The organism is Pseudomonas sp. GW821-FHT09C08 (assembly GCF_059418125.1).
Genome location: NZ_JBWKPG010000001.1, coordinates 115,088 through 576,460, shown reverse-complemented (window position 1 = coordinate 576,460; position 461,373 = coordinate 115,088). Strand labels below are relative to the sequence as shown.

The 461,373-nt window shown below is 63.8% G+C and carries 351 protein-coding genes, 4 pseudogenes and 1 riboswitch (2 of these 356 only partly in view); of the genes and pseudogenes, 171 read left to right on the top strand and 184 right to left on the bottom strand.

The genetic code is table 11. The annotated features are described in order from the left end of the window. Positions 1 to 2,279, top strand: the 3' portion of a protein-coding gene (gene ligD / locus AC07OJ_RS02275) for a DNA ligase D (RefSeq protein WP_495093820.1). It extends 226 nt beyond the left edge of the window; 2,279 of the gene's 2,505 nt are visible here — the last part of the coding sequence; its start codon lies off the left edge, out of view; its stop codon occupies positions 2,277 to 2,279. 19 nt (positions 2,280 to 2,298) lie between these two features. On the opposite strand, the gene lpxO is transcribed toward ligD, so the two are convergent. Both lpxO and AC07OJ_RS02265 read right to left on the bottom strand, forming a co-directional pair. Continuing rightward, complete coding sequence (gene lpxO / locus AC07OJ_RS02270; protein ID WP_495093819.1) at positions 2,299 to 3,198, bottom strand: lipid A hydroxylase LpxO; 900 nt, start codon at positions 3,196 to 3,198, stop codon at positions 2,299 to 2,301. A 264-nt stretch (positions 3,199 to 3,462) separates the two neighbouring features. Beyond that, positions 3,463 to 4,779 (bottom strand): Wzz/FepE/Etk N-terminal domain-containing protein, encoded by a 1,317-nt coding sequence (locus AC07OJ_RS02265; RefSeq protein ID WP_495093818.1) that lies wholly within the window; start codon positions 4,777 to 4,779, stop codon positions 3,463 to 3,465. A gap of 399 nt (positions 4,780 to 5,178) precedes the next feature. Between AC07OJ_RS02265 and AC07OJ_RS02260 the strand changes: the two genes are divergently transcribed. Continuing rightward, positions 5,179 to 5,565, top strand: a complete 387-nt coding sequence (locus tag AC07OJ_RS02260; protein ID WP_201144292.1) for a TIGR03067 domain-containing protein — start codon at positions 5,179 to 5,181, stop codon at positions 5,563 to 5,565. 140 nt (positions 5,566 to 5,705) lie between these two features. Here AC07OJ_RS02260 and AC07OJ_RS02255 read toward each other — a convergent pair whose 3' ends face one another. Next, entirely contained in the window at positions 5,706 to 6,518 is an 813-nt protein-coding gene (locus AC07OJ_RS02255) for a class I SAM-dependent methyltransferase (protein WP_495093817.1), read from the bottom strand. Positions 6,519 to 6,673: 155 nt separating this feature from the next. Between AC07OJ_RS02255 and AC07OJ_RS02250 the strand changes: the two genes are divergently transcribed. The 3 genes from AC07OJ_RS02250 (at position 6,674) to AC07OJ_RS02240 (ending at position 11,284) form a co-directional block, all read left to right on the top strand. Then, positions 6,674 to 7,912 carry an MFS transporter gene (locus tag AC07OJ_RS02250; RefSeq protein WP_106805676.1) on the top strand — a complete coding sequence of 413 codons (1,239 nt, stop codon included), beginning with the start codon at positions 6,674 to 6,676 and terminating at the stop codon, positions 7,910 to 7,912. A 142-nt stretch (positions 7,913 to 8,054) separates the two neighbouring features. Next, the gene (locus AC07OJ_RS02245; RefSeq protein WP_010210624.1) at positions 8,055 to 9,641 is read left to right on the top strand and encodes an ABC-F family ATPase; all 1,587 of its coding nucleotides are present in this window, start codon (positions 8,055 to 8,057) and stop codon (positions 9,639 to 9,641) included. Positions 9,642 to 10,108: 467 nt separating this feature from the next. Then, complete coding sequence (locus AC07OJ_RS02240; protein ID WP_495093816.1) at positions 10,109 to 11,284, top strand: MFS transporter; 1,176 nt, start codon at positions 10,109 to 10,111, stop codon at positions 11,282 to 11,284. On the opposite strand, the gene AC07OJ_RS02235 is transcribed toward AC07OJ_RS02240, so the two are convergent. The 3 genes from AC07OJ_RS02235 to AC07OJ_RS02225 all read right to left on the bottom strand — a co-directional run bounded on the left by AC07OJ_RS02235 (position 11,278) and on the right by AC07OJ_RS02225 (position 14,225). Next, positions 11,278 to 12,315, bottom strand: a complete 1,038-nt coding sequence (locus AC07OJ_RS02235; protein ID WP_065904995.1) for an alpha/beta hydrolase family protein — start codon at positions 12,313 to 12,315, stop codon at positions 11,278 to 11,280. The two genes, AC07OJ_RS02240 and AC07OJ_RS02235, sit on opposite strands and share 7 nt — an antisense overlap. 229 nt (positions 12,316 to 12,544) lie before the next feature. After that, positions 12,545 to 13,156, bottom strand: a complete 612-nt coding sequence (locus AC07OJ_RS02230; protein ID WP_065904993.1) for an FMN-dependent NADH-azoreductase — start codon at positions 13,154 to 13,156, stop codon at positions 12,545 to 12,547. Positions 13,157 to 13,298: 142 nt separating this feature from the next. Beyond that, positions 13,299 to 14,225, bottom strand: a complete 927-nt coding sequence (locus AC07OJ_RS02225; RefSeq protein WP_495093815.1) for an AraC family transcriptional regulator — start codon at positions 14,223 to 14,225, stop codon at positions 13,299 to 13,301. A 196-nt stretch (positions 14,226 to 14,421) separates the two neighbouring features. Here AC07OJ_RS02225 and AC07OJ_RS02220 point away from each other — a divergent pair, with 196 nt between their 5' ends. Continuing rightward, positions 14,422 to 15,330, top strand: coding sequence for a LysR substrate-binding domain-containing protein (locus AC07OJ_RS02220; protein WP_065905142.1), 909 nt, complete (start codon positions 14,422 to 14,424; stop codon positions 15,328 to 15,330). Next, positions 15,327 to 15,683 (top strand): MmcQ/YjbR family DNA-binding protein, encoded by a 357-nt coding sequence (locus AC07OJ_RS02215; protein WP_065904991.1) that lies wholly within the window; start codon positions 15,327 to 15,329, stop codon positions 15,681 to 15,683. Before AC07OJ_RS02220 ends, AC07OJ_RS02215 begins: the two co-directional genes overlap by 4 nt. Here AC07OJ_RS02215 and AC07OJ_RS02210 read toward each other — a convergent pair. Beyond that, positions 15,672 to 16,055 carry a DUF1294 domain-containing protein gene (locus tag AC07OJ_RS02210; RefSeq protein ID WP_065904990.1) on the bottom strand — a complete coding sequence of 128 codons (384 nt, stop codon included), beginning with the start codon at positions 16,053 to 16,055 and terminating at the stop codon, positions 15,672 to 15,674. The two genes, AC07OJ_RS02215 and AC07OJ_RS02210, sit on opposite strands and share 12 nt — an antisense overlap. Next, positions 16,052 to 16,882 (bottom strand): undecaprenyl-diphosphate phosphatase, encoded by an 831-nt coding sequence (locus tag AC07OJ_RS02205; protein WP_106804019.1) that lies wholly within the window; start codon positions 16,880 to 16,882, stop codon positions 16,052 to 16,054. The genes AC07OJ_RS02210 and AC07OJ_RS02205 overlap by 4 nt, the downstream gene beginning before the upstream one ends. A gap of 224 nt (positions 16,883 to 17,106) precedes the next feature. Here AC07OJ_RS02205 and AC07OJ_RS02200 point away from each other — a divergent pair, with 224 nt between their 5' ends. From AC07OJ_RS02200 to AC07OJ_RS02185, 4 genes are all read left to right on the top strand, one after another. Next, positions 17,107 to 18,741, top strand: coding sequence for a methyl-accepting chemotaxis protein (locus tag AC07OJ_RS02200; RefSeq protein ID WP_213551511.1), 1,635 nt, complete (start codon positions 17,107 to 17,109; stop codon positions 18,739 to 18,741). A 140-nt stretch (positions 18,742 to 18,881) separates the two neighbouring features. After that, on the top strand, positions 18,882 to 19,445 hold the full coding sequence (gene pnuC, locus AC07OJ_RS02195; RefSeq protein WP_065904985.1) for a nicotinamide riboside transporter PnuC: 564 nt from the start codon (positions 18,882 to 18,884) through the stop codon (positions 19,443 to 19,445). Continuing rightward, positions 19,442 to 19,963 (top strand): AAA family ATPase, encoded by a 522-nt coding sequence (locus tag AC07OJ_RS02190; protein WP_106804021.1) that lies wholly within the window; start codon positions 19,442 to 19,444, stop codon positions 19,961 to 19,963. Before pnuC ends, AC07OJ_RS02190 begins: the two co-directional genes overlap by 4 nt. Positions 19,964 to 20,032: 69 nt before the next feature. Continuing rightward, positions 20,033 to 21,538, top strand: a complete 1,506-nt coding sequence (locus AC07OJ_RS02185) for an FAD-dependent oxidoreductase (RefSeq protein WP_495093814.1) — start codon at positions 20,033 to 20,035, stop codon at positions 21,536 to 21,538. Here AC07OJ_RS02185 and AC07OJ_RS02180 read toward each other — a convergent pair. Further along, a complete protein-coding gene (locus AC07OJ_RS02180; RefSeq protein WP_065904976.1) occupies positions 21,535 to 22,329 on the bottom strand; it encodes an exodeoxyribonuclease III in 795 nt (264 codons plus the stop codon). The genes AC07OJ_RS02185 and AC07OJ_RS02180 overlap by 4 nt on opposite strands. A 140-nt stretch (positions 22,330 to 22,469) precedes the next feature. Next, positions 22,470 to 24,194 carry a gamma-glutamyltransferase gene (gene ggt / locus AC07OJ_RS02175; RefSeq protein WP_495093813.1) on the bottom strand — a complete coding sequence of 575 codons (1,725 nt, stop codon included), beginning with the start codon at positions 24,192 to 24,194 and terminating at the stop codon, positions 22,470 to 22,472. Between the two features lie 159 nt (positions 24,195 to 24,353). On the opposite strand from ggt, the gene AC07OJ_RS02170 reads away from it, so the two are divergent. Continuing rightward, entirely contained in the window at positions 24,354 to 25,001 is a 648-nt protein-coding gene (locus tag AC07OJ_RS02170; protein WP_495093812.1) for a TetR/AcrR family transcriptional regulator, read from the top strand. Between the two features lie 69 nt (positions 25,002 to 25,070). Here AC07OJ_RS02170 and AC07OJ_RS02165 read toward each other — a convergent pair whose 3' ends face one another. The 4 genes from AC07OJ_RS02165 to AC07OJ_RS02150 form a co-directional block, all read right to left on the bottom strand. After that, positions 25,071 to 28,598, bottom strand: coding sequence for a molybdopterin cofactor-binding domain-containing protein (locus AC07OJ_RS02165; RefSeq protein WP_495093811.1), 3,528 nt, complete (start codon positions 28,596 to 28,598; stop codon positions 25,071 to 25,073). A gap of 5 nt (positions 28,599 to 28,603) precedes the next feature. Beyond that, positions 28,604 to 29,086: a (2Fe-2S)-binding protein gene (locus AC07OJ_RS02160; protein ID WP_106804026.1), complete on the bottom strand. Its 483-nt coding sequence runs from the start codon at positions 29,084 to 29,086 to the stop codon at positions 28,604 to 28,606. 477 nt (positions 29,087 to 29,563) lie between these two features. Further along, a complete protein-coding gene (locus AC07OJ_RS02155; RefSeq protein ID WP_065904969.1) occupies positions 29,564 to 29,998 on the bottom strand; it encodes a MarR family winged helix-turn-helix transcriptional regulator in 435 nt (144 codons plus the stop codon). Between the two features lie 189 nt (positions 29,999 to 30,187). After that, positions 30,188 to 31,240 carry a 2,5-dihydroxypyridine 5,6-dioxygenase gene (locus AC07OJ_RS02150; RefSeq protein ID WP_106804027.1) on the bottom strand — a complete coding sequence of 351 codons (1,053 nt, stop codon included), beginning with the start codon at positions 31,238 to 31,240 and terminating at the stop codon, positions 30,188 to 30,190. A gap of 307 nt (positions 31,241 to 31,547) precedes the next feature. On the opposite strand from AC07OJ_RS02150, the gene AC07OJ_RS02145 reads away from it, so the two are divergent. The 6 genes from AC07OJ_RS02145 (at position 31,548) to AC07OJ_RS02120 (ending at position 38,010) form a co-directional block, all read left to right on the top strand. Beyond that, complete coding sequence (locus AC07OJ_RS02145; protein ID WP_495093810.1) at positions 31,548 to 32,681, top strand: FAD-dependent monooxygenase; 1,134 nt, start codon at positions 31,548 to 31,550, stop codon at positions 32,679 to 32,681. After that, the gene (locus AC07OJ_RS02140) at positions 32,678 to 33,475 is read left to right on the top strand and encodes an alpha/beta fold hydrolase (protein ID WP_065904960.1); all 798 of its coding nucleotides are present in this window, start codon (positions 32,678 to 32,680) and stop codon (positions 33,473 to 33,475) included. Before AC07OJ_RS02145 ends, AC07OJ_RS02140 begins: the two co-directional genes overlap by 4 nt. 14 nt (positions 33,476 to 33,489) lie before the next feature. Continuing rightward, a complete protein-coding gene (locus AC07OJ_RS02135) occupies positions 33,490 to 34,242 on the top strand; it encodes a maleate cis-trans isomerase family protein (protein ID WP_495093809.1) in 753 nt (250 codons plus the stop codon). 401 nt (positions 34,243 to 34,643) lie between these two features. Further along, positions 34,644 to 35,276 (top strand): N-carbamoylsarcosine amidohydrolase, encoded by a 633-nt coding sequence (locus AC07OJ_RS02130; protein ID WP_106804029.1) that lies wholly within the window; start codon positions 34,644 to 34,646, stop codon positions 35,274 to 35,276. A 318-nt stretch (positions 35,277 to 35,594) separates the two neighbouring features. Continuing rightward, positions 35,595 to 36,905, top strand: coding sequence for an MFS transporter (locus AC07OJ_RS02125; RefSeq protein ID WP_106804030.1), 1,311 nt, complete (start codon positions 35,595 to 35,597; stop codon positions 36,903 to 36,905). A gap of 28 nt (positions 36,906 to 36,933) precedes the next feature. Beyond that, positions 36,934 to 38,010 carry a nucleoside hydrolase gene (locus tag AC07OJ_RS02120; RefSeq protein ID WP_120448492.1) on the top strand — a complete coding sequence of 359 codons (1,077 nt, stop codon included), beginning with the start codon at positions 36,934 to 36,936 and terminating at the stop codon, positions 38,008 to 38,010. Positions 38,011 to 38,050: 40 nt separating this feature from the next. Here AC07OJ_RS02120 and metC read toward each other — a convergent pair whose 3' ends face one another. The 10 genes from metC to AC07OJ_RS02070 form a co-directional block, all read right to left on the bottom strand. Then, entirely contained in the window at positions 38,051 to 40,750 is a 2,700-nt protein-coding gene (gene metC, locus AC07OJ_RS02115) for a cystathionine beta-lyase (protein WP_495093808.1), read from the bottom strand. 27 nt (positions 40,751 to 40,777) lie between these two features. After that, positions 40,778 to 41,425 carry a glutathione S-transferase family protein gene (locus AC07OJ_RS02110; RefSeq protein ID WP_495093807.1) on the bottom strand — a complete coding sequence of 216 codons (648 nt, stop codon included), beginning with the start codon at positions 41,423 to 41,425 and terminating at the stop codon, positions 40,778 to 40,780. A 139-nt stretch (positions 41,426 to 41,564) separates the two neighbouring features. Next, positions 41,565 to 42,161: a cysteine dioxygenase family protein gene (locus AC07OJ_RS02105; RefSeq protein ID WP_065904952.1), complete on the bottom strand. Its 597-nt coding sequence runs from the start codon at positions 42,159 to 42,161 to the stop codon at positions 41,565 to 41,567. A gap of 16 nt (positions 42,162 to 42,177) precedes the next feature. Beyond that, positions 42,178 to 43,002 carry an amino acid ABC transporter ATP-binding protein gene (locus AC07OJ_RS02100; RefSeq protein WP_065904950.1) on the bottom strand — a complete coding sequence of 275 codons (825 nt, stop codon included), beginning with the start codon at positions 43,000 to 43,002 and terminating at the stop codon, positions 42,178 to 42,180. Beyond that, positions 42,989 to 43,672, bottom strand: coding sequence for an amino acid ABC transporter permease (locus AC07OJ_RS02095; protein ID WP_106804035.1), 684 nt, complete (start codon positions 43,670 to 43,672; stop codon positions 42,989 to 42,991). Before AC07OJ_RS02095 ends, AC07OJ_RS02100 begins: the two co-directional genes overlap by 14 nt. Further along, positions 43,662 to 44,387: an amino acid ABC transporter permease gene (locus AC07OJ_RS02090; RefSeq protein ID WP_495093806.1), complete on the bottom strand. Its 726-nt coding sequence runs from the start codon at positions 44,385 to 44,387 to the stop codon at positions 43,662 to 43,664. Before AC07OJ_RS02090 ends, AC07OJ_RS02095 begins: the two co-directional genes overlap by 11 nt. Further along, positions 44,384 to 45,586, bottom strand: coding sequence for an aminotransferase class I/II-fold pyridoxal phosphate-dependent enzyme (locus AC07OJ_RS02085; protein ID WP_495093805.1), 1,203 nt, complete (start codon positions 45,584 to 45,586; stop codon positions 44,384 to 44,386). The genes AC07OJ_RS02090 and AC07OJ_RS02085 overlap by 4 nt, the downstream gene beginning before the upstream one ends. Next, positions 45,583 to 47,004, bottom strand: a complete 1,422-nt coding sequence (locus tag AC07OJ_RS02080) for an FAD-binding oxidoreductase (RefSeq protein ID WP_495093804.1) — start codon at positions 47,002 to 47,004, stop codon at positions 45,583 to 45,585. The genes AC07OJ_RS02085 and AC07OJ_RS02080 overlap by 4 nt, the downstream gene beginning before the upstream one ends. Next, positions 46,997 to 47,803, bottom strand: a complete 807-nt coding sequence (locus AC07OJ_RS02075; RefSeq protein WP_495093803.1) for a transporter substrate-binding domain-containing protein — start codon at positions 47,801 to 47,803, stop codon at positions 46,997 to 46,999. Before AC07OJ_RS02075 ends, AC07OJ_RS02080 begins: the two co-directional genes overlap by 8 nt. Positions 47,804 to 47,805: 2 nt before the next feature. Beyond that, positions 47,806 to 48,627, bottom strand: coding sequence for a transporter substrate-binding domain-containing protein (locus tag AC07OJ_RS02070; RefSeq protein ID WP_262135699.1), 822 nt, complete (start codon positions 48,625 to 48,627; stop codon positions 47,806 to 47,808). Between the two features lie 243 nt (positions 48,628 to 48,870). On the opposite strand from AC07OJ_RS02070, the gene AC07OJ_RS02065 reads away from it, so the two are divergent. The 15 genes from AC07OJ_RS02065 (at position 48,871) to AC07OJ_RS01995 (ending at position 61,600) form a co-directional block, all read left to right on the top strand. Next, positions 48,871 to 49,722, top strand: a complete 852-nt coding sequence (locus tag AC07OJ_RS02065; protein ID WP_495093802.1) for a LysR substrate-binding domain-containing protein — start codon at positions 48,871 to 48,873, stop codon at positions 49,720 to 49,722. A 263-nt stretch (positions 49,723 to 49,985) separates the two neighbouring features. Beyond that, positions 49,986 to 51,080, top strand: coding sequence for a methyl-accepting chemotaxis protein (locus AC07OJ_RS02060; protein ID WP_106804041.1), 1,095 nt, complete (start codon positions 49,986 to 49,988; stop codon positions 51,078 to 51,080). Between the two features lie 43 nt (positions 51,081 to 51,123). Then, a complete protein-coding gene (locus AC07OJ_RS02055; protein WP_106804042.1) occupies positions 51,124 to 51,489 on the top strand; it encodes a response regulator in 366 nt (121 codons plus the stop codon). A 4-nt stretch (positions 51,490 to 51,493) separates the two neighbouring features. Further along, positions 51,494 to 51,811 (top strand): STAS domain-containing protein, encoded by a 318-nt coding sequence (locus tag AC07OJ_RS02050; protein WP_495093801.1) that lies wholly within the window; start codon positions 51,494 to 51,496, stop codon positions 51,809 to 51,811. A gap of 2 nt (positions 51,812 to 51,813) precedes the next feature. Next, positions 51,814 to 53,793 (top strand): chemotaxis protein CheA, encoded by a 1,980-nt coding sequence (locus AC07OJ_RS02045; RefSeq protein WP_495093800.1) that lies wholly within the window; start codon positions 51,814 to 51,816, stop codon positions 53,791 to 53,793. Between the two features lie 19 nt (positions 53,794 to 53,812). Further along, entirely contained in the window at positions 53,813 to 55,447 is a 1,635-nt protein-coding gene (locus AC07OJ_RS02040) for a methyl-accepting chemotaxis protein (protein WP_495093799.1), read from the top strand. A gap of 11 nt (positions 55,448 to 55,458) precedes the next feature. Then, positions 55,459 to 55,986, top strand: coding sequence for a chemotaxis protein CheW (locus AC07OJ_RS02035; protein ID WP_106804046.1), 528 nt, complete (start codon positions 55,459 to 55,461; stop codon positions 55,984 to 55,986). Beyond that, positions 55,987 to 56,799, top strand: coding sequence for a CheR family methyltransferase (locus tag AC07OJ_RS02030; protein WP_495093798.1), 813 nt, complete (start codon positions 55,987 to 55,989; stop codon positions 56,797 to 56,799). Beyond that, positions 56,796 to 57,287 (top strand): chemotaxis protein CheD, encoded by a 492-nt coding sequence (locus AC07OJ_RS02025; RefSeq protein ID WP_120448481.1) that lies wholly within the window; start codon positions 56,796 to 56,798, stop codon positions 57,285 to 57,287. The genes AC07OJ_RS02030 and AC07OJ_RS02025 overlap by 4 nt, the downstream gene beginning before the upstream one ends. Beyond that, positions 57,284 to 58,336: a protein-glutamate methylesterase/protein-glutamine glutaminase gene (locus AC07OJ_RS02020; protein ID WP_495093797.1), complete on the top strand. Its 1,053-nt coding sequence runs from the start codon at positions 57,284 to 57,286 to the stop codon at positions 58,334 to 58,336. Before AC07OJ_RS02025 ends, AC07OJ_RS02020 begins: the two co-directional genes overlap by 4 nt. Before the next feature lie 116 nt (positions 58,337 to 58,452). Further along, positions 58,453 to 59,109, top strand: coding sequence for a response regulator (locus AC07OJ_RS02015; protein WP_106804050.1), 657 nt, complete (start codon positions 58,453 to 58,455; stop codon positions 59,107 to 59,109). A gap of 113 nt (positions 59,110 to 59,222) precedes the next feature. Then, entirely contained in the window at positions 59,223 to 59,366 is a 144-nt protein-coding gene (locus tag AC07OJ_RS02010; protein WP_495093796.1) for a hypothetical protein, read from the top strand. After that, on the top strand, positions 59,359 to 59,799 hold the full coding sequence (locus AC07OJ_RS02005) for a GNAT family N-acetyltransferase (RefSeq protein WP_495093795.1): 441 nt from the start codon (positions 59,359 to 59,361) through the stop codon (positions 59,797 to 59,799). The genes AC07OJ_RS02010 and AC07OJ_RS02005 overlap by 8 nt, the downstream gene beginning before the upstream one ends. Beyond that, a complete protein-coding gene (locus AC07OJ_RS02000) occupies positions 59,796 to 60,389 on the top strand; it encodes an FMN-dependent NADH-azoreductase (protein ID WP_495093794.1) in 594 nt (197 codons plus the stop codon). The genes AC07OJ_RS02005 and AC07OJ_RS02000 overlap by 4 nt, the downstream gene beginning before the upstream one ends. A gap of 59 nt (positions 60,390 to 60,448) precedes the next feature. Then, positions 60,449 to 61,600, top strand: a complete 1,152-nt coding sequence (locus AC07OJ_RS01995; protein ID WP_495093793.1) for a MalY/PatB family protein — start codon at positions 60,449 to 60,451, stop codon at positions 61,598 to 61,600. 130 nt (positions 61,601 to 61,730) lie between these two features. Here the strand turns inward: AC07OJ_RS01995 and AC07OJ_RS01990 are convergent, their stop codons facing one another. Beyond that, positions 61,731 to 61,946, bottom strand: a complete 216-nt coding sequence (locus AC07OJ_RS01990; protein WP_003173733.1) for a TOBE domain-containing protein — start codon at positions 61,944 to 61,946, stop codon at positions 61,731 to 61,733. 319 nt (positions 61,947 to 62,265) lie between these two features. Here AC07OJ_RS01990 and AC07OJ_RS01985 point away from each other — a divergent pair, with 319 nt between their 5' ends. Genes AC07OJ_RS01985 through AC07OJ_RS01970 form a run of 4 tightly spaced genes read left to right on the top strand, consistent with a single transcriptional unit; the run spans position 62,266 to position 65,077 of the window. Next, positions 62,266 to 63,237 carry an aliphatic sulfonate ABC transporter substrate-binding protein gene (locus AC07OJ_RS01985; protein ID WP_065904916.1) on the top strand — a complete coding sequence of 324 codons (972 nt, stop codon included), beginning with the start codon at positions 62,266 to 62,268 and terminating at the stop codon, positions 63,235 to 63,237. Positions 63,238 to 63,247: 10 nt separating this feature from the next. After that, complete coding sequence (locus AC07OJ_RS01980; RefSeq protein ID WP_495093792.1) at positions 63,248 to 64,075, top strand: ABC transporter permease; 828 nt, start codon at positions 63,248 to 63,250, stop codon at positions 64,073 to 64,075. Further along, positions 64,072 to 64,785, top strand: a complete 714-nt coding sequence (locus AC07OJ_RS01975) for an ABC transporter ATP-binding protein (protein WP_065904912.1) — start codon at positions 64,072 to 64,074, stop codon at positions 64,783 to 64,785. Before AC07OJ_RS01980 ends, AC07OJ_RS01975 begins: the two co-directional genes overlap by 4 nt. Positions 64,786 to 64,822: 37 nt before the next feature. Then, the gene (locus tag AC07OJ_RS01970) at positions 64,823 to 65,077 is read left to right on the top strand and encodes a hypothetical protein (protein WP_495093791.1); all 255 of its coding nucleotides are present in this window, start codon (positions 64,823 to 64,825) and stop codon (positions 65,075 to 65,077) included. Positions 65,078 to 65,367: 290 nt separating this feature from the next. On the opposite strand, the gene AC07OJ_RS01965 is transcribed toward AC07OJ_RS01970, so the two are convergent. The 4 genes from AC07OJ_RS01965 to AC07OJ_RS01950 form a co-directional block, all read right to left on the bottom strand. Further along, complete coding sequence (locus tag AC07OJ_RS01965; protein ID WP_495093790.1) at positions 65,368 to 66,294, bottom strand: FecR domain-containing protein; 927 nt, start codon at positions 66,292 to 66,294, stop codon at positions 65,368 to 65,370. Continuing rightward, entirely contained in the window at positions 66,291 to 66,809 is a 519-nt protein-coding gene (locus AC07OJ_RS01960; protein WP_106804057.1) for a sigma-70 family RNA polymerase sigma factor, read from the bottom strand. Before AC07OJ_RS01960 ends, AC07OJ_RS01965 begins: the two co-directional genes overlap by 4 nt. A gap of 93 nt (positions 66,810 to 66,902) precedes the next feature. Beyond that, positions 66,903 to 67,520 (bottom strand): LbetaH domain-containing protein, encoded by a 618-nt coding sequence (locus tag AC07OJ_RS01955; RefSeq protein WP_495093789.1) that lies wholly within the window; start codon positions 67,518 to 67,520, stop codon positions 66,903 to 66,905. A 48-nt stretch (positions 67,521 to 67,568) separates the two neighbouring features. Beyond that, a complete protein-coding gene (locus AC07OJ_RS01950; protein WP_065901248.1) occupies positions 67,569 to 68,645 on the bottom strand; it encodes a sigma-54 interaction domain-containing protein in 1,077 nt (358 codons plus the stop codon). Between the two features lie 401 nt (positions 68,646 to 69,046). Between AC07OJ_RS01950 and AC07OJ_RS01945 the strand changes: the two genes are divergently transcribed. The 6 genes from AC07OJ_RS01945 (at position 69,047) to AC07OJ_RS01920 (ending at position 77,951) form a co-directional block, all read left to right on the top strand. Next, on the top strand, positions 69,047 to 70,114 hold the full coding sequence (locus AC07OJ_RS01945) for an ABC transporter substrate-binding protein (RefSeq protein WP_120448470.1): 1,068 nt from the start codon (positions 69,047 to 69,049) through the stop codon (positions 70,112 to 70,114). Positions 70,115 to 70,128: 14 nt separating this feature from the next. Further along, positions 70,129 to 71,355, top strand: coding sequence for a lipase family protein (locus tag AC07OJ_RS01940; protein ID WP_495093788.1), 1,227 nt, complete (start codon positions 70,129 to 70,131; stop codon positions 71,353 to 71,355). Positions 71,356 to 71,368: 13 nt separating this feature from the next. Then, entirely contained in the window at positions 71,369 to 72,574 is a 1,206-nt protein-coding gene (locus AC07OJ_RS01935; protein ID WP_065901242.1) for an LLM class flavin-dependent oxidoreductase, read from the top strand. A gap of 4 nt (positions 72,575 to 72,578) precedes the next feature. Continuing rightward, positions 72,579 to 74,135: an ABC transporter substrate-binding protein gene (locus AC07OJ_RS01930; protein ID WP_495093787.1), complete on the top strand. Its 1,557-nt coding sequence runs from the start codon at positions 72,579 to 72,581 to the stop codon at positions 74,133 to 74,135. A 152-nt stretch (positions 74,136 to 74,287) separates the two neighbouring features. Next, positions 74,288 to 76,849, top strand: coding sequence for a TonB-dependent receptor (locus tag AC07OJ_RS01925; protein WP_495093786.1), 2,562 nt, complete (start codon positions 74,288 to 74,290; stop codon positions 76,847 to 76,849). A 19-nt stretch (positions 76,850 to 76,868) separates the two neighbouring features. Beyond that, complete coding sequence (locus AC07OJ_RS01920) at positions 76,869 to 77,951, top strand: LLM class flavin-dependent oxidoreductase (RefSeq protein WP_065901239.1); 1,083 nt, start codon at positions 76,869 to 76,871, stop codon at positions 77,949 to 77,951. Between the two features lie 727 nt (positions 77,952 to 78,678). On the opposite strand, the gene AC07OJ_RS01915 is transcribed toward AC07OJ_RS01920, so the two are convergent. The 7 genes from AC07OJ_RS01915 to AC07OJ_RS01885 form a co-directional block, all read right to left on the bottom strand. After that, positions 78,679 to 80,457 carry a dipeptide ABC transporter ATP-binding protein gene (locus AC07OJ_RS01915; protein WP_495093785.1) on the bottom strand — a complete coding sequence of 593 codons (1,779 nt, stop codon included), beginning with the start codon at positions 80,455 to 80,457 and terminating at the stop codon, positions 78,679 to 78,681. Next, entirely contained in the window at positions 80,454 to 81,263 is an 810-nt protein-coding gene (locus AC07OJ_RS01910; RefSeq protein WP_495093784.1) for an ABC transporter permease, read from the bottom strand. Before AC07OJ_RS01910 ends, AC07OJ_RS01915 begins: the two co-directional genes overlap by 4 nt. Next, positions 81,260 to 82,318 carry an ABC transporter permease gene (locus tag AC07OJ_RS01905; RefSeq protein WP_495093783.1) on the bottom strand — a complete coding sequence of 353 codons (1,059 nt, stop codon included), beginning with the start codon at positions 82,316 to 82,318 and terminating at the stop codon, positions 81,260 to 81,262. Before AC07OJ_RS01905 ends, AC07OJ_RS01910 begins: the two co-directional genes overlap by 4 nt. Next, the gene (locus AC07OJ_RS01900) at positions 82,311 to 83,867 is read right to left on the bottom strand and encodes an ABC transporter substrate-binding protein (protein ID WP_495093782.1); all 1,557 of its coding nucleotides are present in this window, start codon (positions 83,865 to 83,867) and stop codon (positions 82,311 to 82,313) included. Before AC07OJ_RS01900 ends, AC07OJ_RS01905 begins: the two co-directional genes overlap by 8 nt. A gap of 3 nt (positions 83,868 to 83,870) precedes the next feature. Beyond that, complete coding sequence (locus tag AC07OJ_RS01895) at positions 83,871 to 85,058, bottom strand: LLM class flavin-dependent oxidoreductase (protein ID WP_495093781.1); 1,188 nt, start codon at positions 85,056 to 85,058, stop codon at positions 83,871 to 83,873. Positions 85,059 to 85,153: 95 nt separating this feature from the next. Continuing rightward, positions 85,154 to 85,885, bottom strand: coding sequence for a class II aldolase/adducin family protein (locus tag AC07OJ_RS01890; RefSeq protein ID WP_065901227.1), 732 nt, complete (start codon positions 85,883 to 85,885; stop codon positions 85,154 to 85,156). A 16-nt stretch (positions 85,886 to 85,901) separates the two neighbouring features. Further along, entirely contained in the window at positions 85,902 to 86,945 is a 1,044-nt protein-coding gene (locus AC07OJ_RS01885; RefSeq protein WP_106804067.1) for an ABC transporter substrate-binding protein, read from the bottom strand. 293 nt (positions 86,946 to 87,238) lie between these two features. Between AC07OJ_RS01885 and AC07OJ_RS01880 the strand changes: the two genes are divergently transcribed. The 3 genes from AC07OJ_RS01880 (at position 87,239) to AC07OJ_RS01870 (ending at position 92,171) form a co-directional block, all read left to right on the top strand. Next, entirely contained in the window at positions 87,239 to 88,471 is a 1,233-nt protein-coding gene (locus tag AC07OJ_RS01880; RefSeq protein ID WP_495093780.1) for an acyl-CoA dehydrogenase family protein, read from the top strand. 96 nt (positions 88,472 to 88,567) lie between these two features. Then, positions 88,568 to 90,334 carry an ABC transporter ATP-binding protein gene (locus AC07OJ_RS01875; protein WP_495093779.1) on the top strand — a complete coding sequence of 589 codons (1,767 nt, stop codon included), beginning with the start codon at positions 88,568 to 88,570 and terminating at the stop codon, positions 90,332 to 90,334. Further along, positions 90,327 to 92,171: an ABC transporter ATP-binding protein gene (locus AC07OJ_RS01870; RefSeq protein WP_495093778.1), complete on the top strand. Its 1,845-nt coding sequence runs from the start codon at positions 90,327 to 90,329 to the stop codon at positions 92,169 to 92,171. The genes AC07OJ_RS01875 and AC07OJ_RS01870 overlap by 8 nt, the downstream gene beginning before the upstream one ends. Positions 92,172 to 92,881: 710 nt before the next feature. On the opposite strand, the gene AC07OJ_RS01865 is transcribed toward AC07OJ_RS01870, so the two are convergent. After that, positions 92,882 to 93,352, bottom strand: coding sequence for an Lrp/AsnC family transcriptional regulator (locus AC07OJ_RS01865; RefSeq protein WP_065910374.1), 471 nt, complete (start codon positions 93,350 to 93,352; stop codon positions 92,882 to 92,884). A gap of 123 nt (positions 93,353 to 93,475) precedes the next feature. On the opposite strand from AC07OJ_RS01865, the gene AC07OJ_RS01860 reads away from it, so the two are divergent. Together AC07OJ_RS01860 and AC07OJ_RS01855 are read left to right on the top strand one after the other, a co-directional pair. After that, positions 93,476 to 94,720 (top strand): methionine gamma-lyase, encoded by a 1,245-nt coding sequence (locus AC07OJ_RS01860; RefSeq protein WP_495093777.1) that lies wholly within the window; start codon positions 93,476 to 93,478, stop codon positions 94,718 to 94,720. A 111-nt stretch (positions 94,721 to 94,831) separates the two neighbouring features. After that, positions 94,832 to 95,503, top strand: coding sequence for a helix-turn-helix transcriptional regulator (locus AC07OJ_RS01855; RefSeq protein ID WP_205571666.1), 672 nt, complete (start codon positions 94,832 to 94,834; stop codon positions 95,501 to 95,503). Positions 95,504 to 95,562: 59 nt separating this feature from the next. On the opposite strand, the gene AC07OJ_RS01850 is transcribed toward AC07OJ_RS01855, so the two are convergent. The 5 genes from AC07OJ_RS01850 to pvdP all read right to left on the bottom strand — a co-directional run bounded on the left by AC07OJ_RS01850 (position 95,563) and on the right by pvdP (position 124,746). After that, positions 95,563 to 97,521, bottom strand: coding sequence for a MacB family efflux pump subunit (locus AC07OJ_RS01850; protein ID WP_495093776.1), 1,959 nt, complete (start codon positions 97,519 to 97,521; stop codon positions 95,563 to 95,565). Positions 97,522 to 97,524: 3 nt separating this feature from the next. Further along, a complete protein-coding gene (gene macA / locus AC07OJ_RS01845) occupies positions 97,525 to 98,646 on the bottom strand; it encodes a macrolide transporter subunit MacA (protein WP_495094259.1) in 1,122 nt (373 codons plus the stop codon). Between the two features lie 17 nt (positions 98,647 to 98,663). Continuing rightward, positions 98,664 to 109,931 (bottom strand): amino acid adenylation domain-containing protein, encoded by an 11,268-nt coding sequence (locus AC07OJ_RS01840; protein ID WP_495093775.1) that lies wholly within the window; start codon positions 109,929 to 109,931, stop codon positions 98,664 to 98,666. Further along, the gene (locus tag AC07OJ_RS01835) at positions 109,928 to 122,839 is read right to left on the bottom strand and encodes an amino acid adenylation domain-containing protein (protein ID WP_495093774.1); all 12,912 of its coding nucleotides are present in this window, start codon (positions 122,837 to 122,839) and stop codon (positions 109,928 to 109,930) included. The genes AC07OJ_RS01840 and AC07OJ_RS01835 overlap by 4 nt, the downstream gene beginning before the upstream one ends. Before the next feature lie 275 nt (positions 122,840 to 123,114). Continuing rightward, the gene (gene pvdP / locus AC07OJ_RS01830; RefSeq protein ID WP_495093773.1) at positions 123,115 to 124,746 is read right to left on the bottom strand and encodes a pyoverdine maturation tyrosinase PvdP; all 1,632 of its coding nucleotides are present in this window, start codon (positions 124,744 to 124,746) and stop codon (positions 123,115 to 123,117) included. A 142-nt stretch (positions 124,747 to 124,888) separates the two neighbouring features. On the opposite strand from pvdP, the gene pvdM reads away from it, so the two are divergent. From pvdM to pvdO, 3 genes are read left to right on the top strand one after another with little or no spacing between them, the layout of a single operon-like run. Then, on the top strand, positions 124,889 to 126,238 hold the full coding sequence (pvdM, locus tag AC07OJ_RS01825; protein ID WP_065910363.1) for a pyoverdine-tailoring dipeptidase-like protein PvdM: 1,350 nt from the start codon (positions 124,889 to 124,891) through the stop codon (positions 126,236 to 126,238). Positions 126,239 to 126,256: 18 nt separating this feature from the next. After that, entirely contained in the window at positions 126,257 to 127,528 is a 1,272-nt protein-coding gene (gene pvdN / locus AC07OJ_RS01820; RefSeq protein ID WP_495093772.1) for a pyoverdine-tailoring periplasmic protein PvdN, read from the top strand. Positions 127,529 to 127,562: 34 nt separating this feature from the next. Beyond that, entirely contained in the window at positions 127,563 to 128,435 is an 873-nt protein-coding gene (gene pvdO / locus AC07OJ_RS01815; protein WP_213550854.1) for a dihydropyoverdine dehydrogenase, read from the top strand. Between the two features lie 487 nt (positions 128,436 to 128,922). Here the strand turns inward: pvdO and AC07OJ_RS01810 are convergent, their stop codons facing one another. Continuing rightward, positions 128,923 to 129,753, bottom strand: coding sequence for a formyl transferase (locus AC07OJ_RS01810; RefSeq protein WP_106804291.1), 831 nt, complete (start codon positions 129,751 to 129,753; stop codon positions 128,923 to 128,925). A gap of 199 nt (positions 129,754 to 129,952) precedes the next feature. Between AC07OJ_RS01810 and AC07OJ_RS01805 the strand changes: the two genes are divergently transcribed. Together AC07OJ_RS01805 and AC07OJ_RS01800 are read left to right on the top strand one after the other, a co-directional pair. Continuing rightward, positions 129,953 to 131,605 carry a cyclic peptide export ABC transporter gene (locus AC07OJ_RS01805; RefSeq protein ID WP_065910356.1) on the top strand — a complete coding sequence of 551 codons (1,653 nt, stop codon included), beginning with the start codon at positions 129,953 to 129,955 and terminating at the stop codon, positions 131,603 to 131,605. Positions 131,606 to 131,704: 99 nt separating this feature from the next. After that, complete coding sequence (locus AC07OJ_RS01800; RefSeq protein ID WP_213550857.1) at positions 131,705 to 134,146, top strand: TonB-dependent siderophore receptor; 2,442 nt, start codon at positions 131,705 to 131,707, stop codon at positions 134,144 to 134,146. Between the two features lie 153 nt (positions 134,147 to 134,299). On the opposite strand, the gene AC07OJ_RS01795 is transcribed toward AC07OJ_RS01800, so the two are convergent. From AC07OJ_RS01795 to ispC, 4 genes are all read right to left on the bottom strand, one after another. After that, positions 134,300 to 149,260: a non-ribosomal peptide synthase/polyketide synthase gene (locus AC07OJ_RS01795; protein ID WP_495093771.1), complete on the bottom strand. Its 14,961-nt coding sequence runs from the start codon at positions 149,258 to 149,260 to the stop codon at positions 134,300 to 134,302. Positions 149,261 to 149,270: 10 nt separating this feature from the next. Then, a complete protein-coding gene (locus AC07OJ_RS01790; RefSeq protein ID WP_495093770.1) occupies positions 149,271 to 157,052 on the bottom strand; it encodes an amino acid adenylation domain-containing protein in 7,782 nt (2,593 codons plus the stop codon). A gap of 3 nt (positions 157,053 to 157,055) precedes the next feature. Continuing rightward, positions 157,056 to 171,137, bottom strand: a complete 14,082-nt coding sequence (locus AC07OJ_RS01785; protein WP_495093769.1) for a non-ribosomal peptide synthase/polyketide synthase — start codon at positions 171,135 to 171,137, stop codon at positions 157,056 to 157,058. 118 nt (positions 171,138 to 171,255) lie between these two features. Next, positions 171,256 to 172,437, bottom strand: a complete 1,182-nt coding sequence (ispC, locus tag AC07OJ_RS01780) for a 1-deoxy-D-xylulose-5-phosphate reductoisomerase (protein WP_106804297.1) — start codon at positions 172,435 to 172,437, stop codon at positions 171,256 to 171,258. Between the two features lie 284 nt (positions 172,438 to 172,721). On the opposite strand from ispC, the gene AC07OJ_RS01775 reads away from it, so the two are divergent. Genes AC07OJ_RS01775 through AC07OJ_RS01755 form a run of 5 tightly spaced genes read left to right on the top strand, consistent with a single transcriptional unit; the run spans position 172,722 to position 178,668 of the window. Beyond that, positions 172,722 to 173,597 carry a terpene synthase family protein gene (locus tag AC07OJ_RS01775; protein WP_495093768.1) on the top strand — a complete coding sequence of 292 codons (876 nt, stop codon included), beginning with the start codon at positions 172,722 to 172,724 and terminating at the stop codon, positions 173,595 to 173,597. A gap of 12 nt (positions 173,598 to 173,609) precedes the next feature. After that, the gene (dxs, locus tag AC07OJ_RS01770; protein ID WP_065906078.1) at positions 173,610 to 175,430 is read left to right on the top strand and encodes a 1-deoxy-D-xylulose-5-phosphate synthase; all 1,821 of its coding nucleotides are present in this window, start codon (positions 173,610 to 173,612) and stop codon (positions 175,428 to 175,430) included. A 2-nt stretch (positions 175,431 to 175,432) separates the two neighbouring features. Further along, positions 175,433 to 176,362 carry a 4-hydroxy-3-methylbut-2-enyl diphosphate reductase gene (gene ispH / locus AC07OJ_RS01765; RefSeq protein WP_495093767.1) on the top strand — a complete coding sequence of 310 codons (930 nt, stop codon included), beginning with the start codon at positions 175,433 to 175,435 and terminating at the stop codon, positions 176,360 to 176,362. An 18-nt stretch (positions 176,363 to 176,380) separates the two neighbouring features. After that, entirely contained in the window at positions 176,381 to 177,676 is a 1,296-nt protein-coding gene (ispG, locus tag AC07OJ_RS01760) for a flavodoxin-dependent (E)-4-hydroxy-3-methylbut-2-enyl-diphosphate synthase (protein WP_495093766.1), read from the top strand. A gap of 23 nt (positions 177,677 to 177,699) precedes the next feature. Continuing rightward, entirely contained in the window at positions 177,700 to 178,668 is a 969-nt protein-coding gene (locus AC07OJ_RS01755) for a terpene synthase family protein (protein WP_495093765.1), read from the top strand. 18 nt (positions 178,669 to 178,686) lie between these two features. Here AC07OJ_RS01755 and AC07OJ_RS01750 read toward each other — a convergent pair whose 3' ends face one another. Both AC07OJ_RS01750 and AC07OJ_RS01745 read right to left on the bottom strand, forming a co-directional pair. Then, on the bottom strand, positions 178,687 to 179,670 hold the full coding sequence (locus AC07OJ_RS01750; protein ID WP_495093764.1) for a polyprenyl synthetase family protein: 984 nt from the start codon (positions 179,668 to 179,670) through the stop codon (positions 178,687 to 178,689). A 141-nt stretch (positions 179,671 to 179,811) separates the two neighbouring features. Continuing rightward, the gene (locus AC07OJ_RS01745; RefSeq protein ID WP_495093763.1) at positions 179,812 to 180,999 is read right to left on the bottom strand and encodes an MFS transporter; all 1,188 of its coding nucleotides are present in this window, start codon (positions 180,997 to 180,999) and stop codon (positions 179,812 to 179,814) included. A 142-nt stretch (positions 181,000 to 181,141) separates the two neighbouring features. On the opposite strand from AC07OJ_RS01745, the gene AC07OJ_RS01740 reads away from it, so the two are divergent. After that, positions 181,142 to 181,717, top strand: coding sequence for a TetR/AcrR family transcriptional regulator (locus tag AC07OJ_RS01740; protein ID WP_495093762.1), 576 nt, complete (start codon positions 181,142 to 181,144; stop codon positions 181,715 to 181,717). Positions 181,718 to 181,723: 6 nt separating this feature from the next. Here AC07OJ_RS01740 and AC07OJ_RS01735 read toward each other — a convergent pair whose 3' ends face one another. The 6 genes from AC07OJ_RS01735 to AC07OJ_RS01710 form a co-directional block, all read right to left on the bottom strand. After that, entirely contained in the window at positions 181,724 to 183,079 is a 1,356-nt protein-coding gene (locus tag AC07OJ_RS01735; RefSeq protein WP_106804306.1) for an MATE family efflux transporter, read from the bottom strand. 70 nt (positions 183,080 to 183,149) lie between these two features. Continuing rightward, positions 183,150 to 184,109: an AAA family ATPase gene (locus AC07OJ_RS01730; RefSeq protein WP_495093761.1), complete on the bottom strand. Its 960-nt coding sequence runs from the start codon at positions 184,107 to 184,109 to the stop codon at positions 183,150 to 183,152. Between the two features lie 3 nt (positions 184,110 to 184,112). Then, positions 184,113 to 185,156, bottom strand: a complete 1,044-nt coding sequence (locus AC07OJ_RS01725; RefSeq protein ID WP_120448258.1) for an aliphatic amidase — start codon at positions 185,154 to 185,156, stop codon at positions 184,113 to 184,115. A gap of 10 nt (positions 185,157 to 185,166) precedes the next feature. Then, positions 185,167 to 185,514: an FmdB family zinc ribbon protein gene (locus tag AC07OJ_RS01720; RefSeq protein WP_495093760.1), complete on the bottom strand. Its 348-nt coding sequence runs from the start codon at positions 185,512 to 185,514 to the stop codon at positions 185,167 to 185,169. A gap of 2 nt (positions 185,515 to 185,516) precedes the next feature. Further along, entirely contained in the window at positions 185,517 to 186,746 is a 1,230-nt protein-coding gene (gene fmdA / locus AC07OJ_RS01715; protein ID WP_106804309.1) for a formamidase, read from the bottom strand. A gap of 87 nt (positions 186,747 to 186,833) precedes the next feature. Then, on the bottom strand, positions 186,834 to 187,565 hold the full coding sequence (locus AC07OJ_RS01710) for a GntR family transcriptional regulator (protein WP_177343952.1): 732 nt from the start codon (positions 187,563 to 187,565) through the stop codon (positions 186,834 to 186,836). 113 nt (positions 187,566 to 187,678) lie between these two features. Between AC07OJ_RS01710 and AC07OJ_RS01705 the strand changes: the two genes are divergently transcribed. From AC07OJ_RS01705 to AC07OJ_RS01695, 3 genes are all read left to right on the top strand, one after another. Then, entirely contained in the window at positions 187,679 to 189,034 is a 1,356-nt protein-coding gene (locus AC07OJ_RS01705; RefSeq protein WP_495093759.1) for a class-II fumarase/aspartase family protein, read from the top strand. 85 nt (positions 189,035 to 189,119) lie between these two features. Next, a complete protein-coding gene (locus AC07OJ_RS01700) occupies positions 189,120 to 190,424 on the top strand; it encodes a cation:dicarboxylate symporter family transporter (RefSeq protein ID WP_495005670.1) in 1,305 nt (434 codons plus the stop codon). A gap of 12 nt (positions 190,425 to 190,436) precedes the next feature. Next, positions 190,437 to 191,828, top strand: coding sequence for a class II fumarate hydratase (locus AC07OJ_RS01695; protein WP_495093758.1), 1,392 nt, complete (start codon positions 190,437 to 190,439; stop codon positions 191,826 to 191,828). A 62-nt stretch (positions 191,829 to 191,890) separates the two neighbouring features. Here the strand turns inward: AC07OJ_RS01695 and AC07OJ_RS01690 are convergent, their stop codons facing one another. The 6 genes from AC07OJ_RS01690 to urtA form a co-directional block, all read right to left on the bottom strand. Then, entirely contained in the window at positions 191,891 to 192,973 is a 1,083-nt protein-coding gene (locus tag AC07OJ_RS01690; protein ID WP_495093757.1) for a hypothetical protein, read from the bottom strand. Positions 192,974 to 193,314: 341 nt separating this feature from the next. Then, a complete protein-coding gene (gene urtE, locus AC07OJ_RS01685) occupies positions 193,315 to 194,004 on the bottom strand; it encodes an urea ABC transporter ATP-binding subunit UrtE (RefSeq protein ID WP_046383753.1) in 690 nt (229 codons plus the stop codon). A gap of 10 nt (positions 194,005 to 194,014) precedes the next feature. Further along, positions 194,015 to 194,773 (bottom strand): urea ABC transporter ATP-binding protein UrtD, encoded by a 759-nt coding sequence (gene urtD, locus AC07OJ_RS01680; RefSeq protein ID WP_025855702.1) that lies wholly within the window; start codon positions 194,771 to 194,773, stop codon positions 194,015 to 194,017. After that, positions 194,770 to 195,933, bottom strand: a complete 1,164-nt coding sequence (urtC, locus tag AC07OJ_RS01675; RefSeq protein WP_495093756.1) for an urea ABC transporter permease subunit UrtC — start codon at positions 195,931 to 195,933, stop codon at positions 194,770 to 194,772. Before urtC ends, urtD begins: the two co-directional genes overlap by 4 nt. Positions 195,934 to 195,943: 10 nt before the next feature. Continuing rightward, a complete protein-coding gene (urtB, locus tag AC07OJ_RS01670; protein WP_065906044.1) occupies positions 195,944 to 196,861 on the bottom strand; it encodes an urea ABC transporter permease subunit UrtB in 918 nt (305 codons plus the stop codon). Between the two features lie 170 nt (positions 196,862 to 197,031). Continuing rightward, positions 197,032 to 198,240: an urea ABC transporter substrate-binding protein gene (gene urtA, locus AC07OJ_RS01665; protein ID WP_065906042.1), complete on the bottom strand. Its 1,209-nt coding sequence runs from the start codon at positions 198,238 to 198,240 to the stop codon at positions 197,032 to 197,034. Between the two features lie 300 nt (positions 198,241 to 198,540). On the opposite strand from urtA, the gene AC07OJ_RS01660 reads away from it, so the two are divergent. Continuing rightward, positions 198,541 to 201,924 carry an ATP-binding protein gene (locus AC07OJ_RS01660; RefSeq protein ID WP_065906040.1) on the top strand — a complete coding sequence of 1,128 codons (3,384 nt, stop codon included), beginning with the start codon at positions 198,541 to 198,543 and terminating at the stop codon, positions 201,922 to 201,924. After that, positions 201,899 to 202,564 carry a response regulator gene (locus tag AC07OJ_RS01655; RefSeq protein ID WP_065906038.1) on the top strand — a complete coding sequence of 222 codons (666 nt, stop codon included), beginning with the start codon at positions 201,899 to 201,901 and terminating at the stop codon, positions 202,562 to 202,564. The genes AC07OJ_RS01660 and AC07OJ_RS01655 overlap by 26 nt, the downstream gene beginning before the upstream one ends. Positions 202,565 to 202,683: 119 nt before the next feature. Here the strand turns inward: AC07OJ_RS01655 and AC07OJ_RS01650 are convergent, their stop codons facing one another. Next, the gene (locus AC07OJ_RS01650; RefSeq protein WP_106804313.1) at positions 202,684 to 203,514 is read right to left on the bottom strand and encodes an IclR family transcriptional regulator; all 831 of its coding nucleotides are present in this window, start codon (positions 203,512 to 203,514) and stop codon (positions 202,684 to 202,686) included. Between the two features lie 242 nt (positions 203,515 to 203,756). On the opposite strand from AC07OJ_RS01650, the gene AC07OJ_RS01645 reads away from it, so the two are divergent. Genes AC07OJ_RS01645 through AC07OJ_RS01615 form a run of 7 tightly spaced genes read left to right on the top strand, consistent with a single transcriptional unit; the run spans position 203,757 to position 210,196 of the window. Next, positions 203,757 to 204,785 carry an ABC transporter ATP-binding protein gene (locus AC07OJ_RS01645; RefSeq protein WP_495093755.1) on the top strand — a complete coding sequence of 343 codons (1,029 nt, stop codon included), beginning with the start codon at positions 203,757 to 203,759 and terminating at the stop codon, positions 204,783 to 204,785. Then, the gene (locus tag AC07OJ_RS01640; protein ID WP_495093754.1) at positions 204,782 to 205,627 is read left to right on the top strand and encodes an ABC transporter permease; all 846 of its coding nucleotides are present in this window, start codon (positions 204,782 to 204,784) and stop codon (positions 205,625 to 205,627) included. The genes AC07OJ_RS01645 and AC07OJ_RS01640 overlap by 4 nt, the downstream gene beginning before the upstream one ends. A gap of 4 nt (positions 205,628 to 205,631) precedes the next feature. Then, on the top strand, positions 205,632 to 206,426 hold the full coding sequence (locus tag AC07OJ_RS01635; RefSeq protein WP_065906030.1) for an ABC transporter permease: 795 nt from the start codon (positions 205,632 to 205,634) through the stop codon (positions 206,424 to 206,426). Continuing rightward, entirely contained in the window at positions 206,426 to 206,716 is a 291-nt protein-coding gene (locus tag AC07OJ_RS01630; RefSeq protein ID WP_495093753.1) for a (2Fe-2S)-binding protein, read from the top strand. Before AC07OJ_RS01635 ends, AC07OJ_RS01630 begins: the two co-directional genes overlap by 1 nt. Then, on the top strand, positions 206,713 to 208,056 hold the full coding sequence (locus tag AC07OJ_RS01625) for an FAD/NAD(P)-dependent oxidoreductase (protein WP_495093752.1): 1,344 nt from the start codon (positions 206,713 to 206,715) through the stop codon (positions 208,054 to 208,056). The genes AC07OJ_RS01630 and AC07OJ_RS01625 overlap by 4 nt, the downstream gene beginning before the upstream one ends. After that, on the top strand, positions 208,053 to 209,150 hold the full coding sequence (locus tag AC07OJ_RS01620) for an NAD(P)/FAD-dependent oxidoreductase (protein ID WP_495093751.1): 1,098 nt from the start codon (positions 208,053 to 208,055) through the stop codon (positions 209,148 to 209,150). Before AC07OJ_RS01625 ends, AC07OJ_RS01620 begins: the two co-directional genes overlap by 4 nt. A 14-nt stretch (positions 209,151 to 209,164) precedes the next feature. Further along, a complete protein-coding gene (locus tag AC07OJ_RS01615; protein WP_495093750.1) occupies positions 209,165 to 210,196 on the top strand; it encodes an ABC transporter substrate-binding protein in 1,032 nt (343 codons plus the stop codon). Between the two features lie 134 nt (positions 210,197 to 210,330). Here the strand turns inward: AC07OJ_RS01615 and nadE are convergent, their stop codons facing one another. The 3 genes from nadE to AC07OJ_RS01600 form a co-directional block, all read right to left on the bottom strand. Beyond that, on the bottom strand, positions 210,331 to 211,146 hold the full coding sequence (gene nadE / locus AC07OJ_RS01610; protein ID WP_213552477.1) for an NAD(+) synthase: 816 nt from the start codon (positions 211,144 to 211,146) through the stop codon (positions 210,331 to 210,333). Positions 211,147 to 211,221: 75 nt separating this feature from the next. Next, positions 211,222 to 212,460, bottom strand: coding sequence for a nicotinate phosphoribosyltransferase (gene pncB / locus AC07OJ_RS01605; protein ID WP_495093749.1), 1,239 nt, complete (start codon positions 212,458 to 212,460; stop codon positions 211,222 to 211,224). An 11-nt stretch (positions 212,461 to 212,471) separates the two neighbouring features. Beyond that, the gene (locus AC07OJ_RS01600; RefSeq protein ID WP_495093748.1) at positions 212,472 to 213,119 is read right to left on the bottom strand and encodes a nicotinamidase; all 648 of its coding nucleotides are present in this window, start codon (positions 213,117 to 213,119) and stop codon (positions 212,472 to 212,474) included. 146 nt (positions 213,120 to 213,265) lie between these two features. On the opposite strand from AC07OJ_RS01600, the gene AC07OJ_RS01595 reads away from it, so the two are divergent. Beyond that, on the top strand, positions 213,266 to 213,958 hold the full coding sequence (locus AC07OJ_RS01595; RefSeq protein WP_495093747.1) for an NUDIX hydrolase: 693 nt from the start codon (positions 213,266 to 213,268) through the stop codon (positions 213,956 to 213,958). Between the two features lie 42 nt (positions 213,959 to 214,000). On the opposite strand, the gene AC07OJ_RS01590 is transcribed toward AC07OJ_RS01595, so the two are convergent. Beyond that, entirely contained in the window at positions 214,001 to 214,774 is a 774-nt protein-coding gene (locus AC07OJ_RS01590; protein WP_495093746.1) for an L-iditol 2-dehydrogenase, read from the bottom strand. 18 nt (positions 214,775 to 214,792) lie between these two features. Further along, on the bottom strand, positions 214,793 to 216,103 hold the full coding sequence (locus AC07OJ_RS01585) for an ABC transporter substrate-binding protein (RefSeq protein WP_495093745.1): 1,311 nt from the start codon (positions 216,101 to 216,103) through the stop codon (positions 214,793 to 214,795). 210 nt (positions 216,104 to 216,313) lie between these two features. On the opposite strand from AC07OJ_RS01585, the gene AC07OJ_RS01580 reads away from it, so the two are divergent. The 3 genes from AC07OJ_RS01580 (at position 216,314) to AC07OJ_RS01570 (ending at position 219,398) form a co-directional block, all read left to right on the top strand. Then, positions 216,314 to 217,252, top strand: coding sequence for a helix-turn-helix domain-containing protein (locus AC07OJ_RS01580; protein ID WP_495093744.1), 939 nt, complete (start codon positions 216,314 to 216,316; stop codon positions 217,250 to 217,252). A 155-nt stretch (positions 217,253 to 217,407) separates the two neighbouring features. Continuing rightward, complete coding sequence (locus AC07OJ_RS01575) at positions 217,408 to 218,355, top strand: nucleoside-specific channel-forming protein Tsx (protein WP_065906007.1); 948 nt, start codon at positions 217,408 to 217,410, stop codon at positions 218,353 to 218,355. 14 nt (positions 218,356 to 218,369) lie between these two features. Then, positions 218,370 to 219,398: a purine-nucleoside phosphorylase gene (locus AC07OJ_RS01570; RefSeq protein ID WP_120448244.1), complete on the top strand. Its 1,029-nt coding sequence runs from the start codon at positions 218,370 to 218,372 to the stop codon at positions 219,396 to 219,398. A gap of 428 nt (positions 219,399 to 219,826) precedes the next feature. On the opposite strand, the gene AC07OJ_RS01565 is transcribed toward AC07OJ_RS01570, so the two are convergent. From AC07OJ_RS01565 to AC07OJ_RS01555, 3 genes and pseudogenes are all read right to left on the bottom strand, one after another. Beyond that, positions 219,827 to 220,786: a quinone oxidoreductase family protein gene (locus tag AC07OJ_RS01565; protein WP_120448243.1), complete on the bottom strand. Its 960-nt coding sequence runs from the start codon at positions 220,784 to 220,786 to the stop codon at positions 219,827 to 219,829. A 27-nt stretch (positions 220,787 to 220,813) separates the two neighbouring features. Next, positions 220,814 to 220,987 carry a DUF1427 family protein gene (locus tag AC07OJ_RS01560; RefSeq protein WP_074851542.1) on the bottom strand — a complete coding sequence of 58 codons (174 nt, stop codon included), beginning with the start codon at positions 220,985 to 220,987 and terminating at the stop codon, positions 220,814 to 220,816. 70 nt (positions 220,988 to 221,057) lie between these two features. Beyond that, positions 221,058 to 221,842: pseudogene (locus AC07OJ_RS01555) on the bottom strand (AraC family transcriptional regulator). 117 nt (positions 221,843 to 221,959) lie between these two features. On the opposite strand from AC07OJ_RS01555, the gene AC07OJ_RS01550 reads away from it, so the two are divergent. Together AC07OJ_RS01550 and AC07OJ_RS01545 are read left to right on the top strand one after the other, a co-directional pair. Next, positions 221,960 to 222,202 (top strand): DUF6555 family protein, encoded by a 243-nt coding sequence (locus AC07OJ_RS01550; RefSeq protein WP_495093743.1) that lies wholly within the window; start codon positions 221,960 to 221,962, stop codon positions 222,200 to 222,202. Positions 222,203 to 222,216: 14 nt separating this feature from the next. Next, complete coding sequence (locus AC07OJ_RS01545) at positions 222,217 to 222,480, top strand: hypothetical protein (RefSeq protein WP_120448241.1); 264 nt, start codon at positions 222,217 to 222,219, stop codon at positions 222,478 to 222,480. 99 nt (positions 222,481 to 222,579) lie between these two features. Here the strand turns inward: AC07OJ_RS01545 and AC07OJ_RS01540 are convergent, their stop codons facing one another. From AC07OJ_RS01540 to AC07OJ_RS01530, 3 genes are all read right to left on the bottom strand, one after another. After that, a complete protein-coding gene (locus tag AC07OJ_RS01540) occupies positions 222,580 to 222,750 on the bottom strand; it encodes a metallothionein (RefSeq protein WP_016977247.1) in 171 nt (56 codons plus the stop codon). An 89-nt stretch (positions 222,751 to 222,839) separates the two neighbouring features. After that, positions 222,840 to 223,292, bottom strand: coding sequence for a DMT family transporter (locus AC07OJ_RS01535; RefSeq protein ID WP_065905995.1), 453 nt, complete (start codon positions 223,290 to 223,292; stop codon positions 222,840 to 222,842). A 4-nt stretch (positions 223,293 to 223,296) separates the two neighbouring features. Further along, the gene (locus AC07OJ_RS01530; protein ID WP_065905993.1) at positions 223,297 to 223,785 is read right to left on the bottom strand and encodes a DMT family transporter; all 489 of its coding nucleotides are present in this window, start codon (positions 223,783 to 223,785) and stop codon (positions 223,297 to 223,299) included. A 118-nt stretch (positions 223,786 to 223,903) separates the two neighbouring features. Here AC07OJ_RS01530 and AC07OJ_RS01525 point away from each other — a divergent pair, with 118 nt between their 5' ends. Beyond that, positions 223,904 to 224,836, top strand: coding sequence for a LysR family transcriptional regulator (locus tag AC07OJ_RS01525; RefSeq protein ID WP_065905991.1), 933 nt, complete (start codon positions 223,904 to 223,906; stop codon positions 224,834 to 224,836). Between the two features lie 199 nt (positions 224,837 to 225,035). On the opposite strand, the gene AC07OJ_RS01520 is transcribed toward AC07OJ_RS01525, so the two are convergent. From AC07OJ_RS01520 to AC07OJ_RS01510, 3 genes are all read right to left on the bottom strand, one after another. Continuing rightward, positions 225,036 to 226,355, bottom strand: coding sequence for an Nramp family divalent metal transporter (locus AC07OJ_RS01520; RefSeq protein ID WP_495093742.1), 1,320 nt, complete (start codon positions 226,353 to 226,355; stop codon positions 225,036 to 225,038). A gap of 41 nt (positions 226,356 to 226,396) precedes the next feature. Next, a complete protein-coding gene (locus tag AC07OJ_RS01515) occupies positions 226,397 to 227,950 on the bottom strand; it encodes a DUF726 domain-containing protein (protein ID WP_495093741.1) in 1,554 nt (517 codons plus the stop codon). A 103-nt stretch (positions 227,951 to 228,053) separates the two neighbouring features. Next, positions 228,054 to 228,851 carry an AraC family transcriptional regulator gene (locus AC07OJ_RS01510; protein WP_065905985.1) on the bottom strand — a complete coding sequence of 266 codons (798 nt, stop codon included), beginning with the start codon at positions 228,849 to 228,851 and terminating at the stop codon, positions 228,054 to 228,056. Between the two features lie 107 nt (positions 228,852 to 228,958). Between AC07OJ_RS01510 and AC07OJ_RS01505 the strand changes: the two genes are divergently transcribed. The 5 genes from AC07OJ_RS01505 (at position 228,959) to AC07OJ_RS01485 (ending at position 234,174) form a co-directional block, all read left to right on the top strand. After that, positions 228,959 to 229,744, top strand: coding sequence for a crotonase/enoyl-CoA hydratase family protein (locus tag AC07OJ_RS01505; RefSeq protein ID WP_065905983.1), 786 nt, complete (start codon positions 228,959 to 228,961; stop codon positions 229,742 to 229,744). Between the two features lie 79 nt (positions 229,745 to 229,823). After that, positions 229,824 to 230,783, top strand: coding sequence for a diiron oxygenase (locus tag AC07OJ_RS01500; protein WP_262134333.1), 960 nt, complete (start codon positions 229,824 to 229,826; stop codon positions 230,781 to 230,783). Between the two features lie 46 nt (positions 230,784 to 230,829). Beyond that, positions 230,830 to 232,734, top strand: coding sequence for an asparagine synthase (glutamine-hydrolyzing) (gene asnB, locus AC07OJ_RS01495; protein ID WP_495093740.1), 1,905 nt, complete (start codon positions 230,830 to 230,832; stop codon positions 232,732 to 232,734). 53 nt (positions 232,735 to 232,787) lie between these two features. Then, positions 232,788 to 233,690: an EamA family transporter gene (locus AC07OJ_RS01490; protein ID WP_065905977.1), complete on the top strand. Its 903-nt coding sequence runs from the start codon at positions 232,788 to 232,790 to the stop codon at positions 233,688 to 233,690. An 82-nt stretch (positions 233,691 to 233,772) separates the two neighbouring features. Continuing rightward, entirely contained in the window at positions 233,773 to 234,174 is a 402-nt protein-coding gene (locus AC07OJ_RS01485; protein WP_495093739.1) for a RidA family protein, read from the top strand. Here the strand turns inward: AC07OJ_RS01485 and AC07OJ_RS01480 are convergent. From AC07OJ_RS01480 to AC07OJ_RS01470, 3 genes are all read right to left on the bottom strand, one after another. Further along, the gene (locus tag AC07OJ_RS01480) at positions 234,164 to 235,060 is read right to left on the bottom strand and encodes a LysR family transcriptional regulator (RefSeq protein WP_495093738.1); all 897 of its coding nucleotides are present in this window, start codon (positions 235,058 to 235,060) and stop codon (positions 234,164 to 234,166) included. The two genes, AC07OJ_RS01485 and AC07OJ_RS01480, sit on opposite strands and share 11 nt — an antisense overlap. A 64-nt stretch (positions 235,061 to 235,124) precedes the next feature. Further along, positions 235,125 to 235,430 carry an XRE family transcriptional regulator gene (locus AC07OJ_RS01475; protein WP_065905971.1) on the bottom strand — a complete coding sequence of 102 codons (306 nt, stop codon included), beginning with the start codon at positions 235,428 to 235,430 and terminating at the stop codon, positions 235,125 to 235,127. Beyond that, on the bottom strand, positions 235,423 to 235,788 hold the full coding sequence (locus tag AC07OJ_RS01470) for a type II toxin-antitoxin system RelE/ParE family toxin (RefSeq protein WP_495093737.1): 366 nt from the start codon (positions 235,786 to 235,788) through the stop codon (positions 235,423 to 235,425). Before AC07OJ_RS01470 ends, AC07OJ_RS01475 begins: the two co-directional genes overlap by 8 nt. A 246-nt stretch (positions 235,789 to 236,034) precedes the next feature. Here AC07OJ_RS01470 and AC07OJ_RS01465 point away from each other — a divergent pair, with 246 nt between their 5' ends. Then, entirely contained in the window at positions 236,035 to 237,843 is a 1,809-nt protein-coding gene (locus AC07OJ_RS01465) for a monovalent cation:proton antiporter-2 (CPA2) family protein (protein ID WP_065905969.1), read from the top strand. 72 nt (positions 237,844 to 237,915) lie between these two features. Then, complete coding sequence (locus tag AC07OJ_RS01460; RefSeq protein ID WP_065905967.1) at positions 237,916 to 238,470, top strand: DcrB/PsbP domain-containing protein; 555 nt, start codon at positions 237,916 to 237,918, stop codon at positions 238,468 to 238,470. A 66-nt stretch (positions 238,471 to 238,536) separates the two neighbouring features. Here the strand turns inward: AC07OJ_RS01460 and AC07OJ_RS01455 are convergent, their stop codons facing one another. From AC07OJ_RS01455 to AC07OJ_RS01445, 3 genes are read right to left on the bottom strand one after another with little or no spacing between them, the layout of a single operon-like run. Further along, on the bottom strand, positions 238,537 to 239,256 hold the full coding sequence (locus AC07OJ_RS01455) for an alpha/beta hydrolase (protein WP_495093736.1): 720 nt from the start codon (positions 239,254 to 239,256) through the stop codon (positions 238,537 to 238,539). A gap of 11 nt (positions 239,257 to 239,267) precedes the next feature. Further along, positions 239,268 to 240,023, bottom strand: coding sequence for a precorrin-6A synthase (deacetylating) (gene cobF, locus AC07OJ_RS01450; protein ID WP_120448236.1), 756 nt, complete (start codon positions 240,021 to 240,023; stop codon positions 239,268 to 239,270). A 9-nt stretch (positions 240,024 to 240,032) separates the two neighbouring features. Beyond that, positions 240,033 to 240,623, bottom strand: a complete 591-nt coding sequence (locus AC07OJ_RS01445; protein ID WP_065905962.1) for a histidine phosphatase family protein — start codon at positions 240,621 to 240,623, stop codon at positions 240,033 to 240,035. Positions 240,624 to 240,659: 36 nt separating this feature from the next. After that, positions 240,660 to 240,789: riboswitch (cobalamin riboswitch) on the top strand. Between the two features lie 32 nt (positions 240,790 to 240,821). Between AC07OJ_RS01445 and AC07OJ_RS01440 the strand changes: the two genes are divergently transcribed. Beyond that, positions 240,822 to 241,034: a CbtB domain-containing protein gene (locus AC07OJ_RS01440; protein ID WP_065905961.1), complete on the top strand. Its 213-nt coding sequence runs from the start codon at positions 240,822 to 240,824 to the stop codon at positions 241,032 to 241,034. A 19-nt stretch (positions 241,035 to 241,053) separates the two neighbouring features. Further along, positions 241,054 to 241,782, top strand: a complete 729-nt coding sequence (locus tag AC07OJ_RS01435) for a CbtA family protein (RefSeq protein ID WP_495093735.1) — start codon at positions 241,054 to 241,056, stop codon at positions 241,780 to 241,782. Position 241,783: 1 nt separating this feature from the next. Here AC07OJ_RS01435 and AC07OJ_RS01430 read toward each other — a convergent pair whose 3' ends face one another. Further along, the gene (locus AC07OJ_RS01430) at positions 241,784 to 242,323 is read right to left on the bottom strand and encodes a DUF4865 family protein (protein ID WP_495093734.1); all 540 of its coding nucleotides are present in this window, start codon (positions 242,321 to 242,323) and stop codon (positions 241,784 to 241,786) included. Positions 242,324 to 242,416: 93 nt separating this feature from the next. On the opposite strand from AC07OJ_RS01430, the gene AC07OJ_RS01425 reads away from it, so the two are divergent. Then, complete coding sequence (locus AC07OJ_RS01425) at positions 242,417 to 243,283, top strand: LysR family transcriptional regulator (protein ID WP_495093733.1); 867 nt, start codon at positions 242,417 to 242,419, stop codon at positions 243,281 to 243,283. A gap of 114 nt (positions 243,284 to 243,397) precedes the next feature. Here AC07OJ_RS01425 and AC07OJ_RS01420 read toward each other — a convergent pair whose 3' ends face one another. The 11 genes from AC07OJ_RS01420 to AC07OJ_RS01370 form a co-directional block, all read right to left on the bottom strand. Next, entirely contained in the window at positions 243,398 to 244,375 is a 978-nt protein-coding gene (locus AC07OJ_RS01420; protein ID WP_106804348.1) for a LysR family transcriptional regulator, read from the bottom strand. 50 nt (positions 244,376 to 244,425) lie between these two features. Then, entirely contained in the window at positions 244,426 to 245,367 is a 942-nt protein-coding gene (locus AC07OJ_RS01415; protein ID WP_495093732.1) for a peptidylprolyl isomerase, read from the bottom strand. Then, complete coding sequence (locus AC07OJ_RS01410; RefSeq protein ID WP_495093731.1) at positions 245,364 to 245,831, bottom strand: YbjN domain-containing protein; 468 nt, start codon at positions 245,829 to 245,831, stop codon at positions 245,364 to 245,366. Before AC07OJ_RS01410 ends, AC07OJ_RS01415 begins: the two co-directional genes overlap by 4 nt. Before the next feature lie 19 nt (positions 245,832 to 245,850). Next, complete coding sequence (locus tag AC07OJ_RS01405) at positions 245,851 to 246,477, bottom strand: DNA repair protein (RefSeq protein WP_065905950.1); 627 nt, start codon at positions 246,475 to 246,477, stop codon at positions 245,851 to 245,853. A gap of 18 nt (positions 246,478 to 246,495) precedes the next feature. Continuing rightward, the gene (locus tag AC07OJ_RS01400) at positions 246,496 to 248,196 is read right to left on the bottom strand and encodes a putative porin (protein WP_213552502.1); all 1,701 of its coding nucleotides are present in this window, start codon (positions 248,194 to 248,196) and stop codon (positions 246,496 to 246,498) included. A gap of 43 nt (positions 248,197 to 248,239) precedes the next feature. After that, a complete protein-coding gene (locus tag AC07OJ_RS01395) occupies positions 248,240 to 248,944 on the bottom strand; it encodes an energy transducer TonB family protein (protein WP_106804352.1) in 705 nt (234 codons plus the stop codon). 3 nt (positions 248,945 to 248,947) lie between these two features. Continuing rightward, on the bottom strand, positions 248,948 to 249,373 hold the full coding sequence (locus AC07OJ_RS01390) for an ExbD/TolR family protein (protein WP_065905942.1): 426 nt from the start codon (positions 249,371 to 249,373) through the stop codon (positions 248,948 to 248,950). An 11-nt stretch (positions 249,374 to 249,384) separates the two neighbouring features. Beyond that, complete coding sequence (locus tag AC07OJ_RS01385; protein ID WP_495093730.1) at positions 249,385 to 251,184, bottom strand: DUF2341 domain-containing protein; 1,800 nt, start codon at positions 251,182 to 251,184, stop codon at positions 249,385 to 249,387. 24 nt (positions 251,185 to 251,208) lie between these two features. Next, on the bottom strand, positions 251,209 to 252,798 hold the full coding sequence (locus AC07OJ_RS01380) for a ShlB/FhaC/HecB family hemolysin secretion/activation protein (protein ID WP_213552512.1): 1,590 nt from the start codon (positions 252,796 to 252,798) through the stop codon (positions 251,209 to 251,211). Between the two features lie 59 nt (positions 252,799 to 252,857). Further along, positions 252,858 to 253,451: a transposase gene (locus AC07OJ_RS01375; protein WP_495094258.1), complete on the bottom strand. Its 594-nt coding sequence runs from the start codon at positions 253,449 to 253,451 to the stop codon at positions 252,858 to 252,860. A gap of 286 nt (positions 253,452 to 253,737) precedes the next feature. Further along, positions 253,738 to 254,211: an Lrp/AsnC family transcriptional regulator gene (locus AC07OJ_RS01370; RefSeq protein WP_065905934.1), complete on the bottom strand. Its 474-nt coding sequence runs from the start codon at positions 254,209 to 254,211 to the stop codon at positions 253,738 to 253,740. Positions 254,212 to 254,368: 157 nt separating this feature from the next. On the opposite strand from AC07OJ_RS01370, the gene AC07OJ_RS01365 reads away from it, so the two are divergent. From AC07OJ_RS01365 to AC07OJ_RS01355, 3 genes are all read left to right on the top strand, one after another. After that, on the top strand, positions 254,369 to 256,150 hold the full coding sequence (locus tag AC07OJ_RS01365; protein WP_495093729.1) for a tyrosinase family protein: 1,782 nt from the start codon (positions 254,369 to 254,371) through the stop codon (positions 256,148 to 256,150). After that, positions 256,147 to 257,880, top strand: a complete 1,734-nt coding sequence (locus AC07OJ_RS01360; protein WP_495093728.1) for a DUF8225 domain-containing protein — start codon at positions 256,147 to 256,149, stop codon at positions 257,878 to 257,880. The genes AC07OJ_RS01365 and AC07OJ_RS01360 overlap by 4 nt, the downstream gene beginning before the upstream one ends. 66 nt (positions 257,881 to 257,946) lie before the next feature. Beyond that, positions 257,947 to 259,530, top strand: coding sequence for a hypothetical protein (locus tag AC07OJ_RS01355; protein WP_495093727.1), 1,584 nt, complete (start codon positions 257,947 to 257,949; stop codon positions 259,528 to 259,530). 181 nt (positions 259,531 to 259,711) lie between these two features. Here the strand turns inward: AC07OJ_RS01355 and AC07OJ_RS01350 are convergent, their stop codons facing one another. The 9 genes from AC07OJ_RS01350 to gspG all read right to left on the bottom strand — a co-directional run bounded on the left by AC07OJ_RS01350 (position 259,712) and on the right by gspG (position 281,862). After that, positions 259,712 to 271,762, bottom strand: coding sequence for a filamentous hemagglutinin family protein (locus tag AC07OJ_RS01350; RefSeq protein ID WP_495093726.1), 12,051 nt, complete (start codon positions 271,760 to 271,762; stop codon positions 259,712 to 259,714). Positions 271,763 to 271,947: 185 nt separating this feature from the next. Next, entirely contained in the window at positions 271,948 to 273,144 is a 1,197-nt protein-coding gene (locus tag AC07OJ_RS01345; RefSeq protein ID WP_065905927.1) for a substrate-binding domain-containing protein, read from the bottom strand. A 383-nt stretch (positions 273,145 to 273,527) separates the two neighbouring features. Continuing rightward, the gene (gene gspF, locus AC07OJ_RS01340; RefSeq protein WP_065905925.1) at positions 273,528 to 274,739 is read right to left on the bottom strand and encodes a type II secretion system inner membrane protein GspF; all 1,212 of its coding nucleotides are present in this window, start codon (positions 274,737 to 274,739) and stop codon (positions 273,528 to 273,530) included. Continuing rightward, entirely contained in the window at positions 274,739 to 276,157 is a 1,419-nt protein-coding gene (gene gspE, locus AC07OJ_RS01335) for a type II secretion system ATPase GspE (RefSeq protein WP_065905923.1), read from the bottom strand. Before gspE ends, gspF begins: the two co-directional genes overlap by 1 nt. Before the next feature lie 469 nt (positions 276,158 to 276,626). After that, on the bottom strand, positions 276,627 to 278,957 hold the full coding sequence (gspD, locus tag AC07OJ_RS01330) for a type II secretion system secretin GspD (protein ID WP_495093725.1): 2,331 nt from the start codon (positions 278,955 to 278,957) through the stop codon (positions 276,627 to 276,629). Then, positions 278,954 to 279,466, bottom strand: coding sequence for a type II secretion system protein M (locus AC07OJ_RS01325; RefSeq protein ID WP_495093724.1), 513 nt, complete (start codon positions 279,464 to 279,466; stop codon positions 278,954 to 278,956). Before AC07OJ_RS01325 ends, gspD begins: the two co-directional genes overlap by 4 nt. Beyond that, entirely contained in the window at positions 279,459 to 280,529 is a 1,071-nt protein-coding gene (gene gspL / locus AC07OJ_RS01320; RefSeq protein WP_495093723.1) for a type II secretion system protein GspL, read from the bottom strand. Before gspL ends, AC07OJ_RS01325 begins: the two co-directional genes overlap by 8 nt. Then, positions 280,526 to 281,404, bottom strand: a complete 879-nt coding sequence (gspK, locus tag AC07OJ_RS01315) for a type II secretion system minor pseudopilin GspK (RefSeq protein WP_495093722.1) — start codon at positions 281,402 to 281,404, stop codon at positions 280,526 to 280,528. The genes gspL and gspK overlap by 4 nt, the downstream gene beginning before the upstream one ends. Before the next feature lie 8 nt (positions 281,405 to 281,412). Then, positions 281,413 to 281,862 carry a type II secretion system major pseudopilin GspG gene (gspG, locus tag AC07OJ_RS01310; protein WP_065905919.1) on the bottom strand — a complete coding sequence of 150 codons (450 nt, stop codon included), beginning with the start codon at positions 281,860 to 281,862 and terminating at the stop codon, positions 281,413 to 281,415. A 149-nt stretch (positions 281,863 to 282,011) separates the two neighbouring features. On the opposite strand from gspG, the gene gspI reads away from it, so the two are divergent. Beyond that, on the top strand, positions 282,012 to 282,377 hold the full coding sequence (gspI, locus tag AC07OJ_RS01305; protein ID WP_106804366.1) for a type II secretion system minor pseudopilin GspI: 366 nt from the start codon (positions 282,012 to 282,014) through the stop codon (positions 282,375 to 282,377). On the opposite strand, the gene AC07OJ_RS01300 is transcribed toward gspI, so the two are convergent. Then, on the bottom strand, positions 282,364 to 282,795 hold the full coding sequence (locus AC07OJ_RS01300; protein WP_495093721.1) for a type II secretion system protein N: 432 nt from the start codon (positions 282,793 to 282,795) through the stop codon (positions 282,364 to 282,366). The genes gspI and AC07OJ_RS01300 overlap by 14 nt on opposite strands. A 93-nt stretch (positions 282,796 to 282,888) precedes the next feature. Between AC07OJ_RS01300 and AC07OJ_RS01295 the strand changes: the two genes are divergently transcribed. Then, positions 282,889 to 283,341, top strand: coding sequence for a GspH/FimT family pseudopilin (locus AC07OJ_RS01295; protein ID WP_495093720.1), 453 nt, complete (start codon positions 282,889 to 282,891; stop codon positions 283,339 to 283,341). Next, positions 283,338 to 283,949 (top strand): type II secretion system protein GspJ, encoded by a 612-nt coding sequence (locus AC07OJ_RS01290; protein WP_495093719.1) that lies wholly within the window; start codon positions 283,338 to 283,340, stop codon positions 283,947 to 283,949. The genes AC07OJ_RS01295 and AC07OJ_RS01290 overlap by 4 nt, the downstream gene beginning before the upstream one ends. Here AC07OJ_RS01290 and AC07OJ_RS01285 read toward each other — a convergent pair whose 3' ends face one another. The 3 genes from AC07OJ_RS01285 to AC07OJ_RS01275 are packed head-to-tail and all read right to left on the bottom strand — an operon-like array spanning position 283,950 to position 286,100. Continuing rightward, complete coding sequence (locus AC07OJ_RS01285) at positions 283,950 to 284,876, bottom strand: FecR family protein (protein ID WP_065905911.1); 927 nt, start codon at positions 284,874 to 284,876, stop codon at positions 283,950 to 283,952. It lies immediately after the preceding gene. A gap of 37 nt (positions 284,877 to 284,913) precedes the next feature. After that, positions 284,914 to 285,459: an RNA polymerase sigma factor gene (locus AC07OJ_RS01280; protein ID WP_016980117.1), complete on the bottom strand. Its 546-nt coding sequence runs from the start codon at positions 285,457 to 285,459 to the stop codon at positions 284,914 to 284,916. Next, positions 285,456 to 286,100: a secretin and TonB N-terminal domain-containing protein gene (locus AC07OJ_RS01275; protein ID WP_495093718.1), complete on the bottom strand. Its 645-nt coding sequence runs from the start codon at positions 286,098 to 286,100 to the stop codon at positions 285,456 to 285,458. Before AC07OJ_RS01275 ends, AC07OJ_RS01280 begins: the two co-directional genes overlap by 4 nt. 216 nt (positions 286,101 to 286,316) lie before the next feature. On the opposite strand from AC07OJ_RS01275, the gene AC07OJ_RS01270 reads away from it, so the two are divergent. Continuing rightward, positions 286,317 to 286,628 carry a hypothetical protein gene (locus tag AC07OJ_RS01270; RefSeq protein WP_495093717.1) on the top strand — a complete coding sequence of 104 codons (312 nt, stop codon included), beginning with the start codon at positions 286,317 to 286,319 and terminating at the stop codon, positions 286,626 to 286,628. A gap of 4 nt (positions 286,629 to 286,632) precedes the next feature. Here AC07OJ_RS01270 and AC07OJ_RS01265 read toward each other — a convergent pair whose 3' ends face one another. Further along, entirely contained in the window at positions 286,633 to 287,133 is a 501-nt protein-coding gene (locus AC07OJ_RS01265; protein WP_065905905.1) for a hypothetical protein, read from the bottom strand. A 178-nt stretch (positions 287,134 to 287,311) separates the two neighbouring features. On the opposite strand from AC07OJ_RS01265, the gene AC07OJ_RS01260 reads away from it, so the two are divergent. Continuing rightward, on the top strand, positions 287,312 to 288,916 hold the full coding sequence (locus tag AC07OJ_RS01260) for an SMEK domain-containing protein (RefSeq protein ID WP_495093716.1): 1,605 nt from the start codon (positions 287,312 to 287,314) through the stop codon (positions 288,914 to 288,916). Positions 288,917 to 288,985: 69 nt separating this feature from the next. Here the strand turns inward: AC07OJ_RS01260 and AC07OJ_RS01255 are convergent, their stop codons facing one another. The 8 genes from AC07OJ_RS01255 to AC07OJ_RS01220 all read right to left on the bottom strand — a co-directional run bounded on the left by AC07OJ_RS01255 (position 288,986) and on the right by AC07OJ_RS01220 (position 296,517). Then, positions 288,986 to 290,230: an OprD family porin gene (locus AC07OJ_RS01255; RefSeq protein ID WP_065905902.1), complete on the bottom strand. Its 1,245-nt coding sequence runs from the start codon at positions 290,228 to 290,230 to the stop codon at positions 288,986 to 288,988. Positions 290,231 to 290,318: 88 nt separating this feature from the next. Beyond that, positions 290,319 to 291,704, bottom strand: coding sequence for a tripartite tricarboxylate transporter permease (locus tag AC07OJ_RS01250; RefSeq protein WP_120448214.1), 1,386 nt, complete (start codon positions 291,702 to 291,704; stop codon positions 290,319 to 290,321). Beyond that, positions 291,704 to 292,186, bottom strand: a complete 483-nt coding sequence (locus AC07OJ_RS01245; RefSeq protein WP_201144042.1) for a hypothetical protein — start codon at positions 292,184 to 292,186, stop codon at positions 291,704 to 291,706. Before AC07OJ_RS01245 ends, AC07OJ_RS01250 begins: the two co-directional genes overlap by 1 nt. Positions 292,187 to 292,237: 51 nt before the next feature. Next, positions 292,238 to 292,639, bottom strand: a complete 402-nt coding sequence (locus AC07OJ_RS01240) for a hotdog family protein (RefSeq protein WP_083221441.1) — start codon at positions 292,637 to 292,639, stop codon at positions 292,238 to 292,240. Beyond that, positions 292,636 to 293,091: an FAS1-like dehydratase domain-containing protein gene (locus tag AC07OJ_RS01235; protein WP_495093715.1), complete on the bottom strand. Its 456-nt coding sequence runs from the start codon at positions 293,089 to 293,091 to the stop codon at positions 292,636 to 292,638. Before AC07OJ_RS01235 ends, AC07OJ_RS01240 begins: the two co-directional genes overlap by 4 nt. Continuing rightward, entirely contained in the window at positions 293,088 to 294,314 is a 1,227-nt protein-coding gene (locus AC07OJ_RS01230; protein WP_262135056.1) for a CaiB/BaiF CoA transferase family protein, read from the bottom strand. Before AC07OJ_RS01230 ends, AC07OJ_RS01235 begins: the two co-directional genes overlap by 4 nt. A 17-nt stretch (positions 294,315 to 294,331) precedes the next feature. Next, positions 294,332 to 295,228, bottom strand: a complete 897-nt coding sequence (locus AC07OJ_RS01225) for a hydroxymethylglutaryl-CoA lyase (RefSeq protein WP_495093714.1) — start codon at positions 295,226 to 295,228, stop codon at positions 294,332 to 294,334. 2 nt (positions 295,229 to 295,230) lie between these two features. Beyond that, positions 295,231 to 296,517: a hydroxymethylglutaryl-CoA reductase, degradative gene (locus tag AC07OJ_RS01220; RefSeq protein WP_495093713.1), complete on the bottom strand. Its 1,287-nt coding sequence runs from the start codon at positions 296,515 to 296,517 to the stop codon at positions 295,231 to 295,233. 134 nt (positions 296,518 to 296,651) lie between these two features. Between AC07OJ_RS01220 and AC07OJ_RS01215 the strand changes: the two genes are divergently transcribed. Beyond that, entirely contained in the window at positions 296,652 to 298,028 is a 1,377-nt protein-coding gene (locus tag AC07OJ_RS01215) for an aminotransferase-like domain-containing protein (RefSeq protein WP_065905889.1), read from the top strand. Positions 298,029 to 298,251: 223 nt separating this feature from the next. Beyond that, positions 298,252 to 298,815 (top strand): manganese efflux pump MntP, encoded by a 564-nt coding sequence (gene mntP, locus AC07OJ_RS01210; RefSeq protein ID WP_120448210.1) that lies wholly within the window; start codon positions 298,252 to 298,254, stop codon positions 298,813 to 298,815. Positions 298,816 to 298,860: 45 nt separating this feature from the next. On the opposite strand, the gene AC07OJ_RS01205 is transcribed toward mntP, so the two are convergent. Next, on the bottom strand, positions 298,861 to 299,928 hold the full coding sequence (locus tag AC07OJ_RS01205; protein ID WP_065905886.1) for an NAD(P)-dependent alcohol dehydrogenase: 1,068 nt from the start codon (positions 299,926 to 299,928) through the stop codon (positions 298,861 to 298,863). 149 nt (positions 299,929 to 300,077) lie between these two features. On the opposite strand from AC07OJ_RS01205, the gene AC07OJ_RS01200 reads away from it, so the two are divergent. Together AC07OJ_RS01200 and AC07OJ_RS01195 are read left to right on the top strand one after the other, a co-directional pair. After that, complete coding sequence (locus AC07OJ_RS01200; RefSeq protein ID WP_495093712.1) at positions 300,078 to 300,896, top strand: alpha/beta fold hydrolase; 819 nt, start codon at positions 300,078 to 300,080, stop codon at positions 300,894 to 300,896. A 146-nt stretch (positions 300,897 to 301,042) separates the two neighbouring features. Next, entirely contained in the window at positions 301,043 to 302,041 is a 999-nt protein-coding gene (locus AC07OJ_RS01195) for an NAD(P)H-quinone oxidoreductase (RefSeq protein WP_495093711.1), read from the top strand. A 34-nt stretch (positions 302,042 to 302,075) separates the two neighbouring features. Here the strand turns inward: AC07OJ_RS01195 and AC07OJ_RS01190 are convergent, their stop codons facing one another. The 3 genes from AC07OJ_RS01190 to AC07OJ_RS01180 form a co-directional block, all read right to left on the bottom strand. Further along, a complete protein-coding gene (locus AC07OJ_RS01190) occupies positions 302,076 to 303,200 on the bottom strand; it encodes an alkene reductase (RefSeq protein ID WP_201144036.1) in 1,125 nt (374 codons plus the stop codon). Between the two features lie 80 nt (positions 303,201 to 303,280). Then, complete coding sequence (locus tag AC07OJ_RS01185) at positions 303,281 to 303,958, bottom strand: type 1 glutamine amidotransferase domain-containing protein (RefSeq protein WP_065905875.1); 678 nt, start codon at positions 303,956 to 303,958, stop codon at positions 303,281 to 303,283. Continuing rightward, a complete protein-coding gene (locus AC07OJ_RS01180; protein ID WP_106804381.1) occupies positions 303,955 to 304,584 on the bottom strand; it encodes a TetR/AcrR family transcriptional regulator in 630 nt (209 codons plus the stop codon). Before AC07OJ_RS01180 ends, AC07OJ_RS01185 begins: the two co-directional genes overlap by 4 nt. Before the next feature lie 172 nt (positions 304,585 to 304,756). Here AC07OJ_RS01180 and AC07OJ_RS01175 point away from each other — a divergent pair, with 172 nt between their 5' ends. Further along, on the top strand, positions 304,757 to 305,695 hold the full coding sequence (locus AC07OJ_RS01175) for a GlxA family transcriptional regulator (RefSeq protein ID WP_065905870.1): 939 nt from the start codon (positions 304,757 to 304,759) through the stop codon (positions 305,693 to 305,695). Here AC07OJ_RS01175 and AC07OJ_RS01170 read toward each other — a convergent pair. The 3 genes from AC07OJ_RS01170 to AC07OJ_RS01160 are packed head-to-tail and all read right to left on the bottom strand — an operon-like array spanning position 305,682 to position 309,912. After that, complete coding sequence (locus AC07OJ_RS01170) at positions 305,682 to 307,103, bottom strand: aldehyde dehydrogenase family protein (RefSeq protein ID WP_495093710.1); 1,422 nt, start codon at positions 307,101 to 307,103, stop codon at positions 305,682 to 305,684. The genes AC07OJ_RS01175 and AC07OJ_RS01170 overlap by 14 nt on opposite strands. Next, positions 307,100 to 308,395, bottom strand: coding sequence for an omega-aminotransferase AptA (gene aptA, locus AC07OJ_RS01165; protein WP_495093709.1), 1,296 nt, complete (start codon positions 308,393 to 308,395; stop codon positions 307,100 to 307,102). Before aptA ends, AC07OJ_RS01170 begins: the two co-directional genes overlap by 4 nt. Positions 308,396 to 308,406: 11 nt before the next feature. Beyond that, entirely contained in the window at positions 308,407 to 309,912 is a 1,506-nt protein-coding gene (locus tag AC07OJ_RS01160; protein WP_495093708.1) for a serine hydrolase domain-containing protein, read from the bottom strand. Positions 309,913 to 310,051: 139 nt separating this feature from the next. On the opposite strand from AC07OJ_RS01160, the gene AC07OJ_RS01155 reads away from it, so the two are divergent. Next, the gene (locus AC07OJ_RS01155; protein WP_065905861.1) at positions 310,052 to 310,930 is read left to right on the top strand and encodes a GntR family transcriptional regulator; all 879 of its coding nucleotides are present in this window, start codon (positions 310,052 to 310,054) and stop codon (positions 310,928 to 310,930) included. Between the two features lie 146 nt (positions 310,931 to 311,076). On the opposite strand, the gene AC07OJ_RS01150 is transcribed toward AC07OJ_RS01155, so the two are convergent. From AC07OJ_RS01150 to AC07OJ_RS01120, 7 genes are all read right to left on the bottom strand, one after another. Next, entirely contained in the window at positions 311,077 to 312,315 is a 1,239-nt protein-coding gene (locus AC07OJ_RS01150) for an OprD family porin (RefSeq protein WP_371920704.1), read from the bottom strand. Between the two features lie 157 nt (positions 312,316 to 312,472). Beyond that, positions 312,473 to 314,101 carry an ABC transporter ATP-binding protein gene (locus tag AC07OJ_RS01145; protein ID WP_495093707.1) on the bottom strand — a complete coding sequence of 543 codons (1,629 nt, stop codon included), beginning with the start codon at positions 314,099 to 314,101 and terminating at the stop codon, positions 312,473 to 312,475. 2 nt (positions 314,102 to 314,103) lie between these two features. After that, positions 314,104 to 314,958, bottom strand: coding sequence for an ABC transporter permease (locus tag AC07OJ_RS01140; RefSeq protein WP_495093706.1), 855 nt, complete (start codon positions 314,956 to 314,958; stop codon positions 314,104 to 314,106). Next, positions 314,955 to 315,896 carry an ABC transporter permease gene (locus AC07OJ_RS01135; RefSeq protein WP_495093705.1) on the bottom strand — a complete coding sequence of 314 codons (942 nt, stop codon included), beginning with the start codon at positions 315,894 to 315,896 and terminating at the stop codon, positions 314,955 to 314,957. Before AC07OJ_RS01135 ends, AC07OJ_RS01140 begins: the two co-directional genes overlap by 4 nt. A 12-nt stretch (positions 315,897 to 315,908) precedes the next feature. After that, on the bottom strand, positions 315,909 to 317,465 hold the full coding sequence (locus AC07OJ_RS01130; RefSeq protein ID WP_495093704.1) for an ABC transporter substrate-binding protein: 1,557 nt from the start codon (positions 317,463 to 317,465) through the stop codon (positions 315,909 to 315,911). 266 nt (positions 317,466 to 317,731) lie between these two features. After that, the gene (locus AC07OJ_RS01125; RefSeq protein ID WP_495093703.1) at positions 317,732 to 317,998 is read right to left on the bottom strand and encodes a hypothetical protein; all 267 of its coding nucleotides are present in this window, start codon (positions 317,996 to 317,998) and stop codon (positions 317,732 to 317,734) included. Between the two features lie 80 nt (positions 317,999 to 318,078). Next, positions 318,079 to 318,585, bottom strand: coding sequence for a GNAT family N-acetyltransferase (locus AC07OJ_RS01120; protein WP_065906117.1), 507 nt, complete (start codon positions 318,583 to 318,585; stop codon positions 318,079 to 318,081). Between the two features lie 180 nt (positions 318,586 to 318,765). Here AC07OJ_RS01120 and AC07OJ_RS01115 point away from each other — a divergent pair, with 180 nt between their 5' ends. Then, positions 318,766 to 319,638, top strand: a complete 873-nt coding sequence (locus AC07OJ_RS01115) for an undecaprenyl-diphosphate phosphatase (protein WP_120448203.1) — start codon at positions 318,766 to 318,768, stop codon at positions 319,636 to 319,638. A 64-nt stretch (positions 319,639 to 319,702) separates the two neighbouring features. Here AC07OJ_RS01115 and AC07OJ_RS01110 read toward each other — a convergent pair whose 3' ends face one another. The 5 genes from AC07OJ_RS01110 to AC07OJ_RS01090 are packed head-to-tail and all read right to left on the bottom strand — an operon-like array spanning position 319,703 to position 324,181. After that, on the bottom strand, positions 319,703 to 320,665 hold the full coding sequence (locus tag AC07OJ_RS01110) for a Dyp-type peroxidase (protein WP_213552558.1): 963 nt from the start codon (positions 320,663 to 320,665) through the stop codon (positions 319,703 to 319,705). A 49-nt stretch (positions 320,666 to 320,714) separates the two neighbouring features. Next, positions 320,715 to 321,533 carry a sugar phosphate isomerase/epimerase family protein gene (locus AC07OJ_RS01105; protein ID WP_495093702.1) on the bottom strand — a complete coding sequence of 273 codons (819 nt, stop codon included), beginning with the start codon at positions 321,531 to 321,533 and terminating at the stop codon, positions 320,715 to 320,717. 1 nt (position 321,534) lies between these two features. Beyond that, positions 321,535 to 322,734, bottom strand: coding sequence for an NAD(P)/FAD-dependent oxidoreductase (locus AC07OJ_RS01100; RefSeq protein ID WP_495093701.1), 1,200 nt, complete (start codon positions 322,732 to 322,734; stop codon positions 321,535 to 321,537). Continuing rightward, on the bottom strand, positions 322,731 to 323,057 hold the full coding sequence (locus AC07OJ_RS01095) for a MocE family 2Fe-2S type ferredoxin (protein WP_495093700.1): 327 nt from the start codon (positions 323,055 to 323,057) through the stop codon (positions 322,731 to 322,733). The genes AC07OJ_RS01100 and AC07OJ_RS01095 overlap by 4 nt, the downstream gene beginning before the upstream one ends. 29 nt (positions 323,058 to 323,086) lie before the next feature. Further along, entirely contained in the window at positions 323,087 to 324,181 is a 1,095-nt protein-coding gene (locus tag AC07OJ_RS01090; protein WP_106804393.1) for a fatty acid desaturase family protein, read from the bottom strand. A 162-nt stretch (positions 324,182 to 324,343) separates the two neighbouring features. Here AC07OJ_RS01090 and AC07OJ_RS01085 point away from each other — a divergent pair, with 162 nt between their 5' ends. After that, positions 324,344 to 325,393 (top strand): LacI family DNA-binding transcriptional regulator, encoded by a 1,050-nt coding sequence (locus AC07OJ_RS01085; RefSeq protein ID WP_495093699.1) that lies wholly within the window; start codon positions 324,344 to 324,346, stop codon positions 325,391 to 325,393. A 314-nt stretch (positions 325,394 to 325,707) separates the two neighbouring features. On the opposite strand, the gene AC07OJ_RS01080 is transcribed toward AC07OJ_RS01085, so the two are convergent. Further along, the gene (locus tag AC07OJ_RS01080) at positions 325,708 to 327,672 is read right to left on the bottom strand and encodes a sigma-54 interaction domain-containing protein (RefSeq protein WP_495094257.1); all 1,965 of its coding nucleotides are present in this window, start codon (positions 327,670 to 327,672) and stop codon (positions 325,708 to 325,710) included. Between the two features lie 184 nt (positions 327,673 to 327,856). Here AC07OJ_RS01080 and AC07OJ_RS01075 point away from each other — a divergent pair, with 184 nt between their 5' ends. The 3 genes from AC07OJ_RS01075 to AC07OJ_RS01065 are packed head-to-tail and all read left to right on the top strand — an operon-like array spanning position 327,857 to position 330,598. Then, entirely contained in the window at positions 327,857 to 328,876 is a 1,020-nt protein-coding gene (locus AC07OJ_RS01075) for a Gfo/Idh/MocA family oxidoreductase (RefSeq protein ID WP_065905830.1), read from the top strand. Beyond that, positions 328,873 to 329,652 (top strand): TIM barrel protein, encoded by a 780-nt coding sequence (locus tag AC07OJ_RS01070; RefSeq protein ID WP_495093698.1) that lies wholly within the window; start codon positions 328,873 to 328,875, stop codon positions 329,650 to 329,652. Before AC07OJ_RS01075 ends, AC07OJ_RS01070 begins: the two co-directional genes overlap by 4 nt. A gap of 19 nt (positions 329,653 to 329,671) precedes the next feature. Next, positions 329,672 to 330,598 (top strand): sugar ABC transporter substrate-binding protein, encoded by a 927-nt coding sequence (locus tag AC07OJ_RS01065; RefSeq protein WP_315414376.1) that lies wholly within the window; start codon positions 329,672 to 329,674, stop codon positions 330,596 to 330,598. 605 nt (positions 330,599 to 331,203) lie between these two features. Here AC07OJ_RS01065 and yghU read toward each other — a convergent pair. From yghU to AC07OJ_RS01045, 4 genes are read right to left on the bottom strand one after another with little or no spacing between them, the layout of a single operon-like run. Beyond that, positions 331,204 to 332,040: a glutathione-dependent disulfide-bond oxidoreductase gene (gene yghU, locus AC07OJ_RS01060; RefSeq protein ID WP_106804398.1), complete on the bottom strand. Its 837-nt coding sequence runs from the start codon at positions 332,038 to 332,040 to the stop codon at positions 331,204 to 331,206. 2 nt (positions 332,041 to 332,042) lie between these two features. Beyond that, entirely contained in the window at positions 332,043 to 333,488 is a 1,446-nt protein-coding gene (locus AC07OJ_RS01055; RefSeq protein ID WP_495093697.1) for an efflux transporter outer membrane subunit, read from the bottom strand. Continuing rightward, a complete protein-coding gene (locus AC07OJ_RS01050) occupies positions 333,481 to 334,650 on the bottom strand; it encodes an efflux RND transporter periplasmic adaptor subunit (RefSeq protein ID WP_106804400.1) in 1,170 nt (389 codons plus the stop codon). Before AC07OJ_RS01050 ends, AC07OJ_RS01055 begins: the two co-directional genes overlap by 8 nt. A 1-nt stretch (position 334,651) precedes the next feature. After that, positions 334,652 to 337,831, bottom strand: a complete 3,180-nt coding sequence (locus AC07OJ_RS01045) for an efflux RND transporter permease subunit (RefSeq protein ID WP_282396008.1) — start codon at positions 337,829 to 337,831, stop codon at positions 334,652 to 334,654. A 275-nt stretch (positions 337,832 to 338,106) separates the two neighbouring features. Between AC07OJ_RS01045 and AC07OJ_RS01040 the strand changes: the two genes are divergently transcribed. Beyond that, positions 338,107 to 338,580 carry a MarR family winged helix-turn-helix transcriptional regulator gene (locus tag AC07OJ_RS01040; RefSeq protein WP_207200648.1) on the top strand — a complete coding sequence of 158 codons (474 nt, stop codon included), beginning with the start codon at positions 338,107 to 338,109 and terminating at the stop codon, positions 338,578 to 338,580. Between the two features lie 11 nt (positions 338,581 to 338,591). Here the strand turns inward: AC07OJ_RS01040 and AC07OJ_RS01035 are convergent, their stop codons facing one another. After that, positions 338,592 to 339,818: an MFS transporter gene (locus AC07OJ_RS01035; RefSeq protein ID WP_495093696.1), complete on the bottom strand. Its 1,227-nt coding sequence runs from the start codon at positions 339,816 to 339,818 to the stop codon at positions 338,592 to 338,594. Positions 339,819 to 339,882: 64 nt separating this feature from the next. On the opposite strand from AC07OJ_RS01035, the gene AC07OJ_RS01030 reads away from it, so the two are divergent. Genes AC07OJ_RS01030 through AC07OJ_RS01020 form a run of 3 tightly spaced genes read left to right on the top strand, consistent with a single transcriptional unit; the run spans position 339,883 to position 342,031 of the window. Next, positions 339,883 to 340,881 carry a cupin domain-containing protein gene (locus tag AC07OJ_RS01030; protein ID WP_495094256.1) on the top strand — a complete coding sequence of 333 codons (999 nt, stop codon included), beginning with the start codon at positions 339,883 to 339,885 and terminating at the stop codon, positions 340,879 to 340,881. Continuing rightward, a complete protein-coding gene (gene mug, locus AC07OJ_RS01025) occupies positions 340,878 to 341,390 on the top strand; it encodes a G/U mismatch-specific DNA glycosylase (RefSeq protein ID WP_282396009.1) in 513 nt (170 codons plus the stop codon). Before AC07OJ_RS01030 ends, mug begins: the two co-directional genes overlap by 4 nt. A gap of 38 nt (positions 341,391 to 341,428) precedes the next feature. Next, positions 341,429 to 342,031 (top strand): glutathione S-transferase family protein, encoded by a 603-nt coding sequence (locus AC07OJ_RS01020; protein WP_495093695.1) that lies wholly within the window; start codon positions 341,429 to 341,431, stop codon positions 342,029 to 342,031. A gap of 18 nt (positions 342,032 to 342,049) precedes the next feature. On the opposite strand, the gene AC07OJ_RS01015 is transcribed toward AC07OJ_RS01020, so the two are convergent. Next, positions 342,050 to 342,817 carry an SDR family NAD(P)-dependent oxidoreductase gene (locus AC07OJ_RS01015; protein WP_106804404.1) on the bottom strand — a complete coding sequence of 256 codons (768 nt, stop codon included), beginning with the start codon at positions 342,815 to 342,817 and terminating at the stop codon, positions 342,050 to 342,052. A gap of 137 nt (positions 342,818 to 342,954) precedes the next feature. Between AC07OJ_RS01015 and AC07OJ_RS01010 the strand changes: the two genes are divergently transcribed. Further along, a complete protein-coding gene (locus tag AC07OJ_RS01010; RefSeq protein ID WP_495093694.1) occupies positions 342,955 to 344,103 on the top strand; it encodes an aldose epimerase family protein in 1,149 nt (382 codons plus the stop codon). Positions 344,104 to 344,205: 102 nt separating this feature from the next. On the opposite strand, the gene AC07OJ_RS01005 is transcribed toward AC07OJ_RS01010, so the two are convergent. Genes AC07OJ_RS01005 through AC07OJ_RS00985 form a run of 5 tightly spaced genes read right to left on the bottom strand, consistent with a single transcriptional unit; the run spans position 344,206 to position 350,050 of the window. Continuing rightward, on the bottom strand, positions 344,206 to 345,210 hold the full coding sequence (locus AC07OJ_RS01005; RefSeq protein ID WP_065905809.1) for a substrate-binding domain-containing protein: 1,005 nt from the start codon (positions 345,208 to 345,210) through the stop codon (positions 344,206 to 344,208). Between the two features lie 37 nt (positions 345,211 to 345,247). Next, complete coding sequence (locus tag AC07OJ_RS01000; RefSeq protein WP_495093693.1) at positions 345,248 to 346,111, bottom strand: SMP-30/gluconolactonase/LRE family protein; 864 nt, start codon at positions 346,109 to 346,111, stop codon at positions 345,248 to 345,250. Positions 346,112 to 346,131: 20 nt separating this feature from the next. Beyond that, entirely contained in the window at positions 346,132 to 347,712 is a 1,581-nt protein-coding gene (locus AC07OJ_RS00995; protein ID WP_495093692.1) for an aldehyde dehydrogenase (NADP(+)), read from the bottom strand. A 10-nt stretch (positions 347,713 to 347,722) separates the two neighbouring features. After that, positions 347,723 to 348,712 (bottom strand): AraD1 family protein, encoded by a 990-nt coding sequence (araD1, locus tag AC07OJ_RS00990; protein WP_120448188.1) that lies wholly within the window; start codon positions 348,710 to 348,712, stop codon positions 347,723 to 347,725. 15 nt (positions 348,713 to 348,727) lie between these two features. Continuing rightward, positions 348,728 to 350,050 (bottom strand): MFS transporter, encoded by a 1,323-nt coding sequence (locus tag AC07OJ_RS00985; protein WP_065905801.1) that lies wholly within the window; start codon positions 350,048 to 350,050, stop codon positions 348,728 to 348,730. A 192-nt stretch (positions 350,051 to 350,242) separates the two neighbouring features. On the opposite strand from AC07OJ_RS00985, the gene AC07OJ_RS00980 reads away from it, so the two are divergent. The 6 genes from AC07OJ_RS00980 to AC07OJ_RS00955 all read left to right on the top strand — a co-directional run bounded on the left by AC07OJ_RS00980 (position 350,243) and on the right by AC07OJ_RS00955 (position 357,538). After that, complete coding sequence (locus AC07OJ_RS00980; RefSeq protein ID WP_106804410.1) at positions 350,243 to 351,979, top strand: IlvD/Edd family dehydratase; 1,737 nt, start codon at positions 350,243 to 350,245, stop codon at positions 351,977 to 351,979. 47 nt (positions 351,980 to 352,026) lie between these two features. Continuing rightward, positions 352,027 to 352,749 carry a FadR/GntR family transcriptional regulator gene (locus tag AC07OJ_RS00975; RefSeq protein ID WP_065905797.1) on the top strand — a complete coding sequence of 241 codons (723 nt, stop codon included), beginning with the start codon at positions 352,027 to 352,029 and terminating at the stop codon, positions 352,747 to 352,749. A gap of 258 nt (positions 352,750 to 353,007) precedes the next feature. After that, entirely contained in the window at positions 353,008 to 354,378 is a 1,371-nt protein-coding gene (locus tag AC07OJ_RS00970) for an MFS transporter (protein ID WP_495093691.1), read from the top strand. A 56-nt stretch (positions 354,379 to 354,434) separates the two neighbouring features. Then, positions 354,435 to 355,400 carry a LysR family transcriptional regulator gene (locus tag AC07OJ_RS00965; RefSeq protein WP_495093690.1) on the top strand — a complete coding sequence of 322 codons (966 nt, stop codon included), beginning with the start codon at positions 354,435 to 354,437 and terminating at the stop codon, positions 355,398 to 355,400. Then, complete coding sequence (locus tag AC07OJ_RS00960) at positions 355,387 to 356,799, top strand: aspartate ammonia-lyase (protein ID WP_495093689.1); 1,413 nt, start codon at positions 355,387 to 355,389, stop codon at positions 356,797 to 356,799. Before AC07OJ_RS00965 ends, AC07OJ_RS00960 begins: the two co-directional genes overlap by 14 nt. 61 nt (positions 356,800 to 356,860) lie before the next feature. Further along, positions 356,861 to 357,538, top strand: coding sequence for an SOS response-associated peptidase (locus tag AC07OJ_RS00955; RefSeq protein WP_495093688.1), 678 nt, complete (start codon positions 356,861 to 356,863; stop codon positions 357,536 to 357,538). A gap of 10 nt (positions 357,539 to 357,548) precedes the next feature. Here AC07OJ_RS00955 and AC07OJ_RS00950 read toward each other — a convergent pair whose 3' ends face one another. After that, entirely contained in the window at positions 357,549 to 358,640 is a 1,092-nt protein-coding gene (locus tag AC07OJ_RS00950; protein ID WP_201144010.1) for an NADH:flavin oxidoreductase/NADH oxidase, read from the bottom strand. A 78-nt stretch (positions 358,641 to 358,718) separates the two neighbouring features. On the opposite strand from AC07OJ_RS00950, the gene AC07OJ_RS00945 reads away from it, so the two are divergent. Continuing rightward, positions 358,719 to 359,030, top strand: coding sequence for an ArsR/SmtB family transcription factor (locus AC07OJ_RS00945; RefSeq protein WP_120448182.1), 312 nt, complete (start codon positions 358,719 to 358,721; stop codon positions 359,028 to 359,030). Between the two features lie 7 nt (positions 359,031 to 359,037). On the opposite strand, the gene AC07OJ_RS00940 is transcribed toward AC07OJ_RS00945, so the two are convergent. The 3 genes from AC07OJ_RS00940 to AC07OJ_RS00930 are packed head-to-tail and all read right to left on the bottom strand — an operon-like array spanning position 359,038 to position 361,420. After that, positions 359,038 to 359,496: a metallophosphoesterase family protein gene (locus AC07OJ_RS00940; protein ID WP_495093687.1), complete on the bottom strand. Its 459-nt coding sequence runs from the start codon at positions 359,494 to 359,496 to the stop codon at positions 359,038 to 359,040. Further along, positions 359,493 to 360,545, bottom strand: a complete 1,053-nt coding sequence (locus tag AC07OJ_RS00935; protein ID WP_495093686.1) for a GGDEF domain-containing protein — start codon at positions 360,543 to 360,545, stop codon at positions 359,493 to 359,495. Before AC07OJ_RS00935 ends, AC07OJ_RS00940 begins: the two co-directional genes overlap by 4 nt. A 26-nt stretch (positions 360,546 to 360,571) precedes the next feature. After that, a complete protein-coding gene (locus tag AC07OJ_RS00930) occupies positions 360,572 to 361,420 on the bottom strand; it encodes a hypothetical protein (RefSeq protein ID WP_495093685.1) in 849 nt (282 codons plus the stop codon). Positions 361,421 to 361,794: 374 nt separating this feature from the next. Between AC07OJ_RS00930 and AC07OJ_RS00925 the strand changes: the two genes are divergently transcribed. The 4 genes and pseudogenes from AC07OJ_RS00925 to AC07OJ_RS00910 all read left to right on the top strand — a co-directional run bounded on the left by AC07OJ_RS00925 (position 361,795) and on the right by AC07OJ_RS00910 (position 365,701). Further along, on the top strand, positions 361,795 to 362,685 hold the full coding sequence (locus AC07OJ_RS00925; protein WP_065905778.1) for a bestrophin family protein: 891 nt from the start codon (positions 361,795 to 361,797) through the stop codon (positions 362,683 to 362,685). A gap of 145 nt (positions 362,686 to 362,830) precedes the next feature. Then, positions 362,831 to 363,913: pseudogene (locus AC07OJ_RS00920) on the top strand (HAMP domain-containing protein); the annotation flags it as partial. Positions 363,914 to 364,231: 318 nt separating this feature from the next. Further along, positions 364,232 to 364,774 (top strand): annotated as a pseudogene (locus tag AC07OJ_RS00915) (methyl-accepting chemotaxis protein); the annotation flags it as partial. A gap of 105 nt (positions 364,775 to 364,879) precedes the next feature. Beyond that, complete coding sequence (locus AC07OJ_RS00910) at positions 364,880 to 365,701, top strand: DeoR/GlpR family DNA-binding transcription regulator (RefSeq protein ID WP_065905775.1); 822 nt, start codon at positions 364,880 to 364,882, stop codon at positions 365,699 to 365,701. A gap of 318 nt (positions 365,702 to 366,019) precedes the next feature. On the opposite strand, the gene otnI is transcribed toward AC07OJ_RS00910, so the two are convergent. The 12 genes from otnI to AC07OJ_RS00850 form a co-directional block, all read right to left on the bottom strand. Then, positions 366,020 to 366,802: a 2-oxo-tetronate isomerase gene (otnI, locus tag AC07OJ_RS00905; protein WP_213554583.1), complete on the bottom strand. Its 783-nt coding sequence runs from the start codon at positions 366,800 to 366,802 to the stop codon at positions 366,020 to 366,022. Between the two features lie 15 nt (positions 366,803 to 366,817). Continuing rightward, positions 366,818 to 368,278 (bottom strand): GntT/GntP/DsdX family permease, encoded by a 1,461-nt coding sequence (locus tag AC07OJ_RS00900; protein WP_495093684.1) that lies wholly within the window; start codon positions 368,276 to 368,278, stop codon positions 366,818 to 366,820. A 96-nt stretch (positions 368,279 to 368,374) separates the two neighbouring features. Continuing rightward, entirely contained in the window at positions 368,375 to 369,019 is a 645-nt protein-coding gene (otnC, locus tag AC07OJ_RS00895; RefSeq protein ID WP_495093683.1) for a 3-oxo-tetronate 4-phosphate decarboxylase, read from the bottom strand. Further along, positions 369,016 to 370,308, bottom strand: coding sequence for a 3-oxo-tetronate kinase (gene otnK / locus AC07OJ_RS00890; protein ID WP_120448175.1), 1,293 nt, complete (start codon positions 370,306 to 370,308; stop codon positions 369,016 to 369,018). Before otnK ends, otnC begins: the two co-directional genes overlap by 4 nt. Before the next feature lie 10 nt (positions 370,309 to 370,318). After that, positions 370,319 to 371,293, bottom strand: a complete 975-nt coding sequence (ltnD, locus tag AC07OJ_RS00885; RefSeq protein ID WP_495093682.1) for an L-threonate dehydrogenase — start codon at positions 371,291 to 371,293, stop codon at positions 370,319 to 370,321. A gap of 68 nt (positions 371,294 to 371,361) precedes the next feature. Beyond that, complete coding sequence (locus tag AC07OJ_RS00880; RefSeq protein WP_495093681.1) at positions 371,362 to 374,466, bottom strand: autotransporter outer membrane beta-barrel domain-containing protein; 3,105 nt, start codon at positions 374,464 to 374,466, stop codon at positions 371,362 to 371,364. A 106-nt stretch (positions 374,467 to 374,572) separates the two neighbouring features. Continuing rightward, positions 374,573 to 375,607: a fimbrial protein gene (locus tag AC07OJ_RS00875; RefSeq protein ID WP_083221431.1), complete on the bottom strand. Its 1,035-nt coding sequence runs from the start codon at positions 375,605 to 375,607 to the stop codon at positions 374,573 to 374,575. Continuing rightward, positions 375,604 to 378,111, bottom strand: coding sequence for a fimbria/pilus outer membrane usher protein (locus AC07OJ_RS00870; protein WP_495093680.1), 2,508 nt, complete (start codon positions 378,109 to 378,111; stop codon positions 375,604 to 375,606). The genes AC07OJ_RS00875 and AC07OJ_RS00870 overlap by 4 nt, the downstream gene beginning before the upstream one ends. Positions 378,112 to 378,231: 120 nt before the next feature. Beyond that, positions 378,232 to 378,927 (bottom strand): fimbrial biogenesis chaperone, encoded by a 696-nt coding sequence (locus tag AC07OJ_RS00865; protein ID WP_495093679.1) that lies wholly within the window; start codon positions 378,925 to 378,927, stop codon positions 378,232 to 378,234. A 91-nt stretch (positions 378,928 to 379,018) separates the two neighbouring features. Beyond that, entirely contained in the window at positions 379,019 to 379,576 is a 558-nt protein-coding gene (locus AC07OJ_RS00860) for a fimbrial protein (protein WP_065905762.1), read from the bottom strand. Positions 379,577 to 379,946: 370 nt separating this feature from the next. Continuing rightward, on the bottom strand, positions 379,947 to 380,585 hold the full coding sequence (locus AC07OJ_RS00855; RefSeq protein ID WP_065905760.1) for a response regulator: 639 nt from the start codon (positions 380,583 to 380,585) through the stop codon (positions 379,947 to 379,949). 16 nt (positions 380,586 to 380,601) lie between these two features. Further along, positions 380,602 to 383,493, bottom strand: a complete 2,892-nt coding sequence (locus AC07OJ_RS00850) for an ATP-binding protein (RefSeq protein ID WP_065905758.1) — start codon at positions 383,491 to 383,493, stop codon at positions 380,602 to 380,604. 301 nt (positions 383,494 to 383,794) lie between these two features. On the opposite strand from AC07OJ_RS00850, the gene AC07OJ_RS00845 reads away from it, so the two are divergent. From AC07OJ_RS00845 to AC07OJ_RS00815, 7 genes are read left to right on the top strand one after another with little or no spacing between them, the layout of a single operon-like run. Continuing rightward, a complete protein-coding gene (locus AC07OJ_RS00845) occupies positions 383,795 to 384,385 on the top strand; it encodes an amino acid synthesis family protein (RefSeq protein ID WP_065905755.1) in 591 nt (196 codons plus the stop codon). A 45-nt stretch (positions 384,386 to 384,430) separates the two neighbouring features. After that, positions 384,431 to 385,264 carry an alpha/beta fold hydrolase gene (locus AC07OJ_RS00840; protein WP_315418924.1) on the top strand — a complete coding sequence of 278 codons (834 nt, stop codon included), beginning with the start codon at positions 384,431 to 384,433 and terminating at the stop codon, positions 385,262 to 385,264. After that, positions 385,261 to 386,742 (top strand): aldehyde dehydrogenase, encoded by a 1,482-nt coding sequence (locus tag AC07OJ_RS00835; protein WP_495093678.1) that lies wholly within the window; start codon positions 385,261 to 385,263, stop codon positions 386,740 to 386,742. Before AC07OJ_RS00840 ends, AC07OJ_RS00835 begins: the two co-directional genes overlap by 4 nt. Positions 386,743 to 386,754: 12 nt before the next feature. Then, entirely contained in the window at positions 386,755 to 387,240 is a 486-nt protein-coding gene (locus tag AC07OJ_RS00830) for a flavin reductase family protein (RefSeq protein ID WP_065905749.1), read from the top strand. Positions 387,241 to 387,251: 11 nt separating this feature from the next. Continuing rightward, positions 387,252 to 387,641 (top strand): carboxymuconolactone decarboxylase family protein, encoded by a 390-nt coding sequence (locus tag AC07OJ_RS00825; RefSeq protein WP_065905747.1) that lies wholly within the window; start codon positions 387,252 to 387,254, stop codon positions 387,639 to 387,641. Positions 387,642 to 387,664: 23 nt separating this feature from the next. Next, positions 387,665 to 388,417: a GntR family transcriptional regulator gene (locus AC07OJ_RS00820; RefSeq protein WP_065905745.1), complete on the top strand. Its 753-nt coding sequence runs from the start codon at positions 387,665 to 387,667 to the stop codon at positions 388,415 to 388,417. A 2-nt stretch (positions 388,418 to 388,419) separates the two neighbouring features. Then, positions 388,420 to 388,983, top strand: a complete 564-nt coding sequence (locus AC07OJ_RS00815; RefSeq protein ID WP_065905743.1) for an NUDIX hydrolase — start codon at positions 388,420 to 388,422, stop codon at positions 388,981 to 388,983. Positions 388,984 to 389,322: 339 nt separating this feature from the next. Here the strand turns inward: AC07OJ_RS00815 and AC07OJ_RS00810 are convergent, their stop codons facing one another. Next, entirely contained in the window at positions 389,323 to 389,616 is a 294-nt protein-coding gene (locus tag AC07OJ_RS00810; protein WP_065905741.1) for a DUF1330 domain-containing protein, read from the bottom strand. A 69-nt stretch (positions 389,617 to 389,685) separates the two neighbouring features. Between AC07OJ_RS00810 and ribBA the strand changes: the two genes are divergently transcribed. The 5 genes from ribBA to AC07OJ_RS00785 all read left to right on the top strand — a co-directional run bounded on the left by ribBA (position 389,686) and on the right by AC07OJ_RS00785 (position 394,956). Beyond that, on the top strand, positions 389,686 to 390,795 hold the full coding sequence (gene ribBA, locus AC07OJ_RS00805; RefSeq protein ID WP_065905740.1) for a bifunctional 3,4-dihydroxy-2-butanone-4-phosphate synthase/GTP cyclohydrolase II: 1,110 nt from the start codon (positions 389,686 to 389,688) through the stop codon (positions 390,793 to 390,795). A gap of 227 nt (positions 390,796 to 391,022) precedes the next feature. Next, a complete protein-coding gene (locus tag AC07OJ_RS00800) occupies positions 391,023 to 392,048 on the top strand; it encodes an ABC transporter substrate-binding protein (protein ID WP_065905739.1) in 1,026 nt (341 codons plus the stop codon). Then, a complete protein-coding gene (locus tag AC07OJ_RS00795; RefSeq protein ID WP_065905738.1) occupies positions 392,045 to 392,962 on the top strand; it encodes an ABC transporter permease in 918 nt (305 codons plus the stop codon). The genes AC07OJ_RS00800 and AC07OJ_RS00795 overlap by 4 nt, the downstream gene beginning before the upstream one ends. A gap of 6 nt (positions 392,963 to 392,968) precedes the next feature. Beyond that, positions 392,969 to 393,778, top strand: coding sequence for an ABC transporter permease (locus AC07OJ_RS00790; RefSeq protein WP_213554581.1), 810 nt, complete (start codon positions 392,969 to 392,971; stop codon positions 393,776 to 393,778). A gap of 17 nt (positions 393,779 to 393,795) precedes the next feature. Next, positions 393,796 to 394,956, top strand: coding sequence for an ABC transporter ATP-binding protein (locus tag AC07OJ_RS00785; RefSeq protein ID WP_065905735.1), 1,161 nt, complete (start codon positions 393,796 to 393,798; stop codon positions 394,954 to 394,956). 125 nt (positions 394,957 to 395,081) lie between these two features. Here AC07OJ_RS00785 and AC07OJ_RS00780 read toward each other — a convergent pair whose 3' ends face one another. The 3 genes from AC07OJ_RS00780 to AC07OJ_RS00770 are packed head-to-tail and all read right to left on the bottom strand — an operon-like array spanning position 395,082 to position 397,521. Beyond that, the gene (locus AC07OJ_RS00780; RefSeq protein ID WP_495093677.1) at positions 395,082 to 395,822 is read right to left on the bottom strand and encodes a PAS domain-containing protein; all 741 of its coding nucleotides are present in this window, start codon (positions 395,820 to 395,822) and stop codon (positions 395,082 to 395,084) included. Then, a complete protein-coding gene (locus AC07OJ_RS00775) occupies positions 395,823 to 396,482 on the bottom strand; it encodes a response regulator (RefSeq protein WP_065905732.1) in 660 nt (219 codons plus the stop codon). Next, positions 396,451 to 397,521 carry an ATP-binding protein gene (locus tag AC07OJ_RS00770; RefSeq protein ID WP_495093676.1) on the bottom strand — a complete coding sequence of 357 codons (1,071 nt, stop codon included), beginning with the start codon at positions 397,519 to 397,521 and terminating at the stop codon, positions 396,451 to 396,453. The genes AC07OJ_RS00775 and AC07OJ_RS00770 overlap by 32 nt, the downstream gene beginning before the upstream one ends. A 225-nt stretch (positions 397,522 to 397,746) precedes the next feature. Between AC07OJ_RS00770 and AC07OJ_RS00765 the strand changes: the two genes are divergently transcribed. The 9 genes from AC07OJ_RS00765 to folD (AC07OJ_RS00725) all read left to right on the top strand — a co-directional run bounded on the left by AC07OJ_RS00765 (position 397,747) and on the right by folD (AC07OJ_RS00725) (position 408,649). Next, positions 397,747 to 398,193, top strand: a complete 447-nt coding sequence (locus AC07OJ_RS00765) for a dimethylamine monooxygenase subunit DmmA family protein (RefSeq protein ID WP_065905729.1) — start codon at positions 397,747 to 397,749, stop codon at positions 398,191 to 398,193. Then, positions 398,190 to 399,119 (top strand): PDR/VanB family oxidoreductase, encoded by a 930-nt coding sequence (locus tag AC07OJ_RS00760; RefSeq protein WP_315421123.1) that lies wholly within the window; start codon positions 398,190 to 398,192, stop codon positions 399,117 to 399,119. Before AC07OJ_RS00765 ends, AC07OJ_RS00760 begins: the two co-directional genes overlap by 4 nt. An 11-nt stretch (positions 399,120 to 399,130) precedes the next feature. Then, positions 399,131 to 400,147 (top strand): heme-dependent oxidative N-demethylase family protein, encoded by a 1,017-nt coding sequence (locus tag AC07OJ_RS00755; RefSeq protein ID WP_495093675.1) that lies wholly within the window; start codon positions 399,131 to 399,133, stop codon positions 400,145 to 400,147. Between the two features lie 28 nt (positions 400,148 to 400,175). Then, positions 400,176 to 401,306 carry an aminomethyl transferase family protein gene (locus tag AC07OJ_RS00750; protein WP_495093674.1) on the top strand — a complete coding sequence of 377 codons (1,131 nt, stop codon included), beginning with the start codon at positions 400,176 to 400,178 and terminating at the stop codon, positions 401,304 to 401,306. Positions 401,307 to 401,336: 30 nt separating this feature from the next. Next, complete coding sequence (purU, locus tag AC07OJ_RS00745; protein WP_065905722.1) at positions 401,337 to 402,203, top strand: formyltetrahydrofolate deformylase; 867 nt, start codon at positions 401,337 to 401,339, stop codon at positions 402,201 to 402,203. 20 nt (positions 402,204 to 402,223) lie between these two features. Then, positions 402,224 to 403,591: a trimethylamine monooxygenase gene (locus tag AC07OJ_RS00740; protein ID WP_065905720.1), complete on the top strand. Its 1,368-nt coding sequence runs from the start codon at positions 402,224 to 402,226 to the stop codon at positions 403,589 to 403,591. Positions 403,592 to 403,605: 14 nt separating this feature from the next. Next, the gene (locus AC07OJ_RS00735; RefSeq protein WP_495094255.1) at positions 403,606 to 405,915 is read left to right on the top strand and encodes a trimethylamine N-oxide demethylase; all 2,310 of its coding nucleotides are present in this window, start codon (positions 403,606 to 403,608) and stop codon (positions 405,913 to 405,915) included. Between the two features lie 73 nt (positions 405,916 to 405,988). Then, positions 405,989 to 407,668 carry an APC family permease gene (locus AC07OJ_RS00730; protein WP_213554593.1) on the top strand — a complete coding sequence of 560 codons (1,680 nt, stop codon included), beginning with the start codon at positions 405,989 to 405,991 and terminating at the stop codon, positions 407,666 to 407,668. Positions 407,669 to 407,734: 66 nt separating this feature from the next. Further along, complete coding sequence (gene folD, locus AC07OJ_RS00725; RefSeq protein ID WP_120448164.1) at positions 407,735 to 408,649, top strand: bifunctional methylenetetrahydrofolate dehydrogenase/methenyltetrahydrofolate cyclohydrolase FolD; 915 nt, start codon at positions 407,735 to 407,737, stop codon at positions 408,647 to 408,649. A 725-nt stretch (positions 408,650 to 409,374) separates the two neighbouring features. On the opposite strand, the gene AC07OJ_RS00720 is transcribed toward folD (AC07OJ_RS00725), so the two are convergent. The 5 genes from AC07OJ_RS00720 to glnT form a co-directional block, all read right to left on the bottom strand. Then, complete coding sequence (locus AC07OJ_RS00720) at positions 409,375 to 410,700, bottom strand: ammonium transporter (RefSeq protein WP_495093673.1); 1,326 nt, start codon at positions 410,698 to 410,700, stop codon at positions 409,375 to 409,377. Positions 410,701 to 410,885: 185 nt separating this feature from the next. Continuing rightward, positions 410,886 to 412,208, bottom strand: coding sequence for an FMN-binding glutamate synthase family protein (locus AC07OJ_RS00715; RefSeq protein WP_495093672.1), 1,323 nt, complete (start codon positions 412,206 to 412,208; stop codon positions 410,886 to 410,888). A 15-nt stretch (positions 412,209 to 412,223) separates the two neighbouring features. Next, positions 412,224 to 412,898 (bottom strand): protein glxC, encoded by a 675-nt coding sequence (locus tag AC07OJ_RS00710; RefSeq protein WP_495093671.1) that lies wholly within the window; start codon positions 412,896 to 412,898, stop codon positions 412,224 to 412,226. An 11-nt stretch (positions 412,899 to 412,909) separates the two neighbouring features. After that, positions 412,910 to 413,815: a class II glutamine amidotransferase gene (locus AC07OJ_RS00705; protein WP_495093670.1), complete on the bottom strand. Its 906-nt coding sequence runs from the start codon at positions 413,813 to 413,815 to the stop codon at positions 412,910 to 412,912. Positions 413,816 to 413,950: 135 nt separating this feature from the next. Continuing rightward, entirely contained in the window at positions 413,951 to 415,285 is a 1,335-nt protein-coding gene (gene glnT / locus AC07OJ_RS00700) for a type III glutamate--ammonia ligase (RefSeq protein WP_065905705.1), read from the bottom strand. A gap of 282 nt (positions 415,286 to 415,567) precedes the next feature. Here glnT and AC07OJ_RS00695 point away from each other — a divergent pair, with 282 nt between their 5' ends. The 7 genes from AC07OJ_RS00695 (at position 415,568) to AC07OJ_RS00665 (ending at position 423,263) form a co-directional block, all read left to right on the top strand. Beyond that, positions 415,568 to 416,167: a helix-turn-helix domain-containing protein gene (locus tag AC07OJ_RS00695; RefSeq protein WP_053139883.1), complete on the top strand. Its 600-nt coding sequence runs from the start codon at positions 415,568 to 415,570 to the stop codon at positions 416,165 to 416,167. 324 nt (positions 416,168 to 416,491) lie between these two features. Then, on the top strand, positions 416,492 to 417,358 hold the full coding sequence (gene purU, locus AC07OJ_RS00690) for a formyltetrahydrofolate deformylase (protein ID WP_495093669.1): 867 nt from the start codon (positions 416,492 to 416,494) through the stop codon (positions 417,356 to 417,358). Continuing rightward, positions 417,355 to 418,260 (top strand): bifunctional methylenetetrahydrofolate dehydrogenase/methenyltetrahydrofolate cyclohydrolase FolD, encoded by a 906-nt coding sequence (gene folD, locus AC07OJ_RS00685; protein WP_495093668.1) that lies wholly within the window; start codon positions 417,355 to 417,357, stop codon positions 418,258 to 418,260. The genes purU (AC07OJ_RS00690) and folD (AC07OJ_RS00685) overlap by 4 nt, the downstream gene beginning before the upstream one ends. Then, positions 418,242 to 419,483, top strand: a complete 1,242-nt coding sequence (locus tag AC07OJ_RS00680) for an FAD-dependent oxidoreductase (protein WP_201143988.1) — start codon at positions 418,242 to 418,244, stop codon at positions 419,481 to 419,483. Before folD (AC07OJ_RS00685) ends, AC07OJ_RS00680 begins: the two co-directional genes overlap by 19 nt. 13 nt (positions 419,484 to 419,496) lie before the next feature. Continuing rightward, positions 419,497 to 419,796 (top strand): sarcosine oxidase subunit delta, encoded by a 300-nt coding sequence (locus AC07OJ_RS00675; RefSeq protein WP_065905694.1) that lies wholly within the window; start codon positions 419,497 to 419,499, stop codon positions 419,794 to 419,796. Then, entirely contained in the window at positions 419,793 to 422,690 is a 2,898-nt protein-coding gene (locus tag AC07OJ_RS00670; RefSeq protein ID WP_495093667.1) for a 2Fe-2S iron-sulfur cluster-binding protein, read from the top strand. Before AC07OJ_RS00675 ends, AC07OJ_RS00670 begins: the two co-directional genes overlap by 4 nt. A gap of 3 nt (positions 422,691 to 422,693) precedes the next feature. Beyond that, positions 422,694 to 423,263 (top strand): aminomethyltransferase family protein, encoded by a 570-nt coding sequence (locus AC07OJ_RS00665; protein WP_065905692.1) that lies wholly within the window; start codon positions 422,694 to 422,696, stop codon positions 423,261 to 423,263. 146 nt (positions 423,264 to 423,409) lie between these two features. Here the strand turns inward: AC07OJ_RS00665 and AC07OJ_RS00660 are convergent, their stop codons facing one another. Then, entirely contained in the window at positions 423,410 to 424,816 is a 1,407-nt protein-coding gene (locus AC07OJ_RS00660) for a purine-cytosine permease family protein (protein WP_495093666.1), read from the bottom strand. Positions 424,817 to 425,139: 323 nt separating this feature from the next. On the opposite strand from AC07OJ_RS00660, the gene AC07OJ_RS00655 reads away from it, so the two are divergent. Then, the gene (locus AC07OJ_RS00655; protein WP_065905687.1) at positions 425,140 to 425,625 is read left to right on the top strand and encodes a flavin reductase family protein; all 486 of its coding nucleotides are present in this window, start codon (positions 425,140 to 425,142) and stop codon (positions 425,623 to 425,625) included. An 86-nt stretch (positions 425,626 to 425,711) separates the two neighbouring features. Here the strand turns inward: AC07OJ_RS00655 and AC07OJ_RS00650 are convergent, their stop codons facing one another. Further along, positions 425,712 to 426,440 (bottom strand): methyl-accepting chemotaxis protein, encoded by a 729-nt coding sequence (locus tag AC07OJ_RS00650; protein WP_495094254.1) that lies wholly within the window; start codon positions 426,438 to 426,440, stop codon positions 425,712 to 425,714. A gap of 129 nt (positions 426,441 to 426,569) precedes the next feature. After that, a pseudogene (locus AC07OJ_RS00645) lies at positions 426,570 to 427,658 on the bottom strand (cache domain-containing protein); the annotation flags it as partial. A 188-nt stretch (positions 427,659 to 427,846) separates the two neighbouring features. Between AC07OJ_RS00645 and AC07OJ_RS00640 the strand changes: the two are divergent. From AC07OJ_RS00640 to AC07OJ_RS00630, 3 genes are all read left to right on the top strand, one after another. After that, the gene (locus AC07OJ_RS00640; RefSeq protein ID WP_065905683.1) at positions 427,847 to 428,890 is read left to right on the top strand and encodes an LLM class flavin-dependent oxidoreductase; all 1,044 of its coding nucleotides are present in this window, start codon (positions 427,847 to 427,849) and stop codon (positions 428,888 to 428,890) included. A gap of 315 nt (positions 428,891 to 429,205) precedes the next feature. Next, entirely contained in the window at positions 429,206 to 431,614 is a 2,409-nt protein-coding gene (locus AC07OJ_RS00635; RefSeq protein WP_495093665.1) for a glucose/quinate/shikimate family membrane-bound PQQ-dependent dehydrogenase, read from the top strand. Between the two features lie 57 nt (positions 431,615 to 431,671). Then, positions 431,672 to 432,949, top strand: a complete 1,278-nt coding sequence (locus tag AC07OJ_RS00630; protein WP_065905677.1) for a carbohydrate porin — start codon at positions 431,672 to 431,674, stop codon at positions 432,947 to 432,949. A gap of 114 nt (positions 432,950 to 433,063) precedes the next feature. Here the strand turns inward: AC07OJ_RS00630 and AC07OJ_RS00625 are convergent, their stop codons facing one another. Further along, positions 433,064 to 434,239: a XylR family transcriptional regulator gene (locus AC07OJ_RS00625; protein ID WP_106804448.1), complete on the bottom strand. Its 1,176-nt coding sequence runs from the start codon at positions 434,237 to 434,239 to the stop codon at positions 433,064 to 433,066. Positions 434,240 to 434,378: 139 nt separating this feature from the next. On the opposite strand from AC07OJ_RS00625, the gene xylA reads away from it, so the two are divergent. The 4 genes from xylA (at position 434,379) to AC07OJ_RS00605 (ending at position 439,784) form a co-directional block, all read left to right on the top strand. Further along, complete coding sequence (gene xylA, locus AC07OJ_RS00620) at positions 434,379 to 435,695, top strand: xylose isomerase (RefSeq protein ID WP_120448154.1); 1,317 nt, start codon at positions 434,379 to 434,381, stop codon at positions 435,693 to 435,695. Between the two features lie 397 nt (positions 435,696 to 436,092). Then, on the top strand, positions 436,093 to 437,094 hold the full coding sequence (xylF, locus tag AC07OJ_RS00615; protein ID WP_065905667.1) for a D-xylose ABC transporter substrate-binding protein: 1,002 nt from the start codon (positions 436,093 to 436,095) through the stop codon (positions 437,092 to 437,094). 5 nt (positions 437,095 to 437,099) lie between these two features. Next, positions 437,100 to 438,647: a D-xylose ABC transporter ATP-binding protein gene (gene xylG / locus AC07OJ_RS00610; RefSeq protein ID WP_177410346.1), complete on the top strand. Its 1,548-nt coding sequence runs from the start codon at positions 437,100 to 437,102 to the stop codon at positions 438,645 to 438,647. Further along, the gene (locus AC07OJ_RS00605; RefSeq protein WP_120448152.1) at positions 438,648 to 439,784 is read left to right on the top strand and encodes a sugar ABC transporter permease; all 1,137 of its coding nucleotides are present in this window, start codon (positions 438,648 to 438,650) and stop codon (positions 439,782 to 439,784) included. A 130-nt stretch (positions 439,785 to 439,914) separates the two neighbouring features. Here the strand turns inward: AC07OJ_RS00605 and AC07OJ_RS00600 are convergent, their stop codons facing one another. After that, the gene (locus AC07OJ_RS00600) at positions 439,915 to 441,414 is read right to left on the bottom strand and encodes a CoA-acylating methylmalonate-semialdehyde dehydrogenase (RefSeq protein ID WP_495093664.1); all 1,500 of its coding nucleotides are present in this window, start codon (positions 441,412 to 441,414) and stop codon (positions 439,915 to 439,917) included. Positions 441,415 to 441,523: 109 nt separating this feature from the next. Here AC07OJ_RS00600 and AC07OJ_RS00595 point away from each other — a divergent pair, with 109 nt between their 5' ends. The 4 genes from AC07OJ_RS00595 (at position 441,524) to AC07OJ_RS00580 (ending at position 445,219) form a co-directional block, all read left to right on the top strand. Further along, positions 441,524 to 442,462 carry a LysR family transcriptional regulator gene (locus AC07OJ_RS00595; protein ID WP_065905660.1) on the top strand — a complete coding sequence of 313 codons (939 nt, stop codon included), beginning with the start codon at positions 441,524 to 441,526 and terminating at the stop codon, positions 442,460 to 442,462. Between the two features lie 68 nt (positions 442,463 to 442,530). After that, positions 442,531 to 443,463: an ornithine cyclodeaminase family protein gene (locus AC07OJ_RS00590; RefSeq protein WP_495093663.1), complete on the top strand. Its 933-nt coding sequence runs from the start codon at positions 442,531 to 442,533 to the stop codon at positions 443,461 to 443,463. After that, a complete protein-coding gene (locus tag AC07OJ_RS00585; RefSeq protein WP_495093662.1) occupies positions 443,460 to 444,593 on the top strand; it encodes an NAD(P)/FAD-dependent oxidoreductase in 1,134 nt (377 codons plus the stop codon). Before AC07OJ_RS00590 ends, AC07OJ_RS00585 begins: the two co-directional genes overlap by 4 nt. Beyond that, positions 444,593 to 445,219, top strand: a complete 627-nt coding sequence (locus tag AC07OJ_RS00580) for a helix-turn-helix transcriptional regulator (protein ID WP_065905656.1) — start codon at positions 444,593 to 444,595, stop codon at positions 445,217 to 445,219. Before AC07OJ_RS00585 ends, AC07OJ_RS00580 begins: the two co-directional genes overlap by 1 nt. An 84-nt stretch (positions 445,220 to 445,303) precedes the next feature. Here AC07OJ_RS00580 and AC07OJ_RS00575 read toward each other — a convergent pair whose 3' ends face one another. After that, complete coding sequence (locus AC07OJ_RS00575) at positions 445,304 to 446,080, bottom strand: ABC transporter substrate-binding protein (RefSeq protein WP_065905654.1); 777 nt, start codon at positions 446,078 to 446,080, stop codon at positions 445,304 to 445,306. Between the two features lie 276 nt (positions 446,081 to 446,356). Between AC07OJ_RS00575 and AC07OJ_RS00570 the strand changes: the two genes are divergently transcribed. From AC07OJ_RS00570 to AC07OJ_RS00545, 6 genes are all read left to right on the top strand, one after another. Beyond that, entirely contained in the window at positions 446,357 to 448,057 is a 1,701-nt protein-coding gene (locus AC07OJ_RS00570; RefSeq protein ID WP_495093661.1) for an AMP-binding protein, read from the top strand. A 138-nt stretch (positions 448,058 to 448,195) separates the two neighbouring features. Next, positions 448,196 to 448,651, top strand: a complete 456-nt coding sequence (locus tag AC07OJ_RS00565) for a (2Fe-2S)-binding protein (RefSeq protein WP_065905649.1) — start codon at positions 448,196 to 448,198, stop codon at positions 448,649 to 448,651. Beyond that, positions 448,651 to 450,882, top strand: coding sequence for a xanthine dehydrogenase family protein molybdopterin-binding subunit (locus AC07OJ_RS00560; RefSeq protein WP_495093660.1), 2,232 nt, complete (start codon positions 448,651 to 448,653; stop codon positions 450,880 to 450,882). Before AC07OJ_RS00565 ends, AC07OJ_RS00560 begins: the two co-directional genes overlap by 1 nt. A 16-nt stretch (positions 450,883 to 450,898) precedes the next feature. Further along, on the top strand, positions 450,899 to 452,239 hold the full coding sequence (locus AC07OJ_RS00555) for a c-type cytochrome (RefSeq protein WP_495093659.1): 1,341 nt from the start codon (positions 450,899 to 450,901) through the stop codon (positions 452,237 to 452,239). Between the two features lie 332 nt (positions 452,240 to 452,571). Beyond that, entirely contained in the window at positions 452,572 to 452,856 is a 285-nt protein-coding gene (locus tag AC07OJ_RS00550) for a BrnT family toxin (RefSeq protein WP_495094253.1), read from the top strand. A 3-nt stretch (positions 452,857 to 452,859) separates the two neighbouring features. Then, the gene (locus tag AC07OJ_RS00545; RefSeq protein ID WP_213552309.1) at positions 452,860 to 453,222 is read left to right on the top strand and encodes a BrnA antitoxin family protein; all 363 of its coding nucleotides are present in this window, start codon (positions 452,860 to 452,862) and stop codon (positions 453,220 to 453,222) included. Positions 453,223 to 453,304: 82 nt separating this feature from the next. On the opposite strand, the gene AC07OJ_RS00540 is transcribed toward AC07OJ_RS00545, so the two are convergent. The 6 genes from AC07OJ_RS00540 to pstS form a co-directional block, all read right to left on the bottom strand. After that, complete coding sequence (locus AC07OJ_RS00540; protein WP_213552307.1) at positions 453,305 to 453,892, bottom strand: hypothetical protein; 588 nt, start codon at positions 453,890 to 453,892, stop codon at positions 453,305 to 453,307. Then, positions 453,892 to 454,590, bottom strand: a complete 699-nt coding sequence (locus AC07OJ_RS00535) for a hypothetical protein (RefSeq protein WP_495093658.1) — start codon at positions 454,588 to 454,590, stop codon at positions 453,892 to 453,894. Before AC07OJ_RS00535 ends, AC07OJ_RS00540 begins: the two co-directional genes overlap by 1 nt. A 31-nt stretch (positions 454,591 to 454,621) precedes the next feature. After that, entirely contained in the window at positions 454,622 to 455,383 is a 762-nt protein-coding gene (gene pstB / locus AC07OJ_RS00530) for a phosphate ABC transporter ATP-binding protein PstB (protein WP_065905635.1), read from the bottom strand. A gap of 76 nt (positions 455,384 to 455,459) precedes the next feature. Beyond that, complete coding sequence (gene pstA, locus AC07OJ_RS00525) at positions 455,460 to 456,374, bottom strand: phosphate ABC transporter permease PstA (protein ID WP_106804463.1); 915 nt, start codon at positions 456,372 to 456,374, stop codon at positions 455,460 to 455,462. Then, positions 456,374 to 457,339, bottom strand: coding sequence for a phosphate ABC transporter permease subunit PstC (gene pstC / locus AC07OJ_RS00520; protein WP_065905630.1), 966 nt, complete (start codon positions 457,337 to 457,339; stop codon positions 456,374 to 456,376). The genes pstA and pstC overlap by 1 nt, the downstream gene beginning before the upstream one ends. A 74-nt stretch (positions 457,340 to 457,413) precedes the next feature. After that, entirely contained in the window at positions 457,414 to 458,442 is a 1,029-nt protein-coding gene (pstS, locus tag AC07OJ_RS00515) for a phosphate ABC transporter substrate-binding protein PstS (RefSeq protein WP_065905629.1), read from the bottom strand. A 304-nt stretch (positions 458,443 to 458,746) separates the two neighbouring features. On the opposite strand from pstS, the gene AC07OJ_RS00510 reads away from it, so the two are divergent. Both AC07OJ_RS00510 and AC07OJ_RS00505 read left to right on the top strand, forming a co-directional pair. Then, positions 458,747 to 460,972, top strand: a complete 2,226-nt coding sequence (locus tag AC07OJ_RS00510; protein WP_065905628.1) for an ATP-binding protein — start codon at positions 458,747 to 458,749, stop codon at positions 460,970 to 460,972. Positions 460,973 to 461,171: 199 nt separating this feature from the next. Further along, positions 461,172 to 461,373, top strand: the 5' end (the start) of a protein-coding gene (locus tag AC07OJ_RS00505) for a zinc-binding dehydrogenase (RefSeq protein WP_495094252.1). 785 nt of this gene lie beyond the right edge of the window; the window shows 202 of its 987 coding nt (coding positions 1–202); the start codon lies at positions 461,172 to 461,174; its stop codon lies beyond the right edge, outside the window.

Below are 461,373 nucleotides of genomic sequence, written 5' to 3'. Positions count from 1 at the left end.
TGGCGGTGCACGTTGAAGATCACCCGCTCGGCTACGGCAGCTTCGAGGGCAGCATCCCCGCCGGCCAGTACGGGGCCGGCGATGTCATCGTATGGGATCGCGGCGTGTGGCAACCGCATGACGAGCCGCGCAAGGCCTACGCCGCCGGCAAGCTCAAATTCACCCTGGTCGGTGAAAAACTCTCGGGCGACTGGACGCTCGTGCGTACGCGCCTCAAGGGCAGCGGCGACAAAGAACAATGGCTGCTGATCAAGGAAAAAGACCCGCAGGCGCGCCCCGCCGCCGAGTACGATATCGTTGCGGCCGAACCTGACAGCGTACTCAGCGACGCATCCCTAGGCGCGCCCAAGCCAACCGCAAAACCCAAACTCAAGGCCAAGGCCAAGCCGAAGAAGGCTGCAACCGCCCTCCCCGAGCAATTTTCCCCGCAGCTGGCGACATTGGTCGACCGCGCTCCCGAAGGCGACTGGCTGTATGAAATCAAGTTCGACGGCTACCGCATGCTGGCGCGCATCCGCGATGGCGAGGTGCGCTTGTTTACACGCAACGGCCACGACTGGACCGAGCGCCTGCCGCGCCAGGCCAAGGCCTTGCAAGCACTCAAGCTCAAGGACAGCTGGCTCGACGGCGAAATGGTAAGCCTGAACGGCGACGGCCTGCCGGACTTCCAGGCGTTGCAGAACGCCTTTGATGTCGGCCGCAGCCTGGACATCGTCTACTACCTGTTCGACGCGCCGTTCCTCAACGGCGCGGACCAACGCGAGGCGCCGGTGGAGCAGCGCCGGGCCGCCCTCAAGACTGCGTTGTCCGGCAGCCGCAGCAAACTGCTGCGTTTCTCCGAAGCGTTCGCCGCCAACCAGCGCGATATTTTCGAGAGCGCCTGCGACCTGGCCCTGGAGGGCGTGATCGGCAAACGTGCGGGCAGCCCTTATAGCTCCAGCCGCAATGCCGACTGGATCAAGCTCAAGTGCCGGCTGCGCCAGGAGTTCGTGATTGTCGGCTACACCCGGCCCCAGGGTTCACGCAGCGGCTTTGGCGCCCTGCTGCTGGCCGTCAATGACGACAGCGGCCTGGTCTATGCCGGGCGGGTCGGCACCGGCTTTGACCAGGCTGCGTTGAAAGCCATCTACGCCCAGCTCACGCCGCTGGAACGCAAGGCCTCCGCATTGGAAAAACCCCTGACCAGTGCCCAGGCGCGTGGCGTGCACTGGGTAGAGCCGACACTGGTCGGCGAGGTGCAATTTGCCGAGTGGACCCGCGAAGGCGTGGTGCGCCAGGCTGCGTTTGTAGGGATGCGCAGCGACAAGCCCGCCGCACAGATCATCCATGAGCAGCCGCGCACGGCCAAATCGCTGAAAGCCCCCAAGGCCTCCAGTGTGAAAAAAACCAGCGACGGGGTGAACATTACGCACCCCGAGCGGATCATCGACACCCAAAGCGGCACGCAAAAGCAGCAACTGGCCGCGTTTTACCAGAGCATCAGCGAGTGGGTCCTGCCCTTCCTGCGCCACCGGCCCGTCTCATTGCTGAGGGCGCCGGAGGGCGTCGACGGCGAGCAGTTCTTCCAGAAGCACTCGGAGCGCCTGGCCATTCCCAACATCAAGCAACTTGACCCGTCACTGGACCCAGGCCACGCCCGCCTGATGGAAATCGACAGCCCTCGCGCGCTGCTCGGGGCCGTGCAAATGGGCACCATCGAGCTGCATACCTGGGGCGCCACCACGGACAAGATCGAGACACCGGACCTGTTTGTGCTGGACCTCGACCCGGACCCCGCACTGCCCTGGAAAACCATGCTGGAAGCGGCGCAGCTGACCCTGTCGGTGCTTGACGAACTGGGCCTGGAGGCCTACGTCAAGACCAGCGGCGGCAAGGGCTTGCACCTGATCGTCCCGCTGGCGCGGCGCGATGGCTGGGACACGGTGAAAGCCTTCGCCAAGGCTGTCGCGCAGTTCATGACCGCACAACTGCCCGAGCGTTTCACCGCCACCTCCGGGCCAAAGAACCGTGTCGGCAAAATCTTTATCGATTACCTGCGCAACGCGCGAGGCGCCAGTACAGTGGCGGCCTATTCCGTGCGGGCACGCCCGGGCCTGCCGGTATCGGTACCGGTGAGTCGCGAGGAGTTGAAGGGGTTGCGCGGTGCGCAGCAATGGACGGTGGCCAACCTGCAGGAACGCTTGAATAGCCTGAAGAGTGACCCGTGGGCGGGCTATGCCAATCGGCAGAAGATCACCCGCAAGATGTGGGACAAGCTGGGCGCGACACCACCGACGTGAGTCGTGCCCTTGCCCTGTGTCAGATCAGCACGAAGATCAACACCAGTGCAGCGAAGATCGCCCACTTTTCCAGGTAGTAGCGCGTACGGTTGCGCTTTTTCAGTTCCTTGCCGCGCAGGCGGATCTTGTACAGGCGCGTAAACGCACGGTTCAGCCCGCCGGTCCTGTCCCCATCGTCGTTGGGCGAGCCGGCGGCGGCCATCACGTTGCGGCTGAACCAGCGATTGAAGGCGGCGGCCCAGCGGTATTTCATTGGCCGCTCGATGTCGCAGAACAGGATGATGCGGTTCTGCTGCGTGGTGTTTTCGGCGTAGTGAATGTAGGTCTCGTCAAACATCACCGGCTCGCCATCGCGCCAGTAGTAGTTTTCGCCATCCACATTGATGTAGCAGCCAGGATCGTTCGGCGTCTCCAGGCCCAGGTGATAGCGGTACGACCCGGCATACGGATCACGGTGACGCACCAGTTTCGAGCCCGGTGGCAGCTCGGCGAACATGGCCGCCTTGATCGAGCCGATGCTCTGCACCAGTTCGGTGGTGCGCGGGCACAGCTTCATCGCCGACGGGTGGCTGTCGCCATACCACTTCAGGTAGAAACGCTTCCAGCCAGACTTGAAAAACGAGTTGAAGCCGACGTCGTTGTATTGGTCGGAACGCTTGATTTCGCCGGCCCGCATCAGGTTCTGGCCTTCCTGGCGGATTTCCTCCCAGTGCTCCTGCAACGGGCTCAGGTCGGGAAAATCACTGGGCGACAGGTACGGTCGGCTGGGCAGCTTGGAGAAGAGGTAGAGAAAGCAGTTGATCGGTGCAAGGAAGGTCGAGTGATCGCTGAGCTGACGGCCCAGCTTGTGCCGCACTCGACCGCGCAGGTGTACATACGCGATGGAGGCAACGTAGAGAACAACAATGATGAGTTTCAAGGGATTTCGTCACAAGTCAGAAGAGAACAGGCTGCTCCTGCGCGCCCACAACGGCCGAGGATGGATAGCAGCACCTGAAATCACAATTCACACAATCGGCACCAAGCCTGGTTGACAACCTGGTTCGTGGCCATTGGCAGTTATTTAGCCACAAGTTGTAACCAAAAGTTAACTAAGAATTGTGAAAAGCTGCCTTGTGAATGTGATGGGCGACGACCTCGGCGGGCAGGCTTTACAGCCCGCCCGCGAGGTGTCTGGCCCGCGCTAGCGCAGCGGGAGACGGCGATCGGCGGTCACCGAAAAAGGCCCGTTTTCACGTCGCACCTGCGCGAAGTGGGTAATCAATGCCAGCAATATACCCAGCAGCAGCCCGGCCACCACGCTAAGGGCGATAATCAACGCGCCCTTGGGTTTTATCGGGTTCAGCGGTTCCTGGGCCTGGCGGTCCACCGTCACCAATTTCAACGTACTCATGTCGATGTTGAGGCTCCGCAGCCGGGCCTCTTCTGCCCACAAGGGCTCCACGTTCTGCAGGAATATGTCCTCATTCTTGCGATCGTTGAGCACCTCGACCTCACGATTCACATCAAGCATGCGCAGTTCCTTGCTGATCTCGGCGACACGACTGTTGGTGAAATCATCGTTGGTACGCCGTTGCAGTGCCTTGCGCTCAGCTTCCAGGACTTCCGTACCCATGAAATACAGCGGCAGCTTCTGGTTGGTCACCACGGTGCGCATGACCTGGCTGGATCTACCGGAAGCATCAGCGCCCATGGCCGAGGGCGCAGTGGGAGTCCGGATGCCGACAGCCCTGGCAATCGAGATCGCCTCGTCGAGTTCCGCCAGGTGGCTGGTACGCTCCATCTTCAGTTGCAAGTGCAAGGCGCTGAGTTCGTCCTGCAGTCGCGCGCGCTTGACCTTATCGTCCTCCAAAAGCCTGGCGATTTTCGCCGCCTTGGCGGTTTCGTAATTGCCCCGTGCCGCGTCAATTTTGCCCTTGAGCTCATTGAGACGGTTGTTGACGATCACCTTGAAATCCGCGCCCACTTGGCTGCGCTCCTGCGCAATCGCGTAGTCGACGAATCCGTTGAGAATCGCCACGCCGTCAATGCCCGTGGGGTACTGCATCTCCACCCGGATCGAATTGTTGAGGGGTTCGGATTTCTTCGGATCCGGCAACATCAGGTTGATGGCATTGCGGTTGAACGCTTCAAAGCTCTGCTCCAGGCTTCGCCCTGGACGCTGGAACGCTTCGAACAGTGCCGGGTTTGCCCGGAAAAAACCCAGGCGGGTCTCGTAAGAGTCCAATTGCATGCCCACCTTGGCCAATGCCTCGGCGGGCGGCAGCCGGTAGACGTCAGAGCGATTCAGGGCATCCAATTCATTGATCGCTGCAGGCCGAAGCACACTGCTCACCTGGTAAACCCTGGGTGCCAGAAACGCGTAGCCTACTCCCAGAAGGCCCGCCAGAATCGTGCAACCGATGACCCGTTTCTTTTGCTTCCAGATCGCGTGAAACAGTTCAAATAGATCAATCTCGTCCGACGGTAAATGTTGATGAAGCTGGGGAGTGTTATTCAAGATTCATACACCCTGATGAGTTGAAATCCAGTGCCCAAAAAATCAAACCTGGATAACGACTGAATAAACAGGGGGCAACGTCCGGGCACACGATACACATGGCCCTCTGCCGGCAGAGGGACCACCCAATTGATTGAACCTTCACACCTGACGGCGTGACGTTTCATATCAGTTACCCGGGTGTCATGACTGGCAGACACCCGGAGCATAGACGGTCCGTTACGAGACGTTACCCGGCGGCCAGGCAAAGTAACGCTAATTGCCTGTCGGGAAAGGAAAAATTACATTTAAACCTGAAAAATAAGACAATTCCTACACGCGGTTAAGCTTCTGGTACGCAAACCTGCCACATTGTCCCTAACGACCAGCGATTGGTCCTTCAGCAAAAAAGGAATTTGTATGTCATCCATTTCAGACCCGGATTTTCTAGCCCTGCAAGGTGCCTGGGAGCAGACCTCACTCGAAGACAACGGCGTGCTCAATCCCCCCGACGCCCACACCGCTCCAGGCGCAATCACCACGATTACCGGCGAGCACTTCGAAGTGAAGACCGTCAGTGGCGAGGTATTGCTGGCTGGACGGTTTTCCCTGGACAGCACCACGGTTCCCAAGAGCATTACCTGGGTGGACTCCATGGGAGAGGATGCCGGCAAGCAATTGCCCGCCAGTTATCGCCTCGAAGGGGATGAGTTTGTGTTTATTGCCGCAGATGAAAGTATGCCCAGGCCCCTCTCGTTCAGTACTGGCCCAGGTCAAACCATGCGCACTTTCGTACGCCGTACTTGACCCCGGTTCATCCGAACTTGCGACAGCATTTTCACAAAGCGTTCACTTGCGGGTCTATAGGGTGAAGCCTACCTACTCCAGTGAATCCCTTAGCCCGCCTCTCCTCGCGGGCTTTTTTTGGCCGGTCGGAAAGCCCCGACTCAGGGCGCACGCTTGGTCGCGGCGAGGGTAAAACACAGGGGTAATTGCGCAGGCTGGTGCTCGTACTGGTCGTAGAGTTCTTCGCGATTGGAGTGGGCGTATTCCTGCAGGTGGTTGATCTGCAGCTGCGCATCAATCGCGGCACTGACCACATCCCCCAGCGTATGCACATACCAATAGGAGGTCGGCCCGGCCACTTCGCCCTGCCCTTCATAGACAATCGACTCCTGCAGCACAAACGGCTCACGCTGGAAGTACGAATGGGCGGGCAGCAGCGGATTTTGCGCGCGGGGGTCGAACACCTCCAGGAACGGATGGGTTTCATACATCACCAGCGTGCCGCCGGGCTTCAAGGTGTCGGCGACATGGCGCATGAACAGTGCCACATCCGGCATCCAACCCAGCACACCGATGGTCACCAGGGCAATATCAAATCGCCCGTGCAGGTGATGCGGCAACTGGTGAATATCGCTTTCGATAAATTCCGGGCTGTGCGGAGAAACCGCAGCCAACTCATGGGCCTGCTGCAAAAACGCCCGGGATTGGTCGACTCCCACTACCGAACGCGCGCCGAGGCCGAACAGTGACAGGCTTTCGCGACCGTTGTTGCAGCACAGTTGCACCACGTCCTTGCCCGCGACGCCGATGTCGTGCAGCAAGCCGGTGATGGTGGGGTCCAGGCAGGAAAAGTCCGCAGCGCCGACCCGGCTGAGCAGCGCGTTCCAGGTGTCGGTGGTCCTGTGCAGGCCGGCGGATTGGTCCCAGGCATCCTTGTTAGAGGTAATCGCCTGCTGAGCTGAGGGCATGTCCATTGCGTCTCCAGATAATTGTTACAGCGAGGGACTGAAAATAAGCCAAGAGCCTGCGGATTAAAACCCCGGAAGACGTACGAAACTTAACGCAAACCTTGCAGGTCACTACGCCATGCAGTGTTCAGCCGTTGAACACCCTCTGCGAAGACCGCGCCATGGCCAAGCCCTCCGATCTGCGTAATACCCTATCCCTGGACGGCCTGAATTTCTTTCTGGCAGATGTGCGCGACGGCCTCGGTCCGTACCTGGCGATTTATCTGCTGGCGGTACACAAGTGGGACCCGGCCAGCATCGGCGTGGTCATGACGCTGGCGGGGATTGCCGCGCTGATCACTCAAGGCCCGGCGGGCGCACTGATTGATCGCACGCGCAGTAAGCGTGCGGTCATTGCAGTGGCGGCGATTTTGGTGACGGTCAGTTGCCTGCTGCTGCCATTTGTCAGTTCTTTCAGCCTGGTGGCCGTTACCCAGGCGGCCAGCGCCATTGCTGCCTCGGTCTTCGCCCCCGCCATCTCTGCCATCTCTCTGGGAATCACCGGGCCGCGCGCCTTTACTCGCCGCACCGGGCGCAACGAGACCTTCAATCATGCCGGCAATGCCGTGGCCGCGTTACTGGCCGGGGGCCTGGCGTATCTGTTTGGTCCGGTGGTGGTGTTTTACCTGATGGGGTTTATGGCGGCAGCCAGTATCGTTGCCGTCAGTTGCGTCTCGGCGAAGGCGATCGACCATGAGGTCGCCCGTGGTTTCGACCCTGCCCACACCAATGACCACGAACAGCCGTCCGGCATTAGCGTGTTGTTGGCCAACCGCCCCCTGCTGGTGTTTGCCATTTGCTGTGCGCTGTTTCACCTGGCCAATGCCGCCATGCTGCCGTTGGTCAGCCAGAAGCTGGCGCAAATCAACCTGCAGATGGCCACGCCACTGACGTCGGCCTGCATCGTCGCGGCGCAATTGGTGATGGTGCCAATGGCCTGGCTGGTGGGCCTCAAGGCCGATGTGTGGGGACGCAAGCCGCTGCTGCTCGCCGGTTTCCTGATTCTGCCCTTGCGCGCAATGCTCTATACGCTGTCCAACGACCCCTACTGGCTGGTGGCGGTGCAAATGCTCGATGGCATCGGCGCAGGGATCTTCGGTGCGCTGTTCCCGGTGATCGTCAAGGACCTGACCCAGGGTACCGGACGCTTCAACGTCAGCCTGGGCGCGCTGTCGACGGTATTTGGCCTGGGCGCGGCATTGAGCAGCAGCCTGGCCGGCCTGGTGGTGCAACAGGCTGGCTACAACGCGGCGTTCCTGACCCTCGCGGGCGTGGCTGCGGTGGCCTTGGCGCTGGTCTGGCTGGCGATGCCGGAGACCTTGGTGAAAGCATCTTTCGCCTGCCATACAACTGTCGCCTGACATATGCGACAATGCGCGCCAAATTCCAACACACATCCCCCATTTTTTGCTCAGCGACCGGGTTTCGCGCCTTGATGTCGCTGTTGATGCATGCCTGAAGGCTCCTGCCGCCACGCTCGCAACCCATTGATAGGTAAAGTAATTGATCTCCACAGCTAACATCACCATGCAGTTCGGCGCCAAGCCGCTCTTCGAGAACGTTTCGGTCAAGTTCGGCGCCGGCAACCGGTATGGTCTGATCGGTGCCAACGGTTGCGGCAAGTCGACCTTCATGAAAATCCTCGGTGGCGACCTCGATCCGTCGGGCGGCCAGGTCATGCTGGAGCCGAATGTTCGCCTGGGTAAACTGCGCCAGGACCAGTTCGCCTACGAAGAATTCACCGTACTCGACACCGTGATCATGGGCCACGAGGAACTGTGGAAGGTCAAGGCCGAGCGCGACCGCATCTACTCGCTGCCGGAAATGAGCGAAGAAGACGGCATGGCCGTCGCCGAGCTGGAAACCGAGTTCGCCGAGATGGACGGCTACACCGCCGAATCCCGCGCCGGCGAACTGCTGTTGGGCCTGGGCATTCCCCTGGAACAGCATTTCGGCCCGATGAGCGAAGTGTCGCCCGGCTGGAAACTGCGCGTGCTGCTGGCCCAGGCGCTGTTCTCCGACCCTGAAGTGCTGTTGCTCGACGAACCGACCAACCACCTGGACATCAACACCATCCGCTGGCTGGAAAACATCCTGACCCAGCGCTCCAGCCTGATGATCATCATCTCTCACGACCGTCACTTCCTGAACAGCGTGTGCACCCACATGGCTGACCTGGACTACGGCGAGTTGCGCCTGTTCCCGGGTAACTACGACGAGTACATGACCGTGGCGACCCAGTCCCGCGAGCAGCTGCTGTCGGACAACGCCAAGAAGAAAGCGCAGATCTCCGAACTGCAATCGTTCGTCAGCCGCTTCTCGGCCAACGCCTCGAAAGCCAAGCAGGCCACCTCGCGTGCCAAGGCGATCGACAAGATCCAGTTGGCCGAGGTCAAGCCTTCGAGCCGCGTGAGCCCGTTCATCCGTTTCGAACAGAACAAAAAACTGCACCGCCAGGCGGTCATCGTCGAGCGCATGGCCAAGGGTTTCGACGGCAAGCCGCTGTTCAAGGACTTCAGCTTCCAGGTTGAAGCCGGCGAGCGCGTGGCGATCATCGGCCCGAACGGTATCGGCAAAACCACCCTGCTGCGCACCCTGGTCAACGAACTGACCCCGGATGCCGGTAGCATCAAGTGGACCGACGCCGCGGAACTGGGCTACTACGCCCAGGACCACGCGCATGACTTCGAAGACGACGTCACCCTGTTCGACTGGATGGGCCAGTGGACGCAAGGCGAGCAGATGATCCGTGGCACCTTGGGTCGCATGCTGTTCTCCAACGACGAGATCCAGAAGTCGGTCAAGGTGATTTCCGGTGGTGAGCAAGGCCGCATGCTGTTCGGCAAGCTGATCCTGCAAAAGCCGAACGTGCTGATCATGGACGAACCGACCAACCACTTGGACATGGAGTCCATCGAAGCGCTGAACCTGGCGCTGGAGAACTACCCGGGCACGCTGATCTTCGTCAGCCACGACCGCGAGTTCGTATCGTCCCTGGCCACGCGCATCATCGAGTTGAGCGCCACCGGCGTGATCGACTTCAGCGGCACCTACGACGACTACCTGCGCAGCCAAGGCGTGGTGTTCTAAATCGCGTCGTTGTGGTGAGCAGGCTTGCTGTGACTTGCAAGCCTGCTGTGACTGACAGGCCTATTGTCGCTGACAGACTTATTGTGGTGAGCAGGCTTGCCCTGCGTTGGGCTGCGAAGCAGCCCTAAATTCAAACACCGCGCTCTGTCTGGCAGAACGCGGTGCTTTTTATAGGGGCTGCTTCGCAGCCCAACGCAGGGCAAGCCTGCTCGCCACAATAAGCTTGCTCACCTCAAATAAGCTTGCTGACCTCAAATAAACTTGCTCACCTCAAATAAGCCTGCCACCTCAAATAAGCTTGCTCACCACAAATAGGCCTGCACACTGCAATAAGCCTGCACACTACAAATAAGCTTGCTCACCAAAATCAAAGCCCCACTCCACTTCAAACAAAGTAGTTAGCCTGCTTCCTTTTCCCCCTGCCCCTTGCCATCATGCCCTCACCGCCCGCCCGCGAATGAGTGACCATGTCTGACGCCGCCCCCAGCTCCCTGTCGATCACCCTGCAGATCGTCTCCATTGTCTTCTACACCTTCATCGCGTTCATCTGCATCGGCCTGCCGATCGCGGTCATTCCTGGCTATGTGCACGAGCAATTGGGGTTCAGCGCAGTAGTGGCCGGCGTGACCATTGGCTCGCAGTACCTGGCCACCCTGCTCAGCCGCCCCATGGCCGGGCGCATGTCCGACAACGTCGGTACCAAGCGCGCGATCGTCCTGGGCCTGGCGGGCATTCTGCTCAGTGGTGTGCTGACGTTTTTCGCCACGCTGGCAGAAAGCCTGCCCAACTTGAGCCTGGCCATCCTGATTGCCGCCCGGCTGCTGCTGGGTGTGGCCCAGGGCCTGATCGGCGTGGGCACCATCAGTTGGTGCATGGGCGCGGTGGGCGCCGAACACACCGCGCGTTCGATTTCCTGGAACGGTATTGCGTCCTACGGCGCCATCGCCATCGGCGCACCGCTGGGGGTGGTGATGGTCGCCGACTATGGCTACAGCAGTCTGGGCATCGCCCTGACGGTACTGGCGGCGTTGGGCCTGGTGCTGATCCGCAACAAGCCCTCGGTGCCGGTGGTGCGTGGCGAGCGCCTGCCGTTCTGGGCCGTGTTCGGGCGCATCGCGCCGTTTGGTGCGAGCCTGTGCCTGGCGTCGATCGGCTACGGCACGCTGACCACGTTTATTACCCTGTATTACCTCAACCGCGGTTGGGCCGGCGCGGCGTACTGCCTCACGGTCTTTGGCGTGTGCTTTATCCTGTCGCGGCTGGTGTTCATCTCGGCGATCAGCCGCTTCGGCGGCTTTCGCGCGGCCATTGCCTGCATGACCATCGAGACCGTGGGCCTCACGCTGCTGTGGCTGGCACCCTCCACTGGCGTGGCCTTGATCGGTGCCGGGCTGACCGGTTTCGGCTTGTCGCTGGTGTATCCGGCGCTCGGCGTGGAAGCCATCAAGCAAGTGCCCAACAGCAGCCGGGGCGCGGGTTTGAGTGCCTATGCGGTGTTTTTCGACCTGGCCCTGGCGATTGCCGGACCACTGATCGGCGCCGTGGCGCTGAACCTCGGCTACGGCTGGATTTTCTTCTGCGCAGCGCTGCTGTCGGTCACCGGCCTGGGCTTGACGGTGTCGCTCAAGCGTCGCGCTTACTGATCGGCAGTCTGCAACCCGGCGCGGGTGGATTGGCCGAGGGTGTGGCCGAAAAAGCGCCCGGCCTCGGAGATCAGGTCACGGTGGATGCCTTCGCGGTCGACGCCATCGGCATCGGTGCAGATCGCCGGCATCGCCGCCAATTGATCGCTGTCGCACGGCGCCATGAACACAAAATGCCCGGCCCCTGCCAGCAGCTTGAAGTCCGGCGGCTCCGGCAACTTGCGCGCCAGGGCCGCGGCGTTCTTGTCCACGGCTACCAGCTTGTCGCCGTCGCCGCTGTAGAGCAACACCGGCACATGCACATCAGCCAATGTCTGACGGCCGAACATCAAGCTCAGCGGCGCCATCAGCATCAAGGCATGGATACGCGGGTCGGATTGCGGTTGCAGGTCGTCACGGTCAACCACCAGCTCACCTTTGGTGGTGCAGGCGTCGCGGTCTTCCGGGCGCTCCTGGCAATAGCGGCGCAGGCGGTCGAAATCCGGCTTGGCCCCCGCCAGGATCAACGCGGTTTCACCCCCGGCCGAATAGCCGATGACCCCGACCTGATTGACGTTGACGAACGGCGACAGCATCGGGTCGCCCAGGGTGGCGGTGATGGCTTCGGAAATCTGGATCGGCCGGCCATACAGGTTGCTCACGGTGCCAAGGCGGCTGTGGTCCTTGTAGTTGTCACCCGGGTGCAGCACCGCCACCACTACAAAGCCTTTGCGCGCCAGCGAGGTGGCCAGGTCATGCAGGGCCAGCGGCGTGCCGGTGTTGCCATGGGACAGCATCAGCATCGGGAAACGCCCGATGGCGATCTTCGCATCTTCAGTGGCCGCGACATGATAGGCGCCCAACTGCGTGGTGTGCTCAAGCCCGGTAGAGGGGTAGAAGGCGACGGCTTTCATCGGCTGCAGGTCGAGCGGGTCGAGAAACGTCATGCGGTGGAAGCCCACACTCCAATGCGGGTGCGGCGCAGGCGCGGCATGCACTGAAATCAGGCCGCCCAGCAGGAAAAGAACCATAACAGCACAAAGACGCATCATGAGGATGTCCACCTTTGCTGCATTAAAACCGGCATGTCTGATTGAAAAGTCCATGGTTCAAGGTACTCGCACCGGGTGGTAAACCCATGTGTGCATAACCTGGGCCAAAGTAAAGACAGCGGGCAAACGAAAAAACTCCGTACTCCGGTCGTTTTCAGGCGGCCAGAATACAGAGTTTAGGCGCCCCGCTTCAGATTGAAACGGGGCAGAGGCGAAATTTACACAAGCCTTACGCGGCGGCGAACAACTGTTGGTTGATCTGTGCGTTGGCGTCGCTCAAGGACTTGCTGCGCACTTCGTCACCGTAGGCCAGGCCTTCGGCGCGTACGACTTCGATGTCAGTGATGCCGAGGAAGCCAAACAGCAATTTCAGGTAGCCTTCATGGGCGGCGCCCGACGCTTGGCCAGCGTGCAGGCCGCCGGCGGTGGACACGATGATGACTTTCTTGTTGCCGCACAGGCCTTCCGGGCCGGCTTCGGTGTAGCGGAAGGTCTGGCCGGCGACCGCGATACGGTCGATCCAGGCTTTCAACTGGGTTGGAATGGTGAAGTTGTACATCGGCGCACCGATCACCACGGCGTCGGCGGCGAGGAACTCGGCCAGCGACGAGGCGCTCAGTTCGGCCTCGTGCTTTTGCGCGGCGTCGCGCAATTCGGCGGCGGTGCCCAGGGCGCCCAGGGTCGCGCCGGAGAAGTGGTTGATGCCTTCGCTGGCCAGGTCGCGGTAGGTCACTTCCACACCGGGCTCGGCCGCTTGCCAGGCCTTGACCACACCAGCGCTGAGCTGACGGGAAGCCGAGTTGTCGCCGAGGATGCTGGAATCGATATGCAACAGTTTCATGCGGGATCTCCAAGTGAGGATCGCGACAGGGCGATCAAGTGAGGTTGATCCTACAGGTGAAGCCAATGATCGATTAGAGGGTTGAAATGCGACTGTTCGTCTCGTCAGCGGGACAGTGCACTGTCTCAAGCCCGCTTCACACTCAATGGGACGACACGTAGATCGACGCCGACGCAGGCGCGGGGAGCGCATAGGTCCGCTTCATCCACTGGATCTCCTCCTGCGGCGTGCGGCCGAAGAAGCGCTTGAACTCGCGACTGAACTGCGAGGCGCTTTCATAGCCGACCTGGGTGCTGGCCGTGGCCGCGGTGATATCGCTGCGCAGCATCAGCAGGCGCGCCTGGTGCAAGCGCGTGGACTTGAGGTACTGCATCGGCGAAGTGTCGGTGACGGTGCGAAAATGCGCGTGAAAACTCGGCACGCTCATCATCGCTTCCCTGGCCAGCGCCTCCACGTCCAGGTGCTGGTGATAACACCCATGGATCTTGCGAATCGCCCGCGCGACCTTGCCGAACTGCCCCTGGCGATTCAGCGCGGCGCGCATCGAGCCGCCCTGCTCCCCCGTGAGGATCCGGTAATAGATCTCGCGCACCAGCGCGGGCCCAAGGATATGCGCCTCCATCGGCACACTCATGGCCTCGAGAAAGCGCAGCAGAGACGCGCTGAGCGGCTCATCCATCGGCGAGGAATACATGCCCCTGGGCTGGGCTTCGCCCTGCGCCGGGAAGTCATCCAGCGCCAGCATCAACTCCGCCGCCAGGGTGAAATCCAGGCGCAGGTATACCGCGAGCATTGGCGCTTGTTCAGTGGCCTCGGTTTCCATGGTGAACGGCACCGGCACTGACACCACCAGGTAGTGCTGGGCGTCGTACACGTAGATGTCCTCGCCGAGGTAACCGCGCTTGCGCCCTTGGCACACGATCACGATGCCCGGATCGTAGAGCACCGGCACGCGGTGCAACGGGCGGTTGGAACGCAGGAAGCGCACGTCATCGAGTGCGGTCAGGTTATAGCCTTCGACAGGCGCCAGGCGGTCCATCAACTCGATGATTGTTTCGGTGCGGCCCATGCTGGCTGGCTCCAGTGCAAAAAACACACGGTATCGCGCCAGACCGGCTGACGCCACGCCCTGATAGGAATAGGCAATCAGTACAGTGGATCCTTGCAAAAAAACCAGCGTTCAACTGCTGCTGGCTTTTTTCGGGGTGGATTTGCCTCGCGCAGACGCGGATGATTCGTCCCATCGACAGGACAACAGGCCGACCATGCAAGACCTCAACGACCTCTACTATTTCGCCAAAGTCGTCGAAGCCGGTGGCTTTGCGGCCGCCGGGCGGCTGTTGGGGATTCCCAAGTCGCGCCTGTCCCGGCGCATTGCCGAGCTGGAAGAACGCCTCGGCGCGCGCCTGCTGCAGCGCACCACCCGCCAATTGACCCTGACCGCCGTCGGCGAGCGCTACCTGCGCCATTGCCAGGCCATGCTGCTGGAAGCGGAAATGGCCGATGAAGCCGTCGCCAGTATGTCCAGCGAACCGCGCGGGCGCTTGCGGGTGAGCTGCCCGGTGGGCATGGCCCAGCACATTCTGCCGGAACTGGTGGCCGGGTTTCTGGCCGCCCACCCGCTGGTCCAGCTGGAAATGACCCTGGTCAACCGCCGCGTCGATCTGGTCGCCGAAGGCATCGACGTGGCACTGCGCGTGCGCGAACTCGGTGACGAGGACCCGCTGCTGGTGACCAAGCGCCTGCGCCAGGCCCAGACCGTGCTGGTCGCCAGCCCCGCCCTGATGCTCGGGCGCCAGGTCACTACCCTCGATGACCTCAAGCAGTTGCCGATACTCGGCGCGCTGGAGGCGGATCGCCTGGTACACCAGCGCATCCTCGACCCCCAGGGCAACCCGCACGAGCTGGCGATGGAAGCCCGGCTGGGCATCGACGACTTCATTGTGCGCAAAGCCAGCGCGATCATGGGCCTGGGCTTTACCGTGCTGCCGATGATGTACTGCGAAGAAGAACTGGCCAGCGGCCGCCTGGTGCAACTGCTGCCGCAATGGTCCCTGCCGGGTGGCTGGCTGCAGGCCGTGTACCCGCATCGACGCGGCGTGCTGCCGGCCATTCGCGCCTGGATCGATTACCTCGAGGAAGGGTTCAAAGGCTGTGGAGATCGCCTGCTATGAAGATGACCGAAGCCCACGTCGCAGACTTCTGCCTGAGCCTGCCCGGCGCGCGGGAAGACTACAAATGGGGTGGCGTGCGGGTGTTCTCGATTGCCGGCAACAAGATGTTTGCCCTGCAGAACCTGCGCGGTGACTCGTTGGCGTTCAAGGTCGACAAGGAGCTGTTCCTCGGCCATGTCGACCGCCCGGGCATTCACCCGGCGCCGTATTTGGCGCGGGCGCAGTGGATCATCATGAACACGCCCTACCCGCTGGGCGCCGAGGAACTGCGCGGCTTGTTGCAGCGTTCCCACCAGTTGGTGGTGAGCAAGCTGCCCAAGCGCACGCAGATCGGTTTGTTGCTAGAGGACTGAAACCAGCGTGCCGCCGAGGAACAACTGGTCGAGCCAGAACACCTGGTGCAGCAACACGATCACCCAGAACAGCACCTGGTACGACACCTTGCGGGTCTTGTGGCGAAACACCTGCTGCGCGATCAGCGCCCCCGGCCAGCCGCCCGCCAGTTCCACCGCGTGGAGGATGTTTTCCGGGGTGCGCCAGCCGTCGGTACGCGCCTTGCGCTTGTCGCTCCAGTAGAGGAAAAACGCGATCACGCTGACCACGCCATACGCCACCAGCGGGATCAGCGTTTCACCGCGTAGCCACACCAGTACCGAGCCCAACCCGGGCGCCGCGCACAGCAGCACGAAGATCAGCGCCTTCAGGCGCGGGTGCTGGATCATCATGCCTTGGCGGCCGCCCAGTCGATCCAGCCGAACTGCCAGGTCGCCAGGATCAGCAGGCCGAACGCAATGCGGTACCAGGCAAACGCCGCATAACTGTGGCTGGCGATGAACTTGAGCAGGCCCTTGACCGCGATCATCGCGAAGATGAACGAGGTGACAAAGCCGATGGCAAACACCGGCAGGTCAGCCGGCTGGAACAGGTCGCGGTACTTATAGCCCGAATACACCGCCGCACCGACCATGGTCGGCATCGCCAGGAAGAACGAGAACTCGGTGGCGGTCTTGCGCGACAGGCCGAACAGCAACCCACCGATGATGGTCGAGCCCGAGCGCGAGGTGCCCGGAATCATCGCCAGGCACTGCGCAAACCCAACCTTCAGCGCGTCTTTCCAGGTGATCTCGTCCACGCTTTCGGCGTGCACTTCATGCTGGCGCCGCTCGGCCCACAACATGATGATGCCGCCCACCACCAGCGCCGTGGCCACGGTAATCGGGTTGAACAGGTAGTGGTGGATCAAGTCGGCAAAGATCACCCCGAGCACCACCGCCGGCAGAAACGCGATCAACAGGTTGATCGTGAAGCGCTGGGCGTTGCGCTGGGTCGGCAGGCCGGTGACCACGTCGAGGATCTTGCGGCGAAATTCCCAGACCACCGCGAGGATCGCGCCGAGCTGGATGATGATGTTGAACGCCATGGCGCGTTCGCCGCCGAAGTCGAGCAGGTCGGCGACGATAATCTGGTGGCCGGTGCTGGAGATCGGCAAGAACTCCGTCAGCCCCTCCACCACGCCGAGAATCAATGCCTGTGCGGCGGTCCACAAATCCATACTTCCCCCAAAGGTCATGCTCAATCGCATGCCTGGTTTATCTTTTAATGTTCACTGACGGGCACACCCAAGGCCCGGCGTTGATTCTCAACGCCGGCCTGCAAAAATTCTGTGAAAAATCAGGCAGTACTCAGGTTTTGCGATTGCAGGCCGAAAGCCTATCAGACAAGGCGTAAAAGTCGATGCAGCACCCACAATTATAAAAAGCACGGAGTGACAGGACGATGAACAGTTTGCGCAATATGTCGATCAGTCGGCGCCTCTGGCTGATCCTGATAGTCGCCGTGCTGATGCTGTTTGCCCTGGGTTTATTGATGCTCAGGCAGATTCATGACGACCTGTACCAGGCCAAGCGCCAGCAGACCCAGCACGTGGTCCAGACCGCCAGCGGCATCCTGACGTTTTATCACAGCCTCGAAACCACTGGCGTGATGACCCGTGACGCTGCGCAGAAGCAGGCCTTGAGCGCGGTGCGTGGCTTGCGCTACGACCATGACGACTACTTCTGGATCAACGACCTCACCCCCGTGATGATCATGCACCCGGCCAACCCCAAGCTGGATGGCCAGAACCTCTCGGCCATCCGTGACCCCGACGGGTTTGCGGTGTTCAACGAATTCGTGATCCTGGCCAAGGCCAAGGGCGCCGGCATCGTCAACTACCGCTGGCCGAAACCTGGCGCCGAAGCGCCGGTGGCGAAAACCTCGTATATCCAGCTGTTCGAGCCGTGGGGCTGGATCATCGGCTCCGGCGTATACGTGGATGATGTGCAGGCCGAATTCAGCGGCCAGGTGTGGAAAGCCTCGGTGATCGGCCTGGGCATCGCGCTGGTCATGGCGCTGCTGGTCACGCTGATCGCCCGCAGCATCGTGCAGCCATTGCAGGCAGCGGTGAACGCCATGGGCAACATCGCCAGCGGCGAAAGCGACCTCACGCGCAGCCTCGACACCCACGGCGACGACGAAGTCACCCAACTGTCCCGGCACTTCAACAGCTTCACCGCCAAGCTGCGCCAGGTGGTCAGCCAGTTGCAGGTGTGCGCCAACGCGCTCGGCGAGTCGTCCAGGGAGCTGGGCACCAACGCCACCCAGGCCCATGCTCGCAGCCAGCAGCAGTCCCAGCAGATGGAACTGGTGGCCACCGCGATCAATGAGGTCACCTATGGTGTACAGGACGTGGCCAAGAACGCCGAACACGCCGCCAGCGAAATGCGCGACGCCCAGGTCCAGGCCCAGCAAGGCCAGGTCAATATCGACGGCAGCCTGCAGCAGATCGACCACCTCTCCGGCACCATCCGCCAGGCCGTCGAAGTGATCCGCACCCTGTCCAGCGAAAGCACGCAGATTGGCGGCGTGCTGGAGGTGATCCGCTCGATCGCCGACCAGACCAACCTGCTCGCGCTGAACGCCGCGATTGAAGCGGCGCGCGCCGGTGAACAAGGCCGTGGCTTTGCGGTGGTAGCCGACGAAGTGCGCCTGCTGGCCCAGCGCACGCAGAAGTCGACTGCCGAGATCCAACTGATGATCGAGCGCTTGCAGGGGCATTCGGAAGCGGCGGTCAAGGTCATCAGCGACAGCCACAGCGCATCGCAGCTGACCATCGAACAGGCCGGCCAGGCTGGGGCCAGCCTCAATGCCATCGGCCAGGCCCTGCGCAACCTCAACGGCCTGAATGCCTCGATTGCCAGCGCTACCCTGCAACAGGCGCACGTAGTCGAAGACATCAACCAGAACGTGACACAGGCGGCCGGCTTGTCCCACAGCACGGCGCTGGCGGCGGAACAGTCGAGCGCCGCCAGTGTGCAGTTGCGCGGCTTGAGCGAACAACTCGACGGCCTGCTGCGCCAATTCAAAGTCTGACTGTAGGTGCCGACTGGCCGGCGATGAGGCCCTTGGGATCCATGCGAGACTCAAGGGCGCCATCGCCGGCAAGCCAGCTCCAACAATGGTTGATCTTTGGTTACAATCCCCGCCCTCTGCCATTCGCCCAAGGAACCACCATGTCCGCGCTTGAACTGTTCGCCGCTGCCCTGGGGGTGATTGCCGTGTGGCTGACGGTCAAGCAGAACCCTTGGTGCTGGCCGATCGGGCTAATCATGGTGTTGCTCTACACCTGGGTATTCTTCGACGTGAAGCTGTATTCCGACATGCTCCTGCAAGTCGTCTACGCGGCCCTGCAGGTCTACGGCTGGTGGCAGTGGACCCGCGCCGGCGAGGTCAAGCAGGGGCGCCAGGTCACCAGCCTGGGCGTGCCGGCGATCATCGCCAGCCTCGCAGTGGGCGCGGTCGGCAGCCTGTTGCTCGGCGCCGCCATGGCCCATTGGACCGACGCCGCCCAACCCTGGCTGGACGCCGCCCTCACCGGCTTCAGCCTGGTGGCGCAAATGTGGATGGCGCAAAAACGCGTGCAGTGCTGGCCGCTGTGGATTGCCGTGGACGTGATCTTCGTCGGGCTGTTTCTCTACAAAGGCCTGTACCTCACCGCCGCGCTGTATGCGCTGTTCACCGTGATCGCCGTGCAGGGCTGGCGTGAATGGCGCGCCGATCCGGCGTTGCACGCATGAAAGTGGTCGTACTCGCCGGCCCCGAGTCCAGCGGCAAAAGCTGGTTGGCGGCCGAGTTGCAGGCGCACTTCGGCGGGCTGATGGTCGGCGAATACGTGCGCTATTTCATCGACCATCACCAACGTGACACCACCCTCGCGGACATCCCCGCCATCGCCCGTGGCCAACTGGCCTGGGAAGATGCCGCCCGCGCCCAGCAGCCGCGCCTGCTGATTCTCGACACGCACCTGCTGACCAACAAACTCTGGAGCCAGACGCTGTTCGGTGACTACCCGGCATGGCTCGACGATGAGTTGCTGGCGCGGCATTACGACCTGCACCTGCTGCTGTCTCCCGACGACGTCGAGTGGACGGCGGACGGGCAACGCTGCCAACCGCAACTGGCCGATCGACAGGCGTTTTTCCAGGCCAGCCTCGACTGGATCGAGCAGCACCAGCAGCCCGCCCTGGTGATCGGCGGCAATTGGCAGGAACGCCGCGCCAAAGCCTTCGCCGCCGTGGCGCGAGTGTTGGAATAACGACCGACCATCGGGTCAACGCAGTCCATCGCCCTGCTCGCCAGTCAATCTTCTAAAGGAGATTGGCCCATGAACATGCGCATCGTTGCCCGCCTGATCAACCTGCCCGAAAACCGTGGTGTTCGTGTCGAAACCGCCGCCCACCCCGTGTTGCTGGTGCGCGTCGGTGACCAGGTGCGGGCGTTCGAGGCGGACTGCCCGCACGCTGGCGCGCCGCTCGAACAAGGCGTGATCTGCAACGGGCATATCGTGTGCCCGTGGCACAAAGCGGCCTTTGCCGTGGACAGTGGCGCGGTGCGGGAACCCCCGGCACTGGTCGGGCTCAAGCAATACCCGGTGCAGGTGCATGATGGCGTGGTCAGCGTCGGCGATACCGCTCTGTGCGCCGAGCCCACGCCACTGCCCCACGATTCACGCTGCTTCGCGGTGATCGGTGCCGGCGCGGCAGGTGCAGCGGCCGTGGCCAGCCTGCAACGCGACGGGTTTGCCGGGCGCCTGCTGTGGATCGACCGCGAACCGAACCCTGCCTACGATCGCACCGCCCTGAGCAAATTCGTGATTGCCGGTCAGATGGCTGCCGATGACACGCCTGCCCTGCTGGACGAGGCCGTGGTGATTCACGGCGAGGTGCAGCGCCTCGACGCCGCGGCCAAACGCATCGAACTGGTCGACGGCCGACACTTCGACTACGACGCCGCGCTCGTGGCCACCGGCGGCGACGCCCAGCGCCTGGACATCCCCGGTGCCGTGCTGAATAACGTGTTCGTGCTGCGCAGCCGCGACGATGCTGCACGGATCAGCGCGGCGGCGGCCTCGGCGACGTGTGCGGTGATCATCGGTGACAGTTTTATCGGCCTGGAGGCAGCGTCGGCCCTGCGTCAGCGTGGCCTCGTGGTGCAGGTGGTCAGCCGCCACGCCATCCCCCTGGCCGCGCAATTGGGGCCGCGCATTGGCGCCGCCATCCGCCAGTTGCATGAAGACCACGGGGTGATCTTCCACAGCAATACCGAGCCCGAACGCCTGGACGGGCATGGCGCCGTCAGTACGGTGCTGTTGAAAAATGGCAATCGCCTGGCCGCCGACCTGGTGCTCATCGGCGTCGGCGTACAACCGGCCACCGACTTTATCGACGGGGTGCAAAAAGCCGAGGACCACTCACTGCAGGTCGATGCGCACCTGCAGGCAGCCCCGGGCCTGTGGGCCGCCGGCGACAACGTGACCTTTGCCTGGCAACAGCGGCCCACGCGCATCGAGCACTGGCGCGTGGCCCAGCAACTCGGGGTGCTGGCAGCGCGCAACATGCTCGGTGAAGCTCAAACGTATGCCGATGTGCCGTTCTTCTGGACCTACCACTTCGACAAGACCTTCGAGCTGCTCGGCCACCCGCGCCACTGGAACCGCCTGCATCTGGAAGGCGACCTGCAACACCATGACTTCATCGCCCTGCTCTGCCATGACGACCAGGTTGAAGCGGTGATGGCCTGCGAACACCAGCAGGCCATGGCCGACCTCTCACAGCGCATGCTGCGGCCCCTGGGCAAAGCCGAAGCCCTGGACATCATCCGCCGCCGTTAACGCTTTTTGCGCGTGCCCAGTTGAATCCACGTCGGCGCATGATCGCTGGCGTGCGGCTCGTTGCGCACCCAGGCATCCACGCCGGCATCCTTGAGGTACGGCGTGAGCGCGGGGTTGAGCAGCAGGTGGTCGATGCGCAGGCCGGCGTTTTTCTGCCAGTGCTGGCGAAAGTAATCCCAGAAGGTATACACCCGTGCCTCGGGATACAGATGGCGCACGGAATCAGTCCAGCCCTGCTCCAGCAGGCGCTGGTAAGCGGCGCGGCTTTCCGGTTGCAGCAAGGCATCCTTGAGCCAGGAGCGCGGGTTGTAGATGTCCAGGTCGGTGGGCACCACGTTAAAATCGCCAGCCAGCAGCACCGGATGCTCACTGGCCTGCAACGCTTGGGCATAGGCAATCAGCCGTTCGAACCAGGCCAGCTTGTACTCGAATTTCGGCCCAGGCTGCGGGTTGCCATTGGGCAGGTACAGGCAGCCGACCAGCACACCGTGCACGGCGGCTTCGAGATAACGGCTTTGCGTGTCGTGCTCGTCACCGGGCAATCCGCGCCGGCTCTCCAGCGGCTGGGCATCGCGCGCCAGGATCGCCACGCCATTCCACGACGCCTGGCCCAGGCAGATCGCCCCGTAGCCGGCGGCTTCGAAGTCGGCATACGGGAACAGGCTGTCGGGCGCCTTGAGTTCCTGCAGGCAGACGATGTCGGGCTGATCGCGCGCCAGCCATTGCAGCAGGTTGGGCAGGCGGGCACGAATACCGTTGATATTGAACGTGGCGATTTTCAGGGCTTTCATCGCAGCGGATCCTTGCAGGGCTCTTGGGGTAGAGCCTGCAAGGCGTGCAGATGTTCAATCCAGGAAGGTCCAGCGCGTGATACCGACAGCCAGGGCAGCCTTGCGCTGTCCCTGGCTCACCGGCATCAGCACCTCAGGCCTCAGTAGCCCAGGGACAGACCGGTATTGCGACGCGGATCGTTGGCGCCGTAGAAGCGGTTGTTGCCCACCGGCTTGCCGTCCAGGGATGGCGCACCGACCAGGATAGCGGCCAGGTGGTTGGCATCCTGGGGACCGGCAAACTTGTGGCCCCAGCTTTCCAGGATCTTCTGGGTGTCCGGGCTGACCGCGAAGGTCTCGAGGTTGGTGGTGTCCGGCATCCACTGCTGGTGGAAACGCGGCGCGTCCACGGCTTCCTGAATGTTCATCTTGTAGTCGATGACATTGAGGATGGTCAGCAACGTCGCGGTGATGATGCGGCTGCCACCTGGCGTGCCCACCACCATCACGGCCTTGCCATCCTTGGTCACGATGGTCGGGCTCATCGACGACAGCGGCGCCTTGCCCGGCGCGATGGCGTTCGCTTCGCCCTGGACCAGGCCGTACATGTTCGGCACGCCGACCTTGACGGTGAAGTCGTCCATTTCATCGTTGAGGATCACCCCGGTCTTGCTCGCCATCACGCCCGCACCGAACCAGTCGTTGAGGGTGTAGGTCACCGACACCGCGTTGCCCCACCTGTCGACGATCGAATAGTGAGTGGTGTTGTTGCCTTCATGCGGCGACACGCCCGGCTTGATTGCCTGGGAGTCCCCGGCCTTCTGCGGTTCGATGGCGGCGCGCAGCTTGGCGGCGTAGTCCTTGTCCAGCAGATGGGCGATCGGATTCTTCACGAAATCCGGGTCACCGAGGTAGCTGTTACGGTCCACGTAGGCGTGGCGCATTGCTTCGATCTGATAGTGCAGGCCCTGGGCCGAGTGATAGCCGAGGTCGGCCATCGGGTAGCCTTCGAGGATGTTCATGATCTGGCAGATCACCACGCCACCGGAGCTAGGAGGCGGTGCCGAGACCACGTGGTAGCCACGGTAGTCGCACTCGATGGGCGCCAGTTCACGGGTCTTGTACTTGTCGAGGTCAGCCTGGGTGATGATGCCCTTGCCGGCCTGGCTGGAATCTACCAGCGCCTTGGCGACCCAGCCTTTATAGAAGCCGTCGCTGCCCTTGGCGGAGATTTCCTTGAGGGTCTTGGCCAGGTCTTTCTGCACCAGTTTCTGGCCGACCTGCATCGGCTGGCCGTTGTGCAGGAAGATCCCGCGCATGTCCTGGTCTTTTTCGAACTCGCCGGTGGCGGTGTGCAGCAGGTCGATATCACCCTGCTCCAGCTCGAAACCGTTTTCCGCCAGCTTGATCGCCGGGGCAATCACCTGGGCGCGCTTGAGGGTGCCGTATTTGCTCAGGGCCAGTTCCATGCCAGACACGGTGCCGGGCACGCCGACGGCCAGGTGGCCTTTGGCACTGAGGCCTTCGACGACATTGCCGGCCTTGTCCAGGTACATGTCGGCGGTGGCCGCCAACGGGGCTTTTTCGCGGAAGTCGAGGAAGGTCTTGCGTCCGTCGGCCAGCTGCACGGTCATGAAACCGCCGCCACCGAGGTTGCCGGCCGCCGGGTACACCACGGCCAGCGCATAGCCGACTGCCACGGCCGCATCGACCGCGTTGCCGCCGGCCTTGAGTACATCCACACCGACATGAGTGGCCAAATGCTGGGCCGTTACCACCATGCCGTTTTCACCGGCCACCGGGGCCTGGGACGCGGCGTGAACGCCACTGACCGTCAACACCAGTGCAGTGGCAATCAAGGTACGGCTGAAGGGTTGGTATTTCATCCATGGCTACTCTAGTTATTGAGACGCACCAAAATAGCCCGTCGCGGGTTTAATCCCCAGTGCAATGGCGTTTTTATTACAGAACTTGTCGGTCACAGAACGGCCGGCAAAATGCCCATGCTATATTTCGCGCCAAACTGTCGTCGAAGGCGCGCTGGCATGGCAATCAAGAAGACCGGGATCCGAGCCCAACAGGCGGACCAGACACGCGCGCGCATCCTGCAGGCGGCGATCAAGGTGTTTACCCGCGACGGCTATTCCGGCGGGCGTGTCGAAAGCATTTCCAAGGAAGCGGACTCCAACGACCGCATGCTTTATTACTATTTCGGCAGCAAGGAGCACCTGTTCGTCTGCGTGCTGGAACACACCTACGAGCAGTTCAACAAAGCCGAAAGCACGCTCAAGCTGGACCTCGACACGCCAGTGCAGGCCCTACGCGAACTGGTGGCGTTTATCTGGAACTACTACGTCAAGCACCCGGAGTTCGTGGCGATCCTGAGCATCGAGAACCTGCACCAGGGCAAACACGCGCAGCAGTCCGGCGAATTGCGCCGATTGTCCGGGGAAGCAGTCGGCGTGCTGCGCCCGATCATCGAGGCCGGCCAGGCCCAGGGCGTGTTCCGCGAGGATGTCGACCTCAAGCACGTGTACCTGATGATCGCCTCGCTCTGCTACTTCTATAACTCCAACCGCCACACCCTCAGCTCATTCCTCGGCGAGGACTTGTCGAACAAGCGGCAGCAGCAGGATTGGCTGGGGTTTATCAGTGACTTGGTGGTGCGGGGCGTCACCCCGGTCTCCGTGTAGAAACCCATTCCAACTGCGGAAACCGGGCTTGCCCGGCGCCCACAGTTGATCGGCGTATCGCCCGGGCTGTCAGTGCGTACCGGGGTTCGCACGCAAGTGAGCGACCTTCTGCTCCAGGCCATTCCATGCCGGCGCGTTCGGCGCGAACTGCCCGCGCAGATAGCCGACCAGCTCCGCCACCTGCGTGTTCGACAGGCTGTCCTTGAAACCCGGCATGTACCCCAGGTCCTTGGTCGCAGGGTTGCTGATGCCTTGCAAAATCACCTTGATCAAATTATCCGGCTGATCGCTGTGCACATTGGTATTGGTCGCCAATGAGGGGCTGACCCCAAACAGCTTCGGCCCCAGGCCGTCGGCATGGCAGGCCTTGCACGAGCCCTCGAACACGCGTCGGCCATTCGGATTCGGCACCGTCACCGCGGCGGCGACCTTGGCCTCGGCCGCCGCCTCGCCATTCAGCGACGCCAGGTACACCGCCATCGCGCGGATATCCGCCTTGGGCAACTTCGCCAACTCACTCACCACCGGGCCCATCGGGCCGGCCGCCACCCCGTGCGCCTCGGAATAGCCGCTGCTCAAATAGGTGAACAACTGCTCTTCGGTCCACGGCGTCGGCGCCTTGGACAACCCCGTCAATGCCGGCGCTTCCCAGCCATCCACTATGCCCCCCGCCAGGAACGACTGGCCGCCCTTCTCCGCGCCCATCAGGTTGCGCGGCGAATGGCAGGCGGCGCAGTGCCCCAGGCCATTGACCAGATAGTTGCCACGGTTCCACTGCTCACCGCGTTCAGGCCGTGGCGTGATCTCACCGCGCCGCAGGTTCAGCGCATTCCAGCCCGCCATCAACGGCCGGATGTTGAACGGAAAGCGCATGGCATTCGGTGTCGGCGCCTGGCTGACCGGGGCCTGGGACATCAGGTAGGCATACAGCGCCTGCATGTCGGCATCGTCGATATTGCGAAACGCGGTGTAGGGAAACGCCGGGTAGAGGTTGCGCCCATCACGGCCAATGCCGTCGCGCATCGCTCGCTCGAACGCCGGGTACGACCAGGCGCCGATGCCGGTTTTGACATCCGGGGTGATGTTGCTGCTGTACAGCGTGCCGAACGGTGTTTGCATTGCCAGCCCACCGGCATTGGTCGCGCCACCGGGCGCCGTGTGGCACACCGCGCAATCGCCGACAGCCGCCAGCAGGCGTCCGCGTTCCAGGGTGGCCTTGGACCAGGTGCCGGCGCTGGGCGGCGCTATCGGCGCGATCTCGGGGTGAAACGGCCAGGCCGTGGCCAGCAGCGCGCCCAAGCTCGCGAACAGCGCACCGAACCACCATTTACGGCGTTTTTGCGGCGACTTGGCCGGCTCACCCAAGGTGCCGGCGTTCAGCGCCGCCAATACGCGCTCCGGGGTGATCGGCAACTCGCGAAAGCGAATCCCGGTGGCATCGTAGATCGCGTTGGCAATCGCCGCCGCGCTGGGCACCGAGGCGGACTCACCGGCGCCCATCGGTGGCTGGTCCTGGCGCGGCATCATCAGCACATCTATCTGCGGCACCTGCGGGAACGTCAGGATCGGGTAACCGCCCCACTCTTTGCTCGCCACCGTCGACTCTTCAAAGGTCACGCGCTCCTTGAGCACGCGGCTGGTGGACTGGATCACATTGCCGTGGATCTGATGCTGCACCCCCGCCGGGTTGATCATCATCCCCGAATCATGACCGATCACCACCCGCGTCACCGACACATCGCCGGTCTGCTTGTCGATCGCCACGTCCGCGACCCAGGCCGCCCATGCCGCGCCGAAGCCGGGAAACTTGCTGTGGATGTAGCGCGCGTAGGCAAAGCCACGGCCACGCAGCAGGTGGTCTGGATTGGCGGTCTGCATCGGCGCGGTGCGCGGCGACCAGTTGGCGCGTTCGGCGGTGGATTTCACCAGGTCGATGGCGCGCTCGTCCTTGAGGTAGCGCAGGCGGTATTCCACCGGGTCGACGCCAGCGGCAAACGCCAGTTCATCGATATAGGATTCATGCGCGAAGGTATTGGGCAACGCCGACACGCCGCGCATCCACGACGCACGCACGATGGGCGCCATGTCGTTGATGGCCACACGCATGTTGTCGATGTCGTACGGCGGGATCGAGGTGCGGTCGCCCATTTCGAACATCGCCGCCACCGGCTCCACGCGCCCCGTCAGCAGCAATGCCAGGGTCGGCGCGCCATTGGACGGGTAGCTGGTTTCGAAGTCATAGGCGGCGATGCTGCCGTCGGCGTTGAGGCCACCGTCGACGTCCATCAACTGCCCGGTGCCCTTGGGTTCCCACAGGTGTTCCTGCTCGCGGGTCAATTGCACGCGCACCGGCTTGCCCACCGCGCGCGACAGCAGCAAGGCGTCGGCGCAGACATCGTCAGCGCAGTTACGTCCGTAGCAGCCGGAGGCTTCCATGCGGATCACGTCGATCAGCGCTTCATCGCATTCGAGCAGCCACGCGAGGTCAGCGCGCAACAGGTGCGGGTTCTGGCTGCCGGACCAGACGCGACTGCCGCTGGCTTGGTAGTCCGCCACACCACAGGATGGGCCGATCGAACCGTGCATCTGGTAAGGCCACAAATAACTGCGCGACAGGCGCTGGCTGGCACCCGCCAGCGCTTCATCGACATTGCCCTGGTCGAGAACAGTGCGGCGCACCCGTGGATTATCGCGGATGGCCTGTTCCACATCGCTCATGTCCGGCAACCCATTATTCCAAGGTTTCCAGTCCACCTGCAGCGCCTCGGCGGCCTTGATCGCCTGCTCCTCACGCAGTGCCACCACGCCGACAAAATCGCGGATCACCACGACTGCGACGATGCCGGGGATATGCGCGATGGAGGCCTCGTCCACGCGCAGCAGGCTGTTGCCGACAAACTCGCCGCAATCCAGGCCGGCGTACGGCGGGCGGATCACCCGCCCATGGAGCATGTCGGGCACGCGCATGTCGTGCACATAGGTCAGTTCGCCGGTGGCCTTGCCGGGGATATCCACCCGCGCAGCGCCCTTGCCCACCAGGCGGTAATCCTCGACGGCCTTGAGCGGTGCGTCGCCGCTGATGCGCAACTGGTCGTGCTGGCCGCTGACCAGTTCGCCGTAGGTGGTGGTGCGCCCGTCCGCCGCTTGAATCACACCGGCGTCGACCTTGAGGCTGGCGGTGCTCACCCCCCAGCGCCCCGCCGCCCGCGCCAGCAAGAAGCGCCGCGCTTCGGCGGCCGCATTGCGCAAGGGCACGGCGGAAATCTGCAAGGTCGCGCTGGCAATCGTCGCGCCCTGGTTCGGCACGCGCTCGGTGTCGCCAAGCACCATCTTCACCTGGTCCATGCCCAGGTCGAGTTCTTCGGCGACGATCTGCGCCAGCGAAGTGCGGATGCCGGTGCCCAAATCCACATGGCCGTTGAATGCATACACCAGGCCGTCGTCGTTGACGGCGATAAACAGCCCCAGTTCCTTGGGCTTCACGGTCGGCGTACCGCCCTTTGCCACCGGGCCCGAAGGCGGCAGCACGTCATCGACGATCAACAGGACGCCGGCCTTGGCCAGCCAGTGGTCACGGGAAAGCGGAGTGTCGGTCATGGTCATCAATCCACGGTCATGAGGCGAGCGGCACGCAGCACCGCGCGGAGGATTTCGATATGGGTGCCGCAGCGACAGAGGTTGCCCGACAGCTCGTTGCGCACCTGGGCTTCGCTGGGGTTGGGGTTACGGTCGAGCAAGGCCTTGGTGGTCATGATCATGCCGTTGAGGCAGTAGCCGCATTGCGCGGCCTGCTCATCGATAAAGGCCTGCTGCACCGGATGCGGCGCCTGCCGCGTGCCGAGGCCTTCCAGGGTGACAATCTCGCGCCCCACCGCGCCGGACAGCGGGAACACACAGGAACGCGCCGCCACGCCATCGATGATCACCGTGCAGGCACCGCACTCGCCCAGGCCGCAGCCGTACTTGGGGCCGTTGAGCTGCAGGTCATTGCGCAACACCAACAACAGCGGCGTATCCGCCATGGCGCTGACGTCGCTTTGCTGCCCGTTGACCTCAAGCGTTACCGTGATGTGCTGGCTGATCATTCGCTTCGCCCGTAACAGTTGGTGAAGTAGTCACTACACTAAACAGTCAAAAAAAAGCGCCGCGGACCTGGGGTCTCACGACACACTTGACTGATGAAGTGGCTGCTACATCAACCTGGAGCAAAAACGGTGCCAATGGGGGGGAAGTGGTTAACAGACTACCTGTGGTGAACAGTCTTCCTGTACTGAGCAGACTTCTTTTGTAGTGAGCAGCCTTCTTTTGTGGCGAGCGGGCTTGCCCCGCGTTGGGCTGCGAAGCAGCCCCAAAACCACACACCGCGATTCTTCAGCAATAACTCAGCATTATTGAAAGGGGCCGCTTCGCGCCCCAACGCGGGGCAAGCCCGCTCACCACAAGCAAGCCTGCTCAACATAAGCAAGCCCGCTCACCACAGGCAAGCCTGCTCACCACAAGCAAGCCCGCTCACCACAGGGACGTCTGCTGAGCACCGCTGGTCAGCTCACAACCCTGCCGCCCTACTCCTGCGGATCCTCGATCATCTTGCGCAACAGAAACAGCACTGCCACGCGTTCGGCGGGATTGAGGTTGCTCATGGTCAGCTCACTGATCTGTGCAGCACGCGGCGCGGTTTGCGCGACCAGTTCGGCGCCGGCCGGGGACAGGTCGACCACGACTTTGCGCTTGTCCTGCGGATCGGGCTCAAGCGTGATCAATTCCTTGGCTTTGAGCCGCTCGACGATACCGCGAATGGTCGCCTGGTCCACTGCCGTGGCCTTGACCAGTTCAGTCAGCGAACTTGCACCGTGATCGCGCAGCGCACACAGGGTGACGAACTGCACGGCGGTGAGCTGGGAGTCGCCGACATTCTGCTGAAAAATCGCCAGGTGACGCTGGTAAGCCTTGCGCAACAGGTGGCCAACTTGCTCAGAAAAAACGTAGGAATCAGGCACGGCGAAGCTCGGTGGGTGGCTAGCGATGGGGAAGCATGATGGCGAGGTTGTCGCAATGACTCAAGGATCTCATTGCCGGAACGCAGTCGAAATGTGGGAGCGGGCTTGCTCGCGAATGCGGTGTGTCAGGTGGCGCATTGTTGACTGACGTAGCGCATTCGCGAGCAAGCCCGCTCCCACAGTGGGGACTCAGCGTGCCAGGGAGGCTGGCGGTGCGACCACATCGCCGGCGATGACGACGGCCTGGTCATCCAGGTACACATCGCAATTGCGCAGCGGAATATCCATGTGGCACGGCGTCTTGCGCGTCCCGCCCACTTCGGTGTTCGGCCCGGTGGAGAAGAGGAAATTGCCGTAGAACGCCCGCGCGTCCATGCACATGCCGTCGTTCTTGTCGTGCAGGCCCATGGCAGTCCACTGCGCCCGAGGCTGCAGGCCCCAGCCGATGTGGGAGATGCCGTACACCTCGGGGTCGTTGAAGTACTTCATGTAGTCGCGCAGGTACTCGGCCTCGAATCCCCCATGGATACCAGTGATAAAGCCCTTCTCGATCTCCAGGGTGATCTTCTCGCGGGTGTAGGTCTTGAACGGCAGCAGGATGTCGCCGATGTCCAGCACCAGCACGCCTTCGGCGGTTTCTTCGTTGGGCCAGGAGAACAAGAAGCCGCTGGGCCAGTGGTCCCAGCGCCCAGGCTCGTCGGCAAATCCGTACTCGGTCACCGACGGGTATTGCCCCAGTGCAGCGCGAAAATCGCTGCCGGCACGCGACTTCACATGAATCGAGCGCGCCTGCTTCAACAGCTGCTCGGCAGCCAGCACACGCACCTTGTCTTCCTCGGTAGGCAGCATCCGCGCCAGCACTTCCGGCGGCTCCACGGCCAGCAGGATACGTGTGCCGGTCTTGAGGATCTGCTCCTGCTCCGGCGAATGCAGCAACATCATGGTGTCGACAATCAGGTCGGCCGCTTCCAGCGCACGTTGCGCGGCGATATTGCCGGTCAGCGCCGTGTCGCCGCAGTAGGCAGTCATGTCATTGCCCATCGCCCGTGGGTGATTGAACGATGGCAACTCCACCGCATACACCTTGGCCCCCAGGCGCTGCGCCGCGTCCATCGCCGCGCGCACGGTGCGCGGGTCGGAGTAATGGCTCTTGAGCACCGCGACGCTCTGCGTCGGGTCGACCTTCGACAGCGTCAGCACGTGTTCAAACATCTGGGTCAGTTCGCAATCGCTTACCGGCATTTTCCTGTCTCCTGTGGGGCTGCACCACGTTCAGGCACCGCGCTTCACTCTGGTGCATTTTTATAGCGTATACGCCATTTAATAACGATAAGACCTGAATTGAAGGCGAACTGCAAGCACCACACCAAAACGTTACTTTTCCACACAAGCCCAACAGATAAAGGGTAAAAAGCGTTACAGATGAAAATCACGGTTGGAAAATAAATTTTTAAAGGTGGGCTTCCCATTTCAAAAAATGAGCGTATACACTCTAAAAACCTTGCGGACAGACGCCGCCGACAATCAACAAGAGAGAGGATCACGCCCCATGGGAAGCACACAAAAAATCGCCATCGTCGGTGCCGGCCTGGGCGGCGCGGCTGCAGCCACCCTGTTGCAGCAGGCCGGTTTCGATGTGGACGTGTACGAGCAGGCGCCGGAATTTTCCCGACTGGGCGCAGGGATCCACATGGGCCCCAACATCATGAAAATCTTCCGCCGCATGGGCATCGAAAAGCAGCTGGACCTGATGGGCTCGCACCCCGAGCACTGGTTCAGCCGCTGCGGTGAAAGTGGCGACTACCTCTCGCGCATTCCACTCACCGGCTACGGCGCGTCCTACATCACCGTGCACCGTGGCGACCTGCACGCGCTGCAGATGTCCACTCTCAAGCCCGGCACCCTGCACTTCAACAAGCGCCTGGAAACCCTCGAAGAAACCGACACCCAGGTGCGCCTGACCTTCGCCGACGGCGAAGTGACCCACGCCGACATCGTGATCGGCGCCGATGGCATCAATTCAAAGATCCGCGAAGAACTGCTCGGCGTGGAAAAACCGCTGTACAGCGGCTGGGTTGCGCACCGCGCGCTGATCCGTGGCGACCAACTGGCCAAGTACGACCTCAAGTTCGAAGACTGCATCAAGTGGTGGACCGAAGACCGCCACATGATGGTGTATTACACCACCGGCAAGCGCGACGAGTACTACTACGTGACGGGCGTGCCGCATGCCGAATGGGACTTCCAGGGCGCGTTCGTCGACAGTAGCCGCGAAGAGATGTTCGACGCGTTCAAGGGCTACCACCCCACCGTGCAGGCGCTGATCGAGTCCACCGAAAGCGTGACCAAATGGCCGCTGCGCAACCGCAACCCGTTGCCACTGTGGAGCCGTGGTCGCCTGGTGCTGCTGGGCGACGCCTGCCACCCGATGAAACCCCACATGGCCCAGGGCGCCGGCATGGCCATCGAAGACGCGGCGATGCTTACCCGCTGCCTGCAGGAAACCGGGATCAGCGACTACCGCACCGCGTTCCAGCTCTACGAAGCCAACCGCAAGGAGCGCGCCTCCCGCGTGCAGGCCGTGTCCAACGCCAATACCTGGCTGCGTACCCAGGAAGACCCGGCCTGGGTCTACGGCTATGACCTGTATGCCCAGGAACTGAAGTCGGGGGTGGCCGCGTGAGCACCTACCTCTACGGCGGCAACGTCCAGGCCAACGGCATTCGCCAGCACTACCTGCGCTACGGCGGCAAAGGCCCGGCGCTCATCCTGATCCCCGGCATCACCAGCCCGGCGATCACCTGGGGCTTCGTCGCCGAGCGTCTTGGCGCGCAGTTCGACACCTACGTGCTGGATGTACGCGGTCGCGGCTTGTCGTCTACCGGGCCCGAACTGGACTACAGCGCCGACACCTGCGCCGAGGACATCGGTGCCTTTGCCGACGCACTCGGCCTCGAGAGCTACCACCTGATGGGCCACTCGATGGGCGCGCGCTTTGCTGTTCGCAGCGCCGTGCTGCATCCCCAGGGCGTCAACCGCGTGGTGCTGATCGACCCGCCCGTCTCCGGCCCGGGTCGCCGCGAATACCCGAGCAAGCTGCCGTGGTATGTCGATTCGATCCGCCAATCGCAGGTCGGCATGGATGCCGAGGCGATGCGCGCCTTTTGCGCCACCTGGACCGACGAACAACTGCAGCTGCGCGCGGAATGGCTGCACACCTGCTACGAGCCCGCCATCGTGCGTGCCTTCAATGACTTCCACAGCGTGGATTTCCACCAGCACCTGCCCCATCTGAAGGCCCCTGCCCTGTTGATGGTGGCCGGGCGTGGCGGCGTGATCCTCGATGACGACATTGCCGAAATCCAGGACCTGCAACCCGGCATCCAGGTCGCCCGCGTGCCGAATGCCGGACACATGATTCCCTGGGATGACCTCGACGGTTTCTTCCACGCCCTCGGCGACTTCCTCGAACAATAACCATGGAGACCACCATGCAGAAGCCTTACCGCATCGGCCAGATCGTGCCGAGTTCCAACACCACCATGGAAACCGAGATCCCGGCGATGTTCACCGCCCGCCAGGCGATCCGGCCCGAGCGCTTTACCTTTCACTCCAGCCGCATGCGCATGAAGCAAGTGCGCAAGGAAGAACTGGCGGCCATGGACGGCGAGTCCGACCGTTGCGCCGTCGAGCTGTCCGACGCCAAGGTCGACGTGCTGGGCTACGCGTGCCTGGTGGCGATCATGGCCATGGGCCTGGGTTACCACCGCAATTCCGAACAGCGCCTGCGCAAGGCCACTGCTGACAACGACGCCAACGCCCCGGTCATCACCAGTGCCGGCGCGCTGATCGAAGGCCTCAAGGTGATGGGCGCCAAGCGCATCGCGATTGTCGCGCCGTACATGAAGCCGCTGACCGAACTGGTGGTGAACTACATCCGTGAAGAAGGCTTCGAGGTGGTGGACTGGCGCGCGCTGGAGATTCCCGACAACCTCGAAGTGGCCCGCCACGACCCGGCCAACCTGCCGGCCATCGTCGCCGGGATGAACCTGGAAGGCGTCGACGTGATCGTGCTATCGGCCTGCGTGCAGATGCAGTCGCTGCCAGTGGTGGCCAAGGTCGAGGCGCAAACCGGCAAACCAGTGCTTACCGCCGCCATCGCTACCACCTACGCCATGCTCAAGGCCCTGGACCTGGAACCCATCGTCCCCGGCGCGGGCGCCCTGCTGTCTGGTGCTTATTGAGGGAGCGAGGGAGTGGCTGAGACTTTTTTGGTAGGCGCGCTTGTTGTGGTGTGAGCGGGATGGTTGTGGACTGTCGGCTTGTTGTGGTGACTGGTTTTTTTTGTGGTGAGCGGGCTTGTTGTGGTGAGCGGGCTTGCCCCGCGTTGGGGGGCGAAGCCGCCCTGAAACCAGGCACTGCGGACTGCCTGAAAGACTTCAGGGCCCTATTGGGGCGGCTTTGCCACCCAACGCGGGGCAAGCCCGCTCACCACAAAAAAACCAATCACCACACAAAAAAACCAGTCACCACAAAAAAGCCTGCACTCCACAACAAGCCACTGACCACAACAACCTGCTCACCACAAAAAGCTCGCTCACCACAAAAACAGAGCCTGTGCACCACCCATCAATGAGGGTCGAACATGACTGAACAATCCGCCGACGCCAACTATCAAGGCGTCTGGGGCAACCGTATCGGCTTTGGCAAAAAAGCCGCACTGCTGATGATCGACTTCATGCAGGGCTACACCACCGAAGGCGCGCCGCTCTATGCCCCCGAAGTGGTGATCGCCGTGGCGGAAAGCGTCGAGCTGCTGGCCACCGCACGCCGGCACGGGATTGCGGTGGTACACACCAATATCCGTTACCATCCCGGCCATTTCGCCGACGGCGGCATCTGGGTCAAGAAGGCCCCGGTGATGAAAGACATGGTCGAAGGCAACCCGCTCGCGGCGTTCTGCGTCGAGGTGCTGCCCCAGGCCGATGAAGTGGTGATCACCAAACAATACGCCAGTGCGTTTTTTGGCAGCAGCCTGGCCCCGATGCTGCACGCCCAGGGTATCGACACGGTGGTCCTCGCCGGCTGCTCCACCAGCGGCTGCATTCGTGCAACGGCGGTGGACGCGGTGCAACACGGGTTTCGCACCATCGTCGTGCGCGAGTGCGTCGGCGACCGACACCCCGCGCCCCACGAAGCCAACCTGTTCGATATCGACAGCAAGTACGGCGACGTGGTGAGCAAACAGGAGGCCATGAGCAAATTCAGGGAGCAATAAGACGGTACCGAGAACCGCGCCATAGAGCGCGGTCTTGAAAAACTGAGGCCCAGGCCTTGGAATGCAGTCCCCTGTGGGAACCGATCCCTGTGGGAGCCGGGCTTGCCCGCGATGCAGACGCTGCGGTGTATCAGCTACACCGCGTCGATGTCATCGCAGGCAAGTCTGCGCCCACCCAGGCCGGTTCCCACCCGTGATCGCCTCCAGGCCCCCTCAGTCTTCTGACACTGCCTTTGGAAGTCGCTTCTACAGCACTCCGAAGTGCTGAAAGAAAAGCGGCTGTATAAAAACCATAAGTCACCGCCAGGAGACACCCCGATGCCCATTGCGAATGCAGCGCCCGCGACCACGGTCGCCGACCCGGTCAACACGCTTTACCACAAGATCACCTGGAAGCTGATCCCGTTCCTGTGTTTCTGTTATCTGGCCGCGTACCTCGACCGGATCAACATCGGTTTCGCCAAACTGCAGATGCTCGACCAGTTGCAGTTCAGCGAAACCGCGTTCGGCCTTGGCGCCGGCCTGTTCTTTGTCGGCTATATCCTGTTTGAAGTCCCGAGCAACCTGGTGCTGGAACGGGTCGGTGCGAAGATCTGGATCGCGCGCATCATGATCACCTGGGGCCTGCTGTCGGCCTGCACCATGCTGGTCACCTCCACCACCCAGTTCTACATCCTGCGCTTTCTGCTCGGCGCCGCCGAAGCCGGCTTCCTGCCGGGCGTGCTGTACTACCTGACCACCTGGTTCCCCACCTACCGGCGCGGGCGCATCATCGCGCTGTTCATGATCGGCCTGCCGCTGTCCAGCGTGATCGGCGGGCCGTTGTCCGGCTGGATCATGGGCCACTTCGACCACATGGCCGGCCTGCGCGGCTGGCAATGGCTGTTCCTGATCGAAGCCGTGCCCAGCGTGCTGCTCGGCGTACTGACGTTCTGGGCACTGCCCAACACCTACCAACAGGCCAAGTGGCTGTCGGACGAAGAAAAGGCCCTGCTGGAAACCGAGCTGCGCAAGGACGACGCCGACAGCAACGGCAGCAAGCACAGCTTCCGTGACGGTTTCTTCAACCTCAAAGTGTGGATGCTCGGCGGTATCGACTTCTCGATCCTGCTCAGCGCCTACGCCATGGGCTTCTGGATGCCGACCTTCATTCGCAACGCCGGGGTCACCGACACCTTCCATATCGGCATCCTCACCGCGCTGCCAAGCGTCGCTGCGCTGCTGGGCATGCTGCTGATCGGCGCCAGTTCAGACAAACACCGCGAACGCCGCTGGCACATCATCGTGCCGTTTTTCATCGGCGCCGCCGCGATGGCCACCAGCACGTTCTTTACCCATAACGTCGCGGCCACCGTCGCCTTGTTCGCGATTGCCTCGGCGGCGATCATCGGCGCGGTGCCGGTGTTCTTCAGCCTGCCGGCGACCTTTCTCAAAGGCACCGCCGCAGCTACCGGCTTTGCCCTGGCCTGCTCGCTGGCGAATATCGCCGGCCTGGTGAGCAACTCGTTGATGGGGGTGGCGATCGACGTCACAGGCAGCAGCGCGGGTGCCTTGTGGTTTTTCGCCGGCTGCCTGATTCTCAGCAGCTTCCTGGTCATCGCCTTGCCGGCGAAACTGGTGAACCGTTGATCACACCCACTCTTTCGGATGAACCACCATGCAAGGCTTTCTGAAACGCTGTGCCCTGCTTGTCGCGGTCGGCCTGTGTGCCGGCACCGCGCAGGCAGCGGAAAAAGTCATCTTCGACACTGACTTCAATGTGCTCAACGATGACGGCCAGGCCTTCATCATGCTCGCCCAACTGCATGCGCAAAAACGCATCGACCTGTTGGGCATGACCTTGGTCAGCGGCAACGCCTGGGTCGACCAGGAACAGGTCGACGCCCTCAAGGCCGTGGAGCGCATGGGCGTGGAGAAAGAGGTCGGCGTGTATTCCGGCGCCGCCTACCCGCTGCTGCATGACTACGCCACCTACGAGGCGGAAAAAACCCTGTTCGGCTCGGGCTGGCCGGGAGCCTTCAAGAACCCGCGACCGACCTCGCCCTCCCAACTGGTCGCGCCACCGGATGGCCTGGCGACCCACACCCAGCTGCGCAAGGAAACCGCCGCGCAATTCATCGTCGACAGCGTAAGGGCCAACCCGCATCAGGTGACGATCCTGGCAGTCGGCCCGCTGACCAACGTCGCCCTGGCGATCCGCTCGGCGCCGGACATCGTGCCGCTGATCAAGCGCATCGTGTACATGGGCGGCGCCCTGGAGATTCCGGGCAATACCACGCCGGCAGCGGAGTTCAACTGGTGGTTCGACCCGGAGGCGGCGAAGATCGTGTTGCGCGCTCCCATCGAGCACGTGATTTTCCCCAACGACGTGTGCGAGAAGGTCACCTTCGACAAGTCGGTGTACCAGCGCGTGATTGCGCAGAAAGGCGCGATTGCCGACCTGTACAAGCATGAGTTCGGCCCGTTGTTCGACAAGGACCCCAGCTACCACAGCTTCACCTGGGACAGCCTGCCGGCGCTGTATCTGGTCAACCCGCAGATCGTGACCGAGTCACGCGAGTTGTGGGTGGATGTGGACGCCACCTTTGGCGCCGACTACGGCCGCGCACTGGGCTACAAGAAAGGCGCCCCGGTAGGCACGCAAAAGGCCAAGGTAGTGTTCGGCGTCGATCAGAAGACATTCTGGGACGGCTACGTCAACCTCGTGACCCTGCCGACACCGGTCAAGCACTGACCGGCTGCGCGCTCCCACCTTGCATGGGAGCGCGCAGGCCTCAACCTGCCAGCGCAAACCCGCGCTGCAGGTCCTCGATCAGCGCCGCCACATCTTCCAGACCGATATGCAAACGCACCACCGGGTTCAACGCCCGGTCGGTTGCGCTGTCGCGGTCCTGGGTGTCGGCCACGGTAACCAGGCTTTCATAGCCGCCCCACGAAGCCCCCAGGCCAAACAGCTGCAAGCCGTCGATAAAGCGTTCGACGTAGCCGGCATCGGCACTGGCCAACTCAAACGACAACAACCCATTGCTGCCAGTGAAGTCGCGACGCCACAGCGCATGCCCCGGATGCTCGGGCAGCGCCGGGTGGAACACGCGCTTGACCTGCGGCTGCGCCTGCAACCACAGGGCAATGTCCACGGCCTGGCGTTCGTGCACATCCAGGCGCGACGCCAGGGTGCGTGCACCGCGCAGGATCAGGTAGGCATCGTCGGCACTCACCGAGTTGCCGAAGGTGTCACTCATCTTGCCCAGCGCCGGCCATGCGGCCTCGGTGGTGCACACGCTGCCCATCATCACGTCACTGTGCCCGCCGAGGTATTTGGTCAGGGCCATGATCGAAATGTCCACGCCCAATGCCAGCGGCCGGTACAGGTAGCCTGAGCCCCAGGTGTTATCGACGGCCAGCAGGATGTTGCGCGGCTTGCACAACGCCGCAATCGCAGGCAAATCGCACAGCTCATACAGCAGCGAGCCCGGCACTTCGGCGTAGACCAGCCGGGTATTGGCTTGCAGTTGCGCTTCCAAATCCTTGCCATCCGGCGAGAAATAACTCACCTCGATGCCGAAAGGCTGGAGAAACTCGCAGGCCAGTTTGCGCACCGGCGAGTACACCGCATCGGTGATCAGCACATGATCGCCGGGGCGCAGATAGGCCAGGAACACCTGGGCCGCTGCCGCCAGGCCCGTGCCGTAGAGACGCGTGCGATAGCCACCTTCGAGTTCGCTCACCAGATCTTCCAGCGCGTGGGAGGTCGGGTTGCCGCGCGCGCCGTAGGTCAGCACGCGCTCGCTGTCGCGACGGGCACGGGCGTCGCGCATTTGCGCCAGGTTGTCGAACAGCACCGTGCTCAGGCGCGTGATCGGCACATTGACTGCGCGGCCACCGTGGCCCTTTTCGGTACGCGCGGCGTGGATCAACCGCGTGCGCACGCGTGACGGCGGCGCCAAGGGTTTGAGGCTGGCGATTTCCGCCTCACTCATTTGCGCCAACAGGCCGATTTCCCAGGCCAGGTACTGGCGGGCGGCGTCCTTGTTGCCGCTATGGCGGTCATGGGTGAAGAACAGGAAGTCGATGCACTGCGCGTCGGGCGGGTTTTGCGGGTCTTCGTTGACCGGCAGGCCGGCCGCTGCCCAGGCAGCGAGGCCGCCGTCGAGCAATCGAGCCGACAGCCCTTGGGCCGCGAAGGCCGCGACTGCAGGGTCATCCGCCACCAGCACCAGCGGACGCTGATCGGTTTTAAGCTGCGCACGAATCGACCAGGTAGAACCGGCAATATGCCCCTTGCGATACACCATGCTCGGGCGCAGATCGACCAGGTTTACCTCACTCAATTGCGCCGCCAGCGCCTCGGGACTGATCAACGGCAACGGCTCATACGCCACCGGCTGCAGCACCGGCAGGGCCAGGCCACTGTCGATACCGCCGCTCAGCACGTAGGCCTCATGCCCCAACTGCCGCAGCCAGCTGGCGACAATCGGTGCGCGCACGCCATCGCTGTCCACCAGCACAATGCGCGCCTGGCGCACGCCGATGTACAGGTCGGTGGACTGGATCAACTGCCCGCCAGGCGTGTGTTGCGCGCCGGGCAACGTGCCCAGGGCAAACTCTTCGCCAGTGCGCACATCACACAGGAACAGGCTGCGCTGCGCATCATCGGCCCATTGGCGAACCTGATCCGCCGACACCGTCGTCACCCCTGCCCGCTCAGCCAGTTGCCGCGCAGCCTGGCGCTGGGAGGCCAGGTCGCCGTTGACCTGCTCGGCGTAGCGGCGGGTGCTGCCATGCTCCAGCTGGAAGTCTTCCAGGTACCAGCCCTGGGTGCCGTTTTCCAAGGCGTAGATCGGGTTTTTCAAGCCCAGGTTGATCAGCGTCTGCGCGCCGATAATGCTGCGCGTACGCCCGGCGCAGTTGACCACGATCGGCGTGCGGTCATCCGGCACCAGGTCATGCACGCGATAACCCAGCTCGCCGTTGGGGCAGCAGATCGAACCGGGGATGGTCATCTTGCGGTACTCCTCGAACGGCCGCCCGTCGAGCACCACCAGCGGCTCGCCACGCGCCTGCCACTCGGCCAGTTGCCGCGCGGTGACGTGAGGCGTGTGGCTGGCCTCCTCGACCAGCTCGCCAAAGGCCTTGGACGGCACATGCACCCCGGCAAACAGCTGCAAACCGGCGGCCTGCCAACCCTGCGCGCCACCCTCAAGCACATGCACGCGGCGGTAGCCCAGCGCCTGCAGCCGCGCCGCCGCCAGTGCCGCGACTTCACCGCCATCCTGGTCGTAGATCACCAGGCGCACCTGCGGGTTGGGCGCCAGGCGGCGTACCTCCAGCTCCAGGCGGCTATAGGGCAGGTTCACCCCATGGAACAGGTGGGCCTCGCCGTATTGCCCGTGTTCGCGCACGTCGAATACGGCGATTTCCTGCCCGTCGAACAGCCATTGCTGCAGTTGACTCGGGGTGATGGTCTGGCTCATGGAAGTCCCAACAAAGTAAGAAAAGAGTTACTGCAACGCCAACGAACGTTCGCCCGGTGCCACTTCGCGACCCTTGGCATAGGCACGCTGCACCGCCGGCCGCGCCTGGATGCGCAAGCGCCAGGCCTGGATATGCGGGTAGTCCGCCAACTGCTGGCCCTGGCGCAACGGCTGGATCCACGGAAAAATCGCCATGTCTGCCACCGAGTACTCGCCGGCCACATACGGCACTTCGGCCAGGCGCTGCTCCAGCACCCGGTACAGGCGCGTGGCTTCGGCGTTCAACAGGTCGAGGGCGAAGGCAATCGGCTCGGGGGCCTTCTCCTTGAACAGCTGCAACTGGCTGAGATACGGGGTGATATGCCCGACCTGCCAGAACAGCCATTCCTGGACCTTCTGCCGCTCGACAGTGCCGGCCGGTGGCAGGAATTGCCCGGCGCTGTCGGCCAGGTAATTGAGGATCGCGCCGGACTCGAACAGGCTCAACGGCACCTCGGGACGGTGGTCGACAATCGCCGGGATACGCCCGTTGGCGCTGATGCGCTGGAAGTCGGCGTGCTTTTGCTGGCCTTCCCGGATATTCACCGGCACCAGGCGGTAATCCAAGCCCAGCTCTTCGAGCAGGATCCCGACCTTGAGGCCGTTGCCCGTGGGCCAGTAGTACAGATCAATCATAAAAACCCCGCCCTTTGATCATTCCCACGCTCTGCGTGGGAATGTCGTTTGGGACGCTCTGCGTCCCGGTGTCTGGCGTGACGCAGAGCGTCACAACCTGCGTTCCCACGCAGAGCGTGGGAACGATCCTCAGGAGTGCTTACAAATACGCCTTGATGGAAGGCGCCATCTGCGAGGCGTTGTAGTTGAGGATGCGGCCGTCCGCTTCCACGCCATACCGGCCGTTCAGCGACTCCAGCGGCAAGCCGTAGAGGTGGAAGTGCAACGTCGCCTGCTCGCCTTCAACCTTGATGCCGTGCAGGTCTTCACCGAGGAACGAAATCGAGGTGCCTGGTTGCACGATCACTTCTTTCTCAAGCGTCAGGGTGGTGAAGCCCGGCTCACGGCCTTCATCACTGCGGGCGTAGACGTAGTTGATTTCCTGGCCTTCCACCGCACTGATGATTGCCCACGTCTCGTGGTTATGCGCGATTGTGCTTTTGCCCGGCAACAGCGAGTTGAGGTACAGCGTCGGGGTGTCGCCATCGTCATTCAGGCGATAGCGGAAAGCGGTACTGCCCTGCCCCGGCACTGGCGCGGGGAATTCATCGAAGTTGAACAGGTCGCGCCGCTCGGCGAGGTTTTCCAGCAGGCCGACGATTTCCACCAGGGCCGCGCGGTCTACGCCGCGCTGGTTGATGACGCGGATTTGCTGCAGGAACGCTTCGATAACAGCAGCACGGTTTTCGCTACTCATGACGGTTTTCCTCTTATCAGACTGACAGGCTGTAACGGCTCAAATTGGTCAACAGGTACGGATCATGGGCGATCGGGCCACGGCGCCCGGAGTCGCCCAGGGCATGGCGCAGGAACGTCTGGGTGCGTTCGCTGGCCGGGTTCTGGAAAATCTGCGCGGCGCTGCCATGCTCGACAATCACGCCGTTTTCGGTGAAATACACGACGTCGCTGATCTCTTCGGCGAAGCGCATTTCGTGGGTGACCAACACGCAGGTCATGCCCTCCTCGGTCAGCTCGCGGATCACCGTCAGCACTTCGCCGACGGTTTCCGGGTCGAGCGCCGAGGTCACTTCGTCGAACAGGATCAGTTCCGGGCGCATCGCCAGGGCACGGGCAATCGCCACGCGCTGCTGCTGGCCACCGGAGAGCTGGCCGGGATAGGCATCGGCCTTGTGCTCCATGCGCACCTTGGCCAACAGCGCCCGCGCGTCTTTTTCTGCATCGGCACGATTGCGCCCGAGCACCTTGCGCGGGGCGATCACCAGGTTCTCCAGCACCGACAAGTGCGGGAACAGGTTGTATTGCTGGAACACAAAACCGACGCGCTTGCGCAACTCGATGCGCTGGGCTTCCTGGGCCAGCGTGTCGACCTGGGTCTGCCCGACGCGGATGCTGCCGCGCTGGGGCTGCAACAGCCCGGTGATGCAGCGCAGGATCGTGGACTTGCCCGAGCCCGACGGGCCGATGATCGACACCGCCTGGCCGCGCAGCACCTCAAGATCGATGCCCTTGAGCACCGGGTTGGCGCCGAACGACAGGTGGACATCCCGCAGGCTCACCAGCGGTTCAATAGAAGGCATAGCGGCGCTCCAGGTGTTGGGTGAGACGGGAAATCGGGTAGCAATAGGCAAAGAACAGCACCAGCAGGCTGAGGTAGATCACCACGGTAAAACCGGTCATGTTCACGGTGTTGCTGGCAATCTGCGCGGTGTCGATCACGTCATGCACGCCCACCAGCGACGCCAGCGCGGTGCCCATGGTGACCACCGCGTAGAGGTTCATCCACGGTGGCAACATGCGCTTGAAGCACTGCGGCAGGATGATCGAACGGAACAGCTGACCACGGGTGAACGCCAGCGAACGCGCGGCTTCCCACTGGGTGCTGGGGATCGAGCCGATGGCGCCGCGAAAGATTTCCGCGACGTTGGCGCTGGCCGGCAGGGCCAGGCCGATGGTGACCTTGATCCAGTCGGGAAAGGACACGTAGCTGCTGCCGATATGAATCTCGAACGGAAACACGTAGGTGGTGAAATAGATCAGTACCAGCCACGGCGCATTGCGAAATACCTGCACCCACAGCCGCGCGACAACCCCCAATGGCGATAGCGCCAGCGCGCCGATCAACAGGCCCAGCACCGAACCAATGCCAATCGCCAACAGGCTGATGAGGATGTTCTGGCCAAAGCCTGCAACCAGCGCCGGCGACCATTGCAGCAAGGCCGACAGCACCGGGAATGAATCAATGGCCATAGCCGGGCATCCTCAGGCGCGCTTCGAGCCAGCGCCCCACACAATTGACGATAAAACTCAGCAGGCCGAAGAAGCTCAGGATCAGGATCATCAGCTCCAGCACGTTGTCGCTCTGGGTCCAGATCATGATCGCGGCGTAGGTGATGTCACCCACCGCAATCGCCGAGGCCACGGCGGTCATCTTCACCAGGTCGATCAGGTTGTTGATCAGCGACGGCAAGGCAAAACGCAGGGCCAGCGGCAACTGCACATTCCACAATAATTGACGGCTGCTGAAGGCCAGCGAACTGGCGGCTTCGAGGGTCACGGCGGGCACCGCCTCGATGCCGGCGCGCAGGGCCTCGGCATGGAATGCGCCCTTGTGCAGGGAGATGACGATCACCACCCAGGCGAACGGCGTGAGCGGGTTGGCCGCGCCGACCGCCTGGGTCAGCAGCATGTTCAGCACCAGGAACGCGCAGTACAGCTGCACCAGGGTCGGCGTGTTGCGCGTGACCTCGATAAACACCCGCGCCGGCTTGGTCAGCCACGGGTTACCGGACGTCAGCATCGCCGCCAGGCTGATGCCCGCGAGCAGGCTGCCGATAATGGTGAACAGGCACAGCAGCCCCGTGGTCAGCGCGCCCTGCACCAGCGTGCCGCGCTGATAGGCATCCAGCAGAAAGTTGTAGTTCAGGCCGATACCGGCAGCCCAGTGGACGAACAGCTCCATCATTGCAACTTCCCGCAGGCGGTCGCGATCCGCCGCCCCGCGTCGGCGACACTCTCGGTCGCGGTGGCAATCGACAGGCGAAACCACGGTGACAACCCATAGGCGCTGCCTGCCACCCCGGCCACGCCCTCCTCCAGCAACCAGGCGACCACGTCGCCGTCGTTGTCGATGCGCTGGCCATCGGGACGAGAACGCCCCAGCAGCCCGGCGCAACGCACGAAGACGAAGAAGCCGCCCTGGGGTTCCAGTACTTGCAGACCGTCGACGCTTTCCAGCGCGGCGACCAGGATGTCCCGGCGCAATTGATACGCCGCAACCTGCTCGGCGAGAAAATCCAGCCCGCCGGTGTAGGCCGCCAACGCAGCCGCCTGGCCAACCGAAGAAGCACCGGAGGTCGATTGCGATTGCACCACCGCCATGGCGTCGGTGAGGGTTTTCGGCCCCGCGCCAAAGCCGATGCGCCAGCCGGTCATGGCGTAGGTCTTGGACACACCGCCCACCAGCAGGCACCGGTCCTGCAGGTCCGGAGCGACGTTTAACAGGCTCTGGGCCGGGCGACCGTCGAAGCGGATGTGTTCATACAGTTCATCCAGCAGCACCAGCACCTGGGGATGGCGACGCAGCACCGCGGCCAACGCCTGCAACTCGGTGGTGCTGTACACCGCGCCGCTGGGGTTGCCCGGGCCGTTGAGAATCAGCCAGCGCGTGTGCGCACTGATGTGCTGTTCCAACTGGGCCGGCAGCAGCTTGCAGCCCTGCTCCAGCCCGCATTCGATCAAGACCGGCTCGCCCCCGTTGAAGCGCACGCTGTCGGGAAATGACGGCCAGTACGGCGTCGGCACCAGCACTTCGTCGCCGTCATCCAGGGTGGCGGCGAAAGCATTGAAGATGATCTGCTTGGCGCCGTTGGCGATCACAATCGACGCCAGCGGATAATCCAGGTGGTTTTCTGCGGCCAGCTTGCGCTGCACTGCCACGCGCAAGGCCTTTACGCCCGGCGTCGGCGTGTACTTGGTGGCACCGGCAGCGATGGCCGCATAGGCGGCCTGCTTGATGTGCTCCGGGGTGTCGAAGTCCGGCTCGCCGGTGGTGAGGTCGAGGATGTCACGACCGGCCTCCCGCAGTTCGGTGGCGCGGGACTTGGCGGCGGCATTGGCGGACAGCGACACCCGCTGCACGCGCCGGGACAGGCGTACGTTCATGGCTGCACCTCGAGGACTTTGCCGGGATTGAGCAGGTTGTGCGGATCCAGCGCCTGCTTAATGCGGCGCATCAGGTCCAGTTCCACCGCGCTTTTATAGCGACCCAACATGCCCACCTTGCGCTGGCCGATGCCGTGCTCGGCACTGATCGAGCCGCCATGCGCGTGGGCGCTGTCGTGCACCATCGCGCTCAACTCGGCGTACTGCGCCATGTGCGCCTCCACCGTCGAATCGAGTGGATGCGCCACGTTGTAATGCAGGTTGCCGTCGCCGAGGTGGCCGAAGGTGAAGTTGCGCACGCCGGGGAAATGCTGCTGGAGCACGGCATCCGTGTGCGCGACGAAGGCTACCACCTGGGAAATCGGTACCGAGATATCGTGCTTCATATTGCGCCCGGCGCGCCTTTGCGCCTCGCTCATGTTCTCGCGCAGCAGCCACAGCGCTTCGCTTTGCGCCAGGCTTTCGGCAATCAGCGCGTCTGCGATCAAGGCCTGCTCGAAGGCTTCACCGAGCACGCGCTCAAAGGCTTCGCGGGCATGCTGTTCGCCGTGGTTGTCGGAGAGTTCGATCAAGGCATACCACGGCTGGCTCGCGCCCTTGAACGGCTGCGGGCCGTCCGGGAACTGCTCGCGCAGCAACGCCAGGCAATCGGCGCTGAGCAATTCGAAGGCCGTGAGATTGGCGCCAAAACCGGCGCGGGCGTGGGACAGGAATGCCACGGCCTGGGCCAGTTGATCAAAGGCCAGCAACGCGGTGGCCTGGGCCAAGGGCTGCGGGAACAGCTTCAGGGTGGCCGCGGTAATAATACCGAGCGTGCCCTCGCTGCCAATGTACAAATCGCGCAGGTCGTAGCCGGTGTTGTCCTTGCGGAGACCGCGCAGGCCGTGCCAGATCTCGCCTTCGGCGGTCACCACTTCCAGGCCCAGGGTCAACTCACGGGTGTTGCCGTAACGCAGCACGGCGGTGCCGCCGGCATTCGTGCCGAGGTTGCCGCCAATCGTGCAACTGCCCTCGGCACCGAGGCTCAGGGGGAACAGGCGGCCGGCAGCGCGGGCCACGTCCTGCACGTGTTGCAGGATACAGCCGGCTTCCACCGTGAGGGTGTCATTGTCGGTATCGACCTGGCGCACGCGGTTCATGCGGTCGAGCAGCAGCAACACCGAACGCCCGCTGGCATCCGGCGTGGCACCGGCCATCAGGCCGGTGTTGCCACCCTGCACCACGATCGGTGCCTTCAACGCCACGCAGGCGCGCACCACCGCCGCCACTTCCTCAGTGTTCGCCGGGTGTACCGCCGCAATCACCTGCCCGGTGTAGCGCCCCTGCTTGTCGGTGAGGTACTGCGCCGCCTCGTCATTGCGGTGTACATGGGCCGCGCCGAGCAGTTGCTGCAAGGTGGCGAACAACGCATCACTCATGGCTGTAGTGCTCGTGCAGGTCGCGCAGGGCCTGGGACGGCGCCATGCCGGTACGCTCGCCGAGGGCGATCAGGAAGCCGCTCTTGTGCCAGTCGCGCACAATGGCATCGAGCTTGGCCTGGGTGTCGTGTTCGCCCTTGCGAATCCAGATCACCGATTTGGACGGGATCAGGTCGCCCGGCAACGGGATCTCATAACCGGCCCACTCGGCATCGCTGAGCAATGCGTGCATGGTCGGGCTGACGTGCACCGCCGCCACGCAGCCATTGCCGCGCAGCGACAACAGCGATTCGGACTGACTGCGGAACGCCTTGATCTGCGCGCCGTAGGTCTCCTGCAGTGGCTTGATGAAGTTGCTGCCCTGGGACACGCACACCGGCTTGTCCTTGAGGTCGGCCCACTGGGTGATGCCCGTGCCCTTGCGAATCAAGGCCGCGCCGCCGACTTCTTCATACGGCGTCGGCACGTAGTCGAGAATCTCGGCGCGCTCTTCGGTGAACTGCATATTGGCGATCAGGATGTCGACCTTGCCCTGCTGCAGGAACTGCACGCGGTTGGGCGCCAGCACCGAGACTGTCCGGGTCTCGACGCCCAGCGCCTGGCCAATGCCCTTGGCCAGTTCGACGTTGTAGCCCAGGTGCTCGCCGGTCTTCGGGTCGAGGGTGCCGAACGGCGGCCCACTGAGGATCACACCGACGCTGATGGCGTGGCGCTGCTGGATCTTGTCGAGGGTAGCGTCGGCGTGTGCGAAGCCGGCGCACAGGGCCAGGCCGAGGGCGGCCAAGTTTTTGATCTGCATGCTCAGGCGCCCTTGAACTGGTTTTGCAATTCCACCAGGGCCGGCGACGCCGGGCTGATGCGGTTGCGGGTCTGGGCGTCGATCAGCCAGCCACTGCGGTGCAGTTCCTTGACGATCGGGTCGAGCTTGGCCTGGGTATCGTTTTCGCCGCGACGGGTCCAGATCACCGACGGTGCCGGGTTGAGTTCCGGGCTGATCGCGCGGTAATCCTTCCATTCGGCGCTGTCGTTGATCAGCGGGTTGATCAGCGTGGAGTCATGCACCGCCGCCACGCAGTTGTTGCCACGCAGCGCCAGCAGCGATTCGGAGGAGCTCTTGAACGCCTTGATCTGCGCACCGAACTCGGTCAGCGGCTTCACATAGCTGCTGCCCTGGGAGGTGCAGACGGGCTGGTCCTTGAGGTCTTCCCAACGGGTGATCTTGCTGTCCTTGAGCACTGCGGCGGTGCCGCCGATACGGTAGAACGGGGTCGGGACAAACCCGAGGATTTCACCGCGCTCGGCGGTCCACTCCATGTTGGCGATCAGCAGATCGACCTTGCCCTGTTGCAGGAACTGCACGCGGTTGGCCGGCAACACCGGCACCAGTTGCACCTGGGCCTTGAGTTGACGCCCCAGCTCGTTGGCCAGGTCGACGTTCAAGCCCTTGGGCTGTTGCGTGGCCGGGTCGATGCTGCCGAACGGTCCGCCGGACAACAGCACGCCGACCACCAGCACATGGCGCTGCTCGATCTTGTCCAGGGTCGCATCGGCCTGCGCCGCCACACTGCCGCCCAGGGCGATCATCGACCCAAGGGCCACCGGCAACCATTTCTTCAACATCATTGGACTTCCCCCTGGCTAATGATCGGCGTACCCCGACCTGATGGAGGGGCATGCTAGGGAGTGTGCAGGGGCAACGGAAATGCAAATATCTCATATCGTTATAACTTGCCGTATCGGCACGACCTGCAGTTTCGGCATAACCCATGTTTTACTGGGCGCGGTAAAAATCTGCTTCACGCATACATAAATATCTGTAATGTTTAACTTCACACCCTTGATGTAAAACCGCCCCTGGAACCGGCCATGTCGACCCTCGACCTTGAACTCCTGCGCACCTTTATCGCCGTGGTCGACCACCACAGCTTCGCCGAAGCCGGCACGCACCTGTCTCGCACCCAATCGTCCGTGACCCAGCACATGCAGCGCCTGGAGCAGCAAGTGGGGGTCAGCCTGTTCGAGAAGCGCGGCCGGCAGAAACAGCTGACCGAGCCGGGCATGCAGCTGCTGCGGCATGCCCGGCAGATGCTGTCGCTGAATGACGACGCGCTGAATTCGCTGCGCGAGAGCAGCCTGAGCGGCGTGCTGCGCATTGGCTCGCCGCACGATATCGCCGACACCATCCTGCCGCCGATCCTCAGCCATATCGCCCGTTCCGCGCCGCGCCTGCGCCTGGAAATCGATGTGGGCCGCAGCCCGTTCCTGATGGATGACCTGCACCGCGGCAAGGTCGACATGGTGATTTCCACCCGCTCCGACCCCAACCTGGAAGGCTTCGCCCTGCGCACCTCGCCGGTATGGTGGATCTGTTCAGCGCAGTACATTCATTCGCCGAGCGAGCCGTTGCCGCTGATCCTTGTCGACGAGCCGAGCATCTATCGGCGCTACGCGCTGGAGGCCCTGGAGCGGGCGAACATCCCCTGGCGCCAGGCGTACCTGGCGTCGAACTTGATCGGGATCAAGGCCGCCACTCGCGCGGGCCTGGGCGTGACGCCACGGAGCATGGAGATGCTCGGGCCGGACATGCGCGTGCTCGGCGAAACGGATGGATTGCCGCGCTTGCCGGAAGTCACCTACTACCTGTGGATCCGGCCGAATACGGCAAACCCGATTGCGCGCAAAGCGTATGACCTGATCCGCGGCAGCCAAGGCCTGTGAGGGAGGCCTGGCTCGGCGTGAGCGACCCTTACGCCGAAACCCTACTCCGAACTCCCTGCCTTGCCTGCACCCCGCAATCGACGCTGCTCTTGCAACCCTTGGGTGCAACGCTTTTTACCTGATCGACCGGTCGACTTGTTACCCGCCCAAAGCCCGCTTGGTTTTGTAGGACATAACCTACGGATTAAGGGTTGTCCTTATACTGACATCATTACGCCATCGCTATCATCCGCCGATCTGACACCCTGCAACGGAAGCTGGCGATGCGCATTTACCTTGGGGCCTGGCTCGGCCTCGCATTGGCAACCATCGGATTGGTTGTACCCGTCCACCTGTTACCCCACGCCGGACTGCTGCTGAGCAGCCTCGCCCTGCTCGCCCTGCGCCCGAGAAAAACCGCCAAAGCCGCTGCCACCAGTCATTCCCAGACGCCGGTTGAATCGGTCGTGACGCACGCCAGCGCTGGCGACTGGCAACTGATCGAGGGCGTCGCTCCGAGCTGGCGCGACAGCCTGGGGCAAACGCGGGCCTTGCTGCAAAGCAATATCGGCGAGCTGTTCCAGCGTTTCCACAACATCGCCCAACGCCTCGAACAGAGCCTCGACAATTCCAACGACGTGCTCGGCAACGGCGGCGTCGGCGAAAGCCTGCGCGATGCCAACCAGCGCCTGCACGAAGTCACCGAATCGTTTCGCGCCAGCAGCCAGCGCCAGCATGCACTGCTCGACACCATCAGCCACCTGGACAGCTACGCCAGCCAGTTGCAGCACATGGCCCGCCGGGTCCAGGAGATTGCCAAGCAAACCAACCTGCTGGCGCTGAATGCGGCTATCGAGGCGGCCCGGGCCGGTGAGTACGGCCGCGGTTTTTCGGTGGTCGCCGACGAAGTGCGCAAGCTTTCCACGCTGTCGGCCGAGACCGGCCTGGCCATGGATGAGAAGGTCGGCGAGATCACTCACGCGATCCAGACCACCATCGAGGCGGCCGCCGAACTGGGCACCAGCGAACAGAGCAACCTGGATTTCCTCAGCCAGTCGGTGAGCGGCGTGATGAGTCGCCTGGGCGACAACCTCAACCAGTTGTCCGACGCCTCCCACGCGCTGCAGCACGATGCCCGCGAAACCCAGCACGACATCCAGGCAATCATGGTCAGCCTGCAGTTCCAGGACCGCACCGACCAGATGCTCGAACACGTACAGAGTGACCTGCAGGACCTGCTCGACGCCATCGTCGCCAACGACCCGAGCCTGCACGACGCTCCTGCCTGGCTGGACCGGCTACGTCAGCGCTTTACCACTGATGAAGAACGCCATGGCCAGCCCAAGACCCCTTCCAGCGCCGAAGTGACATTTTTCTGAGGCGACGACTTTCCAGTTAATTTCACTTTCGAGGGAGCCGAACATGGCCAAGACCATACTAATCGTCGATGACTCGCAGTCCATGCGCCAACTGGTCAAGATGACCCTCACCGGCGCCGGCCACCAGGTCCTTGAGGCCTGCGACGGGCGCGATGCACTGACCAAGCTGACCGGGCAAAAGATCAACCTGATCATCAGCGACGTGAACATGCCGAACCTCGACGGCATCGGCCTGGTGAAAGCGGTCAAGGCGCGCAACGAATACCGCTTCACGCCCATCATCATGCTCACCACCGAAAGCGAACAGTCGAAAAAAGCCGAAGGCCAGGCAGCCGGCGCGAGGGCCTGGATCGTCAAGCCGTTCCAGCCGCAGAACCTGTTGGCGGCCGTCGAAAAGTTGATGGGCTGAGCCCATGTTCACGCTGACCCCTTCCGCTTTCGGCGGCCCGACGCGCATTCGTATCGACGGTGACCTGAGCATTTATCAGGTCGGCGAGGCGCGTGATGCCTTTGTCGCGCTGTTGCCGCTCAACGCCGACGCCTGGCAGCTTGACCTGGCCGGCATCGGCGATTTCGACAGTGCCGGCCTGCAATTGCTGCTGGTGATGCAACGCGCACTCAGCCAGGGCGGTAGCCCGGTCACCGTGGTCGATGCCGCCCCGGCCGTGCGCGAAACCCTCGCACTGCTGCGCCTGGAATCACTGTTCCCCAACGCTCGGATCGAGGATTGACCATGCTCACTGGCGAACAGTGGAACCAATTGCTCCAGGGCTTCCTGAGCGAAGGCCGGGACTTGCTCAAAGATGCCGAAGACAGCCTGCTTCAACTGGAAACCGCGCCCGAAGACAGCGACGCGGTCAACGGCTTGTTCCGCGCCGTGCACACGTTGAAGGGCTCGGCGGGTATTTTCTCGCTGACACCGCTGGTCAATCTCACCCATCACCTTGAAAGCCTGCTGATGCAAGTGCGCGACGGCCAGCGCACGCTCAATGAAGACCTCACCTCGTTGATGCTGCGCTGCATGGACGAACTGCGCCGGATGCTTGAAGCCGTCGACCCCGCCACCGGCGAGATGCACACCGACCTGGCCCAACAGGCACTGTTGCTCGACGCCCTGGCCCAGGCGCGTGGCCTGAGTGACGACACGCTCGTCGTCGACAGCGTGCCGGCCGCGCCGACTGTCGGCGCCAATGCGCAACTCTGGCAACTGTCGATCGACTTCAGCGAGGCGCTGTTGCGCAACGGGTTCGATCCGGCGGCCTTCCTGCGTTACCTCAGCCGCCTGGGCGAAATCGTCACCCTGCACACCTGCACCGATCGCCTGCCGGGCCTCGACAGCTTCGACCCCGAAGCCTGTTACCTGGGCTTTACCTTGACCCTGCGCAGCGCCGCGAGCCGCGAGGAGATCGCCGACGTCTTCGACTTCATCGTCGACTTCTGCACCCTCACCCTCGAACCCTGCACCGAGCCTGCGCCCACCCTGGCCGCGCCCGCCGAAAAAAAATCGCCGGCCCGCGACCGCCGTCCGCAAGACACCAGCATGGTCAAGGTCCCTGCGCACAAGCTCGATGAGCTGATCAACCTGGTTGGCGAGCTGGTCATCAGCACCGCCGGTGCGCAGATGCAGGCCAAACGCACTGGCGACAATGCGTGTATCGAAAGCGCCTTGGCCGTGCACCAGCACGTCGAGCAGATCCGCGAGAGCGCGCTGAAACTGCGCATGGTCGAGGTCGGTGAAACCTTCAACCGCTTCCACCGCGTGGTCCGCGATGTCAGCAAGCAACTGGGCAAGCACATCCAACTGGGCATCCGTGGCGGCGACACCGAGCTGGACAAAACCGTGATCGACAAGATCGCCGATCCGCTCACCCATCTGGTGCGCAACGCTATCGACCATGGCATCGAGTCGGCCGCCGAACGCCTCGCAGTCGGCAAGCCCGCCGAGGGCAACCTGCAGCTCAACGCCTACCATGACTCCGGCATGATCGTGCTGGAAATCAGCGACGACGGGCGCGGTCTGAATACCGCACGGATTCGCGAAAAAGCCATCGGCAAAGGCCTGATCGAGGCCGAGGCGGTGCTCAACGAGGCCGCGATTCACCGGCTGATTTTCGAAGCCGGCTTTTCCACCGCCGAACAGGTGTCCGACCTCTCCGGGCGCGGCGTTGGCATGGACGTGGTGCGCAGCGCCATCGAGCAATTGCGCGGCAGCATCGAGATCGAGTCGCAGCAAGGCCTGGGCTGCACCTTCCGGATTCGCCTGCCGCTGACCCTGGCGATCATTGACGGTTTTCACGTGGGCGTGGGCCAGGACAGTTTTGTCATCCCGCTGGACATGGTCACCGAATGCATGGAGGCCAGCGCCGCGTCGCTCACCAGCCAGTACGGCTACCTCAACCTGCGCGGCACGCCGCTGCCGTGCATAGCCCTGGATCAACACTTCGGGCTGCCCGCAAGCACTGCCCGGCGCCGCAATATCGTGGTGGTCAGCCAAGGCCGGCAGCACGCCGGATTGATCGTCGACCACCTGTTGGGCGAGCTGCAAACCGTGATCAAGCCACTCGGCCAGATGTTCCAGCACCTGCGCGGCATCAGTGGCTCGACCATCCTCGGCTCCGGGCAAGTGGCGCTGATCCTGGATGTCCCCAGCCTGTTCCGACAGCTGCAGGCCCCTGCCGCCCTCGACGTATCCCTTTTAGAACCCCTTGCCTAGCCTTTTCAGGAGAAACCGCATGCAATTTGTTCGCAACATGAAGATAGGCATCCGACTCACCGCCGGTTTCCTGGTGGTCGTCGCGTTGACCGCGATCATCGGGTTTATCGGCATCCGCAACCTCGAACAGGTGAATGGCCTGTCCGACCGCATGTACGAGCTGGACGTCACGGGCTTGAGCACCCTGCAGGAAGCCAATATCCAGCTGATCGTCGCCGGCCGCTCGATGCGCCAGAGCCTGTTGTCGACCAACCACGCGGCGCGTGAGCAGGCGGCGAACCAGGCCAAGGCCGCACTGGATAAAACCCGCACGCTGATCAACAGCGCGCGCGCCAGCTTTATCACCAAGGAAGGCATGGCGCAGATCGACCAGCTGGAAACGCCGCTCAAGGACTACGAAAACCTGGTGCACCAGGTGTTGACCCTGCATCAGCAGTCCAGCCAGTTGCAGGAGACCAGCGACGTCACCGACCTGCTGCCCAAGGCCGTGGTCAGCGGCGAGCAGATCGACCGCCTGATCGGCGAAGTCAGCCGCTACAAACAGGAGCGCGCCAAAGAGGCCAATCAGCAAATCTCCGATATCGCCGACCGCTCGCGCCTGCAAATGATCGCGCTGGTCCTCGCCGCCACGCTGTTTGGCGTGGTCATTGGCGTGCTGGTCACGCGCAGTATCACCAAGCCGCTCAACGGTGCGGTGGCCGCCGCCAACCGCATGGCCGCCGGCGACCTGAGCCAGGACCTGCAGGCAGACAGCCGCGATGAAACCGGCCAGTTGCTCGCGGCCATGCAAAACATGACCGAGCGCCTGCGCAGCATCCTCGGGGATGTGCGCAGCTCCGCCGATTCACTCTCCTCGGCCTCCGAACAAGTCAGCTCCACCTCGCAGTCACTGAGCCAGGCCGCCAACGAACAGGCGGCCAGCGTCGAGCAGACCAGCGCCTCGGTCGAGGAAATGTCGGCGTCGATCGCCCAGAACACTGAAAGCGCAAAAATCACCGACGGCATTGCCGGCAAAGCCGCCAACGACGCGGTGCAAGGCGGTGGCGCGGTCAGCGACACGGTGCTGGCGATGAAGCAGATTGCCGACAAGATCAGCATCATCGACGACATCGCCTACCAGACCAACCTGCTGGCGCTCAACGCTGCCATCGAGGCGGCCCGCGCCGGTGATCACGGCAAAGGCTTCGCGGTGGTCGCCGCCGAAGTGCGCAAGCTCGCCGAACGCAGCCAGGTGGCGGCCCAGGAGATCGGTCAAGTTGCCTCCAGCAGCGTGCACCTGGCCGAACAGGCTGGCCGCCTGTTGAACGAAATCGTCCCGAACATCCAGAAAACCTCGGACCTGGTGCAGGAAATCACTGCCGCCTCGCAGGAACAAAGCAGCGCCGCCGGTCAGATCAATATCGCCATGGGCCAGATGAACCAAATCACCCAGCAAAACGCCGCCGCCTCGGAAGAGCTTGCCGCCACCGCCGAAGAAATGAACGCCCAGGCCGGACAATTGCAGGAGCTGATCGGCTTCTTCCGCTTCGAACAGGACGGCCCCGCACTCAAGCGTGGCCTGCCGCGCAGCCAGGACAACTACGCCAGCGCGTCGCCAAGCTGGTCCAAGGGCAGGACGACGGTCGATGAAGGCCAGTTCGTCAGTTTCAATTGAGCACCGCGCCCATGACTTCTCTTGCCAACCAACGTTTTCAAACCGTCGACTCACTGGCCGAACCCCTGAGCATCCAGCACTTGTCGTTTCGCGTGCGTGACGCGGACTATGCGCTGCCGATCGAACTGGTGCGCGAGATCATCGAATACGCACAAGTGACGGCCGTGCCGATGATGCCGGCGTTTATCCATGGCGTGATCAACCTGCGCGGCAATGTCGTGCCGGTGCTGGACCTGGCTGCGCGCTTTGGCTTCGAGCTGACCCGCGCGGGCAACCGCACCTGCATTGTCATCATCGAACTGGCCTTGAGCGACAGCACCCAGGCCATCGGCCTGGTCGTGGATGCCGTCGACGCGGTGCTCGACATCGACCCGCAGCAGGTGGTCGCACCGCCGCCGTTCGGCGCCGGGATCCGCACCGACTTCATCGCCGGCATGGCCCGCAATGAACAAGGTTTCACGATCATTCTCGATATCGCCCAGGTATTGTCGCTGGATGACATCGCGCAATTGAGCCTTGCCGTCACGAACGGCCTTTGAATGTCTGCGCTTTTAACCCTGCCGACACTCGCCGAACACGAGTTTCGCCGCTTGCAGAAACTCATGGCCGAGGCTTCGGGCATCCAGTTGGCGCCCAACAAACGCCCGCTGGTCGCCGGCCGCCTGATGAAGCGCCTGCGCCACTATCGGCTGGGCAGCTACGCCGATTACTTGCAGTTGCTCGACAACCCGTTGTTCATCAAGGAGCGGCGGCTGGTGGTGGATTTGCTCACCACCAACGAAACGTACTTTTTTCGTGAGCATCCGCACTTCGATTTCTTCGGCGAATGGTTGGCCCGCCAGCGCGGACCGCAGAAGATCTGGAGTGCCGCCTGTTCCTCCGGCGAAGAGCCTTACAGCCTGGCAATGGTTGCCAGCGAAAACGCGCGCACGCAGGACTGGTCCATCGTCGCCAGCGACCTGAGCCAAAGCATGCTCGCGCGGGCCCGCGACGGCATCTATGACATGGCCCAGGCCAAGTATTTTCCCGAGGGTTGGCTCAAGCGCTATTGCCTGAACGGCGTCGGCGACATGAGCGGGCGATTTCGCGTGCAGGCCGCGCTGCGCGAGCGCATCACCCTGCGCGAGATCAACCTTACGCAACCGCTGCCAGAGGCACTCGGGCCTTTCGACGTGATCTTTTTGCGCAACGTACTGATCTATTTCAACAACGAAGAGAAACAGCGGATTGTCCGGCGCCTGATTACCCAGCTGCGCGTCGGCGGCCTGCTGTTTATCGGGCACGCGGAAAGCATCCACGGCTTTGATCTGCCGATGCGCCTGACCTGCCCTTCGGTCTACGAGCTTTTATGAAACCTTCGATATTCCTGCACCCCGGCGATTACTTCTTCGGGACCCACGACGGCGTGGTCACCACCTTGCTCGGCAGTTGCGTCGCGGTGGTGCTGTGGCACCCACACCGGCGGCTGCTGGCGGTCTCGCACTTCCTGCTGCCCAACGATCCCGGCGCAGGCACACGCCTGGACACCCGTTACGGCGAGTCCGTGTTCAAGCGCATCCACGCCGACATGGCCCGCCACGGCACGCAACCTACGGAGTACCGCAAGGGCATTTTCGGCGGTGGCAGCCTGGTGCGCTTCGAAGGCAACCCACGGCGCAGGGTTGGCGCCGGCAATAGCGCTTTTGCGCGTGAACAGTTCAGCCTGCGCAATTGGTCGGTCGACACCTGGGACCTCAACGGCGACCATTACCGACGCCTGCAGGTCAACGGCCGCAGCGGTGCAATCGAGTGCCTGCGCAACGGCCTGCCGTCGCCGCCGGTACGGAGCCTGCCGCGATGATCAAGGTGTTTATCGTCGACGACTCGGCGCTGGTGCGCCAGGTGCTCACCAGTTGCCTGGCCAGCCACCCACGGATCACGGTCATCGGCCAGGCGGCCGACCCGCTCTACGCCATCGAGAAAATGCGCCGCGACTGGCCGGACGTGCTGGTGCTCGACATCGAAATGCCGCGCATGGACGGCCTGACCTTCCTGCGCCAGCTCATGCGCGAACGGCCGACGCCGACCATCATCTGCTCGACGCTGACCGAGCAGGGCAACAGCGTCGCCGTCGAGGCGCTGTCGGCAGGCGCCGTGGGGGTATTCACCAAGGCGCGGCTGGGGCTCAAGCAAAGCCTGGAAGCGTTGTCGGCCGAGTTGATACGCAAGATCGAGGACGGCGCCAAGACCCGTCCACGCGCCCTGACCGCGACGGTGACGGCGCCTGGCGAGGACAGCCGGATTGCACCGGTCAACCGGCTGCGCACCACCGAAAAAGTCGTCGCGCTCGGCTGTTCCACCGGTGGCACGCAAGCCCTCGAATTTGTCTTGCGCCAATTGCCACGTGACTGCCCGGGGATTGTCATCGTTCAACACATGCCGGAAAAATTCACCGCCGACTTTGCCCGGCGCCTGGACAAGCTCTGCCAGATCGAAGTGCGCGAGGCCAGGCATCTGGATCGGGTGCACAGTGGCCTGGCATTGTTGGCCCCCGGCGGCTTGCATATGCAACTCAAGCGCAGCGGTGCGCACTACCAGGTCGAGGTTGTGGACGGCCCGCCGGTTAACCGGCATAAACCTTCGGTAGACGTGCTGTTTCGTTCGATCGCCAGGCATGCCGCGCCCAGCGCCTTGGGCATGATCATGACCGGCATGGGCGACGACGGCGCGCGCGGGCTGCTGGCAATGCGTGAAAATGGCGCGCAGACCATCGCCCAGGATGAAGCCAGTTGCGTGGTCTTTGGCATGCCCAGGGAAGCGATCAAACTGGGCTCGGCCCAAGCCGTTGAACCGTTGAATAAATTCTCCCGCTTGATCCAGGAGTTTGGCGATAACGCGCGCCACGGCTGAAAAGTCTTCACACTCTGCGACCTGCGCGTTAACCCCTGTAGACACGGACGCTACACAGTAAATTACAGCAGCGAGATCAACGCTGCCTCTTGTCTCTGCGATTTGGGCTGAAGCCTATGCGTTGTCGAATCCTTGTAGCGAATGTATATCCCCTGTTACGTGCCGGCCTGCGTGCACTCCTGGAGCAAAAAGAGCCCTACGAAGTCATCGCGGAAGCCGACAGTGAGAGCACCACCCTCGAACTCGCCTCGAGCCTGCAACCGGACATTATTGTGTTCGACATGGATATCGAACGGGTTGCCTGCATGAAACTGCTCAAGAGCCTGTCGATCAGCGCGCCGGCCAGCCGCATCCTGATGATCTCGACCCACAAGGATTCCAGCTTCGTGATGCAGTGCCTGCAACTCGGCACCAAGGGCTATCTGTTGAAAAGTGCCAGCGTGCTTGAGCTCGAACTCGCGCTGGAGGCGCTCAAGAGCGGCGGCCAGTACCTGTCGGTGCCGGTTGTGTCGTTGGTGGTCAGCCAGGCCGTCAAGCAGACTCGCGAGGAAACCAAGCCCATCTCGCACTCGAAACTGACCGTGCGCCAACTGGAGATACTCCGGTTGATCGCCCGCGGCGAAACCACGCGCAATATTGCCCAAGGCCTGCGGCTGAGCATCAAGACGATCGAGGCACATCGCTCGCAGATCATGCATCGCCTGCACATCCATGATGTCGCCAGCCTGGTGATGTTTGCGGTACGCGAAGGGATCGTGCAGATAAACGACTAAGACCGGCCTCCCCGCCCGGTGATCCGGCTCCGCCACGCACGCCCCGCGCACTGCACTTCAACGCCGCCCCACAGGCGCTACGCCTGATCATGTCCCAGGCCACTTGTCCATTCATGCCCCTGTTGGTTCGCCTGGCTACCCGCGAAAATGGCGCCTCTCTTGCGTGCCACCAGGAACTGCCCATGCCTTCTCGCCTCAACAATGCCCCCGCCACCTGCGCCAGCCAGGCGCGCCAGGAGCACTTCAACCATGCATGAGTCTGTCGAGTTCGTAGCGATGCAAACCGAGGCCGATTGCATCGCCAGCTTTGCGCTGATGCAGCAACTGCGCCCTCACCTGACCGACGCCAGCGCCTTCGCCGCGCAGGTCCAACGGCAACGGCAAAACGGCTACCACCTGTTGGCCGCGCGCGAGCACGGCAAGGTGATTGGCCTGGCCGGCTACCGGCTGACGGAAAACACCCTGTATGGCCGGTTTATCTATGTCGATGATTTAGTCGTGGACGCCGCACTGCAGCGTCGACGCCTGGGCGAACAACTGCTCGAGCGGGTCCGCGAAGAAACTCGCGCCCGTGGCTATCGCTGGTTGGTGCTCGACACCGGCATGCACATGGCCCTGGCCCAGCGTTTCTATTTCCGCCAGGGCCTGTTGCCGCTGGGCATGCATTTCTCCCAGGACCTGAGCCAATGACCCGCGCCCTGTTGCTGAGTTTCAGCCCGCATGGCAAGGCAGCGCAGACCTTCAAGCTGGCCCGTGCCCTGCTGCGCGACCTGGTACCGGACGCCGCAGTGACGGAGCGCGACTATGGTGGCCAGGCCCTGCCACCGTTGAGCCGCGAATACGCCAACGCCCTCACCACCCCGGGCGGCTTGAGCGGCAGCGCCACCGCGCGATCGGAGGAGTTGATCGTCGAGCTGGAGGCCTGCGACCTGCTGGTCATCTGCACCCCCGTGCATAATTTCAGCGTGCCGGCGGCGCTCAAGAGCTGGATCGACCATGTGGTGCGCATCCAGCGCAGCTTCACGGTGAATGCGCAGTTCGAAAAAGTCGGCTTGCTCAAGGACCGCCGCACCTTTGTGCTGGTCAGTTCCGGCAATGCCCGCAAGGGCCATGAGCCGGACTTCCTGACGCCGTACATGCACGCCATCCTGGCCACGGTGGGCATCCACACGGTGGATTTCGTCTACCTGGGCGCAATGGTGCGTGGCGCGGAAGCGGTCAACCGCGCGGTGGAACTCGCCCACCGGCAACTGTCCGAGGCAATCAGCTCTGGCCTATAAAAATAATGGCGCTAGAATCAGCGCCATTCTTGCGCCCGCCTCCCTGACACGAGCCTCCCATGAGCTTTGATTTCGACACGATCCACCCCCGCCTCGGCACCGGCAGCACCAAGTGGAACCGTTATCCGTCCGACGTTTTGCCGATGTGGATCGCCGACATGGATATCGCCGCGCCACCTGCGGTGCTGCAGGCGCTGCGCGCGCGCCTCGACCAGCAGATCCTCGGCTACAGCGTGGCCGGTCCGGATGTGCGCGAAGCCATCGTCGCCGACCTGTGGGCCAAGTACGCCTGGCGCGTGCAACCGGAAGAACTGCTGTTTTTACCCGGCGTCGAACCGGGCTTCAATATGGCGCTGCACGCCTTCGTGCAACCCGGCCAGCCGGTCGTGCTGCAGACCCCCAACTATCGCCCGATCCGCCTGGCGCCGGGGCACTGGAACCTGCCGCGTATCGAAGTGCCGTTCGAATTGGTCAACGGTGAATACCTGACCCCACTGCAGGCCCTGCGCCAGGCACTCGACGGCGCCGGTGCGCTGCTGTTGAGCAACCCTCACAACCCGATGGGCAAAGTCTTCCCGCGCGAAGAACTGCTGGCCGTGGCCACTGCCTGCCTGGAACACGGCGCGCTGATCATCAGCGACGAGATTCACGCCGAGCTGTGCTTCGACGGCCGCCGCCACATCCCCACCGCCAGCCTCAGCCCCGAGATCGCCCAGCGCACCATCACCCTGATGTCGGCGAGCAAGGCCTATAACGTCGCCGGCCTGAAGACCTGCTTTGCCGTGGTGCAGAACGCCGAGATTCGCGAGCGCTTCAACCAGGCGCGCTGCGGCATGGTCGACAGCGTCAGCCCCCTGGGCCTGGAGGCCACCCGCGCCGCCTACAGCCAGTGCGGCGACTGGCTGGAGGCGCTGGTCGGGTACCTGCAAGCCAACCGCGACTACCTGCTCGACGCGGTCAACACGCGCCTGCCCGGCGTCGTCATGCACGCCCCGCAGGGCACCTACCTGGCCTGGCTGGATTGCAGCGCCCTGGGCCTGGACGACCCGCAGCAGTTCTTCCTCGAACACGCCAAGGTCGGCCTGAGCGCAGGGATCGAATTCGGCGACGACAGCCAGCAGTTCGTGCGCCTGAACTTCGGCTGCCCACGCTCGATGCTCGAAGAAGGCCTGCAACGCATGGAGCATGCCTTGCGTCACCGCCGGGGCTGATTCGCGACGTTGACGGTACGCAAAAAAAATGTGGGAGCGGGCTTGCTCGCGAATGCACCGGGACAGTTAACGATGGGTTGACTGACACACTGCCTTCGCGAGCAAGCCCGCTCCCACATTTGTATGGGGTTCACAATTTGGCGATGGATACTTCGGTGGACTTCACAAACGCAATCACTTCACTGCCGACCTTCAATTCCAGATCGCGCACCGAGCGGGTGGTGATCACCGAAGTGACGATACCCGACGCGGTTTGCACGTCGATTTCGGACACCACTTCGCCCAGCAGGATCTCCTTGATCACGCCCTTGAACTGGTTGCGCACGTTGATCGCTTTAATGGTCATGTCGGGTTTCCTTTTGGCTGTTGGGTCAATCCGCACGAATGCGCAGGCCCTCAAAATGCGCTATCACGGAGAACATTAAAAGGAATAAATAACTCTTTATTTATACTATTTTGAAATATACCAACTGTTCGCCTGCCAACAGTGGTTCAACAATCTGCTGCACCCACCAACAGCCTGACCTGTCCAAACCCCAGCAAATCCGACCTCGCACAAGATGGCACAGAGACTGCATATTCCTATAAAGCATGATGGAACATGCCATCTCAGTTTTCTGAATATAAGAAAAGCCTTCTCTCAACGCCTTGTCCGGAGCTGTTCCATGAAACCTTTGACCCACCGTCTACTCGGCGCCTGCGCCCTTGCCCTGTGCCTGCAATCGCCGGCCTTCGCCGCCGAGACCGACCCGGCCGAAGTCAACCTCGACTACGCCTACTATTCCCCCGTCAGCCTGGTGCTCAAACACTTCGGTTGGCTGGAACAAGCCCTGCCCAAGAGCAAAGTCGGCTGGGTCCTGAGCCAGGGCAGCAACCGTTCCCTGGAGTACCTCAACAGCGGCGGCGTGGACTTCGCCTCCTCCGCCAGCCTCTCGGCAGTGTTGAGCCGCGCGAATGGCAGCCCGATCAAATCGGTGTACGTCTACAGCCGCGCCGAGTGGACCGCCCTGGTGGTACGCAAGGACTCGCCGTTCAAGAGCGTGACCGACCTCAAAGGCAAGAAAATCGCGGCCACCAAAGGCACCGACCCGTACCTGTTCACCCTGCGCAGCCTGCAATTGGCCGGGCTGAAAAAAGACGATGTCGAGTTGGTCCACCTGCAGCATCCGGATGGCCGCACCGCGCTGGAAAAAGGTGATGTCGATGCCTGGGCCGGTCTCGACCCGCACATGGCCGCCAGTGAAATCCAGGCCGGCTCGCGCCTGCTCTACCGCAACAAAGACTTCAACAGCTACGGCGTAGTCAGCGTCACCGAAAAATTCGCCAAGGAGCACCCACAAACCATCACCAAAGTACTCGGTGCCTATGAAAAAGCCCGCGACTGGGCAGTGAAGCACCCGGATGAATTCGCCAAGCTGCTCGCCGACGAATCCGGCCTGCCGCTGGAAGTGGCCAAGCTGCAACTGTCGCGCACCGACCTCAGCACCCCGCTGCTGAGCAGCAAGGATGTGCAGTCGTCCAAGGCCGCTGCGCCGATCCTGGTGTCCGAAGAGTTGGTCCGCAAAGGCGTGAATGTCGACCAGGTGATCGACCAGTTGATCGATACCTCGTTCGGCCAAACCCTGCCCAAGCCATAAGGGGTCTGTGATGACCAGCAAAACCCAAGCACTGCCGCTGCCTGCGCCGGTGATCAACCCGCGCAGCGCCTGGCCGCGCCGGCTCAAGGGGCTGGTGTTGCCGGTGGCGATCCTGTTGATCCTCGAAGTGGTCGTGCGGGTCGGCTGGCTGCCGTCCTACCAGATGCCGGCGCCGAGCGAGATCGCCGTGACCCTCACCGACCTGGCCGAAGGCGCGTTGTGGAAGCACATCAGCGCCAGCCTCGGCCGGGTGTTGCTGGGCTTTGCCATCGGCGCCAGCCTGGCCCTGGTGTTCGCCGCCTGGGTCGGCCTCAGCCGTGAGGCCGAGGCCTATCTGGAACCGACCTTCGCCGGGCTGCGCTCAATCCCGAGCCTGGCCTGGGTGCCGCTGTTGCTGCTGTGGCTGGGCATCGATGAAACCTCGAAAATCGTGCTGATTGCGATTGGCGCGTTCTTCCCGGTGTACCTCAACGGGGTGGCGGCGATCCGCGATATCGACCGCAAGCTGGTGGAGGTCGGGCAAATGTACGGCTTCAGTCGGCGCCGGCTGGTGCGGCGCATCCTGCTGCCCGCCGCCCTGCCCGGCCTGTTCACCGGCTTGCGCAGTGGCCTGAGCCTGACGTGGATGTTCCTGGTGGCGGCCGAGCTGATCGCGGCGACCAAGGGCCTGGGTTACCTGCTCAGCGATGGGCGCGAAACCTCGCGGCCGGACATCGTGCTGGCGGCAATCATCGTGCTCGCGCTGTTGGGCAAGGTCAGCGACGGCCTGCTCGCCGCGCTGGAAAAACGCTGCCTGGCCTGGCGCGATACTTTCAATGGCCAAGGAGCGCAACCATGAGCCAGCCGTTATTGGAGATTCGGGTGGAGCGTAAAAGCTTCGCCAGCACCACCGTGTTGAAAGACGTGCGCCTGGCCTTGCGACCTAGGGAAGCCGTGAGCCTGCTGGGCCCCAGCGGTTGCGGCAAGAGCACCTTGCTGCGCATCGTCGCCGGGTTGGAAAAGGACTTCCAGGGCGAACTGCGCAGCCCCGATGGCGAAGTGGCGTTCGTGTTCCAGGAACCTCGGCTGATGCCCTGGCTCACCGTGGAACAGAACATCGGCTTCAGCGACGACAGCCACTACGACAAGGCCTGGGTCGCGCAGTTGATCGAGGAAGTCGGCCTCAAGGGGTTTGCCCAGGCGCTGCCCAAGGCGCTGTCCGGCGGCATGGCGCAACGCGTGGCCATCGCACGCGGCCTGTATTCTCGTCCGCAGGTGTTGCTGCTGGATGAGCCGTTCAGTGCGGTGGATGCATTCACGCGCATGAAACTGCAGGACTTGCTGCTGCAACTGGCCGCGCACCATGCCATCGCACTGCTGCTGGTGACCCATGATGTGGACGAGGCGCTGTACCTGAGTGACCGGGTGCTGGTGATGGACAACCGCCCGAGCAGCATCCGCCAGGAACTGACAGTGGAGCTGCCGCACCCACGGGACCGACGCGACCCACTGCTCGCCAGGCTCAAGGTCGAGTCGCTGACTGAGCTGCAACGGGCGCATGTGATCTGACGTTGATGGCGATGGAGGGAGGAGTTGCTGGTCCGTCGTGGCCACAGAGCTTTATGTGCCTGCTGGGCTCATTGTGACTTCGGGGATTTCTGGGGCTGATGAACTCATTGTGACCCCTGAGATTTCTGCGGCTGATGAACTCATTGTGACCACTGGAATTTCTGGGGCTGATGAACTCATCGTGACCACTGGAATTTCCGGGGCTGATGAACTCATCGTGACCACTGGGATTTCTGCGGCTGATGAACTCATTGTGACCCTGGGTTTTCTGGGGCTGATGAACTCATTGTGACCCTGGGTTTTCTGGGGCTGATGAACTCATCGTGACCACTGGAATTTCTGGGGCTGATGAACTCATTGTGGCGAGCGGGCTTGCCCCGCGTTGGGCTGCGAAGCGGCCCCAGAACCTGACACCGAGGATTGCCTGACACACTGCATTCTGCTGGACTGGGGCTGCTGCGCAGCCCAACGCGGGGCAAGCCCGCTCACCACAATTGAAAACCCAGTAACCATATAAAGTTCAGCTGCCTCAACAACCCCACCAGGCACATAAAGTCGGCCAGGCAACCACCACCACAACCCTCAAACAGCCGTGTCCCGCGGTGCCAGGGTCACCCAATAGCGGGTGCGTGAGTGCAGCTCCAGCCCCAGCGTCGAAGCCAGCAGGCTGAGGATGCGGTCGGTGTCGTCGAGGCGGAAACTGCCGGTGACCCGCAGCGATTCCAGGCGCGGATCCCAACGCAATACGCCCGGGCGATAGCGCTCCAGTTCACGCAGGAAATCCCCCAGCGCCTGGTTCTGTGCCGTCAGCACGCCGTCGCGCCAGCCCAGTTGCAGCACATCGAACGGCACCCAGGCACCCAGCCCGCTGGCGTGCAGAGACGCTTGTTGACCGCCTTGCAGCGTCGCCAATTGCCCTTTCAGGTCGCGTACCTGCACCGCACCCTTGAGCACCGAGACCCGGCAGCCGGAAGCCAGTTGCCGCACACACACCTCGGCCTGGCTGACGCGCAATTGGCCATAACGGGTGTCCACGGTCAGCGCTGCCGTACCCGGCACCGTCAGCGCCAGTTCGCCGTCGACCAGGGTCACGCGGCGTTGCGCCAAGTCCACGTCCACTGCCGTCGCGGTGTTGAGCTGCAGGCTGGCGCCGTCCGCCAGTGGCAGGCGCTTGCGCTCGCCGGTGGCGGTGCGCAGGTCGGCACGCCAGGCGTCGAGGGGCAACTGCCGGCTGATCAGCCAGGCCGCCGGCACCAGTGCTGCCACACCCAATGCGCGCTTGAGCACCGCGCGACGCCCCGGCTGCGGGCGGTCGAGGCTGGCCATGGCCAGTGCCTGGGGCAACTCACTGAAGCGCTGGCGCAGGCTTTGCGCACGCTGCCAGGTCTGTTCGTGCTGGGGATGGCTGTCGCGCCAGTGCTGCAGGGCGGCGTGATCACGCTCGGTGGCGGCGCCGGATTCCAGCAGTGCCAGCCACTGGGCGGCCGCACGCGCGACGTCACGGTTCACAGCTCCACCAGCAGGCAATGTTCATAGGCCTGGGCCATGTAGCGCTTCACGGTGCGCTCGGACACTGCCAGGCGCTCGGCTATCTCGCGATACCCCAGGCCTTCGAGCTGGCTCCACAAGAACGCGCGGCGGACCACGGCCGGCAAGCCATCGAGCAATTCATCCAGGGCCTGCAGGGTTTCCAGCACCAGCCAGCGCTGTTCGGGCGACGGTACACAGGCCTCGGGCAAGGTGGCCAGGGCATTCAGGTAGGCCTGTTCGAGGCTGCGGCGCTGATGAAAATTCACCAGCAGGCGCTTGCCGACGGTCACAAGGTAAGCCCGCGGTTCCTGCATCTGCGCGATCGGCTGGGCACTCGCAAGCACCCGCAGGAACGTGTCCTGGCTCAGGTCGGCTGCATCCCAGGCATTGCCCAGGCGCCGCCGCAGCCAGCTTTCCAGCCAACTGCGATGCTCGCGGTACAGGCACGACAAGGTCAGTTCGGGGGCGTGCGTAGGGACAACAGCATCATTCATGGCGAGCAACCTGCACGGGCGCGATTATGTCTCAAATGAGATTCATTCTAATTAATATCCCGCCGCGACACCACGATCTTTTCAACCTCGCGTTTATATCGGCGCCTCGGCGTCGAACACCTGCCCGCGCCCAATCACGCTGGCAGGCGCCAACACCGCCCCCGGGGCCAGCACTGCATTGGCACCGATGCGGCATTGGTCACCGAGCAACGCGCCGAACTTGTCGCACCCGGTGCGCTGCAACAGGCCTGCGACGCGCACCTGCACTTCCTTGTCATCGCGCTCGTTACGGTAGTTGGCGACGATGCTGCCCGCCTCCAGGTTGATACCGTGGCCGAGCACCGAATCGCCGACAAAGTTGAAGTGCGCCAGCTTGCTGCCGCTGAACACGAAGGAAGTTTTCAACTCGGCACCCGGGCCGATGATGCAGCCCGCATCCAGCCAACACCCTCCGCGCAGCAGTGCGCCGCTGGCGATAAAGCAATCGGCGCCAATGATCAGCGGCGGCTTGAGCAAGGCGCCCGGTTCGACGATGGCACTGCGGTGGATAGCAATTTCGCCTTGCACGCTGTAGTCGTCAGCCGGCAGGTCGGCCAGCAACTGGCGAACCACAGCAGGTGCCTGGGTCACCAGCGCCCAGGGCGACAGGTCGGCCCAGGGGGACAGTGCGGAGCGGGAAATATCGGCGATGTAATCGGTCAGTCGGATCAATGTCGAGCCCTCTACAGATCAGAGAAGCTCGAAACGCTAACACCCGGTTTACTGGCCGTCGAGCAGCGCAGGCTTGCCCAGTTCGCCGATCTTCTCCAGCCGCGCGCGCACGATATTGCGGCTGATATTGAGCAAGCGCCCGGTCTGCAACTGGTTGCCGTGGCAGTAGCGGTACGCCGCGCGAAAGATCGTCTCTTCGATGTGTTCGTAGAGGTCTGGAATGTTTTGCTCGAACAGCGCGTTGAGTGCGCTTTCCAGGTCGACCGGGCCGCTAATGGCCGGCGGCGCATGGTTGGCTTCGTCCTGGCGAATGCCCGACGAACGCATGTCCACCAAGTGCAGATCGGCCGGTTGCACACGCTGGTTGCGGCACACCAGCAAGGCATGGTGAATGGCGTTTTCCAGCTCGCGGATATTCCCCGGCCAGCTGTGTTCGAGCATTTTGCGCTCGGCCTCCAGGCTCAGGCTGGCGCGGTTGTAGCCCAGGCGCTGGCAGTGCTCTTCAAGAAAGAATTCGGCCAGCGGCAGGATGTCACCGGGGCGTTCGCGCAGCGGTGGCAGGCGGATCGTCGCGACGTGCAAACGGTAGAATAAATCCTCACGAAAATGCCCCGCCACCACCGCGTCCGCGAGGTTGACGTTGGTCGCCGCCACCAGCCGCACGTTGATCGGGATGGGCGTTCGCGACCCCAGGCGCACCACCTCGCGCTCCTGCAGCACGCGCAGCAATTTCACCTGCATGTTCAATGGCAGGTCGCCGATTTCATCGAGGAACAATGTGCCGCCGTTCGCCGCTTCAAACCAGCCAGCCTTGTGCGTGGTAGCCCCGGTGAACGCGCCCTTTTCATGGCCAAACAGTTCGCTCTCCACCAGGGTTTCGGCGAAGGCACCGCAGTTCACCGCGACAAAGGGCTCGCGTCCGCGTCGACTCAAATTGTGAATATGCCGCGCGACCAATTCCTTGCCGGTGCCCGTCTCGCCAATGATCAAGGTGTTGGCCTCGCTGGGCGCGAGGCGCTCGATACGCGCCAGCAGTTCCTGCGAGCGCGGGTCCTTGAAGACCAGCACGGTGGCACGCACCGACTTGGTCAATTCACGGGCGTTGGGATGGGTGATCAGCGACATGGTGCATTCCTGGCAGTAAAAGCGCGTGCTCAATAGTGCATGAAGTTTTCTAGACCATTTAATTATTAATTAATATTTATATATTCCCTGATCGAATATACCAGCAGCGACACCTGGCACTGCTGCTGGAGCAGCAATCGGCCAGCACTTGCGTGTTCGCCCATCAGCAACAAGCCTTTCGAGCCACCCTTCGACGAAACCCTGCAGGCCTTGCAGCACGCGGGCTAGAGCGCTTTTTTCGCTGGCTGGCATGCAATCTGCTCTGTCCCTCCCAACACGATCTCCGTGCGGGAGCCGACGTGCTGGCGATAGCGTCTTTTCAGGCGCTGCAAGGCTCAAGAGCCGCATCGCCGGCAAGCCGGCTCCTACCGGGGTTGTCAATTCAGGTAGGGAGAACGCCCATGAAAAACCTCTGGCGCAAGACCATCGCGGCACTGTTCGGGGTACTTGCAATCAGCACCGTCCACGCCGCTCCGACCTCGGTGAAAATCGCCATCGTCGCCTACACCCAAGGCGGTAAACCGGTGTTTGGTGGCATCGCCGGGCGCGTGATCGAGGAGGGCTGGCTTGAAGCACAACTGCGCGAGCGCGGGGTCAAGCTGGAATGGATCGCCCTGCCCCACGCCGGCGCCGGCCCACAGATCAACGAGGGCTTCAGCAACAACAGCCTGGACTTCGCCGTGCGCGGCGACCTGCCTTCCGTCATCGCCGGTGCCGGCGGTGTGCCGGGCAAGCTGATCGTGCCCGGGGGCAGCGGCAACAACATCTACCTGGTGGTGCCCGAAGGCTCCAGCGCCAAGACCATCGAAGATCTCAAGGGCAAGCGCCTGGCGCTGCACCGTGGCCGTCCCTGGGAGTTCGCCTTCAGCAACTTCCTGGCCAGCAAGGGCCTGAAACTCGACGACTTCAAGATCGCCAACCTCAACCCGCAGGTCGGCGCCGCAGCGGTTTCGGCCGGCAAGGTCGATGCGGCCGTGCTGCTGAGCGAAGCCTACGCCCTGGAAGACAAAGGCGTGGGCAAGATCATCTGGTCGACCAAGCAAGGCAGCAACGACTGGCGCCTGGTCTCGGACCTGTGGGGCACCGACGCGTTTGTGCAACAGAACCCGGACATCACCCAATTGCTCGCCACCGCGTGGGTCAAGGCGGCGTGGTGGATTTCCCAACCGCAGAACCAGGACGCCTATTACCAGCTGTCTTCGCGCGCCGGCACCGCCGAGAGCGTGCTGCGCCGCGACGACCAGAACGACCCGGTGGCCTGGAAAGACCGCTGGGCACCGAAAAGCGACGCGCAACTCAAGGCCCACTACCAGGCGCTGACCGCCTACGCGCTGGCCAACCACCTGATTCGCGACACCTACGACATCGGCCCGTCACTGGCCACCGGCTTCACCAACCAGGCCCTGATCGACCTGAAACTCACCGACTACTGGCCGGCCCTGCGTGGCCAGGTCAGCACTAATCCTTGATAGGGAAATGACTGATGAAACTGCCGCACTCCTTCGCCTTCGGTCTCAGCGTACTGGCCTTGTCCATGAGCGCCTTCGCCGCCGACGTGCACGCCCCCAAGCCCGACCCGCTGCAAGGCGATGGCCGCGTCTCGGCTTTCTACACCTGGGAAAAAGTCATTCCGGCCACCCCCGGCAAACTGCTGCGCAGCGAACCGCTGGACAAGACCCTGAGCCTGGCAAACGCCGCCAGTGCCCAACGCATTCTGTACACCTCCACCGATGGCATCGATAACAAGACGCCAATCGTGGTCTCCGGTGCGCTGTTCCTGCCCAAGGGCAAGGCACCGGCCGGCGGCTGGCCCGTGGTCAGCTGGGGCCACGGCACCGTGGGTGTGGCGGACGTGTGCGCGCCGTCCTGGCAAGGTCGCTCCTACCGCGATGTGACCTACCTCAACCGCTGGCTGGAAGAAGGGTTTTCCGTGGTCGCCACCGACTATCAAGGCCTCGGCGTGCCCGGCGGCCATCCATTGCTCAACAGCCGCATGGCCGCCTACGGCATTCTCGACGCCGCCAAGGCGGTGGTCGCCGATGTGCCGGGGCTGGCGGATAAAGTCTTGATCGTCGGCCAGTCCCAGGGCGGTGCCGGGGCCTTTGCGGCCGCAGCCTATGCCGCCACCTATGCGCCGAACCTGGGCGTCAAGGGCAGCGTGGGCACCGGCGTGATCTACACCCTCGACTACGCGAAGAACCCCAGTGAAGAAGTGCGCAACAAAGTCGACCCGACCCTGGCCTACGGTTTCTACACCTTGCTGGCGGCCCAGCAATACGACCCGAGCATCAACCCGGCCGACTTCTACACCGAAAAGGCCCTGCCGCTGTTCGAACAGGCGCGCACCAGTTGCCTGTTTGCCCTGGAAGGCGACGTCGAAGGCCTCGGCTTGAGCATTGCCAACACCAAGAAAGACTACAAGGGCAAGCAACTCGCGCCGTGGCTCGCGCAAATCGCCTACCCGACCCTGAAGACCTCCAAGCCGATCTTCATCGGCACCGGTGCCGAAGACACCACCCCCGCTGCCGCCACCCAGGTCAAGCTGATGCAGGACGCCTGCAACGCCGGCTCCATCGTCGAAGGCCACCTGTACAAGGGCCTGGGCCACAGCGCCACGGTCAATGCGTCGCTGAAGGACTCGATCCCGTTTGCCCACAAGGTCATCAACGACCAACCGATTACCCCGGTGTGCGCCCCGAGCGCGCAATAAGCAGGAGGCTTGCATGAGCATCGAATTCTTCACCCGCCTGCCGCTGCACGGCGAAACCCAGTTCCTGCCCGGAGATCCACGCAACCGTGGCGACTGGCATCGCGGCGGCGCCAACAGCACTGGCGCAGTGTCCGGGTTCAGCGTGGGCGACCACTTCACCTATATCGACTACCTGGGGCAGATCGCCAAGGCGGCCGAGATCAACCAGTTCGGCGGCGCGTTGATGGTCAACGCGCCGACCGGTGAAGAACCCTGGACGGTCTGCTCGCTGCTCGCCCGCGAGACCCGCACCTTGCAGTTCGTCACGGCGTTCCAGCCCTACCACTACACCCCGTGGGTGGCCGTGCAGCAGGCGGCCACCTACCAGCGCGCCACCGGCAACCGGCTGGTCTGGAACATCATCAACGGCGGCTCGGACGCGATCCAGCGCCAGGTCGGCGACTACAGCGACCACGATGAACGCTACGCGCGCGCCACCGAGTTCATGGACGTGGTCAAGGGCTATTGGCACAACGAGACCTTCCACTACGACGGCAAATTCTACAAAGCCGATGGCGGTGGCCTGCGCGGGCCGCTGAAGAAGGCCCAGTTGCCGCTGATCTGCACCGCCGGCTCGTCGATTGCGGCCCGCGAGTTCGCTGCCAAGCACGCCGACTTCTACCTGATGCGCGCCGAGCACCCGGATGAAATCGCCGCGCTGATCGCCGACCTGCGCCAGCGCGCCCTCAAGTGGGGACGCACCGACATTCGCTTCGGCCTGTCGATCGACGTGATCACGCGCGAGACCGAAGACCTGGCCCGCACCGAGGCCAAGCGTTTCTTCGACGAAGGCATCGCCCGTGGCGCGGTCAAGGCCGTGGCCGCGCATGCCGGGCTGCGCACCGCGCGCAAACTGAGCTATGAGCATGGCTTTGCCGAGAAGAACGAAGCCCAGGGCTTCGACGACTTCTTCATTCACCCCAATGTGTGGACCGGCTTCGGCTATATCGGCATTCCGCCGGGCTGCGCGCTGGTCGGCAGCTACGAGAACGTGGTGGCGCGGATTCGCGAGTACAACAGCATCGGCATCGACCTGTTCTTCCTCGCCGGCTACCCGCATCTGGAAGAAGCCTATCGCCTCGGCGAGCATATCCTCCCGCACTTTCGCAGCGAGCGGGTCGAACTGAGCCGCACACAGGAGCCGGTGCGCGAACTGCACTCGGCCAATGGCGGGGCCTGACGCCATGACCTTACTGCTCAGCCGCCGGGACTTTCTCGGCTACAGCGCAACCGTCGGCGGCGGCCTGCTGCTGGCGGGCTGCGGCCCCAGCGATACACCCGGCGCGGTCGCCGGTAACGACCAGCCACGCTACGGCGGACGCCTGCGCCTGGGGATTCTCGACGGCAACCAGAGTGGCAACCTCGACGCGCACAAGCCGATTGGCAGCGGCATCGTCCGCGGCTTCGCGCTGTACAGCAAGCTATGGGAATGGGACGAGCAGATGCAGCCGCGCCTGGCGCTGGCCGAATTCGCCGAGCCGAATGCCGACGCCAGCGCCTGGACCCTGCGCCTGCGTCCGGGCCTGGAGTTCCACAACGGCAAGACCATCGATGCCGATGACCTGATCTTCTCGATCCGGCGCCTGACCGATCCGCAACTCGCCTCGCCGTATGCAGCGCTGTTGCACTGGGTGGACCGCGACAACCTGGTCAAGCTCGACAACCGCACCGTGCGCCTGGGCTTTCGTGACGGACGCAGCTACATGCCGCTGGCGGAAACCTGGGTCAACTTTGGCGGCATCGTGCCCGTGGACTATCACCCGGTCACCAACCCGGTGGGCGCCGGCCCCTACAAACTGAAAAGCTTTACCCCCGGCCAGCGCTCGCTGTTCACCCGTTTCGACAACTACTACAAGGACGGCAAGCCGTACGCCGACGAGCTGGAAATCATCGACTTCAAGGACCAGGTCTCACGCCTCGCAGCCCTGCGCGCCGGGCAGATCGACATGGCCAACGTGATGCCTACCGAGCAACTGCCGATCCTGCAAAAGGACCCGCGCCTGCAGGTGATCAAGTCGGTGACCGGCAACTGGCTGTCCTTCGACATGAACCTGGACAAACCGCCGTTCAACGACCTGCGCGTGCGCGAGGCGTTCCGCCTGATGGCCGACCGTGAGGAACTGGTGCGCCGTGCGCTCAACGGCCAGGGCCGCGTGGCCAACGATTTGTATGCGCCCAGCGACCCGACCTTCAACCACGACCTCGGCCCTCGCGCCCACGACCCGCAACGCGCGGCGCAATTGCTCAAGGACGCCGGCCAGGAAAACCTCGAGGTGGAGCTGATCACCACCCCGGGCCCTGGCTTGAGTTCGGCGCTGGTGCTGGCCGAACAAGCCAAGCGCATCGGCGTGACGCTCAAGGTCAAGCAGGTGGACCTGGCGACGTTCCAGGGCCCGCTGAAAAACGACTGGACCCTGAGCACCGGCGGCAGCATCGGCGCGCCGTTCCTGGCCAGTGCGATTCACACGGATGCACCGTTCGCGGTGTCGAACAAGACCCACTTCAACGACCCGCAGTTCAGCGAACTGTTCCTCGCCGCCATGGCCCAACCCGACCTGGAAAAACGCAAGGCCCTGGTGCATCAGGTGCAGCAAATCCAGTACGAGCGCGGCGGTATGTTGATCTGGGGCTACGCCGACCTGCTCGACAGCGTGTCCACCCGCGTCGGTGGTGCGCAATCGGAAGAGTCACTGTTCAACACCTGGCGCTTCGAGAAGCTCTGGCTCAAAGACACCGCCTGAATCACTGACACCGCCTATCCCTGCAGGAGCCGGCTTGCCGGCGATGACGTCCGTCAGGCCGAGGCCAGGCGTGAAGCCCTCATCGCCGGCAAGCCGGGCGCCTGCAAGGGCACACCGCATTGATCCAATTTTCGACAGGAGGCATTTCTGCCATGCACGCTATCGCCTTGCGTTTACCCCTGCTGCTGGCCGCAAGCCTGCCGCTGCAGGTCTTTGCCGCTGATACTCAACTGCAGACCGTGACGGTGCAGGCCAGTAGCAGCGAGTCGGATGACGACGCCCTGCCCACTCGCCCACCGACCTCGGTGTACGGCGGTATTGAAGCCAGTGTGCTCGACACTCCGCGCTCGGTGGTGCAGGTGAATGCCGAGCAATTGGCCAACGGCTCGATCCACAGTGCCGACGACCTGGTCAAATACGCGCCCGGGATTACTCGCGGCGGCGGCCAGAACGCCGGGATTGCCCCGCAGTTCCGGGCCCAGGGCTCGGAAATCTTCCAGGATGGCCAGCGCGCCTATGGCGTGCGTCACCCGGCAAACTTCAACGCCTATGAAAGCGCGGATATCGTCGCCGGCCCGTCCTCGGTCACCTACGGGTCGGTGTCCGGCAGCGGCGGCTATGTCAACTACCTGAGCAAGAAACCCAATTTCACCGAGTTCAAGACCAAGCTCAGCGGCGAGCTGGGTTCGTGGGTTCCGGATGGCACCTCGCGCAGCTCCAACAAGTTCAGCATCGACAACACCGGCCCGCTGAGTGACAACCTGGCGTACCGCGTGAGCATCACCAAGCAGCGCCAGCAGGATTTCTACGACAACGTCGACAACAACTTCGACGCATTCTACGGCGCGCTGGCCTGGCGCAACGACAACGTGCGCGTGGACTGGAACGCCAGCTACGACAACTACTACGACTACAACATCACCCACGGCTGGAACCGCGCGACCCAGGACCTGGTGGATCACGGCAAGTACTACGCCGGCCGGGCCACGCCGATTTTCCAGAACGGCAACACCCTGTGGTCACCCGTGCTGGCCTCCGGCGCCGCCGACGCACCGACCGTTGGCTGGGTGCAGCGCCAGCGCAATGCCCAGGGCCAATACAGCGTGGTCGACGGCAGCTTCCAGACCGCCTCGCCCAACACCCAGGCCAGCCCCGGCAGCCTGCGCGGCTGGGTGTATGACCCGACGCTGGCCGGCAATGGCGAGCAGTCGCTGTCGTCCCAGGTCGGGCAACGCAAGGAAGACGAAAGCAGCTCGCGGCGCTTTACCACGCAATTGCGTATCGAGGCTGACCTGTCGCCGACCATCACTGTGGCCAACAGCACGTTCTACCAGCGCTCCAGGGACATCACCGATGCCGTCGGCGCGTTCCAGGTGCAATCCAAAGACAATATTTTCGACAACCGTTTCGAATTCCGCTCGCGTAACGAAGCCCAACTCGGCGGCTGGACCCTGCGCGACGAGAGCAATACCGGCCTGATCTACCGCCGCGAATTCAACCAGTCGATTGCCGCCAACAACAGCTTCGGCTCGACCATCAATGCCTATGACTTGACGCAAAATCCCTCGGGCAAGAACCCCGGCGACCTGCTCGGCCTCGACGCCAGCAACCCGGCCGGCGGCAACGGCGCGTGGATCGGCCAGCCCGGCGTGCCGCAGTACTCCAACTATTACGGTTGGCTCAACCTGGCAGCGATGTACCCCGCCGGGCACGGGCTGTATGCGGAATCCGTGGCGCCCTACACCGCTGAAAGCACCTGGTCCACCCAGACCCTGTTCAGCCAGCACAACCTCAAGTTCGGCGATTATTTGGGCCTGAACATCGGCGCCAGCCGCAGCTGGATCGACGCCGAGATCGATAACCCGTTCGTGCTCGCAGGCGGTAACAAGCGCAAGGACAGCGACAACTATCGGCTCTTCGCCTTCCAGGTCAGCCCGTATGTGAAACCGACCGAGAACACCACGCTGTACTACACCTTCGATCGCTCGCTGGCGGTCAACACCGGGTTCTTTTCCAACGGCCTGGGATGGGGCAGCGGCACCGGTGCCAACCAGCTCAACCCACTGGCGTTCCAGAGCCTGAGCGTGCTGCATGAAGTCGGGGTGAAGGTCGAGGCGCTGCCCAACCAGCTGTTCATGACCCTGGCCGCGTTCAAGCAGGCCCGTGACCAGTCCCCCGACAGCAATAACAACATCGCGCGCCTGCAGATCAAGGGCGTGGAAGCCACCGTGCGCTATCAACCCGATGACCACCTGCGCAGCGGCCTGAACCTGTCCAAGCTGAGTGCCTACAACGAGTTCACCTCCCAGGCCGGCTTCGCCTCCGCCGGGTTCATTGCCGACAACGGCACGGTGTTTGGCGATAACAACAGCCTCAACCAGCGGCCATCCGGGCGCTACGACGCGGTGCAGATTCCCGAGTACACCGCCAGTGGCTACGTGGACTATCGCTTCGATTCGGGCTTCGGTGCCGAACTCTCCGGCTGGTGGACCAGCAGCTGGTACCTGAACCTGAGCAAGACGGTAAAGATCCCCGACGAATACAACCTCGACCTCGCCCTGTACTACCGCCAGCCGCAGTGGAGCACCACGTTGCGCGTATTGAACCTGACCAACGAGCTGAACTTCGTCAGCGGCCTGGCCGGTTCCACCAACACCTTTTTACAACCCATGCCTGGCCGCACCTTGCTGGCCCAGGTCGACTATCAATTCTGATCCACCACCGGAGCCTTCCATGTCCATTGAATTTGTCGGCATGATTTTCCCGCGCCAATGGTCCGAAACCCGTGGCGTTCGCAGCCCGGATTTCGACCTCGACTTCATCCGCCACCATGCCCGCGCCCACGAGCACGCGGGCTTTGACCGCGTGCTGATCGCCAGCGGTCCCGGCAGCGCCGACAGCCTGCAGATCGCCGCCTATGCGGCGGCCCACACCGAGCGCCTGGGTTTCATGATCGCCCACCGCCCAGGCCTCACCGCGCCGACGGTCGCCGCACGCGCCTTTGCCACGCTGGACCACACCACCGGCGGCGGACGCATCCGCCTGCACGCGATTACCGGCATCACCGCCGAGCCGCAGGAAGGCGACTTCCTGCTGGACAAGACCGAGCGCTACAAACGCACCGATGAATACCTGGAGATCGTGCGGCGCACCTGGACCGCCGAGGAGCCGTTCGATTTCGAGGGCCAATACTTCAACATCAAGGGCGCGTTTTCACCGGTCAAGCCGCTGCAGCAGCCACACATCCCGATTTCGTTCGGCGGGTCTTCGGACATCGCCTATCAGATCGCGGTCAAGCATGCGGATTTGTATGCGCTGTGGGGCGAGCCGTTGAGTGGCGTGGCAGAGCAGATTGCCAAGCTCAAGGCCGCTGCATCGGCGGCCGGGGTTGCCGCGCCGCGGGTGAGTCTGTCAGTGCGCTTGATCCTTGGAGCCACGGAGGAACTGGCCTGGCAACGCGCCGAGCAGATCCTGCAGCAGATCAAGGCCAACCCGCAGTTTGCGGCCGGCAGCCCGTGGCAGAAACGCATCAAGGGCACCGGCTCGGAACGCCTGCTGGCCGCCGCCGCCCTGGGCGACCGCCACGACCGTGCGCTGTGGATGCCCACCGCCACGGCCGTCGGCGCCTACGGCGACACCACCGCACTGGTCGGCACCCCGGAAACCGTGGCCCAGGCGTTGCTGGATTACGTCGACTTGGGCGTGACGACCTTCCTCAACCGAGGCTACGACCCGCTGTATGACACCGTGGATTACGGGCGGTGGATCATTCCGGCGGTGCGGGAGGAGGCACAGCGCAGGAAAGGATTGAACTAGGACCCTTGGGGGAGCTGTATGTGGTTGAAATTTCAGCCACGACACCGCCCAACTGTAGGAGCTGGCTTGCCTGCGAAAGCGGTGTGTCAGGCACCTGATGCATCAACTGACATACCGCCTTCGCGGCCTCGCTAAAGCTCGACGGCTCCCACAGGGAGGTGGCTGTGTGGCTGGGATTGGAGCCACCACGGGATCCGCTATGTGGCTGGAATTGGAGCCACCACGGGATTCGCTCTGTGTCTGGGATTGGAGCAAGTGCCGGGTTTCGCTATGGGGTTGGAATTTTAGCCACGACACCGCCCAACTGTGGGAGCTGGCTTGCCTGCGAAAGCGGTGTGTCAGGCACCTGATGCATCAACTGACATACCGCCTTCGCGGCCTCGCTGGGGCTCGACGGTTCCCACAGGGGGGGTGCTGTGTGGCTAGGATTGGAGCCACCACAGGATCCGCTATGTGGCTGGGATTGGAGCCACCACGGGTTTCGCTCTGTGGCTGGGATTTGAGCAAGCACCGGGTTGCGCTATGGGGTTGGAATTTCAGCCACGACACAACCCAACTGTGGGAGCTGGCTTGCCTGCGAAAGCGGTGTGTCAGGCACCTGATGCATCAACTGACACACCGCCTTCGCGGCCTCGCTGGGGCTCGACGGCTCCCACAGGGAGGTGTGCTGTGTGTGGGGGGGGGATTCAGCACTGATCCAGCGCCCCATGCATAGACCGAAGTCGGGTCACCCCAGCGTCGGCGAATGCTCCAGCAACGTGCGGGTATATGCCGCCTGCGGCTGGTCCAGGACGCTGTCGACTACGCCCTGCTCCACCACTCTGCCGACTTTCAAGACCAGCACCCGGTCGGCGATTGCGCGGACTACGCCCAGGTCGTGGGTCACGAACAGCAACGTCAAGCCTTCGCGCTGCAACTGGCGCAGCAGGTCGAGGATCGAGGCTTGCACCGACACGTCCAGCGCCGAGGTGATTTCGTCGCAGATCAGCAGCCGCGGTTCGCACAACAGGGCTCGGGCGATGGCCACGCGCTGGCGTTCGCCGCCCGACAGGCTGTGAGGGTACAGGTCGGCCACCGACGCCGACAGCGACACGCGCTGGAGCACCGCCTCGACCCGCTGGCGCGCCGCCGCGCCTTTGATCGCGAAGAAGTGCTCCAGCGGCGCACTCAAGGTCTGGTACACGGTTTGCCGTGGATTCAGCGCACGGTACGGGTTCTGGAAAATGTATTGGATCTGGTGGCGCAAGCCCGCGTCGCGCTGGCGCGCCTGTAGCGGCAAAGGCCGGCCGGCGTAGCTCAGCTGCCCTTCGGCATTCTCGCCAAGCCCGGCGACGGCCCGCGCCAGGCTGGTCTTGCCGGAACCGGATTCCCCCACCAGCGCCAGGCATTCACCCGGCTGCACCTGCAACGTGATGTCGAACAACACCTGCCGGTCATAGGCGACGTTCAAGCCGCTGATCGACAACAACGGCGCCTGCGTCTGCGCCGTGAGCGCCGCAATCGGGGTCAACTCACGCACCTGCAACGGCTGGTCATGCGCATTCAGGCACGCCACCGCGTGCCCGGCTGGCAGCACCTGGAGCCGCGGCTCGGCCACCGCGCAGGCCGAAGTAAACCGGTCACAACGTGGCCCGAAGCTGCACCCCTGCGGCCGTTGCCCCGGCGCCGGGGCCTGCCCGGCAATGGCTTGCAGTTCGCGCCGACCGGCCACATCCGGGATCGCCGCCAGCAAGCCGCGGGTATACGGGTGCGATGGCCGGCGAAACAGCACCTCGCGCGTGGCCGTCTCGACGATGCGCCCGGCGTACATCACCATCACCCGGTCCACCAGGTCCTTGATCACCGCCAAGTCATGGGACACATACACTGCCGCCACCCCCTGGCTTTTGCACAAGCGGCGCAAGGTCGCGAGGATATGCGCCTGGGTGCTGACATCCAGCGCGGTGGTCGGCTCATCCAGCACGATCAGGCGCGGGCGCAGCACAAAGGCCAGCGCCAGCATCACGCGCTGCTGCTGGCCACCGGACAATTGATGAGGAAAGCGTCGCAGAAACTCGGGATCGTCCGGCAGGCCGACATCGCGCAAGGTCTCGCTGATGCGTTGCTGCTGGGCAGCGCGGTCCAGTTGCAGCGGATGCACCGCCAACGTCTCGCGCAACAGGTTGCCAATGCGCAGGGCCGGGTTCAGCGCCGTGGCAGGGTCTTGGGCGACGTAACCGATCAGGCTGCCACGCGCCCGGCGCAAGGCCTCGCCCTCCAGGCTCAACAACGCCTGGCCGTCGACCTGCACCTGGCCCGCGACGATGCGCGCACCGCGTCGGGCGTGGGCGAGCAAAGCGGTGGCGAGGGTGGTCTTGCCCGACCCCGACTCCCCCACCAGCCCGAGGATTTCGCCCGCGTTCAGGCTGAACGAAATGCCCGACACCACATCCACCTGCGCCGACAATTCCACCCGCAGGTCGTGCACCTGCAACACCGCCGTGTCTATTTCGGTGATCGCATTCATGCCTGTTTCTCTCCCATCCGTGCGCTGCGCCGGCCGATGCCTTCGGCGAGGATATTGGTACCGTAGGCAAACACCCCGATCAGTACCGCCGGGGCCAACACCGCCCAGGGCTGTACCAGCAGGCCTGCCTGGTTTTCATTGATCATCAAGCCCCAGTCCGCCGTGGGCGGCGCGACCCCGTAGCCGAGAAAACTCAAGCCCGAGAGCATGCCCACGCCCCAGGTCAGCATGTTGCCGAAGTGCACCAGCAGCGGCGTGAGGATGTTCGGCAGGATCTCCTTGAACAGAATGCGCCGCCGCGAATACCCCATCATCTGCGCCGCCTCGACAAACTCCTGCCCCGCCACCGCCACCGCACTGGCCCGCGCCAGGCGGATGACGCCGGGGATGAACGCGATGGACACGGTCAAGACAATCAGCCACGGCGCGCGACCCAGCATCGACACGATCAGCAGCACCAGGATCAGGTCGGGAAACGCCAGGGATACATCCGCCGACCACGTGATCAGCTGGTCCAAACGTCGCCGCGAGAGCCCGGCCAACAACCCTAGCGTACTGCCCACCGCCAGCGCGATACTCGCCGCCGCCGCCGACATCCACAGCACCGACAGACCGCCGCTGAGCAGGCGCGACAGCACGTCGTGCCCAAGGAAGTCATAGCCCAGCCATGCGCTGCCCATCGGCGCGCCGTACACCGGGCCGACCATGTCGGTGGTGCCATGGGGCGCCAGCCACGGGCCCAGCACGGCAATCGCGATCACCAGCGCGGTGATCAGTGCACCTTTGCGAATTTGCGGCTCGTTCATGCCTCACCTCGGGAGCGGCGCCACCACGGGGTGATACCCCGGCGGTTGCGTTGGATCATCCTCACGCGCCGCGCCGTGCGCAGCTTGGGCGTGAGCAATACGGTCAGCAGGTCGGCCAGCAGGTTGATCAGCACCACCGCCAGGGTGATCACCAGCACAATCGCCTGGATCATCGGCAGGTCGCGCATCTGGATGGCCGCGTTGAGTGCGGTGCCGATGCCGGGGTAACTGAAGATCACCTCGGCCAGCACCGCGCCACCGATCAGTGTTCGCAAGGTCAGCGCCACGCCCTGGATCGCCGGCACCAGCGCGTTGGGCAACGTGTGGCACCACACGATGCGTCGGTAGGGAATGCCGCGCAGCCGCGCCGCGATCACGTAGTCGGACTCCAGCGCCTCGATCATCGCCGCACGCACCATGCGTGTGAGATAGGGCAACGCGGTCAGGCTCAGGGCCACGACGGGCAGGATCAGGAACTTGAGCTGGCGCAGCAGCGACTGGTCCGGGTCGAGAATCGACACCGCCGGCAGAAAGTCCATGTGCGGCATGGAAAACAGCAACACCAGGCCAATCGCCAAGAGGAACCCCGGCGTGGCCTTGAGAAAGATCAGCAACGACAAGCTCCAGCGATCCAGGTGGCTGTCGCGGCGCAACGCCAGCGCCACGCCCAACGCGAGCGCCGCCGGCACCACCAGTGCGATCACCCCGGCCAGCAGCGCCAGGGTGTAGCCGAAACGGCCCCACAGGAGGTGGCTGACCGGCGCGTTGGAATCCAGCGACACGCCAAGATCACCACTCAAGGCCGCGCCCAGCCAGCGCAGGTATTGCCACAGGATCGGCTGGTCGAGGCCCAGTTGGTGCTGCAGGGTGAGGATACTTTCCAGCGGCGCATCCGGGCCGAGGATCACCCGCGCCGGGTCCGATGGCAGCGCCTGGGTGGCGATAAACACCACCAGGCTGATCACCCAGCCGGTCAGCAAACCGTAGCCCAGGCGCCCGACGAACCACGACAGCCAGGCCGGCGTACGCGGGGTTTTGCAGTGCGACTCAGACATGGTTCAACCACAACTCGTCAAAACGCCAGGAGGCAAAGGTGGTCTGCTCGGGGTTCAGGCCGCCGACCTTCACGGACGCCGCGTCGAGCACATCACTGAAGCCCCAGATCAGCAGGCCGCCACGTTCGTGCTGGATCTGCTGGGCTTCGTGCACCAGGCCGGTACGCAATGCCAGATCGGGCTGGGCCAGGGCCTGGCGGTACAAGCTGTCGAACTGTGGGTCATGGAAATTGCTGCGGTTGTAGATCGCCAGCGGCGCGTCGTTGTGCAGGGCCGAGGCCAGAAAACCGCGCGCCGGGGTCGAGCCCGGCGATACCTGCCATTGCTCGCGCTGCGGGCCATTGAACACCGCGCCGTCAACCTGGGTGACACGCACCTCCACACCGGCCTTTTTCGCTTGCTGGGCGAACACCAGCGCAGCATTCACTCCAGGGCCTGGCGTGGTGGTCAGCTCGACGCGCAGGTCAGTCTGCCCGGCCTGGCGCAACAGCGAGCGCGCCTGCTCCAGGTCATACGGGCGCTGGGCAATTGCATGGTTGTAGGTGGGGTCATGGGGCGAATACAGGTCGTTGGCGATGCGCCCGAAGCCATTGAGACCACGGTCCACCAACTCCTGGCGGTCGGCGAGCAGACGAAACGCCTGGCGTACGCGCACATCGTCGAACGGCGGCTTGGCCAGGTTCAGGTTGAAACCGGTGAATGACGTCGTCGGTGAGACGCACAGCGACAGGCGCGAATCGGCCTTGAGCAACGCGCTGTGCTCGGCCTGCACGCCGCTGGCCACGTCGATCTGCCCGGCGCGCAATGCGGCCACGCGCGAGACCTGGTCCTTGAACTCGATGATTTCCAGCTCGTCGGCATACGGCTGGCCGGGTTTGTAGTAGTTCTCGAACCGCGTGTACAGCGAGCGCTGGCCGGGCACGAAGCGCTTGAGCTTGTATGGGCCGGCGCCCACCGGGTTGGTGATCGGGTCATAGTCGGTCGACACGATGCCGCCAAAGCTGATCAGGGTTTCATCCAGAGGGAAGAAGCTCTGGCCCTGCTTGAAACGAATTTCGATGGTGCGCTCATCCAGCTTGCGCAGCGCGTTGCGATCGATCGCCCCGACCAACCCGGCAAACGGTGAAGCCAGTTTGGGGTCGGTCAGGCGCAACAGCGAAAACAGCATGTCGTCGGCACCGATGGTCTTGCCATGGTGAAACTCCAGGCCGGGCTTGATGCGGATGGTCCAGGCGCTGGCGTCGGCATTCGGCTCGGCGAACTCGGCCAGGGCCAGGCGCGTGCTGACATCGGTGTTCCATTCCCAGAACTTGCTGTACAGCGCCCAGCCACGGATGATCCCGCCGCCCACCGGTTTATGCGCATCCAGGTTGCCCGACTGGTCGCCGTCGATAATGCCGATGCGCAGGCGCCCGCCACTCACCGGCTTACCCGTCAGGACCGCCGCGCCCTGGCTCGCCGCACCGCTGTCACAGCCGCCCAGCAGCAGGCCGCCGCCGACCACCAGGCTGTTGCCGAGAAACACCCGGCGGGAAAATCCGTCACTCATCACTCAAGCCTCTTCGCGCTGTACAGCCTTGTGGGTGACGCCCAGGCGCGGCACTTCAAAGCCGTGGTCCAGGTCCAGCAACGGGAACAGCAAATCGGCGACCCGATGGGCTTCGTCGATCAACGGGAAGCCCGAGAGGATGAATGCCGAGGTGCCTTGCGCCTCGTACTCGCGGATGCGCTCGGCGACCTGCTCGGCACTGCCCACCAGATACGTGCCGGCAGCCGGGCCGAGGATGTTGAAGCCGAACAGGCTGGGGCCGAGCCACACGTTGGGGTAGATTTCCAGCTCACGCGCAGTGGGCAGGCGCCCGGCACGCACCGTCTCGACATTGCGCTGGGTTTGCGGGTCGTCGCTGTGAAAATTCTCCAGGCTCACCCCCGCCGGCAACTGGCGCTCAAGCGCATTGCGTGCGGTCTGCAGCGAGGTGCGCTGCAGCAGTTTTTCCGCGTGGGCCCAGGCTTCTTCCTCGGTCTCGCGCACGATGATTTGCAGGCGCGTGCCAAAGGTCAGTTCGCGGCCGATCTTCGCCGCCTCGGCGGCGACCTTGCGGAACTTGTCGCCGAGTTTCGGCGGCGTGTTGGCGAAGCTCAGGTACACATCGAGCAGTTGCACCGAATGTTCGACCCCCGGCCCCGACGTGCCGGCGCCCCACAACGGGATACCCGGCTTCTGGTACGGCGGGTGCCAACCGCCCAGTGGATGGCTGGCGGCGCCCGGCGCACGCGGGGCGAGCTTGACGTACTCACCGTCATAGCCACGCGTATCACCGGCGTAGAAGCCCTGGAACGCGCGCCAGTATTCAAGGCTGAAGGCGTAACGCTCGTCATGCGCGTAATGCACGCCCAACGTGGCCAGGCCGGCGTCATTGCCGTTGACCACGTTGAACAGCAGGCGGCCATTGGAGAACTGGTCGAAGGTCAATGCCCATTTGGCCAACACCGCCGGCGACAGCTCGCCCGGGTGTTGCGCCACGAGGAAACGCAGGCGCTCGGTGGCGTCGATCAACGACGCGGCCACTGCCAGGCTTTCATTCGGGCTGGAGCCCAGCAGCGAGCCGTAATAGCCGAGGCGATCACTGGCGACAGCCAATTGCTTGAGGTGTTGGAAGTCGGTTTTCCAGCGCCCTTCAGGCTCCCACGGATAAGGCCCATCGGGCGTGGTGAGGTACCAGAGAATCTTTACAGCCATGACAGACATCCTTGAATGGAACCGCCCCTTGCAGGCGCCGGCTTGCGGCGCCTGCAGGGGGCGTGGTGGTTTCAATCACCGTGATGAGGGTGTGTTCAGTTTTTGCGGTCGATGGCCGGGACCAGGCCCAGTGCGGTGGCGTGTTCGAACAGGCCGCTCATTTTCCACTGCTGGGTCAACACGCCCGGCCCGTAGGGACGCGAGCCACCCAGGGCGTCGGCGAGCAATTGCAGCTGGGCGCCCTCCTCCAGCAACAGGATGAATTCGGCGGTAGCCCGCAGCCCTTGCTTGCCCCACACGGTGGAGCCGCCGTTGGCCTCGAGGATGGCCAGGTTGAACGGGTTTTCAGCGATCTTGTCGAGGATGAAGTCGACTTCCTGCTGGCGACGGTCGATGTACACCGGCAGTTCCCGCGCCAGCTGGTAGCGCTGCACCGGCACGTAGTGGAATGGCAAGGTGCGGTGGGTCTGTGCCCAGGCGCCGAGGTACGGCGAATGCACGTGGGACACGGTGGTCACGTCCGGGTGCTGCTGGAACAGCTTGGTGTAGCGGCCCAGGCCACCTTTGCCTTTGCCGAGAATCACGTTGCCGGCAAAGTCGGTGACCGTGGCTTGCAGCGGCTTGCGGTAGTTCCACGGGCCGCCGTAGTTCACCGACACCAGCAGCTCCTGGCCGGGTACGCGCTCGATGAAACCGACGGTGCCGTTGGCGGTGATGGTGTTGGTTTCACGGAATACGGTGAAAGCCTCTTCGGCCTCCAGCAGCACCTTGTCGACAAAGGCCTGCAGTGCTTGATCGAGGGGTTGAGCGTGAGCAATGGCAGTCATGGGGCATTCTCCAGGTTCAGGCGCGGCGCTTGGCCAACAGTTCATGGGCAGCTTGCAGGGGGCGCGGATCGACCCAGTCGGCGATCGAGAAATCGCGCTCCAGGAAGCCGTGCAGGTACAGGAAATCTTTTTGGACACCGAGGAAATCCAGGCGCTGGGCCGACAAATCCGGGGCCAGGGTGGTATGGAAATCACCGCGATAAGCCTCGGCCACACCGGCACTGCCGGCGCGGGTTTCTTCTTCGAGAATCGCGTTCAGGCCATCGCGGTTGTTCGCCGCCCAATCCGCCGCACTGAGGGTCTGCGCCAGGAAGCGCACCACCAGGTCAAAGTGGTTGTCGAGCAGGCTCTGGTGCACGGTGATTGGCCGTGGCGTGCCGTTGTTGATGCGATAGCGCGGCTCGGCGATCAGGTCCAGGTCGATCCCCACCACCAGCCCCAGGCGCCGTGCGGCGTCGGCCGCCGAGGCGCCCTTGACGTACACCGCATCCACCTCGCCACGCACCAGGTAATCCAGGCCCGACCACAAGCGTTGCAAGCCTTGTTGTGGATCCGGCGCCTGCTCCTGGTCCTGCAAGGCCACTTCCACCAGTTCGACATCGTCAAAGCCGAGGCCGGCCAGGCTCAATGCGCCCTTGTAGCCGTGCAGGCTCATGGCGCGTGCAATGCTGCCAGGGCGGCTGTCGCCCCAGGCCGGCAGGGCCAGGCGCTTGCCTTTGAGATGCTCGGGGCGGCTGATGCCGGAGTCCGGGCGAACCAGGATGGTCTGCCATTCCTCGATCCAGGTCAGGCCGATCAGGCGGCTCGGTGCGCCGGCAGCGCGTGCCGCCAGGGCCGGCACGTTACCGCCTTCGCGAAACAGCCCAGGCAGGTCGTGATCGTAATGGTGACGGCCCAGCTGGCGAGCCTCCTGCAACGTCGACACCGGCAAACCATCCGGCGCGAACTCTTCGGTCAACCACCCCAGCTTGTAGGCGATGCCGGAGGCGGTCGGCACCGGGCAGCGGGTAAACCAGATCTGCTCAAGCTCAGGCGTGGGCAGGACAGCGGAAAGGGTCATGGGCAGCTCCATCGAATTGGGCAAGTCAGTGGAGGAGGTATTGCAGAGGCCGTGCCAATCGACGCGGGCCAGGTTTTACAGGGTTGTCGCGACGAACCCGGCCACGCGACTGCTGACCTGCCAACAGCACTGCTGCTGCGCCAGCAGTCGCTTGCGAGCACTGCTGCCCCAGCAGCAGCCCCACCCGCGCAGCCCCCACACGGTGGGGCTTTTCACATTGGCTTGGAACTTGCTCAAGCCCCTGCCAACACCGCAACCCCTGGGGAAGCGAACCCAAACAGAAGGATGAATGCATGACTACGTTTGAACAGGCGCCTGTACGCCAACTGCATAGTGAAGCCGAGGCCATCGCCGCGGCCAAGGACATCGCGGTGGAGATCGCCGCCATCGCCGCCGACCCCGAGCAGAACGGCCAACTGCCGTGGCGCCAGGCACAGCTGTTATCCGAAAGCGGCATCACTGCCATCGGCGTGCCGAAAGCCTTTGGCGGGCTGGGGGCTTCGGTGCAGACCATCGTCGAGACCGTGCGGATTATCTCGGTGGCCGATGGCGGCGTCGGCCAACTGCTGCAGATCCACAACGTGATGCTGCGCGGGATTTTCAACGGCTACCCGGATGCGGTGCGGGATCGGCTGGTCAGCGATGTGTTGGCTGGCAAACGCTTCGGCAACGCCCTGGCCGAGGTCGGCGGCAAGAACAAATTCGCCCTGAAGACCCGCGTCGAACGCCGTGAGGACGGCGCCCTGGTACTCAATGGCAGCAAGTTCTACTCCACCGGCTCCTACCTCGCCGAATGGATCTCGCTCACCGCCGCCTCGGACGACGGCGGCGCCGGTGTCCTGCTCAACCGCAACGCAGCGGGCCTCACGCTGGTGGATGACTGGGCCGCCTTTGGCCAGAAAAACTCGGTCAGCGGCACGGTGAATTTCGACAATATCGTGCTGGACGAAGACTACGTCTCGCGCCGCAAAGGCCCGATGAAACGCACCGGGCTGACCTTCCCGCAGATCCTCCACGCGGCCATCGACACCGGCATCGCCGCCGGCGCCTTGTCTGCCGCCGTCGACTACCTCAAGCACCACGCGCGGCCGTGGGTGGAAAGTGGCGTCGACCACGCCAATGAAGAGCCGCACATCATCAAGCAGATCGGTGAATACGCCGTCGCGCTGCGGGCTGCCGAATCGCTGCTGCGCGACGCCGCACGCGTGTTCGATGCCCATGAGCAAGACCCGGAGAACAAGGAACTGCAGGACGAATTGATCCTGTCGGTCGCCACCGCCCGCGCGCATTCCGACAGTGCCTCGCTGAAGATCTCCAGCGATATCTTCTCGCTGCTGGGCGCCAGCGCCTCGCTGAGCAAGTGGAACCTGGACCGCTTCTGGCGCAACGCCCGCGTGCACACCACCCACGACCCGATCCGCTGGCGCCTGCACCACGTGGGCAACTACTACCTCAACGACGTGGACCCAGGCGAATACACCGCGATCCTGAATGCCAAGGAAACCCAGGGCGCCACCCGTAAATAAAACCCTGCCGGCGATGGTGCCTTTAAGGGCGCCATCGCCGGCAAGCCGGGCTCCGACAAGGTTCGGCATTCCCCCGCTTATGTCTACGAGCTTTTCATGATTGAACAACACCCTCTTTTACGCAGCCTGGCGATCTACCGGGAAATGCCCTGGCGATTCAGCCTGGTCGCGGCGCTGTACGTGGCGATCAACCTGGGGCTGGTCTGGCAGCAATGGCTGATCGGGCATGCCGTCAATGATGTCAGTGCCGGCCGCGCGGTGGTGCGCCTCGCGGATGGCAGCCTGGAGGCCGGCCTCGGCTGGTACTGGCTGGGGCTGATGCTCGCCGTGGCCCTCGGCCGTGGCGTGCTGCAGTACATCGCCAGTGTGCTCTCGCTGGTAATCAGTCAGGAACTGCTGACGCGCCTGCGCGAACGCATCCTCGCCCAGGTGCAAAGCCTGCACCTGGGCTACCACTGGCAGCACGGCATGGGCGAGATGATCACACGCACGACCCGCGACGCCGACAAGGTCCGCGACGCGCTGATCACTTTCTGGCGCCAACTGGTGGAAACGCCGCTGGTGGTACTCGCCACGGTCGGCCTGCTCAGCTGGTACAACCCGCTGCTGGGGCTGGTGCCGTTGTTGCTGACGGTCACCGGGCTGTGGATTTTCGTGCGCCAGACCGAGCGCCTGGTGGGCCTGGATCGGGCGGTCGGCAGCGCCTACGACCGCGTCAACCAGGACCTGAGCGAAGGCATTGGCGGTGTGCGCGTGATCAAGTCATTTGCGCTGGAGCAGCGACGTATCCAGGGCTTCGCCAACCAGGTGGCGGTGTTCGCCGGCCTCGCGCGCCAGGCGTTGGCGTATTCCAGCTCGCGCATTCCACTGCCCCAGGCCGTGGTTGCGTTGGGGCATGTGTGGATCCTGGTGTACGGCGCGCACCTGGTCGCCGCCGGGCAACTGAGCATTGGCGAACTGGTGACCTCACTGTTGATCGCCACCACCCTGGTGTTTCGCATCGAAGGGATCGGCCGGGTGATGCAGACCTTCGCCGATGCCCGCGCCAGTGCCGAGCGCATCTGGCAATTGCTCGACGCACCCGCCGCTATCCGCAGTGGTACTGCCACCCTGCCCGCCACGCCGCTGGGGCTCAAGTTGGAGCACGTCAGCGTGACGGCACCGGGCGGCGGTCGGGACATTTTGCAGGCGTGTTCGTTGAGCATCCAGCCGGGTGAAATCGTCGCATTGGTCGGCGCCACCGGTACCGGCAAAAGCCTGCTCGCCAGCTTGTTGCCGCGCCTGAGCGACGTGACTGCCGGGCGCGTATTGCTCGGCTCGGACGCCAGCGGCTGGCAGGACATTCGCGAGTTGCAACTCGGCCCGCTGCGCCAGCGCGTGCATGTGGTGCCGCAGGAAAGTTTCCTGTTCGCCGGCACCCTCGCCGCCAACCTGCGCCTGACCGCGCCCAGCGCCACCGACGCCCAGCTGCGCGATGCGCTGCACAGAGCCGCCGCCGACGACATCGTGCAGCGTCTGCCCCAAGGCCTGGATACACCCCTGGGCGACCGGGGCGTGACCTTGTCCGGTGGCCAGCGCCAACGCCTGTGCCTGGCCCGCGCGCTGTTGGGCACCCCCGACATTCTATGCCTGGACGACGCCACCAGCGCGCTCGACGCCATCAGCGAGCGCCAGGTGTTGCAGAACCTGCGGCAACTGCGTGGCACCACGGTGCTGGTGATCTCCAGCAAGCTCTCGACCATTTTGCTGGCCGACCGCGTGTTGATGCTGGCCGACGGCAGAATCACTGCCATGGGCCGCCACGCCGACCTGCAATCAACCAACGCGCACTACCGCGACCTGCTGGGGATCGACCATGGCTAACCCGCTGCCAGGCAAAGCCTTGAGCGATATCGAAATCGAAGAAATGCTCGCGAAGAAGGCCCTCGATCGCAGCATGTTCAAGCGACTGCTGCCACTGCTGCGGCCAATCCGACGCCAGATCGCCGCGGTGATCGGCATTGAAATTGTGCTGGTGATCACAGTGTTCCTGCGCCCCTGGTTTGTACGCGAGCTGCTCGACCGCGGGCTGATCCAGCAGGCTGACCATTGGCTGCTGGATGAGCGCCTGGTGCTGTGGCTCGGCCTTGGCCTGGCAGCCAGTTGGCTGGCGCGCTTCCTGTTGGCCGGGGTCTCGCAGTTCGTCGCCGGCGGCGCGGCGATCCGGGTGCTGAACGCGTTGCGAGTGCAGGTGTTCGCACACGTGCAGGGCCTGAGCGTGAGTTACTTCGATCAGACGCGCGCCGGGCGCATCATTTCGCGGGTCGACCGCGATGTCGACGCGCTGGAGCCGCTGGTGATCCAGGGTCCGCCGGAACTGCTCGGCGCCCTGCTGCGCTGCGGCCTGGCGTCGGTGATGCTGTGGCGTATCGACCCCCGGTTTTTCCTCAGCCTGGTGGCGACGGTGCCGCTGCTGGTGTTGGCCACGTGGAGTTTCAAGCGCATCTCGCAGCGCAACTGGGCCAAGGTCGCGGAGAACCGCAGCCGCTTCACCGCGCACCTGGTGGAAAGTGTCAGCGGCGCGCGCCTGTTGCAACAATGCGCGCAAGAAGCCCCCAACCTGCGGCGCTATCGCGGGCTGCTGGATGACTTCAACCAGGCGCTGATTCGCGGCAGCCTGCGCTCGTCGTGGTTTGCGCCATTTACCGCGCTGCTCAGCTCGGCAGGCATCGCGCTATTGCTGCTGGTGGGCGGCTACGGGCTGGCGGCGGGCGAAGTGAGTGTGGGCCAGGTCGCCGAAAGCCTGTTCTACGTGTTTTTGTTCCTCGGGCCGCTGCAGGAGCTGTCCGACCTGTTTGAGCGCTACGCCACCGGCTCGGCCTCGGCGCAGCGGATTTTCCTGCTGCTCGACACCACGCCGCAGATCATCGACCGTGCCACGCCACACACGCTGGAACGGGCTCGCGGCGAAGTGCACTTCGACCAGGTCGGTTTCAGTTACGGCCAGGCGCCCGTGATCAATGGCCTGGACCTGCACATTCCGGCCGGTGAAGTGTTGGCGATCGTCGGTCCGTCCGGGCACGGCAAAAGCACCCTGGTGCAATTGCTGACGCGTTTCTACGACGTGCAATCCGGCGCGGTGCGTCTCGACGGTATTGACGTGCGCGACCTGGCGCAACACACCCTGCGCCGTCACGTCGGCGTGGTGCTGCAGGACAACGTGCTGTTCAGCGGCAGCATCCTCGACAACCTGCGCCTGGCCGCGCCCCAGGCTGACGACGCTACGCTGATCGCCGCCGCCCGCGAGCTCGGTGCCGATGAAGTGCTGGAGCGCCTGCCCCACCAGTACCACACCGAAGTCGGGCCGCTGGGCGCGCACCTCAGTCATGGCCAGCGGCAGTTGGTGTGCCTGGTGCGTGCGTACCTGGCAGACCCGGCGGTGCTGGTGCTGGATGAGGCGACTTCGGCGGTGGATATTCATACGGAGCGGCGGATTCAGCGGGCGTTGCGGCGCCTGTGCGAGGGGCGGACGGCGATCATCATCGCGCATCGATTGGCGACGATTCGCGATGCGGACCGGATCGCGGTGATCCGGCATGGGCAGGTGGTAGAGCTTGGGCCGCATGCGGGGCTTATTGCCCAGGAGGGGGCGTATGCAGGGTTGTATCGGAGTTATTTGCTTAGTGCGCAGGTGGGGGAGCCTGAGGTGGTTCTTTTGTAGGGGGGGCATATCCGTTATTTGGGGGATGGCCGCCTATGGTTCCGCTCTTACAGCGGGTCACTTTTGAACAGCGCAAAAAGTAACCAAAACGCTCTTGCCCCAACACTCGGCACCTCGCCTAGGCTCGGTGTGCCCTCACTCCGGCTTGAATCCGTGGGCCGCCGCAATGGGCCATCCCTGGCCCAGTGCGGCTAACCCGGCGTCCTGCCGGGTTACCCACGGATTCAAGCCTGCGTTCGGCCAGCGTGTTTAATGGGGCGCCTAGATCAAGATCAAGATCAAAAGCGGCTCGCTTCGCATCGTGGGTTGTGGTTGTTTACGCCAGGCCGGTATCGAGGCCGACACCGCCGATCCCTTGTGGGAGCCGGCTCCTAGAGGTTTCTGCTCTTGATCTAACCACTCAGGCCGCCGTGCTTTTGCTTTTGATCTTGATCTAGGCGCCCCATCAAACACGCTGGCCGGAATTCGATATTGATTTGGGGGGTAAACCGGCAGGGATGCCGGTTTAGCCGCCCCGCGCCATGGATGGCGCGTGGCGGCGGCCCCCCAAATCAATGTCGGATTACGGGCACACCGAGCCTAGGCGAGGTGCCGAGTGTTGGGGCAAGAGCCCTTTTGGTTACTTTTGGGGCTCTTTTCCAAAAGTGACGCGCCGTAAGGGCGCAACCAATAGCACCCGTTACCCAAATAAAAGAATGCAAACCCGACCGTCACCCCGGCAACGGAATAACCCGCAAAGCCCGCACCGACTTGTAGGAAAAACTCGAATAAATCTCCTTAACACAAGGCAGCGTCTGCAACACCTCCCGCGCAAACTCTCCGAACGACTCGAGGTCCCTAGCCACCACTTCAAGCAAAAAGTCATACCGCCCCGACACGTTATGACACGCCACGATTTCCGGGATTTCAAGCAGCCGCTGCTCAAACGCGCGGGCAATTTCCTGGGTGTGGCTGTCCATCATGATGCTGACAAACGCCGTCACGCCATACCCCAGCGCCTTGGGCGACAGGATCGCCTGGTAACCACTGATCACGCCGCTCTCTTCGAGGTTGCGCACGCGGCGCCAGCAGGGCGAGGTGGTGAGGGACACCCGCTCGGCCAGTTCGGCTACGGTGAGGCGCGCATTGCCTTGCAGCGCGTTTAAAAGGGCCTTGTCGGTACGATCGAGACTCACGGGCATATCTTGCCTCTGATTGTTGTTTTTATCGGGTTTTCATCCCGGTACGCGGGATTTGGCAGCAAACTTTGCAATGTTCATCTTTGGTTATGAGCATAGCATTGTAGGAAATAAGGAGCGTCCGACATGAACAATAAACACAATGCATTCGGCTTTTCCACCCGCGCCATCCACCACGGCTACGACCCCAAGGACCACCACGGCGCACTTGTCCCGCCCATTTATCTGTCGGCGACGTTCGCCTTTCCCACCGCCGAATACGGTGCCGCGTGTTTTGCCGGCGAAGCCAATGGGCACTTTTATACGCGTATTTCCAACCCGACCCTGGCACTCCTGGAAGCACGCATGGCCAGCCTGGAAAACGGCGAGGCGGCAGTGGCCTTCAGCTCGGGCATGGGCGCGATTGCCGCGACGTTCTGGACCCTGCTGCGCCCCGGTGACGAGGTGATCGTCGGCCAGACCGTCTACGGCTGCACCTTCGCCCTGCTGCACCACGGCATCGGCGAGTTCGGCATCAAGGTGCGGCACGTCGACCTGACTGACCTGGCCGCCCTGCAAGCGGCAATCAGCCCGGCCACACGCATGATCTATTGCGAGACCCCGGCCAACCCCAACCTGCAACTGGTGGATATCACCGCCGTGGCCGCCCTCGCCCACCAACATGGCGATATCACCGTGGTGGTCGACAACACCTACTGCACGCCCTACCTGCAACGCCCCCTCGACCTCGGCGCCGACGTGGTCGTGCACTCGGCCACCAAGTACCTCAGCGGCCACGGCGATATCACCGCCGGTATCGCCGTGAGCAGCCAGGCACTGGCCCAGCGCATCCGCCTGCAAGGCCTCAAGGACCTGACCGGCGCGGTGATGTCGCCGCAGGACGCGGCCCTGCTGATGCGTGGCCTCAAGACCCTGGCCCTGCGCATGGACCGTCATTGCAGCAACGCCCAGGCGCTGGCCGAAGCCCTGCAGGCACACCCGACCGTGGAGTCGGTGACCTACCCGGGCCTGCGCTGTTTCCCACAATACGCACTGGCGCAGCAGCAAATGAAAATGTCCGGCGGCATGATCGCCTTCGAGCTCAAGGGCGGGATCGACACCGGCCGGCGTTTCATGAATGCGCTGAAGGTGTTCACCCGCGCGGTCAGCCTCGGCGACGCCGAGTCACTGGCCCAGCACCCGGCGAGCATGACCCATTCCACCTACACCCCCGAGCAGCGCGCGCACCATGGCATCAGCGAAGGGCTGGTGCGCTTGTCGGTCGGCCTGGAGGATGTCGCCGACCTGCTGGCGGACGTACAGCAGGCCCTGGCCAAATGCACCCGCGCCCTGCCCCGGCAGCCGGTGTTGGCGTCGCAGTCTGTGAGATAGGGCTTACGCGGGCTGTAGGGGTTTTAATGCGGCTTTTTGCGGATTGGATCCCCATCACCCCGCCAGGCTGTACTAGCATACGTCCTGCACCCGAAACTCATGGACGAACTGATGAACTCACACCTGTTCCCACATATAGGCAAGGTCATCGCAAGCACCGGCAGTCGCCATTTCCCACGCATGCTGCATGACCTGATCCTCACCCAACTGGCAGTGGACGCCACCCATATCACCCAACTGCGCGTCAGTCACGAAGGCCACACCCGTCGCCAGATCAGCCCGGTCTATACCGACTCCGTGGTGACCCTGGGCGTGGAACAACCGGCCGCACAATTGCACCTCACCCGCCACAAGGACGACGTGCGCTACGTGCTCTCGGTGTACCGCTCGCACCAATCCGAAAGCTTTTCGCCGCAGGAACGCAGCATGCTACAGGACTTCTCCACGCTGCTGCTGCCCATGGTCGAAAAACACATCACCGCGCTCCACCCGTGCCGCCAGGACAGCGACCCGGTGCCCGCGCAGAACCAGGGCATCGACACCCTGCGCCGACGCATCGAAGAACGGCTGGTGCAGTCGGGGTTGACCTTGTCCAACCGTGAACTGGAAGTGTGCGTGGGCCTGCTGGCCGGGCGCACGGCACCGGAACTGGCGGAGCAGTTGGCGTTGAAGGTCAACACCATCGAGAGCTACCTCAAACGCGCGGCGATCAAGCTGGGGATCAGCGGGCGGCACTCGTTGTTGCGGTGGATGTATGCCACCAAGGATGAAACAGCGCCTTAGCCCCCCCTGTGGCGAGCAGGTTTGCCCTGCCCGCCACAGATCACCGCCACCTCGGGCACTCAATCGCGCGCCAACGCCTCGATCGGATCCAGCCGCGCCGCATTCCTTGCTGGCACGAAGCCAAACACAATGCCAATCAGCGTCGAACAGGCAAACGCGGTGACGATCGAGCCCACCGAAAACACCATCTCCCACTCCTTCACAAACAGCGAAAACAGCAAGCCCAGCCCGTAGGACAGCGAGATCCCGATCACCCCGCCGATCAGGCACACCATCACCGCCTCCACCAGGAACTGCTGGCGAATGTCCGACTGTCGCGCGCCCACCGCCATGCGAATGCCGATTTCGCGAGTGCGCTCGGTGACCGACACCAGCATGATATTCATCACGCCGATTCCGCCCACCAGCAGGGAAATCACCGCAATCAACGACAGCAGCAACGCCAGCGAGCGGCTGGTTTTCTGCACCGTCTGCATGATGCTGTCGAGGTTGTTGGTGAAAAAATCCTTGGTGCCGTGGCGTTGCAGCATGAGCTTGTTGACGTTCTCCTCCACCACCTTGCTCGGCTGGCCGTCCTTGATGCGCACCGTGATGCTGTCCAGATGGCGCTGGCCCAGCAGCCGCCCCGCGGCGGTTTCATACGGCACCCAGACGTTCAGCGCCTTGCTGGCGGCGAACATGTTTTTATTCTCGGCCGTGACGCCGATCACCGTGCACGGTAGGTTGCCCACCAGGATCACCTGGCCCAACGGGTCGACAGTTGGCCCGAACAGGCGCTGGCGGGTGTTGTGGTCGATGACCACCACCTGGGCCTGGCGCCGTGCATCGCTTTCGCTGAAGGCGATCCCGGCCTCGAGCTTCAGGCCCTTGACCTTGAAGTAGCGATCACTGACGCCATTGACCTGCGCATCCAGGTCGATGTTGCCAAAGCGCAGCAACAGGTTGCGGCCCACCACCGGGGTCGCGCTGTCGACGTAATACAGCTGGTTCAACGCGTCCACATCCGACGGCATCAGCGTCTCGATGGCCGACGCGCGGCTGTCGCCAAAACTGGTGCCGGAAAAGATATCGATGGTGTTGCTGCCGATCGCCTGGATGTCCTTGAGCACATAGCGCTTGGCGCCTTCGCCGATGGCCGAGATCGACACCACCGAGGTGATGCCGATGACAATGCCGAGCATGGTCAGCAACGTGCGCATGCGATGGGACACCAGCGCGACCCACGCCATGTTGAAAGCTTCCTTGAACAACCCCAGGCTCGCCACCAGGCGCCGCGCACCGCTGCGCCGTGGCTCGAGGGGCGCTTCCGCGGGCAGCTCCAGGCCGCTGCTCTGGTTGGCCTTGTCGCTGACAATCTCGCCATCGCAGACCTCGACAATGCGCTGGGCATTCGCCGCCACCTTGGGGTCGTGGGTGACGATAATCACCGTGTGCCCGGCGGCGTGCAGCTCGGCGAGGATACGCATCACCTCCTTGCCGCTGTGGGTGTCGAGGGCACCGGTAGGCTCGTCGGCGAGGATCACTTCGCCGCCGTTCATCAAGGCGCGGGCAATGCTCACCCGTTGCTGCTGCCCGCCGGAGAGCTGGCTGGGCCGGTGGCTGGTGTGGCCGGCCAGGCCCAGCCGTGCGAGCAGCTCCCCCGCGCGGGTATGCCGCTGGGTTTGCGCGGTACCGGCATAAATCGCCGGCATTTCCACGTTGTGCAAGGCACTCAGGTGCGCAAGCAAATGGTAGCGCTGGAAGATAAAGCCGAAGTAGTCGCGGCGCAGTTCGGCCAGTTGCTCATCGCCGAGTGAGCGGGTCTCGATGCCGTTGATCCTGTAACTGCCGGCAGTCGCGTAATCGAGGCCGCCGAGGATGTTCATCAGGGTCGATTTGCCCGAGCCCGAGGCCCCGATGATCGCCACCATCTCGCCGGCTTCGATGGTCAGGTCGATGCCCTTGAGCGCAATGAATTCACGCTCGCCGGCGATAAAACTGCGGGTAATGCCCTTGAGTTCCAACAGTGGCTGGGTCATGGCTCAGTTCCCCGCCACGGCCGGCGAGGCATCGCCGATCACGACTTTATCGCCCTCGGCCAGGCCCTCCAGGATCTGCACCTTGACGTTGTTGTTGATGCCGGTCTTCACCTGCCGCGACAGCGCCTTGCCCTTGGCGTCGAGCACCCGCAGCGGGTAGCTGCCATCGGGGTTGCGCGGGCCCAGCGCGGCCACCGGCACCATCAGCGCGGCCTCGGCGGTGTCGAGCACGATGCGCACCTGGGCGGTCATGGCGATGCGCAGGCGATGGTCAGGGTTAGGCACGTCGAACAGCGCGTTATAGAACACCGCCGTGTTCTGCTTGGGGGTGCCGGCGGTCTGGGTCTCGAGGAAGTTCTGCGGCGCCGGCTCAGTACCGCGCAGCTTGGCGTAGTAGCGCTTGTCGGCCTCGCCGAGGATGGTGAAGTACACCTGCTGGCCGGGGCTGATATGAATCACATCGGCCTCCGAGACCTGGGCCTTGACGGTCATGGTGTCCAGGTCCGCCAGCTTGAGCAGCACCGGCGCCAGCTGGTTGGCAATGACCGTCTGGCCTTCCTGGGTGACGATGCCGACCACGTCGCCGTCGATGGGCGCGACGATGCGCGTGTAGGCCAGGTTGACCTTGGCCGTGTCGATCTGGATATGTGCACTCTTGATCTGCGCATCCAGGGACAGCAGGTTGGCCTGCTGCACCTGGAACGTGGACTCGGCGTCTTCGAAATCCTGGCGCGACACCGACTCATCATCCTGCAGGCCCTTGTAGCGTTCATACACCAACTTGGCCTGCTTGAGCTGGGCCGCCGTGGCACGGCGCTGGGCCTGCAGGTTTTCTTCGTCGACCTGGGCCTTGCGCAGGGTGTTCTGCAGGATCAGCGGGTCGATCTCGGCCAGCCACTGGCCCTTTTTCACCTTGTCGCCGACCTTGACCTTGAGCGACTTCAACTGGCCCGAAACCTGGGCGCCGACGTCGACCTGCTTGATGCCTTCAAGCACGCCGGTGGCCAACACGGCATTCTCGATATCGCCGCGTTCGACGCTAGCCGTGAGGTATTGGGGGGCGTCGGCGGGAGCCTGGACGGCATACACCACCAGGCCAATAGCGGCCGCCAACGCCAGGCACATGCCGGTTTTGCGCCACTTCACGACACCACCTCCGCAACCACCACACCGTCCAGCCACCAACGTGCCAGCCCGTGAACATTCGGGGCCTTGAGCAACGTGAAGTGATTGCCGCCGCCGTACCACACCTGCAGCCCGTTGCCCTGGCGTCGCCACCCTTCAATCATCAGGCCCTGCTCACGCTGATTACCCGCTGCATCCAGCGCCGGGTCCTGGGCCAACACCAACCGCACCACCCCCTCGAACCGCCGCGCCGGCCGATACACCGTGCGCAACGCCGCCGCATAGGTACGCGCCGGACCGTCCATCGCGTCCACACTGGCCCGTGCCGGCAACAAGCCGACGCCGACCATGCCCGCGTGCAGCCATTGCCGTTGCGCGATGTCATCGCGTGCGGCGAAGTCCAGGGGGTCAATGCCCAACGACTTGCCGGACGACAACTGCATCGCTTCGATCAGGCGCAGCAGTGCCGCCGTGGTGGTATACGGCTTGCCCGCGCCGCCTGGCGCCTCGCTGTCGATCACCGTCAACGACGCCACTTCACGTCCGGCCGCCTGCAACTGCAGCGCCAGCTCCAGCGCCACCCAGCCACCGAAGGAATGCCCGGCCAAGTGCACCGGCCCGTGCGGGTACTCCTGCTCCAGCGCCGCCAGGTAACAGGCCGCCGCCGCTTCGACCTGGCTGTGCGGCACTGCCTCACCGTCGAGGCCGCGTGGTTGCAGGCCGAACAGCGGCCAATCGCGCCCGAGCGCATCGCTCAACCCCACGAAGCCGGTGACGCTGTCCCCCGCCCCCGGCACACAGAACAGCGGCGCATGCCCTTCCCGCCCGCTCTGGATGCGCAGCAGCGGCTGGTGCGGCGCCTGCTTCTGTGGCGAACAGGTCGCCAGGGCGGCGCTGATCGCCGCGCCCAACGTGCGGATATGCGGGGCCTGCATCATGCTCTGGTGATCGCCAGGCACCTCGATGCGGCGCAGTTGGCCCGGCGCCAGCGCGTCCTCCCAACCCAGCGATTCACTGCGCCGCGACAACTCGGTCGGGCGCTCCAGCGCGCTGAACAGATGCACCGGAATCGGCAGCGGGAACAAGCTGTAATGCGCCAGCGCATGCCCATGCCCGACTTCGCGCTCGATGAAGCTCAAGAGGTCCGCGTCCGTCGCCGCCGCCATTTGCGCGTACAGCAGACCTTGATCGCGACAGCGTTGCAGCAGGCCTGCAAAGTCCAGCTGTCCAATGCCCGACGCCAACTGTTCAAGACTCGCCAACTCATGTGCACCTCCCTGTGCGTTCCAATAGGCCGTGCACTGCAACAACAGGTGCCGCTTGAGCGCGTCCGGCCCGCTCCAGCGCGCCTTGCCCTGGTCGGTCATGCGCGGCACATAGCTGTCGATCAAGCCGAGAAACGCCACGGGCTCATCCAGCCCCAGCAATTGCATGGCGACCTCATAAGCCAGTACGCCGCCAAACGACCAGCCCGCCAGCCGATACGGCCCGTGGGGCTGGCGCTCGCGAATCAGCCCGACCATGCGCGCCGCCAGGCCTTCCATGCTGTGCAGATGCGCTTCACCGAAGGGCACGCCGGGCAGGCCGAAAATCGGATAATCACCGGGCAGGTGCTGGCCCAGCGCCGGGAAATAGACGTCCATGCCACTGAACTCATGGATCAGGAACAACGGCGGTTGCGTACCGCTGCTGCGCACCGTGATCACGCCGGTGTCGCGCAGCGGTGCCTGGGTGCGTGCGCGCAACAGCGCGGCGACGCACGCCACGCTGGCATGTTGGAACAGCTCGGCGAGGGACACCGGCAGACCCGCTTCCTCCAGCAGGTTTACCAGCCGAATCGCCAGCAGCGAGTGTCCGCCCAATTCGAAGAAGCTGTCATGCCGGCCCACCTGTTCCAGTTTCAACACCTCGGCCCACAGCCGCGCCAGGGTGTGCTCCAGGGCATCGCTGGGGGCTTCGAAGTCGCGGCGGTTCAAGGCGTCCCACTCAGGTGCCGGCAGCGCCTTGCGGTCGACCTTGCCGTTGGCAGTCAACGGCAAGTGCGCGAGCGCCACATAGGCCGAAGGCAGCATGTATTCCGGCAATTGCGCCTGCAGGTGTGCACGCAGGGCGTCGATGGCGGCTGCACCAGTAAAGTACGCGACCAGGCGCTTGTCCCCCGGCGCGTCTTCGCGCGCCAGCACCACCACCTCCTGGACATCGGCAAAGGTTGCCAGGCGCGCTTCAATCTCGCCCAGCTCGATACGGAAACCGCGGATTTTCACCTGGTCGTCATTGCGCCCGATGCACTCCAGCAACCCGCCCGCCGTCCAGCGACCGAGGTCGCCGGTGCGGTACATCAGGGCGCCTGGGACAAAGGGGTCCTGGACAAATTTTTCCGCGCTCAGCTCAGGGCGATTCAAGTACCCCTTGGCCACGCCATCGCCGCCGATGCAGATTTCACCGCTGATCCCCAGCGGCACCGGCTGCAATTGCGCATCCAGCACATGGATCCGGGTGTTGGCGATCGGCCGTCCCACCGGCACGCTCTCGGCGTCATCGGCCAGCGCGCGCACTTCATAAGTGCTGGCATAGGTGGTGGTTTCCGTCGGCCCGTAACAGTGCACCAGGCGCAGCGCGGGGGCCGCGGCCAGCAGGCGGCGAAACGCGGCCGGGTCGGCCCGCTCGCCGCCGCACAACAGAATGCGCAGGCCCGCCAACGCCTGGGGAATCATCTGCACGTATTGGTTGAACAGCGCCGTGGTCACGAACAGCACCGTCACCTCCTGCAAGGCCGCGCCGAACGCGCTCGGGTCGAGCACGGTGGCATGGTCGATGACCTGCACCTGGCCGCCGTTGAGCAATGCGCCCCAGACGTCCATGGTGCTGGCGTCGAACGCCGGGTTCGAGGCGAAGGCCACGCGGTCGCCGGCATTGAAATCGGCATAGCCGTTGTTGAGCACCAGCCGTGTGATGCCGCGATGGGGCACCAGTACGCCCTTGGGCGTGCCCGTGGAGCCGGAGGTGTACATGATGTACGCCACGCTGTCCGAGGATTGCGACACGTCCGGGTTATGGCTCGGTTGCGGGTCGAGGACCAGGGTGTCGAGGTCCAGGCGCCGGACCGGGTACCCGATCACCGCATCGCTGTGGGTCAGCAGCCAGCTCGCGCCGCTGTCCTGCACCATGAAGCCCTGGCGTTCGGCCGGCGCGTGGATATCCAGCGGCACATAGGCGCCCGCGCACTTGAGCACTGCAAGCTGGCTGACGAGTAAATCCAGGCAGCGTGGCAGCAGGATGGCCACGCTGTGCCCAGGCCGCACGCCAAGCTCGATAAGGTGATGGGCCAGGCGGTTGGCGCGGCTGTTCAGTTCGCCGTAGCTCAGGCTGTGTTCGCCCTGCAGCGCCGCCACGGCGCCGGGCCGTGCCTGCGCCTGTGCTTCGAACAAGCGCTGCACCGTGTGCTCACGCGGGAATGCCCGGGCAGTGGCATTCAACGCCAACAGCTGCTGGCGCTCGGCAGCGGGCAGGATCGGCAAGCGGCCGATGGCAATCTCCGCCGCCCCTTCCAGCGCCTGCACCACCTGCTCCACGGCGATCTGCAGGTAGTCGCACAACCGCCCCGCACCCGGCCCCACGGCCTTCAGACCGAAGCCGTCGGCGAGGTCGTCCACACTCATCGACAATCCATAGTTGCTGGACTCCTCGGCCTTGAGCAGTTGAATGCCCTGCCACGCCTCGGCCACACTCGCGCCGCGCGGCGCGCTATGGCGATAGTTGAACAACACGCTGAACAAGGGCGTGCTCGCCGGTACCGCGCTGCACCGCTGGGCCAGTGCCAGCGACGCATGTTCGTGGCTGAGCAGTTCGGTGAGGCGCACATGCGTGGCCTGCACGGCAGTGCGTACCGACTGTTCACCGAGGTCGACCCGCAGCGGCAAGGTGTTGATAAACACCCCCATGGCGCGCTCGGCACCCTCGCCGCCTTGCAGGCGGCCCAGCAGCACGGTGCCGAAGACCACCGACTCACGCCCACTGACCTTGCCGAGTACATGGGCCCACGCCAGGTGCATCAGGCTCGCAGTGCTGACCCCTGCCTGGCGCGCCTGGGTACGCAGGCGTTGACCCAACGCAGCGTCAAGCGTCATCCGCGCCTGTGCAGCGGGGCCCAGGTCCTGCACCACCGTTGGCTCATCGATGTCCCCCAGCATCGCGCGGAAAAAATCCTCGTGGGTCTCGGCGCCCACGCGGGTCTGCGCCACGTAGTTGCGATACGGCACCGCCGCACCCAGCTGATCCTGGGCACCCAACAGGAAGGCCTGAAGTTCATGCTGCAGGATCTCCAGCGCCAGGTGGTCCATTACCAGGTGGTGGAACAGCAAGGTCGCGACCAGCCGCTGCGGCGTCTCGGTATACACCAGGCGCATCAGCGGCGCCTGCCCGAGGTCGAGGCGCGACGGCACCGGCCCGGTTTCGACGCGCAGGCTCGCCTCACGCCACACCACTTGCAACGGTTCCTCCAGGCCTTGCCAATGGAAGGAAGAGCGCAAAATGTCGTGCCGCTGGATCACCGCCTGCAAGGCCTGGGCAAACGCGTCGAAGCGCTGGCGACTGTCGAAGGCAAATTGCGCCTGCAGCAGATAGGCATCGGCGGCCTGCTCGGCGCGATGGTGATAGAGCATGCCGGCCTGCAACGGCGCCAGCGGGTAGAGGTCCTGCACATTCGCCAAGCCACCGGGGATGCCGGCGACAATACGCGCGATGGCGGGCGAGTCCAGCGGGATCGGCGGCAACTGCGCGACTTGCGCGCTACCGCCCAGTGCTGCGGCGAAGGCACACAAGGTGGGTTGGCCGAACAGCACTTTCACCGGCGCCGCCAACCCCAGGTGGCGCAAACGGCCCATCAGGCTGACCGCCAGCAGCGAGTGCCCGCCCAGTTCGAAGAAGTGATCATGGCGCCCCACGCGCTCTACATCGAGCAGCTCGGCCCACAGCGCAGCGATGATCATTTCGCGCTCGCCCTGAGGCGCTTCGTAAGCGCGCACCGCCACCGCATCCGCCCCCGGCGCCGGCAGTGCCTTGCGGTCGAGCTTGCCGTTGGGGCTCAACGGCAGCGCCTCCAGATGCACGAACACCGCCGGCACCATGAACGCCGGCAGGTGCCGCAGCAGTTGCGCACGCAGTGTGTCGATCGGCGTGCGCACGCCGGTGTAGTACGCCACCAGGCGTTCATCGCGGGCGACCACGGCAGCCTCGCTGACCGCAGCACATTCGGTCAGCCGCGCCTGGATTTCCCCCAGTTCGATACGCAGGCCACGGATCTTCACCTGGTCGTCGTTGCGCCCCAGGTATTCGAGGGTGCCGTCCGGCCAATAACGGCCGACGTCGCCGGTGCGGTACATGCGCCCCTCGGTAAACGGGTCTTGCAGGAAGCGCTCGGCGGTCAGCTGCGGACGGTTCAAATAGCCACGCGCCACTTGCACGCCGCCAATAAACAGCTCGCCGACCACGCCCAGGGGTACCGGTTGCAACTGCGCGTCGAGCACGTACAGGCGCGTGTTGGCAATCGGCTTGCCGATCGGCGTGTTGTCCGGCGTCACGGCTCCCGCGCAGTTCCAGGCCGTCACGTCGACGGCGGCTTCGGTGGGGCCATACAGGTTATGCAACTCGCTGCCGGGCATCTGCTGCTTGAAGCGCCGCACCAGGCTGCCGGGCAAGGCTTCGCCGCTGCACATTACCCGCACCACGCCCGCGGCCTGGCTGACGTCGCCATGGGCGAGGAAGACGTCGAGCATCGACGGCACGAAATGCAGCGTGGTGATCTGCTCAGCCGCGATCACGGCGCACAAATAGGCCGGATCCTTATGCCCTTCAGGTCGCGCCATCACCAGGCGCGCGCCGGTGGACAGCGGCCAGAAGAGCTCCCACACCGACACGTCGAAGCTGAACGGGGTTTTCTGCAGCACCGCGTCGTCGGCCGTCAGCGCATAGGCGTCCTGCATCCACAACAGGCGGTTGACCACCCCGGCATGCTCATTGATCACGCCTTTGGGCTGGCCGGTGGAGCCGGAGGTGTAGATCACGTAGGCGCTGACGGCCGCAACCGTGGGATTGTCGAGCGGCTGGTGCTGCCAGCACGGCTGGTCCAGGTCGACCACCGCCACGTCCCCCAGCAGCCCACGCGTTGCCGACTGGGCCAGCACGGCGACCGGCGCGCTGTCCGCGAGCATGTAGGCAAGGCGCTCCAGCGGATACGCCGGGTCCAGCGGCACATAGGCGGCGCCGGCCTTGAGGATCGCGTACAGGCCGATGACCATGTCCAGGCCGCGCTCCACGCAGATCGCCACCCGCGAGCCGGGCTGTACACCCAGCGCCAGCAAGTGATGCGCCAACTGATTGGCCCGCGCATTCAGTTCGGCATAGGTCAGTTGCCGCTCGCCGGCCTTGAGCGCAATCGCGTGCGGAGTGCGCGCCACCTGCGCTTCGAACATCCCGTGCAGGGTCTGTTCGAGGTCGTAGTCGACCGCTGTGGCATTGAAGTCGAACAGCAACTGCTGGCGCTCGCGCTCGTCCACCAGCGGCACCTGCTCCAGGACCGCCTGGTCGTTGTCGACCATGGCCCGCAGCAGGCGTGTGAAGTAGCCGACATAACGGCGCACCGTCGACTCATCGAACAGCGCCACGGCGTATTCCAGCGCGCCGATAATCGTGCCCTGCACTTCGCCCAGGTCCAGCGACAGGTCGAACTTGGCAAAGTGGCTGTGTTCGACAATGCGCTCCAGGGCCAGGTCGCCGAGGGCCAGGGTCGGCGCACTGCTGTCCTGCCAGGTCAGCAGGGTCTGGAACAGCGGGCTGTGGGCCAGGCTGCGCAGCGGCCGGGTGATTTCCACCACCTGCTCGAACGGCAGGTCCTGGTGGTCCTGGGCCGCCAGTGTCAGGCCCTTGACCCGTGCCAGTAACGCCTCGGTGCTCAACGCGCCCGAGGTGTCGATACGCACCGCCAGGGTGTTGACGAACAGGCCGATCAAGCCTTCCACCTCACCTCGCGTGCGGTTGGCCACCGGCGAGCCGATCACCACGTCGTGCTGCCCGGACAGCCGCGAGAGCAAGGCAGCCCAGGCGCTCATCAAGGTCATGTACAACGTGCTGCCGTGGCGTTGGCTCAAGGCCTTGAGACCAGCGGTGAGGCGTTCATCCAGGCGTACCTCGACGCTGCTGCCGGCGTAGTCCTGCAGTGCCGGGCGCGGGCGGTCGGTGGGCAGCGTGAGCAAGGCCGGCGCACCGTCCAGGGCCTGCTGCCAATAGCGGCTCTGGCGCTGCAGCACTTCGCCGCTGAGCCACAGGCGCTGCCACACGGCGAAGTCACCATACTGGATCGCCAGCGCCGGCAACGGGTCTGGCAGGCCGTGGCTGAAGGCCTGGTACAACGCCGTCAGCTCACGGGTCAGCACGCCCATGGACCAGCCATCCGAGACGATATGGTGCAGGGTCAACAGCAGCACGTGGTGATCGTCGGCCATCACCACCAGGCGCCCGCGCAGCAGCGGGCCGCGCTCCAGGTCAAAGGGGGCCGAAGCCTCGCCCTGGATCAATGCATCCAGCGCCTGCTGGGGTTGCGGGTGGCGGCGCAGGTCCTGCACTTGCAGGGGCAGCACGTCTTCGGCCGGCACACTGAGCACCTGGGCCACGTCACCGTGCTGGGTAAAACGGCTGCGCAGGGTGGCATGCCGCGCGACAATCCGCGCCAGCGCGCGTTGCAACGCCTCGACATGCAACTGGCCGCGCAGGCGCAGGCCGATGGGAATGTTGTAGGCGGTGTTGGCGCCTTCCATCAGCGCCAGGAACCACAGGCGCTGCTGGGCAAAAGACAGCGGCACCGGCTCATCGCGGTTGGCCGGCAGGATCTGCGGCAAGGTGCTGCGGCCGGCCTGGGCCAACCCCTCGGCGACAGCGGCCAGTTCGGCATTGGCAAACACGTCGCTGAGCAGCAACTCCACGCCCAGGCGCTGGCGTACCTGGGAGACCATGCGCATCGCCAGCAACGAGTGCCCGCCCAGCTCGAAGAAATGATCGCGGCGCCCCACGCGCTCGACCTGCAGCACCTCGGCCCAGATCTGCGCCAGCACACTTTCGATCTCGCCCTCGGGGGCTTCGTATTCACGGGTAAACACCGCGGCCATGTCCGGGGCCGGCAAGGCCTTGCGGTCGAGCTTGCCGTTGGCGGTGAGGGGCAGCGCGTCCAGCTTCACGTAGGCGACCGGGACCATGTAGTCCGGCAGGTGCGTCACCAGGTGGGCGCGGAGGTCGGCCACGGTCAGTGGGTCGAACTGCGGGTTTTCCGTGTAGTAGGCGACCAGGCGCTCGTCACGCACCAGCACCACCGCTTCCAGGAGACTCGGCAGATGGTTGAGCTGGGCTTCGATCTCGCCCAGCTCGATCCGCACGCCACGGATTTTCACCTGGTCATCGTTGCGCCCCAGGTACTCAAGAGTGCCGTCCGGCAGCCAGCGCGCCATGTCGCCGGTACGGTACATGCGCCCCGCGTTGAACGGGTCGTGCAGGAAACGTTCGGCCGTCAGCTGCGGGCGGTTCAGGTAGCCGCGCGCCACGCCCTTGCCCCCCACATACAGCTCGCCCGCCACGCCCAGCGGCACCGGCCGCTGCTGCGCATCCAGCAGATACACGCGGGCATTGGCGATGGGCTTGCCAATGTGCAGCGGCTGGCCGGCCTCGACCTTGCCCGAGGTGGCGACCACCGTGGCTTCGGTCGGGCCGTAGTTATTGATCAGTTCAAAACGTTGCGCACGCGCGAACTGGCGCAGGCGGTCGCCGCCGATCAGCAGGGTGCGCAAGGTCGGGTGTTCGATCTGCTGGCTGAACGCGTACTCGGCCACCGGGGTCGGCAGGAAGCACACGTCCAGCGGCTGCGCGCACCACCAGGCCAGCAGCGCGTCAATATCCTCGGCGCCGTCCGTGGCCGGCGGCAGGTGCAGGGTCGCCCCCACGCACAGGGCCGGCCAGACCTCCCAGGCCATCGCATCAAAGCCAAACCCGGCGACGCTGGCGGTGTGGCGCCCGGCGCACAGGTCAAACGTGCGGCAGTGCCAGTCCACCAGGTTGGCCACGGTGTGGTGTTCCACCATCACGCCCTTGGGCTGGCCGGTGGAACCGGAGGTGTAGATCACATAGGCGAGGTTCGACGCGGTCATCGCGACCTCTGGGTTGCTCGCCGTGTGATGCTGCCAGGTGTAGCGGTCAAGGTTGATCACCGGCACGTCGAGCGCCGGCAGGCGGGCAAGCAACGCGTGCTGGGCCAATACCGCGACCGGCGCGCTGTCACTGAGCAGGTACTCAAGGCGCTCAGCCGGGTGGGACGGGTCCACGGGCACATAGCAGGCGCCAGCCTTGAGGATCGCCAGCAACCCGGCCAGGGTGTCCAGGCCCCGGCGCGCGACAACCGCCACGCGGTCATCGGGCTTGACCCCCAGGGCCAGCAGGTGATGCGCCAGCAGGTTGGCCTGCTGGTTCAGCTCGGCATAGGTCATCTGCCGCCCCTGGTGCACGGCGGCGATGGCGTCGGGCGCCAGCGCGGCCTGGGCTTCGATGCGGGCATGCAGCGTGGTGCCTTGGGGGAACTCCGCCTGGGTGGCATTGAACTGCTGCAACAAGCGCTGCTGCTCGGCGAGCGGCAGCACCGACACGCGGTTGAGCGCGGTGTCCGGCGCCTGCTCCAGCGCGTCCAGCAGGTTTTCCAACGCGGTCTGCAGGTAGGCACAGACGCGGTGCGGGTCCACCAAGGTGCTGGCGAGCAGGCTCAGGCCGAAGCCTTCACCCAGGTCATCGACACTCAGGGTCAGCGGGTAGTTGGTGCGTTCCTCGGCACTCAGCGCGGCGATACCGTGCCAGGCCGAGACCGCCTCGGCGCTGGCGGCCGGGGCGCTGTGGCGGTAATTGAGCAACGCACTGAACAACGGCGTCGGCGCCACCACGCCACTGCAGCGCTGGGCCAGGGCCAGCGGCGCATGCTCATGGCGCAGCAACGTGGTGAGCCTTGCGTGGGTGGCCTTGACCCCGGCGCGCACGCCCTCGTTGCCCACGTCCACGCGAAACGGCAGCGTGTTGATGAAGATCCCCAGCGCCCGGTCCGTGTCATGGCTGCCCTGCAGGCGGCCCATCAACACGGTGCCGAACACCACCTGCTCCTTGCCGGACAACACCCCCAGCACCTGCGCCCAGCCCATATGGAACAGGCTGGCGGCGCTCACCCCTAGTTGCCGCGCCTGCGCCCGCAGCCGTTGCGACAACGCCGGCGCCAGTGCCAGGTGAACCTCGGCAATGCCGCGTGCATCGCCTTGTACATCGTGCAGGCCAAACGGCAAGGTCGGTTCGCTGATGTCGCCGAGCATCTGCCGGAAAAAGCTTTCGTGCTCCTCTTCGCAGGTCCCCAGCCGCGCCTGGGCCACATAGTTGCGAAACGGCACCGCCTGGCCGAGCGCCGCGCCCTGCCCCAGCAGGCACGCCTGCATTTCATGGCACACCACTTCCAGGGCACTGTGGTCGAGGGCCATGTGGTGGAACAACAAGCTGGCGACGATGCGCTGGTTGGCCGGATCATCCGCGCGCACCAGGCGCAGCAGCGGCGCCTGTGTCACGTCGAGACGATAGTGGCGGGCATCGAACAGCGCATGCAGTTGCGCGGCGATGTCGCCCTCGGCCGCCGGCAATTGGAGGGCCTGCACCGGCAGGCGCGCAGTGCGCCACACCACTTGCGAGGGCTCTTGCAGGCCGTCCCACACCACGCCGGTGCGCAGGATATCGTGGCGATCCATCACCGCCTGCAGCGCCTGGGCAAAGGCGTCGAAGCGCGCCAGGCTGTCGAACGCGAATTGCGCCTGCATCACGTACGGATCGCCGTGCTCGGCGCTGACGTGGTGAAACAGGATGCCTTCCTGCAACGGCGCCAGCGGGTAGATATCCTGGATATTCGCCACGCCGCCGTCGACGCTGGCGACGACTCGGTCGATCTCCTCCTGGCTCAGGGTCGACAGGCTCAGCATGTCCGGCGTGATGCGCTCGGCGCCGGCCGGGATGCCATTGGCCGGCACCTCGACGGCGCCCGCCTGGGGCGCCGTGTATTCACCGGCCTGGATCAGCGCGATCAACGCCGGTTTGTGTTCACGCAGCGCGGCGATGATCGCCGGGTCACTCAAGGCTTGCCTGTTGCCCTGCACCGACAACTGATCGCCCTTGAGCGCCAGTTGGATGTCCTTGGTTTTCAGCGTCGCCAGCAGTTGGTTGATGCTCACAGGACGATCTCCATTCGTTCGGTCATTGCGGCGTAGCCGGCCAGTGTCGGCTGTTCGAACAGCGCGCGCACATCGGCTTCCATGCCTTCCTGGCGCAAGCGCCCGATCAAGCTCACGGCGAGCAACGAGTGCCCGCCCAATTCAAAGAAATTGTCCTGGCGACCGACCCGCTCGACCTTGAGCAGTTCGGCCCACAGCCGCGCCAGGAGCTTCTCGGTGTCACCTTCTGGCGCCTCGTACTCACGCGCCACCAACGCGTCCAGGCCCGGGGTTGGCAGGGCCTTGCGGTCAAGCTTGCCGTTGGGACTCAACGGCAGTGCGTCGAGGTGCACAAACAGCGCGGGCACCATGAAGTCCGGCAAGTGCCGCAACAGCTGTTCACGCAAGCTGTCGACGGGCGTCTGCGTACCGGTGTAATAGGCCACCAGGCGTTCTTCGCGGGCCACCACCACGGCGTCCTTGACCGCTGCGTGCTCGATCAGGCGCGCCTGGATTTCCCCCAGTTCGATGCGCAGGCCACGGATTTTCACCTGGTCGTCGTTGCGGCCCAGGTATTCGATATTGCCGTCGGCCAGGTAACGCCCCACATCCCCGGTGCGGTACAGGCGCCCGTCGCTGAACGGGTCCTTGATAAAGCGCTCGGCCGTCAGCTGCGGACGGTTCAGGTAACCGCGCGCCACCTGCACGCCGCCGATGAACAGTTCGCCGACCACGCCCAGCGGCACCGGTTGCAACTGCTCATCCAGCAGGTACAGGCGCGTGTTGGCAATCGGCTTGCCGATCGGCGTGTTGTCGGGCACCTCGGGGCGCGCGCAGTTCCATGCGCTCACGTCCACCGCGGCTTCGGTCGGACCGTACAGGTTGTACAGGCCGAGGCCCGGCAATTGCTGCTTGAAGCGCCGCACCAGGCTGCCCGGCAAGGCTTCGCCGCTGCACATCACGCGCCGCAAGCCGGCGGCCTGGCTGACGTCGCCATGCGCGAGGAACACGTCAAGCATCGACGGCACGAAGTGCACGGTGGTGATCCGCTCAGACTCGATCACCTCGCACAGGTACGCCGGGTCCTTGTGCCCGCCCGGACGCGCCATGACCAGGCGGGCGCCGGTGAACAGCGGCCAGAAGAACTCCCACACCGACACGTCGAAGCTGAACGGGGTTTTCTGCAACACCGCGTCCTCGGCCTTGAGACCGTAGGCGTCCTGCATCCACAACAGGCGGTTGACCACCCCGGCGTGTTCGTTGATCACGCCCTTGGGCTGGCCGGTGGAGCCGGAGGTGTAGATCACGTAGGCCTGATGGCGCGCATTGAGGTCGGCGACGTGGGGATTGGTCGCGGGCTGGTGCTGCCAGGTGCAATGGTCGAGGTCGATCACCGGCGCGTCCCCCAGCAGCGCCAGGGTCGCGCCCTCGGCCAGCACCACCACCGGCGCGCTGTCCTGCAGCATGTAGGCGATGCGTTCCTGCGGGTAGGCCGGGTCCAGCGGCACATAACCGCCACCGGCCTTGAGGATCGCAAACAGGCCGACGACCATCTCCAGGCCACGCTCCACACAGATGCCTACCCGCGCGTCTGGTTGGACGCCGCGTTCACGCAGGTGATGGGCCAGGCGATTGGCGCGCTCGTTGAGTGCCTGATAGGTCAAGTGTTGCTCGCCAGCGGTGACCGCCACGGCCTGCGGTGTGCGCACCACCTGGGCTTCGAACAGACTGTGCAGGGTCTGGTCGAGGTTGTACGGCACCTCGGTTGAGTTGAACTCGACCAGCAGCTTTTTACGCTCCTCGGCGTCCAGCACCGGCAGGCGGTCAAGCGCCCGCTGCGGCGCCTGCTCCAACGCGTCGACCAGGCCGGACAAGGCCACTTGCACATAGCCGCATACCCGCTGCGCGTCGGTGCGCGCCAGGGCAGTGATGGCATAGCCATCGCCCAGGTCATCCACGTTCAAGGTCAGCGGGTAGTTGGTGCGCCCGTCGTTGACCAGGGTCTGCATGCCTTCCCAGGCCTGCTGCGCCTCCCGCGAGCGCGTGGCCGCGCCGCGATGACGGTAGTTGAGCATCGAGCTGAACAGCGGCGCCGGCGCGGCCACCCCACTGCAGCGCTGGGCCAGCGCCAGGGACGCGTGCTCATGCCCGAGCAAGGCGCTGAGGCGCTCATGGGTGGTACGCACGGCAGCGCGGGCGCCCTGCGCGTCGATATCCAGGCGCAGCGGCAAGGTATTGATAAACACACCCAGCGCGCGGTCGGCACCCTCCCCGCCCTGCAGGCGGCCGACCAACACGGTGCCGAACACCACGCTGCGCCGACCCGAGGTGACCGCCAGCACCTGCCCCCAGGCCAGGTGGAACAGGCTCGCGGTGCTCACGCCCAGCAGCCTGGCCTGGGCGCGCAGGCGGCGGTTGAGGTCGCTGTCCAGGCGCAAGCTGTGTTCCTCGATGGCGCTGCCGTCGCCGCGCACATCCTGCCAGCCGAAGGGCAAGGTCGGCGCGTCGACATCAGCGAGCATGCCGCGAAAGAACGCCTCGTGTTCCTGCTCGCTCACCCCCAGGCGGGCCTGGGCCACGTAGTTGCGGTACGGCATCGGTGCCGTCGTTGGCGCGGGGTGACCCAGCAGGTAGCCCTGCATTTCGCGCAGCACCACGTCGAAGGCGGTGTGGTCGAGGACGATATGGTGATAGAGCAACACCACGACCACACGCTGGTTGGCCGGGTCCTGTGCATACATCAGGCGGATCAGCGGGGCCTGGCTGATATCCAGGCGATAGCGCCGCGCGTCGAAACGCGCATGCAACTCGGCCAGTACGTCGCCGTGCAGGTGCAGTTCCTGCACGCTCAGTTCAGCGCTGCGCTGCACCACTTGCAGCGGCTGTACGAGACCTTCCCAGACCACCCCGGTGCGCAGGATATCGTGACGATCGATCACCTGTTGCAGTGCCTGGGCGAAGGCCTGCAGGCGCTCCACGGTGTCAAATGCCAGGTGCGATTGCAGCAGGTACGGGTCGCCCTGTTCGGCCGTGATGTAGTGGTAGAGGATGCCCTCCTGCAGGGGTGCCAGCGGGTAGATGTCCTGCACATTGGCGGCACCGTCGGGCACACGGCTCACCACGTGATCCAGCGTGGCCTGGTCCAGGCTCACCAACGTGAGCATATCCGGGGTGATGCGTTGGCAGTCGACGGCAATGCGGTTGGCCGGCACCGGCACTTCGCGGCCACTGCCGACGGCGGCTGCCAGGGCAGCCAGGGTGGGTTGGCTGAACAGCACCCGTACATCGGCGCTGAGGCCAGCCTGGCGCATGCGTTCGATCAGGCTCACGGCCAGTAGCGAATGCCCGCCCAGTTCGAAGAAGTGATCATGCCGACCGACTTGCCCAACCTGCAGCACTTCGGCCCAGATACGCGCCAAGGTGGTTTCGACCGCGCCTTGGGGGGGCGCATAGTCACGGCTCGACAAGGCGTTGTGATCGGGCTCCGGCAAGGCCCTGCGGTCGAGCTTGCCGTTGGCGGTCAGCGGCAATGCCTGAAGTTTCACGTACGCGACCGGCACCAGCGCTGCGGGCAACTGCGCTTGCAGCTGCGCACGCAGTGCGTCGATATCCAGCGGCTGCTGTTCGGTGAACCAGGCGATCAAACGGCCCTCGCGCACCAGCACCACGGCATCACCCACGCCGGGCAGCGCAGCCAGGCAGCTTTCGATTTCGCCCAGCTCGACGCGCACGCCGCGCACTTTGACCTGGTCGTCATTGCGGCCCAGGTAGTCGAGGTTGCCATCCGGCAACCAGCGCACCCGGTCGCCGGTGCGGTACATGCGCCCCTGGTTGAACGGGTCCTGCAGGAAGCGTTCGGCGGTCATCTGCGGGCGGTTGAGGTAGCCCCGCGCGATGCCGCTGCCGCCGACATACAGCTCGCCGGCAACCCCCACCGGCACCGGGCGCAAGTGCGCGTCCAGCACATAGGCGCTGGCATTGGCGATCGGCCGGCCGATATGCAGCGCCTGCCCGGCGCGCACGCGGCCGGAGGTGGCGACCACCGTGGCTTCGGTGGGACCGTAGTTGTTGATCACCGCAAAGCGTCGCTCCTGGCTGAACTGGCGCAGGCGATCACCGCCGATCAGCAGGATGCGCAGGGTTGGGTGTTGCAGGTTCTGACTGAAGGCGTACTCAGCCACCGGCGTCGGCAGGAAGCTCACGTCCAGTGGCTGCTCCAGCCACCAGGCCAGCAGCGCGTCGAGATTTTCATTGCCCACCTGTGCAGGCGGCAGGTGCAGGGTGGCGCCTACGCACAGTGCCGGCCACAGCTCCCAGGCCAGCGCGTCAAAGCCGAACCCGGCGACACTGCTGGTGTGGCTCCGCGCATCCAGGCCAAAGGCTTCGCAGTGCCAGTGCAGCAGGTTTTCGACGCTGCGGTGTTCGACCATCACGCCCTTGGGCTGGCCGGTGGAGCCCGAGGTGTAGATCACGTAGGCCAGGTGCGCCGGGGTCAAGGCACTGATGTGCGGGTTGCTGGCGGCGTGCTGCTGCCAGCGCGGGTCGTGCAGGTCGATGCTGGCGACCGCGCCCAGCAGGTCGCGGGTGCTCGCCTCGGCCAGCACCGCCACCGGGGCACTGTCCTGCAGCAGGTAGGCGATGCGCTCTGCGGGGTACGCCGGGTCGATGGGTACATAGCCGGCGCCAGCCTTGAGAATACCCAGCAGCCCCACCAGCATCTGCGGGCCACGCCGGCAGCAGAGCGCGACGCGGTCGTCCGGTTGCACACCAACTTGCAGCAGGTGATGGGCCAACTGGTTGGCGCGACGGTTGAGTTGCGCATAGGTCAGCGATTCGTCGCCCTGCACCACGGCAATCGCCTCGGGTTGGCGTTCGGCCTGCACCTCAAAGGCGCCATGCACTGTCTGGCCCTGGGGGAAATCGTGGGCGGTGGCATTGAAGTCGCGCAGCAGGGTGTCACGCTCCGCCACCGACAGAATCGGCAGCCGGTTGAGCGGCGTATCTGGCGCACTTTCCAAGGTCGCGACCAACTGCTCCACCGCGCCGAGCATGTAGCTGCACAGGCGCTCGGCACCGATCTGCGGCAGCGCCAGGACATTCAGGCCAAAGCCGTCACCCAGGTCATCCACGCTCAAGGTCAGCGGGTAGTTGCTGCGTTCTTCACCACCGAGCAACTGCACGCCCGTCCAGATGCCGTGGCCGTCGCGCGCCATTTCGTCAGGCATGGTGTGGCGGTAATTGAGCAAGGCGCTGAACAGCGGCGTGGAGGCCGCCACGCCGCTGCAACGCTGGGCCAGCGCCAACGATGCGTGCTCATGACCGAGCAAGGCACTCAAGCGCGCATGCGTGGCCCTGACCGCCACGGCGGCGCTGGCCGCGACATCTACCCGCAGCGGCAAGGTGTTGATGAACATTCCGAGCGCCCGGTCGGCACCTTCGCCGGCCTGCAGGCGGCCCATCAATACGGTGCCGAACACCACGTCGTCACGCCCGGACACCAGCCCCAGCACCTGCGCCCAGGCCAGGTGCATCAGGCTCGCCGCGCTGACGCCCAACTGCCGGGCCTGCCCGCGCACGCGCCGGGCCAACGCTGCGTCCAGGGCTTGCTCGGCCTCCTCGATCGCACGGCCATCGCCCTGCACATCCTGTACGCCAAAGGGCAAGGTCGGTTCGTCGACATCGCCGAGCATGGCGCGAAAGAAGTGTTCGTGCTCTTGCGCGCTGACACCCAGGCGAGCCTGGGCGACGTAGTTGCGAAACGGTGCGGGCGCCGGCAAGTCCTGCGCCTGGTTGAACAGGAACGCGCGCATTTCCTGGCCGACCACGGCCATGGCGGTGTGGTCCAGCGCCAGGTGGTGAAACAGCAGGATCGCCGCCACCCGCGCGTTGCCCGGGTCCTTGGCGTAGACCATGCGCAGCAACGGCGCCTGGGTGATATCCAGGCGGTAGTGACGGGCATCGAAACGCCCGTGCAACTGCTCGATGATGGCGCCGTCCGCCGGGTCCAGGTCGACCGCCTGCACGCTTAGCCCTGCCTCGCGCCACACCACTTGCACCGGGCTGTCCAGGCCTTCCCAGACCACGCCGGTGCGCAGGATGTCGTGACGCGCCACCACCTGCTGCAACGCGCCCATAAATGCCTGCAGACGCTCGAGGCTGTCGAATGCCAGGCGCGATTGCAGCAGGTACGGGTCGCCCTGCTCGGCGCTGATGTGGTGGTAGAGAATGCCTTCCTGCAACGGCGCCAGCGGGTAGATATCCTGCACATTGGCCGCGCCCCCCGGCACGCTGGCGACGATACGGTCGATGGCGTCCTGGTCGAGTTGCACCAGGCTCAGCATCGACGGGGTGATACGCGTACACCCCAATGGAATGCCGTTGGCCGGCACCCGCACCTCGCGCCCCTCGCCCACCGCCGCCGCCAACGCGGCCAGGCTCGGCTGGCTGAACAGCACGCGCACGTCGGCGCTGAGGCCGGCCTGGCGCATGCGCTCGATCAAACTGACTGCCAGCAACGAATGCCCGCCCAGCTCGAAGAAATGATCATGGCGACCCACGCGCTCGAGCTTGAGCACGTCCTGCCAGATCTGCGCCAGCAGGGTTTCCACTGCGCCCTCCGGCGCCTCATAGCCACGGCTGAGCAGCGCGCTGTGGTCGGGCACCGGCAGGCCTTTGCGATCGAGCTTGCCGTTGGCGGTCAGCGGCAACAGCGCCAGCCAGACATAGGCCGACGGCACCATGTAATCCGGCAACCGGCCTTGCAGATGGGCCCGCAGCGCTTCGATCTCCAGCGCCGCCTCGGCGGTGTAGTAGGCCACCAGGCGCTTGTCACCGGGCGCGTCTTCGCGCACCACGACCACGGCGTCGTTCACGCCGGGAAAGCTCGCCAGGCAGGTTTCGATTTCGCCGGGTTCGATCCGATAACCACGGATCTTCACTTGCAGGTCATTGCGGCCCTGGTACAACAGGATGCCGTCGGCCCTCCAGCACGCCAGGTCACCGGTGCGGTACAGCAAGCCCTCGCCGAAGGGATTGGGAATAAATTTTTCGGCGGTCAAGTGCGGCTGGTTCACGTAGCCCGTGGCCAGGCCCGCGCCGCCGATATACAGCTCGCCGACCGCGCCCAGCGGGAGCAGGTGCTGGTGCGCATCCAGCACATAGGCCTGGGCGTTGGCGATCGGCCGGCCGATGGGAATACTGCCCTCGCCCGGCGCCGTGATCTCATAGGTGGTGGAAAAGGTGGTCGCCTCGGTCGGGCCATAACCGTTGAGCAGGTGTTGCGGTTTGCCGTGCGCGAGCACGCGGCCAATCACCAGCGGGTCAAGCACATCGCCGCCGACGATCAGGTAACGCAACTGGCGGAACACCGGCATCAGCGCATCGGCATACTGGTGGAACAGCCCGGCGGTCATCCACAACACGCTGACGGCCTGCTCCTGCAAGAGTGCGCCAAACGCAGCCTGGGACAACAGTTCTGTCGGCTCGACCACCACCACGCAACCGCCATTGAGCAGCGGCGCCCAGACTTCCAGGGTGCTGGCGTCGAACGCCGGGTTGGAGGCGAACGCCACGCGGTCCCGGGCGTTGAAGTCGGCATAGCCATTGTTGAGCACCAAACGAGTGATCGCGCGGTGCAGCACTTGCACGCCCTTGGGCGCGCCGGTGGAGCCGGACGTGTAGAGGATGTACGCCACACACTGGGCGGTCTGGAACAGGTCGGGATTGCGCGGCGACTGCGCGTCCAGATTCAGCTCGGCGAGATCGCCAAGCACCCGGTGCGCACCGCTGTCCTGCACAATGAACGCCTGGCGCTCGGCCGGCGCGTTGATGTCCAGCGGCACATAGACTGCCGCGCATTTTAGGATGGCCAGCTGGCAGATCAGCAAGTCGATGCTGCGCGGCAGCGCGATGGCCACGCTTTCCCCCGGCTGTACACCCAGGGTGATCAGGTGGTGGGCCAGGCGATTGGCGCGGCGATTGAGGTCGCGGTAGCTCAGGGACACACTGCCCTGCACCGCCGCCACCGCTTCAGGACGTGCCAGCACCTGGGCTTCGAACAACTGGTGTACGGTCAATTGCGACGGGTAGGCGCGCGTCGTGGCGTTGAACTCCACCAGCAGTTGGTGGCGCTCGGCCGCCGGGATGATCGACACCGCCTGCAACGGCGTGGTCGGCGCCTGTTGCAACACACTCACCAGGTGGCGCAGCGCGGTCAGCAGGTAGTCGCCCACTCGCTGCACATCCAGGCTGGCTACGCCTTGCACCGTCAGGGCAAAACCGCTGCCGAGGTCATCGACATTGAGCACCAGCGGGTAGTTGCTGCGCTCTTCGGAACTGAGGATCTGGATGCCGCTGGCCGCAAACGGGTTATCCCCCGGCGCTTGGTCCGCAGCGCTGTGACGGTAGTTGAGCAAGGTGCTGAACAACGGCAGTGAGCCCGGCACACCACTGCAGCGCTGGGCCAGGGACAACGATGCGTGCTCATGCCCGAGCAAGTGTGCGAGCCGTGCATGGGTGGCGCGCACACCGGCCAGCACCCCGGTGTTGCCGAGGCTGACCCGCAGCGGCAAGGTGTTGATGAACATCCCCAGCGCGCGGTCGGCGCCCGCGCCGCCTTGCATGCGGCCCAGCAGTACCGTGCCGAACACCACCTCTTGCTGGCCCGACACCTGCCCCAACACCTGGGCCCAGGCCAGGTGCACCAGGCTTGCGGTGCTCACCCCGAGTTGCCGCGCCTGTTCACGCAGGCCCAGGTTCAAGGCCGGTTCCAACGGCAGGCGTGCCTCGAGAATGCCACTGCCGTCGCGGTTCACATCCTGCAAACCGAAGGCCAGGGTCGGTTCGTCAATGTCGCCGAGCATCTCAGTGAAGAACGCTTCGTGTTGCGCCTGGCTGACTCCGAGGCGCGCCTGCGCCACGTAGTTGCGGTACTGCACGGCCTCCGGCAGTTGCGCGCTGCTGCCGGACAGGCTGGCGCTCATCTCTTGCACCAGCACTTGCAGGGCGGTGTGGTCGAGCAGGATGTGGTGCAGCAGCAGGATGCCGACGAGGCGACCCGGTTCTGCGCAGTAGGCGAAGTGCATCAGCGAGGCGCGCGTGAGGTCGAGACGGAAGTGCCGTGGGTCGAAGCGCTGTCGCAACTGCGCCAAGGCATCGGCGCCCAGCCCCTCTATGCGCTCGACCGCCAGTGGCGCCTGGCGACACACCACTTGCACCGGCTCGTCGAGGCCTTCCCAGAGGATCGCGGTACGCAGAATGTCATTGCGCTCGATCACGCTGTGCAGCGCCTGGATAAAGGCATCGACCGCCGCTTGATCGTTGAAGCCGAACTGCACCTGCAACACGTAGGGATCGCCTTCGCGGGTCGCCAGGTGGTGGTACAGAATGCCCGCCTGCAGGGGAGCCAGGCCGTAGATGTCCTGCACATTGCTGATGCCGCCGGGCACGCGCTGGATGATGTGGTCGAGGGCGGCCTGGCTCAGCTCCACCAGCGGCACCATGTCCGGGGTGATGTGCTGCGTGGCCGCCGTGATCAGGTTGGCCGGCACCTGCACCTGCTGCTGCCCGCCGACTGCGGCAGCGAGTGCCGCCAGGGTCGGCTGGCCGAACAGCACGCGGACGTCGGCGCCCAGCTCGACCTGGCGCATGCGCTCGATCAGCTTGACCGCCAGCAGCGAATGGCCGCCCAGTTCGAAAAAGTTATCATCACGGCCGACGCGCTCGAGCTTGAGCAGGTCCTGCCAGATCGCGGCGATGGCGTTTTCCACCGCGCCCCGGGGCGCCTGGTAGCCCCGCCGCGCCAGGGCTGTGGCATCGGGCACGGGCAAGGCGTTGCGGTCGAGCTTGCCGTTGGCGGTCAGCGTAAAACGGTCCAGCAACACGAAGGCGCTGGGCACCATATGTTCGGCCAGACTCAGCAGCAGGTGGTCGCGCAAATCCGCGATATTCGGTGCGCCGTCGGCGATCACGTAGGCCACCAGGCGCTTGTCACCCGGTTCGTCTTCGCGGGCAATCACCACCGCGTCACGCACACCCGGAGCGCTGGCGAGGCGCGCCTGGATCTCGCCGAGTTCAATGCGGAATCCGCGGATTTTCACCTGGTCATCGTTACGCCCCAGGTATTCGACGCTGCCGTCGGCGAGCATTCGGCCGAGGTCACCGGTCTTGTACAAACGCAAGCCGGTGGCCGGATCAACCAGGAAGCGCTCGGCGGTCAGCGCATCGCGGTTCAGGTAACCGCGCGCCACACCGGCGCCGCCGACGTACAGCTCACCGACCACACCGAACGGCAGCGGCTCGCGGCGCTCGTCCAACACATACAACTGCAGGTCGGGAATGCGCACACCAATCGGGCTGGCGCCGACCCGGTGCGCATCCGCCGCCTGCAACGCACGGTAGGTGACGTGCACGGTGGTTTCGGTGATGCCATACATGTTCACCAACTGCGTGCCGGCATTGATCGCCCGGGCATACCAGGGCTTGAGCATCCCCGGTTCCAGCGCCTCGCCGCCGAAAATCACCTGGCGCAGGGAATGCGCCTGGGGGCTCTGGCCCTGGGCGGCGATCAGTTGACGGAAGGCGCTGGGGGTCTGGTTGAGAATGCTCACCCCCGCTTCACAGAGCAGCGTGTAGCACTCGTCCGGCGAGCGGCTGACCCGCTGCGGCACGATCAGCAGTTGCCCGCCATGCATCAGCGCGCCCCAGATTTCCCACACCGAGAAGTCGAACGCGAAGGAGTGGAACAGCGCCCACACGTCGGTGGAGTTGAAGCCGAACCAGTGTTCGGTGGCGGTGAACAACCGCGCGACCTGGCGATGCTCGATCATCACGCCCTTGGGCTGGCCCGTGGAGCCGGAGGTATAGATCACATAGGCCAGGCTTGCCGGGCTCAGCGTGATCCGCGGGTTGACGATGGACTCGCCCCGCAGGCCGTTGAGATCGATCTGCGTCCGGTCGCCCACCCGATGACGGGTGTTGGCCTGCACCAGCACGGCCACCGGGTCGCTGTCGGCCAGGGTATAGGCGATGCGCTCAAGCGGATAGGCCGGATCGATCGGCACATAGCCCGCGCCGGCCTTGAGAATGCCCAGCAGGCCGATGATCATCTCCACACCGCGTTCCACGCAGATCGCGACCCGATCATCCGGGCGCACGCCTTGGGCGAGCAGGCGATGGGCAACCTGGTTGGCACGTTCGTTGAGCTGGCGATAGCTGAGGCGTTGGTTGTCGAAGCGCAAGGCAATGGCTTCGGGCTGGGCGGCGGCGTGGGCTTCGACCTGCTGGTGGATCAGCGCGCTGTCGGCGAAGGTCTGCGGGGTGTGGTTGAGGGTGTGCAACAGGGCATGGCGTTCGGGGTCAGGCAGGATGTTCAGGCCGCTCAGCGGCATCTCCGGTCGTTGCTCCAGGGCTTCGGCCAGGCTCGCCAGCGCCGTGTGCAGGTAGCCCGCCACGCGCTGCGCGCCGATGGCCGCCGCGACCATCACCGTCAGTGCAAACGCTTCGCCGAGATCGTCCACGTTCACCGTCAGCGGGTAGTTGGTGCGTTCCTCGGCACCAAGGACCTGGATCCCCTCGGCGACGTCAATCACCTCGGCCATATCACCCGCAGCGCTGTGCCGGTAGTTGAGTATCGCGCTGAACAACGGCGTCGGCGCGGCCACGCCGCTGCAACGCTGGGCCAGCGCCAGGGACGCGTGCTCATGCTGGAGCAACGCGGTCAGCCGTGCATGGGTGGCCTTGACGCCGGCCCGCACACCCTGCGCGCCCAGGTCCACGCGCAGTGGCAGGGTGTTGATGAACATGCCCAGCGCCCGTTCACCGCCCTCTCCCGCACCCATGCGGCCGAGCATCACCGTACCGAACACCACTGACTCGCGCCCGGACACCACGCCCAGGACCCGCGCCAACGCCAGGTGCAGCAGGCTTGCCACACTCACGCCCTGCGCCCGCGCCAGGCTGCGCAAGCGCAGGCCCAGGGCGGCGTCGACGGGGATGCGTACCTCGTCGATACCCTGGCCGTCGCCCTGCACATCCTGCAAGCCGAACGGCAGTGTGGGCGCCTCGATATCCGCCAGCATCTCGCGGAAGAACTGCTCATGGGCCTGCTCGCTGACGCCGTGGCGCACCTGGGCGATATAGCTGCGAAACGGCACCGGCGCCGTGGCCTGGTCCTGCTGGCCCGCCAGGTACAACTGGATTTCATCGCGCACCACATCCAGCGCGGTGTGGTCGAGAATGGTGTGGTGAAACAGCAACATGGCAACCACGCGCTGGTGGTTCGGGTCCTCGGCAAATACCAGGCGCAGCAGCGGCGCCTGGCCCAGGTCGAGGCGGAACGTGCGCGCGTCATAGCGGTTCAGCAAACGGTCAAACGCATCGCCCCCACTGAAATGCGCCTCTTCACAGGCCAGGGTCGCCGTGCGCCACACCACTTGCAGGGGCTCGTCGAGGCGCTCCCAGGCCATCGACGTACGCAGAATATCGTGGCGGTCGATGACCCATTGCAGCGCCTCGGCAAATGCGTGCAGGCGAGGACGGCTGTCGAATACAAACTGCGCGTGCAGCACATACGGATCGCCCTGCTGCGCCGACAGGTGGTGATAGAGCATGCCCTCCTGCAACGGCGCCAGCGGGTAGATGTCCTGCACGTTCGCCGCACCACCGGGGATCGCCGCGACGATCCGGTCGATGGCCGCCTGGTCGAGGCTGACCAGCGGCAACATGGCCGGCGTGATCCGATAGGCCGGGCTCAGCCAGTCACCGCCATGCTCGGCCACCAGTGCGAGCAACCGGGGTTTGTGGGCGATCAATTGATCCCACAGCGCGTCATCCAATGCCTCATCGTCACCCAGGACAATCAGGTCGTCTGCTTCCCTTTGCAGACGGATCGCATGGGTGGAAATCGCTGCCAATAATTCGCTGAACTGCATGGAGGTAACCTGCCTGATAAGTCACGGTGGAGAAGAAAGTCCGTTTTCAGCTGCCGTTTGCAATCGTCTGTGCTGGGCGCCCGGTGAAAGAAACACGGGCACAGCCGGGGGCCTGGAAGGCTTCCGGCAGGGTTGGGAAATTAAGGGATTTGACCGCAGGGAGGTGACATGGGAAGCGGGGACAAGGGCGCCAGCCCTGGGATCGGGCTGAGCAGCGGTGTGGTTTTAACGCGCAGGCGCGCCAGCGATGGCGCGGTGTCAGGCAGCGACGAGGGTCAGGCTTCGCGCGCCTTGACCTTTAAATGCCGCGCATACCAGGGCCGCTTCGGCACGCGCTTGAACAAACCCAGCAGCGCATCGTCCTCGGCACCGAAGGTGATGCGCAGCGCGAGCTTCATGGTCTCCGGATCCATCTCCATCGACTTGCCCATCTGCAGCCCCGGCGTGGTGCTGCAGCCATGGGTGTCCGGGCCCAGCCACGGGTCAGCGACTTCGACCCAGCGCCCCGGCGCAAACCAGGCCACGCCGTTGACCTGCATGCGGCTGACCTCGCCGGGATTGAAGCGCTCATGGGCACGAAACCAGTCTTCGATGCGGTCGTCGATCCAGCCGTGGAAGTGCCAGAACACCGGGTTAACGTGGGACGAAAACGGATCGCCGAGGAAGTCGTTTTCCGCCGCATACCAGCGCGGGGCGAAGTCTGCCGGGTCGCGGGCCAGGGGCACGGGCGCGCCGTTGGAAGGGTCACGGGGCACCGAGGCCCAGCGCATGTGCAGCCAGTCATGCAGGCCCAGCTCCATCTCCGAGCCCAACTGGCCGAGGCTCAACCTGGCCAGGTAACGCGGGTCGCGGTACTGGGATTCCCAGACCTGGAAATTGCCGTGGTAGGTCTCGGCGGCCTTGATGTCGCTGACCCACTGGGTGTATTCGCTGTCATCCGCGGCCCACCAGGTGGGCGGCAGGGCGAAGCCATCGTGGTTGTCGAAGTACCGCAGGAAGCCCAGGCGATCACGCTCAAGGGGCGGTTGCGGCGCGGGGAATTGCGGCCATGAGGGCAAATCCTGCATTGAGCGCGCGGTGCCGAGCATGTGCCGGTGCATGAAGAAGAAATCGATGCCCGAGCCGTTGCGGTCCTTGTGCTTGCCACGCGCATCACGCTCCTTGCCCCGTGGGCCGGGTTGCCAGCCGATGCCGCGCAGGGCCTCGCGCTTTTCTTCGGAGAGCTTGTGCCACTGGTCCCGGGTGGCGTGCCACAGCTGATGGAACAGGCGGTGCTCGGGCGCGATCAGCCAGGCCAGCAGCGTCGGGTTGAGGCCGATACGCTGGCGTGCTTCGGGAAACCAGTGCTTGTGGGCAATAAAGCGGTTGTCGCGCTCAGTCAATGCCAGCGGGCGATCCAGATCAAGGATCTGCCCGCTGAGGGTGCTGCTGCCGGCGTTGGCAAAGTCCGCCCAGACCTGGTCGAGGGTCATCTTGAATTCATAGGCGGGCCTGCCGTCGGCGGAATCGCGGTCGATCAGGCGCCAATAGAGCAAGGCGCTGTCGCCGCTCACCAGGTCACCGAGTACACGGTAGCGTGGTTCGCCTTCGGCGCGCAGGTTGGCGGCAGTGTCCAGGTAGCCACGCACGCCGCGGCCACGCGGGGCGATGTCGAGCAGCAGTTCCAGGCCTTGCAGTGGCAGGCCCTTGAGGCCGGCGTCGCGACCTTCCAGGCGCAGGCTCCACACGCCACGCAAGGTGTTGGCCAGGTGCTGGCCGGCAGTATCGGCCAGCGCCACCGTGGCTTCGCCGGGGGTGATGGGGAATTCTTCTTCGCGCGTCAGCTCGCGATGGGCATAAAAGGCCGCCGGCACAGCGGCGCCGGTGAGCGCCAGGCCGGCGATGAACCCACGTCGAGAGATGGTCATTGTCTACCTTAGGAAACGGCTTTATCAGAGCTAGAACGTTTGCAGCCCGGGGAAATTTACCGCGCTGTCGGCGGCGCCTAAATTTGCGCGCCCATCACTCGTTCTTCCCTGATAGCGAAGGCCTCAACTGACTGAGATGGCAATGACAAAACCACGTTCGAAAAAGGCGCTGTATATCGGCCTGCCGCTGGCACTGGCCATCGGTGCCGGGGCCGGTTTCCTGGTCTGGGATCACTGGTTCAAGGGCAATGCCGGCTATCCGCTGGAGGTCATCAAGCAGGCCAATGAAATGCAGGACCGGCTGCTGTCGTTCGACAGCCATATCACCGTGCCGGTGGATTTCGGCACCGCCGGCAACGAGGCAGACAAGGACGGCAGTGGCCAGTTCGACCTGGCCAAGGCCGCACGCGGCCGCCTGTCCGGTGCCGCCCTGACGATCTTCGGCTGGCCGGAAATCTGGAACGGCCCCAACGCACCGCACAAACCCACCGACGGTTTTGTCGAAGCCGCGCGCAATGAACAGGAAGTGCGCTACAAAATCATCAGTGGCATGGTCCGCGACTACCCCAACCAGGTCGGCATCGCCTACACCCCGGACGACTTCCGGCGCCTGCATGGCGAGGGCAAGTTCGCGATCTTCATTAGCATGCTCAACGCCTACCCGCTGGGCAACGACCTCAACCAGCTGGACCTGTGGACCGCACGCGGCATGCGCATGTTCGGCTTCAGCTATGTGGGCAACAACGCCTGGTCCGACTCGTCGCGCCCGCTGCCGTTTTTCAATGACTCGGTGGATGCCCTCGACGGCCTCTCGGACATCGGCAAGCAAGCGGTGCACCGCCTGAACGACCTCGGCGTGATCATCGACGTGTCGCAGATGTCGACCAAGGCCCTGGAGCAGGTGGCGCAGTTGAGCCGTACGCCGATGGTGGCGTCGCACTCGGCGCCACGCGCGGCGGTGGATATCCCGCGCAACCTCAGCGACAAGGAACTGCAACTGATCAAGCAGAGCGGCGGCGTGGTGCAGATCGTGGGTTTCTCCGCCTACCTGCGCCCGCTGAGCCAGCCGACCCAGGACAAGCTCAACGCCCTGCGCGCCCGTTTCGACCTGCCACCGCTGCCCAACCTCGCCGTGGCCTTGATGCCGGGTGACGCGATCATCGCCGCCTGGCCCGAACACAAGTTCGGCGAGTACGCCGGCGCGCTGTACGCGATCCTCGACGAAGAGCCCAAGGCCACCCTCAAGGACCTGGGTGACGCCATCGACTACACCGTGCGCAAGATTGGTATCGATCACGTCGGCCTGGCGTCGGACTTCAACGATGGCGGCGGCATCCAGGGCTGGAACAACGTCGGGGAAGTGCGCAACGTCACCGCCGAACTGATTCAGCGTGGGTATTCCGAAGCCGATATCGCCAAGCTGTGGGGAGGCAACTTCCTGCGCGTGTGGGACCAGGTCCAAAAAGCTGCCAAACCCTTGGCCAACCGCTAATCACCTAGAAGTATGTCCATGACCGACCGCCGTACTTTTCTCAAGCAGGCCGGTGTTTTCGCCGCGAGCCTGCCGCTGGGCACCGCCCTGCTCCCCCAGGCAATGGCTGCCGACAGCACGAACGACCCATGGACGGGATTCAAGCAACTGTTCAACCAGGACCCGAGCTACCTGCACTTTTCCAACTTCCTCGTGGCCTCGCACCCCAGGCCGGTGCGCGAGGCCATTGAACGTTACCGCGCACAGATCGACCGCAACCCGGGCCTGGCGATGGACTGGGACCTGCAGGAGACCTGGAAGCGCGAAGGCCAGGTCCGCGAATGGGCCGGCCGCTACCTGAAGGCCACGCCCGCGCAGATCGCCCTCACCGGCAGCACCTCCGAAGGCCTGGCGATGATCTATGGCGGGATCAAGGTGCGCGCCGACCAGGAGATCCTGACCACGGTGCACGAGCATTACGCCACCGAGTTCAGCCTGGATTTCCGGGTACGCAAGGAGCAGACCCAGGTCCGCAAGATTCGCCTGTTCGACGATGCCCACCGGGTGTCCGCCGATGAAGTGCTGGGCAATATCCAACGCAATATCCGCCCCAACACCCGCGTGCTCGGCATGACCTGGGTACAGTCCGGCAGCGGCGTGAAGCTGCCCATCGGCGAGATCGGCAAGCTGGTCGAGGAACACAACCGCGAGCGCGATGACAAGGACCGTATCCTCTATATCGTCGACGGTGTGCATGGTTTTGGCGTGGAGAACCTCGATTTCCCGGACATGCACTGCGACTTCTTCATCGCCGGCACCCACAAGTGGATGTTCGGGCCGCGCGGCACCGGCCTGGTGTGCGCCCGCGACCCCGAGAACAAGTACGTGACGCCGATGGTGCCGACCTTCTCCGAGGACAAGGACTTCGCCACCATCATGACCCCTGGTGGCTTCCACGCCTTCGAGCATCGCTGGGCGGCGGACGAGGCCTTCAAGCTGCACTTGCAACTGGGCAAGGCACAGGTGCAGGCGCGCATCCATGCGCTGAACAGCGAATTGAAAGATCAACTGCTAACGCACCCGAAGATCGAACTGGTTACCCCACGCAGCCCCGAGCTGTCGGCCGGCTTTACCTTCTTCCGGGTCAAGGGCCAGGACAGTGATGCCGTGGCGGCCTACATGATGAAAAACCGTGTGGTCATCGACGCGGTGGACCGTGATGTCGGTCCGGTGATCCGTACCTCCCCGGGCCTGCTCAATTCCAGCGAAGAGATCCAGCGCTTCATGACCCTGCTGAACCAGCGGGCGTGAGGCCCGCCCTTTTTCCTTTGAACGAGATGCCCACATGAATCCATCCCGACTCAAGCCCCTGGGCGCCCTGGCGCTCACCGCCCTGTGCGCCGCGCTGCTGCCCAATCTGGTCCAGGCCGCCACGCCGCAACCCGGCAAAGTATTCAAGGACTGCAAGGACTGCCCGGAAATGGTGGTGCTGCCCGCCGGCACCTTCACCATGGGCACGCCGGAAGATGAAGTCGGCCGCGAGCCGGATGAAGGCCCGATGCACGACGTGACCTTCGCCAAGCCCTTCGCCATGAGCCGCTTCCATATCACCGCCGGCGAATGGGACAGCTATATCCGCCAGACCGGCGTGAAGATCGCCGATGGCGACACCCGCCCCGGCCGCGAATGTATCGCCAGCAAGCCACGCTACCCGCAGGGCCCGCGCCAGCCGGCGGTGTGCATGGACATGGACGACATCAAGCACTACGTGGCCTGGCTATCGAAAAAGACTGGCCATCAATACCACATGGTCAGCGAAGCCCAGCGTGAATACGCTGCCCGCGCCGGCTCCACCGGGCCCTTCCCCTTCCCGTTCGATGAAGGCAAGGGCTACAGCATTGCCGAGCACGCCAACACCTACGGCCCGGCAGATGGCTACAGCTATTCTTCGCCGGTGGGCAGCTACCCGCCGAATGCATTCGGCATGTACGACATGCACGGCAACGTGTACGAACGGGTTGCCGACTGCGAGCACCCCAACTACATCGGCGCGCCGACCGATGGCAGTGCATGGATGGAGCCGAACTGCGAGGGTTATCAGATTCGCGGCAATGACTGGGGCGAGGCACCAGTGTTCTCGCGCTCGGGCAACCGCAACAACATTTTCCCGCAGACGCGCGGAGACTGGATCGGTTTTCGGGTAGTGCGCGATCTCTGACAACACAGGCGATCCCGTGTGGGAGCGGGCTTGCCCGCGAAGGCGGTGGATCAGCCACCCTCTTCAGCGACTGACACACCGCTTTCGCGGGCAAGCCCGCTCCCACAGTTTTGATCGCTGTTTGGGCTGGGATTCGGGGTGCTGCACGGCATTTGAGCTGAAGGCACAACTCGGCTCCAACCTTGAAATACACCCCAAATGTGGGAGCGGGCTTGCTCGCGAAGACGGTAGATCAGCCACCCTCTTCAGCGACTGACACACCGCTTTCGCGAGCAAGCCCGCTCCCACAGTTTTGATCGGTGTTTGGGCTGACGGCCGAGGTGCTGCACTGGCATTGGTGGGCGGCAAACCCCATTCCAGCCTTGGAATACATGTCAAATGTGGGAGCGGGCTTGCCCGCGAAGGCGGTAGATCAGCCACCCTCTTCAGCGACTGACACACCGCCTTTGCGAGCAAGCCCGCTCCCACAGTTGGCGCCGTGTTCGCTTTAGATACCCTTCTGCGCCAACAACTCCAACCCTTCATGCAACGCCGGGAACAGGCTGTTGTTGAAGTTGTTCCAGCGCAGTTCGAGGATGGTGTCGTCCGGCGCAATCTCGGTCTTGAGCACGTCGTGGAACACTTCGCCGGAGTCGATGCCATTGTCCACGTAGTGGAACGACGCGCCCGTCAGGTACAGCGGCTCGGACGGGGTGGTGGCCTTGGTGACCCAGTCCGTGACAGTCAACCCACGTGCGCCGTACAGCGCATTCCAGGTGGCGTAGGCGCCACGGCGCTCGTACGGCGACTCGATGCGGGTAATCCCCGGATGAATGTTCATGATCCGACGCGCAAACGGCGCACCCGGGCGCACCAGTTCATCGAGGATCACCAGCAGCCCATCGAGCACCACGATATCGGCCTTGAGCTCCACCAGGGTGTCATGCAGGCGGCGTTCGAAATCCTGCTTGCCGGCGATGTGTTCCGCACTGCCGCGTGGCAGGCGGCGGTAGGTGGACGGCACGCTCAGCAGCAAATCATTGACCAGGCGCCCCTGCACCCGCAGGTCGGCCGGGTACAGCCACTGGCGGCCCGGCTGGTAGGCAAAGCCGTAGTCGCTGACCAGCTGCTGGTCACGCGGGTTCTGCTCGTCATCGTCATACACCACGCCTACCAGGTTGTAGGCCTCGCCCAGCGGCGTGTCGTTGAGCGACCCCACCAGAAACTCCAGCACCGACTTCATGTAGCGCTCATGGTCCTTGTAGGCCACAGGCTGCCCGGCCTTGTCGGCGGCGGCATTGCGCAGGGACCACACGTACACCAGATTCTTTTTCGTCATTGTTTCGCTCTCGCTGGATAGATCAGGCACGCGCCCATACGCGTGCGCCTACCCAACAAGAACGAACCAGGCGCCGGGCAATTTATCCGCCGCCGTCACCGCCGGGCACGCCGAGCTAAATAGTCGCGCCAATCCTTCGTTTGTCATGGGTAAGGGTCTGTGTGCCCAGCCCCCTCTATTCACTTTCCGGGAAGTACTTATGACCGACCCCAAGCGCGGCGCCTTCAAGGGTTTGCTCGCATTGCTCAGGCCTTTTCGCACCATCGTGACGGTCTCCGTCGCCCTGGGCATGGCCGGCGGCCTGGCCATCACGTTGCTGCTGGCGACCATCAATAACGCCCTGCACTCCGCCACCGGCATGACGCACGGGGTGATTCTGACGTTTGCCGCGCTGTGCCTGCTGGCGCTGACCAGCTCGATTGTCTCGGATATCGGCACCAACTACGTCGGCCAACGCATCATTGCCGCGCTGCGCAAGGACCTCGGCGAGAAGGTGCTGTCGGCGCCCATCGAGCAGATCGAACAGTACCGCTCCCACCGGCTGATTCCGGTATTGACCCATGACGTCGACACCATCAGCGATTTTTCCTTCGCCTTCACCCCGCTGGCCATCGCGACCACCGTGACCCTGGGCTGCCTGGGCTACCTGGCGTACCTGTCGGTGCCGATGTTCCTGATGATGGTCGTGGCAATCATCATCGGCAGCAGCGTGCAATTCATCGCCGGCGCCAAGGGCATCCGTGGCTTCGACGAAGCCCGCGACCAGGAAGACGAACTGCAACGCTACTATTCGGCGATCGCCTCGGGTGCCAAGGAGCTGCGCATCCACCGGCCACGGCGCTACCGCATGAACACCCACCGCATCCAGGAGACCGCCGACCGCATCAGCGATATTCAGGTGCGCTCGGTGAACATTTATATCGTCGCCAAGACCTTTGGCTCGATGCTGTTCTTCGTGGTCATCGGCCTGGCCCTGGCGATGCAGGCCTACAACCCCAACCCGGACCCTGCGGTGATCACCGGCTTCGTGCTGGTGCTGCTGTACATGAAAGGCCCGCTGGAACATGTGGTGGGTTACCTGCCGATCATCGGCAAGGCGCGCATTGCGTTTGCGCGGATCACCGAACTGTCCGAGCGCTTCTCGTCCCCCGAGCCCCACTTGTTGATGGACGGCAGCGAAGCCCCGACTCCGGTGGTCAACAGCCTTGAGCTGCGCGGCGTGACCTACAGCCCGCCGCCGGTGGAAGGTAGCCAGCCGTTTCACCTGGGGCCGATCAACCTGAGCATCAAGCAGGGCGATATCGTGTTTATCGTCGGCGAGAACGGCTGCGGCAAGACCACCCTGATCAAGCTGCTGCTCGGCCTCTACCAGCCCCAGGCCGGCGAAATCCGCCTGAACGGCGAAACGCTAACCGCTGCAGCACGCGACGACTACCGCCAGTTGTTCACCACGGTATTCGCCGACTACTACCTGTTCGATGACCTGGTCCAGGGCAGCGCCACCCAGTCGCTGGACAGTGCCGCCAAATACCTGGAACGCCTGGAAATCGCGCACAAGGTCAGCGTCAAGGACGGCGTGTTCAGCACCACCGACCTCTCCACCGGCCAGCGCAAGCGCCTGGCACTGGTGAATGCCTGGCTGGAAGAACGCCCGGTACTGGTGTTCGACGAATGGGCCGCGGACCAGGACCCGGCCTTCCGCCGCGTGTTCTACACCGAGCTGCTGCCGGACCTCAAGCGCCTGGGCAAGACCATCATCGTGATCAGCCATGACGATCGTTATTTCGATATCGCCGATCAGTTGGTGCGCTTGAGCGCAGGGAAAGTCGTGGCAGAACTGGAGCCCGCATAAATTTTTCCGGTTTATGCGAGTGGGAACGTCTCATATGCAGCAATGAGAATTAACCGCATTAACCACCTATCTGCCAACACTTAAAAAGAGAAACACACCATGCCCGTACGGCTTGCCCTCAGCCCATTGAGCACCGCACTTTCCATGCGGCGGGCTTTGAAATTCAACGTTCTGCCCAACGCCCTGGCGCTGGCGATCAGCCTGCCCGTCGCAGGTTATGTGCAGGCGGAAGAATTCGAATTGAACATTCCGGCGCAACCACTGAGTACTGCGCTGCAGGTGTTCGGTCAACAGACCAACCTGCAAATCCTGTACAGCCCGGAAACCGTGCAGAACAAACACAGCACGGCGGTCAGCGGCAAAATGGACCCGGTACGGGCAATCGAGCGCCTCCTGGGGGGGACAGGCGTGAGTTACAGCCTGCAAGGCAGCTCGATGATCATCAACGCGCCAAGCTCGGGCACCGGCGCCGTGGAGCTGGGGGCCACCCAGATCAACGCCAACCAGCTCGGCACCATCACTGAGGACAGCGGCTCCTATACGCCGGGCACCATCGCCACTGCCACCAAGATGGTACTGACACCACGGGAAACGCCCCAGTCGATTTCCGTGGTCACCCGCCAGACCATGGACGACTTCGGCCTCAACGGCATTGACGACGTGATGCGTCACACGCCGGGCATCACCGTGTCGACCTTCGACAGCGAGCGCACCAACTACTACGCACGCGGATTCCCGATCCAGAACTTCCAGTACGACGGCGTGCCGACCACGCGCAACGACGGCTACTCGGCCGGCCAGACCCTCAGCGACATGGCGATCTACGACCGCGTCGAAGTGCTCAAGGGGACTACCGGCCTGATGACCGGCGCAGGCGGCCCTGGCGGTACCATCAACCTGGTGCGCAAGAAACCCACTGCCGAGTTCAAGGGCCATGTCAGCCTGGGTGCCGGCTCGTGGGACAACTACCGCTCGGAGCTGGACGTCAGCGGCCCGCTGACCGACAGCGGCAACGTGCGCGGGCGCGCCGTGGCGGTGCATCAGGACCGGCATTCGTTCATGGACCACTATGAACGCAAGACGGATGTCTACTACGGCATCCTCGAATTCGACCTGACGCCCGACACCCTGCTGACCGTCGGCGCCGACTACCAGAACAACGACCCGAAAGGCTCCAGCTGGTCGGGCAGCCGTTCGCTGTTCGATGGCAACGGTAACGAGATCAGCTTCAACCGCGGCTACAACAACGGCCCGAAATGGAGCAGCTGGGGGCAATACAGCCGCAGTGTATTCGCCACCCTGGAACACGCCCTGGATAACGGCTGGATCGCCAAGGCCAACTACAGCAACCAGCTCAATGGCTACAACGCGCCGCTGGGTTACGCATCGCCCCTACCGAATTCCAGCGACCGGGCGTCGGTCTATGCCTCCAAGTACACCGGCAAGACCATCAGCAACAACGGTGATTTCTACCTCTCCGGGCCGTTCAGCCTGGGTGGACGGGAGCATCAACTGGTCGTCGGTTCCTCGGTCTCGCGCTCGCACTGGCAAGGCAACGACTATTTCGGCTACGAAGCAACGTACAGGGACGGCAATAATTTCCCGCTCTATGAGTGGGACGGTGACAGCCTCGAACCGCAATGGGGCCCGGCCCACGAGAAAGACGACATTACCCGCCAGGCGGCCGTCTACTTCTCGACTCGCCTGAGCCTCACCGACGACCTGTCGCTGTTGCTCGGTTCGCGCCTGGCCGACTACCGGCTGACCGGCACCAACGACTCGCGGGAAACCGGCAAGGTCATCCCTTATGCCGGCATGGTGTACGACCTCAACAAGAATTTCTCGGTGTACGCAAGCTACACCTCGATCTTCATGCCGCAGATGCTGCGGCCCGACCGCAACAACAAAATGGTCGAGCCTGATGAGGGCGAGAACTACGAGCTGGGTCTGAAGGGCGAGTTCTATGACGGCCGCTTGAACGCCAGCCTCGCCTACTTCGAGATTCATGAATCGAATCGGGCCGAGGAAGACACCGAGTACAACAACAATATGCCGGCCAACTCGCCCGTCGAGTGGGCCTACATGGGCATCAAGGCCAAGACCAAGGGTTATGAAGCCGAGATCTCCGGCGAATTGGCGCCAGGCTGGCAGGTGCAGGCGGGCTACACCCACAAGGTGATCCGCGATGACGACGGCAAGAAATTCTCCACCTTTGAGCCTCAGGACCAGTTGAACTTCTATACCAGCTACAAGCTGACCGGCGCCCTCGACAAGCTGACCCTCGGCGGCGGCGCGCGCTGGCAGGGTGAGGTCTGGCAGGATGTCTACAACCGCGGCAAGGATGTGACCCAGCGGTTTTCCCAAGACCCGTACTGGCTGGTGGACGCGATGGCGCGCTACCAGATCAGCAAAAACCTCTCGGCCACGATCAACGTCAACAACGTGTTCGACAAACGCTATTACACCAACATCGGGTTCTACACCTCGTCTTACTCCGGCGACCCCCGCAACGTGATGCTGTCGACCCGCTGGGACTTCTGACCCCCGCCTAGGCAATCCCCCAACACCCTGTGCAGTCACCCTGCACAGGGTGTTTTTTTTGGCGAGTGGTTCGTGTTGGCTGCCGTTGCCGCCCGCACATCAAAAAGCCCCAGCGCACATCACGTGGGCTGGGGCTGTCTGGTCAGGCGACGGTTACTCCATGGCGGCTACAAAGCTGCGTACGAACCCGGCGTTGTCAATGATGCGCTCATGGTCCACCTCGATGACCTCCGAGCGCACCACACACGCCGCGCCGATCACCCGCTGCATGCTCGCCTCAATCAATGCCTTGTGTTGGCCAGCACGGCTCTTGGCCGCCCACCAGCAACTGACCGGCGCCTTGAGCGGCTTGAAGTCCGCCTGTTCCATGCGCTTGAACAACGCACGGTCGACCTCCCAGGAGACCTGTGCCTCATTGCCGCCCAACAGTTCCTGCTTGATGTCCTGGAACGCTTGGCCCAGGGAGGCCTCGGCCCATTCGACGAAGCCTGCCCATTGCTGGTCTTCAGCGGTGTGGGTGGCCTGCAAGCCTTCCCAAGCGCGGTGGATCGCCTCTGCAGAGGCCGGGAACATCACGCCGAGTAATGCCACGCGTCGTTCGTTGTCCGAGATCTCGCTGTCATCGCTGACGACTGCCGCGTCCCAGTACTGCGTGAGCCAGCGCGGTGGCGAGGAGTCGATCCAACCGACAAACTCCACCTGCCGACCCGCCTGCTCCAGGCCATGGGCCACTTCGACCGCCAGGTTGCCGCCCAATGACCAGCCACCCAGACGGAAGGCGCCTTCGGGTTGAGCCTCCAGCAACTGTGCGGTGTAGTCCTCGATCATCGCGGCCCAGGACGGCACTTGCGCGCCCTCCTCGGCCAATGCACGGCAGATCACACCGACCACCGGCCGCTGATCGCGCAGCGCCAGGGCAATGGCCTTGTAGCAATGCACTGAACCGTAGCTGGGGTGGAACAGGTAGAGCGGCGTGCCCTCGGTGCGGCTGTTGAGCGGCACCAGCAGCGACCGGCGCGCAGTGCCTTCCAGGCAAGCAACCTGGGCACGCACGGTCGGGTTGAGCATCAACTGACTGACCGAAAGGCCGATGCCGCTGGCCTTGCGAATCCGCTCCTTGAGCATCAAGACCAACAGCGAGTGGCCGCCAAGTTCGAAGAAGTTGTCATGGACACCCACCTGCTCGACGCCGAGCACCTCTCGCCAGAGGTGCGCGACCGTGTGCTCCAACGCGGTCTGCGGCGCTTCAAAACGCTGGCTTGCCTGTGTGTCCGGCTTCGGCAGGGCCTTGCGGTCCAACTTGCCGTTGGGGCTCAGGGGCATCTGTTCCAGCACCAGCCACTGCGCCGGCACCATGTAGTCCGGCAAATGAACGGCCAGGTGTGCACTGAGGATTTCACGCCAGTGTTCACCCTGCTCCTGCAAGACCAGGTAACCGACCAGGTGCTTGGCGTCTACCGCCAGCACCGCTGCCTCACGCACCGAGGCGTGCTCCAGCAGCCGCGCTTCGATTTCGCCAAGCTCGATGCGCAAGCCGCGCAGCTTGACCTGATGGTCGATGCGCCCGGCGTATTCGATCACCCCATCAGGGCGATAGCGGGCCAGGTCGCCGGTACGGTACAGGCGCTCACCCGCGATGAACGGATGAGCGATAAAGCGCTCGGCAGTCAAGCCCGGGCGACGGTGATAACCCCGCGCCAGGCCAACGCCGCCGAGGAACAGTTCGCCGAGTACGCCGGCCGGGACCGGCTCGAAGTTGTCGTCGAGGATGTAGCAGCCGAGGTTGGCAATCGGCTTGCCGATAGGCACCGCGTCGCGACCTTCCTCGACGCACGTCCAGTGAGTCACGTCGATGGCGGCTTCAGTCGGGCCGTACAAGTTGTAGAGCCCGGCATGAGGCAGCTTGGCGAAGACTTGCTGCTGCGCATCGACGGGCAACGCCTCGCCACTGCAGACAATACGCTGCAGGCTGGTGCAGGACGCCACGTTGGCATCCTGCAGGAACGCTTGCAGCATCGACGGTACGAAATGCAGGGTGGTGACCTGCTCGGCGTTGATCAGGCTGACCAGCCTGGCCGGATCACGATGATCACCTGGCGCCGCGACCACCAGGCGTGCGCCGGTCATCAGTGGCCAGAAGAACTCCCACACCGACACGTCAAAACTGAACGGGGTTTTCTGCAACACGGTATCGCCGGCATCCAGCGCGTAAGCCTCCTGCATCCAGCACAGGCGGTTGGTCAGCGCCACATGACGGTTGCCGGCGCCCTTGGGCTGGCCGGTGGAGCCTGACGTGTAGATCACGTAGGCGAGGTTTTCGCCGTCCAGCACGATCCCGGGGTTGGCGTCGCTGTAGTCTTCGAACCCGGCGTCACCCAATATCAGCGTTTCCAGGCCTTGAGGGACCGGCAACTGCTCACGCAGATGGGCTTGGGTCAACAGCAGTTTCACCCCGCTGTCTTCGAGCATATAGGCCAGGCGCTCACGCGGGTATTCCGGGTCGAGCGGCACATAGGCGCCACCGGCCTTGAGCACCGCGAGCAAGCCGACGACCATCTCGACGGAACGCTCCAGCGCCAGGCCGACCAGTACGTCCGGGCCCACGCCGGCTTCCAGCAAACGATGGGCCAGGCGGTTGGCGCGTCGGTTCAACTCGGCGTAACTCAGGCGCTGCGCCCCATAGGCCAGGGCCGGAGCCTGCGGTGTCAGCGCGACCTGGTCCTCGATCAACTGATGCACCGTGCGTTGCAACGGGTACTCGCGCGCCGTCGCATTCCAATCCTCGACGATCAACGTGCGCTGCGCGTCCGGCAGCGATGGCAGGTCCGCCAGGCGCTGCACCTGCGGCAGGGTCAGGGCCTGCAACAGCTGCTGGAAGTGCTCGGCCAGGTGGACGATCGCCTGTGCGTCGAACGCGGCGCGGTCGTAGTTGAACTCCACGGCCAGGCTGTCGCCCATGGCCAGCAACACGGTCAAGGGGTAATGGGTCTGCTCCAGGCTGTCCATCGCGCCGAAGCGCAAGCCGGCTGGGGAGCCCTGCTCCAGCGCTGCAGACACTGGGTAGTTCTCGAACACCAGGATGCTGTCGAACAACGCTTCACCACCGAGGCCCGCCCAACGCTGGATATCGAAGAGTGGCGTGTGTTCTTGTTCGCGCAGGCGCAGGTTTTGCGTCTGCACAGTCTGCAACCAGGTCTCCACGCTCAACTGCGGGCTGGGCGTCGCCACCACCGGCAGCGTGTTGATGAACAGGCCGACCTGCTGCTCAATCCCCGGCAACTCGGCCGGACGTCCGGCCACCGTCGCACCAAATGCCACGGTGTCGAGGCCGGTGTGGCGTTGCAAGAGCAGCAGCCAGGCGCTTTGCACCAGGGTATTGAGGGTAACTTTGTGGCGTTGGGCAAACGCCTTGAGCTGCTCGGTCGCCGCCGGTGCGAGTACCGACCGGTGAACCCCGTTGACCTGGGCCAGGTCTTGCTCGCGCTGGATCCCGCGCGACAGCCGCGTCGGCTCCTGCAGCCCCGCCAATTGGGCCTTCCAGAAGGTTTCGCTGATGACCGGATCCTGCGCCTGCAGCCAGGCGATGTAGTCGCGATAGCGCCCGTTCGGTGCACGCAGCGACTCGCCGGCATACTGCTGCATGACTTCGCCAAACAGCTGCGAGGCGCTCCAGCCATCCATCAGGATGTGGTGATTGGTGTAGATAAGATGGTGACTGTCGGCACCAGTGCGTACCACCACCAGGCTCAGCAGAGGCGCCTGCTCCAGCACAAAACCTTCGGTGCGCGCGGATTCGGCCAACGCATCGAGCGCCTCGGCGCGGTCCGGGCGGTGCTGCCAATCGTGCTCGATCAACGGCACTTGTACCGTCTTGTAGACCACCTGCAACGGCTGCTCCAGCTCGGTCTGCCAGAGGAACGCCGTACGCAGGATGTCATGGTGTTCCAGGGCCACCTGCCAGGCCGCCGCGAACCGTGCAACCTCCAGCCCTTGCACGTCGACGCGCAACTGGTTGATGTAGTCGCCGGAGCCCTGGCCATACAACGATTGAAACAGCATGCCTTGCTGCATAGGCGACAACGGGTAAATGTCCTCGACGCGACTCAACGGCAGCGCCAAGCCATCCAACTGCGCCTGGCTCAAGTGCGCCAAGGGGAAGTCCGACGGCGTCGCGCCGCTGTTTTCGGGCTGGCAGCAATGCTCGATCACCGCCTTGAGCTCAGCGGCATAGTCGTCGGCCAACTGCTGGATGCTCGCCGGGTCGAACATTTCCTGGCTGAAACTCCAGCTCAGGTTCAACTCGCCGCCATACACCTGGCCGTTGATTTCCAACCAGTTGCCCAGCGACGCTTCGGGGCTTTGATCGGCCCCGGCCGCATCACCGGAAGGCGTGAACAGGCCCTGCTCGTCACTGCTTTCGAAGCTGGCATCGAACTGGCCGAGGTAGTTGAAGGTGATGCGTGGCTGCGGCAGGTGCGCCAGGGCTTCACGCACTTGCGGCGGCCCCAGGTAACGCAAGGCGCCAAAGCCAATACCCTTGTCGGGAATGCCGCGCAGCTGCTCCTTGATGCCTTTCACCGAGCCCGCCAGGGTCAGCGCCGGGGTCAGTTTCACCGGGTAGAGACTGGTGAACCAGCCGACGGTGCGGGTCAGGTCGATGTCTTCGAACAGGTCTTCGCGGCCATGTCCTTCGAGGCGGATCAGGGTCGAGGCGTGACCGGTCCAGCGTCCGACCACACGGGCCAGCGCGGTCAACAGCAGGTCGTTGATCTGCGTGCGATAGGCCGCCGGTGCGTCCTGCAACAGCCGACGGGTGTGCGTGGCATCCAGGTGCGTGGTCGCACTGGCGGCATGCCGGTTGCTCAGGCTGGCACCCGGCTGGGCGCCCGGCAGATCGGCCTCGACGCCATGCAGTTGGGTCTGCCACCACGCCAGTTCTTGCGTCAGCGCGTCACCTTGAGCGTATTGCTGCAGACGTTGCGCCCAGTCGCGGGTCGAGCTGGTCTTGGCCGGCAATGCCACCGGGACGCCACGGTCAACCTGGCGGTAGGCGGTTTGCAGGTCTTCCAGCAGAATCCGCCATGACACGCCGTCCACCACCAGGTGGTGGATGACCAGCAACAGGCGCTGCGAGCCATCGTCCAGCTCGACCAGCACTGCGCGCATCAACGGGCCTTGGCCAAGATCCAGGCTGCGCTGGGCTTCTTCGCCGAGCGCCGCCAGCTCGTCAACACCGCGCAGTGCGGTTTGCCACAGCACGGCATCGGCCTGATGCTGCTCGGCGCCGCGATACACACCCTGCCAGCCATCAGCGCCTGCGAGGAACTGCGAGCGCAAGGCATCGTGATGCACGAGCAATGCCTGCAGGGCCTGGGTCAAGGTTACCGCGTCGAGACGCGCATGGGGTTGCAGCACCACCGACTGGTTCCAGTGATGACGTTCGGCAATGTCGTCGGCGAAGAAGGCCTGCTGGATCGGCAACAGCAGCGTCTCGCCGCTCAATGCAGCCTGGCTGATCGTCAGCCCTTCGACACCCTGGCGCGCGACACCGGCCAGGCTCTGTACAGTCTGGTGCTGGAACAGGTCCTTGGGCGTGAAGCGGATACCGGCCTGACGCGCACGGCTGACCACCTGGATCGAGATGATCGAGTCGCCACCCAGCTCGAAGAAGTTGTCGTTCAGGCCCACTTGCGGCAGGCGCAGCACATCCGCCCAGATCGTCGCGAGTTGCTGCTCCAACTCACTCTGCGGTGCCACATAGGCTTGTTGCAGCAGGCTCGCATCCGGTTGCGGCAGGCCCTTGCGATCGAGCTTGCCGTTGGGGGTCAGCGGCATCTGCGCGAGGAACATGAAGTAGGTCGGCACCATGTAGTCCGGCAGGCGGGTTTTCAGCGCGCGACGCAGGCTTTCACGGAATTCGGTTTCATTTGTCGGCTGTGTGTCGGCCGGCACCACATAAGCCACCAGCTGTTTGCCGGTCGGGCCTTCCTGGGCCACCACCACGGTTTCGCCGACATTGTCCTGCTCACGCAGGCGCGCTTCGATTTCACCCAGTTCGATGCGGAAGCCACGGATTTTCACCTGATGGTCGACGCGACCGAGGTAGTCCACCACGCCATCCGGCCGCCCGCGGGTCAGGTCGCCGCTACGATACACGCGGCTGCCCGGCTTGCCGAAGGGGTCCGGCACGAAGCGCTCGGCGGTCAGTGCTGGACGCTCCAGGTAACCGCGCGCCACGCCCTCCCCGCCCAGGTACAGCTCGCCAGCAACACCGACCGGTTGCAAGTTGAGCTGCGCGTCGAGCACGTAGCCGCTGCGATTGCCCAGCAAGGTGCCAATCGGTGCATAGACCGCGCCGCACGGGTCGCCTTTGCGTGCTTTCCACAGCAGTGGCGTAACCACCGTTTCCGTCGGGCCATAGCCGTTGAACAGGTAGGTCGGCTTGAGCGCACGCCAGGCCAGGTCGTAGCTGGCCTGCGCCACGGCGTCACCGCCGAAGCAGTACACACGCACCGCCGGTGGATTACCGTCGCGCTCGGCATGTTCGGCCAGTTGCTGCAGGTACACCGGCGGGAACACGGCCATGGTCACGTTGTGACGGTGCATCTGTTCGTAGGTGTACTCGGGCAGCCACAGGCTGTCATCGCGGATCAGCACGCTCGCGCCGTTGATCAACGGGTGCATCCAGCCTTCGTGGGAGCCGTCGAAGGCGAACGACATGAAGTGCAGTTCGCAATCGGCCGGCGAGGTTTCATAACGTTCGCCGGTGGCGATGATATGCGCCACCAACGGGCCGTGGGACACCGCCACGCCCTTGGGCATGCCGGTGGAGCCGGAGGTGTAGATCACGTAGGCGAGGTTGTCACCGTCCAGCATCACCTGCGGTGCAACATCGCTGCAGCCGCTCCACGCTTCGGTACGGTCGATGGCCAGCGTGTCGAGCCCGTCGGCCAGCGGCAATTGCTGCTGCACCGCCGTATGAGTCAGCAGCAATTTGGCGCGGCTGTCCTGCATCATGTACAGCAGGCGGTCACGGGGGTATTCCACGTCCAGCGGCACATACACGCCGCCGGCTTTCATTACCGCGAGGAACGCCACCATGATCTCGGCACTGCGCGGCATGGCGATGGCCACGCGCACTTCCGGACCGACACCACGGGCGATCAGCGCATGGGCCAGGCGGTTGGCCTGGCGATCCAGCTCGCCGTAGGTCAGGGTCTGTGCATCGAACTTGACCGCCACCGCCGCAGGATTTTCCCGCGCACGCTCGGCGACCAACTCGTGCACCAGGCGCTGGGCCGAGAAGCCGGAACCCGTGCGGTCCCACAGTTGCAGGATCTGTTGGCGCTCATCCGGGTCGAGCAGGTTCAACTGGCCGATACTCTGCTGTTGATCCTCGACCATCCCTTGCAACAGGTTCTGCCAGTGGCGCGCCATGCGCTCGATGGTCGAGGCATTGAACAGATCGGTGGCGTAACCCAGGGTCGCCCAAAGACTGTCGGTGCCCTCGTGCACATCCAGGTCGAGGTCGAAATGGGCCGTGTGACTTTCCCACTCCAGCCCTTCGACGCGCAGTGTCGATAATTGATGTTCGCTGCCGCCCAGGCGTGCTTCGGTCTGGTGGTTGAACATCACCTGGAACAGCGGGTTGAGGCTCAGGCTGCGTTCGGGCTGCAACGCCTCCACCAACTGTTCGAACGGCAGGTCCTGGTGATCCTGGGCCTCCAGCGCCCGCTGGCGCGCCTGCTGCAACAGCTGCGTGACCGTAGTCTGCTCATCGATATCGGCCTTGAGCACCTGGGTGTTGACGAAGAAGCCGATCAGCCGCTCGGTTTCGACCCGGTTGCGGTTGGCAATCGGCACACCGACGCGCACGTCTTCCTGGCCGCTGTAGCGGTGCATCAGCGCCTGGAACGAGGCCAGCAACAGCATGAACACGGTCACGCCTTCGCGTTGCGCCAGGCCCTTGAGGTCCGCGACCAGTGCGCACGGCAATTGCACAAACAGACGCGCACCGCGATGGCTTTGCTCGGCTGGGCGCTGATGGTCGAACGGCAGTTCCAATACCGGTTGCTCGCCGCCCAGCAAACCTTGCCAGTAGGCCAACTGCCGGGCTTTTTCACCCGCGTCCATCCATTCGCGCTGCCACCGGGCGTAATCCGCGTACTGGATCGGCAAGGCCGGCAGTTGCAGTGCCTGGCCCTGGCTGTAGGCGCTGTACAACTGCACCAGCTCATCGACCATGATCTGCATCGACCAACCGTCGGAGACGATATGGTGCTGCACCAGCACCAACACATGCTCGTTCTCACTCAGGCGCAGCAAGCGGGTCCTGAGCAACGGGCCGGCGAGCAAGTCGAACGGGCGGGCTATTTCAGCTTCCACCTGGGCCTTGAGACTGGCCTCATCGGTTTGCACCACGGTGATCTCAACCCTGGCCTGCGGCGCAATCACCTGCAGCGTTTGCGCATCGTCCTGCTGCAAATGCGTGCGCAGGCTGGCATGGCGCGCCACCAGGCTATCGAAGCTGCGTTGCAGCGCGTCGAGGTCCAATTGGCCCTTGAGGCGCAAGGCACTGGGCACATGGTAGGCGGCGCTGTCGGGGTCCAGCAGCCACAGGAACCACTGGCGCTCCTGGGCGTAGGACAACACCAGCGGCAGCTCTCGGGACGCCGGCACCAGCGCTGGCGCGGTCGAACCGCCCCGCTTGCCCTCGGTATGCAGGGCTGCGACAAAGCCGTCCAGGCGCGGTTGCTCGAACAGTACCCGCAGCGGCAACTCGATCCCCAGGTTATGCCGCAGGCGCGACGCCACTTGCATGGCCAGCAACGAATGGCCGCCTCGTTCGAAGAAGTGGTCGGTAAGGCCAATGCGCTCGGCACCGAGGATATCCGCCCAGATTGCCGCGACCTGCTGCTCCAGCACGGTGACCGGCGCCACCCAATGCGGCGTCGCGTGGCTTGCCTCCGGGCGCGGCAAGGCCTGGCGGTCGAGCTTGCCGTTGGGGCTCAGTGGCAGGGCCTGCAGGAACATGAAATGCGCCGGCACCATGTAGTCCGGCAGTTCATCGCGCAATGCGCTGCGAATCTGCTCACGCAGCGCATCCTGCCCGGACGCCGCCTGCGACGTGACCACGTAGGCGATGAGCTGCTGGTCGGCCGCAATCACCAAGGCTTCGCGCACGCCCTCCTGTGCCAGCAGGCGGGACTCGATCTCGCCGAGTTCGATACGGAAGCCACGCACCTTGACCTGATGGTCGATGCGCCCGATGTACTCGATCACACCATCGGCACGATAACGCGCCAGGTCACCGGTGCGGTACAGGCGGCCGCCACCTGCGGGGTCGAAAGGGTCGGGAATAAAGCGCTCGGCGCTCAAGGCGGCGCGATTGAAATACCCGCGCGCCAGCAGCGGTCCGCCAATCACCAGCTCACCGGCCACGCCCACGGGCACCGGGTTGAGGCTGGCATCCAGCAGATAGATGGCGCGCCCCTCAAGCACACGACCAATCGGCATCATTTGCGTCACGGCTTCGCTGCCATCCACATAGCCTGCGCAATCCAGGGCCGTGACCGTGACGGTCGCCTCGGTAGGACCGTAGGTGTTGAGCAGGCGGACATGGCCCAGCCCGGCCTCGCGCCACGACGCCAGCCCTTCCGGCGGCATGGCCTCGCCCCCCGCATGCACCTGGCGCAGACGTGCGTAATCACGTACGCCACGCTCGGCAAAGTCACGGGCGATCAGGTGCCAATACGCGGTGGTCAGGTCGACCACCGAAATCTCATGTTCGATCAGTTGCGTGTAGAAGGTGTCGCTGTCCCACAGCTCGCCGCCCCGCACCACCACGCCAGCGCCGCAGCACAGCGCCGGGTAGAGTTGCTCGACGAAGCCGTCGAAGTTGAACGTACCGAACTGCAGTACACGGTCGGCGGCAGTCAGGTCGAACACATCGATAAACACCTCGACGTGCCGCGCCAGGGAGGCCTGGTCAATCCCGACGCCCTTGGGCCGCCCGGTCGAACCGGAGGTGAACATCAGGTAGGCCAGGTTGGAGGCGAACGCACGCGCCGGTGGATTGCTCGACGGGTACTCGGCCAGCCATTCCGGATCGGACTCCAGGCAGATCAACGTGAGGTCCGCGGTGATCGGCAAGCGCTCGAGCAAGGGCTGCTGGGTCAGCAACAGCTGCAAGCCGCTGTCTTCGATCATGCATTGCAGACGATCGCGTGGGTATTGCGGGTCCAACGGCACATAGGCGCCACCGGCCTTGAGCACGGCCAACAGCGCGACGATCATTTCCAGCGAGCGGTCCACGGCCACGCCGACCAGGCTGTCGGCGCCCACGCCCTGCTCGATCAGCCGGTGCGCCAGGCGATTGGCGCGCCGGTTGAGGTCGGCGTAATCCATGCGCCGTTGATCCATGATCAACGCGACCGCCTCAGGCCGGCTGGCCACCTGCCGCTCGAATTTGCTCAATACGCTGCCGTGGGCGGCCCGCGCCGGTTGCGGCGGGTTCCACTCATAAAGCATCTGCGCCTGTTCGCTGCTGCCCAGGATCGGCAGGTCGGCGACACACTGTCGGGCAGCGCCAGCCACGCTCTTGAGCAGGTTCTGCCAGTGCCCGGCGAAGCGCTGCAAGGTGCTCGCGTCGAACAACGCGGTGGCGTAGGTCAGCGAGGCCAACAGGCCATCGGCGGACTCCTCGGTGTCCAGGCTCAGGTCGAAATGGGCGGTGTGGCTGTCCCATTCCAGCCCCTGCACCTGCAGGCCCGGCACGTGTTGCCCGGCGCGATTGGCCTGGGCATCCGACTGGTGGTTGAACATCACCTGGAACAGCGGGTTGTGGCTCAGGCTGCGCTCGGGTTGCAGGGCCTCGACCAATTGCTCGAACGGCAGGTCCTGGTGGTCTTGCGCGCCCAGCGCCTGTTCCTTGACCTGTTGCAACAGCTGGGCAAAGGTCATGTGCCCGTCGATCTCGGCCCTGAGCACCTGGGTGTTGACGAAGAAGCCGATCAGTTGCTCGGTTTCCAGGCGGTTGCGGTTGGCGATAGGCACACCGACACGGATATCTCCCTGGCCGGTGTAGCGGTACAACAAGGCCTGGAAAGACGCGAGCAGCACCATGAACATCGTCACGCCTTCGCGCTGTGCCAGGGCGCGCAGGCCCTCGACCACGCCGGGCTCGACACGCAGGTCCAGGCGCGCACCGTCATAGCGCTGCAAGGCCGGGCGCGGACGATCCAGCGGCAACTCCAGCACCGGCTGCACATCGCCCAGGCGGGCACGCCAGTAGGCCAGCTGGCGTTGTTTCTCGCCCGCCTCCATCCAGCTGCGCTGCCATTGCGCGTAGTCGGCGTATTGAATCGGCAGTGCCGGCAGCCGCGGGTCGAGGCCCTGGCTGTAACCGGCGTAGAGACTCACCAGCTCATCGACCATGACCTGCATCGACCAGGCATCCGACACAATGTGATGCTGCACCAGCACCAGCACATGTTCGCGCTCGCTCAGTTGCAGCAGGGTGATACGCAGCAACGGGCCGGCCTGCAGGTCGAAGGGCCGGGCGATTTCTGTCTCTACCAGCCTTTGCAATTCAGCGGCGGTGGCCGAACCCAGGCGCCGGTGCTCGATAACCGGGCTGGTTTGTTCGAGCACACGTTGAACGGTCTGCTGCACATCGGCGAAAAACACTGTGCGCAGCGTTTCATGGCGCTGCACCAGTGTATCGAAAGCCCGTTGCAAGGCCCCGTGGTCGAGTGTGCCCAGCAGGCGCAGCGCGGCGGGAATGTGATAGGCCGCGCTGTCGGGTTCCAACTGCCAGAGGAACCACTGGCGCTCCTGGGCATACGACAACGGCAACGGCCGTTCACGATCGGCCCACGGGATCTGCGCCACCTCGTCGCCCGCCTCCCCCAGCCCACGCACGAAGGCGCCCAGCACCGGTTGTTCGAACAGGCTTTTGAGCGCCACCTCGATCCCCAGCGCCTGGCGGACACGCGACACCACGCGGGTCGCCAGCAGCGAGTGCCCACCGAGTTCGAAGAAGTGGTCTTCCAGGCCCACCTGCGGCGTGCCCAATACGTCCGCCCAGATGGCCGCGACCTGGCTCTCGCGCTCGCTGACCGGCGCCACATAGCGTTTTTGCAGCAGGCTGGCGTCCGGTTTCGGCAGCGCCTTGCGGTCCAGCTTGCCATTGGGTGTCAGCGGCAGGCGCAACAGGAATTGCATATGTGCCGGAACCATGTAGTCCGGCAGTACCTCACGCAGCGCGACCTTGCACCGCTCGCGCAACGCGCCTTGATCGGCCTCAGGCGTCGGGGTGTCGGTCACCAGGTAGGCCAGCAACTGGTCGTTCTCGGCTACCACAACCGCTTCGCGAATGCGGCTCTGCTCGCGCAGGCACGCCTCAATCTCGCCCAGCTCGATCCGGAAACCGCGCACCTTGACCTGATGATCGACGCGGCCGATGTACTCGACCACGCCATCCGCGCGATAGCGCGCCAGGTCGCCGGTGCGATACAGGCGTTCGCCGTTGCCGGCAAAGGGGTTGGGCACGAAGCGCTCGGCAGTCATCGCCGCCCGACCGTGGTAACCACGGGCCAGGCCGACCCCGCCGATCAACAGTTCGCCGGCAGCGCCGACCGGGCACGGAGTGAGGTCGGCGTTGAGAATGAACAAGGCAGTATTGGCGATTGGTCGACCGACAAACGGCAGCGGCTCGACCAGCTTATGGGCGGCCGACCAGATGGTGGTTTCGGTCGGGCCGTACAGGTTCCACACCGTACCCTGCTGGGCCAGCATGCGCTCGGCCAGGTCGGCCGGCAGCGCCTCGCCGCCGCACAGGCACTTGACCCCGTGCAGCAAGGTGCGGCGCTCGCTGTCCAGGAGCATGCGCCAGGTTGATGGCGTGGCCTGCACCACGTTGATTGCCTCGCGCTGCACCCGGTCGAGGATCGCCTCGGGGTCCAGCGACACGTCCTTGTCGGCCAGCACCACGGTCGCGCCTACTGCCAGCGGCACGTAGAGTTCCAGGGCAAAGATGTCGAACGAGAACGTGGTCAACGACAACAGGCGCGCGTCGGCGCCGATGGCCAGGGTCTCCGCCATGCCGTGGGTGAAACTGCTCAGCGCGCCATGGCGCACCATCACGCCCTTGGGCTTGCCGGTGGAGCCGGAGGTGTAAATCACATACGCCAGGTGCTCGCCGGTCAGCTCGACGTCAGGGTTGGCGTGGCTGTAGCGCGCGTCTTCCTGCGCGTCCATGAACAGCACGTGCTGGCCGGCGGCCAGCGGCAGCCGCGTGTGCAGTTCGCCAGCGGTCAGCAACACGCGGGCACGGCTGTCTTCGAGCATGAACGCCAGGCGGTCGGCCGGGAACTGTGGATCGAGCGGTACGTAGGCGCCGCCGGCCTTGAGGGTGGCGAGCAATGCCAGCACCATCTCGACCGAACGGTCCAGCGCCACCGCCACCAGCACGTCAGGGCCCACACCCGCTGCGCGCAGGCGATGGGCCAGGCCATTGGCGCGCCGGTTCAACTCGCCGTAGCTGAGCGCCTGGCCGTTGCACACCAGTGCCGTGGCATCAGGCCGCGCCTGGGCCTGGGCTTCCAGCAGGCGGTGCACGCCCATGTCGTGGGCGAAGGTTTTGTGCGTGTGGTTCCAGCCGTGTACCAGTTGCTGCCACTGGTCATCGTCCAGCAACGGCAGCTCGCCGACACGGCCACTGCAATCCTTGGCCACCGCTTGCAGCAACCGGTGCCAATGGGCGAGGAAACGCTCAAGGCTCGGCGCGTCGAACAGGTCGGTGGCGTAGGTCAGCGAGGCCTGGATGCCGTCGGCCGATTCCTGGGTGTCGAGGTTGAGGTCGAATTGCGCGGTCTTGCTGTCCCACTCCAACCCTTGCACCTGCAGGCCCGTGACGCTGCCACCACCGCGCTGGCTATCGGTCTGGTGATTGAACATCACCTGGAACAACGGGTTGTAGCTCAGGCTGCGTTCCGGCTGCAGGGCTTCCACCAACTGCTCGAACGGCAAGTCCTGATGGGCCTGGGCGTCGACGGCGCGCTGCCGGGTTTGCTGCAGCAGGTCGCGAAAGGTCATCTGGCCGTCGATATCGGCCTTGAGGATTTGCGTGTTGACGAAAAAGCCGATCAGGCGCTCGGTTTCCACCCGATTGCGGTTGGCCACCGGCACGCCGATGCGGATGTCGTTCTGGCCGGTATAGCGATGCAGCACTGCCTGGAACGATGCCAGCAACAGCATGAACAGGGTCACCCCTTCGCGCTGTGCCAGGGTCTTGAGACCCGCGACCAGCGAGGCTTCCAGCGTCAGGTCGAGGCGCGCGCCCCGGTAGCTCTGCACCGCCGGCCGTGGGCGGTCCATGGGCATTTCCAGCACCGGCTGTTCACCGCCGAGCAGGCCTTGCCAATAGCCCAATTGACGCTCGCGCTCGCCGGCTTCCATCCAGCTGCGTTGCCACAGCGCGTAGTCGGCATACTGGATCGGCAAGGCCGGCAGTTGCGGGTCGTGGCCCTGCACGTGGGCGGCGTACAACTGCACCAGTTCGTCGACCATCACCTGCATCGACCAGCCATCGGAGACGATGTGATGCTGCACCAGCACCAGCACGTGTTCCTGCGGCGCCAGGCGCAGCAGCTTGACCCGCAACAGCGGGCCTTGCTGCAAATCGAACGGCTGGTCGATCTCGGCCTCGACCAGCGCCTTGAGTTCTGACTCCTGGGCATCGACCAGCGCAATGTCGACCCGCACCTGGTCGGCGATGACCTGCAAGGCGCTGTCGCCGTCCTCCTGCAAATGCGTGCGCAGGCTCTCATGGCGCTTGACCAGCGCGTCAAAGCTGCGCTGCAACGCGGCCACGTCGAGGTGGCCGGTCAGGCGCAACGCCCGGGGTACGTGATAGGCGGTGCTCTGCGGCTCCAGCTGCCACAGAAACCACTGCCGCTCCTGCGCATAAGAGAGTCGAAGCGGCTCGCCTTCCTGGCGCTTGAAAACCGGGGCAATCTCAAACAGGTTGATGCCTTGCTGCTTGAGCATTACCGCCAACGCTTTCTTCTGTTGCGCAGAAAGTGAACCTACCGACTCGATTAATGCTTGCACGCCACGCCCCTCAGGAAATCAATTTATCCAAATCTTCTGCTGATAGACGTTTGAGGGCCTCCAAGGATTTAGCCAATGCGTCCTGCACCGGCGAATTATTTGTCTGCTGCGCCGCCACGTAGGCGCTGAAATCGGCCAGGGTCGGGGTGGTGAAGATCGATTTCACATCGAACTCGGCATGCAATTGCTCGCGCAGGCGCACCACCACCTGCGTCGCCAGCAGCGAATGCCCGCCCAGTTCGAAGAAGTTGTCGGTCAGGCCCACCCGCTCCACGTCGAGCACCTCGGCCCAGATGGCGGCGATCTGCTGCTCCAACTCGCTGTGCGGGGCGACGTATTCCCGGGCTTGCAGGTTGGCGTCCACCGCCGGCAGGGCCTTGCGGTCGAGCTTGCCGTTGGGGCTCAGCGGCATCTGCTCCAGCAGCATCCACTGCGCAGGCACCATGTAGTCCGGCAGGTGCTGGGCCAGGTGCGCGCTGAGCACATCGCGCCAGTCATCGCCGGCGTTGTGCAGCACCAGGTAGCCAACCAGGTATTTGCCATCGACGGCCAGTACGGCGGTCTCGCGGACCCAGTCGTGTTCCAGCAGGCGCGCTTCGATTTCGCCCAGCTCGATCCGCAGGCCGCGCAACTTGACTTGATGGTCGATCCGCCCGGCGTACTCGATCACGCCGTCTTCGCGGTAGCGTGCCAGGTCGCCAGTGCGGTACAGGCGCTCGCCGTCGACAAACGGATGCGCGATAAAGCGCTCGGCAGTCAGCGCGGGACGGCGATGGTAACCCCGCGCCAGGCCCACGCCGCCCAGGTACAGCTCGCCGAGCACACCCACCGGCGCCGGCTCGAAGTTGTCGTCGAGGATGTAGCAACCGAGGTTGGCAATCGGACGCCCAATCGGCACCGCATCGCGGCCTTCATCGATGCAGGTCCAGTGGGTCACGTCGATGGCCGCCTCGGTCGGGCCGTACAGGTTGTAGAGCCCGGCCTGCGGCAGTTTGGCGAACACCTGCTGCTGGGCATCCACCGGCAACGCCTCGCCGCTGCACACGATACGGTGCAAGGTGTGGCAGGTCGCAACCGCCGGATCCTGCAGGAATGCCTGCAGCATCGACGGCACAAAGTGCAGCGTGGTGACCTGCTCGGCATTGATCAGGTTGACCAGTTTGGCCGGATCGCGGTGATCCCCCGGCGCCGCGACCACCAGGCGCGCGCCGGTCATCAGCGGCCAGAAGAACTCCCACACCGACACGTCGAAGCTGAACGGGGTCTTTTGCAGGACCGTGTCGCTGACATCCAGGCCATAGGCTTCCTGCATCCAGTGCAGACGGTTGGTCAGGGCCGAGTGACGGTTGCCGGCGCCTTTGGGCTGGCCGGTGGAGCCGGAGGTGTAGATCACATACGCGAGGTTTTCGCCGTCCAGCACGATGCCTGGGTTGCTGTCGCTGTAGTCTTCAAAGGCAGACTCGCCCAGCACCAAGGTTTCCAGGCTGGTGGGAATCGGCAGTTGCTCGCGCAAGTGCGCCTGGGTCAGCAGCAGCTTCACGCCACTGTCGTCGAGCATGTAGGCCAGACGCTCGCGTGGGTACTCCGGGTCCAGCGGCACATAGGCGCCACCGGCCTTGAGCACCGCGAGCAGGCCGACCACCATCTCGACGCAACGCTCCACGGCCAGGCCGACCAGCACATCCGGGCCCACACCCGCCTCGATCAAGCGATGGGCCAGGCGATTGGCACGACGGTTCAATTCGGCGTAGCTCAAGCGCTGCTCGGCGAATACCAGGGCCGGCGCGTCCGGCGTTCGCGTTACCTGCTGTTCAATCCGTTGATGCACACAGTCCTGCAGGGGATAGTCCCGCGCCGTGGCATTCCAGTCCCGCACGACTTGCTGGCGCTCGGCCGGGTCGAGCATGGCCAGCTCGCCAAGGTGTTGTTGCCCGCCCTGGAGCATGGCCTGCAGCAGGTTGACCAGGTGGCGCGCATAGCTATGCACCGTGGCCGCACTGAAATGCGCGCGGGCAAAGCCGAACTGCACTGACAGCGTGTCGCCGACGTCCACCAGCACGGTCAGCGGGAAGCTGGTCTGCTCGTGGGAATGCGGCGTGCCGAAGCGAATGCCGCTGCCGCCGCTCTGTTCCAGGGCCTTGGATACCGGGTAGTTTTCGAACACCAGAATGTTGTCGAACAAGGCCTCGCCGCCCTGCCCGGCCCAGCGCTGGATGTCGTACAAGCCGGTGTGTTCATGCTCGCGCAGGGCCAGGTTCTGCGCCTGCACCGCTTGCAGCCAGTCGGCTACCGATTGCTGGCCCTCCACCGCGCTGATCACCGGCAAGGTGTTGATGAACAGACCGACCTGTTGCTCGACCCCGGCCAATTCGGCCGGGCGCCCGGCCACGGTGGCGCCGAAGCACACCACCGCCTGCCCGCTGTGGCGTTGCAACAGGATCAGCCACGCCGCCTGAATCAAGGTATTAAGCGTGACCTTGTGGCTGCGGGCGAAAGATTCCAGGCGCGCGGTCAAGGCACGGTCCAGCTGCAGTTGATGCTCGCCATGCCCCTGCGCGGCCAGCGGCTGACTGCTGCCCAGGCGGGTCGGGGTGTGCAGCACGGCCAGTTGTTCGCGCCAGAAGGTTTCGGTGGCCTGCGCGTCACGCTGTTGCAGCCAGCCGATGTAGTCGCGGTAACGCCCGGCGGCCTGCGGCACGGCGACGCCGGCATAACGTTGCAGCACTTCACCGAACAGCCGCGAATTGCTCCAGCCGTCCATCAGGATGTGGTGATTGGTGTAGATCAGCTCATGGCGTTGCGCATCGGTGCGCACCAGCACCAGGCGCACCAGCGGCGCCTTGGTCAGGTCAAACCCCTGGCGGCGCTGGGCCTCCTGCAGGTTTTGCAGCTCCGCCTCACGCTCGGGCATCGCTCGCCAATCAAGCACGTCAATCGGCAACCGCGCCTCGCGGTACACCACTTGGCATGGCCACTCCAGCTGCCCTTCCCAGAAGAAACCACTGCGCAATACGTCATGAGCCTGCACGGTGGCATCCCAGGCATGCTGGAAGCGCGCCACGTCGAGGTTGTCGACGGTCACGCGGATCTGGTTGATGTAGTCGCCCGCCGCCTGTTCATACAGGGTGTGGAACAACATGCCCTGCTGCATCGGCGACAAGCTGTAGATGTCTTCGATGGCGTCGGCGGCCAGCGGCAAGGACTCCAGCTGCGCCTGCGTGAGTCGCGACAACGGGAAGTCGCACGCCGTAAAGCCGCGGTTGCCAGGCGTGCAGCAATGTTCCACCAGGGCATTCAGTTCCTCGGTATAGGCCACGCTGAGCGCCTGGATCGCGGCGGGGTCGAACATCAGCGGGCTGAAGGTCCAACCCAGTTGCAGTTCACCGCCATACACCTGGCCGTTGAGCGTCAACCAGTTACCCAATGGCGCCTCGGGGCTTTGTTCGGCGCCGGCGCTTTCTGCCGACGGGATGAACAGGCCGTCCGGCTGGTCGAAACTGGCGTCGATCTGGCCCAGGTAGTTGAAGGTGATGCGCGGCACCGGCAAGCCACTGAAGGCCTCGCGCGTGGCGTCATCGCCCAGGTAGCGCAGCGCGCCGAAGCCCAGGCCTTTGTCCGGGACAGCGCGCAGCTGTTGCTTGATCTGCTTGATCGACGTGGCAAGCGACTCGGCCGGGGTCAGGCGCACCGGGAACAGGCTGGTGAACCAGCCCAGGGTGCGGGTCAGGTCGATCTCGTCAAACAGGTCTTCACGGCCGTGCCCTTCCAGCTGGATCAGGCTCGAAGCGTGCCCGGTCCAGCGGCAGATCACGCGTGCCAGGGCGGTCAGCAGCAGGTCGTTGATCTGCGTGCGATAGGCCGTCGGCGCTTGTTGCAGCAGCTGCCGGGTGCGTTCGGCATCCAGTTGACTGATCACGGTCTGGGCCAGGCGGACGGGGCGCGCACCCTGTGGATCACGGCAAGGCAAGTCGGTCGGCAGGCCTTGCAGCTGTTGCAGCCAGAAGTCTTTCTCGGCACGGATCGATTCGCTACGGGCATGGGCCTGCAGACGCTCGGCCCAGGCCTTGAACGACGAGGTCTTGGCCGGCAGCGATTGGTGGCGATACAGGCTCTGCAGGTCTTCGAGGAACACCCGCCAGGACACGCCGTCCACCACCAGATGGTGCATGACCAAGAGCAGGCGCTGGGAACCGTCGGCCAGTTCGGCGAGAACCGCGCGCAACAACGGCCCCTGCTGCAGGTCGAGGCTGCGCTGGGCGTTTTCGCACAGGGCGGCCAGTTCATCGGCATCCTGCACACGGGCTTGCCACAGCACCGGCGTAACGGCTGCGGCATGCTCGGCCTGCCACCCTGCGGCGTGCGGGCTGAAGCGCAGGCGCAAGCCATCATGGTGCGCGATCAGCCCTTGCAAGGCCGTTTCCAGGCGGTCGCCCTCCATCACCTCGCGCGGGGTCAGCAGCAGTGACTGGTTCCAGTGGTGTTGCTCGGGCAATTGCATTCCGAAGAACAGTTGCTGGAACGGCAGCAACGGCGTCGTGCCCTGCACCGGCCCCTGGTCGATGACCTGGGCCACCTGCAACTGCGCCACCCGCGCCAGGCTGCGCACGGTCTGGTGCTGGAACAGCGCTTTGGCGGTGAAATGAATGCCGGCTGCCCGGGCGCGGCTGACCACCTGGATCGAGATGATCGAGTCGCCGCCGCGCTCGAAGAAGTTGTCGTTCAAGCCCACGTGTTCGATGCCCAGCACCTCGGCCCAGATCGCGGCAATCTGCTGCTCCAGGGCAGTGTGCGGCGCTTCGTATTGCTGCGTGGCCTCGGGCTTGGGCAGCGCCTTGCGGTCGAGCTTGCCGTTCGGGCTCAAGGGCATCTGGTCGAGTACCACCCACTGCGCCGGCACCATGTAGTCGGGCAGGTGCTTGGCCAGATGAGCACCGAGTACTTCGCGCCAATCATCGCCGGCGCTGTGCAACACCAGGTAGCCGACCAGGTATTTGCTGTCGACCGCCAGCACGGCAGCCTCACGCACCCACTCGTGTTCGAGCAGGTGCGCTTCGATTTCGCCCAGTTCGATACGCAGGCCGCGCAACTTGACCTGATGGTCGATACGCCCGGCGTACTCGATCACGCCGTCTGCGCGGTAGCGCGCGAGGTCGCCGGTGCGGTACAGGCGTTCGCCCTTGATGAACGGGTGGGCGATAAAGCGCTCGGCGGTAAGTGCCGGACGACGGTGATAACCACGGGCCAGGCCAATGCCGCCCAGGTACAGCTCGCCCAGCACGCCAACCGGTACAGGTTCGAAGTTGCTGTCGAGGATGTAGCAGCAGAGGTTGGCAATCGGACGGCCTATCGGCACCGCATCGCGCTCTTCATCGATGCAGGTCCAGTGGGTCACGTCGATAGCCGCTTCGGTCGGGCCATACAGGTTGTAGAGCTCGGCCTGGGGCAGTTTGGCGAAGACTTGCTGCTGCGCATCCACCGGTAACGCTTCGCCGCTGCACACAATGCGCTGCAGGCTTTGGCAACTCGACACCGCCGGGTCCTGCAGGAATGCCTGCAGCATCGACGGCACAAAGTGCAGCGTGGTAATGCGCTCGGCATTGATCAGGCTGACCAGCCGGGCCGGATCGCGATGATCCCCCGGCGCGGCAACCACCAGGCGCGAGCCGGTCATCAGCGGCCAGAAGAACTCCCACACCGACACATCGAAGCTGAACGGGGTCTTCTGCAGCACGCTGTCGCTGGCCTCCAGGCCATACGCCTCCTGCATCCATTGCAGGCGGTTGAGCAATGCCGAATGACGGTTGCCGGCACCTTTTGGCTGGCCGGTGGAACCCGAGGTGTAGATCACGTAGGCGAGGTTTTCGCCGTCCAGCGCGATGCCTGGGTTGGTGTCGCTGTAGTCCTCAAAGTCGGACTCGCCCAGCACCAGTGTTTCCAGGCCTTGGGGAATCGGCAACTGCTCACGCAGATGCGCCTGGGTCAGCAGCAGTTTCACCCCGCTGTCGCCGAGCATGTAGGCCAGGCGCTCACGCGGATACTCCGGGTCCAGCGGCACATAGGCCCCACCGGCCTTGAGCACCGCGAGCAGGCCAACCACCATTTCAATGGAGCGCTCCACCGCCAGGCCGACCAGCACGTCGGGGCCGACACCGGCTTCGATCAGGCGATGGGCCAGGCGGTTGGCACGACGGTTCAGTTCGGCATAGCTCAGGGACAGGTGGTTGAAGCGCACTGCCGGTGCGTCCGGCTGCGCCAGCACCTGCGCCTCGATCAACTGATGTACCCACTGCCCTCGCGCATAATCGCGCGCGGTGGCGTTCCACTGGTCAAGCATCTGCTCGCGCTCGTTGGCGCTGAGGGTCGCCAGGTCCTGCACCGGCAACGCGCTGTTCGCCACGGCGGCACGCAGCAGGCTCAGCCAGTGCTCGGCCATGCGCGCCACGGTGGCGGCGCCGAACAGGTCGGTGGCGTAAGTCAGGGAGGCCCAGATCGCGTCGCCGCTCTCCTGGGTGTCCAGGCTCAGGTCGAACTGGGCGCTGTGGCTGTCCCATTCCAGGTGGGCCACGCGCAGGCCAGGCAATTGCTGCTCTGCTGTGTGTGAGTGGGCCTGGTGGTTGAACATCACCTGGAACAGCGGGTTGTGGCTCAGGCTGCGTTCCGGTTGCAGCGCCTCCACCAATTGCTCGAAGGGCAAGTCCTGATGAGCCTGGGCCTCCAGCGCGCGGCGCTTGGTGTGCTGCAGCAGTGCGGTAAAGGGCATGGCGCCGTCGACGTCGGCCTTGAGTACCTGGGTGTTGACGAAAAAGCCGATCAGCGACTCGGTCTCGACACGGTTGCGGTTGGCAATCGGCACGCCGACACGGATGTCCGATTGCCCGCTGTAGCGGTACAGGAAGGCCTGGAACGACGCCAGCAGCAACATGAACATCGTCACGCCTTCACGCTGGGCCAGGGTTTTCAAGCCTGCAACCAGGGCCGGTTCGAGCACGATGTCGTGGCGCGCGCCGCGAAAGCTCTGTTGCGCCGGGCGCGGCTGGTCGAACGGTAGCTCCAGCACCGGCTGCGCGCCGCTGAGCAGTTCGCGCCAGTAGTCCAATTGACGGGCCTTCTCCCCGGCCTCCATCCAGCGGCGCTGCCACAGCGCGTAGTCGGCATACTGGATCGGCAGCGGCGCCAGCACACAGTCCTGGCCCTGGCTGTAGGCGGCGTAGAGCTGCATCAACTCCTGCACCATCACGCCCATCGACCAGCCATCGGAGACGATATGGTGCTGCACCAGCACCAGCACGTGCTCGTCTTCGCTCACGGCGAGCAAGCTGACCCGCAACAATCGACCTTGCTGTAAATCGAAAGGCCGGGCGATTTCCGCTTCGACGCGGGACGTGAGCTGGGTCTCGTCGACTGCGCTTTCAGCGATTTCGATCACGGCGTGGGCCAGCACCTCCTGGGCACGCTCCTCGGCGTCCAGGTGCAGGCGCGTGCGCAGGCTTTCATGGCGCGCCACCAGCGTGTCGAAGCTGCGTTGCAGGGCGGCCTTGTCCAACTGGCCACTCAGGCGCAGGGCGCCGGGCACGTGATAGGCGGCGCTGTCCGGGTCCAGTTGCCAGAGAAACCACTGGCGCTCCTGGGCGTAGGACAATGGCAGCTTCTGGCCGTCCTCGCGGATCGAGGCAATCGGCAGTTGGGCGAAACTCATGCCACGGCTTTGCAGGCGCTGGTAAAACTGCTGGCGCTGTTCCAGAGGCAGGCGAAGAAAGCGCGAAACCAGATCGATATTAGGGTTGGAAAGCATGGGTCAAATCGCCTCTAGTTCGCTCAAAAAGTCACGAAGGTCATCAAAATCTTCCGCACTGCCGGCGCGGAAGGTGGCGGCGGCCTGTACGTAGGCACGCAGCGTTTCGGTCTGGAACACTTCCACCAGTGGCACTTCCAGGCCCAGTTCGGCCTGCACCCGCGAGGTGATCTGGATCGCCAGCAGGGAGTGGCCGCCCACCTCGAAGAAGTTGTCGTTCAGGCCCACTTGCGGCAGGCGCAGCACCTCGGCCCAGATCGCGGCGATCTGCTGTTCCAGCTCGCTTTCGGGGGCCACATAGGCCTGTTGCAGCAGGCTTGCATCCGGCTCGGGCAACCCCTTGCGGTCGAGCTTGCCGTTGGGGGTCAGCGGCATTTGCGCGAGGAACATGAAGTGCGTCGGCACCATGTAGTCCGGCAGGCGGGTTTTCAGCGCGCGGCGCAGGTTGTCGCGGAACTCGGCCTGATCGGCCAGGTTGGCATCGGCCGGCACTACATAAGCCACCAGTTGCTTGCCGGTCGGGCCTTCGTGGGCCACCACGACGGTTTCGCCGACATTGTCCTGCTCACGCAGGCGCGCTTCGATTTCACCCAGTTCGATGCGGAAACCGCGGATTTTCACTTGATGGTCGACACGACCGAGGTAGTCCACCACGCCATCCGGGCGCCCGCGGGTCAGGTCACCGCTGCGGTACACGCGGCTGCCCGGCTTGCCGAAGGGGTCCGGCACGAAGCGCTCGGCGGTCAGTGCTGGACGCTCCAGGTAACCGCGCGCCACGCCCTCCCCGCCCAGGTACAGCTCGCCGGCGACACCGACCGGCTGCAGGTTGAGCTGCGCGTCGAGGACGTAGCCGCTGCGATTGCCCAGCAAAGTGCCAATCGGTGCATAGACCGCGCCGCACGGGTCGCCCTTGCGTGCTTTCCACAGCAGTGGCGTAACCACCGTTTCCGTCGGGCCGTAGCCGTTGAACAGGTAGGTCGGCTTGAGTGCGCGCCAGGCCAGGTCATAGCTCGCCTGGGCTACGGCATCACCGCCAAAGCAGTACACACGTACCTTCGGCGGGTTACCGTCACGCTCGGCATGCTCGGCCAGTTGTTGCAGGTACACCGGCGGGAACACGGCCATGGTCACGTTGTGACGGTGCATCTGTTCGTAGGTGTACTCGGGCAGCCACAGGCTGTCATCGCGGATCAGCACGCTGGCGCCGTTGATCAACGGGTGCATCCAGCCTTCGTGGGAGCCGTCGAAGGCGAACGACATGAAGTGCAATTCGCAATCGGCCGGGCTGGTTTCATAGCGCTCGCCGGTGGCGATGATATGCGCCACCAACGGGCCGTGGGACACCGCCACGCCCTTGGGCATGCCGGTGGAGCCGGAGGTGTAGATCACGTAGGCGAGGTTGTCGCCGTCCAGCTTCACATCGGGCGCCGTGTCGCTGAACCCCGCCCACTCTTCAGTGCGATCAATCGCCAGGCTGGTCAATCCTGCCGGGATCGGCAGTTGCTGCAACGCGCGGCTGTCGGTGAGCAGCAGTTGCGCGCGGCTGTCCTGCATCATGTACAGCAGGCGGTCGCGGGGGTATTCGATATCCAGCGGCACATACACCCCGCCCGCTTTCATTACCGCGAGGAACGCCACCATGATCTCGGCACTGCGCGGCATGGCGATGGCCACGCGCACTTCCGGGCCGACACCACGGGCGATCAGCGCATGGGCCAGGCGGTTGGCCTCGCGATCCAGCTCGCCATAGCTCAGGGTTTGTGCATCGAACTTGACCGCCACCGCCGCAGGATTTTCCCGCGCACGCTCGGCAACCAACTCGTGCACCAGGCGCTGGGCCGAGAAGCCGGCGTCGGTCTGGTCCCACAGCTGCAGGATGTGCCGTTGCTCATCCGCACCCAGCAGGTTGAGTTGGCCGACAGTCTGCTGCTGATCGGCAACCATCGCCTGCAACAGGTTCTGCCAGTGGCCAGCCATGCGCTCGATGGTCGCCGGGGCGAACAGGTCGGTGGCGTAGCTCAGGGACGCACGCAGCGCGGCCTGGCTTTCTTCTACGTCCAGCGCCAGGTCGAACTGGGCGACGCCTTCATCCCAACCGAGTACTTCGACGTCGAGGGCGGTCAAGCCCTGCAGATGCAGGCCGGCAGAGGTCACACGGTGGTTGAACAGCACCTGGAACAACGGGCTCAGGCTCATGCTGCGCTCAGGTTGCAGGGCCTCGACCAGTTGCTCGAACGGCAGGTCCTGATGGGCCTGGGCCTCAAGGGAACGCTGGCGCGCCTGCTGCAACAACTGCTCGACGCTCATTTGCCCATGGATGTCGGCCTTGAGCACCTGGGTGTTGACGAAGAAGCCGATCAGCCCTTCGGTTTCCAAGCGGTTGCGGTTGGCAATCGGCACGCCGACGCGCACATCTTCCTGGCCACTGTAGCGGTGCAGCAAGGCCTGGTAGGACGCCAGCAACACCATCGGCAAGGTCACCCCGGCGTCGCGCGCCAGGTTGCGCAAACCGCCCAGCAGCGCGGCCGGCAGCTCAATCCCCAGGCGCGCCCCGCGATGGCTTTGCACGGCCGGGCGCTGGTAGTCGAACGGTAATTCCAGCACCGGCTGCACGCCGCCCAGCAAACCTTGCCAGTACGCCAGCTGACGCGCCTTTTCTCCGGCCTCCATCCAGTGGCGCTGCCACACGGCGTAGTCGGCGTACTGGATCGGCAACGGCGGCAGGTCCGGCGTCTGCCCCTGGCTGAAGGCCGCGTAGAGCTGCACCAGCTCTTCGACCATCAGTTGCATCGACCAGCCATCGGAGACGATATGGTGCTGCACCAGCACCAGCACGTGGTCGTCCTTGGCCAGACGCAGCAGTTTGACCCGCAGCAACGGCCCGCGCAGCAGGTCGAACGGCTGTGCGACCTCGGCGGCGACCTGCGCCTTGAGCCCGGCTTCATCGGTGTCGGCCAGCTCGATGTCGATCAGGCCCGAGTCTTCGATGACCTGCACCGTGGCCGCCGCGTCCTGGCGCAGATGGGTGCGCAGGCTTTCATGGCGGGCGAGCAAGGTGTCGAAACTGCGTTGCAGTGCCGCCTGGTCCAGCGTGCCCTTTAAACGCAAGGCGCTGGGGATATGATACGCGGCGCTGTGCGGGTCCAGTTGCCAGAGGAACCATTGGCGCTCCTGGGCATAGGACAGCGGCAGCGGTTGGTCGCGATCAACCTTGAGCAACGCCGGCGCAGCCACGCGCTCTTCGCCCAGGGACGCGACAAAGTCGCCCAGCAAGGGGTGTTCGAACAGGCACTTGAGCGCCACTTCCAGCGCCAGCGCCTGGCGGACCCGCGACACCACCCGCGTGGCCAGCAGCGAGTGCCCGCCCAGCTCGAAGAAGTGGTCGTCGAGGCCGACCTGCGGCACATCCAGCACGTCGGCCCAGATCGCCGCGACCTGTTTTTCGCGCTCGGATACCGGTGCCACATGGCCTTTGCGCCACAGGCTGGCATCGACCTTCGGCAACGCCTTGCGGTCGAGCTTGCCGTTGGGGGTCAGGGGCAGGCTGTCGAGGAACATCAGGTGTGCCGGCACCATGTAGTCCGGCAGGCGCTCGCGCAAGGCGGCTTGGTACGCCTGCGGGGCTTGCGCCGCCGAGCTGACCAGGTAAGCGATCAAGCGGTCGTCGTCGGCCAGCACCACGGCTTCGCGCACGCCAGGCTGCTCGCGCAGGCAGGCTTCGATTTCGCCGAGTTCGATACGGAAACCGCGCACCTTGACCTGGTGGTCGACCCGGCCGATGTATTCGACCACGCCGTCGTCACGGTAGCGCGCCAGGTCGCCGGTACGGTACAGGCGTTCGCCCGGTGCACCGTAGGGGTTGGGCACGAAGCGCTCGGCCGTCAGCGCTGGCCGCGCGTGGTAACCGCGTGCCAGGCCGACACCGCCGATCAGCAGTTCGCCGGATGCACCCAACGGGCATGGCGTGAGCCCGGCGTTGAGGATGAACAAGGTGGTATTGGCAATGGGACGCCCGACAAAAGGCTGCGCCTGCGACAAACGATGGGCCGCCGACCAGATCGTGGTTTCGGTGGGGCCATACAGGTTCCACACCGGACCTTGCAGGTCGAGCATGCGTTGGGCCAGATCGGCCGGCAGGGCTTCGCCGCCACACAGGGCCTTGATGCCGCGCAACTGATCGGCACGCGGGCTTTCCAGCAGCATGCGCCAGGTCGAAGGCGTGGCTTGCAGCACGTTGGCGGACTGGCTGTGCGCGAGGTCGAGAATGGCCTCCGGGTCGAGGGCCATCGCCTGATCGCTCAACAGCACCGTGGCACCGACCGTCAGTGGCACGTACAGCTCCAGGGCGAAGATATCGAACGAGAACGTGGTCAGCGACAGCACCCGCGCCTGCGCACCCATGTCCAACGTCGTCGCCATGCCGCTGGTAAAGCTGCACAGCGCCTGGTGCCGCACCATCACGCCCTTGGGTTTGCCGGTGGAACCGGAGGTGTAGATCACGTACGCCAAGTGTTCCGGCGTGACGCTGACCTGCGGGTTGTGGTCGTCGGCATCGACATCGTCGACCAGCAGCACCTGCAGGCCCTGCGGTTGCGCCAGGCGCCCGATCAGGTGCGGCTGGGTCAGCAGCACCCGTGCGCGGCTGTCCTCAAGCATGAAGGCCAGGCGATCCGCCGGGAACTGCGGGTCGAGCGGCACATAGGCGCCACCGGCCTTGAGGGTCGCCAACAGGCCGACCACCATGTCCAGGGAGCGCTCCACATGCACGGCAACCAACACGTCAGGGCCGACACCCGCCGCGATCAGGCGATGAGCCAGGCGGTTGGCGCGGCGATTGAGCGCGGCGTAGCTCAGGGCTTGGCCGTTGAAATGCAGCGCGATGGCCTGAGGATGCGCCAGCGCCTGCGCTTCGAACAATTGCTGCACACAGCGCTCGCGCGCAAATTCGACGGCGGTGTGGTTCCACGTTTCGAGCAGTTGCCGGGATTGCGGCGCGCTGAGCATCGCCAGCTCATCCAAGACCTGAGCGGCATCGCGTACCACGGCGTGCAGCAGGTTCTGCCAGTGACCGGCCATGCGCTGCAGGGTCGCGGCGTCGAACAGGTCGGTGGCGTAGGTCAGGGAGGCCCACAGGCCGTCGGCGGACTCTTCGGTCTCCAGGTTGAGGTCGAACTGAGTGGTGTGGCCGGCCCAGTCCACCGGTTGCAGGTCCAGGCCGGGCAGTTGCACCGCGCCTTGGCGCAGGTTGTCCTGATGGTTGAACATCACCTGGAACAGCGGGTTATGGCTGAGGCTGCGCTCCGGCTGCAGGGCTTCCACCAGTTGTTCGAACGGCAAGTCCTGATGGGCCTGGGCGTCCAGGGCGCGTTGCTTGACCTGGGCCAGCAACTGGTCAAAGCGCATCTGCCCGTGCAGGTCGGCCTTGAGCACCTGGGTGTTGACGAAAAAGCCGATCAGGCGTTCGGTTTCAAGGCGGTTGCGGTTGGCAATCGGCACGCCGACACGGATCTCGGACTGGCCGCTGTAGCGGTGCAGCAGGGTCTGGAACGAGGCGAGCAGCAACATGAACAGGGTCACGTCCTGACGCTGGGCGAGTGCCTTCAGTTCGGCGACCAGACGGGTGTCGAGCTGGATCTGCTGGCGCGCACCGCGGTGGCTTTGCACCGCTGGGCGCGGGTGGTCCAGGGGCAATTCCAGCAGCGGATGCTCGGTACCCAGGTGCGTGCACCAGTAATTGAGTTGACGCTGGGTTTCCCCGCCCGCCATCCAGTCGCGCTGCCACACGGCATAGTCGGCGTACTGCAGCGCCAGGGACGGCAACCGGGCGTGGCCCTGATACAGCGCGACCAGTTCGTCGACCATCACTTGCATCGACCAGCCATCGGAGATGATGTGGTGCTGGGTGATGACCAGCACATGGTGCTCGGCGTCGATCTGCAGCAGTGCGACGCGCATCAGCGGGCCGTTGACCAGGTCGAACGGGCGCTGGATTTCCTGCGCCACGGCGTGTTCGATATCCGGCGCCTCGACGCGCTGGCGCTCGATGGCAATCGCCAGGTCCGGGTGAATGACCTGCCAGGTGTGCTCGCCCCTCTCCACAAACGTGGTGCGCAACGGCTCATGACGTTGCACCAGCGCCTGGAAGGCGTTTTCCAGCGCGGCACTGTCCAATCGACCGCGCAAGTGCAAGGCGGCGGGCACGTGGTAGGCCGCGCTGCGCGGGTCCAGTTGCCAGAGGAACCACTGGCGCTCCTGGGCGAAGGACAGCGCCAGCGGCTGCTCACGCCCGACCGCCAGCATCGCCGGCGCCGTGGCAGCACGGGTGCCCAGTGCCGCGACGAAATCTGCCAGCACCGGCTGCTCGAACACGCTCTTGAGTGCCACCTCGATGCCCAGTCCATGCCGCACGCGGGACACCATCTGCGTGGCGAGCAACGAGTGCCCACCCCTCTCGAAGAAGTGATCGTTGAGCCCTACCCGCTCGGCGCCCAGCACCTGGGCCCAGATCGCCGCGACCTGTTGCTGCACCTCGGTAACCGGTGCCAGCCAATCGACCCGCGCCTGGTTGGCATCCGGCTTGGGCAGCGCGGCGCGGTCCAGCTTGCCGTTGGGGCTCAGCGGCAGGTGCGCGAGCAACAGCAGGTGCGCCGGCACCATGTAGTCCGGCAGCTCCGCGCGCAGCGTGGCCTTGAGCTGAGTGAGCAACTCGGCTTGCTGGGCCTCGTCCAGTGCGTGGCTGGCGACGATGTAGCCCACCAACTGGTTATCGGCGGCGACCACCAATGCTTCGCGCACGCTGGGTTGGGCCAGCAGGCGCGCTTCGATTTCGTTCAATTCGATACGGAAACCGCGCACCTTGACCTGGTGGTCGATACGGCCCACGTACTCGATCATGCCGTCGGCGCGATAGCGCGCCAGGTCGCCGGTGCGGTACAAGCGCCCGCCACCGTCGGTGCAGAACGGATCGGGAATGAAGCGATGCGCCGTCAGGTCGGGACGGTTGAAGTAACCGCGCGCCAGCAATGGCCCACCGATCACCAGTTCGCCCGCGACACCCACCGGCACCGGGTTGAGGTTAGCGTCCAGCAGGTAAATGGCGCGGCCATCGAGCACCCGCCCGATCGGCATCATCGACGGCAGGGCTTCGCGGCCATCGACGTAGGCGGCACAGTCCAGTGCCGTGGCGGTCACCGTGGCCTCGGTCGGGCCGTAGGTGTTGAGCAGGCGTACACGCTGCAGGCCCGCTTCGCGCCAGGCGCTGAGGCCTTCCGGCGGCATGGCTTCGCCACCGATGTGCAGTTGGCGCAGACGGCCGTAGTCGCGAGGGCCACGGTCGGCAAAATCACGCACCAACAGCAGCCAGTAGGCGGTGGTCAGGTCGACCACGGAGATATCGTGGTCGAGCAGTTGTTGGTAGAAGGTGTCGCTGTCCCACAGGTCGCCACCGCGTACCACTACCGCTGCGCCACAGCACAGCGCCGGGTACAGCTGCTCGACGAAACCGTCGAAGTTGAAGGTGCCGAACTGCAGCACACGGTCATGCGGCTGCAGCGTAAACAGTTCGCTGAACACTTCCACATGCCGCGCCAGGGACGCCAGGTCGATGCCCACGCCTTTCGGCCGGCCCGTGGAGCCAGAGGTGAACATCACGTAGGCAAGGTTCGCCGGCTGTGCCCGTGGTAACAGGTTTTGCGCGCTGTAGTCGCTCAACCAATCGTGCCGGTCTTCCAGGCAGACCAGGCTCAGGCTGGCTGTGATCGGCAATTGGTCCAGCAGCGGTTGTTGGGTCAGCAGCAACTGCAGGCCGCTGTCCTCGATCATGCATTGCAGGCGCTCGGCCGGATACTTGGGGTCCAGCGGCACATAGGCACCGCCGGCCTTGAGCACCGCCAGCAGGCCGACGATCATGTCCAGGGAGCGGTCCACCGCTACCCCCACCAGGGTGTCGGCGGTCACGCCCAGTTCCACCAGGCGATGGGCCAGGCGGTTGGCGCGCGCATTCAGCTCGGCATAGCTCATGCGCTGTTGATCGAGGATCAGCGCGATAGCATGCGGCTGGGTTGCCGCCTGCTGTTCAAAGCGCTGCAATACGCTCGCCTGGGCCGGTTGGGCGGCGTGAGGCGGGTTCCACTCGGTGAGTACGCGCTGGTGTTCAGCGGCCAACAGCAGCGGGATCGCGCCCAACGCCTGCCCGGGCGCATCGACAAACTGCTGCAACAGCCCTTGCAGATACGCCGCGATGTGTTGCACGGCGTCGGTGGCAAGGTCCGCACACAGGTACTCCAGGTGCAGGCTCAAACGCTGCCCCCCGTGCACGGTGAGGGTCAGCGGGTAGTTGGTGCGTTCCTGATGACGCACGTGACTGAAACGCAGGCCGCCCTCGCCCGCTTGCTCCAGGCTCTTGGCGACGGGGAAGTTCTCGAACACCACCAGGGTGTCGAACAGCGCTTCGCCGGCCGACCCGGCCCAGCGCTGGATATCGAACAGCGGCGTGTGCTCGTGCTCGCGCATTTCCAGGTTGAGCGCCTGGACCGTTCGCACCCAGTCGCTGACGGATTGCGCCGGATTGGCCGCTGCGATCAGCGGCAAGGTATTGATGAACAGGCCGACTTGCTGCTCGACATTCGCCAACTGCGCCGGACGCCCGGATACCGTGACACCGCAGGCGACGCTGGATTGACCGGTGTAGCGCTGCAGCAGCAACAGCCACGCCGACTGCACCAGGGTGTTGAGGGTCACTTGGTGGGCACGCGCGAAATCAGCCAGGCGCCGGGTCTGGGCCTCATCCAGTTCACAGAGGATTTCAGCGTATTCACTGCCGTGGGGTGCTGCGGTCTTGGCCACGCTGCGCGCCAGGTGCGTAGGTTCGTCGAGCTGCGCCAGGCGTTCGCGCCAGAAGGTCTCGCCGATGGCCGGGTCCTGTTGTTGCAGCCAGGCGATATGCTGGGAAAACGCCGCGCCCACCGGCGGCAGTGCGTGGCCCTTGCAGGCTTGCAGCACTTCGTTGAGCACCAGGGCGTTGCTCCAGCCATCCATCAGGATGTGATGGCTGGTGTAGATCAAGTGCCAACGGTCCTCGGCGCTGCGCACCAATGCCACGCGCAGCAACGGCGGACGCGCCAACTCGAAGCCCTGGCGATGGTGATCGGCGGCCAATTCATCCAGCGCCGTGGCGAGGTCCTGGCGCTCGCGCCAGTCGTACTCGGCGAATGGCATGTCGACCTGGCGATACACCACCTGCAGCGCCTGGCCCTGGTCGTCCTGCCAGACAAAGCCGGTGCGCAGCATGTCGTGTCGTGCCAGCACCTGCGCCCAGGCGCGCTGGAATTGCGCCACATCGAGCCCCTGCACGTCGGCACGCAACTGGCTGACGTAGACATCCGCATCGCCCTGTTGATAGAGGCTGTGAAACAGCATGCCCTGTTGCATCGGCGACAACGGGTACAGGTCCTGAACCGCACGCGCAGGCAGTGCCAACGCGTCGAGTTGCGCCTGGGTCAGCTGCGCCAGGCCCACATCGGCCGGGGTCAGGCCGCCCTGACGGGGGTCGACGCAATGGGCGATCATCGCCAACAGTTCATGCCGGTAATCGTCCACCAGGCCTTGAATGGTCGAGGCCTCGAACATCTCGCGGCTGAACCCCCACTGCAGGGCCAGCTCCCCGCCATACACCTGCCCTTCCACGGTCAGCCAGTTGGCCAACGGTGCTTCAGGGTCCTGGGCCTGGCCGCTGCCCTCGGGCGCCGGCACCAACAGCGCCGACTCATTGAACTGGCGGTCGAACTGGCCGAGGTAGTTGAAGGTGATGCGCGGCACGGCGAGTGCCGACAAGGCGTCGCGCGCAGCAGGCGTGCCCAGGTAGCGCAACAGGCCGTAGCCAATGCCTTTATCCGGCACCGCACGCAGTTGCTCCTTGACCGATTTGATTGCACTCGACAACTCACCACCCGCCTGCAGGCGCACCGGGAACAGGCTGGTGAACCAGCCGACGGTGCGGGTCAGGTCGACGCTGTCGAAGAGGTCTTCACGGCCATGCCCTTCGAGCTGGATCAGCGCAGCGGGCTGCTTGCTCCAACGGCTGATCACCCGCGCCAATGCTGTCAGCAGCAGGTCGTTGACCTGGGTGCGATAGGCCGCCGGGGCGTCCTGCAGGAGTTGGCGCGTCTGTTCGGCACTGAGGCGGATTTCGAGTTTGCTGCCCACGCGGTTTTGCAGGTCGCCCTGCGGGTTGTCGCAGGGCAAGTCGGCGTCCGCGGTCTGTGCCTGCCAGTAAGACAGCTGGTGATCGAGGGTCTGTGCATGGGCCTGCAACTGCTGCGCCCACACTTGGTAGGCGCTGGTCTTGGCCGGCAGCGGCGCGGCGCCATAGGCGTGCTGCAGGTCTTCCAGCAGGATGCGCCAGGACACGCCGTCCACCACCAGGTGATGGATCACCAGCAGCAGGCGCTGGGTGCCGTCGCCCATGCTGACCAGCACGGCGCGCAGCAGCGGGCCGTATTCAAGGTCGAGGCTGCGTTGGGCCTCGTCGCAGAGGGCGGCCAGCTCAGCCTCGTCAGCAACCTGGGACTGCCACATTGAGGCGCTTGCAACCGGCGCGGCATGGGCTTGCTGCCAGCCCTCGGCCTGCTGCACAAAGCACAGGCGCAGCGCATCGTGATGGTTGATCACCTGGGTCAACGCCGCCTCAACGCGCGCCGGCTCCAGGGTTTCGCGCGGGGTCAGCAGCAGCGACTGGTTCCAATGCTTGCGCTGCGCGATTGCCTGCTCGAAGAAGCTCGCCTGCACCGGCGTCAGCACCACCTCGCCGGTGACCGGGCCCTGGTCGATATGCGCCGCGTGCTCGACGCTCGCCACCAACGCCAGGCTGCGCACGCTCTGGTACTGGAACAGGTCGCGCGGGCTGAGACGAATCCCGGCCTGGCGCGCTCGGCTGACCACCTGGATGGAGATGATCGAATCGCCACCCAGCTCGAAAAAGTTGTCATCCAGACCGACATGCTCGACCCCGAGCACATCGCTCCAGACGGCAGCCAGGGCTTGCTGCACAGGGTTTTCCGGGGCGGCATAAGCCTGCTGCGCGGCAGCATCCGGCACCGGCAGCGCCTTGCGGTCCAGCTTGCCGTTGGCAGTCACCGGCAACTGGGCCAGGTGGACCATATGCGTCGGCACCATGTACTCCGGCAGACTGCCGAGCAGCCAGGCCTTGAGGTCGCTGGGCGCCTCGCCTTCCAGCACCAGGTAGGCCACCAGTTGCTTGCCGCCCTGCACCAGCACGACGGCCTCACGCACGCCAGGGTGTTGCAGCAGGCGTGTCTCGATTTCACCCAGCTCGATGCGCAGGCCGCGCAGCTTGACCTGATGGTCGAGGCGACCGAGGTATTCGATCACGCCATCAGCCCGTTGGCGCACACGGTCGCCGGTGCGGTACAGGCGTGCGCCATCGTCAAATGGACTCGGCACAAAACGCTCGGCGGTCAACGCCGGACGCCGGTGATAACTGCGCGCCAGCCCGGTGCCGCCCAGGTACAACTCGCCGCACACACCGGCAGGGACCGGGTTGAGCTGGGCGTCGAGTACGTAGGTGCCGAGGTTGGCAATCGGGCGGCCGATGGGCACGCTGTCGGCGCCTTCGTCGACGCAGGTCCAGTGGGTCACGTCGATGGCCGCTTCGGTGGGGCCATACAGGTTGAACAGCCCGGCATGCGGCAGCTTGGCGAACACCTGGACCTGTGCGTCCAGCGGTAAGGCTTCACCGCTGCAGACGATGCGCTTGAGGCCGGTGCAGGCCTGCACGCCCGGTTCATGGATAAATGCCTGGAGCATCGACGGCACGAAGTGCAAGGTGGTGATCGCGTGCCGGCCGATGGTCTCGATCAAACGTGCGGGCTCGCGGTGCTCACCCGGGGCCGCCACCACCAGGCGCGCACCGGTCATCAGCGGCCAGAAAAATTCCCAGACCGACACGTCAAAGCTGAACGGGGTTTTCTGCAGCACCGCATCAGTGGCCTCCAGCCCGTAGGCCTGCTGCATCCAGCACAGGCGGTTGACCAGCGCGCGATGGCTGTTGCCGGCACCCTTGGGCTTACCGGTGGAACCGGAGGTGTAGATCACGTAGGCCAGGTTCAAGGCGTGGATGGCCACGCCGGGCGATTCGCTGCTGTAGCCGTCGAGCCACAGCGCAGGCTGGTCCAGGGCAATCACGCGGATACCGGCGGCGGGCAGCGATGCCAGCAGGCGCTGCTGGCTGAGCAGCAGCTGAATGCCGCTGTCTTCGATCATGTAGGCCAGGCGTTCCGGCGGGTATTCGGGGTCGAGCGGCACGTAGGCGCCGCCGGCCTTGAGAATCGCCAGCAAGCCGACCACCATCTCGATCGAGCGCTCGACGCAGATCCCCACCAGCACATCGGGGCCGACGCCCTGCTCGCGCAAGGCATGCGCGAGTCGGTTGGCGCGGGCGTCGAGTTCGGCGTAGGTCAGCGTGGTCGTGCCGAACACCAGCGCCGGTGCGTCGGGGGTGGCCTGCACCTGGTCTTCGATCAGCTGATGGATGCCGCGCTCGGTCGGGTAGGTTGCGGCGGTGTTATTCCAGGCGTGCACCAGGACGTGTTGTTCATCGGCGGCCAGCATCGGCAATTCGCCGATGCGCTGCTCGCCATCGGTGACCATCGCCTGCAACAGGCGGGTCCAGTGGCGGGCCATGCGCTCGATGGACGGCGCGTCGAACAGGTCGTTGGCGTAGGTCAAGGCGGCATGCAGGGTGCCGGACTTTTCATAGGTGTCGAGGGTCAGGTCGAACTGGGTGGTGCGCCCCTGCCACTCCACCAAGGCCAGTTCCAGGCCGGAGGCGGTGCTGACCGAGGCGATGTCGGCCACCACCGGCTGGTGGTTGTACATCACCTGAAACAAAGGGGTATGGCTCAGGCTGCGCTCGATCTTGAGGGCTTCGACCAGGCGTTCGAAAGGCAATTCCTGATGCGCCTGGGCGCCCAGGGCATGCTCCCTGATGCCTTGCAGCAGCTCGGTGACGCGGGTTTGCCCGGTGAGTTCGGTGCGCAGGACCTGGGTGTTGACGAAGAAGCCGATCAGCCCTTCGACTTCGGTGCGGTTACGGTTGGCAATCGGCACGCCGACGCGGATATCCCCCTGACCGGTGTAGCGATGCAGGAGCACATTGAACGCGCCGAGCAACAGCATGAACAAGGTGACGTTGTGTTTTTGCGCACAACTGCGCAGTTGCGCGGCGAGCGCCGGGTCAATCGCGAAGTTATGCCGCGTGCCCTGGTAGCTGGGCATGGCCGGGCGGGCGTGGTCGGTCGGCAGTTCCAGCACCGGATGCTCATCGCCCAGGCGCGCCTGCCAGTAATCCAGCTGGCGGGCCTGCTCCCCGGCTTCCAGCCAGCGGCGTTGCCACAGGGCATAGTCGCTGTACTGGATCGGCAGTGCCGGCAACTGCGGCACCTCGTTGCGCTCATGGGCGTCGTAGCAGCGGATGAACTCGTCGATCAGCACGTTCATCGACCAGCCGTCGGAGACGATGTGGTGCAGGGTCAGCAGCAGCACGTGTTCCTGCGCATCAAGCTTGAGCAGTTGCACACGCAGCAGCGGGCCGTGCTCCAGGTCGAACGGCAGCAGCGACTGGTGGGTCGCCGCTTCATTGACGGCCTGCTCGCGTTCGGCGACGGCCAGCGTGCTCAGGTCCAGCTGTTCGATGGCCAGTGACGGCTGCACCGCCACCTGCAACAGGCGCTCATCGGCCTGGCGCTGGAACACCGTGCGCAGGGTTTCATGGCGCGCGACCAGGCTGGCAAACGCCTGCTGCATCGCGTCCAGGTTCAACGCACCCTTGAGCCGCACCGCGCCCGGCAGGTTGTAGGCGCCGCTGGCCGGGTCCAACTGCCACAGGAACCACATGCGTTGCTGCGCGTAGGACAGCGCATCGCGATCCTCTACCTCGACCCCGGCCGGAATCGGAAACCGCGAAAAATCCACTCCTTCTTTCTGCAGTGCCTGCAGGAATAGCTGGCGCTTTTCCAGGGGCAACCCGATAAACCGGCGAGCAAGTTTCAAGGAGTCTTCAGCATTCATTTCTTGGAGTCCGGAGCAATAGGCAGGAAGCACAAAGGCACGTCGTCCCTATAAAACGAACCGCAGAGGGAAAAATTAGCGAGGGGATGGGAGGCGACCCGGTGGGCTGACCGGGCCTCTAGGTATTGAGACGGCGCAGGTGCACCGCCTCACGTGCCAACCGGCGTGCCTGTTGATCCAACGCAAGAATATCGTCCAGGCTACAGCCTCCCGGCAGCTCTATACGCTGCAAGGTCTGCTCGATGACGGACGGAATATGCGTGTAGCGTATCCGTTTTCCTAAAAATGCCTCGACCGCCACTTCATTCGCCGCGTTCAGCGCGGCACTGGCCTGAGTGCCTGCAGCCAAGGCTTGCAAGGCCAGGCCAAGACAGGGAAAGCGTTGCACGTCTGGGTGTTCGAATGTCAGCCCGCCGACCTTGGTCAAGTCCAGAGGCAGGACGCCAGACTCGATCCGCAGCGGGTAGGCCAGGGCATGCGCGACCGGCATTCGCATGTCGGGGTTGCCGAGTTGCGCCATCACTGATTGATCGCGAAAGACCACCATGGAATGCACCACGCTTTGTGGATGAATCAAGGCTTCAATGCGATCGGCAGGCAGGTTGAACAACCAATGGGCCTCAATGATCTCCAGGCCCTTGTTCATCATGGTCGCGCAATCCACGGAAATCTTGCGCCCCATGGACCAGTTAGGATGGGCGCAGGCCTGGTCGGGGGTCACTTCGTGCAAGCTATCGACCGGCCGATCCCTGAATGGCCCGCCGGAAGCCGTGAGTATCAAGCGGTCAACACCGTCAAGTGCTCCCTGGCAACCCTGCAGGCATTGAAAGATCGCATTGTGCTCACTGTCCAACGGAATCACGGTGGCCCCGGCGCTGGCAGCCGTTTCGATAAACAAGGCGCCCGACATGACCAATGCTTCCTTGTTGGCCAAGAGGATTTTCTTGCCCGCCCGCGCGGCGCTCAAGGTCGGCAATAAACCCGCGCCTCCGACAATGGCCGCGACGACCGTCTCACAGGTAGATTCCCGAGCTGCGGCACACAGCGCGTCCTCACCACACAGCACTTCCGTGGGCACATTGGCCGCCAACAAATGAGCCTGCAGTTCGATGGCGTGCTGCGGTTCGCTGACCACCGCTATCGCGGGCCGAAATTGCAGGCACTGTCGGTACAATTTTTCGATGCGCCTATGCGCCGTAAGACCTTGTACCTTGAATGCCTCGGGGTGACGCGCGACTACATCCAGAACACTGTCGCCGACCGACCCGGTAGAACCGAGAACGAGCAGGCGCTGCCTCATGATGACGGTATCCTCTTCGCAAAAACCTGATGGAAACAAGCGTAGCAACTGAACCTGTACTTATTCGTCATGCGTCCATATTGACTGGCGATAAAACGCCAAGCATTTACTTATAAATAGCGCGAATATGATTTTTCTCTAGCTCCGCCATTCCAAATAAAACTATTCATATAGGTTGCACGCCAGCGTAAAACTCATACATTAATCTCTCGCACTCTTTACTGCTGCCAAGCTGTTTGGTCCGTCGTACTTGTCCAATGGCATAGACCTGATGGAATCTTGCCATGAACGCGCCGAGACGACTGCAGATCCCTATTTTCCACTGGCCGTGGCCAGCCCGCTGCTCACCCCATGCGCGGTTATTGGACCAGCCTGTGACCGGCTGGGTTGACGACGTAGTATTTGATCAGCCACATCCGCCTGCCCCGCAAACGCTCGCTGCCGTGGCTGCGATCTTTGATGTCCTGGAACAGGCGGCGGCGAGCACTACCACGTTTTTTGCCGAGCCTGCCTGGCGCGACGTCTGCCGCCAATTCAAACAGTTCCTTGGGGTCAAGCGCCTGCAGCATTTTTCCCATGGCATCCGCATGATGTATGGCAGTACCGCCTTGTTGTTAGTTGGGTATTTACATGCGCTGCCGCTGAGTGTTTCGCACTATGAAACGCTGCGCCGCTACCGTATCGGCCTTATTCCAGGCTTTGAGTTATCAGGCATTCGTGCCGATCTACAGCTTCGCGATCGCGATCGCTATTCGCCCGCCGTGCAGCAATTGACCGCCCATGCCAACAACATCATTAGTTGGAGTAATGATAGGTACAGCCTGGGTGACGAACTGGAACAACGAGGACGTTATGAAAATATCGTTATCGCCTATGCCAGCCAAGGTTGCACATTGCAAGAGGCGATCTCGCGTGTGTCCGATCGAATGCGCAATGAGTTTGCCCACTTCAGCGCCCTGTGCACGTTACTCTCCCAACGCAATAGCGCACCGTTGAACGCCTATATGAGGGACCTGCAAACCTGGATCGTGGGCCATCAACTCTGGATGCAAGATGATACCGCGCGTTACTTGACGACATTGACCAACAATGCGTGGGAACACTATGCGGTGGATTTTGAATACCCTCCTCCGCCCCTCGTAAATGTCAGCAACTTATAGCGGGGCTCCATTATGTTCGAACTCCTCGGCTCCCTCGACAGCCCGGCCCGCCTGCGCACTTTACATTCCGCTGCCTTGGGGCCATTAGCGGACGAACTGCGGGCGTTCATCCTGCACAGCGTAAGCACGACGGGCGGCCATCTTTCAGCCAACCTTGGCACCGTCGAACTGACCATCGCCCTGCACTATGTGTTCAACACGCCACATGACCGCATCATCTGGGACGTCGGCCACCAGGCCTATGCACACAAGATTCTCACCGGGCGCCGCGAGGAGATGGGCGGGATTCGTCAGTTAGGCGGCATTTCGGGATTTCCGCGCCGCTGTGAGTCGACCTATGACTGTTTCGGCACCGCGCACTCGAGTACCTCGATCTCGGCCGCCCTGGGCATGGCATTGGCCGCTCGCAACCTGGCACAGCGACGCCACTGCATCGCAGTGATCGGCGACGGTGCGCTCAGCGGCGGCATGGCCTTCGAGGCGCTGAACAATGCGGGCCTGTACGGCGACTTGCCGTTCCTGGTGATTCTCAACGACAACGACATGTCGATCTCTCCCTCGGTGGGTATGTTACGTGAGCATCTGGGTGCCTTGACGTCACACCAGGTCAGTCGCGATGCCAGCCTGTTCAAGGCGATGGGCCTGGCCTACAGCGGGCCAATCGACGGGCATGACCTGGGTGAGTTGGTGCGGGCACTGAATATCGTCAAGGACCGACGCGGGCCGCAGCTGCTGCATATCGTCACCGAAAAAGGCCACGGCTACTCACCCGCCGCCGCCAACCCGGTGCTGTACCACGGGCCGGGCAAATTTGATCCTATCGAAGGTATTCGCGCCGCCCCTGCCGGTGCGCTCACTTATACCCAGGTGTTCGGGCAATGGCTGGCGGACGAAGCCGAGCGCGACCCACGGGTGATTGCGATCACGCCAGCCATGCGCGAAGGCTCAGGACTCGTCGCGTTCGAGCAGCGGTTTGCCGAGCGTTATTTCGATGTCGGGATCGCCGAGCAGCACGCCCTGACCTTTGCTGCCGGCCTCGCAGCCGGAGGCATGAAGCCGGTGGTGGCCATCTACTCGACCTTCCTGCAACGCGGTTATGACCAACTGATCCATGACATTGCCCTGCAGCAACTGCCAGTGGTATTCGCCATCGACCGCGCCGGAATTGTCGGGGCCGATGGGGCGACCCACATGGGCGCCTTCGATATCGCCTATTTGCGCTGCATCCCTCATCTCATCGTAATGGCGCCGGCTGACGAGCAGGAATGTCGGCAGATGCTGCACACCGCCATACAGCAGCCAGGTCCGTGCGCGGTGCGTTATCCACGAGGCTCGGGCAGCGGTATCGTTCCTTCATCCGAGCTGACCGAACTCGCAGTGGGTAAAGGCGAGATCCGCCGCGTCTGCAGGCAACCCTGCGGGACACGCGTCGCCATCCTGGCTTTCGGCTCAATGACGCAAAGGGCGATGGAAGCCGCAGAGCTGCTCGACGTCACAGTGGCGAACATGCGCTTTATCAAACCCCTGGATCGCCACCTGATCCAGACGCTTGCACTTGAACATGACTGGTTGGTGACGGTTGAAGAAGGCTGCATCATGGGCGGTGCAGGCTCGGCCTGCCTGGAATACCTGGCCAGCCAAAATCTGCACCCTGCGCTGCTGCAACTGGGCTTGCCCGACCAATTTGTCGAACACGGCACACCCGAGCAGCTACTGAGCCAATGCGGCCTCGACGCTGCGGGCATCGTCCGTTCAATCCACCAATTCGCCGACGAGCGACAACTGGGCTGCCCATCCCCCAGCGCGGCCACGGCCTACCAGGCGAGTGCGTAAACATGAACATCATCCTGGCTCAATCAAGGGGTTTCTGTGCCGGCGTCGTGCGGGCCATCGACACGGTCGAGCAAGCCTTGGCGCAATTCGGCGTACCGGTCTACGTGCGTCATGAAATCGTGCATAACCGCCATGTGGTACAGACACTGCGCGATCAGGGTGCAATCTTTGTCGACGAACTGGACCAGGTGCCGCTCGGCGCCGTGACCATTTTCAGCGCACACGGGGTGACGCGTGAAGTGGAAGACCAGGCTTCAGACCGTCACCTTCGTGTGCTCGACGCGACTTGCCCGTTGGTGAGCAAAGTCCATCTCCATGGGCGCCATTACGCCGCGAAAGGCCATCAACTGATCCTCATCGGCGAGCCCGGGCACCCGGAAGTCATCGGCATCCTGGGCCAGGTTGATACACCGATCACGCTGATCCAGACCGTTGAACAGGTCCAGGCCCTGACGTTTGCGACCGACACTCCCCTGGCCTATCTCACCCAAACCACCTTGAGTGTCGATGACACCCGTCACGTGATCGCAGCCCTGACGCAGCGCTATCCCCACATTATCGGTCCCTCCAGCCGCGACATCTGCTATGCCGTACAGAACCGACAGCAGGCGGTGCGTGAGCTGTGTACCCAGGTAGATAGGTTACTGGTGGTGGGCAGCGCCAACAGCGCAAACGCCGTGACCTTGCGCACACTGGCCAGCGACAGTGGTACGCCCAGCTACCTGGTGGCCGACGGCAGTGAAGTGGATATTCGCTGGTTTACGCCACACATGACCGTCGGAATCAGCGCCGGCGCTTCAACGCCAGAGGCTTCGGTACAGGACGTTATTGCAGCCCTGGCACGGATCGCCCCGCTGCACATTCAGACGCTGGCGGGCCGCGAGGAACGTGTGCAGTTTCAACCGCCCCTCGGGTTGATTGCCCGGCAATAAGCCAAAGGAGCCTGCGCCATGAACACCCCCATTGCGCGGCGCATCACGCGCCAGGTACACGTCGGGACTGTGCGCCTGGGCGGCGACGCGCCGATTGTGATCCAAGCCATGACCAATACGGATACTACCGACGCCGAGGCGACGGCGACCCAGGTGGAGAGCTTGGCGCGGGCCGGCGCGGAACTCGTACGTATCACCGTCAACAGCCACGAAGCCGCCGCACAGGTGGCGAACATCCGCGAACGACTGGACCGACGCATGATCGACGTGCCCTTGGTGGGCGACTTTCATTTCAATGGCCATCGCCTGCTCGCCACTTACCCCGAATGTGCCCAGGCGCTGGCCAAATACCGGATCAACCCCGGCAATGTCGGCAAGGGCGCACGACGCGATGAACAGTTCTGCCAGATGATCGAGGTCGCCTGTCGCTACAACAAACCGGTGCGCATCGGGGTCAACTGGGGCAGCCTCGACCCTGACCTGCTGGCGCGCATGATGGATGCCAATGCTGTCCTCCCCGCGCCACTGGCGGCCGATGCGGTGATGCGCGAGGCGCTGGTGGTCTCGGCGCTGGACAATGCCCAACGGGCCATCGAGGTCGGGTTACCGACGGACCATATCGTGTTATCGGCCAAGGTCAGCCATGTGCAGGACCTGATAGCGGTTTACCGCAACCTGGCAGCGCGCTGCGATTTCCCCCTGCACCTGGGGCTGACCGAAGCCGGGATGGGTTCCAAAGGCATCGTCGCGTCAACGGCTGCCCTGGCCGTGCTGCTGCAGGAAGGCATCGGCGACACCCTGCGAATTTCCCTCACCCCGGAACCCGGCGGCGAGCGCGCCAAAGAAGTCCAGGTGGCCCAGCAGATCCTGCAAACCATGGGCTTGCGCGCCTTTACTCCGCAGGTGGTGGCGTGCCCGGGCTGCGGGCGTACCACCAGCGTGTTCTTCCAGGCGCTGGCGCAGCGAATCGAAGGCTTCCTGAGGGAGCAAACGCCGCACTGGCGCGCAAGCTACCCCGGCGTCGAGCAAATGCAGGTCGCGGTCATGGGCTGTGTGGTGAACGGTCCTGGGGAAAGCCAGTTGGCGGACATCGGCATCTCATTACCCGGCGCCGGAGAGCATCCTTCGGCGCCCGTGTATATGGACGGCAAACGGGTGATGACACTCAAGGGGCAGACCATCGCCGAAGACTTTATCCGCCTGCTGGGCGCCTACGTCGCGGCACGCTATGGCCACCAACCAGAAGCGCAGCTCACGCTCAGCGCGCTGATAGACGGCGATCCGGCACAGGTGCAGAGCCTGACCCTGCCGTAAACCCTGAACCTGAGGACACCGCAATGCCGGACTCGCCCCTGATCGTCCCGAAGCTGCATTGCCCTGAGCCCACACGCGTCGATGAACAGCTCGCGCGACAGGTCGACGACTTGTTGCTGCCCTGGATAGACCGGATGGGTGTTTTTACAGGCCAGACGGCAAAGGTCCACGCAACCGGTTTCGGACGCTTCGCCATGCTTTGCCATCCCGATACGGACGCCCCCGAGCGATTACTGCTGGTCGCCCAAGCCTTCGCTGCGCTGATCTCGCTGGACGATCAGTACTGTTACGACGAATTGAGCGGCACCGTCCCGCAGCCGCTGGGGCCGCGCCTGTTATTGGCCCTGGCGGCGGTAGAGCCTGTCCGCTTGACTGCCCCCTACAGTGCGACGCTGGCACACGCCCTGGCGTCGGACGCCGTCACGCGAGCGCTGCAAGATTGCATGGTTCATCTGGTATCACTGGCGAGCCCCTCCCAGGCAGCCCGTGTCCGGTATGAACTGGCAGTCCTGTTCGTGGCGATGAATGCTGAAGCCACGTGGCGCACCGCACAGGTGCCCACGCTTACCTGGGAGTATCTCGTGCAGCGCCAGGGCAACAGCTTTATGCCGTTCACGGCACTGATAGATGTGGTGGCGGGCTATGAATTGAACGCCAATATCTATGCCAGCGCACCGGTGCGCCAAATCATCACCTTGGTGTCCTGCGCGGCGACTCTGGTCAACGACCTGTATTCAACGGCCAGGGAACAAGTGACCGGCGAAGCGTTCAATCTGCCGACCTTGTTGGCGGACGAGCACCACTGCTCTCTTCAGGACGCCATGTGCATGGTCGCGATGATCCATGATGACCTCGTGCGAACCTACGAGGCTCAAGAGTACAAGCTGCTCAAAGACGCCTCGCCCGCACTGAAGCGTTTTTTGTGCGGGCTCAAGGCGTGGATGGCAGGGAGTCGGGAATGGCATCAACGCAGCGGCCGCTATCAGGCATGAGAGTCGATGGCCATCGCCCTACGCAACCAGGGTCAGATAATAGTTGTCCTTGAGGTCTTGCTTGAATTCAAGGCGCTGCAACAATGCCTTGAACCGGCGGGCCTGCCCCAAGGTTTCGCCCTGCGCGGCTTGATAACGCGCGATTTGATTGTCCACCTCGTCCATATCGCTCAGCATTTTCTGGAACGTGTCGTCCATCTCCTGCAACGCCTGGTCAAATACCCCCTGCTGACCATAGGCACGGATGATTTCGCGCTTTTCTTCGTCAGAACGAATGCGTTTGGCCAGGGTCTTGCCCGCCAGCAGCATCAGATAGGATTTGGGGCCGCTGTCGAGATCCGGCGCAAAGCCTTTTTTCTCGAACCAGGGTATATGGTTCATGTCGCAGTAGTCGTTTTGGAATCGGTAATACAGCGACAGCGTCAACAACAGCGAACGCAGTGGCTGATACACGGCCATCGGCAAGGGCTGCAGAACCTGGAATGCATCCAGGATCAATAAAAACAAACAGCCGGTATTGGCTTCGGAAATAAGCCGGTATTCCTCCCGCGTCGGCAAGCGTTTGCCTGAATTGATTTTCACGTCCAGGCATTGGCCGATATGCATCCGTTCCAGACTTTCAAGGCCAACGCGGACCAGATCGACATTACGGGTTCCCGCCAAAGCCTGCAGGCCTGCCAGGTATCCGTACATGCCCGAGATCAGCGCAACCGGGATGCCAAACTTTACCCACGCAGCAGGAGCCCCTCTTCTGACCTCATCCTCATCGATAATATCGTCATGCATCAGGCAGGAGTCATTAAAGTTTTCCGCCACCGTCCATACGATAGCGACAATATCGCCACTGACCCCATATAATTCTGCCAATGCCTCGGTCATTTCAATGCGAACTTTCTTGCCCGGCTGGTTTTCCTGGTAATCAAAGGGACGTTTCCACGCCGTTCGGGTTTCGGAATAAAGTTGACTCGCGAAAGACTCAGTACTCTCAGGAAGCTGTTTCATCACTCATCCTCACTTAAAAACGTTTAACCGCGCTTCCTGTCGGTTACTACTTCCTATCCACTGAGAATAGTCGACAAACAATGGATGGGTAACGTTGAGCACTCACCGTTTTATTGATTGATGCGGGCCGTTATCCACGTCTTATCGAATTGCGTGAACGTCTAGCCGCCGAAACCCCAACACCGCGGAGCCCAGCACCACCGCCCCCGCCGCCAGTGCCACCCAGAACCCACTGGCCGCGCCGGAATGGTCGATCATCCAGCCGGAGCTGGCGGCGCCGATGGCCACGCCGATGCTCAGGCCGGTGATCAGCCAGGTCATGCCTTCGGTGAGGCGGCTGGGGGGGACGATTTGTTCTACCAGCGCCATGGACACAATCAGCGTCGGGGCGAAGAACAGACCGGAGATGAAGATTGCCACGGCAAGGCCGGGGATGTTGGTCACCAGCAGCAACGGCAAGGTGGTCAGCGCCGTGGCTACGCCGCAGTACAGGAACTGGCGGGGCAACGGCGCCTTGAGCTTGAGGGTACCGAACGCCAGCCCGGCCAGGCACGAGCCGATGGCATACACCGACAGCACGATACTCGCCGCCGCCGGCTGGCCCTGCTGTTGGGCGAAGGCCACGCTGACCACATCGACCACGCCGACAATCACGCCCATGGCCAGCAGCAGGATCATCAGGATCAATACCGAAGGCGACGCGATCAGCCAGCGGCCGTGATGATCGTGGTGTTCGTGTACCGGCGGTTCGGTCTCGCGCTGCAGCACGAACGTGGTGACGCCTACGGCCAGCAAGAGCGCCGCGACCAACGGCCCGGCTTCCGGGAACAGCACCACACTGAGGCCCACCGAAATCGGCGGGCCGATGATAAAGCACACCTCGTCAAGCACCGACTCCAGGGCAAACGCGGTTTGCAACTGGGGCTGGCCGCGGTACAACTCGGTCCAGCGTGCCCGCACCATCGCCGACATATTCGGCATGCAGCCGGCCAGGGCCGCGAACACGAACAGCGTCCAGTTCGGCGCCTGCAAGCGGGTGCACAGCAACAACAGCAGCAACGCCCCGCCACCGATCAACGCGGCGACCGGCAGCACCCGACCCTGGCTGTAGCGGTCGACCAGGCGCGACACCTGCGGCGCGCAAAACGCCGTCGCGAGGGCAAATACCGCCGCCACCGAACCGGCCAGGCCGTAGCCGCCGTGCACCTGCGAGAGCATGGTGATCAGGCCGATGCCCGCCATTGACACCGGCATGCGCGCCAACATGCCCGCGAGTACAAAAGCCCGGGCGCCGGGGACCTGGAACAACTCGGCGTAGGGGTTTGCCATCCTGCTCTACCTCTTCCTGAATGCCCTGCAACTTGCTATCTGCAATGATCAAGGCAAAATACATACGGTGCGTATGTGACAAAGCATGCGTAACATACGCAGCGTATGTCAATCCTTCACTTGCCGATTGCGAGCCCTATCCATGAGCCGAGCCCGTGCTGAAATAATCGAAGACACCCGCGCCCGGCTGATCGCCAGCGCGCGCCTGGCCTTCGCCACCCAAGGCTACGCGAATACCTCGATGGACGACTTTACCGCCCGCGCGGGCCTGACGCGCGGGGCGTTGTATCACCACTTTGGCGATAAAAAAGGCCTGTTGGCGGCGGTCGTTGCCCAGCTCGACAGCGAGATGGACGCCCACTTGCAGCGCCTCAGTGACGAAGCTTCGGACCCCTGGTCGGGCTTTTGCGAACGCTGCCGCGCGTATTTGCGCATGGCCCAGGACGCGGAGATCCAGCGCATCGTACTGCAGGATGCGCCGGCCGTATTGGGTGACACCGGCTCCCAGCAGCACTGTGTGGAATCCCTGCGTCAACGGCTCGACGCCTTGATGCACAGCGGTGTGATCCCGCAGGCACCGAGCGCCGCGCTGGCTCAGTTGATCAATGGCAGCCTGGTCAACACCGCGCTGTGGATCGCCCGGGATGCGCACCCGGGCGAACGCCTTGAAGAAGGCCTGCAGAGCCTGGAACTGCTGCTGCACGGCTTGAAGCAATAAACCGCGCTAGACCAGCCGCTTGATCTGCTTATGCCGCCATACCAACCGGTAATACGCGGTCTGCAAGCCCAACATCGCCAGGTAGGTCACCGGAAACGCCATCCACACGCCTTCCAGCCCGAAGTGCGCGTTGAGCAGGTAGGCCATCGGCAACTCGACGCACAGCACGCAGAAAATCGAGATGACCACCGGCATCAGCACCACGCCGCTGGCGCGCATGATCCCGCCGATCACCGCCTGGAAACCGAATACCAGGATGCTCCACAACATGATATGCAACAGGTGCTCGGCATTTGCCCGCGCCGCGTCGTCGGTGATGAACAAACCGAGCAACCAGTGCGACAGGACATACCCCAGCACAATCAGGCCACCGGTGAGGCAGGTGTTGATCAGCAGCCCGGTGCGCAAGATCGGCCCGATGCGTTCCAGGCGGCCGGCGCCAATCGCCTGGGCGCCGAGGATCGAGGCAGTGATGGCAATCGACAGCGCCGGGAACTGCACGTAGTTGACGATTTGCGTCACCGCGCCATAGGCCGCCGTGGCCTGCGAGCCATGGCTGTTGACCAGGGCAAGAATGACCAACTCCGACAGCGATAACACCACCATCTGCAGGCCGGTAGGCAGGCCGATGCGCAGGACCTTGGCCAAAATCGCGCGGTCCAGGCGCAAGGCCGCCAGCAGTTCACGGTCCGGCGCCATCACGTGGTTTTTATGCCGCAGGCGCAGGATCAGGAACAGCATCGCCGCGGCGTTGCCCACCAGGCCGGCGTACACCGCACTCTGGATGCCGAGGGGCGGCAGGCCGATCCAGCCGCGAATCAGCGCCGGGGTCAGCAGCAGGCCGACCAGGGTCGAGACCATCAGCGCCAACAACGGCGAGATCGTGTCGCTGACCCCGCGCAACAGCTGGGTGTACAGGATGAACACCAGCAACAGCGGCATGATCAACATCATCATCTGGGCGTAGCCCACCGCGTCGTCGAGCACATCCACCGGGGTGCCCAAGGCTTGCAACGCCGGGCGGGCGAACAGGCTGCCAAGCACCGCCGCGACCAGCCCCACCAACGCGCCCAGCGTCAGGGTGGCACCGGTGATCGCCTTGACCATGCCGGTTTCCTGGGCGCCCCAGGCCTGGCCGATCAATACGGAGGCGCCCGCCCCCAGGCCAATCACCAGGGCAATGAAGAAGAACACGATGGGGAACATCCCCGACACCGCCGCCAGCGCCTGGGTGCCGAGCATTTGCCCGACATAGATACCATTGAGCGTGCCGGAAAAACTCTGCAGGAAGTTGGACAGCACCATCGGTGCCAGAAAGATCAGGTAGACCTGCCACAGCGGGCGTTGCATGGGGCTTTGCATGAAAAACGGGGCCTCGAAGAGCGAAAGCGTCCGAGGGTTATACCGTAATTGGATCCCCGCTTCCCGTGGTTTATCCGCCGCTGCACGCAACCACCAGGCAACCCTGGTGAAGCGTCGCATGCAGGTGCCGGGCTTCGCCGCGCAATACACACTCGGCAATCGCCGGCTCCAATTCGACACGCAGCCTGCGCGCCAATGCCCGCGCGCCAAAACGCGCATCATGCTCGCGACACAACCACGCCCGCGCCTGCGCATCCACGCTCAATGAGCGCTGCTGCGCCGCGAGGCGTTGATTGAGTTTGTTCAACTCCACGTCCAGCAAAGCCTCCAACCACTGGGCGTCGATGGGCTCGAACACCAGGATGCGGTCGATGCGATTGAGAAACTCCGGCTCGAAATGCCCGTGCAGTGCCTCTTCCAGCACCGCCGCCTCGCCACGCGCAAACACCCGCAGCACCCGCCGCCAGCCCTGGGCAAAGCGCTGGCGATGCCGGCGCGCCTGTTGCGCGCCGATGTTGCTGGTCATGAAGATCAGGCTGTTGCGAAAGTCCAGGGTGCGCGTGCCGCCGGCCAGGGTCAGCTGGCCGTTTTCGAGAATGCCGAGCAGGCTGCGCACGACCTCCTGGCTGGCCTTTTCCAATTCGTCGAACAGCACGATGCCGGGTCGACTGTAGGTGCCCTGGATCAATTCACTGTTGAACAGGCTGATGCCTTCCTTGCTGCCCACATAGCCCGGCGGTGCGCCGGTCAGCGCGGCGGCGTAATGCTCCTGGGCCAGGGTGTGCATGTCGATACGGCAAAAACCGTCGGCGCGCCCGTGCAGCGCCTGGGCCAGCAGGCGCACGATTTCGGTCTTGCCGACCCCGGTCGGCCCCATGAACAGGTTGACGCTGAGCGGCCGGTCACGCTCGCCGATGTCGGCCTTGACCACCTTGAGCAAGCTTTCCACCTGCGCCAGCGCCGCCTGCTGACCGACGATCCGGCTGCGCAGCAAGGCCATGACCTGGGCCGGTTCGAAGGTAAAACGCATGCCCTACCCCTGCGTCTGCTCTTTACCGCCATGGGGCAATTGCCCCACCGGGCATTCGGCGACACCCACCGTGCTGCGGGTGATTTTCTCCACGTTCTCCTGGGCCTTTTGCGCGTCCAGCACCCAGGTGCGGTAGAACTCGAACGGGCAGTCGGCCACGCCCTTGTCGCCATCGCCCGAGGCGTGCATGCCGGTGTAGCCGCGGTGCAACAGCTTGAACAGGTGGTTCTGCGACTGGTCATTGGCCCGCGCATCGCGGATCTGCGAAACCGACAGCTGGGCGTACTGGATGCCCATCTCCTCCTCGCCGCACTCGCCCAGGGTGCGCCCGTCGAAACCGATGATCGCCGAGTGGCCGAAGTACGAATACACCCCGTCGAACCCTGCCGCATTCGCCACCGCTACATAGCAGTTGTTGGCCCAGGCCATGCTCTTGGACATCTGCACCTGTTGCTCCTTGGCCGGGTACATATAGCCCTGGCAACGCACGATCAACTCCGCGCCCTTCATTGCACAATCGCGCCAGATCTCCGGGTAGTTGCCGTCGTCGCAGATGATCAGGCTGATCTTCATGCCCTTCGGGCCTTCGCACACATAAGTGCGATCGCCCGGATACCAGCCCTCGATGGGGCACCAGGGAATACACTTGCGATAGCGCTGCACGATCTCGCCGAGATTATTGATCAGCACCAGGGTGTTGTAGGGCGCCTTGTGCGGATGCTCCTCGTGGCGCTCGCCGGTCAGGGAGAACACGCCCCAGGTGTTGGCCTGGCGGCACGCCGCCGAGAAAATCGCGGTCTCCTCTCCGGGGATGCTTGCGGCGGTGGCCATCATCTCGTCGTGGTCGTACATGATGCCCATGGTGCTGTATTCCGGGAACACCACCAGGTCCATGCCTGGGAGGCCCTGTTTCATGCCGACAATGATGTCGGCGATCTTCCTGGCGTTGTCGATGACGTCGGCCTTGCTGTGCAGGCGCGGCATCTTGTAGTTCACCACCGCTACACCGACGGTGTCCGGGCTGCTGGAAATGTCGCCATGGCGCATTGCAACTCTCCTAGTGACTGATCATCCACGGCCGGGGGCCGGTCTTGGTCTTGAGGCCCAGCGGGTTGGTTTTGCTCGGCAGCACCGCCTTACTGGTGCCGCAGCAACTGCAACCCGCCGGGTGCCGGCGACTTTCCTGGTATTCGCCGACAGTCTGCGGCGCGTGGGCGCTGCGTTCGTTGCCGGCGATGGCCTTGCGTTGGTTGGCCGACAGCGTTTGCAGGGCTGGCGCCGACACCAACAACTGCCCGCCGGGCCCGGCACAGTACGGGCACTGACTGGGCGCGTGGCGCTGGGCAATCGGCCGCAACTGGGTGAAGGTGCCGCAGGTGTCGCAGGCGTATTCGTAGGTCGGCATGGCTACAGGTCCGGGGCGATGGGCAGGTCGATGCTGCCGTCGAGGAAGCGCGTCGGGCCGTTGGCGTTGGGGTTGATATCGAACTCGAAGATCTCCGTGGGCAACCACAAGGTCGCGCAGGCATTCGGGATGTCGACCACGCCGCTGATGTGTCCCTGCACCGGCGCCGAACCGAGCAGCGCATAGCCCTGGGCCGGCGAGTAGCCGAACTTGGTCAGGTAGTTGATCGCATTCAGGCACGCCTGGCGGTAGGCGACGTTGACGTCCAGGTAGTGCTGCTGGCCCTGCTCGTCGACCGAGATGCCTTCGAAGATCAGGTAGTTCTTGTAGTTCGGCGTGATCGGGCTCGGCTTGAAGACCGGGTTCTTGATGCCGTACTTGGCCATGCCGCCCTTGATCAGCTCGACTTTCATGTGCACCCAGCCGGCCATTTCGATGGCCCCGCAGAAGGTGATTTCGCCGTCGCCCTGGCTGAAGTGCAAGTCCCCCACCGACAGCCCGGCGCCGTTGACGTAGACCGGGAAGAAGATCTTCGAGCCGCGTGACAGATCCTTGATATCGCAGTTACCGCCATGCTCGCGCGGCGGCACCGTGCGAGCACCGGTGGCGGCGGCATCGTCACGGGCCTGGCCCTTGAGCTTGCCCATATGGGCGGTGGCGGCCAGCGGTGCGTTGGCCAGCGGTGGCACGCGCGTCGGGTTGGTGTCGATCAGTTCCTGCTCGCGGCGGTTCCAGTCGGCGAGCATCACCGGGTCAGGCAGGCAGCCGATCAGGCCGGGGTGGATCAGGCCGGCGAAATTCACCCCCGGAATGTGCCGCGAGCTGGTGAACATGCCCTTGAAATCCCAGATAGCTTTTTGTGCGCTGGGGAAGTGATCGGTGAGGAAACCGCCGCCGTTCTGGCGCGAGAAAAAGCCGTTGAAGCCCCACTGGGAATCGGCCTTGGCGCCGATATCGAGCAGGTCCACCACCAGCAGGTCTCCCGGCTCGGCGCCGTGCACGCCCACCGGGCCGGAGAGGTAATGCACGGTGGACAGGTCGACGTCGCGCACGTCGCTGGCATCGTCGTTGTTCTTGATGGCGCCGGCGGTCCAGTCGTAGGTTTCCAGGATGAAGTCGTCGCCCGGCTTCACCCAGCACGCCATGGGGATATCCGGGTGCCAGCGGTTGTGGATCTGCTCGTTCTCGGTGACGGGTTGGTTGAGGTCGACTTTGATCAGCGTTTCGGTCATGGGCTGGCTCCTGGACGGATGACATTGCGTTCAATCCAGTCTCATCGGGCCAGCCCAATCGGGAAATACGTTGGATGACGTATGGGCTCAGAGCTTGTCGCGTTTCATCTGCATGGTCAGGGTAAAACGGTCGGCGGGATAGACCGTTTCCGACACCGCAATCAGCGCCCCGGCTTCATCGCGGTATTGGCGGATGATGTTCAACCCCAGCGCGCCGCCCTGCGCCTTGAGGCTGGCAGCCAGCTCGGCGGGCAACTGCACCGGGCGCACCTGTTGGTCAACCACCTCGATAGGCCGCGAGAAGGCCTTGCCGATCAGCGCGGCAATGAGTTCGTCGGGGTGCTTGCGCGCGTCGGGGATCACCTCGGCAAACGCCTGTTCGGCGTACACGTCGGTCCAGCACAACGGCGCATTGCCGGCGCTGGCATCGACCTTGATGCTCGACACACAGAAATAATGCCCGCCCGGTTCCAGCCCCAGGCGCCGGGCCAGGGCGATATCGGCGACAAACTCCCGCACGCCCTGAATATCGCGGATATGCGTCTCGGCCACCTGCACCAGGTCGGCCACCGAGGCCATTGCCTGGGAGTAGCCGCCCTGCGGCGAGGCGGCTTCAACCCGCGTGCCCACACGCTTGCGGCGCGAGACCATGCCCTGCCCCTGCAACTGGTCGATGGCCGCGCGCACCGTGTGGCGGCTGACCGCGTACAGCGAGCACAGCTCGAATTCAGTCGGCAACAACGACCCTACCGGGTAATGACCGCTGCCGATCTGCTCGATCAAGTCCTTGGCAACTGCCGCATAACGCCTCTGGCTCACGCTTTCCATTCTTACCCTCGCTGTCGAGTTGACAGTGTATCAGTCCAGGCGCAATCATATTGTACGGACATATTAAATATGTATGGTTTAAAAATAACAAATAGGGTTTTCCCATGTCGAGTACCGTTTTTGATTCCGCCCTGTTCCGTGACATGTTCGGCACCGCCGAAATGCGCGGTGTGTTTTCCGATAAAGCGCTGATCGAGCGTTACATCGAAGTGGAAGTGGCCCTGGCCCGCGCCGAGGCGCGTTGCGGGGTGATCCCTGCCGAGGCGGCCGAGCAGATCGCTGCGCTGTCGCAGTACCAGGCGCTGGACCTGGCGCTGATGCAGCACGAGACCGAGATCGTCGGGTACCCGATCCTGCCGCTGGTGGAGCAACTCTCGAAGATCTGCGGCGAAGCCGGCCGCTATGTGCATTGGGGCGCCACCACCCAGGACATCATGGACACTGCCGTGGTCCTGCAGGTGCGCGCTGCGCTGGCCATCGTCGAGCGTGACATCCAGGCGGTACGCGGCCTGCTCGCCGGCCTCGCGCAGCGCTACCGCGACACGCCGATGGCCGGCCGTACCCACCTGCAGCACGCGCTGCCGATCACCTTCGGCTACAAATGCGCGGTCTGGCTGAGCATGTTCGACCGCCACGCAGAGCGTTTGGTGGAACTGCGCCCACGCGTCGAAATCGGCCAGTTCGCCGGGGCCGCCGGCACCCTCGCCTCTCTCGGCGACAAAGGCCTGGATGTGCAGGCAGCGCTGATGGCCGAACTCGACCTGGGCGTGCCGCAAGCCACCTGGCACGTGGCCCGCGATGGGCTGGCAGAAACCCTGAACTTCCTTGGCCTGGTCACCGGTTCCCTGGGCAAGATCGCCCTCGACATCATGATGATGATGACCAGCGAACTGGGCGAAGTGTACGAGCCCTTCGTCAAGGGCCGTGGCGCCAGCAGCACCATGCCGCAGAAGCGCAACCCGATTTCCTGCGAACTGATGTATGCCGCCGCCAAGGGTGTGCGTCAACACGCCGGGCTGATGCTCGATGCGATGATCCAGGATTTCGAACGCTCCACCGGCCCGTGGCAGGCCGAATGGATCGCTATTCCGGAAGCCTTTGCCCTCAGCGCCGCGTCCCTGGGGCAGGCAACCTTCATGCTCGCCGGCCTGGAAGTGCGCCCCGAGCGCATGCGCAAGAACCTCGACATGACCCAGGGCCTGATCGTCGCCGAAGCCGTGATGATGGGACTCGCCCCGGCGCTCGGCCGCCAGGTGGCCCATGACGTGGTGTACGCCGCCTGCCGCATGGCCAACGACCAGGGCACCAGCCTGCTCGACGCCCTGCTCGCCCAGGGTGAAGCCACTGCGCAACTGGACCTGGCCGAACTGCAACGCCTGACCGACCCGGCCAATTACCTGGGGCTGGCGCCGCAGATGGTCGATATCGCGCTCGCGCGCCAGGGTGCGGTAAAACGCTGACCTTGCAGGGGCCGGCTTGCCGGCTCCCGCAGGGGGTTACCTGCGCTTTACGTCGCCGAACCATAACAACAATGAGATCACAGACATGTCATCCACCCCCGCAAAAAAACCGCTCTACAAGGACCTGACCTTCCAGGTCGTCGCCGCGATGTTCCTGGGGATCGCCTTCGGCTTTCTCGCCCCGGAACTGGCTGCCAGTTTCAAGATCCTTGGCGATATCTTCCTCAAGCTGATCAAGACCGCCGTCGCGCCGCTGGTGTTTTTCACCGTGGTCCACGGCATTGCCTCGGCCGGTGATATCAAGCGCGTCGGCAAAGTTGGCCTGCGTGCATTGATCTACTTCGAAGTGGTGTCGACCATCGCCCTGGCCATCGGCCTGTTGTGGGGCAACCTGCTGCAGATCGGCTCCGGCATGCATGACGCCCACCCGAGCGCCGCTGCCGCTGCCGCCACCACCGCCGCGGTGGCCAAGGGGCACGCACCGGCCTCGACCATGGACTTTATCTACGGCATTTTCCCCGACAATTTCGTCGGCGCCTTCGCCGGTGGCCAGCTGTTGCAGGTGCTGGTGATCTCGGTGTTGTTCGGCTTCGCCCTGCTGGCCCTCAAGCCCGAGCGCCGCGAAGTCATCGAAGATGGCCTGAACCGCATCTCCGAGTGCTTCTTCGAGTTCATCAACCTGATCATGAAGTTCGCGCCGCTCGGCGCCTTCGGCTCGGTGGCCTATGCGGTCGGCAGCAACGGCACGGCGGTGCTGATGTCCCTGGCCAACCTGGTGTTGATGTTCTACGTCGGTATCGCGTTCTTTATCTTTGTGGTACTCGGCGCGGTATGCCGCCTGAGCGGCTTCAGCCTGTGGCGCTTCCTCACGTATATCAAGGATGAAATCTTCATCGTGCTCGGTACCGCATCGTCGGAAAGCGCGCTGCCACGCCTGCTGCAGAAGCTCGAGAAGTTCGGCTGCTCTAAACAGAGCGTCGGCCTGGTGCTGCCCACCGGCTATGCGTTCAACCTCGACGGCACCTCGATCTACATGTCGCTGTGCGTGCTGTTTATCGCCAACGCCTACGGCGTGCCGCTGAGCTGGGAACAACAGCTGGGCATCATCGCGATCATGCTGGTGACCTCCAAGGGCGCGGCGGCAGTGTCGGGTGGCAGCTTCGTGGTGTTCGCCGCCACCGTCACGGCCATCGGCGTGCTGCCGGCCGAAGGCCTGGCGCTGTTGTTCGGGGTGTACCGCTTCATGTCCATGGCCATCGCCACCTGCAACACCATCGGCAACAGCGTGGCCACGGTGGTGGTGTCGAAATGGTCCGGTGAGTTTTCCCACCAGACCGCCCAGGATGAATATCAACGTGTCCTCGGCCGCCCCGCCGGCGCGGCGCTTTAACGGAGCATAGGGATGTCCAGTACACGAATCGAACACGATGCGTTCGGCCCCGTCGAAATCCCGGCCGACCGCCTGTGGGGCGCACAAACCCAGCGGGCCCTGCAGGTCTTCGGCAGCAAGCAGCCGTTTCCCGCCAGCCTGATCCGCGCCTTCGGCCAGCAAAAGCGCGCCTGTGCCCGCGCCAATGCGCGGCTCGGCACACTGGCCCCGGCCCTGGCGGACGCCATCGAACAGGCGGCCGAGGCCTTGGCCGACGGCGCTTTCGACCAGCACTTCCCGCTGTCGATCTGGCAGACCGGCTCCGGCACCCAGACCAACATGAACGCCAACGAGGTGATCGCCAACCGCGCCAACCTGATGCTGGGAGGTGAACTGGGCAGCAAGTCACCGGTGCACCCCAACGACCACGTGAACCGCTCGCAGTCGTCCAACGACAGCTTTCCGACGGTGATGCACCTGACCACCGTGCTGGAACTGCGCGGGCGCCTGCTGCCCGCGCTGGGCCAGCTGCACAACGAACTGAAGGCCAAGGCCGACACCTGGCAGGACGTGCTGAAAATTGGCCGCACGCACCTCATGGATGCCGTGCCGATGAGCCAAGGCCAGGCATTTGGGGCGTTTGCCCAGCAGATTCAGCACGGCATTGCACGCCTCGAAGGCTGCATGCCGCGCCTGTGCCTGTTGCCCCAGGGCGGCACGGCGGTGGGCACCGGCTTGAATACGCCGGTGGGATTCGATGTGGCGTTCTGCGAAGAAATCAGTCAGCTCACCGGCGTCGCCTTTGCAACCAACCCGTGCAAATTCGAAGGCATGGGCACTCACGATGCGTTGGTGGAAGCCTCCGGCGCGCTGAACGTGCTGGCCGTGTCACTGACCAAGATCGCCAACGATATTCGCCTGCTCGGCTCGGGTCCGCGTTGCGGCCTGGGGGAATTGATCGTGCCGGACGATGGCCTGACCTCCTCGATCATGCCCGGCAAACGCAATCCGACCATCGCTGAAGTGCTGGTGCAGACGGCCATGCAGGTCATGGGCAATCACACCACCATCACCCTGGCGGGCGCGTCGAGCACGTTCGAGTTGAATGTGGCCAAGCCGGTGCTGATCCACAATCTGCTGCAATCGATCGAGGTGCTGACGGACGCCGTCAGCCTGTTCAGCCACAGGTTGCTCAGTGGCCTGGAGGTCAATCGCGCGCAACTCGCGCACAACGTCGAGCATTCGCTGTTGTTGGCCACGGCACTCAACCCGGTGCTGGGCTATGACCGTGTGGCGCAGATCACTCGCAAGGCTGCGGACGAGGGGCTGACACCGAAGGAAGCGGCGGTCCGGTTGGGGTTGATCAGTGCCGAGGCATACGCCCAGCACGTACGGCCGGAAGCCATGATCCGCCCGACACCCTAGCGGGCCGCGACGCCTGAAGGACGCGAGGTGCCACCGACGTGATCGGCGGCACCCTGCGCAGGTCAACGGGGGCGCTCGTCGTCCCGCTCTTTCTTGATCATGTACTTCAGGTTGTCCAAATCGAATCGCTGGTCCTTGTACCCAGGATTACCTTTGTCATCCACGCCGATATCGGTGTCTTCCAGAAGCTCTTTGCGCTGCAGAAACTCAGTCGCTGCCTGGCGCGCTGCTGGGGTGTAGGTTTTATTCGAAGGCACTAACCCAGCGGCTTGTTTCAGTTCCTTGAAGTTGACATAGTTATCACCATCACCGTACTCGACAAAGTGCTTTTTAATCGTTTCAAGCAGCTCTGAGTTACTCATGTTTTCGAATCGATTGGAGGCATTTGCCAGGTCCTGCCGAGTAAAACTGCCATCCAGTTCGCCGGTTTTACCTTCATCATATTCTCTAAACCAACTGCCATTATCCAGCAATGCCTTTGCAATATTCATCTCATCCTCAGTCGCCGGGGTACCGTCCAGGCGGTGACCTGCAGCCACTGCATTCAGCGACCTGTCGGTGATATAGCCCGGTTTGCCCGGGTCTTCCAGGGAACTGAAGCGGGTGAGTACTCGGTTGCTGAAGTCTTCCTTATTAAGGTCGCTATACGAGTTGCTTTTATCATCCGGCATCCCGTAACCCGGCGCGCGCTGGTAGCTAGGCCGCTGCGACGAGAAGCCTGGATCTTCATAACGCGGCGCGGGTCCGGAATATTGCGAGGGAAATTGCTGGTTGACCCTGTGTTGTTGCATGGCGCCGTTATATTGGCCCCCGCGCACCGGCGGCATGGACAGTGCCTCCTGCGCCTCAAGAACATCAATAGCAGCAGATACGTCGCCGTGACTGATATACCCATCTTCCTGGCCGCCATGATTGACTGAATCGAATAACTTTCCTATGTCCGGAAAGCCGAGAATCACTTTAGCCAGCTGGGTCATATCATTGTCCCGCGGGTTTTCCATCCCGAGCCGATTGGCAATGCCCCTGACTGACTCAAGCGAGACAAAATCTGATTTGGGCATCCGGAAATAATCAAAGTTATTTGCAAACTCCCGCGCGATGCCGGACCACGGAGCATTCGCATAAGGATTATAAGAATTACGCATTCCAACATCAGGGGGGAATGACATTAAGCCCATGCCGGAAAATGCCCGACTGTGGGGTTGTTGGGGATAACACAGGTCCATAGTTACACCTCAGGTCATGGAGTCGATAGATGCCAATCCAATAAAGCTGCTCGACGGATTAACGTCCCACTCTGTGGCCACTGACAACACGCCAGTTCCAAAGACCCGAGGCAAACAGACAACTCAGCACCGGAAAAGGACTTGGACAGGCTCAGCATACGGCCCGAGCAGCACGCCGATAAAACCTGGCATGGCTGTAGGAAAACGCCTGGAACAAACACGCTTCCTCGCAACCCAACGATCACTTTTGCAGCCGCAGTTCACACCGACAAATACCGGCTGATGGTCGCTTCATCCACCCTATCCCGCGTCTCCTCAATCACAAACCGGCCCTTCTCGATCACCAGGAAACGGTCGGCGATCTCCAGGGTAAACGACAGCACTTGCTCCGACACCACTATGGTCAGGTCGCGCAGGTTGCGAATCTCCTTCAGCGTGCGCGCGATGTCCTTGATGATCGACGGCTGGATGCCCTCGGTCGGTTCATCCAGCAGCAGCACCTTGGGATTGGTCGCCAGCGCGCGGGCAATCGCCAGCTGCTGTTGCTGGCCACCGGACAGGTTGCCACCCTTGCGCGACTGCATGTCGTAGAGCACCGGGAACAGCGCATACAGATCCTCCGGCACCTTCCCGCGTGCCGACGCCGGCAGGCCGGTCTGGATGTTCTCCAGCACCGTCATGCTCGGGAAAATCATGCGCCCCTGCGGCACATAAGCGATGCCGCGTTCCACCCGCTCATGGGTTTCCAGCGCCGACACATCGTGCCCGTCCACGCTGACCTGGCCTTTCCACTGCGGCAGGATGCCCATCAGGCTCTTGAACAAGGTGGTCTTGCCCATGCCATTGCGGCCCATCACCGCGACGATCTCACGCTTGGCCACGTTCAGGTCCAGGTCGTGGAGGATCTGGCTCTGCCCGTAGCCGCAGGACAACTGGTCGATCTTGAACATGCCCGCTTCCTCAGTGGCCCAAATACACTTCGATGACTTTAGGGTTGCTTTGCACCGACTCCATGCTGCCCTCGGCCAGCACCTTGCCCTGGTGCAGCACGGTGACCTTGTGGGCGATGCTCTTGACGAATTCCATGTCGTGCTCGATCACCAGCACCGATCGGCCCTGGCTGATGCGATTGAGCAGCTCGGCGGTCTGCGCGCGTTCGTTGACACTCATCCCGGCCACCGGCTCATCGAGCATCAGCAACTCGGGGTCCTGCATCAGCAGCATGCCGATTTCCAGCCACTGCTTCTGTCCGTGCGACAGCAGGTCGGCCTGTTGCTGCAGCAGGTCGCCGAGGAAGATTTCCCGCGCGACTTCTTCCACCCGCGCGATCACCTGGGCGTTGCGTTTGAAGAACAACGCGCCCCACACCTTGCGCCCGGCCGGGTAGGACATCTCGAGGTTCTCGAACACCGTGAGGTTCTCGTAGATCGACGGGTTCTGGAACTTGCGCCCGACGCCGGCGCGCACAATGTTGTACTCGCGCATCTTGGTCAGTTCCTGGCCGTCGAACTGGATGCTGCCGCTGGTGGCGCGGGTCTTGCCGCAGATCAGGTCGAGCACCGTGGTCTTGCCGGCGCCGTTGGGGCCGATCACCACGCGCACTTCGTTGCGGTCGATGTACAGGTTGAGGTTGTCGACCGCCTTGAAGCCGTCGAAGGACACGGTGAGGCCTTCGATGGCCAGCACCGGTTTTTTCATTTCAAAGCCGACGGCGGTCATGGCTGAGTCTCCAGGATCTTGCTTTTAGCCTTGGATTTAACCGACGGGCTCGCCGGAGTCGCCGCTACGGGTTTGCGCCGCAGCACTTTGGCCAGCGCCTGGCGCCCATGGCTGTCCCACAGGCCGGCCAGGCCGTTGGGGAAGTACATGACCACGGCGATAAACAGCCCGCCCATGAGGTACAGCCACAACTCGGGGAAAGACTCGGAAAAGTAGGTCTTGCCGTAGTTCACCAGCAGCGCGCCATACACCGCGCCGAGCAGCGACAGGCGCCCGCCCACCGCGGCGAAAATCACCATCTCGATCGACGGCACGATGCCCACGAACGACGGCGACATGAAGCCCACCTGCAAGGCAAACATCGCCCCGCCGATCGCCGAGAACGCGGCGGCTACGCAGAATACGAAGATCTTGAAGCTGGCCACGTCGTACCCGGAAAACCGCACGCGTTCTTCCTTGTCGCGCATCGCCATCAGCAGCCGGCCGAGCTTGGACGCGAGGATGAAACGGCCAATGAAGATGCAGCCGAACAGCAAGCCGGCGTTGATGAAGTACAGGATCAGCTTCGCGCTGTCGGTGCGCAGGTCCCAGCCGAGCAGGGTCTTGAGGTCGGTGATGCCGTTGACGCCGCCGGTCAGGCCTTGCTGGCCGACGATCAACACGGTGAGGATCAGCGCAATCGCCTGGGTCACGATGGAGAAGTACACATCGCCCACGCGCCGCTTGAACAGCGCCATCCCGATGATGAACGCGAGCAGCACCGGCACCGCGATCACCGCCACCAGGGTAAAGCTGAAACTGTGGAACGGCTGCCACAGCCAGGGCAGTTCGGTGATCTGGTTCCAGTCCATAAAGTCCGGGATGCCCGGGGTTGACTGGATCTTGGTGCTCTCGGGGTCCGAGGCTTCCAGCTTGAGGAACATCGCCATGCAGTAGCCGCCGACGCCGAAGAACACGCCCTGCCCCAGGCTGAGAATGCCGCCATAGCCCCAGCACAGCACCAGGCCCACGGCGACGAACGCGTAGGTCAGGTATTTGCCGACCATGTTCAGCCGGAACGCGTCGAGGGTCAGCGGGAATACCACAAGGATCAACAGCGCCAGCAGCACGATGCCGATCAGGTTTTGCTGGCCGCCCAGCAGCTTGTCTAAAGCCTTCATCTGCTCGCCTCTACTTGCGCACTTTGATGGAGAACAACCCTTGCGGGCGCAGCATCAGGATCAGAATCACCGAGGACAGGGTGAGTACCTTGGCCATCGAGCCACTGAGGAAAAACTCCGACAGCGATTGGGTCTGGGCGATCACGAACGCCGAGGCGATGGTGCCGAACAGGCTTTGCGCGCCGCCGAACACCACCACCAGGAAGGTGTCGACGATGTACTGCGACCCCGCCGTGGGCCCGGTGGAGCCGATGGTGGTGAACGCCGCGCCCGCCACACCGGCGACGCCACAACCGAGGGCGAAGGTCATGCGGTCGACCTTGCGCGTGTTGATGCCCACCGCGCGGCTCATCAGGCGGTTCTGCACCGTGGCGCGCACCTGCAGGCCCCAGCGCGAGCGGTAGAGCATGATGAAGATCGCACCCGTCAGCAGCAGCGTCAGGCCCATCATGAACAGGCCGTTGCGCGGGATCTCGATGGCATCGGTGAAATTCACCGAGCCCATCAGCCAGGCCGGAGGTTCGGCGCTGACTTCGCGGGCGCCGAACACCGAGCGAAAGGTTTGCTGCATCACCAGCGACAGGCCCCAAGTGGCGAGCAAGGTGTCCAGCGGGCGCTTGTACAAGCGGCTGATCATCGCCCATTCCACCAGCCAGCCGATGGCCCCGGCCACCAGGAACGACAGGCCGATGGCGAAGAAGAAGTAATAGGGTTGGAAGCTTGGCGCAAAGTGCGCGGTGAGGCTGGAGCACACGTAGGTGGTGTAGGCGCCGATGGTCAGGAACTCGCCGTGGGCCATGTTGATCACGCCCATCTGCCCGAAGATGATCGCCAGCCCCAATGCCATCAGCAACAGCACGCAGAACACGGACAAGCCGTTGAACCCCTGCATCGCCGCGATGGCTCCAAATTCCGATAGCCATTCCATGATGATGGTCTCCTGAGCGGGAGGTAATGATGAAAACCAAGGTCTGCTTTTGATTTATGTGGGAGCGGGCTTGCTCGCGAATGCGGTGTATCAGTCAATACATCTGTGAATGACACTGCGCCTTCGCGAGCAAGCCCGCTCCCACCTTTAGATCAGCGCCAGATCCAGGCTTATTGATAGCCCTTCGGAAACGGGTTCGGCTCGATCAGATCCGACTCGTAGATCACTTTGAACTGGCCGTTGGGCTGCACTTCACCGATGCGCGACTTGCTCCACAAGTGATGGTTCTCGTGGATCTTCACGTAGCCTTCCGGCGCGGTTTTCAGCTCGATGCCCGGCGAGGCGGCGACGACTTTATCCACGTCGAAACTGCCGGCCTTCTCGACCGCTGCTTTCCACAGCCATGGGCCGAGGTAGGCCGCCTGGGTCACGTCGCCGATCACCGCGTCCTTGCCGTACTTGGCCTTGAAGGCTTCGACGAAGGCTTTGTTGTTGGGGTTGTCCAGGCTCTGGAAGTACTTCATCGAGGCATAGAAACCGGCCATGTTTTCGCCGCCGATGCCGAGCAGTTCGTCTTCGGTCACCGACAGGGTCAGCAAGGTTTGCTTGGACGAATTCACACCTGCCGCGTTGAGCTGTTTGTAGAACGCCACGTTGGAGCCGCCGACCACCGCCGCGAAGACCACGTCCGGTTTCTTCAGCTTGACCTTGTTGATCAGCGAACCGAACTGGGTGTTGCCCAACGGGTAGTAGTCTTCGCCGACCACAGTGCCGTGCAGCACGTTTTCAATGTGCTTGCGCGCGATCTTCATCGAGGTGCGCGGCCAGATGTAGTCGGAGCCGACCAGGTAGAACGTCTTGGCGCCCTTGGTCTTGGCGATCCAGTCGAGGCTGGCGAGGATCTGCTGGGTGGCTTCCTGCCCGGTGTAGATCACGTTTTTCGACTGTTCCAGGCCCTCATAGAAGGTCGGGTAGTAGAGCAGGCCGTTTTCTTTTTCGAAGATCGGCAGCACAGCCTTGCGCGAGGCCGAAGTCCAGCAGCCGAACACGGCGGCAACCTTGTCGTTGACCAGCAGCTTCTTGGCCTTTTCGGCGAAGGTCGGCCAGTCGGAGGCGCCGTCTTCCTGGATCACCTTGATCTGCCGTCCCAGGATCCCGCCCGAAGCGTTGATCTGCTCGATGGCCAGGCGTTCGGCCTGGATCGAACCGGTTTCGGAAATCGCCATGGTGCCGGTGGCCGAGTGCAACTGGCCGACGGTGACTTCAGTCGGGGTCACGGCCAGGCCTTCGTTATCGGCCAGCACGCCCTGGCTGAACAGTGCGGCCGCCAGCAAGGACAAGGCCAACAGGGGTTTGGAGCGGATCAATCGTGGTGCCATGGGGCGACTCCTCTGCAATGAGGGGTCCAGCATGGCGGCGGCCGGCCAGCACGGGTATACGCAGCCTGACGTAACGGCATACGTCATTTGACGTATGCCACTGCGCACCATTTTCGAGCAGGATCCCGCCCGCCCTGACAGCACCGATCAATGCGGGAGCTGGCTGGCCTGCGATGGCGGTGTATCCATCGACTTCCCATGCCTGACCTACCGCCATCGCAGGCAGGCCAGCTCGCACATTTTGAATCGGGGCACGGAACTTGCTCATCCACCTTGCCCACTCCCCGGAGCCATCCCACCGTGCACCCCCTCCCCGGCACCCAGCGCATCGTCAAGATCCGCCGCGACTACAACACCTGGGTCGCCGACGAGACCATGGAAGACTACGCCCTGCGCTACACCCCCAAGTCCTTTCGCAAATGGTCGGAGCTGCGCATCGCCAACACGGCCCTGGGCGCGGTGTCCTTCCTGGCTCTGGAAGCCATCGGCGGCGTGCTGGCCCTGAGTTACGGCTTCACCAATACGTTCTGGGCGATTCTCGCCATCAGCCTGGTGATCTTCCTCACCGGCCTGCCCATCAGTTACTACGCGGCGCGCTATGGCGTGGACATGGACCTGCTGACCCGTGGCGCCGGCTTCGGCTATATCGGCTCGACCATCACCTCGCTGATCTACGCCAGCTTCACCTTCCTGTTCTTCGCCCTGGAAGCGGCGATCATGGCCCTGGCGCTGGAGCTGTATTTTCATATCCCGCTGGCGATCGCCTACGTGATCTGCTCGCTGCTGGTGATCCCGCTGGTGGCCTACGGCGTGACGTTGATCAGCCGCCTGCAGCTGTGGACGCAACCGGTGTGGCTGCTGTTGCTGGTGCTGCCCTATGGCTTCGTGTGGTGGAAAAACCCCGACGCCTTCAGCGACTGGACCAGCTTCGTCGGACGCAGCGGCGATGGCGGCGGCTTCAACCTGCTGGCGTTCTGCGCCGCCTGCACGGTGGCGCTGTCACTGGTGACGCAGATCGGCGAGCAAGTGGACTACCTGCGCTTCCTGCCGGAAAAAACCGCCGCCAACCGTAAGCGCTGGTGGGCCGCCCTGCTCTGCGCCGGCCCTGGCTGGATCATCCCCGGCGCGTTGAAAATGTTCGCCGGCGCGTTCCTCGCGTTCCTCGCCTTGCAACATGAAATCCCCATGGAACGCGCTGCCGAGCCGACCCAGATGTACCTGGTCGCGTTCCGGTACGTGTTCAGCTCGCCGGAATGGGCGCTGGGCGCGATGGTGCTCTTCGTGTTCATCTCGCAGATGAAGATCAACCTGACCAATGCCTACGCCGGCTCCCTGGCCTGGTCGAACTTCTTTGCCCGCGTGACCCACAGCCACCCGGGCCGCGTGGTGTGGCTGGTGTTCAACGTGGCCATCGCGCTGATGCTGATGGAGCTGGGCGTGTTCGATGTGATCGACCAGGTGCTGGGGCTCTACGCCAATATTGCGATTGCCTGGATCGGCACGCTGGTCGCTGACCTGGTGATCAACAAACCGCTGGGGCTGTCGCCCAGGCACATCGAGTTCAAGCGCGCGCACCTCTACGACATCAACCCGGTGGGCGTCGGCTCGATGCTGGTCGCCTCGTTGCTGTCGATCCTCGCGCACTTCGGGCTGTTCGGCAGCCTGGCCCAGGCCGCGCCGCCGTTCGTGGCGCTGGGCACGGCCTTGATCATGGCGCCGCTGTTGGCCTGGCTGACGAAAGGCAAGTACTACATCGCGCGCACCAGCGACCTGCAACTGATCCACCCGGTGGCGCCCGCCACCCACGCGGTGTGCGGACTGTGCAGCAACCCGTTCGAAACCGCCGACATGGCGTTCTGCCCGGCCTACAGCACGCCCATCTGCTCGCTGTGTTGTTCACTGGACGCACGTTGCGGCGATCGCTGCAAACCCCACGCGCGCCTGGTCACCCAGTTCGAAGGCGTGTTGCGCTGGCTGCTGCCGACTACCCTGATGCCGCGCCTGCACACACGGTTGGCCCATTACCTGGGGTTGCTGCTGGTACTGGAGCTGTTGCTCGCCAGCGCCCTGGCGTTGATTTACGTGCAGGCGGCCCAGGGTCTGCCGCACTCCGAGACCTTGTACCAAGCGTTCTTCAAGGCCTTCCTGACCCTCTCGGTACTGGCTGCCGTGCTCGCCTGGTGGGTGGTGCTGACCCGCGAAAGCCGGCGCGTGGCCCAGGAAGAGTCCGACCGCCAGACCTTGCTGCTGATGCACGAAATCGACGCCCACAGCCTCACCGACCAGGCCCTGCAACACGCCAAGGAAGCCTCCGAAGCTGCCAACGCTGCCAAGAGCCGCTATGTCACCGGGCTATCCCATGAGCTGCGCACGCCGCTGAACAGCATTCTCGGCTTTACCCAAATCCTGCAGCGTGACGGCGCCATGCCCGAACAGCACCAGGACGCACTCGCGACCATCCTGCGCAGCGGCTCGCACCTGTTGTCGCTGATCGACGGCCTGCTGGATGTGGCCAAGATCGAGGCCGGCAAGCTGCGCCTGGAACTCACCGAAATCCCCTTCCCCGAACTGATCCATGACCTGGAGCAGATGTTCACACCGCAAGCCCAGGACAAGGGCCTGCGCTTTCGCCTGGACTGCGTGGGCAAGATCCCGGCGGTGGTGCGCGGCGACGAAAAGCGCGTGCGCCAGATCCTCATCAACCTGCTCGGCAATGCGGTGAATTTCACCGACAGCGGCGAGGTGTGCCTGCGGGTCAGCTACAGACGCGAGACTGCCAATTTTGAAATCATCGACACCGGCATCGGCATTGATCCGGGGCAGATCGAGCGAATTTTCCAGCCGTTCGAACGCGGCGACCTGATGCGCCAGGACAAGGGCGTCGGCCTCGGGCTGACCATCACGCGCATGCTCACCTCCTTGATGGGCGGCGAGCTGCGCGTGACCAGCGAACTGGACAAAGGCACCTGCTTCCAGGTGCGGCTGTTTCTGTCCCAGGTGCGCGCGCCGCAGGCGGTGGTGCATGTGGAACACGACATCATCGGCTACCAGGGCGCGCGTCGGCGCATCCTGGTGGTGGACGACCATGTGGACCATCGCAAGGTGCTCAGTGGCATGCTCACGCCGTTGGGCTTTGAGGTGGTGCAGGCCAGCAACGGCCAGGATGCGATTCGCCAGGTGGCGCTGCTGGCCCCGGACCTGATCCTGATGGACCTGTCGATGCCGACCCTGGACGGCTACGAAACCAGCCGCCTGATCCGGCGCAATGCGCTGTGCACCGCGCCGATCATCGTGATCTCCGCCAACGCCTTTACCGACGACCGCGAGCGCAGCATCGCCGCGGCCTGCAACGACTACCTGGCCAAGCCGGTGCGCACCCCGGAACTGCTCGGGCGCCTGCAACAGCACCTGGACCTGCAGTGGCTGCGGCGCACCAAGACCTTCACCGCACCGCCGCCGCCCAGCGTATTGCCCAGCCCTGAAGACCTTGCCGCCCTGGCGGAACTCAGCGCCATCGGCTATGTGCGCGGCCTGCACGCCAAACTCGACACGATCCTTGCACACCGCCCCGATGCCGAACCGTTCATCACCAAGCTGCGCGGGCTGCTCAAGGGCTTTCGCCTGGATGAACTCAACCGAACCCTCAAGGAGGCCGCAGATGAATGCACTCACCCACAGCACTGAACCCGGCGTGGTGCTGATCGTCGACGACACCCCGGACAACCTGGCATTGCTCTGTGACGCGCTCGACGACGCCGGCTACATGGTGCTGGTGGCCCTGGACGGCCTCAGCGCGTTGAACCGCGTGCAACGCCGGCGTCCGGACCTGATCCTGCTGGACGCGATGATGCCCGGCCTGGACGGTTTCGAAACCTGTCGCCGGCTCAAGGCGATGCCGGCCAGCGCGGATGTGCCGGTGGTGTTCATGACCGGGCTGACCGACAGCAAGCACGTGGTGCAAGGCTTCGAGGTGGGTGGCAGTGACTACGTGACCAAACCGATCCAGACCGATGAGGTACTGGCACGGGTGGCGGCGCACCTGCGCACGTCACGCATCTTGCTGTCGGCGCGGGAGGCGACGCAGCCGAATGTGCTGACGCTCGAGGATGAGCCGGCACAGCGGCTGCTGTCGGCCAGGTTCCAGTTGACCGAGCGTGAGGTGGAGGTCTTGCGCTGGGTCGCGTGCGGCAAGACCAATCGGGATATCGGCGACATCCTGGGGTTGAGCCCCAGGACAGTGAACAAGCATCTGGAGCATGTGTATGTGAAGTTGGGGGTGGAGACCCGAACGGCGGCGACATCCGTGGCCCTGGCCGCGATCTGAACAATGGGGGAGCGGGCTTGCTCGCGAACGCGGTGTGTCAGTGGACATATCCATGACTGACCTGTCGCATTCGCGAGCAAGCCCGCTCCCACACTGGTCTTCATCATGGCGGAGAGGGGTTACCCACCGAAGGTCTGCGACGGCCTGCGCAGGGTCGGATCAAACGGGTTGATCCTCGGCCCGATCGCCGCCGCTTCGCGCTTGAGCAACTCAACCACCATTGGCAAGCGGCTCGGCCCCAACCGATCACTGATGGTCGCCACACTCAGCGCCGCCACCGCGTGGCCGTCGCGATTGAGGATCGGCACCGCCAGGCCCGCCATGCCTTCCAGCACCCCGGTATTGCGCGCCGCATAACCCAGGTTGCGCACGTTCTCGACCTCCGAGCGCAGCAGCACCTCGTCGTACAGGTGAAAGTCCTTGAGCCGTGGCAGGTTGTAGCGGATCACCGTCTCGCGCTCTTCTTCCGGCAGGAACGCCAGGATCGCCAGGCTGCCCTGGCCCACGCCCAGCGCCACCCGCCCGCCGATATCGCCGGTGAAGGTACGGATCGGGTACGGCCCTTCGCTGCGGTCGAGGCAGATCGCATCGAAGCCACTGCGCGCCAGCAGGAACAGCGAATCACCCAATGACGCACTCAGGCGCAGCATGCTCGGCCGCACCAGGTCGCGCAGGTTGCCGGTCTTGCCCGCGTTCGCCGCCAGCGCGAAGAACTCCAGGCTCAAGCGATAGCGCTTGCTGCGCGCATCCTGCTCGACCATGCCCTCATCCATCAGGCTGCGCAGCAGGCGGTGAGTGGTGGGCTGGGACAGGCCCACCTGTTGCGCAAGTTGGGTCACGCGTTCGCCACCTTCCGGCACCTCGCCCAGGGTGCGCAGCAGCGCAAACAGTCGGGAGACTCCGCCGGCGCCGACTTCGCGGGCATTTTCATTCCGCTCAGTGGAATCCATATCACGTGATCTCTTAGAAAATTCTGGTGAGTGAATAAAAACGAAAAAAGTAGTTCATTGAGTGAAATTCCATCTTCCGCCCATCCTAGTCTTCGTCCTAATCTGCGTCCACAGGGGCGAAATGAACAACTAACGGCAGCCGACTCAAGATCGAGCGCCAACGCACCGGCAACACCTCATTCGCATCTGCCCAAAACAAAAAAGCGCGTTTCGACGCGACTCAAAAAAGGTGGAACGCAGACATGGCATTTCTCCAACTCAACGCCTTGAGCAAACGCTACGGCGCCGTCGACGCGGTGGTCGCCACTGACCTGGCGGTGGAAAAAGGCGAGTTCGTTTCGCTGCTCGGCCCTTCTGGCTGCGGCAAGACCACCACTCTGCAAATGATCGCCGGTTTCGTCGATGTCAGCGCCGGGCAGATCCTGCTCGACGGGCGCGACATCACCCACGCCAAGCCCGCCAGCCGTGGCCTGGGGGTGGTATTCCAGAGCTATGCGCTGTTCCCGCACATGACCGTGCGCGACAATGTCGCCTTCGGCCTGAAGATGCGCAAAGTGCCGTCCGCCGAGATCGCCAGCAAGGTCAACACCGTGCTCGAACTGGTGCGCCTGGCACCCCACGCCGAGCGTTACCCACGGGAGCTGTCCGGCGGCCAGCGCCAACGCGTGGCCCTGGCCCGCGCCCTGGTGATCGAACCACCGGTATTGCTGCTCGATGAACCGCTGTCCAACCTCGACGCCAACCTGCGCGAAGAGATGCAGTTCGAGATCTGTCGCATCCAGTGCGCCGTCGGCATCACCACGTTGATGGTGACCCACGACCAGGCCGAAGCCCTGTCGATCAGCGACCGCGTGGTGGTGATGCAGGCCGGCCGCGTGACTCAGATCGACGCGCCGTACAAGCTCTATGAACACCCGCGCACGCGCTTTATCTCGGACTTCGTCGGCAAGGCCAACTTGCTCGCCGGTGATTACGATCAACTGGGTATCCCGCAGGTGCGCCACGAAAGCGGCGACGGCGAACTGGTCCTGAGCCTGCGCCCGGAAAAGATCAGCCTGGTGCAAGCCGGTGCCGGGCGCCTGCAGGGCAAGGTGCTCGACCGCTACTTCTTCGGCAGCCAATGGCTGTACCGCATCCACACCCCTCTCGGCGAAATCACCGTGGTGCGCAGCAATGACGGCAGCGCGCCGCTGGGCTGCGGCGCGGCGGTCGGCCTGGAGTGGCAGGCCGAGCTGCTGCGGGTACTGGCGGCGGATGAGGTGCACGCATGAGTCGGGGCTACTTGCTTTCGCTGCCGGCCCTGCTGCTGTTTACCGGGCTGCTGATCCTGCCGCTCGGGCTGACACTGGTGCTGTCGTTCAACGTGTTCGACTACCAGGTCGGCGTCAAGGGCAATGAATGGACCCTGGCCCACTACCTGGCGCTGTTCAGTGACTCGTACTTCTACGAGATCTTCTGGCGCACCTTCTGGATCAGCGCGCTGGTGACCCTGCTGTGCGTGGTGATCGGCGTCCCCGAGGCTTACATCCTCAGTCGCATGGGCACGCCATGGCGCTCGATCTTCCTGATCCTGATCCTCACGCCGCTGCTGATTTCGGTGGTGGTGCGCGCCTTCGGCTGGAGCCTGCTGCTGGGTGCCGACGGGTTGGTCAACCAGGTGATCCAGGCCCTCGGCGGGCGCCCGGTGAAGCTGCTGTACACGCCATTCGCAGTGATCATCGCGCTGGTGCACGTGATGCTGCCGTTCATGATCATTCCGGTGTGGACCTCGCTGCAAAAGCTCGACCCGTCGGCTGAACAGGCCGCGCTGTCGCTGGGTGCAAGCCAGGCCACGGTGATGCGCAGGATCGTGTTGCCCCAGGTGATGCCCGGCGTGCTGTCCGGCACCCTGATCGTGTTCGGCCTGGCCGCCAGTTCGTTTGCGATTCCCGGCCTGCTTGGCGGACGACGCCTGAAAATGGTCGCCACCGTGGTGTACGACCAGTACCTCTCGGAACTCAACTGGCCCATGGGCGCCACCATCGCGGTGGTGCTGCTGTTGGTCAATCTGCTGATCATGCTGAGCTGGAACCGCATGGTCGAAGGCCGCTATAAAAAGTCCCTGGGGGTTTAAGCGCATGTCCAGAAACGGTCCTTTGGCCCTCGGCTTTCACGGCCTGGTGGTGCTGTTCATGATGGCGCCGCTGGTGGTGGTCTGCCTGGTGGCCTTCACCCCGGAAAACACCTTGAGCCTGCCCACCTCGGGCTTCTCCCTGCGCTGGTTTCGCGCAGTGTTCGAGCGTGCCGACTTTATCCAGGCGTTCTACAACAGCCTGATCCTGGCGTTTACCGCCGCGACCCTGGCCACCTTGATTGCCGTGCCGGCGGCCTTGGCGATCAGCCGGTACTCGTTCCCGGGGCGCAACTTTTTCAGCGCGTTGTTCCTGTCGCCGATCATCATTCCGCACCTGGTCCTGGGCGTGGCGATGCTGCGCCTGTTCGCGCTGATGGGCGTGAACGGCAGTTTCACCTGGCTGATGCTCGCGCACGTGGTGATCATCACCCCGTATGTGCTACGCCTGGTGCTGGCAGCGGCGATCGGTATTGACCGCAGTGCCGAACAGGCCGCGGAGTCCCTGGGCGCCGGGCGCTTCACGCTGTTTCGCCAGATCACCTTGCCGATGATTTTGCCCGGCGTCGCCGGTGGTTGGCTGCTGGCCTTCATCAACAGTTTCGATGAGGTGACGTTGTCGATCTTCGTCAGTTCGCCGGCCACGCAGACGCTGCCGGTGCGCATGTACGTGTACGCCACCGAGTCCATCGACCCGATGATGGCGGCGGTGTCGGCGTTGGTGATTGCGCTGACGGCGGCGACCATGATTCTGCTCGACCGGGTCTACGGCCTGGACCGCGTGCTGGTGGGGAAACATTGATGGCCTTGTTCAAACGATTGGTCGAAACCACGCGCCCTGCCCTGTCCTTTACCCTGGACGGGCAACCCGCCACCGGCTTGCTCGGCGACACGTTGCTGACCGCCGTACTGACCTGCGCCGAGCACCTGCGCGGCAGTGATTTCAGCGCCGAACGCCGCGCCGGGTTTTGCCTGATGGGCGCCTGCCAGGATTGCTGGGTGCGGCTTGAGGATGGGCGCCGCGTGCGGGCCTGCTCGACACTGCTGGAAGAAGGCCAGGCGATCAGCCGCGAGCCGGGGCGCCAGCTATGAAGCCGGTAGTGATTGTCGGTGCCGGCCCGGCAGGGATCAGCGCTGCGCGCACCCTGCTCGACCATGGCATCAAAGCCTGCCTGGTGGATGAAAGCCTGCGCGGCGGCGGGCAGATCTATCGGCGCCAGCCGGCAAACTTCCAGCGTACGGCCAAGCAGATCTACGGGTTCGAGGCGCGCAAGGCCGAGGCCGTGCACCGTACGCTGGATGAACTCGCGCCGCTGATCGACTACCGCCCGCAAACGCTGGTATGGAACGCCGAGGATGGGCGCCTGGACATGCTCAATAACGGGCGTGCCGAGAGCGTCGAGTATGCGCGGATCATCGTCGCCACCGGCGCCACCGACCGCATCCTGCCAGTCCCGGGCTGGACCTTGCCGGGGGTGTACAGCCTGGGCGCGGCGCAAATCGCCTTGAAGTATCAGGGCTGCGCGATTGGTGAACGGGTGGCGTTTTGTGGCAGCGGACCGTTGCTGTATTTGGTCGCGTACCAGTACGCCAAGGCCGGCGCCCAGGTGGTGGCAGTGCTCGACAGCGCGCCGTTCAGCGCGCAATGCCGTGCAGTGCCGGCCCTGCTCCGGCAACCGTTGACCTTGGCCAAGGGCTTGTATTACCGCGCCTGGCTGACCGCTCACGGCGTGCCCGTGCACCAGGGCGCAACGCTTCAACAGATCAACGGCGAGCAACGCGTGCGTGGCATCCGCTGGGACCAGCAGGTGCTGGAATGTGACGCCGTGGGCTTCGCCCATGCCTTGCGCAGCGAGACACAGCTGGCGGACTTGCTCGGCTGTGAGTTTGCCTGGAGCGCGTTGAATCGCGCCTGGTTGCCGCAACGCGACGGCGCCGGGCGCAGCAGTGTGAGCGACGTGTACCTGGCCGGCGATGGCGCTGGAATCATGGGGGCAGACGCGGCAGCAATGGCCGGCGAACGCGCAGCCTTGGCGGTGCTGGAAGATTCAGGCATTGCCATCGATCATCGCCGCCCGGCTGAGCTGGAGCAGCAACTGGCGGCTATCCAGCGCTTTCGCCATGGTCTGGAAACCGCGTTCCCGTTCCCTGAAGACTGGGCTGCGCAGGCGCCGGATGCGTTGATCCTGTGCCGCTGTGAGGAAGTCAGCGTCGGTGATGTGCGCGCCGTGGTCGATGAAGGGCATTGGGAAATCAATCGGGTCAAGGCGCATTGCCGCGTCGGCATGGGTCGCTGCCAGGGCCGCATGTGCGGGCTGGCGGCGGCGGAAATCGTCGCCGAGCGCAGCGGTCGCGCAGTTGAAAACGTCGGCCGCCTGCGTGGCCAGGCTCCGATCAAGCCGTTGCCGTTCGGCGTGGAGGTGCAGCCATGACCGACGTCATCGTACTCGGCGGCGGCATTGTCGGCGCTTCGGCAGCCTTGATGCTGGCGCAGAAGGGCCAGCGCGTGGCCCTGGTGGAACGGGATTTTTGCGGCTCGCATTCCAGTGGTGTGAATTACGGCGGCGTACGCCGACAAGGCCGGCCGCTGCATCAGTTACCGCTGTCGCAACGCGCGCATGCGCTGTGGTCCGACCTGCCGGGGTTGATCGGCATCGACGGCGAGTACGTGCGTTCCGGGCATCTGAAACTCGCGCGCAGCGCGGCGGATTTTGCTGCGCTGCAAGCCTATGCCGAGCACACCCGAGGCTTTGGCCTGGGCTTGCAATTGCTGGACTACACCGAGCTACGTGCACGCTTTCCCTGGGTCGGCGATATCGCCGTGGGTGCTTCGTTGTGTCCGGAAGACGGGCATGCCAACCCGCGACTGGTGTCTCCGGCTTTCGCCCGTGCCGCGCAACGCCTTGGCGCGGCGGTCCACGAGCGGGCCGAAGTGCTTCAGGTCGAACATGACGGCCAGCGCTTTCAGGTGCGCTGCGCCAACGGCCTGCACTTGCAGGCGCCGTGGTTACTCAATTGCGCCGGCGCCTGGGCCGGCACCATCGCCGCGCACTTTGGCGAGCCGGTGCCGATTACCTCGGCGCATCCGGCGATGCTGGTCACCGAGCCATTGCCGATGGTGATGAACGTGAGCACCGGCGTCGAAGGCGGCGGGATTTATGCGCGGCAGGTCGCCCGCGGCAATTGCATCCTCGGTGGCGGGCGCGGTTTTGCCCTCGGCCCGCTGACGGCGCGCCCTGGCCAGGTCGCAGTACTGGAGATTCTGCGCAATGCCGGCGAGTTGTACCCGTTCCTCAAGGGTGCCCAGGCGATTCGCACCTGGAGCGGCACCGAAGGTTACCTACCCGATCACGAACCGGTGATCGGTCCCAGCAGTACCCAACCGGGCTTGCTCCACGGTTTCGGCTTTGCCGGCGCCGGGTTCCAGCTCGGCCCCGCGGTCGGTGAAGCCCTGGCAGAGATTGTCTGCGACGGGGCCAGCCGCCAACCCATCGAAGCGTTTTCCATCCGTCGTTTCCAAGCCTGAGAGGAAAAACCTCCATGAACCTCCGTATTGCGCTGTCCTGCTTGTCCCTCGCCTTGCTCACCACCACCGCAAACGCCGCGCCGACGCTGTACCTGGGCATGAATGGCGGCACCATGGAACGGGTGTACGCCGACAAGGTGCTGCCCGCGTTCGAGAAGGCCAACAACGTCAAGGTGGTGATCGTGCCTGGCACCTCGTCGGACATCCTCGCCAAGGTCCAGGCCAACAAAGACAACCCGCAGATGCACGTGATGTTCCTCGACGACGGCATCATGTACCGCGCCATCTCCATGGGCCTGTGCGACACGTTGGCGCCGAGCTCGACCCTGGAGCAGATCCCGGCCAAGGCGAAAATCAAGCAGCAGGCCGTGGCCGTGACCCTGGGCGTCACCGGCCTGGGCTACAACGCCAAGATGTTCAAGGAAAAAGGCTGGGCCGCGCCCACCTCGTGGATGGACCTGGCCGACCCGCGCTTCAAGGACAAAGTGGTGTTCCAGTCCCTGGCCTCGTCGACCTTCGGCCTGCACGGCTTCTTGATGTTCAACCGCATCCAGGGCGGCGATGAAACCAACGTCGACCCGGGCTTCAAGGCCTGGCCGAAAACCGTTGGCCCCAACGTACTGGAATACATCGCCAGCTCGGCGAAAATCTCCGAGATGGTGCAGACCGACGAAGCGGCGATCTTCCCCCTCACCCCGACCCAGGTCACCACCCAGAAGTTGCTCGGCGTGCCGATGGAATATGCGCAACCGAAGGAAGGCGCGGTGGTGCTGAACGTGGCTGAATGCGTGATTGCACGCAATGACCAGCCGGAACTGGCGCAGAAACTCGTAGCATTTTTGCTGACCGCCGAGGCCCAGGCACCGGCGCTGGAAGAAGGCGACCAGATCCCGTCGAACCCCACCACACCGACCACCGACAAGACCCGCGCACGGGTGGAGGCGATGCAGGGTTACTTGCAGACGGCGATTTCGATTGATTGGGACCAGGTGAACCAGGCGCGGCCGGAGTGGAATGCGCGGTGGAGTCGGTCGATCGAGCGATAGGCCGACATAGCGGACGCTCCCACGTGGTGGACGTGGGAGTTACGCTTACCTTGCCCTGGCGAAAAACCACAACGATAACGCGGGCATGCTGGAAGTGCGCGGTGCCGATGGGTTTTTCGCTGGCGAGCCGGCGCCTACGAGGGAGTGATGGGCAGTGCGCGTTTGTGGGCGGTCTTGAGGTAGGCCTGCTCGATAAGGGTCCTCACTCGTTCGCTCACCGGCTCGCCCATCAGGTAGGCGTCGATCTCTGCATAAGTACAGCCGTAGGCGTGTTCGTCCGGTTTGCCCGGCACCAGCTCTTCCAGGTCGGCGGTCGGCAGTTTGTGCACCAGCGTCGCCGGAGCGCCGAGGGCGCTGGCCAGCAGGCGTACCTGGGTCTTGGTCAGCCCCGAGAGCGGCGCCAGGTCGCAGGCGCCGTCGCCGAATTTGGTGAAGAAACCCATCAGCGCTTCGGCGCCATGGTCGGTGCCGACCACCAGGCCGTTGTGCAGGTTGGCCACCGCGTACTGGGCGATCATGCGAGTGCGGGCCTTGACGTTGCCTTTGATGAAATCCACGTGGCTGGCGCTGGCTTGGTTGGCGTCGAGGCTGGCCATCAGGCCATCGACGCTGGCGCCAATGTTCAGGGTCTCGATGTGGTCCGGGGCGATGAAATCCAGCGAGGCCTGGGCGTCGCTTTCATCGGCCTGGGTTTTATAGGGCAAGCGCATGGCGATAAAGCGCGCGGCGTAGTCCTCATTTCGCAGTTGCTCGACCGCCAACTGGCACAAGCGGCCGGCGGTCAGCGAGTCGACACCGCCACTGATGCCCAGTACCAGGGCCTTGCAGCCGGACTGGCGCAAGGTGGTCTTGATGAAATCGATGCGCCGCTGGACCTCTTTGGCTTCATCGCCCTTGCCCAGTTGCCGATCGATATTCAGTTCCTGCGCGATACGTTCTTGGGTTTGCATATCACACCTCTGTATTGCCTGGATTGACCTGTGGGAGCGGGCTTGCTCGCGAAGACGACGTGTCAGTCGACCCCGTCAGCGCTGATCCACCGCATTCGGGAGCACGCCCCCTCCTACAGAAAACACCTGGGCCGCGTACTGCAAGAACGACGGGTCTTCGCAGACGTTCTTGATCGGATCATCGGAGAATTTCACCACCGGCTCGCCGTGCACCCGCACCAGCTTCATCACGATGCTCAGCGGCTCGACGCCCTCCACATCGCAGGCCAGGCTGGTGCCCATGCCGAAGCCGAACTTGGCCTTGCCACGGATGTGCCGCAGGATCGGCAGGCATTTTTCGAAGTTCAGGCCGTCGGAAAACATCAGGTCCTTGGTCATCGGGTCGATGCCCAACTGTTTGTAGCGGGCCAGCACCTTGTCGGCCCAGGCGATAGGGTCGCCGGAGTCCTGGCGCAGGCCGTCGTAGAGCTTGGCGAAGTACAAGTCGAAATCCTTGAGGAAAAAGTCGGTACTGATGCAGTCGGTCAAGGCGATGCCGAGGCGGCCCCGGTACTCACGCACCCAGTTTTCCAGCGCGGCGTTCTGGCTTTCACGCAGGCGGCCCAGTTGCTGGTGCACCATCAGCCATTGGTGGGCCATGGTGCCGATCAGCGGCAGGTCGAACTCATAGGCCAGGTGCGCATTGCTGGTGCCGACGAACTGACCGGGGAAGTCGCGGCGCATGATGTCCACCACTTCGCGCTGGGCCTTGAACGACAGGCGCCGGCGGGTCGAGAAGTCCGACACACGCAAGTCGGCCAGCTCCTCGCGGCTGAGGTTTTTCTCCAGCCAGTCGAACTTCTGGTAGAGCTTGCGGGTGACGTCTTCCAGGCTCACGTCGGGGTATTTGTCGCGGTTGCGCAACTCGCTGACCAGTGCCAGAACCGGCTGCTCGAACATGATGCAGTGCAGCATCGGGCCGACCACGCGGATGTTCAACTGGCCGTCGATCTCACTGACGTGGATATAACGCAGATTGAAGCGAAACAGGCCGAGGAAGCGCTCGTAGTCCGGGGTCAGGTATTCGCGAAAACGCGGGTTGAACAGAAAGCGCAGCTCGCCTTCACGCATCTGCAGGCCGGCCATGTTCTCCAGCTCGGCGCGCAACGCGGGGATCAGGTGGCCGAGCTTTTCCCTGGAGCGGACGATGAAGTTGTATTCCACATCGACATTCGGGTGCTGGTGCAACACCGCCTGCATCATGGTGAAGGTGTAGTAGTCGGTGTCGAGCAAGCCCTGGATCACCGGGGATTCGTAGTCGTAGGCACTTTCCATGGTGTATCTCCTTAACGCGTGGCCATCGCGGCCAGTTCTTCGCGGGTGCTGCTGATGCAGGCACCGGCCTTGAGCAACTCTTTCACGGCCTGAACACCGCCCTCCTCGCTGATACTGCGGCACGCCGGCACGTGCAGGACCACCTCCAGCCCGGCCTTGAGCAGTTGCAGGGCGGTGGTCTTGACGCAGTAGTCGAGGGCCAGGCCGCCGACGATCACGCGGCTGACACCTTGGGCCTTGAGGTACTCGATCACGCCGGTTGAGAGCTTGTCGTGCAGGTCGTGGTAGCAGGCGCCGTAGGGGTGCAGGTCGGGTTCGACGCCTTTCCAGATGAAGTAGTCGTAGTCATAGGGCGTGGGCAGTTCGTCGAGCAAGGTAAAGCCCTCGGTACCCGGCACGCAGTGGCTGACCCAGGTAACATCGGCGTGGACCAGGCCGGTGGGCTGCAGCATCTCGCTGTGCTGCGTGACGACCCAGGGTGCATGCGGGGTGTGCGCGTCCTTGCTGCCGACGCGGTGGCCGGCGAGGCTGGCCATGAAGTTGAGTTCGGCACCGATCTGATCACCACCGACCACGGGCAGTTCGTTGGGGCACAGCGGCGTGAAGCTCTTCTGCGCATCGACGTCGAATGAAGCAATGGCGGTTTTCGCGAGGGTCATGGCGGATCTCCTGTGGCCTGGAATTAAAAGTACACGTCATGTACTTTCATTGCAAGAAACATTTAGATATCTATCCCGGGCCCAGTACATGACATATCTGTTCGATCCGCTAGACTGTGCCTCATCGTTGTTCAGAAGGACGTCACATGCCCCTTAGCCCCTACCTCCATACCGTCGACCTGTGCGTGTTGTGCTATTGCCGCACGGCCGGCGAACTGAAACTGCTGCTGAACAAGCGCGAGGCCGAGCCGTTTGCCGGGCACTGGGCATTGCCCGGCGTGGTGGTGAATGGCGACGTGCAAGATCTGAGCCTCCAGGCTGCCGTGGAGCGTTTGCGCACCAGCGACAAGGTCGGCCTGGCGTTGGCCTGGAGTGAACAAGTGGGCACGGTGGGTGACGCGTTCCGCGATCCGCGTTGCTGGTCGTCGTCGACCTTTTACCTGGCGATCGTCGCGGATGAAGTCAGCCTGGGTGAGCACCAGGAGTGGTTTACGCTGAAGGCAGTGGCCGATGGCAGCATCAAGCTGCCGTTCGATCACAACAGTATCGTCGCGGCGGTGCAGGAACGGTTGCTCTCCAAGTCGCTGTACAGCAGCTTGCCGCTGATGTTCCTGGGCAATGAATTCAGCGCACCGGAAGCGACCACGATCTTTTCCCTGGTGCTGGAGCGGCCGGTATTGAAGACCAGTATTCGCCAGCGGCTATTGAAGCTGACAGAGGCGGGGTATCTGCGTGAGACGGGGCGCAAGAAGCACGGTGAAGGCGGCCGGCCCCAGGCGACGGTGGAGAACCTGAAGCCCGGGGCGGTGTATTTTTTTGATCGCAGTTTCGCCGAGTAAAACACCCCTGCAGGCGCCCGGCTTGCCGGGCGCCTACCAGGATCAGTTCATCCAGTTGCCGCCGTCGACGTTGTAGGTCTGGGCCACCACATAGTCGGCCTCTTTGGACGCCAGGAAGATTGCCATCCCGGTCAGATCCTCTGCCGTACCCATCCGCCCGAACGGCACCTCACCCCCTACCCGCCTCTTCTTCTCGCCAGGCGGCAAACCTTCATGCCTGGCGAACAGCGCATCCACCCCATCCCAGTGTTCGCCATCCACCACACCGGGGGCGATGGCGTTGACGTTGATGCCCTGCTTGATCAGGTTCAACCCCGCCGATTGCGTAAGGCTGATCACCGCCGCCTTGGTTGCGCAGTAGACCGCCACCAGCGGCTCACCGCGCCGCCCGGCCTGGCTGGCCATGTTAATGATCTTGCCGCCGTGGCCCTGGCTGATCATCTGTCGCGCGGCAGCCTGCAGGGTGAACAGCGTGCCGGCGACATTGATCGAGAACAACCGCGCGTAGCTGTCGCGGGTGATGTCGACGATGGGCGCCAAGTCGAACAGCGCAGCGTTGTTGATCAGGATATCGAGCTTGCCGACCTGGGCGACCACGGCGGCAATCGCGCTGTCGATGGAGGCCTGGTCGGTGACGTCCATCGCCACCGCGTAGGCCTGGGGGCCCAGTTCGGCAGCAGTAGCCTGGGCGCGTTGCAGGTCGATATCGGCGATGGCAACGGTGGCGCCTTCGGCAATGTAGGCCTGGGCAAACGCGCGGCCGATCCCGCGCGCCGATCCGGTGATCAGCGCGCTCTTACCTTCGAGTCGTTTCATTGAGGTGTCCTGTCAAAACTATTTCGGGTAGCCGGCGCGTTTCATCTCGCGCTCGGTGGTGGACTGCGCCTGCTGCAACGCCTGGTCAACCGACATGCCGCCGGTGAGCGCCGCCGAGAACAGCTTGCCGACGGAGGTGCCGATGGCCTGGAACTCGGGGATGGTCACGTACTGGATGCCCACGTACGGCACGGGTTTGGCCGAGGGGTGCGCGGGATCGGCGTGCTTCATCATCTCCAGGGTCACCTGGGCGAACGGTGCAGCCTTGAGGTACGCCGCGTTGTAGGTGGATTGGCGGGTGCCCGGCGGTACGTTGGTGATGCCTTCTTTATCCGCGACCAACTGGATGTACGCCTTCGACGTCGCCCAGGCGATAAACGCCTTGGCGGCGTCCTTGTGCTGGGAGGTGGCCGGGATCGCCAGCGACCAGGCGTAGAGCCACGAGGAGCCTTTGTCGGTGACTTCAGTGGGGGCAGCCGCGAAGCCGACGCTGTCGGCGACCTTGCTCTGGCTCTTGTCGGTGGTGAAGGAGCCGGCGACGCTGGCATCGACCCAGATTGCGCATTTGCCGCTATTGAACAGCGCCAGGGTTTCGTTGAAGCCGTTGCTGGACACGCCCGGCGGGCCGTATTGCTTGAGGGTGTTGACGTAGAAGTTGGCGGCGGCGGTCCATTCGGGGCTGGTCAGCTCGGGCTTCCACTGCTCATCGAACCAGCGCGCGCCAAAGGCATTGGCCATGGTGCTCAGCAGTGCGATGTTCTCACCCCAGCCGGCCTTGCCGCGCAGGCATATGCCGTATTGGCCTTGGTCCTTGGCAGTGAGCTTGGCGGCGAACTCGCCGAGCTGCGTCCAGGTCGGGTGCGCAGGCATGCTCAGGCCAGCCTGCTTGAACAGGTCGGTGCGGTAGTAGGTCACGGTGCTTTCGCCGTAGAACGGCAACGCATACAGGGTGTCGTTGACCGACAGGCCCTGGCGCACCGACGGGAAGATGTCGTCGGCGTCGTAATCGGCCGGCAACTGGGTCAGCGGCTCCAGCCAGTGCTTGGCGCCCCACAGCGGCGTCTCATAGGTGCCAATGGTGAGCACATCAAACTGCCCGCCCTGGGTGGCGATATCGGTGGTGAGGCGCTGGCGCAGCACGTTTTCTTCCAGTACTACCCAGTTCAGCTGGATGTCCGGGTGTTGCTGCTCGAACACCTTGGACAGGCGCTGCATGCGGATCATGTCGCTGTTGTTGACGGTGGCGATGGTGACGGTGTCGGCGGCCTGACTGGGCATTGCCACTGCCAGGCCGGAAAGCAGGAACAACGCGTGCGGGAGCTTGAACATGGCGGTTTCCACCTGTTGTTTTTGTTGTTGAGCGCCGATTACAGCAGCTTGGCCAGTCCCCCACAAACGCAGGGCGAATGCTCGACTGATACTTTTTTAACCGCCGTTCCAGGATCAAAAAAGTATCAGTGCCGGGCGAAACCAGGGGTAGCGCACGGCTTGCCAACCCGCGTATTTTGAGCCGATCCAACAAGTAAAAGAGGCATCACCATGCCCATCAGCCGCGCCCAACTGTTCGAACACCGCCCTGCCGAGCTTGAAGTGATCCTGCCTGAGCCGGACCACTGCTTTCGCTGGTTCGAACATGACTACCCCTATGACCTGGCGCGCTGGAATCACCACCCCGAATTTGAAATCCACCTGATCCGCCAGGGCAGCGGCAAGCTGGTGGCGGGCGACTATATCGGCGCGTTCGGTGCCGGGCATGTCGCGCTGATCGGCCCGGACCTGCCGCACGACTGGATCGGCGAGCTGGCTCCCGGCGAATACCTGAGCGGCCGCGACGTGGTGCTGCAATTTGACGGCGCCGCCCTCCTCGCCTTGCGCAAGACCCTGCCCGAACTCGGCGACTTGCAGCCGCTGTTCGAGCAAGCCCGGCGCGGCCTGGAGTTCACCGGCGCCACGGCGCTGCAGGCTGCCCGCCTGATGGAAGCCATCGGCAGCGCCCACGGCCTGCAGCGGTTGATCCTGTTCCTGCAACTGCTCGACACCCTGAAAAACGCCTCGCCCCCCCAGGTAAAGGCGCTGGCCAGCCCCTGCTACGCGCCGACCCTGGACGCACGCAGCGCCGAACGCATCAACAAGGCCTTCGACTACTTGATGACGGAGCTGACCGGCGACGTGCGCCTGTCGGTCATCGCGCAACAACTGGAGATGAGCGAACCGGGTTTCTCGCGCTTCTTCAAACGCAACACCGGCCATGGCTTTATCGACCTGATGCGTAAATTCCGCGTGCAACGCGCCTGTCGGCTGCTGCTGCAGAGTGAGATGTCGGTGGCAGATATCTGCTTTGAAGTGGGCTACGCCAACCTGTCCAACTTCAACCGGCATTTTCGCATCGAGATGAACCAGACACCGAGTGAGTATCGGCGCGAAACCGCGATGCACCTGTTCAATCGCATCGAGAAAATGACACCCAGTCAATTTTGACCAAAAGGTCGATTAATCGCGCTTTTTTCCATTCAGCTCAATCCCTTGAACAAAGTTGGTACGCCACGTGCAAACGTTTGCGGAACGAACTTGCCAGCCAAGTTCACCACTACCCGCAGAATCGGGTTCCAACCGCGTACGAATAGGGATTTTCAATGCACCCCACCTCAAGGCCTCGTGCTTGCTTTGGTGTTTCCTTGCTACTGGCTGCCGTTACGGGAGTACTCAGTGCACCCATTTTGGCGCAGCAAAAACCCGTGGATGACTCGGCACAGGGCGAAACCCTCAGCCCCGAAGCCAGCCCGGCTAAAAAAGGCGTGTATTGGTCGGACTGGTTCAACCAGGACCTGACCTTGATCGGCAGCAAAGACATCAGCTTCGGCCCCAAGCCGCAGGACGACGTGTACCTGGAATACGAGTACTTCGGCCGCAAGGGGCCTTTCGAGCTGTACGGCTACATCGACGTGCCGAAGATCCTCACCATCGGTAACAGTAATGACAAAGGCGTGTGGGACCATGGCTCGCCGGTGTTCATGGAGCATGAGCCGCGTATTTCCATCGACTACCTGGCGGGGCGCAGCCTGGCCATCGGCCCGTTCAAGGAATGGTACGTGGCGTTCGACTGGATCTACGACCACGGCAGCAACAAGGACAACCGCGCCAACACCCTGTACAGCGGCCTCGGCACCGATATCGACACCCACTCGCGGGTCAACCTGTCGGCGAACTTCTACGGGCGTTACCAGTGGGAAAACTACGGCGCGAGCAATGAATACTCCTGGGATGGCTACCGCGCGCAGATGAAGTACATCGTGCCCATCAGCAGTTTCGACAACGGTGCCTCGCTGACCTACATCGGCTTCACCAACTACGATTTCGGCTCGGACCTGCACAAGGACAACCCGGCGCGCACCGCCAATTCCCTGGTGGCAACCAACGTGCTGCTGTACTCGTTCACGCACCTGCGCTTCACCCTGGTCGGTCGTTACTTTCATAACGGCGGCAACTGGGAGGATGGCAGCGAGCTGAACTTTGGCGAGGGCAACTTCCGCGCCCGCTCCGACGGCTGGGGTTACTACGCCGGCGTGGGCTATCAATTCTGATCAAGGAGCATTCGATGAAAGCGTTTACCCGTCTGTCACTGGCCATCGGCCTGGCGCTGCTGCCCCACGTGGTGCTGGCTGATACACCGGCGCCGATCAAGCCCAAAGTGATGCTGATCACCATGTTCGCCCCCGAGGCGCAAACCTGGATCGACCGCCTGGCACTCAAGCAGGAAGTGCGCGTGCCGGGCCTGTCGGCCGAATACCCGGTGATCCGCTGCAACACCGAGGACGTCTGCCTGCTGGTCACCGGCATGGGCCAGACCAACGCCGCCGCGTCCACCCTGGCACTGGCCCTGTCGCCCAAGTTCGACCTGCGCCAGAGCTATTTCCTGATCGCCGGGATTGCCGGCATCAGCCCCAAGCACGGCACCCTCGGCACGGCGGCGTGGGCGCATTACCTGGTGGAATTCGGCACCCAGTGGGAGCTGGACTCGCGGGATGCGCCCAAGGACTGGCCAACCGGCTATATCGGCATCAACACCAAGGGGCCCAACGAGAAACCACCGTTGGACTACAAGACCGAAGTGTTTGAGCTGAACCCGAAGCTGCAAGCCAAGGCGTTTGCGCTGTCGCAAAAAGTCGAGCTCACGGAAAGCAAGGAATCCAGCGCCTGGCGCAAACACTACCCCGCCGCGCCAGCCAACCAGCCGCCGCAGGTCACCCGCTGCGACACCCTGGCGGGTAACACCTGGTTCTCCGGCACGCGCCTGAGCGAGCGCGCCGAAGTCTGGACCCAGCTGCTCACGGACAATAAAGGCGAGTACTGCACCACCCAGCAGGAGGACAACTCCACCTACGAGGCCCTGCTGCGCGCCAGTCGCGAAGGGTTGGTGGATATCCAGCGCCTGGCGGTGGTGCGTGCCGGTTCCGATTTCGACCGCCCTTATCCTGGCTACAGCGAAGTGGACAACCTGCTGAAGTACGCCGATCAAGGCGGTTTTGTACCGGCGCTGGAGAACCTGTACCGCACGGGCAACCCGCTGGTGCAAGCGATCCTGAAGAACTGGTCGGCGTGGGAAAAAGGCGTCCCCGAAGCCTGACGAGCGTTGACTTGGGGGGCTGGCTGGCTTGCCTGCGATGACGGTGGGTCAGCCAGCTTAGCCGCTAATGATACTCCGCCTTCGCGGGCAAGCCCGCTCCCACAGTGGAGCTGCGCCAGACACGGAATTCAAGCCTGCACTCGATCAGTGTGGGAGCTGGCTTGCCTGCGATGGGGGTGGGTCAGCCAACTTCATCGCTACTGATCCACCGCTTTCGCGGGCAAGCCCGCTCCCACAGTGGAGCTGCGCCAGACACGGGACTCAAGCCTGCACTCGATGAGTGTGGGAGCTGGCTTGCCTGCGAAGGCGGTGGGTCAGCCAACTTCGCCGCTACTGGTCCACCGCCTTCGCGGGCAGGCCCGCTCCCACACTGGAGCTGCGCCAGACACGCGACTCAGGCCTGCACTCACCCCCCTTTTTTGAGCGTGTCAGGGCAGGAGGATGATCTTGTCAGCGCTGCCCTGGTTTACGTCTTGATAGCACTGCACCCCGTCGGCCAGCGCCACTTCGCGCAGGCCGGTGGGCAGCGGCAGCAGGCCTTCGTCGAAGAAGCGTCCGAACTGCTCGAGCATCACCGCGCATTGCTCGCAGTTGTAGAGCAACGAATTGATCCCCACCACCGAGCCACCCTTGCGGTACAGGGCCAGGGCCGGCAATTGCACGTGGCCGTCCACCGGCGCGGCGATGATCGCGATGCGACCGAATGGCGCCAGGCCCGCCACGGCCGCCGGCAACCAGAAACCGGTGGTGTCGAAGATCACATCGGCACCGCCCTTGAACACCGCGTTCACCTGCGCGCCCAGCTCGTCCGGCGTGCCCAGGGCAATCGCGTCGACACCCTGCGCCTGCAACACCTCGACCTGCTCGACCTTGCGCACCGCCGCCAGCACCTGGGCCCCGCGAATTTTCGCCAAGGCCAGCGCCGCGCTGCCGACCGCACCATTGGCACCGATCACCAGCAGCCGCGTGCCTTTGCCGACACCGCTGCGTTCCAGGGCATCCCAGGCGGTGGTGTACGGCACGCCAAGGCTTGCGGCCTGGGCAAAACTCAAGTGGCTGGGTTTATGCGCCACGCCCTTGGCGGACACGGTGAGGTACTCGGCGTGGGAACCATCGGCGAAAAAGCCCAGGTCGCGTCCGGTGCCCCACACGGCCTGACCGACCAGCGCCTGCGGCCCCTGCACCACCACACCGGCAAAATCGCGGCCCGGAATGCGCGGCAAGGTGGTATAGGGGAAGCGGCCGAGCACGTTTTTTACATCGCTGGGGTTCAGGCCCGCGGCCTTGATCTGGACCAGAACTTCACCGGCCGCCGGCACCGGGGTAGCGACGTCGACGAAACCCAGGGCGTTAAGGTCGCCGGTAGCGGAAAACTGCAGTGCTTTCATGACGCAATCCTTAGGAGAGAAAGAAAATCAGGACAACCAACCGCTGACCAGCTGCCGCCCCATGGGCCACAGCTGCTCGCCGAGCAGCATGCCCATCAGGCCCACCAGGGCGATGGCCGGCGGCGCGGGCGAGCGGAAATCCAGCGCGCCGTAAATCACGCCGACAAACAGGCCGATGGCGAGGGAGATCAGGTAGTTCATGGGGGCTGCGCCTCAGGGGGTTGATGGACTCAGTGTAGAGAGCCCATTTCTGAAGCATCGGCCAAGTGCTTCAGGATTTCGGCCAACCCCTCAGCCGACGTATTGCGAAGGCGCCACACCGAGTTCGCGGCGAAACATGTCGCTGAAACTGCTCGGCGAGTACCCAAGCGACCGTGCGATCGCACTGACAGACTGGCCCTGGATCAACTCCGCCACCGCCGTGGCCAGTTGCACCTGGCGGCGCCACTCGGCAAAGCCCATGCCCAGGTTGTGCTGGAACAGCCGCGCCAAGGTGCGCACGCTGGCACCTGCCGTGTCCGCGTGCTGCTCGAAGGGAATTTCCAGGGACGGCTCGGCCATCACCGATTGGCACGCGTTGATCAGGCGCCGGTCGGCCTCGACCGGCATGGCGATGCGGATCTGCGAGCGACGCGCCCGTTGCAGTTCCAGCAGGGCCAGGCCGACCACCGCGTCGTAATACGCCGCGTCAGCGCTGTCGCCCTGCTCCACCAGCGCGACGATCAGCTCACGCAGCAGCCCGCCGACCTCAATCACCTGCACCTGGCTGTCCAGCGTCGCCGCCAATGATGGGCGCAGGTAGATATTGCGCATCTGCAGGTCCGACACCACCCGGATCCCGTGCTCCACCCCAGGCGGCAGCCACACGGCACGCTGGGGCGGCACCACCAGGGCTTCGCGGGGGGTCTCGACCCACATCACGCCGCTCATGGCGTAGAGCAATTGTCCCCAGTCGTGACTGTGCGGCTCCACGTACAACCCACGCGGGTAAGTACGCGCCAAAGGCTGCACGGGGACGGCGTGATCACTGAGGTCGGGGGGCGCAGCCAGGGCCATGGGGGGCACGTCAATCAAGGGTGAGCTGCCATGGTAATGACCACCGCTCGACAATCCGAGTGAATTTTTAGCGCCCGCGAGGATCACTTGCTTTACACCACCAGGGTTGATGGGCCAATGAATAACGCAAAACTGTTCGTGATCGACTACAGCCTCCATGGCGAGCCGAAGTCATTCATCATCCGCCTGGAAAAGCTCGACACCCTGGAAGCCTGGCATTGGGCAAGCTGTGATGCCGGCGTGGGCCGTATCGGCCGTTTCGCCCGTGAGCAGGTCAAGAAGACCAGCCGGGAGCAGGCCGAGAAGTTCGGCATTACCAACGTGCAATGGCGCCGCTCGGATGCGCGCGCTCACGCTTGATCAGGGAGAGAACCATGGATTCAATCAATGGCAGGGCGCGCATTGATTACACCCGCGACACTTTGTTCGGGCCGCTGGCCAAACAGGCCGAGTGCCAGGTGAGCCTGCAACACGCGCCAGGCTGGCTGGTGCTGAAGGTCTTCCAGCCATTGCCGGATGATCTGCATGACGCGCAAACCGTCGTATTGGCACTGGAGGGCCGCCGTACCAGCGGCGTGGTGAAAGACCGTCAACGCCTGCCCGATCATAGCCTGCGGCTCGAACTCGAACGCCAGTGACCGTAGAAACTGCGTAGGAGCAGGCTTGCCGGCGATGGCGACCTCAAGATTCGTGCAGTCCTTGGGGGCGCATCGCCGGCAAGCCGGCTCCTACGGGGGTTAGCCTTTAGCCGACTTGGCGCATTCGCAGCCAGTGGCCGCCGCACACGGCTCGCCATGGGCATGGTGCTCGGCACAGCCCTGGCAGCAATAGCCCTTGCCGTCCTTCATTACCGCATCAGCTCCCAGCACACACTTGCAGTGTGGGCAGGCACAGGTTTTATCGGGCATGGTCAGACTCCTTCTTCATGGTCGTCCCGGTGCGGCGAGCGCCGGCACCTTAAGCAGTGACTGCGGCCCGCCGTCGATGGTTCAACCCATCAGTCGGTGCGCGTATTGCTGCGGTACATGAACACCAAAGCCAGGGCCAGACACGCCATTGCAACGATCCGGGCGCCCGACAATTCGATCGCCGGGTTGCCCAGCCAGCCGAAGTTGTCGATCAGCATGCCCATGCCCAGTTGGCCGAGGATCACCGCCACGGTGGCGACCGCCGTACCGACCACCGGCACCGCGCCGACCATCACCATCATGTACACCACACCGAACAGCGCGCCGGTCAGTTGCCATTTAGGCACGTCCAACAAGGTCACGGGATAGGCCGGTTCGAAGAACAGAATCATCAGCGCGGTAACAATCGCCCCGACCACGAAGGTCACCAGGCTGCCGCGCAATACACCCACCGCCTGGCCCAGGCGACCATTGATCGCAGCCTGCACACTCAACACCGCCCCTGCGGCAATCACCAGTACCAATAACAGAATCAGATTCATCGCCTTAACCTCGTGCAATCAAAACAAGTGCCACCACAATCAACGCCAGGGCAATCCAGCGCTCGCCATTCACGCGCTTGCGCGCCGTGCCGAACCAGCCGAAATGGTCGATCAGCACGCTCTTGCCGACCTGGCCCGACAGAATCGCGATCATGGTCATGGCAATCCCGATATGCGGCGTGGCCAGGGTCAGCACCACCACGTACATCGGCCCCAGGAAGCCGCCGATCAATTGCCAGCGCGGCAGCTCGGACAGGGCCGGACCCTTTTGCGGGCCGCTGAACAGCAGCAGCAAATACAGGATCGCCGAGCCGACGCCGAAGATGCTCAAGGTTGCCCACAAATGCCCGACTTGCACGCCCAGCGGCCCGAGCAGGCCGGCTTCGACCGACAGCCCCATACCGGCCAGGATCACCAACGGCAACAGCAGCAGCCGCAGGAGGTTTTTTTTCGGCTTGGCTTGCGCCACGCCCTCAATAGAACTTGCTTGCATACATCACCTGCACATCAACAAAGGATTGGATGACGCGCATTATCCGATGGTCGTCCTGTGCGATAAATGGGAGCATACGGACAACACCTTTGCGCATTACGCACAGCCTGGAGGCATGATGCAGGGCTTGAATGAATTGAGTTTCAAGGCGCTACGCCTGTTCGTCGCGGTGCTGGACCATGGCAGCTTTTCGGAAGTGGCACGCCGCGAGAGCCTGGCACCCTCCTCGATTTCCCGGCAGATCCAACTGATGGAACAGGCCCTCGGCCAGCAATTGCTCTATCGCCACACCCGCGCGGTCAGCCCCACCGAGGCCGGGCGTTTGCTGGGACGCCACGCGCGCTTGATGCTGGAACAACTCGAAGCCGCCGGCCAAGCGCTGCAGGAGCAGGAAAGCGAACCCAGCGGCCTGGTGCGCATCAACGCGCCGATGGTCTTTGGCCAGCGCCACCTGGCACCGTGGCTGGGCGAGTTGTGCCGGCGCTACCCGAAACTGCAACTGGATATCCAGCAGACCGACACCTACGTCGATCCGCTCCAAGACGGCACCGACCTGATGTTTCGCATCGGCGTGCTCAACGACTCCAGCATGCAGGCACGCATCTTTGCCCCGCAGCGTTTTCGCCTTGCCGCCAGCCCCGCCTACCTGGCCCTGCATGGCACGCCGACCCACCCTGACGAACTGATCGACCACCAGTGCCTGGCCTACAAGGGCATCACCGGCCAGCAACGCTGGTTCTTCCGCAAGGGCCAGGGCGACTGGAAGCCCTACAGCGTCAAGGGTCCGATCACCGGTAACCACGCCGACACCCTCACCCACGCCGCCGAGCAAGGCCTGGGGCTGGTGGTGTTTCCCTCCTGGTTGATCGGCGAAGGCCTGCGCGCCGGCACGTTGCAGGCGGTGCTGACGGACTATGAGGTGGCGACCACCCTGGAGCCCCAGCAGATCGCCGCGTTGTGGCCGGGGAGCCGACGGTTGTCGCTGAAGGTGCGCACGGTGATCGATTACTTCGTGGAGTGTTTTGGCAGCGTGCCGTATTGGGATCGTTGAGGCGGCTTGAGTGTGCAGGACGTCGCTGCTGAGTATTTTTCCCACCCAATGAGGTAGGCCCGTTCTGTTTTTCCGGGCCAGCATTTTCCAGCACGGCAGGCTCGGGCAGACTCCCAGCAGATCTTTTTTTTGGGGAAACGCCATGGAAGTCGTGCATTACAAGAAAGTTTAAATCATCCCAATGGCCCCGCAGGCTTGATCAAAACACCCACTGGCCAATCAACCACGCATTCGCCCCACTGATCACCGCAAACAGGAACCACGCCAGCATCCTGGTCGGCAGCCGATTGACGAACGGTCCCATCAGTTGCTTGTCGCCGGTCATGCGAATCAGCGGGTACAGCGCGAATGGCAGCTGCAGGCTGAGCACCACCTGGCTGAGAATCAGCAGTTTGCCGATGGCGTCGTCGCCCATCAGCCATACGCCCAGGAACGCCGGGATCAGCGCCAGCCCGCGGGTGATCAAGCGACGTTGCCAGCAAGGGATGCGCAGGTTGAGATAGCCCTCCATGATCACTTGCCCGGCGATGGTGCCGGTGAAGGTCGAGCTTTGCCCGGACGCCAGCAAGGCGACGCCGAACAGGATGCTGGCGAAGGCGCCGCCCACCAGTGGGTCCAGCAGGTGATAGGCGTCCTGGATCTCGACCACATCGGTGTGCCCGGTTTTGTGGAAGGCCGCGGCGGCGAGGACCAGGATCGCCGCATTGACCAGCAACGCCAGGGCCAGCGAGCCGATGGTGTCGATCCGGGCCAGCTTCACCGCGTCCTGTTTGCTGGCGAGGTCTTTGCCGATCAGCCGGGTTTGTACGATCGAGCTGTGCAGGTACAGGTTGTGCGGCATCACCGTGGCCCCGAGGATGCCGATAGCCAGGTACAACGGCGCAGCGTCGCTGATGGCCGACAATGAGGGCGTGAAGCCGCTGAACACGTCGGGCCAGTAAGGCTTGATCAGCACCAGCTCGATGAAGAAACACACGCCGATGGTCGCCACCAACGCCAGCATGATCGCTTCCAGGCGGCGAAAGCCCCGGTTTTGCAGGGCGAGGATCAGCAAGGTGTCAAAGGCAGTGATGACGATGCCGGTTGTCAGTGAAACCCCCAGCAGCAAGTGAAACGCCAGGGCACAGCCAAGCACTTCGGCGAGGTCGGTGGCGATGATCGAGACTTCCGCCAGCAGCCACTGGGTGCGTGCCGAACGCGGGCTGTAGCGCTCGCGACACAGTTGCGCCAGGTCCTTGCCGGTGGCGATGCCCAGCCGCGAGCACAGGCACTGCACCGCCATCCCGGCGAGGCTGGCCAGCAGCACCACGAACAACAAGTTGTAGCCATAGCGCGACCCGGCCTCGATGGCCGTGGCCCAGTTGCCCGGGTCCATGTAGCCGATGGAGATCAGCAGCCCGGGGCCGGCAAACATGAGGATGCGCTTGAAGAACGAAGCGTTGGGATCAACGGCGACGGAGCCGGCCACTTCCGGTGGGCAGAATGGAGCGGTAGCGATTTTCGGCAGGCTGAATTTCACGCGGTATCCCAGGCAAACACACAAGACAAGGGCGCAGCTTATCAGTCGGATGCGACCGTGCGCATCACCGTGTCCCGAGGCAGGTCAAACGTCTCGACCACCTGCACCACCAGGTCGATCTCCTGGTTCAGCGCTTCACGCTCCATGCGTTGGCGAATCAGCCCGACCACCAGCACCGCCAGGGTGGTGATCGAATACGCCGGGCCGGAAAACGCACGCACCCCGCTCACCAACAGCATGGCGGCGGCCAAGGCCTGGCCCACCGCCGGGATCGCCGTGGCCGCCCCCCGGCGCAGGATAAACCCGGTCAATCCGGCCAGTGCCGTCCCGCTCAACGCCGCCGTGGCCGAGCGGCCGACATCGAAACGACTGAACACGCCCTGCTCCTTCTGCGCTGCCGCCTTGAGTTCAGCGTCGAACACTTGGCGGTCGGCCGTGCTCAGCTTGGCCTTGTACTGCTCGATCAGTTTTTCTGCGACTCGTGCTTCGACATCAGCCAAAGCCACCGTCTCCAGTGGCTCATCGAACTTGATCCCCAGGCGCTGCGCGACATCTTCGGCGATCTGGCGGTAATTCACGCCATGGCCACGGGCCAGGTTCATGAAGCTGTCGCCGCCCATGCGCTGCAACTCGATGGCCAGCTTCAGCGGCTCGCGTACCGCGGCATCGATCGAGGCACTGCGTTTTTGTGCCATCAGCTCGGCGAGGAACTTCACTTCTTCCGGTCGCGCCTGCACCAGGGCCGGGAACAGGTCTGCGTCCTCCTCGGCAAAGCGCACCTCGCTGCTGCGCTGGTCGGCGCGGATCATGCCGCGCCGCTCCTGCAACAGGTCGGTGTACTGCACCACGGTCTGCAACTGCGGCCAGTAGGCGGCGTGATCGAAGCTGGCCAGGTGCACATTGGTGACCTTGGCCTTGAGCGCCGGAGTCACCGGGATCGCGTAACGACCAATGCAGCGCTCGGTGTCGGGCTTCATCGCCAGGGCCCAGTCCTTGCTCGAGTGACAGTTGATCACCCGCCCCTTGAGCAGCGCCGAGACCTCGTCCCACGGGCTCGACGTACAGATCGCGCCGCCCATCAGCAGCAGGTTGTCCAACGGCAGCTCGCGAGCGGTTTCGGGGTTGGCCAACAGACTCTTGACCAGAATGCGCGCGCCCAGGGAGTGGCCGATCAGGTTGATACGCCGCACTTGCAGCGCTTCCCCGTGCAGGTAACCGGCGAGTTCCGGCAGCAGGCTCCTGGCCACTTCGTCGACCCGGGCCTCGACACTTTTGTAATGGTCGAGGAAATAGGCAATCGCCTTGCCCACCCCCACGGTCGCCGCGCCGCGGCTACCACCGCCAAGCATCGCGGTGATCACGTCCTTGAACGGCGCAAACAGGTTTTCCAGGAAATGCCCCGCCGGCCAGAACAGCATCAGGTTGGTCGAGCCTTCGATCGCCGCCAACTGTTGCTTGAAATTGCCCAGTTGTTGCTGATTGAAGAACGCCGAATAACCGTGGACATAGAGATTGAGCACCTCCCCCTGCGGCTCGCCACACAACACGAACGTGGGCTTGCGAGTGCGGTGCATTTCATCCCACTGGTGCTGCATGGGGCGGTGACTCCTGGTGACAAGGGACGGCGATAGTAACAAAGGGTGAGACTCAACGCCGTACCGCTGGGGGGAAAGGCGCCAGGTTGGCACCCTCCTCCTTTCAGAACATCGACGCCGCCTTGGATTTGGCCAGGTAGCGCGCCGGTGAATCCCCCAGGTTGCGGCGAAACACCGAGGTGAATGCGCTGGAACTGCTGAAACCCAGCTCGAAGGCCACATCGGTGATCGACGAGCCATGACTGAGCCGCGCCGTGGCCTCCAGCAGGCAGACCTGCTGGCGCCACGATACAAAGGTCATGCCGGTGCACTCCCGGAAGTTACGCGTAAAGGTGCGCCGGCTCATGCTCGACCAATCGGCCATTTCGCCGATGGAGATTTTCTGCGTCGGCGCTTCGAGAAACCGCTGACAAGAACGGGCCAGGCGCGACTCGGAGGGCAATGGCGCGCTGAGCGGCAGCTCGGGCATGGCGCCGATCTCGTCGATCAACAGGGTCAGCACGCAGCGGTCCCTGACACTCGGCGACGCCGACGGCCCGATGGCCAACGCCGCTTCCAGCAAATGCCGCAGCAGCGGCGACACCCCGAACACCTGGCAGTAATCCTGCAAACCGGCACGCTCGGCCGCATCGTCGTCCAGGTAGGTGTTGAGCATCACCACATCGCCGCGCATGTGCATCTCATGCGCCACCCCGCCCGGCACCCAGATCGCCCGTTGCGGCGGGACCACCCAGTTACCCAGGTCGGTGAACATCTTCAGCGCCCCCGTCGAGGCATAGGCGAACTGTCCCCGACGATGGGTGTGGCGTGGAAACACCGTGCCGGACGGGTACTCCCGCAGCGTCACCACCGCTTCGGGGCTGTCGAGTTCGTAAGGAGAAAAAGTGAAGGTCGGCGGCATGGCCCGATTTTGTCAAAGTATGACCTGACATAGCAAGCGGGCCATTACTCTGCCACCTAGAATCGTTGCTCCCCAAGTTGGGTTCATATCGAAGGGATACTCGGAAAATGACGATCAAAAACTACTTGGACGTACGAGTAGATGGCGCGGTGTTGATGGTGGGCCTCAACCGCCCGCAGAAGCGCAACGCCATGTCTCTCGAGGTCATGCATGAACTGCGCGAGACCTTCAGCAACCTGCCTGAAGGCATTGGTGCCGCCGTGCTCTACAGCACCAGCCAGCATTTCTGCACGGGGCTGGACCTGTCAGAAATCCGCGACCAATCGGTGATCGACAATGTCCAGGCCTTCCGTGAGTGGCATAAAACCTTTGAACTGATCCAGTTCGGCAAGGTGCCGGTCGTGGCCGCCATTACCGGTGCGGCCATCGGCGGCGGCCTGGAAATCGCCACGGCCTGCAGTATTCGCGTGGTGGATGACAGCGCGTTCTTCTCGCTGCCCGAAGCCATGCGCGGCCTGTATGTGGGCGTCGGCGCCTCGGTGCGCTTCCCGCGCATCGCCGGCATCGCCCTGATGACCGACATGATGCTCACCGGCCGCACGCTCTATGCCAAGGAAAGCTACGAGCGCGGCGTGGCGCAGTACCTGGTCCCGGTCGGCCAGGCGGTGCTCAAGGCGACTGAACTGGCGCACAAGATCGCCGGCAACCTGCCCATGACCAACTACGCGGTCACCCACGTGCTGCCACGTATCGTGGATCAGAGCCAGCAGGACGGCCTGATGACAGAAGCCTTGATTGCTGCAGTGGTGTCCTCCGACACCCGCACACAGGATCGCCTGGCGGATTTCCTGGATCGCAAGAAGGACAAGATCCAGACCGCCCCGGCGGTGTAACTCGCGGTCGTGAATGTTGCCGAGCTTCCTCGGCAAACCATGGATGGCCTTCACAACTCACTATCAACCCGGTGAAACCATGTTTCAGCACAGCACTCAAGACGATCTTTATCGCAGCAATGACGCCGCCGATGAACGATTGATCAAAATCGAACGCAGCTGGCACAAACGCGCACAGATCAAGCTTGATTCCCAACGCCCGGATATTCAGCTCGACCTGCAGGCCCCGGACTTTCTCGAGGCCCTGTTACCTTTCGCCCATGACCCGCACTACCAGCACTACCCCCACGCGCTGAAACTGCTGATCCTGTCGGCGGGCTGGGTGATCTACAACCAGAAAACCATCGCCATCGAAACCGAGATCATTTGCCCGTCCTGCATCGACCTGCTGCAACTGGGCTCGCGCCTGAGCTCAGCCAGCGCCGCGACCATTTCCGAAACCCTGGCGGATGAGGCCTACCACACACTGTTCTCGATCAACATGTGTGAATTGGCGATTACCCAGCGCGGCATGCGCATCAAATGGCCGGAGCTGGAATTGACCCGCCACTTGAGCCAGGCCCAGGCGACGATGTCCGAGGCGGACTTCAAGATCTACCGCCTGGCCTTCTCGCTGGTGTCGGAGACCTTCATCAGCGACTACCTGGCCGACCTCAGCGACGCACCCGAGATCCAACCGGTGTTCCGTCACGTCGTGGCCCTGCACAAAAAAGACGAGCTGGTGCACAAGCACATCTTCCCGCTGTTCGTGCAGCAGGTGGTCGGCGACTTCACCGCGCAACAAACCACCTTGTTTACCCGCGGCATCGCCAACTCGATCCGGATTTTCCCGATGCGCGAGATTTCCGCGTGGCGAATCATCCTGCCGCAACTGCTTGAAGTGTTCGGCGATCGCTCGCTGCTGCTGCCCACCCAATTCATCGAGACCGGTGAAGCGGACTACTCGGCCATGCCCGAGATCCTCAACTCGATTGGCATACACCCAGCCTCGGTGCTGCCTGAGTTGCAGTTGATGCCGGAACCGGTAACCACCGTTTGAACACCAGCGTGCCGCTGACCAATACAAATTCAATAGAGTAAATCTTATGTGTGGATACATTGGCGTCTTTGCCAAACACCCTCGTGCGTTCAACCCGAACATGTTCGATGCAGCCCTGCGCGCCATCCATCATCGTGGCCCGGACAGCTCCAGCCAATGGTTCGACCCCAAGGGCCAGGCCGCTTTCGGGTATGTGCGCCTGGGCCTGGTCGGGCTGGGCAATGGCACCCAGCCGATCGTCGCCGATGAAGGCGACCTGGTGATGATGGTCAACGGCGAGTTCTATGACTATCAGCGCATTCGCGCAGAGCTGGAGGGTTACGGTTGCCGCTTCAAGACCTCCTCCGACAGCGAAATCGCCATGCACCTGTACCGCCGCCACGGCGTGCGCGGGCTCAAGCAACTGCGCGGCGAGTTCACCATCCTGATCTTCGATCGCCTGCGCAGAAAGCTGTTTGCCGTGCGTGACCGGGTCGGCGTCAAGCCGCTGTACTACACCGAGCATGAAGGCGCCTGGTACTTCGCCTCCGAAATCAAGGCGCTGCTGGCAGCCGGTGTGCCGGCGCAGTGGGACCACGAAGCCTACGCCAGCCGTGGCTTTATCCTGCGCGACCGTACGCTGTTCAACAATATTCGCAGCGTCAAGCCGGGTTGCTGGATCATCGCCGACGAGAGCGGCCTGCAGACCGAGCAGTACTGGGACTGGGACTTCCCCGATGCGCAGGCCACCGAGCAGCGCAGTGAAACCGAGATCATCGACACGCTGCGCAGCACCATCGAGGAGTCCGTACGCCTGCGCCTGCATGCCGACGTACCGGTCGGCGTCTGCCTGAGCGGCGGGCTGGACTCCTCGGCAATGCTGGGCATCGCCACCGAGCTGAGCGGCCAGCCCCTGCAGGCCTTCCACTTGTCCTTCGAGGGCGAGCAGGCCTACGACGAACGCCAATACGCCGAAGTGGCTGCCCGGCATAACCGCGCCCACCTCAACGTGTTGTCCGTGAACTCCTCTGACATGGCGGACAACTTCGAAAACGCGCTGTGGCACGCCGAGATGCCGTTCGCCAACGCCCACAGCGTGGCCAAGTACCTGCTGTGCAAGTTCGTGCAGGGCCAGGGCATGCGCGCGGTGCTGACCGGCGAAGGCGCCGACGAAGTCTTCGGCGGCTATCCGCACTACCGCCGCGACATGCTGCTGTACAACCACGAACACCAGGACCCGGCGGTGATCGCCGAACTCACCCGACGCCTGCACAGCAGCGAAGATCGCTACCTGCCCGGCGGCAAGAATGACGTGAAGTGGGTGCAGGACGAACTCGGCCACGGCGTGTCGTGGCTGCAGACCCAGTCCGCGTTGTTCGGCCCGCTGGCGCAGCTGTATACCGATGAGTTCCGCGAGCGTTTCTGCGACGTGGATGCCTATCGCCAGTTCTACGACCGTCTGAGCCCCCGCGCGCTCGAAGGCTGGGAGCCGGTCAACCGCTCGCTGTACATGGTCGCCAAATCCAGCCTGCCAAACGTGGTTCTTACCTCGCTGGGCGACCGCATGGAAATGGCCGGCAGCCTCGAAGGCCGCCCGCCGCTGCTGGACCACCAGGTGATCGAAGCCGCCTGCCGCCTGCCGGTGAACATGAAAGTGCGCGGCGCCACCGAGAAATACGCGCTGCGCGAAGCCATGCGCCCGTATGTGCCGCAGGCGGTGCTGGATCGCAAGAAACAGTACTTCCGCGCGCCGCCGGCATCCGACAGCCCGCAGTCGAAGCTGTTCGAAATGATCCACGACGTCCTGAGCGGCCCGGCCTTGAGCAACGTACCGTTCTTCGATCCGCGTAAAGTGCGCGCCTTGCTGGCTACACTGCCCAGCCTGTCGCCGGCCCAACGTGCTTCGGCCGACAACCTGCTGATGGAAATGGCCGGGCTGTGCCTGATGCAACAACGCTTCGCCCTGAACTGATTTGCACGCGGCGCACCGCGATTGCGGTGCGTCGCCTGACCCAAGGAGGGTCCATGCTGAAAAAACATTTGTCACTCGCCGTTCTCGTCACCCTGGTCTGGGGGGTGAACTTCCCCATCACTAAACTGGGCCTGCGCTCGATCGATCCGTTTGTGCTCACGGGTATCCGCTTCGCCCTCGCCGCCTTGCCGCTGGTGTTCTTCATCAAGCGCCCGGCCGTGAAGTTCAGCTATGTCGCCGCCTACGGTTTTATCTTCGGGCTGGGCATGTGGGGCGTGATCAACTACGGGATCCAGGTGGGCGTGAGCCCCGGCATTGCCTCATTGATCATTCAGCTCAGCGTGTTTTTCACCATGGGTTGGGGCTTTGTGTTGTTCAAGGAAAAAATCCGTGGCGCGCAGATGCTCGGTGCACTCCTGGCCCTGATCGGCCTGGCGGGGATCATCTCCACCCAGGAAGGCAACCACGCGGTACTCGGGGTCATGCTGATCGTGCTCAGCGCGGTGGCCTGGAGCGTGGGCAACGTGATCATCAAGAAATCCGGGGTCAAGGAGATCTTCTCGTTCATGGTGTGGGCCAGCCTGATCCCACCGATCCCGCTGTTTCTCACGGCCTGGCTGATGCACGGCAGTGCGCCGTTCGAAAGCCTGCAGGCGAGCCTCGACCTGACGGCGATCCTGTCCATCCTGTTCCAGGTGTACCTGGCCACGCACTTCGCCTATTGGGGCTGGAACTCGCTGCTCAAGCTGTACCCGGTGTCCACCGTGGCGCCGCTGTCATTGCTGATTCCGGTGTTCGGGATCACCAGTTCGATGCTGATTATCGGCGAGCGTATTTCCACGCCGAACCTGATTTCGATCGGCATCATCATCGCCGGGCTGGCCGTGGGGCTGTATCGCAAGCCGGCGAACCTGGCACCTGTAGAGCCGCAGCCGATTGTGCATATGGATAGATAGTCATGGCATGAATTCGGGATTTTGTTCGCCCATCCAGTGCTCTAGCCTGGGTCCGGTCTTGTACTGAACCCAAGGAAACACCATGAGCACGCCCGAATTCTTTGTCACCCCAGGCTATGGCGACTACCTGCGCGAGCACCTGCACTACTCGCAAGCGGTAAAGATCGGCAATCGCGTGGAAACCTCCGGCCAGGGCGGCTGGGACGATGAATTGCAGATCCCCGCCGACCTGGGCGAGGAAATCGCCCAGGCGTTTCACAACCTGGAGCGCACCCTGGCCACCGCCGGCGCCACTTGGGAGCACGTGATCCACGTCAACTCCTACCACGTCGGCGGTTTCCCGCCCGAAGTCAACGAGACGATGGTCAAGCACTACCGCCAGTACATGCCCAACCATGCGCCGATCTGGACGCAACTGGGCGTCGAAGCGCTGGGCTTGCCGACCATGCGCGTGGAAATCCGCGTGACCGCGATCATTCCCTGACCCCGAACGTACCCATCACCCAATCGGCGAATACCTTGAGCCGCGCGCTCTGGTGCCGGTTGGGCGGGTAAAGAATATGCAGCGGTGTGGCCGGGCGTGACCAGTGTGGCAACACGCTGACCAGTTGGCCGGTGTCTACGTAGTGCTGCACGATTGCCTTGAAATGCTGCCCGACGCCCAGGCCGGCGAGCAGCATTTCCTTGAGGCCGTTGCCCTCGTTGGTGGAAAACGCGCAGTTTTCCACCTCGATGCGCGTGTCGCCCTGCTCGAAAATCAACGGCTCCGGCTTGCCCGAGCCGGCGAAGAAATAGCCGACGCTATGGTGATGTTGCGCCAGGTACTGCGGGGACACCGGTACACCTCGGCGCTCCAGATAAGCCGGCGCAGCGCAGGTGAGGTACTCAAGGTCCGTGACCTTGCGACCGATCATCGCCATGTCCTCCAGCTTGCCGGCGCGGATCACACAATCAACCCCCTCCCCCACGATATTCACTGAGCGATCACTGATGCCCAGGGCGACCGTGATATCGGGATACTCGCGGTGAAAATCCACCAGCGCCGGAATCAACAGGCAATTGGCGAACGACGCCGGTGCGTCTACCCGTAAATGGCCGCTGGGCTTGAGGGTTTGCCCGCGCACGGCGCTGTCGACTTCATCCAGCTCTGCCACCAGGCGCCGGGCATAGCGGTAATACTCCAGCCCTTCGGACGTCGGCGCCAGCGCGCGCGTGGTGCGGTGCATCAACTTGATGCCCAGGTGCATTTCCAGGTCGTTGATCAACTTGCTGGCGGTGGAGCGCGGCAATCCCAACTGGTCGGACGCACGGCTGAATGAGCCGGTCTCGACCACACGGACGAAGGCGCGCATGGCGAGAAGCTGGTTCACGAGAGTAGTCCTTTAACGCATACCCGGCGCATGCCTTGGCGATTGCCAAACACCCTGCTGGACTTCAGCACGCGAAGTTTTCGATCTTGACCTGGCCGTCGGGAAACGTCGCGATAATTTCCAACTCGCCGCCCATCGCGCGGATGTAGTCACGCAACGTACTGATGTACATGTCGGTGCGCCTTTCCATTTTGGAGACGGCGGCCTGGTTGATATTCAATATTTTCGCCAGGCTTTCCTGGCTCAACTGCTGAGCCTTGCGCAGTTCGTGCAGCGGCATTTCCTTGAGGTGTTGCTCAAGCAACTGCTCGGCTTCGGCACGCGCCTGCGGCGTCATGCGAGCTTGGAGTTCGGCGAATTTCTTAGCCACGGTTACGGCCCTCTTTACGCAATATTTCTACATGCACGTCGTACAGCTTTTCTGCCACGGCGACGTGCGTTTCATACCATCGATGTTGCCCGGTCTTATCACCGCCCATCAGTAACAACGCACATCGTCGCGGATCAAACGCGTACAACACCCTATAAGGCCGCCCCGCGTGCTGGATGCGCAGTTCTCGCAAGTTGCCGTGCCGAGAGCCCCTGATGTCGCTGCTGTGGGGAAAACTCAAACCCGGCCCGAAGAGGCCCAGCAGATCAACGCTGGCCGACACCGAAACCTGCTCTTTTTCACCCAAATGTTCCCACCAGGCCCCGAATTCATCCGTGTATTCAATTTCCCAGCCCATGCAAATATGCCATCCAAGGAATATAAACTCAAGAGCCTGAAAACTAGTAGATAAACCGGATGAGCTGCCACCCGCCAACCTCGGGAAATTGTTTGTACATCCTTCCCGGGTGGCGGCGGAATGGTGCTTGCGCAATAGAAATGGCGCCCCGTGCACGATGGCTCGCTGCAAAAACACAATTATCGAAATGTAAAAAGCGCTCTAATACCCGCCTGTTGACTGGTTTTGAAGATCCTGGAGTTCGCAATGCCCCATGAAGGCAACCTGTTACAAGCAGCCGTGGTGTTCCTGCTCGCCGCCGTGCTGACCGTGCCCCTGGCCAAACGCCTGCAACTGGGCGCGGTCCTGGGCTATCTGTTTGCCGGTGTGATCATCGGCCCCTCCGTGCTGGGTTTGGTCGGCAATCCGCAAAGCGTGGCGCAGTTCTCGGAGCTGGGCGTGGTACTGCTGCTGTTTATCATTGGCCTGGAATTGTCGCCCAAGCGTTTGTGGGTGATGCGCAAGGCGGTGTTCGGGGTTGGCCTGGCCCAGGTGCTGTTGACCGGCCTGGTGATGGGGGCCGTGGCGTTGTGGCTGTTTGGCCAGCCCTGGAACAGCGCGATCGTGCTGGGCCTGGGCCTCGCGCTGTCGTCCACCGCGTTTGGCCTGCAGAGCCTGGCCGAGCGCAAGGAGCTGAACCAGCCCCACGGGCGCCTGGCGTTTGCCATCCTGTTGTTCCAGGACATTGCCGCGATCCCGCTGATCGCCATGGTGCCGCTGCTGGCCGGCAGCGATCATCCGACCACCGAGGCCCAGGGCCTGCAACACGTGCTGCAGATCCTCGGCAGCATCGCCGTGGTGATCATCGGCGGCCGCTACCTGTTGCGGCCGGTATTTCGCATCGTCGCCAAGACCGGCCTGCGTGAAGTCTCCACCGCCACCGCGTTGCTGGTGGTGATCGGCACCGCCTGGTTGATGGAACTGGTGGGCGTGTCCATGGCCCTCGGCGCATTCCTCGCCGGCCTGCTGCTGGCGGACTCGGAGTACCGTCACGAACTGGAATCGCAGATCGAGCCGTTCAAGGGCCTGCTGCTCGGGCTGTTTTTCATCAGCGTGGGCATGGGCGCCAATCTCAGCCTGTTGCTCAGCTCGCCGCTGGTGGTGATCGGCCTGACGCTGCTGCTGATCGGTCTGAAGCTGCCGCTGCTCTACGCCGTGGGCCGCATGGTCGGTGATCTCAACCGCGAAAGCGCGCTGCGCCTGGGCGTGGTGCTGGCGGCAGGCGGGGAATTCGCCTTCGTGGTGTTCAAGATCGGTCGCGACCAGGGCCTGTTCGAACCGCACCTGTACGACATCCTGGTGCTGACCATCACCCTGTCCATGGCCGTGACGCCGCTGCTGCTGTTGGTGTGCCCGAAGTTGTTCAAGCCCAAGGTCAAGCCGGTGGAAGTGCCCGAGGAATACCGCACCATCGAAAGCGATGCACCGCGCGTGGTGATCGCCGGCATGGGCCGCATGGGGCAGATCGTGGCGCGGATCCTGCGTGCGCAGAACATCTCGTTCATCGCCCTCGACACTTCGGTGGAAACCATCGAGCTGACCCGCAGTTTCGGCGGCATGCCGGTGTTCTATGGCGACCCGCAACGCCCGGAAATCCTGCATGCCGCCAAGGTCGACCAGGCGGAATTCTTCGTGATCGCCATGGACGACCCGGAGATCAACATCAAGACCGCCGAGCTGGTGCGCAGCCTCTACCCGCACATGAAGATCATCGCCCGCGCGCGTAACCGCCAGCACGTGCACCGCCTGGTGGACCTGGATGCCTCACCGGTGCGCGAGACCTTCTACTCCAGCCTGGAAATGAGCCGCCGTACCCTGGTGGGCCTGGGCTTGAGCCAGGCCCAGGCCGATGCGCGCATCACCCGTTTCAAAAACCACGACTTGCAAGTCCTCGCCGCCCAGCACGCGGTGTACGACGATGCGGCCAAGGTCATGCAGACCGCCCAGGAAGCCCGTGCAGAACTGGCGCGACTGTTTGAGATGGATCGGCTCGAGGAGGAGTCCGACAAGGTGTAAGGCTTCGGATGAACGATATTGCGAAATTTCTGACAGAATATGCCGCAATTTCGTTCATCCCTGGAGCGCTTCATGGCCACTTTCACCAAGACCGCCGTACTGCTGGCCCTTGCGCTTACCGCCGGCAGCGCCTTCGCTGCTGCCAAGCCTGCCACGCAAACCCTCTCCACCCTGGGCGGTAAGTTCACTTTCAGCCTGCCCAAGGCCTACGTCGCCGACACCCTGCCGGCCGGCAAGGCCGAAGATGGCACCGCCGACACCCAAGGCACGATGTACGCCAACCAGACCACGAAAAGCGTGGTGATCGTCGCCGAAACCGTGCGTAACGACGGAGTTACCATCCAGGACAACGACACGCAGTTCCTCGACGGCGCCGTGGCCGGCTTCGTCAAGGACCAGACCGCTGCACTGCCCGACTTCAAGAAACTCAGCGAGAAGAAACTCACGTTCAAGGGCCTGGGGTTGCGCCAGGTGGACAGCACCGCCACCCAGGGCGGCGGCAAGACCTTGAACTCCACTTTCCTCGGCGGTTCGGGCAACCATTTGCTGGTGATCCAGGCCATCTCGCGGGCCGATGATGTGAAGGGGCATGCGGAGTTGGTGAAGCAGATCACCGGCGGCAAGTGAGCCGATCTTCCTGACATCACCAACAAATGTGCGAGCTGGCCAGCCAGCTCCCACACTTAGCCAACGTCAGTTCAGGCTTTTTTCCAGCCAAACCTTCAGGTCCTGCACCTCCGCCTCGCTGATGGTATGCGGCATGCCCGGATAGCCATGAAACTCCGGCGTCAGCCCCAACCCCGTCAGCACCTCATTCGCGCGCGTCGCCGACGTATACGGCAGCGCCTGGTCCAGGGTGCCGTGGCCGATAAAGATCGCCAGCTGTTTCAGGCGTTCATCCGGCTTCAGCTCGGCCTTGAGCACCGGCAACACGCTGCCACTCAACGCTGCAATCCCACGCACCAACGCAGGCTTACGCAAGCCCACCTCGTAGGACATGATCGCACCCTGGCTGAAACCGACCAGGAACACCCGGTCACTCTGGGTGTGGTATTTGGCGGTGGCCTGGGTCACGAAGTCTTCGAGCAGTTTGGCGCTGCGCTGCAAATCAGCAGTTTCGCCGTTGTACTCGCCGTCGCCCGGGGTCTTGGTAAACCAGCGAAAACCATGCGGGTCGACCGGCATCGGCGCACGGGCCGACAGGTAGGTCCAAGTGGAGGGCAGCGCGTCCTTGATGCCGAACAGGTCCTCCTCGTTGCTGCCGAACCCGTGCAGGAAAATCACCAGTGGCTGGTTGCGCGCATCGCCCTGGGTCTGTTCCAGGTATGAAAGCGGCAAATCGGTATGCAGGCTGGTATCGGCCTGGGCGGCACCGGCCACCAGGGCCAGCGCCAGGGCAAACAGTTTGAGCATGGGACGTTACCTCAGGGTTTGCGCAACAAATAAGTGTCCATGATCCAGCCATTCTCCAGGCGCGCCGCCTTGCGCACCCGTTCAATTTCTCCAGCCACTTCGCTGACCTTGCCGCTGATCAGGATTTCATCCGGCGTGCCCAGGTAGGCGCCCCAATAAATATCCAGGCCTTGATCCGCCACGCTGCGGTAGGAATCTTCGGCATCGAGCATTACCACCAGGGTATCGGCATCACTCGCCTGCCCTGCGGCCAAACGGCGCCCGGTGGTGATTTCGACGGACTTGCCGATGCGGTTCAGCGCCACCTTGTGCTGGGCCGCCAGGGCTTGCACGCTGGTGATGCCGGGGATGACTTCAAACTCAAAGTGGCAGCGGCCACTGGCGAGGATCGCCTGCAGGATACGAATGGTGCTGTCGTACAGCGCCGGGTCTCCCCAGGCCAGGAAAGCGCCGACTTCACCGTCAGCCATTTCCTCATTGATCATGCGTTCGAACGTCGCCTGCTTGTCGCGGTTGAGGTCCTGTACGGCCGTGGTGTAGTCGATATCCCCGCGCACACGCTCGGGGCAGTCGGCCTCGACGAAGCGGTAGCCGGGCTCGGTGATGTAGGTCTCGCAGATCTCGCGACGCAGGTCGATCAGCTTGTCCTTGCTCTGGCCCTTGTCCATCAGGAAAAACACGTCGGTGCGGTTCAGCGCTTTCACGGCCTGCATCGTGATGTAGTCAGGGTTGCCGGCGCCAATGCCGATGATCAGGATGCGTTTCATGGGTTGCTCTCAGTGCGGGGCGTGGATTTTGCCATGTTCATGCGGCCAGGCGTGAGTTTCCAGGCGCAGGCGCCAGACAGTGTTGAAGCGCAGTTCGGTGGCGCAGAGTGGCTCGACGTCGATCCGGTAGAACATCGCGACGGGCAACTGCAACACGTACAGCATCGCGGCGCGGATGACAAAGGGATGGGTGATAGCCACTACGTGCCCAGGCTGTGTTTCGAGGGTTTTCATCCACTGCGCCACGCGTGCGCAAATCTGCTCGACCGACTCGCCACCGTGGGGCGCACTGGCACTGTTGGTCATCCAGTCCTGCAACTGGCCATGATCCAACTGGCTGATGGCCTGGCCCTTCCAATCGCCGAAGTTGCCATCGCGCAGGGCTTCTTCAATCACCGGCGCACTGCCGAACAAACCCGCCGTCTGCCGGGCGCGAGCCTCGGGGGCGCAGAGCAGGCGCAGGTTTTTCGGGTAGCGCCCGGCCAGCGATGACGCGGCAGCTTGCCAGTCCATCGCCACCGATTCGTCATCGGGAAAGCGCCCCTGCTTTTGCAGCGGCGTGATGGCATGGCAGATAAGGGTCAGACGGGTGGCCTGCATCACAATTTCACTCTGTTTCAGCGCGCAGTCAGCGTAGACTGGCAAAGTTGTTTCAACATGTTACAACGAACATGAAAGAGGAAGCCGGTTCGATTCCGGCGCGGTCGCGCCACTGTATTCGGCCCAATAGCCGTAAGCCAGACCCTGTTTCAGCCCCTTCGCTATCCATTTCGGGACGCGTCATCCCTGGAGGTTCTCATGGCTAACACTGCTGCAACCCATCCTGATGTCTATGTGCCGACGATCCCGCTGGGCGAAATCCTGCCCTGGGCGATCTTCGGCGGCCTGCTGCTGATGCTGGCGATTTACTTCGTCGGTGCCGAGCAAGGCGCCACTGCGGTGTTCAAGGGCATGTACGTGCACGAGTTTGTGCACGACGGTCGCCACCTGCTGGGTTTCCCCTGCCATTAATTCATAAGGGAGACACACCATGACAGGGCAATTACTCGTACGCGGGATGCTGGTGGGCCTGCTCGCCGGCGTGTTGGCCTTCGGTTTCGCCAAGGCCTTCGGCGAGCCGCAGATCGACAAGGCCATCGCCTTTGAAGACCAGATGGCACAAATGCACGGCGATGCGCCGGAAGAAGAACTGGTGAGCCGCGAGGTGCAAAGTACCTTCGGCCTGTTTACCGGCGTGGTGGTCTACAGCGTGTCCCTGGGTGGCCTCTTCGCCCTGGTGTTCGCCTACGCCCTGGGCCGCATCGGCAAGGTCGGCCCGCGCGGCCTGGCGGCGCTGCTGGCATTGGCGGCCTTTGTGACGCTGATCCTGGTGCCCGGGCTCAAATACCCGGCCAACCCGCCTTCGGTGGGGGACCCGCAGACCATTGCACAGCGCACCAAGCTGTTCTTCCTGATGCTGCTGGTGTCGGTGGCGGCGGCCGTGATCGCGATCAACGCCGCGCGCAAGCTGATTGCCCGCCGTGGCGTGTGGAGCGGCGCGATCCTCGGCGTGGCGCTGTACATCGTGATCGTCGCAGTGGCCGGCAGCCTGTTCCCGGTGATCAACGAAGTGCCGGAGCAATTCTCGGCCGTGCTGCTGTGGAAATTCCGCGTGGCCTCGTTGGGCATCCAGCTGGTGCTGTGGACCACCCTGGGCCTGGTGTTCGGAGCGGTGGCCGAGCGCAAGCTCAGCCAGCCAAAAGCCCGATTCAACTCCTGAGTCAAATCCCGGGATGGGCCAGGTAAAACACCTGGTAGCCCGTCCCGGGATGGTCCACCTCCAGCGCCTTGGCCGACAAGGTGATCCGTACCAGTCGCCAGGCCTGCACATCCAGCGCGAGGAACACCGCAAAGGTGTCGCCGCTATCCGCCAACTGCTGGTTGCGACTTTTCTCCTCGGCCAGGATCGCCGCCCTGTCCGCCCCCGGTTCCAACGCCCAGTCCTCGCGGTACAGGCTCAGCGCGGTCTGCGCCGGCCCACGTTGCACATCCAGCGGCAACCAGCTCTCGATATACGGACGGCCGAAGCTGTCGAGCACCTTCTGAAAGCGCTCTCCGAGCAGAAAATCGGCGGCCTGCAGTGGGTCGGACCATAGATACACCGAGGCATACACTTTGCCTGCGTGCTCCCGGGCGATAAACGCCTTGAACAGCAACCCCTCGGCGTGATCCCACAACGGCCCCAATTGCGCGGCGCGGCGGCGGATCACGACCATGTCGTAGTCGGCAGGCAAGCGGTGTGAATACTGTTTGGCAAACATGAAAAAGCTCCCGTGCAAGCTGAGGGTTGAGCTTGCGCAGCGCCGATGATTTCAACAAGATATCAGCCGATATATGTGCGATAAGGATTGGATATGACTGACGCGCCAAAACCGCTGGATATCGACACCGTGCAGGCCTTTGTGCTGGTCGCCGACTTCGCCAGTTTCACCCGCGCCGCCGCAGCCCTCGACACCTCCCAGGCCGCTATCAGCCTCAAGCTCAAGCGCCTGGAAGAACGCCTGGGCTATCGCTTGCTGGAGCGCACGCCGCGCCATGTGCGGCTGTCACCGCAGGGCGAGCACTTTATCGTCGCCGCGCGCACCCTGCTCAATGCCCACGAACGCGCACTGGGCGATATGGGCAGCCAAGCGCCCCGGCGCCTGGTGATCGGCATCAGCGACCATGTGGCCGGTCCCGACCTGCCAACCTGGCTCAGCCGCCTGGCCGCCTATGACCCTTTGGTGATCCTTGAAGTACGTATCGCGTCCTCCCGCGACCTGGTGGCCGCCTTCGACCGCAATGAGCTGGACGCGGTGATCGTGCGCAATGAGGGCGAGCGTCAGGACGGCGAAGTGTTGGCGGTGGAACGCTTTGGCTGGTTCGCCGCGCCCACCTGGCAACACCGCCCCGGCACGCCGCTGCGCATGGCAACCATGGCCACGCCCTGCGGCGTGCGGCACCTGGCGACGCGCGCGCTGGATGCGGCGTGTATCGACTGGACCGAGGTATTTGTCGGTGGCGGGGTGATGGCCGTGGGTGCGGCAGTCACCGCCGGATTGGGCGTCGCTGCCCTCGCCCACCGCGTGGCCCCGGCCGGAGCGGTAGAGGTGAGCGAGCAATACGGCTTGCCGGCCTTGGCCGTGAGTGAGGTGGTGCTCCATAGCCGCATCAGCGACACGCGTTCGCGGGAAACCTTGCGGGCCCTGAGTGCGACCTTTCGTGGCGTGTTGCAACGCTGATCAGCCTTTCTGTGGGCGCTGGCTTGCCTGCGATGCAGGCACCTCGATCCACCAGGCACACCCGCTGTGAGCGCGCGACCGCCAGCAGCCGCTGGACGGACAACGGACAAACACTCAGCCAAACCACTCCCGCCGCCCTTCAAACGTGCTGACGATCAACTCGACAATCATCTGCACCGCCTGCGCATGCTGTACCTGCGCATTCACCGCCAGCCACACCTGGCGTTGCATGCTGTCGGCCAGCAACCCCGGCAGTGCCACCAGCCCACGGTCGAAACTGCTCATGTAGTGCGGCAGCAAACCGATGCAGGCGCCGCAGCGGATCATCTCCAGCATCAGCGAATAAGCCTGCACCTGCACCACCGCCGCCAGGCGTTGCTCCACCACTTGGTTCCACGGCTGCAGGGCGTCGACCTGTGCATCGGGTTGCCATTGCACCAGCATGTAGTCATTCAGGTCGTCGACACTGTCCGGGCGCGTGGTCAGGCGCGAATAGCGCTTGGCGATATGCGGCAAATATTCCAGGCGGGCCAGGGCCCGTGGCGGTTCGGTGGCGAAGCTCGGGCCGGGCACCGGGCCGTCGGTGTCGGAGAGCCACACCACCACATCGACGTCCACTGCTTGCAGGGACAATTGGCTGTCGAGGGAGATGATCTCCAGGCGCACGCTGGCGTTGCGGCGCAGCAAGGCAATCAGGTCACGGCCGAGGATGTCGTGCAGGATCGGCTCGGCCACCGCCAGGCGAATCAGTGGCTGTTCCAGCACCGGCAGGCGCCGCTCGTGGGCCAGGGCCACCAACTGGGCCTGCAACTGCAAGCCGTCGCGGCTGAGCACCAGGCCGTTGCCCTGATAACTGAACAACGCATGGCGCAGGTGCTCCTCCAGTTGCGCCAGGCGCTTGCGCAGCAGCGTCGCCTTGATATTCAAGCTGCGCGCGGCCTGCATGAAACAGCCGCAGCGCGCACTGACCAGGAAGTAGCGCGCCACCTCCGGATCGATCTCGGCGGCCAGGGCCAGCCAGGCGCCACGTGACTCGGATGGCGCGCGATAGGTTGAAGGCCCTTGTTGGCCGGACGGTTCCAGTAATGCCATGTGAGACTCCCTGTCTGTCGGTCGGTGCATCCAATGCGGGTGGTCGCGGGTTACTCCAGCACTTTGTTCAACTCGGCACCGTCGATACTCAAGGTCGCGGTGTTGAGCATGCCTTCCAGGTAGGCCTTGGCGATCTGTTCCTGACGTTGGGCACGCAGGGCCTGGGTCAGGCGTTCGCGCAGTTCGTCGAGGCTGGCGGTGCGCGCCGGCTGTTGGCCGGTGAGCTTGAGCACATGAAAGCCCGCCGCACTCTGCACCGCGTCCGATACCGCGCCGACCTTGAGCCGCGACACCGCGCCGCGCACCTCGGGCACCAGTTGCTGCAATGGCTGCAGGCCCGAATCACCGCCACGCGCAGCAGTCTCGGGGTCCTGGGAAAACTGGTTGGCCAGGGCGGCGAAATCCCCCGGCGCGGCCTGTGCCCGGCGGCTCAGTTCCTGGGCTTGGCGGCGCACCGTGTCGAGGTTTTGCGGGTCATTCACCGCGAGGAAAATCTGGCTCACCCGGTACAGCGGCGGCGTCACCCATTGCGCCTTGCCGCTGTCGTAGGCCTGCTGCAGTTCAGCCGCGCTGGGGTAGTCCGCCGGTACCTGGCTGACCGAGAGCATGTAGTCGCGGAACACGATATGCTCGGTGGCGGCGCGGGTCTGCTGCTCCACCTGCGGGCGCTGGCGCCAGCCTTGGGCGTCGGCCTGTTCGAGCACGGCCTTTTGCGCCAGCCGTGAGCGAATCCAGGTTTCCAGCGCGCCACGGTTGCCGCGCAGTTGCTCGCGAGACTCGGCTGGCAGGCTCGCCAGCACGCTCTTGAGTTCGACCAGGTCGATCTGCTGATTGCCCAGGCGCGCCACCGCGGGCCCGGCCGGCGCCGGATCGAGCAGCGGTGCCGGTTGCTGGGCGGCCACCGGGTCGCTGCCCGGACGCAGGCACAGCGCCACGGCCACCACCAGCACCGCCAACGCGCCGGCGCCGACCATCAGGGTTGGCTTCTTCACAGGACGGGTGCCTCTTCGCCGACCGCCGCAGCCTGGGCCTGCAACTGCGCGGCCTGCTGGCTGTATTCACGCAGGTAGACGATGAATTCCTGCAGCAAGCGGTCCCACAACTCCAGCTGGCTGCGCAGGTGCGTGGCGCCGACGCCGGCCACCACCACGTCCATTTCCATCAGCAAGAACTCGCCCTGCAGCGACAACCGCGCAAAGCGCCGCGAGGCATTCCACACCTGGGCCAGGCCTTCGGGCAACTCGCCCTGCACGCGCAGTGCGCAGCTGTAGGTGAAGTCCACGTAGCCGCCCTGCTCAGCCGCCGGGTTGCCGAAGCGCACGGCAAAGCCGATGCCCTGGCTGGCGCTGAGCAGTTGCACGATGCCGTTCTGTTCGCTCTGGTTGACCCGGTAGCCGGCTTCCTGCAACAACTCGGTGAAGCTCTGGGGGGTGACGCTGGTGATCAATTCGTTCATGTGCGGTTCTTCCTTGTGATCAATGGTTGACGCCCGCCTGGGGCGCATCGAAACGGCTCTTGTAGAGATCGTCGCCAAAGCCCTGGGCCAGTTCCTCGAACTTGACCCGCGCGCTGCTGGCGAAGGGCTGGCGAATACTCATCACCTCAGCCACGTCAATCTTTTCGTAGGCCGTGAGCAGTTGCTGCGCCACGCCGTACATCTGTTGATTCTTGACTGAACATTGCTGCACTTGTGTGTCACGTTCGCTCAACTGTGCCTGCAAGCGGGCGCGCTCGGCTTCCTTGCCTTTGGCCAGGACCAGCAGTTCCTCATACGCCTTCTTGAACTTGCCGATCTGCTCATGGCTGGCCGCGACCTGGGCTTGCGCCTGGCTGTGCAGATTCTGTTGCTGGCCGGCCAGTTGCTCGGCCGTGCCACGGGCCTTTTCCAGCTCGGCCGTCAGTTGCTTGATTTGCGCCTGGGCCTGCTTGGCCTGGGCCTCAGCGGCGACACGCGCCGCACTGGCCTGGGCCTGCTCGCTTTGCAGCGCCTGCAATTGCTGGGTGGTGCTGCGCAGTTGCGTACGCAGGCGTTCCTCCATGCCTTCGGCGCAGGCGCCGCTGGCCACCAGCAGCAACAACAGCCCGCAGATTCGCGTGTTCATGTGGCATCTCCCTGCGCATCAAAAGCGCGTGTTGAGTTCCAGTTGCATCACATCGACTTCGAACGGCGCGCCATACACTTCGGACGCGCTCAACCAACGCGCACTGGCGTAGATGTTCTTGTCGATGCCGTAGTTGCCGCCGATGAAATAGCCCTTGGCGTTGGTGCCGCCCAAGTGGAACGAGGAATCGTTGAAACCGTCAGGCAAGGCGTCGGGCTGGATGTACTTGTAGCCAGCCAGCACGTTCCAGTCGCCGCGCTTGCGCATCTCCAGCGCGCTGCCGAGGGTCATCTGCACCATCAGCGCGTTGCCACCGCTTTCGAACTGGCCCTTGCTGTTGATGTTGTTGACGATCTCGCCTTCGCTGCGCTTGAGCATCTCGCCCTTGTCGTAGGCCAGGTTGTGGATGAAGTTGCCCTGGGTGCGCAGCTTGAAGTCGCTGGGCAACTCGGCATCCCACGCCAGGTTGAGGTCGAGCACGTCGAACTTGGACGCCAGGCCGACAAACTGCGGTTGCGGGGTCAGGCCGGGCGTGGCCGGGTTGGGGGTGATATCGCGCAGCAGGAACACGCTGTTGCCCTTTTGCATGAAGGCCAGGCGCGAGCCGTCGCTGTCACACGCCGGCTGCCCGGCCCAGGGTTCGCAGGCGCCGGAGCGTTTACCTTCGATGTCGTCGAAGTGGTAGTACGCCACCGCACCCTTGAGGCTGTTGCCGCGGTTGAGCTTCCAGTTGGCGCCGATCTGCCCGCCAAACAGCCATTTGGTTTCGCTGTCCTCCTTGTCGAAGCCGTTGCTGCTGGCCGAGTCGGAGGTGTACTCCACCGGGAACGCGCCGAGGGTGCCGAACAGCCCCCATTCGCTGTTCAGGGCATGGTTGAAATTGGCGGCGATACCATCGAAGTTGAGGTCGCCCGAATACATCATGTCGGTGGAATAGAACGGGTTGGCGAAGCGCCCGGCCGTGAGGGTCACGTCTTGGGTGGCCTTCCAGCTCAGGTAGCCCTGGTCGAGCCAGATGTCCTTCTTGCCGAAGCCACCGCCGAGGGTCTGCGTGGTGGACACCGGGTTATTGTCGGAGCCGGTGCCGATGCGGATACCGGCAGTCCATTCCGGCGAAATCACCGCCTTCATGCCCAGGCGGGCGCGCAGGCGGAACAGGTTTTCGCGGTCCTTGGTGGTGTTGAGCAGCGGCGGCAACTTGGTGTTGGTGTCTTTGTTGGTGTCGTACGGGCCGCTGTCGTTGAGCTTCGCGTAGTCAACGATTTCATTGCTGTTGTTGCCCGAGAAATACCGCGATTCATCGCGCAGGCGTATGTCGCCGTCAAAGGTGATACGCGAGACCCAGTCCGGGAACGTATTGGGCTGGGCCCAGTTTTCCTGCTTGGCGGTGGCCATGACCTCGGCCTTGACCTGGTCACGAATCTGATCTTTTACCGCCTGCGGCACGTACTGCACCCGCACATCACCCGGTGCTGCCGCGGGGCCGGCGGCCACCACCGGCGCGGCATTTGCCTGACGGGCCTGCTGGGCTTCCTTTTCGGCCTGGGCGATCAGCCCATTGGCGGTGTCCTGGGTCAGCACGCCTTGCTGCACCAGCAGGCGGATCAGGTTGATAGTGACGTTTTCCGAGGGGGCGACCGGGGCTGCCGCCGCCTGGCCGACCAGGGTCGCGATGACCATGCCGACCGCCAGGGTCAGTCGATTCACGGGGGAAATCATGTGTACGCAACTCCTGTAAAAATCCGTGGATAAAAGGTGTCGATCAATCCGGACGCCGGCCCTTGAGGGACAGGCGCAGGGGCAGCGTCAACGACGCCGGCGGTTTCTGGGTGGCACGCGGTGCCTGGATCAAGGCGAGCATCTGCGCGTCGGTCTCGGCATCGCCGCTGGACTTGGCCACCAGCGCCTTGGTGACCTGTCCATCGGCGCCCAGCCACAGGTCTATCTGTATCGAGAAGGCCTTCTTGCGCAGCGCCGGGTCTTCGCGCATCAAGCGCTGGTAGGTGCCGGCCAGGTACTGTTTGTACGTACCGGTCCCCAGCCCGCCGCCACCGCTGCCGGCCATGCCGCCGCCCTTGCCGGCACCGATGTTGAAACCATCAGTGCCGGACTGCGCGTCGCCATCGATCTGCATCGGGTTGGCCAGGTCTTCGTTGGGTGACGGCGGCGCTTCCTCGGCCGGCTTGACCTCTTCGGGTTCCGGGCTGGGCACCGGCTCCGGGACTTTTTCCTCGACCTTGGGCTCGGGCTCCTTGGGCTTTTCCGGTGGCGGCGGCGGTGGTGGCGGCAGCGGGATAATCGTCGGCACCTTCGGTGCTTCGCGGCGTACGCCACTCATGTCATTGGCCCACTGCCACAGGAACCAGGCAGCCACGGCGCCCAGCAACAACCCGGCGCCCCACTTCAACGGGCGCAGGGGCGGCTTCTTCTTCACCGGCAACGGCGCAATCGGGATCTGTGCAGTCATGGCTCAACCCTGGCTCGGTTTGCCGGTGACCAGCCCGACCTGGGACAGCTCCAGCCGGCGCAACAGGTCGAGCACTTCGATGACCTTCTGGTACTGCACCAGCGCATCGCCGCGCACGATCACCGGAAAGTCCGGATTCAGTGCTTTCTCGATGCGCAGGCGCTCTTCCAACTCACCCAGGGTCACCGGGTAGGCGTCGAGGAACACCTGGCCGCCGTCATTCACGGAGATCGCCTTGGTCTTGGCCTCCGACAGCGACACCGAGGCGCTGGCCTTGGGCAGGTGGATCTGGATGCCCGAGACCTGGGCGGTGGCGGTGAGGATAAACATCACCAGCACCACCATCAGCACGTCCACCAGGGGCGTGATGTTGATGCTGTCGACGGCGGCATCATCGTCATCGTCGTGGGAGGCATTTACGGAAGCCATGGCGATTCTCCTCAGGCCGGAACCGATGCGTGGTGTTCGCGGCGGTGCGCCGCCTCACTGTGCTGGCTCTCGCCGTGCATCTCGGCCAGGCGCGTGATGAACTCGTCGACAAACACGCGCATGTCGGCGCTGACTTCCTTGTTGCGCGTGATCAGGCGGTTGTAGCCAAACAGCGCAGGGATCGCGACGAACAGCCCCATGGCCGTGGCCAGCAAGGCCGCCGCCATGCCTGGGGCGATAGCGTTGATGTTCACGTCACCGGCCATGGCCGTGCCGAGGAACACCACCATGATCCCCAGCACCGTGCCGAGCAGGCCGATATACGGCCCGCCGGCGATGGCGTTGGAGAGGGTCGAAAGCTTGGCACTCAGTTGCTGGTTTTCGCGGGTGCGCACGCCGTCCATGGAGCAGCGAATCGCCTCGATCGTCGCCGCCGAGACCGACGAGGTGTCGGCCCCCTGCGCGCGGCGGGTGCGGATCTCCTTGACCGCCACCAGGTACAGGCGCCACAGCGAGGAATGGCTGAGGCGCTCACCCAATTGCGCGTCGTCGGCGTACATCTCCAGGCGCGTGCCGATCTGTGCGAAGTGCTCGCGGAAAATCTCGTTGGCACTGCTGACCCGGCTGACCTGGCGGTTCTTGCGCAGCATGATCACCCACGACTGCACCATCATCGCCACCAGCACCAGGATGATCACCCAGGCGTCCACCGGCACGGCGTTGAGCAGGAAACCCAGGCTGCCGAAACCGAAGCCGGACTGTTCTTCATCCACCCCGTAGGCCACCAGTTTCGACTCGGCCCCCTGGGCACTCGCATCGGCCAGCAACAGCGCAGCCGGACGCGCCACCTTGGACAGGCGCAGCTCATCGATGGCGCCGGCGAACGGCAGGTGCGTGCTGGCCGCTTCCGGCACGTCGGCACCGATCGCCAGTTGCGAGTTGAAAGCCGGCATCGCCACGGCCAGGGTCGCGGTTTCGCGGCCGTTCACATATAAGCTGAGCTTGTCGCCCTCGGCGGTGAATGCCAGGTGCTGCCATTGGCCAGGGTTCAGCGGCTGGGTCGACACGGCGCGCTGGCCGTCGATGTCCACGAACGGCATGCCCTGGTTCAGCCCCAGCAGCAAGCTGTGCGGGCCGTCACGGCGGGCCAGCACCACTTGCTCGCCACTGGCCTGGTCCAGGCGCAGCCAGGCGCTGAAGGTGAACGCGGCGCCGACGGCGTGTTGCAGCGACGGGCTGGCCGGCAGCAGCAATGGCTGGCCACTCAACTGCAGGGCGCGGCCGACCACACCGTCGATGCTCGCGCCGGTGGCGTTCACCGACGTGTTGGCATAGGCGGTGGTGTCGCGGGCCGGTGTGCCGTTGGCACCGTCAAAGTGGTAGAGCGCGGTGTAATTGGGGTCGAACGTCAGCTGCCCATTGGCGGTGGCCGGGGCTTTCTGGTTGCCGTAGTACATCCACAGGTCCTGGCGTTGACCCCCTTCGACCCTGGGCACGTCGACCCAGATCAGCGCCATGCCCATCAGCGGATCGAAGCTTTCGATCTGGTGATTGAACACGGTCTTGTCGTCGGCACTCACAAAGCGCAGGTCGGCGCCGTCATCCTTGACCCCGTCAAAGGTGAAGTTGCCGGTGTGCAGGCGCACCAGCAGCGCGGTGCGACCCAGGGCCTGGCTGATGGCGGCGCCCTGGGCGGTGGTGTCCACCGAGATCTGCTTGCGGTAGTGCCAGTCGTCCTGCCACCAGGCATGGGCGGTGGCCGGGAGCGCGAAGCCCAGGCAGATCAACAGGCTCAGAAATAGGCGTTGCATGGGTGAAGTCTCCGGAAGAAAAAGTCAGAAAGTCGCCTGCACACTGAAGTGCAGTCGCGCGTCCTGTTTCTGGGTGTTCGGTCCATCGAGCAGCGGGTAGCCCCAATCCAGGCTGCCGGACAACCACTTGCTCAAACTGGCGCGGGTGCCGAGGCCGACACTGGCCAGGCTGTATTCGTCTTCCTGCTCGGGCAGCGGGTCGTGCAGGCGCATGCGCGCGCCTTCGGCGAACGCATAGAAGCGCCACTCCTGCACGTAACTGCCAAGGAACTTGGCCAGGGATGGGGTGCGCAATTCCTGGGAGAGCAGATAGCCCTCATCCCCGGTGCGCTCGGCCGCCAGGTAGCCGCGCACCGAGGTGGCGCCGCCGGCGGAATATTGCTCGTTGGACACCAGCGGCCCCGAGGCCAGCTGGAAGCCGCCCTTGGTCGCCGACTGCCAGTCGTTGGCGAAGGTATAGGTGTAATTCAGGTCGCCCTTGAGCACCGCGAAACTCGCGCTGGCCTTGTAGCGCTTGTACTCGAATTCCTCGGCGTCGCTGCCGTAGCCGAAGAACGCGCGCGTGCCCACCACCAGACTCAGGCCGAGGCCCAATTGGGATTGCTCGGTGTAGCGATAGCCGTTGTAGCCAAAGGTCATCGGTGCGTATTTGAGGGGTACCTGGTCGCTGCTGGCGCCGAATTTCATCTGCTCGTCGAAGTCCTTGAAGTCGACCCCGAACGAGAACGAGTTGGCCCAGTTGCCCATGGCCGGCAGGCTGTAGATCGCCGACACGCCGTAGGAATGCCCCTTGCCCAGCACGTTGCTGCCGCCGATGGTGGCGATGTTGCTGTCGGACTGGTAACCGGAGAACTGCAAGGCCCAGCGCTCATCCAGCGGCGCGGTGTAGGAGCCCGACCAAACCTTGGCGTTGTCGGTGTCCTGGGGCGCAGTGAAGTAGGTCAGGGAAATGCTGTGGCCCAGTTGCCACAGGTTGTCGTAGCCGACGGTCGCCACCGAGCGCAGCTTCTCGGTGTCGGCGCTGTAGTCGTTGTTCAGGCCAATACTGGCGTGCCAGGGGTTCTGGTCTTCGACCTGCAAATCCACGTCCATGGTGCCCGGGCGCTGGCCTTCGCGCACCAGCGGCGTGACCTGGCGCCCGGCGCCACGATTGAGCCCGGCCAACTGGGTTTGCACGGTGGCGAAGTCCGGCACCGTGCCCTCTTCCAGGGCCGGCACCTGCTCGCGGATTTCCACCGGCGAGTAATGCTTGGCGCCGACCACACGGACCCGGCCGACCTTGGTTTCGCTGACCTGCAGGTAGACGATGCCGTCATCGACCTTCTGCTCCGGCAACTCGACGAATACCGATTGATAGCCGCGCGCCTGGTAGATTTTCTGCAACGCGTCACGGGCGCCTTCGATATCGTCCAGGGTCTTTTGCGGGCCGAGAAACGGGTACACCGCCTCCTCGATCGTCGCCGCGTCGAGCACGGTATTGCCGCGCACGAAGTACTCGTTGACGTCGACCTTGCGCGCCGGGGCTTGCTCCCCCTCCTCGGCCCACGCCGGTTGCGCCAAGGCGCCCAGCGCCATGCAGCACAGCGCCAGCGTTGATTTGAACAGATGCTCCACACCGCCCCCTGACATTCTGATTATGTGCGCCGCCGCCGATGGCGCGACGTATGGCCAGCTCAATTACTGGCGATCGAGGTACTGCCGTGGCGTGCCAGCCAGGTGTGCAACAGCGCGAAGTTCAAGGAGAACTCCGGCGTGTGCAGCAAGGCGCCACAAAACACGTCACCGATGATTTTCTGGATGAGTTGCACCGCCCGCGGGTTGTTCAGCAGCGTGGCGATGTCGCGGGTCAGCGCGTGGATGCTCCAGACCTTCTGGTTCAGGTCCAGGCCGACGAACCAGCGGAACAGCAGGTTGTAGTTGAGCTGTTCATGCAATTGCTGCTCGCTGGGTACCGAATACAACAGTTGCAGCAGGAGGATCTGCAGCACCGTGTGCGGGGCGATCGACATCGAGGCTTCGGCCACCAGCCAGTCGCGATGCTGGTCGAGGATTTCATCGATCTGCGGGCGCAGCAACACCAGGGAATGGCCCGCCGGGATGAAGCTCGCGACTTCCTTCAAGGCGCCCTGCCAATCATCCTGAGAGACGATCCACACCCACGGCGCGCCGTAGCGATACACCGAAACCGGCTTCTTGCGCGCCGCTTCGACGATCTTCGACAGGCGCTGGTCGAGCTCCTGCATGCCCACTTTCGAGTAACGTTCCATAGTTCCCATCGCCCCACTCCTGGCATCCTGCTTGCGGCTGAAAAGAACGCCTGTCTGGCGTCCTCAAGCGCGTTACACAGGAGAGACGGGAGTGGCCAAGGGCTACCGAACTTTTGTCATGAAAGCTTCATTTTTGCTTGAGTGGGTTACTGGGAAGGCTCGATCACTGACGCGCTTTTCTGTAGCAGCCGGCTTGTCGGCGATGCAGGCACCTCGGTACAACCAGGTGATCCCATCGCTGGCAAGCCAGCTGCTGCACACGGTAGATCGGCTGTCTTCAAGGCCGCTAACCCGCAGGGAAGCCCACCCCTTGTAGGGGCAGTTCGTAGGATTTTTTAACCGTGCGTACCACCAACGTCGACGAATAAGTCCGAATCGGAATATCCCGATAAGTCTCCAGAAACCGATAGATATACTCGGTGTATTCCGTCGCATCGCGAAACTTGGCAACCATCACAAAATCAAACTCGCCGGTCAGCAGGTAACAATCCTGAATCTCCGGGTGGCGGGTGAGGATGTGCTGCATCTTGCGGTCGATATCGTGGCTGTCCTTGTCCAGTTTGATCAGGAAAAACGCGGTCACCTGGATGCCCAGCTTGCGCTCGTCGAGCACCGCGACTTTTGCCTTGATAATCCCCACGCTTTCCATGCGGCGAATCCGCCGGTAACAACTGGTGGACGACAGTCCCACGCTGTCGCTCAACAACTCCAGGCTCTGGTCGCAATCCTTTTGCAACTTGCCCAGGATCTTCAAATCCATGGCGTCTGTCATCGGTTGTAAATCGTCCTTGAAAATTGCAATGAATCCGTCGCGAAGACGGGCCAATTTGCACAAATCCTGCGCAGCGGCTCGTTAACATCAATCCAGCTTAGCAGCCCAGCCAACACCTGGCCCGGGGCGGCATGAGAGGGATCTTATGATAGTCGCGAAACCGACATGGACCGCTGATATCCACGGCCTTTTCAGCGCCCCCTACTGGATACCGTCCGCCTCGCGCGCCGCCGTCGCCGCCACCTGGGCGGGCTGCATGAACGCCTACGACGTGTTCCTGGAAGACCCGGACTCGGTCAAGGCCTGGTCGCAGACCATTTACCAGCACCTCGCCTCGCGCAACATGCCGCTGACCACCGACCCACAGCAATTCTGGCCGATCGATGCGCTGGAAACCTTCCGCCTGTGGGTCAACCAGGGCTGGCGACTGGACGCCAGCTCGGCCTTTGACCCCGCCGAGCGCATCCCCCCACCGGCCCTGCCGCAGCCGGTCAAGCGCGTACGCCAGGACATCCGCGCCCTGAGCCCGGAGCAGTTGAACCTGTACCGCGCCCGCCTGGATGACGTGATGCACATCGGCGACCCGGACAGCGGCTCGCCCTGGCAGCGCTACGCCTACATCCACACCAACTGGTGCCTGCATTACCAGGAAGCGTTTGCCCTGTGGCATCGCGCCTACCTGCTGCACCTGGAAGCGCTGATCGACTGCGCGATTCCCTATTGGGACTGGATGGCCGCCGACGCCAGTGTCGATGGCAGCCCGCAGGCCGGGCTACCCCAGGCCTTCCTCGACGAGACCTACGTGCACCCGCACACCGGCGAAGTGCGGCGCAACCCTTTGCGCTATGCGGCGGCCAAGGACGGCTGCTCAAAAGTCTGCGCCAGCGTCGAGGGCGTGGACTGCCGCTATGTGCAGCGCAACCCGCTGTTCTACACCCAGGGCGAGGCGTTTCGTGTCGAGCGCACGCGCCTGTATGGCATGAGCCGGATCTTCCAGCAGCAAGTGCTGGATGCGCTCACCTTCACCACCTTCAGCCAGCCCCAGGGCGTGCCGGGCTATCCCTGGGCCAACATCACCACGTTTGACCCGCCACAGCCGGACAACCTGTACCCCAATCGCGCGCTGAATTTCGACGGGCTCTACGAACAGCCCCACGACAACTATCACGGCTGGATCGGCGGCGACATGGCCGACAACGCCTACACCGCCTTCGACCCGGTGTTCTGCTCCTACCACGCCAATATCGACCGCATGCTCGAAGTGTGGATTCGCGCCAATCCGGCCGCGCAGTACACCACCCAGTGCCTGTTGCAGCCATTCGCCGGGCACCAGGCCGAAGAGGTCAGCTTCACCAGCGCGGATGCCTGGCGCTACACCACCCTGGGCGACATGGCCCAGGACAGCCGCCACATCGGCTACGACTACGGCACCCCGGTGGCGCCGCAGTTCGGTGCATCCAAAGCCTGCTGCGAGGCACCGGCGGCAGGGACCGGCCCGTGGGTGGTGTTCGACCATGTGCGCTGCACCCACGACACCTTCCTGATCGACGTCTTTCTCAATCAGCCAGATGCCACCGCGCAGCAGGTGAACGCAGACAACCCGCATTACGTCGGGCGTTTCAGCCGGATCGGCATGGGCCTGGTGGACGACAAGGGCCGCTGCATCACCCAGGGCGTGTCCCGTGCGCTGAATGCTGCGCGCAGCGTCAAGGCGCTGCACCTGGCGCCGGCGGATGCCGCGCAGTTATCGCTGATCGTGACCCATCTCGAGAGTGGCCAGGTACTGACGCCGGATGCGTACGCGCCGCTGCCTGGCTTTATCGCGCGACTGGTGTGGGACGACCCACGCCAAACCACCGCCGGCCCCGCTACGGGCGCCGGTTGCTGCTCCACGTCCCACCACACACCTGCTGGAGAACCGACATGAGCACACCCTTCACCCAATTCACCTCCCCCGCCGAGCAGGCGCCCAAGGACTACAACAAGCTGGGCCTGGAAGACCAGTTGTCGACCTTCGAGACCAACTGGAACAACAACGTCACCGGCTGGACCCAGATGTCGGTCATCGGCAACCCCTGGTCCAACCTCAACGACGCGCCGCGCTCGGGCTACTACAACCCGATCGAGAGCGGCTACGGCACGCAGACGCCGATCACCATTACCTGGCAGCCGTTCCCCAACCGCCTGTGGACCTTCTTCTACAACAACGGCGCCGCCGTGGTGCCGCAGTTGAACGGCAAGGCCATGACCCTGGACCAGGTGATGGAACTTACCGACCACGGCCAGATTACCCTCGACGGCACACTGTTTTCGTTGTACCCGGACCCGACCGCCACCCAGCTGCAGATCCCCAGCGTGCTGTGCAAATCGATCAACTGGAACGGTCCCTACGCCGACTTTTCGCCTTCGGGCCCACGGGGCTGGCTCGATGAATACTGCGAGTGGTCGATCACCCGCGACCCCGACGGCAATATGCGCAGCATCATGTTCACCAGCGAAAACCCGGCCTACTTCCTGACCATGTGGAACATCGATCCGAATGCCGTGCTGGGGCTGTACCAGGCGTATGTCGACCCGCAGGTGAAACTCGAAGACCTGTACCTGCGCTACACCGCCAACGGTCCGACCGGCAACGCCGGCGACCCCGTGATCGATGAAACCACCGGCCGCCCCGCCTACGACACCGTGAACAAATGGAACAGCGGCACCGTGCGCATCCCCGGCGTGTCGGGCGGTGCGATGCACCTGACCTCCGGGCCCAACACCCTGAGTGCCGAGATCTACCTGGCAGCCGCGGCCACCATCCTGCGGCCGATCCGCAGCAGCGCCAACCAGCAGAGCCTGATCTGCTGCGCCCAGTACGGGCAGAACTACCGCAACTCCGACCCGCACATCGGTTTCTCGGCCAACCAGGCGGCGGTGAACAACCTCATCTCGTTGACCAATCCGATCGGCCTGTACTTGCAACAGCCCAAGTCCTTCAGCGGCTGGAAAGGCCCTCAAGGCCAGGATGTGAGCAGCTACTGGCGCGTGACCCGTGGCACCGCCGGCACCGGCCCGAACAACTCCGACCAGATCCTGCAAGCGGTGTTCGAGGTGCCGCAAAGCGCCGGGTTCTCGATCAACGACATCACCATCAATGGCACGCCGATCAATTACGTGTGGGTCATCGCCGATCAACTGAATGTGGCCCTCAGCGTGACGCCGGCGCCCCTCACCGCCACGCCCGAAGCCTGCGAATGTGTCGCGGCGAACAACACCGATACGCAACCCTGGCCCGTGCAGTTGCTGCCGCTGGACCTGTTCTACGGCCAGTCCCCCAGCGACTTGCCGGCCAGTTTTGCCCCCGGCACCTCGGCGCAGTTCGTGCTGGTGGTGCAAGGCGCCGACCCGCAGACCACGGTCGCCGACGCGCGGGTGCAGTTCTCCAACCCGGGGATCACCGCCCAGGTCACGCAGTTCCTGCCGGACGCCTCGGCTATCCCGGGGCAAACCGACAGCGGCGGCACCCAGGGCTACATCATGACCGTCACGGTCAGCAGCAGCGCCGCGCCGGGACTGGTCAGCGTGCGTGCGCTGAACCCGAACGAAGCCGCCAACCCCAGTGCGACCCAGCACCCGTGGGAAAGCGGCCTGGCCCTGGTGCCCGGCGCCTGACTGCCTGCGGCCGCCGCTGCCTGGCAGGGGCGGCCGCCCCCTGAGACTTGAGCAAGGAATGCGATCATGAACGGATGGCCTCGCCCGCTGCGCCGGGCACGCTTGAGTGTGTTCTGCTGGATAACCTGCGCCCTGCTGCTGGCCCCACCCGCGGCCAGCGCCGCAACGGACGCCCAGAGCTGCGTCAGCCAACTGGTGTTCGATCCCACCAGTGGCGGCTTCCTGCCGGTGAACAATTTCGGCACCGAGCAGGACTTTCTCAATTGTTTCGGCTGGCAGCTATTTATCGCCATGAACTGGTCGGTCAACCCCGGCTGGCCCGCCAACCCGAGCCTGGCCGGCGAGCCGGACACGCAAAGCAGCGCGGCCCAGTTCGGCGTGCCGCCCACGCCCGGCCAGCCAATGAGCAACGCCCCGGTGTGGGCCAGCTACAAGGATGCCAGCGATATCTTCCTGCCCGGCGCGGCCAAGCCGTCCGGCTGGGGTGTCGAAACCCTGGTGCCGTCCAATTGCAGCGCCTCCAGCAACCTCAAGGCGTTTGCCAGCGGCGCGCGCAAATTCATCACCGCCACCTCGGAAAGCGCCATTAACCGCAAGCATCGCTTTCACCTGTCCAGCGGCACCCAGGTGACCCTGCCGGATTCGATCATGGAAGCCTCCGGCGGCTGGCTGACGGACCAGGCGGGCAACCTGGTGTTTTTCGAGCGCAAGGTCGGCAAGGCCGAGTTCGACTACATCGTCAATAACGGCCTGTACGATGCAGCCAACCAGCTGATCGTGGCGCAGAACAGCGACAACCGGCACCCCGCCGGCCTGTCATTGCCGGCAGGCAAGCTGGTGCGCGAACTGCCGGCCAAGGCCCTGCCCCAGGAAGAACTCGGCGCCCTGGAACTCAAGGCCGCCTGGCGCGTGCTCACCAACAAGCCCGAGCTGTACGGACGCTACCTCACCACCGTGGCCTGGCTGCAACGCCCCGACACCCTGCAGTGCACCCAGGAAGTGGTGGGGCTGGTGGGCCTGCATATCATCAACAAGACCCAGACCCAGCCGAACTTCATCTGGAGCACTTTCGAGCAGGTCGACAACGTGCCCGATGGCGGCGCCGTACCGCCGGATGGCTACAGCTTCAACAACCCGGCCTGCACCGGCGCGGCCTGCACACCCAATGTGGCGCGCGTGCAATGCGACGCCAGCCATACCCCGCCCAACTGCACGCCACTGGAGCAGCCGGTGCAGGCCACGCGGGTGAACGCCACGCCCCAGGACCTGCAGGCGCTGAACACGGCGGTGCAGCAGACCTTTGCCGAGAAAACCCAGGGCCAATCGGTGTTCCAGTACTACAAACTGGTGAATGTGCTGTGGTCGAAGACGCCCAATGCTCCCAACGACCCAGGGCCGGGGCCGAACGTGAAGACGCCGCTGTCCTACGGGCCGTATGTCAGCGATCAGAATGGGGTGGTGGCCAACACGACCCTGGAGACCTACGTGCAAAACGACAACTGCAATGCCTGTCACCAGTACGCGGCGATTGCCGGCACCTCGGGGCTGGCCTCGGATTTTTCGTTTCTGTTCGGCAATGCCGACTCGGCGAAGAACACCCGGCTGATCAAGCGCGTGGAGGCATTCAAGACCCTCAAGGACAATCCATAGGCGACGCAGATGCCTCTGCAGGCGCCGGCTTGCCGGCGATGCAGGCACCTCGGTACATCAGGCACACCCAGGTGATGCCATATCAGGCAAGCCAGCGCCTACACAGGTCCGGGCAGCAGCCAAAAAAAACGGGGCGATCATTGATCGCCCCAAAGGTACATCGAGAGGTCCTTCTGTAAATCTACAAACTGATCTGCTTACGCTCCTCGTCGGTCAAGCGGGCCCGCGCCTGTTCACTCAGCGGCCCCGCGCCCAGGACTTGCACCGGGCTGTTGGGGTTGTAGCCCGAGGTCTTCTGCGCGGGCGCCGGTTCTTGCGGCAAGGGCTCGCTGCCCAGGCTCAACACTTCCACGGTCATGATCGACGGCCGGCCCTGCTTGGCCGCCGTCTGCTGGCTGCGCGCCGCGTCTTCCGCCGCCTGGGACGCCGACGCCCCTGCCGCGCTGGCCGAACTCATGGCCCCGGTGTTGACGGTGGCCGACACCGGCACCCCGGACGACTTGCCCTGGGTCTGGATGTTGGCCGCGTTCACCACGTGCAAGGCAGCGATGTTGACGTTGCCCGACACACGAATGCCCGCCTCGCCCGCATCGATGGTGCCCATCGGCGCAATCAGGTCGATATCCCCCGCCGGCACTTCCGGGATCGGGTTGAGCGTGGCGATCCCCGCACCGGTACTCGGCACCGATGGCGACAGGCCGACGTTGCCCCAGTTGTCATAGACACGCTTGGGCGGCGTGTACACGACGGTGGTCTTGGAGCCCCGACCGGCGTTGATGTCGCCTTCGCTGGTCCAGCCCATGATCGAGCCGCCGAAGGTGGTCATGATGCGGCTCTGGCCCAGCAGGATGCTGCCCAGGGAATACAGCTGGATATCGCCGGCCCCCTGGGTGATCACACCGGCGGTGGACGGCGGTGCGGCGCCTTCGATGCCGAAGGTCTGGCTGCCGCCCGGCGTGAGCATCTGGATCGAACCACCGAAGTTGGTGTGCACGCCTGCGCCGCCGAACAGGGTGATATCGCCCTTGTAGGTGAGTGGGTTGCCGGCCACGTCCTTGTCCGGGAACAGTGCCGCAATCGCCGCGCGGCCACGCAGGTAGCTGCCCTGGCGCACGCTGCCGTCCTGGTTGTACTCGCGGCCGGCGGCCTTGAGTTCGGCGAAGTACACGTCGCGGGCAAACACTCGTTGTTGCTCGGCCGGCAGGCTGGCGTAGTAGGCGCGGGCCTGCTCGCTGTTGCCGACAAACCCGAAGCGCTCGGCCAGCCAGCCGACCAGTTCGTTTTCGTAGGTCTTGGCCACCTTGGCGCCCTGCAACGACTCGCCCGGTTGCGCCAGGTTGGCGGGGTTCAGGTACGGTTCGACGAAGCGGCGGTAATCCGGGCCGTTGGCGCCGACGCCGGCTTGCATCACGATGCTCGCGCCGGGGCGTGTGTCGCCCGCCGCCACAGCGCCCAGGCTGGTGATACCGACCTTGTCGTCCATCAGGATATTGCGCCCGGCGCTCACTTCCAGATTGCCCGGGCCGGCGACGTTGAAGCTGCTGTAGAGGATGTCGCGACCGGCGCTGACGATGGAGATATCGGTGGGGCTGTTGTGCACGAACAGGTTGCCGGCGAAGGTGTAGCTACCGGTACTGTCGTCGCCACCGCTGGCCCCTGCCAGGCCGGTACCGCTGCTGACGATATCGCGCCCGGCCCGCATCCAGACCGGACCTGCGCCTTCAAAATAGGTTTGCCCAAGACGCGGATCGTCGGCGGTGGTCATCGTCAGCGTACGCCCACTGTTGACCCCCAGCAGATCCCCCGTCATTGCATAGAAGCGCGCAGGCTCCAGCGCATCCCCCCATTGGGTGCTGGCGGTGTTTGGACCAAAGGCAAACAGTGGGAACGAAATGCCCAGCCTGGCAACGTTGGCGTCGGTGGAAACGTTGCCGCTGCCCACGTCCGCTCGCCCGCCGATAAAGCCCTGGAAGGCCGGGTGCAGGATGCTCGCCAAGGTGTCCGGCGCCGCACTGGAACGGCTGATGGTCAGGTCGCCGCCATAGATCGAATCCCCCGCCAGCAGTTGCAACTGGCCGTTGGTCGACGGCGCCAATACCAGCGCCTTGAGCGGCGGCAATACGTTCGTGTTCAACGTCGAAGCGCGGCCGTAATACAGGCTGCCGTTGGCCGCGACTGCACGCAGCGTCGCCGGATATACCGCCGCCAGATCCGACTCGGCGGTATCGGTCAGCGGCGTGAGATTGCCCCCGGCGGAGAACAGGTCGATGGCCGTGCGGTCGGTCCACAGGCTGAACCAGCTCTGCCCAACGCCACTGACGCCATTGTTCTCATACGCCAGGACATTCATCTGCGGCGCGCGCCCCGGATCGGCCACGTCCTGCAGCACCAGGTCCCCACGCGTAGACAAATTGAAGGTCGCATCCCCCGGCAGCAGGCTCCAGCCCCCGGTCGCGGCCGCAGACGTCGAGCGGCTCGGGTTGTAGGCGCGGATTTCGCTCGGGCTTTGATCCTTGGGTTGGCTGCCGTAGCGCAACGTCAGGCTACCTAGGGCGCCGCCCGTCATCTGTACATGCCCGCGCAGGTCGACCACTGCACCATTGAGATGCTCCAGCGCGATCTGGCTGCCAGGGTTGACCGCCCCGCCCACCCGCACGTTCAAGTCACCGCCCCCGGTGAGTTGCAGGCTGCCATCGGCCGCGACCCGCCCGGTGCTGCCTACCGCCAGCACCAGGCCCGTGCTGCGCGGGCTGACGTTGGCGGCCACGTAGCCCGTCAGCGGTTTGAGCATCCCCGCATCGCCACCGACCTCGACATTCAGGTTGCCGCCGCCCAGGGTGCCGAACCCGGTGAAGCCCACCATCCGGTCCGCGAGGCCCGCGACGGGCACCATCGCGCCAAAGTTGATCCACCACGCGGTGGATTGCGCCTGGCTGCCGCTCAAGCCGTTGCCCTGGCGCCACAGCCAATTGCCGACGTTGGCCGAATCCACCTCGCCATCGGTCGTCACCGGACGCCCGCCCGTGGAGCGCGCCTTGCTGGTTATGTTGCCGGTCAGGTTGCCGCCGACCTTCAACAACAGGTTGCCGCCCCCCTCCGGGAACCAGGCGCCCGCCGGGCTACCGGCTGTGGCGGTCGTGGCACTGCCGGCGGTGTAGACGCCGAACAGAGATTCCATGCTCAAATCCCCGCCGGCCAGCAACTCCAGGTCCGCCGCACCGGTGCGGATCACGCTGAAACGCGTGCTGCCGCCGACGATCTTGCTCGGGCCAAACACGCCGTAATGGCTGTCGGCCAGGCGCAGGTTACCGGCCTGCGGCTGCGGTTGCAGCGCTCGGCTATCGGCTGCCTGGGTGTCGGCACCGGCCACCAGGCGCATCGACCAGGCCTCGGAGCCCGCGGGCAGCATCGGCGCCGCCGCCCACAACTTGCCTTGCCCATCCGCCCCTGGCACACGCAGTTGCACCGAGGTGGCATTGCCCGGCAACTTGACGTTGGTGCCCACCGGCAACAACGCGCCACGGGGCAGCGGCTTGGTGCCATTGAGGATCACCGTCGCGGTGCTGCCCAATACCCCCGGCAACGGCACTCCCGCAGGCCAGGTCATGATGCGCACACTGGTGAGGCTGACCAGCACGGTGCCGGCGTCCAGGATGCTGCCCGCCGGCAAGCTCACGCGCTGGGTCAATATCGTTCCCGCCGGGTACAGCACGGTCCCCGCGGCATTACGCACCGCGCCCGCCAACACGGTACCGGCCGGCAGTGCCAGGGTCGCATTGAGGGTTGCCGCCGCCGGCAAGCGGGTGCCGGCCGGCAGGCTGCGGGCCTTGATCGAGATGTCGAAGTTGAGGGCCACGCCGCCGGGGAACGTAGTGCCGTCCGCCAGCGTCACGCCGTTGCCCGGCACCACCACCGTGCCACCGGTGAAGTCGACACCGGCGCGCAGTACCCAGCCGTTGTCATCCGCAGTCGCGGCCGGCGCTGCAAAGCCATCGTTGATACTGCCGTATATATTCAGGTCGCCTCCGGCGCGCAGGGTCAGGCTGCCGGCCTCGGTGGGCTGAACCGATTTGAGGCTGGCGTAGCGATACCCGGACAGGTTCAGGTCGCCTTGCACGACCAGGTCGCCGTCAGCGCTGTTGCTGACGATTTCCACACCGGGGCGCAAGTGGAAGGTATCGCCGTAGGTCGCGTTGTTCAGGCCGGCCAGCTTGGTCTGCGTCAGGTTGGTATTGCTCAGCGCCGCATTGATGTAGGTGGTGCTCAACGCATGCAGGTCATCCAGGTATTGCTGGGTGACGACTTGATACGGCCGGCCGGTGGCCGTGGTGTCGGTGCCGACCGGCGCATCGGTGTAGGTGGCCATGCCGTTGAGGGCAATCGAACGTGCCCCCTGGATCGTCAGGCGCCCACTGGCGTCGATGGCAATGTCATTGGCGCCCACGCGAGGCGCATTCAGTTCCAGGGTGCCCCGGTTGCGTCCGTCATTGCCGGTGGCGGTTTCGGTGCCATGGCGCAGGTCGATGCGCATCCCGTCGGCCAGGGTCAGCGGGCCAGTGCCCGACCCCAGGACCACGCTGGCGCGGTTCGGCGAATCGATGATCTTGCCGTAACTGTCGACGCGCAATTGCGTGCCATGGGCGTCGAGCACCGCCGTGCCGGCCAGCGTCAGGCCGTTCTTGCCGGCCAGGTTGATGTTGCCGACGCGTTCGCCGCTGGCGTCCACTCGGCCGGTGACCAGCAGGCTGCCATTGTCCACCGAGACATTGACGGTATTGGCCTTGACGCCGTCGCCAATCGTCAAGTCGCCCTGCTTGAGCTGGAAGCTGCGCGCACCAAACACCTGGCCCTGGTTGAGGCGCTGGTTAAGGGCCGCGAACCGCTCGCTCAGGCTGCCGCTGCCGCCCAGGTGCTGGGCCTGGATCTCCACCGCGCCGGCCAGGTACGGCACCAGCGTGCCGCCGGCATCGTAGTAGCCGCTGCTGCCAGCGAGGATCTTGCCCGCGAGGTCGACGGTGCCCGCCGCGTCGCTCACCGCCACGGCGCGCAGCTTGCCCGCCTGGTTGAAGGTGGCCGAGAGGTCGATGGTCGAGCCCGTGGCCTGCCGCACATTGCCCGCGCTGCTTTGCAGCACCACGTCGCCGCCCGCGCTGTATTTGGTCAGGTCGTCGAACACGATGGCGCGACCGGACACATCAATCGAGGCGTTGTCGGTCAGCACCACATCACCACGGGCGCCCAGGGTCACCTTGCCGCTGGGCAGTACCACCGCGCTGGCCAGGCGCAGGCTGTCGCCCTGCAGCGACAACTCGCCGCCAAGCCCCTCCACCTTGCCCACCGGCCCCGACGAGGCGCTGACATCAATGGCGCCACCGGCGGTGACTTTGTTCACCGAGCCGGCTTCGCCGGTCATCAGTGGCGTGAGGATATTGAGGTTACCGCCACTGTAGGCAAAACCCTTGATCGCGTCGTAGGCGCCCTGGCTCTGGTACACCGAGAGGCTGCCCTTGTGGTTGGCGGTGATGCGCTCGCTGGCATTCAGGTTGACGTTGGCAAAGCCCAGCGCCAGGCGGTTCAAGGTGGCGGTGGTACTGGCCTGGGCGAACTCGCCATAGCCGAAGGTAATGCGCTCGGCGTTGATGTCCAGGCGCCCGCTGCCGGTGCCGGCGCCGCCAGCCACCACAGTGCCGGGGGCTGCCTCGGCGCCCTGCCAGATCAGGTTGGCCGTGTGGATGGTCGCCACATCATTCGCGCCTCCCGCGCCGTAGATCGCCGGGGTGGAGAGCAACAGGTTGTTCAACAGGGACTTGCCCGTGACCGCGTCGTAGGTGTCGAGGGTAGTCGATCCGTAGAAATTGAAGCTGTCGCGTGCCGACAGTTGCAGGGTCTCCAGGGCCGGGGCGCCGAACTGGGTGTCGCCGCGCAGCAAGCGGTCGAGCACTTGCTGGGTGAGGGTCAGGCCCGCCGGCAGGCGATTGGCCGCGGCAGCGTCAGCCAGGGCCTGCGGGCTGCCGACGTTGATGCTGGCGACGCCGAGGTTGAGGTGCCGGGTGCCGTAACGCACCTCGTCGCCCATCAGCAGGGTCTTGTCAGTCAAGGCGACGATGCTGCCCTCGGAGTAGAGAGCGGTTTGCCCGCTGCAAGGGGCGCTGGCACAGGTGCCCAGCTTGATCCCGCCGCTGCTGCTACCCGCGGGCGCACTGACCACATTGAGCAACCCATTGGAGACTGCGAGCATATTGCCCACGCTGTAGACAAAACCATCACGTGCGTCATAGCTGGCCTTGCCGCGCCCGATCGTATTGATCGACGCGCCCTGCTCCACCACGATTTCCCCGTCAGCACTCAAGAGGAATACTTCCGGCGCGGCCAACGTCGCCCCCGTACGCAGGGTGACCGAACCGCTGGGCATATTCGCCAGGTTGATGTAGCCACCGTTCTGGCCATACGAGACCTGGGTCATGCCGCCAATCATCAGGCGTGCGGCACCCAGGGCATTGAGGCTCGCCGCATCCACGGTGACGCCAGCGAAATCCGCTGTGGCCGCATTGCCTGCCGCCACCACTTCGATTTCGCTGTTGTCCATGTTGAGCACCGCCACGGTACCGGCGTAACCGCCGGCAGCCGCATCGAAACGGCCGATCCCCTGGAACGAGAAGGCATCTGCACCGGCCCCCGGCCGCAAGGCCAGCTCCAGGGTCTTGGCGTCCCGCTCGAGCATCGCCCGAGGCACGCCGAGCCTGGCGGCGTCGGCCACCGCGAACTGCGCATAACTGGTTTCGTTGTACTGGGAATAACGGCGCAAGGTATCGGCCGACGTGAGGATCAACTGGCTGGCAATGCTGTTGCTGATCCCGGTATTGGCGATGGACAGCCGCCCCGCAGTCGACCACGAGCCGTTGCGCATCTGCTGGGTCGGCCCCACGCCTGCGGCCCCGGCCAAGCCGTTGATTTCGACTCGGAACGCGCCGGGCATCAAGGCATACGTCGACGGCATCAGGGTATAGGTGCCCGCCGCGAGCCCCGGCACCCCTGCGCCGATCGTGATTTGCTGGCCGATCAACGGGTCGACCGCGCCGCCCTCCGGCGCCACGGGTGCGTAGCCGGGCTGCACGCCGGGCACAATCGCGTAGACCGGGTTGGTGCCCAGGCCCGGCAGCACAAAACCGCCGTTGGCCCCGATCTGCATCAACGGGTTGTAGCGGGCGTCGGTAGAACCGCCGCGCCCGGAAATAAACCCGGCGCCGAGTAACTCGCCGCCGCCGGACAGGTCCACAGTGGCCTCAGGTAGCACCGCCACCGACTCACCGCCGAGGACCACGCCGACCTGCAGGCCACCGTTCAACGTCGGTATCCCGCCCTGCCCGAGGAATGTCACGGTCTTGCCGTTGTATTGATAGATCTGGCCGTCCACTGTACCGCCGTAAGGCAGCACCAGGCCCCTGCCGCTCACCGAGGTCAGGCTGCCCGGCAGCAGTTCAACTTTGCTGGAGCCCAGGCTGCCGATCTCAATCAGCCCCAGCGGCGCACGCACCACCCCACCCTGCTTGATGGTCGGGCCACCCAGTTGCAGGCGACCGAACGCCGAGTACGGCACGCCAGCGGTGCTGTTGCCGGTACGGGCAATGGTGAGGGTGCGTGTCGGGTCGTAGTTGTATCCCGTGGTGTCATTGTTAGCGTCCAGATAGCCCGCCATCACCCTCGCGCCGACCTCAGTCGCCGGGTACAGCTGGGCCGCGCGCAAGGTCATATCTCCGCGCGTCATCAGTTGCGTGCTGATGCCGGTAGCGATCACATCCGCACCCGCCCCCACCAGAAACCGCAGGTCGCCCTGGCTGGTCAGTTGCACATCATCGAAGCCGCGACGGTCGATACTCACCTGACTGCTATCGCTCAGGGTCAGGTCACTCTTGTTGCTGAACAGCACATTGCCACGCACATCGACCAGGTTGCCGGAGGCATTGAACAGCGCCTGGCTGTCACGTTGAGACATGCCGCTGGTCAACACCGGATGCAGGTATTGTTGTTTGTTCGGGTCCAGCGGCGCGAGAATGCCCGCCAGCAGCAGGTAAGGCGCCGACAGGTTGATACGGGAATTGGCCGCCGCCGCTTCAGTCAGCCCCATGGCGCCGCTGTACAGGCGCAGGCTCTGGCCCATGTTCAGCGACACATCACCGTCAAAACTCAGCAGGCCATTGCTGAGCAAGGCCAGGTTGTCAAAACCGCCGGCACGCACCTGGTCCACGCCCAGCGCGCCATGGCCGTACGCCAGGCTGGCGGCGGCCGCGTCGGCGCTGCCCGGCAATGCGCTGTCCTGGTGGGCTTGGCTGAGCACCAGTTCACGGACGTTGAGCACACGGTCGGTCACGGCGCTCATGGCGTAGTACGGAGTTTCCAGCGCCAGCGACAAGCTGCCGCCCGCCGCCCCTGCACCACCGGCACGCGCTACAAAGCTGCCATCCAGGTACAGACCGTTGTTGGACGCAAAGCTGATGCGGCCGCCATTGCTTGCCACCTGCACCCGGCCCTGGCCCGGGATATCCAGGGCCGCCTGCGTACCAGAGGCGTCCAGGCGGGCGCCGTCACGCACCACCACAAACAGGTCGCTGGCCTTGGCAATCCCGGTGGCCAGGTCGATGTCGCCGCCAATGCTGATTGTGCCGCCATTGCGGACCTGGCCGTAGACACTGCCGCGATTGCTCACTGCCGTGACGGCCCGCGAGGCGACGTCGATCAGCGCGTTTTCGCCGACCCAGATCGAACGACCGTGGCCGCCAGCGTTGACCAGTTCGGAAGCCGGAACCGTCAAGCCGCCCAGGCTGACACTGCCGCCCCAGGCATTCAGGGTGCCGTCCAGGGTCAACTGGCCGACGCTGCGCAGGTTGATGCCCTGGCCAGGGTCGACGTTGATCACCGCCCCCTTGCCCACATTCAGCGTGGTCGTCGCCAGTTCGGCCGCCGTGGACTCCTGATGCCCTGCCGTCAAGGTCAGGCTGGCGCCGCGCCGTTGCGTCAGCACGCCCTTGGTGGCGTCTTCCTGATACAGCGCTGGTGTCCAGCGCTCCAGGGCCGTGGCCGGGTCGCTGCCCGTCGGGCTGGCGGAGGTCTGCTCGCCCAGGCGATAGACCGGCGTGGTCACATCCACGCGCGTACCGTCGGTGACCAGCAAACCTTCGTTGCCGGTGATGTCATAGGCCGAGAAGCCCTTGTTGAAGAAATCGCCCGCCAGTTTCAGTGTGTCGGCGGTCGGTGCGGTGGCGCTGTCGCCGATCTGCACCTTGCGTGCCTGCAACGCCAGGGTGCCGCCGCCGTTGACGCCATAGCCACGGAGTTCACCGTCCAGGGCCAGGTTGCCGAGGGCGCCTACGGTCACGTCACCGCCCTTGCCGCCGGCGAGCTTGCCGTCGAGGCCAAGGCTGCCACCGGAGGATGCATCCACCACGCTGCCGGCCGCCAGGTGCACATTGCCGGTGCTGCGCAGCGACACCTTGCCGCCGTTTACCGAGGCCACGCCGCCCACGTCGGCAGGGTCCAGCAGCAGGTTGTTCCAGCGTCCGCTGGTGTCGAGCCTGACGCCGGCGGCCACGTCGAGGCGGCCGTTGCCCGCCAGGATCGTATCGCCGACCGCCCCCGCCTTGAGCGGGTCGACCTGGCTGAGGATATTGCCCGCATTGAGACTGCCACCATGGGCCGTGAGGTTGGCATTGATGGCTACGCCCGGCCCGAACAGGGTGATGTCGCCCCCGTCCGCCACCTTCAGCGCGCCATTGACGGTGATCTGCCGGGTGGCGCCAACCTTGACCGCGCCCAACTGGTAGCCATTGAGCTGGTCACTGTCGAGCACCAGCGTGCCTTGGCGATCCGCCGGCAAGGCGGTGCTGAGGTCGAGGCCATCGGCAATCTTCTGCGTATTGCTGTCGATCAGGACCTGGTCGGTGCTGCCGCTAAGGGCATAGCGCAAGGTGCCGGTGGTCTTGTTGTAGATCGGGATGTATTGGCCAATGATCAGTTGCGCGCGCTGGGCCCGGGCCTTCTGCGATTGCTGGTAGCCATCGAGGTTGATGTTCGGCGCCTGGGTCTGGCGGTCGCCCTGGAACACGTCGCTGATCAACTGGCCTTCGAGCACCGCGCTGGTGGTGCCGACCACCAGCTTGCCGGCGTCGCGTCCCACGGTATAACCGGCCTCGTAGCGGCGCTGTGGCGCGATCAGCGGGTTGTAGTAGTACTCGGTCTGGCCCCAGCGTGCGCTGGTGTCTTCATAGCCTTTGTAGAAACCCGAATAAAGAATGTCGCCCGGCGCCCTGGAGACTTCATACAGGCGGCCATTAGGGCCCTTGAGCCAGGTCTGCTGGATATAACCGGCCTGCACATCCACGGTGCCACCGGACAGGTTGATCTGCGCGCCCTGCTGGGTCACCACCTCCTTGCCGGTAAAGGTCACGGTGCCGCCCTGGGCCATCCATTCACCCACCGAGTGGCCCTGGGTGCCGAGGTAGCCGCCGACTTCCAGCAAGCCGCCAGCGGTATACCAGCGGTCTGTGGCATAGCCGTTGGTGCCCGCCGGCACAAACACCAGCTCACGCAGGTCGACCCACACATCGTTGTTGATCAACTGGCCGCCATCGCGGTTGACCGGTGCATCGCGTTGCTCGTTACCCTGCACGTTGATCTTGATGTTGTTGGATTCCATCGACACCTGGACGCCGACGGCACCCGACACATCGATCATCGCGCCGTCGCGCACCAGGCTGCGCCCAGCGGCGCTGACCGCGACCTGGCCGCCGGTGGCGAGGGTGATCGAGCCTTTCTGGAAGTCCACGGTGCCGCCGCTGACGATCTCGATCCGTGACTGGTCGGTGCGGTCGGCCACCGCGCTGAGATTGTTGAACGCGCCGGTGACCAGGTTGGCGGGCGTGCCATCGAGATTGACCAGGCCATTGCCTTTCTGGCTGTTGAGCGCGGTGCTGCCGCTGCTGTCCAGCAGGATCGCAGTGGTGCTGCCCTCGCCCAGGGTCACGCTGCCGGTGGTGTCGGTGGCGGCGTTGAGCAAATGGACCGTGCCGCGGGTGTCCACCGAGGTGCTGGCCAGGACCACGCCATTTTGCTGCACCTGGTGCCCGGTCAGCGTGATGTCGCCGGTCGAGGCCATGATCAAGCCGCTGTTGGTGACCTTGCCGGCGCTGCTGCCGGCGTTGAGGCTGGTCGCCACTTCATTGCCACGGGTGGTCGAGCGGTCATTGCCGGTAGTGCCAACGCCCTTGCGGATGTAAAAACTGTCGCCGGCCGCCAGGGTCGCCTGGCCCTTGGCGGTGTTGATAGTGCCGGCGTTTTCCACCTCTGTGCCGAGCAGCAAGGCATAGCCGCCGGCATCGGTGGAGGTGGCCGGGCTGTGGGTCTGGATCAGTGCACCGCGCTGGACCTCGACCTTGCCCGCCGCATCGGTGAAGGTCGGTTGGGTGCCGGTGGCGTCCACGTAGATGCCACGTTGAGTGAACTGCTCATCGGTGATGTTCGCGGCGGCGGCCACCAGGTTGCGTACGTTGACCTGGCTGGTACCGCTGAAGACCACGCCGTTGCGGTTCATGATCATCACCGTGCCGGCGCCGGTGATCTGGCCCTGGATCTCGCTGGGGCGCGCGTTGGGGTCGTTGACGCGGTTGAGCACCGCCCAACTGGCCTGCTGCTGGAAATCCACCGTGGTGTTGCGCCCGACGTTGAAGGTCTCCCAGTTGAGGATCGCCTTGTCGGCGGTCTGCTCGATGGTCACCGTGGTCTTGCCGCCGGCCTGGGTCTGCACCGGGCCCCTGGCGTTGGTCCAGCCCTGGGTGAGGCTGTTATCGACCTGCAGGCCGCCCTTGCCCAGGCCATCGGGAACGGTCGAGACCTGGCCGAAGGCAGCCTGGCGCCCTGCCGCCTGCGCCGCTTGTTGCGCCGCAATCGCCGCGACGCTGGTGTTGAGCGTGCTGATGGAGCGCGACAACTGCTGCTTGACCCGCGCCTGCTGGTTCAGCGATGGAATCCCCGGCACCTGGCCCGCGCCGGTGCGCGCCGCCGTCGCCGCCTGGGACGCGCCCTTGTCGGCAAACCAGCCAGAACTGAAGGCTGTGGCCGCCTGGGCGTTGCCCGCCACCATCAACAGGGCAATGGCCTGGGCCAACGGTTTGAGGCGCAGGATCGTCTGGGCGCTCTGGCCTTGGGCAGTGCGGTTTACCGGTGATTTGCAGCGGACCATCGGAGATCTTCCTTGTTTGTAATTCGCCAGGGGCAAGACACGCCCGCGTATGAGGGTTAGGCGGTTGGCGAGGGGCCGGACTGAACTTCTGTCATGGAAAGTTCACATGGGGCTGGTAACGCAAAAAAATCAGCAACGGCACAGGCCGTTGCTGATCGGGTGTTGCAGGTCGGTGAAGGCGTGGGTTACAGCGGACGACCGATGCCGTTGCAGACGTTGGTTTTGCCGATGCTCAGACCGCTGGTTGCCGTCAGGAAAGTGTCGGTGATGGCAGCTTTCCAGTTAGCCGGCAGCGGCACGAAACGGTTGGCCGAAATCGCGGCGTCGTTGTTGGCAGTGGCGCCGAAGTGCTTGGTGAAGAAGCCACGTACCTGGGAGGTCTGATCAGCGTTGGCATAGCACTGGCTGAAGATCAGGTTGGTGAAGCCAAGGATCGGGTAGCCCGAATCAGGGTACGGTTGAACGCCGGCCGCGCCCACTGGACCGAACACTGGCACCCAGTTGTCAGGGTTGTTGATGTCCAGCGGAGCGCTTGGGTCGTTAGGTGGCAGCACCTGGGCGATGGCGTCGGAAACGTTGCCCGGCGCTGGCGACACACCTTCGACGCCGTTGGCTTCGTCTTTACCGACGCGAGCAACCTTGGTGGCGTCGTCCAGGCCTTCCAGGGTAGAGGCCGCGTAGTCAGGGCTCATGTAGGTGATGCGGCCTTGGGCGGCGCCCAGGGCAGTCATTACACCCTGGCTGCCGGTGGCAGCAACGGCGCCGGCAGGCAAGCCACCGGAGAAGCTGTTGGCGAACGTGGTGGTAACCGCGAAGGAGCCGGTTTCAGCGTTGCACTTGGCATTGAGGAAACGGGTGAACAGCTCGGTGGTGCCGCTGCTCTCGCTGCGATACACGATAACGATCGGACCGGTACGCCCAGCACCGGAAATCCCGCTCCAGTTCTTGATGCGACCGGAGAACACACCGCACAGCTCTTGCACGCTCAGGTCAACATTCGCGCTGCCGGTTTTGTTGAACGGAATGGCCACCGACGTTGCAACCGACGGCACCTGGATCAGCTTGCCCCAGGCCGGTTGTTTGGTAGATGCGTAGGTCGACAATTCAGTCGCAGTCAGTTTGGAATCGCTACCAGCCCAGTGCACGTTCTTATTGGTAACGCCGGCCACGAACTTGGTGTAGTCGTTGGTCAGGAAGGCAGCCTTGCCGTTGCCGCTGCCGACGCCGATGTAGGGGGCGAAGCCAGTGGTGAGTACGCCGGCAGTCTGGTACAGCGGCTGTGGCAAGGTCGCGCCGCCGCCGTTTACGTCAGCGAATGCAGCCTGTGCCGAGCACAGTGCAGCGAGGGTCATGGATACCGCGAGAACGTTGCGCTTAAACATGAAGAAGCTCCTTTCGTCGTGTTTGTACGTTTGGGGTAGATGGCTCTTGCATGACGCCATGGCTTCGGTCCCAAGCCGTGATGCGGGGGTGGCGAGGGGTGAGGCCATGGGTAGGAAATTTCGCAGTTTCCGATGACAGCAATAGGAAAAAACCTCGGGAGGAACACCTTGATTTTTAAAAGATTCTCGGGTGTTTTGGTCATCGTTCTGAACGCTTTGGGCGCAGGTGACAGCGAGGTTTCAGCCCGCAATGGGTGGAGGCGGTACGGGCTGTGGCAAGGGCGGTTGGATGTGACGGAATGAGGAACCCGAGGTTGGGCCTGGCGATGTCGGCCCGCGCCGAAATCAACTGAGCAGCCCCTTCCCAGCTTTCTTGACCGTATTCAGGTCACGAGTTGGTTGATCTCGATGATCGGCAACAGCACCGCCATCACGATCACCAGCACCACCGCGCCCATCACCACGATCATCAGGGGCTCGAGCAACGCGGTCATGCCCATCGCGCGCCGTTCGATATCCCGCGACAGCGTCTGCGCGGCACGCTCGAGCATCGGCGGCAGCGCGCCGGTTTTTTCGCCGCTGGCAATCAGGTGGATCAGCACCGGCGGGAAGACTTTTTCCACCGCCAGCGCCGGGGCCAGGTTGACGCCCTCGCGCACCTTGGCGGTGGCGTCGTTGACGCATTGGCTCAGGCGGTCGTTGGAGAGGGTCTGGCGCGCCGCTTCCAGCGCGCGCAGCAGCGGCACGCCGGCCCCGCCGAGGATCGCCAGGGTCGAGGCAAACCGCGCGGTGTTCAGGCCCAGCACAAAGCGCCCGATCAGCGGCAGGCGCAGCACGCGACTATGCCAGTTCAGGCGCGCCACGGGATTGCGCAGGTACAGGCGCCAGCTCCAGAAACCGCCGACAAGCGCACCGAAACACAACCAGCCCCAGGCGCGAATGAAGTCGCTGGCGTTGAGCATCGCCAGGGTCAGGCCCGGCAGGTCCTGGCGCGCCTGGGAAAACGCGCTGACCACCTGCGGCACCACGTAGCTCAACAGGAAAATCACGATGCCGATGGACACCAGCCCGACCACGCCGGGGTAGATAAAAGCCGTGAGGATCTTGCCGCGCAGGTTGTTGCGCTCCTCGATGTAGTCGGCCAGGCGCTCCATCACTTGGGCGAGGTCGCCGGACTCCTCCCCCGCCGCGATCAACGCGCGATAGATCGACGGAAAGTCCCGTGGCCGTGCCGCCAATGCATCAGCCAAGCGCATGCCGCCGCGCACATCGGCACGCACGGCGGCGAGGGTCTGGGCGATGTGCTTTTTCTCGGCCTGCTCCACTGTCGCACTCAGTGCTGCCTCCAGCGGCAGGCTGGCGCCGAGCAGGCTCGCCAGTTGTCGCGTGGCCCAGGCCAGGTCATTGTCCGACAGCTTGGCAGTGAACAGGCTGCTGCCGGCGGCATTCGACTGATTGCCTTCAACCTGTACCAACAGCGCGGTCAGGCCACGGCTGCGCAACGCGGCAAACGCGCCGCTCTGGCTGTCCGCCTCCAGGTGCCCGGCCTCGACCTTGCCGCTGGCGTCGGCGGCTTCATAGCGATAGCGATTCATCAGGCGTCCCGCGTCACGCGCAGGATTTCTTCGGGCGCAGTGGCGCCGCTGCGCACCCAGCGCTCGCCGTCTTCGCGCATGCTCAACATCCCGGCGCGGCGCGCGGCCACGCGCAGGTCCTGCTCGCCGGCGCCCTGGTGGATCAGGCTGCGCACGTCGTCGTCGACGCAGAACAATTCATGGATCCCGGTACGCCCGCTGTAGCCGACCTGGTTGCATTGCGCGCAGCCCACCGGGCGCCAGGTGCCGGGCGCGGCCGGGTCTTGTTGCTTGCAATGCGGACACAGGCGCCGCACCAGGCGCTGGGCCAATACACCCAACAGCGACGACGCCAGCAGGAACGGCTCGACCCCCATGTCGATCAGGCGGTTGACCGCCGACACCGCGTCGTTGGTGTGCAGGGTCGCCAGTACCAGGTGGCCGGTGAGCGAGGCCTGCACGGCGATTTGCGCAGTCTCCAGGTCACGGATTTCACCGATCATGATGATGTCCGGGTCCTGGCGCAGAATCGCGCGCAAGGCCAGGCCGAAGGTCATGTCGATCTTGGCGTTGACCTGGATCTGGCTGATGCCCGGCAAGTCATATTCCACCGGGTCTTCCACGGTGAGGATATTGCTGGTGCTGGCATCCAGCCGCGCCAGGGCCGCGTACAGGCTGGTGGTCTTGCCGCTGCCGGTGGGCCCGGTGACCAGCACGATGCCGTGGGGCTGGCGGATCAGCGTATCGAGGCGCGCCAGCAGTTGCGGCTCCATGCCCAGGGTTTCCAATTGCAGGCGCCCGGCCTGTTTGTCGAGCAAACGCATCACCACGCGCTCGCCATGCCCGGTCGGCACGGTCGATACACGAATATCAATCGGCCGGCCGGCCACGCGCAGGGCGATACGGCCGTCCTGGGGCAGGCGCTTTTCGGCGATATCGAGCTGGGCCATGATCTTGATCCGCGACACCAGCGCGCCATGCAGCGCCTTGCGCGGCGACACCACGTCACGCAGGGTGCCGTCGACGCGGTAGCGCACCACCGAATGGGTTTCATAGGGTTCGATGTGAATGTCACTGGCCTCATCCCGCGCCGCCTGGGTGAGCAAGGCGTTGATCATGCGAATCACCGGCGCGCCGTCCTGGGTGTCCAGCAGGTCGGTGATTTCGGGCATGTCTTGCATCAGGCGGTCGAGGTCGACTTCGTTTTCGGCGGCACCGACCACGGCGGCGGCGCTGCCGGTGTCGGCGTAGGCACTGGCGAGCAGGCCGTCGAGTTCGTCGTCGCGCACCTGTTCAAGGCGGCTGTGGCCGAACTGACGGTGTACCTCGCTGATGGACCAGCCGGGGGTCGAGGGGCATACGGTGAGTAGCCTGCCTTCCTCGCAGGGACGCAGGAGGATGCGTTGGGATTTGGCCCAGGCGTAGGGGAGCAGGCTCATGGTTTTGGCTCGCTTGCACTGGATTTAGAGGGACCGAGTACATATCCGTTGTTGGGGTAACGGCTACTTGGGGTTCCGCTCTTACAGCGGCTCACTTTTGAAGAGCGCAAAAGTAAGCAAAACGCTCTTGCCCCAACACTCGGCACCTCGCCCAGGCTCGGTGTGCCCGTAATCCGACATTGATTTGGGCGGCCGCCGCCACGCGCCATCCATGGCGCGGGGCGGCTAAACCGGCATCCCTGCCGGTTTACCCCCCAAATCAATATCGAATTCCGGCCAGCGTGTTTGATGGGGCGCCTAGGATCAAGATCAAGATCAAGATCAAGGTCAAGATCAAAAACAACGCGAAAGCTGGTTAGCTTTTCTGTGGGAGCTGGCTTGCCTGCGAAGGCCTCCACTCGGTGTGCATGCCGTACCGAGGTGTCTGCAGCGCAGGCAAGCCAGCGCCCACCAAGAGCGCAACCATAAGTCACGGCCGCGTCCCTCCGGAAACCGGCACCGCACGGATCACTGCCCGCGGCCCCTGTTGTTGGCCACCCGGGATCGCCTTCTCCACAGAAGGCAACTGCGGCGCCTGCACATCCGGCATCGCCCAGCTGTGCTCCGGTTGCAGCCCGCCCTGGGCGCGGCGCATGAACTCGTAGCGGTTCAGGGTGATGCTGCGCCCTGCCCCGCTGTCCCGGATGATGTAGGGGCGCAGGAACACCATCAGGTTGGTCTTGTTCACGCTGCGCTTCTCATTGCGAAACAATGCGCCCAGGCCGGGAATATCCGACAGCCACGGCACCGCATCATTGCTCTGGCTGTAGCCGTCCTGCAGCAGCCCGCCGAGCACCATGATCTGCCCGTCATCCAGCAGGATGCTGGTGTCGATCGCGCGCTTGTTGGTCACCGTGCCGGCCTCCACCGACGCCCGCGCATCCACGGTGCTGACCTCCTGGTAGATATCCAGCTTCACCGTGCCGCCTTCGGAAATCTGCGGGCGCACGTTGAGCTTGAGCCCCACCTCCTCACGCTGCACGGTCTGGAACGGGTTGTTGCTGGTGCCCCCGCCGCCGGTCACGTAGCTGCCGGTGACAAACGGGATGGTCTGCCCGACGAAAATACTCGCCGCTTCGTTGTCCAGGGTCAGCAGGTTCGGCGTCGACAGCACGTTGGTGCCGCCCTTGCTCTTCAGGGCGCGGGCCAGCACCTTGAGGTCGAGCACCTTGCCGATCCCGGGGATGTCTACGGTGCCGTTGACCAGGCCGACGTTGAGGCCCTTGGGCAGCACATCAATGCTGGTGGGGCTGGCGGGCTTGCCATTCACGCCGCTGCCGCCCAGGTTGACGCCGCCGAAGCCGCCCTTGCCACCGAGGTTGCCGGCCTGCCATTGCACGCCAAACTCGGTGGCGTCGTCCTCACCGACTTCCACGATCAGACTTTCGATCACCACCTGGGCGCGGCGCTGGTCGAGCATGTCGATCACTTCGCGCAGGTTGCGGTACAACGGGTCCGGGGCGGAAATCAGCAAGGTGTTGGTGGTGGCGTCGGCCTGGATGGTCACGCCGCCGGCGCTGAATGCGGTGTCCTGGTCGCTGGAAGTGCTACCGGTGCCAGTGGTGGAGCCGCTGGCTTGCCCGTAACCCGACTGCACGCCGCTGCCGGTGGGCGTGCCGCTGCTGTTTTGCGCGGTGCCGGTGGCCGGGCTGTTCTTGCCATTGCCGCCCATGCTGCTGAGCTTGCCACGGGCATCGTCGCTCACCCCGGTATCGTTTTCGCCGGTGAGCAGCCCGCGCAGCGACTGCGCGAGTTTGCCGGCCTGGGCATTGCGCAGGTACACCACGTGCATATTGCTCGGGTTGCTCTGGGCATTGTCGAGCTTGTAGATCAGGTTGCGCGCCAGCTCCGTACGCTCCGGGCTGCCGGAGCGGATGATGATCGAGTTGGAGCGCGGGTCGCCGATCACGTTGATCTTCTGGGTCTGGTCGGCGCCCTGGGTTTCCAGCAACTCGCCGACCATCGCGGCGATGTCCACGGCGATGCCGTTCTGCACCATCACCACGTCGGTGTCGATGGCGCTCGGGGTGTCGATGCCATTGATGATCTGCGCGACGCGCGCGAGGTTTTCCGCATAGTCGGTGATGACGATGCTGTTGTTGCCGGGGTAGGCATTGATCGGGTTGTTCGGCGACACGATGGGGCGCAGCACCGGGATCAGGTTCACCGCGTTTTCATACTGCAGGCGGAAAGTGCGCGTCTGCATGCCGCTGCTGCCGGCGCTGTAGATCGGCCCGCCAAGCAACTTCGCATCGGCCTCCGGCACCACCTGGGCCACGCCGCCCACATCGACCACGCTGAAGCCCTGCATGCGCAGCGCCGCCAGCAGCATGTCGTAGGCCTGGTGCGCGGGCACCTGGCCCTCGCTGACCAGGGTGAGGTTGCCTTTCACACGCGGGTCTACCAAAAATTGCTGGCCGGTGGCGCGGGACAAGGCGCGCACCACCGCCTGGATATCCGCGTCGACGAAATTGAGCTGCACCGGCTGGTCGCCCAGCGGGTTGCGCGCCTTGACCGGCGCCGGGGCCTGGCCGCGTGCACTGTGGGTGACCGGGTGTTGCACGCGGGGTTTGGGCGTGACTTCACGCTGGCGATCGAGCGGGGTTTCGCCGCTGCGACGGGTGTCGGCCAGAGGCTGGCCGAGTTCGCTGTCCACCAGCAAGGGCGTGTTTGGCTGCGGGCTGCTGCACGCGCTCAACGCCAGCAACAGCAGCGGCGCGACCTTGCGAAAAGGCGCGTGATGGGGGACTGACCACTTCATGAAGCTTCCTTAGCGCCAAGCGCCTGATCCATGCGAACGGTCCCGGACACAGTGCCGGCCGAGTTATCGACAGCATCCGGCGCGCGCTGCAAGCGCGCCTCGGACACCTCCAGGGAAAACGAATGGGGATTGCCCAGCAACCAGCTCACCACGGCGTCTGCCGGGGCATTCTCCAGCGTGAGGCGCCAGCCGCCGGCGTCCAGTGCCTGCAACTGGTAATGCCCTTGCAGGCCGGCGCCATCGAGGGCCTGGCGCAACGCGGTTTCATCGCCGTGGCGCGGCGCCGCGACGTCCTGCAACAGCACCTGCAAGGCCGCCGCCTGGGCGCGCAGCTTGGGGGTCTCGGCCTGCCAGTACTCGATCTTCTTCAGCGCGGGTTGCACCAGCACCAGCCAGGTCAACAGACTCGCCAGGACCAGCGCAGCCCCGCTCAGCAGGCGTTTCTCGCGCAACGCCAGGCCGCTCCAGAACACCTGCGCCTGGCTGCGCACCTGCCGCCACTTATTCATCACTGGCCTCCGGTTTCTCGGCGGCCTGGGCCGGGCCGATGCTCCAGCCATGCTCATCGCGCTCGGCGACAAAGCCCGCCTGGGCGAGCGCGGCTTGCCAATCGCCCACGGCCGTGGGGCTGCGACTGTCGGCGAGCAGCGCCAGGTGCAAGCGGCCCTGTTCGAAGTCCAGGCTCTCGACGCTGCCGACCATGAAGGGCAGGTTGCTGCCCGCCAGCTGCAACAGGCGGGTAAAGCGCTGGCCCGGATCGGCAGCCGCACCGCTCTGGCGCGCAGCCAACTGTTGGCGGGCCTGCTGCAATGGGTTGAGCACCACCGGCAATTCAGGAAATGCCTGGCGGACCTGCTGGCTCATCAGCGCCTTGAGCCGTTGGCCCTCATCCACCTGGCGGGCGGCATACAGGTTGAGGCCGACGGTCCAGATCGCCGTCGCCAGCGCCACACCGGCGAGCGCCCTGCCCCATCCGCCACGGGGCGCCTGGCTGAGGCGCGCGTGCAAGCCCCAGGTCGGCACGGCACCGCTCCAACGCTGGTGCGCCTCCACCAGCGGCACATCGAGGGTCTGCAAGCCCAACGGGTGCACGGCGCCTTGCTGCAGGCTGTCACGGGTCAACAGATAGCCGTCGTCCAACGCTGCCGCGCCGACCGGCAAGGCATACGGCGCCGGGTACAGACCGCGCAGCTTGAGCGGGGTCTGTGCGACGACCGCGGCGAGCCGCTCCAGGCCGGCCTTCGACACCCAGCCGACCTGCACGCGCCCATCGCTTTCACGCGGGCCGTGGGCCACCTGCATCTGCTCCACCGGACCGAGGATCAGCGCCTGGGCGGCACAAGCCACCGCCGCAGCGGTTTTCGCCGCGGGCAACGGCGGCAACTCAAGGCTGGTCAGCAGGCTGTCGCGCGGATGCAGGAAGCAATCCAGCGCCTGGCGGGTCTTGCCCAATTGCGCCAGGCTGGCGTGCCCTTCGTCCACCACCACGCCGCGCTCCAGCCAGGCAAACGTCACCTGGCTGTCCACGCTCAACTCATCGAGCGGCGGCAGGCCAATACGCAAGCGTTTCATACCCCCACCCGCGACCAGATCACCCGTGGCGGGCGGTCTTCGGGGCGATGCAGCAGCGCGTCGAGGGTCACCCGACGCTGCTCGCGCCGTGCCTGGCCCTGCAGGCGAAACCACTCGCTGGTAATGCCCACCTGCACCGAATCCACCGCCACCTGGGGCAAGTGCAGGCGGTTGACGAAATCCCCGCGGTTGATAAACCAGCGGCCGCCGTCACGTTCGGCCAGTAACCCCCGCGCCTGGGCCAGGCTGAGCTGCGGCACCACCGCGCTGAGCACTTCGGCGCTGGCGGTGTTGCCGTTGACCCAGGTATTGCTGGGAAGCACGCTGATATAGGTGCGCAGGCGCCGCAACAGCGCCGGGTCCAGGCCGTCAATGCCGCTCAAGTCGTCGAGGTTGCGCAGCATCGGGTATTTGGCCGGCACACCGTTCTGCTCGTAGGAGGCGATGACCCGCTGGCTGATGCGCCGACTCACGGCCGGGTCGACCCCGATCAGGCGGCACAGGCGCTCGAAGGACTGCAATTGTTCGGCATCCGGCTGCTGGCGGTTGACCAGGTTGCGCAGGTTGAACTTGCCCTGCTCGTCCTCGATCTGCCCCTCGAACGCGCCGCGCTGGGCCTGCGCCCACGGCTGGTCGAGGCGCGTCAGCACCTCCTTCTGGCGCGCCTCCCAGAGCATCTGCCGGCTGCGCTCCAGGCCGCCTTGCAACAGCCACTGGCCCTGTACGCGCAATTGCTCGGCTTCCAGGCTGCGAGTGAACACACTCTGACGCGTGAGCATTGCGCCGGCGAGCACGGCCACCACCGCCGCGATCAGCAAGGCGCTGATAATCGCCATGCCGCGCTGCTTCGCCGCTGTGGGCGAATACCGTTTCATGGCGCGCCTTACAACTGCCAGGAGCCGATATCGGCATTCACGCCGTCGCCATCCGGTTGGCCGTCGGCCCCCAGCGAGAACACATCGACCTCACCATTGGCGCCCGGGTTGAGGTAGTGATAAGGGTTGCCCCACGGGTCGTTGGGCAGGCGCTCGAGGTAGGCGCGCCAGTTGCTGTTCTTCGCATCCGCCGGGCGCTCCACCAGCACCTTCAGGCCCTGGTTCATGCTCGGGTAGGTGCCGTGGTCCAGCCGATACAGCTTGAGGGCTTGCATCAAGCCGCCGATGTCCTGTTTCGCCGCCGTGGCCCGCGCCTGGTCCGGGCGATCCAGGACCTTGGGCACCACCATCGCCGCCAGGATCCCGAGGATGACCACCACCACCATGATCTCGATCAAGGTGAAGCCACGCTGGCCGCGAGGCCCTGGCAATGGGGATGTTAGGCGCGCGATATCCATCTCGACATTCCTTGGCTTGAGTGCATTTCGTGGCGCAGTGTTGCAAGAACACATGTCAGTCGTATTGAAAATCCTCGGGAGTTTCGGTCGCCAATCGGTCAACTCCCGGCGCTAGTCTGCGGACCTGTTTCCAGGCTTTCGAGACCCCCATGGACAGCCGTCGCAAGGCGCAAGGCTTTACCCTGATCGAGGTGCTGGTGGCGCTGGCGATCATTGCCGTGGCCATGGCCGCAGCCGTGCGCGTAGCCGGGTTGATGACCCAGAGCAATGGTCTGCTGCGCGACAAGTCCATCGCCTTGCTGGCAGCGCAGAGCCGCCTGGCCGAGTTGCGCCTGGAAGGCCACTTGCGCAGCGGCAAAAAGACCTTCGACTGCGACCAGGGCCGCTTGCAGCTGCGCTGCGAACAAACCATCAGCGCCGATGGCGCACTGTTTCACGTGCATGTGCAGGTGCTCGACGCCCGCCGCGAAGCGCCGCCGCTGGCGCGCCTGGACACACAGGTCAGGGTCGAGTGAGCAGCGGCAGCGCAGGCCCGTCCGGCAACTTGTCGAGCTTCACGCGCAGCTTCTCGCCGCCGCGCTCGATCTCCACGCCGTCGCCTTCAATGGCCGTCAGGCGCACGCCGGGGCTGAGGCGTTCACCCAACAAAAAGCTGCGGGGCGGGCCGTCGTTGAGGCTGAGGATCGCCACGGCACCGCGTGCCCCGGCCAGCACACCCGAGACCTTGACCTGCACTGCCGACGGCGCAGTCGAGAACCATTGCAGCGCCGGGTTATCACTGCGCGCCGCGAGGGCCTGGGGCGTGACCGCCGGTGTGTGGGATTCGGCCGACGTGAGCAGCAGCGGCGTCCAGACCGCCACACCGGCCAACGCCGCCAGCACCGCCAGTGCCTGCACCCCGTGGGCCGGTGAAAAACGAAGGGCAAATGCCATGAGTGGGACCTCCTGTTTGTCCGTGGCACCAGCCTACAGCTCAATTCGCACGTTTTTATTTCAGCTCCTCTCCAGTTCTCCAGGTGCCCTGCGATGAAACAACACGGCTTCACCCTGATCGAGTTGATGGTGGTATTGGTGATCATCGGCATTGCCAGCGCCGCCATCAGCCTGACCATCAAGCCCGACCCACTGCACCTGCTGCGCAAGGACGCCGAGCGCCTCAGCCAACTGCTGCAAATCGCCCAGGCCGAAGCCCGCACGGACGGCCGCCCGATCACCTGGCGCGGGGATGCCGAGGGCTTTCGCTTCAACCGCCGCAGCGACGACGGCAGCGGCATCGAAACCTTCCAGGGCGATGACCCACTGCGCCCGCGCCTATGGGAAAGCACACCGATGCAAATTACTGTCGAACCGCGCCAGCATCTGGTACTCGATGCCGAATGGATCAGCCCAGCGCTGCGCGTGGTGCTGTCCGACGGCCAACACCGCCTCAGCCTGCAACGCGACGCCCAAGGCTTGATGCGCGTGGTGAGCCAGCCATGAACACCTCCCAACAGGGCTTCACCCTGATCGAAGTAATGGTCGCGATCATGCTCATGGCGCTGGTCAGCGTCATCGCCTGGCGCGGGCTGGACAGCGTCACCCGCGCCGACCAGCACCTGCAGGCCAGCAGCGAACAGACCGAAGTGCTGCTGCGCGCACTGAACCAGATGCAACGCGACATCAGCCTGCGCGCCAGCGTCGAACTGAACGCCCCGGATCCCTCCAGGAACAACGAAGAAAAGGTTGATGGACTGGCGGCCGTGACAGTGCGCAGTTCCGACAGCAAAGGGTTTCGGCTGGACATCATTCGCAGCGCCCCCGTCGCCGGGGATGGCCTGCAACGGGTACGTTGGTGGCTCAAGGGCGACCGTTTGTATCGCGCTGCGGCGCCTGCACGGGACCGCTATCCGTTGCCGGCGGCGAAGGACGCGGTGGTGGTGCTGACAGGGGTCAGTGATCTGCAGGTGCGCGTGTGGGAGGCGGATAAGGGCTGGCGGCAGCTGAGCGGGAATCGGCGTGAGGATCCGTTGGGGCTGGAGATCAGTCTGGTCCGGGAGACGCCCCAAGGTGCGGAGCGCTATCGGCAGGTGGTGGGGCCGTTGAAGTGATTAACTCAACAACACCACCCCACCCGGCAACTCCGTGCACTTGGCCCCATACGCATCCCGAATCAACAACGCCACCCCCGCCAACTGCTGCAGGCTGAACCGTGCCTGCACGCGGCGTTGGCCGAGTTGCTTGTTGAGCAGCACCAGCATGCCGGGGCGGTAGCGGTTGATCTCGTCCACCACCGTCGCCAGTGTGGCGTTGTTGAACACCAGCACCTGTTCGCGCCAGGCCACCACCGCCTGGGTATCCACCACCACGGGTTCGCCCATGCCGGCGGCGCTGTAGGTGAGTTGCCGTCCACCTTCCAGGCGCACGCTGCGGCCGGCGACGTCCACCGAGAGCCAGCCTTCGATACAGGTCACGCAGACGGTCTGATCGGTGTTGCGCAGGTTGAAGCGTGCCTGTGCCGCACTCACCGCGCCTGCGCCGGCCAGGACCTGGAGCGGCTGCGCGGCATGGGCGAGCACTTCGACTTCGCCTTCGAGCAGTTCGATGCCCTGCCCCACTCGGCTGATGCGCGTCTGGGTGTTGAGTTCCAGGCTGATGCCGTCGCTCAACAGCACTTGTCGCTGCTCGCCGACCTCGGTGCGGTAGTCCGCCGTCAGGCCAGCGAAGCCGCCGGGCGAGCCGACGTGCACCATGACCACGGCTGCCGATGCGGCTATCGCGCCGCCGAGGAAAGCGCGCCGGCCGAAATGACGCGGCTGCGCCACTTGCGCGGCGGCCGGGGCCAGTTGCTGCCACACCACCTTGGCCTGCTCGAACGCCTGGGCGTGCTCGGGGCTTTGCGCGCACCACGCCTTGAGCGCCTTGGCGTCGGCCACGGTGGCACGGCCCGAGGTCAGCAGGACCAGCCAGTCGCGGGCTTCATCGTGCAGGGGGCTGGCGGCGGTTTCCCGGGCGGTGGAGAGGCTAAAAATATTCAAGCGCGCACATACTCACGGATTTATCAGGGACTCGACACTAAGACGGTTTTCCGGCCCCGGGACCGAACCGCTGGATCACTTTTCTTTCGAGGCGCTTGGCGCAGTGGCCGAGGGCGGCCTTGATTTCCTTCTCGACCATACGCGTGGAAATGCCGAAACGCTGGGAGATTTCCAGGTGCGGTGCCTCTTCCAGGCGCGCGGCGATGAGGATCTTGCGACGGCGCGCCGGCAGCTCGTAGAGCGCCTTGACCAGGGACTGGATTTCTTTCTGGCCGCCGACCACGCGCGAGGGGTCCTGGGCTTCGTCGGCGCTTTGCAGCAGCTCTTCCACTTCACTGCCGGTGAGCAGGCGCGCATCGGCCTGGCGGCGGTCGGCGGCGATGTTCAAGGCCATGCGGTAGAGGTAGGCGTTGGGTTGTTGCAGGTTCGGCGGCACGTCCATGCGGTCGACCCGCAGATAGGTTTCGTGCAGGACGTCATTGGCCAGGTCCTCCGACCCCAGGCGCTTGCGCAAACGCACCTTGAAGTCTTCGTAGGAGGCCAGGAACAGGCTGACCATCGTGCTGTGCCCGGTATTTTTCATCCGCCCGAGGCTCCTTTGACTGCTGTGCATTCCATGCGCATTCCTGTTGTGTCGGGCATCAAAAGTAAAGTCACCGGCTGGCGCAGCGAGCTTGGCGCCGGGCGCTCCACCCGCGCCGTGCCCAGGCTGCGGACCAGTGCTTCATCGCGTTGTTCATCGCCGGTGGAGCTGACCAGCCGGCTGTGTTCGATGACCCCGTCAGGATTGACCCAGACCTGCACCAGCGCGCGAAAACTGCCGGGACGGGTCACCGGCGACCGGCACAGGCTGGCTTCGATGGCCTGCTGCACGGCGGTGGCATAACTGCTGTTGATCCGCGCCGCCTGACGGGCCGCCGCGCCACGCGCTGCCGGCGGCTGGCTGACCTGCGGCACCTGCAAGGTAAACGCATCGCTGCGTGCGTAACGCGCCATCAGCCCGCTCCCTGTCAGCAACATCGCCAGCGCCTCAGGCGCCGTGAAGCGCCCGCGCACGCCGATGGAACGCCGGCCCCGGGTCAACTCGCGGTCGACCAGCACCGCCATGCCCGTGGCGCGGCTGTAGGCTTGCAGGGCGTGCTCGAGGTCTTGTGCCGGCAGGTCCAGCGCCAGCAGCGGTGTCTCGGCCCGCGCCGCGCCGCCACCCGCCAGCAGCAACAGCAAGACCAGGACGCATCCGGCGCGCCTCCAGGCTCCCTGTTCACCCCCTGCTCTGCATCGCTGCACGGCCGACGCGCCCTAGAAAACCGTCATCCTGAGGCCAGTTTATGAACCTGATGTTACGGTGATAGCAAAAAAAACATCACGGTGACGAGAGGCCCGCTGCACTAGACTTGCCAGGCACAACGGCCCACACCCCGGGCCCGCCAGGAGGCACTGATGAAGCATTTACCGACCCTCGCCAGCCTGTTGCTGTACGCCGCCCTGCCCTTGCTCGCCCAGGCCGACAATGCCCCGGGTGGCTGCGCCGAAGTCGCGGTGGACGGCTACAAGGCGCCGGACTACGGGTGCCTGAGCCAGCAGATGGGCAGCGAGACGAATGCAACCAAGGCCGCGCAGAAGAATCGCGAGGCGCAGAACATCCCGGTAGAGCGGCGCCAGCCGAACAAGGTCGGCCTGGCCACTCCGGCGGCGACCAGCGTGCGCATGGGCAACACCTTCGGTACGTCGGTGAAGCCGCAGCGCCCGTGAGGGATCACCTTCGATAGAACACGCCGCAGGAAACTTCCTTGTACAGGTGGTCGGTCCACCCTGAGTTGTGCACGTAGATCTGCCGGCCTGGTCGACAGTTGTTGATGCCGGAATCATTAACCATGTCCTCGTGCCAATTCGCATAGATCAGCAAGCTTTCGATATCTCGGATGGTGCCCGGGTCATCCCGGCCCACCTGAAAAGTCGGCACACCCAGGCACAGGCTGAACGTGACGCCTGGATGGTTGGCGCGTAGCCTGGCCAGGCGCTGCACGTGGTCGGCCTGCCGATGACGCACGGCGGCGGTTTGCTTGTAGGTCATCCCGATGTAGTAAGGCCACCATTCTCGGTCGACCCTCGCGACAATGGCATAGAAATAGGCGTAGTCATTTTCCGGGATGCCGTTGGAAAACAGCAGGTCGTGGGGCGCGGGGGGTGTCCAGGCAATGTCGACATTGACGTCGAAATAATCCGGCCAGGAAGCTGTAAACGTCTCGCCAATCATCTGATCTCCTATCGAGCCGTCCTCTCCGGGCACCGGCCAATACCGTCCATCTCTTTCCTGGCACACCCCGCGCAGTGCCCGTGGCCGCCAGACGAAGGCGGGACAATAACCGAGATCATGGCCCTGAGCCACCACTGCTGGCACACTCCACGTTCCACTTGCAGCAGCACGGCTCGCCATGAACGACACACTGGTTTCTCGCAATGCACAACTTGATCAACTGGCCCTGATGCTGGTGGTGTTCAAGCACTACGTCGAGATGAAAAAAAATGCCCACCTCCTGGACACCGTCCGGCTGGCCGAATCGGTGATCGCTGAGCTGATGTCGCACTTGTGCGGCATGGGCGGCTTCATCGATCTGAACAAGGACTACCCCAACCACCCTGGCATAGACCTGTTGTCCGACGATGGCACTGTGGGGGTGCAAGTCACCGTGACGCGCACTCCGCGCAAAGTCAAAGACACCCTCGACCACGTCCCGTCCCTGCCCGCCACGCTTCAAAAGCTCTACCTCGTGATGGTCTGTGGCCGGCAGAAAAACTACCGGGCGGCTTCGATCGCTCAACACGCTCATGCTGCCGGCATCTGCTTCGACCCCAAGACCGATATTCTCGATCTGGAGGGGTTGTTTGACATGGCCCGGCACAACAGTCAGGCGCACATAGACAAAGCCATACAGCGACTCGAAAAAGAAATGGGCCACCGCGCGCTGAGCCTGCTGGGCAGTTTCAACAAAAATGCCGACCGCGTCCTGCAGGTGATCCGGGCTCACGGGGTGCGAGGACCGGCGTTCAATGAGCTGCTCGACATTGACCCCTGGGTCGCGCCGCCCCGCCTGACCACTCCCGATGCCCTGCAACCCTGGCTGACACCGGCCAATTGCGCGACCATCGCCGAGCAATTCAATGTGCCGCCGAGCTGGCTGGACGGCGCCGACGAGCGCACGGGCGATTATTACGACAGCTCACCCTGGCGCACCTCGGGCGATGTCATGGGGCTGCTGGCAACGATCGCCGAACGCTACCGCAGCGCGCACTTCCATATCGTGATTGCCGACGACATCGACACCCCCTTCGACTGCTTCCACGAAACGTCGCCGGGGGCACGGGAGGTGCCCTTGCTGGTGTTCTACCAAGCGCACGGACCCTACGGCGATGTCTATGCGCATTTAGGGGTACAGCCTTGGAATGTGCTGCATCACCGTCAGGCCGCGTTCTTTCTGGCCACCGCCATTCGCGACTTTGCGCGCCAGGGCTTGGGCCATTTCAGCGTCGAGTGGGAGCAGTGGCCGCGCAACGACATCCTCGCCAGTTGCACCGGTACGCTATTGGCCGAGCTGGTGCCAAACCGACGCGGGCGACCGCTGGACGAGCGCGACTGGATCCGTTTCGATGGCCGCTGGCAGTTCCCCGGCCGACCGGACCTGACCACAGCGTTCAACGATGAGTATCTGCCCACCGTGCTCCATGGATTCCAGCGCCTGCAACAGCGCCAGCACCGATTTCGCGTGCTGCAGGAATACCTCGATACCCAAGCCGCCTGGAGTGCCCTCGCGGCCCCGGCACCCGGCGCGAAGCGTGTCGACGGCTATGCGGCGTGTGACATCGCACAGATCTGCCACGTGCCCTTGCGCTGCGCCGACGCCCTGGGCAACGAGCATGAACTGTCGGTAGACAAGGCGCGCGAACTGATCGATGAGCAACTGGAGATGGCCGCTGCGGACCCGAAAAAGCGCTTCGTCTTCCTCGATATCCGCGTCGATCCGGCGTGCGCAGACAGTTAGCACCGGGCTCGGATTGTCTGGGGCGGATATCGGCAGGCACGCCGGGCGGCGTGCCTGCCGATCAGTGGCTTAGAGCAACGACAGCGGGTAGCTGATGATCAACCGGTTCTCATCGAACTCATTGGTGCTGAAGTCCCGGCGCAGGGTCGAATTGCGCCAGCGCACGTTGAGGTTGCGAGCCGGCCCGCTCTGCACCACATAGGCCAGTTCGGACTCGCGCCCCCATTCCTTGCCATCGGTGATCGCGCCGACATGCGCGTTGTCGCCACGGATATAGCGGGTCATCAAGGTCAGGCCCGGCAGGCCCTGGGCGGCGAAATCATAGTCGTAGCGTACCTGCCACGAGCGCTCCTTGGCCGCGTCGTAGCTGGAGTTGTAGCTGTCGTTGGCCAGGCTGGTGCCGGCCGTGCCGTTGACGCGCATCCAGCCGTTGTCGCCGGACATGCGCTGGGCACCCAGGTAAAAGGTGTGCGCGCCAGTACGCGCCGAGAGCATCGCCGACATCGCGCGGTTGTCCAGGTTGCCGGCCAGGGCCTTGGCGTTTTCTTCACCGGAGAAATAGCCGAGGTTGGCGCCCAGTACCCAGCTGCCCACCGGTTGGCTGTGGGTCAGGTTGAAGTAGCGCTGCTGGTAGATATCCGCCAGTTCCGAGTACCACACGCCGAGCTGGGTTTTCTTGTCGTTGAACTGGTATTCGGCACCGCCGAAGTTGAAGCGGTCGGAGGTGGCATCGGGGCGCCCGGCCATGAACATGTCGTCCATGCTCGCGTCGTTGCGCGGGCTGTTGGCGCGAAACTGGCCGCCGTAAAGGCTCAGGCCGCTGATCTCCCTGGACGTCAGCTGCGCGCCACGGAAGGTCTGGGTCAGCGAACGACCGTCGTCGGACCGCAGCACCGGCAAGGCCGGCGCCCACTCACCGGCCTTGAGTTCGGTGTTCGACAGCTTGGCCTTGAGCGCCACGCCGAGCCGTCCGAAATCATCCGCCGGCCGCCCGTCATCGTGCACCGGCAACAGCTGGGTATTGGCCGTGCCCTTGCCGCCGTCGAGCTTTACCGAGTACAGGCCCAGCACGTCGACACCCAAGCCGACCACGCCGGCGGTGTAGCCCGAGCGCGCATCGAGGATAAAGCTCTGGGTCCACTCCTCGGCCTTGGCCTGCGGGTAGTTGCCATTGACGAAGTTGCGGTTGAGGTAAAAATTGCGCAGGTTCAGCGAGGCCTTGCTGTCGTCGATAAAGCCGTCGGCGTAGCTGCTGCCGGCCGTGAAGACCAGGCAGGTGAGCACCACAGGGTTGGCACGTAAAAGGATCTTCATTGTTATTATTCCTTTTCGGGAGGCGAACGCCTCCCGTCGCAGATCACGGGTATCTGCTGGCTTGAGAGATAAGGTGAGGTGGAGCGGTTTAGTTGCCGGTCAACGCAATGATCGCCGGCACCGTCAGCACGGCGGTGTAATAGCCCATGAACTGCACACCGATGTTGAAACCCAGGAAGCGTGCGAGGAAGCCGCCGAGCAGGCCCACGGTGACAATCACCATCAACCCCAGCAGCCCGCCTTCCCAGATACCGATCACCAGCACCAGGCCGATAAAGGTCGCGATCACCGCTTCATGGCTGATCTTGCGCACCACAAAGGCGGCGGCGCCGTGGGCAAAGTTCATGGTGAACGGGTACGCGACCAGGATTGCCACGATCACCGCGAGCATGCCGTAGCCGAGGAATTCCCAGGTGTTGAGCAGGTTGTGCAGGTTGTTGATCTCGCCGGTGGCGTTGTCGACGAAGAAGCGCGGCGGCGCGTTGAACAGCGGCGCGGCCGGGCCGGCGGCCACCGGGCTCAGCGGCAGCCCGAAGGCCATCAGCGGGATCAGGGTTTCGGCGATGTAGGTTGACTCGGTCACGCCGTTGCGCGCGGTGATCACCGTGGTCAGGCGGTCATAGGCTTGCTTGATCCGCGAGCCGATCACTTCGCCCATGATCACCGTCATCGCCACCGGGCTGAACACGAAGGTGGCGCTGGAAACGCTGGCAGCCATGGCCGTGACGCGCACCTGGCGCGGGTTGATGACCTTGAACGGGTTGGGAAAGTAGCCGCTCCAGCCCTTCACGTCCGGGGCCAGGGAAAACACCCGGTAGTGGTCCCGACGCATGCGCTGGCGCTCACTGGGTGCCAACAGCGAGAACAGCGAGGCAATCAACGGCGCCACGGCGATGCCGAGGAAGTAACTCACCGACAGCTTGACCCCGTATTGCCCGGTCAGTGCCTGCAACGCGACGATCACCACCACAAACGGCACCAGCGCCAGCACGGCGGCCCAACGCCCGGCAGAGAAATAGGCAATGGTGAACGCCGCGCACAGGAACACCCATGGCGCGAACTGCTTGATCACCGCACCGAACGGCGCCAGCAGCACCGCAAACAGCACCGACAACGGCACGGCGATCAACGCCGCCACCGCGCCACCGGAGATCATCTTGCGCAGGGCAATATGCGGCACGCCGAGTTTGCGCAGGTAATTGGCATCCGCCAGCAGGGCCGTGGCCGAGGTATCGCCGGGAATCCCCAGCAGCGCGGTCGGCACGGCATGCGTCATGTGCTTGGCCACGGCTCCGGCCAGGAAGAATGTCAATACCCCGGCCGGCGGCGCGCCCAGCAGCACCACCAGCATGGTCAGCGGTGCGAGCGTGGTGGTCTCATCCGTGCCGGAGACCAGGCCGATGGCTGCGAACACCACCGCGCCGAGCAGCCCAAGGGCGAAGGCCATCATGATTTCATGCAACAAGACTTCCATCACCCGCGCCCTCCGCTGAGGCTGGGAGTCAGTGCCGGGGCCTGGGCGACCGGCACGTTTTCTTCGCGGGCCTGGGCTTCCCGGAACAGCTCATACAACTCCAGCTCGCGCAGTTCGGCGATTACCTCGGCGGACAAGTCCTCGAGGCGCCCGAGGCTGCCGTATTCCTTGAGCAGGTCAGCCACCACTTGTTCGCGAAAGCTCTGGTCGGCGACGTTTTCCTGCACGTCGCGCTTGGGTGCAAACAGCCTGGCACTGATGGCGCCACCGGCCAGGCAGCCGAGAATGCCGATCAGCATGGCGTAGGCTCGCGCCATCTGCGCCGACTCCACCAGGTGGTGCAGCACTTGCTGCGCGGCGAAGTAGGCGCCCAGGCTGACCACCGCGCCAATGCCGATGGACATCGCCAGGTCACGGCCATCAATGGTGTCGCCCCAGACCTCGTAGAGGTTTTGCCTTTTCGGCGGTAAACGTTGCTGCATGGTGCCCTCCGGCCCTTTCGGGCTTGTTGTTTTTATAGGGGGGTGAAGCGTTCAGGGTCGGCGCAGCGTGGCGCGCCCCACGGTGGTGGCCTGGCCCTGTTGATTGACGATCTGCAACGCCAGCGTGATGCGTTCGCCCTCCACGGCCTGGATTTCACCGTGGGCGGTCAACACGTCACCGACGTAGGCGGCGCGCCGATTGCTGTACTCGAAGGCCAGCAGTTCGTCGCTGTCCTCCATCCAGTCGTAGAGCAACTGCGTCAGCCAATCGCCCTGCAACGGGCCATCGACCAGCAGCGCTGGATGGCCTTCCTGGTGCTGCGCGTATAGCAGGTCATAGTGGATGCGGTGGGCATTCCAGATCGCCGCGTTGTACAGGAACAGTTGCACGGTGCCCGGCGTGTATTGCCGTGACGGCAAGGCCTGGCCGATGTCGAGGGTGGGCATGATCATCTCGCTATCCGGGTCAGGTATTCGGTCACCAGCGGCTCGCCCGCCTCGTTCTCGAAACGGTTTTCGAACACCAGGAAAATCAGCGGCCCTTCGGCGCCCTGTTTTTCGTGGATGTCCACCAGGGTCTGGCGGCACACCAGCACATCGCCGGGGTAAATGCGCCGAAGCACCTCATAGCGGCTGCCGCCGGCGAGGATGCGCTTGAGCGGCAGCTCGGGCAGCAACGGGCTGTCCGGGCAATGGCCGTCTTCGCGCAGGTGGTCGAGGGGCAGCACCGGCATCAGCACACTGAACAAAAACATCAGCGGCGCTTCATCACCGGCGAGGAACCGCGCCTGGCGCTGCCCGGTGGCGACCGCGTATTTACGGATATCCTGGCGGTTGACTTGAAAACGCACCGGCGCCAATGCCTGGCCGATGCAGCCTGTGATTTCGGCGGTAAGCAGGCTCAAATCACACCTCGCCGGACCAGGTCCTCGTACTGCGCTGCGTCCAGGCCCAGCCAATCGCGGTAGACCTGCTGGTTATGCTGGCCGACACCCGGCGCGCTGGCGCCCTTCTCCAAGGTGCCGCCGGAGAGCTTCACCGGGTTGCCGAACACCTCGAAATGCGCGCCCTGGCATTCGACGCTGACCACCATGTCACGCTCGCGCACATGCGGGTCGGCGACCACTTCATCCATGCTCTTGATCGGCGACAGCGGGAAGCGGTCACCGGTCAGGGCTTCCAGCTCGGCCTTGGTGTGCGCCGCGCACCAGCCTTCGACGATGGGCTTGACCCGCCGCAGGTAAGTGGCCTGCTCGAAACGCTTGGCCATGGTGTCGATTTCCGGATCGCTGGCCAACGCCGCATCACCGAAGGCATGGCAGGCCTCGCGCCAGAACTTGTCCGTGTAGGCGCCGAAAAACACAAAGCCGTCCTTGCACGCATAGCGCCCGTAGGGTTTGACGAACGGATGGCCGTTGCCGGTCGGGCCGACCACTGCGCCGGTCTCGGTGTAGGTGACCAGGGCGTTTTCGGTCAGCGAGATAATCGAGTCCTGCTGGGACACGTCCACCAGTTGCCCCTGGCCGCTGCGCTCGGCTTCACGCAAGGCACCGAGGGTGCCAATCGCGGCATACAGGGCTGCGGACAGATCCCCCAGCACGGTGCCGACGCGCATCGGCTCTTCCACGGTGCCATTCATCGACCACAGCCCGCCGGCGGCCTGGGCGCTGCTGTCGAACGCCGGGCGCGACGAGTTCGGCCCATGCTGGCCGAAGCCGCTGATGGCGGTGAACACCAGCGCCGGGTTGACCGCCTTGAGCACCTTGTAGCCCAGGCCCAGCTTGTCCATCGTACCGGGGCGGAAGTTCTCGATGACGATATCGGCCTTGCGCACCATGTCGAGGAACGTCGCCTTGCCGTCGGCGTGCTTGAGGTCCAGGCACACCGCCTGTTTGTTGCGGTTGAACTGGGCGAAAAAACCGCTGACCGGCGCGTGGGTGCTGCGGCTCATGGGCGGGAATTCACGGGTCAGGTCGGGGTCGGTGGGGTGCTCGATCTTGATCACCGTGGCGCCCATGTCCGCCAGCAGCATGGCGCAGTACGGCCCCGCCACTACACGGGTGAGATCGAGGATAGTCACGCCCTTGAGCGGGCCGAAGCCGGCCAGGGTGTCGGTAAGAGGGTTCATGGGTTCTCCATTTATTGTTATTGGGGACGTGCACGCAGCGCCTTGGCCACCCGCGATTCGCCGGTGCGTTGCAGCCGGTTATCAATAAAGACGGCTACCTCCAGCAGTTTTGCAAGGTCGACGCCGGTGGCGATGCCCTGCCCCTCAAATAGATACACCAGTTCCTCGGTCGCCACGTTGCCGGTGGCCCCTGGAGAATAAGGGCAGCCGCCCAGCCCCGAGACCGAGCTGTCGAACACCCGCACCCCGGCCTGCCACGCCGCCTGCACATTGGCCACGGCCATGCCGTAGGTGTCATGGAAATGCCCGGCCAGGGCACTCAGCGGGACTGCGTCGGCACAGGCCTGGATCAACCGCGTGGTCGCGCCCGGCGTGCCGGTACCGATAGTGTCGCCGAGGCTGACTTCGTAGCAGCCCATGGCGTACAGCGCCTGGGTCACCGCGACCACCTGCGGCACCGGCACTGCGCCGCTGAACGGGCAGCCGAGCACACAGGATACGTAGCCACGCACAGCCACGCCGGCTTCCAGGGCCTTGGCCAGCACCGGCTCGAAGCGCTCCAGGCTCTGGGCAATCGAACAGTTGATGTTCTTCTGCGAAAACGCTTCGGACGCCGCCGCAAATACCGCCACCTCACGGCAACCGGCGGCCAGGGCCATGTCCAGGCCTTGCAGGTTGGGCACCAGCGCGGTGTAGGTCACGCCATGGCGCTCGCCCAGGCCACGCAGTACGGCAGCGGAATCGGCCATCTGCGGCACCCAGCGCGGCGACACGAAGGCCCCCGCCTCAATGGTGCGCAAGCCAGCATCGGCGAGGCGTTCCACCAGCGCGATGCGGGTATCTACCGACAGGCTGCGCGCTTCATTCTGCAAGCCGTCGCGCGCGCCCACTTCCACCAGCCGAACGCTGTTCATGCTCACTGCCCGCGCTTGTCGAGCAACAGCGCCCGGGCACTGTCGGCGCGCACGTCATGGGTGGCGACCATATGCTCGACCAGCCACTGCACTTCGTCCCCACGGGCACCAGCGGACAGCGCCACATTGCGCGCATGCAATGCCATGTGCCCGCGCTGGATGCCTTCGGTGGCCAGCGCGCGCAACGCGCCGAGGTTCTGCGCCAGGCCGACCGCCACGGCGATTTCACCGAGTTCCTGGGCGCTTTTCACCCCAAGGATGCGCAGGGACAACTGCGCCAGTGGGTGGGTCTTGGTGGCGCCGCCGACCAGGCCGAGCGGCATGGGCATTTCCAGGGTGCCGACCAGGTGGCCCTCGCGGTCTTTCTCCCACGTGGTCAGCGAACCATAGTGCCCGCTGCGGCAGGCGTACGCGTGCGCCCCCGCCTCTACCGCGCGCCAGTCATTGCCGGTGGCGACCACCAGCGGGTCGATGCCGTTCATGATGCCCTTGTTATGGGTGGCGGCGCGGTACGGGTCGATGGCGGCGAAGGTATAGGCGTCGATCACCCCTTCGATCACCTCTTCACCGCTGTACTCGGCGGTGGCCAGGTGCTGCGGGGCAATACGCAACTGGGCACGGCACAAACGCAAATCGGCCAGGTTCGACAGGATGCGCAGGCGCACCTTGCCGCCGGTAAGACGCTCCATCAGCGGCGCCACGGCCTCGGCCATGGTGTTGACCGTGTTGGCGCCCATGGCGTCGCGCACGTCGACGATCAGGTGCGCCACCAGCATCGGCCCGCGCGGGCTGTCGGCGAAGGTGTGCACCTCGATATCGCGGCAGCCGCCGCCCAGGGTGTTGAGCAACTGGTCCTTGCTGTTGGCCAGGGCGATGATTTCATCTTTATTGCGCAGCAGGCTCAGCCGCGCATTGAACGGGTCGCTGATGCCGATGATTTGCACCTGCGCGCGCATCAGTGGCGCGCTGCTGGAAGTCTGGAAACCGCCGGCCGGGCGCGTCAGCTTGGCCATGAACGAAGCGGCAGCCACCACCGACGGTTCTTCCACCACCAGCGGGATCACCACGTCGCGACCGTTGATGCGGAAATTGCTGGCCACGGCATACGGTAATTCGAATTTGCCGATGACGTTTTCGATCATGCCATCGGCGATTTCCAGGGGCAGCGCACCGGCGTCACGCAGCAGCGCCACATCGTCGTTGCTCAAGCCGAGCAAGGGTTGCAGGTGTTCAAGACGCTGGCGTGGGGACAGGCTGCGGAAGTTGGGCAAGCGGGAATCGATGGGCATTCAGGGGCTCCTCAAGGAGTCATTTGTTATTGGATGCCGCCAAATTGCCCCATCTGTAGCCTTGAAAGAAGGTACAGTTTTGCCGGACAGTTAAGCCACTGTACCCATAACAAGAACCCACGAGGAATTGCAGCATGTCGCGCCCGACCCTCGCGCAACAGGTGGCCAGCGCCATCGCCCAGCAAATCACCGACGGCGCCCTCAAGGCCGGCGAGAAGCTGCCATCGCTGCGCGAATACATGCGCCTGCATGGGCATTCCAAGAACACCGTGATCACCGCCTACGAGCACCTGGCCGCCGACGGGCTGGTGGAGGCGCGCCATGGCCAGGGCTTTTTCGTGATCAAGCGCGTGGCCCACACCAGCGAAGACGAAGAGAGCCAACCCTACAACCGCGCCCTCGACACCATCTGGATGATGCGCCAGCAATTTGTGCGCGACCCGGGCCACTCGCACTTGGGCGAAGGCTTCCCGCCGGTGGAATGGCTGATGGACATGCGCCTGGACAAGTTCCATCGCCAGGTGGTGCGCGCCGGGGTGACCACGCTGTTTCGCTACGGCACACGCCTGGGCAACGCCGGGCTGCGCGCACGCCTGGTGCAAAAGCTGGCGGACTACGCGCTGCCGGTGTCGCCGCGCCAACTGGTGACCACCTTGGGTGCCAACCATGCGATGGACTTGATCATCCGGCGCTACCTCAACCCCGGCGACCCGGTGCTGGTCGAAGATCCCGGCTACTACCCGCTGTTCGGCAAACTGCAGTTGCAGGGCGCGCGCATGTTCGGCGTGCCGCGCGAACCCGACGGGCCGAACCTGCAGGCGCTGGAGCAGTTGATCAAGGCCCATCGCCCGCGCCTGTTTTTCCTGCAGTCGATCGGCCACAACCCCACCGGCTCGGACCTGTCCCCGGCAAAGGCGCACCAGTTGCTGCGCATCGCCGAGACCTACGACCTGCTGCTGGTGGAAAACGATGCGATGGCCGACTTCAAGCCCAGTTCGGCGATCAAGCTGTCGGCCCTCGACCAACTCAACCGCACCTTGTACGTCGGCAGCTTTTCCAAATCGGTGTCGGCAGCCCTGCGCGTGGGCTTTATCGCTGGCAGCAAGCAGCGCGTCGAGGAACTGGCGGACATCAAGATGATCCTGCACAACAGCGGCGCCGAGTACAGCGAGCGCACCATCGACGTGATCCTCGGCGAAGGGCACTTCCTGCGCCACCTTTCGCGCCTGCAGGATCGCCTGCGCCACGCCACCGCCCGAGGCCTGGCACTGCTCGACGAACTCGGCGCCGAGGTGTTCTGCCGGCCCGAGCAGAGCCTGTACCTGTGGGCCCGCTTCCCGACTGTCGAGGATGCCAACGCCCTCACCCGCCTGTGCCTGGCCCAGGGCGTGATGCTCGCGCCGGGGGCGATCTTTTCCACGCAACCAAAGAACACAGTGCCGTGGACGCGCCTGAACGTGGCTTACCTGGATGACCCGGTGTTCTGCCGGATCATCCGCGAACTGCAATAAGGCCTTTTGACAAATTTTTCATCTACGCTCGCCTAAGATCGCCCACCTCGTTGGGGAGTAACCTGCTTCTGATCCTGTCGGAAGCGTTCGTATCAACATATTCGGCAACCTGCCGTGGTGCGAACACCGTCTTTTCGGTTGGTGAGACCAGCGACACATCCATGCCTAAAGTCGGGCGTGTGGGTGTGTCGTTGTCTCATATAGCCCGACTGGAAGCCTGACCGTGAACCCCATTTCCCTGATCCTTCTCGCCCTTGCCATGTCCACGGACGCCTTCGCGGCGGCCATCGGCAAAGGCTCCAGCCTGCACAAGCCACGCCTGACCCAAGCCCTGCGCGCCGGCCTGATCTTCGGCGTGATCGAAGCCATTACCCCGATGATCGGCTGGGCCATCGGCCATGCTGCGACGCGTTGGGTGGAGAACTGGGACCACTGGATCGCCTTCACCCTGCTCGCGGTGCTGGGCCTGCACATGATCTACAACGGGCTCAAGGCCGACGATGACGAGGCCGAAAAACCGACCCAGCATTCGTTCATGATCCTGGCGGTCACGGCGTTTGCGACCAGCATCGACGCGCTGGCGGTGGGCGTGGGCCTGGCGTTTGTCGACGTGAATATCCTGGTGGCCTCCGCCGCGATCGGCCTCGCAACCATGACCATGGTGACCATCGGCATGATGCTGGGCCGGGTGCTGGGCACCGTGGTGGGCAAACGTGCCGAGATCGTCGGCGGCGTAGTGCTGATGCTGGTGGGTGCGACAATCCTGTACGAACACCTCTCAGCCTGAACAAAACTGCAGGAGCCGGCTTGCCGGCGCCTGCAGGGACGGGCCTCAGGCCGCGTGGCTTGCTTTCTTCAGGCTGTCCATATCGATCACGAATCGATACTTCACATCGCCCTTGAGCATCCGCTCATACGCCTCGTTGATCCCCTGGATATCGATCATCTCGATGTCCGAGACAATCCCGTGCTTGGCGCAGAAGTCGAGCATGTCCTGGGTCTCCTGGATCCCGCCGATCAACGAGCCAGCCAGGCTGCGGCGCTTGAAGATCAGGCCGAATACCGCCGGCGACGGGTGCGGACTGTCGGGCGCGCCGACCAGGGTCATGGTGCCGTCACGCTTGAGCAGGTTGAGAAACACATCCAGATTATGCGGTGCAGCGACGGTGTTGAGGATGAAGTCCAGGCTGTTGGCGACCTTGGCCATTTCATCCGCGTTCTTCGACACCACCACCTGATCAGCCCCCAGGCGCAGGCCGTCTTCGCGCTTGTTGGGTGAGGTGGTGAACAGCGTGACGTGTGCGCCCATCGCATGGGCGATCTTCACCGCCATATGCCCCAGGCCACCCAGGCCGACCACGCCGACTTTCTTGCCGGGGCCGACTTTCCAGTGGTGCAGCGGCGAGTAGGTGGTGATGCCCGCGCACAGCAGCGGCGCCACCGCTGCCAGGTTCGAATCATCGTGGGAGATGCGCAGCACGAACTTCTCCTTGACCACGATGCTGTCCGAATAACCGCCAAAGGTGTTTTCACCGCCGAACACCGGGCCGTTGTAGGTGCCGGTAAACCCGTTTTCGCAGTATTGCTCCTCGCCCTCGGCGCAGGACGCACAGTGCTGGCAGCTGTCGACCATGCAGCCGACGCCGGCGAGGTCGCCGACCTTGAATTTTTTCACATTGGCGCCCACCGCTGTCACACGGCCGACGATTTCGTGGCCGGGCACCGAGGGATACAGGGTGTTGTTCCACTCATTGCGTGCGGTGTGCAGGTCGGAGTGGCAGACGCCGCAATACAGAATGTCGATCTGGACGTCCTCGGCCCCCGGCGCGCGGCGCTCGAAGGTGAAGGGCTTGAGGGCATCCTTGGCGTTCTGGGCGGCGTAGCTGTAAGTCTTGGCCATTTCGTTCACCTGTGTGATCTGACGGTAGAGGTCAGTGGACCAGCATAGACGCTGAACCGTTCAACCGAGCACACCGGTACAAGCCCTTCGTCCGGTTTCACGCAATAGTGCGCTAGAGTCTTTCAGCCCCCTCAACCAGGAGTTTTTGCATGAGCACATTTGTTGCAAAAGACGGTACCCAGATCTATTTCAAGGACTGGGGCAGCGGTAAACCGGTGTTGTTCAGCCACGGTTGGCCACTGGACGCCGACATGTGGGAATACCAGATGGAGTACCTCAGCAGCCGCGGTTATCGCACCATCGCCTTTGACCGTCGTGGCTTTGGTCGCTCGGACCAACCCTGGACCGGCAACGACTACGACACCTTCGCCGACGACATCGCCCAGTTGATCGAACACCTGGACCTCAAGGACGTGACCCTGGTGGGCTTCTCCATGGGCGGCGGTGATGTGGCCCGCTACATCGCCCGCCACGGCAGTGCACGGGTGGCCGGCCTGGTGCTGCTGGGCGCCGTCACCCCGCTGTTCGGCCAGAAGCCCGACTATCCGCAGGGTGTCCCGCTCGATGTGTTCGCAGGGTTCAAGACCGAGCTGCTGAAGGATCGCGCGCAGTTCATCAGCGATTTCAACGCACCGTTCTATGGCATCAACAAGGGCCAGGTCGTCTCCCAAGGCGTGCAGACCCAGACCCTGCAAATCGCCCTGCTGGCCTCGCTCAAGGCCACGGTGGATTGCGTCACCGCGTTCGCCGAAACCGACTTCCGCCCGGACATGGCGAAGATCGACGTACCCACCCTGGTGATCCATGGCGATGGCGACCAGATCGTGCCGTTCGAGACCACCGGCAAAGTGGCGGCGGAGTTGATCAAAGGCGCCCAACTGAAGGTGTACAAGGACGCGCCCCACGGGTTCGCGGTGACCCACGCCCAGCAGTTGAACGAAGACCTGTTGGCGTTCCTGAAACGCTGAGTTAATGTCTGCCTTTATCGGCCGGGCTTGCCCGGCCTTTTTTTTACGCGCTCGAATCTCGCGCGGTCGCCGGGCACGATCGTGCTGAACCGCCGCCCCCTCGCCACGGTCCCAACCCATACGTTCATCGCTGCAGGTAGGCTCAAATGACACTTCCCAAAGAAATGACCCTGATCGAAATCACCGCCCCCGGCGGCCCTGAAGTGCTGCAACCGCGCCGCGCCGATGTGCCGGTGGCAGGCCCCGGCGAGATCCTGGTCCGCGTGCATGCCGCCGGCGTCAATCGCCCGGATGCGTTGCAACGCGCCGGCAAGTACCCGATGAAACCCGGCATGAGCCCGATCCCCGGCCTGGAAATCGCCGGTGAAGTGGTGGCGCTGGGTGACGGTGTCAGCGAATACGCCGTGGGCGACAAGGTCTGCGCCCTGACCAATGGCGGCGGCTATGCACAGTTTTGCAGCGTGCCGGCCACCCAGGCGCTGCCGATCCCGCAAGGCATGGACTGGATTCAAGCCGCCGCCGTGCCGGAAACGTTCTTCACCGTGTGGGCCAACCTGTTCGGCCTGGGCGGCGCCCATAAAGGCCAGCGTGCGCTGATCCACGGTGGCACCAGCGGCATCGGCACCACCGCGCTGATGCTCTGCCGCGAGTTTGGCCTCCAGGCGTTTGCCACGGCAGGCAGTGCCGACAAGTGCGCCGCCATTGCCAAGCTGGGCGGCGAGCCGATCAATTACCGAGAGCAGGATTTTGCCCAGGTCATCGCCGAAAAAACCGCCGACAAGGGCGTCAACGTGGTGCTGGATATCATGGGCGGTTCGTACCTGAGCAATAACCTCAAGGCCCTGGCCATGGAGGGTCGCCTGGTGATGCTGGGCTTCCTCGGTGGCGGCAAGGGCAATGACGTCGACCTGCTGACCATCATGGCCAAGCGCGCGATCATCACCGGTTCGCTGCTGCGCTCGCGGACCAAGGACGAAAAGGCCGCGATTGCCGCGCAGTTGCGTGAGCACGTGTGGCCGGTACTGGCCGCCGGGCGCTGCCTGCCGATCATCGACAAAGTCTACGAATACACCGACGCGGCCCAGGCCCATGCGCGCATGGAAGGTGGGGACCACATCGGCAAGATCGTGTTGCGGGTGGCGTAATCAGCGGGCAACCCCTCCCGGATTGGCGGCGTGATTACCCGAGGTAGGTGGGGTAGTCGATATAACCTGCTTCTCCCCCACCGTACATCCCCTCTTCGCGCAGCGGATTCAACGGCCAGCCCTTGAAGATCCGCTGCGGCAGGTCCGGGTTGGCAATGAACGGCCGCCCGAACGCGATCAGGTCCGCCAGCCCGGTCTCGACCAGGCGTGCGCCGCGTTCGGCGGTGTAGCGCCCGGCGTAGATGATCCGCCCGCTGAACGTCTCGCGCACGGCCTGGCGGAAGCTGTCGGGCAGGTCGGGCGCGTTGTCCCAGTCGGCTTCGGCGATGGACAGGTAAGCAATACCGGACGCCTCCAGCACCTTAATCGCCTCGATATAGGTGTGATGCGGGTCTTCCTCGACCAGGCCGATGTACACGCGGTCCTGGTCGGTGCCGCTGAACAACGGCGAAAACCGCACGCCCAGGCGTTCCGGGCCGACCACCTGGCACACCGCTTCTACAATCTCGCGCAGGAACCGCAAGCGGTTATCCAGCGAGCCACCGTATTCATCATCACGCTGGTTGGCATGCGCCGAGATGAACTGGTTGACCAGGTAACCGTTCGCCGAGTGGATTTCCACCCCGTCAAAGCCGGCGTCCAGCGCATTGCGGGCAGCCTGGGCGTACTGCGCGACCAATGCCTTGACCTCAAGCGTGGTCAAGGCGCGCGGCACCGGCGGTTGCTTCAGCTCGCCGACGCCAGGCCCGGTTTCGATAAAGGCCTTGGCCTGCAGCGCGGCAATCGCCGAGGGTGCGACCGGCGCCGCGCCCTCAGGCTGCAACGCGTTGTGCGACACACGGCCGACGTGCCACAGCTGGGCAAAGATCACCCCGCCGTCGGCATGCACGGCATCGGTGACCGTGCGCCAGCCATCAATCTGCGCCGCCGAATAAATCCCCGGCGTCCACGCGTAGCCCTGGCCACGGGGCTCGATCTGCGTGCCCTCGCTGACCATGAAACCGGCACCGGCACGCTGGCGGTAGTACTCGGCCATCAGCGCGGTGGCGATATCGCCAGGTTGCGCACTGCGCTGGCGGGTCAGGGGCGGCAGTACCACCCGGTTGTTCAATGTGTGGTGGCCGAGGGTGACCGGCGTACTTAAAACAGGCTGGGTCATGCGAAATTTTCCAAATTCAGGACGAACAAAAGCGTTGGCGACGCTTGCACGTCGCCAAGGAGTGACTGCAGTTAGTTAGCTCAGGCGGTGAGTTTCAGCAGGGCCTTGGCCACATCGCTGGAACTGGCAGGGTTCTGCCCGGTGATCAACAAACCATCTTCGAGGACAAAAGAAGCCCAATCAGCGCCCTTCTCATAGTGGCCGCCGAGTTTCTTGAAATCATCTTCGATCAGGAACGGCACCACGTCGGTGAGGCCCACTGCCGCTTCTTCCGAGTTGGAGAAGCCGGTGACGCGACGGCCCTTGACCAGCGGCTCGCCATTCACCGCCTTGACGTGACGCAAGGCCCCCGGTGCATGGCAGACAAAGCCGATGGGCTTGCCGGCACGTTCGAACGCCTCGATCAGCGCGATGGAGGTCGGCGATTCCGCCAGGTCCCACAGCGGGCCGTGCCCACCTGGGTAGAACACCGTGTCGAAGTCGTCCGCGTTGACCGTGTCCAGCTTGACGGTAGTAGCCAGCGCCTGCTGTGCAGCCGGGTCGGCGGCGAAGCGGCGGGTCTGCTCGGTTTGCGCATCCGGCTGATCACTCACCGGGTCGAGCGGCGGCTGGCCGCCGGCCGGGGAAGCCAGCACCAGTTCGGCACCGGCGTCCTTGAACACGTAATACGGTGCAGCAAATTCTTCGAGCCAGAAGCCGGTCTTGCGGCCGGTGTCGCCAAGCTGGTCGTGAGAGGTCAGTACCATTAATACTTTCATTTTCCAGTGCCTCGATCGATGTGAATGTCAGGGTTTTCAGGGCGACCCAACAGCTGTCGGGTCAGCAACAACGCCTCGTCAAAAGGCGCGGGTGTGCGGGTGATCTTGCTCATGACGCTGGCGCCCAGCCATAACGCGTACAGCTGCCGGGCCAGGACCTGCGGGCTGTGTTCGAGCAACAGCGAGCCGTCCTGCACGCCGCGCTGCATGGCCACGGCGAGTAAATCGATGGTGCGTGAGGTGCCCCGCTGCAATGCCAGGCGCATGGGCTCTGATAGGTCTGACACCTCCGCACCGAGTTTGACGGCAAGGCATTTGCCGGCATCGGTGCAGCCCGTCTGGTTGTCGATCCAGCACTGCCAGTAGCGCATCAATTTGGCGTGCTGGGACAAACCCGGCTGGTTGAACAGCTGTTCCATGCCCTGCACGTACTGGTCGAAGTAGGTGTCGAGCAGGACCACGCCAAACGCGTCCTTGGACGTGAAGTAGTGATAGAACGAGCCTTTAGGCACTTCGGCGGCTTGCAGTATTTCGTTCAGGCCGACCGCAGAAAATCCCTTGGCGCCGACAATCGGCCGTGCACTGTCAAGAATGATCTGCCGTGCACTTCTGGTTTCGTTGCTCATGTCTTCATCCCGTCCGATTAGACCAGTCGTCTCGTCGTTGGGTGAATGTTAGGGATGGGGCCAGGCGCTCACAATGTCATATCCGCAAGGATTCCGGACACGCCGCAAAGGCGGTTGCCGTTTTCCCGGCAGCCGCCGACAATCGCCTCTCCCACGCTCCTGGAGAGATGCGATGCACAGCGTTGCGTTGATGGTTTACCCGAACTTCGAATGCCTGAGTCTCAGCGTCGGGTCGGTGTTCGAGTGCGCGAACCTGCTGCGCGGCGAACCGGCTTATGAGTTTCACCTGGTGTCGGAGAATGGCGGTGCGGTGATGGCGTCCCAGGGTTTCTCGGTGAACACTACCCAGGTGCGCGCCGAAGGCTATGACACGCTGATTGTCAGCGGCTACATGGAGTTTCGCCTGCCGGAGCTGAGCCTGCTGGAACTGGTCAAGGCCGCCTCTGCGCAATCGCGGCGGATCGCCTCGTTGTGCATGGGCATCTTTGTACTGGCCGAAGCCGGCCTGCTGGAGGGCAAGCGCACCACCACCCACTGGATTCACGCACCGGCCTTTCGCAAGCGTTACCCGGCTATCCACCTGGAAGAAGACAAGCTGTTCGTGGTCGACGGCCAGATCTGGACCGGCGCCGGCATGAGTGCCGGGGTCGACCTCGCGCTGGCGATGGTCGAGAACGATCTGGGCAGCGATCTTGCGCGGCGCATCGCACGCAAGCTGGTGATTGCCCAGCGCCGGGGCAGCGAGCAGTCGCAGCTGTCGGCCTTGCTGGAACTGGACCCCAAGTCCGACCGCGTGCAACTGGCCCTGGCCTACGCCCGCGAAAACCTCACTCACGACCTGTCGGTGGAAGCCCTGGCCGAGGTCGCCCGGCTCAGCCCGCGCCAATTCAGCCGCGTGTTTCGCGAGGAAACCGGGCAGACGCCGGCCAAGGCCATCGAGTCGCTGCGCGTGGAAGCCGCGCGGGCAATGATGGAGACCAGCCGCCACCCGGTGGAAGTCGTCGCCCGCGAAACCGGCTTCGGCGACCGCGAGCGCATGCGCCAGGCCTTCCTGCGCGCCTTCGGCCAGCCGCCGCAGGCGATGCAACAGGCGTTGTTCAATCCGGGCTAGGCTGGTAGCCGAACAGTGACTTCACTTCCAGATAGTCCTCCAGCCCGAACACGCCCCATTCGCGGCCATTGCCCGACTGCTTGTAGCCGCCGAACGGTGCGCCGTTGTCGGCCTTGCTGCCGTTGAGATGGACCATGCCGGTGCGCAGGCGCCGGGCCACGGCACGTGCACGTTCCAGGCTGCCGGCGGTGACATAGCCGGAGAGCCCGTAAGGGCTGTCATTGGCAATGGCAATCGCCTGGTCTTCGCTGTCGTAGGGGATGATCACCAGCACCGGGCCGAACACTTCCTCGCGGGCAATCGGTGTGTCTGGATCGACATCGGCGAAGATCGTGGGCCTAGCGTAGAAACCCGTCGTCACCCCATCAGGGCGGCCCACGCCGCCGCAGACGGGCGGGCTGTCGACGGCCGCGAGCAACGCCTGCACCCGCTCGAACTGCGCCTGATTGGCCAAGGGTCCCATGGCCGTGGCCGGGTGGCTGTCGTCGAAGCAGACCTGCGCGGCGACTGCCTGTGCAATCGCCACCGCCCTCGCCTGCAACGCCCGTGGCACCAACATTCGCGTCGGCGCATTGCACGACTGCCCGCTGTTGCGAAAACAGCTGCTGACGCCATGGCGCACCGCCGCCTCCAGGTCGGCATCGGCCAGGATCAGGTTGGCCGACTTGCCGCCCAGTTCCTGCGACACGCGCTTGACCGTGTCCGCCGCCGCCTTGGCCACCGCGATGCCCGCGCCGGTGGAGCCGGTGAAGGACAACATGTCGATACCGGCATGCCGCGCCATGCCGTCGCCGACCGTCGGCCCGTCACCGTTCACCAGGTTGAACACGCCCTTGGGCACCCCGGCGCGGTGCAGGATATCGGCCAGCAGCATGGCCGACAGCGGCGCCTTTTCACTGGGCTTGAGCACCATCGCGCAGCCCGCCGCCAAGGCCGGGGCGAGCTTGCAGGTGAGCTGGTTGAGCGGCCAGTTCCAGGGCGTGATCAGGCCGCACACGCCGATCGGCTCGCGACTGATCAGCGTGCTGCCGTGGGCACGGTCGAACGCGTAGTCTTCGAGCACCGCATAGGCCCGCTGCAAGTGGCCCAGCCCGGCCGGCACGTGGGCACTGCGCGCCAGTGACAAGGGCGCGCCCATCTCCTGGTGCACGCACTGCGCCAGGGCCTCGCTGTGTTCGCGATAGCCCTCGATGATCGCCGCCAGCAACGCCAGGCGCTGCTCCCGCGTCCACTGGCTGTAGTGATCAAAGGCGCGCCGCGCGGCAGCCACTGCCCGGTCGAGGTCGCCAAGCGTGCCCAGGCTGATGGTCGCGACCGCGCACTCGGTGGACGGGTCGATCACTGCCAGGGTCTCGGTGCCCAAGGGCTTGACCCACTGCCCGTCGATATAGAAATCCCGGTGGTTCATCGCGTCGCCTCAAGGGCCTGCGCCAGGGTGTGGAAGATCAGCGCAAGTTGTTCCTGGTCGAGGATCAGCGGCGGCGACAGCACGATATTTTCTCCGGACGCGCGCACCAGCACGCCTGCATCGAAACAGCGCTGGGCCACCTCGGCCGCGCGTGCCCCCGGCGCCCCGTCGCGGGGCTTGAGTTCGACGGCACACAGCAGGCCAATCGCACGCACATCAAGCACCAGCGGCTGTTCGCGCAGCGCCAGCGCAGTGGTTTGCCACAGCGGGGCGATCTGCTGCACATGGGCGTTGATGCCCAACTCTTGATGCACTTCAAGGGTCGCGAGACCTGCGGCGCACGCCAGCGGATGGGCGGAATAGGTGTAGCCGTGCATCAATTCAATCGCCTGCTCCGGGCCTTGCATGAAGGCCTCATACACAGCGCCACTGACCAGCACGCCGCCCATCGGCACCGCACCGTTGGTGAGGCCCTTGGCCAGGGTCATCAGGTCCGGGGTCACGCCAAACGCCTGGGCAGCGAAGCTGTGGCCGACACGGCCGAAACCGGTGATCACCTCGTCGAAAATCAGCAGCACGCCATGCCGATCACACAGCTCGCGCAGGCGTTGCAGGTAGCCGAGTGGCGGCGCATACACCCCGCCGGAACCGGTCACCGGCTCGACAATCACCGCCGCCACCGTGGCCGGGTCGTGAATCTCCAGCAGGTGCAGCAAGGCGTCCGCATACTGCACGCCTTGCTCCGGTTGGCCGTGGCTGAAACGCGAGCCGGCATCATAAGGCAGCGGCAGGTGCGCGACGTCGCCGAGCAGCGGCCCGAAGTCGCGTTTCTGCCGGCCAATGCCCGACACCGACAGCCCGCCAAAGCCCATGCCGTGATAACCCTTGGCGCGGCCGATCAGTTTGGTGCGGCGGCAATCGCCACGGGCCTGATGGTAGGCACGGGCGATCTTCAGCGCGGTGTCCACCGCTTCGGAGCCGGAGTTGGTAAAGAACACTTTATCCAGGCCGTCCGGGGCGATGGCCACCAGCCGATCGGCCAGGGTCAGTGCGGCGGGATGGCTCATCTTGAACGAGGACACAAAGTCCAGGCGCCCCGCCGCTTCGCGAATCGCCTCGACAATCCGCGCCTGGCCGTGACCGGCGTTGACGCACCAGAGCCCGGCCATGGCGTCGAGCACCTGGCGCCCATCAGTGGTGGTGTAATGCATGCCGGCGGCGCGATCAAACAGCATCGGCGCGCGGTTGAACGGGCGCATGGCGGTAAATGGCGCCCACAAGGAAGAGGTCATGGGTGTACTCCTTAAGACGCGATGCGCGTGCCGATCAGGGTCGGGCGCTGCAAGGCGCCGGCGTTGGTATTGACGCCGCGCGCGAAGTGCAGGCGGCCGTGATGCAAGCGGCAACTGACGTGGTCGCCGAAGGCGGTTTCGACAAAGCGCCAGTCCATGCGCAACTCGCCCTCGGCAGTCCAGCAGGCCTGGGCGACCACCGGGGTCTGCTCCGGCTGGTATTGGTGGTGCAGGTAATTGCCGGTGAGGCTGGTGATCGACTCCAGCGGCTGCTGGAAACCCGCGCGCAGGTGATGGGTGCCACGGTGGTCGACGAGGGTGAAGTCGCAGTGATCGGCATGGAAATCAAAGGCCAGTTCGCGCACGCCGTCTTCATTGGGCTCGATGCTGAAACGGCCTTGCAGGGAGGTACCGGCGGGCGAGCTTTTCAGGCCTTGCAACGTCGGCAGGCGCAGCTCGTCAATCAGCGCGTCCAATTGCGCCTGGCTGCCCTGGGCATCCGCACTCGCGCGGCCCAGCGCCGGGAACAGGTGTTGCCACAGCGCCTGGTGCAAGCGCTTTTCACCCAGGCGCAGGCCGCAGGTGAACACGATGACCGTGTCCTGTGCCGGCAGCACGATGCACTGCTGGCCGAACACGCCAGAGGCGTAGTAGCCACCGTGCTCGGTCATCCACCACTGGTAGCCATAGCCTTCGCGCTGGGCTTCGTTGGCCTTGTTCTTGTCGCGCGGCAGGTACTGCTTGCCGTCGAATTCGCCCATCCACACATCCTGCACCTGGTTGCGCGTGGCGTCGTCGACCCACTGTGGCGAGAGCAACTGGCGGCCCTGCCATTGGCCACGGTTGAGGTGCAGCACGCCGAACTTCAGCGAGTCTTCGCTGGTGCAGCTCAAGCCGTTGCCACCGGCGTTGAACCCGCCTGGCGCCAGGTCCCACTCCAGGCGGTCGAGGCCCAGGTGATCGAGGACGCGCGCCTGCAACAACGCGTGCAGGGTCTGCCCGGTGACCTGGGTGACGATGGCCGAGAGCATGAAACTCGAGGCACTGCTGTAGATGAACGACTGGCCCGGCGGCTCGTCCACCGGCTCCTTCAGAAACGCCTCGACCCAGCTGCTTTGCAGGTTGCGCCAGTCACCGCCGGAAATACCGCGGGTGTGGCCGGTGCGCATGGTCAGCAGATCCTCGACCGTCATCGCCGCAAGGTTCGCACTGACAGGTTGCGGGCACAGCTCGGGGAAGAAGCTCACGACCTTGGCGTCGAGGCTCAGGCGCCCGTCATCTATCAACAGGCCGATGGCAGTGGCGGTCCAGCTCTTGGTTGCCGAATGCTGCACGTGGGGGCGGTGCGCCGAATAAGGCCGCCAGAAGGCCTCGGCCACCACTGCGCCCTGGCGATACAGCATGAAACTGTGCAGCTCCAGGCCGGCCTCGGCCACGGCCCGGAGAAAATCGAGAATGCCGGCCGGGTCGACGCCGCGTTCGGTGGGCAGGGCCCGGGGCAGCGGGATGTAAGTCATGATGGGTCCTCTGGATGTTTTTATATTTCAAATAATGCAGATAAAGATTTGATCGACGCGGCGCTGATGTATTTGAGCCGCCTATAATTCAGCTTTCCGGGTATCCTTGCCTCCCCTGTTACAGGAAAGACTTCGCACCATGGCCCCACTCACTTCGCTGCAGACCAAAGTCGCCGGGCAGATCCTTGCCGCCATCGCCAGTGGCGACCTGCAACCCGGTATGCACCTCAAGGAAGTGGAACTGGCGCAGCGCCTGGGCGTATCGCGCTCGCCGATCCGCAGTGCGCTTTCCTACCTGGCCGAACAGCAGGCCATCGAGCCGTTGCCGCAGCAGGGCTATCGCGTCCCGCTGCAGGCAACCGATGGCCTGGCGCAGCAATTCAGTGAGTTGCACAACGAAGAGGACCAGCTGTACACGCGGCTGATCGACGACCGGCTGAACCAGGTGCTGCCCGACCAGATTTCCGAAAGTGATTTGCTGCGCCGCTACGGCGTTGGCAAAAGTGTGTTGCGCCGCTGCCTGCTGCGGCTCTCGGATGAAGGCGTGATGCAGCGCAAGCACGGGCATGGCTGGCAGTTCCTGCCGACGCTGAACAGCCCGCAGACGCGCTTCGAGAGCTACCGCTTCCGCATGCTGCTGGAGCCGGCCGGGCTGCTGGAACCGACCTTCAAGATCCACCCGGAACACTTCCGCCGCTGCCGCGAGCGCCAGATGGAACTGCTCGAAGGCAAGGTCGACGGGCAGCGCTTTATCGAATGCAACGCCGAATTCCACGAACTGCTCGCAGCCGCTTCCGGCAACGGCTACATCCTGCAGGCGATCCAGCAACAGAACCGCTTGCGCCGGCTGACCGAGTTCCACACGGTGAACAACGTGGAACGCGTGAAAGTCTCGTGCCAGGAACACCTGGCGATCCTCGATGCGCTGGAGCAAGGCGATAACGAGTGGGCGTCGACGCTGCTGCATCGACACCTGGATGTGGCCAGCAAGTTGCGGGTGGCGCGCAACAAGGGGTGATGGGTTGCCCCGGTGGGCATCCCTGTTTCGCCTAGGCGCACGGTCCCAGACCGCAAACCCAGGCGCAGGAATCGAGAGGTTCGCCGACATACCGCCATCGCAGGCAAGCCAGCTCCCACATTCAGACCGAATCGCCCCCACTCGCATCACCAGAGCGCCACGGTATAGCCAACAATCACCCGGTTCTCGTTCATATCCCGGAGATAGTTAGCCTTGCTCAACCCATTGCGCCAGCGCAACGACACCCCTTTGAGCGCCCCGGACTGAAACACATAGCCCAGGTCAATATCGCGCTCCCACTCACGGCCCTCCCCCACAAACCCCTTCACCTCGGCCTGGTCGCCCTTGGCCCAACGCGTCGAAAACGTCAGCCCCGGCACGCCCAACGCGGCAAAGTCGAAGTCATACCGCGCATGCCAGACGCGCTCGTTGGTCTGCGAGAAGTTGCTCAACTGGTACTCGGAAAACAGGTAGGTATTGGTCCCGTCCACATAGGTAAACGGCGTCTCGCCATACTGCTCCTGATACCCCCCGCCAACGCTGTGCCCCTTGTAGCTGAACATCGCCCGCGTACTCAGCGCGCGGTTGTCGACCTTGCCTGCAAGGCCCGCACCCGACTTGTCCGCATCGAAGTAACGGATGTCGGTCTTGAGGGTGCCGCCGCCCAGGGCGAAACTGTTTTTCACCCCGACGAAATGCTGCTGGTAGATGTCCTCCAGTTGCGCAAAGTGATAGCTGAGGGTCATGCCCGGCGTAAGCTTGTAGTCGCCGCCGGCAAAGCGGAAGCGGTCACTCTTGCCGGAGCTCTTGTAGGCGCCGCTCTGGCTGGTCAGCGCCATGTCTTCGTAGTCGGTGGACTCGCGCTGTTTGGTCTGGTCGATCTGCCCACCGATCAACGCCAGCCCGGCGATGTCCGTCGAAGTCACCTGGGTGCCACGAAAAGTCTGCGGGAACAGCCGGCTGGTGTTCGGTTGCAAGGTCGGCAGGTCCGGCAGCAGGTAGCCGCTGCGCAGCTCGCTCTGGGCAAAGCGCACCTTGCCGGTTACGCCATACTTGGAATATTCATCGTGGGCACGCTTGGCATAACTCGGCTTGCCCGGCGTCGCGTCATTGTCCCGCGACAACAGGCCGGAGCCCGAGCGGTCCGGGCTGGAATCGAGTTTCAGGCCGAGCATGCCGACCACGTCCACCCCAAAGCCCACGGTGCCTTCGGTAAAGCCCGACTTCAGGTTGAGGATAAAACCCTGGGCCCATTCCTCGCGCTTGGATTGCCCGGCGTCCTCGCGATAATCACGGTTGAAGTAGTAGTTCTTCAGTTCCAGATCAGCCTTGCTGTCCTTGATGAAGTCCGCCTGGGCCGGGACGCACAGCAGGCCCCCGCTCATGAGGCCGACGCCCTTCAGGATCAGGTTGAGGTTGTTGTTATGCATGTTCTTGGCTCCTGGCAGTCGTTATCGGTGAGTAGGTCTTATTGTTTTTCTGGGCACGACATTCCCCATCGCGCAGGGTTTGAAGGCCTGCACGCCGGGTGAAATCAGGGGGTTAAATCGCCGGTCGTATTCGGTAGCCGCCGTCCGGCAGTTTCTCCAGCGGGCTGGCGGCGGCCAGCAATTGCCGGGTGTACGGGTGCTGCGGATGGTCGAAAATCTGTTCGCGCACACCCACTTCCACCACAGTGCCCTGGTGCATCACCGCCACCCGATGGGCAATGCGCTCCACCGCCGCGAGGTCATGGGAAATGAACAGGCAGGCAAAGCCGTACTGCGCCTGCAGGCGTTCGAACAGCTCGAGAATCTGCTTCTGGATAGTCATGTCCAGCGCCGAAATCGGCTCGTCGGCGATCACCAGTTGCGGGTGGCGCACCAGCGCGCGGCCGATGGCGACGCGCTGGCGCTGGCCGCCGGAGAGCTGATGGGGGAAACGCTCGACAAACTGCGCGCCCAGGCCGATGTCCTGGAGGGTCTGCGCCACCCGCTCACGTCGCTGGGCGGCGTTGAGGCCGGGTTCGTGACGCAGCGGTTCGGCGAGGATGTCGCCGATTTTCATCCGCGGGTTCAGGGACGAATACGGGTCCTGGAAGATCATCTGGCATTGCAGTCGGTGCGTGCGGTTGGCGGCCTTGAGGATGTCCACGCCCTTGAAGCGGATCGCACCGGCGCAAGGTTTGATCAGGCCTACCAGCGAGCGCCCGAGGGTGGTCTTGCCCGAGCCGCTGCCGCCCACCAGCGCCAGGGTTTCGCCGGGGGCAATCACCAGGCTCGCGGAGTGCACCACACGGGTGTGCTGGCGTTTGCCCCAGAACGAGGTCGGCCCCGGGTGCTCGATGCACACCTGGTCCACTTCCACCAACGGCCCGTTGCTGGCCGGCAATGGCGCCAGCACGCCGCGCCGTGGCAATGCCTCCAGCAACTGGCGCGTGTACTCGGCCTTGGGCGCCAGCAGGATATCTTCAATCGTGCCTTGCTCCACCGCCTGGCCGTGACGCATCACCACCACCTTGTGCGCATAACGGGCGACCAGGGACAGGTCATGGCTGATAAACAGAATGGCCGTGCCCTGCTCGCGGGTCAGTTCCAGCATCAGCTCGATCACGTCCAGCTGCGCCAGGCAGTCCAGCGCGGTGGTGGGCTCGTCGGCAATCAACAGCGCCGGACGCAGCAGCATCACCGAGGCCAGCATGATGCGTTGGCGCATGCCGCCGGAAAACTGGTGCGGATAGGATTCCAGGCAACGCTCGGCGGCCTTGATGCCGATGCGCCGCAGCATGGTCAGGCAACGCTCGCGGATCTGCGGCGGGTCGAGGTCGGTGTGCAGCCTCAGCGCTTCGCTCATCTGCTGGCCGATTTTCAGCGCCGGATTGAGCGACACCATCGGCTCCTGGAACACCATGCCGATGCTCGCGCCACGAATCGCGCGCAGCTCCTCGGGGCTGACGCTGGCCAGGTCACGGCCCTGGAAATCCAGGCGCCCGCCGCAGACTTGCATGGGCAACGGCAGCAGGCCGATGGCGGCGCGCGCGGCCATGGTCTTGCCGCTGCCGGACTCGCCCACCAACGCGACGATTTCACCGGGCGCGATGCTGAAACTCAGGTCGTCGACTGCCAGCGGGCCGTGTTCGCCCACTCGGATCTGCAAGTGTTCGACGTTCAGCAAAACAGGATTGGCGGACATCTTCACTTCCTCATCCGGGGGTCGAGACGATCGCGCAGGGCATCGCCAAACAGGTTGATCGCCAGCAGCGTCAGGCAGATAAACAGCCCGGGGAACACACCCAGCCACGGCGCCGAGGCGATATACGGCCGGCTGCTCGCGAGCATGTTGCCCCAGGTCGCTGCCGGGGGCGGCACGCCCAGGCCGAGGAAGCTCAAGGCGCTTTCCGACAGCAGCGCCCAGCCGAACATGCTGGTGGCCAGTACACACAACGGCGCCAGGCAGTTCGGCGCGATGTGCCGCAGCATGGTGTACAGCTCGGAGTTGCCGATCACCCGCGAGGCTTCGATGTACTCCAGCTCGCGCAGGGACAGCACGGTGCCGCGCACCACGCGCACCACCGACGGCGTGTAGGCGATGCCCAAGGCGAGCACAATCCCGTATTTGCTCGCACCGATGATCGCCATGATGCCCAGGGCCATGAGAATGCCCGGAAACGCCAGCAAGGCATCGTTGAACATCATCAGCACGCGGTCGGTCCAGCCGCGCAGGTAACCGGCGAGCATGCCGATCAGGGTGCCGGCCAGCACGGCCACGCTGACCGTCAGCAGGCTCACCCACAGGCTGGTGCGCGCGCCGATCAACAGGCGGCTGAACACGTCGCGACCGAACTCGTCGGTGCCCAGCCAGTGCGTGACCGAGGGCGCCTGGAAGCGCGACATCAGGTCGATTTTCAGCGGATCGAACGGTGACCACACCAGGCCCATCAACGCCAGCGCAATCAAGGCCACCAGCAGCCCGCCGCCGATCAGGGCATTGGCCGGTGCCCACACGCGTCGACGCCTGGCCTGCACGGGCACGGCAATACTCGAACTCATAACTTCACCCTTGGATCGAACAGCGGATAGAGCAGATCCACACACAGGTTGACCAGCACGTAGATAAAGGTGATCAGCAACAGGCAGCCCTGCAGCACCGGGTAGTCGCGGGCGAAAATCGCATCCACCATCAAGCGGCCTATGCCTGGCAGGGTGAACACGGTTTCCAGCACCGCGATGCCGCCCAGCAGGTTGCCGAGGATCAGCCCCACCAGGGTCCAGGTCGGGGCGAAGGCGTTGGGCAATGCGTGTTTCCACAGCACCGCGCGCTCCGACAAGCCCTTGGCGCGGGCATGGGCGATGTACTCCAGGCGCAATACTTCAATGGTGCTGGCCCTCGCCATGCGGGTGATCGCGCCGACTTCCACCAGCGTCAGGGTCACCACCGGCAGCACCATGTAGCTGATCGCCTGCCACGGCGCCTGGGCGAAACTGACGTAGCCCACCACCGGCAGCCAGCCGAGCTGGATGCCAAAGGCATGCAGCAGCAGCAGGCCGAGCCAGAAGCTGGGGATCGACAGCAGCAAGGTCGCCACCGACACCAGGCCGAGGTCGAGTGCAGTGTTCTGTTTCCAGGCGGCGATCAGGCCGATGGGCACCGCGATCAGCGTGGCGAACAACACCGCCACCAGCACGATGGTCGCGCTGACGCTGAAGCGGTCCAGGATCAGCGGCAACACCGCCTGCTTGGTGCTGATGGAAAAGCCCAGGTCAAAGCTCAACACCGCCTTGAACCAGATCAGGAACTGCGTCACCAACGAGTGATCCAGGCCCAGGGTGTGGCGCATCTCGGCCAGGCTCTGGGGGTCGGCCATATCGCCGAGCATCAGCAGCGCCGGGTCGCCCGGGATCAGGCGAATCAAGGCGAAGACCATCAACGAAATCAGCAACAGCGTCGGGATCGCCATCCCGAGTTTTTGCAGGATAAAACGCAACATGCTCAGGCCTCGTTAATGGGCAGCGAGGCTGACGCCCCACAACCGTGGCGACGACACCGGCCACGAATGGAAGCCCTTGACGCTGTCCCGCAGCGCTGCGGCGACCGTGCCGTTGTAGATGATCACCATCGGCGTGTCGTGGATCATCATCGTGTGCAACTGGTCGAACAGCGCCTGGCGCCTGGCCGTGTCACTCTCGCGCACCGCTTCGCGCAGCACCGCCTGCGCCTGGGGGTTGTCCCAGACCTTGCGCGGCTCCTTGCTCTTGTCGCCCATCAGTGAATCGAAGCTGGTGGCCGGGTCGAGGCGCGACGAATAAGAGAACGCCATCATCTGGTAGTTGCCGCTCTGGTAGCGCTCCAGCTGCGTGCCCCACTCCAGGGTTTCCATCTGGATATTCAGGGCGCTGGCCACCGCCATCGCCTGGCTGAGCAGGCCCATGTCGAACATCTGCGAATAGCGTTTGTTGACGATCATCTTGATCGGCTGGCCGTGGTAGCCGGCCTCGCTGAGCAGGCGCTGGGCTTCCTGCGGGTCATAGCGATAACCCTGCCTGGCGGTGGCGCTGTAGAACGGGCTGGTCTGGGGGATGGCCGAGTTGTTCGGCTCCGAGGTGCCGTTGGACAGGGCGTTGACCATTTGCCCGTAGTCCAGGGAATGGGCGATGGCCTGGCGGATGCGCACGTCCTTGAGCAGTGGGTCGTTGGTCTGGAACAGCAAGCCGCAGATCGCCATGATCGGGCTGAACGAGATCTGCACACCCGGCGTGGTTTTCAACTCCTGGGCATCGCTGGCGCTGACATTGGGCAGCAGGTCGATGTTGTTGGACATCAACGCGGCCTTGGCCGATGACGGGTCGGGGATCACCATGAAGCGTACGGCGTCGACCAATGCGGTCTTCTTGCCGGTAAAGCCATCCGGCCCGGCCTCGTCGCGCGGGCTGTAGTCCTTGAAGCGCGAGAGCACCACGTATTGGCCGGGTTTCCATTCATCGAGGCTGAACGGGCCGGTGCCGATCGGCGCCTTCCAGCTGCCGTCCGCCGCCAGCGAATCGCGGTGCAGGATGCCGCTGCCGCCGCAATCGGGGCGCGCCATGGAAGCCAGGAACAGGCCGCTGGGCTGGTCGAGGTGGAACACCACGGTCAGCGGGTCCGGCGCGTCGATGGCGGTGATTTTCGCCCCGCCACGGCCATCGAATTCGGCCAGGCAGCGCCACTGGGTTTTCGGATCGAGGTAGCGCTCCCAGGTCCACTTCACGTCGGCGGCGGTCAAGGTCGCGCCATTCTGGAAGTGCACGCCGTCGCGCAGCTTGAAGGTGTAGGTCATGCCGTCAGCGGAGCGTTGCACCTCACGGGCCAGCAACGGGCCGACGGAGGCATCTTCACGGTGGGCCACCAGGCCTTCGACGATGTGCAGCATCACCGTGTCGGTGTTTTCGTCACGGTTGACGCCCGGTTCGGTGCTGCGGATGTCGGCATTCAAGCCGACGCGCAAGGTGGTCTGGGCCTGCGCAAGGCTGGCGCCGAGTGCGAGGGTGACGCACAGCGTGCCATTGAGTAAGCGATTCACGGGAGATGTTCTCCTTCGCTGAAGAGACCGGCCTGGGGCAGGAGCCGGCTTCAAGCCTGTGTTAGGTCGTTGTTGTTATGGCCTGGCCTGAGGTCAGTGCCGCGGATGTTTTTTGTTTTTTTAAATTCGCCGGGACATATTCACAGTACAAGCCCGGCTTGTAAATGTTTTTTTGTGCATATAAAAACATTGTCGATTAAGCGGTGTTTTTCTCCAGGCAACAAAAAAGAGGCCGAAGCCTCTTTTGGGGCAAACCCGCGCCTGCCCTAGCGGCAGTGGTAAGGACTTTCGTTCTTGAGCTCTTCGCCGGTGTTGAGGTCACGGATGGTCACCGTGGCTTTCGGGAAGTTCTGGCAGAACATGTTGCGCGACGAGTAGATGGCACTGCCGTGGCTGGTGATGACCATCGGGATCGGCGCACCGGAGACGTCGACGGCCGTGACGTTGTAGTCACCCGAGAGGGTCACGCAACCGCCGAGCATCAGCAGTGCGGCAGCCGCCGCCAGGTACTTGATCGAAGCAGACATAAGCATTTCGCATCCTTGTGAAATTCAGGGCCAGGGTGGCCGACGAGGCTAGGAGCGGCTTGGCCGCCTTGAGTTCAACCCTGTGTTCAGTGCAGCGCCGCGCGGGTAATCAGGTAGCTCACCAGTTGCGGGTCATCGTCCAGCTCAAGGGTTTGCACCGGGCGTGGCAGGTTATCCAGCACCGTGCGCCAGAACGCCTGGGACACTTCGTCCTGGTCATAGAAGCGCACCAGCCAATTGGCGTGGCCACTGCACAACACCTGCGTGGCGATGGCGCGGCCAATGCCTTTGCGGCGATAGCGCTTGAGGATAAACAGGTCGGCCAGTTCCAGGGCGTCGAGGCCCGGCAACTCACTGCCTTCGATCAGCAGGAAGCCGGCGATATAGCCATCGACCAGCAGCAGGTTGGCGCTCCACTGCGGATCCTGCCAGTAACGGGTCAGGTGTTCGTCGTGGATGTAGAAGCGGCCATCGGCCTCGACGTCTTCCTGCTCCCAGTCCGACGACTCGTAGGCGTAGTACTGGTAGAGATTGCGGATCAGCTCGGCGTCTTCGGGCCCGGTCTGGATCAGTTCAACAGTGGTTTCAGGCATGGGGGTCTCGGTGAAAAAACGCAGGGCGCCATTGTTCACAAATCCTCTCGCCAGGCCAATACATTGTCTAACCTTTCTGCTTGCTGAACCGAATGCGGATTTGTCTGGCGCGGCCTAAAACTTTGAAACATTTGGAATAAACTCCGCCAGCCCTCCCCTTTTTCTCCAAGGACATGCATTTTGACAAACGTCTGTTCCGCCGGCCTGGATGTAGGCTTTGCCTCCCTGGATTACCTGCAGATATTTATCCTGGGCGTGATCCAGGGCATTACCGAGCTGCTGCCGGTGTCGTCCACCGCCCACATGCGGGTGGTGCCCGCCCTGCTCGGCTGGCAGGATCCCGGCTCGGCGTTTTCGGCGGCGATGCAGCTGGCGGCGCTGGCGGCGGTGGTCAGTTATTTCTGGCGTGATGTGCGCCAGGTGGTCACCGGCAGCATCGGTGCGGTGCGCCAGGGCGACTATGACAACCAGTGGTTCAAGCTGGCGGTGGCGATTGTGCTGGCGACCATTCCGATCGGCATTGCCGGCCTGGCCCTGTCCTCGACGTTGAACGCCTGCAACTCGCCGTTGCGCGGGCTGATGGTGATCGGCATTTCCTGCGTGGTGATGGCCGTGCTGCTGGCGGTGGCCGAAGTGCGTGCCCGGCATACCCGCGACATGAGCCAGATGCGCCTGCGCGATGCACTGATCGTCGGCATTGCGCAGATCGGCGCGCTGATCCCCGGCGTGTCGCGCTCCGGTTCGACGCTGACGGCCGCGTTGTTCCTCAACTTCAAACGCGAGGAAGCCGCGCGCTTTTCGTTCCTGCTCGGCCTGCCCGCCATCGCCCTTGCCGGCTTGAAAGAGCTGTGGGTGCTGCTGCACGCCGACATGCCCGTACACGCCTGGCCGCACCTGCTCTTTGGCCTGGTGGTGGCCAGCGTCTCGGCGTTCTTTGCGATCTGGGGCCTGATGAAGTTTTTGGAACGGTTCTCCACCTGGCCGTTTGTGATTTACCGCGCGTTGCTCGGGGTGTTCCTGATCGTCGCAGTCAGTACCGGCTTGCTGAGCTAAAACCGCTTCTGTAGTAGCCGGCTTGCCGGCGCCTACAGTTGGGATGCGTACTTCCTGGGTCGTGCTATTGCCCGATCGTTCGGTCGGCCAGCTCTTCCAGCAGGTCGGCCGAGGGCACGAAAAACAGGCCGCCGGTGACCGCCGTGCTGAAGTCCAGCAAACGGTCATAGTTGCCCACCGGGCGGCCGACGAACATGTTCTCCAGCATCAACTCCAGAGGCTCCGGCGAGCGCGCGTAGCCAATGAAGTAGGTGCCGAACTCACCGGCACCCGGGCGGCCGAAGGGCATGTTGTCACGCAGGATTTTCACTTCCTCGCCGTTCTTGTCGGTGATGACCGTCAATGCGCTGTGGGAGTTGCTCGGCTTGGTCTCCTCATCCAACTCGATATCCGAGAGTTTGGTGCGCCCGATCACCTTCTCCTGGGCTTCGACTGTCAGGCCGTTCCAGGCCGTCATGTTGTGCAGGTACTTTTGCACCAGCACATAGCTGCCGCCCTCGAATTCCGGGTCTTCGGCGCCGACGATGGTGAACCCCACGGCCTTGCGGCCTACCGGGTTTTCCGTGCCGTCGACAAACCCGATGATGCTGCGCATGTCGAAGTAGCGGAACCCCTGGACTTCATCCACCACCTTGACACTGTCGCCCAGCGCAGCCATCACGTGGGTGGCGAGTTCAAAGCACAGGTCCATCTGCTCGGCGCGGATATGCAGCAGGATATCGCCGGGCGTCGACACCGCCAGGCGCCCTTCCACACCGAACTCCCGGAACGGGTGCAGCGCCGCCGGGCGTGGTGCGCCGAACAATCGATCCCAGGCATCCGCGCCAAACCCGCAGACACAGGTCAAGTTGCCCGCCGGCACCCGCTTGCCCACCGAACGCACCAGCCCGGCGATGTCCGCGCACCAGGCGCGCACGTGGTCTTCACCGCCTGGGGTGACGGTGGCGACCATGAAGATCGCGCTGCTGGTGATCGGGTGGCAGACGGACTGCGGCTCAAGAGGCGGCTGAACGGAGGAAGTCGGCATGGGGCAAATCCAGGCTAAGGGCGAGAGTGAACCCGCGCAGATTAGCAGATCATTTCTGACACTCCTGCCACACATCGCGAATCAACGCCTTGAGCTTCAGCGCCTCGGCCCAGCGATCACTGATCTCGCGACCGTCGGCGCCGGTGATCGCATAGGGCGGCGGGCCGAGTTCGCAGGTGAAAGACAGGCTCTGCGGGGTGTCGGGACGCGCCAGCCAGTCCTCGATGCCGTAGCGCCACCAGCCGGTAAACCGCTCGACCCACGCTTGATGCTGGGGAAGTTCGAGCGAGACCTGCACCTGCTCGCTGCTCGCCACGCGGCCATGGAAGCCCCAGCTGTGACGCAGGATCGTGCGTATCTGTTGATCATCCTCGACGGCCCCGGGCTCGGGCAACTCGCGGCCGACCACGTAGTGCGACAGGTCCGCCAGCAGCTTCAGGTCGGGCATCTGCGCCAGCAGGTCGAGGGTGAACAACAGGTCATTGGTGAGGCGATAACGGTGGGTTTCCAGCAGCACCGGAAAGTCCACCTGCTCGGCGAGGCGCTGCCAGCCTTCGACCAGCCTGGCGGCCTCGGCCTGGCTGCGCGGCCGCACATCGGCTTGCAGGGTCAGGTGATGGCAGCCATGACGGCTGATGACATCCAGCGCCGCCGCCAGATCATCCACCGTCTGCGGGAACAACTGACCTTCGATCTGCAAGCCGCTGGCGCTGGCGGCGGCGTGCAGGCGTGCGACATCCGCGGCTTTCCAGTAGTGGTCGGTGACGCCATCGAAGCCGGCGGCGGCGATGCGCTCCAGCTGTGCTTCCAGGGGACCGGGCTCGGTTTGCATGGCCCAAAGCGATTGAAATACCAGAAATTGGCGCATATCAGCCTCGCAGCAATTGTTTAAGCGACAGGTCGGGGTCGGCCAGGCTGGTCGGGTTGAGCGGGATGCGTGCACTGATCAGCCGTTCGCAGAGCTTGATGTCCTTGGCCACGCTGTTGCCTGGCGCCCAGCCGCAGGCGCCTTGCAGGTGGTGCTCGGCATCCAGGTAGAACAGCAGCAGGCCGCCCGTGGGCAAGGGTCGGCTGACGGTCAGCGCGGTGCTCACGCCGACCGTCTGCAAGCCCCAGTCGTACTGGTCGGACCAGAAACCGGGAAGCGACTCGAACGCCAGCTCGCGTCCCAGCAGGTTCAGCGCGGCGTGCCGGCCCTGGGCCTCGGCATTGCGCCAGGTTTCCTGGCGCTGATACTGGCCGTCCAGACGAAACTCGCAGACATCGCCGGCCGCGTAGACATTCGGCGCGCTGGTGCGCAAGTGTGCGTCGACACGAATGCCCTGCCCGACGTCCAAGCCCGCCGCTGCAGCCAATTCGATATTGGGCTGCATGCCGATACCGACCACCACCAGGTCGCAGGGCAACCGTTGCCCATCGACCAGCACTACCGCGTCAGCGTCGATGGACTCCAGAGCCACATTCAAGCGCACCTCCACGCCGTGAAGGCGGTGCACGTCCAGCAAGGCTTCAGAGATGACCGGCGGCAGCACGCGCCCGGCCAGGCGTGGACCTGCCTCCAGCAAGGTGACGTGGCACCCGAGGCTGCGCGCCGTTGCCGCCACTTCGAGGCCGATAAAGCCACCTCCGACCACCACCAGCCGAGCGCCAGGGCGCAACGCGGCTTTCAAGGCCAGCGCTTCATCGTGGGTGCGCAGGTACAACACATTCGCCTGGGCGTGGGGCAGGCGGCGTGCCCTGCCCCCGATGGCCAGCAGCAACCCGGCATAGGCCAGCCACTGGCCGTCGGCCAATTGCAGGCGCTGCTGCGCGGGGTCCAATTGGCGCACCGGGTTGCCGGCGATGTGTTCAATGTCCAACTCGGCCAGCCGCGCCTCGTCGCACAGGCTGCACCCCGCCAGATCGATGCTGCCCTGCAACAAGCCCTTGGACAGCGGCGGCCGCTCGTAGGGCAAATGCGCTTCATCGCCGATCAGGATCAGGCGCCCGCTGTAGCCTTCTTCGCGCAGGGTCAGCGCCGCACGGCCACCGGCATGGCCGGCGCCGACGATGATCAGGGCGTCGTTCATCCTGCGGCCGTGACGGCGAGCAACACCCGCCCCGCTTCGACCCGCACCGGATAAGTCTTGAGATTGACGCAGACCGGCGCGCCGAGGGCCTTGCCGGAGCGGTAATCGAAACGCCCGTTGTGCTTGGGGCACTCGATCACGTGGTCCATCACCAGGCCATCGGCGAGGTGGATTTTTTCGTGGGTGCACAGGCCGGCGGTGGCGAAAAATTCATTCTCGGCCGAGCGATACACCGCATAGGTATGTGACCCGTGGTCGAAGCGCATCACGTCTTCTTCGTCTATTTCGCCCACGGCGCAGACGTCGATCCATTGATCGTTCATGGCGATTATCTCTTGTTTTTTAAAGGGGCTCAGCCTGCAGTGGCTTCTGCATGCACGGCGGTCGTGGCGGCGGGCTCGGTGCGCTGGCCAATCGGGCGTTGCACGAAGTACGTGGGATCGCTGCGCTGCTTCCAGATCGTCGGCAGGATCTCTTTGTACGCCTCGAGGATATTCGCGTACGGCGGCGGGCAGTCGCCGCGAATCTCTTCATGCAGCTGCGCCAGGGCGTGGTACGGCACCATTGGGTACATGTGGTGCTCGAGGTGGTAGTTCATGTCCATGTAGATAAAGCGCAGCACCCGGTTCATGTAGATGGTGCGGCAGTTGCTGCGGTGGTCCAGCACATCTTCGGCCAGGCCCACGTGCTGGGTGAGGCCGAACAGGTAGCCAAGCCAGGCCCCATAGAGGCTCGGCAGGCCCACCAGCATCAGCGGCAGCCAGCTGTGCAGGTACAGCGCAGTGCCAATGACCAGCGCATAAATGCCGACCCAGATACGCGCGGCGCGAAACACCTTGGGCCACTCGGATTCGGGGATGAAGTCCTGCTCCTGCGCACTCATCTGGCCGATGGCATGGCGGGCCACGCCACTGAAGGTTTTCCAGGCCAGCGGCAGGTTGAACAGGCTGAGAAACATCATCCACAGGCTGGGCGGGCGCGGCTCGACGATCTCCGGGTCGCGGCCGACAACGATGGTGTCGGTGTGATGCCGGGCATGGCTCCAGCGCCACACATGGGGTTCGAAGATGCACATGAAGCTCGCCACCTGGTACAGCGCGTCGTTCATCCAGCGAGTCTTGAACGCGGTACCGTGGCCGGTTTCATGCCAGCGCGGGTTGGACGCCGTGCCGTAGAGCACGCCGTAGGCCATGAAGAACGGTACGCAGGCCCATGAGCCCCAGAACCAGTAGCCGCCAAAGCCGGTGACCAGCAGCGCCGAGATCCAGAGAGCAGTGTCGAGCAAGGCCGGGCCGTCGCGGCGCTGCATCAATTCTTTCATGCGTTTACGCGAAATCGGCGATTGGTACCAACTGGCCGAGACCAGGCCTTTTTCCGCCGCGCGGGCAGCCTCAGGGCCGGTCAGGCTGTAGTCACGACGGGTGGGGTGAGCGGTGTGTCCAGGCATTGTTATTGTTCTCCGCAAGCGTGGGTGTTCAGGTGCCTTGCGAAAGAAACCATAGAGCCTGGGTAAATCACCCTCAAGGCCTTGAATCCATTCCCTATCAAGCTATCATCCAGGCCCAGCGGGGCTTGATAGTTTTCTATCAAGACGCTCAAGGGGCCTGTCATGAACAACAATAAACGCCCGACCATCGCCACCGTGGCCGCCCAGGCGGGCCTCAGTGTGGCCACCGTCGACCGGGTCCTGAACGCGCGCGCGCCGGTCAATCCGGACACTGCCGAACAGGTGTTCCAGGCCGCCGAAGCCGTGGGCTATTTCGCCGCGCGACTGATCGGCCAACGCATTCGCGAACGCCGTCCCACCTACCGCTTCGGCATCCTGCTGCTGGGCACCGCCCAGGCGTTCTACGCCAACCTCGCGCACTCGATCAGCGACGCCGCGCAGCACCACGCCACGGCCAACCTGACCTGTCAGTTCGACTACATCAACGACCGCACACCCAGCGCCATCGTCGCGCAGATCGAGCAACTCGCCGTGCAATGCGATGCGCTCGCGGTGGTCAGCTTTGCCCATCCGCTGATCAACGCCTGCCTGGCACAAATCCGCGCAGCCGGCGTGCCGGTGGTCGCGTTGCTTTCGGATATCCATGAACACGGCGTCGAGCCCTATGTCGGCCAGGACAATCACGTGGTCGGACGCACCATGGGCTGGCTGCTCGCCCGCACCTGCGGCGCGCGCAAAGGCAGCGTCGGGATCCTGTTGGGTGGCCACCGTTTCCTCGGTCACCAGGCGCGGGTCGAAGGCCTGCACAGCTACCTCGCCGAACACGCGCCGGGTCTCAAGCCGCTTGAGCCGCTGATCAACCTCGACAACTGCGACATCACCGAAGAAGCCACCCTCGACCTGCTCACCCGCCACACCGACCTGCGCGGCCTGTGCGTGGTCGGCGGTGGCGGCGACGGCGTGATCAACGCCCTGGCGCAAATGCCCAAGCGCCCGACGCTGTGCAGCATCCTGCAGGAGTCCACCGCGCTGTCCCGCCAGGCACTGAGCCAGGGCCTGATCGATGTGGTGATGGACTCACAGCCCCGGCAGACAGCGCACGCACTGGTGCAGTTGCTGGTGCAATTGCAAAGTGGCGAAGGGTTTGATCCGCTGCGGCATCGGGTGCATATAGCGCCGCAGATCGTGACGTCGGAGAACATGGGGGCTTGAGGGCTGGTGCTTGCGGGACGCAGAGCGTCCGTGGAGGCATTCCCACGCAGAGCGCGGGAACGATCGGTGGGTAGCGTTTTTTCATGGTTTGCAAAGGGCCAGCAAGGCCATCTGGGACAATCCTCGCCGCTGCTGGAATCGGTGGCCCATGTGCGGTCCGTCACTGCTCATCAGTGATCGGGCTTAGCAGCCTGACGTCAATAGGCACAAGGTTCACATCTGCGTTCAGGGTGGCGCTGTGTTCGGAGCATCTTAGGGTGCGCTGCCCCGCAGTTCAGCCAAAGACCGCGCCATCGATCCTTACCTGCCCACGCCTACAGGGCGCTGCGAAAATCTGTGGCACTCAGGCCAAACCGGCTCATCTTGTTGTACAGCCCACCCCGCGACACGTTCAGTTGCCGCGCGGCCAGGCGGATGTTGCCGCGGGTGGTGGTGAGTGCGGCGACGATGGCGTGCATTTCGTGGCTGCTCAGGTCCTGGGCGGGCTGGGGTTCGTAGTGGCGCAGCGTGGCGCGCGGTCTGGTTTCCAGGGGTAGATCGGCCGCCTGGATCAGTTCGCCCGTCGCCAGGTTGGTGGCGCGCTCGACGCTGTTTTCCAGCTCACGCACATTGCCCGGCCAGGCGTAGGCCGAGAGCATTTCCAGCGCTTCCGGGGAAAAGCCCTGCACCGTTTTACGCAGCGAACGCGCACAGCGCGCAAGAAAGTGTCGCGCCAGCAGCGGGATATCTTCACGGCGCATGCGCAGGGGCGGCACGGTCAGGTTCAGCACATTGAGACGGTAGTAGAGGTCTTCACGGAATGCACCCTCGGCCACCGCCTGGCTGAGGTTGCGGTGGGTGGCGGCGATGATGCGCACGTCCACCTGCCGCGAGTTCTTTGCACCGACGCGGGTGATTTCGCCCTCCTGCAACACTCGCAACAGGCTGACCTGGGCGTCGAAGGACATGTCGCCGATTTCGTCGAGAAAAATCGTGCCGCCATCCGCCAATTCGAACTTGCCCGCCGAGCCGCCACGGGCCGAGCCGGTGAAGGCCCCTTCGACGTGGCCAAACAGTTCGCTTTGCACCAGGTCCCGTGGGATCGCGCCGCAATTGACCGCCACAAACGGGCCATTGGCGCGGTCGCTGGCATTGTGGATGGCCTGGGCGAACAGCTCCTTGCCGGTGCCGCTTTCGCCGAGGATCAGCGTGGTGGACTCACTGCGACTGGCGATGCGGCCCAGGTGCAGCGCGTCCTGAATGGCCCGCGAGGTACCCTGGATGGTGTCGAAGGTGTAGCTCGCCTGGGTGCCGACGATGCGCCGGGTAATCTCGCGGATGCGCCGGTTTTCACGCAGGGACACGATCACTCCGCCCTGCTCCAGCGGGCACACCGACACCAGGCACGCGAGCTGGCTGCGGTTGTGCAGGTGAAAGGTGCAGTCGAGATCGCGAACCGCCTCACCCAGCGCGTCGCTCAATTCACTGCGGCCCAGGCGCTGGAACGGCTGGCCAAGCAGTTCCAGCCCCACGCCGAACAACTGCCGGGCATAACGGTTGAGGGCCTTGATACAGCCGCGTTCATCCAGCACCACCAAGCCTTCGTTGAGCACTTCGAGCACCGTTTGCTGTTCTTCCAACAACCCTTGCAGGGCCATTTGCCGCGACACTGCCTCGGCCGCCGCCTGCACCGTGCCCAGGGTATGAAAGTGAAACCAGCCGGGTTCGGCGGTCAGGGTCAGCATGGCCAGCGTCTGGCCCTGGGCGTTTTTGATCGGCGCCGCGGCGCAGTGCATGCGGCGCTGGCGCAGGCCGCTGGCGAAGTTTTCCTCGGCCAGCACGTACACCAGGTGGTCCTCGGCCAGCGCCAGGCCGGTGCAGTTGGTGCCCTGGACCGACTCGAGCAGGCGACTGCCAACGGGGGTGATATCCAGCCCACAGAAATACAGGGTGATGCCATCGGCATCGGTGAGATTGATATGGCCGCGCGGGTTGTAGGCCAGCAGCCCATGCATGACTTGCGCTGCTGCGGCGATCAGCACGCGATGGCTGGCCAGGGTGGCGGCAAGCGTATCGGCGCTGGCAAAGCGGTAGGCGTTGTCTGCCGGGTCGATCCCGGCCTCGACGCTGCGCCGCCATGAATCCCAAATCACCTGGCGGACCGCCGCCGGGCGTTCGACCTGGCCACTCCGGCAAGCCTGCCACGCGTGCTCCAGCGCGGCCACCGGGCCGTCATTGAGCGCCGCCGGGCCCAGGGCCGTGAGGTAGTCGAGGTCTTGCACGCTGAACGCCATGCTCATCGGATTATCCATGTGTAGATTTTTGACATGTCAGTATAGACATGTCATTTAAATGAACACATTTTGTTTATTTATATTAATTAATCCTTACATATCAATGACTTGTGAATTGGCACAGGCTTTGCTCCTGCCTCTATGCCTGCCAGGAACGTCCTGGGGCCAACAATAAAAAAGGGGTCACTTCATGAGTACACAGAACATCCGCCTGGGTTTGATCGGTGCCGGTCGCATGGGCAGCTTTCACGGCCTTACCGCCGCCCGGCATATCCCCGGCGCCTGCCTGGCCGCCATTGCCGACCCGACCCCAGGCCAAGCCGCACGGCTGGCAGCGGAACTGGGCGTGGAGAAGGTCTACACCGACCCGCAGCAGTTGCTCGACGACCCGGACATTGACGGCGTGCTCATCGCCGCCCCGGCCCGCAGCCATGCCGAACTGGTGATCCGCGCCGCGCGCGCCGGCAAGGGCATCTTCTGTGAAAAACCCATGGCCATCACCCTCGATGAAGCCGACCGCGCCATCGCCGCCGCTGCCGATGCGCGGGTGCCGCTACAAGTCGGGTTCAACCGACGATTCGCCAAGAGCTTTCGCACCGCGCACCTCGACGTGGCGGCCGGCCGTATCGGCACGCCGCAGCTGTTGCGCTCCCTGACCCGCGACCCGGCGCTGAACAACCCGGCCAACTCGCCGCAGTGGGTGATCTTCCTGGAAACCCTGATCCACGACTTCGACACCCTGCGCTACCTCAACCCCGGTGCAGAAGCGCTGCAGGTGTATGTGATGGCCGACGCGCTGATCGCCCCGGAATACAAAAGCAAAGGGTTCCTCGACACCGCCGTGGTTGCGATCCGCTTTGACAACGGTGCGATTGCCACCGCCGAAGCCAACTTCCAGGCGGTGTATGGCTACGACGTGCGCGGCGAAGTGTTCGGCAGCGCGGGCATGCTGAGCATGGGCAGCCTCAACGAGTCGGACCTGGTGCGCTACCTCGCCGAGGGCATCCAGGCCGACACGCAGCGCATGGACACTGACCTGTTGCGCGACGCCTACATCGCCGAGCTCAACCATTTTGTCGACTGCCTGCGCACCGGCGCCCAGCCCCTGGCCAGCGGCGAAGACGCGCGCGCAGCCCTGGCAATTGCCCGCGCCTGCATCGAGTCGTTTGAAACCGGCAAGGCCGTGGCCGTGCAGGGAGCCCGCCGATGATCCCGTTCAAACTGGCGATCAGCGCGGAGATGGTGTTTCTCGACCTGCCGTTTGTCGAACGCGTACAGCGCATTCATGCACTGGGTTTCAGCGCCGAAATCTGGAGCTGGACCGACAAGGATATCGCCGCACTGGCGTCCACCGGCGCCGACTTCACCTCCATGACCGGCTATATCAGCGGCACCCTCACCGACCCCGACGGCATCCGGTCATTGCTCGACAGCGCACGCGAGTCCCTGGGCGTGGCCGCGCAGCTGAACTGCCCGAGCCTCAACCTGCACGGTACCGGACTGGGTGAAGGCGGCCTGCCGGTGCGACCCGTCAACCAGACCACCGGGCGCATGTGGCTGAGCGCGTGCAAGACCCTGGAAAAAATCGCACGCCTGGGCGAAGACGCCGGTCGTGTGTTCCTGCTGGAAAACCTCAACACCGAGGTCGACCACCCCGGTGTGCCGTTCGCCCGCGCCGACGAGACCCTGGCGCTGATCGAAGCCGTGGGCAGCCCGCACTTGAAGATGAACCTGGACCTGTACCACGCGCAGATCGGCGAAGGCAACCTGATCGAACTGATCCAGCGTGCCGGCAGCGCTATCGGTGAAATCCAGGTAGCCGACGTGCCCGGGCGCCAGGAGCCGGGCACCGGCGAGATCCACTACCCGGCCATCGCCAGGGCCTTGCACGCCATGGGTTACACCGGCGTGGTCGGCCTCGAAGGCTGGGCCAGCGGCGACAGCGAGCTGGCCCTGGAGCGGTTCCGTCAAGCGTTCACCCTATAACAATAAAAGGAACATTCTCATGCATCGCTATTCATTGATCATTGCCGCATTTCTCCTGCTGTTCAGCCAATGGAGCTTCGCCGCGTACCGCATCGGCGTGAGCATCGCGCGGGTCGACGACAACTTCATGACCTACGTGCGCACCGGCCTGGAAGCCGCCGCCAAACAACAGGACGTGCAGATCCAGTTCGAGGACGCCCAGGGTGATGTAGTGCGCCAACTCAACCAGGTCGAAGGCTTCCTCAACCAGAAAGTCGATGCGGTGATCGTGCTGCCGGTCGACACCTCGGCCACCGCCAACATGACCCGCGCCGCCGTCGCCAGCAAAATCCCGCTGGTGTACGTCAACCGTCACCCGGACGAACGCACGCTGCCCAAGGGCGTGGTCACCGTGGCCTCCAACGATATCGAGGCCGGGCAACTGCAGATGCGCTACCTGGCGGAAAAACTCGGTGGCAAGGGCAATGTGGCGATCATCATGGGCGACCTCGCGCAGAACGCTACCCATGACCGCACCGAAGGCGTCAAGCAGGTACTCAAGGACTTTCCCGGTATCAACATCGTCGAGCAGCAGAGCGCCGAATGGCAACGCAGCAAAGGCATGGACCTGACCAGCAACTGGCTGCTGGCGGGCACGCCGTTCGACGCGATCGTGGCGAACAACGATGAAATGGCGATCGGCGCCGCCATGGCATTGCAGCAGGCGGGCAAGGCCAAGGGCGAGATTGCGATCGTCGGCATCGACGGCCTGCCCGATGGCTTGGCCGCGATCAAGCGCGGGTTGCTCACTGCCTCGGTGTTCCAGGACCCCAAGGCCCAGGCCACCCAAGCGGTGCAATCGGCGATCCGGATGATCAAGGGTGAACCGATTGAATCGGAAGTGTGGGTGCCGTTCGAATTGATCAAGCCCGAGCAGGTAGCGGTGTTCGAACAGCGCTACAAATAGGCGGGTACATGAAGATCCACATGCGGAGGCGGTGGGTCAGCTGCATCATGGTTGACTGACCCACCGCCTTCGCGGGCAAGCCCGCTCCCACAATGGAACTGTGTGAGGCAAAGGAATTAGGCCAGCCCTCCACAAACTGTGGGAGGTGAGCCAGGCACAGGAATCAGGCCTGCCCCTTCACAAACTGTGGGAACTGAGCCAGGCACAGAATTCAGTCCAGCCACAAATCAGTGTGGGAGCTGGCCAGGCACAGGAATCAGGTCAGCCCCTCCACAAACTGTGGGAACTGAGCCAGGCACAGAATTCAGTCCAGCCACAAATCAGTGTGGGAGCTGGCTTGCCTGCGAAGGCGGTGGGTCAGCTGCATCATGGTTGACTGACCCACCGCTTTCGCGGGCAAGCCCGCTCCCACAGTGGAACTGTGCCAGCCACAGGAATCAGGTCAGCCCTTCCACAAACTGTGGGAGCTGAGCCAGGCACAGAATTCAGTCCAGCCACAAATCAGTGTGGGAGCTGAGCTAGACACAGAAATCAGGCCAGCCCTCCACAAACTGTGGAACCTGAGTCAGGCACAGGATTGAGGCCGGCCACACGCTCACCGGCTGTCAGTCCAGATCACTCGCAGCGTGCCGCTCTGCCAGCTGCTCTTCCGGCGCCCCGGACACTCGGTTCACCCGCCGCCCGCGCTGCACGGCAGGTCGCGCTTCGATCGCCTCGGCCCAGCGCAGCACGTGCTTGTACTCGTGCACCGACAAGAACTCCGCCGATTCCCCATACAAGCGGCCTTTGACCAACCCGCCATACCAGGGCCAGATCGCAATGTCGGCGATGGTGTATTCATCCCCGGCAATGTACTCGCTCACCGCCAGGCGCTGGTCCAGCACATCCAGCTGCCGCTTGGTTTCCATGGCAAAGCGGTTGATCGCGTATTCCATCTTGCTCGGCGCATAGGCATAGAAATGCCCGAAACCACCGCCCAGGTACGGCGCGCTGCCCATCTGCCAGAACAGCCACGAAAGGCACTCGGCACGCGCGGCGGGCTCTGTCGGGAAGAATGCCCCGAACTTCTCCGCCAGGTACTGCAGGATCGCGCCGGACTCGAACACGCGGATCGGCTGCGCACCGCTGTGATCCATCAAGGCCGGAATCTTCGAATTCGGGTTGACCGCGACAAAGCCGCTGCCGAACTGGTCGCCGTCGCCGATCTTGATCAGCCAGGCGTCGTATTCCGCGCCGGTGTGCCCCAGGGCCAGCAGCTCTTCCAGCAGGATGGTGACCTTCTGCCCGTTGGGCGTGGCCAGGGAGTACAGCTGCAGCGGGTGCTTGCCCACCGGCAAGACCTTTTCGTGCGTCGCGCCGGCGATGGGCCGGTTGATACTGGCGAAGGTGCCGCCACTTTCGGTGTCCCAGGTCCAGACCTTCGGGGGTACGTAGTCGGTCATGCTTACTTCTCCTTGGTTTCAGTACTGTTCGATGTCGCCAGTTGGGCCACGTTCCATCCGCCGCCCAGGGCCTTGATCAGGCCCACATTAGCGCTCAATTGCTGGGTTTGCAGTTGCAATACGCTGCGCTTGGCGTCCAGCGCCGCCACCTGGGCGGTCACCACGTCCAGATAGGCCACCGCGCCCTGGCGGTAACGCGAGGTAGACAGGTCCTCGGCGTATTGCGCCGCAGCGGCAGCATCACGTTGATCCTCCAGGGCCGCGCCCAGGCCGGCGAGCTGCGACAGGTTGTCTTCGACCTGCTCGAACGCCGCCAACACCACGCCGCGGTATTTGGCCGCCGCTTCATCGGTGGCAGCCTTGGCGATGTCCACCTGGGCCTGGCGCGCGCCGCCGTCGAACAGCGTGCCCACCAGCGACGGGCCAATCGCCCAGAACAGGTTCGGCGCACTCAGCAGGCGGGCAAACTCATCACTTTGATAACCGCCCTGCGCGCTCAGGGTGATCTGCGGAAACCACGCTGCCTTGGCCACGCCGATACGCGCATTGGCGGCCGCGATCCGGCGCTCGGCAGCGGCGATATCCGGGCGCCGTTGCAACAGGCTGGACGGCACGCCGGTCGGCACCGTCGGAAAGGCTATCGGCGCGACATTCACCGCCACGCTATAGGTCGACGCCGACTCGCCGAGCATCGCCGCGATCGAATGCTCGAGCAGCGCGCGCTGCACCTGGCTCTGGCTCAACTGTGACTTGACCGTCGACAGCTGCGTGCGCGCCCGCGCCACATCCAGCCCGGAGACGATGCCGCCGCCGTGCAGGCCTTCGGTCAGGCTCAAGGCCTTGGCGTAGGCGTCGCGGCTCTGCGCCAGCAGTTGGTTCTGCCAGTCGATGCCGCGCAGGCGCAGGTAACTGTCGGCGAGTTGCGCCTGCAGGCTCAGGCGCACCGAGGCGAGGTCGGCCTTGGCCGCTTCGGAATCGCTGGTGCCGGCGGCGACGGTGTCGCGCACGCGGCCCCACAAGTCGACTTCATAGTCGACCTCCACGCCCAGGGTCGCGGAGTTGTAGATATCCGGCGAGGTCGCCGAGCGCAGCGGCTTGGTGTCCGACTGGCGAATGCGCTGGCCGTTGCCAATCGCCGACACCGTCGGGAACAGCCCCGAGCGCGCCTGGGCCACATAGCCCTGGGCTTGCTGATAGTGCGCCAGCGCCGCGCTGAGATCCGGGTTATTGCGCAGCAACTGTTGCTCCATCGTCTCCAGCTGCGGGTCGTTGTAGAGGCGCCACCAGCCGTCACGGTTGGCCTGGTCGTCGGGGCTGGCGACGGTCCATGGGCCTTGGGTGCGGAACTGCGCCGCCACCGGCGTGGGCGGCACCTTGAGTGGTGGTGCGAGGGAACAGGCGCCCAGGCCCAGGCAGGCGGCCAGGGCCAGCAACGTAGGCTTAGCCATGGGGTTTGACCTCGACAGGCGCGGCGGCCAATTGCACCGCATCATCATCGGCAAGGCCATCCGGCGGCGTGTCGATCACGCGGTCGGCGGCTTGCAGGCCACTGGCGATTTCCACGCTGTCGCCAAAGTCGCGGGCGATGCTCACGGTCTTGAAACGCACGTGGTCCTGCGCATCCAGGGTCGCGACGCGCATGCCCTTGTCATCGAACACCAACGCGCTGGACGGCACGCGCACCACGTCGGCCTGCACCGGCAGGTCGAACTGCACGCTGGTGTAGCCGCCGGGCAAGAGCCGTCCACCGGGGTTGTCGACCAGCAGCTGCACGAGGGTGCTGCCGGACGCCGCGTTCACCGCATCGGCGGTGGCGATCACCTTGCCGGTGAAGGTTTCGCCACGGTATTCCGGCACGCTCAAGCGCGCAGTGGTGCCTTCGCGGATCTGCGGCGAGAAGGTCTGCGGCACTTGCACGTAGACGCGCAGGCGGCTGACATCGGCCACCGCGAACAGCTCCTTGCCGGCCGTGCCGCCGGCGCTGATCAACGCGCCGACATCCGTGCTGCGCGCGGTGACCACCCCGGCAAAGGGTGCCACCAGGCGCTGGAAGCCCTTGGTCGCGACCAATTGGTCGACGTTCGCCTTGGCCGCCGCCACCTTGGCCTGCTTGGCGGTCAGGTCACCGGTGCGCTCATCGACGTCCTGGCGCGACACCGAATCGGTCGACAGCATGGCCTGCCAGCGCTTGGCGGTGGTCTGGGCCAGGTTCGCATCGGCCTGGGCCGACGCCAGCGTGGCGCGGGCCTGCAGCAACTGCTGGTCGAGTTCGGGGGTGTCGATTTCAGCGAGCACCTGCCCGGCCTTGACGCGAGTACCGATGTCGACGTTCCAGGATTTCAGGTAGCCATTGACCCGCGCAAAGATCGACGCGCGCGAATACGCCTCCATGCGCCCCGGCAGATTGAGCACCGGGCCCTGGGCGATGACCACCGGTTTGATCAGGGTCACGCTGGGCAAGGCCTGGGCGTCGGTCCAGGTCTTGAGGTCTCGCGACTCACTGGCGCGCACGCCGATGCCGACGCCAACGATAAGCACCACGACCACCCCGCCCACGATCAGCCACAGCAGGCCACGGGAAGACTTTGGTTTGGAAAGAGCAACGGACATGTCAAACCCCTTGGGTAACGGTGGTCGCAACCCGGGCGTGCTGGCGACGCCCGTGGACCAGACTGAAAATCAGCGGAACCAGAATCAACGTGGCGACGGTGGCAAACGCCAGGCCACCGATCACCGCACGGCCCAGCGGCGCGTTCTGCTCGCCGCCCTCGCCCAGGCCCAGGGCCATCGGCGCCATGCCGATGATCATCGAGATGGCGGTCATCAACACCGGGCGCAGACGGGTGAAGCCGGCCTCCAAGGCGGCCTGTACCGCATCGCCGTGCACCGCCAGGCGTTCACGGCAGAAGCTCACCACCAGGATGGCGTTGGCAGTGGCCACGCCCATGCACATGATCGCCCCCGTCAGCGCCGGCACCGACAGCGGCGTGTGCGTCACGAACAGCATCCACACGATGCCCGCCAGCGCCGCCGGCAACGCGGTGATGATCACAAACGGATCGGCCCAGGACTGGAAGTTGACCACGATCAGCAGGTAGATCAGCACCACCGCGCCGAGCAGCCCGAACAGCAAGCCGCTGAATGCCGCGTTCATGGTCTGCACCTGGCCCTGCAGGATCACTTTGGAGCCGGTCGGCACCTCACCGGCGTGGGCTGCAATGATCTTCTGGATATCCGCCGCGACGCCCCCCAGGTCACGGTCCTGGATCGCCGTGAGCACCTCGACCACCGGCTGGATATCCGACTGGGTGAACACCGAGTTGCCGTGGCTGCGCTGGATGTTCGCCAGGCCGCCAAGGGTCTGGTCGGTGGCCGCGCCGGCGCTGCCGCTCAACGGCAGGTTGTGCAGTGCTGCCAGGGTGTCGAGGCTGTATTGCGGGGTCTGCATGACGATCGGATAGGAAATCCCGTTGGCCGGGTTCAACCAGAATGTCGGCGCCACCTGGCTGGAACCGGCGAGGTTGACCACCAGGCTGTTGGTCACATCGCGCTCGGTCAGCCCGACCAACTGCGCGCGGGTGCGGTCGACGTCGATATTGAAAGTCGGCAATTGCCGCGACTGCTGAATGCGCGCATCCACTACACCGGGCACCCGGCGAATATCGCGCAGCAAGGCGCTCGCATAGGTGAAGTTGCCCGCAAGGTTATTGCCGGTGATCTGCAGGTCGATAGGCGCCGACGAGCCGAAGTTGAGGATCTGCCCGACGATGTCCGAGGCCGGGAACGAGAAAACCGCGCTGGGGAATTCCCGTGGCAGGGTTTCGCGCAGTTCGCGCATGTATTCGGCGGTCGGGCGGTGGTCTTCGTTGAGGCTGATCTGGATATCGCTGTCCTGGGAACCCACGGTGCCGGTGTTGTTGTACACCACGTTGATGCCGCTGATGGACAGGCCGATATTGTCGACCAGGGCCTTGAGTTCGGAGGCGGGAATCTTGCGCCGGATCGCGTTTTCGATATCGGCGATCAGGCGCGCATTGCTTTCCACCCGCGTGCCGACCGGCGCCCGCACATGCAGCAGGATCAGCCCGGAATCGACCTCGGGGAAGAAGTTGCGCCCAAGGAACGGCACCAGCGCGAACGACACCGCGACAAACGCCAGCAGGCCGATCACCACCGTGCGGCGATGGTGCAAGGCGGTGTCGAGGACACCGTGGTAACGCTCGCGAAACGCTTCGAAACGCCGTTCGAAACCGCGCTGGAAATTCACCAGCGGATTGCGTGACGGCGCAGGCCCGGCTTCGCCATGCACATGCGGCTTGAGCAGGTAGTTGGCGAGGGTCGGCACCAGGGTTCGCGACAGGATGAACGAGGCAATCATGGCGAAGATCACCGCTTCGGCCATCGGCACAAACAGGAAGCGCGCCACGCCGTCGAGGAAGAACATCGGCACGAACACGATGCAGATACACAACAGCGACACGAACGCCGGGGTGACGATCTGCGCGGCGCCGTCGAGAATCGCGGTCTCCACCGGCTTGCCCTGCTCCAGGTGCCAGTTGATGTTCTCGATGGTCACCGTGGCGTCGTCCACCAGGATCCCCACCGCCAGCGCCAGGCCACCCAGGGTCATGATATTCAGGGTTTCGCCGAGGGCCGAGAGCGTGGCGATCGAGGCCAGGATCGCCAGCGGAATCGAGGTGGCGATGATCACCGTCGAGCGCCAGCTGCCGAGAAACAGCAGGATCATCAGGCTGGTCAACGCCGCCGCAATCAGGCCTTCACGCGCCACGCCGCTGATGGCCGAGCGCACGAACAGCGACTGGTCGCCGATCAGGTCGATATTCAGGTTGGGCGGCAAGGCGGCCTTGTTGTCGGCGAGTTTTTCCTTGATCCCGGCGACCACGCCCAGGGTCGACGCCGAACCGGTCTTGAGCACCGGCAGCAGCACCGAGCGGTTGCCGTTGACGTGCACGATGTTGGTTTGCGGCGGGTTGCCGTCGCGCACGGTGGCCACGTCGCGGATCAACACCGTGGTGCCGTCGGCGGTCTTGATCGGCAGGTTTTCCAGGTCATGGAAATCCGACGGGGCGTTATTCAGTTGCAGGTTGAACTCGTAGCTGCCGATCTTCTGCGTGCCCACCGGGGTGATCAGGTTCTGCGTGGCCAGCGCCGTGGCGACATCCTGCGCGGACAGGCCACGGGCTTGCATGCGCGCCGAATCGAGGTCGATCTGCACCTGGCGACTCTTGCCGCCGAACGGGTATGGCAAGGCTGCACCGGGCACGCTGGTGAGCATCAGGCGCACCTGGTTGAGGCCGATATCCCCGAGGCGCTGCTCGCTCAGGCCGGGGCCCGACAGCGCCAGTTGCACGATGGGCACGGTAGAAGCGCTGTAGTTGAGCACCAGCGGCGGTACGGTACTCGGCGGCAGTTGGCGCAGGATCGCCTGGGACACCGACGTCACCTGGGCGTTGGCGGTGCTGATGTTGACGCCCGGCTGGAAGAAGATCTTGACGATCCCGTAGCCGTTCATCGACTGCGCCTCGATATGGCGGATGTCGTTCACGGTGGTGGTCAGCACCCGCTCGAACGGCGAGGTGATGCGCCCCGCCATCTGGTCGGGCGGCAGACCGGTGTACTGCCAGATCACCGCGATCACCGGGATGCGGATCTCCGGGAAGATATCCGTGGGCGTGCGCCAGGCCGCGAGCGGGCCGATGATCAGGATGAAAATAGCCAATACCAGGAAGGTATAGGGGCGCCGCAATGCGATGCGCACGAGGCTCAGCATAGAAGGTGATCCGGACAGGGGGTTGGATGAGCCAGCAGGCGTTGCCATGCCGTTTTCCCGCCTCGCCCCATGTGGATCCTGGGGAGTTTGCAGCGACATCCAGGTCACAAAGAGGCATACGCCACAATATCGAATTTAGTGGCGTACGCAACTAATTTGTTTCAAGCTGTCTCAGTATTCATCTAAAGGGCATCTCCGGTCTGAAAGGCCTTGTCCTGAGAGGTCTGGCAGGCATAATCGCCAGCGTCGAGTTTTGTATCAGAGAGTATCCGCCCTTGAAATCCGCCAAGCCTTGCACAGACAACCCCAGCGCCTGCGTAAACGGTGCCGTGCGCCGCACCTCGCGGCGCCTGGGCCAGATCTATGACGAGGCCTACGCGCCCTGCGGGTTGAAAGCCACCCAGTACGCGGTGCTCAACCATATCGCGAAGGCCGGCACGCCGAAGATGGGCGAGCTGGCGCAAACCCTGGTGATGGACCTCTCGGCACTCGGCCACACACTCAAGCCGCTGGTACGCGATGGGCTGGTGGAGTTGCGCGTGGACGAACTCGACCGCCGCACGCGGCGCGTGCTGCTGACCGAGCAAGGCGTGCAGACCCATGCGGCCGCCAAGCGCATTTCGAACAAAATGGCCGAGCGCTTTGACCTCGCCTTCGGCCGTGAAGCCGCGGCACAGCTGCGCCAGACCCTGGACCTGATTGCCTCTGATGCGTTTGCCCAAGCCTTGCTGGCCCAGGCAGACGACTGACGACCCTCGGCCTAGACGTGCAGCGCCACACCTGCGGCGCCGGCGTCCCCCGGTACCTGTACCCGCAGCGCGATCAACCCGGCCGCCACCACCATCAGCACGCCGCCGGCGATAAACACCCCGTTGATCCCGCTGAGACTGAACATCACCCCTCCCCCTGCCGCCCCGGCGGCAATCGCCGATTGCACCGATGCCACCACCATGCCGCCGGCACTCTCGGCCTGATCCGGCACGGCGCGGGCCACCCAGTTCGACCACGCGACCGGCACGCCACCAAACGCCATGCCCCACAGCGCCAGCAGCAGCGCCTGCCCCGGCAGTGACGCCGGCAGCAGCACCAGCGCCAGCGCGGCCACGCCCACCAGCAAGGGCATCAGCACCAGGGTGGTACGGGGATGGCGCACCAGCAGCCAACCGGCCAGTAACGTGCCGGCAAAGTTCGCCACACCGAACCCGAGCAGCATCAGCGCCAGCCCTTCGCTGCCAACCCCGGTAGTGCTTTCCAGGAACGGCCGGATATAGGTGAAGAGCGCAAAATGTGCGGTGTGTACCAGCACGCAGCCGAACATGCCGATGGCGATACCCGGACGCAGCAGCACCTCCAGCACGGTGCGCAGGCGCGCAGTGCCAGTCGGCGCCAGGCGCGGCAACGTCAACAGTTGGAAGGCCAGCGTCACTCCCCCCACCGCCGCTGCGGCGAGAAACGCACTGCGCCACCCGTAGAGACCGCCGAGGTAGCTGCCCAGCGGCACGGCAACCACGGTGCCCAGCGCAATGCCACTGAATATGATCGACAGCGCACGCGCCAACAGCGCCGCCGGCACCAGCCGCATGGCGACGGCCGCCGCCATGCTCCAGAAACCTCCGAGGGCGATGCCGAGCAGCACGCGCATCACCAGCAGCACCCACAGGCTGGACGAGCACGCCACCAGCAGGTTGGACGCGATCATCAGCGTGGAAAACCCCAGCAGCACCAAACGTCGGTCGATGCCACGGGTCAGGCCTGGCACCAGCAGGCCGGCGAACAACGCCACCACCGCCGTCACCGTCACTGCCTGCCCGGCCAGCGCTTCGGACACGCCAAGGTCCAGCGCCATCGGCGTCAGCAGGCTGGCGGGCAGGTATTCGGCGGTCAACAGGCCGAACACCCCCATCGCCAGGGAAAACACCGCCATCCACGCCGGGGTGGCCGGTTCGGCCCTGCTGTCGACAGGGGCATGGGACACACATTCGTTCATCACAGACATCCTCAGGCTATTAGCGTGGCGGCCAGTCTAGGTGTGGCCCTCAGGATGATCTATGATGCAAACCCTTGAGTTTTTGATCGAAACCCCGAACATGACCGCCCAGAACGCTTTTGACATGTCCTCCGAGCTGATCAATGAACTGCTGCGCAGCATGCGCCTGAGCGGCGTGCAGTACCGGCGCATCCAAGCCGGGCCGGTGTTCGGGGTGAGCTTTGCGGCCAAGCCCGGGCATGCGTATTTCCACTTTCTGGCCGCCGGATGCGCCACCTTGCGCCTGGAAGACGGCAGCCTCTACGAGCTGTCGGCGGGCAATGCCGTGTTTATCGCCCACGGTGGCGCGCACGCGCTGGTCTCCAGCCCGCAGGCTTGCGTGCAGGACATCACCGACTTCGACGCCGCACCGCTGGGTGATAGCGTCTGCGCGGTGAATGCCTCGCCCGAGACGCCCTCCTGCACCCTGCTGTTTAGCGCCTGCATGGCGTTCGAACTCGACAGCCTGCAAGGCCTCGGCAGCCTGATGCCGGCCTTGATGCTGATCGACGCCGGCGGCCAGCGTTACCCTGGCCTGATGCCGATCCTCGCGGTGATGGAGCGCGAAGTCTCCAGCGCGCGTATCGGTTACGCGGGAATCCTCGCGCGCCTGGCCGATGTGGTAGCGGCAATGATCGTGCGCGGCTGGGTCGAATGTGCCTGCGGCAATGCCTCGGGGCTGGTGGCTGCGTTGCGTGACCCGCGCCTGGCTGGCGCCCTGCTCGCCCTGCACCAGCAACCGGGGCGCGACTGGAGCGTGGCCGAGTTGGCGGCGCATTGTCATACCTCGCGCTCGGTGTTTGCCGATCGGTTCCAGGCCACCCTCGGCATCCCGCCGCTGCGCTACGTGACCGAGTTGCGCATGCGCCTGGCGGCCCAATGGTTGACCCTGGAGCGCTTGCCCATCGAAGCCGTCGCGTTGCGGCTCGGCTACACCTCCCAGGCGGCGTTCAGCCGCGCCTATAAACGCATCACCGGGCAACCGCCCGGCGCCAGCCGCCAAGGCTTGCGGAGCCCGGCATGAACGAGCGGCTCGAAGACATCCTCGCCGACCACCTGGACGTGGTGTTCTGCGGCATCAACCCCGGCAAAGGCTCCGCCGCCCTCGGCCTGCACTTTGCCAACCGCAGCAACCGCTTCTGGCGCACCTTGCACCTGGCCGGTTTCACCCCGCATGAAATCCGCCCCGAAGACGGCCCCACGCTGCTGCACTACCGCTGCGGCCTGACCACCGTGGTCGAGCGCCCCACCGCCAGCGCAGGCGAGCTGGCCCGGCATGAATTCACCGATGCGGCGACGGCCTTCGAAGAAAAAATCCGCCGGTATGCACCACGTGTCGTCGCCTTCCTCGGCAAGGCCGGCTACAGCGCCTTGTCCGCTCAGCGCGAAATTGCCTGGGGGTTGCAGCCGCAGTTGCTGGGCGGAGCGTCGGTGTGGGTGTTGCCCAACCCGAGTGGGCGCAACCTGGCGTTCAGCCTGGAGCAGTTGGTGCAGGCGTATCAGCAATTGCGCAGGGCAAGCGATTGCCCTTAATCTCTTCGGTCCATCACCCTGGTAGCAATGGAGGCTCAATGAAACTGATCGGCATGCTGGACTCGCCCTACGTTCGCCGCGTGGCCATTTCCCTGGAGTTGTACGGAATCGACTTCGTGCATGAATCGTTGTCGGTGTTCCGCACCTTCGACGAGTTCGCGCAGGTCAACCCGGTGGTCAAGGCCCCTACGCTGGTGCTGGACGACGGCACGGTGTTGATGGACTCCAACCTGATCCTCGATTACCTGGAAGCGCTGGCCCCGGCCGGGAAAAAGCTGCTGCCCGAGCAGCCCACGGCACTCGCCCGGGACTTGCATGCGCTGGGCCTGGCGCTGGCGGCCTGCGAGAAAAGCGTGCAGATCGTCTACGAGCACAACCTGCGGCCAGCCGAGAAGTTGCATGCCCCCTGGCTTGAGCGCATCAGCGGCCAATTGCTTGCCGCCTATTCGCAGCTCGACAAGCACTTGGCCGACACTGACAGTGAGGCACTGACCCAGGCCTCGCTGACGGCGGCAGTGGCCTGGTCTTTCAGCCAGCTCACCGTGGCGTCGGTGGTGAAGGCGGATGCCTTTCCCCATGTGCGACGTCACGCCGAGCGGCTGGAACAGCATCCCGCCTTCAAGCAATACCCGATCGAGTAAGCCCTCAGGGGCATGCCATCAGACCCAGCCGCCGTCGACGATGAAGTTCTGCGCCGAGCACATCGCCGACGCGTCCGAGGCCAGGAACAACGCCATGTTGGCGATATGCTCCGGCAGCACGCTGCCCGGCAGGCACTGGCTGCGACTGATCAGGTCCCTGGCCGCATCGTCCACCCACATCGCCAGCTGCTTTTCGGTCATCACCCAGCCGGGCACCAACGTGTTGACGCGAATCCGGCTCGGCCCCAGCTCGCGCGCCAGGGCGCGGGTCATGCCATGCGCGGCGGCCTTGCTGGCGGCGTACACCGGGTAGCCGGCCGAGGCCATCATCCAGCCGACCGAACCGAGGTTGATGATCGACCCGAAGCCTGCGGCTTTCATCATCGGCACCACGGCCTTGGCAGCGAAAAAGGCGTGTTTGAGGTTGACGGAAATCAGTTTGTCGAAGGTAGCCGAATCGACCTCCTCCAGGGTGTGACGCACGTCATTTGCCGCGTTGTTCACCAGCACGGTGATCGGCCCCAGCGAGTGCTCGAAACGCGCGATGGCCGCCTTGTAGGCGATCTCGTCGGTGATATCGCAATGGCCGAATTCGACGCTGTGCCCCTGTGAAACGAGCAGCGCCGCCAGGCGCTCGCCCTGGCTTTGGGCGCGGTCGACAAACCCGACCCGAGCGCCCTGCGCAGCGAAGGCGCGCACCATGGACTCGCCGATCCCCGAAGCCCCTCCGGAGATCAGTACGACCTTGTCCCTGAGGTCGGGATAAACAGCCTGCTGGATACTCATATCGCGTTCGCCTCGCCTAATTAGTCTTATTTTATTTTGCAAATACGTGGTTAAAGGCTATAAATCTGCTGTCTCAACCACGAAATATCGCACATTAGTAGAACTATTCCGACAAAACAACAAAAGGAAGTTCGACCATGAAGCACCCTCGATACCTGCTCTCGGGCCTCGCCATGTCCCTGCTGGTTGCCAGCGGTGGCGCCCAGGCCGCAGGGCTCAGCAGCGAACACAAACCCTTCGGCAAAACCAACGACGGCACCGCCGTCGAACAGTACATCCTGCGCAACAGCCACGGCATGCAGGCCACGGTGATCACCTACGGCGGCGTGCTGCAGTCGCTGAAAGTGCCGGACAAACACGGCAAGGTCGAAGACGTGGTGCTCGGCTTCGACAGCGTCCAGGGCTATCAGGCCGGCACGGCGTTTTTCGGCGCAACCATCGGGCGCTTCGGCAACCGCCTGGCCGGTGGCACCTTTGAACTCGACGGCACGCGTTACCAGGTGCCGCTCAACGATGGCCCCAACTCGCTGCACGGTGGTGCCCAGGGTTTCGACAAGCACGTGTGGAAGGCCGAGCCGGTCAACGACAAGGGCTCTGTCGGGGTGAAGCTGAGCTACCTGTCCAAGGACGGTGAAATGGGCTTTCCCGGCAACCTGAAAACCGAGGTCACCTACCGCCTCAACGACAACAACGAGCTGCACATCGACTACCAGGCCACCACCGACAAACCCACGGTGCTCAACCTGACCAACCACAGCTACTTCAACCTGGCCGGCGCCGGCAACGGTGACATCCTCAAGCACGTCGCCACCTTGCATGCCAGCCACTACACGCCCGTCAATGCCACCTTGATCCCCACCGGCGAACTGGCACCGGTCAAAGGCACGCCGATGGACTTCCTGAAACCCACGCCGATCGGCCAGCACCTCAAGGACGATCACCCGCAGCTCAAGTTCGCCGAGCCAAAACAAGGCGGGTTTGACTTCAACTGGGCGCTGGATACCCGGGGCGACATCAAACAGCTGGCGGCCGACGTGCATGACCCGGCGTCGGGTCGGCGTCTGCAGCTGTACACCACCGAGCCCGGCGTGCAGTTCTATACCAGCAATTTCCTGGATGGGACGGTGAAGGGCAAAGCGGGCAAGACCTACGCGCACTGGAGCGGCTTCACCCTGGAAACCCAGCACTTTCCCGATGCGCCGAACCAGCCGGGCTTTGCCTCGACGCGCTTGGACCCGGGGCAAACCTACACCCAGCACACCGCGTTCAAATTCTCCGCCGATTAACCGCAGCAAGCGGGCCGGCTCGCGAAAGCGTGGTGTCAGTCACCCACGCCTTCGCAAGCCAGCCCGCTGCCACTGTTGATCGTCACGCGGTGCCGCCCAGCCTCAGTTCCACAAGCCGATTTTTTCCAGCTCCTGCTTGAAGTTCTCGCGGGTGATCAGGGTCACCTCGTCCATCGCGGTGTACTTCGGCGGCTCGGTGCCTTTGGTCACCCACTCGTACATCATCAGCGCAGTGTTGTAGCCCTCAATGTGCGGGCTGGGCAGCATCGAGCCGAAGAAACCGCTCTCGGCTTTCTTCAGTTCGCCGATGGCGTCGGTGCCATTGATACCGATGCCGATCACGTTGGCGGCCTTGAAGCCAGCGCTTTCGGTGGCGCGCACGCCGCCGAGCACGGTGTTGTCGTTCATGCCGCCGATGATCAGGTTTTTCGCGCCGCCGGGCAGCTTGACCAGGGCCGAGTTGGTGGCGTCCATGCTGCCTGGGACGTCGAGGGTCTTGGCGGCGGTGAACAGGATGTGATCCTTGGGCATGCCGGCATCTTCAAGAGACTTGACCGAGCCGTCGGTGCGCTTCTTGCCGGTGTCGAGTTCATTGAAGGTGTTGATCACCGCATAGGTGTCCTTCCAGTCCCAGCCGCGTTTTTTCGCCTCGGCGGCCATGGCCGCACCCTGCTTCTGGCCGACTTCGAAGGCCGCCATGCCGAGGTACGGCACGTCCTCCATGAAGTTGCCCTTGGCATCGACAAAGCGGTCATCCACGGCAATCACTTTCAGGCCATTGGCCTTGGCCTTGGCGACGATGGCCGGGCCCAGGGACACGTCCGGCGGGCAGATCACAAAGCCCTTGGCGCCGTTGGCCGCCAGGCTGTCGATGGCCGACAGGGTCTTCTCGCCATCGGGCACGGCGATCTTGATCACGGTGAAGCCATGTTCCTTGCCGGCTTTTTCGGCGAAGGCCCATTCGGTCTGGAACCACGGCTCTTCAGCCTGCTTGACCAGAAAACCGATCTTCACCTCTTCAGCGGCCAGCAACAGCCCGCTCAAGCTCAGGGCCGAGACCGCCACAGCGGCGCAGCACAGGGAACGCAAACCACGACGACGATTCATACGGTGACTCCTTGTTGTTGTTTTTGAATGTCTGGGGTTAACCGGCAAAGCGGTGACAGGGCTTGCCTGGCACGTCGACCTCGATGGCGAGTACCGCGCCATCGAGGGGATGATCCAAGGGGCTGGCGGCGCTGGTGATGTACAGCGTTGTCAGGTCGGGGCCACCGAACACGCAACTGGTCGGGCGGCTGACCGGCAGCTCGATGACGCGGTCCACCTGCCCGTCCGGCGTCAGGCGCAGCAGGCAGCTGCCGTCCCAGCGGGCGTTCCAGAGATAGCCTTCGACGTCCATCGCCGAGCCGTCCGGCCCACCACGCGCGTGCGGGCCGAACCACACCTGGCCCGGCTCGAGTTGGCCATCGGCCTGGATCGCGTGCCGGTACAGGGTGCCGTCCATGCTGTCGCCAAAATGCACCTGGCGACCGTCGTCGCTCCACAGCAAGGTGTTGGGAATACCCAGGCCGTGCAGCAGCGGCGTGACCTGCCCATCGGCGTCGATGCGAAACAGGCCACCGGAGCGACGGGTGATCGGCAGGTCTTCACCCTGCTCGCCGATATTGTTCTGCATGGTGCCCAGCCAGAGCCGGCCCTGGGCATCACAGCGCGCTTCATTGCCACGGTTGCCAGCTTGCGGGTCGGCCACGCACAGCAGGGTCAGGGCCTCGGTGGCCAGGTCGAGGCGATAGACCCCACTGCTCAAGGTCACCAGCGCATCGCCGCGTTCACACGGGATAAAGGCCGAGACATGCTCGGGCAACTGCCACACCTGCAGCTGCCCGCCCATCAGGCGCAGGGCCTGTTTGCCGGCGATGTTGACCCAATACAGCGCCTGGGTTGGTGCATCCCAGAACGGCGCTTCGCCCAATTGCGCACGGTGCGCGGTCACTGCGCTCAACGACATGAAACCTCCTGATCAGGGTTTTACAGCGACTCGCGTGATGGCGTGCCATCCACCAAGCGCTGGATACGCAACGGGTTGGCGTTTTTCAACGCGTCGGGCAGCAGGCTATCAGGGTAGTTCTGGAAGCACACCGGGCGCAGGAAACGCTCGATGGCCAAGGTGCCGACCGAGGTGCCCCGCGCGTCCGAAGTCGCCGGGTACGGGCCGCCGTGCACCATCGAATCGCAGACTTCGACGCCGGTCGGGTAGCCGTTGAGCAGGATGCGGCCGACCTTCTGTTCCAGCAACGGTGTGAGTTCGGCGAACTGTTGCAGGTCGTGCGGCTCGCCAATGATCGTCGCGGTGAGCTGGCCGTGCAGGCCTTGCAGGGCGGCACTGAGTTGGGCCTGGCCCGCGACTTCGACGAACACCGTGGTGGGGCCGAATACCTCTTCCTGCAGCACTTCGTCACCGTCAATCAGCAGGCGCACATCAGCCTTGAACAACTGCGGCTGGGCCTGATTGCCCGCCTGGGCACTGCCGGCCAGGTGCTGGATGCCGGGGTGCGCCAGGAGCTTGGCCAGGCCGTTGCCGTAGCTGCTCAAAGTGCCGGCGTTGAGCATGGTTTGCGCCGGCTGAGCGTCGATCAACTGCGCGACCTGCTGGGTGAACGCGGTGAACGCGGGCGAAGCAATGCCAATCACCAGGCCCGGATTGGTGCAGAACTGGCCGCAGCCTTGGACCACCGAGGCGGTCAGGTCGCGGGCGATGCTGTCCGCCCTGGCGTGCAACGCCTGCGGCAGCACGATTACCGGGTTGATGCTCGACATCTCGGCAAACACCGGGATCGGCTGCGGGCGCGCGGCCGCCATATCACACAAGGCGCGCCCGCCCTTGAGCGAGCCGGTAAAGCCCACCGCCTGGATTGCCGGGTGCTTGACCAGCGCTTCACCGACGCCGCCGCCGAAGATCATATTGAACACCCCCGCCGGCATCTCGGTGGCCTCGGCCGCGCGGAGGATGGCATCGGCGACGCGCTCGGCCGTCGCCATATGCCCGCTGTGGGCCTTGAACACCACCGGGCATCCCGCCGCCAAAGCCGCGGCGGTGTCACCGCCTGCGGTGGAAAACGCCAGGGGGAAATTGCTCGCGCCAAACACTGCCACCGGACCCAGTCCGATGCGGTACTGGCGCAAATCCGGGCGCGGCAAAGGCTGGCGCTGCGGCAAGGCCTTGTCGATACGCGCACCGTAGAAATCGCCGCGACGCAGCACCGTGGCGAACAGGCGCATCTGCCCGCTGGTCCGCCCGCGTTCGCCGTTGATCCGCGCGGCGGGCAATGCCGTTTCACGGCACACCAGCGCCACAAAGTCATCGCCCAGCGCGTCCAGCTCGTCGGCCACCGCCTCCAGGAACTGCGCGCGGCGCGCGGCACTCAACCCACGGTACGCCGGGTAAGCGGCCGCAGCGGCCTTGGCGGCGGCGTCGACTTCCTGCGGCGTGGCCTGGTAGAAATCCTGCGGCAAGGCTTCGCCGGTGGTTGCATCCAGGCTTTGCAGCGTGATGCTGCCGAGGGCGCTGCGCTGGCCGCCGATGTAGTTGTGGCCGAGGAACAGGGTCATGAAACTCTCCTTAAAGGCTGATGACGTGGCCGGGTTCGAATGCCGCGTCGGCGCTGCCGACACTGTTGACCAGCGGCGCGCCGAACTCGGCCTGGCTGATCTCGAACACATCGCCCGGTTGGGTACGTATACCGTCGGCGAATGACAGCGTGGCGGTGCCGAAGAAATGAATGTGCACATCGCCCGGCGTGAGGAATTGACGGTATTTGAAGTGGTGATACTCAAGATTGTCGAGGCTGTGGCACATATTCGCTTCGCCACTGAGGAATTCGTTCTGCCAGATCACCTCGCCGTCGCGCAGCAGGCGACTGGTGCCCGCCAGGTGCTGGGGCAACTCGCCCACGCGCAGCTCGGGACCGAAGCTGCAACTGCGCAGCTTGGAATGAGCGAGGTACAGGTAGTTCTTGCGCTCCATCACGTGGTCGGAGAACTCGTTGCCCACCGCAAACCCCAGGCGATAAGGCTTGCGGTCCGGGCCGATCACGTAGAGGCCGCCGATTTCCGGCTCTTCGCCGGCGTCGTCGGCAAACGGCGGCACCGGGAACGCCTGGCCGGGGCGCACGACAATGCTGCCGTCGCCCTTGTAGAACCACTCCGGCTGCACGCCCACCTCGCCGGCCGCTGGCTTGCCGCCCTCCACGCCCCATTTGAAGATGCGCATGGTGTCGGTCAAGGTGCTCTCGTCGCCGGCCTGGTGCATCTTGTCGCGCGCGGCGGCGCTGCCCAGGTGAGTCAGGCCGGTGCCGCTGATCAGCATGTGCGCGGGATCGGGATGATCCAGTGGCGGCAAAATCTTCAGGTCGGCCAGCAGTGTGGCGTAGTCGTAACGCTCACCCAGGCCCAGGCTATCCACCTGTTGCGCCAGGCCCACGCCAGCGTCGATGGCGGCCAGCGCCACCTCACGCACGCTGCGCGCGGTATTCACTTCGCGCACGTTGGCGCCTTCCACCACGCCGACCCGGCGCTCACCGTTGTGCAACTCGAACTGGACTAAACGCATGAAGCTTCTCCTCGATTAAGTACGTGTGGCGCCACGCGCACTGGCGGCAAACTGGTCGGCGGGCAGCGCATGCTTGCGCTCCAGCACGCGGTAGACCACGCCGGTCAAGACCAGCCCGAACACCATCACCGCGGACAAAAAGTACAGGCCCGACGCCAGGTTGCCGGTGTACTCCTTGAGCGCGCCGATCACGAATGGGCCGATGTAGCCGCCGAGGTTGCCCACGGAGTTGATCAAGGCAATCCCCGCCGCTGCACTCGCGCCGGCGAAAAAGCGCCCCGGCAAGGTCCAGAACACCGCCGTGCAGGAAAACAGCGCGAATGCTGCCAGGCTCAGCGCCGCCATTTGCAGCACCGGCGCACTCAGCCAGGCGCTGCAGAACAAGCCGATGGCACCGAGCACGTAGAGCACCGCCAGGTGGCCGTAGCGGTCGTTCAGGCGGTCGGAACTGCGCGGGATGATCAGCAGGCCGATGATCCCGAAAATGTACGGCACCGCCGAGATGAAACCGGTGACCAGGTCGCTGCCGCCGAACTGCTTGATCAGGGTCGGCAGCCACAGGCCCAGGCCATAGATGCTCAGGGTCACGGGCAGGTAGAACAGCGCCAGCAGCAACACGCGTTTGTCCTTGAGCGCGTGCAGCGGGTTGCCATGGCGGGTCTGGCCGTAGGCTTGCAGGTCCTTGGCCAGTTCACCGGTGAGCCAGGTTTTTTCGTCCTCGCTCATCCACTTGACCTGCTGGGGGCCGTCCGGCAAGTAGCGCAACACCGGCCAGGTGAGCAGGATCGCCGGGGTGCCGATCACGATGAACAGCCACTGCCAGCCGTGCAGGCCGAGGATGCCGTCCATGCCCAGCAGGCCGCCGGACACCGGGCCGGTGATCATCATCGCAATCGGCTGGGACAGGATGAACAGCCCCAGGATCTTGCCGCGATGGCGCACCGGGAACCACTGGGTGATGTAGTACAGCACGCCCGGAAAGAACCCCGCCTCCGCCGCGCCGAGCAGGAAGCGCATCACATAGAAACTGTGCGGACCTTGCACGAACGCCATGCCGATGGTGATCGCGCCCCAGGTGATCATGATCCGCGCGAACCAGCGCCGCGCACCGAAGCGGTCGAGCATCAGGTTGCTGGGGATCTCGAACAGGAAGTAGCCAATGAAGAACAACCCCGCGCCCAGGCCATAGGCGGCGTCACCGATGCCGACGTCGGCGCCCATGTGCAACTTGGCGAAGCCCACGGCGGAACGGTCCACGTAGGCGATCAGGTACAGCAGGATCAGGAAGGGAATCAGTTTCAGCGTGATGCGCCGAATAAGCCGCAGCTCCTGGCTCATGGGGGTCGATCTCCGATTGTTGTTTTTATAGAAGCTCGGGGGACGCCTCTCGCGAAAATCCGCCAGGGTCATACCTCAGTTGGATCGACTATATAGTATGACTATTTGCAAAACAACACTTCCAAAGCCGAGTCTTTGCGCTTATGTTTAAGCAAGCTTAGAACATATAGTCATACAATAAGAGAATCGATCATGCCTGACAAAAAGCCCGGCCTACGCTCTGCCCAGTGGTTTGGTACCGCCGACAAAAACGGCTTCATGTACCGCAGCTGGATGAAGAACCAAGGCATCGCCGACCATCAGTTCCATGGCAAGCCGATCATTGGCATCTGCAATACCTGGTCAGAGCTGACGCCGTGCAACGCGCACTTCCGCCAGATCGCCGAGCACGTCAAACGCGGCGTGATCGAGGCCGGTGGCTTCCCGGTGGAATTCCCGGTGTTCTCCAACGGCGAATCGAACCTGCGCCCCACGGCCATGCTCACCCGCAACCTGGCGAGCATGGACGTGGAGGAAGCGATTCGCGGCAACCCCATCGACGGCGTGGTGCTGCTGACCGGCTGCGACAAGACCACCCCCGCCCTGCTGATGGGCGCCGCCAGTTGCGACGTGCCGGCCATCGTGGTCACCGGCGGGCCGATGCTCAACGGCAAGCACAAGGGCCAGGACATCGGCTCGGGCACGGTGGTGTGGCAGCTCAGCGAACAGGTCAAGGCCGGCACCATTACCCTGGATGATTTCCTCGCAGCCGAGGGCGGCATGTCGCGGTCGGCGGGCACCTGCAACACCATGGGCACCGCGTCGACCATGGCCTGCATGGCCGAGGCGCTGGGCACGTCGCTGCCGCACAACGCGGCGATTCCGGCGGTGGATGCGCGCCGCTATGTGCTGGCGCATATGTCCGGCATGCGCGCGGTGGAGATGGTGCGCGAAGACTTGAAGCTGTCGAAGATCCTCACCAAGGCAGCGTTTGAAAACGCCATTCGCGTCAACGCGGCCATCGGCGGCTCGACCAACGCGGTGATCCACCTCAAGGCCATCGCCGGGCGCATCGGCGTCGAGCTTGACCTGGATGACTGGACCCGCATGGGCCGGGGCGTGCCGACCATCGTCGACCTGCAGCCGTCCGGGCGGTTCCTGATGGAGGAGTTCTACTACGCCGGCGGCCTGCCCGCGGTGCTGCGCCGCCTGGGCGAAGCCAACCTGATCCCGCACCCGAACGCGCTGACCGTCAACGGCAAGTCCCTCGGCGAGAACACCAAGGACTCGCCGATCTACGGCCAGGACGAAGTGATCCGCACCCTCGACAACCCGATCCGCGCGGACGGCGGCATCTGCGTGCTGCGCGGCAACCTGGCGCCCCTCGGTGCGGTGCTAAAGCCGTCGGCGGCGAGCCCCGAGCTGATGCAGCACCGGGGTCGCGCGGTGGTGTTCGAGAACTTCGACATGTACAAGGCGCGCATCAACGATCCAGAGCTGGAGGTGGATGCCAACTCGATCCTGGTCATGAAAAACTGCGGGCCCAAGGGTTATCCGGGCATGGCCGAGGTCGGCAACATGGGCCTGCCGGCCAAGTTGCTGGCCCAGGGCGTGACCGACATGGTGCGGATTTCCGATGCGCGCATGAGCGGCACCGCCTACGGCACGGTGGTGTTGCACGTTGCGCCGGAAGCCGCTGCCGGCGGGCCACTGGCCACGGTGCAGGAAGGCGACTGGATCGAACTCGACTGCGCCAACGGCCGCCTGCACCTGGACATCCCCGATGCCGAGCTGGCGGCGCGCATGGCGGACCTGGCGCCGCCGCAGAAGCTGATCGTCGGCGGCTATCGCCAGCTGTACATCGACCATGTGCTGCAGGCTGACCAGGGTTGCGACTTTGACTTCCTGGTGGGCTGCCGAGGTGCGGAAGTCCCCCGGCATTCCCACTAATTGGGATGCTATGATGCCGCCTATTTAGCCAGAGCATCTTCCCAGTCATGGATCACCAGCCGTCCAAGCCGCGCAAGAGCATGCATGCCCAGATCGTCCAGGACTTGGGCATGCACATCGTTTCCGGTCGCTTCAAGCCCGAAGAACGGCTGCCCATGGAGGCCACGCTCTGCGAGGAATACAAGGTCAGCCGGTCGGTCTTGCGTGAGGCGACCCGCGTGCTCAGCGCCAAGGGCCTGGTGTACTCCAAGCCACGGGTCGGCGCAGTGGTGCGGCCGCGGTTGAAATGGCACCTGCTCGACCCGGACGTGCTGTCCTGGCTGATGCAGACCACGCCACACAGTGAGTTCTTCAACACCCTGGCGGGCGTGCGGCGCATTCTCGAACCGGAAATCGCCGCCATGGCCGCGACCACCGCCACCGCTGAAGACATCGCCACCATCGAAAAAGCCTACCGGGGCATGGAAACTGCGCAGACCCACGAACAGCTGCTGCAGGCAGATCTGGACTTCCACCGCGCCATCGCCGACGCCACCCGCAACGACCTGCTCGCCTACATGTGCAACATGCTCTCGCTGCCGCTGCGCGAGTCGATCAACATCACCAACCGCCGCCCGGATATCCAGGGCCTGAGCCTGCCTCGGCACAAGGCGATTCTCACCGCGATCCAGAACCGCGACGCACTTGGCGCGCGGCATGCCTCGCTGGTGCAACTGGATGACACCCGTGTGGCGCTGGACACGGTCATGAATGTGCTGACCCCGCTTTAACCCCCTCTCCGCATACCGCGCGCGCCCCAACGAGGGCGCGAGCGATCTGCGCCCTTTTTAACTGGCCAAAAGCCCCCCGCTCGACCGCGCCGCCAACGCCGCGCAGGCCAGAGTTTCAAGAATCCCGGCGCCCAGTATCAGCTATCGTGATACTCATCAAGCGTCTGCTGATTTCGTGAAGTGACCGCCCTAGACTCCTGCTCAACCGATGCCCAGGCACCGGATCCCACACCTATAAAAATGCAAGGGGAGAGACGAATGAGTGGTCAAGTAGCGTTCGAAGACCTTCCGCTGAGCCGCTTCCATATCCGAACGGTGTTCAGCGGCACAGGCGGTCAGTTCAGTGACGGGTTCGTGCTGGGTATCATCGGCATCGCCGTGAGCATGGCGGCGGGGCCGCTGCAGTTGACCGCGCTCTGGATGGGCTTGCTCGGCGCCGCCTCGCTGGCGGGGCTGTTCCTGGGCAGCCTGTGCGCCGGGCCGATCGCCGACAGGTTCGGCCGACGCACGATTTTCGCCTGGGACATGCTGCTGTTCGCGGTGATTTCCGCTTCGCAGTTCTTCGTCACGTCCCCCGAGCAATTGCTCGCGCTGCGCCTGTTGCTCGGCCTGGTGCTGGGGTTCGACTATGTAGTGAGCAAGTCCCTGGTCACCGAGTTCGCCCCCCGCCGCTACCGTGGACGCTTGCTCAGCGTCCTGGCGGCGGCCTGGGCGGCGGGTTATGTGGCAGCCTACCTGGTCGGGTTTGCGATCCGCGATATCGGCCCGGATGCCTGGCGCCTGATGCTCGCCCTCAGTGGTGTCCCCGCCTTGCTGATCCTGCCGCTGCGCCTGGGCGTGCCGGAATCGCCCATCTGGCTGATGGCACGTGGGCGCAGCGAGGAAGCCCTGGCGATTGTGCGCAGCAAGTTCGGGCCGCACGTCTACCTGCCCGCCCCGGCTGCCCAGGCCAGCAAGCCCGGACAACAAAGCCGCTGGGGCGAGTTGTTCAGCCGACGCTGGCGCAAGAACACCCTGGTCGGTTGCGTGTTCTACACCTGCCAGGTGATTCCGTTCTTCGCCCTGGGCACCTTCGCCCCCAAGGTGCTGGAAGCACTGAATGTGCAGGACAAATTTGCCGGCGGCCTGGTCTACAACGTGCTGTTGCTGGTCGGTGCCCTGCTCGGCCTGCTGGTGATCGACCGCCTGTCGCGCCGGGTCTTCCTGGTCGGCACCTTCTACCTCAGCGCAGCCGGCCTGGCGGTGCTTGCCTACGCCGGCTTCGGCCCACTGGGCACCATCCTCGCCTTCGGCTTTTTTGCCTGCGTGATGGCGGCCGCGGTGAACCTGGAATTTGTCTACCCGCCGGAATTGTTCCCCACCCACCTGCGCGCCTCGGGGATCGGCCTGGCCGTGGCCGCCAGCCGCTTCGGCTCGGCGGTGGCGACCTTCCTGCTGCCCGTCGCGGTGCAGCAAGTCGGGGTGCACGCGGCGCTGGGCGTGTGCGTCGGCGTGCTGGTCGTCGGCGGCGTGTTCTGCCACCTGTTTGCACCGGAAACCAGCAAGGAAGACTTGTCGGGCGTCACGCCCGATACCGACCCAGGGTTATCGCCGGCGCTGTCCACACCCGTGGGGCGTACGCCGAAGTAACCGTTGAAGCGCGTCAGCGAGCGAGGATGAAGATGTCAGCGAACAGGCTTATCGACATGTATGCGGTCCAGGTGTTCATCGCGGTGGCCGAGGAAGGCAGCATGTCGGGCGCTGCAACGCGCATGGGCATTTCCCAGTCCGGGGTGTCGCAGATGGTGCGCCAGCTGGAAGACGAACTCGGTGTGGTGCTGGTCGACCGCACCACCCGCCCGCTGGCCCTGACCGCGTTCGGCGTGGCCTTGCGCAATCGCGGCTCGGTGTTGAGCGAGGAGTTGTCCCACCTCAAGGCCCAGGTGATCGACGCCGGGCGCGGCGTCAATCCGGACCTGCGCATCGGCCTGGTGGACTCCTTCGCCGCCACCTGCGGTTCGGTGTTCACCCGGCAATTGCTGGGCAAGGTGGCGCAGCGGTCGATTCGCACCGGGCTCAGCCCGCAACAAGGCGAGTCCCTGCTGCGCCGCGACCTCGACCTGATCGTCACCAGCGACCCGCTGATGGACGCCAACGACGTGATTCGCTACCGGCTGTTTTCAGAGAAGTACTTTGTGATCACGCCCAACCAGCTGCGCAGCGAGATCAACTCGATCGAGGATGTGCGCGCGCTGGCCAACGTGCTGCCGGTGGTGCGCTTCAACCGCATGTCCCAGGTGGGCCTGCAGATCGAGCGCCACCTGCGCAGCCTGAATGTGCGGGTGCCCAACCGCCTGGAACTGGATAACGCCGATGCGTTGACCTCGATGGTCGCCGAGGGCATCGGCTGGGCGGTCACCAGCCCGATGTGTTTTCTGCAGGCTGCTTCGTGGGTGGACAAAGTGACCGCGCACCTCACCCCGGACCTGCACCTGGAGCGCTCGCTGTACCTGGTGGCGCGACGTGATGAATACAGCGCCTTTTTCGCCGATGCCTGCGAAACGGCGCGCAATGTGATCCTCCATTCCTTCCTGCCCAGGCTCAAGGCCCTGGGCACAGGGGTGGAGGCGTTAATTCAAATAGAAGAAGGTGATGCTCGTGAGTACTTTTGATGCTGCCGCTGCACGACTGGAAACCGATTACGTCGGTGAAGTGCACATTCCCGCCGGCAAGTTGTATGGGGTCAACTCGGTACGCGGGTTCGATAACCTCAGCGTGTCACCGTTGACCATCGCCCACTACACGGCGTTTCGCGACGCCTTTGCCCAGTGCAAGTGGGCAGCCGCCCTGGCCAATCGCGGCTGCGGCGTTATTGCCCAGCCGCAGTGCGAGGCGATTGTGCAGGCCTGTGGCGAAGTGATCGCCGGCCGCTGCGATGACTCGCTGATCGTCGATCTGCTGGAAGGCTCCGGCGGCACCTCCACCAACATGAACTTCAACGAAGTCATCGCCAACCGCGCGCAGCAGTTGCTGGGGCACGCGGCGGGCTCATACGAGGTGGTGCACCCCAACGACCACGTCAATGCCTCGCAATCGACCAATGATGTCTACCCGGCGGCCCTGAAGATCGCCACCCACGCGATGCTCGGGCCGCTGATCGATGAAGTGGCCCAGCTGGCCGCCCGCTTCGACCAGAAAGCCGAGCAATTTGCCGATGTCCTGCACCTGGGCCGCACCTGCCTGCAGGACGCCCAGCCGATGCGCCTCGGCCAGCTGTTTTCCGGGTATGCCGCCCTCACCCATCGCCTCGGTGCGGAGCTGGCGGGCGTGCGCGAAAAACTGCGGACCCTGCCTCTGGGCGGCACCGCCATTGGCACCGGGTTCGGCGCGCCGGCGGCGTATCGCGCGTCGGTCTATCAGCATCTGGTGCAGATCACGGGCATCGAGTACCAGGCCCCGGAGAATGCCTTCGATGCCATGCAGAACATGGATGTATTTTCGCGGGTCTCCGCCGAACTGCGCACGTGCTCGGCATCCCTGGCCAAGATCGCTTCGGACCTGACCCTGCTGTCTTCCGGGCCGGTGGGCGGGATCGGCGAATTGAAACTGCCCGAGGCCCAGGCCGGCTCCTCGATCATGCCCGGCAAGGTCAACCCGGTACTGCCGATGGCGATGATCCAACTGAGCTTTGCAGTGATCGGCAACGATGCGGCAGTGGCGCAGGCGGTGCAGGCAGGCCAGCTGGAGATCAACCACTATGAGCCGCTGGTGGCGTCCCGCGTGTTCGACAGCATTGCGCTGCTGACCCAGGGCATCCAGCGGTTTCGCGAAAAGTGCATCAACGGGATCACCGCCGATACGTCGCGCAACGAGCAGCACCTGACCGCGTCGATGGCCGTCGCCACCGCCTTGGTGCCGCAGCTGGGCTACGCCCGCGTCAGCCAGCTGGCACGCCAATCGGTGGCACAGGGGCGTTCACTGCTGTCGATCCTGGAAGCGTCCGGGCTGATGAGCCAGGCCGAGGCCATGGCCGCAATCGAGCGCTCCTCGCGGCCGGTGTTCGAGGCCTGACACCCGTTGGGCCGTTACACCGTCAGCGTCTACGCTCAAGGCTTAGCCGGAGGGTTCAGCCATGTGCGGACGATTGACGCAGTACCGGGGCATTCATGACTTTGTCGCGGCCTTGAGCATGCCCAATGCCTGGGTCGATAACGCAGGCGACCAGGCGCGCTACAACGTCGCGCCGTCGACGCCGGTTGCGCTGTTGCACCTGGAGCAGGATGTGCTGCACGCCGATCGGGTGCGCTGGGGCTGGCGCCCGCATTGGGCCAGGGACCGTGCGGCGCCCATCAATGCCCGCGTGGAAAAAGTCGCCCAGGGGGCTTTCTTCCGCGCGATCTGGCCGCACCGCGCCATTGCGCCGGTAGACAACTGGTTTGAATGGGTGGACGAAGGCGGCCCGAAAAAGCAGCCCTACCTGATCCGTCGCCGGGACGGCGCGCCGGTGTTGTGCGCCGCCATCGGCCAACTGCCCGACGCCGATGAAGGCGCGGGCGAGCACGACGGGTTTGTGATCATCACCGCCGACAGCGCCGGCGGCATGGTCGACATTCACGACCGGCGGCCGGTGGTGCTCAATCCGGCACTGGCGCGTGAATGGCTCGACCCGGCAACGCCGCTAGCGCGTGCCGAGCAGTTGCTGCTGTTCCAGGGCGAACTCAGCGAAGTGTTTGAATGGTTCAAGGTGGGCACTGCGGTGGGCAATACACGCAACGACGGGCCCGGCTTGATTGAGCCCGTCGCCGGCTAGGCGGTTCGCCTCAGCGATAGCGTTCCAGCCAATGCGCGTAAGGCGCAGGCAAGGTCCAGGACGACTTCTCTACGCCCAGTTCCTTGGCGGCAAAGTAGGCCCAATGGGGATCAGCCAGGTGTGCTCGGCCGACCGACACCAGGTCCAGTTGGCCGGCCTGCAATGCGCCGTCTGCCAGTTGCGGGGTGCCAAAGCCCCAGGCCGAGGTCACCGGGATACCGGCTTCGCGGCGGACGCGCTCGGCGATCGGGCCCATGAACGCAGGCCCCCACGGGATGTTGGCGTCAGGGGTCGAGAAGCCCACGCTGACGCTCAGCAGGTCCAGGCCACCGGCCTTGAAACGACGGGCCAGTTCGATGGACTCGGTGAGGGTCTGTTCGTCACGGCCGTCGTATTCGATCACGCCGAAACGCGCGGTCAGCGGCAGGTTTTCCGGCCAGACTTCACGCACCGCCGCGAGGGTTTCCAGGAGGAAACGGCTGCGGTTGTCGAAGCTGCCACCGTAGGCGTCGGTACGCTGGTTGGAGTGCTCGGAGAAGAAGCTCTGGCCCAGGTAGCCGTGGGCGAAGTGCAGTTCGATCCATTCAAAGCCGGCGTCACGGGCACGGCGCGCGGCGTCGACGAAGTCCTGGCGCACCCGGGCGATGTCGTCCAGGGTCATGGCGCGTGGGACCTGAGGCAGGTTGGCACCGAACGCGATGGCCGACGGCGCGATGGTTTCCCAGCTGCGGGCATCGGAAGCCGGGATGTGGTCATCGCCTTCCCATGGGCGGTTGGCGCTGGCCTTGCGGCCGGCGTGGCCGATCTGGATGCCCGGCACGGAACCGGCGGCCTTGATGGCCTTGACCATCGGCACGAAAGCCTCGGCGTGGGCGTCGCTCCACAGGCCGGCGCAGCCAGGGGTAATGCGGCCTTCCGGCGCGACTGCCGTGGCTTCGACCACCAGCAGGCCGGCACCGCCACGGGCCATGCTGGCCAGGTGCACGTGGTGCCAGTCATTGACGATGCCGTCTTCGGCCATGTACTGGCACATTGGCGGAATGGCGATGCGATTGCGCAGGGTGACGTCTTTGAGGGTGTAGGGTTCGAACAAGGCGGACATGGGGAACTCCAGGAGCGAGTGAGTGATTCGATAGTTCGATGGTAATCGAACTATGGTATTCGATGATACCCCCCTGTTATGCTTCGTTTCATGCGAGCCTTTAAACACCCCACCCTTGAAGACCTGACACTCGAGCGCCTGCTCTACGCGCTGAGTGATCCGGTGCGCCTGGAAATCGTGCGGTGCCTGGCCAGTGTGCCGGAGGCTACCTGCGGTGAATTGGACGGCGGACGGCCGAAGTCGAGCATGTCCCATCACTTTCGCGTATTGCGCGACGCCGGCCTGGTGCAGACCCGCAGCGTCGGCACCACCCACATGAACTCACTGCGCGGGGATGTGCTGGAAAGCCGCTTCCCCGGCCTGCTTGAGTGCATCCTCGCGCAGCGTTGAGCGCCGGTCACTCCAGCAAGGCGATCAACCGCGGCTCGATAGCCGCCACCCCGACCTCCAGCACCGCCACCGTCACCGGCAACTTGAACCGCCGTCGCCCGGCACTGCCCGGATTCACATACAGCGTTGTGCCACGCCATTCGATCAACGGTTTGTGCGAGTGGCCGGTGATCACCAGCCGCGTGTGGGCCTCGAGCAACGCGGGGACGTCGGCGATGTCATGCACCACCAGCGTCTGCCAACCCAGCAAGTCGATAACCAGATGGTCGGGCACCTGCGCCGCCCACGCTGCGTGCTCGTCATTGTTGCCGCGCACCCCATGAACCGGCGCGATGCGCGCCAATTGCGCGAGAATCTCGGGGCTGCCGATATCACCGGCATGGATGATCTGCCCGCACCCTTGCAACGCCGCCACGGCTTCAGGGCGCAACAGGCCGTGGGTATCGGAAATCACGCCAACTTTCATGGAACCTCCTGGGGGTTGGACAGCCATGATGCGCGGCGAACAGGCATGCCATCCAGGTGCACGCAGTCTTTGCCATTGCGTTTGGAGGCATACAGATTGTGGTCGGCGCACTTGAGCACCGCCGACAGATCGGCGCCGGCGGTAAAGCGCGTCATGCCCGCACTGCACGTGTAGTCATGGGGCGGCGCGACACTTTCGCGAATGGCCTGCAGCAGGCGCAGGGCATATTCAGTGGCGATATAAGGATCATCGCCGACCAGCAAGACGCCAAACTCCTCGCCGCCAATCCTGCCAAAACTGTAACTGCCACGGGTGGATTTCAGGCAGGTGGCCATCGCGCAGAGGATCCGGTCGCCCACGTCATGGCCGAACTGGTCATTCTTCAACTTGAAACTGTCGATATCCAACATCATGAAGTAACCGGTCTCACCGGCTGCCAGCACTTTGGCGAAGCTCTCCATAAAGGCGCGTCGGTTCAACAGAGACGTCAGGTAATCGGTGTGTGCGAGTTCGCGAAACTCACTCTCGACCAGCAGCACCGAACGCAGATTATTCAAGTATGAGTAGCTCAGGATGAAGCCAACAGACACGGATGACAGGCAAAAAATCAACAGGTAAATCTCGATGCCCGCGTACAACCCCACGGGCACAGTGGGCCAGATCACGATCCAGACCAAGGCTGCGCACGTCAGAAAGTCCTGGGCCGTGATAAACAGTATGGCGCTGCTGAGCACCAGGGTCAGTGCCAGCGGCAAGGCAAACACTTGCAGCTCAAGGTTGGCGCGCATCACATAGGCAAAGCCAACGCTCAGCAACACCATGTAGGCAACGCCGAGCAGTCGCCACAAGTAAAAATTGGACACCACGCTGTGAAGCCTGCAGACCACCAGCAGGCACAGCGTGATCAGCAGTTTATCCAGGCCGAACGTCACCAGTGGGTCAGCCATCAACACGCCCAGCCAGGCGATAACGCCGATGACTTCGGCCTGTGAGATCGCCGGTGACAGTAGCCTTTGCATCCGTGGCCGCAGCTTCAAATTAGCCGGCATCCTTTCATTCCCTGTGCATGAATTGCCTATAGGCCAGCAGCCTGGTCCGATTGCAGGCTGTGCAGGCTGATCGCGAATGAATAAGCCATAAAACGTCGGACCAACACGACAAACGGCGGCAGCACTTCAAGCTGGGTCTTGGAATGAATCTTAAAGTAGCCCCTGTCCGCCCCTTCACGAACCAAACGAATGACATGCGTCTTGGACACCGACAATTGCTCGGCCAATGAAAGATAGGAAGAAGAGCGAAAACCGGCCCCGGTCTTGTCCAGCGCACACGCGTCGTTATAGATAGCCAACATCAACAGGTGCCCGGCATCCCGATTCACCAGCCAATAACATTCAGGCAGGAGTTGATCGAGGGTCACGTTAGCCTCGAACATTCTCGCAAATCCCTTGAAATAAACCGCCAGGAACGCGCGGTCATCCAACTCGCCCAGTTGCCGAATCAGGCTGTTTTGCGGGTACAGCATGGCCAATGGCTCGACGACGCACGCGAGCATCGACCTGACCTCCCGGCATGCCTGGGACGACGGGCTGAAGACCCGCAGACGGCTGTCGTCCGGATGCCCCGCCACCTTCATGAACCCCAGCGCCCTGAACAGCAGGAATATTGATTCCAAGCCATTGCGCGAACAAAACCCGCGCGCCACGCACAGCGCCTTGACTTTGGAGAGTAACGGCACCGCCTGGGAAAAATAGGCGCTCAGTAGCGCAAAAGACACCATCAAGCGGTTGAACTTCAACGCCGTCTTGTAAAAAAACGGTCGCTTTGAATAGGGTTCGAGCAACAAGGCGTAATGCGTGCGAATGCACACCTCAAACTCGACATGACTTTCAACCACGCGCGCCGAATCATCCAGCGCCAACTTCAACGAACGACTGCACATGAGAAAGAGCCCTGATCAAACAACCTGAATTCACTGATTTCAATTGCAGACTTTCTGCAACCAGGTCTCACAACAACTCACGACAGAATAGATACCAGTAATGGCGTTTTGCCTTGGTCGCAATTTATCCTGAATGAAGTACCGGACCGCGTTCCTACCAAAATTGTTCCAACCGTTGGAGGGGGTGGACAACTCTTGTGACATTTACCCAAAAGGCGATAGCACGCTCGAAAACCGCGGCCAGGCAGGCCGAATCATCCCAAGCCGACTTAAACGTTTCAGTCCCCGCGCGAACCTTACCCCCCTGCCGGCGTCCGAGCTAAGGCACTGTCGCCTACCGTTCGCCGCGAGGTTCTCGTTTGAAAGCCGCCATCATCAAAAAGTACCGCCTGATCATCAAGACCATGGGCTACGTGGGCTGGGCCCTGTTCTGGCTGTTGCTGTGGGACGTTGCCGTCACCGTGGACTTCATGCTGTTCCTGACCACCAAGATCAACCTGCCGCTGATGCCCCTGACGTTGCTGGGTTCGGCGCTGGTGGTGCTGATCAGTTTTCGTAACAGCAGCGCCTACAACCGTTGGTGGGAAGCCCGCACGTTGTGGGGGGCGATGGTCAACAATTCGCGCAGTTTCGCCCGCCAGGTGCTGACCCTGCTGGACGACCCCGACGGCGAAGTGAACCCGGTCAAGGCCACGCTGTTGCGCCGCCATGTGGCTTACGTGAACTGCCTGGCCGCGCACCTCAAGGGCGAGCCGTGCCCTGAAGAAGTGCGCGCGTTTATCCCCTCCGAAGAGTTCGCGCGCAACGGCGCCACCAACAATTTTGCCAATGACATCCTGACCGGCTCGGCGGCGCTGCTGGCCAGGGAATACAAGACCGGGCACCTGGACAGCATCCGCCTGGCGCGGCTGGAATCGACCCTGGTGGACTTGTCTAACGCCCAGGGCGGCATGGAACGGATCGCCAACACGCCCCTGCCCTACCCCTACGTGTATTTTCCGCGCCTGTTTATCTCGCTGTTCTGCCTGATCGTGCCGGTGGGCCTGGTCGAATCCCTGGGCTGGTTCACACCGCTGGCCTCCACGGTGGTGGGCTTCATGCTGCTGGCCATCGAGCGCATCGGCACCGACCTGCAAAGCCCGTTCAACTCCAGCGAGCACCAGATCCAGATGGAAACCATCTGCGAAACCATCGAGAAAAACCTGCAGTCCATGCAGCGTGATGCGCTGGGTGGCGACCGGATCGGTTGACCGCCCACTTCGGCCTCAAGTGCGTGCCCGCGCAGTCGATATACAGGGGGTACGCATGGGCAGCACCTCCCCGATAACAACACATGCGACGCTCGACGCTACTGTTTTCCCCTTGCCAAAACTATAAATACCCGCGGGTGAAGTCATGAATATCAAGCAGAAGCTGACCTGGGCCTTTGCGGCCATCGCGTGCCTGCCGGTCATCCTGGTGGCCGTCCTGGTGGTGCTGAATGTGCGCGAGGGGGCCCTGGCCAATTTCCTCGACAGCAGCGGCCGCGAGATCCGCCAGATCGACAATGGCATGAAGCAGTTCTTCGATGGCATCAGCCAGAACGTCGATTATGTGGCCAAGGACCCGCGCGTTGTCGCGGCCAAGGACCTCAAGAACTACGCCGGCGCCGACGCCGCGCAAATCCCCCTCACCCCCACGAACAAAGACCTGCTGGATATTTTCGACCAGTTCGCCAAAAGCCATCCCAGCACCGCCTACCTGTCCCTGGGCCTGAGCGACGGCGGCTACGCCAGCTGGCCGGACGACACCAAACTGAACAACTACGACCCGCGCGTGCGCCCCTGGTACAAGGCGGCCATCGCCGCGCCGGGCAAAACCGTGCGCACCGGTGCGTATTACTGGGCGCCGGACGACGTGGTATTGATCGGCACCGTGCACACCGTGGCCGACGCCACCGGCAACATCCTCGGCGTGGTCGGCCTGGACGTGTCGCTCAAGCAGCTCACCGAACTGGTGCGCAACATCAAGCTGGGCGACAGCGGCTATCTGATGCTGGTGGAAGCCAACGGCAACGTGCTGGTGGACCCCAGCGACGCCAAGCATAACTTCAAGCCCCTCGCCGATCTCGGCGCCAACTACGCCAAACTGGCCAAGCGCGGCGACGGCGTGACCCAGATCGACATCGATGGCGTGGCCTACATGGCCAACGTGGTCAGCTCCAAGGACCTGGGCTGGCGCTTCATTGGCCTGATCAAGCGCGACGAAGTGATGGTTGGTGCGACGAGCCTCACGTGGTTGATCGCTGCGATTGCGGCAGCACTCGCCGTGGTCTTCGCGATTGTCGGCGCCAGCTTTGCCAGCGTGATCGTGCGCCCGATTCGCGGGGTCGCCAACGGCCTGCAGGAAATCGCCGAAGGTGAAGGCGACCTGACACGCCAGCTCACGGTGCAGGGCAAGGACGAAACCGCCACCCTGGCGGGCTGGTTCAACCAGTTCCTGGGCATGATCGCGCAGTTGGTGCAGCGTATCGGCAATGCCTCCTCCGACCTGCAGACCGCCGCCGCCGACACCAGCGAAGTCGCGCACAACATGAACCAGGCCGCCGGCCGTCAACGCGAAGCGGTGGAACTGGTCAGCACCGCCTTCAACGAGATGGTGGCCACCGCCAACGAAGTCGCCCGCTCCTGCAGCGCCGCCGCCACCAGCGCCGATGAAGGCTATCGCGACGTGCACGACGGCCAGCAGCATATCGGCGAAGCGACCGGCAGCGTGCTCAAGCTCAGCGAAGACCTGCAGCGCTCGACCCAGACCATGCAGCAGCTGGAGCAGGACAGCAAAAACATCAACACCATCCTCGACACCATTCGCTCGATTGCCGAACAGACCAACCTGCTGGCGCTGAACGCCGCGATTGAAGCCGCGCGCGCCGGTGACCAGGGCCGTGGTTTCGCGGTGGTTGCCGACGAAGTGCGGGCCCTGGCACGGCGCACCGCCGACTCCACCGGCGAGATCGACAGCCTGTTGGGCAACCTTGCCCGCCGCACCCAGGAAGTCACCCAGCAGATGCAAGGCAGCCTGCTGGTGTCGCACACAAGCGTAGAGCGCATCCAGCAGGCGCGCGACAGCTTCGACAAGATCCGTGGCTCTGTGGATTCGATCCGCGACCAGAACACCCAGATCGCCACCGCCGCCGAGGAACAGCACCAGGTCGCGGAGGAGATCAACCGGCACATCGCGCAGATCCACGCCGACGCGCAGTTGGTCGAAGGCTTCGCGCATTCGGCGCAGACCGGCTCGGGTCGCTTGACCGATATTTCCGGCCAGCTCAAGGGCCTGGTGGGACGCTTCAAGTTCTGACCGGCCATGCGCGGCAATCGCCTGCAGGGAGCAGGCGAACGCCGCGCGTATTCGCTACTATGTGCAGCAGTTGCCCGCCCATAGTCAGATCGATCCGGAGCCTCAATGCCCAACCCCAAGGACACTGCCCCCGACAGCAGCGCCCCGATGATTCCCGAGCAGCGGCGTGAGTTGATCCTGCGCCAGTTGCGCAAGCATCAAGTGCTCAGCGTGCATCAGTTGATGGAGATGTTCGACTGCTCGCACATGACCGTGCGCCGCGACATCGCCCTGTTGGAACAGGACGGCCGCGCGTATTCGGTGACCGGTGGGGTGCGTATTGCCAGCCAGCTGCACAGCGAGCCCAGCCATCAATCCAAGGCCGTCGTCGAATTGCCGCAGAAGCAGGCGATGGCGCGACTGGCCGCGCGGCTGCTGCACGCGGACATGACGGTGTACCTGGATGCCGGCACCAGCACGCTGGAGATCGTGCCCTACATCAAGGCGCTGTCGGGGATGACCGTGGTGACCAACGATTTCGGGATCGTGCAGGCCTTGATGGACGCGCCGCAGGTGACGGTGATCCACACCGGCGGGCAACTCGACCATGACAACCATTCTTCGGTCGGCGGCCTGGCGGTGGCCACCCTGCGCCAGGTGGTCACGGACATCGCGTTTGTGTCGACCAGCTCGTGGGACCTGCACCGCGGCATCACCACGCCCTCGGCGTTGAAGGTCGAGGTCAAGCAAGTGGCGATGCAGTCTGCGTCCCAGGTCGTGCTGGTGGCGAGCAGCTCCAAATACGGCACCTTCAGCATGTACCGCATCACCGGGCTGGAGCCGTTCGACATCATCATCAGCGACGACGCCCTCGCCCCGGCTGCCGCCGATGGCATCCGCAAGCGTGGCATCGAACTGATGCTACCCAGCGACCCGCCGCCCGCCTGACCCACCCCCTCGCCGGCAACCCAGCGCCTACCTGTTGATCTCTATTGCCAACCAAAAATCCCCACGGCCACCCCGCCCCCCCTTGTGGGAGCCGTCGAGCCCCAGCGAGGCCGCGAAGACGCCGGCATAGGCGCTAGAGATCTACCTGCCCCCCCTCGCCAGCAACCCAGCGCCCACCTGGTAATCTCTATTGCCAAACAAAAATCCCCACAGCCCCCGCCGCCTCCCTGTGGGAGCCGTCGAGCCCCAGCGAGGCCGCGAAGGCGGCGGCATAGGCGCTAGAGATCTATCTGCCCCACCCTCGCCAGCCCCCCCAGCTCAACGCACCTTCCAGTCCCGCAACCACTGCAGCCCCGCCGACGTATCGCCCCGCGGCCGGTACTCGCAGCCGACCCAACCGTCATACCCCAGTTGATCCATCAGCTCGAACAGATACGCGTAGTTCACCTCACCCAGGTCCGGCTCATGGCGGTCCGGCACGCCGGCAATCTGGATGTGGCCGATGCCGTCGAAGTCGCGGCGCAACTTGGTGGCCAGGTCACCCTCGACAATCTGGCAGTGATAGCAGTCGAACTGCACCTTGAGGTTGCTCGCGCCAACTTCACGGCAGATGGCGTGCGCCTGGTCCTGGCGATTGAGGAAAAACCCCGGCATGTCGCGGGTGTTGATCGGCTCCAGCAGCACCGTGACGCCGACCTTGGCCGCCGCCGCGCTGGCGTAGGCCAGGTTCTCCAGGTACACGGCGTGATGACGCTCGCGCAAGGACTCCGACGGCAACAGCCCGGCCATCACATGCACACGGGAATTGCCCAGCACCGCGGCATAGTCCAGCGCCCGGTCGAAGCCGCTGCGAAACTCGGCCTCACGCCCCGGCAGCGTGGCGATACCGCGTTCCCCGGCGGCCCAGTCGCCTGGCGGCGCGTTGAACAGCGCCTGCTCCAGGCCGTTGTCGCTCAGGCGCTGCCTGAGTGCCTCGGCGCTGTAGTCGTAGGGAAACAGATATTCCACCGCGTCAAAACCATCGGCCTTCGCCGCAGCGAAGCGCTCGAGGAAATCATGTTGCGGGTACAGCATGCTCAGGTTGGCAGCAAAACGAGGCATAAAAGCTCCCAGGATTCAGACAAAAGGCCAGATCAGCAGGGTTATCAGGAAACCCAAGGTACCGAGCAACGTGGTGATCACCGTCCACGTGCGCAAACCGTCCGCGACATTGAGCCCGGCAAGCTTGGTGAAGATCCAGTAGCCGGCGTCGTTGATATGCGACATCGCCAGCCCGCCACCGCCCATGGCCAGGCACAGCAGCGCCATGTGGTTGGGGGTGAGGTTGAGCGTCACGATCAGCGGGCTGATGATCCCCGCCGTGGTCACCAGGGCCACGGTGGTCGAACCCTGCACCGCGCGCAGCAACATGGTCAACAAGAAGCCCAGCGCCAGCACCGGCAGGCCGGTGGTGCGCAGCATGTCGGAGACTACCGCGCCGATGCCGGTGTCCACCAGCACCTTGCCGAACACGCCGCCGGCACCGGCGATCAGGATCACCATGGCCACACCGGGCAAGGCCGAGCCGATAACGTCGGACACCTGGCTGCGGCTCCAGCCCCGGCGCGAACCGAGCAGCCAGGCGCACAGCAACGTATCGATCAACAGCGCCACCAGCGGCGCGCCGAGTACGGTCATGACCCCACGCAGGGTCGACTCGATCGGCAGCAACGAGGTCGCCAGGGTACCCAGCAGAATCAGCACGATCGGCAGCAAAATCAGGCCGACAATCAAGCCGAAACCCGGTGCAGGCGCCGCCGGCAGCTTGGCGGCGATGGCGCTGGTGGATTCCTCCAGGCCCATGTGCGACTCGGCCACGGCACTCTGTTGCACCGCCTGTGGGTTGCCGTTGGTCCAGGCGCGCAAGTCTTCATTGGTCACGTGCGGGCCGTACACTTCGGCGCGGATATCGTCGGTCATCGGGTAGAAACGGCGGGTCATGCGCCCCGCCACGCGGTAGCCGATGTAGCTCAGCAATGCGGTGATCGGCAGGCCGAACATCAGCACGCGGCCCAGGTCGGCACCCAGTTGGCTGGCGGCAGCCACGGCACCGGGATGGGGCGGCAGGAAGGCATGCACGGTCAGCAGCGCCGCACACATCGGCAGGGCGAACACCAGCAGCGGCTTGCGCGCGCGGCGGGCCACGCCATAGGCCAGCGGCATCAGGATAATCACCCCGACCTCGAAGAACACCGGCACCCCAATAATGAACCCGGCGATGGTCAAGGCCAGCGGCGTGCGGCTATTGCCGAAACGCTCGATCAGAGACTTCGCCAGGGCCTCGGCACCGCCGGACAGCTCGATGATCCGCCCGATCATCGCGCCCAGGGCAATGATGATCGCGATATGCCCCAGGGTCTTGCCCATGCCGCCTTCGATGGTCGCGACCAGGTCAGCCGGCTTCACCCCGGCCACCAGCGCGACCACGATACTGACCAGCATCAGCGCCACAAACGGCTGGAATTTGTATTTGAGTACCAAAAACAGCAGCAGCGCGATGCCCGCGCCGGCGGTTAACATCAGAATCAATGGGCTCATGCGGGTAAGTCCTGTTGTTATTGTTTTTTTAAGCAAGCCGGGTCCGTCGAGCGTCAAACCAGGCGCTCGGGCAGCACTTGCGGTGTGTCTTGCGGGTTACCAGTGCGCGCCGAACGTCTCGCGCAATTCATCCAGTGCCGCCTGATCCAGCGGCGCCGGCCGAGGGTTGCTCATCAACCACAGCCGTGCGGTTTCTTCCAACTCTTCCAGCGCGTAGCTGGCCTTGGCCACCGAGCTTTCCCAGACCACCGGACCGAGGCGTTCAAGCATCACCCCGCGCACGTGGTTGGCCAGTTGCGCGACTTGCTCGGCGACCTTGGGCGAACCCGGGCGCTGGTAGCCGATCAGTGGAATGTGCCCGACTTTCATCACCTGATAAGGCGTGAGCGGCGGCAAGATATCGTCCGCGCGCCACACCCCGGCCAGGGTCAACGCCACCAGGTGGGTGGAGTGGGTATGCACCACGCCGCCGACACTCGGGTTGCGGTCGTAGACCTGGCGATGCAGGGCCAGGGTCTTGGACGGCTTGTCCCCGGACACCCACTCGCCCTTCAGGTTGACCTTGGCAATGGCGCCAGGCGCCAGGCGACCGAGGCACACATCCGTCGGCGTGATCAGCCAGCCATCGTCGAGGCGCGCGCTGATATTGCCGGCACTGCCCACGGTGTAGCCGCGCTGGTACAGGCTATGGCCGACGTCGCAGATTTCTTCGCGCAGGGCCTGCTCGTCGGTGCCGCTCATTGCGCACCTCCGGCCAATTGCGCGAGGGCTTTGGTGAAGAAGTCGCGGCCACCGAAGTTGCCGGATTTAAGCGCGAGTGCCAGCGGCTCGGCAGAACTGCTGACGGTGGCCGGCACGCCCGGATCAATCTGCGCGCCGATCTGCAGCAGGTTGACCCCGAGCGCCTTGACCACCGCGCCGGAGGTTTCGCCGCCGGCAATCACAAAGCGTCGCACGCCTTGCTCGCGCAAGCCCGCCGCAATCGCCCCCAAGGCATTCTCCACCAGCGCGCCGGCGCGTTCGACGCCGAGCTGCTGTTGCACCGCCTTGACCTCGTCCGGGGTGCTGGTGGCGTAGATCAATACGGTGTGTGCACTGCCCTGGGCAAACGCCAGCGCCTGGGCCACCACCGGCTCACCGGCGGCCAGGGCCAGCGGGTCGATGCGCAGCGCCGGGCGCCCCGCTTCGCACCAGGCGGCGACCTGGCCGAGGGTCGCCACCGATGCACTGCCAGCCAGCACAACCTCGCCGCCGCTGATGCTTGGCAACGCCGCCGCGTCGAAATCACGCAGTTTGCCGGCGCGACGGAAATTGCCCGGCAAGCCCAATGCCAGGCCCGAGCCGCCGGTGAGCAATGGCAAGTCGGCGCAGGCACTGCCGAGGGTGTAGAGATCCTGGTCCGACAGCGCGTCGGCGATGGCAATGCCCACGCCTTGCGCGCGCAGTTCGGCAATCTTGTTGCGCGTGGCCTCGACGCCGGCAGCGATGCTGTCATAACGCAGCAGCCCGACCGGCAGTTGGGTCTGGCTTTGCAGCACGCGCACCAGATTCGCGTCGCCCATCGGCGTCAGCGGGTGATGCTGCATGCCCGACTCGTTGAGCAGTTGGTCCTGCACAAACAGATGCCCGCGAAAAATCGTGCGGCCGTTTTCCGGGAACGCCGGGCAGGCCAAGGTGAAATCACTGCCCAGCGCCTTGAGCAAAGCTTCGCTGACCTGGCCGATATTGCCGGCGGCGGTGGAGTCGAAGGTAGAGCAGTACTTGAAGAAAATCTGCTCGCAGCCCTGCTCGCGCAGCCAGGCCAGTGCGGCCAGGGACTCCTCGACCGCCTCGGCGACCGGTGTCGTGCGCGACTTGAGCGCGATCACAATCGCGTCCGCATCCAGCCCGGCCGCGACTTCACGGCTGGGGATGCCGATGCTTTGCACCGTACGCATGCCGCCACGCACGAGCATGTTGGCGAGGTCGGTGGCACCGGTGAAATCGTCAGCGATGCAGCCCAGCAAGGGGCGTGCCGTTGGGTTAGTCATGCGGCGTTCCTCACACAGGCTCAGGCTTGGCAGTCGGCAGGTCGATGCCGGGGAAAATCTTGATCACCGCCGAGTCGTCCTCACGGCCAAAACCGGCACTGGAGGCCTGCATGAACATCTGGTGCGCGGTCGCCGAGAGCGGCAGCGGGAATTTGCTGGCGCGGGCAGTATCCAGCACCAGGCCGAGGTCCTTGACGAAAATATCCACCGCCGACAGCGGCGTGTAATCGGCCTTGAGAATGTGCGGCACGCGGTTTTCGAACATCCAGGAATTGCCGGCGCTGTGGGTGATCACCTCGTACAAGGCGTCCGCATCCACCCCTTCGCGCAGGCCCAGGGCCATGGCTTCGGCAGAGGCGGCAATGTGCACCCCGGCGAGCAACTGGTTGATGATTTTCACCTTGGAGCCCAGGCCATGCACATCGCCCAAGCGGTAGACCTTGCCCGCCATGCCAGCCAGCACGGCTTCGGCCTTGGCGTAGGCCGCTTGCGGGCCGGAGGTCATCATGGTCATTTCGCCGGCCGCCGCCTTGGCCGCGCCACCGGAGATCGGCGCATCCAGGTACAGCAGGCCCTGGTCCGCCAGACGCTGGCCAAGCTCGACGGCGTAGGTCGGGGCCACAGTGGCGCAGCCGATCACCAGGCTCGCCGGGCGCAACGCCGCCACCGCGCCGCCTTCACCGAACAGGACGGTTTCGGTCTGCTCGGCGTTGACCACCACGGTGATGATCACATCACAGGCATCCGCCATCAGCGCCGGCGACGCGCACGCCACTCCGCCTTCGCTGGCGAACTGCTGGGTCACCGCGTCGCGCACATCACAGGCATGCACATCAAAGCCTGCGCGCAACAGCGAACGGGCAATGCCCAGCCCCATCGCGCCCAGACCGATCACACCGACATTCTTATTATTCATGGGGTACTCCAGGGGTAAACGGCGGCTCGCGCTACACCGGCGAGCCGCATTGGAATTGCAGTCGATCATCCACCAATGAACGGATTATGTGAAGTTATTTTTCGATTTAACATTTGTTAACATTGGTCGCCGCCGATTTACCACGCCAGCCGGTAACCAATGTTCAAAGCCCACGGGCGCTTTTGGGTAGAACTGTCACTGGTCTCGACATCGGCATATAGATGCTGGCTCCTGCCCATGGCCGCAGTAATACCTGCCCCGGCATACCAGCCACCGCCATTGCCGTCGGGGTGGCTGCTGACGTCGTTGGTCTTGACCTGGTTGCGCGCTGACAGGTCCTGGATCCAGCCAGCCTTGAGGTACGGCTGGATCGCAAAATCACCCTCCAACCGCATCTGGCGCCCAACCAGCGCGCCGCCGCGCAACTGGGTTGAAATGCCATCGTCGGCGTCGACGCGCATGTCGTTGCTCAACCGGTAACGATCACCGCCACCGTACAACGCCGACAACTGCGCTTGGGGCTCAACAAACCAGCCATGGGAGAAATCCAGGCGCTTGCCGGTTTCCACCGAGAGGCCAGCGCCGTTGCTGTGGGTTTTACCGCTGACGCGTTTGCCGTCGGTAGCGTCCACGTCGAACCGAGTGGACCAGCGATTGAGTGTCAGCAGGCTGTCGGTGTACCAACCCGAATCGTCCAGGTAAGTGGCGTAGGCACCGATGTAGTAACTTTCGAGCTTACCGCTGCCCTCGCCATTGAAGCTGCGATTGGCGTGACTGTAACCGGCAAGGCCGCCGAGGATCAGCGAACCGTTGCTGCGCGCCATCCGGCCATCCACACCCACCTGGACGCCGTTGAGGTTCTGCGTGAAGTGCCGCCCTGCGCCGTTATCCAGTTGCTGCTCCTGACCATAGCTGCGCATCCACACCCCTTCGTCGTGGCCATCGCCGCGCACATCGCCCAGGCGCTGGATCAGGCTGCCGCGCTCAGCATCCCAGGTGTCACGCAGGGTCGCCAACGCGCTGCTGTTGATCGCCGCGCTGGCGGCAGTGGACAGTTGCTCGGTGATGTTGACCAGGCTCCACTGCGATTGGCCGCTCGCACTGTCGTCACGTTGCAAGGTGTAGCGGTAGGTGCCTACATCCACCTCCTGGCCACGGTTGGCCAGCGTGAAGTCGCCGACGCCCCCCTGGCTGTCGATCAACAGCAATTTCTGCCCGCCGCCCGACGGCTCGGTGCCGCTGTTGCGCACCAGCAACTGGTTATTACCGGTCACCTGGCCGCCCACCTCAAGCCGGTCGCCGCGCAGCGCGCCCAGATCAGTATTCATGATGTACTGCCCGTCGCCCTGAAGGTCGCCGACGACTTTCAGGCGCATGAAATCGCTCGCTGCCGGCGTGGCGAATTCCACGCTGCCCTTATTTGTCAGTTGGCCGACACTGGAGTCGCCCCGCATCAGCCAGGTGCTGCTGTCGTCCAGACTGAGGCTGGAATGGCCAGGGGTATCGTTCACCGCACCTTCGAGGCGTGACTGATTGTTCAGGCTCAACTGCAGCGCGCCACCCTCGACCAGGACATCGCCATCGATGAACGAGTGATCGCTGTCCAGCCGGACGAGGTCGGCGGCCAGCCCATTGGCACCGTCGGTAATCCATACTGCCGTCGCGGGCTGATCGGCGCTGCGCCCCACCAGGCTGCTGTGGGTCAGATGACTGAGCAAGCTGCCGCCGGAGACGCGCAAGGCACTGCTGTCGTGGGCCAGTACCGTACTGTCAGTGAGATCGAGTTGGTTGGTGATACCCGCGATGGTTGCCTGGCTCACCAGCCCGTAGGCTTTCTCTCCAGCGGTCTCGATGTGGGTGTCGGTCAGGTCTGCCGTGGCATTGTTGCTGACCGACAGGCCATACGCCGAGTTACCTTCGGTGACCACATTCGTGCGAGTCGTCTGCAAGCTGGCATCATCGCCTGAAACCAGTAGGCCATGACTGAGATCACCGTGGGTCAACAGCTGGCTGTCGGACAACACCATCCGTGTCCCGCCCAGCCGGGCTAAGGCGCCGACCGACCCGACGCCAAAGGTCTCGATCACCACGTTCATCACATCGAACGTCGCCCCGGGCGCCCCCGACTGGCCACCGATCACGTCGGTTGATGCATAGAGCCCGTGGGACGAGTCACCGTGGGTGACCACGCGGCCGCCGTCCATCTGGAAAATACCGGCGCGATTGTCCACCGCGGCCGCCTGTGTGCCCCATGTTTCCAGCTGACTGTCGTGCACGTCGGCGTGACTGTCGCTGCCGGGCATCCAGATCGCCGAACCATTATCCCCTTTGGCGCTGATCTGGGACTCGTACAGTTCCAGGGACGCACCTTTGGCATCAAGGTTGATGCCGTTGCCGGTTTGAGAGAGGACCTGGGAATTGCGTACTACCGCCGTCCCCCCACCGTTGGGAGAACTCGGCCGGATCAGGATGCCGTCAGTCTTGGCCTGGATGCTGCCATTGCTGAACTCCAGACGTCCTTCTTGCATCTCCACGCCCTGGGCGCCGTCGGATTGTGCGGTCACGCCGTCGGCGGTGACCACGCTGTCCGTACCGGTGATGGCGATCGCGGCAGTCTGGCCATGGGCGGTGGCGCTGACGTTGTTCAACTTGATGCGCGCCCCCTGTTGCGCCCGCACTGCGTAGGCCGCATTGCCGGCGGTCGATACGCTCGTGCCACTGGCGCTGATGGTCGAACCGGCGCCCATGGCAGAGAGCCCGTCGGCCATAAGCCCTGTAGTGGTGACCGTGCCGCCGATGATCTGCGCGCTGGAGCCCTGATTGACCATGACCCCACGGCCACGGGCGCCGTCGGTGGTGATGTCGGTCTGCCCCAGTTGCACATGCGAGCCTACACCGCTGGCGCTGGCACCGTCGCCGAAATAGCCGCTGGCCTTGATGGTTGAGCCCTGCAGTGTGCCCCGCCCACCGCCCTGCGCTTGCAGCCCCGTCACGGCATCGTTAGGCCCGCCGGCGGTCGCGTGGATATCCATGGTCGTGCCGATGAATTCATTTTGCCCCCCCACAACGCGAACGGCCGCACCTTTGCCGGTGAACGAAACCTGGTCATTATCCAGTACCAGCAGGTCACCCGCCTCGGACGATACGTCAACAGGCCCGATAGTGGCCGCCTGCACCGGCGCCAGTGCAACGAAGAGGGCATAACTGATTGCAAAACTGAGGGGTTTCTTCGCAGAGTTCATTAATCCAATCCTTGACGTTAGTTGTCATCCAACAAAAGCGCTCGGCAACAGAATGCCCGCCATGCCCCCAGTCAGAGAGGGCGTAGCAAACCCTTTAAAGCGCCTTTTATTGATACTTCACAGTGACCGTTGCGGTACCTTTTACAAGCCCGGGTGTGACGCAATTAGTGCCGCCAGAACTTTGGTAATAACGCACTAAATAGGGCAAGTTGAAACTTGTCGAATTGTTAAACACCGTGCCCACGACTTGAGTCGCCCCGAGTATCGCGGGCAGCCCGCTGGAGGCATCGAGTACTTGCAGCGCCACGCAAGAGGCATTGTTCACGCCGGCCTGCGGTTTGATCAGGCCCAGGCTGCCGTCGGGCATGAACTTGTCTGCGTCCAGGGTCAGGGTGACTGCGCCGTTGGCTCCGGAACAGGTAAACGGCACGTTGAAAGGTGTGTCGCCCGTGGTGGAGCCCTGCCCGGTGAAGCGGCCGAATGGCGCCGGAGCCAGATCCACACTCAGGTCGCCGATCGAGCAGGTACCCGTTTCCGGCACGATTTCACTGCCGCCACCGGTGATGCGCGTGGTCAGGAACACACCACTGTTGAACGGGTAAACACTCTGCGCCGTGTTGTTGGTGTAGGTACCACCCGCCAATGCACCGGAACCGACGGTGTCGCTCAGCTTGATCAATTCAACGACAACTGTTCCGCCGACATTGAAGACCAAGGTGTTTTGCGCCGCCGAGCCACTGACACCGGGCATCCCAAGTTTCCAGGTGGTCTGTTCTCCAGCATAAAACGGTGAAGCCGATTGTGCGGGTATCCAACTGGTACGCATGCCGACACCGGCAATGTTAGTTGTGTAGACGTTAGTGATAGTAGTGGCAGTGCCTTGTACGACTCGCCATTGCGTTGTATCACCCGGCTTGCAAGAAACAATGGCGAAAAAACTGCCAACAATAGGAAACTCCTTACTGTAAAACACGTCACCCACGGCAACCCCCGAAGGTACCGATATGCGGCCCATGGTTATATCGACTACCGCGCCTTCCTGATAGTTGGGCATCATCCCGCACACCGCATAAGCCGACGTTGAAACCATTAGCCAGGCACACACCTGAAACACTGCATAAATAAGTCTGGTCATTTTCATCGACTGCTCAGACGGGTACCTTCGCGCAGCAGGCACGGCGCTTGCGTTTGTAGCAGCCCCTTGGTGCCGCTCGCCGTTTTCTCGCCGAATCGATATGCAACCTGACAGGTTGATTCGTCCGGCAGGTTCACGCTCAGTGCGCCGTTGTTTTCAACGCCCTGGACAAACAGGTTGTTGCCCTGGCCGACCACACCGACCACATTGCCACGCTCGTCGCGTACATCCGCGCCGAACGGCAACTTGAGGTTGCTGCCATTGGTGATATGGATCACCGCCGACCGCCCGACCCGGGTCTGGAAATCGACGCGGACAATTGCGCCGGCAAAGGGTGCGACCTGTTGCGTGGTGTTCTGGAACGTGACATCCATCGAGCTGCCCTTGGGGTCCAGGTTGATATTGTTCATGCGATAGGGCGATAAATACGGCATCACGCCATAGCCGTTTTTATCGATGACCAGGCCGGACAATCCACCAATGCTCGCGCCCTCGCCGCCCGGTGCGGAGACCAGTGCAACGGTGTCGCCGGTATTCGGCGATAGCGTCACCCCGCCGCTGTGCACCACCAGGCTGCCATCGCTGCCCAGCGAGGTGGATTTGTAGTCCCCACCCTGTTCGTACGACGCGCGAACGGTGCTGCGGTCGCCGCGGTATTGAGCATTGACGCTGCCCGAGCTTGAGGTGTTGGTGTCCGCCGCGTGGGCGACCCCGTAGCTCAGGCGCCCCTCGTCATCGGCCACCCCGCTCAAGTAGTTGCGCAGCGTGCTGCCTTGCCCGCGCCCGCCGGTGTACTGCGTGCTCAGCGTCGGTGACTTGGCGCCGCTGCCCAATGGAATATTCAGGCTCAGGAAGTACTGGGTCTGGGCGCCGACGAACTCATCGTTATTGCGACTGGCGGAAAGGCTGTAGCTGACATCTCCGACGCTGCCGTTGAAGCCCACTTCAAACTGCCGGCTCGAGGATCCCGAGCCCCCCCAGGTCTTGCTGGTGCTACCGGTCAGGAACAACGAGCCATAAGTGCTTACCGGCTGATCGATGCTGATATCGAAGCGGTCACGCTCATTGCCATACCACAGCCATTCATCCTGATAGCCCGGGGTCTTGACCCGCTCACGCGCATCGACCGCCTGGGAAAGCGTCATGTATTTGGACGACGAGTAGCGGTAGGCAGCGAGGGTAAAGTTAGTGCGGGTTTCGCTCAGCAACTTGCTGTACGCCACCTTGACGCTGTGCCCCGAAGCCGAACCGCTACGAGCGCCCAGTTGGGTGGTCTCCTGGGTCAGGTCGACCGAAAACGCCCCCAGCGAGGTGTTCAGTCCGACACCCGCGAGCCCCGCGTGAAAGCCTTCGCTGACCTGGAACCCGCCGTAGCCGGTCAGGCTGTTGTTCAGACCATAGAACAACGTGCCCTGGAACAGATGGGCATCGCTGGCCAGGTTCTGGTTATACAGCCGGCCAGCCACCAGGTCGTATTTGGCGCGCCCCGGACGCATCAGGTTGGTGATCGACGAATAAGGCACATCGAAGCGCCGCTCACTTCCGTCGGCCTCGGTAACCACGACATTCAGGTTGCCGCCATAGCCTGTGGGGTACAGATCGTCGATCACGAAGTTGCCGGGCGTGACCGTGGTCTGATAGAGCTTTATATCGTTCTGCCACACCTCCACTCGCGCATTGCTACGCGCGAAACTGCGGATCACCGGCGCGAAACCGATCTGTGAATCGGGAAACATGCGCTCGTCCGAGGCCAGGCTGACACCGCGCACAGCGATGCTGTCGAACCCCACGCCTTTGGTATTGATCTCGCCCAGGGTCACCTGGCTCTTGAGCTGCGCCACTGGCCGCTGAAGGTAGGTGGACATGCGGGTCCATTCGGCTTTGCCCCCCTGGGTCCAGTTCACATTTGCGTTATGTCGGAACTGCCAAAGGCCAAAATTGAACCCGCCACGCAAGCCCAGGTAGGCAGAGTCGGTGCTGCCGTAGTGGTCGTTCTGTGTGCTGAAATAGTTCAGATTGTAATCAAGTTTCGCCGCGGTAATGCCCGCGTCCCAGTACTCGGGCTCTACATAACCACGCGGGGTACGCCGCAAGTTGGCCTGGGGGATTTGCAGGTAGAGCTTCTGCTCACCGATGTCGGCATAGGAGACCGTGTTGGGCAGCACCGCCTTGAGCTTGCGACAACCGTTGAACGGCACCAATGGCTGTGTATCGATGCCCAGCCGTTTCAGCGCTGCGAGCGTGAAACAGGCTTGCGCGATATTGCTGTTGGCCTCATCTGCAAACTCGACCTTGGCGCGCGTCACCTGCTTGCCATTGATGTAAACGTCCAAATCGTAATTTCCTGGCAATACCGGGTTGCCCTTCTGGTAACGCGACATATCCGTACGCTTGGCATTGCCCACCAGAAACGAACTGGTGAACTCGGCATCCTGGAAGTCCACCTGTGCAGCGGCCGCCGGCAGCACCGGCTCATCCGCCATCACGTTGTCATCTGCCGTGCTGAACACGAGGCACGCGACCGCCCAGAAACGAACGATTGAGCATGACGGTGCCGCCAGAAACACTTTTCTGCGTAATATCGATCGATCAAAACGGTTCATAGACTTTTAACGAAAGGGTAATTGAACTTAGTCGAACTGCGCGTTCACGGTTTTCAAGGCGCCATAGTCGTTAATATAATTAAACTGTATGCCCTGGGCTTTTAGTTCAGGCAGGCGCGCGGTCTGCGGGTGCAGTTCAAACACGGCTTCGCCGCCCGGGGTAACCATATGATTACCGTCAGTATTACTGAGTGTCTTGCCCGCCCACTTCACCTGTATATCGGCAAACGAGACATGCAATGGCGAAGTATTCGTGCAGCGCAACTTCAACTGTGCGCCGTCGCCGAACACCTGCCACGTCAAATGCTTCGCGGCGTCATGCAAGGAGCTGCGGAGTGTCGCGGGTCGATAGAACACTTTAATTCGACTTTGAACAGCCAATAACAAGTTATTCTTGTTTCTCGACTTTTCCGGCACCGGTGGTACTTCAAGTACATTCAGCCAGAACAGCGATTCACGGTCTGGCGGCAATGCTGTTCCATTGAACAGGATCCGCAGGGTCTGCGAGGCCTGGCCTTCGATACGGGTCAGCGGCGGCATGATCAGGAACGGCGCGGAGCTGTTCTCCGGCGTAGAGTCGGTGGCGCCGTCATCCATCCACGATTGCACCAGTGCCGGGGTCGCGCCCTTGTTCGACAGGGGCAGCGTGACTTCACGTTCGCCGCCTGGATAGATCAACCGAGTGCCGCCCAAAACGATATTGGCGCGAGCATCGAAGCTCATTAAATAAATGAGCAGGCAACCTGTTAATAGACGATATATCCGCATAGTCAGGGTAGTCCCCTCTGCGCGATGTCCGCGCAGAGGGACGTTCTCAGTTATAGCTCAATTGGTATTTGACCTGGCTCTTCACCAGGCCCGCCGTGGACTTGCCGGTCGCGTAGTACTGCACGCCGTAGATCATTTCAGCCGCACCGTCTTGCACGGTGAAGCTCTTGGCAGCGCCAGCGTCGCCTGGCTTGATCACGGAGTTGTCTGCGTAGTTGTAAAGCTGCAGGCCCACATTGGTGGCGGAGGTATCGCCGCTCAACTGGTTTTTCAGCACGCCCGAACTGACGTCGACCAGGTTGGCATCGTAGAGAAACTGCGCGCGTACATTGGTCACGGTCGGCGAGCATTGATTGACCGCAATACGGAAGTTGGACGGCATCGCGGTAGCACCGGCCTGGGCCAGGTCAGCCACTTTGGCGGTCGCCAGGTCCACGGTAAAATCGCCCGACGAGCCGGTGGTCACCTGGCAAGTTTCATCCGTAACTTTACCGTTAAAAGTAATAGTACCGGCTTCCGCGGCGCTGACAGTAGTGGACAACATCAGGCCACCACACACACTCAGGAGCGCCGCCTGCACAGGCAGTAAACGTTGCTTCTTCATACTTCATCATCTCTCAAGTTTATATTCATTGGCGTTACTTTAATAACGCATCACAGGGCCGCACTTCACTTCACGAGTTGCTGGGTATCCACCTCCTGACTTCGTAATTAATCCTTTTTCGGGCGCACAGTGACCCGCTGCCTTGAAGTGCACTGTTGCGCACAACTGCAATAAGAAACGGTTCTTTTCTAGTGCAACTCAACCAGCACGGCTACAGGTAGGTGACGTGACTTAGTCTATTGAGGTGCGGGCTGACGCTGTGGGCGCCATTATGCGAGCCGACTCGGTGGCTGTCTTTAAGATCAAACTGAAAATAGGCCCAGGGCGAGAACTGTCTTTCGGTTCAGCCCACGTAAACCGCTGGCACGACTTACAGGAAAAGCTGCGCGTCCGCACAGAAGGCCAACAACGCTTGATCATTTTCGACGCCCAACTTGCGCATCGCCGAGACCTTTTGTGCGCTCACTGTCTTGGTGCTTCTATGCAAAAGTGCCGCGATTTCACGACCACTCAAGCCCGATACAAAATGCCGCAGCACTTCGTATTCGCGCATCGTCAGCCGAGCGGCCCTGGCTTGCATCTGGCTGTCGCTGTTCGACAGCGCTTGCACTGGTGGCTGGTATTTGCGTCCCTGCGACAACGCCTGCAGTGCTACCGCAATCTCATTGAAATCACCACTTTTCAATATTACGCCCCACACACCCAGGTGATAGAGACCGCTGAGAATCAGGGGATTGGACAGCATGGTGAATACCAGGATGCGGGTGTCACCAAAGCGCCGGCACAGCAACTCGATCATCTGCAATCCATCGCCATGAATTCCGTCGCCGGGCATGCTGTAGTCGGCAATCACGACATCGGGCGAAAACTGCTGGTGCATCTGCACCAATTCAGTAGGCCCCTTGGCGATACCCACCACTTCAAAGCGGTCATCGCGCTCGACTATTTCCTGCACCGCCATCGCCACAATCGGATGGTCGTCGGCTATCAACACAGTGGTCTTTTTCATGGTTTGTATTCCAGTCTCAGTCGTTGGATGTAGGGGGCTCGCCGTCCGTATTCGGCGCGAGGCCCGCCAGTAGTCGCTCTATACCGTCCATGAGTTCAATAACGCCCTTGGGAATTTTGTGCGTGGCGATCAGTTGCTGCTCCAGCGCTTTGCACGCGTCTGCCAGCTGCTTCGCCTGCACCGCCGCCAGCGAGCCGCGCAGCCGATGCAACTGCGGCACCATGGCAGCTACGTTGTGTTGCTGGCTGGCGTCGCGCAGGATTTTCAGGTCTGCGCGCGTGGTATTCACAAACAGTTCATGCAGTCGCGGTGAGAGCGCCACAAACGCCGGCAGTTCTTCCTCCTGCGGCTCAAGTATTTGCGCGGGCGGGCAGCAGCGTCGCAACACTGCGTACAAATCACTCAGGCTCACGGGCTTTACCAGCCAGGCATCCATGCCGGCTGCGACGAAGCGTCGGGTTTCTTCCTGCAGGGCGCTGGCGGTGATGGCGATGATCGGAAGCGTTACGCCCTGCTGACGCAGCGCACTCAATAACTCGAACCCATCCATCTGCGGCATGTTGATGTCGGTCAGTAGCGCATCGAAATCCGGCGACCAGCGCGCCAATGCGTCAAGACCGTGACTTGCCAGGGTGACGCGACAGCCGAGCTGCTCGAGTTGCTCCTTGATCAACGCCTGGTTCATCGGGTTGTCGTCGGCGACCAGCAGGTTCAGGCCCAACTTACCGGGATGCCGAGACAAGCGGGCCCGCACGGCGGTCGGCGGTGCCTGCTGCCCCAAGGCAAAGCTGGCACTGAAACTGAAGCAGCTACCCACCCCGGGTTCGCTGGCCACGCTCAATCGACCGCCCATCAGTTGGGCCAGTTGCGCGCAGATGGACAGGCCAAGCCCGGTGCCAGCAACGGTATGCGCATGTCGGTGCGCCTGGTAGAACGGCTCGAACAGATGAACCTGCTGCTCGGCCGCAATACCCACGCCGGTGTCGGTGACTTGCCACGTCAGCGTAGCCCTGTCGTCGCTAATCGCGGCGCTCAACTGCAGCGTTACACCGCCGTGCTCGGTGAACTTGAGGGCATTGCTGAGCAGATTGGTGAGCACCTGCCGGATACGCCGCGCATCCCCATGCACCCCAACCGGTACACCGGCATCGACATTCAAGCGCAACTGCACGCCCTTGCCCTGTGCGGTGCCGCTGTATTCGGCGACGACCTCCTCGGCCAATGCGAGGGGGCTGAAATCCGCCGACTCCAGCGCCATCTCCCCCGCTTCGATCTTGGACATGTCCAGCACATCGCTGACCAGTTGCAGAAGCATTGAAGAGGAGCGCTCGATAATGTGCAGATAGTTGCTTTGTTGCTCGGTCAACTGTGTGAGCCCCAGCAACTCCAGGGTACCCAACGCGCCATAGAGTGGCGTGCGGATCTCATGGCTGATGGTCGCCAGGAACCGCGACTTGGCGGCGCTGGCCTCGGCGAGCTTCTGCTCCACCGCCTTGTGTGCGCTGATGTCGCTGAACGCGCAGAGCACCACCGCCTCGCCGCGATAGCGGGCTGAGGCGAAACTGCCGTGCAATGTGTGGCCGTGGCGGCTGTGGAAAATCACATCGCCGTCGGGTTGCGCCGGGGCAGGATTGAGCCCCCAATGCTCACTCAACTGCGTCACCGCCTGGGCATCCCCCAGCATTCGTTCGGCCAGTGGGTTTTGCATGATCAGGTGCCGATCCGCGCGCCTGAGCACACACAGTGCCACAGGGGCAGTCTGGATTACCGTACGGCTGAAAGTGTCGCTTTCGACGATCTCAAAATGGGCCTGGCGCGCGGGCGAAACCACCTTGCGCGCGTACCAGCGAATCGCCACCCAACTGCTCAACACACTGGCCAGCAGCAGCCCAATGCCGCCAAGCAACTGCCACTTGGCGTAGCCGAAAAAGCTTTGATAATTCAGTTCGTACAACGCGACCCAACCACCGGCACTGGGGCCGCCCATCTTGAACAGCAGGCCTTGCGCAGTGAAATTCAGGCCCTGCCGATAGCTCTGCGCTACACCGACTGCATCTATCAACGAGTCGCCCTGGGGAGACAACAGTTGCAAGCGGTCGTAGATCGGCCGCTCGAACAATTGCTCGGGATCATTGATGCGCTCCAGATCCAACAGGGTCACGATGAAGATCCGACGCTTGACCTCAGGTGTCCACCAGAGCGCATCGGGCAGCCTGAAATCCAGATAACCCAACAGCTCACGGGACTCGCCGGCAATGAAATGCTGCGCTGGCGCCCAGCGCACGTGGACTCCCCCTGTCGAGTCTTTACCGACTGGCAGCGCGGTGTAAATCCGCTCGACTGCCGCCAGGTAGTTCTCCGTTGTCAGCAGCGCACGCCCCGGAAACCGGTCGATGGCAGGCACAGCCATGCTGGTGTTGCCCAGCGCGCCGATGACGAACACCTGCGGTGCCGGGTACACCGAGGTACTCCAGAAACGGCTGTAAAAATTCGCCAGCATCACCCCCAAGGCGAAATTGCCCGGATGCGGGCCGGACGTTACGTGCTGCTGCGCCAGGGTAAACGGCATCGAAAACGTATATTGCGCCGCCTCAAAGATCCGCACGCCTGGCGTGTCGACACGCATTTGGCTCTGTACCGTCAGACCCGACGTCGGTTGGTTCTGCGAGGCCTGGTTGCCGTGTTGCGCAATCCTGTCGATGAATTTTTCGTGCTGATGGATATCACCCACCAATCGGTTGAAATGCAGCATCACCTTGTTGCGCTCTTCGGCAACCACCTTGCTCAACGCCCAATAGCAGGCGGCCAGCATTAACAGGTTAAGAAAAAGCGCGCAGATCAGCACGGTATTCAGGCGCAGGGACGTGCTGGCGAGCTTGCGAATCAAGCTGTAGTTGCGTTCGGGCATAGGTTCAAAGTCCGGTCTCGTAAGACGGCACGGTGGTAGCGGCATAGAGCCAGGCGCTGTATGCCACAGCTGGAGGTGAGTATGGCGTAACACGGCAAGTTCGCCTTGCCAGGCTAGAAGCGGCGCCAAGTTTAAAAAAGGGGGCGTTTTTACCAGATGAGCATCTCGCAACGATTGATCGAGATCAAAAAAACGCATCACCCAGCTGTACCGTTTGCCGACCCGATCTTGTGGCGCTTGCACTTGTCATATTATGGTATACCATCATACACAGATCCACTTACCTCAGACGGAGCAGCCCATGAGTTTCGAAATTCGCAAGATCGTCAGTTACGTAGAAGAAACCTTCATTGAAGGCGGCAAGGCCTCGGACACGCCGGTGACCATGGTCGGTCTGGCCGTCGTGTTGAAAAACCCGTGGCTGGGTCGCGGTTTCGTCGAAGACCTCAAGCCTGAGATCCGCGCCAATTGCTCCGACCTTGGCGCACTGATGGTCGAGCGCCTGGTGGGCATCATCGGCGGCGCCGAGAAGATCGAAGCGTACGGCAAGGCCGCCGTCGTGGGCGCCGATGGCGAGATCGAACACGCGAGCGCAATCATCCATACCCTGCGCTTCGGCAATCACTACCGTGAAGCGGTCAAGGCCAAGAGCTACCTGAGCTTCACCAACAAGCGCGGCGGCCCTGGCACCTCGATCCAGATCCCGATGATGCACAAGGACGACGAAGGCCTGCGCTCGCACTACATCACCCTGGAAATGCAGATCGAAGACGCCCCGCGTGCCGACGAAATCGTCGTGGTGCTGGGCTGCGCCGATGGCGGCCGCCTGCACCCACGGATCGGCAACCGTTATATCGACCTGGAAGAACTGGCCGCCGAAAAGGCCCAGTAATCCCGGCGGCTAACACCCTAATAAAAAGGTATGCAGGAGCGCTCCATGATTCGGCTCACCGCTGAACGCACCCCGGCTGGCACCAGTTATCTGGCGACCGGCCAAGGCCAGCCTGTGGTATTGATCCACGGCGTGGGCCTGAACAAAGAAATGTGGGGCGGGCAAGTCGTTGGCCTGGCCACGAATTACCGCGTGATCACCTATGACATGCTCGGCCATGGCGCCAGCCCGCGCCCGGCCACCGGCACGCCGCTGCTGGGTTATGCCGACCAGTTGCTGGAACTGCTCGACCACCTGCAATTGCCTCAGGCCACGGTGATCGGTTTTTCCATGGGCGGCCTGGTCGCCCGGGCGTTTGCCCTGCATTACCCGCAGCGCCTGCAAGGCCTGGTGGTGCTCAACAGTGTGTTCAACCGCAGCCCGGAACAGCGCGCCGGCGTGATCGCACGCACCGCCCAGGCCGCCGAGCATGGCCCGGACGCCAATGCCGAGGCCGCGCTGTCGCGCTGGTTCAGCCGCGAATACCAGGCGGCCAACCCGGCGCAGATCGCCGCGCTGCGTGAAACCCTGGCGGGCAACGACCCCCAGGGCTACCTGACCACCTACGAACTGTTCGCGACCCAGGACATGTATCGCGCCGACGACCTCAAGGGGTTGCGCGTGCCGACCCTGGTCGCCACCGGCGAACTCGACCCGGGCTCGACCCCGGAAATGGCCCGGCAACTGGCCGATCGTATTCCCGGCGCCACCGTTGCGGTGCTGGCCGAACAACGGCATATGATGCCGGTAGAATCGCCACGCCTGGTCAACCAGCTGCTGCTGGGCTTCCTCGACACGGTGTACGCCCAAAACAATCCAATCAAGGGGATCGTTGCATGACACTCGCACGCTTCCAGATGTGCATCGGCGGTGAATGGGTCGATGCCCTGTCCGGCAAGACTTTCGACAGCCTCAACCCGGCCCAGGCCGAGCCTTGGGCGCAACTGCCCGACGCCGACGAAGCGGATGTAGAGCGCGCCGTGCAAGCGGCGCAAACTGCCTTCGACAGCCCGGCCTGGCGTGGCCTCACCGCCACCGCGCGCGGCAAGTTGCTGCGTCGCCTGGGCGATTTGATTGCCGAGAACAAAGAGCAACTGGCCCAGCTGGAAAGCCGTGACAACGGCAAGCTGATCCGTGAGACGCGCGGCCAGGTCAGCTACCTGCCGGAGTTCTTCCACTACACCGCCGGCCTGGCCGACAAACTCGAGGGCGGCACGCTGCCCCTGGACAAGCCCGACCTGTTCGCCTACACCGTGCACGAAGCCATGGGCGTGGTCGCAGCAATCATCCCCTGGAACAGCCCGCTGTACCTGACCGCGATCAAGCTCGCACCGGCCCTGGCGGCGGGCAATACCATCGTGATCAAGCCGTCGGAGCACGCCTCGGCGACCATCCTCGAACTCGCGCGCCTGGCCCTCGAAGCCGGGATTCCGCCGGGCGTGGTCAACGTGGTCACCGGCTACGGCCCCAGCACCGGCGCCGCCCTCACCCGCCACCCGCTGGTGCGCAAGATTGCCTTTACCGGCGGCGCGGCCACGGCCCGGCATGTGGTGCGCAGCAGCGCGGAGAACTTCGCCAAGCTGTCTTTGGAGTTGGGCGGCAAGTCACCGAATATCATCTTTGCCGACGCCGACCTCGACAGCGCCATCAATGGCGCGATTGCCGGCATCTACGCGGCGTCCGGGCAGAGTTGCGTGTCGGGTTCGCGCCTGCTGGTGCAGGATGAAATCTACGATGAGTTCGTCGAGCGCCTGGTGGCGCGCGCCCAACGCATCCGCATCGGTAACCCGCAGGACGACGCCAGCGAAATGGGGCCCATGGCCACCGCGCAGCAACTGGCCGTGGTCGAAGGCCTGGTGGCCGATGCCATCGCCGAAGGCGCGCGCCTGCGCACCGGTGGCAAGCGCCCGCAGAATCTCGGTGAAGGCTGGTTCTATGAGCCGACGCTGTTCGAATGCGACCGCAACTCGATGAAGATCATGCAGGAAGAAGTCTTCGGCCCGGTGGCCTCGGTCATTCGGTTCAAGGACGAAGCCGAGGCATTGGCGATCGCCAACGACTCGCAGTTCGGCCTCGCCGCCGGCATTTGGACCCGCGACCTCGGCCGCGCCCATCGCCTGGCGCGGGATGTGCGCTCGGGGATCATCTGGGTCAACACCTACCGCGCGGTCTCGGCCATGGCGCCCATCGGCGGTTTCAAGAACAGCGGCTACGGACGCGAAAGCGGCATCGATTCGGTGCTGGCCTACACCGAGCTGAAAACGGTGTGGATCAACCTCTCCCAGGCGCCGATGCCTGATCCTTTTGTGATGCGTTAAGAGACCCCGACCATGATCGAACCCGGCATTTACAAAGACGTCATGAGCTCCTTCCCATCCGGCGTCACGGTGGTCACCACCCTCGACCCGGACGGCGGCATCGTGGGCATCACCGCCAGCGCGTTCAGCGCGCTGTCGATCGACCCGGCCCTGGTGCTGTTCTGCCCCAACTATGCGTCGGACACCTACCCGATCCTGCGCGACAGCAAGCGTTTCGCGATTCATCTGCTGTCCGCCGACCAGACCGCCGAGGCCTATGCCTTCGCCGGCAAAGGCAAGGAGAAGGCCAAGGGCATCGAGTGGCACCTCAGCGAGCTGGGAAACCCGCTGCTGGCCAAGGCCACGGCGATCATCGAATGCGAGTTGTGGCGCGAATACGACGGCGGCGACCACGCAATCATTGTCGGCGCGGTGAAGAACCTGATCCTGCCCGCGCAGCCGGTCACGCCGATGATCTATCACAAAGGCAAGCTGGGCCCGCTGCCCACCCTGGCCTGAGGAGCTGATTGATGAGCACTGAAAAATACCAGCAGGGCCTGAAGATCCGCACCCAGGTGCTGGGCGAGGCCTACGTGCAGCGTTCGATCGACAACGCCGACGATTTCACCCGGCCGCTGCAGGAGATGGTCACCGAGTACTGCTGGGGCCACGTGTGGGGCCGTGAGGGTTTGTCGCTTAAAGAACGCAGCATGATAAACTTGGCAATGATTTCGGCCCTCAATCGGCCCCACGAACTCAAGCTGCATGTGCGCGGCGCCTTGCGTAACGGGCTGAGTCGTGAACAAATACGCGAAATTCTGCTTCAGGTCGGCATTTATTGCGGGGTTCCCGCCGCCGTGGACAGTTTCCGACTGGCCCGGGAAGCGTTCGCCGACGCCGATGCCGAGGCCTCCAGTTAACCGCTACATTCAGAGCAGACCCCATGAAACGCCTGCCACTCGACGACAGCTTCAAGGTCAATCACAACCCGGTCACCCTGCGCGAAATCGTGTTGGAGAAACTGCGCAGCGCCATCATGAACTTCCAGCTGTTGCCGGGTGACCGCCTGGTGGAGCGCGACCTGTGCGACCGCCTCGGCGTCAGCCGCACCTCGGTGCGCGAAGCCTTGCGTCACCTGGAGTCCGAAGGCCTGGTGGAGTTCGCCGATGCCAAGGGCCCGCAGGTCGCAATCATTACCCTGGCGGATGCCGTCGATATCTATGAACTGCGCTGCGTGCTCGAAGGCTTGATCGTGCAGCTGTTCACCCTGCGCGCCAAGGCCAAGGACATCAAGGCCCTGGAAAAAGCCCTCGAGGAAAACCGCAAGGCCCTCAAGGATGGCGAGCTGCAACAGGTGATCGATTCGGTGCAGGGCTTCTACGACGTGTTGCTCGAAGGCTCTGGCAACCACGTGGCCGCCACGCAGTTGCGCCAGTTGCAGGCGCGCATCAGCTATTTGCGCGCGACCTCGGTGTCCCAGGAAAACCGTCGCGGCACCAGCAACCAGGAAATGGAACGCATGGTCCAGGCGATCAAGAGCGGCGACCCGCTCGCTGCCCACCAGGCCTGCGTCGACCACGTACGCGCCGCGGCTGCGGTGGCCCTGGATTACCTCAAGCGCAAACAGGAAGAGACCGGCAAAGTCCCCGAGATCACCCTGCCCATCGCCCTCAAAGAACCCCGCATAGGTCACTGAGCGTGTTCAGCCCAAGCTTTTGCCCGAAATGTGGCGGCAGTGACCTCGGTCACCAGCGGCCACCGGGCGATACGCATGAGCGCCTGATGTGCCGTGGCTGCGGCTATATCCACTACATCAATCCGAAGATCATCGCCGGCTGCATCATCGAGCAGGACGGCAAATACCTGCTGTGCCAACGCGCAATCCCGCCGCGCCCCGGCACCTGGACGCTGCCCGCCGGTTTCATGGAAGGTGGCGAGACCACCGAACAGGCCGCGCTGCGTGAAGTCTGGGAAGAAAGCGGCGTACGCGCGGAGATCCTCTCGCCCTACTCGATCTTCAGCGTGCCGAAGATCAGCGAGGTGTACATCATCTTCCGCGCCATCGCGCTGGAGATCACCGGCCAGTTCGGGCCGGAGACCCTCGACTACAAGTTCTTCGCGCCCGAGGACATCCCCTGGGACAGCATCTACTACCCGGCCATCCGGCAGATCCTCGAACGTTACATCGAAGAGCGCCAGGCCGGGGTGTATGGTATCTACATCGGCAATGACGACAGCGGCAAGATCCACTTCATCCGCTGACCTCCAAGCCCAGACACGGATCAAAAATGTGGGAGCGGGCTTGCTCGCGAAAGCAGTGTGTCAGGCACCGAATGCATCAACTGACACTCCGCCTTCGCGAGCAAGCCCGCTCCCACAGTTGAATCGGTTTATGCCCGATAGATCGAGGTCGCCAGGCCGAGATGTAGGGCCTCTACCACGGCAAGGCCCATTTCATCCGCTGACCTCCAAGCCGAACCGAGTCCCAGTGTGGGAGCTGGCTTGCCTGCGATGGCATCCACCGGGTTTACCGGATGTACCGAGGCGCCTGTATCGCAGGCAAGCCAGCTCTCACATTCGGACCCGGCTTGGCTGATACAGCTAGGGCGCCAGGCCTTCCACAATAATAATCTGCGCAACCCCAGCCCCCTCCCGGTGCCCTTTCGCCTCCTGGTACTCCACAGACTCATAACACGCCACCGCCTGCTCATAACTATCAAACTCGATCACCACGTTACGCTGGCGCGCCGGCCCGCCTTCGAGCGCGGTGCTGCGCCCGCCCCTGGCCAGGAACCGCCCGCCAAACTTCGCAAACGCCGCCGGCGCGCGTTGGGTGTATTGCGTGTACTGCTCTGCATCAGACACATCCACATGGGCAATCCAGTAGGCCTTCATCGCGACATCCTCTTGTTTGATTTTTGTGGTATACCATAATACATACAACCAACAAATCGAGCACTTTACATGGCCTTCAACAGCATCGCAGACATCATCGAAGACTACCGCCAGGGCAAAATGGTGCTGCTGGTGGACGACGAAGACCGGGAAAACGAAGGCGACCTGTTGCTGCCTGCGGCCTGCTGCACCGCCGAGACTATCAGTTTCATGGCCCGCGAAGCCCGTGGCCTGATCTGCCTGACGCTGACCGACGAACACTGCCAGCGCCTCGGCCTGGAACAGATGGTGCCGAGCAACGGCAGCGTGTTCAGCACCGCGTTTACCGTGTCCATCGAAGCCGCCACCGGCGTGACCACCGGGATCTCCGCCGCCGACCGCGCGCGCACCGTGGCGGCAGCCGTGGACAGCAACGCCGGGCCCGCCGATATCGTGCAACCGGGGCACATCTTCCCATTGCGCGCCAAGGACGGCGGTGTGCTGACCCGCGCCGGCCACACCGAGGCCGGTTGCGACCTGGCGCGCCTGGCCGGGCACACCCCGGCCTCGGTGATCGTCGAAGTGATGAACGACGACGGCAGCATGGCCCGCCGTCCGGACCTGGAGATTTTCGCGCGCAAGCACGGGATCAAGATCGGCACCATCGCCGACCTGATCCACTACCGCCTGAGCACCGAACGCACGGTGGTGCGCATTGGCGAACGCGACCTGCCCACGGTGCACGGCACGTTCCGCCTGATTACCTTTGAAGACCGCATCGACGGCGGCGTGCACATGGCCATGGTGATGGGCCAGCTGCGCCGCGATGAACCCGCGCTGGTGCGCGTGCATGTGATCGACCCGCTGCGCGACCTGGTCGGCGCCGAGTACAGCGGCCCGTCCAACTGGACGCTGTGGGCCGCCCTGCAACGCGTCGCGGCAGAAGGCAGTGGCGTGGTGGTGGTGCTGGCCAACCATGAGTCGTCCCAGGCACTGCTGGAGCGCGTGCCGCAATTGACCCAGACGCCGCGCCAGTTCAGCCGCTCGCAGTCGCGGATTTATTCGGAAGTCGGCACCGGGGCGCAGATATTGCAGGACTTGGGCGTCGGCAAGCTGCGTCACCTCGGACCGCCCCTCAAATACGCCGGGCTGACCGGCTACGACCTGGAGGTGGTCGAGAGCATTCCCTTCACCGAATGATGGATAACCGGTAAGGCAAAATGCTTGCACAAAGTTTGGAATACCATAATATGATATTCCATAGACCGAACGCTTTCGCCAAGTGCGCCCGCCAGGGATAGCACCAATAACAGCCCTTGGCACGGTCGCCTTTTGGGGCCTCGAATAGGGGCCTCGATAAACCTACTGCTCCCGATAGGCGGGCATTACCAAGCCCGCTCAATAACAAAACAAATGAGGGCGTGAAAATGGTGTTGAACAAACGTGCAACCGCAGTGCTGTTCGCGGGCTTGCTGGCCACGGCCACTCACGCGGCCCTGGCGGCCGAAAGCGTCAATTTCGTGAGCTGGGGCGGTAGTACCCAGGATGCGCAGAAGCAGGCGTGGGCCGACCCTTTCAGCAAGGCCAGCGGCATCACCGTGGTCCAGGACGGCCCTACCGACTACGGCAAACTCAAGGCCATGGTCGAAAGCGGCAACGTGCAGTGGGACGTGGTGGATGTCGAGGCCGACTTCGCCTTGCGCGCCGCCGCCGAAGGGCTGCTCGAACCCCTCGATTTCTCGGTGATCCAGCGCGACAAGATTGACCCGCGCTTTGTCTCCGACCATGGCGTCGGCTCGTTCTTCTTCTCCTTCGTGCTCGGCTACAACGAAGGCAAGCTCGGCGCTGGCAAGCCGCAGGACTGGACCGCGCTGTTCGACACCAAGACCTACCCCGGCAAACGCGCCCTCTACAAATGGCCAAGCCCCGGCGTGCTCGAACTGGCGCTGCTGGCCGACGGCGTGCCCGCCGACAAGCTCTACCCGCTGGACCTGGACCGCGCCTTCAAGAAACTCGACACCATCAAGAAAGACATCGTCTGGTGGGGCGGCGGCGCGCAGTCGCAACAACTGCTGGCCTCCGGCGAAGTCAGCATGGGCCAGTTCTGGAACGGGCGCATTCACGCACTGCAGGAAGACGGCGCGCCCGTGGGCGTAAGCTGGAAGCAGAACCTGGTGATGGCCGACATCCTCGTCGTACCCAAAGGCACGAAAAACAAAGCCGCTGCGATGAAGTTCCTGGCCAGTGCCAGCAGCGCCAAGGGCCAGGCGGATTTTTCCAACCTGACCGCCTATGCTCCGGTGAACATCGACAGCGTGCAGCGCCTGGATTCAGTCCTCGCGCCCAACCTGCCGACGGCGTACGCCAAGGACCAGATCACCCTCGATTTCGCCTACTGGGCCAAGAACGGCCCGGCCATTGCGACACGGTGGAATGAATGGCTAGTCAAATGAAAATGACGGCAACCACGCCGACCGGGAGCGCCCTCGGCGCTGCCGGCCCGGTGTCCGGCAAGGCTTCGGCGCCGTCCCTGGCGCAGCGCTGGCGGGGGGCGAGCAACCTGCTCCCGGCCCTGCTGTTTCTCGGCCTGTTCTTTCTCGCACCGTTGATCGGCCTGCTGCTGCGCGGCGTGCTGGAGCCGGTGCCGGGCCTGGGCAACTATGAACAGCTGTTCGCCAACTCGGCGTATGCGCGGGTGCTGCTCAATACCTTCTCGGTGGCCGGCCTGGTGACGCTGTTCAGCCTGCTGCTGGGCTTCCCGCTGGCCTGGGTGATCACCCTGGTGCCCCGTGGCTGGGGGCGCTGGATCCTGAATATCGTGCTGCTGTCGATGTGGACCAGCCTCCTCGCCCGCACCTATTCCTGGCTGGTCCTGCTGCAGGCTTCGGGGGTGATCAACAAGGCGCTGATGGCCATGGGCATCATCGATGCGCCGCTGGAGATGGTGCACAACCTCACCGGCGTGGTGATCGGCATGAGCTACATCATGATTCCGTTCATCGTGCTGCCGTTGCAGGCGACCATGCAGGCCATCGACCCGATGATCCTGCAGGCCGGCTCGATCTGCGGTGCCAGCCCGTGGACCAACTTCTTCCGGGTGTTCCTGCCGCTGTGCCGGCCGGGGTTGTTCTCCGGTGGCCTGATGGTGTTCGTGATGTCCCTCGGTTACTACGTCACCCCGGCGCTGCTCGGCGGTGCGCAGAATATGATGCTGCCCGAATTCATCATCCAGCAGGTGCAATCGTTCCTCAATTGGGGCCTGGCCAGTGCCGGCGCAGCGTTGCTGATCTTCATCACGCTGGTGCTGTTCTACTTCTACCTGAAGCTTCAGCCGGAATCCCCGGTTGGCGCCAGCAATGCGAGGTAAGCCGTCATGCTGCTGACTCCGAATGCCATGAGCCGCAGGATGCGCCTGGGCCTCTACACCACCACCGGCGTGATCGGCGTGTTTTTGCTGCTGCCGATTGTATTTATCGTGCTGCTGTCGTTCGGTTCGTCCCAGTGGCTGGTATTCCCGCCGCCGGGCTGGACGTTGAAATGGTACGGGCAGTTTTTCTCCAACGCCGACTGGATGAACGCGGCGATGGCCAGCCTCAAGGTGGCGGTGCTGACCACGGTGTTTGCCGTGGCGCTGGGCTTGCCCACCGCATTCGCGCTGGTGCGCGGGCGCTTTCCCGGCCGTGAGTTGCTCTACGGCCTGTTCACCCTGCCGATGATCGTGCCGCTGGTGATCATTGCCGTGGCGGTGTACGCGCTGTTTCTCAAGCTCGGCTACACCGGCACGATGTTCGCCTTTGTGGTCAGCCATGTGATTGTCGCGCTGCCGTTCACCATCATCTCGATCATCAATTCGCTGAAACTGTTCGACCAGTCGATCGAAGACGCAGCGGTGATCTGCGGTGCCTCGCGCCTGCAAGCGGTGTTCAAGGTGACCTTCCCGGCGATCCGCCCGGGCATGGTGGCCGGCGCGCTGTTCGCGTTTCTCGTCTCGTGGGACGAAGTGGTGCTCAGCGTGATGATGGCCAGCCCGACCCTGCAAACCCTTCCCGTGAAAATGTGGACCACCCTGCGCCAGGACCTGACACCTGTGATCGCCGTCGCCTCGACGCTGCTGATCGGCCTGTCGGTACTGGTCATGGTGATTGCCGCCGTCGCTCGTCGACGCACTGAAACCCGCGCTTGAGCGCCGAGGATTAAGACATGAGTGCAGTGATCAAAGACCCCGCCCAGAACCCTGGCCAACCCCTGGTCAGCCTGCGCAACCTGAACAAGTACTACGGCGAATTCGCCGCCGTGGACAACATCTCGCTGGATATCCAGGACGGCGAATTCCTCACCTTCCTCGGCTCCAGCGGCTCGGGCAAAAGTACCACCCTGTCGATGCTCGCCGGCTTCGAAACGCCGAGCAGCGGCGAGATCCTGGTCAGCGGCCAGTCGCTGGTCAACGTGCCGCCGCACAAGCGCGACATCGGCATGGTGTTCCAGCGCTACTCGCTGTTCCCGCATTTGTCGGTGCGCGACAACATCGCCTTCCCCCTGGCGATCCGCAAACTGGCCAGCGCCGAACGCGAGAAACGCGTCGACGCCATGCTCAAGCTGGTGCAGCTCGAACAGTTCGCGCATCGCCGCCCTTCGCAACTGTCCGGCGGCCAGCAGCAACGCGTCGCCATCGCCCGCGCGCTGGTGTACGAGCCACGCATCCTGCTGATGGACGAACCCCTCGGCGCCCTCGACAAGAAACTGCGTGAAGACCTGCAGGATGAACTGCGCCAGTTGCACCGGCGCCTGGGCATCACCATCGTCTACGTGACCCACGACCAGGAAGAAGCCATGCGCCTGTCACAGCGCATCGCGATTTTCAGCCACGGCAAGATCGTCGGCCTCGGCAGCGGCTTTGACCTGTACCAGAACCCACCGAACGCGTTTGTCGCCTCGTTCCTCGGCAACTCCAACTTCCTCAAGCTCAAGGCCCAGGGCAATGCCGCGGCGGTGTTCGAAGGCCAATCGCTGTCGATCCGCCTGACCAGCGGCCTGCACACCGAGCAGGAGGTGCTGTTGATGGTGCGCCCGGAAAAAGCCCTCGCCCTCAGTGTCGAGCAAGCCGCCGAGCAGCCCCTGGCAGCGGGTTGGAATGAAGTCTCGGCAATGGTCGGCGAAGTGTTGTTCCTCGGCGAAAGCCAGACCTGCACGGTAAAAACCCTCGGCGGTACCTCGATGACGGTCAAGGCGTTGTCCGCCGCCGGCATGCCGCTGAAAGCCGGCGACCCGGTGCGTGTGCGCTGGGCCACGGCGGATGCGTGCGTGTACACCGAGTGGGCTGAGAGTGACCTGAACAAGGCGGCCGGCTCATTGAGTCACTAGGGACACGCCGAAAAAATGTGGGAGCGGGCTTGCTCGCGAATGGGATGGAACAGTCAACATCTGCAGCGACTGATCCGGCGCATTCGCGAGCAAGCCCGCTCCCACATTTTGAATAGCGTACAGACTCAACGCCTGCGCTCGAAAATCGCCCCCTCGATCCCCAGTACCTCACGCGTATCGGCATAAATCCCCACGCCCTTTTCCCACACGTGCTTGATCGACTGATCGGCGCAGCGAATCTGGTAACTGAGTTCGAACGGTTCATGCCGCGACAACGCGTATTGCACCTCGCGCCACACGTAGTCGGCATCCTGCGCGAGGATCAGGCTGTTGTAGGTGAACTCATGGTTGTCCACCAGACGCTCGGCGGGATAGCCGGTGAGTTGCAGGCAACCGGCACTCACGAATTCCATGGTCCAGTCGCGGTTGTTGCGGCCGCGATAGATCAGCCCCGGCATGCTGTCGAGCAGGCTCACGCTGCTGCGCTGACTCGCCTGCAGGGCGATTTCGCGGCGCTTGTGCGCGGTGATATCGCCGGCCACCAGATAGAAGCCTTGCGGCCCGCGCTTGAGGCTGATCTCGAACCAGCGCAGTTCGCCACTGGGGTGTACAAAGCGCAGGCGCTGGTTGAAGCAGCTGTCGGGGCGCCGGCGCAGTTCGTTCAAGGCCTGGCGCCATAGCGGGCGGTCTTCCTGGTGCACGTAGTCGATCAGGTTGCGCTCCGCGCCCGGCGCGCCCATCAGCTCGGCCCAGGCCAGGTTGAAGTGTGCGATGTGGCCGTTGTCGCGCAGGTGCAGCAAGGCCGCGGGAAAACAGTCCATCAGGTCCATCGGCGGGAGAGCAAAGGCGTCGGGGCTGTCCCTCATCTAATGGCGCTCCTCGTGCTTGAGCAAACTGCCGCTGTGCACCCAGGCCGCCAGCTCCAGCCGTGAATGCAGGCCGAGCTTCTGCAACAGGCTGCGCACATAGATCTTGACCGTGCCGTCGCTGATTCCCAGCTCGCGGCCGATTTGCTTGTTGCTCATGCCGGCGGCAATCAGCGCCAGGGTCTGGCCTTCGCGCTCGGTGAGGTGGTCGTTGCCCGGGGCCTCGCTGTGCGGCGCCGGCTCGGCCTGGTCGGCAAGCAAGGCGATCAGGGTCGAGTCGAGCACAATCGCGCCCTTGTGGCAGTTGCGCATATACGCCAGCAACGCGTCGGGCTCGGTTTCCTTGAGCACATACCCGCTGGCGCCGAGGCGCAAGGCGCTCAACAGTTCGGCGCGGTCCATCGAGGCGGTCAGCACCACCACCTGGCAATCCAGGCGCAACTGGCGCAGCTCATCAAGCACCTGCAGGCCGCTGAGGCCGGGCATGTGCAGGTCGAGCAAGACCTGTTGCGGGGTCAGGCTCACGGCGAGGTTGATGCCTTCTCGGCCGCTGGCCGCCTGCCCCACCACTTCGAAGTCGCCACTGGCGTCGAACAACTGCGCCAGGCCTTTGCGAAACAATGGGTGATCATCGATCAGTAGTAAGGTCGTGCAGTCCATCGAGACTCCCCTGTGGCTGGTCGTGGTGGCGGCGCAGGCCAAGATGCACGCGCACGCCGTGCGGGCGGATCGCTTCAATGCTCAAGCGCGCGCCGATGCTGGCGGCGCGCTCGCGGATAATCGCCAGGCCGAAATGGTTGTGCTCGGCGCACGCCTGGCTCAGGCCGATGCCATCGTCTTCCACCGACACCGAGGCTTCGCCGTCCTGGGTCTGGCGCAGCTCGATGCGCACGTGACGCGCGTGGGAATGGCGCACCGCGTTGGCCAACGCCTCGCGGATGATCTGCAAGATCTGCAATTCGGTTTCCGCGCCGAGGGCATCGTCAGCCAGGCGATTGTCCAGTTCGAAGACGATGATGCAGCGCCGCGAAAACTCCGCCACCGAGTCGGCCAGCGCCTGGCGCAGCGAGCGCCCATCCATGGTCAGGCGTGCGCTGGTGATCAGTTCGCGCACCTGGCGTTGCAGCTGGCTGAGGCCGGCGCACAGGTCCTGCAGCGCCGGCTCGCCAAATTGCGCTTGCAGCCCATGGGCCTGGAACGACAGGTAGCCGAGTTGCTGCGCCACCGAATCGTGCAGCTCACGGGCCAGTGCGCCGTGGCGCGAGGTCGCCTGTTTGCGCAGTTGCTCGCGTTGCTGGCTGCGCAGGCGCACGGTCACGCCGACCGCCTGCGCCGCCTCTTCAAGCAATTGGCGCCAACTGGTCCCGGCGCGCCTCTGGGTGTCGAGCAGCAACGTGCCCTTCTGGCCCTCGGGCAAGCCACACACCAGGCGGTGCACGCCGCGTTGCCGACACGGCCCGCACGCCTGGGCCGCATCCGTCACGCAGGCGTTGCGCCAGGGGCAGGTAGCTACGTCCTGGCAGCCGTCGATCAAGCCGCGTCGCGTCGGGCTCAATTCTTCGCCCCCCAGTATCAGGTTGAGCTTCGCCGGGGGCAGCAGTGCGTCGAAACGGTCCAGCAAACCCGACAAGGCACCGTCAGCGTGCAGGGGCAAGCCGGCCAGCAGCCTGCGCACGCTGCGCGCCCGTTCGGGGTGCACAGGCCCCAACCAGAGCGGCCATGCCTTCGGTCGTATTTGCACGCGTCGATCACTCCCCATCCGGTTGCCCTGCGTGAGGCAAAGCCCAGCAACTTCCATGCCCCCAACGGCGGTGCCGCAAGGCTTATCTCCAAAGGCATAGCCCTTTTTCCAGATTGAGAAGATTTTCCCCTTAGGAAAGTATCTCTCCCAACAGGAAACAAAACGCACCCTGGAGGAGCCCGCATGACGCACACCCTCAGCCGCCCCATCGTGGTGATGCAATCGGCAACCGCCTGCCCGCCGGTCATCGCAGAACTGGACCAGCCGCTGCTGCTCAACGGCGACCAGCCGGATTTCGCCCGGCGCCTGCAACAGGCACTCGCCAGCGCGACGGTGGGTTGCCGCCTCTACCTGCTGGGCGATGAAGCGTTTGCCTGGCGCATTCACGCCGAGGCACGCGCCGCCGGGCTGGAAGACGACGAGATCAGCATGACCTGCACGACGCCCGGCCTGCGCCAGGTGTATTGCGCGCACTGCGGCCTGACCCAGGCGGCTGGGCCGCAAGCCGTATTGAACTGCATCGGCTGCCACGTCGGGCTGGAGGTGCGCACGCATTTTTCCCGGCGCCTGGGCGCGTACCTTGGCGTGTGCATCAATCCCGACCAGCCCTATGCGGGGTTCCAACCATGAGCGCGGCCCTCACGGTTCAGGTCAGCGCAGCCCGGATGCTCACGCCGGTGGTGCGCGAGCTGACCCTCAGCGCCTGCGACGGCGCCCTGCCCGGCTTCTCGCCCGGCAGCCACGTGCAGGTGCACCTGCCGCTCGCCGAGGGCAAGGTGCGCAACGCCTACTCACTCACCAGCGACCCGGCGCACACCCAGCACTACCGCATCGCCGTACGCCTGCAAGATGCCTCGCGCGGCGGTTCGCGCTACCTGCATCGGCAGGTGCAGGTCGGCGACACCTTGCAGATTTCACCACCGGCCAATCTGTTCGCGCCGCATGGCACTGCACGCCTGCATATCCTGATTGCCGCCGGCATCGGCATCACGCCGTTCATGGCCTACATCGCCGCGCTGGAACAGCAGCAGGCCGCTTTCGAACTGCATTACCTGTTCCGGCCGGGCCTCAGCGACGCGTATCTGGATGAACTGCAACAGCGCCTCGGTCCGCGCCTGCATGCCTATGCCAGCCGCCCCGACCTGGGCCGGATCCTTGCCGACCGGCCGCTGGGCAGCCATGTCTACACCTGTGGCCCGCAGGCGCTGCTCGATGCGGTTGAGCACCACGCCACGCGCCTCGGATGGCCGCCCCGGCGCGTGCACTCGGAGGCCTTCAAAGGTGCACAACCGGGCCAACCGTTCGACCTGCACTTGCTGCGCAGCGGCCAACGCCTGCGTGTCGAGGCCGAGCAAAGCCTGCTCGAAGCCCTGGAACACGCCGGCCTGCAGGTGCCCAACCTGTGCCGTGGCGGGGTCTGCGGCCAGTGCATCACGCGCCACCAAGGCGGCGCAATCGAACACCGCGACAGTTTCCTCAGCCCGGCCGAGCAGGCCGAATTTCTGATGCCGTGCGTCTCGCGCGGCAACGGCCCCTGCGTTTCGCTGGACCTATAGGAGTGAGTGCCATGCCCCTGCAATCGAGCCCTGTGCTGAGCTATCGCGATGACTTCAGCTTTCGCAACAGCCCGGCGGCGATCCGGCGTTTTCCCTTTCCGTTTGTCGAGGACAGCTACCTGTACTCGGTGAACATCGAACCGGCGACTTCACGTGACCCAGGCTCCATCTACGAGCACGCCTTCGACATCGACGAACACTACCGCTCGGAAATGGCCGAACGCGCGCTGGTACTGGACAAGGACCCGCGCCGCTACCTGGTGATGCCGCACATGCAAGTGGCCGCCTGGGATGCCCTGCAAATGATCATGCAACACCTGGCCGCCGACTACCCGCAGTCGTTCAGCCTGACGAAAAACGGCGAGCGCTGGCAGTGGCGCAATCACCTGCTGGACATCGACCAGCACTTTATCTTCGGCGACGCCACCAGCCTGCCCTGCGCACCGCTGGAGTACATCGGCCGCCAGGTGCAGGGCGACTTCGCCCTGCTCGACCAGCGTGACGGCGACCTGTACATGGACGCCGGCCTGATCACCAGCCCGGCCGACTGGTCGCTGGCCTTCGACGCCGGCATGAGTTTCAAGCAATGGCATGCGCCGGTGCCGATGGCCCACCAGATGGGCGTGTTCGAACGCGCGTTGAAATACCTGCTCAACCTGCAGGTCGGCCAGCCGGTGCGGCGCTTGAACTGGACACTGACGATCAACCCGCGCCTGGATTCCTCCCCGGAGACATTCCACGAATGGGGCGCCGATCGCGGGCGGATCACCGCGCAAAACGTCGGGCAGCAGGTGCACCTGCGGGTCGAGCTGCAAGTCATGGCGCGCCTGCCACGCAGCCACGCGGTGATGTTCAGCATTCGCACCTACCTGATCAGCCTCGACGAATTGGTCACGCAACCGGGCTGGGGCTGCCGCCTGCACCGCGTCCTGCGCGACCTGCCCGACCCCATCGCCGACTACAAGGGCATGACCCGCTACCGAAGCACGCTGGTCGAGTGGCTGAGCCAGTTCGACCCACACGCCTGACCCTCATTTTCCCGACAAGGACCTTCACATGACCCACTCCTGGCGCATTTCTGCATTGGCCGAGCGGCACCGCGCCCTCGGCTCTCAACTCGAAGACTGGAACGGCATGGGCACCGCCTGGACCTATAGCACCGAGCTGGCCGACCACCACCAGGCGATCCGCACCCGTGCCGGCCTGATGGACGTGTCGGGCCTGAAAAAAGTCCACTACGTGGGGCCGCACGCCGAGAGCCTGTTGCAGTGGGCGACCACCCGTGACATCGCCAAGCTCTACCCCGGCAAATCGGTGTATGCCTCGATGCTCGACGAGGACGGCAAATTCGTCGATGACTGCATCGTCTACCGCACCGGCCCCAACGCGTTCATGGTCGTGCATGGCGCCGGCACCGGGCATGAAATGCTCGTGCGTTCAGCCCAGGGCCGGCAGGTCGCGGTGCTGTTCGATGACGACCTGCACGACCTGTCGCTGCAAGGCCCGCTGGCGGTGGATTTCCTCGCCGAGCACGTGCCGGGGATCCGCCAACTGGCGTACTTCCACCACCTGCAGACACGCCTGTTCGACCGCCCGGTGATGATCTCCCGCACCGGCTACACCGGCGAGCGCGGCTACGAGATTTTCTGCAAGGCCGCCGACGCCCCGTTCCTGTGGGACAGCATCCTCGAACAGGGCGCGAGCCTGGGAATTATCCCGTGCGCCTTCACCGCGCTGGACTGGCTGCGGGTGGAAAGCTCGCTGATGTTTTTCCCCTACGACAACTCGCAGATGTACCCCTTCGCCGACCAGAAGGCCGGCGACACCCTGTGGGAAATGGGCCTGGACTTCACGGTTTCGCCCGGCAAGCACGCGTTCCGTGGCGCCGAGGAACACCTGCGCCTGCGCGGCCAGGAGCGCTTCAAGATCACGGGAGTGCTGCTCGAAGGCGTGCGCGCAGCCGAAGCCGGCGACACCGTGTGGCAGGGCAACCAGCAGGTCGGCGTGATCACCTGCGGCATGTATTCGCGCCTGAGCAAACGCTCGATGGCCATTGCGCGCATGAGCGTCGCGTGCTCCGTCCCCGGCATTGCCTTGCAGGTACGCGGCAGCCTGGAGGCCAGCGCCACCAGCCACGCCCTGCCCTTCGACGACCCGGAAAAAACCAAGCGCACGGCCAAGGGCTGAACCTTCCCTCACTGTATTCAGGAGCTTTCGATGGACGCCTCCCGCGAACATTACATCCTCAAGATCACCTGCCCGGCGGCGTCCGGGATTGTCGCCGCGATCAGCGCTTGCCTGTCTCGCCAGCAGTGCTACATCAGCGAGCTGGCCCAGTTTGACGACGAGTTCACCGGGCAGTTTTTCATGCGTGCGGTGTTCCGCTTCAACACCGGGGTCGACGGTGACATCGGCGCCCTGCGCGAAGGCCTCGGCGACCTCGCCGGCGGCTTCGACATGCAGTGGCAATTGTTCAGCTCGCAACGGCCGACCCGCGTGCTGCTGATGGTCAGCAAGTTCGACCACTGCCTCACCGACCTGCTGTACCGCCACCGCAAGGGCGAGATGGACATGCACATCACCGCCGTGGTCTCCAACCACCTCGACCTGCGCGCGATGGCCGAGCGCGAGGGCATCCGCTTCATCTACCTGCCCATCACCAAGGACACCAAGGCCAGCCAGGAGGCCGAGTTGATGCGCATCGTCGACGACACCCAGACCGACCTGGTGGTGCTCGCGCGCTACATGCAGATCCTCTCCGACGGCCTGTGCCAGCAGTTGTCGGGCCGCGCGATCAACATTCATCACTCGTTCCTGCCCGGCTTCAAGGGCGCCAAGCCGTATCACCAGGCCTATGACCGCGGGGTGAAGCTGATCGGCGCCACCGCCCACTACGTCACCAGCGACCTGGATGAGGGCCCGATCATCGAGCAGGAAATCCAGCGCGTCGACCACACCCACCTGCCCGACTCGCTGGTCGCCATCGGCCGCGACACCGAGACCGTGGCCCTTTCCAAAGCCCTGAAATACCACCTGGAACACCGGGTGTTCATCAACCAGGACAAGACAGTGATCTTTCGCTGAACCCCTCAGGAGGCACGCTCATGACTCTACGTGTTGCAATCATCGGCGCCGGCCCGTGTGGCCTGGCACAACTTCGCGCCTTCCAGTCGGCCCGCGACAAAGGGGCAGACATCCCCGAACTGGTGTGCTTCGAAAAACAGCAGGACTGGGGCGGCATGTGGAACTACACCTGGCGCACCGGCCTGGATGAAAACGGCGAGCCGGTGCACGGCAGCATGTACCGCTACCTGTGGTCCAACGGCCCCAAGGAATGCCTGGAGTTTGCCGACTACACCTTCGAGGAGCATTTCGGCCGGCCGATCGGTTCCTACCCACCGCGCGAAGTGCTGTGGGACTACATCAAGGGCCGCGTGGAAAAGGCCGGCGTGCGCGACTACATCCGTTTCAACAACGTGGTGCGCCAGGTCACCTTCGACGAACAGACCCAGCGCTTCACCTTGCAGGCCCACGACTACACCAGCGACACGTTGACCAGCGAAGCATTCGACTACGTGATCAACGCCTGCGGCCACTTCTCCACGCCCAAGGTGCCGTACTTCGACGGCTTCGAGCAGTTCGCCGGGCGCATCCTGCATGCGCATGATTTTCGCGAGGCGCTGGAGTTCAAGGACAAGGACCTGCTGATTGTCGGCAGCAGTTATTCGGCCGAGGACATCGGCTCGCAATGCTACAAATACGGCGCGCGCAGCATCACCAGTTGCTACCGCACCGCGCCCATGGGCTATGCCTGGCCCGACAACTGGGAAGAAAAACCGCTGCTCAAGCGCCTGGAAAACAACCGTGCGTATTTCGTCGACGGCAGCAGCAAGCACATCGACGCCGTCATCCTGTGCACCGGCTACAAGCATCACTTCCCGTTCCTGCCCGATGAGCTGAGCCTGAAAACCGATAACCGCCTGTGGCCGATGAACCTCTACAAAGGCGTGTTCTGGGAAGCCAATCCGCGGCTGATCTACCTCGGCATGCAGGACCAGTGGTACTCCTTCAACATGTTCGATGCCCAGGCCTGGTACGCGCGCGATGTGATCCTGGGGCGCATTCCGCTGCCCAGCCACGCCGAGATGCTCGCCGACAGCCGGCAATGGCAGGCGCGCGAACAGGTGCTGGAAACCAACCAGCAGATGTTCGAGTACCAGGGCGCCTACATCCAGCACCTGGTGGACGCCACCGACTACCCGAATTTCGACATTGCCGCCGTCAACGAAACCTTCCTGCACTGGAAGCACGACAAGGCGGAAAACATCATGGGCTATCGCGACAAGTCCTATCGCTCATTGATGACCGGCACCCAGTCACCGCCGCACCACACCCCCTGGCTACAGGCATTGGACGACTCGATGGCGGCGTACCTCGGCGAGCCCGCGACCGCCATCAAGTCGGTCGGTTGAAGGTGCAGCCGATGATGAATGCACCGCGTATTTCGCGCCCGCGAGAACCCGGCTTGTTTGCCCGCGCGCCGAACCTGGAACGCTACCGCGTGGCCGCTGGCGGTGTGACGCTGGTCGACTTGCAGCCCGGCGACGGCCTGCAAGTCATCGACGTCGAAGGCCGCCAGGCCTGCACACTGCTGGCCCTCGACGCCGGCGGCCGCAGCGCCCTGGCCAGTTGGGGATTGCACGCGTCTATCGCCTGCAGCGTGCCCGCGCGTATCGGCCAGGTGCTCGATCGGCGCGGCATAGAGGCGCAGCAGTTGCCGCGCGCCGCGTCGTTGTGGGACGACGACAGCCCGCCCGGCCACAGTCGCCATTTTGTCGCGCAGGACGCACTGCTGGTGATCGTCGCCGCCCCTGCCGGCCCGACCGCTGTCGACCGGCAATACCGGCCCAGTGAGCTGCGCCTGCTGGTCACCCGCGCCAACCCGTCGCCGCTCTGGGTGCCTGCCCTGCCTGAGCCGTTGGGCGAGGTACTGGACGAGTTCACCCTGCGCGCCGGCACGGCCCATGCCTACACCGTTGCCAAGGGGCAGTACGTCCAGGTGCTGGACGTCGCGGGACGCCAGTGTTCGGACTTCGTCGCGCTCGACCGCCGCGCCCTGGATCGCGGTATTGAGCTGGACCTCGACCAGACCGTGACCCGCACGCTGAACGGCAGCGCCTACCCGGCACCGGGGCTGTTCTCGAAGTTTTTCGACCGTCAGATGCAGCCGATGCTCGAGGTGGTGCGCGACACCGTCGGGCGCCACGACTCGTTCGCCCTGGCCTGCGCGGCGCGTTATTACGAGAGCCACGGGTACTTCGGGCACGACAACTGCAGCGACAACCTCAGTCAGGTCCTCGCCCCCCATGGCGTGCAGGCGCGCAAGGGTTGGCCGGCGATCAATTTCTTCTTCAACACCGGTATTGATGCACACCAGCAGATGACCCTGGATGAGCCCTGGTCGCGCCCCGGCGACTACGTGCTGCTGAAGGCCATGACCGACCTGGTGTGTGGCAGCACCTCGTGCCCGGATGACATTGACCCGGCCAATGGCTGGAACCCGACCGATATCCATGTCCGCATCTACCGCGAGAAGGAGCGTTTTTCCATCGCCATGAGCACTCGAACCACGGCGGATGCCGACCCGATTCTCACCCGTGAGTCTGCGTTCCACTCACGCACCAGCGCCCTTACCGGCAGCTTCACCGACTACCGCAACTGGTGGCTGCCGCTGCGCTACGACGGCTATGGCGCCACCGAGGAATACCTGGGGTGTCGCGAGCGCGTGGCGGTGATGGACCTGACCGCCCTGCGCAAATTCGAGATCATCGGCCCCGATGCCGAAGCCTTGCTGCAGTACTGCCTGACCCGCGACGTGCGGCGCCTGGCGGTGGGCCAGGTGGTGTACTCGGCGATGTGCCACGCGCACGGCGGCATGCTCGACGACGGTACCCTACTGCGCCTGGGCCCGGACAATTTTCGCTGGATCTGCGGCGAAGACTACGCCGGCCCCTGGCTGCGCGAGCAGGCACAGAAACTCGGCATGAAAGTCTGGGTCAAGTCCGCCAGCGAGCAGATCCACAACCTCGCCGTGCAAGGCCCGCTGAGCCGCGAGCTGCTCAAGCAGATGGTCTGGACCCCGCCCACCCAGCCCAGCCTGGAAACCCTCGGATGGTTCCGCTTCCTGGTCGGTCGGCTGGACGGCTTCGATGGCTGCCCGTTGATGATTTCCCGCACCGGCTACACCGGTGAGCTGGGCTATGAAGTGTGGTGCCAACCCGAAGACGCCGAGCGGGTCTGGGACCGCATCTGGCACCTCGGGCAACCCCTGGGCCTGGTGCCGCTGGGCCTGGAAGCCCTGGACCTGCTGCGCATCGAAGCCGGGCTGATTTTCGCCGGCTACGAGTTCAGCGACCAGACCGATCCGTTCGAGGCCGGCATCGGTTTCAGCGTGCCATTGAAGAGCAAGACCGATGATTTTATCGGCCGTGAAGCCCTGTTACGGCGCAGTGCCCACCCCACCCACAAGCTGGTCGGCCTGCACCTGGGCGGCAACGAGGCGGCCCACCATGGCGACCCGGTGTACCACGGCCGGGCCCAGGTCGGGGTGATTACCAGTGCCTGCCGCTCACCGTTGCTGGCCAGCAATATCGCGCTGTGCCGGGTGGATGTGAGCTGCGCCGAGCCCGGCACGGCACTTGAGATTGGCAAAGTCGATGGCCTGCAGAAGCGCATCAGCGCCACGGTCAGCGCAGCGATTTTCTACGACCCGGACAAAAGCCGGGTGCGTAGCTGATCGTTCCGATACGCGTGTGCCACCCCATTTTGACTGCCCCACTTAAACGCTATTCAGACATGGGAATACAGAGATGGAAGCGACGACGTTCGAGGCAGTACCGCAGGCCGCCAGTCCGGTGGGCAGCCTGCACCGCAAGATCGATTGGCGCGGGGCGTTCTGGGTCGCCAGTGGCGTACCCGCCCTGGTGCTGTTCTCTATTGGCGCCATTGCTGCGACGGTCGGCAAGCCGGCGTGGATCGTATGGATCGTGTCGATCCTGTTCGGATTTATCCAGGCCTTTACCTATGCCGAGATCGCCGGGCTGTTCCCGCACAAATCCGGCGGCGCCTCGGTGTACGGCGCGGTGGCCTGGGTGCGCTACAGCAAGCTGATCGCGCCGGTGTCGGTGTGGTGCAACTGGCTGGCGTGGTCGCCGGTGCTGTCCATCGGTTCGGGGCTGGCGGCGGGGTATATCCTCACCGCGCTGTTTCCTGCCGATGCGCTGATCAACACCTGGCAACTGACCTTGCTGGACCTGGGCTGGGTGAAAAGCGGCCTGTCGCTGCGCATCAACGCGACCTTCGGCATCGGCCTGTTGATCCTGCTCACGGTATTTGCCGTGCAACATGGCGGCATCCTGCGCTCAGCACGCCTGACCCTGGTGCTCGGTGTCACCTCGCTGATTCCACTGCTGCTGGTGGGCGTGGTGCCGTTGTTCACCGGGGATGCGGCCCAGGCCAACTTCCTGCCGCTGTACCCGCTGGCCCATGATGCGGCCGGGCAAGTCATCGATGGACCCTGGGATATCTCTGGCTGGTCGCTGATGGCCGGCGGGTTGTTCATGGCCGCGTGGTCCACCTACGGCTTCGAAACAGCGGTGTGCTACACCCGCGAGTTCAAGGACCCCAAGCGCGACACCTTCAAGGCCATCTTCTACGCCGGCCTGCTGTGCATCCTGGTGTTCACCCTGGTGCCGCTGGCGTTTCAAGGCAGCCTCGGGCTGGGGCAACTGGTGACCCCGGCGGTGCTTGACGCCAGCGGCGCCATTGTTACACCGGCGGTGTACAGTGGCCTGTTGTCGCCAGCGATCTACAGCGGCATGGGCGTTGGCCAGGTGCTGGCCGACAGCATCGGCGGCGGCAAGGTGGTCGCCAATATCGTGCTGATCATGTTGGTGCTGGCGACGCTGCTGGCAATCATGACCTCGATGTCCGGCTCGTCACGCACGCTGTATCAGGCGTCGGTGGATGGCTGGCTGCCCAAGTACCTGGGGCGCACCAATGAACACGGCGCGCCGACGGCGGCGATGTGGACCGACCTGTCGTTCAACCTGCTGCTGTTGTTGATGTCGGACTATGTGTTTGTGCTCGCGGCGTCCAACGTCAGCTACATCATCTTCAACTTTCTCAACCTGAATGCCGGCTGGATTCACCGCCTGGACCGCCCCGACTGGGTACGCCCGTACAAAGCTCCCACCGTGCTGCTCGCGGCCGGTGGCGTGTTGAGTTTCGTCAACCTGGCCTGCATGGGCCTGGGTGCGGACATCTGGGGCGCGGGCACGCTGGTCACCGGGTTGCTCCTGGCGCTGCTGATCTTGCCGGTGTTCTGCTTCCGTCACTACGTGCAGGACAAAGGTCGCTTCCCCGCCGCCATGCTCAGCGACCTGTATCTGCAGGTCGGCGACGGCCAACGCCGCGCCGGCTGGCTGCCCTATGCCACGCTGATTGCCGGTGCACTGGTGGTGTATGCCTGCCATCAACTGGTAGCCTGAGCCCACTGGACTGCTTATCGCTGAGGGATCTGTTCCCTCAGCGCCTCCCTATTTCTCCAGACAACGGTGACGCTTTTGACCAGCTCTCTCCCCACGCTTGCCCGCGATATCGACGGCAAGGCCATCTCTGCCCGGGTGCTCGACGAGGTTCGCGAAGAGGTCCAGGTGCTCGCCACGCAACAGATCTACCCTGCCCTGGCGGTACTGCTGGTGGGCGATGACCCGGCCAGCCATGTCTACGTGCGCAATAAACTGCTGCGCGCCAAGGAAGTCGGGATCCGCTCGCTTGAATACCGGCTGCCGGATGACGCCACCCAGGCGCAGGTGCTGGCCCTGCTGGCGCAGTTGAATGCCGATACGTCGGTCAATGGCATCCTCGTGCAGCTGCCGCTGCCGGGGCATATCGACGAGGCGGCGGTGATTCACGCGATTGACCCGATCAAGGACGTGGACGGCTTCCACCGCGAAAACGTCGGCGGCCTGGTGCAAGGCATCGAGGTGCTGACGCCCTGCACGCCCAGCGGCTGCATGCGCCTGCTGTATGAAACCTGCGGTGATTTGAGCGGAATGCACGCGGTGGTCATCGGCCGTTCGAACATCGTCGGCAAACCGATGGCGACCCTGCTGCTGCAGGCCAACTGCTCGGTCAGCGTGGTGCATTCGCGCAGTGTCGATGCACCGGCGTTGTGCCGCCTGGCCGACATCGTCGTCGCCGCCGTCGGCCGCCCGCAGTTGATCGACGCCAGCTGGCTGAAGCCAGGCGCGGTGGTGATTGACGTGGGTATCAACCGCATCAACACCGAGACCGGCACGCGGTTGGTGGGCGACGTCGATTACGCCAGCGCTCGCACGGTGGCCAGCGCAATCACCCCGGTGCCCGGCGGTGTCGGGCCGATGACCATTGCCTACCTGCTGAAAAACACCCTGGTGGCCAGCCAACTGCAGCGCACTGCCCGGCCCCTGGCACTGGCCGTGCCCTGAACGCCCCCTGCAGGAGCTGGCTTGCCAGCGATGGCGGTGTGTCAGTCACCTTATGCATTGGCTGATCCAGCGCTTTCGCAGGCAAGCCACACACATTTTTTCGAGGTGTCCGGTCGATTGTGGAGTGTGCCCGCTTGTTAGGCAGGCCAGGCCGGCAGTGATCTGAACCACAACACAAAACCCCTGTGGGAGCTGGCGGAGTCGCCCTTATTTCAATCCCCAGGGTGATCGCAATATCCGGCGCGACGCAGCCCAAGTGTGGGAGTTGTCGAGCCCCGGCGAGGCTGCGAAGGCGGCGGCATTGCTGGCATTTTCTGCGCCTGGCACACCGCTTTCGCAGGCAAGCCAGCTCCCACATTTTTTCGAGGTGTCCGGTCGATTGTGGAGGGTGCCCGCTTGTTAGGCAGGCCAGGCTGGCAGTGATCTGAACCACACCACAAAACCCCTGTGGGAGCTGGCTTGCCTGCGATGGCGGTGTGTCAGTCACCTTATGCTTTGGCTGATCCAGCGCTTTCGCAGGCAAGCCAGCTCCCACATTTTTTCGAGGTGTCCGGTCGCTTGTGGAGGGCGCCCGCTTGTTAGGCCGGCCAGGCTGGCAGTGATCTGAATCACAACACAAAACCCCTGTGGGAGCTGGCTTGCCAGCGATGGCGGTGTGTCAGTCACCTTAAGCTTTGACTGATCCACCGCTATCGCTGGCCAGCGCCTACAGGTTTGGGTTGTGATCAGTGGTTGTACGCCCGCTCGTTATGCTCGGCCAGGTCCAACCCCATGTCTTCCACCGATTCATGGGCACGCAGGCCGATCAGGGCGTTGATGACTTTGAGGATGATCCAGCTGATCGCGAAGCAGTACACGGTGGTCAGCACGACCCCTTTGATCTGCGCCACGACCTGGCCGCCCATGGTCACGCCTTCGACCAGTCCGCCCATGGACGGTACGCAGAACACGCCGGTCAACACCGCGCCGATCATGCCGCCGATGCCGTGCAGGCCGAACACGTCGAGGCTGTCGTCGTAGCCGAAGCGGCGTTTCAATACGGTCACGCTGAGGTAGCAGAACACCCCGCACAGCAAGCCGATGGCCAACGCGCCGCCGACGCCCACATAGGCGCACGCCGGGGTAATCCCGACCAGACCGGCCAACGCGCCGCTGGCCAGGCCGAGGGCACTCGGTTTGCCGACCTTGAACCACTCGGTGAACATCCAGCCGAGGATCCCGGCACACGCGCCCAGTTGGGTATTGAGCATGACAATCCCGGAAAGGCCGTTGAGCCCGCCGCCGGAGCCGATGTTGAAGCCGAACCAGCCGACCCAGAGCATCGCCGCGCCGACCATGGTCAGGCTCAGGTTGTGCGCAGGCATCGGCGTGTTCTGGTAGCCCTTGCGCTTGCCGAGGATCAGGCACGCGGCGAGCGCAGCCACACCGGCGTTGATGTGCACGGCGGTGCCGCCGGCAAAATCGAGCACGCCCCAGTTATGCATCAAGGCCCCCGAACCGCCCCAGACCATATGCGCCACGGGGGCATACACCAGGGTGAACCAGATGGCCATGAACCACAGCGCCGCCGAGAACTTCATGCGTTCGGCAAACGCCCCGGCGATCAGCGCGGGGGTGATGATGGCGAAGGTCATCTGGAAGGTCACGAACACCCCTTCCGGGATATCCCCCACCAGGCTTTCGGGGGTCATGCCGGCCAGGAACGCACGGCTCAAACCGCCGACAAAACTGTTGAACGTCACCTGCCCTTCGACCATGCCCGTGGTGTCGACCACCATGCTGTAGCCGTAGATCACCCACAGCACGCCCACCAGGCCGGCGACGCCGAAACACTGGGTGAACAGCGAAAGCATGTTTTTCGCACGGACCAGGCCGCCATAGAACAACGCGAGCCCCGGCAGGCACATGAACAGCACCAGCACGGCGGCGGTGACCATCCAGGCGGTGCTGCCGGTGTTCAAGGTGGGTGCATCGGCGGCCTGTGCCAAAGGTGCGAAGGCACTGGCGGCCAATAACCCGAAGAGGGACTTGCCGAGAAGACGATTGACCATATTCAAAGCTCCTGCGAAAGAAATGGGATATGCCTGGCAGCGAGCAGTTGTTGTTTGGAGAGCCTCTTGGCGGGCTCCTTGATTTGCCGATCTGTCGTGGCAAGGGCGCTTACGCAGCCCTGAAACGCCGGCTGCAGCTGCGCTGAACGGCAGCAAGCGCCCTCGCCACAGGTATGACGCCAGGCTCAGTAGCCGGAACCGGGCACCCAGCTGGTTCCTGCCAACGGCACCCGGGCCATCGCCGCCGATTCCACGGTCAGCGCCACCAGGTCCTCGGGGTCGAGGTTGTGCAGGTGCGACTTGCCGCACGCCCGCGCCATGGTCTGCGCTTCCAGCACCATCACCCGCAGGTAGTTGGCCAACCGCCGCCCGCCTTCCACCGGGTCGAGGCGCTTGGACAGCTCCGGGTCCTGGGTGGTAATGCCGGCCGGGTCGCGGCCGTTCTGCCAGTCGTCGTAGTAGCCGGCGGCCGAGCCGATCTTTTTCAGTTCCGCATCCAGCCGTGGGTGGTTATCGCCCAGGGCAATCAGCGCCGCCGTACCGATGGCGACCGCATCCGCGCCCATCGCCATGGCCTTGGCCACGTCGGCCCCGTTGCGGATCCCGCCCGATACGATCAACTGGACCTTGCGGTGCATGCCCATCTCTTGCAAAGCCTGTACCGCTTGCGGGATCGCCGACAGAATTGGAATGCCGACGTGCTCGATAAACACTTCCTGGGTCGCCGCCGTGCCGCCTTGCATGCCGTCGAGCACGATCACATCCGCGCCCGCCTTGACGGCCAGCTTCACGTCGTAATAAGGCCGGCTCGCGCCGATCTTCACGTAGATCGGTTTCTCCCAGTCGGTGATTTCGCGCAGCTCGGCAATCTTGATCGCCAGGTCGTCCGGGCCGGTCCAGTCCGGGTGACGGCAGGCACTGCGCTGGTCCACACCGATCGGCAAGGTGCGCATGCCGGCCACGCGCTCGGTGACCTTCATGCCGAGCAGCATCCCGCCACCGCCGGGCTTGGCGCCCTGGCCGAGGACGATCTCGATGGCGTCGGCCTTGCGCAAATCGTCGGGGTTCATGCCGTAGCGCGACGGCAGGTACTGGTACACCAGGTGCTGGGACTGGCCGCGCTCTTCCGGGGTCATGCCGCCGTCACCGGTGGTGGTGCTGGTGCCGGCGATGGTCGCGCCACGGCCCAGGGCTTCCTTGGCATTCGCCGACAACGCCCCGAAGCTCATGCCGGCGATGGTCACCGGGATCTTCAAGTGGATCGGCTTCTTCGCAAAGCGGTTACCGAGGATCACGTCGGTGCCGCACTTCTCGCGATAGCCTTCGAGCGGGTAACGCGACACGCTGGCGCCGAGCAGCAGCAAGTCGTCGAAGTGTGGCAACTTGCGCTTGGTGCCGCCGCCGCGAATATCGTAGATACCGGTTTCGGCCGCACGCTGGATTTCCTGGATGGTCAGGCGGTCGAAGGTGGCCGACTCGCGCAGTACCGTAGGGGTTTGTTCACTCATGGTTGTAGCTCCTGATCAGTACGCGGAGGCGTTATCGACTTTGAAGTTGTACAGCTGGCGGGCCGAGCCGTAGCGCTTGAAATCCGCCGCCCGGTGGGCGAAGCCGGCACGGTCGAGCAGTTCCTGCAGCTCTTGCAGGTGCTCGCTGCGCATCTCTTTTTCGACGCAGTCCGAGCCCAGGGACTCCACCGTGCCTTTCACGTAGATGTGGGTCTCGTACAACGAGTCGCCCAGCGCATCGCCAGCATCGCCGCACACCACCAGGCGCCCGGCCTGGCCCATGAAGCAGCTCATATGGCCGATGCTGCCGCCGACGACAATGTCGATGCCCTTCATGGAGATCCCGCAACGCGCGCCGGCATCGCCTTCAATCACCAGCAGGCCGCCATGGGCTGTGGCCCCGGCCGCCTGGGACGCGCTGCCTTTGACGCGCACCGAACCCGACATCATGTTCTCGGCGCAGCCCACGCCGACATTGCCGTGCACGGTGATCGAGGCCTGTTGGTTCATGCCCGCGCAGTAGTAGCCGGCGTGGCCCTCGATATCGATGGACACCGGCTGGTTCACACCCACGGCCAGGTTGTGCTTGCCGTTGGAATGGGTCACGCGCCATTCGTGGTCGAGCACTTGCGCGTGCAGCGCCTGGTTGAGGTCACGCACAGTGGCGGTGGATAGATCGATGGTTTTCATGTGTGCGCTCCTTAAGCTGACTGGCGTTCCCAGATATACAAAGTGGCCGGTGCCGGCTCCCAGATCCGCGCGTTCTCGATGCCCGGCAGGCTCGACAGCGCCTGGTATTCGGAGGCCATGGCCACGTAGTCGTCGGTCTCGGCGAGGATCGCCGGCTTGCACGCGATCGGATCGCGGATCACCGCAAAACCGTTGCGCGTGCCGATGGCGAAGGTGAAGAAGCCGTCGAGGTCCTGCAGGGAATGGTCCAGCGCCTCTTTGAGCGAATCGCCCTGTTGCAGGCGCCAGGTCAGGTAGCCGGCGGCGACTTCGGTGTCGTTGTCGGTCTCGAAATGAATGCCTTCGCGCTTGAGTTCCTGGCGCAGGCGGAAGTGGTTCGACAGCGAACCGTTGTGCACCAGGCACAGGTCGGCGCCGGTGGAAAACGGGTGGCTGCCTTCCATGGTCACCGCGCTTTCGGTGGCCATGCGCGTGTGCCCGATGATGTGGCTGCCTTGCATGCCCGCCAGGCCGAAGCGCTGGGAAATCTCCTCGGGCAAGCCCATGCCCTTGAGGATCTCGATGCTTTGCCCGGCGCTCATGATGCGCACGCTCGGCGCCAGTTCGGCCAGGGCCAGGCGCACCGGCGCCTCGTCGGCGTGGATCTTCAATACCGCCGCGCTGGCGTTCTGGAACCAATCCAGCGAGCAACCCAGGCGCCCTTCGAGTTCGCCCATCAAGGCCTTCCAGTCGAAGGCTTCAGTGGTCGCCTGCAAGGTCAACTTGACCCAGCCGTCGGCGACCTCATCGCCGTAGATGGCGAAGCCCGCGCTGTCCGGACCGCGGTCGGTCATGGCCTGCAGCATCGGTTCAAACAGCCTGCCGAGCAGGGGTTCCAGTCGGGGATTTTTCAGGTACAGACCTACGATTCCACACATAAGAGCAGTCCTCACTTTGTTCTGGGTGGCTAGCTGCATTCAAGCTGCAAGCAAGCCGGGTAGACAGATGACTTGGAGCGGCCCCTACCACCGCCTTGACTTGCAGCTTGCAACTCACAGCTGCCGCCCCTTGCCTCAGAAAAATTCGGTGTAGCGCGCGACTTCCCAGTCGCTCACATGGCGGCTGTACTCCACCCACTCCATGCGCTTGAGCTTGATGAACTCGCCCACGATCTGCGGGCCGAGCACCTCGGCAAACAGCGGGTCGGCTTCCAGCGCGTCGCAGGCTTCCTTGAGGGATTGCGGCAGGGTCTTGATGCCGCGCTCGGCGATCTGCTCCAGGCTCAGGCTGTAGAGGTTCTCGTTGCAGACGTGGTCGATTTCCAGCTGACGGTCGATGCCATCCAGGCCCGCCGCGATGATCGCGGCGCTGACCAGGTACGGGTTGCAGCCGGCATCCGGCAGGCGAAATTCCAGGCGGCCATACGGCACGCGCACCATCGCCGAACGGTTGTTGGCGCCAAAGGCTATAAAGGCCGGGGCCCAGGTGGCGCCGGACAACGAGTTGCCCACGACCAGGCGCTTGTAGGAGTTGACCGTAGGGGCGGCGAACGCACACAACGCCGGGCCATGGGCGAGCAAACCGGCGGCGAAGTGATAGGCCAGTTTCGACAGGCCCATGCCGCTGGGATCGCTGGCGTCATGGAACAGGTTTTTGTTCTCGGCGCTGCTGATCGACAGGTGAAAGTGCATGCCGTTGCCAGCGCGTTTCGGGTCGGGCTTGGGCATGAAGGAGCAGATCATGCCCAGGTCATTGGCGATCTCGCCGGCGGCCATGCGAAAGAAGGTAAAGCGGTCGGCCGAGGTCAGCGCGTCGCTGTAGGTGTAGTTGATCTCGAACTGGCCGTTGGCGTCTTCGTGGTCGATTTGATAGACCTCGAAATCCACCGCCTGCAAGGCTTCGGTCAGGCGCTCGAGGAACTCGCGCGAACGCGACAGGCCCTTGTAGTCGTAGCAGGGTTTGTCGAGGTTATCGCTGGGGTCGACCAGTTGCAGCTTGCCCTGCTCGTCGCGACGCATCAGGTTGAATTCGGGTTCCAGGCCGGTGTTGAGGGTCCAGCCCTTGTCCTGCAGGCGCTGCACCTGCTGCTGCAGCACGTAGCGGCTGTCGTAGGGATGGGGCTTGCCATCGACATGCCCGACGCACACCACGCGCCCATAACCCGGTTGCCACGGCACCGGCGTCAGCGTGGACAGGTCACCGCGCGCCATGAAGTCCGGACCGTGGGGCTCCATGCCCATGCCGCTGATGGCAAACCCGGCAAAGCCCGCACCCTCTTCGGCCACGGTTTTGAGCCCGCAAATCGGCACCGACTTGGTCTTGGCCGCACCGTGTATATCCACAAACTGCGCAAGCACGTACTTGATCCCGTGCTTGTCGATGATGCGCTGGGTTTCTGCTGGCAACATTGCGTGTCACTCCTCGCGAAAGGCAAAACCGTGTGGGTGGGCCTAGGCTGTCTTTTTATTCCTAAAAAGAAAGTTAGTTTCCTTACAGGAATGCAATACCCTTGCCAGATTCGCGAGCGGCGGATTGAACTGCCGGTGAAAGCGCTTTTGTGCTGTATATATGGGAAAATTGTTTTCCCCGCAGGAATACGCACAGCGGGATGGCCTTGAAGAGCCAGATCTTGCACTTTCCCAGTGCGAAAATAATATTACTGAACGGAAACCGTGCAGGAGCCGATGATCATGTCCACCGAAACCGCCCCGCGCCTCAAGCTCGAGCAATACCTGGGGCTGCAGATCAAACGCCAGCGCCAGGCCCAGGACCTGAAGCTGTCCGACGTGGCGAAAATCGCCGATATCAGCCAGGGCATGTTGAGCAAGATCGAAAACGCCCAGGTCTCCACCAGCCTCGACACCCTGAGCCGCCTGTGTGATGTGCTCGGGCTGCCGCTGTCGAAATTGTTCAGCGAATACGACCAGCAGGATGGCAGCGCCTTGCTGGTCAAGGCTGACCAGGGCATGGAGGTGGTGCGCCGAGGGACCGAGAAGGGGCATACCTATCACCTGCTCAACCATACGCGCGGGCCGAAAAAGAGCTTCGAGGCGTACATGGTCAGCATGGATGACGCCAGTGAAGAGTTTCCGACCTTTGCCCACCCGGGGACGGAGTTTTTGCACCTGCTCGAAGGTGAGCTGATTTACCGGCATGGGAACCAGCTGTACCGGATGGAAGCGGGTGACAGCCTGACCTTCGAAGGGGAGATTCCGCACGGGCCGGAGCAGTTGGTGCAGGTGCCGATCCGGTTGTTGTCGATCATGAACTACGGCAACGACAAGGAATAACGCAGGCACCGAGGTTGTTTTCTGTGGGAGCTGGCTTGCCTGCGATGCGGGCAACTCGGTCTGCCAGTGGCAGTGGGTGGATGCCTTCGCAGGCAAGCCAGCGCCTACATTTGATCGCATTCCAGCATAGGCACGCGGCGTAAAAATTCCTATCAGTTAAAAAACTTTCCCAAAACCCCTAGACGCCCCGCCCCCATTCCCCTATAAAGCCACTTCAGGAATATTTTATTCCTCACAAGAAAATGCGCTCACGGAACGAGCCCGCTGTCCTCAGACATTTTTTCGCTATGCGATGAGCTGCCGCCATCATCCCGAGGACGTGTCATGCAACACGAAAAAAACCATTTCATCATCAAGGTCACTTGTCCCGCGGTGTCCGGCATTGTCGCTGCCGTCACCACTTACCTGGCGGACAGCGCGTGCTACATCGGGGAGATGGCGCAGTTCGATGATGACTTCAGCGGCCGCTTCTTCATGCGCGCCGTGTTTCGCTTCAACGACGGCCACGCCGGTGATCTCGAACAGATTCGCGCAGGCTTCGCCGATGTCGCCCAGGCCTTCGACATGCAGTGGGAGTTGTACGACACCCGCGAGCCGATGCGCGTGATGCTGATGGTGAGCAAGTTCGACCACTGCCTCACCGACCTGCTCTACCGCTACCACAAGGGCGAGATGGACATGACCATCACCGCCATCGTCTCCAACCACCTCGACCTGCGGCCGATGGCCGAGCGCGAGGGCATTCGCTTTATCTACCTGCCCGTGTCGAAGGACAACAAGGCCGCGCAGGAAGCCGAACTGATGAAGGTGGTCGACGACACCCGCACCGAACTGGTGGTGTTGGCGCGCTACATGCAGATCCTCTCCGACGACCTGTGCCGGCAACTGTCGGGGCGCGCGATCAATATTCACCACTCGTTCCTGCCCGGTTTCAAAGGCGCCAAGCCCTATCACCAGGCCTACCAACGCGGTGTGAAGCTGATCGGTGCGACCGCGCACTACGTCACCAGCGACCTGGATGAGGGCCCGATCATCGAGCAGGAAGTGCAACGCGTGGACCACGTGTACAAGCCCGACGACCTGGTCGCCATCGGCCGCGACACCGAGACCGTGGCCCTGTCCAAGGCGGTCAAGTACCACCTTGAGCACCGGGTGTTTCTCAACCAGGACAGAACGGTGGTGTTCCGGTGAACGCGCACAAACTGATCGATGGCAAAGCCGCCGCCGCGCAGGTGCTGCTGCAGGTCCGCGAGGACGTCGCACGCCTGCATGAGCAAGACATCCTGCCCGCCCTGGCGGTGATCCTGGTCGGCAACGACGCCGCCAGCCAGGTGTATGTGCGCAACAAGATCCTGCGCGCCGAAGAGGTAGGCATCCGCTCCGTGGAGCACCGCCTGCCCGGCGATACCAGCACCGAACAACTGTTGATCCTGATCGGCCAATTGAACGCCGACCCGGCCATCCACGGCATCCTCTTGCAATTGCCGTTGCCGGCGCAGATGGACGAGCTGCGCGCCCTGGAGGCCATCGCGCCGGACAAGGACGTCGACGGTTTTCACAGCCAGAACGTCGGCGGCCTCAGCCAGGGCCGCGCGGTGCTCACGCCGTGCACGCCGAGCGGCTGCCTGTATTTGCTGGAACAAACCTGCGGCGACCTGCGCGGCAAACATGCGGTGGTGATCGGCCGTTCGAACATCGTCGGCAAGCCCATGGCCGCGCTGCTGCTCAAGGCGGACTGCTCGGTGACCGTGCTGCATTCGCGCAGCCACAACGCCCAGGCGCTGTGCCGGCAGGCGGATATCGTGATCGCCGCCGTGGGCCGCGCACGCTTGATCGACGCCAGCTGGCTGAAGCCCGGCGCGGTGGTGATCGACGTCGGTATCAACCGTATCGACGACGCGGGCCGCAGCCGCCTGGTGGGCGATGTCGACTTCGACGGCGCCCTGCCCCATGTCGCCGCCATCACCCCGGTACCCGGCGGTGTCGGCCCGATGACCATTGCCTTCCTGATGAAAAACACCGTGGCCGCCGCCTTCGCGCAACACCACGCCCTACGCAGCCAATCGGAGGCCGTATGCCATTCAATCTATTGAAGTACGGACTGAGTTCGGAGTACCCGGTGGAGGTGGATCTGCCCCCGCCCAAGGAACTCAAGGCCAGCTATGACGTGGTGATCATCGGCGCCGGCGGCCATGGCCTGGCGACCGCCTACTACCTGGCCAAGTACCACGGCATCAGCAACATCGCGGTGCTGGAAAAGGCCTACCTGGGCGGCGGCAATACCGCGCGCAATACCGCGGTGATCCGCTCCAACTACCTGACCAGCGAGGGTGTGCGCTTCTACGCCGAGTCGGTGAAGATGTTCCAGTCGCTGTCCAACGAATTCGACTTCAACATCATGTACTCCGAACGCGGCCAGCTGACCCTGGCGCATACCGATGCCACCGTGCGTTCGTTCCGCCAGCGTGCCGAGGTCAACAAGCACTTCGGCGGGCGCACCGAGATGATCGACCGCCAGCAGATCCGCGAACTGGTGCCCAGCCTCAACCTCGACCCCGGGCACTTGCCGGTGATCGCCGGGCTCTGGCATATCGACGGCGCCACCGCGCGCCACGATGCCGTGGCCTGGGGCTACGCCAAGCAGGCGGCCAAGCGCGGAGTGGAAATTCATCAACTCACCGAGGTGCAGGACCTGGTCATCGACCACGGCACGATTACCGCCGTGAAAACCAATCGCGGCACCATCAAGTGCGGCTGCGTGGTACAGGCGATTGCCGGGCACAGCTCGTTGCTGATGGCCAAGGCCGGCATCCGCTCGCCGATCCAGACCTTCCCGCTGCAAGCCATGGTCACCCAACCGTTCAAGCCGTTCCTCGACCCGTTGGTGAGTTCCTCCGCGCTGCACTGCTATGTGCAGCAGACCAGCCGCGGTGAAGTGGTGTTCGGCGGCGGCTCCGATCCTTATCCGCTGTTCAACACGCGCTCGACCCTGGACCTCAAGGAAAGCCTGCTGGCCCACGCGATCGAAATGTTCCCGTTCCTGGCCAACGCCAAACTGATGCGCCAGTGGGCCGGGATCACCGACATGACCCCGGACTACAGCCCGATCATGGGCCTGTCACCGGTGAAGAACTACTACCTCGACGCTGGCTGGGGCACCTGGGGTTTCAAGGCCACGCCCATCTGCGGCAAGACCATGGCCGAGCTGGTCGCCAGCGGCGGCCAGGTGCCGGCGCTGATCAAGCCGTTCGGCCTCGAACGTTTCTCGACCTTCCAGCAAGTCAACGAGATGGGCGCTACGGCGGCCAGTCACTGATGGAGAGCGGACTATGAAAATCATGACGTGCCCGCTCAACGGGCCGCGCAATATCAGCGAGTTCACCTACGGCGGCGAGTTCAAGCCGATGCCCGACCCCGTCCATTGCAGCGATGCCGAATGGGCCGACTACGTGTTCAACACCGACAACCTCGCCGGCGTGGTGCGCGAATGGTGGATGCACACGCCGTCCAGCTACTGGTTCCTCGCCGAGCGCCACACGGTCACCGATGAGGTCCTGCGCACCTTCGACCCCAAGGAACTGTTCACCACCCGCGTCGATTTCGCCGCCGCCAAGGAGATCGCCGGATGAATCGTCTTCCCGCCCCCATGGGCTTGCTGATCCAGCGTGATCAAGCCCTTGATTTCAGTTTCGATGGCCAGGCGTACCAAGGCTTGCAGGGCGACAGCATCGCCAGCGCCCTGCTCGCCAACGGGCGTTTCCTGCTTTCGCGTTCGTTCAAATACCACCGCCCGCGCGGCCCGCTGAGCATGGCGGGCCAGGATGCCAACAGCCTGGTGCAACTGCCCCGCGAGCCCAACGTGCTGGCCGATGCTCACGCGTTGTCTGCCGGGTTGGCGGTGAGCGCGCAGAACGTCAACGGCTCGCTGGACAACGACAAGGACGCCTACCTCGGCAAGTTCTCCAAGTTCATGCCGGTGGGGTTCTACTATCGCTCGTTCTACAAGCCCAAGGGCATGTGGAAAGTCTGGGAGCCGATCATTCGCAAGAAGGCCGGCCTGGGTGTACTCGACCTGACGTTCCAGCCCGAGTACTACGACAAGGCCTATCTGTTTACCGACCTGGCCGTCATCGGCGCAGGCCCCGCCGGCTTGCAGGCGGCGCTGACGGCCGCGAACGCCGGGGCCAAGGTACTGCTGATTGAGCAGCAGCCGATCCTCGGCGGGTCGCTGACCTATGCACGCTTCGATATCGCCGGTACCCGCGCCGACAGCCTGCGCCGCGAACTGGTGAGCGCGGTGCAGCAGCACGCGAATATCCAGGTGCTCACCGAGGCCACGTGCAATGCCTGGTTTACCGACAACTACCTGCCGGTGATCCAGGGCAAGCGCATGTACAAGGTGCGCGCGCAGCAGTGCCTGGTGTGCAGCGGCGCCTTCGACCAGCCGGTGATTTTCCGCAACAACGACCTGCCCGGCGTGATGCTGACCAGCGCCGCGCAACGCCTGATGAAACTCTACGCGGTCAAGCCGGGCAAGCGCGCGGTGGTGCTGACCGGCAACGACGACGGCTACCTCGCCGCCCTCGACCTGCATGACCAGGGCGTGGAAGTCGCCGCCGTGATCGACCTGCGCCACACCCCGGCCGACAAAGCCCTGTCCGGCGCCCTGGCCCAGCGCAAGATCCCGTTGCTGAACAACAGCACCGTGTTCGAGGCCCTGCATGAGAAAGGCCTGCGCCACGTGAAAGGCGTCGACGTGCGCCAGATCACCGGCCAGGGCCAGGTCAGCGCCAGCGGGCAAGTGTTCGACTGCGATTTGCTGTGCATGTCGGCCGGCTACATGCCGGTGTATCAACTGCTGTGCCAGGCCGGCGGCAAATTGGCCTACGACGACCAGCGAGCCGAATTCAGCCTCAGCGGCCTGCCCCGCAACCTCAAGCTGGCGGGCTCGGTGCACGGTCGGCATCAGCTCGAGAATGTGCTGGCCGACGCCGCGAACGCGGCGGCCGACATCGCTGTCGCGCTGGGCCTGGGCACCACGATTGCGCCGCTGCCATTGCACAGCGAAGCCCAGGTCAACTTCGGCTGGCCGATCTTCCCGCATCCCAAGGGCAAGGATTTCGTCGACTTCGACGAAGACCTGCAAGTGGCGGACATCGTCAACGCCACGCGTATCGGCTACCGCGATGTGCAACTGGTGAAGCGCTATTCCACGGTCGGCATGGGCCCGTCCCAAGGGCGGCATTCGGCGCTGCCGACCGCGCGCCTGGTGGCCTGGGCGACCCAGCGCAATATCAGCGAGACCGGGGTGACCACCGCACGGCCCCCTTTCGTCGCGGAGAAACTCGCGCATGTCGCCGGGCGCGCCTTCGACCCTTACCGGCAGACACCGATGCACGCGCGGCATGTGCAGGCCGGGGCGAAGATGATGCCCGCCGGTATCTGGCAACGCCCGGCCTACTACGGCCGCGCCAAGGATCGCGACGCCTGCATGCAGGCCGAAGCCCTGCACGTGCGTAACCACGTCGGGCTGATCGATGTGTCGACCCTCGGCGGCCTGGACGTGCGCGGCCCGGATGCCGCTGAACTGCTCAACCGCCTGTACACCTTCGCGTTCCTCAAGCAACCGGTGGGCCGTTCGCGGTATGCGCTGATGACCAATGAACACGGGGTGGTCATCGACGACGGCGTGTGCGCGCGCCTGGCCGACCAGCACTTCTACGTCACCGCCACCACCAGCGGCGTCGACCGCATCTACCAGCAGATGCTCAAGTGGAACGCGCAATGGCGCCTCGACGTCGACGTGGCCAACGTCACTGCCGCGATCTGTGCGGTGAACGTGGCCGGCCCGGATTCGCGCAAGGTGCTGGAACAGGTCTGCACTGACCTCGACCTCGGTGCCGAGGCCTTCCCCTACCTCGGCGTGCGCCAAGGCACGGTGGCCGGGATCAAGGCGCGGTTGCTGCGGGTCGGGTTTGTCGGCGAGCTGGGTTATGAAATCCACGTGCCTGCACGCCACGGCCTGGCGCTGTGGGATGCGTTGATGGAGGCCGGCAAGGCGTTCGATATTCGCCCGTTCGGCGTCGAAACCCAACGCCTGCTGCGCCTGGAAAAAGGCCACGTGATCATCAGCCAGGACACCGACGGCATGACCCACCCGGCAGAAATCGACATGGGCTGGGCGGTAAGCCGCAACAAGCCGTTTTTCGTCGGGCGCCGCTCGGTGGACATCCTCGAAGCCCAGCCGCTGAAACGCAAACTGGTGGGTTTCACCTTGCCCAAGGGCAGCGTGCAACCGCTGGAAGGCCACCTGGTGCTCGACGGCCCGGACATCAGCGGCAACGTCACCTCGTGCGAATACTCTGCAACGCTGGGCCGCATCATCGGCCTGGCCTACGCCGGGATCGAACAGAGCACACCGGGGCAGCGCATCCCGATTCGCGTCGAAGGCGGCATCGTCGTCCAGGCCGAGGTGGTGCCACTGCCGTTTTTCGACCCCACCAACCAACGCCAGGAGGGTTAAGCCATGACCAGTCTGAAAGCCCACGAACTCTTCACGCCGCCCTGCCACCTGGTTGACCAGACCGATCTGCCCCGGGTCGGCTTTCGCGGCGCGCAAAGCGCCGAGTACCTCAGCGCACGCGGTTTCACCCTGCCCGCCGCCCCCAACCAGGCCACCCCGCAAGCGGACGGCAGTTGGGTGGCGCGTCTGTCGCAGACCGAATACCTGTTGTTGGGTAGCCCGCAGGATCAGGGCCAGCGCATCGCCGATGAAGAGGCCCGCTGGGAGCTGGACCACCGCGCCAACTACCTGCTGCCGCGCCAGGACAGCCACGCCTGTGTGTTGCTCAGCGGCGCGGTGATTGCCCATGTGATGGCCAAGCTCTGCGGGGTCGATCTCGGTTTCCCGGCCTTCCAGCCGGGAGCGGTGGCGCAGACGTCAGTGGCGCGGGTGAATGCGCTTGTGATCCACACCGGGAGTGTGGAGGCACCGGCGCTGCATATCCTCTGGGATCGCGCGTCGAAGGAATACTTCGTCGGTGCATTGCTGGATGCATTGGGCGAGTTTGGCGGGGCCACTCTGCTCAGCGCATGAAGCTGGCTTGAAATCGATCTCGGTCCAACCTGTGGGAGCGGGCTTGCCCGCGAAGGCGGTGTATCAGTCAGTACCTATTGGGCTGAGACACCGCATTCGCGAGCAAGTCCGCTGCCACATTCTGGAGCCTGTTATGTGAGCAAAGGTCAGTCGGTGTAGCCCAACCGCGCCGCCCTGACCTTCTGGGTATGTTGACGTGTCGCCAGGCAGTAATACAGCGGGCACGTCACCACCAACCCCACCAGCCACGACAGGTCCGCGCCGTCCACCAGATTGGCCCACGGCCCCACGTACAGCGACGTATTGGCAAACGGCAGCTGGACAATGATGCCGATGAAATAGGCCACGATCGCATGCAGGTTGAAGCGCCCGTAGACCCCGCCGTCCGCGCGGAAGATCGAGGCAATGTCATACACCCCGCGCTTGATCACATAGAAGTCGATCAGGTTGATCGACGCCCACGGCACCAGCACCAGCAACAGCGCCAGGATCAGCCCGATAAACTGCGAGATGAAGTCCGCCGATGCGCCCAGCGCCACGACGCAGCAACCGGCCAGGACCACGCCGGACAGCACCACGCGCACCTTGATGCTAGGGGTCCAATGGCTGGCGAAGGTCTGGATCGAGGTGATGATCGACAGCACCGCGCCGTACAGATTCAGGGCGTTGTGGCTGATGATATTGAGCAGGAACAGCACCATCAGGATCGGTCCAAGCCAGCCAGTGGCTTGCTTGACCGCGACCATCGCTTCGGTGCCTTCGGGCGTGGCCAGTGCCGCGACCAAACCAAATGCGAACGACAGGATGGTGCCGAGGGTGGCGCCCAGGTAGGTCGCGATAAAGGGCCGGGTGATGCCGATATCCGCCGGCAGGTAGCGCGAATAGTCACTGGTGTAGGGCGAAAAGCTGATCTGCCAGATCACTCCCAGCGACACCGTGGCCAGCCAGCCGGCGGCGTTGAAACCGCCACGGGTGAGGAAGTCCGCTGGCAGGTCATGGGCAAAGATGTAGATGAAACCGGCGAGCAGCGCGCTGCCCATCACCCAAGTGCCGATGCGGTTTAGGCTGTGGATGAAGCGGTAGCCGATCACGCCGATGGCGGTAGCGCTGAGCGCGCCGATCAGAATGCTCGCCGGCACCGGCACCGCGGGCACGATGCCGACGATGGATTTGCCGGCCAGCACGATGTTGGAAATGAAAAAGCCGATGTAGATCAGCGCCGCGAAGAACACGATCAGCAGTGCGCCGTAACGGCCGAACTGGCCCCGGCTCTGCACCATCTGAGGGATGCCCATGCGCGGGCCCTGGGCCGACGCGAGGGCAATCACGATACCGCCGAGCAGATGCCCGAGGGCAATCGCCAGCAGCCCCCACACCAGGTTGAGGTGGAACACCTGGGCCACCATGGCACCGGTGACGATGGGCAGCGGCGCAATGTTGGTGCTGAACCATAGGGTGAACAGGTCGCGGGCCTTTCCATGGCGCTCTGCGAGAGGAACGTAATCGACCGTGTGATTCTCGATCAGGGGATCTTGCCGGGACATCTGGGGCATGGAAATGGACTCGCGTTTGTCTGATCTTATAGTTGTTTGACGCCATACCGGGGGCGCATCGTGGCGGCCCCTCAGATGAACACCATATTATGGTATTCCAACATTTTCACAAGACTGATCCGTAGTCTCAGCGCGCATCTGATCCGCAAGTGTGCCACATGGCCCCCGGCGTTTTCGCGCCTTTACCCCCGTATTTATTGGTTATAAGACCAAAGGTTGACGTTCATCGGCCGCCTGAAAAAGCTGTTGCATCGATTGTATTACGGTATACCATCAGACCTACAAATTCATAAAAACCCGCTCTACCGCCAGAGGACCGTCCCATGATCGATGCCGCTATCTACAAACAAGTGATGGGTTCGTTTCCGTCCGGGGTCACCGTGATCACCACGCTCGATGACGACGGGCAAATCGTCGGGCTGACCGCCAGTGCCTTCAGTTCGTTGTCGATGGACCCGGCGCTGGTGCTGTTCTGCCCCAACTACAGCTCCGATTCGTACCCGGTGCTGATCAAGAACAAGCGCTTTGCGATCCACGTCCTGTCCGGTGGGCAACAAACCGAAGCCTATGCCTTTGCGCGCAAAGGCAAGGACAAGGCACAGGGCATCGAATGGACGCTCAGCGAACTGGGCAATCCGATCCTGGCGAACGCCACGGCGGTGATCGAGTGCGAGTTGTGGCGCGAGTATGAAGGTGGCGACCATGCAATCATGGTCGGCTCGGTGAAAAACCTGATCGTGCCCCAGCAGAACGCCGGGCCACTGGTGTATTGCCACGGCAAGATGGGCGCCCTGCCCCTGGTTGCCTGATTAATTCCGATACACCGCAGCTAAGCCAGCATCCATAGATGAATGCATTTCAACGGTGGACGCTGGCTTGCCTGCGATAGCGGTGGTCAGGTTCGGAAGCGGCTGACCAACTGGTTCAAGGTCTGCGACAACGCGGTCAATTGCTGCGCATCGCCGCGCGTGGAGTCGGCCAGGCTCGCCACCAACTGTGCATCCGCGTGAATCTGGCTGATATGCCGATTGATGTCTTCGGCCACCTGATGCTGTTCTTCGGCGGCGGTAGCGATTTGCGTGTTCATGTCGCGGATGACATCCACCGACTCACGAATCAAGCCAAAGCTGGCGCGCGCATCGTTGATCGACACCACGGTTTCCTGGGACACCTCAAGGCTGGCATGCATCTGCTTGCCCATCTGATGGGTGCGCCGCGCCAGATTGCCGAGCAGTCCGTCGATTTCGCCGGTGGAGTCTGCCGTACGTTTGGCCAGTGCGCGCACCTCATCCGCCACCACCGCGAACCCACGGCCCTGCTCGCCGGCCCGGGCGGCTTCGATGGCGGCGTTCAACGCCAGCAGGTTGGTCTGCTCGGCGATGGAACGGATGGTGCCGAGGATCGACTGGATATCGTTGCTGTCTTTTTCCAACTGCTCCATGGCCTGGGCGGAGTGGCCGATCTCTTCGCTCAAGCGCCCGACACTGCTCACCGCCGCGTCGATCTGCTGTTGCCCGGTGTGGGCCTGGCGCTGGCCATTGTCGGCAGAGTCGGCAGCCTGGCTGCAGGAGCGCGCGACTTCGTTAGAGGTGGCGACCATTTCATGAAACGCCGTGGAGATCATGTCCACCGCTTCGCGCTGGCGTGAGGCGACGTCGGCCATCTCTATCGAGACTTCGGTGGCACTGCCGGAGCTGCTGTGGATTTGCGCGGCGGCCTGGCCGATGCGCTGGATCAGGGTGCGGATGGCTTCCAGGAACTGGTTGAACCAGCCGGCGAGCTGCGCCGTCTCGTCGCGGCCATTGACCGCCAGGCGCGCCGTCAGGTCACCCTCGCCCTGCGCAATGCCTTCCAAGCCACTGGCCACGCCACGGATCGGCTTGACGATCAGCCCGGCAAACCAGGCGCCCGCCCCGGCAAACAGCAGGCCACACACCAATGCGATAGCCGCGATCAACCAGGTCAGGCGTGCCGCGCCAGCCATCACTTCGCTTTCGCGCACCAGCCCGACAAAGCGCCAGCCCAATGCCTTCGACGGCCACACCAGCGCCATGTAGCGCTCGCCCGCCAGTTCCACCTGCACCAGGCCTTGGCCGGCTTCGCTCAACTGCCGGTAGCCGTCACCCAACTCGCCGAGTTTCTTGAAGTTGTGGGACGGGTCATTCGGGTCTACCAGCACCGTGTTGTTGGCTTCCATCAGCATCAGGTAGCCGCTTTCGCCCAGCTTGATCTGCTTGACCAGGTCGGTCAGTTGCTTGAGCGACACGTCGATGTTGACCACCCCGCTCGCCTTGCCCTGGCGGTCGTTGAAGCTTTGCACGGTGCTCACCAGCACCACGTCGTCGGCTGCCCAGTAATAGGCTTCGGTGCGCAGGGTCTTGCCCGGTTGCGCCATGGCCGCCTTGTACCAGGGCCGCGTGCGCGGGTCGTAGTTGGCAAGGTTGGGGTCGCCGGGCCAGAACACATAGCCGCCATCCTCGGTGCCGAGCGACAGGTAGGTGTAGGCCGAATGACTCTTGGCCAGGCCTTCGAACAACGCGAACAACTGCTGGTCGCGCTCGCCGACAGCGATGTGCGCGGCGTCGCTGGCCAGGTAGCGTTTCACATCGCCCTGCAGGCTGCGCAACTGCGGGTGCGCAGCCAGGTAGGCGACGTTCTGGCTGATGCCTTCGAAGAACAGCTGCATCGCGTTGTCGACCTGGCGGATCTCGCGGCCACTGCTGTCGACAAAGCTGTCGCGGGCCTCATGGCGTACGTTGAGGATGATCAGCACAGCCACCAGAATCACCGGTAGGCTGGCGATCACCGCAAACGCCAGGATTAATTTTTGTTTTATGTTCATCGAGCTCGCCTTCCTTGTGAGGTGAGGGTGCAACCGTTGGAGAGAAAAGTTTTGCGGATATTCCGTATTATGGTATACCAACAATCAATCCGCCGAACAGCCGTTATCACTGGCAAGCTTCAAGGTGGCGAGAGTACTTAAGGGCCCGCAGTCGACAGGCCGATCACAATAGATCCGAGGTAAGCGTCATGAAGTTTTCCCTGTTCGTACACATGGAACGTTGGGATGAAAGCGTCAGCCACCGTCAGTTGTTCGAAGACTTGACCGAACTGACCCTGATGGCCGAGGCCGGTGGTTTCAGCACCGTGTGGATTGGCGAACACCACGCCATGGAATACACCATCTCGCCGAGCCCGATGCCGCTGTTGGCTTACCTCGCGGCCAAGACCACCACCATTCACCTGGGCGCCGGCACCATCATCGCGCCGTTCTGGCACCCGTTGCGGGTGGCGGGCGAATGCGCATTGCTCGACGTGATCAGCAACGGCCGCATGGAAGTCGGCCTGGCCCGTGGCGCCTACCAGGTCGAATTCGACCGCATGGCCGGCGGCATGCCCGCCTCTTCCGGCGGCCAGGCCTTGCGCGAGATGGTGCCCGTGGTACGCGCCTTGTGGAAAGGCGACTACGCCCACGACGGCGAGATCTGGAAATTCCCCACCTCCACCAGCGTGCCCAAGCCGATCCAGCAGCCCAACCCGCCGATGTGGATCGCCGCCCGCGACCCGGACTCGCACAACTTCGCGGTGGCCAACGGCTGCAACGTGATGGTCACGCCGCTGATGAAAGGCGACGAAGAAGTCCTCGACCTGAAAAATAAATTCCAGGCCGCCCTCGACAACAATCCCGACGTACCGCGCCCGCAACTGATGGTGCTGCGCCACACTCATGTGCATGCCGCCGATGATCCGGACGGCTGGAAAGTCGGGGCCAAGGCGATCTCCAAGTTCTATCGCACCTTCGATGCCTGGTTCGGCAACAAAGAGGTGCCGGTGAATGGCTTCCTGGCCCCGAGCCCGGAAGAGAAATTCGCCGCGCGCCCCGAGTTCGAGCTGGAAAGCCTGCACAAGACCGCGATGATCGGCACCGCCGAAGAAATCATCCCGCGCATCCGCTACTACCAGGAACTGGGGGTGGATGAGTTCAGCTTCTGGTGCGACAACAGCCTGCCGCATGCCGAGAAGAAGAAGTCCCTGGCGCTGTTTATCGAGCAGGTGGTGCCGGCGTTTCGTTGAGTGATCCGCAGCTAAACATGCGAGCGGGCTTGCCTTGGGGCAGGCTCGCTTGCGCTGGGGTGCAAAACGCCCCCAAAAGCCGTGGACTGCCACGCAGTCAGCGCAAGCAAGCTCCCTTCCCACAGAAAGCCCGTGCCTGCAGCTGGACCGAAGGCCGCCTGCCGATCACCTACACTCATCACAGCCACGCGACATTTAGCCTCAGCCCATCATCGCAGCACCTGTAATAGTCTATTGCAGGACTCCAATGTACTAACTAGTTACTTATCTTGCTAAAATCGCGTCTTTGCCCTCTCACCTTCGAGTCCTGTCGATATGAAACGAGCATCGCGCGCCCATGGCGCCTCTAGATTCCTCCTGCTGGGTTTGGGCGTCATCATCGCCCTGCTCGGCCTCGCGCTGGCTGTTGGCGGCGCCAAACTGGTGAGCCTCGGCGGTTCCTGGTACTTCCTGATCGGTGGCGTGGCCATGGCGGTTTCCGGGCTGTTGATCGCCCAAGGCAAGACCGCTGGCGCGTGGTTGTTCGCAGCGTTCCTGGTGGGGACGGCGATCTGGGCAGTGGCCGATGTCGGGCTGGTGTTCTGGCCGCTGTTCTCGCGGCTGTTCATGTTCGCGGCCATCGGCCTGGTGGTGGCGCTGGTCTATCCGCTGCTGGCTGGCCGGCCTGCGCGCGGCGCCTATGGCGTCGCCGCCGTGCTGGCGGTGGGTGTGGCGGTTGCGGCGGGCAATATGTTTGTCGCCCATCCGAGTGTCGCGCCCAACGGTACTGGCCCGGGCATCACGCCGGTGGCTGCAGCCGACGCGCAGAAAGACTGGGCGCACTACGGCAACACCGAAGGTGGCAGCCGCTTCGCCGCGCTGGACCAGATCAATCGCGACAATATCGACAAACTCAAGGTGGCGTGGACCTACCACACCGGTGACGTGGCGATCAGCGACGGCAACGGTGCCGAAGACCAGCTCACGCCCTTGCAGATCGGCAACAAGGTGTTTATCTGCACGCCGCACAACAACCTGATCGCCCTCGACGCCGACACCGGCAAAGAGCTGTGGAAGAACGAGGTCAACGCCAAATCGGCGGTCTGGCAGCGTTGTCGGGGCATGGCCTACTTCGACGCCACCGCGCCGATCGCCCAGCCGACCCAGCCCAACAGCTCGCCGATCATTGCCGCCAGCGTGCCTGCCGGTGCGCAGTGCCAGCGCCGCTTGCTGACCAACACCATTGATGCGCGCCTGATCGCCGTGGATGCCGACACCGGCAAATTCTGCGAAGACTTTGGCACCCATGGCCAGGTGGACCTCAAGGCCGGCCTCGGCGATGTACCGGACAGCTACTACCAGCTGTCGTCCGCGCCGTTGATTGCCGGCACCACCGTGGTGGTCGGCGGCCGCGTCGCCGACAACGTGCAGACCGACATGCCTGGCGGCGTGATCCGTGGCTTCGACGTGATCAGCGGCCAAATGCGCTGGGCCTTCGACCCGGGCAACCCGCAAGACAAGCAAACACCGGCCGACGGCAGCACCTATGTGCGCAGCACCCCGAACAGCTGGGCGCCGATGTCTTATGACCCACTGATGAACACGGTCTTCCTGCCGATGGGCAGCTCGTCCACCGACATCTACGGCGTCGAACGTACTCAACTTAACCACAAATACGGCGCCTCGGTGCTGGCACTGGATGCCTCCACCGGTGCTGAAAAGTGGGTGTACCAGACGGTCCACAATGACCTGTGGGACTTCGACCTGCCGATGCAACCGAGCCTGATCGACTTCACCCCACCGGGCAGCGACAAGGCGGTTCCAGCGGTGGTGATCGGCACCAAGGCCGGGCAGATCTATGTGCTCGACCGCGCCACCGGCAAGCCGCTGACCGAGGTCAAGGAAGTCCCGGTCAAGGCCGCCAACATCCCTGACGAACCCTACTCGCCGACCCAGCCGAAATCCGTGGGCATGCCGCAGATCGGCGCGCAGACCCTGACCGAGTCGGACATGTGGGGCGCCACGCCGTACGACCAACTGCTGTGCCGCATCGACTTCAAGGGCATGCGCTATGAAGGCCTGTACACCGCGCCAGGCACCGACAAGTCGCTGAGTTTCCCTGGCTCCCTGGGTGGCATGAACTGGGGCAGCATCTCCACCGACCCGGTGCACGGTTTTATCTTCGTCAACGACATGCGCCTGGGCCTGTGGATCCAGATGATACCGTCGCAGAACAAGGCGCAAGCCTCGTCCGGTGGCGAAGCGTTGAACACCGGCATGGGCGCAGTACCGCTCAAGGGCACGCCATATGCGGTGAACAAAAACCGCTTCCTGTCGGTGGCCGGCATTCCGTGCCAGGCGCCGCCGTTCGGCACCCTCACCGCCATCGACATGAAGACCCAAAAGGTCGCGTGGCAAGTGCCGGTGGGCACCGTTGAAGACACCGGTCCGCTGGGCATCCGCATGCACCTGCCGATCAAGATCGGCCTGCCGACCCTCGGCGGCACCCTGTCGACCCAGGGCGGCCTGATCTTCATTGCCGGCACCCAGGACTTCTACCTGCGCGCGTTCAACAGCGCCAACGGTGATGAAATCTGGAAAGCCCGCCTGCCCGTCGGCAGCCAGGGTGGCCCGATGACCTACGTGTCGCCAAAAACCGGCAAGCAGTACATCGTCATCACCGCCGGCGGCGCACGCCAGTCCACCGACCGTGGCGACTACGTGATCGCCTACACCCTGCCATAACTCCTGTGTTCGCGCGGTGCCCCCCGCACCGCGCTTTCGGCTTTTGGAAGACCGCGCATGACCCCCACTTCTCACTTTTTTCCCGACCGCCTGCTTGGGCGCCTGTTGCTGGGCCTGGCTTTCAGTGCCGCCCTGCCCGCCCAAGCCGACGACACCACCCTGACCGGCGACTGGGGCGGACTGCGCCGCGAGCTGGACGAGCAAGGCATCCGTTTTACCGGCGACTACAGCGGCGAAACCGCCTATAACGCCCACGGCGGCCAGCACCGTTCGGCGCGTTATTCGCAGAACCTCAAGCTCGGCGTGCAGTTCGACCTGGGCAAGCTGTACGGCTTCAACAATGGCGACCGCATCCAGCTGACCATCAATGACCGGCGCGGCAACAGCGCCTCCGAGGACCTGGTGGGTAACCGCCTGCCGATCCAGGAAAACTACGGCGGCCTCTACACCCGTCTCACCGAGCTGAGCTACGAACGCACGCTGTTCACTCCGGCGCTGAACCTCAAGCTCGGCTACATGGCCATGGGCAACGATCTTGGCGGCCTGGACAGCGGCATTCTGTGCAACTTCATGAACGCCGGATTCTGCGGGCACCCGCTGAACATGTCCGGCGGCAGCGGCTGGACCAACTACCCGAATGCGCGCCTGGGCGCACGGGTGAAGTATGACTTCTCGCCGTCCTGGCAACTGCGCGTGGCCGCTTTCAACGTGGACCCGGACAGCAACGGCAACTCCAGCCGCGCCTGGCACCTGGGGCCCAAGCACACCACCGGCACCGTGGTGCCGATCGAGCTGGTGTACAAGCACGCCGGCACGCTGCCGGGTGAATACAAGCTGGGCTATTACTACGACAGCTCGAATGTAAAACGCATCGGCAGCGACAAAGACGTCAGCGGGCGTGGCGGTCACTACCTGTTGATCGACCAGGCCGTATGGGCCTCCAGCAGCTCCGCCGGCCGTGTGCTGCACGCCTTCGGCCAATACTCCGCCGCCAGCGAAGCGGCCTCGCCGTTCAGCAAGTGGTATGGCGCGGGCGTAGTGCTGTACAAACCGTTCGAAGGGCGCCCGCGCGATACCCTCGCCCTGGGTTATGGCCGTGCCGTGCCGAACCCGCGCAGCCGTGACGTGCAGGAACTGGCGGCGTTCAACGCAGGCAACAGCTACCCCAACCTGGACAATGCCGAACAGCTGATCGAACTCAGCTACGGCTACCAGGCTACGCCTTGGCTGAACCTGCGCCCGGATGTGCAATACATCATCGAACCGGGGGCGTTTTCCGGCTCGGACATCGACAACGCGTTGGTGTTGGGCTTGCAGGTCAAGGCCGTGTTCTAAGCGTCTCAACAGTCAAAAAATGCAGGCGCTGGTTTGCCTGCGATAGCGGTAGTTCCAAGCAGGATCAATAAGCTGACACACCGCTATCGCGGGCGAGCCCGCTGCCACAATGACCTAGGACGTGCCCTGCTGATACTCGCGCGGCGTGCAGCCAAACTCGCGCCGAAACACCGTATGCAGGTACTGCGCGGACTTGAAGCCGCACTGCTGGGCAATATCGGCAATCGCCAGCGCCTGGTTTTCCAGGCCCTTGGCGGCGGCGGCGAGTTTGAAGCGCAGGATCTCGTCATGCACGCTGCAGCCGCGTTCCTTGCGAAAGTGCGACTCCAGTGACGAGCGCGACACCCCCACATAAGCCGCCACCTGCGCGGTCTTGATGCCCTGGCACGCGTACTGGCGGATAAACAGCAGTGCCTGCATCACATACGGATTCCCCAACGGCTGGTGCAAGCTGGAGGCCTGCACATTGATCGCCTCCGGTGGCACCAGGATCTGCGTTCCGGTGCAGGGCTTGCCGTGCAGCATCTGGTGCAGCAATGCCGCCGCCGTGCGCCCCATGGTTTCGGTGCCCTGGATCACTGAACTGAGCGGCACCCGCGTGAGGGTGCGGGTCAGCGGGTCGTTGTCGATGCCGATCAATGCCACTTCCTCCGGCACCGCGATGCCGGCAGTCAAACAGGCTTGCAGCAATTGCCGCGCGCGGGCGTCGGTGACGGCGATGATGCCGATCGGCTTGGGCAGGCTCTGCAGCCAGGCGATCTGCTGCTCCACTGCGCTGTCCCACAGCGGCGCGCTGGTCCCCAAACCGCGATAGACCTCGACGTGCAAGCCGTCCCGCTGCAGCAGCAAGCGAAAGGCTTTCTCGCGCTCCTGCGCCCAGCGATTGGCCTGTGCCTCGGGCAGGCTGAAACAGGCAAACCGGGTCAGGCCGGCCTCGATCAGGTGTTCGTAGGCCAGTTTCATCAGCGCATGGTTGTCAGTGGCCACGTAAGGAATGCCGGTGGGATAAGCACGCGCATCCTGGTAGGAGCCGCCCACCGCCACCACCGGCAGCTTGATATCGGCCAGTGCTTCGCCAATCAACGGGTCGTCGAAGTCAGCAATGATGCCGTCCCCCTGCCAGCGCTCGATGCCCTTGAGGCGGCACAGGAAGTCTTCCTCAAGGAACAGATCCCAGGACGCGCGGGTGCTGCTCAGGTAATTGCCGATGCCGGTGATGATGCCCCGGTCGTAGATCTTGCTGCCGTTGAACAGCAAGGCAATGCGGTGCACGGGCGGTAGGGTTTTCATTGTTTTTGTCCGAAGGCCAGTCGCTACAGACTAGCCCCCGCCACTCAAAATCGCACCACACCTTGATGATTTTCATACTCGGCAGGCCAGGTGCCGTTGCTAGTATCCAGACACCGCCAAGAACAATAAGGAAAACGCCATGACGTACTTCCCCGGTGTCGAGAAGGTTCGCTTCGAAGGCCCCGACAGCGATGCTCCCCTCGCCTTTCGCCATTACGACGCCAACAAGCTGATCCTCGGCAAACCCATGCGCGAGCACCTGCGCATGGCGGCCTGTTATTGGCACACCTTCGTGTGGCCGGGGGCCGACATGTTTGGCGTGGGCACCTTCAAGCGCCCGTGGCAGCGCAGCGCAGACCCGATGGAACTGGCCATCGGCAAGGCGCAGGCGGCGTTTGAGTTTTTCTCCAAGCTGGGCATCGACTACTACAGCTTTCACGACACCGACGTGGCGCCGGAAGGCAGCTCGCTGAAGGAGTACCGCAACCACTTCGCGCAGATGGTCGATCAGCTCGAACGCCATCAGGAAGAAACTGGCATCCGCCTGCTGTGGGGCACCGCGAACTGCTTCAGCAACCCACGGTTTGCCGCCGGCGCCGCCAGCAACCCAGACCCGCAAGTGTTTGCCTACGCCGCCGCGCAGGTGTTCAGCGCGATGAATGCCACGCTTCGGCTGAAGGGGTCCAACTATGTGCTGTGGGGTGGCCGCGAGGGCTATGAAACCCTGCTCAACACCGACCTCAAACGCGAGCGCGAGCAACTCGGGCGCTTTATGCGCATGGTGGTGGAGCACAAGCACAAGATCGGCTTCAAGGGCGACCTGCTGATCGAGCCCAAGCCTCAGGAGCCGACCAAGCACCAGTACGATTACGACAGCGCCACGGTGTTCGGCTTCCTGCATGAATACGGCCTGGAACACGAGATCAAGGTCAACATCGAGGCCAACCACGCGACCCTGGCCGGGCACAGTTTTCATCATGAGATTGCCACCGCAGTGTCGCTGGGCATCTTCGGCAGCATCGACGCCAATCGCGGCGATCCGCAGAACGGCTGGGACACCGACCAGTTCCCCAACAGCGTCGAGGAGATGACGCTCGCCACTTATGAAATCCTCAAGGCCGGGGGCTTCAAGAATGGCGGCTACAACTTCGACTCCAAGGTGCGCCGGCAGAGCCTGGACGACGTCGACCTGTTCCACGGCCACGTCGCGGCGATGGATGTGCTCGCCCTGGCACTGGAGCGTGCGGCGGCGATGGTGCAGAACGACCGCCTGCAGCAGTTCAAGGACCAGCGCTATGCCGGTTGGCAGCAGCCGCTGGGCAAAGCCGTACTGGCGGGCGAGTTCAGCCTCGCGTCACTGGCCGAGCATGCCTTTGAGCACGAGCTGAACCCGCAGGCGGTGAGCGGCCGGCAGGAGATGCTGGAGGGGGTGGTCAACCGGTTTATCTATCCCTGATGGCGAGCGGACTTCCTTTGGCTGGCGGACTTGTTATGGCAAGTGGGCTTGTTGTGGCAAATGGGCTTTTTGTGATGAGCAGCCTCTTTGTGGCAAGTGGGCTCTTTGTGGTGAGCGGGCTTGCCCCGCGTTGGGCTGCGAAGCGGCCCCAAGACCCGGCACCTCAGTGTGCCAGGTTGAACCCGGTCGCTTGCAATAGGGGCTGCTTCGCAGCCCAACGCGGGGCAAGCCCGCTCGCCACAACAAGCTTGCTAGCCTCAATAAGCCTGCTAGCCACAATGAGGCTGCTCAACCCAAAGAACCCACTTGCCACAAAGAGGCTGCTCGCCACAAATACAGTGTTCGCCTAGAGTCTTCGCACAGTGTCTTTCCAACAACAATAAAAGGACGCACCACCATGAAAGCATTCAAACGCACGCTGCTCGCCACTGCCCTGGCCTTGCTTGCCCTGCCGGTGATGGCAGATCCTGCGCACCCGAAGATCGGTTTCTCCATCGACGACCTGCGCCTGGAACGCTGGTCGCGAGATCGCGATTACTTCGTCGCGGCGGCAGAAAAACTCGATGCAAAGGTCTTCGTGCAGTCCGCCGATGCCAACGAGCAGAAGCAGATTTCCCAGATCGAAAACCTGATCTCACGCGGCGTCGACGTGATCGTGATCGTGCCGTTCAACGCCACCGTGCTCACCAACGCCGTCGCCGAAGCCAAGAAGGCCGGGATCAAGGTGGTGTCCTATGACCGCCTGATCCTCAATGCCGATATCGACGCCTACATCTCCTTCGATAACGAAAAAGTCGGCGAGATGCAGGCCAACGGTGTGCTGCAAGCGGCGCCCAAGGGCAACTACTTCCTGCTCGGCGGCGCGCCCACCGACAACAACGCGAAAGTGCTGCGCGAAGGCCAGATGAAAGTGCTGCAGCCGGCCATCGACAAGGGCGATATCAAGATTGTCGGCCAGCAGTGGGTCAAGGAGTGGAACCCTACCGAAGCCCTGGGCATTGTCGAAAACGCCCTGACCCGGAACAACAACAAGATCGACGCCATCGTCGCCTCCAACGACGCCACCGCCGGCGGTGCGATCCAGGCGCTGGCCGCGCAGAAGCTCGCGGGCAAGGTGCCGATCTCCGGCCAGGACGCCGACCTCGCCGCCGTCAAGCGTGTGATCGACGGCACCCAGACCATGACCGTGTACAAACCACTCAAGTTGATCGCCACCGAAGCCGCCAAGCTGTCGGTGCAACTGGCGCGCAATGAGAAGCCGTCCTATAGCTCGCAGTACGACAACGGCAGCAAGCAGGTCGACACCATCCTGCTGACCCCGACGCCGCTGACCAAGGCCAATATCGACCTTCTGGAGAAGGACGGTTTCTATACCAAAGAGCAGATTGGCGGGCTGTGACCGCCATGGCTGACTACCTGCTGCAAATGAACGGCATCGTCAAAAGCTTTGGCGGGGTCAATGCGCTCAACGGCATCGATATCAAGGTGCGGCCGGGGGAATGTGTCGGCCTGTGCGGTGAGAACGGCGCCGGCAAATCCACCTTGATGAAGGTGCTGTCGGCGGTCTATCCGTATGGCACCTGGGAGGGCGAAATTCTCTGGGACGGACAGCCGCTCAAGGCCCAGTCCATCAGTGAAACCGAGGCCGCCGGCATCGTCATCATTCACCAGGAGCTGACGCTGGTGCCCGACCTGTCGGTGGCCGAGAACATTTTCATGGGCCACGAACTGACCCTGCCCGGCGGGCGCATGAACTACCCGGCGATGATCCATCGCGCCGAACAGTTGATGCGCGAACTCAAGGTCCCGGACATGAACGTGGCGCTGCCGGTGTCGCAGTACGGCGGCGGTTACCAGCAGCTGGTGGAAATCGCCAAGGCCCTGAACAAGCAGGCGCGCCTGCTGATTCTCGACGAGCCCTCCTCGGCCCTGACCCGCTCGGAAATCGAGGTGCTGCTCGACATCATCCGTGACCTCAAGGCCAAGGGCGTGGCCTGCGTGTACATCTCGCACAAGCTCGATGAAGTGGCGGCGGTGTGCGACACCGTCTCGGTGATCCGCGACGGCAAGCACATCGCGACCACGGCCATGGCCGACATGGATATCCCGCGGATCATCACGCAGATGGTCGGGCGGGAAATGAGCAACCTCTACCCCACCCAACCCCATGACATCGGCGAGGTGGTTTTCGAGGCGCGCAATGTCACCTGTTACGACGTCGACAACCCCAGGCGTAAACGCGTCGACGATATTTCATTCAGCCTCAGGCGCGGGGAAATCCTCGGCATTGCCGGTCTGGTCGGTGCCGGGCGCACGGAACTGGTGTCGGCACTGTTCGGTGCCTACCCCGGCCGCTACAGCGGCGAGGTGTGGCTGGACGGCCAGGTGATCGACACCCGCACGCCGCTCAAATCCATCCGCGCCGGGCTGTGCATGGTGCCCGAGGACCGCAAGCGCCAAGGCATCATCCCGGACCTGGGCGTCGGCCAGAACATCACCCTGGCCGTACTCGACACCTACGCGCACATGACCCGCATCGACGCCGAAGCCGAACTGGGCAGCATCGATCAGCAAATCACACGCATGCACCTGAAGACGTCCAGCCCGTTTTTGCCGATCACCAGCCTGTCCGGCGGCAATCAGCAAAAAGCCGTGCTGGCGAAAATGCTGATGACCCAGCCCAAGGTACTGATCCTCGACGAGCCCACGCGCGGCGTGGATGTGGGCGCCAAGTACGAGATCTACAAGCTGATGGGCGCGCTGGCGGCCGAAGGGGTGTCGATCATCATGGTCTCCTCGGAGCTGGCCGAAGTGCTCGGCGTGTCCAACCGCGTGCTGGTGATCGGCGACGGCCAGTTGCGCGGCGATTTCATCAACCAGGGGCTCACCCAGGAACAGGTGCTCGCCGCGGCGCTCAGCCAACACAATAATAACGATCGGAAAACCGCGTAGATGAATCAGGTCAAACAGCTGTTTACCCGCTACAAAATGCTCGCACTGGTGATCGCCGTGGCGTTCATCTGGCTGTTTTTCACCTGGCAGACCGAGGGCGGTTTCCTCACCCCGCGCAACCTCTCCAACCTGCTGCGCCAGATGGCGATCACCGGGATCCTGGCCTGCGGCATGGTGCTGGTGATCATCAGCGGCGAGATCGATTTGTCGGTGGGTTCGCTGCTGGGATTATTGGGCGGGCTCGCGGCGATCCTGGACGTGGTCTATCACGTGCCGCTGCTGGCCAACCTCAGCCTGGTGGCGCTGTGCGGGTTGATGATCGGATTGGCCAACGGCTACATGACCGCTTACCTGCGCATCCCCTCGTTTATCGTCGGCCTGGGGGGCATGCTGGCGTTTCGCGGGATTCTGCTGGGGATCACCGGCGGCACCACCATCGCTCCGGTATCGCCGTCGCTGGTGTATATCGGCCAGGGTTACCTGCCGCACGCGGTGGGCGTGGGGCTCGGCGTGTTGCTGTTTGCTCTGACGCTGTTCCTTACCTGGAAACAACGGCGCAACCGCGCACTGCATGGCCTGGCGCCGCACTCGCGGGTGCGCGACGTGCTGCGGGTAGTGCTGATCGGCGCGGTGCTGGCCGGGTTCGTCACCACCCTCAACAGCTACGACGGCATCCCGGTGCCGGTGCTGTTGCTCCTGGTGCTGCTCGGCGTGTTCAGCTATGTCACCAGCCAGACCGTGTTCGGCCGCCGCGTGTATGCGGTGGGCAGCAATATGGAAGCCACGCGCCTGTCGGGCATCAACGTGCAGGCGGTCAAACTGTGGATCTTCGGCATCATGGGTGTGATGTGCGCCTTCGCCGGCCTGGTCAACACGGCCCGCCTCGCCGCCGGCTCACCCTCGGCGGGCAGCATGGGCGAACTGGATGCCATTGCTGCGTGCTTTATCGGCGGCACCTCCATGCGCGGCGGCTCGGGCACGGTGTATGGCGCGTTGCTCGGGGCGCTGGTGATTACCAGTCTGGATAACGGCATGTCGATGCTGGACGTGGACAGTTACTGGCAGATGATTGTGAAAGGCAGCATTCTGGTGCTGGCGGTGTGGGTGGATGTGAGTACACGGGCGGGGCGGCGCTGAACGCAAGCAAAAAAATGTGCGAGCGGGCTTGCCTGCGATAGCGGTCTATCAGTGACAAATGTCCTGACTGACCCTGCGCTATCGCGGGCAAGCCCGCTCCCACAAAGGTCCTGCGGTGTCCTAACCGTTGTTACTTGGAGACCGGCATCGCAAACTCCGCGCCCTGCTCGATGCTTTCCGACCAGCGCTGCATGATCGACTTCTGCTTGGTGTAGAAGCGCACACCTTCAGTGCCATAGGCATGCATGTCGCCAAACAAGCTTTTCTTCCAGCCACCAAAGCCGTGCCAGGCCATCGGTACCGGGATCGGTACGTTGATGCCAACCATGCCCACTTCGATGCGCCGCGCGAACTCGCGGGCAATGTTGCCGTCGCGGGTGAAGCAGCTCACTCCGTTGCCGAACTCGTGGTCGTTGACCAGCTTGATCGCCTCGCCGAAGTCACTCACGCGCACGCAGGCGAGCACCGGGCCGAAGATTTCTTCGCGGTAGATGCTCATCTCTTTGGTCACGTGATCGAACAGGGTCGCGCCGAGCCAGAAGCCATTTTCCAACCCCGCTTCGGTCGGCACATAGTCACGGCCGTCGAGCAGCAGTTGCGCGCCAGCCTTCACACCTTGTTCGATGTAGCCGCTGATGCGCTCAAGGGCCGCACGCGACACGATCGGGCCCATTTCGGCCTTGAGGTCGCGGCCATCGGTGATGCGCAGTTGCTTGGCGCGTTCGGTCAGGGCAGCGACGACTTTGTCACCGACATCGCCGACCAGCACCGCCACCGAAATCGCCATGCAGCGCTCGCCGGCACTGCCGTAGGCGGCGCCCATCAGCGCGTCGACGGTTTTCTCGATGTCCGCGTCGGGCATCACCACCATGTGGTTTTTCGCGCCGCCCAGGCCTTGCACGCGCTTGCCGTTGCGCGCGCCGGTTTCATAGATGTACTGCGCAATCGGTGTCGATCCGACAAAGCTCACAGCCTTGACGTCCGGGTGTTCGATCAGCGCGTCCACCGATTCCTTGTCGCCCTGCACCACGTTGAATACGCCCTTCGGCAAGCCGGCTTCATGCAGCAGCTCGGCCATGAACAGCGAAGCGCTCGGGTCGGTCGGGCTCGGCTTGAGGATGAACGTGTTGCCCGCCGCGATGGCGATCGGGTACATCCACATCGGTACCATCACCGGGAAGTTGAACGGCGTGACGCCGGCCACCACGCCCAGTGGCTGGCGCAGGGTCCAGTTGTCCATGCCCCGCGAGACCTGGTCGGAATGTTCGCCCTTGAGCAGGTTCGGGATGCCGCAGGCGAATTCAAGAATATCGATGCCCCGGTCGACTTCGCCCTGGGCGTCGGTGAACACCTTGCCGTGTTCGGCGACGATGATGCGCGCCAGGTCGTCCTTGCGCTCACGCAGCAGGTGCAGGTATTCGAACAGTACGCGGGCGCGGCGGATTGGCGGGGTGTCGGCCCAACCGGCGAAGGCGGCCTGGGCAGCGGCGACGGCTTCGGACACAGTCTGGCGGCTGGCCAGGGCGACGCGGGCGGTGACTTCGCCGGTGGCCGGGTTGTAGACGTCCTGATACCGGTCATCGCGGCTCACGCGCTGGTCGTTGATGTAGTGCTCGATTGTTGTAGTCATGGCAATAGATCCCAGGTGGGTGGCGTTGGGACACACGATAGGCTTTCGGTTTGTTCCAAACCAGAGCAGAATCCAGAACTGATTGTCCTTATAAGCGAACAATAAGCGCATGGAAAAATCCGAGATCGAAGGCCTGTGGACCCACATCCACTGGCTGTCAGTGCTGGAAGAACACGGCACCTACACCGCTGCCGCGGCACGGTTGGGGGTGAGCAAATCGGCGGTCAGCCAGCGCATCAGCGACCTGGAAAAAGCCACCGGTACCCGTTTGGTGACGCGCACCACGCGCAGTGTGCGCCTCACCGATGCCGGGTTGTCGCTGACCCGTGAGGTGCGCGGTGCCTACGAACAGATCGCGCGCAGTTTTTCCTCGGTGCGCGACTCGGCCGGGGAAATTCGCGGGCTGGTGCGCCTCACCGCCCCGGTGGCGTTCGCGCGCCAGCAACTGGTGCCGCACTTGTCCGAATTCCTCCAGCGGTATCCGCAGGTGCGTCTCCAGCTGGATGTGTCGGACGCCTTGAGTTCGCTGGCCGCCGAAGGCTACGACCTGGCGGTGCGCCACGGTTTCCAGGTGCCAGAAACCCACGTGGCCTGGAAGCTCTGCGACACCGGCTCGGTGCTGGTCGCCAGTCGCGATTACCTGCAACGCCATGGCGAGCCGCGCGAACCCGGCGACCTCAGCGCCCACAACTGCCTGTTCTACCCACGCGGCAGCGACCAGCCCGCCTGGACCTTCGAACGCGGCAGCAAACACCTCGAGCGCGTCACCGTACCGATCGCCGGCAGCTTCGCCACCAACAACAGCGAAGCGTTGAGGGATGCGGCCCTCAACCACCTGGGCATCGCCCTGCTCCCGGACTTCAGCGCCCATGCCGCGCTCGCCAGCGGCAAGCTGGTGCAAGTGCTCAAGGACTGGACGCTCAAGGGCGCATTTGCCGATGAGATTTACCTGATACGGCCCTATTCGCCCCACGTGCCGAAGTCGGTGAGTGCCTTGGTCGGCTTTTTGAAAGAACGGTTGTCGGGCGGGTTCCGATTCAAGGGCTGAGGTTTGCCTCTTGCCCAACAGAACAAAAAGTCCATAATGGACAAATAAGTTCAATAATCGGAGCGCCTATGTCCAGCACACCTCACGTGATCAACCACGCCCAGGCCCGCGAGTTACTTGCTCAGGTGGATGTACTGCAGATCCTGCGTGTGCTGTTTCGCGACCTCGCCGCCGGGCACGCGGTGCAACCGGCGCAACAGTTGGTGGAATTTCCCCACGGCGGCGGTGACTTTATCAACTACCTGGGGGTGCTGGCGCAGGACGGCGTGTATGGGGTCAAGACCTCACCCTACATCGTGCGCGAACAAGGGCCGCTGGTGACCGCCTGGACGCTGCTGATGTCGATGCAAACCGGCCAGCCGTTGCTGCTGTGCGATGCCGCCGAGCTGACCACCGCGCGCACGGCCGCGACCACGGCGTTGGCGGTGGATGCACTGGCGCCGCCGCAGGCAAAGCGCCTGGCGATCATCGGCAGTGGCAAGGTCGCGCAGGCGCATCTGCAGTATGTGAAAGACCTGCGGGACTGGCAGAGCATCAACCTGTTTTCGCCGAGCCTGGCCGGGAAAAATTCCCAGCTCGAAAGCCTGGACCCGCGGTTGAAGATCGCCTCAACCTGCGATGCCGCATTGGAGGATGCCGACGTGATCCTGCTGTGCACCTCCTCGGCCGGGCCGGTGATCGACCCGGCGCGCCTGGGCAAGCCGGCGTTGATCACCTCCATCAGCACCAACGCCCCGCGCGCCCATGAAGTGCCGCCGCAAAGCCTCAACGACATGCAGGTGTTCTGCGACTATCGCCGTACCACCCCAGGCTCGGCCGGCGAAATGCTGATTGCCGCCGAAAAACACGGCTGGGACATCGGTTCGGTGGTCGGCGACCTGCCAGAGTTGCTCAGCGAGCAGGTGCCGCGCCCCTCCTACGACCGTCACGTATTCTTCCGCTCCAGCGGCCTGGGCCTGGAAGACATCGCACTGGCTAATGCCCTTTGGAGACAGCTATGAGCCACGCAGACTTCATCATCATCGGCGGCGGCATTGCCGGCGCCTCCACTGGTTTCTGGCTGTCGCCACACGGCAAGGTGATTGTGCTGGAGCGTGAATCCCACCCGGCCTACCATTCCACCGGACGCTCGGCGGCGCTGTATACCGCTGCCTATGGCACCCCGCAGGTGCGCGCGCTGACCCTCGCCAGCCGTGAGTTTTTCGACCACCCACCCAGCGGTTTCTGCGAACATCCACTGCTGACGCCGCGCGGTGAAATGACCGTGGACTTCATCGGCGACCCGGATGAATTGAACGCGCAGTACTTGAGCGCCAAGGCCACCGTGCCGCAGGTCGAGCAACTGAGCGCCGACCTGGCCTGTGCGATGCTGCCGATCCTGCGCCGCGAAAAAGTCCACGGTGCGATTTATGACCCCACTGCCAGCGACATTGACACCGACGCCCTGCACCAGGGCTATTTGCGCGGGATTCGCCGCAATCAGGGCGAAGTGCGCACTGACAGCCACGTCCTCGGTTTGAGCCGCGACAGCGCCGGTCTCTGGCATGTGAATACCCAGGACGCCACCTTCACCGCGCCGATCATCATCAATGCCGCCGGCGCCTGGGCCGATCATATCGGCGGGCTGGCCGGCGCCTCCGCCATTGGCCTGCAACCCAAGCGGCGCTCGGCGTTTATCTTCGCCGGCCCCGAAGGCCAGGACACCCACGCCTGGCCGATGCTGGTGGCCCTCGACGAAGCCTTCTACATGAAGCCCGACGCGGGCATGTTCCTCGGCTCCCCCGCCAACGCCGACCCGGTCGAGGCGCAGGATATCCAGCCCGAAGAGTTGGACATCGCCATGGGCATCTACCAGATCGAAGAAGCCACCACCTTGACCATCCGCCGCCCGACCCGCACCTGGGCCGGGCTGCGCAGCTTTGTCCACGATGGGGATCTGCTGGCGGGCTTCGACTCGCAGGTGCCGGGGCTGTTCTGGGTCGCGGCGCAAGGCGGCTATGGAATCCAGACCTCCCCCGCCATGGGCCAGGCCAGTGCCGCACTGGTGCGCGGTGCGCCGCTGCCGGAGCAACTGACGCGGTTCGGCCTGGACGCTGGTATGCTCTCCCCCGCCCGCCTGGAGCCGCATTGATGAACACCGCCGAACACGACAAGGTCATGCAGAACTTCCGCGCGATTGCCGACGCAATCGCCACGCTGTTCTTTCCCCACGCTGAAGTGGTGCTGCATGACTTGCGCACGCAAAAAGTCGATTACATCGCCAACAACCTGTCTAAACGTGGCATCGGTGATGAGTCGGCGCTGGAGGACATGCTCAGCGATGACGTCAGCGAGGTGAATATCGGCCCCTATGAAAAACTCAATTGGGATGGCCAGAAGATTCGCAGCCTGAGCACCGTGCTGCATGACCATAACGGCCGCCGCCTGGCCGTGCTGTGCATCAACCTGAATATCTCGCTGTTCGAGAATGCCAAGGCGGCGCTGGATCTGTTCCTGTCGCCGAGCAAGTTGATCCCGCAACCGGATTCACTCTTTCGTGATGACTGGCAGGAGCGCATCAACACCTTCTTGCACGCCTGGATGCGTGAACGCCAATTGAGCCTGAACCTGCTGACCCGTGACCACAAGCGTGAGCTGGTGCTGGCGCTGCATGCCGAAGGCGCGTTCAAGGGCAAGAGCGCCTCCAACTATGTGGCCAATGTGCTGGGCATGGGGCGGGCGACGGTCTACAAGCACTTGAAGGAATTGAAGGGCTGAACGCAGCTTTTGTGCACGCGCCCGGCCTGCTGGCGATAGGGCCCTTGCGGTCGCCATCGCCGGCAAGCCGGGCTGCTGCAAGGGTCAATCGCCGTAGATATCAGACTTGAAGTACTGCTGCGAAATCTTCTGGTACTCGCCACTCGCGCGGATACCATCGATGGCGCTGTTGAGTTGGCTGACCAACTCGGTATTACCCTTGCGCACCGCGATCCCCGCGCCCTCGCCCACGTATTTCGGGTCCTTGAGTTCCGGACCGACAAACGCATACCCCTTGCCGCGTGGCATCGACAGGAAATCGCTCAGGGGAATGGTGTCGGCGAAGATCGCGTCCAGTCGCCCGGCCGCCAGGTCCATGTAAATCTCTTCGTTATTGCTGTAGCGCTTGACGGTGATGCCCTTGGGCTCGAACACCTCAGTGGCGTAGCGATCGGTGGTCGTGGCGCGTTGCACGCCGACCGTCTTGCCCTTGAGGCTGGCGTACTGGTCATCCACCACCGCGCCGTCCTTCATCACCAGGCGCGACGAAGTGAAGTAATACTTGTGGGTGAAATCCACCGACTTCTTGCGGTCTTCATTGATGGTCATGGACGACAGGGCCATGTCGATTTTCTTCACCTTGAGGGAAGGAATCAGGCCGTCGAACTCACCTTCGATCCACACGCACTTGACCTTCATCTGCGCGCACAAAGCGTTGCCGATGTCGTAGTCGAAGCCAACGATCTTGCCTTCCTCGGTCTTGGACGCAAACGGCGGGTAAGCGGCCTCGATGCCGATGCGCAGGGTTTTCTCGGCGGCCAGCAAGTGGCTGGAGGCGATCAGGCCAAGGGCCAGGACGGGAATGACGAAGCGTTTCTTCATGGTTGTGTCTCGCAAGTTGTTGTTGGTTTAGGCAAGCGTGAAGAAAAAATCAGACGAAAAAGAGCTTTATTTGTACTTATAATTCCATATTGGACTTTTATGTACACACCGTCAAATCGCCTCGCCACCCTATGACTTTTTTGCACAACGCACCGGTGTTTTTGAGCGTTCATCTCTAGATTTATGCGTGCCTATACTCGGTTCAGCCCCCCGGTGGAACCGAGGGGTCGCAGCATCACAGCCATGTCCCTACAACAATAATCAAGGACACCGACCATGACCCAGCCCTTCCTGGCCGCTCGGGATTTTCTGCTCGCTCACCGTACCGACTACGCCACCGCCGTGCGCGACTTCCGTTGGCCACACCTGGACGCGTTCAACTGGGCCCTGGACTACTTCGATGCGATGGCAGAAGGCAACGCGGCGGATGCGCTGTGGATCGTCGAAGAGGACGGCAGCGAGCAACGCTACAGCTTCCAGCAACTCGCGGCGCGCTCCAACCAGGTGGCCAACCACCTGCGCGCCCTGGGTGTGCGCCGGGGCGAACGCGTGCTGCTGATGCTCGGCAACGATGTCGCGCTGTGGGAAACCATGCTGGCTGCGTTCAAGCTGGGCGCCGTGGTCATCCCCGCCACTGCCCTGCTCAACCCCGATGACCTGAGTGACCGTATCGAGCGCGGCCAGGTACGCCACCTGGTGGTCGGTGAAGCGCATGTCGGCAAGTTTGACGGCCTCGGCGCTGGCTGCAGCCGCATCTGCGTGGGCGCCGCCCCCACTGGCTGGGTCGCGCACAGCGCCGCCTTCGAATACCCCGAGCAGTTCGAGGCCGAAGGCCGCACCCTGGCCACCGACCCGATGCTGCTGTATTTCACCTCCGGCACCACGTCCAAGCCGAAAATGGTGCTGCACAGCCACCAGAGCTATCCGGTCGGCCACTTGTCGACCATGTACTGGATCGGCCTGCAGCCGGGTGACCTGCACCTCAATATCTCGTCTCCGGGCTGGGCCAAGCATGCCTGGAGCTGCCTGTTCGCACCATGGAACGCCGGCGCCTGCATCTTTATCCATAACGTCGCGCGTTTCAGCGCGCCGGCCCTGCTCAACACGCTGGAACGTTACCGCGTGACCAGCCTGTGCGCGCCGCCCACCGTGTGGCGCATGCTGATCCAGGAGGACCTGGCCAGCTACAAAAACCGTCTGAACCTGCGTGAACTGGTGGGCGCCGGTGAGCCGCTGAACCCGGAAATCATCGAGCAGATCCAGCACGCCTGGGGCCTGCCGTTGCGCGACGGCTTCGGCCAGTCGGAAACCACCGCGCTGGTCGGCAACACCCCAGGGCAATTGCTCAAGCCGGGCTCCATGGGCCGGCCGCTGCCGGGCTACCAGGTGGCGCTGCTCGATGCCGACGGCGTGCCGGGCACCGAGGGCGAAGTCGCCCTGCCCCTGGCGATACGTCCGCTGGGCCTGATGCTGTGCTACGAGGACAGCCCGGAAAAAACCGCTGAGGTGATGCGCGACGGCTACTACCGCACCGGCGATACCGCGCAGATCGACGCCGACGGCTACATCAGTTTTGTCGGGCGCGCCGACGACGTGTTCAAGGCGTCCGACTACCGCATCAGCCCCTTCGAACTGGAAAGCGCGCTGATCGAGCACCCGGCGGTGATGGAAGTCGCCGTGGTACCCAGCCCGGACCCGCTGCGCCTGGCGGTGCCAAAGGCCTTCCTGATCCTCGCCCACGACGCCCCCGGCAGCGCCGAGTTGGCGCAGCACATCCTCGCCTTCGCCCGCGAACACCTGGCGCCGTACAAGCGCGTGCGGCGGATCGAGTTTGTCAGCGAATTGCCCAAGACCATCTCCGGCAAGATTCGCCGGGTGGAATTGCGGCAGATGGAAGTGCTGCGACGCCAGAGTGAAACGCGGGGTGAGCAGGAGCACTTCGAGGAGGACTTTGTGCGGCCGACGGTGGAGTCGTAGTCCATTCCTGTTGATTACTTGCCTGATCCTCCGATTTATCGACCATCGGATACCTGGCCCCTTGCGCGGTGGTCTAGAGTTCGACAATGAGCGGCCATCCCAAAAAGGCCGCCACTACCGTCGATCAGCAGGTGAATCATGGAATTGCGAATCAACCAGAAGACCTATCAGGTCGATGCCGACGCGGACACCCCCTTGCTGTGGGTGATTCGCGATGACCTGGGGCTGACCGGCACCAAGTACGGCTGCGGCCTGGCGCAATGCGGCGCCTGTTCGGTGCTGGTGGACGGCAATGTCGTGCGCAGTTGCGTCACGCCGGTGGCTGGGGTGGTAGGCCGTGAGGTCACCACCATCGAGGCGATCGAGGACGATGAAGTGGGCAAGCGCGTGGTCGCCACCTGGGTCGAGTATCAGGTTGCGCAATGCGGTTATTGCCAGTCCGGGCAGGTGGTGGCAGCCACCGCGCTGCTCAAGCACACCCCCGCACCCAGCGATGCGCAGATCGAAGCGGCGATGATCAACCTGTGCCGCTGCGGCACCTACAACGCTATCCACAGCGCCATGCAGGCGCTGGCCAAGCCGGAGAGCGCCTGATGAATACGCGCAATAAAATGCTCGAGCTGCCGCTCGGCGAGCCGGTCAACCTGTCGCGTCGGCACTTTCTGGTGGGCACGGCAGTGGGTGCGCTGGTGATCGGCTTTGGCCTGCCGCTGGGCTCGGCCAGGGTGCAAGCGGCCACGCCGGCCGAGCGCGGTACCCAAGTGCCGGCGTTTCTGGAAATTCGTCCGGACGGCAGCGTGCGCCTGCTCAGCCCCTTCATGGAAGGCGGCCAAGGCACTCACACGGCCATGGCGCAAATTGTTGGCGAAGAACTCGACGCCGACCCTGCCACCTTTATCGTCGAAGCCGCGCCGCCCGGCGACGCCTACGTGGTGATGGAAAACGGCATGCGCATCACCGGCGGCAGTATGTCGGTGCGCATGAGCTACCCGACCATGCGCCGCCTGGGCGCCCTCGCCCGCGCCATGCTGCTGCAGGCCGGCGCCCAGCAGTTGGGTGTGCCGGTGGCCGAACTGACCACCCAACCCGGCCGCGTGGTGCACAGCGCGTCCGGGCGTTCGCTGGGCTACGGCGAGCTGGCTGGCCGCGCGCTGGACATGCCGGTGCCCGACCCCGCCAGCATCACCCTGCGCGATCCGAGCCAGTTCCGCTGGATCGGCAAGCCGGTCAAACGCCTGGATGCCTACGACAAATCCACCGGCAAGGCGCAGTACAGCATCGACTTGAAGGTCGACGGCATGCTTCACGCCGCCGTGCAGCACGCGCCGCGCCTGGGCATGACCGTCGGCAGCCTGCGCAATCAGGCGCAGGTCGAAGGCATGAAAGGCGTGCACTCCGTCCACACGCTGCCCGGCGCGGTGGCAGTGGTAGCCGAACGTTGGTGGCACGCCAAGCGCGCAGTCGAGGCGATCCAGGTCGATTGGCAGGAAGCTGCCGCCGATTCGAGCCTGCGCGTGATGCCGGCGGATTTTTCCAGCGACAAGCACCGTGACTTTCTCGCCACGCAGCAGGGCCCCTCGCGCGATGACGAGAACGAAGGCGACGTGGCCGCCGCACTCGCCAATGGCAAGACCCGCATCGAGGCCACCTACCACAACCAGTACGTCAACCATGCCCAGCTGGAGCCGCCGTCCGCCCTGGCGCGCTTCAACGCCGATGGTTCACTGGAGGTCTGGCTGCCCAACCAGGCGCCGGATATGTTTCGCGCCGACATCGCCAAGCGCACCGGCCTCGACCTTGCGCAGATCACCCTGCACTCGCCGCTGCTGGGCGGGTTTTTCGGCCGGCACTTCCTGTATGAATCGGCCAACCCTTACCCGCAGGCCATCACTTTGGCCAAGGCGGTCGGTCGTCCAGTCAAGCTGATCTGGAGCCGCGAGGAAGAATTCCTGCGCGATGTGTTGCGCCCGGTCGCGGTGGTCAAGTTCCGCGCTGCGCTGGATGACCAAGGCCTGCCGCTGGCGCTCGAGGCGGTAAGCGCCACCGAGGGCCCGACCGAAGGCCTGGCCGGTAAACAGGGTGACAAGATCGACCCTACCGCGTTGGAAGGGCTGTCGGGCAAGGCCTATGCGATTCCCAACAAGCGCATCGCGCAGATCTACGTGAAAGGCCCGGTGATGCTGGGCTATTGGCGTTCGGTGGGCAATTCGCTGAACGACTTTTTCTATGAAGCATTCCTCGATGAACTGGCGGACAAGGGCGGTCACGACCCGTACGAATTACGCCTGCACCTGCTGCGTGACAACCCGCGGCTGACCACGTTGCTGCAGGCGGTGGGCGAGCTGTCCGGTGGCTGGAAGCGCGGGCCCTACACCGCCGAAGATGGCACCCGGCGCGCGCGTGGCGTGGCCATGGCCTCGCCGTTCGGCTCGCATGCGGCGGTGGTCGCCGAAGTGTCGATCGATCAGGGCCAGGTCAAGGTGCACCACATCTGGGAAGCCATCGACCCCGGCAGCATCGTCAACCCGGCGATCATCGAGGCGCAAGTCAATGGCGCGGTGGCCCTGGGCTTGTCGCAGACCCTGCTGGAGGAAGCGGTGTACGTGGACGGCAAGCCACGGGCGCGCAACTACGACCTGTACCCGATCCTGCCGCCGTCGCGGATGGCGCAGGTGCATGTACGGATTGTCGAGAGCGGCGAAAAGATGGGCGGTATCGGCGAACCCCCGTTGCCGGCAGTGGCGCCAGCCGTGGCCAATGCGGTCGCACATTTGACTGGCCAGCGCATCCGCAGCCTGCCCTTGAGCCGCTATACCTTCAGCTGACCGACAAGGACCGCGCATGAACAACCCTCGCTTCGCAAGAACCGCAGGCTGGCTATTGCTGGCCTGCCTGGTCGCAGCCGGCGTACTGGCCTGGTACGTCACCCGCCAGCCCGCGACGCCCTTCGCACAGGAGTCGACCGCCAGCGCCGACCCTGCGCTGGTCAGCCGTGGCGAGTACGTCGCGCGCCTCAGCGACTGCGTGGCCTGCCACAGCCTGGCGGGCAAGGCGCCTTTCTCCGGCGGCCTGGAAATGGCCACGCCGCTGGGCAACATCCACGCCACCAACATCACGCCTGACCGCGACGCCGGCATCGGCACCTACAGCCTGGCCGACTTCGACCGCGCGGTGCGCCACGGCGTGGCGCCGGGGGGCAAGCGCCTGTACCCGGCCATGCCCTACCCTTCGTATGCCAAGCTCAGTGACGATGACATCCGCGCGCTGTATGCGTTTTTCATGCACGGTGTGCAGCCGGACAAACAGGCGAATATCCCCAGCGACATCCCCTGGCCGCTCAACCTGCGCTGGCCCATCGCGTTGTGGAACGGCGTGTTCGCTCCCACCGCGCCGTATGCGGCCAAGCCCAATCAAGATGCGGTGTGGAACCGTGGCGCCTACATCGTCCAGGGCCCGGGCCATTGCGGCAGTTGCCACACGCCACGCGGCCTGGCTTTCAACGAGAAGGCCCTGGACGAGTCGGGCGCGCCGTACCTCGCCGGTGGCCTGCTCGATGGCTGGTACGCCCCGAGCCTGCGCCAGGATCACAACACCGGCCTGGGCCGCTGGAGCGAAGCGCACATCGTGCAATTCCTCAAGACCGGGCGCAATCAGCATGCGGTGGTCTATGGCTCGATGACCGAAGCCTTCAACAACTCCACGCAGTTCATGGCTGACGACGACCTGGCCGCCATCGCCCGGTATCTCAAGTCACTGCCCGGCGACCCGCAGCGCGACGGCCCCCCGTGGCAATACGTGGCCGCTGATACCCGCCAGGACATTCCCGGCGCCCACACCTACGCAACCCGTTGTGCCGCCTGTCATGGCCTGGACGGCAAAGGCCAGCCCGAGTGGATGCCGCCGCTGGCCGGCGCCACCTCCGCCCTCGCCAAGGAAAACGCCTCGGCGATCAACATCACCCTCAACGGCTCGCAACGCATCGTCGCCGCCGGCGTGCCGGATGCCTACCGCATGCCGGCCTTTCGCGAGCAATTGTCCGATACCCAAATCGCTGAGGTGCTGACGTATGTGCGCAGCACGTGGGGCAACCACGCTGACGCAGTCGACGCCAAGGCCGTCGGCAAACTGCGCGGGCACACCGATCCGGCCAGTGCCAGTCCGATAATTTTGCAAATGCGCTGAAAGACGGTACCCCTCCCCCCTCCCTGGCGTGGTCACCGAAGTGAGCGCGCCAGGAATCCAATCGCCAGGTGAACACAAGCTGTCTTGAACGGGCTCAGCGCACGTTGACACTTCCTTGCGTTCGCCTGCTCCCGTTCGCCTCGTCTGACACACAAATCAGAACCCTTTTACGCAACGCACTCGCCATTGCGCACAGAAACAGGCGGGCAACCTCGGCAAGATCGAGACCCACCCCACCGCGCAGAACATGGCAAACATTGCGGTTATCAATGGCTGGTCATCTTCCTGACTGACGGTTTCTCCCTTGGCTTTTTTATACATATAAAGTATGCATAACGAGAACGTTCAGGATTCAATTTGATGAAGCGAAAAATATCGCCAATCAGCAAAAACACAAAGGCATCAGCCTGGCCGACGCAGAACCCGTGTTCTACGACCGAGCGGCCCTGACGATACAAGACCACGATCATGACGAAGAACGCTGGGTGACCATCGGCAGTGACGCGAAAGGACGCATTTTGGTAGTTGCTTATACCTACCGCGACCCGCATTTCGTGCGCATTATCAGCGCCAGGCTTGCCTCAAGAAATGAACGGCGCCAGTACCTGGAGGCTTGAACCATGAAAGACGAATACGATTTCACCAACGGTAAGCGCGGTGCTGTCGCCAGCAACAAGGGCAAGACCCGCATCACCATAATGCTTGACGATGCAGTGATCGACGCTGCCCGTGAGCGTGCGCAAAGCGCCGGCACGGGCTATCAAACCGTAATCAACAACCTGTTGCGCCAGGCGTTGGTTTCTCAGGAAGCGCACAACCTGGCGCCTGCCCCGAAGAAGCGGGCCAAACCCCTGCAAGTCCTCAATAGCGGTATCAGCCTGTCTGAGGTTGAAGCCCTGGAACAACAACTCATCGCGGTCGCCGGAGAATTGAATCGGGTGCTGGGCACGTCCAGATCGGCCAAATCCAAAGCAACGCTGTAAGTTGATTCACCCTGCCTAGGCTTGTGTCAGGCACCGGTCGCTGGCTGACGGTTTGGCCAACCCACTTTAGAGGGGATGGGTTTCAGGACGAAAACACCTGCGGACGCCGCCGTGCCGGCGGCGCAAAACTGAGCGGTTGCTGGCGGGCCAGTTGCGCCTGGACGTGCGCGACCGCGTCGAGCACGCGCTGTGCCCACTGCTCGTCCTGCGGGTCGACCACTACCACGCGAAAGCCGTGGTCATGGCCTTCACTGCGCACGCCTTCGGAATCGTCGACATGCAGGTCGATGTCAAAGGCCGGTGGAAATTTGGAGGGTGCGTTCGACAGCCCGCGCACGCTGAGCGCACGGTTGTGCAGCACGCTGTTGACCACGCCGTCGACGCGGATGCCGTACAGCAACAGCCAACGCCGGATGTAGGACGGGGTCCGCCCGGACGAGGTATAGACCCAGATGCTGCAGCCCTGGCGGCGCAGTTCACGGGTCAGCGAGCGAGTCCCCACGCGCAGCGGTTCACCCAGCCACCGGTGGACACAGGCCGGCAGCCGGCTGTGTTCGACCGCACTGTGGTGAAGCTGGCAGGCCAGCGTGTCGTCGATGTCGAACGAAATGCGGATACGCGGGCGATTGAACAGACGCCGAACGCTGTCGAGCACTGGATACCCTCCCATCACAGGCCTCCCCGAGCGGCAGGCACGGGTGTGTCGCCCAGGAAGAACTCCCTGGGATCCGGGGCCTGATCTTCCAGGAATGCCGCGTATTTTTTCTTGATCTTGGGCAATTCGTACAGGGCCTTGACGCCGTGCTTGGCGGAGTTACGGATGACCGAGGACGGGTTGAAATAGCCCTCGGCGTTTTCCAGCGTGAGCACGAACGGCGGCAGTCCCGCGCGCATCAGCAGGTAGCTGACAATCAGCGAACCACTGCGGTTATTGCCCTCGATGAACAATTGCGGCTTGCTGAGGATGCGCACGTAGACACCGGCTGCACGCTTCCAGACCGACTCGCTGCGGTAGGCGCAATACCAGTTGTACAAGTCCTTGATGCCACCCTCGACATTGTTGAAAAAGTGCTGCTCGGTCGCCGCCAGGTGCTGGGCGTATTCCAGCCGGCGCACCGGGTCCTTGCCGCAGAGCACGGTGGCATTGATCTCCAGCATCAGGTTGAGTTGCTGCAGGTCAAACAGGTCGACGCCGCGAGCGACATAGTCATCAATCAGGGCATAGCCTTCCAGCACATTTTCCAGCACCTCGTCCGTGAACGGATCGCGCGGCTCGGTAAAGTGGCGGCTGAGCTCGGCAAAGCGGCTCTGTACTTTACGCAGAGCGCGTTCGATCGCGGGCAAATCAAGACGATGTGTTGCAGACATTGGCAATCCTGGCAAACGGTGGAAAGGTCGATCAGCTGAACTTACCGCTGATGTAGTCCTCGGTCATTTTCTCGCGGGGGCTGCCGAAAATCTGGGTGGTCGGGCCCATCTCTACCAGGTAGCCAGTACGCGTGCCCTGGGAAATATCCACCGAGAAGAACGCAGTGGTGTCAGCCACACGGATGGCCTGCTGCATGTTGTGGGTCACCAGCGCGATGGTGTAGTCCTTTTTCAACTCGACCATCAACTCTTCAACCCGGCGCGTGGCGATCGGGTCGAGCGCCGAACACGGCTCGTCGAGCAACAGCACTTCCGGCTCGGTGGCGATGGCGCGGGCGATACACAGCCGTTGCTGCTGGCCGCCGGAAAGCGACAGGCCACTGACCTTGAGCTTGTCCTTGACCTCATCCCACAGCGCAGCGCCCTGCAGCGCATGCTTGACGCGATCGCCGAGGTCGCCCTTGTAGCGGTTGAGGCGCAGGCCAAACGCGACGTTGTCGAAGATGCTCATCGAAAACGGGTTCGGCTGCTGAAACACCATGCCGATATAGCGGCGCACTACCACCGGGTCCACGCCTTTGCCATACACGTCCTGCCCGAGGAAATGCACGTGCCCCTCGAAGCGGAAACCTTTGACCAGGTCATTCATCCGATTGAGGCTGCGCAGCACAGTACTCTTGCCGCAACCGGAAGGCCCGATGAAGCCGGTGATCTTGTTTTTCTCGATGGGTACGTGGCTGTCGCGCACGGCCATGAAGTTGCCGTAGAAAATCTTGTCGAGCTTGCAGTCCATGACCACAGGCGCCTGGGTGGTAAACGGAGCGGCTATTTGCGCAGTTGATACGTTCAAAATTCAGATGCTCCCTTGTTCAGTACTTGGGCTTGCCGAAAATGCGGCTGACAATGTTCACGACCAGCACGATCATCACCAACACCAGCGAAGCCGCCCATGCGAGTTCGAGCTGATTGTCGAAGGGCATGCCGGAGAAGTTGTAAATCAGTACGGCCAGCGATGCCGTCGGGTTCATCACCGCGAGGCTGCCGTCGTGGTAGATCCAGTAGTTGCTGAACAACGCGGTAAACAGCAATGGCGCGGTTTCACCCGCAGCACGTGCCACGGCCAGCATCACGCCGGTGAGAATCGCCGGCATGCCGGTCGGCAAGATGATTTTCCAGATGACCTGCGAGCGCGTGCAGCCCATGCCGTAGGCGGCGTCCTTCATGATCTTGGGCACCATGCGCATCGACTCTTCAGCCGTCAGCACGACGATCGGCAGCATCAACACCGCCAGGGCAACGCCGCCGGCCGGTGCCGAGTAGGTGCCGGTGGTCATCACCACCAGGGCGTAGGCGAACACGCCGGCCAGAATGGACGGCAGCCCGGTGAGCATCTTGGCGGCAAAGCGCGCGGCGTTTGCCAGCTTGCTGTCGGGCCCCAGTTCAGCGAGGAAGACGGCGGCCATGATGCCGACCGGCACGGCAATGGCGGCGGCAATGCCGACCATCACAAAGGTGCCGGCCATGGCGTTGCCGAAGCCGCCGCCAGTCTCGAAACCGGTAGGCGGCAATTCGGTGAACACTTCCAGGCTCAGCCGTGCCCCGCCGCGCGTGATCAGCATGTACAGCACGGAAATCAGCGGCACGCTGGCGATCAGCGCACCCGTCCACACCAACGTGGTCAGCACCAGGCTGCGCAAGGCGCGCCCTTCGAACTTGCGCTGCAGGCTGGGCATGGCGCCGGCTGGCGAGGTCAAGCTGCTGGCAGGCGAAGTGAGGTCAGTCATTATTTGTTCCCCCGCTGGGCGTAGAGCATGATCATGGAGCCGAGGATGTTCACCAGCAGCGTGATAAACATCAGCACCAGCGCGGCGTACATCAACACCTCGATTTCGTTGGGGCCGGCTTCGGGGAAGTTCAGCGCCAACAGCGCGGCCAGGGTGTTGGCCGGCGCAAACAGCGAGAGCGAAATGTTGTTCGCATTGCCCACCAGCATCGCCAGCGCCATGGTTTCACCCAGCGCGCGACCCAGGCCGAGGACCAGCGAGCCGAAAATGCCAGTCGCCGCCGAAGGCACCATCACCTTGAGAATCGCTTCCCAGTGGGTGGTGCCCATGCCGTAGGCGGCCTGCTTGGTTTTCATCGGCACGCCAGTGAGCGCGTCCTGCGACACTGCCGCAATCGTCGGCAGAATCATGATGGCCAGTACCAGCGCGGCCGGAAGCAACCCGGGCCCGCTCAGGGACGTGCCGAAAAAGGGAATCCAGCCCAGTTCGCTGTTCAGCCAGGCGGTGAGTGGCCGAATCGCCGGGATCACCACGTAGATCCCCCACAGGCCATAGACCACGCTGGGGATGGCCGCGAGCAGCTCGACAATGGTGCGAAACACCGCTGCCAGCTTCGCCGGCAGGAAATCCTGGGTGAGGAAAATGGCCATGCTGACACCGAAGAAACCGGCGATCAGCAAGGCAATCAGGGCGCTGTACAGCGTGCCCCAAATGGCCGGCAGAATGCCGTACTTGCCTTGGTTAACGTCCCAGACACTGCCGAAAAGCACATCGAAACCGTGCTTTTCCATGCCCGGAAGGGCCTTGCGTCCCACCTCGAATACCAAGGCGAAGACCAACGCCAGAATCAGCACCACCCCAATTCGCGCAAGGGCACGGAAGGTGCGGTCAACCAGGAAATCCTTCGTGGAAGGCGGCTGGCAGGCAGAATCCGGGTTAACCGGTACGACAAAAGGTGTGTTCATTGGCTAATTCCGGAACAGGGGGGAAACTCCCTCGGCGCGGCTCGACGCACACACCGAGAGAGACCACACGGGTGTTACTGGATGTTGGCGGAAGCCTTGCGAACCTGATCGACAACCGATTGCGGCAGCGGGATGTAGCCCATCGAATCAGCGATCTTCTGCCCTTCGGTCAGGCTGTACTCGACCATTTCACGCATGGCCTTGGCTTTGGCCGGGTTGCCGTTGTCCTTGCGGAAGATCATCCAGGTGTAGGAGGTGATCGGGTAGGACTTGGCGCCATCCGGGTCCGGCAGCCAGGCCACCAGGCTTTCCGGCATTTTCACCGCTGCCAGGGCCTCGGCACCGCTTTCGGCGTTTGGCACGACGTAATGGCCGGCCTTGTTCTGCAACTGGGCGAAGTCAACCTTGGCCAGTTTGGCGAAGCCGTACTCGATGTAGCCGATGGCGCCCGGGGTCTGGCGTACAGTGGCGGTCACACCATCGTTCTTCGGCGACTTGATGAATTTGTCGCTGGCTGGCCAGTTGACGGTGTTGCCTTCACCCAGGTCCTTCTGGAACTGCGGGTTGATCGCCGCCAAGTGCTTGGTGAAGACGGCGGTGGTACCGCTGGAATCAGCACGCACGACCACGGTGATTGGCGTGTCGGTGAGTTTCAGGTCCGGGTTGGCGGCGACGATCTGTGGGTCGTTCCACTTGGTGATCTTGCCCAGGAAGATGTTGGAATAAACCTCGCGTGGCAGCTTCAGGCCCTTGGGGTTGCCCGGCAGGTTATAGGCCAGCACGATTTCGCCCGCCGTCATCGGCAGCAACTGCACGCCTTCGGCGACCTTGGCGATGTCTTCGTCTTTCATCGCCGAGTCACTGGCGGCGAAATCGACGGTTTTATTCAGGAAGTCCTGCACACCTGCGCCGCTGCCCTTGGATTGGTAATCCACGGTGACACCCGCGCTTTTCTTGCTGAAATCCTTGAACCAGGTGAGGTAGATCGGTGCAGGGAAGCTGGCGCCTGAACCGGTCAGACGGACGTTCTCGGCAGCAAATACCGAGGTGGCCCCCAGCGAAACCGCAACGGCGAGTGCAGCAGACTTCATCAGACGTTTCATTCAGGAGAATCCTTGTAATTACGGGCTCCCGAACTGTGCAGCAGAGTTGTTACGTTTTTATGAAAGTTGAATGGCAAACCACGCGCTTGTCCCCATTTACCGTCTCAATGTGGCCTTTAGCGGTCATTGGTTCGTAACAAAATGCGACTAGGACGCTTCGCACGCCGCGCTGAAAAAGTAGCCAGCCCCCGAAAAGCCGGCTTTACTTCTCGCAAAGCCCCTCTCCCCCCTGATTGAACCCTCTGGCGGGCGCGCGGGTCTTAGCGGCTTGGTTGCTCCCTCTCACACATCGATGGAAACAGCAGTGAAAGACCTGACTCGTGAAGAGCTGGAGGCGCAAGTCCTGCGCCTGCGTGCCCTGCTGACAGAGGCGGGCGTCGACCCCATGTCAGGCGCGCGTAGCGAAGATGTACCGCCGAATTCCTTCGAAGACACCCAGGCACGCTATCGCCAGGCGCTGCTCGACATGTCGAACATGCGCTCCGCGCACGTCGCATTGCGCCAGAGCGAAGAGCGTTTTCGCACCATCCTGGAGACGGTCGAGTCGGCGTTTGCCATCGTCAAGGTCAAGTTCGATGCCGATGATCGGCCGATCGACTACCGGTTTGTCGAGGCCAACCCGGCGTTCGAGCGCCAGGCCGGGGTCGACCTGCGCGGCAAGTGGGTCACCGAGTTCGCCCCCGACCTGGAAAGTTTCTGGTTCGAGACCTACGGGCACGTGGCCAAGACCGGCGAGCCAGCCACTTTCGAAAGCTACGCTGAAGCGTTCAAGCGCTGGTTCGACGTGCGCGCGGTGCGTGTCGGCGACCCGGCCGACCGGCAGATCGCGATTATCTTCAGTGACGTCACCGAGCGGCGCAACGCGCAGGAGCGCCTGCGCATCAGCGAAGCAGTGGCGCGGCAAAACGTCGAGCGCGTGCAACTGGCGCTGGCCGCCGGTGCGATCATCGGCACCTGGCATTGGGACCTGCCCAGCGACCGCTTCACCATCGACGACGCGTTCGCCCGCGCCTTTGGCGTGGACCCGGCCCTGGGCCATGAAGGCCTGAGCCTGGCGCAGGTGATCACCTCGGTGCACCCGGAAGACCGCGACGGGCTGACCACCGCCATCAATGCCGCGATTGCCCGTGGCGGCGCCTACGCGCACCAGTACCGCGTGCTTCGCGCCGACGGCAAATATTATTGGATCGAGGCCAACGGCCGGGTCGAACTTGCCGAAGATGGCACACCCTTGACCTTGCCGGGCGTGGTCATCGACGTCGAGGGCCGGCGCTCCGTGGAGGCCGAGCGCGACCGCGCGACCGCCGCACTGCGCGCCCTCAACGAAACCCTCGAGCAACGCGTGGCCGAGCGCACCGTCGAGCTGATCCAGGCCGAGGAAAAACTGCGCCAGTCGCAGAAAATGGAAGCCGTGGGCCAACTGACCGGCGGCCTCGCCCATGACTTCAACAACTTGCTGGCGGGGATCTCCGGCGCACTCGAACTGACGGTGCTGCGCATCGCACAGGGTCGCTGGGCGGAAGTCGACAAGTACATCACCACCGCCCAGGGTGCGGCCAAGCGCGCGGCGGCGCTGACCCACCGTCTGCTCGCCTTCTCGCGCCGGCAGACCCTGGACCCGCGGCCCACCGATGTGAACCTGCTGATGGACGACATGGGCGAGCTGATCCAGCGCACCGTGGGTCCCAGCATCAGCGTGGAAACCCTCGGCGCCAGTGGCGTATGGCCGACGCTGGTGGATGCCAGCCAGCTGGAAAACGCCCTGCTCAACCTGTGCATCAACGCCCGCGACGCCATGCCCGATGGCGGGCGCATCAGCATCGAGACCGCCAATGTGCGGGTGGACGCTGCCACTGCCAGCGCCCAAGACCTGAGCGCAGGGGAATACCTGACGCTGACAGTCACCGACACTGGTACCGGCATGACGCCCGATGTCATGGCCAAGGCGTTCGACCCGTTCTTCACCACCAAACCCATCGGCCAGGGCACGGGTCTCGGGCTGTCGATGATCTATGGGTTCGCCAAACAGTCCGGCGGGCAGGCACGCATTGCCTCCGAGGTCGGCCGCGGCACGGCCATCAGCCTTTACCTGCCACGTTATTATGGACAGACCATTGAGCCCACGCCCGAGCAGGACAGTACCAGTGCCGCGCCGGCGGAGTACGGCGAGACCATCCTGATCGTCGACGATGAACCCAGTGTGCGCACGCTGTTGATGGATGTACTCGGCGGCCTCGACTACAGCCTGATCGAAGCGAGTGACAGCATTACCGGGCTCAAGATCCTGCGCTCCGACGTGCACATCGACCTGCTCATCACCGACGTCGGCCTGCCCGGCGGCATGAACGGACGCCAGATGGCCGACGCCGGCCGCGAAGTACGGCCCGCGCTGAAAACCCTGTTCATCACCGGCTACGCCGAAGGCGCCATCATTGGCGACACGCGCTTGGGGCCTGGCATGCAGATACTGACCAAGCCGTTTGCGCTGGACACGTTGACGGCGCGGGTGCGGGAGTTGATCGAGTCGTGAGCGTCACGCGATGTCGCCGGCCCCGCAGGTTACTGTGGCCGACGTCAGCACATCCCCCCGCTGCACACGCGGGAGGATCAGCCCCGCGCCTTGATGATTGTTGATTCTTTCTCACAACACTCATTCCAGAAGGCACATTTATCGCCAGCACGTCCCAGGTGATACTGCGCGACTCTCGCCTTAGGGATAAACACTGATGATGAAGACAGATTTCGCTGCCTGGTCCTGGACTGCAGGTGCAGGGATCGACGGTTTGCAGCTGGTCCGCAAAAGCCTGGATCAGCCCGGACCGGGTGAGGTGCTCATCGCCAATCGTGCCATCGCCTTGAACCCGGTGGACTGGAAGATCATCGAGTGGGGTCATGCGGCGTGGAAAACCGGACATGTGCCGGGCGTGGATG

Bases quoted from the DNA above. Each gene is read 5' to 3' on its own strand.
- AC07OJ_RS02260 (WP_201144292.1), top strand. From the start codon at position 5,179: ATGTCATCCATTTCAGACCCGGATTTTCTAGCCCTGCAAGGTGCCTGG.
- AC07OJ_RS02255 (WP_495093817.1), bottom strand. From the start codon at position 6,518: ATGGACATGCCCTCAGCTCAGCAGGCGATTACCTCTAACAAGGATGCC.
- AC07OJ_RS02250 (WP_106805676.1), top strand. From the start codon at position 6,674: ATGGCCAAGCCCTCCGATCTGCGTAATACCCTATCCCTGGACGGCCTG.
- AC07OJ_RS02240 (WP_495093816.1), top strand. From the start codon at position 10,109: ATGTCTGACGCCGCCCCCAGCTCCCTGTCGATCACCCTGCAGATCGTC.
- AC07OJ_RS02235 (WP_065904995.1), bottom strand. From the start codon at position 12,315: ATGATGCGTCTTTGTGCTGTTATGGTTCTTTTCCTGCTGGGCGGCCTG.
- AC07OJ_RS02230 (WP_065904993.1), bottom strand. From the start codon at position 13,156: ATGAAACTGTTGCATATCGATTCCAGCATCCTCGGCGACAACTCGGCT.
- AC07OJ_RS02225 (WP_495093815.1), bottom strand. From the start codon at position 14,225: ATGGGCCGCACCGAAACAATCATCGAGTTGATGGACCGCCTGGCGCCT.
- AC07OJ_RS02220 (WP_065905142.1), top strand. From the start codon at position 14,422: ATGCAAGACCTCAACGACCTCTACTATTTCGCCAAAGTCGTCGAAGCC.
- AC07OJ_RS02215 (WP_065904991.1), top strand. From the start codon at position 15,327: ATGAAGATGACCGAAGCCCACGTCGCAGACTTCTGCCTGAGCCTGCCC.
- AC07OJ_RS02210 (WP_065904990.1), bottom strand. From the start codon at position 16,055: ATGATGATCCAGCACCCGCGCCTGAAGGCGCTGATCTTCGTGCTGCTG.
- AC07OJ_RS02205 (WP_106804019.1), bottom strand. From the start codon at position 16,882: ATGGATTTGTGGACCGCCGCACAGGCATTGATTCTCGGCGTGGTGGAG.
- AC07OJ_RS02200 (WP_213551511.1), top strand. From the start codon at position 17,107: ATGAACAGTTTGCGCAATATGTCGATCAGTCGGCGCCTCTGGCTGATC.
- pnuC (WP_065904985.1), top strand. From the start codon at position 18,882: ATGTCCGCGCTTGAACTGTTCGCCGCTGCCCTGGGGGTGATTGCCGTG.
- AC07OJ_RS02190 (WP_106804021.1), top strand. From the start codon at position 19,442: ATGAAAGTGGTCGTACTCGCCGGCCCCGAGTCCAGCGGCAAAAGCTGG.
- AC07OJ_RS02185 (WP_495093814.1), top strand. From the start codon at position 20,033: ATGAACATGCGCATCGTTGCCCGCCTGATCAACCTGCCCGAAAACCGT.
- AC07OJ_RS02180 (WP_065904976.1), bottom strand. From the start codon at position 22,329: ATGAAAGCCCTGAAAATCGCCACGTTCAATATCAACGGTATTCGTGCC.
- ggt (WP_495093813.1), bottom strand. From the start codon at position 24,194: ATGAAATACCAACCCTTCAGCCGTACCTTGATTGCCACTGCACTGGTG.
- AC07OJ_RS02170 (WP_495093812.1), top strand. From the start codon at position 24,354: ATGGCAATCAAGAAGACCGGGATCCGAGCCCAACAGGCGGACCAGACA.
- AC07OJ_RS02165 (WP_495093811.1), bottom strand. From the start codon at position 28,598: ATGACCGACACTCCGCTTTCCCGTGACCACTGGCTGGCCAAGGCCGGC.
- AC07OJ_RS02160 (WP_106804026.1), bottom strand. From the start codon at position 29,086: ATGATCAGCCAGCACATCACGGTAACGCTTGAGGTCAACGGGCAGCAA.
- AC07OJ_RS02150 (WP_106804027.1), bottom strand. From the start codon at position 31,240: ATGCCGGTAAGCGATTGCGAACTGACCCAGATGTTTGAACACGTGCTG.
- AC07OJ_RS02145 (WP_495093810.1), top strand. From the start codon at position 31,548: ATGGGAAGCACACAAAAAATCGCCATCGTCGGTGCCGGCCTGGGCGGC.
- AC07OJ_RS02135 (WP_495093809.1), top strand. From the start codon at position 33,490: ATGCAGAAGCCTTACCGCATCGGCCAGATCGTGCCGAGTTCCAACACC.
- AC07OJ_RS02130 (WP_106804029.1), top strand. From the start codon at position 34,644: ATGACTGAACAATCCGCCGACGCCAACTATCAAGGCGTCTGGGGCAAC.
- AC07OJ_RS02125 (WP_106804030.1), top strand. From the start codon at position 35,595: ATGCCCATTGCGAATGCAGCGCCCGCGACCACGGTCGCCGACCCGGTC.
- AC07OJ_RS02120 (WP_120448492.1), top strand. From the start codon at position 36,934: ATGCAAGGCTTTCTGAAACGCTGTGCCCTGCTTGTCGCGGTCGGCCTG.
- metC (WP_495093808.1), bottom strand. From the start codon at position 40,750: ATGAGCCAGACCATCACCCCGAGTCAACTGCAGCAATGGCTGTTCGAC.
- AC07OJ_RS02110 (WP_495093807.1), bottom strand. From the start codon at position 41,425: ATGATTGATCTGTACTACTGGCCCACGGGCAACGGCCTCAAGGTCGGG.
- AC07OJ_RS02105 (WP_065904952.1), bottom strand. From the start codon at position 42,161: ATGAGTAGCGAAAACCGTGCTGCTGTTATCGAAGCGTTCCTGCAGCAA.
- AC07OJ_RS02100 (WP_065904950.1), bottom strand. From the start codon at position 43,002: ATGCCTTCTATTGAACCGCTGGTGAGCCTGCGGGATGTCCACCTGTCG.
- AC07OJ_RS02095 (WP_106804035.1), bottom strand. From the start codon at position 43,672: ATGGCCATTGATTCATTCCCGGTGCTGTCGGCCTTGCTGCAATGGTCG.
- AC07OJ_RS02090 (WP_495093806.1), bottom strand. From the start codon at position 44,387: ATGATGGAGCTGTTCGTCCACTGGGCTGCCGGTATCGGCCTGAACTAC.
- AC07OJ_RS02085 (WP_495093805.1), bottom strand. From the start codon at position 45,586: ATGAACGTACGCCTGTCCCGGCGCGTGCAGCGGGTGTCGCTGTCCGCC.
- AC07OJ_RS02080 (WP_495093804.1), bottom strand. From the start codon at position 47,004: ATGAGTGATGCGTTGTTCGCCACCTTGCAGCAACTGCTCGGCGCGGCC.
- AC07OJ_RS02075 (WP_495093803.1), bottom strand. From the start codon at position 47,803: ATGCAGATCAAAAACTTGGCCGCCCTCGGCCTGGCCCTGTGCGCCGGC.
- AC07OJ_RS02070 (WP_262135699.1), bottom strand. From the start codon at position 48,627: ATGATGTTGAAGAAATGGTTGCCGGTGGCCCTTGGGTCGATGATCGCC.
- AC07OJ_RS02065 (WP_495093802.1), top strand. From the start codon at position 48,871: ATGTCGACCCTCGACCTTGAACTCCTGCGCACCTTTATCGCCGTGGTC.
- AC07OJ_RS02060 (WP_106804041.1), top strand. From the start codon at position 49,986: ATGCGCATTTACCTTGGGGCCTGGCTCGGCCTCGCATTGGCAACCATC.
- AC07OJ_RS02055 (WP_106804042.1), top strand. From the start codon at position 51,124: ATGGCCAAGACCATACTAATCGTCGATGACTCGCAGTCCATGCGCCAA.
- AC07OJ_RS02050 (WP_495093801.1), top strand. From the start codon at position 51,494: ATGTTCACGCTGACCCCTTCCGCTTTCGGCGGCCCGACGCGCATTCGT.
- AC07OJ_RS02045 (WP_495093800.1), top strand. From the start codon at position 51,814: ATGCTCACTGGCGAACAGTGGAACCAATTGCTCCAGGGCTTCCTGAGC.
- AC07OJ_RS02040 (WP_495093799.1), top strand. From the start codon at position 53,813: ATGCAATTTGTTCGCAACATGAAGATAGGCATCCGACTCACCGCCGGT.
- AC07OJ_RS02035 (WP_106804046.1), top strand. From the start codon at position 55,459: ATGACTTCTCTTGCCAACCAACGTTTTCAAACCGTCGACTCACTGGCC.
- AC07OJ_RS02030 (WP_495093798.1), top strand. From the start codon at position 55,987: ATGTCTGCGCTTTTAACCCTGCCGACACTCGCCGAACACGAGTTTCGC.
- AC07OJ_RS02025 (WP_120448481.1), top strand. From the start codon at position 56,796: ATGAAACCTTCGATATTCCTGCACCCCGGCGATTACTTCTTCGGGACC.
- AC07OJ_RS02020 (WP_495093797.1), top strand. From the start codon at position 57,284: ATGATCAAGGTGTTTATCGTCGACGACTCGGCGCTGGTGCGCCAGGTG.
- AC07OJ_RS02015 (WP_106804050.1), top strand. From the start codon at position 58,453: ATGCGTTGTCGAATCCTTGTAGCGAATGTATATCCCCTGTTACGTGCC.
- AC07OJ_RS02010 (WP_495093796.1), top strand. From the start codon at position 59,223: ATGCCCCTGTTGGTTCGCCTGGCTACCCGCGAAAATGGCGCCTCTCTT.
- AC07OJ_RS02005 (WP_495093795.1), top strand. From the start codon at position 59,359: ATGCATGAGTCTGTCGAGTTCGTAGCGATGCAAACCGAGGCCGATTGC.
- AC07OJ_RS02000 (WP_495093794.1), top strand. From the start codon at position 59,796: ATGACCCGCGCCCTGTTGCTGAGTTTCAGCCCGCATGGCAAGGCAGCG.
- AC07OJ_RS01995 (WP_495093793.1), top strand. From the start codon at position 60,449: ATGAGCTTTGATTTCGACACGATCCACCCCCGCCTCGGCACCGGCAGC.
- AC07OJ_RS01990 (WP_003173733.1), bottom strand. From the start codon at position 61,946: ATGACCATTAAAGCGATCAACGTGCGCAACCAGTTCAAGGGCGTGATC.
- AC07OJ_RS01985 (WP_065904916.1), top strand. From the start codon at position 62,266: ATGAAACCTTTGACCCACCGTCTACTCGGCGCCTGCGCCCTTGCCCTG.
- AC07OJ_RS01980 (WP_495093792.1), top strand. From the start codon at position 63,248: ATGACCAGCAAAACCCAAGCACTGCCGCTGCCTGCGCCGGTGATCAAC.
- AC07OJ_RS01975 (WP_065904912.1), top strand. From the start codon at position 64,072: ATGAGCCAGCCGTTATTGGAGATTCGGGTGGAGCGTAAAAGCTTCGCC.
- AC07OJ_RS01960 (WP_106804057.1), bottom strand. From the start codon at position 66,809: ATGAATGATGCTGTTGTCCCTACGCACGCCCCCGAACTGACCTTGTCG.
- AC07OJ_RS01950 (WP_065901248.1), bottom strand. From the start codon at position 68,645: ATGTCGCTGATCACCCATCCCAACGCCCGTGAATTGACCAAGTCGGTG.
- AC07OJ_RS01945 (WP_120448470.1), top strand. From the start codon at position 69,047: ATGAAAAACCTCTGGCGCAAGACCATCGCGGCACTGTTCGGGGTACTT.
- AC07OJ_RS01940 (WP_495093788.1), top strand. From the start codon at position 70,129: ATGAAACTGCCGCACTCCTTCGCCTTCGGTCTCAGCGTACTGGCCTTG.
- AC07OJ_RS01935 (WP_065901242.1), top strand. From the start codon at position 71,369: ATGAGCATCGAATTCTTCACCCGCCTGCCGCTGCACGGCGAAACCCAG.
- AC07OJ_RS01930 (WP_495093787.1), top strand. From the start codon at position 72,579: ATGACCTTACTGCTCAGCCGCCGGGACTTTCTCGGCTACAGCGCAACC.
- AC07OJ_RS01925 (WP_495093786.1), top strand. From the start codon at position 74,288: ATGCACGCTATCGCCTTGCGTTTACCCCTGCTGCTGGCCGCAAGCCTG.
- AC07OJ_RS01920 (WP_065901239.1), top strand. From the start codon at position 76,869: ATGTCCATTGAATTTGTCGGCATGATTTTCCCGCGCCAATGGTCCGAA.
- AC07OJ_RS01915 (WP_495093785.1), bottom strand. From the start codon at position 80,457: ATGAATGCGATCACCGAAATAGACACGGCGGTGTTGCAGGTGCACGAC.
- AC07OJ_RS01910 (WP_495093784.1), bottom strand. From the start codon at position 81,263: ATGAACGAGCCGCAAATTCGCAAAGGTGCACTGATCACCGCGCTGGTG.
- AC07OJ_RS01905 (WP_495093783.1), bottom strand. From the start codon at position 82,318: ATGTCTGAGTCGCACTGCAAAACCCCGCGTACGCCGGCCTGGCTGTCG.
- AC07OJ_RS01900 (WP_495093782.1), bottom strand. From the start codon at position 83,867: ATGAGTGACGGATTTTCCCGCCGGGTGTTTCTCGGCAACAGCCTGGTG.
- AC07OJ_RS01895 (WP_495093781.1), bottom strand. From the start codon at position 85,058: ATGGCTGTAAAGATTCTCTGGTACCTCACCACGCCCGATGGGCCTTAT.
- AC07OJ_RS01890 (WP_065901227.1), bottom strand. From the start codon at position 85,885: ATGACTGCCATTGCTCACGCTCAACCCCTCGATCAAGCACTGCAGGCC.
- AC07OJ_RS01885 (WP_106804067.1), bottom strand. From the start codon at position 86,945: ATGACCCTTTCCGCTGTCCTGCCCACGCCTGAGCTTGAGCAGATCTGG.
- AC07OJ_RS01880 (WP_495093780.1), top strand. From the start codon at position 87,239: ATGACTACGTTTGAACAGGCGCCTGTACGCCAACTGCATAGTGAAGCC.
- AC07OJ_RS01875 (WP_495093779.1), top strand. From the start codon at position 88,568: ATGATTGAACAACACCCTCTTTTACGCAGCCTGGCGATCTACCGGGAA.
- AC07OJ_RS01870 (WP_495093778.1), top strand. From the start codon at position 90,327: ATGGCTAACCCGCTGCCAGGCAAAGCCTTGAGCGATATCGAAATCGAA.
- AC07OJ_RS01865 (WP_065910374.1), bottom strand. From the start codon at position 93,352: ATGCCCGTGAGTCTCGATCGTACCGACAAGGCCCTTTTAAACGCGCTG.
- AC07OJ_RS01860 (WP_495093777.1), top strand. From the start codon at position 93,476: ATGAACAATAAACACAATGCATTCGGCTTTTCCACCCGCGCCATCCAC.
- AC07OJ_RS01855 (WP_205571666.1), top strand. From the start codon at position 94,832: ATGAACTCACACCTGTTCCCACATATAGGCAAGGTCATCGCAAGCACC.
- AC07OJ_RS01850 (WP_495093776.1), bottom strand. From the start codon at position 97,521: ATGACCCAGCCACTGTTGGAACTCAAGGGCATTACCCGCAGTTTTATC.
- macA (WP_495094259.1), bottom strand. From the start codon at position 98,646: ATGTGCCTGGCGTTGGCGGCCGCTATTGGCCTGGTGGTGTATGCCGTC.
- AC07OJ_RS01835 (WP_495093774.1), bottom strand. From the start codon at position 122,839: ATGCAGTTCAGCGAATTATTGGCAGCGATTTCCACCCATGCGATCCGT.
- pvdP (WP_495093773.1), bottom strand. From the start codon at position 124,746: ATGACCATCTCTCGACGTGGGTTCATCGCCGGCCTGGCGCTCACCGGC.
- pvdM (WP_065910363.1), top strand. From the start codon at position 124,889: ATGACAAAACCACGTTCGAAAAAGGCGCTGTATATCGGCCTGCCGCTG.
- pvdN (WP_495093772.1), top strand. From the start codon at position 126,257: ATGACCGACCGCCGTACTTTTCTCAAGCAGGCCGGTGTTTTCGCCGCG.
- pvdO (WP_213550854.1), top strand. From the start codon at position 127,563: ATGAATCCATCCCGACTCAAGCCCCTGGGCGCCCTGGCGCTCACCGCC.
- AC07OJ_RS01810 (WP_106804291.1), bottom strand. From the start codon at position 129,753: ATGACGAAAAAGAATCTGGTGTACGTGTGGTCCCTGCGCAATGCCGCC.
- AC07OJ_RS01805 (WP_065910356.1), top strand. From the start codon at position 129,953: ATGACCGACCCCAAGCGCGGCGCCTTCAAGGGTTTGCTCGCATTGCTC.
- AC07OJ_RS01800 (WP_213550857.1), top strand. From the start codon at position 131,705: ATGCCCGTACGGCTTGCCCTCAGCCCATTGAGCACCGCACTTTCCATG.
- AC07OJ_RS01790 (WP_495093770.1), bottom strand. From the start codon at position 157,052: ATGCTTTCCAACCCTAATATCGATCTGGTTTCGCGCTTTCTTCGCCTG.
- AC07OJ_RS01785 (WP_495093769.1), bottom strand. From the start codon at position 171,137: ATGAATGCTGAAGACTCCTTGAAACTTGCTCGCCGGTTTATCGGGTTG.
- ispC (WP_106804297.1), bottom strand. From the start codon at position 172,437: ATGAGGCAGCGCCTGCTCGTTCTCGGTTCTACCGGGTCGGTCGGCGAC.
- AC07OJ_RS01775 (WP_495093768.1), top strand. From the start codon at position 172,722: ATGAACGCGCCGAGACGACTGCAGATCCCTATTTTCCACTGGCCGTGG.
- dxs (WP_065906078.1), top strand. From the start codon at position 173,610: ATGTTCGAACTCCTCGGCTCCCTCGACAGCCCGGCCCGCCTGCGCACT.
- ispH (WP_495093767.1), top strand. From the start codon at position 175,433: ATGAACATCATCCTGGCTCAATCAAGGGGTTTCTGTGCCGGCGTCGTG.
- ispG (WP_495093766.1), top strand. From the start codon at position 176,381: ATGAACACCCCCATTGCGCGGCGCATCACGCGCCAGGTACACGTCGGG.
- AC07OJ_RS01755 (WP_495093765.1), top strand. From the start codon at position 177,700: ATGCCGGACTCGCCCCTGATCGTCCCGAAGCTGCATTGCCCTGAGCCC.
- AC07OJ_RS01750 (WP_495093764.1), bottom strand. From the start codon at position 179,670: ATGAAACAGCTTCCTGAGAGTACTGAGTCTTTCGCGAGTCAACTTTAT.
- AC07OJ_RS01745 (WP_495093763.1), bottom strand. From the start codon at position 180,999: ATGGCAAACCCCTACGCCGAGTTGTTCCAGGTCCCCGGCGCCCGGGCT.
- AC07OJ_RS01740 (WP_495093762.1), top strand. From the start codon at position 181,142: ATGAGCCGAGCCCGTGCTGAAATAATCGAAGACACCCGCGCCCGGCTG.
- AC07OJ_RS01735 (WP_106804306.1), bottom strand. From the start codon at position 183,079: ATGCAAAGCCCCATGCAACGCCCGCTGTGGCAGGTCTACCTGATCTTT.
- AC07OJ_RS01730 (WP_495093761.1), bottom strand. From the start codon at position 184,109: ATGCGTTTTACCTTCGAACCGGCCCAGGTCATGGCCTTGCTGCGCAGC.
- AC07OJ_RS01725 (WP_120448258.1), bottom strand. From the start codon at position 185,156: ATGCGCCATGGCGACATTTCCAGCAGCCCGGACACCGTCGGTGTAGCG.
- AC07OJ_RS01720 (WP_495093760.1), bottom strand. From the start codon at position 185,514: ATGCCGACCTACGAATACGCCTGCGACACCTGCGGCACCTTCACCCAG.
- fmdA (WP_106804309.1), bottom strand. From the start codon at position 186,746: ATGACCGAAACGCTGATCAAAGTCGACCTCAACCAACCCGTCACCGAG.
- AC07OJ_RS01705 (WP_495093759.1), top strand. From the start codon at position 187,679: ATGTCGAGTACCGTTTTTGATTCCGCCCTGTTCCGTGACATGTTCGGC.
- AC07OJ_RS01700 (WP_495005670.1), top strand. From the start codon at position 189,120: ATGTCATCCACCCCCGCAAAAAAACCGCTCTACAAGGACCTGACCTTC.
- AC07OJ_RS01695 (WP_495093758.1), top strand. From the start codon at position 190,437: ATGTCCAGTACACGAATCGAACACGATGCGTTCGGCCCCGTCGAAATC.
- AC07OJ_RS01690 (WP_495093757.1), bottom strand. From the start codon at position 192,973: ATGCGTAATTCTTATAATCCTTATGCGAATGCTCCGTGGTCCGGCATC.
- urtE (WP_046383753.1), bottom strand. From the start codon at position 194,004: ATGTTCAAGATCGACCAGTTGTCCTGCGGCTACGGGCAGAGCCAGATC.
- urtD (WP_025855702.1), bottom strand. From the start codon at position 194,773: ATGACCGCCGTCGGCTTTGAAATGAAAAAACCGGTGCTGGCCATCGAA.
- urtC (WP_495093756.1), bottom strand. From the start codon at position 195,933: ATGAAGGCTTTAGACAAGCTGCTGGGCGGCCAGCAAAACCTGATCGGC.
- urtB (WP_065906044.1), bottom strand. From the start codon at position 196,861: ATGGAATGGCTATCGGAATTTGGAGCCATCGCGGCGATGCAGGGGTTC.
- urtA (WP_065906042.1), bottom strand. From the start codon at position 198,240: ATGGCACCACGATTGATCCGCTCCAAACCCCTGTTGGCCTTGTCCTTG.
- AC07OJ_RS01655 (WP_065906038.1), top strand. From the start codon at position 201,899: ATGAATGCACTCACCCACAGCACTGAACCCGGCGTGGTGCTGATCGTC.
- AC07OJ_RS01650 (WP_106804313.1), bottom strand. From the start codon at position 203,514: ATGGATTCCACTGAGCGGAATGAAAATGCCCGCGAAGTCGGCGCCGGC.
- AC07OJ_RS01645 (WP_495093755.1), top strand. From the start codon at position 203,757: ATGGCATTTCTCCAACTCAACGCCTTGAGCAAACGCTACGGCGCCGTC.
- AC07OJ_RS01640 (WP_495093754.1), top strand. From the start codon at position 204,782: ATGAGTCGGGGCTACTTGCTTTCGCTGCCGGCCCTGCTGCTGTTTACC.
- AC07OJ_RS01635 (WP_065906030.1), top strand. From the start codon at position 205,632: ATGTCCAGAAACGGTCCTTTGGCCCTCGGCTTTCACGGCCTGGTGGTG.
- AC07OJ_RS01630 (WP_495093753.1), top strand. From the start codon at position 206,426: ATGGCCTTGTTCAAACGATTGGTCGAAACCACGCGCCCTGCCCTGTCC.
- AC07OJ_RS01625 (WP_495093752.1), top strand. From the start codon at position 206,713: ATGAAGCCGGTAGTGATTGTCGGTGCCGGCCCGGCAGGGATCAGCGCT.
- AC07OJ_RS01620 (WP_495093751.1), top strand. From the start codon at position 208,053: ATGACCGACGTCATCGTACTCGGCGGCGGCATTGTCGGCGCTTCGGCA.
- AC07OJ_RS01615 (WP_495093750.1), top strand. From the start codon at position 209,165: ATGAACCTCCGTATTGCGCTGTCCTGCTTGTCCCTCGCCTTGCTCACC.
- nadE (WP_213552477.1), bottom strand. From the start codon at position 211,146: ATGCAAACCCAAGAACGTATCGCGCAGGAACTGAATATCGATCGGCAA.
- pncB (WP_495093749.1), bottom strand. From the start codon at position 212,460: ATGGAAAGTGCCTACGACTACGAATCCCCGGTGATCCAGGGCTTGCTC.
- AC07OJ_RS01600 (WP_495093748.1), bottom strand. From the start codon at position 213,119: ATGACCCTCGCGAAAACCGCCATTGCTTCATTCGACGTCGATGCGCAG.
- AC07OJ_RS01595 (WP_495093747.1), top strand. From the start codon at position 213,266: ATGCCCCTTAGCCCCTACCTCCATACCGTCGACCTGTGCGTGTTGTGC.
- AC07OJ_RS01590 (WP_495093746.1), bottom strand. From the start codon at position 214,774: ATGAAACGACTCGAAGGTAAGAGCGCGCTGATCACCGGATCGGCGCGC.
- AC07OJ_RS01585 (WP_495093745.1), bottom strand. From the start codon at position 216,103: ATGTTCAAGCTCCCGCACGCGTTGTTCCTGCTTTCCGGCCTGGCAGTG.
- AC07OJ_RS01580 (WP_495093744.1), top strand. From the start codon at position 216,314: ATGCCCATCAGCCGCGCCCAACTGTTCGAACACCGCCCTGCCGAGCTT.
- AC07OJ_RS01575 (WP_065906007.1), top strand. From the start codon at position 217,408: ATGCACCCCACCTCAAGGCCTCGTGCTTGCTTTGGTGTTTCCTTGCTA.
- AC07OJ_RS01570 (WP_120448244.1), top strand. From the start codon at position 218,370: ATGAAAGCGTTTACCCGTCTGTCACTGGCCATCGGCCTGGCGCTGCTG.
- AC07OJ_RS01565 (WP_120448243.1), bottom strand. From the start codon at position 220,786: ATGAAAGCACTGCAGTTTTCCGCTACCGGCGACCTTAACGCCCTGGGT.
- AC07OJ_RS01560 (WP_074851542.1), bottom strand. From the start codon at position 220,987: ATGAACTACCTGATCTCCCTCGCCATCGGCCTGTTTGTCGGCGTGATT.
- AC07OJ_RS01550 (WP_495093743.1), top strand. From the start codon at position 221,960: ATGAATAACGCAAAACTGTTCGTGATCGACTACAGCCTCCATGGCGAG.
- AC07OJ_RS01545 (WP_120448241.1), top strand. From the start codon at position 222,217: ATGGATTCAATCAATGGCAGGGCGCGCATTGATTACACCCGCGACACT.
- AC07OJ_RS01540 (WP_016977247.1), bottom strand. From the start codon at position 222,750: ATGCCCGATAAAACCTGTGCCTGCCCACACTGCAAGTGTGTGCTGGGA.
- AC07OJ_RS01535 (WP_065905995.1), bottom strand. From the start codon at position 223,292: ATGAATCTGATTCTGTTATTGGTACTGGTGATTGCCGCAGGGGCGGTG.
- AC07OJ_RS01530 (WP_065905993.1), bottom strand. From the start codon at position 223,785: ATGCAAGCAAGTTCTATTGAGGGCGTGGCGCAAGCCAAGCCGAAAAAA.
- AC07OJ_RS01525 (WP_065905991.1), top strand. From the start codon at position 223,904: ATGCAGGGCTTGAATGAATTGAGTTTCAAGGCGCTACGCCTGTTCGTC.
- AC07OJ_RS01515 (WP_495093741.1), bottom strand. From the start codon at position 227,950: ATGCAGCACCAGTGGGATGAAATGCACCGCACTCGCAAGCCCACGTTC.
- AC07OJ_RS01510 (WP_065905985.1), bottom strand. From the start codon at position 228,851: ATGCCGCCGACCTTCACTTTTTCTCCTTACGAACTCGACAGCCCCGAA.
- AC07OJ_RS01505 (WP_065905983.1), top strand. From the start codon at position 228,959: ATGACGATCAAAAACTACTTGGACGTACGAGTAGATGGCGCGGTGTTG.
- AC07OJ_RS01500 (WP_262134333.1), top strand. From the start codon at position 229,824: ATGTTTCAGCACAGCACTCAAGACGATCTTTATCGCAGCAATGACGCC.
- asnB (WP_495093740.1), top strand. From the start codon at position 230,830: ATGTGTGGATACATTGGCGTCTTTGCCAAACACCCTCGTGCGTTCAAC.
- AC07OJ_RS01490 (WP_065905977.1), top strand. From the start codon at position 232,788: ATGCTGAAAAAACATTTGTCACTCGCCGTTCTCGTCACCCTGGTCTGG.
- AC07OJ_RS01485 (WP_495093739.1), top strand. From the start codon at position 233,773: ATGAGCACGCCCGAATTCTTTGTCACCCCAGGCTATGGCGACTACCTG.
- AC07OJ_RS01470 (WP_495093737.1), bottom strand. From the start codon at position 235,788: ATGGGCTGGGAAATTGAATACACGGATGAATTCGGGGCCTGGTGGGAA.
- AC07OJ_RS01465 (WP_065905969.1), top strand. From the start codon at position 236,035: ATGCCCCATGAAGGCAACCTGTTACAAGCAGCCGTGGTGTTCCTGCTC.
- AC07OJ_RS01460 (WP_065905967.1), top strand. From the start codon at position 237,916: ATGGCCACTTTCACCAAGACCGCCGTACTGCTGGCCCTTGCGCTTACC.
- AC07OJ_RS01455 (WP_495093736.1), bottom strand. From the start codon at position 239,256: ATGCTCAAACTGTTTGCCCTGGCGCTGGCCCTGGTGGCCGGTGCCGCC.
- cobF (WP_120448236.1), bottom strand. From the start codon at position 240,023: ATGAAACGCATCCTGATCATCGGCATTGGCGCCGGCAACCCTGACTAC.
- AC07OJ_RS01445 (WP_065905962.1), bottom strand. From the start codon at position 240,623: ATGCAGGCCACCCGTCTGACCCTTATCTGCCATGCCATCACGCCGCTG.
- AC07OJ_RS01440 (WP_065905961.1), top strand. From the start codon at position 240,822: ATGGCTAACACTGCTGCAACCCATCCTGATGTCTATGTGCCGACGATC.
- AC07OJ_RS01435 (WP_495093735.1), top strand. From the start codon at position 241,054: ATGACAGGGCAATTACTCGTACGCGGGATGCTGGTGGGCCTGCTCGCC.
- AC07OJ_RS01430 (WP_495093734.1), bottom strand. From the start codon at position 242,323: ATGTTTGCCAAACAGTATTCACACCGCTTGCCTGCCGACTACGACATG.
- AC07OJ_RS01425 (WP_495093733.1), top strand. From the start codon at position 242,417: ATGACTGACGCGCCAAAACCGCTGGATATCGACACCGTGCAGGCCTTT.
- AC07OJ_RS01420 (WP_106804348.1), bottom strand. From the start codon at position 244,375: ATGGCATTACTGGAACCGTCCGGCCAACAAGGGCCTTCAACCTATCGC.
- AC07OJ_RS01410 (WP_495093731.1), bottom strand. From the start codon at position 245,831: ATGAACGAATTGATCACCAGCGTCACCCCCCAGAGCTTCACCGAGTTG.
- AC07OJ_RS01405 (WP_065905950.1), bottom strand. From the start codon at position 246,477: ATGAACACGCGAATCTGCGGGCTGTTGTTGCTGCTGGTGGCCAGCGGC.
- AC07OJ_RS01400 (WP_213552502.1), bottom strand. From the start codon at position 248,196: ATGATTTCCCCCGTGAATCGACTGACCCTGGCGGTCGGCATGGTCATC.
- AC07OJ_RS01395 (WP_106804352.1), bottom strand. From the start codon at position 248,944: ATGACTGCACAGATCCCGATTGCGCCGTTGCCGGTGAAGAAGAAGCCG.
- AC07OJ_RS01390 (WP_065905942.1), bottom strand. From the start codon at position 249,373: ATGGCTTCCGTAAATGCCTCCCACGACGATGACGATGATGCCGCCGTC.
- AC07OJ_RS01385 (WP_495093730.1), bottom strand. From the start codon at position 251,184: ATGCAACGCCTATTTCTGAGCCTGTTGATCTGCCTGGGCTTCGCGCTC.
- AC07OJ_RS01375 (WP_495094258.1), bottom strand. From the start codon at position 253,451: ATGGAACGTTACTCGAAAGTGGGCATGCAGGAGCTCGACCAGCGCCTG.
- AC07OJ_RS01370 (WP_065905934.1), bottom strand. From the start codon at position 254,211: ATGGATTTGAAGATCCTGGGCAAGTTGCAAAAGGATTGCGACCAGAGC.
- AC07OJ_RS01365 (WP_495093729.1), top strand. From the start codon at position 254,369: ATGATAGTCGCGAAACCGACATGGACCGCTGATATCCACGGCCTTTTC.
- AC07OJ_RS01360 (WP_495093728.1), top strand. From the start codon at position 256,147: ATGAGCACACCCTTCACCCAATTCACCTCCCCCGCCGAGCAGGCGCCC.
- AC07OJ_RS01355 (WP_495093727.1), top strand. From the start codon at position 257,947: ATGAACGGATGGCCTCGCCCGCTGCGCCGGGCACGCTTGAGTGTGTTC.
- AC07OJ_RS01350 (WP_495093726.1), bottom strand. From the start codon at position 271,762: ATGGTCCGCTGCAAATCACCGGTAAACCGCACTGCCCAAGGCCAGAGC.
- AC07OJ_RS01345 (WP_065905927.1), bottom strand. From the start codon at position 273,144: ATGTTTAAGCGCAACGTTCTCGCGGTATCCATGACCCTCGCTGCACTG.
- gspF (WP_065905925.1), bottom strand. From the start codon at position 274,739: ATGAATCGCTATCGCTATGAAGCCGCCGACGCCAGCGGCAAGGTCGAG.
- gspE (WP_065905923.1), bottom strand. From the start codon at position 276,157: ATGAGCCTGCTCCCCTACGCCTGGGCCAAATCCCAACGCATCCTCCTG.
- gspD (WP_495093725.1), bottom strand. From the start codon at position 278,957: ATGAAGTGGTCAGTCCCCCATCACGCGCCTTTTCGCAAGGTCGCGCCG.
- AC07OJ_RS01325 (WP_495093724.1), bottom strand. From the start codon at position 279,466: ATGAATAAGTGGCGGCAGGTGCGCAGCCAGGCGCAGGTGTTCTGGAGC.
- gspL (WP_495093723.1), bottom strand. From the start codon at position 280,529: ATGAAACGCTTGCGTATTGGCCTGCCGCCGCTCGATGAGTTGAGCGTG.
- gspK (WP_495093722.1), bottom strand. From the start codon at position 281,404: ATGAAACGGTATTCGCCCACAGCGGCGAAGCAGCGCGGCATGGCGATT.
- gspG (WP_065905919.1), bottom strand. From the start codon at position 281,862: ATGGATATCGCGCGCCTAACATCCCCATTGCCAGGGCCTCGCGGCCAG.
- gspI (WP_106804366.1), top strand. From the start codon at position 282,012: ATGGACAGCCGTCGCAAGGCGCAAGGCTTTACCCTGATCGAGGTGCTG.
- AC07OJ_RS01300 (WP_495093721.1), bottom strand. From the start codon at position 282,795: ATGGCATTTGCCCTTCGTTTTTCACCGGCCCACGGGGTGCAGGCACTG.
- AC07OJ_RS01295 (WP_495093720.1), top strand. From the start codon at position 282,889: ATGAAACAACACGGCTTCACCCTGATCGAGTTGATGGTGGTATTGGTG.
- AC07OJ_RS01290 (WP_495093719.1), top strand. From the start codon at position 283,338: ATGAACACCTCCCAACAGGGCTTCACCCTGATCGAAGTAATGGTCGCG.
- AC07OJ_RS01280 (WP_016980117.1), bottom strand. From the start codon at position 285,459: ATGAAAAATACCGGGCACAGCACGATGGTCAGCCTGTTCCTGGCCTCC.
- AC07OJ_RS01270 (WP_495093717.1), top strand. From the start codon at position 286,317: ATGAAGCATTTACCGACCCTCGCCAGCCTGTTGCTGTACGCCGCCCTG.
- AC07OJ_RS01265 (WP_065905905.1), bottom strand. From the start codon at position 287,133: ATGATTGGCGAGACGTTTACAGCTTCCTGGCCGGATTATTTCGACGTC.
- AC07OJ_RS01260 (WP_495093716.1), top strand. From the start codon at position 287,312: ATGAACGACACACTGGTTTCTCGCAATGCACAACTTGATCAACTGGCC.
- AC07OJ_RS01255 (WP_065905902.1), bottom strand. From the start codon at position 290,230: ATGAAGATCCTTTTACGTGCCAACCCTGTGGTGCTCACCTGCCTGGTC.
- AC07OJ_RS01250 (WP_120448214.1), bottom strand. From the start codon at position 291,704: ATGGAAGTCTTGTTGCATGAAATCATGATGGCCTTCGCCCTTGGGCTG.
- AC07OJ_RS01245 (WP_201144042.1), bottom strand. From the start codon at position 292,186: ATGCAGCAACGTTTACCGCCGAAAAGGCAAAACCTCTACGAGGTCTGG.
- AC07OJ_RS01240 (WP_083221441.1), bottom strand. From the start codon at position 292,639: ATGATCATGCCCACCCTCGACATCGGCCAGGCCTTGCCGTCACGGCAA.
- AC07OJ_RS01230 (WP_262135056.1), bottom strand. From the start codon at position 294,314: ATGAACCCTCTTACCGACACCCTGGCCGGCTTCGGCCCGCTCAAGGGC.
- AC07OJ_RS01225 (WP_495093714.1), bottom strand. From the start codon at position 295,228: ATGAACAGCGTTCGGCTGGTGGAAGTGGGCGCGCGCGACGGCTTGCAG.
- AC07OJ_RS01220 (WP_495093713.1), bottom strand. From the start codon at position 296,517: ATGCCCATCGATTCCCGCTTGCCCAACTTCCGCAGCCTGTCCCCACGC.
- AC07OJ_RS01215 (WP_065905889.1), top strand. From the start codon at position 296,652: ATGTCGCGCCCGACCCTCGCGCAACAGGTGGCCAGCGCCATCGCCCAG.
- AC07OJ_RS01205 (WP_065905886.1), bottom strand. From the start codon at position 299,928: ATGGCCAAGACTTACAGCTACGCCGCCCAGAACGCCAAGGATGCCCTC.
- AC07OJ_RS01200 (WP_495093712.1), top strand. From the start codon at position 300,078: ATGAGCACATTTGTTGCAAAAGACGGTACCCAGATCTATTTCAAGGAC.
- AC07OJ_RS01195 (WP_495093711.1), top strand. From the start codon at position 301,043: ATGACACTTCCCAAAGAAATGACCCTGATCGAAATCACCGCCCCCGGC.
- AC07OJ_RS01190 (WP_201144036.1), bottom strand. From the start codon at position 303,200: ATGACCCAGCCTGTTTTAAGTACGCCGGTCACCCTCGGCCACCACACA.
- AC07OJ_RS01185 (WP_065905875.1), bottom strand. From the start codon at position 303,958: ATGAAAGTATTAATGGTACTGACCTCTCACGACCAGCTTGGCGACACC.
- AC07OJ_RS01180 (WP_106804381.1), bottom strand. From the start codon at position 304,584: ATGAGCAACGAAACCAGAAGTGCACGGCAGATCATTCTTGACAGTGCA.
- AC07OJ_RS01175 (WP_065905870.1), top strand. From the start codon at position 304,757: ATGCACAGCGTTGCGTTGATGGTTTACCCGAACTTCGAATGCCTGAGT.
- AC07OJ_RS01170 (WP_495093710.1), bottom strand. From the start codon at position 307,103: ATGAACCACCGGGATTTCTATATCGACGGGCAGTGGGTCAAGCCCTTG.
- aptA (WP_495093709.1), bottom strand. From the start codon at position 308,395: ATGACCTCTTCCTTGTGGGCGCCATTTACCGCCATGCGCCCGTTCAAC.
- AC07OJ_RS01160 (WP_495093708.1), bottom strand. From the start codon at position 309,912: ATGACTTACATCCCGCTGCCCCGGGCCCTGCCCACCGAACGCGGCGTC.
- AC07OJ_RS01155 (WP_065905861.1), top strand. From the start codon at position 310,052: ATGGCCCCACTCACTTCGCTGCAGACCAAAGTCGCCGGGCAGATCCTT.
- AC07OJ_RS01150 (WP_371920704.1), bottom strand. From the start codon at position 312,315: ATGAGCGGGGGCCTGCTGTGCGTCCCGGCCCAGGCGGACTTCATCAAG.
- AC07OJ_RS01145 (WP_495093707.1), bottom strand. From the start codon at position 314,101: ATGTCCGCCAATCCTGTTTTGCTGAACGTCGAACACTTGCAGATCCGA.
- AC07OJ_RS01140 (WP_495093706.1), bottom strand. From the start codon at position 314,958: ATGAGTTCGAGTATTGCCGTGCCCGTGCAGGCCAGGCGTCGACGCGTG.
- AC07OJ_RS01135 (WP_495093705.1), bottom strand. From the start codon at position 315,896: ATGTTGCGTTTTATCCTGCAAAAACTCGGGATGGCGATCCCGACGCTG.
- AC07OJ_RS01125 (WP_495093703.1), bottom strand. From the start codon at position 317,998: ATGCTTATGTCTGCTTCGATCAAGTACCTGGCGGCGGCTGCCGCACTG.
- AC07OJ_RS01120 (WP_065906117.1), bottom strand. From the start codon at position 318,585: ATGCCTGAAACCACTGTTGAACTGATCCAGACCGGGCCCGAAGACGCC.
- AC07OJ_RS01110 (WP_213552558.1), bottom strand. From the start codon at position 320,665: ATGCCGACTTCCTCCGTTCAGCCGCCTCTTGAGCCGCAGTCCGTCTGC.
- AC07OJ_RS01105 (WP_495093702.1), bottom strand. From the start codon at position 321,533: ATGCGCCAATTTCTGGTATTTCAATCGCTTTGGGCCATGCAAACCGAG.
- AC07OJ_RS01100 (WP_495093701.1), bottom strand. From the start codon at position 322,734: ATGAACGACGCCCTGATCATCGTCGGCGCCGGCCATGCCGGTGGCCGT.
- AC07OJ_RS01095 (WP_495093700.1), bottom strand. From the start codon at position 323,057: ATGAACGATCAATGGATCGACGTCTGCGCCGTGGGCGAAATAGACGAA.
- AC07OJ_RS01090 (WP_106804393.1), bottom strand. From the start codon at position 324,181: ATGCCTGGACACACCGCTCACCCCACCCGTCGTGACTACAGCCTGACC.
- AC07OJ_RS01085 (WP_495093699.1), top strand. From the start codon at position 324,344: ATGAACAACAATAAACGCCCGACCATCGCCACCGTGGCCGCCCAGGCG.
- AC07OJ_RS01080 (WP_495094257.1), bottom strand. From the start codon at position 327,672: ATGAGCATGGCGTTCAGCGTGCAAGACCTCGACTACCTCACGGCCCTG.
- AC07OJ_RS01075 (WP_065905830.1), top strand. From the start codon at position 327,857: ATGAGTACACAGAACATCCGCCTGGGTTTGATCGGTGCCGGTCGCATG.
- AC07OJ_RS01070 (WP_495093698.1), top strand. From the start codon at position 328,873: ATGATCCCGTTCAAACTGGCGATCAGCGCGGAGATGGTGTTTCTCGAC.
- AC07OJ_RS01065 (WP_315414376.1), top strand. From the start codon at position 329,672: ATGCATCGCTATTCATTGATCATTGCCGCATTTCTCCTGCTGTTCAGC.
- yghU (WP_106804398.1), bottom strand. From the start codon at position 332,040: ATGACCGACTACGTACCCCCGAAGGTCTGGACCTGGGACACCGAAAGT.
- AC07OJ_RS01055 (WP_495093697.1), bottom strand. From the start codon at position 333,488: ATGGCTAAGCCTACGTTGCTGGCCCTGGCCGCCTGCCTGGGCCTGGGC.
- AC07OJ_RS01050 (WP_106804400.1), bottom strand. From the start codon at position 334,650: ATGTCCGTTGCTCTTTCCAAACCAAAGTCTTCCCGTGGCCTGCTGTGG.
- AC07OJ_RS01045 (WP_282396008.1), bottom strand. From the start codon at position 337,831: ATGCTGAGCCTCGTGCGCATCGCATTGCGGCGCCCCTATACCTTCCTG.
- AC07OJ_RS01035 (WP_495093696.1), bottom strand. From the start codon at position 339,818: ATGAACGAATGTGTGTCCCATGCCCCTGTCGACAGCAGGGCCGAACCG.
- AC07OJ_RS01030 (WP_495094256.1), top strand. From the start codon at position 339,883: ATGCAAACCCTTGAGTTTTTGATCGAAACCCCGAACATGACCGCCCAG.
- mug (WP_282396009.1), top strand. From the start codon at position 340,878: ATGAACGAGCGGCTCGAAGACATCCTCGCCGACCACCTGGACGTGGTG.
- AC07OJ_RS01020 (WP_495093695.1), top strand. From the start codon at position 341,429: ATGAAACTGATCGGCATGCTGGACTCGCCCTACGTTCGCCGCGTGGCC.
- AC07OJ_RS01015 (WP_106804404.1), bottom strand. From the start codon at position 342,817: ATGAGTATCCAGCAGGCTGTTTATCCCGACCTCAGGGACAAGGTCGTA.
- AC07OJ_RS01010 (WP_495093694.1), top strand. From the start codon at position 342,955: ATGAAGCACCCTCGATACCTGCTCTCGGGCCTCGCCATGTCCCTGCTG.
- AC07OJ_RS01005 (WP_065905809.1), bottom strand. From the start codon at position 345,210: ATGAATCGTCGTCGTGGTTTGCGTTCCCTGTGCTGCGCCGCTGTGGCG.
- AC07OJ_RS01000 (WP_495093693.1), bottom strand. From the start codon at position 346,111: ATGTCGTTGAGCGCAGTGACCGCGCACCGTGCGCAATTGGGCGAAGCG.
- AC07OJ_RS00995 (WP_495093692.1), bottom strand. From the start codon at position 347,712: ATGACCCTGTTCCTCGGCCACAACTACATCGGCGGCCAGCGCAGCGCC.
- araD1 (WP_120448188.1), bottom strand. From the start codon at position 348,712: ATGCGTTTAGTCCAGTTCGAGTTGCACAACGGTGAGCGCCGGGTCGGC.
- AC07OJ_RS00985 (WP_065905801.1), bottom strand. From the start codon at position 350,050: ATGAGCCAGGAGCTGCGGCTTATTCGGCGCATCACGCTGAAACTGATT.
- AC07OJ_RS00980 (WP_106804410.1), top strand. From the start codon at position 350,243: ATGCCTGACAAAAAGCCCGGCCTACGCTCTGCCCAGTGGTTTGGTACC.
- AC07OJ_RS00975 (WP_065905797.1), top strand. From the start codon at position 352,027: ATGGATCACCAGCCGTCCAAGCCGCGCAAGAGCATGCATGCCCAGATC.
- AC07OJ_RS00970 (WP_495093691.1), top strand. From the start codon at position 353,008: ATGAGTGGTCAAGTAGCGTTCGAAGACCTTCCGCTGAGCCGCTTCCAT.
- AC07OJ_RS00965 (WP_495093690.1), top strand. From the start codon at position 354,435: ATGTATGCGGTCCAGGTGTTCATCGCGGTGGCCGAGGAAGGCAGCATG.
- AC07OJ_RS00955 (WP_495093688.1), top strand. From the start codon at position 356,861: ATGTGCGGACGATTGACGCAGTACCGGGGCATTCATGACTTTGTCGCG.
- AC07OJ_RS00950 (WP_201144010.1), bottom strand. From the start codon at position 358,640: ATGTCCGCCTTGTTCGAACCCTACACCCTCAAAGACGTCACCCTGCGC.
- AC07OJ_RS00945 (WP_120448182.1), top strand. From the start codon at position 358,719: ATGCTTCGTTTCATGCGAGCCTTTAAACACCCCACCCTTGAAGACCTG.
- AC07OJ_RS00940 (WP_495093687.1), bottom strand. From the start codon at position 359,496: ATGAAAGTTGGCGTGATTTCCGATACCCACGGCCTGTTGCGCCCTGAA.
- AC07OJ_RS00935 (WP_495093686.1), bottom strand. From the start codon at position 360,545: ATGCCGGCTAATTTGAAGCTGCGGCCACGGATGCAAAGGCTACTGTCA.
- AC07OJ_RS00910 (WP_065905775.1), top strand. From the start codon at position 364,880: ATGCCCAACCCCAAGGACACTGCCCCCGACAGCAGCGCCCCGATGATT.
- otnI (WP_213554583.1), bottom strand. From the start codon at position 366,802: ATGCCTCGTTTTGCTGCCAACCTGAGCATGCTGTACCCGCAACATGAT.
- AC07OJ_RS00900 (WP_495093684.1), bottom strand. From the start codon at position 368,278: ATGAGCCCATTGATTCTGATGTTAACCGCCGGCGCGGGCATCGCGCTG.
- otnC (WP_495093683.1), bottom strand. From the start codon at position 369,019: ATGAGCGGCACCGACGAGCAGGCCCTGCGCGAAGAAATCTGCGACGTC.
- otnK (WP_120448175.1), bottom strand. From the start codon at position 370,308: ATGACTAACCCAACGGCACGCCCCTTGCTGGGCTGCATCGCTGACGAT.
- ltnD (WP_495093682.1), bottom strand. From the start codon at position 371,293: ATGATCGACTGCAATTCCAATGCGGCTCGCCGGTGTAGCGCGAGCCGC.
- AC07OJ_RS00880 (WP_495093681.1), bottom strand. From the start codon at position 374,466: ATGAACTCTGCGAAGAAACCCCTCAGTTTTGCAATCAGTTATGCCCTC.
- AC07OJ_RS00875 (WP_083221431.1), bottom strand. From the start codon at position 375,607: ATGAAAATGACCAGACTTATTTATGCAGTGTTTCAGGTGTGTGCCTGG.
- AC07OJ_RS00865 (WP_495093679.1), bottom strand. From the start codon at position 378,927: ATGAGCTTCGATGCTCGCGCCAATATCGTTTTGGGCGGCACTCGGTTG.
- AC07OJ_RS00860 (WP_065905762.1), bottom strand. From the start codon at position 379,576: ATGAAGAAGCAACGTTTACTGCCTGTGCAGGCGGCGCTCCTGAGTGTG.
- AC07OJ_RS00855 (WP_065905760.1), bottom strand. From the start codon at position 380,585: ATGAAAAAGACCACTGTGTTGATAGCCGACGACCATCCGATTGTGGCG.
- AC07OJ_RS00850 (WP_065905758.1), bottom strand. From the start codon at position 383,493: ATGCCCGAACGCAACTACAGCTTGATTCGCAAGCTCGCCAGCACGTCC.
- AC07OJ_RS00845 (WP_065905755.1), top strand. From the start codon at position 383,795: ATGAGTTTCGAAATTCGCAAGATCGTCAGTTACGTAGAAGAAACCTTC.
- AC07OJ_RS00840 (WP_315418924.1), top strand. From the start codon at position 384,431: ATGATTCGGCTCACCGCTGAACGCACCCCGGCTGGCACCAGTTATCTG.
- AC07OJ_RS00835 (WP_495093678.1), top strand. From the start codon at position 385,261: ATGACACTCGCACGCTTCCAGATGTGCATCGGCGGTGAATGGGTCGAT.
- AC07OJ_RS00830 (WP_065905749.1), top strand. From the start codon at position 386,755: ATGATCGAACCCGGCATTTACAAAGACGTCATGAGCTCCTTCCCATCC.
- AC07OJ_RS00825 (WP_065905747.1), top strand. From the start codon at position 387,252: ATGAGCACTGAAAAATACCAGCAGGGCCTGAAGATCCGCACCCAGGTG.
- AC07OJ_RS00820 (WP_065905745.1), top strand. From the start codon at position 387,665: ATGAAACGCCTGCCACTCGACGACAGCTTCAAGGTCAATCACAACCCG.
- AC07OJ_RS00810 (WP_065905741.1), bottom strand. From the start codon at position 389,616: ATGAAGGCCTACTGGATTGCCCATGTGGATGTGTCTGATGCAGAGCAG.
- ribBA (WP_065905740.1), top strand. From the start codon at position 389,686: ATGGCCTTCAACAGCATCGCAGACATCATCGAAGACTACCGCCAGGGC.
- AC07OJ_RS00800 (WP_065905739.1), top strand. From the start codon at position 391,023: ATGGTGTTGAACAAACGTGCAACCGCAGTGCTGTTCGCGGGCTTGCTG.
- AC07OJ_RS00795 (WP_065905738.1), top strand. From the start codon at position 392,045: ATGAAAATGACGGCAACCACGCCGACCGGGAGCGCCCTCGGCGCTGCC.
- AC07OJ_RS00790 (WP_213554581.1), top strand. From the start codon at position 392,969: ATGCTGCTGACTCCGAATGCCATGAGCCGCAGGATGCGCCTGGGCCTC.
- AC07OJ_RS00785 (WP_065905735.1), top strand. From the start codon at position 393,796: ATGAGTGCAGTGATCAAAGACCCCGCCCAGAACCCTGGCCAACCCCTG.
- AC07OJ_RS00780 (WP_495093677.1), bottom strand. From the start codon at position 395,822: ATGAGGGACAGCCCCGACGCCTTTGCTCTCCCGCCGATGGACCTGATG.
- AC07OJ_RS00775 (WP_065905732.1), bottom strand. From the start codon at position 396,482: ATGGACTGCACGACCTTACTACTGATCGATGATCACCCATTGTTTCGC.
- AC07OJ_RS00765 (WP_065905729.1), top strand. From the start codon at position 397,747: ATGACGCACACCCTCAGCCGCCCCATCGTGGTGATGCAATCGGCAACC.
- AC07OJ_RS00760 (WP_315421123.1), top strand. From the start codon at position 398,190: ATGAGCGCGGCCCTCACGGTTCAGGTCAGCGCAGCCCGGATGCTCACG.
- AC07OJ_RS00755 (WP_495093675.1), top strand. From the start codon at position 399,131: ATGCCCCTGCAATCGAGCCCTGTGCTGAGCTATCGCGATGACTTCAGC.
- AC07OJ_RS00750 (WP_495093674.1), top strand. From the start codon at position 400,176: ATGACCCACTCCTGGCGCATTTCTGCATTGGCCGAGCGGCACCGCGCC.
- purU (WP_065905722.1), top strand. From the start codon at position 401,337: ATGGACGCCTCCCGCGAACATTACATCCTCAAGATCACCTGCCCGGCG.
- AC07OJ_RS00740 (WP_065905720.1), top strand. From the start codon at position 402,224: ATGACTCTACGTGTTGCAATCATCGGCGCCGGCCCGTGTGGCCTGGCA.
- AC07OJ_RS00735 (WP_495094255.1), top strand. From the start codon at position 403,606: ATGAATGCACCGCGTATTTCGCGCCCGCGAGAACCCGGCTTGTTTGCC.
- AC07OJ_RS00730 (WP_213554593.1), top strand. From the start codon at position 405,989: ATGGAAGCGACGACGTTCGAGGCAGTACCGCAGGCCGCCAGTCCGGTG.
- AC07OJ_RS00720 (WP_495093673.1), bottom strand. From the start codon at position 410,700: ATGGTCAATCGTCTTCTCGGCAAGTCCCTCTTCGGGTTATTGGCCGCC.
- AC07OJ_RS00715 (WP_495093672.1), bottom strand. From the start codon at position 412,208: ATGAGTGAACAAACCCCTACGGTACTGCGCGAGTCGGCCACCTTCGAC.
- AC07OJ_RS00710 (WP_495093671.1), bottom strand. From the start codon at position 412,898: ATGAAAACCATCGATCTATCCACCGCCACTGTGCGTGACCTCAACCAG.
- AC07OJ_RS00705 (WP_495093670.1), bottom strand. From the start codon at position 413,815: ATGTGTGGAATCGTAGGTCTGTACCTGAAAAATCCCCGACTGGAACCC.
- glnT (WP_065905705.1), bottom strand. From the start codon at position 415,285: ATGTTGCCAGCAGAAACCCAGCGCATCATCGACAAGCACGGGATCAAG.
- AC07OJ_RS00695 (WP_053139883.1), top strand. From the start codon at position 415,568: ATGTCCACCGAAACCGCCCCGCGCCTCAAGCTCGAGCAATACCTGGGG.
- purU (WP_495093669.1), top strand. From the start codon at position 416,492: ATGCAACACGAAAAAAACCATTTCATCATCAAGGTCACTTGTCCCGCG.
- AC07OJ_RS00680 (WP_201143988.1), top strand. From the start codon at position 418,242: ATGCCATTCAATCTATTGAAGTACGGACTGAGTTCGGAGTACCCGGTG.
- AC07OJ_RS00675 (WP_065905694.1), top strand. From the start codon at position 419,497: ATGAAAATCATGACGTGCCCGCTCAACGGGCCGCGCAATATCAGCGAG.
- AC07OJ_RS00670 (WP_495093667.1), top strand. From the start codon at position 419,793: ATGAATCGTCTTCCCGCCCCCATGGGCTTGCTGATCCAGCGTGATCAA.
- AC07OJ_RS00665 (WP_065905692.1), top strand. From the start codon at position 422,694: ATGACCAGTCTGAAAGCCCACGAACTCTTCACGCCGCCCTGCCACCTG.
- AC07OJ_RS00660 (WP_495093666.1), bottom strand. From the start codon at position 424,816: ATGCCCCAGATGTCCCGGCAAGATCCCCTGATCGAGAATCACACGGTC.
- AC07OJ_RS00655 (WP_065905687.1), top strand. From the start codon at position 425,140: ATGATCGATGCCGCTATCTACAAACAAGTGATGGGTTCGTTTCCGTCC.
- AC07OJ_RS00650 (WP_495094254.1), bottom strand. From the start codon at position 426,440: ATGATCTCCACGGCGTTTCATGAAATGGTCGCCACCTCTAACGAAGTC.
- AC07OJ_RS00640 (WP_065905683.1), top strand. From the start codon at position 427,847: ATGAAGTTTTCCCTGTTCGTACACATGGAACGTTGGGATGAAAGCGTC.
- AC07OJ_RS00635 (WP_495093665.1), top strand. From the start codon at position 429,206: ATGAAACGAGCATCGCGCGCCCATGGCGCCTCTAGATTCCTCCTGCTG.
- AC07OJ_RS00630 (WP_065905677.1), top strand. From the start codon at position 431,672: ATGACCCCCACTTCTCACTTTTTTCCCGACCGCCTGCTTGGGCGCCTG.
- AC07OJ_RS00625 (WP_106804448.1), bottom strand. From the start codon at position 434,239: ATGAAAACCCTACCGCCCGTGCACCGCATTGCCTTGCTGTTCAACGGC.
- xylA (WP_120448154.1), top strand. From the start codon at position 434,379: ATGACGTACTTCCCCGGTGTCGAGAAGGTTCGCTTCGAAGGCCCCGAC.
- xylF (WP_065905667.1), top strand. From the start codon at position 436,093: ATGAAAGCATTCAAACGCACGCTGCTCGCCACTGCCCTGGCCTTGCTT.
- xylG (WP_177410346.1), top strand. From the start codon at position 437,100: ATGGCTGACTACCTGCTGCAAATGAACGGCATCGTCAAAAGCTTTGGC.
- AC07OJ_RS00605 (WP_120448152.1), top strand. From the start codon at position 438,648: ATGAATCAGGTCAAACAGCTGTTTACCCGCTACAAAATGCTCGCACTG.
- AC07OJ_RS00600 (WP_495093664.1), bottom strand. From the start codon at position 441,414: ATGACTACAACAATCGAGCACTACATCAACGACCAGCGCGTGAGCCGC.
- AC07OJ_RS00595 (WP_065905660.1), top strand. From the start codon at position 441,524: ATGGAAAAATCCGAGATCGAAGGCCTGTGGACCCACATCCACTGGCTG.
- AC07OJ_RS00590 (WP_495093663.1), top strand. From the start codon at position 442,531: ATGTCCAGCACACCTCACGTGATCAACCACGCCCAGGCCCGCGAGTTA.
- AC07OJ_RS00585 (WP_495093662.1), top strand. From the start codon at position 443,460: ATGAGCCACGCAGACTTCATCATCATCGGCGGCGGCATTGCCGGCGCC.
- AC07OJ_RS00580 (WP_065905656.1), top strand. From the start codon at position 444,593: ATGAACACCGCCGAACACGACAAGGTCATGCAGAACTTCCGCGCGATT.
- AC07OJ_RS00575 (WP_065905654.1), bottom strand. From the start codon at position 446,080: ATGAAGAAACGCTTCGTCATTCCCGTCCTGGCCCTTGGCCTGATCGCC.
- AC07OJ_RS00570 (WP_495093661.1), top strand. From the start codon at position 446,357: ATGACCCAGCCCTTCCTGGCCGCTCGGGATTTTCTGCTCGCTCACCGT.
- AC07OJ_RS00565 (WP_065905649.1), top strand. From the start codon at position 448,196: ATGGAATTGCGAATCAACCAGAAGACCTATCAGGTCGATGCCGACGCG.
- AC07OJ_RS00560 (WP_495093660.1), top strand. From the start codon at position 448,651: ATGAATACGCGCAATAAAATGCTCGAGCTGCCGCTCGGCGAGCCGGTC.
- AC07OJ_RS00555 (WP_495093659.1), top strand. From the start codon at position 450,899: ATGAACAACCCTCGCTTCGCAAGAACCGCAGGCTGGCTATTGCTGGCC.
- AC07OJ_RS00545 (WP_213552309.1), top strand. From the start codon at position 452,860: ATGAAAGACGAATACGATTTCACCAACGGTAAGCGCGGTGCTGTCGCC.
- AC07OJ_RS00540 (WP_213552307.1), bottom strand. From the start codon at position 453,892: ATGGGAGGGTATCCAGTGCTCGACAGCGTTCGGCGTCTGTTCAATCGC.
- AC07OJ_RS00535 (WP_495093658.1), bottom strand. From the start codon at position 454,590: ATGTCTGCAACACATCGTCTTGATTTGCCCGCGATCGAACGCGCTCTG.
- pstB (WP_065905635.1), bottom strand. From the start codon at position 455,383: ATGGACTGCAAGCTCGACAAGATTTTCTACGGCAACTTCATGGCCGTG.
- pstA (WP_106804463.1), bottom strand. From the start codon at position 456,374: ATGACTGACCTCACTTCGCCTGCCAGCAGCTTGACCTCGCCAGCCGGC.
- pstC (WP_065905630.1), bottom strand. From the start codon at position 457,339: ATGAACACACCTTTTGTCGTACCGGTTAACCCGGATTCTGCCTGCCAG.
- pstS (WP_065905629.1), bottom strand. From the start codon at position 458,442: ATGAAACGTCTGATGAAGTCTGCTGCACTCGCCGTTGCGGTTTCGCTG.